This window comes from Mycolicibacterium sp. MU0053 (assembly GCF_963378095.1).
Classification (GTDB): domain Bacteria; phylum Actinomycetota; class Actinomycetes; order Mycobacteriales; family Mycobacteriaceae; genus Mycobacterium; species Mycobacterium burgundiense.
In genome coordinates, this window is record NZ_OY726397.1 from 2,446,391 (window position 1) to 2,907,763 (window position 461,373).

Below are 461,373 nucleotides of genomic sequence, written 5' to 3' on the forward strand. Positions count from 1 at the left end.
CGGGATCAGCGCACCCGTGCCGGCGTACACATATCCCTCGTTGAACGTCGGCTGGCCGTCAGGCCGCGGCGGGTAAGCGATATAGCCGAAGGCCCGACCGGAGGGGAAGAGGGCGGACTGCCAGCAGTGCCCCCAGAACCCTTCTAGCTTGCGTACGCCCTGGCGCCGGATCCGCAATCCACTGCCGGCGAACGGGTGCGCGGCACCGTCGACAGTCAGGGTTCCGGTCGCACGGAAAAGCTGCTCATAGCGCGGGCCGCCCATCAGATCGCCAGTGATCGAGGTGCTCAGCGAGGACGCCGCGTCGGGCTGCAGCGCCCCCTGCACCCACGGCGGCACGGCCAGCGTCGCCTCGACATCGAACTGCAACGGGACCAGGGGGCCGTCCTTGCGCCCGGCCACCAGATCGGCCGAACTCGTCGCCACCGCGGCACCGTCGAAAGCGACCCGCCAGGTATCGAATTCTCGGACGCAGGTGAACGTCAGCGGGCCCGCCCCCAGCACCCTGGGCAGACCGTCGGCGCCGGTGACCGCGACACTGGGTGCGTCCTCGCGCAGCCGGAACACCCGTCCGTCGGAGAATGCCGCGTTGACCTGTATGCCGTGGTGCTCCCAGTTCGATGCGACCGCCTCGATCCCGATGCGGGGCAGGCCGAGTTCACCACGGTCGTCGAACACCCAGAAACTCACTGAGTCCCGCATCTCCGGATCATCGGGGCGGGTCTCGAAGGTCAACTCTCTGGCAGGATCGATGCCGCCGGTCAAATCTGTTGTCATAGCAATGAATTCACCCTTCTTGCGTGGCGCCGGTCCAGCGCCGCACATCTTCGAGGTAACCGGCGAAATGTGGACGGATCAGGTCGGGCTCCAGGCCGTACTCGGCCGGGTCCGCCCTCGGGACCGCTTCGCGGGGTTGGGCGTTGCTCTCCCACCAGCCGCGCATACCGGCCTCGAACTCCGCGCTGACAGGCGCGCCGAGCCATCGATACAGGGCACCTACCTGCTCGATCGGGTCGGCTGTCATGCCGCGGAAATCGATGTCGAAGAACCGATGCCCGGCCCCGCCGTCGCGGAAGGTGGCCGCGCGCGCCATCCCGGTTGACCACTGGCGGACATTGAGCTCGCCCAGATAGCGGCGGTCCAGATGATCGCTGAAGCCACCGACGATATCGGCGTAGACATCGGCGACCGAGAGCAGTACATCGGTGGGGTCGCGATGGGTCATCACGAAGCGGGCATCCGGAAACACATCGTCAAGAGCCTTGAGGGACAACACATGTGCTGGCGACTTGAGCCGCCATGGTCGGGTCGGCTGACCCCATTGCAGCAACTTGAGGACGCGGCGCTGGTAGACGTAGGTGGACGTGAAATCGGCCTTGTCCAGCAGCCAGTTCGAGTAAGCGGGGATGTGGGCGAAGGCCTGAAAGATCTGCGAGGTGAAGTCCAGCGCCATCAGATCCAGGCACTCCATCGGCCCGTTGGGATCCTGGGGCACATGATGGCGGCTACCCACCTCCACAGGGGCCGCCGCGGGTGGAATCCGAGGGTCGTTGCCGGCGACGGTTGACGGCGGCGGGCAGGGCTGGGTGGCCTCCCAGCTGTGCAGGTACCGCACTGCGGGGTCCTGGGCGAGCAGAAACGACAACGCCGTGGATCCGGTGCGCGGCAACCCGAGGCCGAACAGCGGGTTGGTGATCTGCTCGTCGTCGATCTCGGGATGGCATTGATACCACTGCTCCACCTGCAACCGCTGGCGCAGGTGTAACTGGATGCGCCCGTAGATGTATGCCTCGCCACGGGGATTCAGCCGAGCTTGGCGATCGAGAGCACCCAGCAGCACCTCGAGCCCTTCGCGGAACGAGTCCGCCCCGAAGTCGTCCAGGCCGGTTCCGGTGACGGCGGCCTGCATCAAAGCTCCCGCTTCCGGCATGTCCACCTCCCCGGAGATTTGAGACAGTACACTGCCACTAATATGAAGGAACCGTCAAGGAATCGACGCGCCTACGACAGCCCGGTACGCCGCGAGCAAGCGGCGCAGACCAGAAGCCGCATCGTCACCGCCGGTGCTGAACTGGTGCGTGAGTACAAGACCTGGGATTGGCGCGAGCTGACCTTCCGCGCCGTCGCCGCCCGGTCGGGCGTCGGCGAACGCACGGTGTATCGGTACTTTCCCACCGAACGAGCGCTTCACGACGCGGTGATGCGGCGCTTGGAGGACGAGGCCGATATCGCCTACGAGGACGTCGACCTGGCCAACCTCACCGTGATGACCGACCGCTTCTTCAGCGCGCTGCAGGGTTTCACCGTCGAGCAATCGGTACCGGTGGCGCCGGACCCGACGTTCGCCGGCGCCGACGAGCGCCGCCGCCAGGCGGTGTTGCGTGCGGTCTCGACAAGCGCCCCAGACCTGCCCGAGGACCGGAGCCGTGCGGTGGCCGGTCTGCTCGATGTGCTGTGGAATGTGCCCAGCTACGAGCGACTGGTCGGCGCGTGGCAGTTATCGCCCGCTGATGCTTCCGGGGCGCTCACCTGGTTGATCGACAAGGTGATCGCGGCCGTGGAGGCCGGCGAGGCTCCTCCGTCGTCCGCGTAGCGCGACCCGACCCGACGGAGATAATGCCGACATGCTGGCCGATGAGAGGACGCAGGTGATGCTTGACGTGGTGCTCGCCCAAGGCGGTGATGCGCGGTGGATCGGCCCGGCTGTGCGTGCTGCTCTGTTTACCGTCGCGGGTGTGGCGCTGGTCGTTGTCGGTGTCCGACGCCGGCGCGCCCGCACTCGCTGGAATCGTGACGACGACCGTCGGCTGCTGCAGTCGGGCGCGTCGGCACCACCGGAGGAACATCTCTTACCGACCCCGCCATCCGGCGGGGGTTGGCTCATCGCCGTCGGCGCGGCGCTGGTGATCCTCGGGGTCCTGCACCTGCTGGACCTGGCTGCGACGCTGCATGAGTCCGGATTGGTGTGATCGAGGTTTTGAACGACTTCGAGCGGGAGACGGCCCTGTCGTTCCACGGGCGGCGGCTCTACGAACTGATGTCCGCATAACTGGCCGACCGCCGACAAGACCCCGGACGCCACCCCGCTGATCGTCGACTTCGCCCGGATCTGGCTCGCGCCCATCGCCGTGGGCGGCGGAACCCCGTTCTTCCCGACACTGCCGGCATGGATCTCGCTGCGGCTGTTGGAGAACCGCACCTTCCCGGGCGGCAAGGTCCTGCTGCGCTATGAGGCGAAACACGACTGATCGGACTTGCACAGCAGTCCGGCGGACCGCGGTGAGCCCTCGAAGCCAGGGAATTCCAGACCCGTCGACTGAACGCGGAAAGGCGCCTCAGACCGCCCAGCCGGCCTCCGTGTCCCCGCTGTTCCACGAACGCGCGACGCCACGAAGTCGAGCCCGGCGCGCCCCCCGGCCGGATCGGCGGGGCTGACGGTGGCTGGGCCAGTGGCACATCCAGCATGAGCACCAATTCTGGCCGGTGAAGATCCACTCCCACCAGCAGCGGCCGGGACCAGTGGTCCAGCCGGCTTTGAAGTCGGGCAGGGAGCAGAGCGCTGGATCGCCGCCGCAGTCGTGCAAGGCACGGTGAGCGACCTCGCCGCGGAGTAATCGGACATGGAAGGGGGCGTGGGTATCGGTGCGGGACATCCGGATCCTCGAACTGGGGCACGCCCCACCGAGTCCGCAGATCCGCTGCGGGGTGGGGCTAGCGCGTTGTTCGAAGACGGCCGGCCGGTGATGCTCGCATGAGTGGGAGCCTACCTGTCTGAGTCGACGTTCAATCGGTAACCGCCGGAGCCGATTCCGCGGCTGCGCCCAGGACCATCACTCGCGATGAAGTCTCGGATCCGAGGATCGGCAGCCCCGCACTGGCGGCGTTCAATGCGCTCAACGCAAGTATGTCTCGCTGCCCTTGGGGAATCCGCCGCCGTTTGTGGCGATGTGAACGTGGTCGAAATGGTTTGCCGTGTCCGACCCGCGGTTGCTCATCGGGCGGGCGGGGCGGTTGGGGCCGTAGGAGGTCTGCCTCCAGAGCGCGTGGTGCACGCCGAATCGTTCCGCGTTGTCGAGGACGAACGCGACGACGCGGTCCCCGAGGGCGATGCTCTCGGCGCTGCGGTAGTTCGGGATCATCACGTCGATCGCGAGTCCGTCGGGATGCCATCGCATGGAGTCCGGTCGTACCCCACCGATGTTGAGAATCTCGGGAAACATTCCGCTGACGGCGCGGGCCGTGAGGATGGTCTTGACCTGTAGCCCCTTTTCCGGCGCCACACCGACGGGCAACACGGGACTGACCATCTGGTGGGCCGGGGGTGCGATCGCCACCGGCGCTTCCGGCGTCACGACCTCCATGCAGCACGGCACCGGTGCCGGGAGGCTGGCAACGGCGTCACCGCCGGTGACGAAGAATGTGGCGACGGGGATGATCACCGCAGCCAAGGCGGCGGACCGACGGCGCCGCGCTGTGGTTAACCTTTGCCATCTCACGGCGGGCACGCTACCGGCGGGTACGCGGTGAAAAGCAAATCGTCGCTACGTATCTCAGTGAGGCCCCGGTCACTCGCTGCGGGCGTGTGGTGGGGCCCGAACCCCGTCAGGGCGAAGGGGGAGTCGTTGTCAAACAGCGGATTCCGAGCCCGTGGCTACCGACCTCTTCCCCTTCGGCGCGGGTCTGAGGTCGAGCGGAGCCGGTCACAGTGGTGCAGCAACGTGAGCAACGCCGCATCCCCGCCTACTTGACGAGTGGGCTTCAGGGCGCGCGCCTTTGACTCGGGGCATCGTGATCGATCACTTTTCGTCAAGTCGGTCGCGGTTCGCGGTGTATAGAGGTAGGAGTGACCGGATCGTTCTGGTGGGACCTGGTGATCGGCGTCGCGACGGCCGTGGTCCTGACGTGGGTTGCACTGGTGGTGGCCCTCGTGATCGTGCGACCGCGCGGTGGATTGCTGCGCGAGGCCCTGCGCATCCTCCCCGACGCGCTCCGGCTCATTCGACGCCTGGCGGCAGACCGGACGCTGCCTGCCGGCGTGCGTATTCGGCTGGTGTTGTTGCTGGCGTACCTGGCCATGCCGTTCGATTTGATCCCCGACTTCATCCCTGTGCTCGGGTACGCGGACGACGCCATCATCGTCATCGCCGTCCTACGAAGCGTCGTCCGGCACGCCGGCGTCGGCGCAGTCCGGGCCCAGTGGCCGGGCAGCGCGCAGGGCTTTGTCGCGTTGTGCCGTCTCGCCGGATTGCCCGGTCCGACCGTTGCCTCCGACGCTGCGGCCACCGGTGTTTGAATGGGTCCGAGGAAGCCACGTCTCGGGCAAGATCACCAAAGTCCACACCAAGGACTTCGACTACAAGGGCCACACCCGCCGCGCCTCCGCGGACGAACCCCAGTACGAGATCAAGAGCGACAAGACCGATCATGTCGCCGCCCATAAGGGCAGCGCCCTGCGGCTGGTCGACGATGACTGATGTGCTCGCCGCCTGATCAGCGCCCGAGCGCGTGGACCGCCGCCGCCAGCTCCCCATACGCGGACAGCTCTGCCCGCAACGGCGCCAGGACGAATTCCTCGGCCACCGCGTCGACCCGCTGTCGCAGTTCGGATGCCGCCCGTCGCCTGCGGCGCGCCGCGCCCAGCGCCACGAACGGCCTGATCGCCACCCGCAGCAGCACACCGAGCACGAGCCCCCCGACGAGCAGCACGGTCGGCACGGCGAACGGCCCGAGCGACGGCGCGTCGAGATCGATCTGCAGATATGCGAGCACGGCCAGGACCGCCAGCCACAACCCGCCCACGACGGCTGTGGCCAGCAGCAGCCACTGGACCACTTCGACCGCGCGCCACCACCGCGGTGACCGGTCCATCCCGAGGTTGGTTCCGCCGACGGCCCGGTCCAGCGCATCGGGTACCGCCTCCGACCGAGACTTCGCTGCCTCCAATATCTTTCGGGGCCACGGTGCAGGCAGCCCGCTCGACGCCGTGTCGGCGAGCGACCGGACCGCGCTGTCGACCCCCGCGCGCGACGCCGCCGAGGCGGACGGCAACGAGGTTCGGCGCTGCACGACGTCCTGCCCGTCGGACTGACCCAACCCCAAGCGCCGCAACGGATCCGGCCGGAGCCTGGGGATCCACCGCAGCGGCGGCCAGCCGACGGCCGCCAGCCCCCGCCGCTCGTAGGCTCGGCCCACCGCGGCCACCACCGCCGGGACACCCGCGGCCCCGGCGATGGCGCTCTGCAGCCGTCGCTCGGCGTCGCGTAGCGCAGGCTCGGATCGTCGCTGCGGGACCAGCGGCGTCAGCCGGGCGGCCACCGAATCCAGGTCCGCGCTGACCCGCGCCGTGCGCGCCCGGTGGTCGGCCACCGTCGAGGCCAGGAACGCCCGCAGTGGCGCCGCCCCGTCCGGCGTCACCGCCGAGGTGGCCAGCACCGGAACACCGGCCAGGCCGTCCTCGGCCAACAGCCGATGCAGGTCCCGCAGGCAGGCATCCAGGTCATCGGCGGACAGCCGGTCCGACTGGTTGAGGGTCACCACCATCACCTCGCGGTGCGCGGCCAGCGGCCGCAGATACGCGTCGTGCAGCACCGCGTCCGCGTACTTCTGCGGATCGAGCACCCAGACGAAGGCGTCGACGAGACGGACGAGCCGGTCCACCTCGGCCCGGTGGGACAGCTCGGTGGAGTCGTGGTCGGGCAGGTCGAGCAGCACCAGCCCGGACAGCTCGGGGGCGTCCGACGACTCCCGGTACTGCCGGGCCCCGATCTGCAGCCAGTCCAGCAGTTCGGAGGCGCCGGACGGCCCGAACACCACGGCCTGGGTCGCCGACGTCGTCGGCCGCCGGATACCGACGGTGGCCAGCGGCGCCCCGACGAGGGCGTTGAACAACGAGGACTTTCCGCTGCCGGTCGCGCCGGCCAGCGCCACCACGGTGTACTCCCCGGACAGCCGCAGCCGGGTTCCGGCCCGCTCGTCGAGTGCGCGCACATCGGCCAGTACCTCGTCGGGCAGCCTGCCGGCCCCGAGCTCGGCCACCGACGTCAGCGCCGCCAGCCGCGCCGCGAGCGTCACCGCAGCACCGCCGCAACGTGATTGGCGACCGCCCGCAACTCGTCACCGGACACCATCGACGCCGCCGAACCCAGCACGTCGCGGTACCGGTCACCGTCGCGAGCCAGCAACGCGCCCACCCGGGCCAGCAGGTCCTCGCGCGCCTGCCGGGCCAGACCGCGGACCGCCTGCTCGCCGAAGATCGCCTCGAGCACCTTCTGGCTGGCCACCGTCGTCCCGCCGGCCACCGCGATCTCGGCCCCGGTCAAGCCGGCCGTCTGGCTGAACACCGCCAACATCACCACCAGCCCGGCGCCGTTGACCCCGTAGGACGCCAGCCGCGCCCCGGACCGCTTCGACGCGCCCTCGGTGCGGACCAACTCGAGCACGAACTCCTGCCAGTCGCGGACCAGCCGCTCGACGGCCTCGGTCAGACCTGCGGCGGGACGGGCCAGCTCGTCGCGCAGCAGGGGTGCACCGGCCTGGTGCCGCGCCCAGCAGCCGTAGGCCGTTTCCGCGGCCTCCTCCACCGCGGCCTGCACGACCGTCGCGATACCGGTCTCCAACGCCGACCCGAGCTCCTCCACCGGGGTGGGCCGTCCGCTCACCGCGGCCACCACGCGGTCGCGGATGCGACCCACCCGCGACTCCAGCCTGCGCAGGAACTCTCCCGTCCCGACCACGTCCTGCCAGCGGGCCAGCACCTCGCCGCGCAGCAGTGCGCCGTCGCGGATCGCCTCGTCGACCCGATCCAGCGCATCGTCGTACGCCGAGGTCACACAGGATTCCAGCTGCCCGCGGACAGCGGACTGCTCGTCGGCCGCGTCTGCCAGCGCGTACGTCCGGGGCGGCAGGCTGCGCAGCGCTCCGTCCAGCGTGTAGCGCACCACCGCGGCCCGCTGCTCCGCGTCGGCGGTCAGGCCGGCCAACCAGGAGCGGATGGGCGCGACCGCCTTGTCCCGCAACCGGCCGCCGCGCAGCGACTGCTCCACCACGACGAACAGTGGGGCGCCGCCCAGCCCGTTCGCCGCGAGCATGTCCGACAGGTGCGCGCCGACCTCCTTGACCGCCTCGGGCGGGCAGCGGTCGAGCACGATGGCGATCGCCGTGCCCCGCTCCCGCGCGGTGTGCAGCAGCTGCCACGGCACCGCGTCGGCATACCGGGCCGCGGTCGTCAGGAAGATCCACAGGTCGGCGGCGGCCAGCAAGGTGGCTGCGAGTTCCCGGTTGGTGCTCACCACACTGTCGATGTCCGGGGCGTCGAGCAGTGCGAGGCCCGGCTCCATCCCCGGATTCGGCGCGATGCGCAGGCCGTCGGGCCCGGACGATCGCGGCAACTGCGGCAGGATCCGGTCGTCGACGAACCAGGACACGTCCGACGGGTGACACACGATCACCGGGCCGCGGGTGGTCGGCCGCAGGACACCGGCCGGGCTCACATCGGCGCCGACCAGCGAGTTGATCAGCGTCGACTTCCCCGCGCCCGTCGACCCGCCGACCACCGCCAGCAGCGGCGCGTCGATACTGCGCAACCGGGGGATCACGTAGTCGGCCAGCTGTCCGGTCAACTCGCGACGGTCCCGCTCGGCCGACCACGCCGACGACGCGGGCAGCGGAAAGGCCGTCCGCGCCAGCACGTCGCTCAGCGCTGCCACCGCGGCAACGAGGTCGGTGGCGTCCGTCATCACCTCAGCCTGCCCTAGGTGATCGTGGCCGCGGGCTGGTTTGCCGCTCCCACTCCGATCGAATCCGGGACCCCGGCCGCAGCCGTGCCGACGTCATACCGGCGCTCTCCGCCGAGGATCGGGAAGTGCCGCTTGGCGGCGAGTTCATCCAGACCCGCTTGCATTGTGGCCGTGACGTATTCGGCTGGGCGATACGCATCGCCGATGAGATCGACGCACTCGAGGCGATGGCTGTACCAGGGCAGCACCCGGCGGCTTGTCGGCGGGCGGTCATGCCGCCACCCGCCGGTAGGGTGCAGCCGTGACCGCCGCACGCGAGGACCTGGTCCGCACCGATGAGTTCCGGGCGGCGCTGAGCCTGCTCGCCGCGGGCCGGCACCTGTTCCTCACCGGTAAGGCCGGCACCGGCAAGTCGACACTGATCCGGCACTTCATGGCCGGCACGGACCGCAACGTGGTGGTGGTCGCGCCCACCGGCATCGCCGCCCTGAACGTCGACGGCTACACCATCCACCGACTGTTCGGGTTCCGCACGACGACGACGCTGACCGACGTCACCGGCGGCTCCTACCGACCCGGCCGCTTCGCGAAGACGCTGGCCTCGTTGGACACGCTGATCATCGACGAGGCGTCCATGGTGCGCGCCGACGTCTTCGACATGGTCGCGGCCGCGCTGCAACGGTTCGGACCACAACCCGGCGCGCCGTTCGGCGGGGTGCAGGTGGTGCTGGTCGGCGACCTGTACCAGCTGCCGCCGGTGGTGGGCGACGGTGAGCAGGACTACTTTTCGACCGTTTACGACACGCCGTACTTCTTCTCCGCCCGATCATTTGTCCGCGACGAGTTCCCCACCTTGACGCTGACGACCGTGTTCCGTCAGCTGGGCGATCAACGAATGACCGTGATCCTCAACGAGATTCGCGAGGGGGTGCTGCTCGGACACGCCCAGGAGCACCTCAACGCGCGGGTGGACGCCGACTTCGTACCGCCACCGGGGGAGTTCTGGCTGACGCTGGCGCCGACCAATCGCCTGGTGACGGCGCGCAACCGGCAACATCTCGAACGGCTGCCGGGCGACGAATTGCTGCACCGGGCGCAGGAGTCCGGGGATCTGTCGTTGTTCGACAAGCCGGTGGACGACGAGCTGCGGTTCAAGGTCGGCGCGCAGGTGATGATGCTCAACAACGACCAGTCCGACCGCTGGGTCAACGGCTCGATCGGCCGGGTGGTCGGGGTGGGCTATTACCGCTACGGGGCGGTGGTGGACGTCGAATTTCCCGACGGCACGGTGGCCGATGTCGCGCCGTTCAGCTGGGAGGCCACCCGCCCGGTGGTCGACGGCGGGTCGCTGCGCCGGGAGGTCATCGGCACCTTCACCCAGTTGCCGTTCAAGTTGGCCTGGGCCATCACGATCCACAAGAGCCAGGGGCAGACCCTGGAGCGGCTCATGGTCGATCTGACCGGTGGGATGTTCTCCACCGGCCAGCTGTACGTGGCGCTGAGCCGGTGCACGTCGTTGGCCGGCTTGGTGTTGAAACGCCCCGTGCTGCCGAAAGATCTGAAGATCGACCGCCGGATCACGCGTTTCCTGCGCGCTTCGGATCCGGATACTCAGGCGCGTCGCTTCTGTGCGATCGGCCTGCTCACCGTGGGCGACGAGGGCCGGATGTCGCGGCCGCGCCCGGTCGAGTTGGCGGTGGCGTTCGACGACGGCACGGCGGTGTCCACGCTTATCAACCCGCAGCGCGACTTGGCCGATGCCCGGCACGCCTACGGCATCAGCGTGTCCGACGTGTTGTTGGCGCCGACCCTGCGGGAGGCGTGGGCCATGATCGCTCCGATGCTGGCCGGCTGCACACCGGTCGGTGTCGCTGTCGACGAGACGTTGGGGCTGATCGACTTCGAGCTCAAGAGGCTCGGCTACGTCACCGGGATACCGCTGGGTATCGAGTTGTCCGGGGCTCCGCCGGCGGGCCGCACGGCGTTACAGCGCGCCCGGGGCGCTCTCGAAAGGCATTCCGCGGCAGCAACATCGGCGGGGTCCGCGCCGTTCGACGACCCGGATCCCGGCCAGGCCAAAACCGGTCTGCTGCTCAGCCGCGACCACGACGCCCAGACCCCGGCGGCACGGCACCTGCCGGCCCTCTCGGCGCTGCTGCGGGTCAGCCGTGAGCTCGGCGGCGTGCTGCTGGGTGCGACGGCGGAAGGCGCTTTGGCGGACGAATCCACCTGGGATGCGGCGGCGCGCCAGTCGGCGGCCGATCAACTGCGCGACGCGTCCTCGAGGACGATGCTTCCCGAGGACGTGCTGGCGCGCCTGCGGGCCGCCGCGACGCTGCTGGGAGCGGACGACCTGGCGGCAGCGAATCCGCTCGCCGAGACCCGCGGCGACATCGGTGCGGTGCTGGTTCCCGGCGCCCGGATCTGTTTCACCGGAACCGCACTCGACGACACCGGCCGGGTGGTGGAGCGCGAGGACATGGAGTGCTTGGCGACCGCCGCGGGGTTGGCGCCGGTGCGTTCGGTGACGAAAACCCGCTGCGAGGTGTTGGTGATCGCCGAAGCAGGCACCCAGTCCGGCAAGGCCCGCAAGGCCCAGGAATACGGCAAACCGGTGTTCACCGCCGCCGAATTCCTGGCCTGGGCCGCAAGGCGGTCATCTGGACCATCCGCATCAATAACACCCACATAGCCACTTAAGTGGGTGTAACTTCGTGGTGTGGACCCAGATGTCGGTACCGCCGTGAGCTACGAAACGCTGCAATGGGACATTGCGCCGTCGGCTGCGTACGTGCGGTCGGCGCAGCGGCAGCGGGGGACCTACGACGCGGCGATCGCCGCCGACATCGCTGATCTAACGGTCGACTTGCCTGCGGACGCGCTGGTAGACGCTGAGGACGCCAGCAATGAAATCATCCGCTTCGATGCCGAACTCGGCGGTGAGATCGCCCCGTTCGCGGCAATCCTGTTGCGCACCGAGTCGGCGGCGAGTTCGAACATCGAGAACCTGACGGCCTCGGTGCGTGCGATCGCCGAGGCTGAGTTGACCGGGGCCAGGGCCAGCGCCAACGCCAGGGTTATCGTCGCTAACACCGCGGCGATGGTGGCCGCGATAAACCTTGCCGACAACATCGACGGTGACGCGATCCTGGCGATGCACGAGGCTCTGATGCATGACGCCGACCCGACCGCGGCGGGACGCTGGCGCACCCAGCAGGTGTGGATCGGGGGGAGTGCGCACGGTCCCCGCGCCGCGATGTTCGTGCCGCCGCATCACCGTCGCGTGCCCGACGCCATCGACGACCTGCTGCGCTTCACGGCACGCGGCGACTTGCCCGTGCTGCCGCAGATTGCGTTGGCCCACGCCCAGTTCGAAACCATCCACCCCTTCACCGACGGCAACGGACGGACGGGCAGGGCGCTGATCCAGGCGATGCTGCGGCACCGGGGCCTGACCCGCAGTGTCACCGTTCCGGTGTCGGCCGGCCTGCTGACCGACACCGACTCGTACTTCGCTGCGTTGACCGCCTACCGCGACGGCGACCCGGCGCCGATCGTGCGCCGAGTGTCAGAAGCCGCCGTCGCCGCGGTCTTCAACGGCCGCCGGCTGGTCGATGACCTGCGCGGTATACGAGCAACCTGGAGTGGGGTCGTCACCGCGCGCAGGGACTCGGCGGTGTGGCGGATCGTTGAGTTGCTGCTGCGGCGTCCCGTCATCAACACCGCTCTGTTGGCCGAGGAGCTGGGCATTGAGTCCAAGCATGCACGCCGTCACCTGGAACCTTTGGCGCACGCGGGTGTCCTCGTCGAGACCAGTTCAGGTCCGCGTCAACGAATCTGGCGAGCGCCCGAGGTCATCGACGCTCTGGATGCCTTTGCCGAGCGTGCCCGCCGAGGTGGCCCGCTCTCGCGGTGACGAGGAGGCCTTAGGTCAGTCCAACTCGGCCAGGGCCCGGCGGGCGGCTTCCAGTTCGGCTTCCAGCGCGGCGACCTTGGCGGCCTGCTGGGAGCGCGCCTCTTCGATGATCGCGTCGATCGGGGTGTAGAGATCCTCGTGCAGCTCCTTGGCCGCACGGGAGACGGCCGCCGCGGCGACCGCGATGTCGCGGGCCAGAAATGTGGTGCCCTGCTTGAGCTCCGCGCGCCAATCGCCGTCGGCGGTGCCCGTGACGGTGAGGATCAGCTCGACCGTCTTCTTCTTGCCGGCGGCTCGCTTGGCCGGCGCCTTCTTCGGCTTTTCCTCGGCCGGGGCGTCCGCGGCGGGTGCCATCATGCTTGTCGGCGAGGTGTTTTCGACGGCGGTGGTCGGGGCGTCGGCTTCGAGTATGTCTACAGTCATCGTTGCGGCGAACTCCTTCTGGAATAGTGCCCGCACCGGGCGGGCCGGCACTCCCAGCCATTAGAACATACGTGCGACTCCTCAGGTTCTTGTGGGGAGTTTGACCTGCAGTCCGCCGAGGCAGAGGTAGATCATTGAGGTCAGTGTTTGGGCGGAGTGGTGTCCGTAGCCGCGGGCGTTGATGAGGCGGATTTTGGCGTTGATGCCTTCGATGAGGGCGTTGGAGATGCGTAGTTCGATGGCGGCGAGGATGGGTTCGAAGTAGACCTCGAAGCGTTTGCTCAGCGCGACGAACGCCGGGATGCGGGAGCGTTTGGCGGCGGTGATCCAGGCTTTGAGCAGTCGGCGGGCTTGGTCGGGTTCGTGGTGGTGGCGGTAGAGGTCGCGGGCTTGTTCCTTCAGCGTCCAGGCCCGGCCGATGCGTCGGTTGGTTCGCGCGATCTGGTTGACCAGGGCGCGTTTGTCGTCGGTGAGTTTGTTCTCGCCGGTGCGCAGCGCCCAGCGGGCGGCTTTCCAGTCCGCGGTGGCGTGTCCGGGCAGGCGGATCGATTCGGCGAAGACGCGATCGAGGGCGCGTTGGACCCACTGCATGACATGGAAGCCGTCGTAGCAGATGACCGCGTTCGGGACCGCTGCGGTGGTGGCAGCGGTGTAGGCCCTGGAGACGTCCATGCTGACCGCGTCGATGTGTGCCAGTGCTGAATCGGTTTGGGCGGCATAGAAGTTGGCTAATGATTGTTCGCTGCGTCCAGGCTGGACGTCGACGACGGTGCCGGTGTCGTGGTTGCCGATGATGGTCAGATAACGATGGGGATGGCGGTAGCAGATCTCGTCGACACCAATGCGATACAGCGTCTGCAGGCGACGCTGGTCGAGAAGTTCGGCCACGCCGCGGCCGATGATGGCGGTGACCGTTTCCCAGGCGCAGCGCATCAACGCCGCCACCGAGGTCCGGTCGGTTCGTTGGGCCAGCCACAGCACCATGTCTTCGAAATCGCGGGTGTGACGCGCACCGGGACGAGCCCAGGGCAGTTCCTCGGTGATCACCCCGCAGTCCGGGCAATCGAGGCGGCGGATCTCATAGACCAGCCACAGCTGTGCCCGGGCCAGATCCAGATGGCGCCAGCGTCGCCGGCGGCGGTCATAGACCGCCCGTAGGCGTTTGCCGCACGGGCAGCGCAGCAGGCGCGCTTTCGGTCGCAGGTGGACATCGATCTGCCCGTCGCCGATGACGACATCGGTGACCGTGGCCCCGGGAATCTGCAGCAGACGGTTAAATGCAGTGTTGACGCGCACGCGGATCGTCCTTGCGGTTGAGGTTGGTGTGGTAACCCCGAAACCTAGAGGCACACCGCGTGCGCGTCCTTCAATTCACCGGCGAAACACCGAAGTCGTTGAAACTCCCCACAAAATACCGCTGAACAGCGAAAATGCGCCCACGAAAACACGTGGAGCGCCACATACGTTCGAGATCTGGGGTGACGCGACACCGCATGCCCTATCGCCGTCGAACCGATCGAAGGCCGGCCGCGTAGTACCTCGTGTAGGCGCACCGCGCGCCGGATGCCGCGGGGGAGGACCGGGATGGGGCCACTGATCGTCGAACTCCGCCATGTGGCGCGCGAGTACCGCGTCGGCGGTCAATCGGTGCGTGCGCTCGATGACATCAGCCTGCGGCTCGAGGGCGGACAGTTCGTCTCGGTCGTCGGGCCGTCCGGGGCGGGCAAGAGCACGCTGCTGCACCTGCTCGGTGCGTTGGACTCACCCGATTCCGGGTCGATCACCTTCGACGGCGACGAGATCGGCCGACTCGGAGACGACGAGCAATCGGAGTTTCGCCGGCATTGCGTCGGATTCGTGTTCCAGTTCTTCAACCTGTTGCCGACCCTGTCGGCGTGGGAGAACGTCGCGGTCCCCAAGCTGCTCGATGGTGTCCGAATGGGCGCGGCCAAACCCGACGCGCTGCGGCTGCTGGACCGCGCCGGGCTCGGTGACCGGATCCAGCACCGACCGGCGGAACTGTCCGGCGGGCAGATGCAGCGGGTCGCGGTGGCGCGGGCATTGATGATGGATCCGCCGCTGATCCTCGCCGACGAACCCACCGGAAACCTCGACTCGACGACGGGCGCGGCCATCCTGGAACTCCTCGCCGAGGTGGCGCACGACGACGGCCGCCGTCGGCTGGTGGTGATGGTGACCCACAACGCGGTCGCCGCCGAGGGCACCGATCGGGTGATCACGCTGCAGGACGGCCGGCTCGGGTCCGACGAATTGTCGACGGTCCCAAGGTGACACCGGGCGCGGCAGAATGAGATCGGCTCCGGCGGGAATCGCTGCGGCGGCAAGTCGGCTCCGGCTGTTCAGTTGGCGCGAACTCGCCACGCACCGTCGGCGCACGGTCGCCTCGATCGCCGTAATGGCGGTGTCCGCAATGTATCTGGTCGCGATATTCGGCATCTTCGGGTCCATCACCGGATCGGTCCATCGGCTGGCCGACGGGATCGCGGGCGTCGCCGCGCTGGAGGTCTCCGGCATCACCGACGCCGGATTTCCCGACGCGCTGACCGCCGAGGTGGCCGCGGTTCCCGGCGTCGAGGCCGCAGTACCGGTACTACGGACAAGTGCCTTCACGGCATCGGGGCCGGTGCTGCTGATCGGCGCAGACGAGAGCGGTGCAGCATTGCAGGGTGCCTTGACGGACGCACTCGCAGGACAGCAGGAAGTGTCGGCTGACGTGCCCAACGGGGTCCGGGTGGGGCCCGGTGTCGGTGCTGCGCAAGGCGAGACGCTCCAGCTGGGCTCGGGTTCGGTGACCGTGGTGGCGGTGCTCGGGGGGGACCGCCTCGCGGATCTCAACGGCGGGCATTATGTCCTGGCCGCGCTTCCGTTGGCGCAGCACATCACCGGCCGCCAGGGGCGGCTCGACTCGATACTGATCACCACGAAGCCGGATGCCGATCTGGCTGCGGTACGCGCTGCGGTCACCGCAGCCGTCGACGGGCGAGCTGTCGTCGCGGACCCGAGCGTGCGGGCCGCCCGGGCCGGCGACGGGGTCAAGATGATGAACTACATGGCCCTGATGGGCGCGGCGATCGCCTTGGTGGTCAGCGCGTTCCTCATCTACACCACCATGACAATGGCGATCTCCCAGCGCCGACCCGCCATCTCGATGCTGCGCGCGATCGGCGGCCGGCGCAGCACCATCGTGCGCGACATGCTCACCGAGGCAGCGATTCTGGGTCTGCTGGGCGCCGCCATCGGCGCGACCATCGGAATAGTGCTGGGCCGCATCGCGATCGGTCGACTGCCGCCGGCGGTCACCCAGGGCCTCGAAGCCCGGGTCGAGTACTGGCTGCCCGGTTGGGCCGTACCGGCTGCGCTGGCGGCGACGGTGCTCACCGGTGTGGCCGCCTCGGCCATGGCGGCGCGGCAGGTCTACAAGGTTTCGCCGATCGAGGCGTTGGCACCCGTCGGGGCCTCGGCGGCCGACGTCGTGCCGCGCTGGCTGCGGATCGCCAGCGGGGTGGGCGCCGTGGCGGCGTTGACGGCGTCGGTCCTGATCCTCCTCGGCCAGAGCGGCACCCTGGCGGTGGTCGCGATCGCCGCGGTCTTCGGTGCCGAGATCGCGCTCGGCTTCGCGCTCACCGCGCCCATGGTGAAAGCCACGGCGGCAACCGCTCGACTATTCGGATCGGCCGGTGCCCTTGCGGCGGAATCCATCGCGCGTGCGCCGCGGCGAGTGTGGGCCACGGTGATGACCGTGCTCATCGCGGTTCTCACCACCGTGGTGATCACCGGCACCAGCGCCGACATGATCCGCTCCGCGGGTGAGGTCTTTTCGTCGGTCGACGATGTCGACGTCTGGGTGAGTGCGGACCCGCCCGATCGCTATCCGACCGCCGCGCTCCCGCCAGGGCTCGCGGACCAGGTGGCCCAGGTGCCGGGCGTGGCCCGCGTGACCGAGGGCCCGTTCGGATTCGCCGTGGTCGGCGGCACGCGCGTGCTGCTCGTCGGCTTTTCCCCCGGAACCCACGATCCGTTGTACCGCGCACTCGATGAACACGTACGCACCGAGGTGCTCGCCGGCCGGGGCGTGGTGCTCACGCAGAACCTGGGCAAGACCTTGGGCGTCCGTGTAGGCGAGGAGGTTTCGCTGCTCACCCCGCACGGCCCGCAGCGCGCGGTGGTGCTGGCGTTGGTGCCGTATTTCTCGACGGTCATCGGCACCGTCGGAATGGAACTGGCTCAGTTGCGGGCGTGGTTCGATCGCCCGGCAACGACGACGCTGCAGATCACCGCGGACGCCGGCGTCGATCCGAATCGCCTGTTGACCGAGGTCCGCCGGGTGGTGCCGACGCCGAACCACGTGTACGACGGCAGCGCCGCGCGGGCCGGCCTGGAGGCGCCGCTGCGCCAGAGCATGTTCATCGCGAACGCCGTCTGGATCATGGTGGTGTTCGTCGCCGCGGTCGCACTTCTCAACACCTTGACGCTGTCGGTGCTCGAACGGCGCCGCGAGATCGGTGTGCTGCGGGCGATGGGTTCCAGCCGCCGGTCCACCATGCGGATGGTCCTGGCGGAGGCGACCGGCATCGGTGCGGTCGGCGCCAGCTTGGGGCTGGCGCTCGGCCTGGTCGACCAATGGCTCTACAGCATCGTCAGCGGGGACATCATGAACTTCGACGTCGGTTTCCGGCCGAGCCCGACGGCGTTCGGCTTGACCGTCGGCGCGCTGGCACTGTGCCTACTGGGCTCGGTGCCACCCGCGCGACGTGCGGCGCGGCTGAACATCATCGAGGCGCTCAGCGTCGAGTAGGTGCCGCTCGCCCCTCCACCGGTGTGGCGATGCCCAGCAGATGAGGTGTGCACGGCGGCGGCACCAGAGTTCGTCGAATGCTGTGCAGCCCCGTGGTGTCGAATCCCGCCGCGGCGATCGCCTCGGCGGTACGGCGGTTCGGCTCACATCCGGCACCCAGCCAGGACCAGGGCTTGGCGATCAGGTCCTGGAACTTGGCCATCGTGGCGTCCCCGCGGACGTGCTCGAGGACGACCAACCTTCCTCCCGGCGCCAGGACCCGCCGAATCTCGGCGAGGGTCGCGGCCACGTCGTCGACCGAGCACAACACCAGCCCGACGTGTACGGAGTCGAAAGCATTGTCCGGAAAGGGAATCGACTCGCCTACTCCGTCGACGATGTCCACGGCGATGCCGTGCCGGCGAGCTAGTGCCGAAGCCATCCGCCGCAGCGTCGCGTCGGGCTCCACGGCGGCGACCGACGTCACCGCGGGCGGCAGGAACAGCAGGTCGGTTCCCGGGCCAAGGCCGAGCAGCAGCAGCCGCCCGGTGACGTGGCTCATCGCCGCCCGTCGATACCGACGGTAGAACAGTCGGTCGAACATCGGCATGCCGAACCGATACACATACGGGAACAACGGATTACGTCGCCTTGTCACTGGCCCTGATCCAGTCGAAACGGCGGATACTCGTCGCGCATCAAGGAGACGTACACGGCTACTCGATAACGCCATCGGACGATACCCAGCAGGAGATCGAACATGCCCCGCGAGATGGTCCCGGTGCACAACAACCAGATGGCCGACACCACACAGAGCACCTGCAGCAGCGGTTCCATCGCCCAGCACAGGAGAATCTGAGGGATCGCCAATAGCCACCACTTCACCAGGACGGCACCCCTGGTGAGGGTCTCGGGATAGTCGACCGCCAGATCGCCGGGATAGTCGGGCCGCGGCGCGAGCGTGAACGGCGGGTATCGGTCGGTGCTGTTCATCGGGAACCGGTAGTTCATCACGCGCCACGACCAACGCAGCACCCCGACGTTGAAGTCGAAGAGCGGGCGCGGATATCGGCCGGTGAACAAGATGGCGACGCCGGCGACGAGGGTCACCAGGGGGTACACCAGGTAGAGGAAGATCAGGATGGGGTAGTGCGGGACGGCGAGCACGCACCACTTGACGAGCCAGAGCCAGCGCGACGGCGCATCGTCGGCGCCACGGACGCGCACCGGAATGTCCGGCTTGCGCACCGGTTCCGTCCTCCAACTTGTCGACGCGGTCATCGCCGGTCCCACGACGTGGCCGGTGTTGGGGCGCTGAGGGTTCGGTTGATCTCGGCGGCGAGCCGGCGGTGACTGGTGCACCGCAGAAACATGGTCAGTGCCCCGGACTGGAACCGGTCCGAAATGTAGGTCGCCGGTTTCAGCGCGGCCTCACCGTGGGAGACCTGCAGCGACGCCACCCGGGATACGGCGAGGACCTTGCGTCGCCTGGTCGTCTCGTACCAACGCAGCGCCCTGGAGAGTTCGCGCCCGTCCGAGAGCGCCTTGCACAGCACCATCGTGTCGAGCAGCGCTTGATTGGTGCCCTGCGCCAGGGTCGGCGGCATGGTGTGCGCGGCGTCGCCGACCAGCGTCAGCGCACCGTGGCCCGGCACGCGCGGAATCGGATGTCGGAAATGCGGGTACGGCGAACCGGCCAGGTGGTCGTCGGTCAACGCACCGAGCACTCGATCGACGGCGTCGCACCAGCCGGTGAAGTTGGCCCGGATCGTCTCGATCGGACGTCGCGGTCTGACGAAGTCGCAGGACCACGGCAAGTCAAACCACCATTGCAGGGCGGCGCCGCCCGCGGGCCACAGACCGGCGTTCCCGTGCTCGCCGATGATGACCCGTGCGACCTGCCGGTCGCTGAGATCCGGAAGGTCGATCAGTCCCTGCCAGCTGCACCAGCCCGTGGGCTCGGCGGGCGGCGCGCCGACGACGTCGCGGACCATCGAGTGCATGCCGTCGGCGCCGATCAACAGGTCTCCCGCAGCCGAATCGCCGTCGTCGAATTCCACCCGCACCCCGTCGGCAGTCCTGACCACCGCAACCGCTCGGGCGTTGCATCGGATGAGGTCGGTCGGCAAACCGTCGAGCAGCCGTTGCAGCAGCACCCGGCGTGGGACCATCCGGACGGGTGACCCGAGCCGGTGCACCATGGCGGTCACGTCCAAGGTGGCGAGCCTGCGGCCGCCGGAGGTCGAGACCTGCACGGTGGACAGCAACTGACCGGCCCCCTCCATGGCGACCCCGAGCTGCCGCAGGACCGTCTCGCCGTTGGACCAGATGGTGACTGCGCCGCCGCCGGCCTGCACATCCGGCCGCCGTTCGAAGACCGTGACGTCATGGCCGTCGCGCCGCAATCCCCGCGCAACCGAGAGGCCGCTCACGCCCGCGCCGACAACGAGGACCCGAAGGGGCGCCGGCATCGCGGAACCGCGGTGGCCGGGCATCAGCGTGCGGTCCTTGCCGTCGGCCTTCCCAGCGCGGACAGCACCGCCAGGCTGGAAGCCCGGTTGCCCACCGTGATCCGGGCGCCGCCGTCGGGGTAGCAGCGGACGTGCAGGCCGGTTTGTGCGAATGCGTCGCGGTGCACCCGACCGCTCGGCGGCAGGTAGGTGAAGTTCGCGTGCGCATCGGTGGTGTAGATGCCCATGCCGCTCAAGCGCATGCGGAGATAGCCTCGTTCTGCAGTGATCAGCCGGACCCTGTGCAGCAGTTGGTCTTCGGCAGCATAGGAGGCGGCGACGGCGACCAAGCTGGTGATCGCGATGCCGAACGGGAGTTGGTGGGCCCACAACGTCCGGGTCAGCTCCGCGGCGGCGAGCCCGTAGCCGATCCGCAGCCCAGCCAGCCCGTACGCCTTGGAGAAGGTCCGCACCACCACCACCACGTTGGGGAAACACGCGATCAGCTCCGACGCGTCGATGCGGTGCTCCGGCGCCACGAATTCGATGTACGCCTCGTCGAGCAGCACGATGGTCGTCGACGGCACCCGGCGCAGGAAGTCCAGCACCGCGGCGGTGGGTTCCAGGGTCCCGGTCGGGTTGTGCGGCCGGCACACGACGACGACCCGCGCGTCCACGGCGGCTTCGGCCAGCGCGTCAAGATCGTGGTGGCCGTCCTGGTCGAGGGGCACGGTCACCGAGTTCAGCCGGGTCATCTGCGCGACAATCGGATAGCCGTCGAAGGTCGGCGCGGCCATGACGATCGTGTCGCCGGGATCGGTCAGGGCGTGCAGGGCCTGCAGAATCACGCCTGTCGCCCCCGCGCCGAGGACCACCTGGTTGGGGTGCACGCCGATGCGACCGGCGATCACGTGGCGCAGCCGCTCCGGCAGCACCTCCGGATAGCGGTTGACCGCATCGATCGAGCGGACCAGCGCCGACCGCACCGCCGGCAGCGGCGGGAACGGATTCTCGTTGAGCGACAATGCAAACGGATCGACCGCGGTCCGCGCCGCGCCACCGGCCGCGGTGCTGACGGGGTTCGAGGCGGGCTTCATCGGCCCCGTCCGCCCCAGCGGAGCGCCGCCGCCGCGGCGAAGTCACCGGCGTGGGCGAACCCGGCCATGACGACCGTTTCACCGGCCTTGACCTGACCCGCGGAGATCGCCCGATCCAGGTTGATCGGGATCCCGGCGCCGAACAGGTTGCCGCACTCGTCGAAGGTGTCGCGGTGGCGTTCCGCGGGCAGTTCGAGCGCTTCCCGCCAGTTGCGCAAGAACACCCGGTTGGGCTGGTTGGTCACCAGGAGGTCGATGTCCTTGGACCGCAGGCCGATTCGGTCACAGACCGCCAGCGCGACTTCGGGAACCTGCCGATTGCCGCGGGCCAGTACCTTGGTGATCTTGCTTTCGCTGAAGCCGATGCAGAGCTCACCGGGACCGGGCTGCCACCACTTGCGGGGCGGGTCCGGGGCGAACGCCATCTCACCGGCGTACTCGCCGTAGGTGCGGCACTCGATGTCGAGGATGGGGGACTGGCCCGACAGCGTGACCAGGCCCACCGCGGCGCCGTCGCCGGGCACCGAAGCCTGCGCCTTGCGACGGACTCCCGGTTGGTCGAAGACCTGTCCGGCGGCATTCTGCGCGATGGCGATCAGCGCGGTGTGTCCTGCTCCTGAGGTCAGCAGCTGACGAGCCACGTTGAGCGCCAACACGAACGCCGCACACCCGCCGTTGTGCAGGTCGAGCACCCAGGAGGGCCGCATGCCCAGGCGGTGAGCGATGCCACCGCCCGAGCCGTAGAACGCCTGATCCGGTGCCTGGGTGTGGGTGATCAGGACATCGGCGGCTTCGATGACGTCGGCGCCGTGCCGCTCGATCAGCCCCTGCGCCGCACGCTCGACCATGTCGATCGCGCTCTCGTCGGGCGCGACGTGGTGGCGGAATTTCGGGGCGCGGAACATCACGTTGTCGCGCAGCGCGTCGGTTTCGGCGAATTGCGCGTAGTAGTCCGCACCGATCGGCTCGCCGGGTAGGTAGGTGGCAACGTCGGAGAGGCTGACCGCGGACCCGCTCATGGTGGCTTCACCGCATCCATTTCGGTGTGATCGGTAGATCGTTGCGGTGGCGGTACTCGGCGATGGCCTTGAGGTTCTTCATCTCCAACAGGTGGCCGGCACCGAACATGTCCCAGAAATCGCCGACCCACACCGGACGCTCCGGCGGTGCGGTCTCTGGATACGGGTTGTCGTCGTAGAACGGGTGGTGACAATTGGTCCACAGCACAACCGAACCCGGCTTGTCGAGGACCACCTGCGCGTCGATGACCCGCATCAGATAGATCATCCACAAATGGCTGCCCTGGTCCCACGCGCAGTGATAGTCGACGGTGCGGGCCGCCGCGTTGGCAACGGTGCGGGCGTAGATCTTCGTCTCCGAACCAAGCCGGTCGTAGGCCACCCACAGGCCCGGTTCCCCGGCCGGCTCGAAACCGCGCAGACTGTAGGTCCATTCCGCCAGGCTGCGGGTGTCGGCCAGATATTCGAACAACTCGTCGGGCGGGCAGTCGACGAAGTCGTTGACGGTGCAGTACTCGCCGAAGACCTGATCGTGCGGATACACCGACCGCATCATCTCCATCACGATCGGCATGGCCTGCTCCCGCGGGCTGGTCTCGACCCGGGTCACCCCCTCCAAGGGTTCGGTGGTGCCATGGTGGGCGACGATATCCTCAAGCGCGGGCAGCGACATCGCGATTCTCCTTGATTGTCGAAGTGTTCTGGGTAGCAACGTGTGTGGCGGAGTCGTTCGTCAGGAACGGTGCGAAGGGCGGGATTTCGTCGGCCGCGCATTCCACACTGACCACCGCCGGGCCGTCGACGTCCCGCACCGCGCGCACCGCAGCGGTGAACCCCTCGATGTCGCTGACATCGGCCGAGCTCAGTCCCGGGAACATCGCCGCCAGACCGGCGCCGAGCCGGCTGGGCCGGAACCGGTTGTAGCTGTAGAGGTCGTCATAGAAAAGCTGTTCACGGGTGACGCACATGGCGTGGGCGTTGTTGTTCAGCAGCACGAACGTCACCGGAAGTCGGTAGTGCACCGCGGTGTGTATCTCCATGCCGTGCATGAAGAACGCACCGTCGCCGGCGACCACCACGGTGCGCGCGGGGGGCCGCCCGCTGTTGGCTCGCCCGAAGGCCATCCCGATGCCCGCGCCGAAGCTGTAACCCATGCCGCCCATGCCGAGTGCGACCGCGAATCTGCCGCCGCGCCGCACCGGAAGATAGTGGACCGCCGAGGCGCCGGTGTTTCCGGCGTCCACCACGATGTCGTCCCCGTCGGTCAGTGCACCGTCAAGTGCAGACATGATGTCGCGGTACCGGAGACCGGGGCCGGCGAACGGCGGGGGAACCAACTCGGTGCGGCGCGACGCGGCCGACCCGTGTGGGCCCGCGGGTCCGCCCCGGTCGCGGACGGCCTCGGTCAGCAAACGCAGCGAGCCACGCAGGTCATCGGTGTGCGCGTGGGTGCACGCAAGGTACGGCGGCGCCGAACCGATCGAGACCGTGGGCACCGTTGCCAGCGCCTCCTCGAGGCCGGCGCGTGCTGTCATCGACAGCCGGGTGCCGATCACGAGGCACGCCGCGCTGGTGGCCAATTCCTCGGCCACCCCCGGGTGGCCCATGACACCGGTGACTCCCAGCGCGCACGACGAGCCGAAACCTGATGTCGCGGCGACATCCTTGGCGTCGGGGACGGTAGCCACCAACGCGCCTAGTTCCGCGCGCAGTTGCTCGAGTTCGGCCCGGGCGTCGTCGCGGGCCACCTGTTCACCGGCGATGATCGTGACAGCCCCCTTCGCACGGCGCAGTTCCTGGGCGATGGCGTGCAGGTCGCCGACCGATGCCGGCAGCGGTGGCACGTCCCGTGCGCCGTGGCCGTCGTTGGTCCCGCGGCCAGTGCTGCCAACGGCGTCCTGCTGAATATTCTTGGGTAACAACAGGACCGCCGGACCACCCGTGCGGGCCGCGCTGATCGCCCTGGGCAACGCCGCGACGATGTCGGCGGCCGCAAGTATCCGCTGGCACGACACCGATACCGCCGAGAATAACGCGGCGGCGTTGAGCGCGCCGTTGCGGCCACTGGTGTCCTGAAAGCTGCCCCGCCCGTCCATCGTGGTGGCGGGTTGACCGACCAGCGCCAGCACCGGAATACGACTGGCCAACGACTCGCCCAGGCCGGCCACGAGGTTCAGCGCGCCGCCACCGGAGGTCGCCGCCACCACCCCCAGGCCCGCGCCGCTCCGGCTGTACCCATCGGCCATTGTGGCGGCGCCGAACTCATGCTTGGCCAGCACCGCGGTGATGCCGGCCTGGAAATACGCGGCGTCGTACAGATCCTCGATGTTGGCGCCGTCCACCCCGAACACGTGGTCGACCCCAATGGTCGCGAGGTACCCGACGATGTGGTCGACCACCCGGTGCTTTCTTGGCATTTTCCCGCCCAAGCCTGACAACCAGCTCACCCCCGCCGGTGGAGGGCGCCCCACCCCGGGCTGCTACACGGCCCGCCGGCAGCATCACGTGACCTGCGGCGATCCGATCAACTCGATAGAATTTTGTCGTCCCTCCGTAGGTGTGCCCGCGCACTCTCACTGTCTTTTACGGTGGCGACCTGCCTTTCGTTCAATCCTGTCGGCGGAAAACCTGGTCACGCGCGTAAAGTCGCGGCAATGGCAGCCGCCACGTCGAATTCGCGAATGGTCGGTGGAGTGGCCGCGGCCGCGGTCGCGCTGGGCGTCGCGCAGCTGGTGGGCATTCCGTTCGGGGGACAGGCCGATGCGCGGACGGCCGTCGGCGCCGCGGTCGTCGACCTGACGCCGGCGCCGATCAGCGAACTGATCATTGCGACGCTCGGGTCGCTGGACAAGCTCTTTCTGGCCCTGGTGGTGCTCGTGGTGATCGCGACCATCGCCGCACTGGCCGGAACGCTCGAGACCCGCCGCCGCCCGATCGGCAGCGTTGTCATCGTCGCCGCGGGGATTCTCGGGTGCGCGGCCGTGCTGTCGCGCGCGGGGGCCGCCGCCACCGACGTGGTCCCCACCGTGGTGGGGACCGCCTGCGGCGTGCTCGTGTTGCGGGTGCTCGTCCACCGGCTCTGGCCGGGACGCGCCGAAGACGAAGCCCGCCAGGATAACCCGGACGCGGTGAAACGTAGGAGCCTGGTGCTCTTCGGGCTGCTCGGCTTCGGCGTGGTCAGCGGTATCGCGGGTACCGTCCTCACTCGATTGCTGCATTCGGCCGACGCTGACCGTGACACCTTCACGCTCGCCGGGCCGCGCTCGAAGGCGCCGCCCATACCGCCGGATGTGCAACCGAACGACGTCGCGCTGCCGAACTTCGTCACCGCCAGCAACGACTTCTACCGGGTCGATACCGCGTTGATCGTCCCGCAACTCAGCCACCGCGACTGGCGGCTGCGCGTCCACGGCATGGTCGATCGCGAAGCCACCTACAGCTTCGACGACCTCGCCGGTTTCGAGCTGATCGAGCGAGTGGTGACGCTGACCTGCGTGTCGAACCCCGTTGGGGGTGAACTCATCTCGAACGGTGTCTGGACCGGTTATCGGTTGGCTGATCTGCTGGCCGCTGCCGGCGTGCACGCCGACGCCGACATGATGCTCTCGACCTCGTCCGACGGATTTACCGCCGGAACGCCGGTGCAGGCGCTGACCGACGGCCGTGACGCACTCCTCGCGGTCGGCCTCAACGGTGAGCCGCTGCCCACCGCGCATGGCTATCCGGCCAGGTTGATCGTGCCGGGGCTGTACGGCTACGTGAGCGCCACCAAGTGGGTGGTGGACCTGGAGCTGACCCGCTTCGACCGGGCCCGGGCGTACTGGACGCGGCGGGGCTGGGCAGAACGCGCGCCGATCAAGACGCAGTCCCGGGTCGACGTGCCCCGGGCCGGTCAGGACGTGCCGGCCGGGCCGGTGGTGTTCGGCGGCGTCGCGTGGGCGCAGAACCGAGGCGTGCGGGCCGTGGAGGTCCGTATCGACGACGGCGTGTGGCAGCCCGCCGAATTGGGCGCGAGCTATTCAAACGAGACATGGCGGCTGTGGAGCCTGCCGTGGCAGGCAAAAAGCCCTGGGGCGCACACCATCACGGTGCGTGCCACCGACAACGACGGCGTCACACAGACTTCCGACCAGGTCGGTACGGTTCCGGACGGTGCCACCGGCTGGCATTCGGTGGACTTCAACGTGGTGCCGGGCTGAAGCGACTACTTCGCGCGGATTTTCCGCCAGCTGTACACCGCAATCGCGAGGCCGGCGACCGCGGTCAACGGACCGATGATGGACCAGGTTGTGGTGTTGCTCATCGGGCTACCGCCCAGCACTCCAAAGCCCTGCAGCGCCCAGATGGCGCCGAATAGTGCGACGATGATGCCAACCGCGAACGCAACGACGAATCCCCTGTTCATGTTGGGAGCCTACGCGCCAAACTGCTCGCCTAGGGCGGGGTTTCGACGCTGGACATGATGAGCTGCAGATAGGGCCGGTAGAGGTTCTCGTCGTCGAGGTGACTGTCCAAGGTAATGCCGTCATTGGCGGCCAGGATCACCCGCGCCAATGCTTTGGGCTCCATGGTCAGGGTGCCGCCGATGCGGGCAACGTTCTTGCTGATGAATTCGCCGAGCGCGGTAATGGTTTCGCGGCGTTGGGCGGCCACACGTTCCCGTGCATCAGGATTGCGTAGCAGGTACAACGTCAGCTCGTAGCCCAGGGCCGCGCGCTGCGGGTCACTGCTCAGTTGCTGCCACCGATCGGCCAGCTCGTTGACATCGACGTCGCTGAGCCGATGAAACGACGCCATGACCTCGATAAACCCGTCGAGGAAGCGGTCGCGCTGCCGATCCACGACGGCCAAGAACAACTTCTCCTTGGCGCCGAACTGGGAGTAGATGGCGCCGCGGGTAAAGCCCGCGGAGTCGGCGATCTCCTCGAGCGCCGCGCCGGTCAACCCCTTGCGTGCAAAAACTTCTTCGGCGGCATCCAACAAGATTTGTCGGGTGTGCTCGGTTCGCCGCTCTTTGGTCCAACGCTCAGCCACAGGTGCATCCTCCCACCTATGTCGGAGTCCGTGCGGGGGCGCGGTCCCCACCGGCAGACACGTCCGACATCCGCAGATCCCCGAAGCGGGCTGACGCGAGGGGGTCGTCGACCCAGAACAGCTCCGAACGTTTGACTTCAGTGTCGAGTCCGGCGCAGCGCAGCGCATGGGTTTTGAAGCTCCGTGCCGCGGGGCTCAGGTCGTGCCGCACGAGGTGCCGAGCCGCAGCCGACTCGCTGCCGTCCGCCCCCCAGAAGAGGAGTTGCGCGCACGGCTCGTCCCCGTAGTTCACCGCGGCGAGGTGGCGGTCTTCAGTGAGCTCATCGACCGGCATCAGCAGGGTGCGGGCCAGTCGATCCGGCTTATAGAGCACGTCGTCGAGCTGCCCGGGCAGTTGAAGACGTGCGCCCAGAACGGTCAGCGCCCTGGACTGAGCGGCGTCCTCGGTGATCACCGAGACGCGCCAGCCCGCACGCCCGCGGTCGAACATCAGTCCGCCGGCGTAGCGGACTGCATCCGCGACGCTCGTGGTGATCACCTCGAGTCGATAGCTCACGCCGTGCCTCCTGCGATTCAGCGAGTGTGATTTCGACCACTATATACATGCTTGTATCAAGAATACATCCATGTATATGGTGAGTCCTGTCACACGCAGGTGAGCACCAGCCCGTGCCGCACTGCAAGAAGAGGGCCGGCAGAGCTCCCTGTATCGATCAGCACCCGCCGCGCTCATCGCCGACTGAGGAGGACTCCCTTGATGCCAGCAACGCGACCCGGAGAATGGCTCGACCCCGACTCTGGGGTGGGCCTCGGCCTCGAAGACGTCCAGCCGGGGACGTACAACATGACCATCAAGACGGACCGTTACACCTCAAGGGAGTACGCGGAGCGCGAGCGGGACGCGATCTGGATGAAGGTGTGGCAGATCGTCGGCCGTGCCGACGACCTGCCGAAGACCGGTGACTGGAAGAAACACAACATCGGAGATCAGTCGTTCATCATCGTCCGCGGCAAGGACGGCAAGCTTCGTGGCTTCGTGAACGCCTGCCGCCACCGCGGAAACGCACTGTGTATCACCGACACTGGGAACGCCAAGCGCGGCTTTCTCTGTCAGTACCATTTGTGGTCCTACGATCTGGAAGGCAGGCTGCGCGGCGTGCTGCGGGAAGAGCTCGCCGGACAGATCGACAAGACGGAGAACTCGCTGCACGAGGTGCCCGTCGACACCTTCGCCGGGTTCATCTTCCTCAACCCCGACCCCGGGGCCGCCCCGTTGCGCGAGTATCTCGGCGAGGACGTTTACCACCTGCTGGAGCCCTACAACATCGAACAATTCACCACCGTGATGGATGTGCAGGAGGCCATCGACTGCAACTGGAAGGTCGTGATGGATGCCTTCGAAGAGGGTTATCACATCAACGGCATCCATCCCCAGTTGCTCGCGGTGCTCCACATCAACCCGGCGACCGCGCGGTACCAGTTCTTCGAGAACCACAGCGTCGCAATGGCTCCGTTCGAGGTGGCGGGTGCCGGTGCCCAGGCGCAGGTCGACGGCATGATGGCCCTGCCGGAAACGTTCCCCGGTACGGCCGCGGTGATCCCGCGGTTCCAGGAACTCGTCGCGCCGTATCTGGACAAGGACGGGAAGGTGAACTTTCCCGACGGCGTCACCGCCCGTGCGCTGCTGCAAGAGGCCACCCGCGAGGTGCTGACCGGGATGGGACTCGATGTCAGTAACCTGACCGACGACCAGATGGTCGACAACCAGGGCTGGGTGTTGTTCCCCAACTACTTCATGACGGTGCGCGCCGGCGAATGCCACGTCATCACGTCGTCCCCGCTCCCCGACGGTGATCCCAACCGGTGCATCTGGCATGTGGCCAGCTACATGTATCTGCCGGAAGAGCACCGCTCCGCCTTCCACGCTGAACCGATCGTGGTGGAGGAGCCGGGCAGCTACAAGTACTTCGAGGCGCTGCAGCAGGACTACGTGCAGATGCCGCGTCAACAACTCGGCCTGCGCAACAACCGGCTCGACCACATGTCGTTGGTCAAGGAGGAAGTCGTGATCGCGCACTTCCATTCGGTGATCGACCGCCACATGGACGCTGCGCAGAACTGATATGGCCAGAATCCCCAATTCGACTGAAAGAAGACAGAGTTGACACTCGACGACGTGCTGGTAACCGCGACCGGGCGGTCACGTGCGGTGCTGGAGTACAGCCAGGTGACGAAGCAGTTGGTCGATAGCGCGAAGCAACCCGGCTTCACCGTCGAGAGTTGGGCGCCGCTCGGTGAACTCATCGCCACCGACGAGTTCGTGCGCGTCGGCCCGTTCAAGGAGGTGATGAACTGGCAGGAGTACACCGAATTCCTGACCAACTGGGCGAAGTCCTCGGACTGGGACTGCTCCTTCCAACGGATCACGGAGACACCCGATTTGGTGTTCCTCGAGCTCGAGGAACGCAGCCGCATCGGCGACTTCAGTAGTGTCGTCAACACGGCGTCGGTCTATGAGTTCAACGCCGACAACAAGGTTTCGCGCATCGCCGTCTACCTGCAGATGGAATTGCCCAACACCGGCTCGATGCCCAGCTTCGATGACGCCGGGGGAGCGCAGTGACTCAGCCAAAGACCGCGGCCACCGGCGAGGATGTGGACGCTCCGAACTTCTTCACCGACAACCAGCTACTGGATGACCCCTACGATTACCTTGCCGCGCTGCGCGAGGAGTGCCCACTGCGCCGCGAACCGCACCATGGCGTGGTCATGGTCACCGGGTACGAGGAAGGGGTGGCGATCTACAACGACACCGCCCGGTTCTCGTCGTGTACCGCGGTCACCGGACCGTTCCCGGGATTTCCGGTGCCGCTGGAAGGCGACGATGTCTCCGAACTGATTGCCGAGCACCGCGATTCGTTGCCGTTCAGCGACCAGCTGCCGACCTTCGATCCGCCGGTGCACACCGCGCACCGGGCGCTGCTGTCGAGGATGCTGACCCCGAAGCGCCTCAAGGAGAACGAGGACTTCATGTGGCGCCTCGCCGACCAGCAGTTCGACGTGGCGCTGACCGGCGGCGGCGAGTTCATCGGCGACTTCGCGTCCCCGTTCGCGATGCTCGTGATCGCCGACCTGCTTGGCGTGCCGGAGTCCGATCACGACGAGTTCCGGGATGCGTTGCTGTCCGAAGCGGGGACCATCGGCAGCAGCGGCGGCGACGCCATGCACCACTCGCCGCTGGAGTACCTGTACGGCAAATTCACCGAGTACATCGCGGACCGCCGGGCGAACCCCCGCGACGATGTGCTCAACGGGATCGCCTCGGCGACCTTCCCGGACGGCAGTACGCCGGAGGTCATCGACGCTGTTCGGGTCGCGGCCAACCTGTTCGCGGCAGGTCAGGAGACCACGGTGCGTCTGCTCAGCGCGGCAGTGATGCTGATCGCCGAAGACCCAGTGCTGCAAGCCAATCTGCGCGCCAACCGCGACCTGATTCCGAGCTTCCTGGAAGAGACACTTCGGTACGAGAGCCCGATCCGCGGCGACTTCCGGCTGTCGAAGGTTCCGGTCACCGTCGGCGGGGTGGACCTCCCCGCCGGTACCACCGTGATGCTGGTGAATGCGGCGCTCAACCGCGACCCGCGGAAGTTCACCCAACCCGACACCTTCGACCTCGACCGCGCCAACGCGCGCAGTCACGTGGCGTTCGGCCGAGGACCGCACGCCTGCCCGGGCGCCCCGCTGGCCCGCGCCGAAGGCCGCATCACCCTGGAGCGGCTCTTCGACCGCACCACCGACATCTGGATCGACGAAGAGAAGCACGGCCCGGCCGATAACCGGCGCTACTCCTATCTGCCGACATTCATCCTGCGCGGTCTCACCCGCCTGCACATCGGATTCTGCTGACATGCCATTCGTAGACACCACCGCCATCGTCACCGGCGGCGCCGCAGGTCTTGGTTTGGCCATCGCCGAGGCACTCGCGGCACGCGGCGCCAAGGTCGCGATTTTCGATATCGCCGCCGACGAGATCGACACTCAAGTAGAGCGCCTGCGCAGCGAAGGTGCCAAGGTCGAGGGTTACGTCGTCGACGTCTCGGACCGGGGTGCGGTCGAAACCGCTGTCGCCCAGGTCCGGGCCGACCTCGGCCCGGTGCTGATGCTGATCAACAACGCCGGCGTCGAGCAATTCGGTAGGTTCGCCGACATCACCGATGAGCAGTGGGACCACGTGATGGCGGTCAACTTGCGCGGACCGTTCATCTGCACCCAGGTGGTGCTGCCTGACATGCTCGACGCACAGTGGGGTCGCATCGTCAACATTTCGTCATCGAGTGCGCAGGGTGGGCAGTCCCGGATGGCGGCCTATGTCAGCTCCAAGGCCGGGTTGATCGGCTTCACCAAGAGCCTGGCGTTGGAGATCGGTCCGAAAGGCATCACCGTCAACACGATTCCGCCCGGCATGGTGGTCACTCCGATGCTCGAGAAGGCCATCGACGAAGGCCGATTCACCGCGTCGCTGGAGCATTTCGCGAGTATCACTCCGGTGCGGAGGGCGGGTCGACCGGAGGATATCGCCAACGCGGCGATCTTCCTCTGTCAGGACGAATCCTCCTACATCACCGGTCAGATCATTCCGGTCAATGGCGGGCGTCGGACGTGACGGGTGCCGAGAGTGCACCGCCGCTGGCGAGAGGCCATTCGGCTTCCGCATTCACCAGGGCAAGAAGCGCCGCTTCGACTTGTGCTCGTCGCCTTCGACGTCGCTCCATTCACCCGATGAATAGGTGTGGGGCACCCGGGAGCCGGTCCGGACAATGTCGAGGGAGCCGTCGGAGCTCTTGATGAAGGCGTCGCCGGATCGCATGTAGTTGTCGACGGCGCCGTCGGGTCGGGTCACGGAAACGGTCATGATCTGCTCCATAGCTGCCGGCGCGGGGCCGGTCATGGGTCGGATGGACGAGAACGACCTGGCAACAGTTGGCAAAGACAAGGGTCGTCAGATTCCCGTGCGCTCAGGCGCAATCCGCAAACTGGTCGGCCTGATCCCATCAGCCTACGCGCGCACCGCCCGGCCGCGCAGACAAATGCCGGCCGGCGGTTCCTAAGACGTTGTCTTACAACCTTATTCGGGCTGTGTCCGGCCTCGGCTGGGAGCGAGCCGGGTGCAGATCTGTGACGTGCGGTAGGGTGAAAGGTACTGGCGATCCCTTGTACGGCGAATGTCCGCGTTCGCGTCATCGCTGGTTTGAATGCGTTGGCCGATTCGCGGTCAGATGGGAACATCGCTGCTTCGATGCGCACCAGAGACGGATCATCTCGCAGCAAGTCTGCCCCGGGTAAGTCGGCCCCGGCGCCCACCTCGGGGTCGGCGGCCGCCAAAGCGGCGTCCACTGTCACCGAGGGCAGTCGCCTGGCGCTGTTGGGGTGCGGATCGGCGCACGGATGCGTCGACGGCGCGTGGTGGCCCAAGACTCCGAACCTGGCCGTTGAACTGCCCGACATCGTCGCGGTCTTCAGTCGCTGGATCGGGACGGTGCACCGCGTGGTCTACGACCCCACGCTCTGGAAGACACCCCCGTCGCGGCTCATCCGGCACGGCGCCGCGATCTCGGTGGACCCCTACCGGATGGTCAACCGCGAGACGATCGGCCTGATGGGTACCCATTCGCGCAGCGCTGTGCTGTTCGTGGTGCCCCCGTCGACCTCCGCTGCCGTCGCGAACCGGATGCTCCGACTGGTCGAAAGCGCGACCAAGCCGATGCCGGCCAGCTTTCTGCTGCAGCGTTACGCCGAATTTGCCGCTGAGGCAATCGCTTCGAAGACCCCCGATGTCGCGGTAGGCGAATTCTCCGGTCGCTGACACCGGTTCGCCTGAGCTGGACGGTGAACCTGCAGTTCAGGCTCGCGCCGCGCCCCTGGCGCACGCGCTGCGGGCAGCTGGCATTTATTTATTTCTCGGGTATGGTCACGACTGAGCAAGCATGATTGTCGCTTTGTAAAAGGAGCTGCAAAAGTGAGCAAGTCGCGAGGCCGTGACCAGAAGAAACCGAAATTGACGATTAAAGAACGCCGCGCGGAAAAGCGCGCAAAGTTTTCCGACGAAGAGTCGATCATTCCGAAAAGGAAAAAAGGCCGCGTCTAACACAATGTGGTGAATACAGCGCGCATTGCGCCGCAAAGAGTGCGACGTAGCTGCTGATTATAAAAGCATCACGCACCTTCGTTGAACTCCAGTGAACGTGCGGTGTCAGGCCGCCTGCTCAATTTCGTGAGATGGCGCAGGGTTTCTTCCGAGCATTTCGGAAATGTTTATTTCGCGGAATCACCGATGCGAATTCATCGCATCGAGACAATGAGCTAGGGAGGGCTTATGTTGGCGGATAGCGGTACCGTCCCGGCGGTGTTTGTCCTCGGTCGTCACACGGATCTGCTCGAGGCGATCCTCGAGGAGTTCCGCCGAGCGGGCGACATCGCCATCTACGGTGGCACACTTTCGGTTTCGGCGATCGCCGCGGGGCCGCGAGGCGCGGAACGGCCCGAACTGGAGGCCAACGCCGAGTCGGTCCTGGTGCTGATCGACGACGAAATGGTGGAGTCGCTATTCCGCGACCCGGATTCGCGCCGCACGAAGAAGCTGCTGCGCTCGGGCGAGGACCAGATCAGCGAATTCGTCACCGACACCGTCGTCGGGGTGGATGCGCAACGCCTGCTCGTCCTGTGTGACGCGCGAAGCGCGTCGCCGTCGGAGAAATCGCAGGCCATTCGCTGGGTGCGGCAGTTGACGGTGCGCATCGGTTACGAATGCTCGATCAATGGGACCGACGACCTCACCACCACCTATGAGGTGGTCGTCAACGACGCCGACGTGCAACGCACGGCGCGTTCGATTGCGTTGTGGCACGCCGACCGGCTCACTCCGCAGCAGGAGCGGCCGCCGGCGGTGTGCGTCGGCACCTGACGTTATTTCCTAGCCCCGACGCACACGGGGGACCGCCCCGCGCGATACTGGTAGCCGTCACTATGAGGTAGCCGCGATCACAGCGCGGCGCCGAACGAGACCTGACCAATACTGACGCCTGGGAGTACACGAATGAGCGCCGACCAACCGTCCATCATCTACACGTTGACCGACGAGGCGCCGTTACTCGCGACCTACGCCTTTCTGCCGATCGTCCAGACCTTCGCGCAGGCGGCCGGTATCGACGTCAAGACCAGCGACATCTCGGTGGCGGCCCGCATCCTGGCCGAGTTCAACGATCGCCTCACCGACGAGCAGAAGGTGCCGGACAACCTGGCCGAGCTGGGCAAGATGACCCAGGACCCCTCGGCCAACATCATCAAGCTGCCGAACATCAGCGCCTCGGTACCGCAGTTGCTCGCGGCCATCAAGGAATTGAAGTCCAAGGGCTACGACCTCCCCGATTACCCGGGTGAGCCGAAGACCGACGAGGAAAAGCAGATCAAGGACCGCTACGCCAAGATTTTGGGCAGTGCGGTCAACCCGGTGCTGCGCGAGGGTAACTCGGACCGTCGGGCGCCCAAGGCGGTCAAGGAGTACGCCAAGAAGCACCCGCACAGCATGGGTGAGTGGTCGCAGGCCTCCCGGACCCACGTCGCGACCATGAAGGAAGGCGACTTCTATCACGGCGAGAAGTCGATGACGCTGGACAAGGCGCGCAACGTCAAGATGGTTCTCGAGCCCAAGGACGGCAAGGCCGGAAATGACCTTGTGCTCAAGCCCGAGGTCAAGCTCGACGCCGGCGACGTCATCGACAGCATGTACATGAGCAAGAAGGCGCTGTACAAGTTCTACGAAGAGCAGATCGAGGACGCCTACAAGACCGGCGTGATGTTCTCGCTGCACGTCAAGGCGACCATGATGAAGGTCTCCCATCCGATCGTCTTCGGCCACGCGATCAAGGTCTTCTACAAGGACGCCTTCGCCAAGCACGAGAAGCTGTTCGACCAGCTCGGTGTCAACGTCAACAACGGAATGTCCGATCTCTACGACAAGATCGCGGCGCTGCCGGCCTCGCAGCGCGAAGAGATCATCGAGGATCTGCACCGTTGCCACGAGCACCGCCCGGAACTGGCGATGGTGGACTCGGTCAAGGGCATCTCCAACTTCCACTCGCCCAGCGACGTGATTGTCGACGCCTCGATGCCCGCGATGATCCGGCTCGGCGGCAAGATGTACGGCGCCGACGGACGGACCAAGGACACCAAGGCAGTCAACCCGGAGTCCACCTTCTCCCGGATCTACCAGGAGATGATCAACTTCTGTAAGACCCACGGTCAGTTCGACCCGACGACCATGGGCACCGTGCCGAACGTGGGCCTGATGGCGCAGAAGGCGGAGGAGTACGGCTCCCACGACAAGACCTTCGAGATCGCCGAGGACGGTGTCGCCAAGATCGTCGACATCGACACCGGCGAGGTGCTGCTGTCGCAGGAGGTCGAGGAGGGCGACATCTGGCGCATGCCGGTCGTCAAGGACGCCCCCATCCGGGACTGGGTCAAGCTGGCCGTCAACCGTGCGCGGGCCTCCGGCATGCCGGTGGTGTTCTGGTTGGACACCGAGCGGCCGCACGAGGTCGAGCTGCGTAAGAAGGTCAAGACCTATCTCAAGGACCACGACACCGAGGGCCTGACCATCCAGATCATGCCGCAGGTGTGGGCCATGCGGTACACGATCGAGCGGGTGGTCCGCGGCCAGGACACCATCGCCGCGACCGGCAACATCCTGCGCGATTACCTCACCGACCTGTTCCCGATCCTGGAGCTGGGCACCAGCGCCAAGATGCTCTCGATCGTGCCGCTGATGGCCGGCGGTGGTCTGTACGAGACCGGGGCCGGCGGGTCGGCGCCCAAGCACGTCCATCAGCTGGTGGAGGAGAACCACCTGCGCTGGGACTCGCTCGGGGAGTTCCTGGCCCTCGGCGCGAGCCTGGAGGACATGGGCGACAAGACCGACAATCCCAAGGCCAAGGTGCTGGCGCACGCGCTGGACACCGCCACCGGCAAGCTGTTGGACGAGGACAAGGGTCCGTCGCGCAAGGCCGGCGAGCTGGACAACCGCGGCAGCCAGTTCTACCTGGCGATGTACTGGGCGCAGGCGCTGGCCGAGCAGACCGAGGACAAGGAGCTGGCCGAGCAGTTCGCGCCGCTGGCCAAGACCCTGGCCGAGAACGAGGACGCCATTGTCACCGAGCTCAACGAGGTGCAGGGCAAGGCCGCCGACATCGGCGGCTACTACTACCCGGACCCGGAGAAGCTCACCGCGGTGATGCGGCCCAGCAAGACGCTCAATGAGGTCCTGGCGACCGCGAAGGTCTGATCGCCACGGCTACAGCGGTGCCGGTACCGCGGTCAGCGGAATGACCACGGTGCCGGCGCACGCGCCGTCGGCGATGGTGGTGTCGAAGGTGCCCTGCAGCGAGCCGTCGGACTGCGGCGTGTAGGTGGTCACCGACTTCGCCGCGTCGAACGTGATGGTCCCGTCGGGCAGCAGGCAATCCCAGTTCCAGTTGTTGGTGCGGGTCCACACCGAGCCGGTCCAGTCGAAGCGCATCGCCGTGGGCACGTTGTCCTTGGGGGTCGGGCCCTCGTCGGCGGTGGCCACGCAGGTGCCCGACGAGCAGTCCGTGCTGAAGACGTAGCCGGCGGTGTAGGCCGTCTCCTGCTGCGACGCGGCCACGCTGGTACCCGCCTTCTGGTCGGTGTGGAAGGTCACCTGGTACCGACCGCCCCAGAACGCCTCGTCGGCGTGGGCGACCGGCGCGGCGAGCAGTGGTGCGATCGCCAGCGCGGTCGCCGCGGTGCGGACGCGGTACGGGTACTGCTTGGGCATGTCGGCGTACTCCAGGTCGGCGGTCGGGTGTCTCCACTGTGGCAGAGGTGACGCATGTTGTGCACGCCATGGCGGATTCCCGGGCCTGATTCGGTGCCGCCCGGGTGTGCGGGGCGATTACCATGACGCCATGATTCGGCTGGGGATGGCCGTCTGGGCGGCCACGGTGCTGGCATTCGCCGGGGGGATGGTCGCGGGCGTCGCGCACGCCGGGCCGCCGCCGCCGTGCACGTTCCGGCTGTCGGCGCCGCAGGTGGTGCACGTCGACGGGGCCGACCTGGTCACCGCCACCGTCGACACCGAGGCCTGCGGCTGGCCCGCGCAACCCTACGTGCGGGTGGCCTGCCTGCAGGTCCAGGGCGACGATTCGACGCGGGTGTGCATACAGGCCCGCGGCGCGGACCGCGCGCAGGTGTTCACCGGGCCGTACCGTCCCGGTGCGACCTATACGGCGACCGGGCGCGGTTGCGGCCAGTGGATGGGCAATCCGCCCGCGCCCGACTGCCAGATCCTGGGGCCGCACACCGCGACACTGTAGCCGCGCCGGACCCCGTGCCCCGGCGCTGTCGCAGCGGTTCGGTAGGGTCCAGCGCGTGAATTCGAGCCTCGCCGTGAAGTCCGTAAATGCGCGTCTCGCTGAGGAACTGGCGGTCGACGAAGCCCAGGTGAGCGCCACGGTCCGGCTGCTGGACGAGGGGTCGACGGTGCCGTTCATCGCCCGGTACCGCAAGGAGGTGACCGGCAGCCTTGACGACGGCCAACTGCGGACCCTGGAGGAGCGGCTGCGCTATCTGCGTGAGCTCGACGAGCGTCGGGCCGCGGTGCTGGCCGCCATCGAGGAACAGGGCAAGCTCACCGACGACGTGCGCAAGGCGCTGCTGAGCGCCGACACCAAGGCCCGCGTCGAGGACATCTACCTGCCGTTCAAACCCAAGCGCCGCACCAAGGCGCAGATCGCGCGCGAGCAGGGTCTGGAGCCGCTGGCCGACCGGCTGCTGACCGACCCGACGCAGGTGCCCGAGGCCGCGGCGGCGCCGTTTGTCAACGCCGAGGTGGCCGACGCGGCGGCCGCGCTCGAGGGCGCCCGCCACATCCTGGTCGAGCGCGCCTCCGAGGACGCCGAGCTGGTCGGGGAGGTCCGCGAACGATTCTGGGCGAACGGCATCCTCAAAACCGTGCCGTTTTCCGAGGACGTCGCCAAAACCGCTGAGGCCCAGAAGTATCGGGACTACTTCGAGTTCAGCGAGGCGCTGGAGACCGTGCCCTCGCACCGAGTGCTGGCGGTGATGCGCGGGGAGAAGGAGAAGATCCTCGGACTGAGCCTGGACGGCGGCGCGGACGACATGTATCAGGCCATGATCGCCCGCACCCTGGGCATCGACATGACCGCGGGCGCCGCGGCCACCCCGTGGCTGGCGGCCACGGTGGGCTTCGCGTGGCGCACGCGGCTGATGTTCTCCGCCGCGGTGGACGCCCGGGTGCGGCTGCGGCAACGCGCCGAGCAGGACGCCGTGGCGGTGTTCGCCAAGAACCTCAAGGATCTGCTGCTCGCGGCGCCGGCCGGCACCCGCACCACCCTGGGCCTGGATCCGGGCTTTCGCACCGGAGTCAAGGTCGCGGTGGTCGACGGCACCGGCAAGGTGGTCGATACGTGCGCGATCTTCCCGCATCAGCCGCAGAAGCAGTGGGACGTCGCCAAGGCCACCCTCTCGGCGCTGATCGCGCGGCACGGAGTCGAACTGATCGCCGTCGGCAACGGCACCGCCTCGCGGGAGACCGACGCGCTGGCCGCCGAAGTCATCGCCGACATCCGCGCCGCCGGCGCCGCGGTACCGATCAAGGCGATGGTCAGTGAGGCCGGCGCCTCGGTGTATTCGGCCTCGGCCTACGCCGCGCATGAACTGCCGGAATTGGACGTGACGCTGCGCGGTGCGGTGTCGATCGCGCGCCGACTGCAGGACCCGCTGGCCGAACTCGTGAAGATCGAACCCAAGTCGATCGGCGTCGGCCAGTACCAGCACGACGTGACCCCGGGAATCCTGGCCCGCAGCCTGGGCGCGGTGGTCGAGGACGCCGTGAACGCCGTGGGCGTCGACCTCAACACCGCGTCGGTGCCGCTGCTGGCGCGGGTCTCGGGCATCTCCGAATCGCTGGCCGAGGCGATCGTGGCGCACCGCGACAGTACCGGGCCGTTCCGCAGCCGTCGCGCCCTGCTGAATGTTCCGCGCCTGGGCCCCAAGGCATTTGAACAGTGCGCGGGCTTCCTGCGGATCCGCGACGGCGACGACCCGCTGGACAACTCCGGGGTGCACCCCGAGGCCTATCCGGTGGTGCGGCGCATCCTGGACCGCTCCGGTGTCACGCTGGCCGAGATCATCGGCTCCGAGCAGACGTTGCGGGCGCTGCGCCCCGCCGATTTCGCCGACGAGCATTTTGGTATCCCCACCGTGACCGACATCCTGGCCGAACTCGAGAAGCCGGGCCGCGACCCGCGCCCGGCGTTCACCACGGCGACCTTCGCGGCGGGGGTGGAGAAGATCGCCGACCTGAAGGTCGGCATGGTGCTCGAGGGCGTGGTGACCAACGTCGCGGCCTTCGGCGCCTTCGTCGACGTCGGGGTCCACCAGGACGGGTTGGTGCACGTCTCGGCGATGTCCGACCGCTTTGTCTCCGATCCGCACGAGGTGGTGCGCTCGGGACAGGTGGTGCGGGTGAAGGTGCTCGACGTCGACGTCGAGCGCCAACGCATCGGGCTGAGCCTGCGCCTCAACGACGCACCGCAGGCCGACCGCGGTAAGCGCCCGGCCGGCCCCCGCGCAGGTGGCGGCGGACAACCGGGTCGCGGCGAGCAGCGAAACCCCAACCGTGCCAAGAAGTCCCGGCCGGCGCCCGCCGCGCCGGCCGGTTCGATGGCGCAGGCGCTGCGCGACGCGGGCTTCGGAAAGTAACCGGGCTGGTCTAGTCCTCCTTGCGGATCAGCCGGCCCAGGGCCGCCTGGTCGGAGGCGAGCAGTTCGTCGATGCGGGGCTGATTGACGTCGGCGACGATGATCTCACCGACCTCCGGGTAGACGTTGCTGAAGATACCGTGCGACTTCATCTTCTCGGTCTGATAGATGTTGTCCTCGGTGGGCGTCACGTAGTAGACGATCTCGGCCTTGAACCGGTGGATCAGCCACACGTGGATGAGGTCCATCAGGCGCTTCTGCCGCAACTGTTCGGCAAAGGTGTTCTGGTCGCGCACCGTCAGGATGCTGCGGCCGTGCCGGTCCTTGATCGGATCCACCACCACGTTGGCCAGCGGGTCGGCCGCGCTGCCATAGATGCCGAGTTCGAGGATGTCCGAACCGGCCCGGCGGGGCCGCAGTTCGACGCGGAGCTGCTCGCCGAGCTGGTAGTGCTCGCTCCACAATTTGAGCCAGTCCTCCAGCAGCTTCTTGGGTACCTCGGTCTGCACCAGGTGTTGGTGCTGGGTGGAGCCCTTGCCCATCGCCTTGGTGGTGGCCGTGCGCCCGGACGAGGCCGCCAGTGCGGCGTCGCTGCGGGGCCCGCCGACCAGGGTTTGCGGTGTGCGGTAAGGGGATTCGACCAGCCGCATCTTGCGTTGCAGCCGCGCCAGCGCCAGCATGCCCTCTTGCCGCAGCGAGGTCGCGAACTCCTCGCAGGCCACCCCGTCGACCTGATGACCGCCGTAGGTGATGAAGTTGAAGACGAAACCCATCTTGCCGAGTTCCTCGGGGAACGCCCGCATCTCGTCGTCGGTCATGCCGGTGGTGTCCCAGTTGAACGAGGGGGACAGGTTGTAGGCCAGCATCTGGTCCGGGTAGACCGCATGGATGGCGTCGGCGAACTGGCGGGCGTCGGCCAGGTCGGCGGTCTTGGTCTCCATCCAGAGGATGTCGGCGAACGGCGCGGCCGCCAACGACTTGGCGATGGCGTAGGGAATGCCGCCGCGCACCTGGTAGTAACCCTCGGGCGTCTTGGCCAGTTCGCAGTCCCAGGCGACGTCGGCGCCCAATTCCTTGGCCTTCGCCCGGGCCGAATACAGCGACGCGGTGGCCGCGAACTCCCGCCACTGCGCCGCCGACATGGCCGTCGATTCGCCCTCCCGCTCCCGGAATTCGAGCAGTTCGCCGACCGCGCCCCCGTAGGTGTCCAGGCCGGCGTCCTCCTGCCAGGCCTCGACGAAGGCCGACTCGACCTGATCCCAGGCGGCGTCGACCAGCGGTTCGGTGCCGTCCAGCCACGACTTGGCGGCCTCGGACGCCTGCGCGGTCAGGCCGTGGCTTTCCAGCCACGCGTCGGCGGCGTCGTACTCCCCGTCGGGTAGCGCGTAGAGCAGATGACCGTTGAGTTCGGTGACACCGAGTTGGTGGAAGCGGCGCATCAGCGCCAGGAAGCAGGACTTGTAGGACGGGATCTTGAGGTTGGTGGCACCCAGCAGGAACGGCTGATCGCGTTCGTCGGTGCGGCTGTCGATCAGGTTGGCCGCTTCGGCGTCGGTGCGGGCGACGATGATGCCCGGCACCCGCATGATGTCGAGCTGGAAGCGCGCGGTGTTGAGCCGTTTGATCTGCTCGTCGGAGGGCACCAGGACCTTGCCGCCCTGATGCCCGCACTTCTTGGTTCCCGGCCGCTGGTCCTCGATGTGGTACCCGGGCACGCCGGCCTCGACGAACCGACGAATCAGGTTGCGCACGTGGGGATCTCCGCCGTGGCCGGTGTCGGCGTCGGCGATGATGAACGGCCGGTAGTCGTAGACCGGCGTGGCGGCGCGTTGTTCTTCGGTCATCCGCGAACGCAGATAGTGCTGGTTGCGGTCGGCGGTCAGCAGCGCCCGCACCAGCCCGGCGGCTTCCTCGGGCACCTGGCTGAGCGGATAGCTCGCGAGGTCCGGCCCCGGATCCTCGCTGATCGAACCCTTGGCCGAGGTGGCCCAGCCGCCGAGGTAGATGCCCTCGATGCCGATGCGCTTCATGACCACCGCCTGCCCCGGTGAGTAGGGGCCGAAGGTGGTGATGGACTTGCGTTGGGCGAACAGTTCGCGCAGGTGTGGATAAAAGGCGGTGGCGGCTTCGCGGGCCACCGCGTAGTCGGCCGGGATGGTGCCGCGTTGCTCGGCGACCTGGCGGGCCGCGTAGAGCCGAACGATCCCGTCGAAACGGGGACTGTCGAAGTATGCCTGGGTGGCGGCGATGTCCTGGTCTATGGACTCCTGGAACTGCGAGCCGGCCTGGGGGTGTGCATCGAGTGTTGACATGCGCGCTGCTCCTCTTCGAGCTAGGGGGCCTCGCGGTTGCCCGCGCGGCGGTGCTTTCGATTATCGCGACCAAACGTCGTGCCGGCACGAACTTCGTCGATCACCCGCCTTCGCGGCCGGATACCCGGCCGGCGATCTGCGCCGCCACGGCGCTGCCCTGGTCGACCACCTGCCCGGTCAGGCAGGCGCTGACGTCGACGACGACGTTGTTGGCCGCCCGCAGCGCCCGCTGACAGCTGACCTCGCTGTTGACCCGGGTGTTGGTCACCGTCAGGACCGAGTCGGCGGTGGTGACGCTGCCCATGCGCCAGTCCTCGGTGGGCTGGCCGCCGCCCTGGGAGACCTTCGCGGTCTTGCCCGCGCAGCCCTGCCACAGCCCGACCTGGCGGCCCACGAAGCTTTCGGCCAGCGCGGCGGTTCCGAAGGCCACGACGGCCTGCGCCACGCTGGCCTTGATCTGCGTGTCGACGGGGTTGACGATCTGGGTGTACGTCGTTGTCGCGCCGCTGTTCTGATAGGCCGATTCCTGCGCGGGATAGAGCACCGCAATGCATTCGGGCACGTTGACCAGCCCGTCGTTGTAGAAGCCGCCCGATTCGCCGCTGACCCGCATGGGGACGGCCATCACCGCCGAGACCTGCTCGGCGGGCAGCAGCGTCGCGGGCAACTCGGAGTCGGTGACGGTCGGTGCCGCGGTGGGCGCGGGCGGCGCGCCCGAGGTCGGCCCGGGTGCGGATCCGGGATCATCGCGCAGTACCACCGACGCGGTGACCCCGGCCCCCACCAGCAGTACCGCGCCGGCCAGCGCGGCGGCCTTGCTGCCGCGCCGCGGCGTGGGCCCCGCCGCGGTCGGTGGCCACTCGGGGTGCGTGACGGTCCAACCGTGTCGGTGCGGACCGGCGGCCGGCGGCGGGCCGGTCTGCTGCTGCAGCGCCGCGGCGGCGGCCGCGGCCAATTGTCGTGCCGTGGCGTACCGCTGCGCGGGGTCCTTGGCCATCGCGGTGCCCACCACCGCGTCGAAAGCCGGTGTGAGCGGGGCGAATTCGCTGGGTTGCGGCGCGGGCCGCTGAAGATGGGCCATGGCCTGGGCGGCCATGGAGGGGGCATCGGCGAACGGCGTCCGGCCGGTCAGCAGCTGGAACAGCGCACAACCCAGGGAGTACAGGTCGGAGCGGTGGTCGACCCGGCGTCCGTCGAGCACCTCGGGGGCCGCATACGCCATGGTGGTCATCCCCGCGTTGGTGGCGGTCACGGCGGCGTCGTCGGCCGCGCGGGCGATGCTGAAGTCGCTGAGCAGCACCCGCTCCTCGGGGCCGACCGGTCCCGACAGCAGAAAGTTCGCGGGTTTGATGTCGCGGTGCAGCACCTGACGCGAATGCGCATAATCCAGGGCGTCGGCCACTTCGGCGATGATGTGCACGGCCCGGTGCGGGGTCATGGTGCCGGCGCGCAGCGCGGCATCGGCGTCGGTGCCGTCGACCAGTTGCATGGCGATCCACAGCCGACCGTCCTCGGACTCGCCGCGGTCGTACACCGAGACGATGTGGGGGTGGTCCAGGCCGGCGGCGATGTCGGCCTCGCGCCGGAACCGGGCGCGGAACTCCGGATCGGCGGACAGCTCGGCCGACATCACCTTGAGCGCATTCAAGCGGGGCAGCTCGGGATCGGCGACCGCGTACACGGTGCCCATGCCCCCCGAACCGAGTCGGCCCTGCACCCGGTAGCCGGACACCACGGACCCGACGTCGATCGTCCCACTCACGCGGCAACGATAACGTCGGCCGGGGACTTGCTCAGGAGGGCGCGCCTACCCAGTAGGTGCCGCGGTCGTCGGCGAAGGTGACCTCCAGGTGCCGTTGGGTGCCGTTGATGGTGGCCTCGCACCCGAACGTGGCACCCGACTCGATGACGGGGTTGGCCCCGTTGTTGCAGCGCACGTCGGTGACCTCGCCGGCGCCGTAGCCGTTGGCGGTGTCGATGAGCACCTGGCGCACCCCGTCCTGGACCGCGGTGACGTCGAGTTCGCTGGTGCGCAGGAAGCCCGGCGCCCAGAACGCGGTGATGCCCAGCACGGCCAGCACGACGGCGGTCCCGATCACGCCGATCAACCGGCCGCGTCGGCCGCGTCGGCGCCCATCCGGAAACGGCGGCGGGGGACCGTAGCCGCCCGGTGGCCAAGGCGGCTGACCGTAGGTGCCCGGATACGGGCCGGGCGGCGGCGGGTAGTAGCCGGGCGGCGGCGGTTGCTGCGGGTAATAGGCCCCGGTGGGGGGCAGGGGCTGCTGCTGCCAACCCGGCCACGCGCCGGTCGGCGGCGGGGAGGGTTCGGGCCGCTGCGCTCCGGCAGGGTCGGTCATCGGGCCTCCGGTCGGCTGGGACGGGTCATTCGGCGGTCAGCATCAGGTACTGCGCCGCGATCATCTGATGGGTGTCGGCGAGCTGGCCGGCCGAGGCTTCGTAGGCGATCGCGTCGGCCGCGGCCGCACAGTAGAAGACGGGTGTGCCGCCGCGGGATTCCGGCGGCGGCAGCTTTTGCAGACAACGCGCCGACGGTAAGCCGGGGACGCCCTCGGCGGGTTGAAAACCTTTCTCTGCCATGGTGGTGGCGAACTGTTCGACGATGCGAGCGGCGCCGGCGGCGTCGCGGGCGGCGTAGCTGGTGGTGTGCCCCATGACGGCCTCGGTGACGCCGGTTTCGTCGAACAGTCTCTGGTCGACGGCCGGCGCGTTGGAGAAGGCCAGGATGCCGTGCGGGCCGTAGCTGCCCTGGAACACCTTGCGGTCGTCCGGGGGCGGCGGCAGCGTCCGGGCCACCAGTCCGCTGTCATCGAGCGGCAGCGCGGCCAACTCGGCCACCGGCGTGGGGACAAAGCGGTCGAGCAACGGGAGCTGCTGGTCCAAGGTGGCGGCGACCATTTCCGCGGCCGCCTCGATGCCGCCGATCGAAATTGTCAGCTGCCCCAACACCAAGGGCCCGCGGTGGGTGAAGGCGAGCACCCGGCCGGCCTCCGTCCCGCCGCCCCAGGCCACCGCGCGGGTGTCCGGATAGCGCGGGATGCCGGTGGGCTGGGTCGGGTGGGGCTCGTCGTTGAAGATGTTGGACACCGCGGCACTGCGAGCGTGCATATCGGCGGCCGCGGCGGCGGCATCCTCGGGCGTCGCGAACCGCAATACCGCATTTTGCAGGCTGCGCTCCTGTTTACCCGGATTGTCGGCCAGGGTCGTGAACCCGGCGACGAAGTTGTGGTCGGCGCCCTCGAATACCGGCGGCGGGAACGCCTTCACGACCGCGCCGACATCCTTGATCACGCCGACGCCCAGCCCGCTGCTCTTGGTCAGCGCCGGATCCACTTGAAACGGCAGCAGCGTGAAGTCGGCCATCCGGCGGGATTCCACCAGATGTCCGGCCGGGCCGGCCGCACCCAGCGGGCGCTGCGGCGTGGTCGGGTAGTTGCCGGGCTGCAGCAGCGCCGGAACCACGGCGTCGGGGTCGAAGTTCGGATCGCGCAGCGCGGTGCCGGTTTCGGTGGTCGCACATCCACTGACCAACATCGCGACGGTCGCCGCCACCCCGGCCCAGCGCAGCAGCCCCTGCGTCACGACGGCATCCCCCTCTCGTTGTCGGGCGCGCGTCCGGTCGAGTGTACGGCCGGCCTCACCCCAGCCGGTCCTGTATTTCGGGTACCAACGTGCGGTTGAGGTAACGGGTGGCGGCCGGGCCGGCGGTGGCCAGCGCGGCGACGCTGTCGGGATTGTCGATGACGAGCTGGGTTCCGCCGTAGGCGCTGAAATTCACTGGGAGCCCGCCGAATCCGCCGTCGCCGGCACCGGGATCGGTGCGCAGGATCAACGCGACGTCGCTGGGATATTGAAACAGCGTCTTCGGGTGGATCGGCGCCTCCGAGGCACCGTCGGGCCGGCTCGGCAGTTTCGGGTTGTAGGTGAATCCCAGGCTGGTCAGATAGCTGCCGGCCGGGGATTCGGCCAGGGCGGCCGACAGCCCCGAGGAGGTGAAGATGAACGCCGTGACGGTCTTCCCGGCGAAGGCGGGGTGTTCGGTGCGCAGGGCGGCCTGTTCGGCGCCCAGGTCCCGCGCCACCTCGCCGGCGCGGGAGCCAGCACCGAGGATGCCGCCGATCCAGGACAGCTGCAGTGCCGGGGTGAACGGCAGGCCGCTGGTGTTGGGCCGGGTGATGGTCGGCGCCACCGCGGTGAGCCGCTCGTAGCGTTGCCGATCCAGTCCGAAGCCGGTGTCGATCACCAGGTCGGCGCGGGCGGCGGCGATCGCCGCCGGATCCGCACCGTCGAGGAGCACCGGTTCGCCGTCGATGAGCTCGCGCAGCCAGGTAGGCACCGTACCGCCCGGTGCGAGCAGGGCCACCGGCTGCACCCCCAGGGACAGCACCGCGTCGGCATCGCCCGGTCCCACCGCCGCCACCGCGCCCGGGCGCTGATCGAGGCGGGTGGCGCCGTAGGTGTGCGCGAACATCTGCGCGGCGTACGGCGCCCGGTCCTCGCCGCGCGGGATCAGCAGCATCGCGCCGACCACCGCCGCCACCACCGCGACGACCCCGAGGGTCACCCAGAGCCCGCGTCGGCGCCGCGGGATGCCGGGTCGGGGTTGCGGTCCGCTGTAGTACCCGCTGGGGTAGGTCTGGGTGGCCTCGGTCATCCAGTTCGGAACGGGCGCACCAAAGGCCGGGCCCGGCACGCCGGGCTGGGGTGGTGGCGGCCGACCGCCGCGCAGGGCCGTTTCGGCGGCGACGGCGAACTCCCGCGCGCTCTGATAGCGAGCCGCGGGGTCCTTGGCCATCGCGGTCGCGATCACCGCGTCGAAGCCGGCGGGCAGCCACGGCGCGGCTTCGGTGGCGCGCGGGGGCGGGCGCATGACGTGCGCCATCATCACCGCCGACATCGGGCCGACACCCTGAAAGGGGGTGCGGTCGGTGAGCATCCGGTACAGCGCGCAGCCCAGCGAGTACAGGTCGGAGCGGTGGTCCAGCGGGCGGCCCTCGACCGCCTCGGGGGAGGCGTAGGCCACCGTGGCCACCATCGAACCGGTGGCGGTCAGCCGGGTGGCGTCATCGGCGGCGCGGGCAATCCCGAAGTCGGCGAGCAACACTCGCTCCTCGGGGCCGACGGGACCGGTCAGCAGGAAGTTCGCGGGTTTGATGTCGCGGTGCAGCACGTTGCGTGAATGCGCATAGTCGAGCGCCTTGGCGACCTCGGCGACGATGTGCACGGCGCGGGACGGATCCATCGGGCCGGAATCGAGGACCGCGCCGGCGTCGGTGCCCTCGACGTACTGCATGGCGATCCACAACCGGCCGTCCTCGGTTTCGCCGCGGGTGTAGACCCGCACCACGTTCGGATGGTCGAGGCCCGCCGCCAGGTCGGCCTCGCGCCGGAACCGGGCCCGGAACTGCGGGTCGGCGGAGAATTCGGCGGAGAGCACCTTGAGCGCATCGCTGCGCGGCAACGACGGGTGCCGGGCCAGATACACCGTGCCCATCCCGCCGGCGCCGAGCTTGCGCTCGATCGTGTAGCCGGCGATCACCGCCCCGGTCGGCATGGTCACGGCGCGACCAGCATCAGGTACTGCGCGGCGACCAACTGATGCGCGTCGACGGCCGCCGGCGCGCTCACCTCGATCAGATACTGCTCGACCGGCGCCACGCAGTAGACGATCGGGCCACCCAAATTGGTGGGGTCGTCCTTGGGTGAGGTCAGACAGCGGGCCGCGGGCATGCCCGGGACCGTTTCGGCCCGGCTGAATTTGCGGTCGGACGCCTCGGCCACGAATCCGTCGGCGAGTTGGGCGGCGCCCGCGACGTCGCGGGTCTGATAGACGTTGGCCGTCGACAGCAACAGCCACTGCAGGCCGACCTCGGCGAACAGCGGCTGGTCGCGGACCGGGTCGTGCATGAAGTTCAGGGCCGCATGCGGGCCATAGACCCCCGAGCGGATCGCGCCGACACCGTCGGGCGGGGCCGGTGATCGCGCGATCAGCCCGGTGGGGTCCGCCGGCAGCGCCGCGAGTTGATCGACGGCGGTGGGCACGAAACGGTCCAGGGCCGGTCGCTGCTTGTCGACGGTGTCCAGCGCCAAAGCGATTGCGTCCTCGGCGGTTTTGGCCTGGCTCAACTGGGCCAGCACATAGGGGCCGTGGGCGGCGAACGCCCGCACCATGGTCCACCCGTCGCTGTCGGACTGGTAGAGCAGGACGTCCGGGCGGTCGTCGCGGGGGACCGCGCGCCACTGTTTGGCGGGGCTGGGATCCACGACGATGGGGTTGCGCAGCGTGGCCTCGCCCATGTCGCGCGCCGCCGCCGCGGCGTTTTCGGGACCGGCGAAGCGGAGCACCACGTTGGTGATGCGGGTCAGCGATAACGGCTTGGTGTTCGCCGAGGTCTGGAAGCCGGTGACGAGGTCGTGCGGGCGCACCGCCGGCGGGATGGCGGGGTTCAGGAACGTCATGCTCAGCGCGTCCGGGCTCACCACGGGCCCGTTGGGGCTCGGCGGGACGCCGGCCAGATCCGGGTTGATCTCGAAGGGCAGCACCACGAACTCGGCCATCCGGCGGGCCTCGAGCAACGCTCCGGCGGCCCGGTCGCCCGCGGTGCCCAGCGCGGCGCGTGGAGTGGTCGGCAGGGTGCCGGGGTCGAGCAGCGCGGTGTTGACGGCGCGCGGGTCGGCGCGTGGGTCGCGAATGGCGGTGCCGCTGTGCACGGTTGCGCAGCCGGCGAGCAGCAGCACGGCCACGGCGACCACGGCGGCACGTACCGCGCTCGAACCCATCCGCCCCTCGTTCCTGCCGTCCCGGTGTCGCCGCAGGCAAATCTACCGGGTGCACGTGGCGCAGAGCAGGGGTATGCGCTCCTGCGCGGCGGCGTCGGTTGCCGGTGCCGGTCGGGACCGCTACGAAATCCCCTGCGGGCCCCGACCTTTGGCGTCCAGCGACTAGTCGTCCAAGTCGTCCCAGGTCTCGGAGGAACCGGGGCAACGGTTCTGGGCGTCGACCAGGGGTGCGCGGATACCGGCCAACTCCGCGCCGATCTGCGGGTTGGTCTCGAAGTACTCCTCCTGGGCGGCGACGATGGTGTCGCGGTCGGCGCCCTCGAGATCGGTGTAGAACGCGTTGACCTCGGGATGGGTGAACAGGTATGCCGACGTCGACGCCGCCACGCCCGCGGAGATGCCGGCCAGGTCAGCGGCGGTGCAGTTGGGCGGGACGGGATCCGCCATCGCGGTGGGAGCGGCGGCCAGGATCGCCGCGCCCATACCTGCGCCGATGAGCCCCGCGGCGACGCGGCGGGCGATGGAAGTCATAGCTGCTCCTTAGGAATTGGTCGTTCCCGGTTGAAGGGTTCCGTTAGGCATTAAAGCACCGTCACGGCAATGTCACCGGACGTGACGGCGTCCGGCGGCGGATTCCTACAGTTGTTGCGCCAGTTCCCAGGCCCGCTCGGCCAGCGCGCGGTAGCGGTCGCGGAACACGTCGGTGCCCGCGCGCGCGTCGGCGGCGTTGCCGTCCAGGCCGCGCCGCCACACCCCGGCCACGATCGAGGCGAGCCGAAACATCGAGAACACCAGGTAGACATCCAGTGACTCGGGGATCGGTCGGCCGGCGTGTTCGCAATAGGCCGCGACGAATTCGGTCTGGCTCGGGAACCCGGTGCCGGTGAGGTCCTCGCCCGCCAGGCCTTCCGAACCCGTGGGCCCGGCGTCGAAGTAATAGGTCAGGCACGTGTAGGCCAGGTCGGCCAGCGGGTGGCCGATGGTCGCCAGTTCCCAATCGAGGACCGCCACCACCCGGGCCTCGCTGGGATGCAGCAGCACGTTGCCGAGCCGGTAGTCACCGTGGGCGATGCAGGCGGGTTCGGTGTCGGGTGGCAGGTGCCGCGGCAGCCAGTCGGCCAACAGGTCCATCTGCGGCATCTCCTCGCGGCGCGCGGCCTGCCACTGGCTGGTCCACAGGGCCACCTGGCGCTCCAGGTAGCCGTCCGGGCGGCCGAAGTCCGCGAGGCCGGCGGCGCGGTAATCCACCCGGTGCAGGGCCCCCAACACCCGGGCCAGATCCGCGTAGGTCGCGGCGCGCTCCGGCGGCGTGGCGTCGCGCAGCACGCGGTCCGGATAGACCCGGCCGGCCACGTGATCCATCACGAAAAAGGCGGTGCCGATGATGGATTCGTCGCTGCACAGCAGTCGGGTGGGTGGGACCGGCACCTCGGAGTCGGCCAGCGCCGAGATGACCCGGTACTCGCGCTCGACCGCGTGGGCGCGGGGGAGCAGCTTGCCCGGCGGCTTCTTGCGCAGCACGTACTGCCCCGCCGGGGTCGCCAGATGGTAGGTCGGATTGCTCTGGCCGCCCTGAAACTGGCGGACCTCGATCTCGCCGTCGAAGCCCGGAAGCTGTTGGCGCAGATAGCGGGTCAACGCCGCTTCGTCGAACCGGTGCGCCGGCAGCACCGGAACCAGTTCGGGCGCGCCGCCCAGTGCGGTCACGTCGCCTCCAATTCGGTGAGCAGCGCCGCGACCGCCGATTCGGCCTGCGGCGGCAATGGCTGATCGGCCTCGGCGGCCTCGATCAGGTTCTCCGACAGCCCGGCGGCCAGTGCCGCGTCGGCGACGGTCAGGTTGGTGCGATGGCGCGCGGCATAAAGCCGTTGTCCCGCCGTGGCATTCGGGGTGGCGGCGACCTTCCGCATGAGCTCGTCGTAGCGGCGACGCACCCCGCCCAGCGCGATCACCAGGGCGGGTGCGCCCGGGGCGTTGCGGGCGGCCTCGCCGGCGACGGTCTGCAGATTGCGTAGATCGGACAAAATCGAGCCGGCCGCCGCGTGGAACTCCGCGGTGCTCGGGTCGGGCAGCGCGTCGATCGCGGTGTCGACGCTCTTCAACGCCAGTTGAATGGTCTGGGCGATCAGCGGCGAGGCCACCGACGTCGAGATGACCTGGGTGGCCTCGTCGTCGGGGGACGGGGCGCCGTGCCGGATGCCGGCGATCGCCCCGGCCGGCCACTGCAGCACCTGTTCGAGCTTGGCCCGGGTGCTCTCGTGCGGCCAGCTTCGGCCCTTTTCGAAGGCGATCAGCGCGCCCGCGTTGATGATCTTGTCGCGCGCCAGTCCGCGCTGGGTGAGTTCGAGTTCGCGGCGCCGGGCCGCGACCGCCGCGCCGGCGCGGGCCACGCCCGGGTCGACCTCCTCGACCACGGTGGTCTCGTCGGAGCCGGCCTCGTCGTCGTCCGGCGGTTCGCCGAGGAACAGCTCCACCGCGAAGCCCTCGGCGTCGCCGAGCTTGATCGTCACCGCGTCGGTGACGGGGATCGATTCGTGGCGAATCCCATCGACGAACATGCCGTTGCGACTGCTGTCGATCGCGACCCAGCCGGACCCCTCGGGCCGCAACCGCACGTGGGTGCGCGACATCCAGCCGTAGGGGAAGTGGAGGCTCGAGGCCGGATCCCGACCGATCGTGATCTCACCGTCGTCGGGGTCCGCCCGATACGTGCGGCCGCCGCAGCGGACGGTCAGCGGCGGCGTGAGCGGAGGATCGGAGTCGGCGAAGTTTGTTGCTCCGGTGGCCGCGGAGTCCATCGTCGCCACATCCTCCTGCTACGTCTGCGCTACGTCTTAGTGAATTCAAGCGAGCATAGCGCACGGTAACTGTTGCGGTGCTACATTTTGCCGCGCGGTTGACCCGTGACGCCCATCACCGGGCGGTGCTCTAAACTGAGCGAGTGCACAGCAGCCCTGTACGCCCCCGGCCCTCAGGAGGGCATTTGTGAAGCCGGCCCCGTTCGCCTACCACCGCCCGCATGACGTCGAGGACGTCGTCGCACTGCTCGACGAGCTCGGCGAGGACGCCAAGATCCTGGCCGGCGGCCAGAGTCTGACGCCGATGCTGGCGTTGCGCCTGACCCATTTCGAGAACCTGGTGGACATCTCCCGACTGCCGGAGTTGCAAGGCATCGAACGACGCGGTGACACCGTGTGGGTCGGTGCGGGCACCACCCACGCCGCGGTCGGTGCCGACGACGTGGTGCGCACCGATGTGCCGCTGCTGAACCGGGTGACGCCATTGATCGGGCACTTCCAGATCCGCAACCGCGGCACGCTCGGCGGGGCGGTCGCGCACGCCGATCCCGCCGGCGAGTACCCGACGACGGCGCTGACGCTCGACGCCGTCATCGAGGCCACCTCGTCCACGGGTCGTCGCGAGATCCCGGCGGCCGAATTCTTCATCGGGCTGTGGGAGACCGCGCTGCGGCCCGCCGAGGTGGTCACCGCGGTCGGATTCCCGGTGTGGGGCGGTCGCAGCGGCTTCGGCGTGCACGAATTCGCACGCCGACACGGCGATTTCGCGATTGCCGGCGCCACCGTGGCCACCGAACTCGACGACGACGACACGGTGCGGCGGTGTGCCATCGGACTGATGGGCCTGGGGTCCACCCCGCGGCGCGCCACCGAGGCCGAGCAGGCGGTGATCGGCCGCAAGCTGGCCGATGTCGTCGCCGAAGAGGTGGGTGAGTTGGCCATGCGCGGCCTCACCGACGTCCCCGCCGACATCCAGGGGTCGGTGTCCTACCGCACCCGGGTGGGCGCCGCGATGGTGTCGCGGGCCTTCACCGACGCCAGCACCGAGGCCAGCAGGGAGAACGCATATGCATGAGCACATCGTCGAGATGACGGTCAACGGACGCGACGTCGAGGCCGTGGTCGAGCCGCGAATGACGTTGGCGGACTTCGTCCGGGAGCGCTGCGGCCTGACCGGGACCCACCTGGGCTGCGAACACGGCTCCTGCGGTGCGTGCACCGTGTTGGTCGACGGCGTCGCCGTGCGCGGGTGCCTGGTCTTCGCGGTGCAGGCCGACGGCGCGCAGGTGTCCACCGTCGAGGGGGTGGCCTCGGCCGATGGTGAACTGTCGCCGGTGCAGGCCGCGATGCGCGAATGCCACGGCCTGCAGTGCGGATTCTGCACCCCGGGCTTCGTGATGTCGATCACCGCGATGCTCGAGGACAACCCGAATCCCACCGACGAAGAGATCCGCGAGGGGCTTTCCGGCAACTTCTGCCGATGCACCGGGTATCAGGGCATCGTCAATGCCGTGCACCGTGCCGTCGAGATGAGCGGAGAGTCGCGGCGAGATTGAAGCCACGGCAACAAGATTGAACTGAGGGCGAAGATTCCTACGAATCTTCGCCCTCAGTTCACTGTCACATTTCCGGGTGCACGTGCCGCTAGGGCAGTTGGCTGCCCGGCGGCAGCACCACGATGTAGGGCTGCCTGGACCGGCGGCCCCCGAACAGCACGCCCAGCAGCACGCCCGCCAGCAGGCCGGCGGCCACCGGCAGCGCGCGCTTGGCCAGCGGCGCCGCGATCACCGAGAGCAGATCCAGCGACGCCTCCTCGGTGCCCGAATGCGGTTGCGGCGCAGCGGCTGCCGCACCGGTCGGCACCGCGGACAGGCGCGGGACGTCCGGTGCGTTGCCGGCCAGCAGGTCGGCCTCGAGACGCTGGGCGAACTGATCGATCAACTTGCCGGCGACATCGGCGAGCACGCCGCGGCCGAACTGCGCGGCCTTACCGGAGATGGTCAGATCGGTGGTGAGCACGCACGTGCAGGCGTCACCCTCGTCCTTGAGTTCGGCGGTCACCAGCGCGGCGGCATTGCCCTGGCCGCGGGTCTCCTTACCGCTGGCCTTGATCACCGCGCGGTGGGCCTGCTCGTCCTTCTCCTTGAACGCGGCGTTGCCCTGATACTGCACGGTGATGGGCCCGACCTTGACCTTGACGGCCCCGGTGAAGGAGTCGCCGTCGACCGACAGCAATTGGGCACCCGGGATGCAGGGGGCGATGCGTTCGACGTCGGTCAGCACCGCCCAGGCCTGATCGATCGGAACGGGAACCCGAAACTCGTTGACTAACTCCACCTTCTACTGTCCTTTGCTCTGATTCTGTTGGGCTTCTTCGATCATCGCGACGATGGTCGCCGGCGTGGCCGGCATTTTCGTAATGGTGACGCCCAGGGGGGCCAATGCGTCGTTGATCGCGTTGATGACCGCCGGCGGGGACCCGATGGCCCCGCCCTCGCCGCAGCCCTTGTAGCCGCCGACGCCGGGTCCGGGGATCTCGACGTGGCCGTACTCGATGTTGGGTACCTCGGTGGCGGTGGGTAGCAGATAGTCGACGAAGGTCGAACACAGCGGGTTGCCGGCGTCGTCGTAGGCCTGATGTTCCAACAGCGCACCGCCGATGCCCTGCACGGTGCCACCGGCGACCTGACCCTCCACGATGTTCGGGTTGATCATCGGGCCGACGTCCTCGCTGACGATGTAGCGGGTCAGCGTCACGTGGCCGGTGACGACGTCGACCTCACACGTGCAGGCATGGGTGGCGTTGGCCCAGTGGATCATCGCGTCGGGCGACGACACGAACCGGGCGGTGGCCTCCAGCGTGACCGACGTGCCGGGCGGCACCATCCCCGGTTCGTAATGGGCGCGGTAGGCCAGTTCGGCGAACGTCACGCTCTTGCTCGCATCGCCGCGAACGGACGCCTTCGAATTGGCCAGTTCGACCTCGGACTGCTCGACACCGAGCATCGAGGCGGCCAACGCGAGCAGTCGGTCGCGCAGGATCGCCCCGGCCTCGTTGACGGCACCGGCGGTCATCGGTCCGCTGCGGCTGCCCTGGGTGCCGGCGCCGTACGGGGTCACCGCGGTGTCGCCCTGAATGGTCGACACGTCCTCGATGTCGGCGCCCAGCGCGTCGGCGGTCAACTGCACCACGGTGGTCTCGATGCTGTTGCCGGTCGAACCGCCGTTGACGTACACGTTGATCTTGCCGGTGGACTCCATCCGGATGCTGCAACCCTCCGAGCCCAGGTTGCCGGTGGCCGCCCCGGTCGGCTCGATGTAGGCCGAGAACCCGAGGCCGAGGTAGCGGCCCTGCTCGAGCGCCTCGCGCTGCTCCTTGCGGAAGCCCTCGTGGTCGAGAATCTTGACCGCCTGCTCGAAGGTGTCCGCCGGGGCGACGTGGTCGTACGGCATGCCGTTGGGGTTGAAGTAGGGCATCTCGTCGCCCCGCAGGATGTTGCGCCGCCGTAGTTCGACGGGGTCGATGTCCATCTCGCGGGCCGCGATGTCCAGCAGGATCTCGCGGGAGAGCGTCTCGTACTGCCAGGGTCCCCGGTACGCCGCCATCCCGGCGGTGTTGGAGAACACCGTCTGATAGTTGAAGCTGGCCTTGGGAATTCGGTACGGGCCGGGGAAGAACATCCCGATCGCGGCGGTGGTCAACACCGGGTAGGGCGTCGGGTAGGAGCCGATGTCCTGGATGAAGTCGATGTCGGCGGCCAGGATCGTGCCCTCGGCGTCGAACGCCATCCGCACCTTGCCGTCGACGTGGCGGGCCTGCCCGGCCGTCATCAGGTTCTCGCGGCGGTCCTCGATCCACTTCAGCGCGGCCGGCACCTTGCGGGCGGCCAGCAGGATGCACATGTCCTCGCGCATCGGGACCACCTTCTGGCCGAAGCCGCCGCCGCTGTCGCGCATGATCACCCGGACATTCTGGGCGGGCAGGCCCAGCAGACGCGCGGTGAAGGCCCGCAGTTCGTGCGGGGTCTGGCTGGAGGCCCACACGGTGAGTTCACCGGAGGCGGCCTGCCACTCCACGACCATGCCGCGGGTTTCCATCGGCACCGGCACGTAGCTCTGCTGATAGATGTGCGCCGAGGCGACGTGCGCGGCGGCGGCGAACACCTCCTCGTCCGGCGGCATGCCGGCCATGCCGCCGGCCTGATTGTCCGGGTACTGCTCGTGGACGACGTGACCGTGCTCGGTGCCCATCTGCACGGCCTTGGTGAAGTCCGCGACGGGCGGCAGCGGTTCGTAGTCGACGTCGACCAGTTCGATGGCGTCCTCGGCGAGGTAACGATTCTCGGCCACCACGATGGCCACCGGGTCGCCGACGAACTTCGCCTCGCCCTCGGCCAGCGGCGGACGCGGGGTGTCGGGAACGTCCTTGCCCGCGACCGCATGCCAGGACTCGAGCACGCCGGGGTTGATGTCCTCGGCGGTGAACACCGCGATCACCCCGGGCAACGCCAGGGCCGCGGACGCGTCGATCGAGTTGATCTTGGCCCGGGCGAACGGGCTTCGGACAAAGCACGCGTGCAACATGCCCGGCCGGGTGACGTCGTCGACGAAGGTGCCGTGCCCGGTCAGCAGGCGGGTGTCTTCGACGCGCGCCATCCGCGTGCCGGCGTATCGGCTTCTCGGCCGGGTATCGGTCTCGAGAGCAGTGTCAGCCATCGGCAATCGTCCCCATTTCATCACGCAGCGGGCCGCGCTGCTAAGCAGTCGCTCAGCAGCAGCGTACTAGCTGTGTTTCGGCGAGTACAGAACTGCCGCGCCAAGAGCCGTCGCCGTCGCCGACGCTCACGCGCCGGGGCGGTTGGTGAACCAGATGTTTTCTTCGCGCAGTCGGTGGCTGCGCCAGCCGTCGGTGGTGCGGGTGAGTTCGTGGTGGTAGTAGCCGCCGCAGGCGCTGGGTTCGGTCATGCCGGGTAGTTGCATGGGGTTGTAGAACATGGCGCGCACGGTGGCGGTGTCACCGTCGATGTCGGCTTCGATGTTGGTGATGTGGTGCATGCTCCAGGCCAGTACGCCGAAGTGGGCGGCGAACCAGTCGATGACCTCGTCGCGGGTGCCGACGACGGCGCCGGCCGAGCTGTAGTCGATGTGCGCGTCCTCGGTGAACACCGCGCGATACAGTTCCCAGTCCTTGGTGTCGACGGCGCGGGCGTAGCGGTGCAGTAGTGCGGTGATCTCGTCGAGATCGCTCATTCGGGCATGCCGATGGTCTTGATCGCGAGGTACTCCTGGTAGCCGAGGGCTCCGTTGCGGTAGCCCAGACCGGATTGCTTGGTGCCGCCGAAGGGGCTGTCGATGCCGAAGTGGCTTTTGCCGTTGATGGTGACGTTGCCGGTGCGCATCCGGGTGGCTACTGCGAACGCCCGCTCGACGTCGGTGCCCGAGACCTCGCCGGACAGGCCGTAGATGGAGTTGTTGGCGATCGCGACGGCGTCGTCGTCGCTGTCATACGGGGTCACGGTGAGCACCGGCCCGAAGATCTCTTCCTGGGCGACTTGGGAATCCGGGTCGACGTCGGCGAGCAGGGTGGCCTGGGTGTAGTAGCCGACGGGCAGGTCCGCCGGGATGCCGCCGCCGGTGACCAGTCGGGCCCCTGAATCGATGCCGGATTGGATGAGCCCGAGCACCTTGTCGCGTTGCGTCGCGCTGATCTGCGGGCCCTGCATGACCCCGGGGGTCCAGGGATCGCCGACCGGGAAGCCTTCCATCATGGTCTTGAGGATCTCGATGCCCTCCTCGTAGCGCGAGCGCGGCAGCAGGATGCGGCTGGGCAGGATGCAGGACTGCCCACTCATGACGCAGGCCATCATCGCCGCTAGCGGCAGCGCCGCGTTGAAGTCGGCGTCATCGAGCACGATGTGGGCGGACTTGCCGCCCAACTCCAGCAGCGTCTTCTTCACCGTCGACGCGCCGGCGGCCAGGATGGCCCGGCCGGTGGCCGTCGATCCGGTGAAGGTGATCATGTCCACCCGCGGATCGGCCGACAACGCGGCCCCGACCTCGTTGGCGCCTGCGGTCACCACGTTGAACACCCCGGCCGGAATATCGGTTTCCTCGGCCACGATGCGGCCGTACTCGCTGCCCGACCACGGCGTCAGTTGCGCGGGCTTGAGGACCACGGTGTTGCCGGCCATCAACGCCGGCACCGTCTCGGCGATGTTCAAATAAAACGGCACATTCCACGGGGTGATGGCCCCGACCACCCCGACCGGCTCGTAGTGCAGCTTGCGCCGGGCCGGGCCCAACTGGGTCTCGTGGACCCCGGTGTCGACCAGGTACTCGAAATCGCGGCCATGCTCGGCCCAATGCTTGACCTCGGCGATCGGGCTCTCGATCTGACTGCCGCTGACCGTGACCGGACACCCCACCTCGGTGATCAGGATCCGCCGCAGCCGCTCCTGATTACGCTCCAACGCGGCGTGCAACTGCATCAAACAGTGGAACCGGAACTCCCGATCCCGCGCCCAATCGGTCTCATCGAAGGCCCGCCGCGCCGCACCGACCGCCCGCTCCATATCCGCGACCGTGCCATCGGCGGCCGGACCCGCGACCTGCTCGCTGGCCGGATGCACCACATCGAAAGTCGCCCCACCAGCAGCACCAGTCAACTCGCCGTCGACCAACATCCGCGGATCGCCCGCCAACACACCCGTCTCGCTTTGCACACTCGTCATCGTCGACACCCTCAGCGTTTGGTAAATCCGGATTAACTGGGATTAGCTTTACAGAGAATGCCGACTCTGTCACCCCTTAAGGGAAACACCAATGGCGTCAACATTTTTGAGCGCCGGAAACGCGACGGCCGAAAACAGCAGGGCCGCCGAGCGAACTCGGCGGCCCTGGCGTCGAAGCCGGCTGCGCCTCTCGGCGAGTGGTCGCTCGCGGCGACAGTTCTGGAGTGGGGCCCGGGGCAGGTCCGACATCGACATCAGCTGTAACCGCGGTAACGGCCCGCGGTATTCCCCGCGTAGCGTGCGGGGGGATACCTGAGGACCCGGAGGTCAGCATGAGCAACATTCCCGCCGTCGCGCTCAACGACGGCTCGACCATTCCCCAGTTGGGTTTCGGGGTCTACCAGATTGCCCCGGCCGACACCGCGGGCGCGGTGCGCAAGGCGCTCGAGATCGGTTACCGCCACATCGACACCGCCCAGATGTACGGCAACGAGCAGGGCGTCGGCCAGGCCATCCGCGATGCCGGGCTGGACCGCAGCGAGGTCTACGTGACCAGCAAGCTGAACAACTCCAACCACGAGCCCGAGGCGGCGCGCCGCTCGTTCGACGCGACGCTGCAGGCGCTCGGCACCGACCATGTCGACCTGTTCCTGATCCACTGGCCGCTGCCCACCCGCTACGGCGGGGATTTCGTGTCGACCTGGAATGTGCTCGAGGAGTTCGCCGCCGACGGCCGGGCCCGCAGCATCGGCGTGTCGAACTTCCAGCCGGCACATCTGGAAGCCCTGGCGCGCGGGTCGCGGACCGTCCCGGCGGTGAACCAGATCGAGGCCCACCCGTACTACGCCAACGACGAGGTGCGGGCCTACGGACTGCAGCACGGCATCGTCACCGAGGCGTGGGCGCCGATCGCCCAGGGCCGCGTGCTGGCCGACCCGACGGTCACGGCGATCGCGGCGCGGCTGGGCCGGACCCCCGCCCAGGTGGTGTTGCGCTGGCACCTCCAGCGCGGCGACGTCGTGTTCCCCAAATCGGTGTCCCCGGCGCGCATGCGGGAGAACTCCGAGCTGTTCGACTTCGCGCTCGACGGCCAGACCATGGCCGACATCAGCGCCCTGGACCGCGGCGTGGCCGGCCGTCTGGGCCCCGACCCCGACACCTTCGACTGGGTGCCCGGCTGACGTGGCGGACGGGAGCGACCCGCGGCTGGCCGGGCGGCGGGCGATCGTGGTCGGCGGCACCCGGGGCATCGGCCGCGCGGTCAGCGAACTCATGGCGGCGCTGGGTGCCAAGGTGCTGGTCAACGGGCGGGACGGCACCGCGGTCGCCGAAACGGTCGCGGCGATCACCGCGCGCGGGCACACCGCCGCCGGCTTCGCGGGGTCACCCGCCGACGAGGAGACCGCGGCCGCGCTGGTCGATGCCTGCGTGGCGACCCACGGCGGGCTGGACATCCTGATCAACTGCGCGGGCATCGCCGAACCGCCGGGATCGTCGATCCTGACCATCACCGGTGCGCAATTCCAGCAGCTCATCGACGCCCACCTCGGGACGGTCTTCCACACCTGCCGGGCCGCCACGCCGCATCTGGTCGCCCAGCGGGCCGGCGCGATCGTCAACACCGGCTCGTTCGCGTTCCTCGGCGACTACGGCGGGACCGGCTATCCCGCCGGCAAGGGCGCGGTCAACGGGCTGACCATGGCAATCGCCGCCGAACTCGCCGAGTACGGCGTGCGGGCCAATGTGGTGTGCCCGGGCGCCAAGACGCGACTGTCGACCGGACCGGATTACGAACGGCAGATCGCCGAGCTCAACCGCCGCGGGCTACTCGACGACGTATCGACCCAGGGGGCGCTCGACGTGGCGCCGCCGGACTACGTGGCCCCGCTGTACGCCTACCTCGCCAGCGATCTCGGCTCGGCGGTGACCGGGCAGATCCTGGTGGGGGCCGGCGGGTTCGTCGGGCGGTTCGAGCGCCCGACGCCGACGCTGCTCGGCTATCGCGACCACCACACGGCACCGCCGTGGACGCTGGCCGAACTGCACGGCCTGGTCAGCCGCTGAGGAGTTACCCGACCGGCCGCGGCGTCACCGTGACGGTGCCGGCGCCCGGGGTGGGCCGACCGGCTTGACCCGGCGCGGGCTGGGCGCCCTGAGCGGGCGCGCTGGACGCCCCGCCGGGGACCGAGCCGCCCGGCGGCACCAGTCGGTGCGTGTTCGGTGCGCCGGGCTTCTCCTGGCCGGGCGCCAGGTTGCAGTCCAGCCGCAGCCGCTGCGTGCCGGCGCCGGTGGCCTCCTGCGCGATGACCACGCACTGCGATTGCGGCAGGTCGTTGCCGATCGATCCGCCGAACACCGCCTTGTAGCCCTGGTTCTTGAGCACCGCAACGGCCCGGCCGTACGGCTCGCCGGTGACATCGGGGGCGGCCGCGTGGGCCTGAGTGGCACCGACGACCGCCATCGAAACGGCAGCGGCGGTACCCGCAGCCAGCAGGGCAAGCTTGTTCACGCACGGCCTCCAAACGGTTCTGAGGAGTGAAGATATCGCAGATGGGACAGGTGTGAAACTTATGGACTCATCGCTGCGAGGCGCCGAAGTGTTTCAACGAGTGTCGGTGGGGCTCGGTCGGGCGGGTTCGGCGTCACGCACGCCGATGAACTCACCGGCGGCAAAGGCGAGGGCCGCCACCAGCAACACCGCGAGCAGGATCGGCAGCACCACGGACGGCCGCCACCAGGCCGGGTTGCCCGCCGGCGGGGCCCGATGGGAGTGCGGGGTGCCGGCCTCGAACGCGGCCGCGGTCGGGGCGGCGGGACCGGCGGTGGCCGGCGCGGCCGGCGCCGACCCCAGCTGATGGCTCAGCGCCCGGCTGAAGTCCACGCAGCGGCCGAACCGGTGCGCCGGGTCCTTCGACAGCGCCTTGGACAGCGCGGGGTCCAGGTGGGCGAGGTCGGGTCGGCGGACCGCCAGTTTGGGCGGGGTGGCTGTCAGGTGCTGGCTGATCACCACCGCGGGGTTGGAATGTTGAAACGGCGGCGCGCCGGTCAGCAGGTGAAAGGCGGTGGCGGCCAACGCGTACTGGTCGGCCCGGCCGTCCAGGCTGGATCCCATCAGCTGTTCCGGTGCGGCATAGGAGACGGTGCCCACCGTCATGTTGGTCGCGGTCAGCTTGCTGGTGTCGTCGTCGCGGCGAGCAATGCCGAAGTCCGCCAAGAGTATTCGTTGATCGGGTTCGCCCGGATGGGCGACCAGGATGTTGGCCGGCTTCACATCGCGGTGCAGGAGATGGCGTTGGTGCGCGTAGTCCAGCGCCTCGGCGACCGCCGAGATGATCCGCGCGACGTCCGCCGAGGGCAGTCCCTGCGGATGTCCGGCGAGCAGTTCGGCGGCATTGATGCCCTCGACGTAATCCATCGAGATCCACAGCCGGCCGTCGTGCTCGCCACGGTCGTGCACACCCACGATGTGCGGATGCCATAACCCCGCCACCACATCGGCCTCCCGGTCGAAGCGCTCGCGGTACTCGGCATCGTCGGCGGCCGGGGCCGTCAGGACCTTCAGTGCGTCGCGGCGGGCCAGTCGCGGGTGGTGGGCCAGGTACACCTCGCCCATCCCGCCGGCGCCCAGTGGGCGGATGATCGTATAGCCAGCGAACTCGGCACCTTCGGCCAATGGCATGTCGGCGATAGTAACTAGTCGCGGGTGGCCGCGCGCAGTGTCTGGCAAAGCGCCGCGGCCCGCCGGTCGGTGAACACCTCCTCCAGCAACATCGGGTCACCCGATGAGTCCGCAAGCGGGACACGCCAGTTGGGGTACTCGTCGGTGGTGCCCGGCTGGTTCTGGGTGCGGGGATCGCCGACGGCGTCGGGCAGGGCCAGCGCCAGCAGCCGAGACGGGGTCCGCCCGAGGTAGCGGTAGAGCGCCGTGATCACCGACTCCGGGTCCGCGCCCGGGTCGGCCGGCCCGTCCCCGAGGAGTCCGACCCGGCGCAGTTCGGCCAGCCACGCCCGCTGTTGGCGGCGGTCATCGGCGAGTTCGTCCTCGACCGGCCGCGTCAACAGACCCAGGTCGGCCCGCAGGCGCACGTGTTCACCGGCCAGGTAGCCGGCCGTCGGCGGCAGGTCGTGGGTGGTGACGGAGGACAGGCAGTACTGCCGCCATCGTTCGGCCGGCAGCGGTGTGCCGTCGCCGTCGCGGTCCAGCTCGAACCACAGGATCGAGGTGCCCAGCAGGCCGCGGTCGCGCAGGTATTCCCGCACCCACGGTTCGACGGTGCCGAGATCCTCGCCGACGACGACGGCCCCGGCGCGCAGGGCCTCCAGGGCCACGATGCCGATCATGGCCTCGTGGTTGTAGCGCACGTAGGTGCCCGCGGTGGGTGCGGCGCCGGCGGGGATCCACCACAGCCGGAACAGCCCGATGATGTGATCGATGCGCACCCCGCCGGCATGGCGCAGCACATGCCCGATCAACTCGCGGAACGGCAGGTACTCGCTTTCCTCGAGCTGATCGGGCCGCCACGGCGGTTGCGACCAGTCCTGCCCGAGCTGGTTGAACTCGTCGGGCGGCGCGCCCGCGGTGACGCCCAGCGCGAGTACTTCCTGCATCGCCCAGGCATCGGCGCCGTTGGGATGCACCCCGACCGCCAGGTCGTGCATCACCCCCAGCGCCATGCCGGACTGCAGCGCGGCGGTCTGGGCGGCGGCCAGCTGCTCGTCCAGCTGCCACTGCATCCAGCGGTGGAAATCGACTGCGCTGCTGTGCTTTGCGGCGAATTCGGCGACCGCCGCGGCCCGCGGATGCCGCAGTTCGGCCGGCCAGCGGTGCCAGTCGTCGCCGTGGCGTTCGGCCAGCGCGCACCAGGTCGCGAAGTCGTCGAGCGCGGCCCCGCGCCGGTCCCGATACGCCGCGTAGGCCAGCTCACGACCGGCGGTGCGCGGCACACGGTGCAGCAGCCGCAACGCCTTGCGTTTGGCGGCCCAGGCGCTGTCGCGGTCGATCACGTCGAGATCGCCGGTCCGCCGCTGCAGTTCGTCGCGCAGCCGGCGGACCCGGCGGCGCTTGGTCAGGTCGGCGTACTCCGGGATTGCCTCGACCCGCAGATACAGCGGGTTGACGAAGCGTCGCGACGTCGGCAGATACGGCGACGGCTCCATGGGCCGGGTGGGTGCCGCGGCGTGCAGCGGATTCACCAGGACGTAGTCCGCGCCGTGTTGCGAGGCGGACCAGACGGCCAGGTCGGTCAAGTCGGTGAGGTCGCCGACGCCCCAGGACCGGGCCGACCGCGCGCTGTAGAGCTGGGTGGCCAGACCCCAAGACCGGCGGCTGCCCAGCCGGGCGGGCAGGCCCAGCCAGGCCGGCGTGACGATCACCGCGGCGCTGGCCGCCAGATCGCCGCTGTGCAGATGCACCCGGTGATAGCCCGGTGGTAGGTCGGCCGGCAGCGCGAAGCTCGCCTCTCCGACCAGGTGTCCGTCGAGAGCATGTGGGGGAGTGTGGTTTTCGAGTTGCTGCAGGTCGGTGCGTACGGTGCCGTCTTCGAGTCGAAGCCGGAGGTGGGCCGGCGCGCCGTGGCTGACATGCACCCAGAACGCGGCGGCTTCGCCGGCCGTCGCGATGATGGTCGGCGGCAGCGGCCGCGACCAGTAGGCGTGTTCGACGGCGGCCAGGGCCGCGTCGCGCTGCGTCGGTGTCGACGCCGCGACACCGAGGGCGCCCAGCACCGCGATCAATGTCTCCTCGGGCACCTCGACGCGGCGGCCGGTCCAATCGTCGTATCCGGTGGCGACGCCGTAGCGTTCGGCGAGTGCGGCCAGGGCGGCGTCGGTGGCGGGCATGAGGACATCTTGCCGGGCTCGGCGGCCCGCTGTCGCGGGCGGCGGAGCCCGGAATCGATGATGCACGATCGAGGGGTGCGCACCGACCGCCCCCGACAAGCCAGGTTCGCCGTTGCGGTCCTTTTTCTGACCAATGGCGCGGTGTTCGCCAACCTGGTGCCCCGGTACCCGGAGATCAAGGCCGACCTGCAGATGACCAACACGCTGCTGGGGCTGTCGGTGGCGGCGTTCTCGTCCGGGGCCTTGTTGGCCGGGTGGGCCGCGGCGCGGTTGATCCGGCGATTCGGCGCGGCTCCGGTGGCGGTGCTGAGCAGCCTGCTGCTGGCGGCCCTGACCGTGGTGGCCGCGGCCGCGCCGTCGCCGGCGGTGTTCGCGGCGGCCCTGTTTGCCGCCGGCGCCGTCGACGCGGTGACCGATGTCGCCCAGAACGCCGCCGGGCTGATCGTGCAGCGGGACTACCGCCGGTCGATCATCAACTCGCTGCACGCGACCTGGTCGGCGGGCGCGGTCGCCGGCGGCGGCATCGCGGCCGCCGCGATCGCCCTGCAGATCGACCGGGTGGCGCAACTGGCCGGCACCGCGATCGTCGTCGCGGTGCTGTGTCTGCTGTGCTATCGCCGGTTGCCCGGCGGTCCCGCCGACGAAGCCGCTCAGCCCGCACGGCGGCACGACCGGCCCGCGCCGTCCGGCGCGGTGTGGGTGCCGGTGGCCGCGCTGGCGGCGCTGGCGCTGGCCGGGGCGTTCGTGGAGGACGCCGGAAGTTCGTGGGCCGCGGTGTATTTGCGGGAGGACTTCGGCGCGCCCGCGGCCGTGGCGGCCACCGGTTTCGTCGCCATGGTCGGATTGCAGTTCATCGGGCGGCTGCTCGGGGACCGTCTGGTGGACCGCTTCTCGGAGCGCACCGTGGTGCGCGCCGGCGGGTTGCTCATCGCTGCCGGAATGGGCGCGGCGCTGGCGGTTCCGAACGTGCCGATGACCATCGTCGGCTTCGGGTTGGCGGGCCTGGGCGTCGCGACCGCGGTCCCGGCGGCGTTCCACGGCGCCGACAACCTCGCGGGGCTGCGGCCCGGCACCGGCTTGACTGTGGTGAGTTGGGTGATGCGGGTCGGGTTCCTGCTCTCGCCGGCCCTGGTCGGGGTGCTCGCCGACGCGGTGGGTCTGCGGTTCAGCCTGCTGCTGGTGGTGGCGGCCGGCCTGGCGGTCGCGCTGCTCGCGGCCACGCTCCGGTCCTCGACCTCAGCCGAGCGAACCGAGTAGCTCGATGGTCAGCACGCCGGCGATGATCAGGCCGATCCCGGCCGCCATCATCGGGGTCAGCGCCTCGGCGAACAGGAACCTCGCGAGCACCGCCACCAGCGCGACGCCGCAGGCCGACCACACGCCGTAGGCGATGCCCACCGGCATGCCCAGCGACAGCGATACCGACAGCATCACGAAGGATCCGAGGTAGCCCAGCAGGATCGGAAGCAGCCACAGCTTCTTGCGTAATCCGTCCGAAGCGCGCAGCGCGAGGGTGGCCAGGACTTCGAGCACGATCGCGGTCGAAAGCGCCGGCCACATCAGGCCGGCTCCGCACCGTGGCGCGCCGCGGCCCGCTGCGAGCCGAACTCGACCAGCAGCACGCCGGCGATGATCAGGGCGATGCCGACGGCGATCGCCGGCGTGAACGGATCATCGAAGAGCTGGGTGGCCAGCAGTGCGGTCAGCGCGGTGCCGCACGCGCCCCAGATCCCATAGGCCACCCCGATCGGCATCCCGGCCCGCAGCACGAGCGCGAGCAGGGCGAACGAGGCCAGATAGCCCGGCACGACGAGGGCCAGGAAACCGGCGTGGTCCTGGAACGCCCGCAGCGACAGGGTTGCCACGACCTCGGTCAGAATCGCTGTGACCAGCAGCGCCCAGCTGCGCATCGGGTCAGGATAGCCGGACGCCGACCAGTCGGCCCGGCACGTACTGGCGAGTAACCTCGGGGGATCGACTGTTCGACCGGCAAAGGAGAAGTCAGATGGCCGTCGCGGCACGACGCGTGCAGAGTTACCCCGTCGTCGAGACGCGCTGCGGGCCCGTGCGAGGCGCCGATGACGGCGCGGTGGCCAGCTGGAAGGGCATCCGCTACGCCGCCCCGCCCGTGGACGAGTTGCGTTGGCGCGCCCCACAGCCCCCGCAGCCATGGACCGAGATCGCCGATGCGACGCTCTACGGCGCGGTGTGCCCGCAGCCCGACAGCCCGGTACCGCTGGGCACCGGCACGCGCTCGTCGGAGGACTGCTTGTTCCTCAACGTGTGGGCGCCCTCGGACGTGCTGACCGGCGGCGCGGCCAAACCCGTCATGGTGTGGCTGCACGGCGGGGCGTACCTGTTGGGCGCAGCCAGCCAGCCGCTCTACGACGGGCGGGCGCTGGCCGGCCGCGATGTCGTCGTCGTCACGCTGAACTACCGGCTGGGCGCCTTCGGCTTCCTGGAACTCGGACAACTCGGGGGCAGCGCAGAATTCGACTCCAACGTCGGCATTCGCGACACCCTGATGGCCCTGCAATGGGTGCAGGACAACATCGCGCGCTTCGGCGGGGACCCCCGGCAGGTCACGCTGTTCGGCGAGTCGGCCGGCGCCGGGATCGTCACGACGTTGTTGACCGCGCCGGCGGCCGCGGGGTTGTTCCACCGGGCCATCGCCCAGAGTTCGCCCGCCACCTCGGCCTACGACAGCGAGCGCGCCGGCCGGGTCGCCGAGAAGGTGCTGCGCCGGCTCGGCGTGAGCGCCGACGAGGCGCGCGCGGTGCCGGTGGAGGCGCTGGTCGAGGCGTCCTACGACGTCTTCGACGAGGTGCCCACCGCCACGCCGGGGACGTTGGCGTTCGCGCCGATCGTCGACGGTGACCTGGTGCCGGACTACCCGATCAAGCTGGCCCGGCAGGGCCGCTCGCATCCGGTGCCGCTGATCATCGGCACCAACCGCGACGAGGCCGCGCTGTTCCGCTGGATGAAGTCCCCATTGATGCCGATCGCCCCGAAGACGATTCGGTCGATGTTCGACGAGATCGCCACCGAGCAGCCCGAATTGGCGATTCCCACCGACGCCCAGATCGAGGCCGCCTATCCCGGCGTCCGCCCCCGGGCCCGCGGCCTGCACGTGGCCCGGGACGTCGGCTTCCGGATGCCGACGTTGTGGCTGGCGGAGGGCCACAGCGCGGTCGCGCCGGTGTACCTGTACCGCTTCGATTGGGCGACGACCATGTTGCGGGTGCTCCGGCTCGGTGCGGCACACGCCACCGAGTTGCCCTACGTGTGGGGAAATCTGGTGATGGGCGCCCGTGATGTCACGTTCAAGCTGGGTGGACTGAAGGCCGGCCGGGCGCTGTCCGACCGCATGCAGCAGCGTTGGGTGAGCTTCGCGCGCGGCGGTGAACCGGTGGGTCCGGCGGGGGAGCCGTGGCCCCCGTTCTCCGTCGAGGACCGCGCGACGCTGCTGATCGACGAGCGGGACACCGTGGCCGCCGATCCGGACCGCGAGATCCGGGCCGCCTGGGGCGATGAGGTGCTCAGCTTCCGCTGACGGCCCGCCCCCGCGTTACTGACGCGGTGTTGAACAACGGCGATGCCGGCGGCTAGACTCCGCTGATATGCAGGGCGTGGTGTCTGGGGTAACCGATGCGCTGGCGGTGTTGCCGCCGCAGATGCGCGATCCGGTGTTGTTCGCGATCCCGTTTTTCTTGCTGCTGTTGACCCTGGAGTGGGTCGCGGCACGCAAGCTCGAACAGGTCGAGGCCGACGCGGGCGCGCCGTTCGGCGGCTATCACCGCCGCGATGCCGTGGCGAGCCTGTCGATGGGTCTGGTGTCGGTGGCCACCACCGCGGCCTGGAAGTTCGTGGCGCTGCTCGGGTATGCGGCGCTGTACGCCTACGTGGCGCCCTGGCAGTTGCCGTCGACGCAGTGGTACACCTGGGTCATCGCGATCGTGGGGGTCGATCTGGGCTTCTACCTCTATCACCGGATGGCGCACCGGGTCCGGGTGGTGTGGGCGACCCATCAGGCCCACCACTCCAGCGAGTACTACAACTTCGCGACCGCGCTGCGGCAGAAGTGGAACAACAGCGGCGAGATCCTGGTGTGGATTCCGCTGCCGTTGCTGGGGGTCCCGCCCTGGATGGTGTTCTTCGCGTTCTCGCTGAACCTGATCTATCAGTTCTGGGTGCACACCGAGCGCGTCGACAAGCTCTGGCGGCCTTTCGAGTTCATCTTCAACACGCCGTCGCACCACCGGGTGCACCACGGCCGGGACCCGGAATACCTGGACAAGAACTACGGCGGCATCCTGATCATCTGGGACCGGCTGTTCGGGACGTTCCAGCCGGAGTTGTTCCGGCCGAACTACGGGCTGACCAAACCGGTCGAGACCTACAACATCTGGAAGCTGCAGACCCACGAGTACGTCGCGATCGCCCGCGACGTGCGCTCGGTGTCCCGGCTGCGCGACCGACTGGGCTACGTCTTCGGCCCGCCCGGTTGGGCGCCGCGCGCGGATCGGCCCGTCCCCGCGGCGGCGGTGCGCGCGAACGGGTAGTCGCCGCGGCGCACCTTGGTCGAAGTCCTGCCGGCCCGTCGCGGCGCCCGTACGCTGCGAGACTGTGCAAACCGTCTTCGACCGCCACGTCGACCGCCGGCTGATCGACCGGTCGCTGTCCGACTCGGCGTTCGGGTCGATGTGGCTCGCGGAACTCGGTGCGGCCCGCCCGCAGTACCCGGCGCTGGCCGGCCCGCTGCGCTGCGACCTGCTGGTGGTCGGCGGTGGCTATACCGGGTTGTGGACCGCACTCCATGCCGCCCAACAGGATCCGTCGGCCAGCATCGTGCTGATCGAGGCCGACCGGATCGGCTGGGCGGCCTCCGGTCGCAACGGCGGATTCGTCGACGCCAGCCTGACCCACGGCACCGAGAACGGGCGGTCGCGGTGGCCCGACGAACTCGCCGAACTCGAAGCCCTGGGTCTGGAGAATCTCGACGGCATGCAGGACGAGATCGCCCGGCTGGGCCTGGACACCGAGTGGGAACGCACCGGCATGTTGTCGGTGGCCGTCGAACCTCACCAGGTCGAATGGCTGCGGGCGGCCGCCGACGCCGGCGAGGGCCAGTTTCTGACCCGCGACCAGGTCCGGGCGCAACTGGATTCGCCGACCTATCTGGCCGGCCTCTTCAACCCGCAGACCTGCGCGCTGGTCAACCCGGCCAAGTTGGCGGTCGAACTGGCCCGCGCCTGCACCGAGGCGGGCGTGTCGATCTACGAACGGTGTCCGGCCACGGCGGTGCGTCCGGTCGGCGCCGAGATCCAGGTCAGCGCCGGCCACGACATCATCGCCGCCCGCGTGGTGCTGGCCACCAACGTGTTTGCCAGCCTGCTGCGCCGCAACCGATTTCACACCGTGCCGGTATACGACTACGTCCTGGGCACCGAGCCGTTGAGCGGCGCGCAACTCGACCGCATCGGCTGGCAGGCCCGGCAGGGCGTCGGGGACAGCGGGAACCAGTTCCACTATTACCGGCTCTCGGCCGACAACCGGATCCTGTGGGGCGGCTACGACGCGGTGTACCACTTCGGCCGCCGGGTGGATCCGTCCTATGAGCACCGCCCCCGCACCTACCGGCGGCTGGCAGCGCACTTCTTTCTGACCTTTCCGCAGTTGGCCGACGTCCGATTCGATTACCACTGGGCCGGTGCGATCGATACCAACACCCGGTTCTGCGCGCATTGGGGACAGGCGCACCGCGGCCGGGTCGCCTACGTCAACGGGTTTACCGGCCTCGGTGTCGGGGCGGCCCGGTTCGCCGCCGATGTCTGCCTGGACCTGGTGTACGGTCGGCAAACCGCGCGGACCCGGCTCGAGATGGTCCGCAGCAAGCCGCTGCCGTTTCCGCCCGAACCGCTGGCCAGCGTCGGTATCCAGGCCACCCGTTGGTCGCTGGACCGCGCTGATCACCGGTCGGGCCGGCGCAACGCGATCCTGAAAACCCTGGACCGGTTGGGCCTCGGGTTCGACTCCTGAGTCTTGTTCGCGATGCGCCGAATGCTATCGCAGCAAACCCTGATGCCCGTAAGCTCAACGCTGGCCGGGCCGCGACGGTCCGGCCTGGCAACGCCGGTGACCGATGTTTGCGGACCGGTGTCGAGGCATTACGTCAAGAGAAGAGGATGCACGTGGGAGACACGCTCGCCGAAGGGCAGAAGCTATCCAAGGGGGAGTCGCTGACTTCCAAGAACGGGGCGTACACCCTGACCCTGCAGGACGACGGCAACCTGGTGCTGGCCGCGCGGGGCGAGGCCGTGTGGGCCACGTCGACCAACGGTCAGGATGTCGTTCGCGCCGAGGTTCAGAAGGACGGGAACTTCGTGCTCTACACCGCGGACAAGCCGGTGTGGCATACCGATACCAAGGGCAAGAAGAACGTCCGGCTGGTGCTGCAGGACGACCGCAACCTGGTGCTCTACTCGGGCGACGAGGCGGCCTGGTCGACCAAGACCGACACCGCCGACGCACCGCCGCCGGCACCGGCGGCCGCCCCGGAGCCGGCTCCGGAGCCGGCCCCCGCGCAGGCCGCGCCCGAGGTGGCCCCGGCCGCGGCCGAGGCGCCCACCCCGCCGCCGCCTCCACCACCGCCGGCGCCGCGGACCTACACCGTTGTCTCCGGCGACACGCTCTGGGCCATCTCCGAGCGCTTCTACGGCGACGGCAGCAAATATCAACGGATTGCTGACGCCAGCGGCATCGCCAATCCCGATCTGATTCACCCGGGCCAGGTGCTCACCATCCCGGACTGATCGATTCAGCGCCCGCAGCGGCCCGGTCCTCGATGGATCGGGCCGCTGTTTTTTGTCCGCGGCATACAAAATCTGCGGTTCGGGTACCTGACCGGTGGCGTGTCAGTAACGATATTGTCACGATGCGCCGATAACTGGGTTAGTCAATTGACACGGCCGGCACCCGGCCCTGACCGATCGGAGCTGCGATGCGGCCAAATACTCGGTGGTCTGGCCTGCTGGCCATGTGGTCGGTCCTGACGGCCGTCGCCCTCGGTGCCCTCCTGCTGGCCATCCCCGCGATACCGGCCGGCGCGAATCCCGGTGTGGTGGTGCATCCCGGCATGGAGATTCGGCTGGACCGCAACGTGTGCACCATGGGATATGTCGACCCGCAGCGCCGGGTGGCGTTCACCGCGGGACACTGCCGCGGCAGCGGCCCGGTCTCCGACGTGCACGGCAATGTGATCGGGAACCTCGCGGCCTACCGCGACAACACCCCCAACGGGGCGACGGTGCGCACCGAGGATCAGATCTCCGACTACGGCGCCATCGCCCTGGCCCCCGACGTCGCGGTCAACGACATCCTGCCCGGCGGCCGTCCGCTGGCGTCCGAACCCGGCCGGGTGCCGCAGGTCGGTCAGCCGGTGTGCCACTTCGGCGTCGTCACCGGCGAAAGCTGCGGGACGGTCCGCGCCGTCAACAACGGCTGGTTCACCATGGCCGACGGGGTGGTCAGCCAACAGGGTGATTCCGGTGGCCCGGTCTATGTCGTCGACGGCCCGCGCGCGGTGATCATCGGCATCTTCAACAGCACCTGGGGCAGTTATCCGGCGGCGGTGTCGTGGCAAGCGACCTCCGAACAGATCCGGCAAGACGTCGGGGTGGTCAACACCGCCGCGTTCATCGCGCCCTGAGCCGAAACGTCGACGAGGCCGAACTGGAACGTGTTCACCTTGCCGCGTCGGTACCGCTCAGTGCGTGTCTACCGGGTGTTCTGCCGTCCCAAGGCGGTGCTGCGTTATCCTGCGACCTGATCAGTATTAGTGTCCAGAGACTGCTGTCCAGGAGCAAGCGTGAGCACCGAAATCCCGCCCATCACCAACGCCGGTGACATCGCGTCCTGGCCCGACGACGTCGAGCGCGCTGATGTCCTGGTCATCGGCTTCGGCATCGCCGGCGGTTGCGCCGCGGTCAGTGCGGCCGCGGCCGGCGCCAAGGTCCTCGTGCTGGAGAAGGCCGCCGCGGCCGGTGGCACCACCTCGATGGCCGGCGGACACTTCTACCTCGGCGGCGGCACCGCCGTCCAACAGGCCACCGGCCACGAGGACAGTCCCGAGGAGATGTACTCCTACCTCGTCGCCGTGGCCCACGACCCGGACCACGAGAAGATCCGCGCCTACTGCGAGGGCAGCGTCGAACACTTCAACTGGCTGGAGCAGTTGGGCTTTCAGTTCGAGCGCACCTACTACCCGGGCAAGGTGGTGGTGCCGCCGGGCACCGAGGGCCTGTCCTACACCGGCAACGAGAAGGTGTGGCCGTTCAGCGAGCAGGCCAAGCCCGCGCCGCGCGGGCATTCGGTGCCCGTGCCCGGCGAATTGGGCGGCGCGGCAATGGTGATCGACCTGCTGCTCAAGCGAGCCGACGAACTCGGCGTGCAGTTCCGCTACGAGACCGGGGTGACCGGACTGGTCGTCGACGACACCGGTGCGGTGGTGGGCGCGACCTGGAAGCACTTCGGTGACACCGGCGTGGTCAAGGCCGACGCCGTGATCATCGCCGCCGGTGGCTTCGCGATGAACGAGGACATGGTCGCCGAACACACCCCGGCGCTGGGTCAACCGCGACGCACCAAACACCACGGCCTGGTGGCCCCCTACATCCTGGGTAACCCGAACGACGACGGGTTGGGCATCCGGATGGGTGTCTCGGCCGGCGGGGTGGCCCAGAACCTCGATCAGCTGTTCATCACCGCCGCGGCCTACCCGCCGGAGATCCTGCTCACCGGGGTGATTGTGAACGCCGACGGCAAGCGCTTCGTCGCCGAGGACTCCTACCACTCGCGCACCTCGGCCTTCGTGCTCGAACAGCCGGACCAGGTCGCGTACCTGATTGTCGACGAGGCGCACATGCAGATGCCGGAGATGCCGTTGATCAAGTTCATCGACGGCTGGGAGACCGTGGCCGAGATGGAAGCCGCGCTGGGTATCCCGGCGGGCAATCTGGCCGCCACCCTGCAGCGGTACAACGAGTTCGCCGCCGAGGGCACGGACCCGGACTTCCACAAGCAACCCGAATACGTTGCCGCGCAAGACACCGGGCCGTGGGCGGCCTTCGACCTGTCGTTGGGCCGGGCGATGTACTCCGGGTTCACCATGGGTGGGCTGACGGTGTCGATCGACGGCGAGGTGCTGCGCGCGGACGGTTCGGTGGTGCCGGGCCTGTACGCCGCGGGCGCCTGTGCCGCCAACATCGCGCAGGACGGCAAGGGCTACGCCAGCGGCACCCAGCTGGGCGAGGGGTCGTTCTTCGGTCGTCGGGCCGGAGCGCACGCGGCCGCGCAGGCCCACCGCCGCTGAATCCCGACCGCCGGCCGGACCGTCACGGCACCGGCGCCGCGGCGTTCTCGATCCGACCCAACCGCCAGTCGCCACCGCCGAGCAGCTCGAGGCGCTGCTCATGGTGCCGGGCGACGGTGCCGCGGTGCGCGACGCTGACCAGTACGGTGTCCGGCAGCTCGGTGCGCACCAACTGATAGAGCAGGAACTCCAGGCCCTCGTCCAGCGCGGAGCTGGCCTCGTCCAGGAAGACGGCCTTCGGTGCGGTCAACAGGATGCGGGCGAACGCGACGCGCTGCTGCTCGCCGGGGGACAGCACCTTGGCCCAGTCGTGCACCTCGTCGAGCCGGTCGGCGAGCTGCGGCAACGCCACCTTGGTCAGCACCGTCCGCAGCTCCTCGTCGGGAATGGCCCCGGGCTCGCTGGGATAGGACACCACCCCACGCAGATCACCCAGTGGGACATACGGCAGCTGGGACAAGAACATCGTCTCGTTGGTGCCGGCCGGGCACCGCAGCGTCCCCGTCGTGTACGGCCACAGCTGGGCCAGGCTGCGCAGCAGGGTGGTCTTTCCGGTCCCGGACTTGCCGCTGATCACCAATGTGTCGCCGCTGTCCAATCGCAGCGTCACCGGGTCGAGCAGTTGCTCCCCGGTCGGGGTGCGGACCTCGACCGTGTCGAACTCGACCACGCAGTCGGCGCTCGGTTCGACGGTCAGCGACGGCAACGCGCGGCCCTGTTCATTGGACACGACCAAGCCGTGCAACCGGATGATGGCCGCCTGCCAGCCGGCGAAGCTGTCATAGGAGTTCCGGAAGAACGACAGCCCGTTCTGGATCTCGCTGAACGCCGTCGCGCTCTGCGTGACGTCGCCGAACCTGATCTCGCCGCTGAACAGCCGCGGGGCCTGCAGCAGCCAGGGCAGCGGCACGATGATCTGGCTGATGGACAGGTTCCACCCCAAAAAACCCATGTTCCGGTTGATGTAGCGCTTGTAGTTGTCCACCACGGGCTCGAACCGTCGGCTCAGCTGCAGCTTCTCCGCGATCTCACCGCGGTAGAACGCCACCGATTCCGACGCGTCGCGCAACCGCACCAACGCGTACCGGAACGCCGCGTTGAACTTCTCGTTGTTGAAGCTCAGCAGGATCAGTGGCCGACCGATCCAGAACGCGACCACGGTCGCGATGAACACGTACAACAGGCCCACCCAGAACATCGCTCGCGGCACCGTGACACCGAGGAAGGTCAGCTCGCCGGAGAGGTTCCACAGGATCGCGGTGAACGAGATGACCGACATGATCGAGGACACCGCGCCGAACAACAGCGTGCTGGTGCTCAGGTTGGTGGGCACGTTGGGCTGCGGTCCGACCCCGGCGGTGAAGATGTCGATGTCGGCCTGAATCCGTTGGTCCGGGTTGTCGATGGTGTCGTCGATGAACCGGGTCCGGTAGTAGGCCCGGTGATCCAGCCAGTCATCGGTCAGGCGGTCGGTCAGCCAGGCACGCCAGGTGAGCATGAACCGCTGAGTCATGAACAGATCGAGCATGATCCGGGCCACGTGCAGCGTCGCCAGCAGGGCGAACATCCACAGCGCGCGCCAAAAGCCGCTGACACCAGACTGTTCGACCACGTCGTCGCCGGCGGCGATGCCCTGCACCGCAATCTGGACCGCCGAGTACATGTCGTTGCCCTGGAAGCTGAACAACACCGACAACCGCACCCCGGCGGTGACCGACAACAGCAACGCCGCCAACCACAACCACACCAGCACGCTCTCGGGGCCGGTGAAGTAGTCGCGGGTGATGCGCCAGAATTGCCGGCCCCACGGCGTGAACTTGACGATCACGAACACGAACACGAATGTGGCCGCGGCCGCGATGGCCCAGCCCTTCGCGATCCACAGCAGCGACGTGAGCAGTTCCTGCCCCCAGTCCAGGCTGGGGGAGAACGGTTCCAACTCGTTCACCAGCGACGTCTCCTGCCCTATACCCCGACGGCGGCTGCCATCGCAAAATGTCTGCGGCGAAGCTACCCCAGCAACACCGCGTGCGGCGACGCCGCACGCCGAGTGGTTAGGCTGCGGCTATGAGCAGCGACGCTCCCGAGAGTTCCGTGCACGCCGGTCAGCTCATCGCGAGGCGGCTGCGGGCCAACGGCATCGACACCATGTTCACGCTGTCCGGCGGTCACCTGTTCTCGATCTACGACGGCTGCCGCAGCGAGGGCGTGCGCCTGATCGACACCCGCCACGAGCAGACCGCGGCGTTCGCGGCCGAGGGCTGGGCCAAGGTGACCCGGGTGCCCGGGGTGGCGGCCCTGACCGCCGGGCCCGGCATCACCAACGGCATGAGCGCGCTGGGGGCGGCCCAGCAGAACCAGTCACCGATGCTGGTGCTGGGCGGTCGGGCGCCCGCGATGCGCTGGGGCATGGGTTCGTTGCAGGAGATCGACCACATTCCGTTCGTCGCCCCGCTGACCCGCTACGCCAAGACCGCGCCGGCCCCCGACGCGGTGGCGCCGATGATCGACGAAGCGTTGTTGGCGACGGTGGCGGCACCCTCGGGCGTGGCGTTCATCGACTTCCCGATGGACGTGGTGTTCGGCGCGGCCGCCGACGCCGGCGGACCGGGCGCCCTGACCGTGCCGCGCACCCCCGTCGTCGCCGCTGCCGACCAGCTCCAACGCGCGGTCGATCGGCTGGCCGCGGCGCACCGCCCGGTGATCATGGCCGGCACCAACGTCTGGTGGGGGCACGCCGAACAACAGCTGTTGGCGCTGGCGCAGTCGTTGCGGATTCCGGTGCTGATGAACGGCATGGCGCGCGGGCTGGTGCCCGCCGACCACGAACTGGCCTTCTCCCGAGCCCGCAGCGAGGCGCTGCGCAACGCCGACGTCGCGTTGGTGGTCGGGGTCCCGATGGACTTCCGGCTCGGATTCGGCGCGGTCTTCGGTGCCGACACGGCACTGATCGTGGCCGACCGCGTCCGGCCCGAGCGCGACCATCCGCGCGCGGTCGCCGCCGAACTCTACGGCGATCTGCCCGCCACGCTGGCGGCGCTGGGCACGGCGGCCATCGGCGACCACGAGGACTGGATCGCCGCGCTGCGCGACACCGAGACCACCGCGCGGGCCGGTGAAACCGGCGAGCTCGCCGACGACCGGGCCCCGCTGCACCCCATGCGGGTCTACGCCGAGCTGCGCCCCCTGCTGGATCGGGACGCGATCGTGGTCATCGACGCCGGCGACTTCGGTTCCTACGCCGGCCGGGTGATCGACAGCTACGCGCCGGGGTCCTGGTTGGACAGCGGCCCGTTCGGCTGCCTGGGTTCGGGACCGGGCTATGCCCTGGCCGCCAAGCTGGCCCACCCGCAGCGCCAGGTGGTGCTGCTGCAGGGTGACGGCGCCTTCGGCTTTTCCGGGATGGAGTGGGACACCCTGGTGCGGCACGGTGTTCAGGTGGTCTCGGTCGTCGGCAACAACGGCATCTGGGCGCTGGAGAAGCATCCGATGGAGCTGTTGTACGGCTATTCGGTGGTGGCCGACCTGCGTCCCGAGACCCGCTACGACCAGGTGGTGGCGGCCCTCGGCGGACACGGCGAGCTGGTCCGGACGCCCGACGAACTGCGACCCGCGCTGCGGCGCGCCTTCGACAGCGGGTTGCCCGCGGTGGTCAACACGCTGACCGATCCCGCGGTGGCCTATCCGCGGCGCTCCAACCTGGCCTGAACCACCGGAGGTGTGCACCGTCGCGGTGTCCGGCCCGCGTACCGTGAACCTGTGGCACGCACCTCGAAGACTGAATCAAAAGCCAGCAAAACCGCCGGTGGCAAGCCGGGTCGAATCAGCGAGCGGTTCTGGAAGCTGCTCGGCGCCAGCTCCGAGAAGAACCAGGCCCGCTCGATGGACGAGGTCAACGCCTCGGCCGAATTCGACGCCAAGGCCGCCGATCTCGACGACGAGCGGCTGCGCAAGGCCGCCCAGCTGCTGAATCTCGATGATCTCGCGGACTCCGCCGACATCCCGCAGTTCCTTGCGATCGCCCGTGAGGCCGCCGACCGGGCGACCGGGCTGCGCCCGTTCGACGTTCAGTTGCAGGGCGCGTTGCGGATGCTGGCCGGCGACGTCGTCGAGATGGCCACCGGCGAGGGTAAGACGCTGGCCGGCGCGATCGCCGCGGCCGGGTACGCCCTCGGGGGTCGGCAGGTGCACGTCATCTCCGTCAACGACTATCTGGCGCGCCGCGACGCCGAATGGATGGGGCCGCTGCTGGAGGCGATGGGGCTCACGGTGGGCTGGATCACGGAGAACTCGACCGCCGCTGAGCGCCGCGCCGCCTACGGCTGCGACGTCACCTACGCCTCGGTCAACGAGATCGGCTTCGACGTGCTGCGCGATCAGCTGGTCACCGACGTGGCGGATCTGGTCTCACCGAAACCCGACGTCGCCCTGATCGACGAGGCCGACTCGGTGCTGGTCGACGAGGCGCTGGTGCCGCTGGTGCTGGCCGGGACCACGCACCGGGAGACCCCGCGCCTCGAGATCGTCGAACTGGTCGGGTCGCTGACCCCCGGGGTGCATTACGACTCCGACAGCGACCGCCGCAACATCCACCTGACCGAGGCCGGCGCGCAGCTGGTCGAGAAGACCCTCGGCGGCATCGATCTGTACTCCGAGGAACATGTCGGGACCACGCTCACCGAGGTCAACGTCGCGCTGCACGCGCATGTGCTGCTCCAGCGCGACGTGCACTACATCATCCGCGACGGTGCCGTGCGGCTGATCAACGCCTCGCGCGGGCGGGTCGCCCAGCTGCAGCGCTGGCCCGACGGGCTGCAGGCCGCGGTGGAGGCCAAGGAGGGCATCGAGGCCACCGAGACCGGCGAGGTGCTCGACACCATCACGGTGCAGGCGCTGATCAACCGGTACCCGACGGTGTGCGGGATGACCGGCACCGCGCTGGCCGCCGGCGAGCAGCTGCGCCAGTTCTACAAGCTGGGCGTTTCGCCGATCGCCCCGAACACGCCCAACATCCGCGAGGACGAGGTCGACCGGGTCTACATCACCGCCGCGGCCAAGATGGACGCGATCATCGACCACATCACCGAGGTCCACGCCACCGGCCGACCGGTGCTCGTCGGCACCCACGACGTCGCCGAATCCGAGGAACTGCACGAACGGCTGGTCAAGCGCGGCGTGCCGGCCGTGGTGCTCAACGCCAAGAACGACGCCGAGGAGGCCGCGGTGATCGCCGAGGCCGGCAAGCTCGGTGCCGTCACGGTGTCCACTCAGATGGCCGGCCGCGGCACCGACATCCGCCTCGGCGGCAGCGACGACACCGGCACCGCGGAGCAGACCGTCGCCGAACTCGGCGGCTTGCACGTGGTCGGCACCGGCCGGCACAACACCCAGCGGCTCGACAACCAGCTGCGCGGCCGCGCCGGGCGCCAGGGCGACCCGGGCTCCTCGGTGTTCTTCGCCAGCTGGGAGGACGAGGTGGTGGCCAGCCACCTCGAACCCGGGAAGCTGCCCACCGAGACCGACGACGAGGGTCGCATCACCAACCCCAAGGCCGCCGCCCTGATCGACCACGCCCAGCGGGTGGCCGAGGGCCGGCTGCTCGACGTGCACGCCAACACCTGGCGCTACAACCAGTTGATCGCCCAGCAGCGCGCGATCATCGTCGACCGGCGCAACACGCTGCTGTCGACGCCGACCGCACTCGAGGAACTCAAGGAGCGCGCACCGCAGCGCTACGAGGAGCTGTCCGAGCAGGTCTCCGAGGCGGAACTGGAACGGATCTGCCGGCTCATCATGCTGTATCACCTGGACCGCGGCTGGGCCGATCACCAGGCGTTTCTCTCCGACATCCGGGAGAGCATCCACCTGCGCGCCCTGGGGCGGCAGAGCCCGCTCGACGAGTTCCACCGGATGGCCGTCGACGCGTTCGGGTCGTTGGCCGCCGACGCCATCGAAGCCGCGCAGCAGACCTTCGAGACCGCCAACGTGCTCGAGGACGAACCCGGCCTGGATCTGTCCAAGCTGGCCCGTCCCACCTCGACGTGGACCTACATGGTGCACGACAACCCGCTGCAGGACGACACGATGTCGGGCTTGAGCCTGCCGGGGGTGTTCCGCTGAGTCGCGCCCACTAGGTTGGGGGCATGAACGCGGGGGATGCGCGCGATCGGGTGCTGACCGTGCCCAACGTGCTCAGCGCCGCGCGGCTGGTGCTGATCGGCGTCTTCGGCTATCTGCTGCTGGTGAGCCACTCCTACGGCTGGGCGGTGGCGGTGCTGATGCTCAGCGGCGCCTCGGACTGGGCCGACGGCAAGATCGCGCGCGTGCTGAACCAGTCCTCGCGGCTGGGTGAACTGCTCGATCCCGCGGTCGACCGGCTCTACATGATCGTCATCCCGATCACCTTCGCGCTGGCCGGGATCGTGCCGTGGTGGATCATCGTGGTGCTGCTGGCGCGCGACGGGATACTGGCCACGACGTTGCCGATGCTGCGCAGCCGCGGACTGTCGGCGCTGCCGGTCACCTACATCGGCAAGGCGGCCACCTTCGCGTTGATGTCGGCGTTCCCGCTGATTCTGCTGGGGCAGTGGGATGCGTTGTGGAGCACCGTGATCGGGGCTCTCGGCTGGGGTTTCCTGGTCTGGGGGCTCGGGATGTACCTGTGGTCGTTCGTGCTCTATCTGATCCAGGTCGGCATGGTGGTGCGGCAGCTGCCCAAGGTGCATCGGTGAGCGAGCCGGACCGCCCCCTCGGGGGCTATGCGCTCGGCGGGTACGAGCCGCAGGCGGGGTTGTCGGCCCGGCAGACGCGCGGGGTGCAGAAGCTGCCGGTGCCCTCGCTGCTGCGCTCGCTGCTGTCCGAGCATCTGGATCCCGGGTACGCGGCCGCCGCGGCGGCCCGCCCGCACCCCGGGCATCGCCGCCGCGGCGACTGGGCCTGGCAGGCGGTCGCGGCGCTGCTGATCGCCGCGGTGTTCGCCGCGGCGATGGCGCAGGCCCGCTCGACCGCGCCGGGGGTGTCGGCGACCCAGCGGGCGCTGGCCGCCTCGGTCAAGGCGACCTCGGCCACCACCGACGATCTCACCGAGCGGCGCAACGGCCTGGCGGCGCAGGTCGACGACGTGGCGCGCCGGCAACTCACCGACGACGCCGAGGGCAAGCAACTGCTCGACCGACTCGACACGTTGGGGCTGGCCGCGGCCAGTTCGGCGGTGATCGGGCCGGGCCTGACGATCACGGTGACCGATCCCGGCGCCGGTCGCGACCTCACCGACGTGTCGAAGGAACGGCTGCCCGGCAGCCAACAGGTCATCCTGGATCGCGACCTGCAGCTGAGCGTCAACTCGCTGTGGGCCAGTGGCGCCGAGGCGATTTCGGTGGGCGGGGTCCGGATCGGACCCAATGTCACCATCCGGCAGGCCGGCGGCGCGATCCTGGTCGACAACCGTCCGATCGCCAGCCCGTACCAGATTCTGGCGATCGGCCCGCCGAACACCATGCGGGACAACTTCGAGCGCAGCACCGGCTTGCGGCGGCTGCGGCTGCTGGAGACCTCCTATGGTGTCGGGGTGACCGTCAGCGCGGGGGACGGGCTGATGGTCCCGGCCGGAACCATCCGGGAAGTGATCTTCGCCAGACAGGGGACGCCATGAGGATGAGCCGTTCGCGCGCCCGCACCACGCGCGGGGGTGCGCCGTGATCGGGATAGCCGCACTGGTGGTCGGCATCGTCCTGGGTCTGGTCTTCCAGCCCAGCGTCCCGGACTTCGTCGAGCCGTATCTGCCGATCGCCGTGGTCGCGGCCCTCGACGCGGTGTTCGGGGGCCTGCGCGCCTATCTCGAGCACATCTTCGACGCCAAGGTGTTCGTCATCTCGTTCGTGTTCAACGTGCTCGTCGCCGCGTTGATCGTGTACGTCGGCGACCAGCTCGGCGTGGGCACCCAGCTGTCCACGGCGATCATCGTGGTGCTGGGCATCCGGATCTTCGGCAACGCCGCGGCATTGCGGCGACGGCTGTTCGGGGCCTGAGATGAGTCCGGCCACCCCAGCGACGCCCGAGCCGCCCGACACCGGGGGCCATGGCCGGCATGAGTTGCCCGCGCCACCGGCCTCGCGGTCCCGGTCGGAGCGGCTGTTCGTGGCGCTGGCGGTGTTGCTGTGCGTGGTGCTCGGGGTCGCGATCGCGACCCAGGTCCGGCAGACCGAGTCCGGGGATGCGCTGGAATCCGCCCGCCCCGCCGATCTGGTGGTGCTGCTGGATTCCCTGCAACAGCGCGAGGCGGCGCTCAACACCGAAGTCGTTGAACTGCAGCGCACCTTGACCTCGCTGGAGGCCGCCGGCTCTTCGGATCAGGTCGCAATCGACAGCGCCCGGGCCCGGCTGGCCGCCCTGTCGATCCTGGCCGGCAGCGTGGGGGCCACCGGACCCGGGGTGCACCTGGTCATCGAGGATCCCGCCCGCGGCGTCGCCCCGGAGACGCTGCTCGATGTCATCAACGAGTTGCGGGCCGCCGGCGCCGAGGCCATGCAGATCGGCTCGGCCGAGAACAGCGTCCGAGTCGGCGTCGACACCTGGGTCACCGGGCCGCCCGCCGAACTGCTGATCGACGGCGTCGTGCTGCGACCGCCGTATTCGGTTCTGGCGATTGGGGATCCACCCACCCTGGCCGCGGCGATGAACATTCCCGGCGGCGCGGTCGACAGCGTCGAGCGGGTCGGCGGCTCGATGCTGCTGACGCAATCCGACCGCCTCGACGTGACCACCTTGCGGCAACCGAAACCCCGCCAATACGCTCAGCCCGTCAAGTAACGCACCAGGGGCCCGGCGGGCACCTGCGTCAACCGAATCGAGGAGCGCCGTGAGCGACGTCCCGTCCGACCTGAAGTACACCGAAGAGCACGAGTGGATCCGCCGCACCGCAGCGGACACCGTCCGGGTGGGCATCACCGACTTCGCGCAGTCGGCGTTGGGCGATGTCGTCTTCGTGCAGTTGCCCGACGTCGGCGCGGCGGTCACGGCCGGCGAGTCCTTCGGCGAGGTGGAATCGACCAAGTCCGTCTCGGATCTGTTCGCACCGCTGTCGGCGAAAGTGATTGCCGTCAACGGCGATCTGGAGGGCAGCCCCGACCTGGTGAACTCCGATCCGTACGGCGCCGGGTGGCTGCTGGACCTGCAGCTCGACGAGGGCGCGCTGGATTCCGGGCTCGCCGGACTGCTCGACGCCGACGGCTACCGCGCCACGCTCACCGAATGATTGTTGTTAGGGTTCTGGCCACCACCCTTTCTGCCCGTGCCGCCTACATCGACCCCCACCGCGCGGTAACGTCGGGTTCGCGACGGTTAGGGTGGGCGAGTTTCACCGGCGATATCGCCACAAGCAGCCTGTAAGGAGCGCGTGTGACGGACAAGGACAGCAGTTCGGGAGCAGATCAGTCGCCAGACGATCTCACCGTGGAAACCACTTCGGTCTTCCGGGCGGATTTCCTCAACGAACTGGACGCGCCGGCGGCGGGCAGCGGCGAAGGAGCCGTCTCCGGGGTTGAGGGTCTCCCGGCCGGCTCGGCGCTGCTGGTCGTCAAGCGCGGCCCCAACGCGGGATCGCGGTTTCTGCTCGACCAGGCGACCACCTCGGCCGGCCGGCACCCCGACAGCGAGATCTTTCTCGACGACGTCACCGTCAGCCGTCGGCACGCCGAGTTCCGCCTCGAGGGCGGCGAGTTCCAGGTCGTCGACGTGGGCAGCCTCAACGGCACCTACGTCAACCGGGAACCGGTCGATTCGGCGGTGCTGGCCAACGGCGACGAGGTCCAGATCGGGAAGTTCCGGCTGGTGTTCCTGACCGGTCCGAAGAACGGTGACGGGGGAACAGAGGGCTAGTGACCGCACCCGATACTCCCGCGTACGCCGGGATGTCGATCGGAGCGGTGCTGGACCTGCTACGACCCGATTTCCCGGATGTCACCATCTCCAAGATTCGGTTCTTGGAGGCCGAGGGACTCGTCACGCCGCAGCGATCGGCGTCGGGGTATCGGAGATTCACGGCGTACGACTGTGCCCGGCTGCGGTTCATCCTGACCGCCCAGCGGGACCAGTACCTGCCGCTGAAGGTCATCAAGGCGCAACTCGACGCGCAGCCCGACGGGGAGTTGCCGCAACCGGCGTCGTCCTACGGGGCGCCGACGTTGGTCTCCGGTGTCGCCGACGGCGACGGGCGACTGCCGGCCTCGGCGATGGGGCCCGCCCGGGTGCGGCTCAGTCGCGAGGACGTGCTGGAGCAGAGCGGGGTGGACAACGCCGCCGGCGACGAGTTGTTGAACGCGTTGCTCAAGGCCGGGGTAATCACCCCGATCTTCAAGGGCGGTGGCGCCCTGTTCTTCGACGAACACGCGGTGGTGATCTTGCAGTGCGCGCGGGCACTGGGCGACTACGGCGTGGAGCCCCGGCATCTGCGGGCCTTCCGCTCGGCCGCCGACCGGCAGTCCGATCTGATCGCTCAGATCGCCGGACCGCTGGTCAAGGCCGACAAGGCCGGCGCGCGGGATCGGGCCGACGAGCTGGCCCGCGAGGTCGCGGCGTTGGCGATCACGTTGCACACGTCGTTGATCAAGTCGGCGGTGCGCGACGTTCTGCATCGGTGAGGACTAGAGTTGGCCGTGAAGCTCACGGGCATGCGGAGGGCAGACACTGATGGGTGAAGTTCGTGTTGTCGGCATACGTGTTGAGCAGCCGCAGAATCAACCGGTATTACTTCTTCGAGAGACGAACGGCGATCGCTATCTGCCGATCTGGATCGGGCAGCCGGAGGCCGCCGCCATTGCCCTGGAACAGCAGGGTGTCGAGCCGGCCCGGCCATTGACGCATGATCTGATCAAGGATCTCATTGCGGCGCTTGGCCACTCGCTCAAGGAAGTGCGGATCGTCGACCTGCAGGAAGGCACCTTCTACGCCGACCTGGTGTTCGACCGTGACATCACGGTGTCGGCGCGTCCCTCGGATTCGGTGGCCATCGCCCTGCGGGTCGGGGTGCCGATCTTCGTCGAGGAGGCGGTGCTGGCCGAGGCCGGGTTGCTGATCCCCGACGAGGGGGACGAGGAGGCCGACGGACCGGTCCGCGAGGACGAGGTGGAGAAGTTCAAGGAGTTTCTCGACAGCGTCTCGCCGGACGATTTCAAGGCGACCTGAGGCGACGCGTGACCCCCGGGCCAACGGGGGTCACGGAAAGTCACGGATGCGTCTCAACTGCGGTTGTGCGGTTCGACACGCCCGGCGGATGGCTCGGTCGGGTCACTCGGGAAGCCATACTTGCACCGTTGCATCGATTACCTAGCCGACGCAGGTCGTCATGGAAAGCGGTGAAAAAGCGTATGCTCTTCAGGAGCCTATTCGGCGAGAGGAAGCACGGGTGAGCGAGCAGCCACGTCAGGGACAGTTGGACCTCGGCGCAGCGGGAGAGGGTGGCGAGGCCCCCGTCTCCGAGCCAGTGCAGGCGGGGTTGTTCCCGGACGATTCGGTGCCCGACGAACTGGTCGGTTACCGCGGGCCCAGCGCCTGTCAGATTGCCGGTATCACCTACCGCCAGCTGGACTATTGGGCACGCACCTCGCTGGTGGTGCCGTCGATCCGCGGCGCCGCCGGCTCCGGCAGCCAGCGGCTGTATTCGTTCAAGGACATCCTGGTCCTCAAGATCGTCAAGCGGCTGCTGGACACCGGCATCTCGCTGCACAACATCCGGGTGGCCGTCGATCACCTGCGCCAACGCGGCGTCTCCGACCTGGCGAACATCACGCTGTTCTCCGACGGCACCACGGTCTACGAGTGCACGTCGGCCGAGGAGGTCGTCGACCTGTTGCAGGGCGGCCAGGGCGTGTTCGGCATCGCCGTCAGCGGCGCGATGCGCGAGTTGACCGGCGCGATCGCCGATTTCCCCGGTGAGCGCGCGGACGGTGGCGAGGCCATCGCGGCCCCCGAGGACGAGCTGGCCTCGCGACGCAAGACCCGCGACCGCAAGATCGGCTGAGCCGCTCGGTCGGCAATCACCCCGAAGCCGGTAAGATACAGAGCGCATCGCCCCAGCGCGGGAGAGTTCCGTGATCGCCAGTCGCGGACGCCGAAGGAGCAACACCTCTCCGTCAACCTCTCAGGCCCCCGGACCGCGCCGGCCACGATGCCTCTGGAAAGCGGTGGTCGGGCACTTCGTCCGCGTCACCCGCCCATGGGGAAAGGCTCACGCCGAATCTCTCAGGCGCCCGGTACCGGGTGGACGACAGAGGGGGAGGAACGCCGGCTTGTCGGCGTAGCCATCCCGTCGCGGAGGAGTCCCGAGCTTGACTGATCACAGCAGCCCCCAGTCCCCGGTGTTCGCCGACCGGCACATCGGCCCGGATCACAGCGACCTCGCCACCATGTTGGCGGTCATCGGGGTGGACTCGCTCGAAGAGCTGGCCGCCAAGGCCCTGCCCGCCAACATCCTCGACGCCCTCGGCGAGGCCGGTGTCGCGCCCGGCCTGCAAGAGCTGCCGCCGCCGGTCTCCGAGCATGACGCGCTGGCCGAACTGCAGGCGCTGGCCGCGTCCAACACCGTCGCGGTGTCGATGATCGGACAGGGCTACTACGACACCCTGACCCCGCCGGTGTTGCTGCGCAACATCATGGAGAACCCGGCCTGGTACACCGCCTACACCCCGTACCAGCCGGAGATCAGCCAGGGCCGCCTCGAGGCGCTGCTGAACTTCCAGACCATGGTGGCGGACCTGACGGGCCTCGAGGTCGCCAACGCGTCGATGCTCGACGAGGGCACCGCGGCGGCCGAGGCCATGACGCTGATGCACCGCGCGGTGAAGGGTTCGGCGAACAAGCTGGCCGTCGACGCCGACCTGTTTGTCCAGACCGCGGCGATCCTGGCCACCCGTGCCCGCCCGCTGGGCATCGAGATCGTCACCGTCGACCTGCGCCAGGGCCTGCCCGAGGGCGACTTCTTCGGCGTCATCGTGCAGCTACCCGGTGCCAGCGGCCGGGTGACCGACTGGACGGCGCTGATCGCCGAGGCCCATGAGCGCGGCGCGCTGGTGGCGGTCGGGGCCGACCTGCTGGCCCTGACGATGGTCGCCGCACCCGGGGATCTGGGCGCCGACGTCGCCTTTGGCACCACCCAACGCTTCGGTGTGCCAATGGGATTCGGCGGGCCGCACGCCGGCTATCTGGCAGTGCAGAGCAAGCAGGCCCGGCAGTTGCCGGGGCGGCTGGTCGGGGTGTCCGTGGACGCCGACGGTTCCCCGGCCTACCGGCTTTCGCTGCAGACCCGCGAACAGCACATCCGCCGCGACAAGGCGACCTCGAACATCTGCACCGCGCAGGTGCTGCTGGCGGTGATGGCCGCGATGTATGCGAGCTACCACGGCACCGAGGGATTGACCGCCATCGCCGCGCGGGTCCATCGGCATGCCGAGACGATCGCCGCCGGGCTCGGTGACGCCGTCGTGCACGACACGTTCTTCGACACCGTGCTGGCGCGGGTTCCCGGCCGCGCCGACGCGGTGATCGCCGCGGCCAAGGCCGGCGGCATCAACCTGTGGCGGGTCGACGCCGACCACGTGTCGGTCTCCTGCGACGAGGCCACCACCGAGGCGCAGGTGGCCGCGGTGCTGGCGGCGTTCGGGGCCGAGGCGCCGCGGGCCGTGGCCACCGTCGAGATCGCGACCCGGACCTCGCCGTTCCTGACCCATCCGGCGTTCACCACCTACCGCACCGAGACCGCCATGATGCGGTACCTGCGGGCGCTGTCCGACAAGGATCTGGCGTTGGACCGCACCATGATCCCGCTGGGTTCGTGCACCATGAAGCTCAACGCGGCCGCCGAGATGGAGTCGATCACCTGGCCGGAGTTCGCGCGCCAGCACCCGTTCGCCCCGGCCTCGGATGCACCGGGTCTGCGGCGGGTGATCGCCGACCTGGAGCAGTGGCTGACCGGCATCACCGGCTACGACGCGGTGTCGCTGCAACCCAATGCCGGCTCCCAGGGCGAGTACGCGGGCCTGCTGGCCATCGCCGACTATCACGCGCAGCGCGGCGAGGGCCACCGCGACGTGTGCCTGATCCCGTCCAGCGCGCACGGCACCAACGCCGCCTCGGCGGCGCTGGCGGGGATGCGCGTCGTCGTGGTGTCCTGCCGGGACAACGGCGACGTGGATCTCGATGACCTGCGCGCCAAGGTCACCGAGCACGCCGCGAACCTGTCGGCGCTGATGGTCACCTACCCGTCCACGCACGGCGTGTACGAGCACGACATCGCCGAGATCTGTGCGGCGGTCCACGACGCCGGCGGCCAGGTCTACGTCGACGGGGCCAACCTGAACGCGTTGGTGGGCCTGGCCCGTCCGGGCCGCTTCGGCGGCGACGTCAGCCACCTCAATCTGCACAAGACGTTCTGCATTCCACACGGCGGCGGCGGTCCCGGGGTGGGGCCGGTGGCGGTGCGCGCGCACCTGGCGCCGTTCCTGCCGGGACACCCGTTGGCTCCGGAACTGCCGGGCGGACACCCGGTCTCGGCCGCGCCCTACGGTTCGGCCTCGATCCTGCCCATCACCTGGGCCTACATCCGGATGATGGGTGCGGTCGGACTGCGCGCGGCCACCCTTACCGCGATCGCGTCGGCCAACTACATCGCCCGTCGTCTGGACGAGTACTACCCGGTGCTCTACACCGGTGAGAACGGCATGGTGGCCCACGAGTGCATCCTGGACCTGCGGGGGCTCACCAAGGCCACCGGCGTCACAGTCGACGATGTGGCGAAGCGCTTGGCGGACTATGGATTCCACGCACCGACCATGAGCTTCCCGGTGGCCGGCACCCTGATGGTGGAGCCCACCGAGAGCGAGAGTCTGGCCGAGGTCGACGCGTTCTGCGAGGCGATGATCGCGATCCGCGCCGAGATCGACAAGGTCGGCTCGGGGCAGTGGCCTGTTGATGACAACCCGTTGCGCGCGGCGCCGCACACCGCCGAAAGCCTGCTGGTGGCCGACTGGGATCACCCGTACACCCGCGAGGAGGCGGCGTATCCGCTGGGCAAGGGCTTCCGGCCCAAGGTGTGGCCGCCGGTGCGGCGCATCGACGGTGCCTACGGCGACCGCAACCTGATGTGCTCCTGCCCGCCTATCGAGGCCTTCGCCTGACGCCACTCCAGCGGCCCAAAGGTGAGGTTGGGCCGCTTTGTCCGAGTAGTTTCCGGAAATTCGTCGATCTCGGCGAGCGGTCCGCTAGGCCAGCAGCGCGTTGACCGCGGCCGCGAACTCGGGCGAGTCCGAGGCCGGCACGTTCTGGTAGGTGCCGCCGCTGAGTTGGGCGACCGACTCCCAGGTGGGACGGTCGGGATCGGCGCCCACATTGATGACGTCGACGGCGACCGGGCGGGCCGGGTCGAAGCTGCCCCGGATCAGGTCCTGCAGACCTTGGGCACCCAGGCTCTGGTCGGTGTGCGGCCCGGAAGTGATGACCAGCACTGAATTCGGTTGGCCCGGTTTGAAGTTGGCCAACGCGTCGGCGTACACGTTGCGCAGCGTGGTGAACGACACCGCACCGCCGGCCTGGCTCACCCCGCTCAGCGTCGAGGTCAGCAGGTCCCGACGGGACTGGCCACTGATGTCATCGCCGAGCCCGCCGAGGTTGACCACGGTGTTGCCCGCGGTGCCATCGAAGGTGGTCAGCCCGACCGCGGCGGTCGGCGGCAGTGCGGCGATGCGGGCGTTGATGGCCGGCACGGAGGCGGCCAGATTCAGCGAACGATCGAGCATGATCGACACGGCCGGGCCGGCCCCCGCGGCGGGGGAACTCAGCGCCTCGGCGAGTTCGAGTCGCGCGCTGTCGTCACCGACCGACAGGGTCTGCTCGATCGGCGCCGCGGTGGTGACCGCACTGGTCGGTGGGTCGCCGCCGTCGACCCGGAAGCCGGCGTTGGACAGTTCGGTCAACTGCTCGGGGCGGCGCATGAACCGTTCGAATTCGCTGGCCGCGGCGGCCTGTTCCTCGCCGAGCCAATCGCCGGCCAGCAGCACCGCGGGGAAGTCCGCGACCGCCACCGGTCCGGGTGGAACCCACGAGGTGAGTACGTCTTTCGCGTCGGCGAGGTCGGTGGCCCGCGCGATCAACCGCTGCTCGGTGGTGACCACGGCATGCACCGGTGCGGCCGCCGGGTCGTTGCTGCCCAGCAGCGCCGTCATGGCCGCTTCGAGGCTGTCGTCGGTCAGCTCGGGCGCATCGGCGCGCAGCCGCGCGGCCGCCCCGGCACCCGCGGTGGCGGGGGCACCCGGCGGTGCGGATGCCGCCGCGACGGCCTCGGCCGCGAGCTCGGCCGCGCCACTGTTGTCGTCGCTGGGTAGCGCCAGCCGCAGTCCACCCCAGCCCGGCCGCTGCAGGTTGTCCAGCGCGGCGGGATCGCTTTGCAGATTGGGTAGCGTCGCCCAGTTCTGGTCCGCCAGAGCCGGTTTGAGGTCGGGGTGCATGGCGAGCAGCACCGGGGAGGACACCAGCGACTTGCTGTTGCTCACCGTTTCCGGGCCGGCCGCGGCCTGCAGCCGGGCCTCGGACACCGAGCTGGCCGGAATCCACAGCGCCGGCTTCTCGCCGAGGCTCTGCGGCCATCCGCCGGCCAACCCGTCGATGACGGCGCCGGGGTCGGCGGCGGTCACACCGACCACGATGCAGTGATCGCCGACCGGGCCGGCGGTTTCGTTGAACTTGGCGGCGGCCTGCTCGAGCGGCCCGGCGATCGCCGAATCGGCGATGACCGCGACGTTGGCGTCGCCCTGCAGGCAGCGGCCGGCGGCGACATCGGAGCGGTCCGAGAGCGCGTCGCCGAAGAAGCGCCACATGATGAAGCCCGCGACCACGGCGACCACGGTCGCCAGGGCGACGATGACGCCGACGCTGACACCGCGCCGGCCCGGCGCGACGGTGCGGTGGCTACCGGTCCACTCGGCGTCGGTGCGGTGCCCGCCCGAGGTCTGCGGGTCACCCGGCGGCTCGGCGCCCGAGGAGGCGTCGGCCGCGTAGCCGAACCGGTCCCCGACGCCGTCGTCGTAATCGTCCTGGTACTCGTCTTCGTAATCGTCGTAGTCATCGTCGGTGCCGAAGCGGGCCTCACCGTAGGGGTCGGTGTCGCGGTCGTCGGCGGGGTGCTCGGGTTGCTCGCCGGGGTACCGCGCCGAGTACTCGGCCGAATAGTTGTAGCCGCCGGCGGGATGGTCCTCGCGGTACACCGGGGTGCCGGCGCCGGGGGTGTCGCCGGTGTGCCGACCGTGGTCGTCGGCCTCGTAGTCGCCGGCCTCGAACTGGTCGGTCTCGAACCCGTCGGGGGCGAACGGATCGTCGTCGGAATCGTCGGGGTCGGGAGCTCTGTGCCTACCCACGCTTAATCACCCCTGACTTTCGCCGTTGACCCACCATCCGAGCTGAGTTTAGTCACGACCCGATATTGGCCTTGAGCTCCCGGCGTCGGCGATGCAGGATCGGCTCGGTGTAGCCGTTGGGCTGTTCGGCGCCGGCGAGAATCAGTTCCTCGGCGGCCTTGAACGCAATGCTCGAATCGAAGTCCGGGGCCAGTGGCCGGTAGGTCGGATCCCCGGCGTTCTGGCGGTCCACCACCGGCGACATCCGTTCCAGGCTGGTGCGCACGTCTTGGGCGGTGATCACCCCGTGGCGCAGCCAGTTTGCCAGCAGCTGACTCGAAATGCGCAGGGTGGCACGGTCTTCCATCAGCGCGACGTCGTGGATGTCGGGCACCTTCGAGCAACCGACACCCTGGTCGATCCAGCGCACCACGTAACCGAGGATCGACTGACAGTTGTTGTCGACCTCCTGGTGGATCTCCTCGGGAGCCCAGGTCAGCGATGCCGGGTTGGCCAGCGGGATGGTGAGCAACTCCTCGATCGTGGTGCGGGTCTGGCCCGCGAGCTCGGCCTGCACCGCGAACACGTCGACCTGGTGGTAGTGCAGGGCGTGCAGGGTGGCCGCGGTGGGCGACGGCACCCAGGCGGTGGAGGCGCCGGCGCGCGGCTGGCCGATCTTCTGCTCGACCATGTCGGCCATCAGATCGGGCATGGCCCACATGCCCTTGCCGATCTGGGCGCGCCCGGACAGCCCGGCGGCGAGCCCGATGTCGACGTTGGCGTCCTCGTAGGCCTTGATCCACGGCTGGCTCTTCATGGTGCCCTTGCGCACCATCGGGCCGGCCTCCATCGAGGTGTGGATCTCGTCGCCGGTGCGGTCCAGGAATCCGGTGTTGATGAAGGCCACCCGGTCGGCGGCGGCCTTGATGCACGCCTTGAGGTTGACCGAGGTGCGCCGCTCCTCGTCCATGATGCCGACCTTCAAGGTGCCCTGCGGCAGGCCGACGACATCCTCGACGCGGCTGAACAACTCGCAGGTGAACGCGACCTCGTCGGGCCCGTGCATCTTGGGCTTGACGATGTAGATCGAGCCGGTCCGACTGTTGGTCAACGGGCCGTTGTCCTGCGAGGCCGTCAGACCGTGCACCGCGATCAAACTGGTGAACAGGGCGTCCTGCAGTCCCTCGAAGACTTCCTTGCCGGCCTCGCCGTCGGCCTCGGCGCCGTCGGCGACCACGATGGCGTCGTTGGTCATCAGGTGCCCGACGTTGCGGACGAACAGCAGGCTGCGGCCCGGCAGCGTCAATTCGCCGCCGTCCCCGGTGGTGTAGGTGCGGTCGGAGGCCAGGACCCGGGTGAAGCTCTCGCCGCCCTTGGCGACCTCCTCGGCCAGATCGCCGCGGTTCAGGCCCAACCAGTTGCGGTAGCCCAGGACCTTGTCCTCGGCATCGACGGCCGCCACCGAGTCCTCGAAGTCCATGATCGTGGTGACGGCCGATTCCAGGATGACGTCCTTGATGCCGGCCTGGTCGGTCGAGCCGATGGGGGAGTCGGGGTCGATCGCGATCTCGATGTGCAACCCGTTGTTGACCAGCAGCACCGCCGTCGGCGCGGCGGCCTCGCCGGTGTAACCGGCGAACTGTGCGGGGGTGGCCAGTGTCACCGACTCGTCGTCACCCACGGCGACGCTGAGCTGACCGTCCTCGATCGCCAGCCCGGTGACGTCGGACCAGGTGCCGGAGGCCAGCGGGACGGCCTCGTCGAGGAACGCGCGGGCATAGGCGATGACCTTGTCGCCGCGGACGCGGTTGTAGCCCGTGCCCTTCTCGGCGCCGTCGTCCTCGCTGATGACGTCGGTGCCGTACAGCGCGTCGTACAGCGATCCCCAGCGCGCGTTGGCGGCGTTGATGGCGAATCGCGCGTTGAGCACCGGAACCACCAGCTGCGGGCCCGCGGTGGAGGCGATCTCCGGGTCGACACCGGAGGTCGTCACGGTGAAGTCCTCGGGTTCGGGCTGCAGGTAGCCGATCTCGGTGAGGAACGCCTTGTAGGCCTCGGGATCGTGGGGCTCCAGCACGCGGTGCCGGTGCCACTTGTCGATCTGGGCCTGCAACTCGACGCGCCGCGCCAGCAGATCCTCGTTCTGCGGGGTCAGGTCGGTGACGACCTTGTCCACCCCCGCCCAGAAGCTGTCGGCGTCGATACCGGTGCCCGGCAACGCTTCGTTGTTGATGAAGTCGTGCAGCACCTTGGCGACCCGCAAGGTGCCCACGGTCACGCGCTCAGTCATTGTTCCTCCTCGCCCGGCAATCCCATCCATCCTACCCATCGGTAACCTGTGGTCTCGCACACGCCGGACCCAAGGTGCAGGTCACGACGCTCGCCGCGGCCCTAGCCCGATGCCGCACCGATGTTGCCGTACCCCGTCCGGGCAACGAAATCACCGGCCTTCGCCCCGGTGCTCAAATCCCGGCACCGATCGATCAACGTCGCGCGCAACGGTTTGGACCGCTCCGAGATGGCGGACTGCAAGCGCACGTATTCGGCACGGCCGGCGGGCTCTTCGATGCGGATCGGGTCCAAGCCGTAGTCACGCAGGTCGTACGGGCTCGCGCGCATGTCCAGGGCGCGGGCGGCGGCGGCCAGTTCCAGGCAGTCGAGCAGCAACGTCGAGTCCAGCAGCGGCAGCAGCTTGTAGGTCCACTTGTACAGGTCCATGTTGGTGTGCACGCAGCCCGGCTGTTCGTGACTGCGCTGGGCGTCGCGGGTCAGCCGGGTCGCGTTGCGGGGTGCGGCGGGGTCGGTGAAAAAGCGGTAGGCGTCGTAGTGGCTGCACCGCAACGGCATCGAGTCGACCACCGCATCGGTGCCGGACTGGCCGAGCCGCAACGGCACCGCGCGATGACGGACGTCGTTGCTGCGATACACCATCGCCCACTCGTGCAGGCCGAAGCAGTGGTGCTGCGCGGGCCGACCGGCGGTGGCCGACAGCAGGTCCGCGATGAACTCGATGGTGTCCAGCCGGGAGTCCCGGTAGGCGACACTGACCGTCACGCCGCCCTCGACGCGGTGGTATCCGGTGCGGCCCACATAGTCGCCGGCGGCCGCCCCGGTGAGCACGGCGCCATAGCCGGGATGCCAGCGCAGCAGCTGCCGGGGCCGCAGGCTGTAGTAGGTGAACAGGAAATCCCACACCGGGTGGGGCTGACCGTCCCCCGAATGGTCGGCGAGGAACCGTTGCACCCGGGCCCGGTGCCGGCCGGCCGCGGCGGTCCAGACGGATTCGGGGAGCAGCTTCGTCACCGGCCAGACCTCCCTAGACCCGGTGGGTGCCGTCGCGCACGGTGCCGACGAGGTCCTCGACGAGGTCCTCCAGGGCGGCCATGGCCACCACGGTGCCCGCCTCGTCGGTGGCCAGCGCGAGGTGACTGTTGGTGCGGCGCAACCTCGACAACGCATCCGGCAGCGGCAGCGATGCGGCGACCCGCGGCAGCGGGCGCACCGCCGACAGGTCGAGCACGGCGTCGGGATCGTCGCCGAGGGCGAGCACATCCTTGATGTGCAGGTAACCGAGGAAGGTGCCGGCGGCGTCGGCGACGGGGAAGCGCGAGTAGCCGGTCTCGACCAGCGCCCGTTCCACCTCCCGCACGGCCGGCCCGGCGCCCGGCGCGGCGACCGGCACCGCGCGGATCTCGGCCAGCGGCACCGCGACGTCGGAGACCACCCGGTTGCGGATCTGCAGCGCGCGCGTCAGCCGGGTGTGCTCCTCGGGATCGAGCAGACCCTCCGACACCGACTCGGCGATCATCTCCGCCAACTCGACCGTGGAGACCGTGACGTCCAGTTCGTCCTTGGGCTCGACCCGCACCATCCGCAGCGTGATGTTGGCGCACCAGTTGTAGAACGCGATGAACGGCCGGGCGGCCTTCATGTACAGCAGATACGTCGGGATCAGCAGCATGGCCGTGGTTTCCGGGCCCGCGATCGCGATGTTCTTCGGCACCATCTCGCCCAGCAGCACGTGCAGCGTCACCACCAGGCCCAGCGCCACGATGAACGACACCGTGTGCAGCAGCGCGTCCGGGATCCCGAGCAGGTCGAACGGCGTTTCCAGCAGGTGCGCGATCGCCGGCTCACCGACCCGGCCGAGCAGGATCGAGCACACCGTGATGCCCAGCTGCGCGCCGGCCAGCATCAGCGACAACTGCTCGCCGGCCCGGATGACCGTCACGGCCCGCTTCTTGCCCTGCTCGGCGAGCGCCTCGAGGCGGTCGCGGCGCGCCGAGATCAGGGCGAACTCCGAACCAACGAAGAATGCGTTGGCCGCCAGCAGCACGATGGTCAACAGCACGCCGAACAGATCGCCGCCCATCAGAGCGCTCCCCGCTCGGGGTCGCCGCGGCGGCCGATCTCGGTCAGTTCCAGCTGGTCTATGCGGCGGCCGTCCATCGCGACCACGGTGGCCTGCCAGCTCACCGGCTCGTCATAGCCGCCGTCGGGATCGAAGGCACGCAATTCGACACTCTCGCCGTTCTCCGGGATGTGGCCCAGCTCGTCGAGGACCAGACCGCCGATCGTCTCGTAATCGCCGTCCGGGGCCCGGAACCCGGTGGCGGCGGCCACCTCGTCGATGCGCAGCAGACCGGACACATGCCAGCCGCGGGCCGAGCGCATCACGTCGGGCGTCTCGTCGTCGTGTTCGTCCCGGACATCGCCGACGATCTCTTCGATCATGTCCTCGACGGTGACCATGCCGGCGGTGCCGCCGTACTCGTCGACGACCAACGCGGTCTGCATACCGTTGGCCCGGATCTGCGTCATGACGGCGTCGCCGTCGAGCGTGGAGGGCACCACCGCGACCGGCTGGGCCAGCGCCGCGAGCCGGGTGCTGGCCCGCACCGCCGGCGGTACCTCGAACACCTGCTTGACGTGCACGATGCCGATGGTTTCGTCGAGGTCGCCCTCGACGATCGGGAACCGGGAAAAGCCGGTCTCGGTCGCGGCGGTCACCAGGTCGGCGACGGTGTCGTCGGCCTGCAGCGCCTCGATCTTCGACCGCGGGGTCATGAGCTCCTCGGCGCTGCGCTCCCCGAACCGCAGCGAGCGGTCGACCAGGGCCGCGGTGACCGCGTCCAGGGCGCCGCGGCGCGCGGAGGTCCGGACCAACGACACCAACTCCTGCGGGGAGCGGGCCGAGCGCAGTTCCTCGGCGGGTTCGATGCCCATCCGGCGCAGGATCCAGTTGGCCGTGCCGTTGGTTGCCTTGATCGCCGGGGCGAACAGCGCCGAGAACAGCATCTGCGGTCCCGCGCTGGCGCGTGCGGTGGGCACCGGCCGGGCCACCGCGAGGTTCTTGGGCACCAATTCGCCGTAGACCATCGACAGCGAGGTGGCGATCAACAGCGCCAGCGCCAGCGCGAGACCGCCGGCGACGCCGGCCGGCAGCCCCAGGGCGTCCAGCAGGGGACGCAGCAGCCGCGCCACCACCGGCTCGGCCAGGTAGCCGGTGGCCAAGGTGGTGATCGAAATGCCGAGTTGGGCGCCGGAAAGCTGAAACGACAGGGTGCGATGCGCCTTCTGCACGAACTTGTCGCGCCGGTCGCCGGTGCGGGCGTTCGCGTCGACGGTGCTGCGCTCGAGCGCGGTCAACGAGAATTCGGCCGCGACGAACAGCGCGGTCCCGGCGGTCAGGACCAGGATCGCCAGCACGCTGAGCGCGGTGAACCAGCCGCTCATCGGGCGGACCCGCTTCGGACGCCGGGCCCACGGCCCGGCCGACTAGAGGACGGTTCTTCGGGTTCAGCGCTCGCGGACGACGGCCGCGCTACCTGGAGGTCCCGCCCGTTCGGAGCGGCCTCGACGGGTGCCTGCGGCACGTGTTCCCTTTCGCTGCTCGGATGCTGACGCGCGCCGGATGTCGCACGAGAACAACATCTTAGCGGGACCGTCGGGTTCCCGATGGCGGCAGCGGCCGATCTGGCCGCACTACGAAGGCCAGCCTAAGCTACGTGGTAGATTCGCCGCGATCACCGACGCCCTCATTCCCTACGCGAATTGGCAGGTTGAGAACGTATGGCTATATCCAGATCGACATTTGCCGCCGGTTTCGCGGCGATCGCGATGCTCGCGATGAGCGCCTGCGGCGGCGGAACGGAATCGGAGCCCGCGGCGACCGAGACCACCACCGGCGCCACCGAGGCCGAAGAGCAGAAGGTCGTCGTCTATTCGGGTCGCAGCGAGGACCTGGTCGCGCCGCTGCTCGAGCAGTTCACCAGCGATACCGGCATCGACGTCGAGGTGCGCTATGCGGGCTCGGGCGAGTTGGCCGCGCAGCTGATCACCGAGGGCGATCAGTCCCCGGCCGATGTGTTCTTCTCGCAGGACGCCGGCGCGTTGGGTGCGGTGTCCAACGCCGGGCTGTTCGCGCCGATCGCGGCCGACACGCTGGCCGCGGTGCCCACCGAGTACTCCGCGGCCGACGGCACCTGGGTCGGGGTGTCCGGGCGCGCCCGGGTGATCGTCTACAACCCGGAATTGGCGCCGACTCCGCCCGACACCATCGACGGCCTGCTGGCACCGGAGTGGAAGGGGCAGATCGGCTTCGCCCCCAGCAACGCATCGTGGCAGTCGTTCGTCACCGCCCTGCGCGTGCTGCGCGGCGAGGACGGCGCCGCCGAGTGGCTGCGCGCGTTCAAGGCGCAGGATCCGCGGCCCTACGAGGGCAACGGTGCGGTGCGCGACGCGGTGGACTCCGGTCAGGTCGCGCTCGGGCTGGTCAACCACTACTACCTGTACGAGCTGATCGAGAGCAAGGGCGCCGACAACGTGGTGGCCCAGAACCAGTTCATGGCCCCGGCCGATCCCGGCGGTCTGGTCAACGTGGCCGGTGTGGGGGTGCTGAAGTCCGCCCCGAATCCCGATGCCGCGCAAGAGTTTGCGGCCTATCTGGTGGGGGAGTCCGCGCAGAAGTTCTTTGCCACCGAGACCGCGGAGTACCCGCTGATCGCCGGGGTGGAGCCGGGCAGTGAGATGCCGCCGCTGGCGGATCTGGACCCGCCGGCCGTGGACCTCTCGTCGCTCGATGACCTCGAAGCCACTCAGCAGCTGCTGGTGGAGACCGGTCTGCTGACAAACTGACAGCGTTACCTCAGGACTCGGTCCTGACCGAGTCGCGCCACCGGCCGCCGGCAGCTCTGCTGCTGGCGGCCGCTGTCGTGGTGGCGGCCACCTTCATCCCGTTGTTCTATCTGGGCGAACGGGCCTTCGAGCGCGGCCTGGCGTTCGTGATCGACGAATTGTTGCAGCCGCGCACCGCGGACCTGATCGCCCGCTCGACGGTGTTGGTCGTCGTCGTCACCGCGGCCGCGGTGGTGTTCGGGGTCGGCCTGGCCGTGCTGGTGACCCGCACCGACGTGCGCGGTCGGCGGGCGCTGGCGGTGGCGCTCACGTTGCCGCTGGCGATGCCGAGTTATCTGCTGGCGTTCCTGTGGGTTTCGCTGTTCCCGAAGATCGGCGGGCTGTGGGGGTCGGCGTTGGTGCTGACGTTGGTCAGCTACCCGCTGGTGTTCCTGACCACGACCGCCGCGCTGGCCCGGGTGGACCCCGCCCAGGAGGAGGTGGCGCGCTCGCTGGGCCACAGCGGCGCGTCGGTGTTGTTCCGGGTCACGCTGCGCCAGGCCCGCGCGGCGATCACCGCCGGTGCCCTGCTGGTGGCGCTGTATGTGCTCAGCGACTTCGGCGCGGTGGCGGCGATGCGCTACGAGGCGTTCACCTGGGTGATCTACGGGGCCTACCGGTCCGGGTTCAACCCGGCCCGGGCCGCGGTGTTGTCGCTGCTGCTGCTGGTGTTCGCGCTGGCGTTGGTCGTTGCCGAGCGGTGGGTGCGCGGTCAGGCCGCGGCCCGCGTCGGTTCGGGCACGCCGCGGCCGGCCCCGGTGAGTCGGCTGGGACGCTGGCAGCCCGTCGCGTTGGCCCCGGCGCTCGTGGTTCTGGTTGCGGCCCTGGTCATTCCGCTGTACTCGTTGTCGCGGTGGTTGACGGTCGGCGGTCTGCGCTGGAACGGTCGGCAGTGGCTCGACGCCCTGCAGGCGACGGTGTGGCTGTCGCTGGCCGCGGCGTTGGTCACCACCGTGGCGGCCCTGCCGCTGGGGGTGCTGGCGGCCCGGTACCGGACCCGAGCGGCGCGACTGCTGGAAAGCGCCAGTTACGTGGCCCACGGACTGCCGGGCATCGTCATCGCGATCTCGATGGTGTCGGTCGGTGTGCTGCTGCTGCGGCCGATCTATCAACGGGAACCCCTGCTGATCCTGGCGTACGCGGTGTTGTTCATCCCGCTGGCGGTCGGGTCGGTGCGCGCGGCCGTCGAGTCCACTCCGCTGCGCACCGAGGAGGTGGCCCGATCGCTGGGCCGGTCACCGTTGCGCGCCTTTGCCACCGTGACCGCGCACGCGGCCGCCCCGGGGATCGCCGCCGGTGCGGCGCTGGTCCTGCTGACCTGTATGAAAGAGCTGCCGGTGACGTTGTTGCTGCACCCGACGGGAACTCAGACGCTGGCCACCCGGCTGTGGGGGCACAGCTTCGTCAGTGACTACTCCAGCGCTGCGCCGTACGCGGTGGCGCTGCTGATCTTCGCCGCGATACCGACTGCCCTGCTCGGACTGTGGACCACCGGTCCCGGACGGGAGGTCGGCAATGGCTGAGCGCTCCGCGGACGTCGCGGTCGCGGCGGTCACGAAATCCTTTGGCGCCCATCGGGTTCTGCACGGTGTGGACCTCGAGGTGCCGGCCGGCACCACGACGGCCGTGCTGGGCCCGTCCGGCTGCGGTAAGACCACCCTGCTCCGAATCCTGGCCGGCTTCGAGGAACCGGACTCCGGGACCGTGCACATCGCCGGGCAGCAGATCGCCGGCCCCGGCAAGTCGGTGCCGGCGCATCGGCGTCGGGTCGGACTGATGCCGCAGGAGGGTGCGTTGTTCCCGCACCGCAGCGTGGCCGGCAACGTGGCCTTCGGCATAACGGCCGTCCGCCGCAGCGAGACCGCCGCGGCGGTGCGGCGGCTGCTCGACCTGGTGGGCCTCAACGGGCTGGCCGACGCCCGGCCCGATCAGCTCTCCGGCGGCCAGCAACAGCGGGTGGCGCTGGCCCGCGCGCTGGCGGCCCGGCCGCGGGTGCTGCTGCTCGACGAACCGTTCGCCGCGCTTGACGCCGGGCTACGGGTCCGGGTGCGCGAGGACATCATCGCGATCCTGCGCGAAACGCAGACCACCGGGATCCTGGTCACCCACGACCAGTCCGAGGCGCTGTCGCTGGCGGACACCGTGGCGGTGGTGCTGACCGGCACCGTCGCCCAGCACGCCGCCCCCGCCGAGGTCTACGACCGGCCGGCCAGCCTCGAGGTGGCCCGATTCGTCGGCGACACCGTCGAATTGCCGGGCGATGTCCGTGCCGGGGTAGCGCGCACCGCGCTCGGTGCCCACCCGGTGCGGGTGCCGGCGTCCAACGGGCTCGCGGTGGTGGTGCTGCGCCCCGAGCAGCTGCGCATCGGGGTCGAGGACGGCGCCGTCGGCGTCGTCACCGCCCGCCGGTTCTACGGTTCGCAGGTGGCGCTGCACGTGCTGTTGGCCGGCGGCGCCAAGGTGGTGTTGCAGGGGTCACCGGAGACCGCGTTGGCGGCCGGCGACGAGATCCACGTGCAGGTCTCGGGCTCGGTGCTGGCCTATCCGCTACCACCCGGTGGGCAGCGGGTGTCCCTCGGCGAAACCGGCGGCTGACTGCACCCCCAGCACGACCTTCTCGTGCAAGTCGGCCAGCGTCGCGGCGCCGACGTAGGTGCAGGTGCTGCGCACGCCGGAGGTGATGTGGTCGAGCAGATCCTCCACGCCGCCGCGCTCGGGGTCCAGCGCCATCCGGGAGGTCGAGATGCCCTCCTCGAACAGCGCCTTGCGGGCCCGGTCGAAGGCGCTGTCGCCGGCGGTGCGCGCCGCGACGGCCCGCTTGGAGGCCATGCCGTAGCTCTCCTTGTACGGCCGGTCGTCGCGGTCGTGCATCAGGTCGCCGGGCGACTCGTAGGTACCGGCGAACCACGAGCCGATCATCACGTTGGCAGCGCCGGCGGCCAGCGCCAGGGCGACGTCGCGGGGATGGCGAACACCGCCGTCGGCCCACACGTGGGCGCCGAGTTCCTTTGCCGCCAGCGCGCATTCGTAGACCGCCGAGAACTGCGGCCGGCCGACGCCGGTCATCATCCGGGTGGTGCACATGGCACCGGGTCCGACGCCGACCTTGACGATGGTGGCGCCGGCGCTGACGAGGTCGCGGACCCCGTCGGCCGAGACCACGTTGCCCGCGGCCAGCGGTAGGCCCAGGTCCAGGGCGGCCACCGTCTTGATCGCGTCGAGCATCTTGACCTGATGGCCGTGCGCGGTGTCGACCACCAGCACGTCGACGCCGGCCTCCGCCAGCGCCCGGGCCTTGGCGCCGACGTCGCCGTTGATGCCGACCGCGCCGGCGACCCGGAGCCGGCCCCGCGCGTCGACCGCGGGGGTGTAGATGCCGGCGCGAATGGCGCCGGTGCGGGTCAGCACGCCGGCGAGGGAGCCGTCGGCCTCGGTGAGCACCGCGACGTCGACCGGTGCGTGTTCGAGCATCTCGAACACGGCGCGGGGTTCGGTACCTGCCCGCGCGCTGACGAAATCGGTGACGGCAACATCGCGCACCCGCGCGAACCGGTCGACGCCGACACAGGACGCCTCGGTGACGAGCCCGATGGGCCGGTTCTCGAACACCACGACCGCGGCGCCGTGCGCGCGCTTGTGGATCAGCGCGACGGCGTCGGACACCGAGTCGTCCGGGCTCAGGGTCACCGGAGTGTCGGCGATCAGGTCCCGGCTCTTGATGAAGTCGACGGTCTGCTGCACCGCGTCCATCGGCAGATCCTGCGGCAGCACCACGATGCCGCCGCGGCGCGCGACGGTCTCCGCCATCCGGCGCCCGGCCACCGCCGTCATGTTCGCCACCACCACCGGGATGGTGGTCCCGGTGCCGTCGCTGGTGGACAGGTCCACATCGAAGCGCGAGGCGACATCGCTGCGGTTGGGGACGATGAAGACGTCGTCGTAGGTCAGGTCGTAGGGCGGCCGATGTCCGTTGAGAAACTGCACCTCACCGAGTCTAGTGGCGCGGCTCAGACCTCGACTTCGCTGTGGTCGCCGCTCCACAGCGTGTGGAAACGCTTGTCGCGGTCGGTGTCGATGCGGCCATAGGTGTGGGCGCCGAACAGGTCGCGCAGGCCCTGGGTCAGCGCCGCGGGCAACCGCTCGGTGCGCAACCCGTCGTAGTAGGACAGCGCGGAGGAGAAGCCGGGGATCGGGATGCCCAACTCGGTGGCGGTCACCACGACCCGACGCCAGCTGTCCACCGACTCCTCGATGGCGCTGCGGAAGTACGGGGCCACCAGCAGCGACGGCAGGTCCGGCTCGGCGTCGAAGGCGTCCTTGATCCGGTTGAGGAACTTGGCCCGGATGATGCAACCGCCGCGCCAGATCGTCGCCAGGTCGCCGGGGGTGATGTTCCAGTTGTACTCGTCGCTGCCGGCCTGGATCTGGTTGAAGCCCTGCGCGTAGGCGACGATCTTCGAGGCGTACAGCGCCCGGCGGACGTCCTCGGTGAATTGCGCTGCATCCGAGGGCTTTTGGCCAAGCTGACCGGCCGCCAGGCCGGTGGTGGCGCGGCGCTGGGCCACCGATCCGGACAGCGCGCGGGCGAAGACCGCCTCGGCGATACCGGTGACCGGCACGCCGAGATCCAGCGCGGACTTCACGGTCCAGCGACCGGTGCCCTTCTGCTCGGCCTCATCGAGGATCACGTCGACCAGCGGCCGGCCGGTCTTGGCGTCGATCTGCTGGAGCACCTCGGCGGTGATCTCCACCAGGAAGCTGTCCAGATCCCCGGAGTTCCACTCGGTGAACACCTCGGCGATCTCCGGGGCGCTGTGGCCCAGGCCGTCGCGCAGCAGGTGGTAGGCCTCGCCGATGAGCTGCATGTCGGAGTACTCGATGCCGTTGTGCACCATTTTCACGAAGTGTCCGGCGCCGTCGGGGCCGATGTGCGTGCAGCACGGCACCCCGTCGACGTGCGCGGAGATCTCTTCGAGCAGCGGGCCCAGCGACTCATACGACTCGGCGGGACCGCCGGGCATGATCGACGGCCCGTTGAGGGCGCCCTCCTCGCCGCCGGAGATCCCGGCGCCGACGAAATGCAGTCCACGGGCCCGGATGGCCTGCTCGCGGCGGATGGTATCGGTGTAGAGCGCGTTGCCGCCGTCGATGATGATGTCGCCTTCCTCCATCGCGTCGGCGAGTTCATTGATGACGGCGTCGGTCGGGTCGCCGGCCTTGACCATGATCAGCACGCGGCGCGGCCGTTCCAGCGCGGCCAGGAACTCGGCGATGGTCTCGCTGCGCACGAACTTGCCCTCGCTGCCGTGCTCGGCGAGCAGCGCATCGGTCTTGGCGACGGAGCGGTTGTGCAGGGCGACGGTGTAGCCGTGCCGGGCGAAGTTGCGTGCGATGTTCGATCCCATGACCGCGAGGCCGGTGACCCCGATCTGTGCGGTGCCGGCGGTGGACGTGGGGTCAGCGGAGGTCATGGAACACCTTTCGAATGTGGGTGACGCAAAATTCCGAACCGCTCCCGGCGGTCAGCCGGTGAGCAAACGACGCAGTTCAGTCAACCAGGGCACCGCGACGGCGATGGTGGGCACCACCAGGACGGCGGCGGCGCTGACGTAGGCGGCGACGGCCAGTGCGGCGCTGTTGGGCCGGCCCGCCAGCCGACGCACCCGCACCAACGTGGTGGGGCCGCTGGCCGACATGGCGCCGGACGGTATGTGGCCGCCCGCACACGCGACCAACGCCCGGCCCAGGGGAGTGGGCCCGGTCCGGCGCACTGCGGCGTCGTCGGCGAGCAACTCGATCAACAGCCGCACCGCGTCGAGCGCGCTGCGACTGCGCACGAAGCGCGGGAAGGCGGCGTGTACGGCGGTGAAGGCCTCGAGCACCAGGTCGTGGCGGGCGCGCAGGTGGGCACCCTCGTGCGCGAGGATCGCGGTGACCTCGGAGTCGTCGAGTTCGTTCAGCGTGCCCTCGCTGACCACGACCCGGCTGCGGACACCCGGCAGGCAGTACGCCAGCGGCTGGGCGATCTCGAGGATGCGCAACTCACCCGCCCGTGCCCCGGCGCGGGCCACGGGCGATTCATGAGTGATGCCAAGCAGATCCACCAGCATCCGGTGGTGGGCGCGGCGGCGCCGGGTCGCGATGGCGACTCCGATGATCGACACCATCAGGCGTGCCCCGACCAACAACGTGATCGCGAACGATGCCACATAGAGCAGCCACAACGGCCAGCCCAGGCGGTTGATTTCGGCGGTGATCGAGCGCACCGGCCGCCCGTCGGCGCCCACTTCCAGCAGGCGGCTGGCGACGGCGATACCGGCGCTGAAGGTGGACAGGACGGCGGCGATCGCGATCGCCTGCCACAGCACCACCGCGGCCCGCGGTGCGCGCAACGGCCACTGCGCCCGTGCCAGCGCGGCCGGCACGGGACCGACCAGCAGCACTGCTAGAAGAGCAAAGGCCAGCGCGGACACGCTGACAGTCTCTCTCAGCCCGAGGTCGTTTCGCCAGCTGAGCCTGTCACGCCGTGTTTCGCTTCCAATTCGGCGAGCGCGCGCCGCAGCGCGTCGGCCTCGTCGACGCCGACGCGTTCGACGAAGTGCACCAGTGCCGCCTGCCGGCCGCCGCTGTCGGAGGCCTGATCCAACGCATCGACCATCAGTCCGGCCACCAGTTCATCGCGCCCATGGCGGGGCGCGTAGCGGTGGGCGCGGTCGTCGCGATGCTGAACCACGAGGTGTTTCTTGGCGAGCCGCTGCAGCACCGTCATCACGGTGGTGTAGGCGAGGTCTCGGTGTGCGCACAGTTCCTCATGCACCTGGCGCACTGTTTGCGGCTCAGACGCGGACCACAGGCAGTCCATGACCGCCTGCTCGAGTTCTCCTAAACGCGCCACTTTCGCCATGATCCGTTCGTCTCCGTCAGCGATGCCGTTAGCGTACCTGCGTTTACTACCCAGCGTCGTATGTGTGTCCCGGTTGCCGCGGACGGCAGCCGCAGAAGAAACCGGCGGGACCGCGGAAAGGCGGCTTGTCCAGGTAATACTGTCGGCCATCCGGGTCGCAGCTCCTTCGTGTGAGAGCGGTCACAGGTTTGCACCGCGGGCCGCACGTGCTTTTATGGTTAGGCTTACCTAACCATATGAAGGAGGTGCTGTGACCGCTGTAGTCGACGACCCGCTGATCGCGGGGATGGAGATCCGCTGCGTACTGCCGCTCCATGAGTCCAGCCGCCGGCTCCGGAACCTGTACCCGGAGTGCCCGCGGGTCTACGGCGTCGCCGTGATGGCCGATGTGTCCAGGCGACGGTGGTGGCCGCTGGCCTCGGCGCTCAACGGCGAGCGCCTCGAGCTGATGTTCCACGCCGCTGCCATGGAGATGGACAGTCGCACCGCGGCCGCGCAGCAGCTGGCCGCCACCCTGGCCCACGCGGTGATCGGCCGTGTGGTGGCGCTGGTGGTGCTGGAGGGCCGGGCCTGGGACACCGGGCTGGAAAACCTGTGGGTGCACGTCGATTCCGAGGGCGCCATCGACTGGCTGGGCGTGGTGGATCCGACGCTGCGGGTGTTGCCCGAGGATCCGTGTGCGGGAACCGTCCGCCCGGCCGAAGGCGTGGTGGAGCTGCCCAGCGAGGCCGCCTTGGCCACCTGGATCGCCCATCGCTGCCATCGCACCCTGGCGCCGCTGTTCGCCCGGTTGCACCGCGTCAGCGGTGGCGCGGTCAGCGTCGCCGCGATGTGGCACACCGTGGGCACCGCGATCGTGGTCGCGGCCACCCAGGTGCCGCAGCTGGCCGGCTCGAGCGAGGTCGTCGGGATGCGACGCGGGCAGGCCGTATTGGACGCGCTGGTGGGCTTCGGGCTGCCGGTGCGCGGCCAGTCGGCGTTGCGGGGAACCGCGGCCGTTCAGCGCCGCCAGTTTCGCGACCTCGGTCGGCGGGAAGGTCTTGCGAAATTAGGGCAGCCTTGCCTATCCTGATCACCATGAGCTAACGGACCGCGCCGGAGTCCTGAGGGCTGCAGAGACCCCCGGTCCATCGAAGGCGAGCCCCGTGCCACTTGTGGCGCGGGGCTCGCCGCATTCCGGGACGGCACGGTGTAGACAAGAACGGTGCAACAATCACCCGCAGGGTTCCCGGACGGTTACGGGTCACCCTTTGACAACGAACTGGGCCTGGTCTTCACCGATGTCACGCCCGACGGAATCTCGGCGCAACTCGAGGTGAAGCCGACGCTGCTGCAACCGATGGGCATCGTGCACGGCGGGGTTTACTGCGCGATCGTCGAGTCCGTCGCGAGCACCTCGGCGTTCGTGTGGCTGGCCGAACACGGCGGCGGCAACGTCGTCGGCGTCAACAACAACACCGACTTCCTGCGCGCCATCTCCGCGGGCACGGTCTACGCGGAATCCGAACCGCTGCACCGGGGCCGACGTCAGCAGCTGTGGATCGTGACCATCCGCGACGAAAAAGACCGGGTGGTCGCGCGCGGTCAGGTCCGGTTGCAGAACCTCGACGGCTGACGCGTGCGTGCTGCCGGATGCGTTCGGCCGTGGCAGTATTCCCCGTTATGCGCCTGACACCGCATGAGCAAGACCGACTGCTGCTGTCGTATGCCGCCGAGCTGGCGCGCCGGCGCCGGGCCCGCGGCCTCAAGCTCAACCATCCGGAGGCGGTCGCGGTCATCACCGACCATCTGCTCGAAGGTGCCCGCGACGGCCGCACCGTCGCCGAGTTGATGGTCAGCGGCACCGAGGTGCTCACCCGCGACGACGTCATGGCGGGAATTCCGGAGATGCTGCAGGATGTGCAGGTCGAGGCGACGTTCCCGGACGGCACCAAACTGGTGACCGTCCACCACCCGATCACATGATCCCGGGGGAGATCCTGCTCGCGGCCGGCGGCGTCGAGATCAACGCCGGCGCCCGGCGACTCGAACTCGACATCGTCAACACCGGCGACCGCCCCATTCAGGTGGGCAGCCATGTGCATCTGCCCCAGGCGAATTCGGCGCTGTCGTTCGATCGCGACGCCGCCCGCGGCTTCCGCTTCGACATCGCCGCCGGCACCGCGGTGCGCTTTGAGCCCGGCGTGACCCGGCGGGTAGCGCTGGTCGGATTGCGGGGCGCGCGCGAGGTCCACGGACTCACGCTCGATCCGCCGGGAAGGCTGACCGGCGATGGCTGAGCTGTCCCGGCGGCGCTACGCCGATCTGTTCGGCCCCACCGTCGGCGATCGCATCCGGCTGGCCGACACCGATCTGCTCATCGAGATCACCGAGGACCGCAGTGGCGGACCGGGTCGCGCCGGCGACGAGGCCGTCTTCGGCGGCGGCAAGGTGTTGCGGGAATCGATGGGTCAGGGCCGGGCCACCCGCGCCGACGGCGCCCCCGACACCGTGATCACCGGCGCCGTCATCCTCGACCACTGGGGAATCATCAAGGCCGACATCGGGATACGGGACGGTCGGATCGTCGCCATCGGCAAGGCGGGCAATCCCGACATCATGTCGGGGGTGCACCCCGACCTGGTGGTGGGTCCCTCGACCGAGATCATCGCCGGCAACGGCCGCATCGTCACCGCCGGCGCCATCGACTGTCATGTGCACCTGATCTGCCCGCAGATCATGGCCGAGGCGTTGGGCGGCGGCATCACCACGATCATCGGCGGCGGCACCGGGCCGGCCGAGGGCAGCAAGGCCACCACGGTCACCCCCGGGGCCTGGCACCTGGCCCGCATGCTCGAATCGCTGGACAGCTGGCCACTGAACATCGCGCTGCTCGGCAAGGGCAACACCGTCAGCTCCGAGGGCATGTGGGAGCAATTGCGCGGCGGTGCAGCCGGATTCAAACTGCACGAGGACTGGGGCAGCACACCGGCGGCCATCGACGCGTGCCTGACGGTGTGCGACGCCGCCGGCGTTCAGGCCGCCATCCACACCGACACCCTCAACGAAATGGGCTTCGTCGAGGACACCCTGGCCGCGATCAGGGGCCGGTCCATCCACGCCTATCACACCGAAGGGGCCGGCGGCGGCCACGCGCCGGACATCATCACCGTGGCATCCGAGCCCCATGTGCTGCCGAGTTCGACCAATCCGACGCGGCCCCACACGGTCAACACCCTCGACGAGCACCTCGACATGTTGATGGTGTGCCACCACCTCAAGTCCAGCGTCGCCGAGGATCTGGCGTTCGCCGAGAGCCGTATTCGCCCGTCCACGATCGCCGCCGAGGACCTGCTGCACGACCTCGGGGCGATCTCGATGATCGGCAGCGACGCGCAGGCGATGGGCCGGATCGGCGAGGTGGTGATGCGGACCTGGCAGACCGCCCACGTGATGAAGCGCCGCCGCGGCGCGCTGCCCGGCGACCCGTCCGGCGCCGCCGGCAACGACAACCACCGGGCGCGCCGCTACGTGGCCAAATACACCATCTGCCCGGCGGTCGCGCACGGACTCGACGCCGAGGTCGGTTCGATCGAGGTGGGCAAGCTCGCCGACCTGGTGCTCTGGGAGCCGGCCTTCTTCGGGGTGCGCCCGCACGCGGTGCTCAAGGGCGGCATGATCGCCTGGGCCGCGATGGGCGATGCCAACGCCTCGATTCCCACTCCGCAGCCGGTGCTGCCGCGGCCGATGTTCGGCGCCGCGCCGGCGGCCGCCGCGGCGACCTCGGTGCACTTCGTTGGCCCGCAGGCCATCGAGGACGGGTTGGCCGAGCGCATCGATGTGCGCCGCCGGCTGGCCGCGGTCAAGAATGTCCGGCACGTGGGGAAGGCCGACATGGCCAACAACGACGCGACCCCGGTGATCGAGGTCGAGCCGGACACCTTCACGGTCCGCATCGACGGCGAGGTCTGGCAGGAACAGCCGGCCACCGAACTGCCCATGGCGCAACGCTATTTCCTGTTCTGACGGCCCCGCCATGACCAATCTGACCACGCTGCTGGCCCTCGCCGACTCCCGGCTGCCCAGCGGCGGCCACGTGCACTCCGGCGGCGTCGAGGAGGCCATCACCGGCGGCCTCGTCACCGGGATACCGACCCTGGCGGCCTATCTGCGCCGCCGGATCCGCACGCACGGTCTGGTCACCGCGTCGCTGGCGGTGGTCACCCAGACCGCCGCGTGGTCACCGGAGCGGGCCGACGCCGAAATCGACGCCCGCACACCCTCGCCGGCCGCCCGGGCGGCGTCGCGCAGCCAGGGCCGCGGCCTGTTGCGGCTGGCCCGCCGGGTGTGGCCGCAGCAGGACTGGACCGCGCTGGGGCGCGAACCGCATGTGGCGATCGTGGCCGCCATGGTGGGGCGCGCCGCCGGGCTGAGCCCGGCGCACACCGCACTGGCGTTGGTGTACACCACGATGACCGGATCGGCGACGGCCGCGCAGCGACTGCTCGCGCTGGACCCGGCCGACGTTGCGGCGCTCACCTTCGAGCTGGCCGACCTGTGTGAAAGCACCGCCGCCGCCGCGACCGAAGGTCCGGCGGAGCTGTCGGACCCGCTGCTCGATGTGCTGGCCCAGCGTCACGCCGACCGCGACCGCCCGCTGTTCGTGTCCTGATGTCCCGCCGCCCGTAAGGAATCCCCATGCCGCCACATCTGCTCGACGGCCAGCCACACGCCCATGTCGACCGCCCGCGCCGCGTGCGCGAACCCGGGGAGCCGCTGCGCATCGGGGTCGGCGGGCCGGTGGGTTCGGGCAAGACCGCGCTGGTGGCCGCGCTGTGTCGACAACTGCGCGGCGAGCTGTCGTTGGCGGTGCTCACCAACGACATCTACACCACCGAGGATGCCGACTTCCTGCGCCGCCACGCGGTATTGCCGGCGGACCGGATCGCTGCCGTGCAGACCGGCGGCTGCCCGCACACCGCGATCCGCGACGACATCACCGCGAATCTCGATGCCATCGACGATCTGCGCGCCGCGCACGACCGACTCGATCTGATCCTGGTGGAATCCGGCGGCGACAACCTGACCGCCACCTTCTCCTCGGGGCTGGTGGATGCGCAGATCTTCGTCGTGGATGTGGCCGGCGGGGACAAGGTGCCGCGCAAGGGTGGGCCCGGCGTGACGTTCTCGGATCTGTTGGTGGTCAACAAGACCGACCTGGCGCCGCTGGTGGGCGCCGATCTCGAGGTGATGCGCCGCGACGCGGCCGCGGTCCGGCAGGGCCGGCCCACCATGCTGATCAGCCTGACCGAGGACCCGTCGGCGGCGCCGGTGCTGAGCTGGGTCCGCGACCAACTCGGCAGCCCGGTCGCCGCGTCCTGATGGACTCCCGCGTCCTGGTGGTTGCCCGCCGGGAAAGGTTGCCGCACATCGAGTCCCGTGGCGGCATCGTCGCACGGAACACCGGCGAGCACACCGTACACCTGGTCTCCTCGGCGGCCACCCCGCTGGGTGGGGACACCATCACGGTGCAGGTGATCGTCGAACCCGGCGCGGTGCTCCGGTTACGCAGTGTCGCAGCCACCATCGCGTTGCCCGGGCCGGCGATCCGCGTATCGCGGTCCCGGCTGGAGTTGGACGTCGACGGTGAACTCGACGTCGACCTGGAACCGATGATCGTCGCCGGCGGCGCCGAGCACCACGCCGTGGTGGCCGTGCGGATCGGGAGTGCGGGAGCGCTGCGGTTGCGGGAACGCGTCCAGGTCGGCAGATCCGGTGAGCGGCACGGATATTGGAGTTCGGCGACGCACGCCGACGTCGAGTGCCGGCCGCTGCTGCGGCACCGGGTGGAACTCGGCGCCGGATCGGTGGCCGACGACGCACTGGCGGCGCCGCGGGCCGCGGTCAGCGAACTGTGCTTCCCGACCGACCCGCAGCACCCCGGCGGGGACGCCACCGTGCTGGCTTTGGCGGCCGGGGGAGTGCTGCGCACCTGGCAGGGTGACGCACTACCGGGCCAGGGTTGAAAGTGCGCTAGCTGGCGGCCTTTTCGTTGTCGACCGAGGCCGCGATCTCCTCGAGTTGCTCGATCCGGGTGCGGGCGAAGGCCTGCTGCTCGGTGATCGTCAACTGACCGCGCTGACGGGCGAGGAAGGTCGTGGCCCACGACAGCAGCGTGGCGAGCTTGGTCTTGAACCCGACGAGATAGATCAGGTGCAGGAACAGCCACGCCAACCACGCGATGTATCCACCGAACTCGAGCTTGCCGATCTTGGCCACCGCCGAGTGCTTCGACACCGTGGCCATGGAGCCCTTGTCGAAGTAGGAGAACGGCTCGCGGGCGCCCGGATCGGCGCCGTCGAGTTCGCCCTTGATCAGGTTGGCCACGTACTTGCCGCCCTGGATCGCGCCCTGCGCCTGCCCCGGGACCCCTTCGACGGCCATCATGTCGCCGACGACATACACATTCGGATGTCCTGGGATGCTCAGGTCCGGCAGCACCTTCACCCGGCCGGCCCGGTCCAGTTCCACTCCGGACTGGTTGGCCAGGTCCCGACCCAGCGGGCTGGCCGACACCCCGGCCGACCAGACCTTGCAGGCCGATTCGATGCGCTTGGTGGAGCCGTCGGTGTACTTGACCACCAGCCCGTTGCGGTCCACATCGGTGACCATGGCGTTGAGTTGCACCTCGACGCCCATCTTCTCCAGCCGGTCCTGGGCCTTCTTACCGAGTTTCGGGCCCATCGGCGGCAGCAGTTGGTCGGCACCTTCGATGAGGACGACGTGCGCCTCGGTCGGGTCGATGTGGCGGAACGCGCCGCGCAGCGTGTCATCGGCCAATTCGGCGATCTGACCGGCCATTTCGACGCCCGTCGGACCGCCGCCGACCACCACGAACGTCAGCAGTTTGGACCGGCGGACGGGGTCGCTGGAGCGCTCGGCCTGTTCGAACGTGCCGAGGATGCGGCCCCGCAGTTCCAGCGCGTCGTCGATGGACTTCATCCCGGGCGCCCACTCGGCGAAGTGGTCGTTGCCGAAGTAGGACTGCCCCGCGCCGGCCGCCACGATCAGGGTGTCATACGGCGTGCGGTAGGTGTGGCCGAGCAGCACCGAGTCGACGGTCTGATGCTCGAGGTTGATATGCGTGACCTCGCCGAGCAGCACCTGCGCGTTGCGCTGCTTGCGCAGGATCAACCGGGTGGGTGGGGCGATCTCTCCTTCGGAGATGATGCCCGTCGCCACCTGATACAGCAGCGGCTGAAACAGGTGGTGGGTGGTTTTGGCGATCAGCTTGACGTCGACATCGGCGCGCTTGAGCTTCTTGGCGGCGGTCAGGCCGCCGAACCCTGATCCGATGATGACGACCTTATGCCGATCGGAGGGAGTTGCTCCGGGATGGCTCACTATTGGCTCCTCGACAAGGGACACATCGGTACTACATCTCCACCGTAGCTGGGTGGGCTCGGCGACCGCGCGGGGGCGTCGGTCAGTTCGGCATGACCTTTTTCACCGCCGCGGCGACGTCGGCGAGGACACCGGGGACATAGAACGGCAGGTTGAAGATGATGCCGTCGACGCCGGCGTCGAAAACATTGGTCTTGATCTGGTCGGCGATGGCCTCGGGACTGCCGATGACCGTGTTGCCCCGGATGGCCTCGGGCAGCGCATCGACCGTGCCCTTTTCGTCGACGATCACCGTGAGCAGCGTGCTGGTCTCCAGCGTCGCCGGGTCCCGGTCGATTTCCTCGCAGCGGCGCCGGACCACATCGAGCTTGTGCGGCAACTGGTCGAACGAGGTGATGAGGTTGAGGTGGTCGAAATGCTGGGCCGCCAACGGGATCGTCTTCTTCTCACCGCTGCCGCCGATCAGCAGCGGGATGTGATCGCGGTAGCGCGGGTTGGCCACCGCGTCGGTCGTCCGGTAGTACTCGCCGCTGAAGGTCGGCCGCTCGCCGGCGAGCATCGGCAGGATGATCTGCAGCGCCTCGCCGAGCTTGTTGAACCGCTCGGTGAAGGTGCCGAAATCGAATCCGAGCTGCTCGTGTTCGAGCTCGAACCAGCCGGTGCCGATGCCCAGCACCGCGCGGCCCGCGCTGACGACGTCGAGGGTCGTGATGGCCTTGGCCAGCAGCGTCGGGTTGCGGTAGGTGTTGCCGGTGACCAGGGTGCCCAACTGCACGTTCTTGGTTGCCGTCGCCAATGCGCCCAGTGCGGTATAGGCCTCGAGCATCGGTTGGTCGTGGGCGCCGAGCATCGGCAGTTGGTAGAAGTGGTCCATCACGAACACCGCGTCGAACCCGGCGTCGTCGGCTTCCTGCGCCTGCGTGAGGACGGTGGGGAACAGCCGTTCGACGCCGTTGTCGTCCGAGAACTTGGGGATTTGGTAGCCGAGTTTGATCGTCACAGCTCGACCCTACTCAGTGCGTGGCATGGCAGCAGCGTCAGCCGAAGTGGGCCGGCACGCCGCTGCTGACATGCAGGGTCTGCCCGGTGATGTGCCGCGCCGCCGGGGTGGTCAGGAACAACGCGAGCCGGGTGATTTCGGCGGCCACCGAAGGTGGCGGAGTCGACAGGCCCTCGTAACCGGGTTCGGTACCGCGGCCGGTGGCGACGAGGTTGACGGTGATGCCGCGGGTGCCCCACTGCGCGGCTTGTCCGGCGGTCCAGTCGGCCAGGGCGGCCTTGATGGCCGAGGCGGCGCTGCCGTCGCGCGGTGTCTCCGGTACGACGCTGACGATCGAGCCGCCAGAGCGGAGGTGATCGCCGATGGTCTGCAGCGTCAGCACGGGCGCCAGCACGGTGGCGTCCAGGGCGTTGTGCCAGGCCATCGCGTGTTCGGCGGCCGAGTACGTGCGCGGGTCGCCCGCCGCGTACCAGGGTGCGGGCACGTTGACGATGGTGTCGAGATGATGCGGGAACAGGGCCCGGGTCTCGGCCAGATTCGCCGGGTCGGTCGGGTCGCACACGATGCAATCGATCTCGAGTTCCTTGGCGGCGATTTCGAGTTCGTCGCTTCGGGCCCCGGAGATAACCACGTTGTGTCCAGCGTCGCGGAAGCCTTCGGCCACCGCGCGGCCCAATTCGGTGTCTCCGCCGGTAACCAGCACCTCCATCGCCATGACCTCTCCTGTCGTGCCTGGGATCTCCGCGCATGACGGCGGTGATCCTCAGCAATGTTACTGGACAGTAGCTAGGTGGCGAAACTCGACGCGGCCGCGATCCCGACACAGCTGCGCTACGCCCGGCCCGGGCCGCATAGGATCGCGCGCATGCCCTGGTCCGCGATCGGTGTCGATTGCGCAGGTGGGCGCGCCACCGACGCTCACCGCGGCGCCCCGTGAACTCGACCACCGGCGTGCCGCGCTGGGTCTATGTCCCCGCCGCGGTCGGGACGGTGCTGGTGGTGCTGCCGCTTCTGGCGATGTCGTTGACCGTGGATTGGCCGAACTTCTGGTCGCTGGTCAGCAGCGAGTCGTCGCGGACGGCGTTGGGATTGAGTCTCAGGACCGCCACCGCGAGCACGCTGGCCTGCATCGTGCTGGGTGTGCCGATGGCGTTGGTGTTGGCCCGCGGTGACGCCCGGGTGATGCGCTGGCTGCGTCCGCTGGTGCTGCTGCCGTTGGTGCTGCCGCCGGTGGTCGGCGGGATCGCGCTGCTCTACACCTTCGGCCGGGTCGGGCTGCTGGGGCAGTATCTGGACGCGGCCGGACTGCGGATCGCCTTCACCACCCTTGCCGTGGTGCTGGCGCAGACGTTCGTCTCGCTGCCATTCCTGGTGGTGTCGCTGGAGGGTGCGGCCCGCACCGCCGGCACCGACCACGAACTGGTCGCCGCGACACTGGGGGCCCCGCCGAGCCGGGTGTGGTGGCGGGTCACGCTGCCGCTGCTGCTGCCCGGCCTGGTGTCCGGAGCCGTGCTGGCCTTCGCCCGAGCCCTCGGCGAGTTCGGCGCCACCCTGACCTTCGCCGGGTCGCGGGAGGGCGTCACTCGAACGTTGCCGCTGGAGATCTATCTGCAACGCGAGACGGATGCGGAATCGGCGGTCGCGCTGTCGATGCTGTTGGTGGCCGTCGCCGCGGTGATCGTGGTCGGGGTCGGCGCCCGGCAACTCAGCGGCGGGTGGCGACGGTGACGGGTGTGGCGGTGCGGGCCCGGGTCGAGGCCCGCGGTCTCGACATCGGGCTCGACATTGCCGCCGGCGAGGTGGTGGCGCTGCTCGGTCCCAACGGCGCGGGCAAGTCGACCGTGCTGCACGTGATGGCCGGGGTGGTGCACCCCGACGTCGGGACGGTCCGGGTCGGGCCGCGGGTGTTGACCGACACCGAACGCGGTGTGTTCGTGCCCACCCACGCCCGTCGCGTCGGATTGCTGCTGCAGGACCCGCTGCTGTTCCCGCATCTCGACGTGATCGGCAACGTCGCGTTCGCGGCCCGCTCGCACCAGTCGCGCCGCGCGGCGCGGGAGCTGGCCGGCCGATGGCTGCAGGAGGTGGAGGCCAGCGCGCTCGCCGCGCGCAAGCCCCATCAGCTCTCCGGCGGTCAGGCCCAGCGCATCGCGATTGCCCGGGCGCTGGCCGGTCGGCCCGAGGTGCTGCTGCTCGACGAGCCGATGGCGGGCCTGGACGTCGGAGTCGCCGCGACCATCCGGTCGTTGCTGCGCCGGGTGCTCGCCGCGGCCGAACACGCGACGGTGTTGGTGACCCATGACGTGCTCGACGTCCTCACGTTGGCGGACCGGGTCCTGGTGCTCGAGGCCGGCCGGGTCGTCGAAGCCGGCTCGGTGCCCGAGGTGCTCGCGGCGCCGCGCAGTGCGTTCGCCGCGCGCATCGCGGGGTTGAACCTGGTGCACGGGACGCTGGAATCCCGCGCGGCCGACGATGCGGTGCTGGTGACGCCCGACGGTCGGCGGTGGCACGGGCGGGCCGCGCCCGACGTGGCCGTCGGCGGGCCCGCGGTGGCGTTGTTCGCGCCCGCCGCGGTGGCCGTCTACCCCCGGCGGCCGCAGGGCAGCCCGCGCAACGTGGTGGCACTGACCGTGGCCGAACTGGGCGCCGGCGGGTCCGCGATTCGCGTACGGGCGCAGACCCAGGCCGACGGCGCCCCCGGGCTGGCCGCCGATGTCACCGCCGACGGCGCCGCCGAGCTTCGCCTCGTGCCCGGCGCCGAGGTCTGGTTCGCCGTCAAGGCTCAGGAAATCGGCATTCACGCCGCGCAGCGGCGGTCAGGGGCGCACGAGGCCACTCGCGAAGAATTCGGCGATGCATAGTAAGCAAGTCGCACTTGCGTCACGGCCGTAACACGGTAGGTTCGTCGCCATGAGTCAGCCGGACCTCAATTCGAAGCAGCGCAAAGGCCTGCGGACGACGCTGGCGGTGGCCACGGCCGCTGGTCTCGGTGCCGTCACGCTGATGTTGCCAGGGGGGTTGGCCTACGCCGACCCCGTGCCGCCGCCCCCGCCGCCGGGCACTGAGGCTCCGCCGGCGGACCCGAACGCGCCGCCGCCACCGCCGCCGGCGGACCCGAACGCGCCGCCGCCACCGCCGGCAGATCCGAACGCGCCGCCGCCACCGCCCGCGGACCCGAACGCGCCGCCGCCACCGCCGGCAGACCCGAACGCGCCGCCGCCACCGCCCGCGGACCCGAACGCGCCGGCCGCTGATCCCGCCGCCCCGCCGGCGCCCGAGCCGGGCCGCGTGGACAACGCCGCGGGCGGGTTCAGCTATGTCGTGCCGGAGGGCTGGGTCGTCGGCGATGCGAGCCGGCTGAACTACGGACAGGCGCTGCTGACCAAGGAGCTGCCGCCGGTCGCTCCGGGCGAGCCGGCTCCCGCGGCCACCGACACCAGCATCCTGCTGGGCCGGCTGGACCTGAAGCTGTTCGCCGGCGCCGAGCCCGACAACGAGAAGGCCGCCACGCGACTGGCCTCCGACATGGGCGAGTTCTTCATGCCGTTCGCCGGGACGCGTCTCAATCAGGAGACCGTCCCGCTGAACGCGGACGGCATGCCCGGATCGGCGTCGTACTACGAGGTGAAGTTCACCGACACCAGCAAGCCCGACGGACAGATCTGGGCCGGCGTGGTGGGCGACGCGGCCCCGAACGCGCCGCGCGGCCAGCGCAACGAGCGTTGGTTCGTGGTGTGGCTGGGTACCTCGAACGACCCGGTCAACAAGGAAGCCGCGCAGGCCCTGGCGAACTCGATCCGGCAGTGGACTCCGCCGGCCCCGCCGCCACCGCCGCCGGCCGATCCCAACGCCCCGGCTCCGGCCCCGGCGGACCCGAATGCGCCGCCGCCACCGCCCGCGGATCCGAACGCTCCGGCACCGGTGCCCGGCCGGAGCGAGGTCGGCGTCCCGGTCCCGGTGCAGGAACCGGTGCCCGAGATGATGCCGCCGGCGTAATCCGCCTCGCGCAACGACGAAACCCCGATCCGGCCACTGGCCGGGTCGGGGTTTCGCCATTCGTTCCCCGTTTGCCGGCCCAATCGTTACCAAGACCAGGTATATCTGAGCAAAGGTCCCGTTCTCGCGGGGCCGAGATGACACGAGGAGACCAAGATGGATGCAACGCTCGTCACGAATATGGCCTCGGGAGCCGTCGATATCTTGGCCCGCTCATCGACGCTGACAAGCGTGGGCTGGATCGGCTACATCATCATCGGCGCGATCGCTGGTTGGATCGCCGGAAAGATCGTCAAGGGCAGCGGTTCGGGCATCTTGATGAACATCGTGGTAGGTATCGCCGGTGCCCTCATCGGCGGCTTCCTGCTGAGCTTCTTCCTGGACACCGCGGGCGGCGGTTGGTGGTTCACGCTGTTCACCGCGATTCTCGGCGCGGTGCTGCTGCTCTGGATTCTCGGCAAGGTCCGTCGGGCCTAGCCAAACTGTCCGATCGGCGTCCCGTCGAGCCGCCGCACCACTTCGGTCAGCGGCCGGCGGGCAGTCGCCGGCAACGGGTCGGCGTTCAACGGTGCCCAGCCCACCCGTAGCAGCATCTGCGGCACACAGTCCCGGTCCAACACCGTCGTGCGCACCAGGTCCCGGGTGGACGGCAGCTCCAGCGGCTCGGTGACGGGGCAGCTCGACAGGCCCAGCGCCGTCGCGGTCAGCAACACCAGCGCGGTGGCCTCCCCGGCCCGCAGCACCGAGACCGGATCATCGGTGGCAGTGCCCAGCGCGAGCACCACCCCCGCGTCCAGATCCGCGGCCGCTCCGGTCGGTTGGGCCAACGCGGGGGAGGCGAACACGCGCCCCGGCAGGGGGGAATTGCGCGCGGTGTCCGGGGTGTTCCTGGCGGGCACCCCCGCGACCGCCCCGTAGCGCCCGCTCCACATCGACAGCTCGGTGAGGTACCCGACGTCCTGGGAGTGCTCGTGCACGGCCCCGGCGACCACGGCGGCCAGTCGGGCCGGCGACTCCACCTGCCGCAGCATCACGCCGCTGCGCGCCGCGCGGGACGCCATCAAGGCGATGTCCCCGGCCGGCACCGGCCACGAGCTGTACACCCGCCGATCGGTGCGCCGCCGGGGGATCGCGGCGGCCAGCGCGATGTCCTGTTGGCTGCCGCCGGGTCCGCAGATCTCCACGCTGGCCAGGTGATCGGGTTCAGCGGGATTGGGCAGCCGACGCACCTGGGTCTGCCAGCCCAGGGCCGCCAGCGCGACGGTCAAGTGCTGCAGGGCGGCACCGCAGCTCAGCATCAGATCGCGTCGCGCGGGGTCGGTGTGCGGCAGGTGGCGTTCGGAGTCGGCGTAGAGCTGCACGGCGGCATCGCCGATCCGCCAGGCCCACGGTTGCGTGTTGTGGATCGACGGCGCCCGGACGGCCAACGCGAGGGCGGCCAGGATCGTGGCCTCGTCCGGAAGCTGGGTATCCATGAACCCAGCGTGGCACCGGAGCGGTCGGGGCGCCACCGTGCGATGGTCCCCCGATCCGGGACATTGGTCCCCAATCGACCGGTCCGAGACACGCCCGCGGGAGACGATGGGGACATGGTGGTGGCGCGATCGACGATGCGGGCGTGGCGAGTGCACGCGCCCGGTCCGATGCCGACCGCGCCGCTGCGGGCCGTCACGGCCGACGTGCCCCGACCCGGTCCCGCAGAGCTGCTGGTGGCCGTGCGCGCGTGCGGGGTCTGCCGAACCGATCTGCATGTCGCCGAGGGTGATCTGGCGGTGCACCGGCCGGCGGTGATCCCCGGTCATGAGGTGGTGGGGGAGGTGGTCGAGACGGGCCCGGACACGGGCGGCGGTTTCGCCGTGGGGGACCGGGTCGGGATCGCCTGGCTGCGCCACACCTGTGGTCGGTGCCGCTTCTGCGCAGCCGGCCGCGAGAACCTGTGTCCACATTCGAAATACACCGGCTGGGACGCCGATGGCGGTTACGCCGAATTCGCCACGGTCCCAGCCGAGTTCGCGCTCCGGCTGCCGACCGGATATCAGTACACCGAGCTGGCGCCGCTGCTGTGCGCCGGGATCATCGGGTATCGCTCGCTGCTGCGGGCGCAGCTGCCGGCACGCGGCCGGCTGGGCATCTACGGATTCGGTGGCAGCGCGCACCTCACCGCCCAGGTTGCGCTGGCGCAAGGGGCCGAGGTGCACGTGATGACGCGCGGGGCCGCGGCCCGTGAGTTGGCGCTGTCGTTGGGTGCGGCCTCGGCGCAGGGCGCCGCGGACCCGCCGCCGGTGCACCTGGACTCCGCGATTCTGTTCGCGCCGGTAGGCGACCTCGTTCCGGCCGCCCTCGCGGCGCTCGACCGGGGCGGCACGCTCGCGATCGCCGGCATCCATCTGAGCGACATCCCGGCGCTGAACTACCAGCAGCACCTGTTCCAGGAGCGCCAGATCCGATCGGTGAGCTCCAACACCCGCGCCGATGCCCGGGAGTTTCTGGAGTTCGCCGGCCGGCACCGGATCAACGTGACGACAGCGCGGTATCCGCTGGCGGCCGCCGATCGTGCGCTCGCCGATCTGGCCGACGGCCGGGTGTCGGGTGCGGCGGTCCTGCTCCCCTAGGGATTCAGACGGTCGCGTGCCAGACCAGGGCGGCCGCCAACGCGCCCATGCCGTTCAACGACCAATGCAGCGCGATCGGCGCGATGATGCTGCCGCTGCGGTTGCGCAGCCAGGTGAAGACGAACCCCGCGGCCGCGGTGACCAGCACCGCCCCGACCACGCCGACGAGCATCCCCACGACGCCGCCGCCGAACAGTCGGGTGAAGCCCACGTTGCTCGCGGTCAACCCCATAGAGGTGGCGATGTGCCACAGCCCGAACAACAACGAACCACCCGCCGCCACACCACGGAAACCCCAGGCCCGGGTCAGCGCGCCCTGCAGGACGCCACGGAACGCCAGTTCTTCGGGAATGACGGTCTGCAGCGGGATGATGACCATGGAGGCGATCAGCGCACCCGAGAGCGTCGCGTAGTTGTTGTTGAGGAACAGCGGCCGCGTCATCGGCAGTAGCACGCCGACCACGATGACCAACCCGACCACGGTCACCGCGGCCAGGGCGTAGCCGAGACCCGATTTCCAATGCTCACGGCCCAGGCCCAACTCCGCCCAGCCCAGCCCGCTGGCTCGCACCAGCACCAGCAGGGCGACTGCCGCCGCCGGGACGGTCGCGATGTTGGCCCACGGAGTGGTGAAGTGCGCGATCAAGTTGGTCAACGCGAGCACGACGACCACGACGGCGATATCCACGTAGACGCGGAACTGGTTCAGTGCCGCCAACTGCACGAGCAGTGGATGTGGCGCCTCAGCGGGGGCAGCCGCCGCGCTTGGAAAAGACATAACCGGATCAGCGTACCCGCGCATGACGTCGTCCCAGGTCAGTCCGCGGGCCAGGCCCAATTACGGACCTCGGGGATGTCCTCGCCGTGCTCGCGGGTGTAGTCGCGGGCCGCGATTCGCATGTCGGCCATCTCCTGCCGCAGGGTCGCGCAGGTCGACTGCAGCGCCGGCACCCGATCGATGACATCCATCACCAGGTGGTAGCGGTCGAGATCGTTGAGCATCACCATGTCGAACGGCGTGGTGGTGGTGCCTTCCTCTTTGTAGCCTCTGACATGGAGATTCGGATGTCCGGTCCGGCGGTAGGTCAGTCGATGAATCAGCCACGGATAGCCGTGATAGGCGAAGATGATCGGCTTGTCGCGAGTGAAGATCTGATCGAATTCCCGGGCCGGCAACCCGTGCGGATGTTCGGTGCGGTCCTGCAACCGCATCAGGTCCACGACGTTGACGAACCGCACCCGCAGGTCGGGGAGCCGGGCGCGCAGCAGGTCCGCCGCGGCCAGCGCCTCCAGGGTCGGAACATCGCCGGCGGCGGCGAGCACGACGTCGGGATCGGTGCCGAGTTCTTCGGTGCCGGCCCAGTCCCAGATGCCGAGGCCGCGGGTGCAGTGCGCGACGGCCTGCGCCATGGTCAGGTAGTTGGGCGCGGGCTGCTTGCCGGCGACCACCACGTTGACGTACTGCCGCGAGCGCAGGCAGTGGTCGTAGGTGGACAGCAGCGTGTTGGCGTCCGGGGGCAGATACACCCGCACCACGTTGGCGCTCTTGTTGACCACATGGTCGATGAAACCCGGGTCCTGGTGGGAGAACCCGTTGTGGTCCTGGCGCCAGACATGGCTCGACAGCAGGTAATTCAGGCTCGCGACGGGACGACGCCACGGGATGTGGTTGGTGACCTTCAGCCACTTGGCGTGCTGGTTGAACATCGAGTCCACGATGTGGATGAAGGCCTCGTAGCAATTGAACATGCCGTGCCGGCCGGTCAGCAGGTAACCCTCCAGCCAGCCCTGGCACTGATGTTCGGACAACATCTCGACGACGCGCCCGACCCGGGCGAGGTGCTCGTCGACCTCCGGGCCCAGCAGTTCGGCGTTCCACTGCTTGTCGGTGGCCGCATAGACGGCCTGCAGCCGGTTGGACGCCGTCTCGTCGGGCCCGAAGATCCGGAAGTTGTCCGGGTTGAGCCGCACCACCTCGGCCAACCACTGGCCGAGCACCCGGGTGGCCTCGGCGACCGTGGCCCCCGGCGCGGGAACGTCGACGCCGAACGTGCGGAAGTCGGGCAGGCGCAGGTCCTTGAGCAGCAGTCCGCCATTGGCGTGCGGGTTGTCGCTCATCCGCAGCGGGCCCGGCGGCGCCAACTCGGCGATGTCGGCCTCGAGTCTGCCGTCGGCGTCGAACAACTCCTCGGGACGATAGGATCCCAGCCAGTCGGCGAGCACCGCGAGATGTTCGGGGGTGTCGCGGGCGTTGGAGAGCGGAACCTGGTGCGCGCGCCACGATCCGGTGGTCTTCTTGCCGTCGATGGTGGCCGGGCCCGTCCAGCCCTTCGGCGTCCGGAACACGATCATCGGCCAGCGCGGCCGATCCTCGTCGCCGGCGGCGGCGCGGGCCTTGATCGCGGCGATCTCGTTGAGCACCTCGTCGAGCAGCATCGCGAACCGGCGGTGGGCGTCGGCGTGGTCAGCGGCGTCGTCGGTCACCTCGAAGAAATACGGGTGGTGGCCGTAGCCGATCATCAGGCTGCGCAGTTCCTCCTCCGGGATCCGGGCCAACACCGTCGGATTGGCGATCTTGTAGCCGTTGAGATGCAGGATGGGCAGCACGACGCCGTCGGAGCGCGGGTTGGCGACCTTGTTGGAGTGCCAGCTGGTCGCCAACGCACCCGTTTCGGCCTCGCCATCGCCGATGACGGCCGCGACCAGCAGGTCGGGATTGTCGAACGCCGCGCCGTAGGCGTGCGAGAGGGCGTAGCCGAGCTCCCCGCCCTCGTGGATGGACCCCGGTACCTCCGGTGCCACGTGGGACGGGATGCCGCCGGGGAAGGAGAACTGGCGGAACAGGCGGCGCAGGCCCTCCTCGTCCTCGGTGACGTCCGGGTAGAGCTGGGAGTAGGTGCCGTCGAGGTAGGAGTTGGCGACCAGGCCGGGCCCGCCGTGCCCGGGGCCGGTGACGTAGATGGTCGATTGCGCGCGTTCGCCGATCACCCGGTTGAGGTGGGCGTAGAGGAAGTTCAGCCCGGGCGTGGTGCCCCAGTGGCCCAACAACCGGGGTTTGACGTCGTCGGCAGTCAACGGGGTGCGCAGCAGCGGGTTGCGCAACAGGTAGATCTGGCCCACCGACAGATAGTTGGCGGCGCGCCACCACCGGTCGACCCGGCTCAGGGTGTGCTCGTCCGGCTCGGTGATGGGGGCGGTGCTCCAGGGGCTCATGTCCGCGGGCATTCCCCCATCCAACCGCCCGCTACACCTCCGAGGCCGCGAATGCGGCGAAACATTCACCCGGAACCACTAACTGCCCACCGGTTGGTTGGGAGGCGACTGGTGCGGATATCGTTGCTGGCACAGCGAGAGTTGAGGTGCGATGTCGGGCGACAGATCTTTGTTGGCGGGGCTGCGAGTCCTCGATTTGTCCTGCGGGTCGGGGGACGCCGTGGGCCGGATCCTGGCCGATCTCGGGGCCGATGTGATCAAGGTCGAGCCGCCGGGCGGGAGTCCGGCACGTCACACCGCGCCGCGCTTGGCGGGCACCAGCATCGCCTTCGCGGTGCACAACGCGAACAAGGGCAGCACGGTGCTGGATCCCGCCGCGGACGGCGACCGGGCGCGGTTGCTGGCGTTGGCGGGTGCCGCCGACATCGTCATCGATTCGGGCATTCCGGGACAGGCCGCGGCCTACGGCACCTCCTGCGCGGCGCTCGTCGACCGGTTCGAGCATCTGGTGGCGCTGTCGGTGACCGACTTCGGCACCGACGGCCCGCGGGCACACTGGCAGGCCACCGACGCCGTGCTGTACGCGCTGTCCTCGGCGCTGTCGCGATCCGGGCCCACGACGGGCACCCCGGTGCTGCCGCCGGAGGGGATCGCCTCGGCCACCGCGGCCGTGCAGGCCACCTGGGCGACGCTGGTCGCCTACTACCACCGGCTCCGCACCGGGCGCGGCGACTACATCGACTTCTCCCGGTTCGAGGCGGTCGTGCTGGCGCTCGACCCGCCCTTCGGATCACACGGACAGGCCGCGGCCGCCGGCGGTGCCGAGAAGTGGCGGGGCCGGCCACGCAATCAGGACGCCTACCCGATCCTGCCGTGCGCCGACGGTTACGTGCGCATGGTGGTCCTGGCCCCGCGGCAATGGCACGGCCTGCGCGCCTGGCTCGGTGAACCCGCACAGTTCCAGGATCCGAAGTACGACACCATCATCGAGCGCTTCCTGGCCTGGAAAGAGATCGGCGCGCTGCTGACGGACCTGTTCGCGACCATGACCATGGACGAGATCGCCGCTGCCGCACAGTCTTACGGTGTCCCGGTGGGCGCGGTCCTGGAGCCGTCCGACGTCAGCGACTCGGAGCACTTCGCGGCCGTCGGCGCGTTCACCGAGACCGAATTGGTGCCCGGCGTGCGCACCCGGGTGCCGGTGGGTTACTACACCGCCGACGGCGTCCGCCTCGGATTCCGCGCCCCGGCCCCCGCGGTCGGCGCCGGGCCGAGCGAGTGGGCGCATCCGCCGGTGCGGAACGCACCCATCGACAGCCGGGGCGACGAGCGGGCGGGCCTGCCGTTTGCCGGCCTGCGCATCGTGGATCTCGGCGTCATCGTCGCCGGCGGCGAAACCAGCCGGCTGTTCGGCGATCTGGGCGCCGAGGTCATCAAGGTCGAAAGCGTCAAGTTCCCGGACGGGCTGCGGCAGGGCCGCCCGGGTCAGCGCCTCAGCGAGTCGTTCGCGTGGACCCACCGCAACAGTCTCGGCCTGGGGCTGGAATTGCGCAGCGCGGGCGGCGCCGAGGTTTTCGCGGAACTGGTCGCCCGCTCCGATGCGGTGTTCGCCAACTTCAAGCCCGGAACCCTTGCCGGGCTGGGATTTCCCTACGAACGGCTGCGTGAGCTCAATCCCGCCGTCGTACTCGCCGAGAGCAGCGCCTTCGGCGACACCGGCCCGTGGAGCACCCGGATGGGCTACGGCCCGTTGGTGCGCGCGAGCACCGGCGTGACGAGCCTGTGGACCGCGCCGGACGGGACCGCCGAGACCGGCCGGCACCCGTTCTACGACGCCACGACGGTCTTCCCCGACCACATCGTCGGGCGCATCACCGCGATCGGCGCGCTGGCCGCGCTGATTCATCGGGCCGGCACCGGCGCCGGCACGCGCATCCACGTCTCGCAGGCCGAGGCGGGGATCAACCAACTCGACAGTCTGTTCGTCCAGCAGCGGGCGCTGCAGGACGCTCCGGCGGCCGTCGAGATCGGCGATGCCGCCGCCGGCGTGTACCCGTGCCTCGGTGACGACGAGTGGGCTGTGATCTCGCTGCGCGACGAGGCCGACCGCCGCGCCGCGGTCGCGGTGCTGGGGGAGCCCGAGGGTTGGGCGGACTGGACCCGAGCCCGGACCCCGGCCGAGGTGGCCGAAGCCCTGCAGGCCGCCGGCGTGCCGGCGGCGCCGATGAATCGGCGCCCCGATGTCCTGGGCGATCCCCAGTTGACCGCGCGCAAGACCTATCGGCAGATGGCGCACCCGCTGATCGAGCAGGAGCTGCCGGCCGAATCCGGACCCGCACCGTTTCGCCACATCGGCCCGGCGCTGACCCGTCCGGCGCCGCTGCCCGGCCAGCACACCCGGGAAATCTGCCGGGACATCCTGGAATTCGACGACGATCGGATCGATCGGCTACTGGCCGACGGGGTGCTGTTCAGCACCAGCGAGAGGGTGCCCACCTGACCACGATCACCGCGCAGGCCTAGCGCAGCGCGCCGTCTGATCTCCGAATCCTCCCTTGAAAGGTATTTCTGCCATGTCGCTGGATCCCAGAACGCCGGTACTCGTCGGCTACGGCCAGGTCAACCAGCCCGACGGCACCCCCGACCCGCAGGAGCCGGTGGCGCTGATGGCCGCCGCGGCGCGGGCGGCGGCCGACGCGCGGGTGTTGGCCGCCGTGGACGCCATCCGGGTGGTCAACCTGCTGTCCTGGCGCTACCGCGACCCGGGCCTGGCGCTCGGTGAGCTGATCGGCGCCGACAACCCCGCCACCCGCTACACCGGGGTCGGCGGCAACGTGCCCCAGACGCTGGTCAACCAGGCGTGCCTGGACATCGGTAGCGGTGCCGCCGAGGTGGTGCTGATCGCCGGCGCCGAGACCTGGCGCAGCCGCGCGCGGATGAAGGCCGCCGGGGTGCGGCCGGACTTCACCAAGCAGGACGAGTCTGTGCCGATCCCGCCGGGTGCCGACGACGCCGTCGAGATGTCCAGCCCCGCGCAGGAGCGCATCGGCCTGGCGTTGCCCTCGCACGTCTACCCGTGGTTCGAGGAGGCGTTGCGCGTCGCCGCGGGAACGGGCCAGGACGAGCACCGTCGCAAGATCGGCCAGCTGTGGGCCCGGTTCAACGAAGTGGCCCAACAGAATCCGCACGCCTGGAGCAACAAGGCGTGGACGGCGGAGCAGATCTATCAGGCCGGCCCGGACAATCGGATGATCAGCTGGCCCTACACCAAACTGCTGAACTCGAACAACATGGTCGACCAGGGTGCGGTGCTGATCCTCACCTCGGTCGAGAAGGCCGATGCACTGCAGATCCCGCGTGAGCGGTGGGTGTTCCCCTGGGCGGGTACCGATGCTCACGACACGTACTCGGTTGCCGAACGCTGGGACTATGCCCGTTCCCCGGCGATCCGGATCGGTGCGGGGCGGGCGTTGGAGTTGGCCGGTCTGGGCATCGATGACATCGACCTGATCGACATCTACTCGTGTTTCCCGTCGGCGGTGCAGGTGGCCGCGAGCGAGATCGGCGTCGCCATCGACGATCCGGCCCGGCCGCTCACCGTCACCGGCGGTTTGACCTTCGCCGGGGGGCCGTGGAACAACTACGTCACCCACTCCATTGCGACCATGGCCGAGCACCTCGTGGCCGCCCCCGGCAAGCGCGGCCTGATCACGGCGAACGGCGGCTATCTGACCAAGCACGCGTTCGGCGTCTACAGCACCGAGCCGCCGACGGCCGGATTCCGCTGGGAGGACGTGCAGCCCAGCGTCGATGCGGAACCGACCCGCCGCTGCGTCGTCGACTGGGAGGGGGTGGGCACGCTGGAGACGTGGACCGTGCCGTTCGGTCGAGACGGCGCGCCCGAGAAGGCGTTTGTCGCGGTCCGCACGCCCGACGAATCGCGGGTCCTGGCGGTCATCGCCGATCCGGATGCGGCCGCGAGCCTGGTCGACGACAATGGAGCTGACCCTGCGGGGGCGAAGATCCAGGTCGAGGCCGACGGCAGGGCCAGCTTGCGGTAGATCCGCGGCTGTTTTCGGTGCCGAAAACCGGCCCGCAAACATCGCGCGGCGCATAGTGTCATTCACGTACCGATGGGGGTCGGGGACGATGAATATCGTGATCACGGGCGCTACCAGCGTCATTGGCCGCGCCGCGGCCGCGTATCTGCTCGGTGCCGGTCACCGCGTGATCGGGGTGGCGCAACATCGTCATCCGCTGCTGGATCCGGCCGTGGAGTTGGTCTGCACCTCGCTGGACGGGCCGCGGCTGCGGGAGGTCGCCGACGGCGCCGACGTCGTGCTGCATCTGGCACCGGTGGAGGCCGCGGCACCGGAGTGCGAGGGCCTCGAGGGTCTGCTGCGGGTCTCCGATGCCGCCGCACGGGCGGGGGCCCGGTTGCTGTTCGTCTCCCACGCCGCCGGCGATCCGGAGCTCTACCACCGCGCCGAGGATCTGGTGGCCACGAGTTGGGCGCCGAGCCTGGTCATCCGGTGCGCGCCGGTGGTGGGACGGCAGGCCGACTGGATGGTGTGCCGCAGCCTGGCCACGGTCGGCCGCGGGCGGTCCCTGCCGCTGCTGCACACCGACGATCTGCTGCGCTTTCTGGTGCGGTCGGTCGGATCGCACCGCACCGGTTCAGTGGATCTGGCGGCCGACGGGGTGCTCGCGGCGGCCGCGGCGCGGCGCTGGTCGGCGCCGCCCGGGTGCCGCCGGACACCGGCCTGGCCCGTCACCGAACCCGAGGTCGATGTGGTTGCCCTGCAACGTGATTGGGACTTCACCTGCGGATGGGACGCGGCCGACGCGCTGGCCGACGCGGGTCGCGCGCTGACCGGACGCCGACTGACGAGTATGGGCGCGGTCGAGGTCACCGCCGCGCAGGTGCTGCCGGTGGAACCGACCCCACGACCACGCGCCGGGACCGGCGGACATGCCGCGGCGGGGGCGGCCGGGGAGTTCGACGACGTGATCGACGCCGAATTCGGCGTCTTCGATACCCGCGGCACCGCCGATGCCTTGCCGGGACCGTTGACGCCGATGTCGCTCGACGTGCACGGCGGCGGTCTACGGGCCGCGCAGCACGCCGGCGCCGAGGTGATGGCGCTGCCGGGACGGTTGGCGCAGGAGTGGCAGTGGCGCGCCAGCGCGGTCTTCGGCCACCGCATCTTCACCGGGCGCACGGTCAGCGACGCGGTCGCGGCGACCCTGAACCGTCGGGGGCAGCAGGCTGCGGTCGCGCCCCGGGTGCTGACGGTGACACGGCGCTACGACCGCTGGTGCGCGAACTACGGGGCGCTGCGCGGACAGCCGATTGCGATCTGGCCCGCGGCGTCCAATGCCGTGCTGGAAACCCGGATCATGGTGCTACGCAATCGCATTCATCAGGGTTGGGTGCTGGTCGGCGTCGGCGCCGTGACCGAGGGATTGCTGCTGCGGGCGGCCCACCCGGAACACCCGCTGCCACCGGCGACCGCGGAGATGACCGCGACCGGCCAACTGGCCGACGGCACCGCGACGCTGGCGGCGCTGCTGCGGACCGACCGAGATCTGCGCGAGTTGGCCGCCGCCGGTGACTGGGCCGCCATTCGGGGGCACTTCCCGCGGGCCGCCGTCGCCGTCGACGCGGTGCTGCGACGGGTCGGGCACCGGGGGCCCGGCGAAGCCGAGCTGGCCAACCCGACGACCATCGAGTCGCCGAGCCAGCTGCTGGTGGCGGCGGCGCGGGCGGCCGACACCGAGCCGCAAACCCCGTTCGCGACCGGGCGTGCGCCGCTGCCGCTGCGGGTGGCCCAGACCGTCGGTCGGTCCCGGGCGCTGGCCTGGGACACCACGATGTGCTACACCCAGCAGCTCCGAATGGCGTTGCGCGAGCGGGGCCGCCGGCTGGCCGCCGCGCGCGTGCTGGCCCGCGCCGACGACATCTTCTACCTCACGATCGCGGAGGCCATCGCGCCGCCGGTGGACACTCGGCTTCGGGTCACCCGCAGGCGGGCCGAGCGGGTACGGCTGCAGGCGCTCAACATGCCGGAGGTCATCGACGGCTACTGGTCCGCGCTGCCGGATCCCGCGCCCGAGCAGCCGATGCCCGCCGAGGGACCGCGCGTGCGTCCCGTGTTCGAACCGGCGGTCTCCGGCTGGATGCAACGGGTCAGGTCAATTCGGCGGGATCGACCGGCCTTCGGGACCTGACCAACTCCTTGATGTCATCGAGTCCCGCCCAGATGTTGACGTTCATGCCGGCCAGCACCCGGTTTTGAGCGTCGAGCCAGAACGCGGTGAACTCGCGGCCCGCGACGTCGCCGCGGAATATCACCCGGGCGGCGGCGTCGGCGTGCCCCACATACTCCATGCCCAGGTCGTACTGGTCGGTGAAGAAGTAGGGCAGCTCGTCGTATACCGCCGGCGGGTCGTCCTTGGCCAGCATGTTGCGCGCCGCGACCGCGGGCTGTTTGAGGGCGTTGGCCCAGTGCTCGGTGCGAATCCTGGTGCCCAGCACCGGATTGTCGGCCGCGGCGATATCACCCACCGCGTAGATGTGGGGGTCGCTGGTGCGCAGGGACGCATCCACCGCCACACCGCCGTCGGCCAGGGCAAGTCCGGCGGCCTCGGCGATCTCGATGTTGGGTGCCGCCCCCACCGCCACCAGCACCGCGTCGGCCTCGACCTGGGAGCCGTCGCCCAACCGCAGCCCGGTCGCCACGCCGTCGGCGACGGTGATCTCGTCCACCGTCTGATCCAGCAGCAGGTTGACGCCGTGTTCGCGGTGCAGTTTTGCGAAGATCTCACCGGCCTCCGGCCCGAGCGCAGCCGACAGCGGGGTCTTCGCGGTGTCGACGACGGTGACCGCGACCCCGCGCTCGCGCGCCGAGGCGGTCACCTCCAGGCCGATCCAGCCCGCGCCGATCACGGCCAGCGCGGCGCCATCCCGGAGCAGACCGTCGAGCGCCTCGGATTCCTCGATGGTGCGCAGGTAGTGCACGCCCGCGGCATCGGCGCCGGTCAGTTTCGGGCGCCGCGCCCGCGACCCGGTGGCCAGCAGCAGCTTGTCGTAACCCAGCGCTTCACCATCGGGCAGGGTGACGGCCCGCTTGGCCGGCTCGATCGCGGTCACCTCGGTGCCCAACATGAGTTCGACGTCGTGGTCGCGGTACCAGGACGCGGGTTGCACGGTGAATTCCGGCAGCGACTTCTTGCCGGCCAGAAACTCCTTGGACAGCGGCGGACGCTCGTACGGCAACCGCTCCTCGTCGCCGATCAGCACGATGTGACCGTCGAAGTCATTGTCGCGCAGGGTTTCTGCGGCCTTGGCGCCGGCCAGGCCGGCTCCGACGATGACGAACCTGGTGGACCTGGACATGAGTTGCCCCCTTCTGCCCTCTTCGCAGTATGGGCGCACCGGGTCGCGGTGTCCCGCGCTTGAGGCAGATCGAGAAGTCAGTCGAGGTCGACGCGGATGGTCAGCAGATCGCTGCCCATCGCACGCACGACCGCGCTGTTCATCCCGGGCAGTTCGCGCAGCCGGGCGACCGGATCGTCGTCGGGCAGCAGCCGGGCGGTGCCGGTGCGCCACTGCCCGCCCAGCCGCACCCGCACGGTGGGATCGGCCTTGATGTTCTTCACGTAGTCGGAGTGCGCACCGTGTTCGGAGACCAACCAGAACTGGTTGTCCACCAAGCGGCCCCCGACCGCGGTGCGCCGCGGCTGCCCGGATTTTCGGCCGACCGTCTCGATCATGGTGGTCGGCGCGTACCGGCCGAGGGGATTGACCAGGTAACGCTGCACGGGGTGCACGACGCGCCGCTTGAGATCGTTCAGGTCCACCATGGGTGTTGTCCGTTCTCCCGGGAATGCTCCGGCTGCGAGTCTAGGGCGTCAGGCCGCGGCGTCGGCGGCGCCGGCGACCGGTTCGAGTGCCGCGGAGACGATGTCGGCGACATCGGTCATCGGTTTGACCTCGAGCGCGGCCAGCACCTCCGCGCCGACGTCGTCGAGGTCGGCCTCGTTGCGCTGCGGGATGAACACCGTCATCAGCCCCGCGCGCTGGGCGGCAAGCAGCTTCTGCTTGACGCCACCGATCGGCAGCACCCGGCCGTTGAGGGTCACCTCACCGGTCATGCCGACATCCGCGCGGACCTTGCGGCCGGTGGCCATCGACACCAGTGCGGTCACCATGGTGACGCCCGCCGAGGGCCCGTCCTTGGGCACCGCGCCGGCCGGCACGTGCAGGTGGATCCGGCGGTCCAACGCTGCCGGATCGACGCCGAGTTCCGCGGCGTGCGACCGGACGTAGGACAGCGCGATCTGCGCCGACTCCTTCATCACCTCGCCGAGCTGTCCGGTCAGCGTCAGGGTCGCGTCGCCGTCGCGGCCCGCGCCGGTGGACCCGGCCTCGATGTAGAGCACGTCGCCGCCCAGGCCCGTGACGGCCAATCCGGTGGCCACCCCGGGCACCGCGGTGCGCTCACCGGACTCCGGCAGGAACCGCGGTCGGCCGAGATAGTCGACCAGGTCGGGCTCGTCGATCGTGAGCGGCGCCTCGACCGCGGTCTGCTCGCTGGTCGCCAGCTTGGTCGCCGCCTTGCGCAGCGCCTTGGCCAGCAGCCGTTCGAACTGCCGCACCCCGGGTTCGCGGGTGTAGTCCGCGGCGATCTTGCGCAGCGCCGCCTCGGTGACCCGCACCTCCTCGTCGGACAGCGCGGCCCGCTCGGCCTGCCGGGGCAACAGATAGTCGCGCGCGATCGCGACCTTGTCGTCCTCGGTGTAGCCGTCGATGCTCACCAACTCCATGCGGTCCAGCAGCGGGCCGGGAATGTTCTCGACGACGTTGGCGGTGGCCAGGAACACCACATCCGAGAGGTCGAGGTCCAGGTCCAGGTAGTGGTCGCGGAACGTGTGGTTCTGCGCCGGGTCGAGCACCTCGAGCAGGGCCGCACTCGGGTCACCCCGATAGTCGGAGCCGACCTTGTCGATCTCGTCGAGCAGCACCACGGGGTTCATCGAGCCCGCCTCGCCGATCGCGCGGACGATCCGGCCCGGCAACGCACCGACGTAGGTCCGGCGGTGGCCCCGGATCTCGGCCTCGTCGCGCACGCCGCCCAAGGCGACCCGGACGAACTTGCGGCCCAGGGCGCGCGCCACCGATTCGCCCAACGACGTCTTGCCGACGCCGGGGGGACCGGCCAGCACCATCACCGCGCCCGATCCGCGGCCGCCCACCACCGCCATCCCCCGGCGAGCCCGCCGGGACCGCACGGCCAGGTATTCGACGATGCGTTCCTTGACGTCGTCGAGCCCGTGATGGTCGGCGTCCAGGATCTCCCGGGCGCCCCTGAGGTCGGTCGAATCCTCGGTGGTGACGTTCCACGGCAGGTCCAGCACGGTGTCCAGCCAGGTCCGGATCCAGCCACCCTCGGGGCTCTGCTCGCTGGATCGTTCCAACTTGCCGACCTCGCGCAGCGCGGCCTCGCGCACCTGCTCGGGCAGCTCGGCGGCCTCGATGCGGGACCGGTAGTCGTCGGATCCCTCGGGCTCACCCTCGCCCAGTTCCTTGCGGATGGCGTTGAGTTGCTGGCGCAGCAGGAACTCCTTCTGCTGCTTGTCCATCCCGGCGCGAACGTCCTCGGCGATCTTGTCGGTGACCTCGACCTCGGCCAGATGCTCGCCGGTCCAGTCGATCAGGACCCGCAGCCGCGCCGCGACGTCGGTGGTCTCCAGCAGTTGCCGCTTCTGCACGTCGGTCAGATAGGACGCATACCCGGAGGTGTCGGCCAGCGCCGAGGGATCGGAGATGCCGTTGACATAGTCGATGATCTGCCAGGCCTCGCGGCGCTGCAGCATCGCCAGCAGCAGCTTCTTGTACTCGGCGGCCAGGGTCTTGACCTCGTCGGTCACCGGGCCGTCCGCGACCTCGCTGACCTCCACCCACAGCGCGGCCCCGGGTCCGGTGGTCCCGGAACCGATGTGGGCGCGCCGCTCACCGCGGATCACCGCCGCCTGGCCCGTGCTGCCGGCCATCCGTCCCACCTGCAGGATCGACGCGAGCACGCCGTGGGTGGGATAGCGGTCCTCGAGTCGGGGCGCGATCAGCAGCCGCGCCGAGCCGTCGGTTGCGCTGGTCTGGGCCGCCTCGATGGCGGCCTGCGCGGCGTCGTCGAGCGCGATCGGGACGACCATGCCGGGCAGCACGATCGGGTCGGTCACGAACAGGACGGGAACCGCGACCGGCGTTGCAGTGGTTTCGGTCATCAAACCTCCAAAGTTGATTCTCCTGCGCTCAACCTTGGTTGCGGCGAGTTTGTTCCCGGCCGGGCGGAGTCAATCCGGCAGCGCCGGCGGGAAGGGATTGTGAACGATTCCCGTTGCACCCCAGTAGGCCGCCAGACGAAACGAGACGCATGTCCACCACTCCCGCCACCGACAGCCCGGCGATCCTCGTGATCGGCGCCGGCGAACTCGGGGCCAGCGTGCTCGCCGCGATCGCGCACCGACTCGATGAGCATCCCGGTGCGGGCACCTTGAGCGTGCTGTTGCGGCCGCCGGCCGAGGGCGCCGACGCCGCAGGCGATCCCCGTCACCAGGAATTGACCCAACGGGGCATTGCAGTCGAACGTGCCGACGTCGCGACCGCGTCGGTGGCCGAACTCGCAGCGATCATGACGCGCTACCACACTGTGATCAGCTGTGTGGGCTTCGCGGCGGGACCCGGCACGCAACTAAAACTGACCCACGCGGCCCTCGCCGCCGGCGTACAGCGGTACTTTCCGTGGCAGTTCGGCGTCGACTACGACAAAATCGGCCGCGGCAGCGCGCAGCCACTCTTCGATGAGCAGCTCGATGTCCGCGATCTCTTGCGCGGCCAGGGCGCCACCGAATGGGTCATCGTGTCCACCGGCATGTTCACCAGCTTCCTGTTCGAGCCGGTGTTCGGCGTCGTCGATCTGGGTGTCGGCAGGGTGCATGCGTTGGGGGACTGGGACAACCGGTTGACCTTGACCACACCCGAAGACATCGGCGTGCTGACCGCCGATATCGTCTTTGCGCAACCACGCATCCGCAACACAGTCGTCTACCTGGCCGGTGACACGATCAGCTACCGCGAGCTCGCCGCCATCGTGGAACGCGTCACCGACACCACCGTCGACCGCGTGCTGTGGAGCAACGAGTTCCTCGACGATCAGCTCCGCCTGGATGAGGACGACGCGATGCGCAGATACCGCGCAGTATTCGCCCGACCCACCGCAGTGGCGTGGCCGAAACGGCAGTCCTACAACGTGGTTCGCGGAATCGCCACCGTCACCGTCGAGGACTGGGCGAAGGCCAACATCTGACCCGGGCCACACTCGAGCTCAGTTCACGTCGACTTGGGGGCGCCCCGCCTGCGCGACGTCGCGACGACGCTCATCGATCACGCGGCCGATCTCATGCAGCAGGCCGGGCTGTCCGGTGACGAGACTCTCGAGCACCTCGCGGTCCATCTCGAGCATGGCGACCTCGCCCACGGCGACCGCGCCCGCCGCGACGGGTTCCCGCGTCAGTGTGGTCTGGCCCAGGAAGTCACCGGTCTCCAGCACCCGGACGGTGGCCTGCCCGCCGTGGCCGGCGGGCACCTGCACCCGGACTCGGCCGCTGACGACGAACTTCATCGAGTCGGGCACGGAGTCGGCCGCCTGCACCTGCTCGTCGGCGCCGTAGCGGATCAACCGGACCTTCTCGAGCAGCGATCGCTGATCGGCCGGCGTCAACCGCAGCGCCCGGGTCGAGGTCTGCAGCGCCTCCCACCTGCGCTGCTCGGTGGAGTAGTCGTCGGCGGCACCGTCGAGATGCAGGTCGGCGCGCCGGGCCGCGTACCAGAGCCACCGGAGGAAGGCGGCCTTGGCCGGTCCGTCGTCGGCGGGGCTGCGCAGCGGGATCGAGGTGCGATACGCGTTGCCGCCCAACGGCACCGAGGTGGGTTCGGCCTCGCCGCGGTGCGGTAGACCGGCGGCCACCGAGTTCAGCACGGCACAGACCCGATCCGGCGGATCGGAGGCGCCGAAGGTGGTTTCGACCAGGATCCGGTGCGCGCTGGCGGGCCTGCTCAGGTTGGTGAACGAGGCGCCGGCCAACACCGAGTTCGGCGTGATCGTCAGACCGTCGCCGGTTTCGATGTGCACCGACCGCCAGTTGACCTCGCGCACCCGCCCGCGACCCGCCGGGGTGTCGAGCCAGTCGCCGAGTTGGAACGGCTGCTCGAACAGCATCAGCAGCCCGGAGATGATCTGACCGACCGAGTTCTGCAGCGCCAGGCCGAGCACGATCGAGGTGACACCGAGGGCGGCGAACAGTCCGCCGACGTTGGCGCCCCAGATGTAGGAGAAGATCAGCGCCAGGCCCAGGACGATCAGCACCACGCGCGCCACGTCGAGGAAGATCGACGGAATTCGCTTGCGCCAGCTGCCTTCCGGAGCTCGCTGGAACAGCGTGGCGTTGGTCCCGGACAGCAGCAGGATCAGCACCATGAAGCCCAGCGCCGTCGCGACCATCCGGACCGATGTCGCCTCGGGCGACACGTCGGAGGCCTTGACCATCAACAGCAGCAGCGCACCGAGCGGCAGCACGTAGATGCGGATCAGGTTGACCGGGCGGGCCAGATGACTGCCGCGTTTGGCCAGCACATGGTGCAACTCGGTCAGGATCACCAGCAGGGCGGGCAATCCGACCGCGACTGCGATGGCCCAGTACAGCCACGACGTGCCGAACAGGGAACTCATCAGGACAGCTCCGCCAGCCGCCAGATGGTCCCGCCGCCCGTCTGACCGTCGGCGGCGCCGTTGCCGCCGAGGTCGCCGACCTCCTCGAAGCGGCGGGTATCGCGCATCACGTCGTAGACCGCGGCGGTGACGTAGATGCCGGGCTGGGCCGGACCGCTCTGGGCCTGATACGCCAGATTCACCGCGGAACCCCACATGTCGTAGATGACGTGCGTGCGCCCGACCAGCCCGGAGGTCACCGATCCGGTGTCGATCCCGGCGCGCAGGGCCAATCGGTAGCCGGTCTGGGTGTTGAAGCGCTCGATGATCTGATGCATCTCGACCGCGAAGTCGAGGGTGCGGCCGATGTTGTCCAGGCGCGGCACATTGAGGCCGCAGCTGGCCAGGTAGCCGCTGCGCATCGTGCGCACCCGCTCCACGCCGATGTTCTCGGCCGCGGCGTCGAACTGGCGGAACAGCTGGTTGACCGCCCCGAGCAGTTCCTTGGAGTCCAGCTTGGTCGACAACTCGTCGAGCCCGACGATGTCGGCGAAGACCACCGTCACGTCCTGGTGATCCTGGGCCACCACCTCGTCGCCCGAGCGGTAGCGGTCGATGACCTTCGCCGGCATCAGCGACAACAGCAGGCGGTCGTTCTCCGCGCGCTGCTGGTTGATCAAGTCCTCTTTGACCCGCAGGTTGCGGGACATGTCGTTGAAAGCGACAGTCAGATCCCCGAATTCGTCGCCGGAGGTCACCGGCAGCGTGGTGTCCAGGTCGCCGGCGCTGATCCGTTGCGCGCCCGCCTCGAGCTTGCGGATCGGGCGAACGAACATGCGCGACAACCACATCGAGGCCAGGCACACCAGGAAGATGATGCCGACGGTGGAGAGCACCAGATTGCGGGTGAACCGTTGGACCGGGGCGAACGCCTCGTCGGTGTCGACCGTCGCCACGATGGTCCATTGCACGCCGGGCATGTCGACCGGACCGTAGGCCATCAACGTGTCATGCCCCAGATAGTCGCGTTGGAGCGTCGTCCCGCTCTCGCCACGCCTGGCCCGGTCGACGGCCTCGCCGCTGACCGGTTGGATCAACGTGGTGCCGCCGGCCTCGATCGCGCGCTCGGCCACGTGGCTCGGGGTGCCGTTGGCGACGACCCGCTCCTGGTAGAGCTCTGGATCCTCCAGGAACAGCCGCGAATCGGTGCGCATCAGATCGTCGGGCCCCACCAGGAAGACCTCGCCGGTCTTACCCATGCCGACCGATTCCCACTGCCGGTCGGCGGTCATCGTGCGGTTGAGCTTCTCGATCGGGAACTGCAACGCCAGGACGCCCTCGATCCGGCCGCCGTCGCCGATCGGTGACATCAACCAGGCCACCGGTTTGTTGTAGCTCGGCAGGTACTGATCGAAGTCGGTGACGGTCACGAAATCGACGTTGTGGGACGAGATCACGTTGTCGAAGGCCTGGGCCAGATGGACGTCGCGGTACGGGCCGTTGATGATGTTGCTGCCCAGGTCCACACCGCGGTAGGCGCTGTAGACCACGGTGCCGTCGAGGTCGATCAGCAGCGCGTCGTCGTACTCGAATCGAGTGACGATCTCCCGGAAGAAGTCCTGGTAGCGCGCGCTGGTGGCCGACCAGGCACTGCCGTCGCGGGCGTCGTCGACCTCGAGCGAATAGGTCTCGGTGTCGAACGGTGCGGTGTAATGGGCCTGCAGGTAGCGCTGTGCGTTCGATTCCGGCAGTACATTGGCGACGTCGAGGTCCTGCCCGGTGATCGCGTCGACGCGCGGCTTGAACTCGCCTGTGTAGTAGTCGACGATCGCCCGCTGCTGTGCCGGGGTGATGGTCTCGTCGTTGAGTTCGGCGAAGCCTCGTTTGAAGTCCCGCATCGCGTTGACCGCCGTCGATCCGCGGGTGTAGATCACCAGCGAGTCGGTCAACTCCTGGCTCTGCGTCTCGGTCATCCGGATCGAGGTCTCGCGGATCTCGACCAACCGGTCGAATGCGGCGGCGCGCAGCGAACTCTGCCCCGATCGGTAGCCGATGATCCCGACCACGGCCGCCGACAGGACGCTGGTCAGCAACAGCATCACCAACAACTTGGACTGGATGCTGATCCGCGAGAGCCGCCGACCACGCCATCGCCGGGGCGCCTTCGGAACGCTGCTGTTCTCCGCAGCCGAGTTTGCGTGCGCTGTCGCCACCGGCTCCACTGCCGTCATCGGTCCACCACGGCAGCAGGGTAGCGCCTTTTCTTCGGTCACACCGCCACCGCGCCGGAAAATCGGCGTTTCCGGCGCCGGTCGACGCGGGATCGTTGCCTAGGGTAATGACTTTGGGGCGCGGGCGTTTTCGCTTCAGTGCGGCGCGAGGATGAGCCAGCCGTGCGCCGGGACCAGTACCTCGGCGCTGGTCTGCGCCGCCGGCGCGCCGCTGCCGGCCAGCACCTGGGCCTGCGGAAACCCGAAGTCGGGCAGTCGGACCGGCATCGGATCATCGGTCAGATTGAGTGCCACCAGCAGCGTCTGATTCCGCGCGTCGCTGCGGTAGAGGTAGCGCCGGTTCTCCAGCAATACCGCCGTGGTCCGCGCGGTGTGCAACCACGGGTGCCGGCGCCGCAGTCCGATCAGGAATTGGTGTAACCCAAAGAGTTCGGCGCCGGTGGCGTCGACCGGCATTGGGGGAGTGCCGAATTCGGGCCGGATCGCGTCGTCGCCGCCGCCGCGTTCCTCCTTGAGGCCGGTGCATCCGAACTCGTCGCCGGCATAGATGCTCGGGACCCCGCCGGTGGTCATCAGCACCACCAATGCGTGGGCGACGTGGCGCGAATCGGTGAGCTGGGTGGCGATCCGGGTCACGTCGTGATTGCCGACGAAGGTCAGCGGCGCGAAGGCGTCCAGAAAGCCGTTGTGTCGCTGCAACGCCCAGTCCAGCTCGTGGAAGTTGCCGTCATTGAGCGCGCTCCAGATGGCCTTCCACAGCTCGTACTGGGTCACGGAGTCGAAGCCCGCTTCCGCCACCGCCGCCGAGTAATCCCCGTGGATCACCTCGGCGACCAACCAGGCGTCGGGATGCGCGGCCCGCACCCGGGGCAGGACCCGGGCCCAGAACGACGCCGGCACCGCATAGGCGGCATCGAGGCGCCAGCCGTCGGCGCCGCGGCGCAGCCAGTGCGCCATCACAGCGGCGACGTGGTCGGCGACCTCGTCGTTGTCGTGATTGAGGGTGATGAGCTCGTCGTGGCCTTCGAAGGTGGCGAAACGGGCCGGATCGCGCCGGGACCGCACGAACCAGGACACCGCCGCCGGGTCGCCGTCGAGGGCGGCCCGGTAGCGCGCGAAGTCGATCCCGACGTGATTGAACACCCCGTCGAGCAGTACGCGCAGACCGCGGTCATGGGCCGCGGCCACCAACTCGTCGAAATCCGAATCGTCGCCCAGGCGCGGGTCGATGCGGTAGTAATCGGTGGTGTCGTAGCCGTGCGTGCGGGAGGCGAACACCGGACCCAGCGCAATGCCGGAGGCGCCGAGGGTCACGGCGTGGTCGAGCCAGGCCGTCACGCGGCGCAACCGGTGCTCGCCGCGGTCCGGCGCCGGGTCGGCGGGAAAGGCGCCGACGAAGCCGAGCGGATATACCTGCCACCAGATCGCGTGCGCTACCCACCCGGGTGCGGTCACGGCCGAAACCTGCTCTCGTACAGGGATTTCATCTCGTCCTCGTACTCGGGTACGGGCCCGTCGGCGATCAGGCGCGGCGCCACCGTGGTGATGGGCAGCGCGGCCACCGGCGACGGCGGGCAGCCCCACTCCTCGCGCCAACGCGACAGTTGCGCGGACGAGGTGGCGTAGACGATGCGGCCGAGCCCCACCCACGCATGCGCCGCCGCACACATCGGGCAGTGCTCGCCGGAGGTGTAGACCGTGGTCCGGATGCGCCGCACCGGCGGGACGTGGGCGGCGGCCCACTGCGCGATCGCGAATTCGGGGTGCCGGGTCGCGTCACCGTCGGCGACCCGGTTGCGATCCTCGAACAACGTCTTGCCGTCGGCGTCGACCAGGATCGAGCCGAACGGTTCGTCACCGGCGTCGAGCGCCTCGCGCGCCAGTTCCACACAGCGAGCCAGGTATTCGACATCGACATCGGTCAAGGCCACGCTCGCCGAGTCTACGCACAGCGGTCCGCGCCGCCGGACGCTACGCGCCCGGCGTCGAGGCCGGCCCGGCGATCTGCCAGTCCGCCGCGGCGCGTTGTTGATTCCAGAACTGCGCGAAGCGGCCCCCGGCGGCCAGCAGGTTCTCGATGCTGCCGTCCTCCACGACGGCGCCGTTCTCGACGAACAGCACCCGGTCGGCGTGCCGGATGCTCGCCAGCCGGTGCGCGACGATCACCCGGGTGCGCGGGCGCTCCTCGGCGGTCAACGCGTCGACGACGGCCGCCTCGTTCTCGGTGTCCAGCGCGCTGGTGGCCTCGTCGACCAGCAGCACCGGTGCGGGCTTGACCAGCGCCCGGGCGATGCTGACGCGCTGGCGTTCGCCGCCGGAGAGCGCGGTGCCGGCCTCGCCGACCACGCTCTGATCGCCGTCGGGCAGCCGCCGGACCAACTCGTCGACGCGGGCCAGTCGCATCGCCGTCGTGATCGCGTTGTCGTCGGCCGCGGTGTCGCCCACCAGGACGTTGTCGCGCACCGTGCCGTCGAACAGGTATGGATGCTGAAACACGACGCTGACCGCGGCGCGGCGCTGTTCGGGGCTCAGCGTCGCCACGTCGACACCGTCGAACAGCACCCGACCGCGCTGCGGGTCGTGTAGCCCGGCGATCAGGCCCAGCACCGTGCTCTTGCCCGATCCGGAGGGCCCGACGATCGCGGTGGTGGCCGCCGGTTCCAGCACGAAGCTCACGTTGTCGAGCACCGGTCGGTCGCCGTAGCCGAAGGTGACGTCCTCGAATTCGATTCTGGGCGCCCGCGTGTGCGGCAGGGCCGCGGCCCCCGCGGTCGACGTCGGAGCCGCCAGCACGGCCTGGATCCGGCCGAGCGTGGCGCGGGTCGTCTCGATGGCCGGGGCCAGTTCGCTGAGCGCACTGAACGGCTCCAGGTAGCGCGCGATGACCACGATCAACGCAATCGCCTCCGGCACCCCGAGGGTGCCGCGCACCGTCAACAGCGTGGTCATCCCGGCCAACAGGATCAGCGCGATCTGACTGGCCAGGCTGAACAGCAACTGACCGGGGATCTGCATGGTCAGCAACCGCACCGTGGCACCGTGCTGGGCCTGAAGTGCCGCGCCGACCTGACTGCGGGCCGGCGCCACTCGCCGGGCCGCGCGCAGGGCCGCCTGGGTGCGGGCGAATTCGATGATGCGCTCGGTCAACGTCGAGTTGGAGGCGTCGGCAATGGCATCGGCGCGTCGGGACAGCCGCCCCGAGGCCCACATCGCGCCCAGCAGCACCGCCACACCGACGAGGGCGGCCAGTCCCAGCGGCGGTGAGATCGCCAGCAGCGCAAGGGCGATGGCCGCCGGCAGCAGGATCGCACCGATCAACGGGGTGAGCAGGTTGACCACCAGACCCACCAGTTCCGGGCCGGTGGAGGCGATGGCTTGCCGCGCCGTGGCGGTGTTGTCGGCGGTGAGCCAGTTCAGCCGCACGTTCGGCAGGCGGTCGGCCACGTCGTGCTGGGTGTGGTCGAGCAGCCCGAAGCCCAGTTCGAAACCGCGCCGTGCGGTGCTGGTGTCGACGATCCAACCGGCCGCGGTGGCCAGCGTCAGCCAGCCCAGCCAGGGCCAGGCGTCCTGCGGTGTGCCACCGAACAGCGCGGCGATCAACGGGACCAGCAACACCGTGCCCGCGGCGCGCAGCAGCACCGACGCCAGGGTCAGCGCGGCATAGCCGTTCACCTTCGCCCGCTGGTCTGCGGGGATGAGTGCCAACAGGGTGCGGATCATCGGCGCGACTCCTCGATTGCGGCGGCGCCCCGGCCGGAATCCCACAGCGCACGGTACCGCCCGTCGGCGGCGAACAATTGGTCGTGCGTCCCGATTTCGGCGATCCGGCCGTCATCGAGCACCACGATCTGGTCGGCGTGGGTGATGGTGTGCAGGCGGTGTGCGATCACCAGCACCGTGCGGTCTCGGGTCAACCGATTCAGCGCCTGCTGGACCAGGTATTCCGATTCGGGGTCGGCGAATGCGGTGGCCTCATCGAGGATCAGCACCGGGGTGTCGGCCAGGATCGCCCGCGCGATCGTCAGCCGCTGCCGCTCCCCGCCGGAGAGCGCGGACCCGGATTCCAGCACCGTGTCGTAGCCGTCCGGCATGGCCGCGATGCGGTCGTGGATCTGGGCGTCGCGGGCCGCGGCCTCGATCTCGGCGGCCTCGGCGTCGGGTTTGGCCAACGCGATGTTCTCGGCCACGGTGCCGGCCACCAACTGCGCGTCCTGCAGGACGAACCCGACCCGGCGGTAGAGGTCGTCGGCGGACATGGTGCGAATATCCAAGCCGTCCACCCGGATTGCGCCGCGGTGCACGTCGTGGAACCGCGCCAGCAGCGCGGCCAGCGTGGATTTGCCCGAACCGGAGGGACCGACCAGGGCGGTGACCGTGCCGGGGCGCAGGCTCAGCGACACGTCGTCGATCACGGGGACGCCGGGCCGATACCCGAACTGCACCCGGTCGAAGACGACCGTGCCCGCCGTGTCGGCGGTCGCGGTCTGCTCGGGTTGCACCCCCAGTTCGTCCTCGTCGAGCGCGCTCTGGATCCGGCGGGCGGCCAGCATGCCGCCCTGGATGCCGCCCAGTCCGTACCCGATGCCCAGCAACCGGGCACCGAAGGTGGTGCCGAGGAAGATGAACGGCAGCAGGTCCACCGGATCCATCCGGCCGGTGACCACCAGCGGGGTGCCGGCGGCCATGATCAGCCACAGGAACGCCGAGGGCCGGGTGACCAGATCCATCAGGGTCTTCTTCCCGACGAAGGGTCGCTGCCAGGTCACCAGGAAGTCGATGTACTCCTCGAGTCGACGACGGAACGTCGAGGCCGCCGCGCCGCCGAACACCCGGACCACGGGCTGGCCCTCGAGATAGGCGCCGGCCTCGCTGGTCATCCGCTCGGCCCAGCGCTGGGACTGGCCGATCTTGGGTCCGGACTGGATCGACATCGTCGACATCAACACCAGGCTGAACAGCACCGGTACCAGCAGCACCAGCGCGAGTCGCCAATCCACCACGAACAGGTAGACCAGCACCGCCAGCGGCGCGATCACCGCGGCCACCGCGTCCGGGATCGCATGGGTGATCAGGTAATGCAGCGACAGCGTGTCGTCTTGCACGAGCTGCTTGATCGCCCCCGATCCGCGCTGGGTGAACCAGCCCAAGGGCAGTTTCGACAGCTTGGTCAGCAGCCGCGCCCGCAGGCCGCGGGCGAACCCGGCGTCGACGCGGTGCAACCACAGCGTCATCGCGGCGGTCAGTAACGTGCCGGTGCCCATCAGGCCGACCGCGGCCAGGCCCAGCGTCCACAACCGGTCCTGCTCCGCGCCGGTCAGCAGCACCCTGGCCAGCTCGACGAGCAGCACGAACGGCGCCAGTTGCACCAGCGTGATGACCGCTTGCAGCACCCCGGAGACGATCAGCGGCGTCTTCAGCGGCGCCAGCAGCCGGCCTGCCCCCTGGGCGCGCCAGCTGCCCTGCCGCGGCGGCGCGGTCGCGGCAGCTGCCGGGGCGGGGGCCGGGGTCGGCGCGGTCGCCGGCGGTGTCGGTGTCTCGTCGCCGCGCTTGGATCCCATGGCGCGGCCCTCGGTCCAGTAGGCCTGCGGGTGCATCTCGGACTTCGGGAAGCCGAACTCGTCGCGCAGCCGGGTGCGCAGCGCCTTGAGGGTGCCCGCCTCCGGGGTGACCCAGGCGTACCAGTCGGACCAGTCGCGGACCTCGACGGCGGCCGCCAGCGAGCCGGTGTCGGTGCGCGGCACCCACTGCACCCGCAGCCGTGGATGCTGCGCGAGGGGGATCAGCAGATCGTCGTCGTCGTGGTATTCCAGGTAGACCTCGATGGGCAGGTCGTCGGGGACCGCCCCGATGATGCCGTTGATCGCCGGGATGGCGGCGGGATCGCCGATGAGCAGGTAGCCGGCCGGCTGGTCCGTGGGGTCCTCGGGGACGCTGAACCCCTTCGAGCCCAGCACCACCACCGGGACCGTGTCGCCGGGTTTGGCGTTGCGGGCCCACGTGGTGGCCGGCCCGGCCGGTTCATGCAACACGACGTCGATGGCGAAGTGCCCGGTGTCGACGTCGGACTCGGAGATCGTGTAGCCGCGCTGGAACTCGGTGTCGGTGCCGTCGGGGTCGGGGAACCAGAACCGCAACCACGACGTGGGCTCGGCCTCGGCATCCTCGAACAACGTCGGCGACACCATCCTGACCCGCAAGAACCGCGGGGCGAGCAGGACGGTTTCGAGCACAGTCGCTTCGTGATCGCGGGCACCGAAGCCCTTCATCATCACGCCCTGGAAACCGCGCGCCATATCAGTCCCTTCCCGCGGCCCAGCGGCCGCGGACTAAGGGTAGCCTCACCCAACTCGCAGTGGTGGGGTCGGTGGCGGTATCAGTCCCGCAGTCGGCACGCGCAGGACGCGCGAACCGGCACGTCCGCCCGCGCCATCGCGAGTTCGAGTTGACGTTCGATGATCGTGGCCTCGGCGTCGCGGCCCAGGCGCTGCAGGCATTCGTGATAGCCGTGCAGGCTCCACAGATTGTTCGGATGCCGGCACGGCCGGCTCAGCGTCGGGTCCAGTCCCAGGTCGGCCGCGTACACCCGGGCGGCCTCCTCGACGTGGCCCTGTTCGAGCAGCAGCGCCCCGTAGGCGTGCCGGGTCGGCTGCATCCAACCCCAGGGTTCGTCGTAGGGCAGGGCGTCATCGAGTGCGATCGCCCGCCGCAGGTGCGCGAACGCGGCGGCGAAGTCTCCGGCCCGATACTCGATCTCGCCGTCCAGCATCGCGGCGGCCACCGCCAGGATGTCGCGACTGGTGTTGTTGAACAGGTAGCGGGTCTCCGGGACCGATCGATACGCTGCGGCGAACGCGTCGCGCTCTGATTGTGCTTGGGACAGTTGGCCTTTGACCGCGTGGGCGATCGCCTTGCCGTAGTGCAGGGTCGCGGTCGTGGTGCAGTACAGTCGCTGGTCGGTCGGCAGCGGTTCGGCGATCAACTCGTCCCACCGCCCGAACCGCACCAGGACGTGCACCCGCAGCGGGGTGAACGCCTCCAGCCAATCGGCCATCGGCGGGGACGCGATGGACAACAGCTCCGGCGTCAGCTGCGCGGCCAACTGGTCGGCGGCCTGCAACGCTATCCGCGACTGTCCGCTGAACATCGCGGCGTAGACGATGAAGTGCAGGTTGTGGGCGCGGTAGAGCGAATAGAAGTTCAGCGGCCCCTCGCGTTCGAGGAACTTGCGGTCGGCCAACTCGGCGGCCACATTGGATTCGACCGCGCTGCGGTAGTCGCCGCAGAGCACATCCAGATGCGTCGGCATGTGTTGCAGATGCCCGGCATCGGGCACCAGTCCGCGCAGCAGATCCGCGGCCGGCAGGGCGGCTTCCGGATGCGCGGACATCTCCATCGTGTGGATATGGATGTGCAACAGCCCGGGGTGGCCGCGGCCGGCCTCGGTGGCCAGCGCCGCCGTGAGGATCTGCTCGGCCTGGCGCACCCGCGATCCGGGTGCGGGCTCGCCGGTGCCGGTGTCCCACAGGGCCCAGGCGGTGACGTTGACGAGCGCGTCGGCGGCCAGCGTCTGCAGGTCGATGTCGTCGGGGTGGGCGGCGGCCAGCTCGACCATCGCATCGGCGTAGGCCTGCTGCCCGGCCGCCAGGGCCACGTCGTCGTCGGGGTCGGCGGTGGGGAAGCGGGCGGTCAGGGCCGCCACCAACGCGTGCTCGAGCGAAGTTCCGCGGCCGGTCCGGGCGGTCTGCAATTCGGCGCGGGCCCGGGCCAACGACGCGGTCCGGTCGGCGGGGTCGAAGGCGTCCCACGCCTTGTTGTAGTTCGGGCCGACGGCGTAGGCGATCCCCCAGCGGGCGAGCACCAGGTCGGGATCGGCGGCCAGCGCCCGTTCGAAGCAGCGGATCGCCTCGTCGTGGTTGAACGCGTAGGCCCACACCAGGCCGCGGTCACACCACAGTTGCGCCGCCGGCGACGGCGTGTCGACCGCGCGGTGGTAGCTGCCCAGGTCGTAGTACGGCTCCGCATCGGCAGTGGTGGCACTCACGTCGGCCCACGCTACGCCCGCGCCGGGTAAAGCGGGCGGTCTCAGGACAATTCGGCGACGGTCAACAGGTGGCGGGTGACCGTCTCGGTCTCGGCCACCAGCACGCGCTGCGCGGTGTCCTGCTTGCCGAGCAGGGCGGCGGCCTGCCGGAGTTGCGCATCGGCCTCGGCCAGATGTCGCGCGTCGATGGTCCACATCTGTCCGGCACTGGGCAACCCGCCGCGCAGCGCGTCGACGTAATCGTCGACCGCCACCACGAACCGCGGGTCCAGCGTGCTGTGCTGCACGGCGGCCAGCTGGGCTTCCAAGGCGACGCAGGCGCCGGTCATCGCATTGAGCGCGGCGCGGTACGCGGTGAGCCAGCGGCGCACCTGCGCGATATCGGTGCGCGCCGCGCCACTGGCGGCCTCGAACGCCGATCGGGCTCCGCCGACGCGTTGCCAGGCCGCGGCCAGCGCCACCTCCGGGTGGTCCAGGGGGTGCACGAACGCCCGGACCACCGTTGCCGCGTAATCGCTTTGCGCGCGCAACAACTCGCCGGCGCGCTGGCGCAGCCGGACCAGCGACCGGTCGGCCAGCACCACGTGACTGGCCACTGCCAGACCACCGCCCACGATCGTGGCGATCAGTCGTTGGCCCATGGTCGCGCTGTCGGTGCTGCCGTCCAGGTCGATCAGGAACACGATCGCCGCGGCCAGCGCGGCATACAGCGGTACGGCGCCGTAACGGGTCACCGCGTAGCCCGCGCCGAGCAGCAGCACCGCCAGCAGCACCGACACCATGCCGCTGGGTCCCCACAGCACCGAGATCGAACTGGCCGCGAAGACTCCGACGCTGACCCCGGCGACCCGGGACACGCACCGGGTGTAGGTGTGCGCCGTTTCGGGCCGCAGCACCATCAGCGCGGTCAACGCGATCCAGTAGCCCTGATGGGTGTCGGTGATCCGGGCAATGGCGGTGCCGGTGGCCACGGCCGCGGTGAGCCGCAACGCGTGCCGCATGATCGGCGAATCCCCGTTGCACTGCGCGCGGATGGTCGCCCGCGCCACGTCGAAGAAGCCGAGCATCCCGTCGGGCGGCGATTTCTCCGGCCGGACTTCGGCCGGCAGGCCGGTGAGTTGCAGCGCACAGGCCCGGGCCACCTGATCGTGCAGCCGCCGGGCCGCCACGGCCGCCGACCCGGTCAGCGCCGCCGCCGAATCGTCGGCCCGGCGCAACGCGATCGCGGCATCGGCGCCCGCGGTGCGGCCGGCCTCGCCGATTGCGGCGAGCGCGTCGGCACAGGCCAACAGCACCTCGCGGACCGCGGGATCGGCGGCGTCGGCGCGCAGCGCGTTGATCGTCATCGCGATGCGCTCGGGCAGTGCGTGCATGCCCCGGAAGGCCGGCGGTCGACGCCGCGAGTGTCGGTCGGCCCCGCCGACGGCCGCGCGCAATTCGATCAACGGGGTGGGGTCCCAGGTGCTCGTCGGATCCAACGCCAACCGGCGTGCGGTGGTGGCCACCCACAGGTGGGTGTCGGCCAACGCCGCCCGGTGGGCCACCCAGCGCTGCCGCGGCCACGCGGCGACGAGCAGCGCCTGCAACAGCCCGGCCGCGATCGCGAATGCCGCCGCCGTCAACGATTCCCGCAGCGTCCCCGGCAACGCGCCGCCGCCCACCGGAGCGGTCACCATCAACGCGGCACCGGCCGCGGCGGCCAGCCCGGCCTGCGCACTGAGCGCCCACAACAGTCCGGCGCCGAGGCTCCACAGCAGCACCACGGGCAGGAATATCAGGGCGTACGGCGCGCTCAGGTGGCCCAGCAGGACTGCCACGCCCAACCCGGCGGAGACCACGACCACCATCGGCAACCGGCGCACGGCGCTGTCCTGTAACGCGGTGGCACCCGCGATCGCCGCGGTACCGCCGGCGGCCACCGCCGCGGCCGGCGAACCCCAGTGCAGCGCGGCGGCCACCGCCAGGAGTACTCCGACCAGACTGCGGGCCACTTCACCGATGTACGGCCATGATTGCGGTAGGGCGGGGCCCCTGAACATGCCTGCCATTATGCAGCTCGGTAGGTTCGCGCTTGTGGAGAAGGTGATGCTGGTGCTGCAATCCGGCGACGCGGACGAGTCCTGGTGTCAGCGTTTGCGTGGTCCGGTCGCCACGGAACTGCTCGATCTCGACCTGCCCGGGTTGGCCGTCAACGTCAAGGATGCCGCGGTTCGGGATTCGTTGATGACGCTGACGACGCTGGATCCGCCGGCCTGCGCGGTGGTCAGCCTGTGGACCGACCAGCATTACGGACCGCAGGTCGGCGCCGCAATACGATTGCTGTCTGCCGAATCCGACGCTGTCGCGGGCTATCTCGTCACCGAATCCGTCCCGCTGCGCGCCCCCGAAGTCGAATTCGGGCTTCGCACACCGGGATTGGCCAACGTCGCGCTGCTGCGGCGGCCGCCGGAACTGGATGAACAGACCTGGCGCACCCGGTGGCTCCGCGACCACACCCCGGTGGCGATCGAAACCCAGGCGACCTTCGGCTACACCCAGAACGCCGTCGTGCGACCGCTGGATTCGGACGCACCGCGGCTGGCGGCCATCGTGGAGGAGCTGTTCCCGGACGCCGCGGTGGCCGACCTCAAGGCCTTCTTCGGTGCGGCCGACGAGCAGGACCTGGCCGACCGGATCGACCGCATGGTGGCCAGCACGTCGGCGTTCGGGGCCAACCAGAACGTCGACACCGTGCCCACCAGTCGCTACCTGCTCCGCTCGGCGCACCGCCCTCGGTAGGCTCTGACCCCGTGACACTGACGATCGCCGATCAGAACCGGGTGCGCACCCTGACGCTCGATCGGCCGGAGGCGTTGAACGCCTTCGACGAGGAGCTCTACGACGCCACCACCGTTGCGCTGCGGGCGGCCGCCGCGGATCCGGAGGTCTCGGTGGCGCTGCTGACCGGCACCGGCCGCTCGTTCAGCGCCGGCACCGACCTCGGCGAAATGCAGGCGCGGATCACCGATCCCGATTTCACGCCGGGGGAGTACGGCTTCCTGGGGTTGGTGGACGCGCTCGCCGATTTTCCCAAGCCGCTGATCTGCGCGGTCAACGGGCTCGGAATCGGGATCGGCGCAACGATTCTGGGCTTCGCGGATCTGGCGTTCATGGCGACCACAGCGCGGCTGAAGTGCCCGTTCACCAGCCTGGGGGTGGCACCGGAAGCGGCGTCGTCCTACTTGTTGCCGCAGCTGATCGGGCGCCAGAACGCCGCGTGGGTGCTGCTGTCCTCGGAGTGGATCGACGCCGAGGAGGCCCACCGGATGGGCCTGGTGTGGAAGGTCTGCGAACCCGAGGACCTGATGTCGGAGGCGCGCCGCCACGCCGAGGTGTTGGCGTCACGTCCGCTGAGCAGTCTGATGGCGGTCAAGCAGACCATGACCGCGCCGATCGTCGCCGAGGTCCGCGCGGCGCGCGAGCGCGAGAACGCGCGCTTCGCGGAGTTGATGGGAACGGCCGCCAACGCCGCGGCGCTGGCCGATTTCAATCAGGGCAGAAGTTAGCTGGCGACGACGCTGTTCATCTTGGCCGACTCGGCCTCGATGATCGCCCGCACCGTCCGGCGGCACCGGCCGCAGTCCGTACCGGCGCCACACGCGAGCGCGACCTGCTTGGATGTGCAGGCCCCCTTGGCGACGGCATCGGCGACTTCGTGGCTGGTGGCACCGGTGCAGAGGCAGACGAACATCGACGTTGCCTCCTTGCTGAAATCGCGTGCGATGAATTTCGCTGTTAGTGGAGTCTAACCTAACTAATCCGGTATTGTTAGGGCTACCTACCCTCAGATATGTGAGCCTTACCTACCCGGCATTGTTTGCGGTGCCGCGGCGATTCGACGTGTCTTCGGTATCGGATTGGGCTAGATTCGACGTACGCGGTTGCGACGTCCAGCCCACGTGGACTGCGGTTTCATTCCCAGCCGGCCCCTGTGTACGAGGAGATTCCGATGCAAGGCGATCCAGAGGTCCTCAAGTTGCTCAACGAGCAGCTCAGTAGTGAGTTGACCGCCATCAATCAGTACTTCCTGCACTCGAAGATGCAGGACAACTGGGGCTTCACCGAACTTGCCGCCCACACCCGGGCCGAATCGTTCGAAGAGATGCGCCATGCCGAGGCCATCACCGACCGGATCCTGCTGCTCGACGGCCTGCCGAATTATCAACGGCTGTTCTCGCTGCGCATCGGCCAGACGCTGCGCGAGCAGTTCGAGGCCGACCTCGCGGTCGAGTACGAGGTGCTCGAACGGCTGAAGCCGGGCGTGATCATGTGCCGGGAGAAACAGGACAGCACCAGCGCGGCGCTGTTGGAGGGCATCATCGCCGACGAGGAGTCGCACGTCGACTACCTCGAGACCCAGCTGCAGTTGATGGACAAGCTCGGCGAGGAGTTGTACTCCGCGCAGTGCGTGTCGCGGCCACCGAGCTGATCCCGGTTCGCATAGCTCTGCTAACAATATCGGTGGTGTCGCCGATACACCCCGCGTGAGTACTTCGACGCACACGGCGACCCCGGAGCCCGGGACCACGCTGAGTGCGCGGCGGCGCAACCTGATCTTCCTTGCGGTGCTGCTGGGCATGATGCTGGCGGCGCTCGATCAAACCATCGTCGCCACCACGCTGCCGACGGTGGTCGCCGACCTCGGCGGGGCCGGCCACCAATCCTGGGTGGTCACGAGCTACCTGCTGGCCTCGACCATCGCCACCGTCGTGGTCGGCAAGCTCGGTGACATCTTCGGCCGCAAGGCCGTCTTCCAGGTGTCGGTCGTGGTGTTCCTGGCCGGCTCGGTCCTGTGCGGGCTGTCCGCGTCGATGGGCATGCTGGTGGCGTCCCGCGCGCTGCAGGGCGTCGGCGGCGGCGCCCTCATGGTGACCGCCATGGCCGTGATCGGCGAGGTGATCCCGCTGCGCGAGCGGGGCAAGTACCAAGGTGCCCTGGGCGCGGTGTTCGGCGTCACCACGGTCATCGGCCCGCTGCTCGGCGGCTTCTTCACCGACCACCTGACGTGGCGGTGGGCGTTCTGGATCAACATCCCGGTGGCGCTGCTCGTCTTCGTCGTGGCGGCGCTGACCCTGCCCGCGCTCAGCGCCAGGTCGCGGCCGGCGATCGACTACGCCGGCATCCTGCTGGTGGGCCTCGGCGCGGCCGGGCTCACGCTGGCCACCAGCTGGGGCGGCGGCGAGTACGCCTGGTCATCGCCGATGATCGTCGGGCTGTTCATCGGCTCGGCCGTGGCGTTGGCCTTGTTCGTGGCGGTCGAATTCCGCGCCGCCGAACCCATCTTGCCGCTGCGGCTGTTCGCCAATCCGGTGTTCGCGGTCTGTTGTGTCCTGGCGTTCATCGTCGGCTTCGCGATGCTGGGAGCGATGACCTTCCTGCCGACCTACATGCAGTTCGTCGACGGCGTCTCGGCCACCGAATCCGGTCTGCGGACCATGCCGATGGTGGTCGGGCTGTTGATCACCTCGATCGGCAGCGGGTCGATCGTGGGGCGCACCGGCCGCTACAAGATCTTCCCGATTTTGGGCACCGCGATCATGGCCGTCGGATTCTTCCTGCTGTCGCGGATGAACGTCGAGACCCCGCTGTGGCGCGAGGCGCTGTACCTGTTCGTGCTCGGCACCGGCATCGGAATGTGCATGCAGGTGCTGGTGCTGACGGTGCAGAACACCACGAACTTCGCCGACCTGGGCGTGGCCACCTCCGGTGTCACGTTCTTCCGCGCGATCGGCAGCTCGTTCGGCGCGGCGATCTTCGGGTCGGTGTTCGCTAACTTCCTGGCCGCCCGGATCGGACCCGCGCTGGCGGCCTCGGGCGCACCGCCGCAGGCCGCCGAGTCGCCGCAGGTCCTGCACCAACTGTCGGCCGAGATGGCCCGGCCCATCGTCGACGCCTACGCCGAGTCGTTGACCTCGGTGTTCCTCTACGCGGTTCCGGTGGCGGTGCTCGGGTTCGTGGTGTCGCTGTTCCTGAAGGAGGTGCCGCTGCGGGAGATCGAGGCGGCGGCCACCACCGACCTCGGCGAGGGTTTCGGGATGCCGAGCGCCGAGTCCGCCGAGAAGATCCTCGAGGTGGCGATCGGCCGGATGTTCCGGGATGCGCCCGAGATCCGACTGCGCTACCTGGCCGCGCAGCACGACTGGGATCTGGGGGTGCCGCAACTGTGGGCGTTGCTGCAGGTCTACCGCCAGCACCAGGTGTTCGGCTCGGCCGGCCTGACCGACATCGCCGAGCGGCTGCGGGTACCGCGGGAGGTGATCGAGCCGCCGTTCGAGCGCCTGGTCGACGCCGGCTGCGTCCGGCGCGCCGGGGACCAATTGGCGCTCACCCCGGCCGGGATGGCGCACGTCGACGCCGTGTCCTCGGCCATCGTCGAACAGATCGTGGCCAAGCTGGCGGCCTCGCCGTCCTTCGGTGGCCGCCCGGATCGCCTCCAGGTCGAGGCGGCGCTGGATCGCATCGCGCACCGGATGCTGTTGCAGCGGGACTGGAACGCCGAGCCCAAAGAACTAGAACACGTTCCACTTGGACCGCCGCGCGCGTAACATCGCGCCCATGAGCCGAATCGGAGACTTCCCCGACGACGATGCCGCCGGCTGGATCACCAAATCGCCGGAGATCGGGACCGCGATGGCCGGCTTCACCCACGCCGTCTACAACAGCAACCGGTTGCCGATGCGGGTCCGCGAACTGGCCCGCATCGTGATCGCGCACGACAACGAATGCGCGGTGTGCCTGAACACCCGCGACGCCGACGGCGCGGCGGCCGGGGTGGACGAGGAACTCTACGACCACGCCCTCGAGTGGCGCACCTGGCCCGGCTACAGCGAGCAGGAACGCATCGCCGCGGAGTTTGCCCACCGGTTCGGCACCGGGCACACCGAACTGCGCGACGACGAGGACTTCTGGCAGCGCGCCGCCGAACACTTCTCCGACGAGTTGCTCACCGACCTGGCGCTGTCCTGTGCGATGTGGGTCGGCATGGGCCGGATGCTGCGCACCCTCGACATCGGTCAGACCTGCGCGCTGACCATCCCCAGCCGCGCCTGAGTCAGCGCACGCCGCGAAGCAACCGACCGGGGCGCGCACCGGTGTCCACCCCGTGGCGCCGGGTGATCACCCCGTTGACCACCGTGGCGTCGTAGCCGCTCGCCGACTGGATGAGCCGCCGGCCGCCCGCGGGCAGGTCGTAGGCCATCCGCGGCACCTCGAGTCGCAGCGCGGCCATGTCGATGACGTTGAGGTCGGCCTTCTTGCCCACGCCGAGTACCCCGCGGTCGGACAGGCCGAATAATGTTGCGGTGTCCAGGGTCTGCTTACGCACCACGTACTCCAGCGAGAATTTCGGTCCGCGGTGCCGGTCGCGTGCCCAGTGCGTCAGCAGGAACGTCGGGTAGGACGCGTCACAGATCAGTCCGCAGTGCGCGCCGCCGTCGGACAGCCCGGAGACCGCCGCCGGGTGGGTCATCATGTCGTAGATCGCGTCGTGATTGCCCTCGGCGTAGTTGAAGAACGGCAGCGTCAGCATGGCCGTGCCGTCGGCTTCGAGCATCAGGTCATACATCGTGGCCAGCGGGTCCTGGCCGCGCCGCTGCGCGATCGCCGCCACTGTCTGGTCCGGCGTCGGCTCGTAGTCCGGGGGATCGCCGATCGGGAAGATGCGGTCGGCGCTGTGCTGGATCAACGCGAACAGCCCGTCGAACAGCGGGACGGGTTGCGCGGGCAGATCCGCCTCCGCCAGGATCTGCGCCCGCACTTTCGCGTCGGCGAGGCGACGGACGAGTTCGTCGCGGTGGTGCTCGGCGGCCAACCGGCGGTACGTCGGCCGGTGGGTGAACGCGTGGTAGCCGTGGAATCCGAACAGCATGCCGAACGGACGCGCCGCGAACTGGGCGTAGACCTCGATGCCGTTCTCCAGGGCCTTGCCGGCGCGGTCCAATTGCTCGCGCCACAACTCCGGCGCCGACCCGGTCTGAATCATCGTGAACGACACCGGCCGCTCGATCTCACCGGCCAGCTTGGTCATCCAGTCCATCTCCCGCAGGCAGGCCTCGGCGGGGCTTTCACCCGCCGTGCCCTGCGGGGAAACCTCGAACACCGCCCGCCCGCCGGCGGCCATCGCGCGCCCCAGACCGAACAGTTCGGCCTCGGCGGCGTAGGTGCCCGGCACCGGTTCACCGTCGATGGCGCGGTGCGCTTCGGTGCGCGAGGTCGAGAAGCCGAGCGCGCCGGCCTCGATGGCCTCCTGCACGATCCGCGACATCGCCGCGATGTCGTCCGCGGTGGCCTCCTCGTTGCGGGCGCCACGCTCACCCATGGCGTAGCCCCGCACCGCGCCGTGCGCGATCTGAGTGCCGTAATCCACGGCCAGGTGCCGTTTTTCGATGGCATCCAGATACTCGGGGAAACTCTCCCACTCCCAGGTGATGCCCTCGGCCAGGGCGGTCCCGGGGATGTCCTCGACGCCCTCCATCAACTCGATCAGCCACTGCTCGCGGCCCGGGGCCACCGGGGCGAAGCCGACCCCGCAGTTGCCGCTGACGACCGTCGTGACGCCGTGCAGGCTGGACGGCTCCAGCGTCTCGTCCCAGCTGACCTGCCCGTCGTAGTGGGTGTGGATGTCCACGAATCCCGGGGTGACGAACCGACCGGTGGCGTCGATGGTCTGCGCCGCGGTGGTCTCGATGCCACCGCCGTGGTGGTCGCGACGGCGGATCTCGGCGATGCGGCCGTCCTTGACGCCGATGTCGGCGCGGAACCGCTCGGCGCCGGTGCCGTCGACGACGGTTCCGCCGGTGATGGTCAGGTCAAACATCGCGGCTCCTCACACCAGACCGGTGGCGTCGAACACCCAGGACATGTCGGCGTCGGCGAAGTCGGCCAGCCAGGTCGGGGGAGCGGAGTCGGCCAGCGCGCCCATGTTCCAGTAGTCCTTCCAGAGGGTGATCTTGCCGTTTTGCACCTGGTGCACGCTGACGAAGTTCAGCAGCGCGGATTCGCCGGTGGCCCAGTGCCATTGCTCCCGATGCTCGTACATCACGTCGAGGCCGTTCGCGACCATCAGGCCCGGAAAGTTCTGGTAGGACGCCAGCGGTTCCAACCCGATCTTGAGCCGTTTGACGATGTCGACCGGGCCCCGCGCGGCCGCCGCCGGGCCCACCGGCACATCGAGGTAGATGCAGTCCTCGGACAGGTGCTGCTGCATGCCGGCCCAGTCGCGCTCCGATAGTGCCCGCCACATCGCGTCCACTGTCGCGGTGACCTCGGCGGATTCCTCAACCAGCATGTGCCAGATCGCCTTTCGTGGCGGGAGCGGGGGTCGGTTGACCCGCGCGCAGGAAACTCCCGGTGCGTACGGTGCCCAGCGCCGGGGTGGGCTGGTCGTCGAGGAACACCGCCCGGCCCGCGACGAAGACGGCGCCGACGGTGCCGGCATTGCGGTTGACCATGCGCGAGAGCCCGCCGTACTGCGCGACGGTGTCCTCGGCGTAGGCATCCACCCGCTCGTCGAGCTTGCTCGGGTCGACGATCATCAGATCGGCGCGATCGCCGATGCGCAGATGCCCGGCGTCGAGCTGATACCAGTCGGCCAGTTCACCGGTCATGCGGTGCACGGCCTGCTCGGCGGTCAGGAAACCGGTGCCGGCCGCCTCGGCGTCGCGCACGTGTCGAAGCAGGCGCAGTCCGCTGTTGTAGAACGCCATGTTGCGCAGGTGCGCGCCGGCGTCGGAGAAGCCCATCTGGATGCCGGGCTCGCGCGCCATCTGCTTGAGCACTTCGGGACGGTGGTTCGAAATGGTGGTACGCCAACGCAGCCCGGGGCCGTGCTCGAGGACGAGATCGAGGAAGGCGTCCACCGGATGCAGTCCGCGGTCCAGTCCGACCTGGCCGAACGACTTGCCGATCACATCGGCGTCCGGGCACCCCACGATCTCGGCGTCGAAGAAGTCCCGATGCCAGACCCGGACGCCGAACTTGTTCTCGTAGTCCTTGCGGAACCGTCGTCGATAGGCCGGGGCGGCGAGCAGTGCGTTGCGCTCGACTTCATCGCGCAGGTGCAGGGCCGCCGCGCCGGCGCCGAACTCCTCGAAGACCACGAGGTCGATGCCGTCGGCGTAGACCTCGAACGGCACCGGCAGATGTTGCCAGCGGAAGTCACCGCCGAACCGGGCGACGAGCCGGGCCGACGGGCCCATGATCTTGATCGCGTATGGGTTGGCCTTGACGTCGGCGGCCGAGAGCAGACTGGTCTTGAGTTTGCGCCGGAACACCCCGACGGACTGTGCCAGCTGCGACAGCAGGTTCAGCGGATTGGCGATGTCGGGCCCGGACTGCAGGATCCGGCCGTGCCGTCGCAGCAGCGACTTGAGCCGACGCAGTTCACGCGCCTTGGCGTAGGTGGACGGCAAGGTGCGGGAGCGGCAGGTCTCGCCGTCCACCTTGTCGAAAAGCAGCTGTTGGGAGGACATCCCGACGAAACCGGCTGCCAGGGCATCGGTCAGCATCCGCTCCATGGTGGCCTGCTCCGCTGCGGAGGGCCGGACCTCCGAGCGGGTGGCGCGGTCGAGTCCCATTGTCGCGGTGCGCATGTCGGAGTGCCCGAGGAACGCCGCCACGTTCGGCCCCAGCGGCAACGACTCGAGCGCGGCGATGTACTCGCCGCAGTTGGTCCAGGACTTGTGCTCGTCGACCGCGGAGATGACGTACTCGCGCGGAATCGCCTCGACGCGGCCGAACAGATCACCGGCGTCGACGCCGCCGACGTGGATCGTCGACAGCGAGCACGACCCGAGCAGCACGGTCGTCACGCCGTGCCGCAGGGACTCCGCGAGCGAGGGACCGCCGAGCACTTCGATGTCGTAGTGCGTGTGGATGTCGATCATCCCGGGCAGCACCCAGTTGTCGGTGGCGTCGATGACCTGCGGGCAGCCGGTGGCGTCGAGTTCATGGGGCGAGATCGCCACGACGTGGCCGCCGCGGATGCCGATGTTGCGGATCGCCGAGGGTGCGCCGGTGCCGTCGAACCAGCGGCCGTTGCGGATGATCGTGTCGTAGGTCACAGCTGCCATAGAACCCGGTTCCGCAGGCAGAGTCAACGATCTAGTGAACAGATTTGCGAATTTGTTTACTCGGGGCCGTGAGCTGGGGTTCGGCAAACTTAATGAGCCGAACTTCGGCCCGGGGCGTGCGACGAACGGGGCTGTTGGGGTTGTTCACCGCAGATTCCCGGCAGCGCCTGCCGAACTGGTTCGGTCGCTACCTAAGCTGACTGGGTGCCCTCGTCGCTCAGTGCAGTTCTGGCCACCCTCGCGCTAGACCGGATTACCGCGACTTCTTTTGCCGGAGAACAGCTCCCGGCGCCTGCCAATCACATTCTGGGGGGCCATATCTCGGCTCAGTCGCTGCTGGCGGCCAGCCGGACCGCGCCGGGGCGCGGGGTGCACAGCGTGCACACCTATTTCCTGCGCCCGGGCGATGCCCGCCGGCCGGTGAACTTCGAGGTCGTCGAACTGCAGGAGGGACGGACGTTTTCGGCCCGGCGCGTCACCGCGCGCCAGGACGGACAGGTGCTGCTGGAAGCCATGGCGTCGTTCAAGTCCGCCGCCGACCCGAGCGCCGCCACCGTCGAGTACCAGCCACCGCTGCCGGCGGTCCCCGAACCGGAGTCGCTGCCGCCGGTGCCCCCGCACGCCGCGGCCGACGGTGCTGCCGCTCAGATGCGGTTGGCCAGCCTGAGCTGGTTCGAACGGCGCATCGTCGACGAGGACCGGTTACCCCCGGCCCGGTCCCGGATGTGGTGGCGGCCCGACGGCGAGGTGCCCGACGAGCCGGAACTGGCCGCGGCGCTGGTGGCCTACCTGTCCGCGGTGACCCTGACCGAGCCCGCGTTCGCCGCGCGCGGCGGCCTGGTGCCCTCGGCGCAGCGGGACCACTCGGTGTGGTTTCACGGCGCACCGGTGCTGACCGACTGGCTGCTCTATGACCGGACCTCGCCCAGCAGCGCCAATGCCTTGGCGGTGGCCAGCGGCAGGATGTTCAACCGCAACGGCGACCTGGTGTGCACCGTCACCCAGGAGATGTACTTCCCGCCGCCGCGCTGAGCACCGACCGCGGCGCGCGGCGAGTTTGGCATCGCCAGATCGGGGAACACGCTTTTTTGACGGGGCTGTCGACGACGGCCCCCCGATCAAAGGAACAGCCATGGACAGTGCCCTCTGGATCATCCTCGCGGTGGTTGCTGTACTGATCGTGGTGGGCGTGCTGTTGCTCGTCAGCCGCAGGCGGAACACCCAGTTGCATGGCAAAGCCGAACACATTCGGCACGAAACCCGCCAGGAGGCCGTCAAGGTCGACCAGCGGGCCGCGCTGGCCAAGGAGACCGAGGCTCGGGCGCGCGCCGCCGAGGCCGAGGCCGAGGCCAAGGCCGCCGAAGCGGAGCGCCTCGCCGGTCGGGCCCAAGAACACCGCAGCGCCGCCGACACCAGCCGACAGGATCTCGACGCTCGGCTCCAGCACGCCGACTCCATCGATCCCAAGGTCAAGGCCACCGACCGCACCCAGCAGCCGCAGACCGAGGACCCGCCGCGGGCTCGGTGACGGCTCAGGGCGCTGAGCGGCCCGGCACCGCCCGCTCGCGGGCGGTGCCCAGCCGCACCGGCAGCGCCGACCACCCGCGCAGGACCCGCGTATCCCGCCGAATTCCCGCGCCGCCGATGCGGGCATCGGGGAAGCGGTCGAAGAATGCCCGCAGCCCCACCTCGCCCTCGGCGCGCGCCAGCGCGGCGCCGAGACAGAAGTGCCGCCCGGCCGAAAACGACAGGTGCCGAGCGGCATTGGGCCGGGTGATGTCGAACCGGTGGGGCTCCTCGAACACCTTCGGATCGCGATTGGCCGCGGCCAAGTAGGTCACCACCATCTCGCCCGCCCGGATCGGCGTACCCGCCAACTCGGTGTCGACGGCGGCGAAGCGGGCGGTCAGCTGCACCGGCGAGTCCAGCCGCAGAATCTCCTCTACGGCGCCGGGCCAGTGCTGCGGCCGCGCGCGCAGTAGCTCGAGCTGCTCCGGCGCGTCGATCAGCATGCGGATGCCGTTGCCCAGTAGGTTCACGGTCGTTTCGAAGCCCGCCGCCAACACCAGGCCCGCAGTGGCCCGCAACTCGGCATCGTCGAGCAAGGCACCCTCGTCGGCCGCCCGGATCAACTGGCTCATCAGATCGTCGCCGGCGCTGCCGCGCAGCGTCGCCAGATGGTCGGCCAGCCATGCGTCGAACCCGGTGAGACCGCTCTGGACCCGTCGGTACTGCGGCCAGGTCAGGCCGATATCCAGGCTGGGCGCGCCCAGTTCGCCGAACTCGAGCACCCGCGGGCGGTCCCGCTCCGGCACACCGAGGATGTCGCTGATCACCGCCACCGGCAGCTGTGCGCAGTACTGCTCCACGACGTCGACCACGCCCGACTGCGCGGCCAGCCGGTCGAGCAGCGCGGCGGCGGTCTCCTCGACCCGGTCCCGCAGATTCGCCACCGCGCGCGCGGTGAACACCGAGGACACGGTCTTGCGGTAGCGGGTGTGCGCGGGCGGTTCGACGGCCAACAGCGACGGCGGGTGCAGCGGATGCAGGCTCGGCGGGCGGGTGCGCGCCTCCAGCCACCGCAACGGCGCGGGCAGACTGGTGCCCAGCGACCGCACCTGGAAGTCGTCGGAGCGCAGCACCGCACCGGCGACGGCATGGTCGGGGGTCAGATAGCTCACCCGACACCGGATCAGCTCCCCGCGCTCGTGTAACTCGTCGCAGAAAGCCACCGGATTCGCGCGCACGGACGGGTCGGCGAGCAGCCGGGCCTGCGGATCCCCACCCTTGGCCGCCGCGCGGGATATCGCCCGCACGAACCCGTGCATGGCCAGCCAGTGCAAGCGCTGTTGCATGGGTTTCACGCTACCGCGCCGCGCCGAAGGCCGATTCCGTTGTCGGTCGGCGTGCCGACGGCATAGGCTCCTGCCATGTCTGTCCGTGCTGGTCTGGTCGCGATGTCCGTGCTGGGACTGCTGGGTTCGTTCGGCGCCGTGGGGGTCGCGGCCGCCGAACCCGAGCCGGAGCCGATCCGGTGTGAGTACACGATGAGTGATCCACAGGTGGTCGACGTGTCGGGCACCAAGATGGTCAACGCGTCACTGACCCCGTCCGGGTGCAACGGCACCGCCGAGCCGACGTCGTCGCAGGTGTGTCTGTCCACCGGCAGCCAGGCCGGCCGCTGCGCGGAGCTGCCGGGCTACTCCACAGCCCAGGTGTACCTGTCGCCGTATGTTCCGGGCCAGGCCTACACGGTGCGCGGTCGCGGCTGCGCCAACCAGGCCCAACCGCCGTTGGCGTTCTGCTCGACGCTGGGCCCCAAGACCGTCACGCTCTGACTCACGCCCGCGGCGGCGTCCACCCGATCGGCAGCCGCTTGATCCCGTGGATGAACGCCGAGAGCAGTCGCGCGGGCTCGTCGGTGACGGCGATGTCGGGAATCTGTCGACGCAATTCGTCGAACGCGACGGTGATCTCGCGCCGGGCCAGGTTGGCGCCCAGGCAGAAATGCACGCCACCGCCGCCGTAGCCGAGGTGCGGATTGGGGTCGCGTCGGACGTCGAAGCGCCACGGATCGACGAACTTGTCCTCATCGCGGTTGGCCGAGCAGTACCACATGGTGACCTTGTCGCCCGCCGCCATCGAGACGCCGGAGAGCTCGAAATCCCGGGTCAAGGTGCGCCGCATGTAGACCACGGGGGAGGCCCACCGCACGATCTCCTCCACGGCCGTCGGCGCCACCGCGGCGAAGTCGTCCCACCAGATCCGGCGCTGCTCGGGGTACCGGGTCAGGGCCAGCAGGCCGTGGCTGATGGCGTTGCGGGTGGTTTCGTTGCCGGCCACGACCAGCAGGATGAAGAACGACGCCACCTCCATGGAGGTCAACCGCTGCCCGTCGACCTCGGCCTGCACCAGGCTCGTGGTCAGGTCGTCCTGCGGTGCGGAGCGGCGCGCCTCGGCCAGTTCATGGGCGTACGCCCCGATTTCCATTGCGACACCGGAGAATTCATCGAAGTCAGTGGTCAGGTCCGGATCGCCGAAACCGAGGATGATGTTGGTCCAGTGGAACACCCGGTCGTGGTCCTCGGCGGGAATGCCCATCATGTCGCAGATGACCTGCAGCGGCAGCGGGCCCGCCAGGTCGGCCACCAGATCGCCGCGGCCGTCGGGGTTGCGCGCAATCATCTCGGTGACCAGCCGCCGGGCGCGGTCGTGGACCGAGGCCTCGATCTTGGCGACCACCTTCGGGGTGAACGCGCGACTGACGATCGAGCGCAGGCGCTGATGGCGCGGGTCATCGAGGACGATCATCGATCCGAAGAACTCCGAGACCTCGGGCACGCCGTCGCCGATGGTGATGCTCGGGCTCGAGCTGAAGATATCCGGATGGCGACTGGCGAAATGGACGTCGTCGTAACGGGTCAGGGCCCAATGCCCGGGGCCGCGCTCATAGCCCTCGAATTCGACCTCGTCGAAGAACTTGATGGGTGCCTCGCGTCGTAGTGTCGCGAACGCGCCGTCGCGGAAGTCGTCATCGTGGGACCAGAATTTCCACCGCCCGAAATCCACCTCGGACAGCGCCACCGGCGGCGGGGGCTGTCCGTTTGTCTTCTCGGCGATCCGCGTCAAAGAGGCCACCACTGCAAGCTACCAACCCGGGGGCCGGTGCTGGCACACTTTGGGATTCGGCACGGCCACAGCGATGACGACGGAGCCAACGTGACCCTTCCCGACCTGCTTTGCGGGGCCTGCGGGGCCCGGTACGGCGTGGCGACCCTGGCGTGGCGGTGTGGCTGCGGCGGGGTGCTCGACGTTGCGCGCAACGAGTCGACACTGCACCTCGACACGGCGGCCCGGCACCGAAATTCCTTGTGGCGCTATGAATCGGTCCTGCCGGTGGGCTACGACGCAGCGGTCAGCCTCGGCGAGGGGTGCTCTCCGCTGGTGCCGGCAGCGACCGCGCCCAACGTTCGATTCAAGCTGGACTACCTGATGCCGACGGCGTCGTTCAAGGATCGCGGTGCGGTGGTGCTGGCCACGCTGGCGCGCCGACTCGGTGTCGCGGCCGCGGTCCTCGACAGCAGCGGCAACGCCGGGGCCGCCGCCGCGGCGTATCTGGCGCGCGCGGCGGTGCCGTGCCGGATTCATGTCCCCGCGGCGACGTCGCGGGCCAAGCTCGCGCAGCTGCGCGCCCACGGGGCGCAGGTGGTGGCGGCGGGGACCCGGGCGGATGCCGCCGCGGCCGCGCGGTCGGCGGCAACGGAGCCGGGCGTGTTCTACGCCAGCCACGTCTACCAGCCGTACTTTCTGCACGGCGTCAAGACCTACGGTTACGAACTCTGGGAGCAGTGCGGGCGCCGCCTGCCGGACACCGTGGTGGTCCCGGTCGGCAACGGCACCCTGCTGCTGGGCTGTGCACTGGCGTTCGGCGAACTCCTCCGGTCCGGTCTGGCCGAACGAATGCCGACCTTAGTGGCCGTGCAGGCGGCGCGGTGCGCGCCGATCGCCGCGGCCTACGACGCCGGATCCGCCGAGGTGGCCCCGGCCGGGGCGGCGGAGACGGTCGCCGAGGGCATCGCGATCGCGGACCCGCCGCGGGGCGCCCAGATCCTGGCGGCGATCCGCCGTAGTGCGGGTGCGGTGGTGACCGTCAGCGACGACGAAATTGTCTCCGCCCGCGCCGAACTCGGAGCTCAGGGACTTTTCGTGGAACCCACCGCGGCGGTCTGCTGGGCGGCGGTGCGCCGCCGGGCCCCGGTGGTCCCGGCACTACGAGCGGCCGACGTCGTCGTCCCGTTGTGCGGTGCGGGGCTCAAGCACCCCGATTAGCGCGGGTCAGTGCTGCACGCGCGGGATGAGCGCCAGGACTTCGTTGATGGTGTTGCGGATGTAGGTACCGGGACGCCACTTGGGCATCGACGGGCTGGTGGGCACGCCCACGGTGGTGGCGAACGGCGCGCCGGCCTTGGCGCCGCACTTGGGCCACGCCTTGAGGCCCTGGGTCGTCAAAACCCGCTCGGCCACCCGGATCTGCTCTTCGCGCGGCGCATGGGCGGGATTGCCCACGCCGCCATTGGAGGCCCACGTCGCGGGGCTGAATTGCAACCCGCCGTAATAGCCATTGCCGGTGTTGACCGACCAATTCCCACCCGATTCGCACTGCGCGATGGCGTCCCAATTCACGCTGTCGGCGTGTGCGGCGCCCGCGGACAGTCCGAGGGACACGGCCAGGAGGGCGACGAGGAAGGTGCCGGTCAGGGCGGCCGCGGCGCAGAACTTCCGGATGCTTTCCATATGGCATCTTTCGTCCCAATTGACGCAGCTGTTACTCCCATCACAGAAGTTTTTGTTTAAGAGTTCATTGGCAAGGCTTAATCCGGACGACGGCCGCATTGTTCTGGCGCGTAATCGGAGTGTGATCAGGACTTGATCGGGGTAAACCGACGTCCTACTCCCGGGAGGAACAATGATGAGCAAATTCTTTGGGCGCACGCGCGGTGCCCTGCTCGCCGCCGTCGCCGCGGCGTTGATGGCAGTGGTGGTGATGGGCCCCGCCGCACCGACGGCCGCCGCCGATCCCCGACTCGATTTCACCGGCACCACGATCTCCGGGGCGCCGTTCGACGGTGCGAGCCTGCAGGGCAAGCCGGCGGTGCTGTGGTTCTGGACCCCGTGGTGCCCGTTCTGCAATCAGGAGGCGCCGGTGGTGAGCCGGGTCGCCGCCGCCAATCCGGACGTCACCTTCGTGGGGGTCGCGGCCCGCTCCGATGTGGCCGCCATGGCCAACTTCGTCTCGAAGTACAACCTGAACTTCACCAATCTCGACGACGCCGACGGCTCGATCTGGGCGCGGTTCGACGTGCCGTGGCAGCCCGCGTACCTGTTCGTCGAGGCCGACGGCACGTCCAGCTTCGTCAACAACCCCACCTCGGCGATGAGCGAACAGGACCTGAGCAACCGGGTGAACGCGCTGACCGCGTAGGGCGTGGATCCCAAACTCGCCGGACTGGCGTTCGCCGCCGGCCTGGTCGCCGTCCTGAACCCCTGCGGGTTCGCGATGTTGCCCGCCTACCTGACCTTGGTGGTGGCCGGCCCGGCGACCGGTCGCCGCGCCGCGCTGGGACGGGCCGCCGTGGCCGCGGTGGCGATGACCCTGGGCTTCATCGCGGTGTTCGCGGTGTTCGGCGCGCTGACCGTGGCGGTGGCGTCCGCCATTCAGCAGTACCTGCCCGCGGTCACGGTGCTCATCGGCGTGCTGCTGGTGGTGCTGGGGGGCTGGTTGCTGAGCGGACGGGAACTGCGGTTCGCGCTGCCCGGGGGTCTGGCCGAGCGCACGCAGCGCGCGCCGACGGTCCGGCTGGTCTCGATGTTCGGCTACGGACTCGGGTTCGCGGTGGCGTCGCTGTCGTGCACCATCGGGCCGTTCCTGGCCGTGACCGCCGCCGGCGCCCGGGCGTCGTCGTGGACCGCGGCCGCGCTGGTGTACCTGAGTTACGCCGCCGGTTTCGCCCTGGTCGTGGGGACCCTGGCGGTCGCTGCCGCGCTCGCCAGTTCCGCGCTGGCGGATCGGTTGCGTCGGGTGCTGCCGATCATCAACCGGGTCGGGGGAGCGGTCGTGGTGCTGGTCGGTCTCTATGTCGCCTACTACGGCGTCTACGAATTGCGGTTGTTCCACGGCGGCGCCGGGCCGTCCGATCCGCTGATCGCGGCCGCGGGCCGGGTGCAGGCCGTACTGGCGGGGTGGGTGCACACCCATGGCGCCTGGCCGTGGCTGGCGGCCCTGGCCGTCCTGGTGGCAATCGCGCTGTGCTGGCGATTGTTTCGCGCGCACCCCGATGGTGCCGGCTCCGACGATGCCGTTAGCATTCGGCCATGATCCGAGCGGCACTGATCCCGGCCGGCGTGCTCGCGTTCTGTTCCGTGGGCCTGGCCACGGCCACCGCCGATCCCGGGCCCGCACCCGCCCAGGATTCCGCGGTGGCCTATCTGATCGGCAGCTGTTACGACCCGAGCCAACCGGTGGTGGAGCAGCCCCAGACCCTGGTCTACGGCTGCGACCACACCAGCGTGATGGTGGACATGACCTGGACGTCGTGGGATGCCGAGGGTGCGCGCGGCACCGGCATCGACGATGCCGTCGAGTGTCAACCGAACTGTGCCGAGGGGCCCCGGATCACTTATCCGATCGTCGTGCACGCCTGGAACCCGCGGCCGGCCAGCGCCGAAGGGTGTCCGGCGGGCGTGCAGTTCTATCGCGACTACACCGTCGCCTACCCCGAGGGGGCGCCGCCGTGGGTGCAGCCGGGGACGTCCTGGACCGAGGACGTGGACTACTTCTGGCTCGACGGGGTGCCGGCGGTGCACTTCAAGAACCAGGAACCTCTGTCGTGCACACCCCTGAGTTGAGGGACTGAGGTCCCGGCAACGGGGGACCTTCGGCTGGTACCCGCAACCGCAAGTTACATCTACCGTCGGGGCCATGACCTATGTGATCGGTAGTGCGTGCGTGGACGTCGTCGACAAATCCTGTGTGCAGGACTGCCCGGCCGACTGCATCTACGAGGGCGAGCGGTCGTTGTACATCAACCCCGACGAGTGCGTCGACTGTGCGGCCTGCGCGTTCATCTGCAAGGTGGACGCGATCTATTACGAGAGTGACCTGCCCGAAGACCAACGCCGGCACCTGGCCGACAACGCCGCCTTCTTCACGCAGATATTGCCCGGCCGCGGCGCGCCGCTGGGCTCACCGGGTGGTGCGGCCGGACTGGGACCGGTCGGCGTGGACACGCCGATGGTCGCCGCGATGCCCAGAAAAGTCTGAGCCAGCATTCGCGTTTCGGCCCTCGATGCGGTAGAGAAAAGCACTGAAGTCACGTGCCCGGGGTCCGCTGCGGCGCTGCGGCGGTCCGGACACGAAGGGAGATGCAGCGTGGACACGGTGCTGGGCCTGTCAGTGACGGCCACCAACGTCCAAACCGTCCTCGTCGAGGGCTGCGGTGGCGACGGCGCCACCCTCGGTCACGACGAGTTCGACGTGTTCGCCGGTGACGGATTCGGGATGCGTGCCTCCGAGCAGGTGGCCGAGGCGGTGCTGAGCATCGCGGCCTCCGACGGCCACCGACTGCACGCGATCGGTGTCACCTGGAGCGCGGATGCGGACCTGGAGGCGTCGCTGTTGCTGGACTCGCTGGCCGACAAGGGCCTGGCCAACGTGGTCGCGGTGCAATCACCTCGCGCGGCCGAGGCGCTGGCCCGCAGCATCGGCCGAATGATCGGATACCAACGCACTGCCGTCTGCATCCTGGAACCCGGTGCGGCCATTCTGTCGCTGGTCGATACCGATTCCGGCGAAATCGACACCCTGATCAGCCACGCTATCGACAGCGACGAGCAGCTCACGGCGTGGATCCAGGCCGGCCTCGAACGTCGGCACTGGCGTCCGGAGGGACTGTTTCTGGTCGGCTCGGTCGGTGACCTGGACACCCTGGCCGGCCTGCTCCAAGACGAGCTGGGCCTGCCCGTGTTCGACCCGCCGGAGGCCGAACTCGCCCTGGCGCACGGCGCCGCGTTGGCCTCGGCCGCGGACCCGAATTCCACGGGTCCGACCGGCGCGGTGGCCACCGGTCGATGGCCCGCCGTTCCGTTGACCATGCTGGTCGCCGGCGCTGTCACGTTCGTGGTGGCGGTGTCGCTGGCCGTCAGCCCGCACCTGATTCCGCAAGGCGAGGCCCACCGCGACGCCGCGGTGGCCACCAAGCCGAGCGAGAACATCGGCAAGGCCCCGGTCAAGCCGCCGGCACCCAAGGTCGCCCCCAAGGCGCAGGTCCCGCCGCCGCAGGCGCCGCCGCCCCCGGAGGCGCCGTTACCCGAAGCCGTGGCGCCGCCGCCTGCGCAGCCGCCCCCGCCGTCGCCGGCGGCCCCGGTCGAACCGCCCCTGCCGGTGGCCGAACCGATCCCGACCTTCGAGGCCGTCGAGCCGGTCGCCCCGCCAGTACAGGTGGTACAACCCATCAACCCGATTCAGGCCCCGCCGCCCCCGCCACCGGTGGTGGCGCCGGCAGTGCCCCCGGTGCCGGAGAAGCCGCGGCTGCGGGACCGGATCATCGACAAGATCCCCGGCCTGAACCGGTTCAACTGACACCCGCGCTCATGGATTGAGCGCATGCAGGTTCTTCGCGGTGGGCGAGGTGGGCACCGACCTCGGGTCCGGACCGGTGCCGAGGACGCGGTCGGCGGTGCCGGCGCTGGTGACGGTGAACCAGAACTTCTCGTTCTTGAAATGGTGCTGCCGATGGTTGCGCCAAATCGCTTTGTAGACAGCAGATCTGGGCTTATAATCGGCATGGATCAGGTAGTGCATCCACTCGTAGACCAACCCGAGCGCGGCCAGGAACGCCACAAACGTCAACGCGAGTTCGAGGCGGGCAAACACCACTACGGCCAGGATGACCGCGGCGGGCAACACCCATAGCAGCGCCTGCCACGGGATGAAGATCAACTCGACCCGACGCGGGTCCACGTGATGCTCGCGGTGCTTGCGTGCCAACAGCGGATCGAGCACCAGGCCCGCGATCCGGCGCGGTCGCCAGTGCAGGATCACCACGTGGATGATCCATTCCACGAAGGGGAACGCGGCCAGCATCGCCAGCGGGATCAGCGCGTCGGTGGGCTGCCAGTCTCCCAGTAGCAAGCGCAGTGTCGACGCGGTGGCCAGCGCCGCGGCGATCATCCAGGGCGTGGGGTGTCTGACGAACTCGCGCACCGCGTCGTCGAGCGTGAATTCCTTGCGGGACTTGGTCATTGGTCACCCAATTCCTCGAGAGCGGCCAGGATCGCGGTGGTCGCCGGTGCCAGCAGGTCGATGGCCGCCTGGGCGGAACCCGGTCCATCGCCGGCGGCAATGGCCGCGGCGAGGCGGCGGTAGGCGGCCGGCCGACCCACCTCGGCGGCCATCATCGTGGCCAACGCGGGTAGCGCCGGCTCGTAGGTGGCGCGCAGGGTGTTGTACATCAGCCGGAACGCGATGGAGTCGGCGGCATCGACGATGTGATCCCAAAACTCCAGCGCGTGTCGCTGCCGGGCAATCGGATCCTGCTCGGCGGCAATGAGTTCGATGGTCTCGGTGAGCAGGCCGGGCAGCTCCTCGGCGCCGCGGAGGGCGGCGAGTTCGGCGACCTTGGGGCCGTTGTGCAACCGGGTTTCCAGGATGCTGCGGACCACCGCGACGTCCACCACCCCGTCGCGGACCAGCAGATGGGGCAGCAGGTCCAGGCCGCCGTGCCGGCGAAAGTCGCGAACGGTGGTGGCGTCGCCCTGGCGCACCTCGACCAACCCGGCGGCGGTCAGGCGTTTGAGAGCCTCCCGAACCGCGGGACGCGATACCCCGAGCACCTCGGCGAGTCGCCGTTCACTGGGCAGGCTTTCGCCGGGGCGGACCTCGCCGCGCAGCACCTCGCCGACGATCTGGTCGAAGACGTCCTCGGGGACCGATCGGCGATTGACGGGTTTCAGGGCCATGTCCCCACTATGCCCACGCTCGGGCCAGTGGTCAAGTGGTCAGACCAGTGTCACTGGTAGCGGACCGGCCAGTGCTTGATGCCGTTGAGCCACCCGGAGCGCAGCCGCTGCGGAGCCCCAGCCGAGGACAGCTTCGGCATGTGGTCGGCGACAGCATTGAACATCAGGTCGATGGTCATCCGCGCCAGGTTGGCGCCGATGCAGTAGTGCGCGCCGGTGCCGCCGAAGCCGACGTGCGGATTGGGATCACGCAGGATGTCGAAGGTGAACGGGTCCTTGAACACTTCTTCGTCGAAATTGGCTGAGCGATAGGACATCACGACGCGTTGGCCGGCTTTGATCGGCACGCCGGACAGTTCATAGTCGGTCAACGCGGTGCGCTGGAAGGAGGACACCGGCGTCGCCCATCGAACGATCTCGTCGACCGCGGTCTGCGGCCGTTCTCGCCGGTAGAGCTCCCACTGCTCGGGATGTTCGGCGAACGCGATCATGCCGTGGGTGATCGAGTTCCTGGTGGTCTCGTTCCCGGCCACGGCCAGCAGGACCATGAAGAAGCCGAACTCGTCGTCGGAGAGCTTGTGGCCCTCGACATCGGCTTCGATCAGGGTGGTCACGATGTCCTCGCCGGGCTCCTTGGCGCGCACCGCAGCCAACTGCATGGCGTACATGATCAGTTCCGTGGCCGCGCTGCGGTTGTCGTAGTGGGCGAATTCCGGATCGTCATCGCTGACCATCTGATTCGACCAGTCGAACAGCTTCTTGCGGTCCTCCAGCGGGACCCCGATCAGTCCGGCGATGGCCTGCAGGGGCAACTCGCAGGCCACGTCCTCGACAAAGTCGCCGGAACCCTGGGCGGCGGCGGCCTTGGCGATGTTCTGCGCCCGCTCGTTCAGGTCGGCCCGCAAGCGCTCCACCGCGCGCGGGGTGAAGCCCCGCGAGATGATCTTGCGCAGATGCGTGTGGTGCGGCGCGTCCATGTTCAGCAGCACGTACTTGCCCGTCTCCAACTGCTGTTGGGTCGAACCCCGCGGGTAACGCGGGAGGGCGGTCTTCGCCTCGCTCGAGAAGACGTCGCTGCGGATGGAGATCTCCTTGACGTCTTTGTGCTTGGTCACCACCCAGTAGCCGCCGTCGTCGAAACCCCCGTCGCCGATGGGCTGTTCGTTCCACCAGATCGGCGCCACGCGGCGCAACTCGGTGAGTTCCTCGACGGGCAGCCGCGCGCAGTTCAGATCTGCGTCGGTGAAATCGAAGCCGGGGGGCAGGCTTGGACCGGACATGGGTGGGCTCCTCACTGGGCGTCGAACCACGTGGGCCGATGGCCTGTTCCTACACTGTCCGCGCCGGTGGCGGCCGGTTTTGCCGGCATTGGCTGGGGCTTCGCTGAGAATCTGGGCGCCGACCGGCGGATGGGCTCATACTTGGGCAGATGTAACGAACCAGCCCCGGGTGGTGAACATCAGATATGCGCATTCGATCAGCCTCGGTCGGCTCGCTGGGCGTAGCCGTCCTACTCATTCTCGCGCCCGTCGCGGGCGCCGAACCGCCACCGCCGGGACCGCTCCCGTCGGATCCGGGTGCCGCACCGGATGCTGCCGCGCCGGCCGCGGCCGACGCGGGCGTGCCCCATCTGGCGAGTCCGGAGCATCTGCCGCCGGGCAGCACCAGCACGCCGCCGCCGGCATCGGAGGGCCGCGGGCTGACCTACCTGCGTGAGCTCTGGCATGCGGTGCAGACTCAGGACGTCAGCGGCGCCGACGCGCTGCTGCTGCTCACCCAACGGCCGATGAATCCCGACGCCAACTCCCCGCGCGGGCTACCCGGCGGCCCGCAGGTCCCGCCGGCGCCCTAGCACCTAGCGCGGTTTGGCCGCGCTGGGCTTGGTCGAGGTCGAGGCGCTGGTGCTCGCGGCGCCGCCGGACTCGGCGGCCAGGCTCGACGCCTCGTAGAAGGCCCACGTATCCCGGTAGATCACCTTGCCGCCCGAGGTCACGGTCAGGTCGGTCGGTGACACCGTGTACAGCGCGCCGTCGTTGCGTGCCACGAACATCCCGTCCCCGGACGATTCGGCGGAGACCGTCAGCGCCGCACCGTCGTTGACGCGCACCCCGCGGTATTCGTAGTCTCCACCGGGATCCGCGCAGATCACCACGACCGAGCGCTGGGTGCGTCCCACGGCGACCGCGCTCTGACCGGCCTCGCAGCGAGCCTTCGATCCGATGAAACCCAGCGCGTCGGTGTCGGTGCTGTTCGACGCGCTCGTCGACGTCGAGGTCGCGGTAGCGGCCGAGGTGCTGGTCGGGCTCGCCGGCGCGGCTTCGGCTACCGGCAACCGTCGGTCGCCGCCGGTCTGGGCCATGACGCCCGCGAAGAGCGCCACGACCGCCAGCAGCGCGCCCAATCCGGTCAGCATCAACACATTGCGACTGGACAACACCGGGGCCTCCTGTGCATCGTTCGGACTGCCCCAAGCAAACCATCCTGAACAGCGATTTTCCCGCTCCGCCGACGGTGTTTCGCGGGAAAGTTCATCGCTGGCCACGCGGCAGCGGATAGGCTGCGCCGGGACGGGATTACGGGAAGGCGGGCCATGATTCGCGACCTTTCGATCGCCGCCGCGGCTGCCGGCGCCGCGTGCGCCCTCGCGCTGGGCGCCGCGGGCGATGCGGCCGCCGAACCCGACCACGGCTACGCCGATGTTCCCGGGATGGCCCAGGACGTGCAGCTGAGCACCAAGTGCTACAGCTGGGAGCGCTTCATCTTCGGCCGCGGCGTGGCGGGACAGACCTACGCCTGCCACTACATCCCCAACCAGTGGCCGCCGGTCGACGCCGGCTTCTGGGTGTGGTCACCGCCGCTGTACGGCGTGCAGGAGATCGGCGCGCCGTGCCCGACCAACCGCGGCGCCGCCGCCCAGTCCCCGGACGGCCTGCCGCTGGAATGCGCGGGTGACAAGGGCTGGCAGCAGGACTTCTACGCCTGAGGGCCGGCGTCAGCCGGCGGCCTCGTTGAGCTCGTTGAGCGTCGAGGTCGCCTCCAGGTACTCCTGCACCCACCGTTCGATCACCGTCGAGGTCTTCTCGACCTTGTTGAACTGCCCGACGACCTGACCGACCGGGTTGAACGCCACGTCGACGCTCTCATCGGGGTACTTGTGCGTGGCGGCGACCGCCATCCCGGAAACCATGTACTGCAACGGCATTCCGAGTGGCTTCGGGTTGTCCGGGTTCTCCCACGCCTCGGTCCACTCGTTGCGCAGCATGCGCGCCGGCTTGCCCGTGAACGAGCGGCTGCGCACGGTGTCGCGGCTGGTGGCCTTGGCGTACGCGGCCTGCTGCACCGGGGTGTTCTCGGCCTCTTCGACCATCAGCCACTGCGACCCCGTCCAGGCGCCCTGGGTGCCCAAGGCCAGCGCCGCGGCGATCTGCTGGCCGCTGCCGATGCCGCCGGCGGCCAGCACCGGAATCGGTGCCACCTCCTTGACCACCTCGGGCCACAGCACGATCGAGCCGACGTCGCCGCAGTGCCCACCGGCCTCACCGCCCTGGGCGATGATGATGTCGACGCCGGCGTCGGCGTGCTTGCGGGCCTGCCGCGCCGATCCGCACAGCGCCGCGACCACCCGTCCGGCGTCGTGGATGTGCTTGATCATCTCGGCCGGCGGGGTACCCAGCGCGTTGGCGATCATGGTGACCTTCGGATGCTGCAGCGCCACCTCGACCTGCGGGGTGGCGGTCGCCTCGGTCCAGCCGAGCAGCTGCAGGGCGTCGTCGTCGCTGTGCTCGACCGGGACACCGTGATCGGCGAGGATCTTGCGGGCGAACTCCAGGTGCTCGTCGGGAACCAGGTCGTTGAGCGTCTTCTTGAGGACCTCCGGCGACAGATCCGTGGCGTCCATGCCCTCGTATTTGTTGGGGATCACGATGTCGACGCCGTACGGGTGGTCGCCGATGTTCTCATCGATCCACTTCAGCTCGATCTCGAGTTGCTCGGGGGTGAACCCGACCGCGCCGAGCACGCCGTAGCCGCCGGCCTTGCTCACCGCGACCACGACATCGCGGCAGTGGGTGAAGGCGAAGATCGGGAACTCGATGCCCAATTGATCGCAGAGGGGAGTGTGCATAGTCGGCTCCTGGTGAGCTTAGGGCGGGCGCAAGCGCAAGACTGGAACGTGTTCTAGTTTATCTCAACCGCGGGCCGAACTCGCGTCCCCTCCGGAAATGCGGGCCCGTTCAGCGCAGCGTCGCGAAGAAGCGGCGCACGTCGTCGACCAACAACTCCGGTTGCTCCAGCGCGGCGAAGTGGCCACCGCGCGGCATCGCCGTCCAGTGCGTGATGTGGTAGGAACCCTCACACCAGCTGCGCGGCGGCACCAGGATCTCCTTGGGGAACGCGGCGACTCCGGTCGGGATCTCGACGCGCTCGCCGCCGCCGAAGCCGCGGAAGCTCTCCCAGTACAGCCGCGCCGCGGAGGCCGCGGAGTTGGTCAGCCAGTACAGCATCACGTTGTCGAGCATCTCGTCGCGGCTGAAGACGTTTTCCGGATGTCCGGCGCAATCGCTCCACGCCCCGAACTTTTCGACGATCCAGGCCAACTGCCCCACCGGGGAGTCGGCCAACCCGTAGCCGAGTGTCTGCGGGCGGGTCGATTGCTGCTGGGAGTAACCGGTACCCCAGCGGCGATGCTCGGCGGCGGTGGCCAGCGTGTGTTGTTCCGCCGCGCTCAGGTCGCGGTCGGAGTTCGAGGGCGGGCGACCCAGCGGCATGTTCAGGTGAATGCCGATGCAGCCATCGGGGTTTCGACCGATCTGGGAGGTGACCGCGGCGCCCCAGTCGCCGCCCTGCGCGCCGTAGCGGGGATAGCCCAGCCGCCGCATCAGGGTCTGCCAGGCCGCGGCAATCCGCTCCACGCCCCAGCCCGTGCGAGCCGGCTTGCCGGAGAACCCGTAGCCCGGCAGCGACGGGCACACGACGTGAAAGGCGTCCTCGGCCCGACCGCCGTGCGCGGTCGGGTCCGTCAGCGGCCCGATGATCTTGTGGAACTCGACGACCGAGCCGGGCCAGCCGTGCGTTATCAGCAACGGCAGCGCGTCCGGGTGCACCGAGCGCTGGTGAATGAAATGCAGGTCCAGCCCGTCGATCTCGGTGACGAACTGATCGAACCGGTTGAGCGCCGACTCGCGGCTGCGCCAGTCGTAGTCGTGCTCCCAGTAGCGCGCCAGCTCTCTGGTGTAGGACAGCGGGATGCCCTGACTCCAGTCCTCGACGCACTCGGCCTCGGGCCAGCGGGTGCGGGCCAGCCGCTGCCGCAGGTCGACGAGCTCGGCCTCGGCGACGTCGATCCGAAACCCTTTGATGGCGGGCTCTGCGGTGGGCACGGCGCTCCTTTCCGGCCCGGCGCAGCGGCCGGGCAACCTCCGTACTCTCTCTACCACTACGCAGCCGCGGCACTGATCTACAGTTGCGTTATGCCCGACCACGACATCGCCGCCGCCCGTCGCGAGATCACCGACGCCCTGCTGACCGCACTGGACCGGCGCCACGAACTGCTCGACGCGATCGTCGAGGCCGAGGACCGCGGCGCGGCCCTCGAAACCATTTCCGAACTGCTCGGCTCGTCGCGGGCGTCGGCGGAGGCCGTGCTCGGCCTGTCCTTCGATCGGCTGACCAAGAGCTCGCGGCGCCAGATCGCGGCCGAACTCGAGGACCTCAACAGTCGGCTGAGCTTCACTGTCACCGAGCGGCCCGCCGCCAGCGGTGAGACCCTGACGTTGCGGCCCTTCGACGCCAATCGGGACCGCGACATCTTCGCGGCCCGCACCGAGGACACCCACACCGCCGGCGACGGCTCGGGTGCGCCGGCTCGGGATCTCGACGACGAGATCAGCGCGGCCAAGGCCCGGCTGTTCACCGAGGACGCCGCGTGGTTCGTCGCCGCGGAAGGTTCGCAGAAGGTGGGCATGGTCCTCGGCGAGCTCGCCGGCGGCGAGGTCAACGTGCGGGTCTGGATCCACCCCGACCACCGCAAGAAGGGCTACGGCACGGCGGCGCTGCGCAAGTGCCGCTCGGAGATGGCCGCCTACTTCCCGGCCGTTCGGATGGTGGTCCGCGTGCCCGGGGCCACCCCGTAGCCGTGGGTACCCGCGCGGGAATCGTCGTCACCGGAACCGAGGTACTCACCGGCCGGATCACCGACCGCAATGGCCCATGGCTGGCCGACCGGTTACTCGAACTCGGGATCGAACTCGCCCACATCACGATCTGCGGCGACCGGCCCGCCGACCTCACCGCGGCCCTGCGGTTTCAGGCCGAGGCGGGCGTCGACCTGATCCTGACCACCGGCGGCCTGGGGCCCACCGCCGACGACCTCACCGTCGCCACGGTGGCCGAATTCAGCGGCCGCGAACTGGTTTTGGATGTCGAACTCGAGCATCGCATCGCGGCGATCCTGCGCCGTCTGATGGAACGCTATCCGGGCGCGGACTTCGAGGCCGTGATGGCGGCCAATCGCAAGCAGGCCATGGTGCCGGCCGGCGCCACGATCCTCGACCCGGTGGGCACCGCCCCCGGCGTGATCGTGCCCGGCCCGCCCACCGTCGTGGTGCTGCCCGGACCGCCGCGGGAACTGCAGGAGATGTGGCCGGCCGCGCTCGCGACCCACACCGTGCAGCAGGCCATCGCCGGGCGCACGCAGTACCGGCAGGAGACGGTGCGGATGTTCGGCATTCCGGAGTCCGAACTCGCCGACACGCTGCGGCACGCCGAGGCGCTGGTCGACGGTTTCGATCGGCTGGAGATCACCACCTGTCTGCGCCGGGGCGAATTGGAGATCGTGACCCGCTACGAGCCGGGGCAGGCGCAGAGCTATCGCGAGCTGATCGCGTTGCTCGCCGAGAAGCACCGCGCGGAGCTGTACTCGACCGACGGCACTACCGTCGATGACCAGGTGGCGGCCCTGCTGGCCGGCCATCGGATCGCGACGGCCGAATCCTGCACCGCCGGAATGGTGGCCGCCCGACTGACCGACCGCGCCGGCTCCTCGGACTACGTGATGGGGGGCGCGGTGGTGTACTCCAACGCGGCCAAGACCGCGGTGCTGGGCGTCGATCCGGACCTGATCGCCGCGCACGGCGCGGTCTCCGAACCGGTGGCCGAGGCGATGGCGGCCGGCGCGCGGCAACGCTTCGACGTCGACACCGCGGTGGCGATCACCGGGATCGCCGGACCCGGCGGTGGCACCGACGAAAAGCCGGTGGGCACAGTCTGTTTCAGTGTCACGTCGGGGGAGTCGAGGCTCACCCGGACGTTGCTGCTGCCGGGCAACCGGGCCGATATCCGGGAGCGGTCCACCACGGTGGCCATGCACCTGCTGCGCACGGTGTTGCTCGCGCCCTAACCGATCTCGGCGGCGAACACCCCGACCTTCTTCAGTGCGATCCGGGCGATCCGCGGCAGGCTTTCGTCGTCGGTGCCGACCGGAACGATCCGCGGGTTCACGATGTGCAACTGTTCGCGGAACAGTTGCACATCGGCCTCGCCGGCGGCCAGCACGTTCTTGGCCCAGTTCGTCTTGCCGTGACCCAGCGTCACCGCCAGCACATTGTCCTTGCGGTAGGCCGTGACGACGGTCTCGTAGGGCGTTCCCGAGGTGCGGCCCCGGTGCTTGACGATCGCGAAGCCGGGCACCCGTCGGGCGAGGGGGCCGATCACCGGGTTGATGTATTTGATCTGCAGCCGCTCCACCCAGGGCGGGAACACCATGGGGACCTCGGGGGTGTGGTTCGGGTGGTCCGCAGCCTTCATAGGTCTTTTCATGGCCGTCACTGCTCCTCGTGGCGTTCCCACAGTTCCGACATGGATCCGAGGATTTCGTGTGCGTACCCGAGTCCGGCCAGGTGGCTGTCGCCGGGCAAGGTGAACAACTCCGCATCCGGCAGCAGTGCAACGACGTGCTCGCCGTGCGCGTACGGGATGATGTGGTCTTTGTCGCCGTGCCACCACCGCACCGGCACCTTCACCTCGTCGAGGCGAAATCCCCAGTCACGGGCGAAATTCACGACATCGGCGAAGGGCGCGCCCATCTGCTTGCGGCCGCCGTTGAGCAGGTCGTCGAGGAACATCGCCTTGAACTCGGGCCGGGCCAGCAGTCGGCGGTCGCCCGCGGGGGAGACCCGCGCGTAGATCTCCAGTGCGGGCAGCGCAACCGGTTTGATGAGCCGGACGAGGCCGGTGGCCACCAGCCCGATCGGTTCGCCGATGACCTCCAGTGCGGGGGCGACGGCGATCCCGAGTTTCATCGCCCCACCCCGGATCGCGTCGGGGCCGACGGTGGGTGCGACACCGCCGAGCACGCCGGCCGCGACCACGCGGTCGGGCATCGCCGCCGCGGCGGCCAAGGTATAGGGCCCGCCGCCGGAAAGGCCGACCACGGTCATCTTGCCGATGCCGAGTATGTCGGCGATGACCTCGAGATCGGCGGCGAAGGCGGCGATGTTCTCGTATTGGTGCGGCGTCGAGGATCCGATGCCCGGCCGGTCGACGCCGATCAGTCGCAGGTGGTGCTGCTCGGCGTAGATCCGCGCCTCGGTCGGGATCTGCCGGCGCGCACCGGGGGTGCCGTGCAGCCAGAACACCGCACGGCCATGAGGATCGCCGAATTCGGCAAAGCCGATCCGCCGGTCGTCACTGACCGCGATCGACCCCTCGAGCTTGGGTCGCGCGAGTTTGGGCGCACCGAGTGGATTGAGCATAGGCAAAGTGTCGCACGCCACCCTGCGGCGGCGAAATAGCTACCTCTGGGGCCGCTCGGCCGGCACCTCGACCCGCTTGACGCGACGCCGGTAGGCCGACGGGGTCTCGCCGCTGAACTGTGCGAACGACCGGGTGAACGAGCTCAGGCTGTCGAAGCCGACCGCGCTGGACGCGTCCTGAACGCTGGTGTCGAGCAAGGCCAGCAAAGCCATGGCCCGCAACATCCGGGCGTGCAGCAGGTAGGTCCGCCAGGAGATTCCGAGGGTCTCCTGGAACAGTCGCCGCAGCGTCCGCTCGGAGACGGCGACGGCCCGGCTGACGTCCTCGGCGCTGACGGATTGCAGATGCTCCTTGGTGTAGGCGGTCGCCGCCGCCACGATCGGATGGTCCGAAGTGGGCAGGCTCAGTGGGGCCTCGTGATCCAACGCGTCGGATACCAGTTGCGCCAGCGTGTGGAAGAAACGGTCGGAGACCTCCTCATCCGCGGCGGAACCGGCTCGGCGGTCGATCGGCCACCGCAGCGCGTAGATCATCATCTCGCGGATCAGCGGTGAGACCGCCAGGATGCGGGCCCGGTCGCCGGCCTCCGGCAGCAACTGCGGATCGAACATCACCGCCAAGGTTTTGACGTCGGGGTTCATCGTGGCCGAGTGTTCGAGTCCCACCGGCAGCCAGGCGGCCTGCTGCGGGGGCAGCAGGTAGTGGCCCGCCGGCGTTTCGACCTCGACGACCCCGCCGATGGCGTACTCGATCTGGTGGACATCGTGCGAATGCCAGCCGGTCAGCAGCTTGTCGCCCTCATAGAGATAGCTGCCCGCCAGTGCCTGGCCGCCCCGGCGCAGGTCGATTTGAGGCGGCCTGGCCGAATCCGCACGATGTCTGTCCGATAGCGCAGAGACGGTCATGGTGATCCAGGGTACAAGTGGAGGCATGGGATGGCACCGCCCACCCAAAGCAGTGTCCGCACGTGGCTGAAGGAGACCGATGAACGTCGACGATTTGATCCTGGTGAGCATTGACGACCACGTGGTCGAACCGCCTGACATGTTCCTGAATCATGTCCCGGCCAAGTACAAAGCCGACGCGCCGATCGTCGTCACCGATGACAAGGGCGTCGACCAGTGGATGTATCAAGGTCGCCCGCAGGGGGTCAGTGGGCTCAACGCGGTGGTGTCGTGGCCACCGGAGGAGTGGGGCCGCGATCCCGCCGGCTTCGCCGAGATGCGGCCCGGTGTCTACGACGTCCACGAACGGGTCCGGGACATGAACCGCAACGGCATCCTGGCCTCGATGTGCTTCCCGACCTTCACCGGCTTCTCGGCGCGGCACCTCAACATGACCCGCGAGGACGTCACGCTGGTGATGGTGTCGGCGTACAACGACTGGCACATCGACGAATGGGCCGGTTCCTACCCGGACCGGTTCATCCCGATCGCGATCCTGCCGACCTGGACCCCCGAGGGCATGTGCGACGAGATCCGCCGGGTCGCCGCCAAGGGGTGCCGCGCGGTGACCATGCCCGAACTGCCCCACCTGGAGGGCCTGCCCAGCTACCACGACGAGGACTACTGGGGTCCGGTGTTCCGCACGCTCTCGGAGGAGAACGTGGTGATGTGCCTGCACATCGGCACCGGCTTCGGGGCCATCAGCATGGCGCCGAACGCCCCGATCGACAACCTGATCATCCTGGCCACCCAGGTTTCGGCGATGTGCGCGCAGGATCTGCTGTGGGGCCCGGCGATGCGCAACTACCCGGACCTGAAGTTCGCCTTCTCCGAGGGCGGCATCGGCTGGATCCCGTTCTATCTGGACCGCAGCGACCGGCACTACACCAACCAGAAGTGGCTGCGGCGCGACTTCGGCGACAAACTGCCCTCGGACGTCTTCCGGGAGCACTCGCTGGCCTGCTACGTCACCGACAAGACCTCGCTGAAGCTGCGGCACGAGATCGGCATCGACATCATCGCCTGGGAGTGCGACTACCCGCACTCGGACTGCTTCTGGCCGGACGCGCCGGAGCAGGTGCTCGCCGAACTGGAGGCCGCCGGCGCCGACGACTCCGACATCAACAAGATCACCTGGCAGAACTCCTGCCGGTTCTTCGGCTGGGACCCGTTCAAGCTGACCCCCAAGGAGCAGGCCACCGTGGCCGCGCTGCGGGCCCAGGCCACCGATGTCGACGTCTCGATCCGACCGCGCGCCGAATGGGCGCGGCTCTACGAGCAAAACCGGCTGACCAAGGCGTAGCCCCGGCGAGGCCTCGGGATCTAGGCGGGAACCACGACGGTCAGTTCATTGCCCCGCCGTTCCACCCGCATCCCGGCGCGGCGGGCCACCGCCGCGACCGCCGCGGCGTCGGCCGGTTCGGCCCGGCTGCTCGCCAGCACCCGGGCCAGCCGGCCCTTGTGGGCCTTGTTGAAGTGGCTCACCACGGTGCGGCGGCCGTCGGCGTGCTCGGCGACCACGTCGACGTCGACCGCGCCGGGCAGCCGCCCCAGTCCGGCGTAGGACCCCGAGCGCAGGTCGACGATCAACTCGTGGGCCGCGATGTCGGCGAGCACCGGTTCGAGCACCGGACGCCAGCGCGCCGCCAGGGTCGCCTGGCCGGGCAGCTTCGAGGCCGCCGAGAGCCGGTAGGCCGGCACCGGGTCCTCGGCGCGTACCAGGCCGAACAGCGCCGAGCCCACCGCGAGGCGCGAGTTGGCGCGGGAAAGCTCAGCGCCGCGCAGCGTTTCGATGTCCAACGCGTCGTAGAGGACGCCGGTGTAGCGCCGCAACGCGGGCACGGTCGGCGAGGTGAACAACGCGGCGTTGCGGTCGATCTCGGCATCCTGTTTAGGGGACAGGCCGAGCGCGCCGCGGCTGGCCTCCCGGTCGTCGGCCAGGGCGACGAGCTCGTCGGCCAGGCTGCGCCGCAACGGGTTCAGGGCGGGAAAGTGCAATGCGTCGAGTCGTAGTGCCGGCCCGTCGCCGCCGATGCGCTTGGTTTCTGAAGGCGGCAGCAGGAGCATCACGGTGACACAGGGTATCCCGAGGCCGCACCGCCGCCGTCAGCCGTATGCGAGCAGCAGCGGCACCCGCTGCTCGGCGCTGCTCAAGGAGCCGTGGTGACCGATCAGCGACGACTCGAGCGGTTCGGTGTCGCGCCGCACCAGCACCGCCGAATCGCGCGCCGCGGCCACCACGTCACCGATGCGGGGCCGGACGGTGTCGCTGACCCGGGCGCCGAACCAGCCCGCCTCGATCGCCTCGTCGCGCGCGGCCACCCAGGCGGTCGGTCCCAGCGTCGCGCGCCAGGCCGCGAGCACCGCGTCGGCGGCACCGTCGCGGGTGTAGACGTGCCGGGCCCGGGGCTCCCCGCCGATGGCCTCGACGCCGTCGAGCAACGCGGGTTCGGCGTCGATGTCGGTGGTCGCGCTGTCCTCGGCCGTCACCATCCCGTGGTCGGCCACCACCGCGAGCAACCCGCCCGGCGGCAGCACTTCGACCACCGATTCCACCAGGCGATCGACCTGCCGCAACTGCATGCGCCACGGTGCCGAACCCGGACCGTGCAAGTGTCCCAACAGATCGAGTTCGCTGTGATAGCCGTAGCAGAAGCCGCGCCGCGCGATCGTCTCGCTCACCGACGCGCCCAGATCACCGAGGGCCTGCACACCGATGTAGCGGCCGCCGCGCAGCACCGCACGGGTCAGGCCGGAGGTGGCGAACTCGGCGCCCGAGATCACGCTGACGGCCATGCCGGCCGTGGTGGCCTGCTCGAATGTGGTGGGCAGCGGCTGGACCTGTTCGGGCACCGCGCTGTCGCGCAGATCCGCACCCCACGGGTGCGGCCGCCAGCGCAGGGCGTTGAGGACGCCGGTGCCGGGCACCAGGAACGAGTAGCCGACCATGCCGTGCTCACCGGAGCGCAGACCGGTGCCGACGGCGGCAAGCCCGGCGGCGGTGGTGGCGGGGTAACCCACCTGCACCGAGGCGCCGCGTAGCCCCGCCATGACCGGTGCGTCCGCGGCGTGCGCATCGAGCAGATCGGCGCCGAGGCCGTCGATGAGCAGCACGCACGCCCCGGACACGGGGCCCGCCAGTGGAATTCGGGCGGCAAAGCCCGCCACGCCCATGGTCGCCAGCACCGACGGCACCACGTCGGCCAGATGTGGGTCGTCGGGTTCCAGCTGGGGGAGTTCCATGCGGTCGTCGCCGGTCAGGAACTGACGCGGCGGTGCGCGAGCGCGCGGATCGCGTCGGGCAGCGCCTCGATGTCGGCCAGCAGCGGCAGCAGTTCGGGCTCGAGTGTCATGGCGCGGAACACCACCCCGATCGTCACCTCGTGGTCCGGTCGATCGAGGACCACGATGTCGTCGCCGGCGCGGACGGTGCCCGGGGTGATGACGCGCAGATAGGCGCCCGGGACGGCCGCGGCGGTGAAGGTCTTGATCCAGCCGGGGATCTCCAGCCACGACACGAATGTCCGACACGGGGTGCGGGGGGAGGACACCTCCAGCACCAGTCCGTCGTCGCCGACCTGCCATCGTTCGCCGATGCGGGCGTCGGTGACCGCGGCGCCGACGGTGGTGAGGTTCTCGCCGAACATCCCGTCGCGCAGATCCCGGCCCAGGCGCTGCGCCCAGGCGTCGAGGTCTTCCCGCGCATAGGCGTAGACGGCCTGATGGTCGCCGCCGTGGTGTTTGCGGTCGCCGATGCTGTCACCCACCAACCCGCTGCCGGCGCCGCCGCGTCGCGGTCCGGGGTCGCGGACGGCCACCGGTTCGGGCGTCGGCACCTTGTCGATGCCGGTGGGCCTCGACGGGGCAGCGGGATTGGTGTGTGGGCGAGCGAGATTGACCGATGCGACAGTCGCCATGCCGGAGAGGTTAGGCGGACTTGTTCAGCAGCGGCAGCAGCAGGGTGCGTCGGCGCATGTTCTCGTCGGCGAAGTAGTTCAGCGCCTCGGGTACCGACCCTGCGATCGGATAGGCCTCGGGGGTCCGGTCGAGAACGTCGATGACGGCGTCGCTGGGAATCAGCACCCAGTCCTGTCCGGTCTCGGCGCAGTCGTCGTCGAATGCGCGCAGCAGGGCCAGTCCGTGCTCGTCCATGTGCAGGACGCCGCTGAGGTCGAGGACGACCGTGGTGGCCGCCAGGACGTAGCGCCGCGCGTGTTCGGTGACGCGGTCGACGTTGACCATGTCGACCTCACCGCTGATCGTCACGACGGTGGCCAGTCGGCGACTTTGCGCCCGCAGCCGCGCGCCGTTGCAGTCGAACACGGGATTTCCGTAGGGGTTCATGTTCGGCCTCATTTCGGTGGCGTTTTTTGTGCCTCCACCGCGACACTAAGTGGCTACTCTAAGGTCACTGGGTGCCGGGACTAATTCTTTGGTAAGACTATGACCTGCGGAATCACCTGGTCATGCGGCCGAAAGCTCACGGGTGGGCCGCAATCCGCTCGTCGAGGGCGCCCGAATCGCGGCCCAGCGCGACGGTGGCCGCGGCCATCGCGATGAGCGCACACGGCAGTGCCACCAGGCCGACCCCGCGCGCGGTCAGTTGCTCGCCTAGCACCATCGTGCCGAGCAGCACCGCGGCCACCGGCTCCAACACCAGCATTGCGGGCACCGAGGCCGGCAGCGCGCCGGCATGCAACGCGGACTGCTGCAGCACGGTCGCCACCACGGCCAGCACCACGAGCAGGTACAGCGCAGGTGTCTCCAGCAGGGTCCGCCAGGATCCGACCTGCACCCGATGCGTGCACAGCTTCGTCAACACCGCGATCAACCCGAACAGCACGCCGACGGCGGTCGCCAGATACAGGGCCCGTTGGGTGCCCACGGCCTTCGCGGCAAGGAGCACGCAGCCGAGGACCAGCGGCACCACGATGGCGGCGACGACGATCCAGGTGCCCACCGACGGGTCGTTGTGCCCCTGGCGGGGATGGGCGACCGAGACGAACACCGCCAGCGCCAGCGTCAGTACCAGCGCCCAGCCCCATTCGGTACGCGTCACCCGCCGGCCCGCGAGCCGCGCACTGATCGGCAGCGCGAACAACAATGCGGACACCAGCAGGGGCTGCACCAGCATCAACGATCCGAACGACAAGGCCGCCGCCTGGAAGCCGTACCCGGCCGCCGCCGTCGCCAGGCCGGCCCACCACAACGGGTTGCGCAGCAGCGAGGTGACGATCGCCGAACTCATCCCCGCGTCCGCGGGGACGTCCCTGGTGGCCAACTGGCGCACCACGATGCCGAGGGCCGCACACAGCGCCGCGATCAGCGCAAGGGCGACGACTATCGGCTGCGACATCGGTTACCTAACTGGCTCGGGGTTATCGACCGGCCCCGACACCGGTGGGGTGACGAAAAGCTCTGGCAATTAACGACAGTAGTGTCCACCCTGGGGACGCCGGGGACCCTATCGGGTCCGGCCGGGGCTCCGGAAACGACGGTGCCCCGCGAGCCGAAGCTCGCGGGGCACCGCTTGGAGAGCTGCGATCAAACTCCCTTGCCGACGTCGTAGCGGTCGGCGTCCATCACCTTGACCCAGGCGTCGACGAAGTCCTGGACGAACTTGTCCCTGGAATCGTCCTCGGCGTAGAACTCGGTCAGCGCCCGCAGCTGCGAGTTGGAACCAAACAGCAGGTCCACCCGGCTGGCGGTGTATTTCTGCTCGCCGCTGACGAAGTCCTTACCGACGTAGGTCCCGTCGTCGGCCGACGACGGCTCCCACTTCAGCCCCATATCGGTGAGGTTGACGAAGTAGTCGTTGGTCAACTGACCCGGCCGGTCGGTGAGCACACCCACCTTGCTGCCGCCGTGGTTGGCGTCGAGTGCCCGCAGACCACCGACGAGCACCGTCATCTCCGGTGCCGACAGCTTCAGCTGGTTGGCGCGGTCGATGAGCTGGTACTCGGCCGGCACGTCCAGGCCCTTGCCCAGGTAGTTGCGGAAGCCGTCGGCCTTGAGCTCCAGGTAGGAGAACGAGTCGGCGTCGGTCTGCTCCTGGGTGGCGTCGCCACGGCCCGAGGTGAACGGCACCTCGACGGCGTAGCCGGCGGCCTTGGCTGCCTTCTCGACACCGACGTTGCCGGCCAGCACCACCAGGTCGGCGAACGACACGTCGACGCCGGTGCCGGCCTGGATCTCCTCGAGCGTGCGGATGACCTGGGCCAGTTCCTCGGGCTCGTTGGCCTCCCAGCCCAGCTGCGGTTGCAGCCGGATCCGACCACCGTTGGCCCCGCCGCGCATGTCACTGGCGCGGAACGATCCCGCGGCCTTCCATGCCGTCGAAACCAATTGCGACACAGTCAGACCCGAGGACGCGATGGCGTTCTTCAGGGTCGCGACATCGCCCTCGGCCAGCGGCTTGCCCGCCGGGGTGATGTCCTGCCACAGCCAGGTCTCCGCCGGCGCCAGCGGTCCGAGGTAGCGCGAGACCGGTCCCAGGTCGCGGTGCAGCAGCTTGAACCAGGCCTTGGCGTATTCCTCCCGCAGTTCCTCCGGATTGTCCAGCCAACGGCGGGTGATCTTGCCGTAGATGGGGTCCAACCGCATCGACAGGTCGGTGGTCAGCATCGACGGGTGCGTGCGGCCCTTGAGGTCCGCGGTGGGCACCGAGTTGGCCCAGCCGTTGTCCTTCGGGCGCCACTGGTAGGCGCCCGCGGGGCTCTTGAACAGCTCCCACTCGTTGCTGTAGAGGATCTCCAGGAAGCTGTTGTCCCACTTGGTCGGGGTGTGCGTCCAGGTGACCTCCAGCCCGCTGGCGACCTTGTCATTGGGGTTGCCGGTGTCATTCGGGTTGGTCCAGCCCAGACCCATGTTCTCCAACGGGGCGGCTTCGGGCTCGGGCCCGAGCACGCTGGCGTCGCCGTTGCCGTGGGTCTTGCCGAAGGTGTGCCCGCCACAGATGAGCGCGGCGGTCTCGATGTCGTTCATCGCCATCCGGCCGAACGTCTCGCGGATGTCGATCGCCGCGGCCAGCGGATCCGGATTGCCCTCGGGGCCTTCCGGATTGACGTAGATCAGGCCCATGTGGGAGGCGGCCAGCGGGTTCTCCAACCGGGTGCGGTCGCCGCCCGTGCCGGCGTACCGCTCCCGGGTGCCCAGCCACTCCGCCTCGGCGCCCCAGTAGATGTCCTCCTCGGGCTCCCAGACGTCCGGACGGCCGAAGACGAATCCGGCGCTCTTGAAACCCATCTGCTCCTGCGCGCGGTTGCCGGCATAGACCAGCAGATCGGACCAGGACAGCTTCTTGCCGTACTTCTTCTTGATCGGCCACAGCAGCCGGCGGGCGTTGTCCAGGCCGACGTTGTCGGGCCAGCTGTTGGTCGGAGCGAAGCGCTGCTGGCCCCGCCCTGCGCCACCGCGGCCGTCCTGCACCCGATAGGTGCCGGCGGCGTGCCACGACATCCGGACGAACAGCGGGCCGTAATGCCCGAAGTCGGCCGGCCACCAATCCTGGGCGGTGGTCATCAGCTCGTCGAAATCGCGCTGCAGCTCGTCGAAATCGAGGGTCTGCACCGCTTCGCGATAGTCGAAGTCCTCGTCATTCGGGTCGATGACGTCGGGGTTCTTCTGCAGGATCTTCAGGTTGACCGCGTTGGGCCACCAGTCCCGGTTGCTACCGCCCTCGACCGGTCGCCGGATGACCATCGGGCAACCGGCGTTTTCGGCCGGTTCGGTCTGGGCCTCGCCAATGGGCGGCGACTCAACAGCGTGTTCCTCTGGCACTGCGTTTCCTTTCGGGAGGGGTGTGACGGGCTGTGATCACGGGTGTGATCCCGACATCTGGATGGCAACGCAGGTGGGGCACAGGCCCCAATAGATGACCTCGGCCTCGTCGATCGCGAAGCCGTGATCCTCGGCGGCGGTCAGGCAGGGGGTGTCGCCGACAGCGCAGTCGACATCGGCGATGTCGCCGCACGACCGGCACACGATGTGGTGGTGGTTGTCGCCGACGCGAGCCTCGTAGCGCGCGACCGATCCCGAGGGCTGAATCCGACGCAGCAGGCCGACGGCGGTCAGGGCGTTCAAGGAGTCGTACACGGTCTGGTGGGACACCTCGGGCAGGGACGCCCGGACCGCACGGATGACGGTGTCGGTATCGGCGTGCGCGTGCGCGTGCACCGCACCCAAGACCGCAACCCGGGGGCGTGTCACCCGCAATTCGGCGGCACGCAGCTGAGCTGCGTACTCGGCTGCCGAGGTCATACCCACATGCTTACGCGCTTTTCTGGAATCGGTCAAGAGAAATCGGGGCGGTCGCGGATCGCGTCGGACGTGCGGCGCGGGTCGACTAGCGTGCCTTGTTTGTGCAGACATTGATCGATCTCGACCGGGCGCGGGTGTTCGCGATCCCGTTGCACGACGACGCCGGCGTGCGGGAGGGGATGCTCATCGAGGGGCCGCAGGGCTGGGGGGAGTTCAGCCCGAGCGCCTCGGCCACGCCGGCCGAACTCACCCGGTGGCTGACCGCCGCGACCGAACCGGGCACCGTGGGCTGGCCCGACGCGGTCCGCGGCCGTGTCCCGGTGGCCGCGACCGTGCCGGCAGTCGACGCCGAGCGGGCACGTCGGATCGTGACCGTCGGTGGATGTCGCACCGCGGAGGTTGCGGTGGTCGGCGACGGCCCGTCCCGAGACGGCGACCTCGCCCGCGTGGCGGCGGTCCGCGCCGCCCTCGGACCGGCCGGCGCGCTGCGCTGCCATGTCGCCGCGACGTGGGACGTGGCGACCGCCGCAGCCGTGATCACCGAACTGGCCGAGGCGGCCGGGGGTCTGGAGTTCGTGGTGCAGCCGTGTGCGTCGCTGGCCGAGCTGGTCGAGTTGCGCCGGCGGGTGGACGTGCCGATCGGCATCGATGTGGCGAAGTACTACGGGCCGGGCCGGCTCGCCGATTCGCTGGTCGACGCCGCCGACGTCGCGGTGCTGGACTGTGGCCCGCTCGGGGGCGTGCGGCGGGCACTGCGGGTGGCCGAATCGGTGGGGCTGCCGTGCGCGGTCACCTCGACCGCGGCGAGCACCATCGGGTTGGGCTCGGCGGTCGCGCTGGCCGCCGCGCTGCCGGACTCGGTGTACGCGTGCGGTCTCGGTGAGCGCATGTTGTTGGCCGGCGACCTGGTCGGCGGGTCGCGGTCGTTGACCGCCGTCGACGGCTACCTGCCGGCCGCGCCGATGCCGCCGGGGCCCGCTCCCGATTTGCTGGACCGCTATGCGGTCACCGACCCGCAGCGCCTCCGGTGGTGGCGCGACCGGCTGCAGACCGCGCAGCTGCTCGGCTGACCGATGCGCCCGCCGACCTGCGCTTGCACGGCCCTGGGCGCAGCCGGCGCCGGCGCACTTGGCAGACTGGGCGGATGGCACAAATAACATTGCGTGGAAACCCCATCAACACAGTCGGCGATCTGCCTGCCGTCGGAGCCTCGGCACCGGCCTTCAACCTGGTCGGGACCGACCTCGGCGCCGTCAGCGCTGAGCAGTTCAGCGGGAAACCCGTGCTGCTCAACATTTTTCCGTCGGTCGACACCCCGGTGTGCGCGGCCAGCGTGCGGTCCTTCAACGAGCGCGCGGCCGGCGGCGGCGTGTCGGTGCTGTGCGTCTCCAAGGATCTGCCGTTCGCGCAGAAGCGGTTCTGCGGCGCGGAGGGCATCGAGAATGTCACCACGGCCTCGGCCTTCCGCGATAGCTTCGGTGAGGACTTCGGCATCACCATCGCCGACGGCCCCATGGCCGGCCTGCTGGCCCGCGCCGTCGTCGTGATCGGTGCGGACGGCAAGGTGGCCTACACCGAACTGGTCCCCGAGATCGGCACCGAGCCCGACTACGACGCCGCGTTGGCCGCCCTGAAGTAGGCAGCACCGCCGCAACACCTGAAATACGGGCGCTCGCACCGGCGTCGGCATCGCGCCGACCCCGAGGCGAGCGCCCGTGCTTTTTCGGCGCAGTGTCACCGTAGGGTCACGGTCGGGTATCTCATTGGCGTTGTGCCGTCGTGCAATTGGGCGATGACCGGCCGCTCCCTGTACAAGTGAGGGAGGAATGACGGTCGAAGAGAATTGAAAAAGCGATGAAACGCATCTGCGCCCTTGTGTTAGGTGTGGTCGTGGCGTTGGCCGGGGGAATGATGGCGCCCGGGCTGGCATCCGCCAGGCCCGCGGCCAATCAACAGGCCATCGACTACGTGCTCAAACGCGCCCTGACGCAACGCGGCGTGCCGTATACCTACGGCGGCGGTGACGCGTCCGGGCCCAGCCTCGGTGTCGAACCCACCGTGACGACCGCCGAGGCCGACCCTCTCATCAGTGCCTTCGGGACCACGCCGGTGGTGGTGGAACCCAAGCCGCGGGTCGCCGGATTCGATGCCTCGGGCCTGATCGTCTACTCGTTCGCCGGCGTCGGGATCAAGCTGCCCCGCTCCTCCGGCGAGCAATACAAGGTCGGCCGCAAGATCCCGCCGTCGCTGGCGCTGCCCGGGGATCTGATCTTCTACGGTCCCGAGGGGACCCAGAGCGTGGCGCTGTTCCTCGGCAACGGTCAGATGCTCGAGGCGACCACGCCCGCCGTCACGGTCTCGCCGGTACGCACCAACAACATGGCCCCCTACCTGTCGCGCATCATCGAGTGAATCCGGCCGGGGTGGCGGTGCCGTCGCGGCAACGGTAAGCCCCTAGACTGACGTGCCGTGGGCACTTTGATCGCATTCGCGCCATGGATCGTCTACTGGATTCTGGTGGGCAACGTCCCGTTTCACACCGCGGTGCTGATCGCGCTGGCGGTCGCCATCGGCGCGTTCGTCGTCGGACGGGCCACCGGGGGACCGGGGCGCTCGCTCGAAATCGGGGCCGTCGCAACGTTTGTCGTCCTGACCATCCTGACGTTCCTGCTGACTCAGGACTTCATGGAGCGCTGGATGCAGCCGCTCAGCAACGCCGGCATCTTCCTGGTGGCGCTGGGCGGAGTGGTCGCGGGCAGGCCGTTCGTCCGAGAGTTCGCCGAGGTCGGTCAGCCGCCCGGCATCGTCGAAAGCGATCTGTTCAAACGGATCACCGCCGTGCTGACCTGGATCTGGGTCGCGGCGTTCGCCGGTATGACGGTGTCCTCGGCGATTCCACCGATCGTGCAGGGTGACGCCACCATCCTGGACACCCGGACGCCGCTGTCATTCGTCTGTTACTGGGCAATTCCGGTATCGCTATTGGGACTGGCCGCACTGGCCTCCCGGTACCTGCCGGAGAAGATGATGGCGGGCATCAATGACGTGGAACGCAAGACGACGTTCGTGGCCTACAGCGAGGCGGCCATCGACGAGTTGTACTACCTGGCCCAGCAACACGTGGAACGCGAGGTCGGGCCCGAGCACGAGCCCTACAACATCAAGGTCGGCGGCAGCGGATCGGTGTTGACCGGCGACGAGAGCCGCACCTCCTGGCCCGCGACCTACAAGGTCCGCGAACGCCGACGGTAGGCCGGCCGGCTCAGACCGGCCAGGTCTCCTGGCGGTAGCCGGCGTCGAAGAACATCCATTCGTAGCGGGACGTGGTGCGGAAATGTGCCCGCGCGACGGCCTCGTCGGCCGCGGTGAGGTGGCGCCCGACCCGGTCGGTCAGATCGAGTACTTCGGCGACCGAGGCATTGAACTCGTCGCCGCCGTAGGTATTGATCCAGAGCTGATAGCGCGGATCGGGCGAGCCCCGGTGCAGGAGTTCGGCGCCGACCCGGGCGTAGATCCAGTAACACGGCAGCACCGCGGCCAGGCCGTCGACGAAGCTGCCGCCGTATGCGGTGGCCAGCAGATAGCTGGTATAGGCCGCCGTGGTCGGTGCGACCGCAACGGCGGCCAGGGCGGCCGGGTCGATGCCGAGTTGGGGCAGCAGTTCACCGTGCAACTGCAGTTCGACGTCGAACACGTCCGCGGAATGCCGGGCGAACATCGCGGTGTCGGCCAATGTCGGGGCCTTGGCCGACACGATCGACAGCGCGCGGGAGTAGTCCCGCAGGTAATGCATGTCCTGAATGACATAGTGCGCGAACGCATCCGGAGCCAGCGTCCCGTCGGTCAACCCGGTGACGAACGGATGCTCGAGAATCGCCGCGAACTGGGTGTCGTTGATGTCGGCCCACAGTCGTGCGGAAAAAGATTCGGGGTCTCGGGTGTCGTGCGGCCGTAGTTGGGTCACCTCCGCAACCTACCGTGGCCCCTCGTGCGGCCATCGCTACCCTGGAGCGAGTGGATCCACGAGACTTGCGCATAGGAGACGCCGACCGCGAGCACATAGCCGCACTGCTGCAGCGCGCGGTGGGCCAGGGAATGCTCACCCTTGACGAATTCAGTGACCGCATGGACGCCGCCATGGCCGCCCGCACCCGAGGAGAACTCGACGCCGTCGTGGCCGACCTGCCCGGCACCCGGCCGGCCGAGCAGACCGCGGCCGCACCGTTGCACGCCACGATGTCCTCGATCAAACGGTCGGGTACCTGGCTGGTGCCGGAACTGGTCACGGTCCGGAGCCGATTGTCCTCGGTGGGTCTGGATTTCACCCAGGCCGACATCCGTACCCCGGTCGTCACGATCGAGTTCGACGACATCTGCAGCACCATCGACATCGTCGTGCCCGAGGATTTCACGGCCGATGTCAGCGCATTGCGGTGTACGGGCAGCAGCGCGAACTCCAAGGTGCCCGCGGGCCCGCCGGCGGGCCGGGTCCACCTGGTGGTGCGGGGAAAGCTGCGGTTCAGCGAGCTGACGGTCAAGCAACCGTTCGGCACCCGGGTCCGGAAATGGTTGGGCACTGAAGGCCGCTAGGGTCCGACATCCGCAGTGCGCTGAATCACCCACCGTCGCAACGTTTTCCGGTCCAGTTTGCCGCTGGCGAGGGTGGGGATCTGATCGGCGGTCGCCAGCAGCCATCGGGTGGGGACCTTGTAACCGGACAACTGCTCGCGCGCCTGCGCGGCCACCGAGTCCAGCTCGATCGTGTCCGCGCTCGGAACCACCACGGCGCACACCTGCTCGCCGCGCTCGGCATCGTCGATTCCGACGACCACGCACTGCGCCACCTCGTCGAACTGCGCGATGACGGCCTCCACCTCCAACGGCGAGACATTCGCGCCGGCGGACTTGATCAGTTCGCTGCTGCGGCCCACGTAGAACAGCCGCGGATCGCCCGCCCGGCGGTACACCCGGTCACCGGTGTGGTACCAGCCGTCGGCGTCGAAGGTGTCGCACCGCTCGCGCTTGTTGTAGCCGGCCATCACGCCGATCCCGCGCACCAACAACTCTCCGACGCTGCCGTCGGGGACGGTGCCGCCGTCGTCATCGACGATGTCGATCTCGGTGTAGGCGAAACCGCCTGCGGTCTCCGACATCGTGCGGTGGATCGGGAACCCGTCCGGCACGTCGGTCATCGCGATGTCGACCGGCCCGTCGCGCAGCATCGGGGCGCTGCGCAGGTCGCGGTCGGCGAAACTCGGATGCTCCCGCAACCGCTGGGTGAAGGCCGGCCAGCCGACGATTCCGGTGGCGCGCTCCCGTTCGACGAGATCGAGGGCGGCGCCGGCCTCGAGACGTGCCAGCACCAGCAGCGTGATCGATTCGTGCAGGGCGCCCATCGCGGCCAACACGCCGCCGATCCAGAAGAACGGCATGGCGCACAGGATCCGGGGGGCACCGGGCTGCCGGGTGATCGAGCGGATCGCGCCCGGCCACGTCGAGGTCTGCCGCACGAGGGTGCCGTGGGTGTGCACCACGCCCTTGGGATCGGCCGTCGAGCCGGAGGTGTACACCATGATCGCCGGATCCGCGGGGAACACCTCCGCCTCCACCGCCGTCAAGATCCGCTGCGGGACAGCGGCTGTCGTTGGGGCGGGCCACGGCGTCGCCCAGCTCCGGTCGGCGCCGTCGGTGACCACGATGGACCGCAGATACGGCGCGGTTGCCAACGCGAGGTGGCCCTGCTGCTGCTCGGCCAGCCCCGGCAGCGCCGCCTCCAGCCGGTCGGGCACGTCCAGGCTCAGCACCCGCGCCGGGGCGATCAGCATCGCGATGTCGGCCAGCCGCAGCACCTTGGCGATCTCGGCGGGGGTGTACAGCGTGCTCAATGGCACCACCAACGCGCCGATGCGGGCGGCCGCCAGCCACCAGATCGCCCAGTCGACGCCGTTGGGGAAGAACAGTCCGACTCGGGTGCCCTTCCCGACGCCACGCGCGAGCAGCCAGCGCGCGGCGTCGGCGGAGCGTTGGTCGGCCCCCTGATAGGTCAGCCGATCCTCGGTCGTCACCAGATAGGTGTCCGCGCCGAAGTCGCGGGTACTGCGCTGCAGCAGCGCCGGAATGGTCAGCGGCGCAGTGGTGTCCGGGTCGGTACTCACCGGCCGCGCCACTGCGGATCGCGCTTCTGTTGCCAGGCGGCGATGCCCTCGGCCACGTCCTCGGTGGCCCCGGCCACCTTGCGCATGACCTCCCCGAAACGCACCGCCTCGATCCAGCCCATATCGGCGCTGCGCCAGGCCACCTCCTTGGTGGCGCGCTGGGCCAGGGGAGCGGCCTCGGTCAGGGTGTGCGCCCAGCGGCGCGCCTCATCCTGCAGGTCCGCAGGCTCCACGAGCCGCCAGACCAGCCCGATCTCGTGCGCGCGCGCAGCGCTGATCGGCTTGCCGGTCAGCAGCAGTTCCATGGCGTTGGCCCAGCCGACCCGCTGTGGCAGCCGGATGGCTCCGACGATGGTGGGAACCCCGATCGTCACCTCGGGAAAGCAGAAGCTGGCCTCGGTGCTGGCGATCACGAAGTCACAGAACAACGCCCCCGTGAGGCCGTAGCCGATGCAGGGACCGTGCACCGCGGCGATGGTCGGCTTGAACAGTTCCATGCCGGACTCGAATGAGTTGATGGTCGGCTTCTCCCAGAAGGTGCCGCCGAAGGTGCCCACCGAGCCCGACCCGTCCTTGAGGTCGCCGCCGGCGCAGTAGACGTCGCCGTTGGCGGTCAGAATGCCCACCCACGCCTGCTCGTCGTCGCGGAACTGATCCCAGGCCGCGTTGAGGTCCTGCCGCATGGCGCCGTTGATGGCGTTGCGCGCCTCGGGCCGGTTCATCGTGATGGTGGCGACATGGCCGTCGAGTTCATAGGTGACAAGGGGCATAGCTGCACCCTAGTTTTGCTCGCCGTCACGGGTGGGACCCATCGCCCTCGCCGCCGAGATCGGGCGCCTACTACCCTGCTAGGTGCGAGGCATTCGGTCGCGGGGTCGGCCGTGACACTCACCGAGAGGGACGGATGGACGCACAAGCGGATCCGCCGGAGGACGCGGCACCGGTCGGCACTGACAACACCGACCCGCTGCCGGTCATCCCGGGCAGTTGGGCCGCGGTGAGCCGGGACTGGGAAGCGGCGACCATGACAGGCGCAGCGGCGGGCCCGCTGCCGCCGCCGCATCCGTCGGAGCGGCCGACCACCTTGCCGCCGTTCGACTTCTCCGCAGTCGAGATGAACCGCGCCCCGGCGCGTCGCAGGCGCGCGCTGATCCTGGCCGCGGCCGGGTTGGTCGCGGTGGCGGCGCTCGGCGCGGTCGGATTCACCGTGCTCGGCGCGGATGACGAGGGCTCGTCGGCTGCCGCTACCGCCGAAGACGCGGACTCGGCGCGGGATTCCGGCGCCGAGGAGCGGCTGTTGGCGCGGTTGCCCGGCGGCTACCCCGATTCCGCGTGTCAGGCGGTGGAGCCCCCGCAGGGCACGGTGGCCCAGGTGCTGTGCGAGGCGACGAGCGAGCCGCAGGCGCCGGCCGCCACCTACACGCTTGTCGCCGACGAGGAGTCGCTGACCGCGGCCTTCGACCGGTTGACCAAGCGCAGTTCGGTCGTGGTGTGTCCCGGCCGAATTCAGTCGCCCGGTCCGTGGCGGCGCAACGCCACCCCGGACGTGGTGAGCGGCATCGTGCTGTGCGCGGCAAGCAAGGAGGCCACCACGGTCGGCTGGACCGATGAGGCCAGCCTGCTGCTCAGCGAGATCCGTTCGGAACCCGGTTCACGTAACCTCGAGCAGCTGTTCGAGTGGTGGTCCTCGCACTCCTGAGGGCGTGCCGCGGGTGCGCTACTGGGCGGGAGTGACTGTCGGACCGTGCGGCGTGCCCTGCACGGCGTCGTCGGCGGCTGTGCCCGGCTGCTGTGCCGGCAGCGGGGTGCCCTGGCTGCCGGTGGCAGATTCGGCGGCGGGCCCGTGCGGAACACCCTCGGGGGTGGCTTCCGGCGCCGGGGTCGCGGCGGGAGCCTCCGGCACATCGGCGACCGCGGCTTCCGGCGCATCGGCGGCCGCGGCGCCCTCCGGCAGTGGCGTGCCCTGACGGCCGGTGGCCTCCGGAGCGCCGGCCGGGGCGGCGGGTGCGGCGTCGGTGGCGGCGGCGGGTTCGTCACCCGGAACCGTCTCGGCCGGGGTGGTCTCCGCCGGCGCGGCGGGGACGGCCGGCGCCGCCGGAGTCGACGCGGCGCTCGATCCCGCGCCCGTGGCGCCGGGGCTGGCCGGCTGCACCCAGGTCAACAGGTCCGCGTTGCCGTCGTTGTAGACCACGGAGTCCGGCGCGGCGCCCGTGACGTCGAAGTACACCTTGCCGGTGGACTTCTGACCCTGCGCGAGCCCGGCCGGGCTGATCCCCTGCGGGCTGGCGACCTGGAACAACACCCGATAGGTGTCGCCGGCCTCGGTGCGCGCGTTGAGGTTTGACACGACTGGCTGCACGTTGCCCTGGATGGCCTCGTTGGTGGCGGTGGCCTCCCACAGCGTGCCCCGGACGGGGTAGGAGACGACGTCCGTGCTCTGCTTGAGGTCGCTGATCGTCCAACCCTGGACGACGCCACCGGCGGTGAGTTCGGCGCGTTCGCCGAGGTCGGTGGATTCGGCGCCGACCAACGGTGCGCCGAAGAGCGCGGTGGCGGCGAACAGTGCCGCCGAGGTGGCGGTGATGGCGATTCTGCTGGTCTTCACAGTGACACTCCTGTGCGTCGGGGCAGTGTTTCCGGTACAGCTGTCTCAGTGAAATTAGCAGGTCACGATTCGAGACGCCGGTGCCTCCCGACGATCAGTCCGGATTGGCAGGTGAATGACCAGCACTGATCCGGCCGATTCGCGATGAACCGACCGGATCCGAAGTCAGCCGGCTAGGCCGACAGGCGGCTCGATCCGGTAGCCACGAGGTCCTCGCGGCGGCCGTTGGTCGGCAGGGCGTGCACCGTCGATTTCTTGTCCTCGACGGCGGCCTCCTCGGTCTCCTCGACCAGCAATCCGCGGTGGACCTGCAGGTAGGTGTCGATGGCCTCCTGGCGCAACGGTTGCGACCAGATGCTGATGTTGTGCGTCGGGTCGCCGCCCTCGCGCGCCTTGGCGAGCTGCTTGGCTCCGAGTCGGAAACCGAAGACCGAGCCCGCGAGCGTGACCACCAAGCCCACCCCGCCGACCATGGCCGTCGTACCGCTCTGCAGGGCCAGGCCGGCAACGAGGGTACCCAGCATCACGAACGAGAGCAGCAGAAAGACGTATCCCACGTACGGGTGCGAGATCTTGGGTTTGTTCTTGAGCATGTGTCCTCCTCATAGTGACGTCGGACCGGCCCAGCTGGGCAGATCTTCGAGCGCTTGGCAACGGAATACGATACGCGTAGCGTAGCGCTATCTGGTGTAACGCGTCAGGGGCCGCGTATGTTCCCGGCGGCGCACCACGACGGCTGAACGGGAGGGCGCGATGGCAGCACGACGGTCGGTCGAGGACGGCATCGCGGAGTCGACGTTGTATCTGTTGCGGACCCGCGGCCCCCGGTCGGTGACCGTGGAGGCGGTCGCGACGCATTCGGGCATCGCCAAAACCACGATCTACCGCCGCCACCGGGACCGTCGCGAGATGCTCGCGGCGGCCATGGCCCGGCTCGCCTCGCCCGCGCCGATCGAACTGCACGCGGATGCGCCCGCCCGGCTGCGCTGGGTCATCCGGCACGCCATCGAGACCGTGGACGGCGGCATCGGATTCGGCGGCCTCGCCTCGTTGCTGACCGAGGAGGATCCGGAGTTCAGCACGTTGTTCCGCCAAGTCCTCGTCGATCAACGCGCCAAGCTGGCGGTGGTGATCGAGGCCGGCAAGGCCGACGGCTCGATGCGCGCGGACATCGACACCGAAACCCTCATCGACGCGGTGGTCGGTACCTACGCCGCCGAGCGCGCCCGCACCGGAGAACTCGGTGCCGGATGGCAGCAGCGGCTGTTCGAGCTGTTCTGGCCCGCGGTCAGGGCCTAGGAGGGTGGGTCGGTAACGCGTTGAGGGGGTGCGGGGTGTCGAATGTGGGTAGCGATCGCATTTCACGTGATGTGGGTGATCCGGGTGCCCGCTCGGTGTGGAGGTCTCCGATGGGTCGGGTGCTGGCAATTGAGACGCCCCATCGGATGGCTTGTTAGGCCGGTAGGGCGGTCAGTCCGGTAACTCCGATGTGGCCGTGCAGTTTTCGTAGGTTGTGGCAGGCGGCTAGCAGCAGCCATTCTCCGCGGGCTTGGTCGAGTCCTCGCAGCAGCAGATGTTTGGCGTTCTGCAGGGTGCTCATCTGGCCGAAGACCGGTTCGACGATCGCTTTGCGGCGGGCATAAACGGTCTGTCCGCGTTTGGTGGCCAGCTTGCGGGCCATCCGCTGTTTTGCGGTGGCCTCGGCGGGGATGCGTCCCCGCGGGGCGACCGGTGGCGGGTCATCACGGCGGGGGCGGCCGGGGGCGATGAAGAACTCGGTGCCATGTTCTTCGGTGAACCCGGCGGCGGCGTCGAGGTTGGCGGTGCTGGTGTAGCCGGCATCGGCGAGCATTTGGCTAGGAATCTGGCCGGTGTTGGTGACGGTTTGTTCGGTCATCGGCATCAGCGTGTTCACGTCGGCGGCGTTGGTGCCCACTTCGGTGGCCACGATCACCTGATGATCACCGTCGACGACGGCCGCGGCGTTGTAGCACTGGTGGAATGCCCCGTCGCCGGTGAGCATGATCTTGGAATCGGGGTCGGTGAAGTTGCGTTGCGCCTTCGGTTTCGGTGTCGCGGCCTGCGCAGCCGCGGCACCCTTGCCCGCGGCGGTGTCATCGTCGTCACCGCGGTCTTTGGCCCGCTGCTCAGCGCGTTCCCGTGCCGCTTGGGCGGCTTCGGCTTCCAGGGCGGCCTTGGCTTCCCGGATCTTGACCAGCCGGGTTTCGCGCCGCGCCAGCTCCGCCGGTAGTTCGTCACCGCGGCGATTTTTGCCGAACGCCTTGTCTTCGGCGGTGTCGATGCGCTGCGCCTCGGCCAGCAGTGCTGAGACCTCGCCGGCCAGGATCTTTTCCTTCTCGGTCATCCGGACGTAGCTCATGGCTTTGCGTTTGGAGGCATTGGCGCGCACCTTCGTGCCATCGAGTGCGACCTGGCCCAGGCTGACCATCCCGGCGGCCTGGCACAACGCCAACGCTTGGACGAACAGGTGTCCCAACGCCGAGAGGTGGCGTTTGCGGAACCGGGCGATCGCCCGATAGTCCGGGGCGCTGCCTGCAGCCAGCCACCGAAACGCGACCACATCGGTGCAGGCGGCTTCCAGCTTGCGCGAGGAACGAACCCCGGTGGTGTAGCCATACAGCAGGATCCGCACCATCAGCCGCGGGTCATACGGTGGCCCACCGCGGACCTCGGTATAGGCGGCGTGGATCCGGGACAGGTCCAAGTGCTCATCGACCAGATCGGCGATGAACCGGACCAGGTGCTCGGCCGGTAGCCAGTCATCCAGCGATGGCGGCAACAACAAGTCTTGATCCGGGTTGAACGGGCGAAACGACTTATCCACCGGCGCCTTCGGCGCCACAGAATGCGAATCCACCCGCAGTTCGGGATCTACCTCGAACAAACCCTCGGCATCGAGATCATCAGGCACACCCCATGATCCCCTACACCCGCCGCCAACCCAGACACCCCACCCGGCGTGTTACCGACCCACGCTCCTAGCTACTCCTAGACTGCAGGCGTGATTCGCGAAGCTACCCAACCCCGGCCGAGCCGCACCGGCTTGATCCAGATCGAGGAATGTCTGGACGCCGAGGGCGGCATCACGCTACCGCCGGGCACCACGCTGATCTCGCTCATCGATCGCAACATCGCCAACGTCGGTGACACCGTGGCCTACCGCTACATCGACCACACCGGTGCCGCCGGCGCTCACACCATCGAGCTGACGTGGTCCCAGCTCGGCCATCGGCTGCGGGCCGTCGGCACGCACCTCCAGCGGGTGGCGGACCGGGGCGCGCGGGTAGCGGTGCTGGCCCCGCAGGGCCTCGACTACGTGGTGGGTTTCTTCGCGGCGATCAAGGCCGGAACCATTGCGGTACCGCTGTTCGCGCCGGAACTGCCGGGCCACGCCGAACGGCTGGAGACCGCGCTGGCCGATGCCGAACCCGCCGTCGTCCTCACCACTGCCGCCGCGGTCGACACCGTCGCCGCGTTCCTCGGCGCCCGGCCGCAGCTGGGACGCCCGCACGTCATCGTCATCGACGAGGTGCCCGACGCCGACGGCGACGCCTTCGAATCGGTCGAACTCGACACCGAGGATGTCTCGCACCTGCAGTACACCTCCGGCGCCACGCGCCCGCCGGTCGGTGTCGAGATCACCCACCGCGCGGTCGGTACCAACCTGGTGCAGATGATCCTGTCGATCGACATGCTGGATCGAAACACCCACGGCGTCAGCTGGTTACCGCTCTACCACGACATGGGCCTGTCGATGATCGGCTTCCCGGCGGTCTACGGCGGGCATTCCACGCTGATGTCGCCGACGGCGTTCGTCCGTCGGCCGGAACGCTGGATCCACGCGCTGTCGGACGGATCCCGCGAGGGGCGCGTCGTCACCGCCGCCCCGAACTTCGCCTACGAGTGGACCGCGCAACGCGGCGTGCCCGGCCCGGACGAGGGCGTCGACCTGACCAACGTCGTAATGATCATCGGCTCCGAACCGGTCAGCATGGCCGCCATCGAGACGTTCAACGAGGCCTTCGCGCCGTTCGGGCTGCCCGGCACCGCGATCAAACCGTCCTACGGAATCGCCGAGGCCACCTTGTTCGTCTCCACCATCGCGCCGTCGGCGCAGGCCTCGATGGTGCACCTGGACCGCGACCGGCTCGCGGTCGGCTACGCCGTACCCGTCGCCGCGGACACGCCGGCAGCGGTGCCGCAGGTCGCCTGTGGGCAGGTGGCCCGCAGCCTGCGGGCGGTGATCGTCGACCCCGCGGCCGCCGCGGAACTCCCGGACGGCCGGATCGGCGAAATCTGGTTGCAGGGCCGGAACGTCGGACGCGGCTACTGGCGTCGGCCGCAAGATTCCCGGAGCACCTTCCACGCCAAGCTCCGTACCGTACGCGGCACCGCCGGGCACACCGAGGGCGCAGACGTCGGCGGCGATTGGCTTCGGACCGGGGATCTGGGGTTCTACCTCGACGGTGAGCTGTACGTGACCGGTCGAACCGCGGACCTGATCACGGTGGCCGGGCGCCAGCACTATCCGCACGACATCGAGGCTACGGTCGCCGATGCCGCGGCGCTGGTGCGCCGGGGTTACGTGGCGGTGTTCGCGGTGCCCGGTACGGATGCCGTGGTGATCGTCGCGGAGCGGGCCGCCCGCACCGCGCGCCACGACCCGCAGTCGGCGTTGGCGGCCATCGAGGCCGCCGTGCTGGCGCGGCACGGGCTGGCCGTCGCGGAGGTGCGGCTGGTTCCCGCGGGCGCTATCCCGCGGACCACCAGCGGCAAGCTCGCCCGGCGAGCCTGCCGGCTGCAGTATCTGAACGGCACGCTCGGCGGGCATTGACCGGTTGCGGCATCGACTTGAGACACTGGGCCCATGACCAATCTCGAGATGTCCGAATCGATTTCCATTGCGGCCACCCCAGAGCAGGTTTACGCGATCGTCTCGGATGTGACCAGGACCGGCCAGTGGAGCCCGATCTGCAAGGCCTGCTGGTGGGATGAGGGCGACGGACCGCAGGTCGGCGCCTGGTTCACCGGCCGCAATGAGACCCCCGAGTCCACCTGGGAGAGCCGCAGCCAAGTGGTGGCCGCCACGCCGGGCAAGGAATTCGCCTGGGAGGTCAACAACGGCTGGGTGTACTGGGGGTACAGCCTTGCCGCCGAGGACGGCGGCACCCGGCTCACCGAGTCGTGGAAATTCCTGCCGCCGGGCATCGCCGGATTCCACGAGATCTTCGGCGAGCGGGCCGAATCCGAGATCGAAGCCCGGCGCCTGGCAGCAGAATCCGGCATTCCGGCCACCCTCACCGCGATCAAGGCGATCGCCGAGGCCGGCTGAGGCCGCACTGTGATCGACCGCTGACGACCGACGTCAGTATCGTGCGGGGCAATGGCACAAGATCGAACGGACGGCGCGGCCCGCATTCGCCGGGGCCTGCAGATGGCGCTGCGCGGGCGGCGCGAACCGGCACCGGGGGCCGGCCAACGCACCCGTCATACGGGCGGCATGGGTGATCTGCACACCCGCAAGGTTCTCGACCTCACGATCCGCCTCGCCGAGGTGATGTTGTCGTCCGGGTCGGGCACCGCGGACATCGTCGCGACCGCCCAGGATGTCGCGCAGGCGTATCAGCTTGCCGACTGCGTCGTCGACATCACTTTCAACACGATCATCGTGTCGGCCCCACCGACCGCCGACAGCCCGCCGCTGACCATCGTGCGCGCGGTACGGCACCGCGCGACCGACTACACACGCCTGGCCGAACTCGACAAGCTGGTCCGGCGGGTCACCTCCGGTGGCGTCACCGTCGACGAGGCGCACGATGCGATGGACGAGCTCACCGAGCGCCCGCACCCGTACCCGCGCTGGATGGCGACCGTCGGCTGGGCCGGATTCGCCCTCGGCGTGGCCATGCTGCTTGGCGGTGGTTGGCTGACGTGCATCCTGGCGGCGCTGACCTCGGCGGTCATCGACCAGGTGGGCCGGCTGCTGTTTCGGGCTGGCGCGCCGCTGTTCTTCTACCACGTGGTCGGCGCCACCATCGCGACGCTGGTGGCGGTGGCGGCGTACCGCTTCGCCGACCAGGGCCCGACCGTCATGGTGGCCACCGGGATCGTGGTGTTGCTGTCGGGAATGACGCTGGTCGGTTCGGTGCAGGACGCGCTGACCGGACACATGGTCACCGCGGTGGCCCGACTCGGCGACGCGCTGTTCTTGACTGCGGGCATCGTCGTCGGGATCGTCGCGGGCCTGCAGGTCGCGACGTTGGCCGGCATTCGCATCGAGTTGCACATCGACGCGACCCAATCCTTCGTGACACCCAACCAGCCCGCACAGATCCTGATCGCGGTGCTCGGGGCCGCGCTGGCGGGGGTCTGTCTCACGCTGGCGTGTTATGCGCCGCTGCGCTCGGTGGTGCCCGCCGGCGTTGCGGCCGGCTTGGCCGAATTGGTGCTGATCGGTTTGGGCAACGCGCAAATCGGCCAGGTGCTTGCCACCGGGATCGCCGCGGCCGGGGTGGGCCTGCTGGCCACCCTGATCTCGATCCGGCGGCAGGCCCCGGCGTTGGTGACGGCAACCGCGGGTATCACGCCGATGCTGCCGGGGCTGGCCATCTTCCGCGCGGTGTTCAACTTCGCGGTCGACGAGAAGTTTAACGCCGGCATCGCACAGCTGTTGTCGGCCGCGGCGATCGCGCTCGCCATCGGCGCCGGCGTGGTCATGGGCGAGTTGCTGAGTTCACCGTTGCGTTACCGCGCGGGCCGGGTCGGCGATTTCGTTCGGATCGAGGGGCCGCCCGGGCTGCGCCGCGCCGTCGGCCGGGTGGTGCATCTGCGCCCCGCCGAGGGGCCGCGGGTCGGCAATCGCCGCGTCAAGTCGCGCAGCGTCGCGCTGGAGCCGGACACCGAGCCCGCCGAGGGCGAAGCCGGGGCCGCCGACCAGGACGAGGACTACTAGTACGGGCGAACGCGACATCCAGCGCGCCGGGCGTCGTGTGCAGGGGAACGTTTCAGCCTTGGCTGGCGCGCCACTTGTCCAGCAGCCGGCGATCCCGCTTGGTCGGCCGACCCGCCCCGCGGTCGCGAGCGGCCACCGGAACAACGGCCGTCGGCGGCGGAGCGGGCGTGCGATCCAGATAGCAGGTCACCGCATCGGCGGCGCCAACCCGCTTGTGGATCACCCGCACCACCTCCACGATCCGCATCCTGGCGCCCACGAGCGCGCGCACCTCGTCACCGGGGGAGACCATCGTCGACGGCTTCGCCGGCCGATTGTTGACCCGCACATGGCCGCCGCGACACCCTGCGGCGGCATCCGGTCGCGTTTTCGTCAGCCGGACCGCCCACAACCAACGATCGATCCGGGTGGCGTCCATGACACTCATCATGGACTCCGAGGGCAATTCGGATCAAAGACGCCCGGCGGCGAACGCGGCGGCCTCGTTGACCATGCCGTTTACGGGGTACAGCGTGTGGGCGAAGGTAGGGATCCCGCCGGGAGCACCATCGCAGATGGTGTCACCGGGCGCACACAGGTCCAGCGTCTTCTCCTCGTAGAGCGGCCCGATCGTGACCAGCGGGGCGTCGTACTGGCGCAGCCACTGACTGGAGGGCTTGCCCATCAACACCACCGCGGCGACGTGTTCGGCGAGTTCGTCCGGCACCGGATTGGGCATGTAGGACAGGTACTCGTCGGGGATGCCGTCGGGGATCGTGTCAGCGGTGACGAACCCCGCCAACACGGCGCCCTGCGAGTACCCACCGAGCACAATCCGAGTGTCGGGGCACGCCGCGGCCGTCGTTTGGATGCGGGCACCGGCATCCTTGATGCCGTCGACCACGGTCCTGGCGAACGCAATGCGGTCGCCGAAGTTGCTGCTCGCGGGATAGTTCACCGGGTAAACCCCCACCGTCTTTCCGCCGGCCTGGGCACGCAGTGCATCGACGAATGCCTGGCCGGTCCCGCCGACGCCGGGCGGTTCGGTGGTGCCCCGGGCGAAGATCACCTCGACGTCGGGGCACGGCTCGGCGGCCGCCGCCGGCTCGGCGGACGCCGCGGGAACGGCGACACCGATCGCCGCCGCGGAGGCCATCAGCACTACAGCACCGAGAAACCGAGCGGCTTGGTGAACTCTCATATGCGGACTCCTTCGGAATACGGCTGATGTCCCCAGGTTAGCGAGCTGAAGCACAAGGGCTGTACCCCTGGCTGGAGCGGGCCAAACCGGCCGAATTACAGCCTACGGTTGCCACGCCGGAAGCACCGCGCTCCGGCGGTTGCCCACCCTTTGCTCCGGGGCTTCAGCCGCCGTGAGAGTCGTTGCTCCGCAACGATTCCGAAGCGGTATCACCAGCGCCCCGGGTGCGCTATGGACCGGGGAGGGGAGGCCGGGGCTCAGCCGCGATCGCCGTGGTGGTCGGGCTCGGCAATCTCCGGGGCCACCTCGCGGGTGGCCATTCCGCCCTTGCCGCCCTGATCGGTGGGGCCGGGGGCGGCGGGTGACTGGCTGGGCTGGGGGCCGGCGTCGGCCTGGTCCGGATCCTGGGTCATAAGTTGTCTCGGTACCCCGTTTGCGGCATGCCCAAACCGAAGTTGAACCCTCTGGAGCGCAACAGAATTAGACAAAAGCTTGAAACCTTCAAAACTAGCGTTCACACTCGAAGTGATGCCTGATGGCCCCGAGTTCACCACGATGTTGCGGGCGGCTGGGCTGCGTGTGACCCGGCCCCGGCTAGCGGTGCTGCATGCCGTGAGCGAGCATCCCCATACCGAAACCGACGTCGTCATCCGGGCCACCCGGGCGCATCTGCCGGACGTGTCCCACCAGACGGTGTACGACGCGTTGAACGCATTGACGGCGGCCGGACTCCTTCGTCGGATACAGCCCAGCGGCTTGCTGGCCCGCTACGAAACGCGCGTGGCCGACAACCACCACCACCTGGTGTGCCGCCAGTGCGGCGCGATCGCCGACGTCGACTGCGCCGTGGGCGGTGCACCCTGCCTGATCGCTTCCGACGATCTCGGTTTCGAGATCGACGAGGCCGAGGTCATCTATTGGGGGCTGTGCCCCGACTGTGCCGCCGCTCGAAGTTCCTGATCACGACCGTGGTCGCAGCCCATCCACCCACCGATGAAAGGTATGACATGACCGACACCTCTGATGCGCGCCCGCCGCACTCCGACACCAAGACCGCAAGCAACAGCGAGTCCGAGAACCCGGTTATCGATTCCCCGACGCCGAAGGCGCATGCGCCCCTGTCGAACAAGGACTGGTGGCCCGAACAGGTCGACGTGTCGGTGCTGCACCGGCAGTCCGAAAAGGCCAACCCGCTCGGCGCCGACTTCGATTACCGCGAGGAGGTCAAGAAGCTCGACGTCGAGGCGCTCAAGGCCGACATGCTCGCGCTGATGACCTCGTCACAGGACTGGTGGCCGGCGGACTACGGCAGCTATGCGGGGCTGTTCATCCGGATGAGCTGGCACGCGGCCGGCACTTACCGTATCTTCGATGGCCGCGGTGGCGGAGGTCAGGGCGCACAGCGTTTTGCCCCGCTGAACAGTTGGCCGGACAACGCCAACCTGGACAAGGCTCGCCGCCTGCTGTGGCCGATCAAGCAGAAGTACGGCAACAAGCTGTCGTGGGCCGATCTGATCGTGTTCGCCGGCAACTGTGCCCTGGAGTCCGCGGGTTTCAAGACGTTCGGTTTCGCGTTCGGCCGCGAGGACATCTGGGAGCCCGAGGACGTGCTGTGGGGTCAGGAGGACACCTGGCTGGGCACCGACAAGCGGTACAGCGGCGAGCGCGACCTTGCGCAGCCCTTCGGCGCGACCACGATGGGTCTGATCTACGTCAATCCCGAAGGCCCCGAAGGCAAGCCGGATCCGCTGGCGGCCGCGATCGACATCCGCGAGACGTTTGCCCGGATGGCGATGAACGACGAGGAGACCGCCGCGCTGATCGTCGGGGGGCACACCCTGGGCAAGACGCACGGCGCGGCCGATGTCAACGTCGGGCCCGAACCGGAGGGGGCACCCATCGAGGAGCAGGGGCTGGGCTGGAAGTGCCCGTTCGGCACCGGGAACGCCGGCGACACCGTCACCAGCGGTCTGGAGGTGGTGTGGACGACCAAGCCGACCACCTGGAGCAATGACTACCTGGAGATCCTCTACGGCCACGAGTGGGAGTTGACCAAGAGCCCGGCCGGCGCGTGGCAATTCGAAGCCAAGGATGCCGAGGCGATCATCCCGGATCCCTTCGACGCCACGAAGAAGCGCAAGCCCACGATGCTGGTCACCGATCTGTCGATGCGTGAGGATCCGATCTACGGCAAGATCACCCGGCGCTGGCTCGACCATCCCGAGGAGCTCAACGAGGCCTTCGCCAAGGCCTGGTACAAGCTGCTGCACCGCGACATGGGGCCCGTCAGCCGCTATCTCGGGCCCTGGATTCCGGAGCCGCAGCTGTGGCAGGACCCGGTGCCGGCCGTCGACCACCCCCTGGTCGACGAGCAGGACATTGCTGCGCTGAAGAGCCGAGTGCTCGATTCCGGATTGTCGGTGCAGCAGCTGGTGAAGACCGCGTGGTCGTCGGCGTCGAGCTTCCGTGGCACCGACAAGCGTGGCGGCGCGAACGGGGCGCGGATTCGGTTGGAGCCACAGCGCAGTTGGGTGACCAACGAGCCGGCCGAGCTGGCCCGGGTGCTTCCCGTGCTCGAGCAAATTCAGCAGGACTTCAACGGATCCGCCGCCGGCGGCAAGAAGGTGTCGTTGGCCGATCTGATCGTGCTGGCCGGTTCGGCCGCGGTGGAAAAGGCCGCGCGCGACGCCGGGTACGAGATCGACGTGCACTTCGCGCCGGGCCGCACCGACGCGTCGCAGGAGGACACCGACGTCGAGTCGTTCGCGGTGCTCGAGCCGCAGGCCGACGGGTTCCGCAACTTCATCCGCCCGGGGGAGAAGGCTCAGGTCGAGCAGCTGTTGGTCGACAAGGCCTACTTCCTCGACCTGACCGCTCCGGAGCTCACCGCGTTGGTGGGCGGCATGCGCGTGTTGGGGGCCAATCACGGCGGGGTCCAGCACGGCGTGTTCACCGACAGGCCGGGCACGTTGACCAACGACTTCTTCGTCAACCTGCTGGATATGGGCACGGCGTGGAAGCCGTCGGTATCCACTGAGAACGTCTACGAGGGGCGGGATCGCGCGACCGGCCAGACGAAGTGGACCGCGACCGCGAATGACCTTGTGTTCGGCTCGAATTCGGTGTTGCGCGCCGTCGCCGAGGTGTATGCCCAGGAGGACAACAAGGCCAAGTTCGTCGAGGACTTCGTCTCCGCATGGGTAAAGGTGATGAACAACGATCGGTTCGACCTGGTCTGAGTCGAGCCGGGCCCGGCGGGGCGTGGTCCCCGCCGGGTCGCCCGGCGGCGCCTGGGCGTACGCGTAAGCTGTGCTGGCGTCGACGGGAATGGAGCCTATGAACGGGTTCGCGGGCAAGGTTGCGGTGGTCACCGGCGCCGGTTCGGGCATCGGCCGAGCACTGGCCCTGGAACTGGCCCGCTCGGGTGCGAAGCTGGCGATCAGCGACATCGACCTCGAGGGCCTCGCCGTCACCGAGGAGCAAGTGAAAGCCCTTGGTGCGCAGTTGCGGTCCGACCGACTGGACGTCTCCGATCGCGCGGCGGTGCTGGCGTATGCCGATGCGGTCAGGGACCACTTCGGGGCGGTCAACCAGGTGTACAACAACGCCGGTATCGCCTTCGGTGGCGACATCGCTTCCGCCGAGTTCACGGACTTCGAGCGCGTGTTGGACGTCAACTTGTGGGGTGTGGTCAACGGCACCAAGGCGTTCCTCCCGCATCTGGTCGCATCGGGCGACGGCCACGTGGTCAACATCTCAAGCGCGTTCGGGTTGTGCGCGGCCGCGGGTCAGGGTGCCTATGTCTCGGCGAAGTTCGCGGTGCGCGGGTTCACCGAGACACTGCGGCAAGAGATGGTCCTCGCCGGCAACGGCGTCAAGGTGACCTTGGTGCATCCGGGCGGTGTCAAGACCGGCCTCGCCCGCAACTCCACCGGGGTGCCCGGCTTCGACAAGGCCACCAGCATCGAGGTATTCGACAAGGCGGCGATGACCTCGCCGCAGCAGGCGGCCAGTGCGATTCTGGCCGGGGTGCGACGCAACAAGGCTCGGGTCCTCGTCGGTCTCGACGCCAGAGCGCTCGACCTTCTCGTCCGGTTGACCGGCCCCGGCTACCTGCGCTTGTTCACGGCGTTCACGGCTTTTCGGGTGCGCGGTCTGGCGCGGGCCGCGGCACGAGACAGCACCTAAGCCACCTTCCGCTGCAGGCGGCCGCCCATCCGCAACCACTGCAGCGATCCGGCGTCGTCACGGACGAAGTCGGCGCGCCCAGGCATGAGGTTGCCGTCGCGGCCGAGCATCAGCACGTGGTCGTCGCGATAGAACGCCAGGTATGCGGGCATGCCGAGAGGTGCCTCAGCCATCGACGGCACTTCGTAGCGCAGTCGTCCCGCGGCGGCGGTGAGCACTGTGTCGGTGCTGACGACGTCACCGTCGGGCGCGATTTCGACTGCGGTGTAACGCCCTTCGTAAGGAGCCAGCTCTGCGGCGGAAAGATCGCGCGGTGCCGCCGGCAGGTTCTGCAGCCCGGCGAAGTGCTGCAGCACCCAGTCGTCGTACACCAGGTCCGTGGTCAACAGCGCGCCGCCGTCCGAGTTGGTGAGGACGGTGAACGCGAAGTCCCGGTCGGGAACGAAGAGAAAGCCCGAATGCTGACCGGACCACGAGCCGCCGTGTTGCACGACGTGCACGCCCTCGGCGGTGGGGCGCAGGTGCCAGGTGACGCCGAGGCCGTCCAGTTCCACTCCCAAAGTGCCGCCCGGGCCGGGATCAGAGCGCATCGCCACCAGGCTGTCTGGGCGCAGCAGTTCCGTGCCGTCGGGGCCGTGGCCGTCGCCGAGGTGAAAGCGCGCGTAGCTCAATTGGTCTCGGGCCGATGAGATCAACCCGCCGGTCGGGTGCAGCGATCTGGGCATGTCCCAGGCGGAGGGGTTCGGCACCGCCTTGCCCTCGACGACACCGTGCGGAACGGCGATGGGGCCGACGGCGTCGAACGCGGTGTGCTCGAGGCCCAGCGGGTCCAACACCAACTCGCGCAGGGCGTGTTCATAGGTGCGGCCGGTGACCTTCGCGACGAGGTGGCCGGCCACCACGATGGCGGCGTTGTTGTAGGAGAACGTGGTGCCGAGCGGAGTCAGCTGCGCCAGCGTCCGGATCTCGGCGACGTACTTGTCCAGTGCGTCATCTCCGGAGCCGAAATCGATGAAGAAGTCGCCGTTCCAGCCCGGGGTGTGATTGAGCAACTGGCGCACGGTCACCCGCTCGGCCACGGTGGGGTCGGCGGTGGCGAAGTCCGGGAGATAGGTGCGGACCCGCTCATCCAAGCCGACCCGTCCGGACTCGACCAGACGCATCACCGCGGTGCCCGTGGCCGTCTTCGTCGTCGACCCGATGCGGAACAGGGTGTCGGCGCTCACCGGTTCCGGGGCATCGACATCGGTGACCCCGAAGCCGCGAAGGTGTTCGCGGCCCTGGTGCCAGACCCCGATCGCCACCCCGGGCACCGCGTATCTCGCCATCAGTTCTTCGACTTTGGCATCGAGTTCAGCGAACAGTCGGTCGTTGTCGGGCTCTCGCGCGCATGCGGCAGTCGCCGAGGTGCCGGCGAGCAACGCGGCCGTCGCCACGACACCGGCGCCGCGAAGCACCGAGCGACGGGACAATTTCGCCGATCCCGAGCGGGGGTCGTGGCCGTAATCATGTTGCACGGCTTGACTTTTCCTTTGCTGGGACGTCAATTGCTGGAAATGGCCACACCATAGCAGTACGGGGTGGGCGGGGTGCCCGGTTGGGGGAATGTGTCGAACTCGGCCGAGGCGCTCGGCCCGCAGCGGCGACGCGCGATGAAGCTGATGGCTTCCAACTGTCGGAGAAGTGACAGACTCGGGGTAGAGTACTCTGTGTTGACGGTATTTCGTCGCACGACTGCTTGGGTTGTGCCGCCGTTGATTGAAAAGTTGGCCGGTTCGCGGTCGGGTAGGAGCGCCGCGCTCATGACGGTCACCGTCTTGTCGCTACGACAAAACTCGATGGGTGTTACCCCGAATCCGCCATACCAACCGGACAGGTACTGTCCACCAGTCTTGGGTGCATGAGTTTGCACTCAAAGTATGAAGAAAGAAGTAAGAGCATGGCAGAAGGAACTGTGAAGTGGTTCAACGGCGAAAAGGGCTTCGGCTTTATCGCTCCTGACGGCGGCGCGGAGGACGTTTTCGTCCACTACTCCGAGATCCAGTCGGGCGGCTTCCGCACGTTGGAGGAGAACCAGCGGGTGAAGTTCGACATCACCCCGGGTGCCAAGGGTCCCCAGGCTGTTGGCGTAACCGCTCTCTAAACGCACTGTCACCTCTGGCTGTTCGGGGAACTGCACTGCAGGTCCCTGACCAGCCCGAGTTGGTGCATCTCACAGCTTGCGCTGCGAACGACCGAAAGGTCGGCAGCGCAAGCTGTGTTGTTTTCGGCGGACCGGCCGTGGGCCGGCGTCGCTAATCGCGGGGCGCGGCGAAGGTGGCTGCGAGTACCGCGCCGAGTTGGACCGCCACCAGTTTGCGGATCGGGACGACCCGCGCCTCCAGCTCGGATTCCAGGTCGTCCTCCCACGCTTGGAAGCGCACCCGGGCATCCTCGAGCGTCTGCCGGACAACGGGATTCCCGTGGCCGGCGATGACCTCGGTCTCGAGCATCCGGATGAAGGTCCCCAGATTGATCAGCCGTCGAATCTTCACTTCTTGCCGGTTCGCGAACAGGTCGGCCACGGTTGCGGCGGCCAGGGTTTCCGGAGCAGACTCCGCCCACGTGCTCTTGGCGTCGATCGTCGCGCGTTCCAGCCCGAGGTTGGAGCGCACGCTCTCCTCGAAGACCGAGCGGGTACGCAACCTCGCGCCTACCGCTTCGAGCGCCGGCTCAAGGTAGGCCAGGCCTTCCTCGGCTATCCGGGTGCTGTCGGCGATCACCGCGCGGACCGACCGATCCATCGCCGTCTGATCCGCCACCCGCGGATCATCGAAATACGCCACCTCGACGATGATGCCGCGGGTGCCGTACCGGGATGCGTAGGTCAGGCTCGAACCCGCCAGGCTCAGGGTCTCGGGATCCGCGCCGGCCGCGACCTCATAGGCGTAGCGGTCCTTGGGATCCGGGAAGAGCAACACGCCGGGACTGAGTTCCCGGATGTAGGGAGTCTCGGGTTCCCCCAACCGGAGCGGCAACCCCTCGGCGGCCGGCATCCGGTGCAGCGTCTCCTGCAGGGCGGCGTCCTCGCCGGAGATGTAGAAGTACACCCCACCGAAAACGTTGTTGTGCAGCGAACCCATCACCACCGGCTGCAGGTCGTCGATCACTCGCATCAGCATCTGCGTTTCGCGCAGGGTGCTGTCGAAGTAACTCGTCTCGTGAAAGAACGGGAACGACCATTCGAGATCTCGGTCCGAAGGGGGCCGGTAACAGCGGGCCGCGAAATCACCCATCGAGAACGGCGGCTGAAACCAGCCCTCGTTGAGCCGCACCTCATCCGGGTTGACACACGGGATCAGATGCCAGGTGAAGTCCCCGGTTTCGCGCAAGTCATCGTCGCGACACAGCAGTTCGGCCAGATGCGAGATGGTCATCGCTCCGATGGGTTCATCGGGGTGTGTGCACGCGAAGAACAGCGCGTTGCGGGTGCCGGACCCGATGCTCAACATCGATATCGGTTCACCGAGCCCGGACGTGCCGACGCGGCGTAGGCTCGCGAGATCCGGGTGGGCGGCGGCGAGTTTCAGCATTGCCGCGTCGAGCGCGTCGACGCCAAGAAAGGACGCCATTTCCGGTACCGCAGTGCGGTAGGCATCCACGTCTACAGTCACGGACGGACCTTCTCTCGACCTCGGTAGAACACGTCAGCCGTCTCGGTACGAGACGTCTGCGACCATACCTGGGTTTTGAAATTAGGTGCCGCAAAAGGAATTTCAGAAATTCACGTCGAGACCGCTGCCGGTATCATCAATGGTCGATCGGCTTCGGTCGTGGATTTCGAAACAGGTTCAGGATGGACCGGGAAGTGGGATCGCATGGTTCAGGCAGAACCACGGATTTATGTGACGGTGCCCTCGCTCAGAATCTGGGCCAGACAGCATCCGGGTTTGGCAATCGCGCTGACATCGGCCGCCGCCGTGGCGATCATCGCCATCGTCGTGGCCGCCGGATACTTCTGGATACTTTCCTAGATTCTGGCGGCTACCCGTTCGCCGTCAGTTCGCGGCGTCGAGGATTTTGATCGCGAAGACCAGCGAGTCGCCGGGCTGGATTCCGGCGGCCGGCTGGCCGTCGGGGTAGCCGTCGGCGGAGGTCATCGCGACGCCGACGGTGGATCCGACGGTCTGTCCGGCGATGGCCTTCTGGAAGCCCGGCACCACGCCGCCGAGCGGGAAGTCGATGGGGGCGCCCTGCTCGTAGGTGCTGTCGAACACCGATCCGTCACGTCCATTGACGCCCATGTAGCAGACCAACACCGTCGCGGTGTCGGCCACGACGGGCCCGTCGCCGGCCTGCAGGGTCTGGACCTGCGTCTCGGTGACGCTGAACGGGGCCTCGACACTGACCAGCGGAGCCGCCTCTTCCGTGGCTCCGGTGACCGCGACGCTGCCGGTGGTACCGGGCAGCGTCCAATCGGCGGTGCCGCCGGTGGCCGGCGCCGCGGTGGGGCAGGAGTTGGCTGCGATCGTCGTTTCGGTGACGGGTGTGACCACGTCGGCCACCGAAGGGCTGCTGCTGCTGGTGGCGGCGGCGGTTTCCGTATCGGAATCCGAGCCGCAGGCGCCGAGCGTCAGGACCAGCGACGCGGCGGCGGCCGCGAGGGCAAGAGAGGAAGGCATACGCGAGGAGTTCACGCTCGCCACGCTACAGCCCGGATATCCCAGCCCCTGCTGCTACCTCGATGCGGGTGGTCTATCGCAGCCGAGTCTTGACCAACTCCAGCTGAACCGACTGCGATACCGTTGAAACACCATGCCCAAGTCGCTTCCCGCCCGTTCGCGATTCACCGCCGGGCCGTCGCGTGGCGAGGTTCGACGGGAGCTCCTCCTGCAGACCTTGGAGGAATTGTTGGTCGCGCACGAGTTCGCGACCATCGAAATTGCCGACATCACCCGGGTCGCCGGGGTTTCACGCTCGACGTTCTATTTCTACTTCCCGTCGAAGGCCGCCGCGGTCGGCGCGATGCTGGGCAATGTATTCAGCCAGGTCAGCAGCGTGACCGAAACCTGGACTGAGCTCGGCGATACCCTCGCCGAGCGGCGAAACCAGGTGTTCGACGGTTTTGAACAGGTCGTTGCGATATGGCGCGAGCATGCGCATCTCATGGCGGCGATGTTCGATGCCGTGACCACCGACGACGAGGTCAGAGGCATGTTCGATGATCACATCGAGCGCTTCGTCGTCGACTCCGCCACCCGCATCCGGCGCGAACGCGAAGCGGGCCACGCGCTACCCGGGCCCGCTCCCGAGACCCTGGCGCGGGTGCTGGTCGGAATGAACGTCAAAGCACTCGAGCGCGATATGCGCCAGATTACGGGTGGATCGGAACCGGACCCGGATCTTGCGAACGTCCTCGCCACGGTCTGGGACAGGATGCTGTACGCATCGTGATCGTGCGGCTCGCCGATACGTGACCGAGTGCCCCGTCCGGGGCTGACTTCTGCACTGCCGCAACAAACTCTGGCTCTCCTGCTCCGCCGCCCAGCGTTCAGGCCTGAACCCGGTCGGCCAGCTCGGCCAGATGCTTCAGCGAATTGTCCAGGTGCTGCCGGCCGAACGGCGGGAACTCGATGTCGCGGTGCCGCGGCGGTACGCGTGACCAGTCGTAGGTCAGCGTCACCTCGGTGGTGCCGGCCCCGGTCGACTTGAGGTCGTCGTGGTACATCGCCATCCGGAAGATCTGGCCGGTTGCCGCCAGGTGCTCGTCGTCGACGGGTTGGCGCACCCATCCGGTGCCGTCGATCGCGGCGTGGGTGGCCGGGTCTGCCAGCAGGTCGAACACGATTTCGGGGGATGCGTTGATCAGTGCCGATGCGGTCATGGTTTCAGTCATGCCAATACCGACCGCCTGTGGCGGCGAAAGTCACCGCGACGATAATCTCCCGGATGGACACGAAAGCCCGGCTGCGCGGCGTGGGGCGGGCACTGACCGTCACGCCGGCGGACCTGACCCAGGCCGCGGTATTCGCGGCGCTGATCGCCGCGCTGGGGCTGCCGGGGACGATCACGCTCGGTGCCAGCGGGGTGCCCATCACGTTTCAGACGCTCGGCGTGATGCTGGCCGGGTCGATCCTCGGTCCGCGGAAGGGCGCGCTGGCGGTCGGGCTGTTCGCCATCCTGGCGATCGCCGGCCTGCCCATTCTGGCCGGCGCCCGGACGGGATTGGTATCGCTGGCGTCGCCCACGGCCGGGTTTTTCGTCGGGTGGCTGCCGGCGGTGTTCGTCATCGGCGCACTGACCGCCGCCGTGATGCCGCGCTACCGGGTGACCTGGGGCATTGTGATCAACATCCTCGGCGGCATGCTGGTGATCTACCTGGTCGGGGCGGCGGGTCTCATGCTCCGGGCCGACCTGTCCTGGTGGGCCGCGGCGTCGACCACCGGCGTCTACGTCCCCGGTGACCTTGCCAAGGCCGTCATCACGGGATTCGTTGCCGCCCAGGTGCATCGCACCCGGCCCGGCCTGATCACGCCGTGGCGGCGTCGCACCGAATTCTCCGATGGCTGACGGCGCCGCGGCTGCCGTGGCATTCGACGGGGTCTCGCATGCCTACGGCGACCGACCGGTCCTGACGGATGTCTCGGTGACGCTGACCGAGCGTCGGATCGGGATCATCGGCGCCAACGGTAGCGGCAAGTCCACCTTCGCCCGGATGATCAACGGGCTGGTGATTCCCGACCGGGGAGCGGTGCGGGTCTTCGACCTCGATACCAAGCGCGCCACCCGGAAGGTCCGCCGCGCGGTGGGTTTCGTGTTCACCGACCCGGACCGCCAGATCCTGATGCCCACGGTCGCCGAGGACATCGAGCTGTCGCTGTCGCGGCACCGCATGAGCCGGGAGGCCCGCGCCGACCGTACCCGCGGTGTGCTGAGCCGATTCGGACTGGCCGGCCATGCCGACCATCCCGCGCACCTGCTGTCCGGCGGACAGAAGCAACTGCTGGCGCTGGCTTCGGTGCTGGTGACCGAACCCCGAATCGTGGTGGCCGACGAGCCGACCACACTGTTGGACCTGCGCAACACCCGAATGCTGCGCGACGCGTTCGCCGCGCTGGATCCGCGGCTGATCATGGTGACCCACGACCTCACCCTGCTCGACGACTTCGACCGGGTCCTCGTGTTCGACGACGGACGAATCGTCGCCGACGAGGCACCGGCGGCTGCCATCGCGGCCTACCGGCGGTTGATGCAGTGAGCACGTTCGGGCACTACCGGCCGGGCGCCTCGCCGGTGCACCGGTTGCCGGCCGGGGCCAAACTGCTGGGCCTGGGTGGGTTGATCGTGCTCATGGCGGTCCTCGTGACCACGCCGCTGCGGCTCGGGGCGGCCGCCGTCGTCGCGGTGGCGTTGGTCGCCGGGGCGCGGATCAGCCCGGCCACGTTGGCCGCCCAGCTGCGTCCGGTGCTCTGGATTGTGGTGTTCATCTTCGTCTTTCAGCTGATCTTCACCGATTGGCGTCGCGCGCTCGTCGTGTGCGGTGTGCTGGTGCTGTCGGTGTTGCTGGCCGCGATCGTGACGGTGACGACACGGGTGACCGACATGCTCGCGGCGATGACGCGGGCGATGCGGCCGCTGCGTCGGATCGGGTTTCCCGTCGAGCAGATTGCGCTGGCGCTGGCGCTGGCGATCCGGTCGATCCCGTTGATGGTGGAGACGGTACGCCAGGTCGATGAGGCCCGCCGCGCCCGCGGACTGCGCTTCTCGCCGCGCATCGTCGTCGCTCCGGTGATCGTGGCCGCGCTGCGGACCGCGGACGGGTTCGCCGAGGCGCTCACCGCGCGCGGACTCGACTGAATCCGCAAGAAAGATTGTGAGTACTCACTACCTGCGTTAGCGTGGCTGCATGTCCTACGACGTCATCGTTCGCAACGGCCTGTGGTTCGACGGGACCGGTACGGCACCAGAGGTCCGCACGCTGGGCATCCGCGACGGCGTGGTGGCCACCGTCTCGGCCACGCCCCTCGACGAGACCGGCTGTCCCGAGGTCGTCGACGCCGACGGCAAGTGGGTTCTGCCGGGCTTCATCGACGTGCACACCCATTACGACGCCGAAGTTCTGCTCGACCCCGGCCTGCGCGAGTCGGTGCGGCACGGCGTCACCACGGTGCTGCTGGGCATGTGTTCGTTGTCGACGGTGTACGCCGACGCCGAGGATGCCGCGGACCTCTTCAGCCGCGTGGAGGCGGTGCCCCGGCAGTACGTGCTGGGTGCGCTGCAGACGCACAAGACCTGGTCGACCTCGGCCGAGTACGTCGCGGCCATCGACGCGTTGCCGCTCGGCCCGAACGTCGCGTCGCTGCTGGGACATTCCGACCTGCGCGCGTCGGTGCTGGGCCTGGACCGCGCCACCACCGACGGCGTCCGACCCACCGACGCCGAACTCGAGGCGATGGCCGACAAACTCGACACGGCCCTCGACGCCGGGATGTTGGGCATGTCCGGAATGGACGCCGCCATCGACAAACTCGACGGCGACCGGTTCCGGTCCCGCGCATTGCCTTCGACGTTCGCGACGTGGCGGGAACGCCGCCGGCTCATCAAGGTGCTGCGCCGCCGCGGACGCATCCTGCAGAGCGCGCCCAATGTTGCCCGGGCGCAGGAGGCGCTCAACTTCTTCCTGGAGAGCAGCGGCCTGTTCGGGCGCCGCCGCGGCGTCAAGATGAGCCTGCTGGTCTCGGCCGACGCAAAATCCTCGCCCGTCGCCGCGCGGGTCATCGGGCCCGGCACGCGCCTGCTGAACAAGCTCCTCGATGCCCAGGTGCGATTCCAGCATCTGCCGGTGCCGTTCGAATTGTATTCGGACGGTATCGATCTGCCGGTGTTTGAAGAGTTCGGGGCGGGTACTGCCGCGCTGCACCTGCGTGATCAACTCGAGCGCAACACGTTGCTCGCCGACCCCGAGTACGGCCGCCGGTTCCGCCGCTCGTTCGACCGCCGCAAGCTCGGACCTACCTTGTGGCACCGCGATTTTCACGAGGCCACCATCGTCGAATGCCCCGACGTGACCCTGGTCGGCAAGACTTTCGGTCAGATCGCCGACGAGCGCGGAATCCATCCCCTGGATGCGTTTCTCGACGTGCTCGTCGACAACGGGGAACGCAACGTTCGCTGGACCACGATCGTGGCCAACCACCGGCCCAAGGTCCTCGACCAGTTGGCCAAGGATCCGTCGGTGCACATGGGTTTCTCGGATGCCGGTGCACACCTGCGCAACATGGCGTTCTACAACTACCCGCTGCGGTTGCTGAAGCGCGTCCGCGACGCCCAGCTGGCCGGGCGCCCATTCCTGACCACCGAACACGCGGTGCACCGGCTGACCGCCGAGGTTGCCGACTGGTTCGGGGCCGATGCGGGCACCCTCCGCGTCGGGGACCGGGCCGACTTCGTCGTGATCGACCCGCACAGCCTCAACGCCGACGTCGATGCCTACCACGAGGAGACGGTGCCGTTCTACGGCGGCTTGAGCCGCATGGTGAACCGCAACGACGACGCGGTCGTGGCCACGGCGGTCAACGGAACCGTGGTGTTTCGCAACGGGCGGTTCCGCGACGGCTACGGCCAGTCCGTGAAGTCGGGTCGCTATCTACGGGCGGGGACTGGCCGGCGTGTGAAAACCGCTGTCTGAGATGGCGAGAACGCAACAGCAACGTCGGGAGGAAACCGTCGCTCGCCTGCTCGACGCGAGCATCGAGACCATCATCGACGTCGGGTACGCGAAGGCCTCGGCCGCGGTCATCGCGCGGCGCGCGAAGGTTTCCGACGGTGCGCTGTTTCGCCATTTCCCCACCATGGGCGACTTCATGGCGGCCACGGCCTACGAAGTGATGCGCCGCCAGCTGGAGTTGTTCACCAAACGGGTCGCCGAGATCCCGGCTCAGCCGCCGCTGCCAGCCGTCCTGACGATCCTGCGCGACGTCACCGGCAATGACACCAACACCGTGATGTACGAGCTGTTGATCGCCGCGCGGACCGACGCCAAGCTGCGTGCCACCTTGCCCGACGTACTGGCCGAGTACGCCACCCACATCTACGAAACCGCAAGCACCATACCGGGTTTCGAGGGGATCCCGGAGGGGGAGTTCGCGACCGCGGTGGCCCTGCTGCTCAATGCCTTCGACGGGGCCGCGATCATCCGGTCGGTACTGCCGCAGCCTGAATTCGAAGACGCCCGGATCGCGCTGCTGGCGAAGTTGTTCAGCGCAGAGCCCGCCCCGGGGGGTCGCATCGGCAGGTAGCCGTTCGGCTATTGTTCGGGGCGATCATCTTCGAGGAAGGGCGAACCATGGAACCAGCGCAAGAACTGACGTTTGGCCAGAAGGTCAAGATCGGGTTCCAGGCCGCGGGCGCGTTCGCCCGTAATCCGAAGGCTCTGGTCGCATTGGTGAAATACCAGCTTTCCGAGCGCAAGCAGCGCAAGGGGCAGCCGGGGGCCGCCGCGCCCGAGGCCTGACCGCCTCCCGGTCTGGAGCGCCCGCGCTGGATACCATCACGGCAATGACTGACGTGAGGCGTGTGCGCGAATTTGCAGGGTCAACGAGAACAGTGACGGTGTTGCTCGCCGGAGCCCATGGCGATGTCCCGGGCGCGCAGCCGTGGCTCGACCATACTTTCGCCCACCTCGGCGCACTGTATGACGGTTTTGTCCAAGGGTTCGGGATCACCTTCGCCCAGGCGTCCGACGCGCTCGGATGCGCGCTCGACCTGCAGCGGGCACCCCTGGATCCGGTTGCGTTGAGCATCGGCCTGCACACCGCCGAGCCGAATTGCTCGACGCACGGTCGCGCCGCCGAGCTGCGAGACTTGGTCCGTCCCGGACACATCCTGTTGTCTGCCGAGACTGCCGCGGAGGTCGCGGACCGGTTGCCGGCGGGTGCTTGGCTGACGGACGTGCAGCACGGGCCCGACCGCCTCGTCCAGTTGTGTCATCCGGCCCTGGGCACCGAGTTCCCGGCGCTTGCGGACCGCGGGGACGGCCCGGTGGGCCACACTCAGCTGTAGCCGAGCCGGATGTCCTCGACGATGCGGGGCCGATCCAGGGTCGAGGGCTCCAGCGCGCGCGGCGCCTGATCGTCGGCGAACACGCCGGCGGCATCGAGGACCTGTTGACTCAGAAAGCGCAGGGCGGGCGCATTCGGCGGCACGGTGGGTACCGGTGCGTCTGCTCCGCGCGTAGCCAGCACGAAGCCCCAGTCACCGAATGTGGGTACGTGCACGTGGTACGGCGTTGCCGCGTAGCCGGCGGCCTTGATCGTCGAGAACGTCCGCCAGAACGCGGTGGGCGTCGAATACGGACTGCCCGCCTGGACGACCATGCGCCCACCCGGCGCAAGGGCACGCGTGACGAGCGCGTAGAACTCCGTCGAGTACAGGCGGCCGAGCACCGGGGTATCGGGATCGGGCAGGTCGACGATCACCGCGTCGAAGCCACCCGGCGGACGGATCTCGGGGTGCGGGTCGCGCAGCCACGTCATCGCGTCGTCGACCACCACGTCCACCCGCGGATCGGCCAGCGCGTTGCCGTTGAGCCCGCGCAGCGTGGTGCGGGCCAAGTCGATGACGGCGGGGTCGAGCTCGACCTGCACGATCGTGTCGATGCCGGGGTACCGAAGCAGTTCGCGCGCCGCCAGGCCGTCGCCCCCGCCCAGCACGAGCACCGAACGGGTCGCCTCGCTCAGCGCCGGATAGACCAGGCTTTCGGTGTAGCGGTGCTCGTCGCGGGTGGAGAACTGCAGTCCGCCGTCGAGGTAGAGCCGCGTGTCGTCCCCCCGCCGGGTCACCACGATCTCCTGATACGCCGAGCGCTCATAGGCGACGATCGGGTCGGCGTAGAGCCGCTGCCGGGTGGTCGTCTCGATGCCGTCGGCGCGCACCAGCAGCGTGGCGAGCAGCCCGAGCGCCGCGGCGAGCACGCAGAGCGCCGCAATCAGCTCGCGGCGGCCGATGATGGGGCGCAGCAAGAAGATCGCGACGACGCCGGCGGCCACCAGGTTGATCATGCCGGTGGCGGCGGCCCCGCGGATCATCCCGAGTTGCGGCAGCAGCAGAAACGGCCAGAGCAGCCCGCCGATCAGCGCGCCGAGGTAGTCGGCGGCGTTGAGGTTGGCCAGCACGCGTCCGCTGTCGGCGGCCCCGACCGTGCGGCCGCGCTGCAACAGCGTCATGAGCAGGGGCACCTCGGCACCGACCAGGCAGCCGATGACGGCGGTGCCCACGACGAGGACCCACAACGAACCGCCGATGAACACGAACGTGATGTACAGCGCCGCGGCCGACAGCCCGCCGATGATGCCGAGCAGGGTCTCGACGGCGATGAAGGTGACCGCGGCCCGACCCAGCAACGGCTTGACCAGCAGGGCACCCACGCCCAAGGCCGCGACGTATCCCGCGACGATCAACGAGGTCGCGACGATGCCGCCGCCATGCATGCTCGCCGACAGCGTCAACAGCGCGAGCTCGTAGATCAGCCCACACGCCGCACAGGCCGCCACGGCCGCGAGCAGCAGCGCCCGCCAGCGCGTCGTGGTCTGGAACGAGTCGCTCACCCGGGCGGGATTGTCCTGGTCAGTGGTCACCGACGGGCCCGGGTCATGACAGCGCGGCGGCGTTGACCGCTCCCACGGCCACCAGTGCCACGGCCGTCGCGATCGCCGCCGGATGCAGTCGCTCGCCGACGATCAGGTCGCGGAACCGGCCGGGCACCACCACTTCGAGCACCACCAGCGCGACCCCCTGCAGCGCGACGCCGACCAGCCCGTAAACGGCGGCGTCGACCAGCCCCTGGCCGAGGGCACTGGAGCTGGCGACGATCGCGCTGACGACCACCATGGCAAGCGCCACATACATTCCCGAGGCGACGGCCACCGCGTTGGGCCGGCGCTCGACGAACACCAGCCGGCGCAGATTGCCCGGGGTCAGCAGGTCGACCATCACGAAGCCGGTCACCAGCACGAGGGCGCCGACCAGGAAGTAGAGCAGCGCGGCGACGACGTTCTGGGTGAGGCCCTCAGCGCTGATGGTTCCGAACTCGACGGCGGCGGTGTACATTCACGATCTCCTTGCGTAGGTGTGCCATGCGGGCGTCACTTTGCCCCGCCCGGGCCGCCGGGGCTGCCGCCCGAACCGCCCGACGGAGCACCGGGGAAGAAGCCGGGGCCCAGGAAGATGAATGCGCCCCCGCGGTAGCTGCTGCCGCGAACATCTTCGACGCGAATCGTGCACGGCCGGTTGCCGTCTGGGCCCACGATCACGATGTCGTCGTCGTAGCGCAGGTATTCGATGCCACGGTCGGTGGCGCGGGCTTCGGGACGCTGGTAGGCGACGAGGCGGTCGGCCACCTCGCTGGGTGTTCCGGTGCACTCATAACTCGAGGCCTCCGTGCCGTGTGAGTACGCTGCGTAGTTTTCCGCCACATGGGTGCGAATATCTTTCGACGCCAACGATATTCCCCATATCAGGCATGCCAGGCCAGCGATCGCCAGCGCGGCCGCGATAAGGTACAGGCGGGTCCTGCTCACGGGTTCCACCGACTGGCGGTGTGGACCACCGTCCCGCCGGCGCCGGGGGCGGGGTACAGGTGCCAGGTCTGCCAGCGCCAGCCCGCACCGTCGGGCTGGGCGGTCAGCGCGGTGAGAGCCGCGTCGTCGCCGGGGAACGCGCCGCCGAGCCACTCGGGGTCGCCCGCGCAACGGTCGCGCAGCTCTCGCGCGAGTTGACGAAACGCCGACTCGTCGTGGGTGGTCATGCGCGACTCAAGCTGATAACCGGGTGCGGCGGCGCGCTCGGGCAGTTCGTCGTCGTGGCTGCGAACCGCGCACGAGACCTGCTCGGAAAAACGTCCCGGATCGGCATCCGTGTTGGGGTCTTCCACCGTGATGAGGTGCGATGCGCCCAGGACTGCCAACAGCAGCGCGCCACCGTCGGGGTGGGTGAGCCGCCAGGACGCCAGCGGACGCGGGGCGGGCGCATTGAGCGCCAGGCGTAGGCCCGCGCCGCTGACATCCGTCGGCGACACAGCGAGTTCGTGGAGCGGCAACAGGAGTCCTATGCGTCGGCGGGGGGTGCGGGGTAGACGGTGAGTTCGCCGGGCGAAACTGTGCGGCCGAACGACACCTCCCAGCCCATTTCGGGGGCCCAGCGCTCGAAGCCGAGGAATGTGGTCTCGCCGGTGTCGGCGTAGTCGACATAGTCCATGTCGCCGCCGGCCGGCAGGCCCGTCGTGCCTTCGGTGGTGTAGGAGGCCCGTCCGCGTTCGGTCTCGTGGAAACTCACGCCGTCGACGGTGTGGGGCCCGCCGGGCTGCAGTGCCAGATCCTTGCGTCGCGTCCACATCGTGAGCTCGAGCCGGCCCTCGTCCTCCTCGACGCCGAACCAGATCGGCTCGCCGTCGCCGCCCTCCAGCAGGTGCTCCCACCAGACGAAGGGGCCCTCGCGCAGCGTGACCGATCCGCGCACGACGTAATCGATGCCGCCGTAGCTGACGATGGCGCCGGGGCCGAGTTGGCGCGGTCCGAACGTCGGTATCGTGGCGAACTTCAGTGGATCCTGCCGCTGGGCACGCTGTTTGGGTTCGCGGGGCCGTTGCCGCGCATTGATGAACACGACGATCGCGGCAATGAACAACCCGATAGCCAGCAATATCAGCAGCGTTTCCACGCGAACCCTTCCATACGGTGTGCCCGTGATGTGGTTGGTCGACCTAGCACCCGACGGTAACAGCGCTCACGGCAAACGTTGATTTCGCGTTTGCCGGGGCCGGCTCACTCCTCGGCCAGTTGCGCGCGCTGGCCGGCGGTGAATTCGGGCATCGCGGCGACTGGGTCCTGCGCCCTGGCGTTGCGGTAGCCGCGGATGTTGTCCGAGGCCGCGAGCATCGCCTCGCGGGATTTGCCCTTCGCGTAGGTGATGGCCTGCCCGTCCTTGACGCCCAGGTCCCTGCCCGCCTCGACGGCATCTTGATCGGCACCCATGTAGAGGAACTCCCAGCCATGGTCGTTGGTCTGTTGCTCGACGAGGGCTTTGATGTCGGGCCGACGCCATTCGGTGCTGGCGTTTTCCATGCCGTCGGTCATGATCGCCACGACGACTGTGCCCGGCCTGGCGTCCTGGGGCAGGGTGTTGAGTTCCGCGGCCGTGTCGGTGATGAGCTTGCCCATGGAGTCCAGCAGCGCCGTCCTGCCGCGCGGGAACAGCGCCAGCGGAGGCACCTGTGCGAGGGCGATGCCGCGGTAGACGAGTTCGTACTCGTCATCGAACTGCGCCAACGTCACGGTGCACAGGCCCTCGCCGGTGCGCTGCTCGGCGAGGAATGCATCGAAACCCCCGATGACGTCGGACTTGATCGATTGCATCGAGCCGGACCGGTCCAACAGGAACACGAGCCGGGTGTGATTCGGGTCTGTCATGAGAATCCTTCGAGATCGCTAGGAGGGGTTAGCTTTTCGGCGTGGTTTGAATCGCATCGGTTCGGCGGGGGCCACCGGCGGCAGCGGCTGACGGGCGTACTTGTGTTGGCGGGCACGTTTGACGTCTTCGGCGGTGACGCGGCCTCTCGTCCCGGCGTACGGCGCCAGTCTGGCCGTGTTGGCCAGTCGCGGCCCCACCGCGTTCTCGGTAAGGCCCGCGTGTTTCCCAGCTGCCGCGAGCGACAATTCATCGTCGACGACGGCACTGGCCAGCTTCTCGTCGAGTAACTGGCCGACGTCGGTGAGGACAGTCCGAAGGTGGTGTAGCGCCTGGGCAGCGGTATCGGCCGATTCCGCCTGCTCAAGGTGCTTGCGAATCAGTTTGTAGCGGTTGGACATGAGCCACCATACCGCAGAAACTGCGGACTCCGCAATAACTGCGGACAAGGCGGTCGACGACGAGTTGGGCCGGACTCGCCTAGTTGGTCGTGGGCGGTGCTTGTGGTTGGAAGGGTTGGTACCACCACCAGTCGGCGCGTTCGCCGGTGGGTCCGGGGCAGGGTGGGACGGCCGGTGGCGGGGTTGTCGGTGGGCGCGCCAGTGATCCGGGCGGCAGCTGTCGGCCGGCGCTGTCGGTAACGGTGAGCCGGTGGGCGGGGCCGGTGATGGTGATGCGGCCGCGATGATGCAGGCGGTGGTGATACGGGCAGAGCAGTACGAGGTTGCTCAGTTCGGTGGGGCCGCCGTCTTCCCAGTGCACGAGGTGGTGGGCGTGCAGGCCTCGGGTGGCTCCGCAACCGGGTACGGCGCAGCAGCGGTCGCGGTGTTCGAGGGCGCGGCGCAGCCGGCGGCTGATGGTGCGGGTGGATCGTCCGGCGCCGATGGGTTCGCCGTCGCGTTCGAACCACACTTCGCAGGTGGCGTCACACGTCAGGTATTGCCGGTCGGAGTCGGAGAGCAGCGGGCCCAGATGCAGGGCGGCGATGCGGTCTTTGACGTCGAGGTGTACCACCACGGTGGTGCGGTGTCCGTGGGGGCGAAGCGTCACCTCGGTGTCCCATCCGGACTCAACCAGGCGCATGAACGCCTCGGTGTTGGTCGGCAGCGGAGGCTGTTGGTCGGCGGTGTCGGCGGTGTTGTCGTGGTCGCGTTTCCACTCGGCGATCAGCGCGTCGTGGTGGGACTGCAGCGCCGCGTCGAAGGTGGCCGACAAGTCGTGGGGCAATCTGATGCGCCAGTCGGTGAACTCGGCGTTGGTGGTCTTGGTGATCGCCGGCGGCGGTGCGGGCCGAGGGTCGGGTTCGGGGCGTGGTTCCAGTTTGATGGCGGTGCGCAGTTGGGTGACGGTGGCGACGCCGGCCAGCTGCGCGTAGTGCTGGTCGGATCCGTCGGCGGCGCGTTGGGCGATCACGCCGACCTGGTCCAGCGACAGGCGGCCTTCCCGCATGCCCTGGGCGCAGGTGGGAAACGCCTCGAGTCGCTGGGCGATGGCTGCGATGGTCTCGGCGTTGTTCGGTGAGGTGCCGGTCTTCCAGGCCACCAACGCCGGCACCGACTTCGCGCCGGTGTTGCCCCACAGTCCGTCGCGGTCCACCTCGGCAACGATCTCCACGATGCGTCCATCGATGGCGTTGCGTTGACCGCACAACTGGGCCAACTCGTCGAAAAGCACCTCGAGACGCTCGCCGGGGCACGCCTCAGCGACGGCTGGGGGCGTCGGCGGGAACATGACATCAGCATCGCAGAGGGGTACGACAAGTTCCGGGGCTCGCGGTCTGCTCCAGGCACCGCGGTTGGCTCACCCGGGTTCGGCCTCGGCGTCGCTGCGCTCTTCCTGCAGCCGGTTCTTACTGCGCAACAGCCGCAACAAAGTCACCAGTATCAAACCGCCGCAGATGTTTCCGACCAAGGTGTAGCCGAACCAGCTGAGCCAATCGAGGTAGCCGAACGGCGCGTCACCGGTGAACAGCGCCCCGAAGATCAGCAGGGAATCGAGGATGGAATGGAACATCTGCAGCCCTGCGAGCAGAAAGGCCCCCGCAACGGCCGCTGCGATCTTTCCGGGAACGGAGTCCGTGCCGTGCTGCATGCGGGTCATCAGCGTGATGACCATCCCGCCGAGCAGTGCCAGTGCGATCGTCTCCGCAGAAAGCGGAGCGGTGACGAAGTGCGTGGCCGATTCCACGGTCTGGGCATGCAGCTTCGGATACGCCGTCATGATCAGCCACATGATCACCCAGCCGCCCGCCAGGTTGGCGGCAAGGGTGCCGCCCCACAGCTTGAGGAGTTGCCGAACGCTGCCACGCTTGGCAACCACGGTCATGACCGGTACAAGGAAACCCTCGGTGAACAGTTCGCTGTGGCCCAGCAGCAGGGCGAGGAACCCGACGGAGAACGCCAGGCCCGCCAGGAGCTGATTGCCCGTCGCCTGTAGCACCGCGAGGTACGCCAGGACGCCCATCGCGACCTCGGTGCCGCCGAAGAATCCAGTGATCAGAACCTCGCGCCAGGGGCGGTGCAGACGTTGCGTGCCCTCGTCGACCGTCCTGTTGAACGCGTCCTCGAGTTCGTCCTCGAGCGGGCTGTCGGTTTCGCCGAGTTGGCGCTGACTGGTGTCGCTCACGTCAGGTCTCCCAACGCCGGCAATGGATGGACACCTTGGAGTACCCGCAACGTGGTCGCGCAACCAGGCCGGCGATCAGGGCTGGTGCGGCTTACGCAGGCTCGTCGGCACCGGGGGAGTCGTGGCTGGTGGCCAGGTGGTCCAGGACTCGTTCGTTGAGGGTGGCGAGCGTGTCGAGTTCAGCCGAGGTGAACAGGTCGATGAAGTTCCGGCGGACGTCCGCCACGTGCCCGGGTGCCGCCTTCTCGATGGCAGCGCGGCCGGCCGGCAGCAGGCGGACCATGATGCTGCGGGCGTCGTCGGGGTTGGGTTCGCGACTGATCAGCCCGTCCTTCTGCATGCGCCGCAGCTGATGGGAGAGACGGCTCTTCTCCCACGCCAGTACGTTGCACAGGTCGCGGGCGGACATGCGGTCCCCGTCGAACCCCGAGAGCGCCGCCAGGACCTCGTAGTCGGCCCCGGACAGGCCCGCTACCTGTAGGCGCCGGGCCAGGCGCGCTTCAAGCTGATGATGCGCGTCGACGAAGGCCTGCCAGGCGCGGTCTTCACGAGCGTTCAGCCAGTTCGGTTCCATGGGCGTCGATGCTACCGGAATTGGTTGACGCATCACCAAAATCCCCTTATGGTTGAGACGTCAACAATTGCGACCAATGACGGGACACTTCATGAGCAGCATCAGCATCATCGGCCTGGGGAACATGGCACGCGCCCTGGCCGGCCGGGCACTGGCGGGTGGCAACGCGGTCGAGATCATCGGCCGCGACCCGGCCAAAGCCAAGGAACTGGCTGCCGCCCTCGGCGGTGGCCCCACCGTCGGGACGCCCGGCATCGCCCCGGCAGGGGACATCGTCATCCTCGCCGTGCCGTACGCCGGCGCGGCCGCGGTGGTCAGCGAGTACGGGGACGCCCTACGCGGCAAGATCATCGTCGACATCACCAACCCCGTCAGCCCTGACGCCTTGGGTTTTGTCACGCCCGAAGGCAGTTCCGGCGCGCAGGAGATCGCCAAGGCGGCCGCCCCCGCAGGCGCGCATGTCGTCAAGGCGTTCAACACCCTGTTCTCCCATGTTCTGGCCGCCGGTTCGGCCGAGGGACACCCCCTGGACGTGTTCGTCGCGGGAGATGACCCGCAGGCGAAGGCACGGGTGTCGGCGTTCATCGAGAGCCTGGGACTGCGCCCGATGGACGCCGGTCAGCTGCCCATGGCGCGGGCGCTGGAGAACGCCGGCCTCCTGGAGATTGGCCTCGTCGCCAATTCCGTCAAGCACACCAACTTCGTCCTCGGCGTCAGGTTTCTCAGCTGAGCGCACCCGGACCACCCCACACCAAAAGGACAGTCACATGCGCGTTTTCGTCGTTGGCGGGACCGGCCATTCCGGTTCGTACATCATCCCCGAGCTCATCGCCACCGGACACGAGGTGACCGCCCTGGCCCGGTCGGACACGGCCGCGGCGGCCCTGACCGCGCTCGGCGCAACGGTGCATCGCGGCGGCCTCGAGGATCTCGACGGGCTCAAGGAAGCGGCCGTGGACTCCGATGGCGTCGTCCACGTCGCGCACCGGCAAGATCTGCTTCCGTCCGGCGGGATTGACGCCGTGGCCGCCGCGGAGCTCCCGATCGTGCTCGCGTACGGCGAGGCACTCGCGGGAACCGGAAAGCCGCTGGTGGCGGCCGGCAGCATAGGCTCGGCCGGCGCCCTGGGCCGACCGGCTACCGAGGAGGACCCGGCCCTTCCCAGCGGCGACGAGCACAAGGGCACCCTGCGTGCTCGCAACGCCGTGGAGCGCGCCGTCGTCGGCCTCGCCGAGCGGGGAGTGCGGTCTTCGGTCGTGCGGCTTCCGCCCATCGCGCACAGCACGACCGACAGTGCCGGCTTCCTCCCGGGACTGATCGCGCTCGCACAGGAGAAGGGCTTCGTCGGCTACCCGGGAGACGGCGAGAATCTGTGGGGCGCCGTGCACATCCGCGATGCAGCTTCGTTGTTCCGTTTGGCGCTGGAGCAGGGCCCGGCTGGCAGATATTGGCACGCATGTGAAAACGGGGGCATCCCTTTCCGTGAAATCGCCGAGGCCATCGGGAGCCGCCTGGGCCTGCCCACCGTGAGCATTCCCGTGGACGTACTGATGCTGCCGGGATACTTCGGCATGTTCACAAATCTGGTCACGATGGACCTCCCGGCCTCGAACCTGATCACGCGCCAGAGCCTCGGCTGGGAACCTGCTCAGCCCAACCTGTTCGCCGATCTGGACAACGGGAATTACTTCCCCGGCCGGCTGACGGCGTAGGCCTACGGTTTTGCCCCTGCCCAAGCCGGGAACAGCAGTCGGCATGGCACTTCACGTCGCGGTCACCGGGCCGACGGGGGAGATCGGGATCTCGACGATCGAGGCGCTCGAGAAACATCCCGACGTCACGCAGATCGTCGGCATGGCGCGGCGGCCCTTCGACCCGGCCGCTCGCGGATGGACGAAGACGGTCTACCGGCAGGGCGACATCCTGGATCGCGGTGCCGTCGATGCGTTGGTCGCCGACGTCGACGTCGTCGTGCACCTCGCGTTCATCATCATGGGCACGCGGGACGAGAGCGCCAGGATCAATCTGGCGGGCACTCGCAACGTCTTTGATGCCGCCGCGACCGGTGGGCCGCGCAGACTCGTCTACACCTCGTCGGTGGCCGCTTATGGCTACCACGCGGACAACCCGGTGCCCATCACCGAGGACGTACCCACGCGGGGCACGCCCGAGCACTATTACTCCGAACAGAAGGCCGCGTGTGAGGAGGCGCTGGCCGAGGCCACCGCCGGTTCGTCGCTGCAGGTGTATGTGCTGCGGCCCTGCATCGTCGCCGGGCCCAAGGCGCCGGCGCTGGCCGAGGCCATGCCGTGGAATCACCTGCCCGGGGCGGTGCGTCGACTCACTCGGGCGGTGCCGGTGCTCAAACCGCTGGTGCCGGACCCCGGCACTCCGTTGCAGTTGGTGCACCATGACGACGTCGCGTCGGCGATCGTCCTGGCGGTCACCTCTACGACGGCGCCGCCCGGGGCGTACAACATCGCCGCCGACGGGTGGCTGACGATGTCGGATGTCGGCCGAGCGTTGGGCGCACGGCCGATCAAGGTGCCACATGTTGCGGCAGTGGCCGCATCGGAGGTGTTGGCGCGGCTGCCGTTCGTGCCGTCGGCGCTGGAGTGGTTGCACGCCGGTCGCGCATCGGCCGTGATGGACACCAGTAAGGCCAGAAATCAGCTCGGATGGCAGCCCAAATACAGTGCTGCCGAGACCTTGTCAGCGTTGGCCGGCTCCGTGAGCTGAGCCCGCCTCGGCGGGGATGGCGTTGTCGATGAGGACGGCTGCGATGGCGGCGGCCGTGGCGAACGTCTCGGCGTTGAGGACTCGGTTGCGGGCCGAGGCGCCATCGAGCAGCAGCGCAAGTTGTTCACCGAGCTGCTCGGGATCGGCGGCGCCGGCCTCGCGCGCGGTTTCGGTCAGGCGCGCGGCAAAGGCCTTCTTATAGTCGCGGGCGTGCACGCGTGCGGGGTGGTCCGCATCGGGGATCTCGACGGCCGCCGCGATGAACGGGCACAGCGGCGCGTGAATGTCGAAGGCGGCGAGGAGCCGTTGGCGGGCCGTGAGGTCGGTGCGGTCGAACACTTCGGGCAGGATTTCGGGATCGAATCGGCGTAGGTGCTCGGCGATCAGCTCGTCCTTGCCGGTGAAGTGTTGGTAGAACGTGCGTTTGGACACCTGGGCCACCGCGCAGAGCTGGTCCAGGCCAGTGCTGTTGATGCCTTGATCGCGGAACAGTTGTCGGGACGCGGCGAGGATGCGCTCGCGCGCGCCCCTGCCGCGGCGCAGGCCCCGCGGTCCCTTCTCCAGGTCCGTCATGCACCCAGCGTAGCCCAATTGGGTACCGATCGGTGTACATAGTTGCAATCCTCACGGTTGCGGGAGTACGTTAGGCACACAGATCGGTGTACATAACATCGGCCCGATGGACGGAGCGATCATGGGAAAACTCGATGGCAAGGTCGCGGTGATCACCGGCGCGACAAGCGGAATGGCGCTGGCCGGTGCCAAGTTGTTCGCCGACGAAGGGGCTCACGTCTTCATCTCGGGTCGACGGAAGGACGCGCTGGACGAGGCCGTCGAGCAGATCGGCCGCAACGTGACTGGCGTGCAGGGTGATTCGGCCAACCTGGACGATCTGGATCGGCTTTTCGAAACGGTCGAGGGGGAGAAGGGCTCGATCGACGTATTGTGGGCGAGTGCCGGCACCGGCGCGCAGAGCAGGCTCGGCGAGATCACCGAGGAGGACTTTGATGCCGCGTTCGGATTGAACGCGCGCGGCACGCTGTTCACGGTCCAGAAGGCGCTGCCGCTGTTCAACGATGGCGGCTCGATCTTTATGACCGGGTCGAACGCATCGCTGCGGGGCTACCCCAACTGGAGCGTGTACGCGGCAAGCAAGGCCGTGCTGCCCGCCTTCGCCCGGGTGTGGGTGTCCGAGTTGCGGGACCGGAAGATTCGGGTGAACGTGCTGACCCCCGGCCAGGTCGCCTCGCCGATGTTGGCAGAGGTGATGGACGAGGCGGCCAAGGCGCAGTTCGAGTCCGTGATCCCGCGGCGCGAGATGGGCCGCCCGGAGGAGATCGCGTCGGCCGCGTTGTTCCTCGCCTCGGACGACTCGAGCTATGTCAATGGCATGGAGTTGGTTGTCGACGGCGGCACCACGGTGATCTAGCCAGCGATCAGGTCTCGCAAACCACAATCAACACAGGACATCAGGAGCAACCATGACCACGCTGGCCCCGCACCGCGACACCGTGACGTTGTTTGTCGACTGCATGCACGGCGGTGCTGACAAAGACGCTCTTGCCGGAATCCTCGCCGAGGACGTGGTGCTGTACGGCCCACTCAGCGATGAACCACTCACCGGCCACGACGCAGTCCTGGAAGCCATCCGGACGGTCGGCACGGTGGCGACCGACCTGACCTACAAGGAGGTCCTCAGCGGCGAGACGCACCACGCCGCGTACTTCCGGCTGCAGATCGACGACACCGTGGTCGACGGCATGGACTACATCCTGCTCGACGCGGACGGCAAGATCGCCGAGGTAACCATCTGGTGGCGCCCGCTGCCGTCCGGCGTCCAGATGCAGGGCCGCCTCGCTGGCCTGCTCGGCGTGCAGCCTTGGGAACTACTCACCGAAGCCTGACCCTGTTCGGTTGTCTGGGGTTCCCCAGAACAAGTGGACGCGGTTAGCTTGCTTCCAGGGTGACTTTCAGCGTGCGCTCGTAGGTAATGGGTGAGCGCATTCCGATCGCTGAATGTCTACGTTGATGATTGTAGAATCGCATCCAATTGTCAACTGCTGCAATCAATTCAGCCTTTATGGCGAAAGTGTGCCGGTAGTAATGCTCGTGTTTGAACGTCGACCACAGCGCCTCCGCGCCGGCGTTGTCCCAGCAGATGCCGGTGGCACCCATAGAGCGCCGCAGCCCGTGGGCGCTGGCTGCGGCAGCCATGTCGTGGGAGGTGTACTGGGTGCCGCGGTCCGATTGCAGTATGACGCCCTTGACGTGGCCGCCGCGGGTGAACACCGCCCGATCCACCGCGGTGGTCACCAACTCGGTGCGCATGTGGTCATCGACCGCCCAGCCCAGCACCCGTCGCGAATGCTCATCGCGGATCGCACACAGGTACATGTCGCCTTCCCCACAGCTCAGGTAGGTGATGTCGGAGGACCACACCGCATCGATACAGCCCTGGTCAAAACGACGGCCGATCAGATCCGGTGGGAACGACGCACAAGGATCGACGACTGTGGTCGTCTTGAAGGTGCGTGGGCTAATGCCCTCGATGCCCAGATCGGCCATGATCGCCGCGACGGTGTTAGCCGACACCCGTTCTCCGGCATCGTGCAGATCGGCGGTGATCCGCGGTGAGCCGTACGTGCCGCCGGAGTCCTTGTGGTGGGCCAGAATCTTGACTTCCAGATCACGGCGGCGTTGGACCCGTGGCGTCGGCTCACTAGCCGACAGCCGGTCCCGATGCTTGTAGTAGCCCGAGGTGGACACCCCCAGCAGCTGGGCCATGCGGGTCACGTCGGAGGAGGCGCACTCTGCGGCCATGAGCTCGAACCGGCTCACCTTAGATGCTTGCCCGCAAAGTACGCCGACGCTTTTTCCAGGAACGCGATGTCCTTGGATTGCTCGGCCACCTTCGCCCGCAGCCGTACCAACTCGCCCCGTTCATCCGGCGAAAGTGGCTGGCTACCACCCCCAGGATCGGGTACCTCACCCCGGTCGGCGGCCGCCATCCGCCGACGCTCCTGGCTCACCCACTTATGCAGCAGGTTCTCATGCAAATTCAGCTCGAGGGCAACCTCGGTGACCGGCCGGTTCCCATCGATCACCCGATGCGCAGCCTCCACCCGATACTCCGGGGTAAACGAACGCCGACGACCAGACATACGAACATCCTTCCAAGGGGACCACCGTCCCGCTATCTCAGATGTCCACTACTTCTGGGGAACCTCAGTCGGGCCATCAGTCGCGGTCTGCCTCGTCTGCCTCTTCTCGGCGTTGCGCGGCCTCGATCACCTCGGGCGGGGCCGGCTTCTGCAACCAGGCGCGCATCCGCAACAACCCGCCGGCGACCGAGCCGACGGCGAGTACCGCAACGAAGATCCATAGCGCAGTCGACATAGAGCAATTATCCGCCCGTGACCGGTTGCCGGGGCCGTTATGCCCCCGACCCTGGATATGACGTCTGATTCGCCAAGCCGAGTACGCGAGGAAACCGGCCCCGCCAATTAACTGGCGTTTGCTGTGCACAGCGAGACCCCCTCGGATGTCGAGCGCGTAGTTGCCGGCGAGTTGGGCGAAGGTGCCGCGTACGCGACTATCGACGCCGAAAAGGAAGTCACCAAGCCACCAGAACTAGACACAGGCCGCGTTAGCTGTGGTTATGTGAGAGGACGGCCGATCAGCCACCCGAGGCCTGGGTGCGTGAACTGCCGGGCACTGCGACGTTAACCAGGTAGCGGGTATCGGCAACGCGAGGAGCTTGACATGGCGGTCCGCGGTATCAGGGCACTCAAGAAAATCATGCAGACAACATTTGATCCGGAGTCGATTATTCCGGAAGAAGCCACGGTGACGGAATATACCGGCGACCACAGTTTGTCACGAAATGACCTTGTCCAGCATCCGATTCCCGCTGATTCCCTGATTTGGAAGTATTGGGGCCGTCTCGATGTGATGTTCTACGGGAGCGGCGTATTGGGTCCCATTGCCGGGGCGTGGCCGCAGATGGGGCAGGCGACCTCGAGTTCCGTTCTGTTCAGCGGCGACAGTTCTTTCAGCGCGCGCGCCAAGATATCCAAAGTGCGGCGTCAGCGATCTCGTGAGTACATTTATGGCGCGGTGTACGACGCGCCGGAAGACGCAAAGAAATACGGGCTGAAGACCCGGAACATGCACAAGCCGATCAGAGGCACACTGCAGGGCGGCACGTATCATGCTTTAAATGCGGAAACCTTCTATTTCGCGCATGTGACCTTCTTTTATCATCTGATAATAATGGTAGCCGAGCAGCTGGAATTCGAAGGCGCCATGCCACGGGCGATGAAGGAGCAGATATTCGAGGAATCCAAGGAGTGGTACAGCATATGGGGAGTGGACGATAGTCCACAACCGGATACTTACGACGATTTCGAGCGCTATTTGGAAAACATCGAACGCAATCATTTGGTGAACACACAGGTCACTCAGGTCATGCTGGAACAATTTGTGGAGCCCCGCCTTGCGCCACGGTGGTGGCCTCCAGTCATGAAGAAGCTTGTGTGGCCGTGGGTAGCGGGGCGGCGGCAAGTCGTGGTCAACAGTTATCCGCCTCATGTGCGGAAGCTGTTTAATTTGGAGTGGACCCCCGAGGACGAGGAGATCTCGCGCCGCTTTATGCGCATGTACCGGCGGTCTTTTGCGGTTCTCGAACGCCTACTTCCGCTGAAGTTCTTCTACTTGCCGATTGCGGTGAGTGCCTTCGAGCGGGAAGGCATCGATCCGCGCAACATCACCCTGGAGTCCGCACAGCAGGCACTCCGGGACAGCCGCGCCCGCCGCGCTGCGCGGGCAGATGCACCAACAGATGCGACGAATGGGATGCCGACCTCCGGTTGACAGGTCGATTGGGCCTCAGCCGTTGTCGCGCCAAGTGAGCACCTGTTTGAGAGACGAGAGCTCGTAACCGTCGTTGGCGGTGAGCTCGGTTTGGAACAAAGTGACTCCCGCCTCGCGGAAGGCATCGGCGCTGTCGGCGTTCTCCCAGAGCGTCGAGCGTTCGATGTCAGCGCCGTTGCGGCCGAACGTTGCTGCCAACTCATCGACGCGAGCACTGGACCTGCGGAACGCGTCTAGGCCTTGGAACGCGTGCCAGATGTCGGCGTGCCTGGCAACGGCGGGCAGCGAGCGTTTCGGCCCGGTACCGCCGATGAGGATCGGTAGTTTGCGTACGGGCGGCGGAATCAGTGCGGCGAGCCGGTTTTCGATACGGAGCAGGCTCTGGTCGAACAGATCGAACCGGGAGCCGAAGGTGCCGAAGTCGTAACCGTAAGTGGTGTAGTCCTTTTCGTACCACCCTGCGCCGAGACCCAGGATCAGCCGACCGCCGCTGATGTGGTCGACGGTGCGCGCCATGTCAGCGAGCAGGTCCGGGTTGCGGTAGCCGACGCCGGTGACGAGGAGTCCGATCTCGGCATGTGAGGTGATCTCGCCCCACGACGCGAGCGCGGTCCAACCCTCGAAGTTGGCGACGTCGGGCTGCTCGTCCGACAGGATTGGTTTGCCGTCGACGATGGCCTCCATCGCCGGGCTGTGGAAGTGGTCGTAGCCGAAGATTGAGGAATTGTCAATACCTGTGGATCGGCGTGTTTCAGGCGACCTCCGTTCCGGCTTGCTGATCGCCGTCTGAGGGCGGTGTCGGTGGGGTGATTTCGGTGGGGCGTTCGAGCAGTTTGCCCTTGTGGAAGACCGCGCCGGCGCGGACCAGGGCGACCAGGTGTGGTGCGTTGACGGCACGCCAGCGGGCCGCGGCGGCGTCGATGAGCTTGTAGGCCATGGCCAGACCAGCCGCACGTGATCCCGGCCCCTTGGTGACCTTGGTTCTCAAACGTACTGTGGCAAAGGTGCTTTCGATCGGATTTGTCGTGCGTAGGTGGATCCAGTGCTCGGCGGGATAGTGGTAGAACTCCAGTAGGGTGTCCAGATCGTCGGTGATCTTGGCGACCGCCTTGGGGTACTTGGCCCCGAAGTCGACCGTGAAGGCCTTGACCGCGACCTGGGCCTTGTCGATATCCTCGGCGTTGTAGATCTCCTTGAGCGCCGACAACGCCGACGCGTGCGCTGATTTCGGCAGGGCGGCAAGCACATTGGCTTGCTTATGAAACCAGCACCGCTGTTCTTTGGTGGCCGGGAACACCTCGCGTACCGCTTTCCAGAAGCCGAGTGCGCCATCGCCGACGGCGAGCACGGGTGCGGTCATGCCGCGTCGTTTACAGTCGCGCAGCAGATCAGCCCACGACTCGGTCGATTCCCGGTAGCCGTCGGTGATCGCCACGAGCTCTTTGCGGCCGTCCGCGCGCACGCCGAGCATCACCAGCAGACACAGCTTTTCCTGGTCCAGGCGGACCTTGAGGTGGATGCCGTCGACCCACAGGTAGACGTAATCGGTGCCCGACAGGTCCCGGGCGGCAAACGCGCGGGCCTCGTCCTGCCACTGGCTGGTCAGCCGGGTGATCGTGGTGGCCGAGAGCCCGGCACCCGAGCCCAGGAACTGCTCCAGAGCGGGGGTGAAGTCGCTGGTGGACAGCCCGTGCAGGTACAGCAGCGGCAGCACTTCGCTCATCTGCGGTGACTTGCGTGCCCAGGCCGGCAGGATCGCCGAGGAGAACCGTTTCCGTTCACCGGTGTCGGGGTCGACGCGTTTGTCGTTGACTCGCGGTGCTTTCACCTCAACTGCCCCGGCTGCCGTCAGCACCTCGCGGGCCTGGTGATAGCCGTTGCGGACCACCAGCCGATGCCCCTTCTCATCGAGCTGATCGGCGAACTGGGCCACGTAGGCGGCGACCTCAGCCTTCAACGCGGCGGCCAGCATCTGACGGGCGCCGTCGCGGACGATCTCGTCCAACAACGACCGACCAGCACCGCCAGTGCTTTCGTTGGCCTCGATGGCATCGTGAACTACGGTGAGCATGGGCGTACCTTCCCGAACCAGCGCGCCAACGCCGGCTCATGATCGGACCTTCGGATATTCAGATCATCCTCGGGAAGGTGCGCCCACTTTCACGCCCCCTCACCGAGGCTCATCCACAGGTTCTGATCATTGCTCCCGAAGATTACGTCGACGCCGAGGTCGTCGGCGGCCAGGACGGCGTCGCGCCAGGTGCGGAAATCTGGCGTGCCCTGAGTTTGGACACCCCGGCCTACTTTCCCGTTTGATAATTGGTTGACCTGCGGTTTCTATCGCGTGGGTGGGTGTTTTGGGGTACTAAACCGGTAGGTTCGTGCGGTGGCGTACGTGCGGAAGGTGCGCACCGCCTCGGGCGCGGTGGCGGTGCAGGTAGCGCGCAAAGACCAGGGCCGGGTGGTGATCCTGGCGCATTTGGGGTCGGCACACACCGACGCTGATCTGGGCATTCTGCTGGAGCAGGCCACGCAATGGTGGTCGGCGGTCAGGCAGCGCTGGATTTCGAAGTGGCCGCCCGTGCCCAATCGATGGCCGATGTGGCCGATTTCCGTGAGCAGACGTTGATCGCCGGGCCGCCCAAGTCGACGGTCGCGGCCCCAGTGGTGCCGCCGGGGCGCACGGTCGGGGCCAGCTCGCGTCTGCTCTACGACATCCTCGGCCACGTCTATGACTGGCTCGGGTTCGATACGGTCGGCGATGCGGTGTTCCGGGATCTGGTGATTGCACGGATCGTCGAGCCGACCAGCAAGCTCGACGCGTCGCGAGTATTGGCTGATCTCGGCGCCCAACTGGTGTCCTACAAGACCATTGACCGCCATGTCCGCAAGGTCCACGCCAGCGGACACCGCGACATCATCGCCGAGAAATGCTTCGCCTACGCCACCGACTGCGGTGGGCTGTCCCTCATCTTGTACGACGTGACCACCCTGTATTTCGAAGCTGAATCCGAGGACTCGCTGCGCAAGGTTGGGTATTCGAAGGAACGTCGAGTCGACCCTCAAATTGTGGTCGGTCTGCTGGTGGACCGGACCGGATTCCCCTTGAAAATAGGCTGTTTCGAAGGCAACACCGCCGAAACCACCACCATCGTGCCGATCATCACCAGCTTCCTGGACCGCCACAACCTTGAGGGCACGCCGATGGTGGTGGCCGCCGACGCGGGCATGCTGTCGCAGACCAACCTCGCAGCGCTCGATGAGCGTGAGCTGTCGTTCATCGTCGGCTCGCGGGTCACCAAGGCGCCCGGCGATCTGGAATCACACTTCCATTGGAACGGTGATCTTTTCACCGACGGTCAGATCATCGACACAGTGACACCGCGGCACGGCAACGTCAAAGTCAACGACACCAAGTTGCGTGCCGAACCGGTCTGGAACCCCGACAGCGACACTGGTGCGTGGCGGGCGATCTGGTCGTATTCAGCCAAACGCGCGCGCCGCGACGAGAAAACCCTCGCCGCCCAAGAAGCCCGAGCACGGGCGATCGTCTCCAGCGAGAAGAAGGCCAAGACAGCACGATTCGTCAAAACCCGCGGCGACAACCGCGCGCTCGACGAGGCCAGCCTGGCCCGCGCCCAATCCCTGGTCGGACTCAAGGGCTACGTGACCAACGTGCCGATAACGCTGATGCCGGCCGCCGAGGTCATCGCGAAGTACCACGACCTCTGGCACGTCGAGAAGTCATTTCGGATGTCCAAGACCGATCTCGACGCGCGACCCATGTTCAACCGCATGCGCGATGCCATCGAGGCCCACCTGACCATCGTGTTCGCCGCACTGGCCGTCTCCCACGCCATCCAATCCCGGACCGGACTGTCCATCGCCAAAGTCGTCAAGCACCTGCGGCCGCTGCGCTCCGCGACCATCCACATCAACGGCGCCACACAGACCTTCCCCCCAGCGATTCCCGACACCGAGCGCAAGATCCTCACTGACCTCGCCTTCAATCCTGGGTACTAAGCGAAATGTCCAAACTCAGGTCGTAACCGTAAGTGGTGTAGTCCTTTTCGTACCACCCTGCGCCGAGACCCAGGATCAGCCGACCGCCGCTGATGTGGTCGACGGTGCGCGCCATGTCAGCGAGCAGGTCCGGGTTGCGGTAGCCGACGCCGGTGACGAGGAGTCCGATCTCGGCATGTGAGGTGATCTCGCCCCACGACGCGAGCGCGGTCCAACCCTCGAAGTTGGCGACGTCGGGCTGCTCGTCCGACAGGATTGGTTTGCCGTCGACGATGGCCTCCATCGCCGGGCTGTGGAAGTGGTCGTAGCCGAAGATTACGTCGACGCCGAGGTCGTCGGCGGCCAGGACGGCGTCGCGCCAGGTGCGGAAATCTGGCGTGCCGCCGGGCTGGATCTGCACGGCGACGCGGACGGGACGAGTCATGATGCTCCTGAGTCCGGGAGAGGGTGACTCTTGAGCCAAGTCACCGGCCGCGGGGTTTATTCCGGCGGGCACGCCGACGTCGGGGGACTCATCCCAGGATGGCGCGCGCTGCGCGCTCTGCGATCAACATGACCGGCGCGTTGGTGTTCCCGGAAGTGATGGTGGGCATCGCCGAAGCATCAACCACTCGAAGACCGGCGACGCGGTATACCCGACAGTCGGTGTCGAGTACCGTCGCGGCCACCCGCGGCAGACCGTGGGAGTCGAAGGCTCCCATCGCGCACGTGCCGACCGGATGAAAGATGGTTGTGCCGAGTTCACCGGCCGCCTGCTGTAGATCCTCATCGCTCACCAGTTGGGTGCCGGGAAGCAACTCTTCGGGGCCGTAGCGGGCCAGGGGCTGCGCCGCCATGATCTGCCGGGTCATCCGGAGGCCGCGCAGGGCGGTCTGACGATCGGCGTCGGTGGACAGGTAGTTGCAGGAGATCTTCGGGTTGGTCAGCGGATCTGCACTGGCCATGCGCACATGGCCCCGCGAGCTGGGTCGCAGATTGCAGACCGAGGGAGTGATGGCTCCAAAAGGGTGCAGCGGTTCGCCGAACTTGGCCAACGACAAGGGCTGCACATGCCACTCCAAATCTGGACTGCTCAGCGCGGGATCGCTTTTGGCGAAAGCGCCCAGCGTGGAGGGCGGCATGGTCATGGGTCCCGAGCGCAGCAACAAGTACTGAAGTCCCATGCCGCCACGGGTGATCCAATTGCGGTACAGCGTGTTGACGGTCTGCACGCCCCGCACCCGGTAGATCGTTCGCAGCTGTAGGTGGTCCTGGAGGTTTTCACCGACTCCCGGTAGATCGACGGCCACCGGAACTTGATGCTCGGTGAGCAGCCCGCCCGGGCCCAGACCCGAAACCTGCAGCAGATGCGGCGACCCGATCGCACCGGCGCTCAGGATCACCTCGCTACGGGCTGCGACGTCGATGATCTGGCCGTCTTTGCGCAGCCGCACACCGGTGGCGCGGTGCTGTGCGGTGGTCCACGCGCCGCGACGCTGATCCGCGCGGACCTGGTCATCCATCAGGAGGCGCAAGGCCTGAGTGTCGGTGTAAATGGTGAGGTTTGGCCGGTGGGCGACGGGATGCAGGAAGGCGTCGGCCATCGAGCAGCGACGGCCACGCCGTTGGTTGACATGAAAGTAGGCACTGCCGGAGTTGTCTCCCCGGTTGAACTCATCGATCGGGGCAATGCCCACCTCGGCAGCGGCGGCCTGCCAGGCGTCCAGGATCTTCCAACGCACCCGCGGTCGCGTCACGGGGATCTCACCGCCGACGCCGTGCCAATCGTCGGCGCCGCCGAAGTAGTCCTCCAACTTCTTGTAGATCGCCAGTGTCTCGCCGGTAGCGTCCGGTCCGCCCCAACGCCAGCGATCGTCACCGGTGGCCTGGGCCCACAGGTCGTAATCGGAGGCCTGTCCGCGCATATGGATCATGGCGTTGATCGACGAGGAGCCGCCGATCACGCGGCCCCGCGCGTAGTGAATGCTGCGGCCGGCCAGACCTGGATCAGCCTCGGTCGTGAAGCACCAGTCGGTGCGGGGGTTGGCAATGGTGTACAGGTAGCCGACCGGCACTTTGATCCAGAACCAGTTGTCGTTGCCACCGGCCTCAACCAGAAGCACCCGATGATCGGGGTTGGCGCTGAGCCGGTTGGCGAGCAGACAGCCTGCACTGCCGGCTCCCACGACGATGAAGTCGAATTCGGCCACAGGGCTCATTTCTGGCACCGTACCGCCATTGCCGAGTGCCTGGAGCGTTCCGCTACGAGGTGCGCGGGGGAGTCGAAACAGTTTCGCCCACCACATCGATCGCGACCTTGCCACGGAGTGCGTACGACCGCCGGTTCTCCAAGAGCTCATGGGCTTCGCCCATCCGAGCGAGCGGAAGAGTCGCGCCGATGACCGGCTTCACGAGACCGCGCTCGACCAGCGTGGTGAGCGCGTCCAGCTTTCCTCGGTTCTGTCGCGTGAAGACGAAATGATACGCGGCGTTGCGGCCCCACGCCTCGATGAGGTTCTGTGGCTGCGCGATATCGACGATGCTGGCGACGCGTCCGAAGTCGGTGAGCGTCAGCGGGCTTCGGGTGAGCGTGTCGCCACCGATCGTGTCGAAGACGACGTCGACCCCCTTGCCTCGCGTCATCTCGGCTACGGCATCGACGTAGTCCATCGAAGTGAAGTCGATCGCCGCATCCGCTCCGAGAGAACGCACGAACTCATGGTCGTCGGCTTTCGCGGTGGTGATCACTCGGGCACCGATCGCCTTCGCGACTTGGATCGCGATCGTGCCGACACCGCCCGCGCCGCCATGGATGAGGATCGTTTCTCCCACAGCGAGCTGGGCTCGGGTCACCAGGGACTCCCAGACCGTTCCGCCGACGAGAGTCAGACTCGCAGCCTCCAGGTGACTGAGGTTCTCCGGCTTCCGGCCGACGAGGTCGACGTCGGCGACGTGCTGCTCGGCGTAGGAGCCGGGACCGCCGAAGATCCGGGGCGTGTAGTACACCGCATCACCGACGCGGAACTCGGTCACCTCCGATCCGACTTCCTCGATCACGCCGGAGATGTCGTGCCCGATGATCGCCGGGAGCGGTACATGATCCGCATAGTCTCCGCGACGGATCTGATAATCGAGCGGGTTGATGGCGGTCGCATGGACGCGCACCCGTACCTGGCGGGGTCCGACTTGCGGTACGGAGACGTCGTCGCGCAACTCGAAAGCATCGGTCCCTCCGAAACGGGCGAGGACAACGGCCTTCATCGGATCAGTCATATGCGTTCCTCACCGTGGTTTCGGATGCGCGACGGGAGCGGCGCGGTTCCGAATGTAGCGTTTTCGACGCTCAGGTAATTCCATCGGTCTTGCCCGAAACGATCCGAATGCCTGCAGCAGCGATGTGAAAACTGCGCTCACGTAGTCGTCCGGCAGCGGTCCGGACGAGGCTCGCAGAACCTCTACGAAGGGCCGGAGCGACTACTCGTCGACGAAATCGCCGAAGGCTTACGTGCGCTGATCGAGACGGATAAAGCGTAGGCCCCAGCGTGCTTTGTGGGCAGGGAGTCGCCGGAGGCCGCAAACCATCCGGTGTTCACGCCCTCCGTGTCGTCACTTTCACCCGGCGCTGCTGACGATCGCGATAACCAGCCCGCCCAGGGTCAGCACCCCGACCATCACCGCGGCGGCGATCGCCCGGCCCCGGCGGTGCCGGCGTGCGTCGTAGATCGCCACCGCGATGCCGGCCAAGAGCAACGCTGAATAGGCCGCCAACCCCACCGTCAGCGCCGCCGTGGACGCGGCGCTTGCCAAGGTCACGTTCTGCACGCCGTGAGCGTACGGCGCGACCGGAAGCATCGTGCCGCCGGTCAGTTCGGACCGGTCATCGCCACGCCACTGGTAACGCTGCATATTCGATCTCGCCGTATTCCTTCCCGCCGCGCAGCAGCGCATCGGGAACGCGTGGCAAGGCCCGTGCGCGGCTCCGAAGCAAGTTTGTTCGCTCACGCGTGCGGTCGGCGTGGTGCGTCGGTGTTCCCTCGATGCGGCCGGACGCCCGCCCCGACAACGATGACGTCAGCGTCCATGGCGCTAACGCTATCGACTAGCACCTCGGGCTCGGACGTTCACAGCAATGGCTCGGGCGTGAAGGTGACGTCGACACCGCCCACGGTCATCGTCACCTGACCTTCCATCACCATCACCTGCGCCGCGACTCGTCGATCGACAGTCTGAGCCAGCTGCTGCACCGGCTCATGCGGTATCTGCACCACAGACAGGTTCGGTAGCCCGGCCACTTTGGGGCCGACGGTGTGCCACCAGGTGTTCACTCCGGCGGCGAAGGGGAACAGCACCACCTGGTCGGCCTGGCTGGCTGCCTTGCCCAAGGCGCGTCCATCGGGCTGGCCAACGTTGATCCACTCGAGGATCCGGCCCGTATAGTCCGCGAGCCGCAAGTCCGGTACGCCAGGGGCGGAGAGCCCCGCCCCGAACGCCAACTCACCGTCGACGTCGCTGAGCCGGTGTGCGCGCAGCCCAAACGCCAACAACCGCACCACCATCCGCTCATCGGTCTCACTGGGATGACGGGCCACGGTCAGCGTGTGATCGGCGTAGTAACCGTGATCGATATCGGAGACGCCAAGCTCGACTTTGAACACTGTTGCAGAAAGAGCCACATCCTATTGTCTACCCAGGTGGTGTGCCCCGAGCAGTCAGGCCGCTTGGAGTGATCAGGCCGCGGCGCTAGTCTTCGGATCGAGTCGCGCCCGATAGACCCCTGGCACACACCATGCAGCAACGCCAGGTCAACCCCGTGGAGGACGGTCCGGCGCGGCCCCGGCTTGGGTGCCGCCGTTGACGCTGTACTGATGGCATTCCTCGGCCTTGCTCGATGAATGAATGTGAGGAGGCCCTCCAGGCCTACGCGCAACCCGCTACGGCAGGGTCGCGTAGATTCTTTCAGAACAATCTGAGCACCCCAACGCAGCATTCAACGAAGGCCATTATGTCCGAGGATCAGAACACAGACGTTCCACCGAATCACCTCTCCATCGATCCGCGCAGCGCTTTCTATAGCGAAGAGGTGCTTCGCCGCGATGTGGGGATTCGCTTCAATGGCGCAGAAAAATCCAATGTTCACGAATACAACGTGGCCGAGGGTTGGGTGCGCGTTGAAGTGCCTACCGCGAAGGATCGCCACGGGAACCCTATGGTCGTCAAACTCAGTGGCACGGTTGAACCTTATTTCCGCGGAGCGGAATAGCGGACGCCCAGCAGCTACAACGAGTAGGCCGTTCTGACACCTGCGGACCGTCGATTGGCGACGGCCCTTGATGCCGCGCAGGTCGTCGAAGAACTCTTCGACGATGGCCGGTGCCCACGACCAGGGGTACTCGTATCTTACTGGTAACCCGCCATATTCGATTCCGCCGTAGTGCGACGGGATGTGGCGGGTTCGCGCCTCGTTCGGCGAGCGATGGGCGTTCGCGATCTGTCGAGCCGTGCGATGCCTCGAATTTTCATGGCAGTGCCGAAAATGCTTCGCTTTGAGGTTTGCTACGGGGCTCCGTCTCCGGCCTCGTGCTTGTATTGGCACCTGCACGGGCGGCGTAGGCACGTGGCATGGCCCAACCCCAACGTCCTCGCTTAGGCGGACCGTGGAAGAGGTGTTGCGACTCACTGAGCCCATGGCTGGGCGAACGTCAGATGCGCAGTGCGCCAAGCCAATAGGGTCAACGGCTCTTCATAGCGGCCAGCCCGCGGCCCGCCGGATCGCCGCCTCGTTCGCATGCGCGTACATCTCGAAGAACCGCGACGTCGTGCCCGCAGGTAGCAGCACCGATGCGGCGACGAGGTCCCACGCTAAATCCCGCGGCGAACATGTCACCGAAGTCGACGATGCCTGAGAGTGTTCCGTCCGAGACGACGACGTTCGCGGGATGAAGGTTGCCGTGGGCCCATGCCGGCGGGCCCTCCCACGCCTGGGCCGCAACGGCGTCGTCCCAGACGGCCAGGATGTCGGCAGCGATGTTGCGGGGGTGACGGACTGGAAGAAGTTCTGGAAGCCGGGACCGTGGCGGGAGGTGGGCGATCCTCGGGTCGCCGCTGTGTGCGATACCTCGCTCAATGCGGATCCAGCAATCGTCTTACAAAACGTCGTACACTGTTGCTATGGCTGACACTATTACCTTCCGGCCGGACGATGACACATCGAAGGCGCTGGAGGTCCTAACCAGAGATGGCACGGCTGTGTCCGTAGCCGTTCGATCTGCTCTTATCGAAGCCGCACGACGGAAGGCTAGCGCGTCAATTCGAGTCGAGGCAGGAAGGCTTGCTGACGATGAATCCGATCGCGCTGAGGCCATGCAGGTCCTGCGCGATATGGAGACGCTGCGTGCGTGGTGAGGTCTTTCATTTGCACGCGCCGCGGGGGAGTCGTGGTCACGAGCAGTCCGGTTCCCGCTACGCCGTAGTCGTCCAGTCAGATCAACTGCCTTTGTCGACCTGGCTGGTTGTGCCGACGTCGACGTCGGCACGTGCCGCCAGCTTTCGTCCCGAGGTTGAAATCGGCGGCGTGAGTACCCGGGTGCTTGCTGAGCAGGCCGCGGCGGTCGACCCGGGCCGGCTCGGCAAGAGCGTCGGGTTCCTGAGTTTCGATGAGATGCGCCGCGTCGATGCGGCACTGCGCGTGGTCCTTGATCTCTGAGGGCTACGCCGCCGCTTGCACGGGATGAAAGTATTTGGCGCGCAGCACAATACGTCGTCTTTTACCGGTAACCCGCCATATTCGATTCCGCCGGGTCCGTCCCCCGTGGGAGCGGTGGACAGTAGCGGTGGGGTGGCGCCGAAGGGGAGAGGACAACCCTGAGGTGCGCTAAGGACCTGGGGGACAAGGGCTTCGAACTGCCGAGCCGAACCGAGCGGCCACGAGCTGCGGAGCTTGGCGAGTGATTGTCCTGGACACCAACGTTGTGTCGGAATTGATGCGCCAAGCTCCAGAGGCTGGCGTCGCCAGTTGGGTCGACAGGTTTCCCGCTGCAGACGTATTGGTCACCGCAGTGACCGCAGCCGAGCTGATGTATGGCGTAGCTCGACTGCCAGACGGGCGCCGCAAGCGAGAGCTACACATCACGGTTGAGGGACTGCTGACCGAGGATTTTCGAGACCAGATTCTGCCGTTCGATGCGCCGGCGGCGGCGCACTACGCCGAGATTGTTGCCGCCCGAGAAGGTGCTGGACGCCCGATTAGTATGGCAGACGCGCAGATAGCAGCCATTTGCCGCAACTGGAGAACTGGACTCGCGACACGCAACGTTGATGACTTCGCCGACACCGGCATCGACACGCTGAATCCGTGGGATGCCGGCGCACCGTAACAAAGTTTTCCGGCGGCCCGCGGACTGTAATGAAAGTGGCTGAGACGCAGGGCAAACGGCGTACTTTACTGGTAACCCCGCGTATTCGATTTCCGCATATTCGGATGGATGCGAATGCGCTTTAAGGAACCGTCGTTACCTAGTGGGCATATACCGACAAGGAAGATGACGGCGTTGTTGGGTCGCGTGGGTGTGCGGGTCTGCGGACCGGATTGAACTCCTATTGGCGGGCCATCGCGATGCGGAAGCGTTCGTCGGGGTCGATGTAGTGGTCGGCGTCCTTTGCGTCCTCGCCGAGATCGATTTGGACCCAACTGATCTTGCCGGTGAATCGGCTGGTGTGGGCGGTGTAGTCGGGGCTGACCATGGTGCCGGTCTCACGCCCGACGTCGGTGGTCTCATCGGCGGAGAAGACGACGCCCTGGGTTTGTTCAACCCGGCCTGAGCCGACTGCGGTGCCGTCGTAATACAACGTCACGGTGCCGCCCTTGCCCATGCCGCCGCCGTCGTAGTCGAATTCCATGCGCACCTGGGTTGTGCCGGTCGGGACGGGCGCTGCAGCGTCGATGCTGAACGACTTGATGCCCAGCACGTTGTAGTAGAACTTGGCTCGGCCGTCTTTGGCGTAGAGGCTCCACCCGCCGAAGCGGCCACCTTGGGCGATGATGACTCCGACTGCACCTTCGCCAGATACTTCGAGGTCCGCGGTGACGGCGAAGGATTTGTTCTTGATGTCGAGCACACAGTTCTCCGAGAGTCGGCCCATGTTCCCGAACAGCAATTGGGTATTGCCCTTGATCAGGGTGGGCCGGCCCGCCGATGCGGGGATGAAGCGTTCGATCTGCCGATCATCGAGCGGAAGCACGTTGTACTTGACCGCTTCGATCAGCCAAAGGCGCTGCAGCTCATGGAGTTTCTCTGGAAGCTCCTTCGATAGATCGTTGGCCTGGGTCCAGTCGTCATTGCCGTCGTAGAGTTCCCAGACGTCGTCGTCGAAGGCGGGCATCACGGCGCCGCCCATCTCCCATGGGGTGCGGTGTTTGGTGACCGCGCTCCAGCCCTTGTGATAGATGCCTCGGTTGCAGAACATCTCGAAGTACTGCGTCTCGTGCTGCTCGGGTGCGTCGGCGTCGTTGAAGCTGTAGAGCATGCTGGTGCCCTCATACGGGCTTTGCAGGACTCCGTTGACAAGTGTCGGCGCGGGGATGCCCGCGGCTTCCAGCACGGTGGGCGCGAGATCGATGACGTGGCTGAATTGGTTGCGTTGGTCGCCCTTGGCTTCGATTCCGTTGGGCCAGTGCACGATGGTGCCGTTGCGGGTGCCACCCCAGTGCGAGGCGACTTGCTTGGTCCACTGGTAGGGGGTGTCCATCGCCCAGGCCCACCCGACGGCGTAGTGGCCGTAGGAGCCTTCGCCGCCGAACTCGTCGAGCTTGGAGAGTAGGAACTCCGGTGTCTCGATGGCGGCCATGCCGTTGAAGTTGGCCATTTCGTTGAACGCACCTTGCAGGGTGCCCTCGGCGGAGGCCCCGTTGTCGCCAACGATCAGGTACACCAGCGTGTCGTCGAGCACGGGCCCAAGCGCGTCGAGCAGGCGACCGACGTGATGGTCGGTGTGCTCCATGAAGGCGGCATAGACCTCCATCTGGCGCTCGAGCGCAGGTTTGAGTGCGGGGTCCATGTCGTCCCAGGCCGGGATCTCGGCGTGGCGGGGAGTGAGCACTGCGTCTGAGGGGATGACGCCGAGTTCCTTCTGCCGCTCGAAGGTGAGCTCGCGCTGGCGATCCCAGCCGTGGGCGAACTTGCCTTTGTACTTCTCGATCCACTCCGGAGGCACTTGATGGGGCGCGTGCGTGGCTCCCGGGGCGAAGTACACGAAGAAGGGTTTGTCGGGCAGCAGCGCCTTCTGCTGACCGACCCAGTTGATCGCCTTGTCAGCCAGGTCCTCGGTCAGGTGATACCCCTCGGCCGGGGTCTTCGGCGGCTCGATCGGGGTGGTGCCTTCGTAGAGGGCCGGGTCCCACTGATTGTTCTCGCCGCCGATGAAGCCATAGAAGTACTCGAAGCCGCCGCCTCCGCTGGGCCAGGCGGTGAATGGTCCAGCCGGGCTGGCCTGCCAGACCGGAACCTCGTGGCACTTGCCGAACTGCGCTGTGGAGTAGCCGTTGAGTTTGAGCGTCAAGGCCAGCGGTGCTTTGGTGTTAGGCAAGACCGAGCTGTAACCGGGTGCGGCAGTAGCGGCCTCAGTTATGCAGCCCATCCCGACCGAGTGGTGATTGCGGCCGGTCAGCAGCGCCTGCCGGGTCGGTGAGCACAACGCGGTGGTGTGAAAGCGGTTGTACTTCAAGCCGCCGGCGGCGAGCCTGTCGAAGTTCGGGGTTTCACACGGGCCGCCGAAGGCGCTGCTGGCACCGAAGCCGACGTCGTCGATCAGAATGACCAGCACGTTGGGCGCACCCTCGGGCGGTCGGATGTCGCGAATCGGCGGGTAACTAGTCTCTGGATCTTTCGCGTCATAGGTGGTCAAACCGCCATGAGCCACGTCCGGAATCGGGAGGATCGAGCGAGAACTCTGGCCGTCTGACATGTGGCAGTCGCCTTCCTGTGGCCGCATCTCGACCATGCTCAGACTGTCAGATGGATTCGACACCCGGTGGCCTTTGCAACTGGAAGTCAGTTGATCGCAATCACTACGTGACGTACTGCGATCAGAGCTGGGCGGCGATGTCGGCGTGGCGATGGGCGACCTGGTAGCTGTAGCCGAAGAGTTCGGCGACTACGGTTCATCCAACACGCGCTGAACTCATCGTCGCAGTTCAGGGCGACCAAAACCCGTCAACTGCGTTGCGGCAGCCGCCACCTACAGCGAGACGGGGCAGCAGCGGATTGATTCATCTGATGCAATATGCGGCATTCGACCGGTAACACTGCATATTCGATTCCTGCATATTCACGCGAAAGCTAAGCTAAGTGCACTGCGGCAGTCGCGCCGCGGTCTCACCGGTGATACAGTAGTTACATGGACACGGTAACGGTGCGCGATCTCCGGAACAACGGGGGAGATGTCCTGCGCCGCGTTGAGCGCGGCGAACGCATCGTCGTTACTCGTGACGGTGCGCCGGTGGCCGAGCTCCGCCCGTTGGCAAGATCCAGCGCCCGTCCGGCTGAACTCATTCGTCGCCGCAAAAATCTTCCGCAGGTGAACCCGGATGCGCTCCGGCAAGATATCGACGACGCGATCGACCCGTCGCTGTGACCGAGGCTTCGAGCCATGGGATGCTGGACACCTCCACGGTGATCCTCCTCGGCCGGATATCCGACCCAACCGAGCTTCCCGACGAATCGGTGATTAGCGCGATAACTCTGGCCGAACTTTCGGTGGGTCCGCATGTAGCGCACGACGAAACCGAGCGCAGTGCCCGTCAGCAGCACCTGCAGCAGGCCGAGGCCGACTTTGATGTCCTTCCGTTCGATGCTGATTGCGCGCGGGCCTTTGGCACTGTGGCGGCGGCACTCCGCGCATCAGGACGCAAGCCGGCGGCGCGAGCGTATGACGCGCTCATCGCGGCGAGCGCGATCGCTCACGCGTTGCCGCTCTACACATGTAATGCAGCCGACTTCGCAGGAATCCCGCGGCTCGAGCTCCGGGCCGTCACCCATCCTGATCACTTGTAGGGAAGTGGCTGCTCGGCTACTCAGCTCTGTATCGAAAAGCGTTAGGCAGCAACGCAATATGCAGTGGTCTACCGGTAACCCGCCATATTCGGTTCCGCCGTATTTCCTAGCGATCCGCAGCGGCGCAGCATTGGAGATGCGGCAGCGACAAGGCGGTGTTGGCGGTGAGGCGGGCGGAAAGTGTTGCAACGTAGCCGACAACGACGGGAGGAGTGGTGGCCGGCAAGCGGCCAGACGTTGATTCATCTGATGCAATATGCAGTGATTTAGTTGACATAATGTGGCTTATCGGCATAAACCTGACGTGCGGGAACAGTGCCGCCCCGGGTTTGAGTGACCTGCCATCGGGAAGATTGTCGTTTTGCAGTTGACCTCTGACTTTTTCATTCGTTCGAGAACCGGCGCATAACCTTTTCCACTCCTTCGCCTACTGGATGTCGCATCTCGTGACGCTTCCGCGCCGGAACCTCCTCCCGAACCGAGTCGTGAAACTCACCGCACTGCTGCCACACGGGCCGCCAGTGCCGAATCTACGGGCACGTCCGACGCGCCGGTAGGCGAAGTTCGATACGCCCCGCCGGCCTCCCGAATCACTCTTCACCGCCCTACGCTCAACCACCGCGAAACGTCACAGTGACAAATTGACGCCGACCGGCTTCGACCCAATGATCCTGTCCTGCAGTGCCATTCCGCAGACTCCACCGCCCACGCGCTAAGTTGCCCCGACCGGTGACGCTCTACCTCCGGCCCGCCCGCGGGTACCAACCCAATCGGTTCGGTAGGAGTGGACCGCGTTCCGTCACCGAGTTACCCCAACGAGGATTGCAAAACGAATCTGCCCACATTGCCGGTTGGTTGAGAGCCGATGGAGGCGTTGCGGCGCGGGTGAACTGTCAGCGAACAGCGGCACCCGTCGCGGGGTAACCGAGTACGTTGGCGACAGGTCTACGTCTGCGACGGAGGGAACGAACATGAAGGCGCTCGTGTACCACGGCCCCGGTGCCAAGGCGTGGGAAGAGGTGCCCGATCCCGTCATTCTCAAGCCCACGGATGCGATCGTGCGAGTCGAGACGACCACGATCTGTGGCACCGACCTGCATATCCTGAAGGGCGACGTGCCCGCGGTGACCGATGGACGCATCCTCGGACACGAGGGCGTCGGCACCATCACCGAGGTGGGCTCCGCGGTCACCGACCTCGCCGTCGGCGATCAGGTCATCATCAGCTGCATCTCGGCGTGCGGCAAGTGCATCTACTGCAAGCAGGGCGTCTACTCGCACTGCCAGGCCGATGAGGGCGCCCCCGGAATCGGCTGGATATTCGGCCATCTCATCGACGGCACCCAGGCCGAGTTCGTGCGTGTGCCGTTCGCCGAGACCTCGTTGTACCGCGTCCCGGACGGGGTGCCCGCCGAGCAGGCGGTGATGATCAGCGACATCTTGCCCACCGGTCACGAAATCGGTATTCAATACGGGCAGGTCAAGCCGGGCGACGTGGTGGCCGTGGTCGGGGCCGGGCCGGTGGGTCTGGCGGCGATCGCCACCGCGGGGTTGTACGGACCCAGTCGCGTCATTGCGATCGACCTCGACGCCAACAGGGTCGAACAGGCCAAACGGTTCGGTGCGAGCGACGGCGTGGTGGCATCTGATCCGGATTGGAAGGACCAGGTGCTGGCGCTGACCGACGGCCTGGGTGTCGATGTGTCGATCGAAGCCGTCGGCATCCCGGCCACATGGGACATGACGTTGTCCATCGTCCGGCCGGCGGGCCACGTCGCCAATGTCGGTGTGCACGGTAAGCCCGTCGAATTCCCGCTGGACCGGGTGTGGATCGACAACCTGACGATCACCACGGGCCTGGTCAACACCGACAGCTCGGCCATGCTGATCAAGTTGCTGGCGCAGAAGAAGCTCGACGTGTCCGGGTTCATCAGCCATCGCTTTGCGCTCAGCGACATCATGGACGCCTACGACACCTTCGCGCGCGCCTCGGAAACAAAGGCGCTCAAGGTGATTCTTCAGGCCTGACACCACGGCCTGTCCGGAATCACTCTTCCCTTTCGTCGGTCGACGACTCGCTTTCAGGTGCGTGCTCGACAGCACTGCGTGTGTCCTCTCCCCCCACCTGATCGGCCAGCTCCAGACCGGCACCCGCATACACGTTAAACGCGATGTCGACGCCGTTGCTCTTGGCCCACTCCACCTCGTCGTCGTATCGGGCCACCGCAGCAACCCTGCCGCTGAAACCGGACTCCCGAAGACATTCGAGCGCACGGACGTTGGCGCCGTGGTGCGGCATGGCCAACACTGCCATCCGCACCGAATCGGAGTGGCGTAGCCGGTTCCAGAAGTCCAGGTCCGTGGCGTCTCCTTCCACCACCCTCAGACCGTTCTCGGCGTGTTGTCCGATCAGGGGACCGTCGTAGTCGACGCCCATCACCCGCAACCCGTAGTGCTCGGTCAGTCGCTGGTAAGCAGCCGACCCGACCCGGCCCATCCCGATCACCACCACCTCGGCATCGCCGGCCTCGACAGGACGCTCCTCAGGCTGCAATTCGTATTCGTCTTGGGCAGGCAACCACGCCGCGATCTTCTCCACCATCAGGTGGCCGCGACCGTTGACGAGCGCCGAGGCAACAAAACTCAACGCCACCGCAATCGACATCTCCACCAGCCAGGCCTCGGCCAACAGACCGACCGAGACACCGACCGACACCACGATCAATCCGAACTCGGAGTAGTTCATCAGGCTCAGCCCGGCCAGGATCGCGGTGCGGTGCCGCAACCTCATCAGCGACAGCAACACGGCGTACCAGATCGCCTTGAACGGCAGCAGCAACAACATCAGCAGAGCAACCGTGATGGTCGGCACGTCAGGCAAACCGGTGAGCCCGATCGACACGAAGAAGCCGACGAGGAGCAGCTCTTTGATGTGGAACAGCGAACGGGAGAGCTCAGCGGATGCCGGGTGCGACGCCAGCAGCACGCCGACGATCAGGGCACCGAGATCACCCTTGAGCCCCACCGCCGAGAACAGCGCGTAGCCGGGAACCAGAGCCATCACGATGCCGAACAGCGATTGCATCTCGCCGTGGCCCAAGCGACCCCAGATCTTACGCACGGCCCGCGTCAGCGGCCACAGCCCGACCAGCGTCAGCGCCCACGGGCTGGGCAGATGGCCGCTGGTGGCAGTGAGGAAGACGACCGCGACGATGTCCTGCATCACCAGGATGCCAATGGCGATGCGGCCGTAAAGCGAGTTCGATTCGCCGCGCTCCTCGAGCAGCTTGACCACGAACACGGTGCTGGAGAACGACAGCGCGAAGGCCAGCAGGGCGGTCGTCTGCACACTCTGACCGGACAGCATGGACAACCCGGCCACGGCGGCCAACCACAGCGTGAAACCACCGAGCACGACACTGACCAGCATGTGAACCGATGTGGTCAGCCATACCTCGCGGCGAAGCAGGATGCGGACGTCGAGCTTGAGACCGATCGCGAAAAGCAACAGGGTGACGCCGAGATCCGCCAGCACCTTCAGCTGAGGTACTTCTTCGACGTTGATGGCGTTGAGAACAAAACCTGCAGCCAAGAAGCCGACCAGCGGGGGCAGGCGCAGCGCCAGCGCGAGTCCGCCCAGACCGAAAGTGACGACCAAATAGATCGCGACGACTGTCGCTGACACCGCTCTCCCCCTTCTTAGGATTCCGGCGAGGTCAGGGACGTCGTCGCGTTGTCGCAGAACTGTCCGGCATGATCTCCCCGCGTTATTATGCGCACGCCTCGACGGGCGGAGCATTTCGACTCGGGAGTAGACGGCTTCTCGGCCGAAGACCTACTTGCCGTCACGCTACTTGACGTGAATTTGAGCCCACGCGCACCACGACAGTTGCTGGAGTCGCGGAGCGCTGAGTTCGTGCAGTTACTTCGCGACATCCCTGCCGACTTGGATCTTTGGGAAGCCACGGACGCACACCTGGCCGCCATCGACCGGTGCGATGCTGCACTCAGAACACTGCCGGGCGTGGGCGAGACCCGCGCCAGCAAGCTCATGGCGCGCAAGAGACCTCGACTTGTGCCGGTCGTGGACAGCGTGATTCGCCACGCGCTTCGCCTTCGCGTAGATCCAAGACGTGAGCTCCGAGACTGCCTGACCAACCCAGTGGTCAGAGCCGCAATTGAGAGATCTCAACCCAAATCTGCTCCTGCCGAACTCATCTCACCGTTGCGGCTCCTGGATGCCGTCATCTGGATACGCCACAGTCGATCCCGCACCGCACGACAAGCCCGTCTACGCGCCGGCCTCTCGAATCGGTGAGTGCCCCGCACAGCACTTACCAGCCTCAGTCGTGTTCTTCGTCAAGCGGCCGCTGTTGAGCTGACTTTAGGTGATGGTTGCGGACGACCGTGATTTCTTCATCCGTCCTTGCGGTCAACGCTCGCCGGCAGCATCCCGCAGTTTCTTCGACGTTTCGGCGGCCTTATGCACGGTCTTGCACGTCTGCAGTTGATCAAGCAGCATCCAGACCCGGCCATTGGGGTAGATGCCACCATTCGGAACCGGAGCCATTGGAGGCAACTGCGGTCCGAGTTTATAAACCAGGTGAGGCCTTTCGGTCTCCGGAGTCGCAGGTATGTCCGGCCAACGTTCGAGTAATGACGTGACTACCTCGGAGCGGTTTACTCGATGTATCCGCTGCACTCCGCCGTCCCAGCGAAATGCCAAAAAATTCGGGGGTTCGGTAGGCCAACCGCCGACGCCGTAGGGGTGAAAGTAAACCTTCTTCCGCGTCACGAAATCTAGGAATGTGTGGGCGCCACCGTTTCCCGGCTTCTGTTGGTTCAGCACGACGCAGAAGGTCCAGCTATCGGCTACCGATCGCATACGAATCACCCTCCGTAAGAAGGTGCTCACCTGGCAATCCCATCAGTCTGGGATTCGCAACGATCGCTAGAAACTGCCCGCTCTACCCGGTGATCTACCTCGACGCGATGATCGTGAAGGTCAAAGACGGCGGCCACACCCGCAACAAAGCCGCTCATATCGCCGTGGGCGTCGATATGGACGGCGTCAAGCATGTCCTGGGTATCTGGGTCCAACCGCACGAGGGAGCCTCGTTCTGGGCGTCGGTGTGCTCGGATCTGGCCAACCGCGGTATCAAGGACGTGCTCATCGTCTGCTGCGACGGGCTGACCGGGTTCCCGGAAGCGATCGCGGCGACCTGGTCGCAAGCGGCCGTGCAGACCTGTGTGGTGCACTTGATCCGCAACTCGATGCGGTTCGTGTCCTACAGCGACCGCAAAGCTGTGGCCGCGGCCCTCAAACCGATCTACACCTCGCCCAGTGCCGATCCCCGGACGCCTCGTGGAAGGACAAGTGGTACCACGTCCCCCCGTCGAGCCCCTCGGCTATCGCCGGCGGACGCGGCTACTCGGTCGCGTCGATGAAGCCGGCCAAGGTGACAGGATCGTCGAAGCCCTCTGGTGGGGTGACGGTTTTGCCGACCTCGAGCTCCCAGATCACCGACAGCTGTTCGCCGAGGCGATCCTCGTCGAGTGACTGCAGATCGACGACGTGATTCAGCTTCGCGGCTGCGTCGTCAGCTGGGCTGAGTGGTAGACCCTGGGCTTGAACATTGGCGACCGCCCACGTCGAACCGCGCACCTCAACAACCTGACCGGGCTCGGGCAGGGACGGGGCAGCTACAGGCACAGGTGGTCCTCCGGGTGGTGGCGTAGGCCGAACAGTATCGCCGTCGATACCGACAACGGCGCGGATGGTGTCTTCGGACACTCCGAAGTGCTCGGCGGAGCGCTTGACCACCTCGGCGGCGGCGGTGTGTCTGCGGGAGGGGTCGGTAGTGGAGGTCGCAGCAATGAAATCCCGTCGGATCTTGTTCCGCTGGCCCGAAGTCAGCAGCTCCTCGGGCAACGCCGCCGGCAACTCGTCACGGAGCAGGTACTCGATGGTGTCGTAGGAGATGCCGTACTTAGCTTCGAGCTGGGCGCAGGTGTTGCGCATTGCCCATTCGATGCCGTGTTGGTCTATCGCCTCTTGAACGGTTCGACGGATAGTCGAGCGCTGGCCGGGCGACAGATGGTCTGCTTCTACTTCCGGTGACACCCCCACAAGGCCACACCGTAGCTGGGCGACCGGCCTGACACGCACATTTGGGGTCCGACGTCGCGCTCAGCGGTATGCAAGGAAGCTGTGGCGGGATCGCGCCGTGAACGGCCTGCTCTCCCTTCCTGAAGTCGTCGACACGCTCTTGGATATGGACCTTGTCGACCTCGACGGTGATGGTCCGTGGCCAGTCGACCCGGCAGAGTCCGACGTTTAGGAACCCGGCTGGACTTAGATCCATTCGCGCACGGACATGGGTGAGGAGTTCGACTCACGGGCGGCGCGATCGGCGGTCATCGACGAAGTGCGCAAGCTTGGCAGCGGTGGTTTCGTAGTTCCGCCGCCCAATGTGTTGGATGCCCTCCCCTTGGTACACGCCGATTCACTATTTCGACTCGGCCATCTACGTTCGGGAGTGGCCGTCTTCGACGTCGATGCCGCCATCCTCGACCGATTGCCTGAGTCTGAGCGGGAAAAAACCGGGCGAACCGGGCGGGCGCATGACGTCACGGGACGCTATCAACCGCGACAACCACCCTGCGCTGTTACCTAGAACTTCGGCGCAAATCGGCGCATCGTGGTGCAAAATACTCATATGTAATTCTGGGGAGTTGCATCGATCGGCAGGATCGCCCTCGGCGCTCCTGGCAAGCAGTTGGTCCATGCGACGTCGGCCCCATCCATCTCACAAGTAGCGAGGACGAGTTCATGGCGGACGGCTACCAGGCGTCATCGAAGCAGCTCATGCGTCAGGCGCAGCGCGTCGCAGAGCTGGCATCGGCTCGCAAGGTCGATTCCACACGGCATAAGTGCTTCGTCTCGTACCACGTGGACGATCTGTCCGAGGTCGAAACGTTCCTGGACGACTTTGGTTCCGAGTTCATACCAAGATCGGTTGGGGTCACGGTAGAGGACGACTTCATCGACAGTGACGACGAGGACTACATCAAGCGCCGCATCCGCGAACTCTACTTGTCCGACTCAACGGTCACCATCGTGCTGCTCGGCGCGTGCACCTGGGGGCGGCAGTTCGTGGATTGGGAAATCTCGTCCTCGCTGCGCAATGACACAGTCAACAAGCGCAGTGGTCTGCTCGTCTACCCCTTGCCATCGATGAACAACAGCGCAACACTGCCAGACCGCATCAACGATAACTGGATTAAGGACGACCAAACGGCCTCGTACACCCGGTACCTGGCATACCCGGACTCACCGTCACGAGTCCGAGCCAATATTGAGGCTGCGTTCGGCGACCGCAATTCAAAAAGCAATCTCGTTGACAACAGTCGGGCATTGCGTACAACAAACTCGTGCCCGTGATACCACCGCACAATCGTTGCCAAGTACCGAAGGGATCGCGCATTGTCTGTGACCTATGAGATTCAGGTCGTGCACGCCGACCGTGATGATTGGCTGGCAGATCTTCGCCGGGCGGTCGCGTCCGAATTGCTCACGATCGGCATGCACAGGTCCGTCAGCGTCGATGTCACAGAATCCGCACCGTCACCTCTCGCTCCGTCGGTAGCCGTCGCACTAATCGGTCCAGCCTCAAGGACCAGCCCAACCTTGGCCGACACGTTGAACGATGCTATCTCGCAAGGTCGCGTCATTATCCCAGTAGTCGAAGACCTCGGTCAGTTTCAAGCGGTCGTTCCCAAAGAACTGTCGCCATTCAACGGATTTGAATGGTCCGGTGACGAACCTGAGCGCAGACTAGCTCGACTCCTCTTTGAAGAACTCGGTATCGAAGACCAGGACCGCCGTGTGTTCCTCAGCCACAAGCGCGATGACGGACTTGGTGCCGCAGAGCAACTCCACGATGCGTTGACCCACAATCGCTTCGTACCGTTCATCGACCGATTTGCGATACCCAAAGGCGCAGACGTTCAAGCCCACATTGCAGATGCCCTCGAAAGCTACGCATTCCTGCTGGTACTCGAGACGCCACTTGCTTATCTGTCCGACTGGGTTTTCGACGAAGTCGACTACGCTCTCAGCCACACCATGGGCACGCTGATCCTCCAATGGCCAGGTAATCCCCAAACTCTCCCCGGGAGTGCAGGCGTTCCGCGATTGCAGCTGATACCTGACGAAGTAACAACAGATAGTCACGGCTACGAAGTGCTCACACCTGACGCACTAGATCGAGTCATCCGCGAGGTCGAGCTCGCCCATGCCCAGGGCATCGTCAGGCGACGACGAATGCTCGTACGCAATGTCGAAGATGCCGCGCGCGCAGCTGGCGCGCGATGCATTCCACTGCGGGACTGGTCTCTTGACATCTCTCATGCGGTCGGTCGTTCAATTGTTGGTGTAACACCCCGATTGCCGAACGCCCAAGACCTCCAACGTCTTGATGAAACGCGCGCAGAGATCGACACCAGCGCGGACGCACTACTGGTTCATGCAGCGCGCCAACTGGGGCAGCCGACCCGCGGCCACTTGGAGTGGATCACCAAAGGCCGAGGTCTCGAATTGGTACCCGACAATGCGATTGGGGCACGCTGGTGATTATGCCTGACCAGCAACGACTTACGGGAAAGGCAATCTTTCTCTCCGCTAGCATCCCCGACCCTTTGCGTTGGGATGGCGCCTTTGATGCGCTCGAGATCACAGACGCGGTCGTATCTGCCGCGCGTGCGGTGTTCAGCGCGGGAGGAACACTTGTAACCGCAGCCCATCCGACTGTCGCTCCTCTGCTGCTCTACGTGGCGGCCGAGTTGGAATCGGTCGACGCTCCGCGGGTCTTGGTATATCAATCTGCTGTATTCGACGAAATTCTGCCCGAGGAAACGCTGCGATTCGAAGCCGCCGGAATCGGGACAATTATTCGGACGCCCGCGGCTGAAGGCGAACCTCCAGATCCAACGCAGGCGCCCCAGAGCCTCGATATCATGCGCAGGCAGATGATCGACGAAACACAGCCGGCCGCAGCCATATTCATCGGCGGCATGATAGGCATCCCGGTGGAGCACCAGCTGTTCAACAGTCTGCGACCTGAGAGCCCTACGTACGCTTTTGGCTTTCCAGGTGGTGAAGCGCGGTCGTTGGCCGAATCGACGCGACTGCAGTCGCCATTGCGCGAGCGTCTGGCAAGCGGAACGGTTTACCCGGCGATCGCTCGCGCAGTTGTCGACGACATCGCCAACCCCACGTAAAACACCTAGACCCTGCAACGAAAGGCGACCAACATGGCTCGACGCGCGTTCTTTAGCTTCCACTACGAGCGGGACATATGGCGGGCCAACGTTGTTCGGAACAGCTGGGTAACGCAAAACCGTGAGGCGGCAGGATATTTCGACGCCTCACTCTGGGAAGAAGCAAAGAAAAAGGGCGACGGAGCGATCAAGGCAATGATTGACTCTGCCCTGATCAATACCAGCGTGACGGTGGTTCTCGTCGGGCAGGAGACCGCTTCCCGCACCTACGTGAAGTACGAGATCGAGCGCAGTATTGCCAGAGGCAACGGACTATTGGGCATCCGCATCGAGAAAATCGAGGATCGTTTCGGCAACACCGACACCGCAGGATTGAACCCACTGCCCACGAGCTACCCGCTCTACCGTTGGAACATGGACAACGGCTACTTAAACATGGGTGCCTGGATCGAGGCGGCGGCCACCAAGGCCGGGCGATAGGTTATCGATGCTCGGCTCCTCGCTGGACTCTCTTGTCAGCGGTCACGTTACTCCCCCAGTTTAGGGTCGTCTGTGGCGTAGTTCCCGGGTCATTGGACGTCACCTCCAAAGTGACGTCCTCCACTCTCATGTCGTTCCAGATTTCTGCCGACACTCTCAGATGGTCGCGGACAAAGAGACTCAGCGCTGTCCGTGACAGTATGCGAGTACGCAGCTCAGAGAGCCCATCTACTCTCAACTAGTCCCGGATCGGACAGAGGATCTGCGCATCTTTGATCTTCCCGATGGCAGGCCACGTAAGCCGTTTGTTGCGCCGGTCTCCTGAGGCGGTACGGCGGGATGTCATCAATGGGCGGCCCCTGGGCAGGCCTCGGACCGAAGACGGACGCGCCGGCGAAGGCCGCAGCCTTCGCTCGATGCACCCGAGCCCCCGGTTCTCCCAAATGCGTCACAGTGACATATTGGTGATGTCGACGGTTGCGCCGGTCGGCCTCCGGTGTCTAGACGCTCGGGCGCCGGCTCGGCTTGCGTGTCCGTCCGCAGTGGGTCAGTTGCTCGCTGACCCTTGGCGCAATCCCCCGATATCGCGCCCCTCGAGTTCCACCGTACCGTCACTGTGACGAAACGAACGCTGATGCCGGGCCGCCTAAAGATGTTCTTGCGCAACGTCTTACGGTCAGATTTGGTGTGCTCGTCGGTGATCCCCAGGCCCCTCCCGATTCGTTTGACGCACGTCCCGGGATGAGCCCTATCGCTTTTCAAAAACAGGTCCGGCTGCAGAATGCTCGTCGATTGCTGATCGGCGACGACGTCAGCGCCGCACAGGTCGCCCAGGCCGTCGGATACACCAGCCCGACCCAGTTCAGCCGCGAGTACCGACGCGAATACGGGGCGCCGCCGCGGCAGGATGCGGCACGCATGCGTCGCCAGTGGAGCAGGTAGAGGCCAGTCGGATATCAACGCAACCAGGCTGCACTCGCGAGCCCCAAATCCCTTCCACCACTTAGGTTTCGACATCCGGGCAACCCTCGTTGGCGCGGATGGTCAGCGCCGGCTAGTTCTGGGCCCACCACTGCGCGACCAATGCCGCGTACTCGTGCGGTTGCTCCTCCCAGACGAAATGTCCGGCACCGTCGATCAGATCGACACGGGCGAACGGCAGCCGTTCAGCGAGGTAGGTCGCGTTGACCTGCGGCACCACCTGATCGGCGCTACCGGCAATCACCCGCACCGGTGTGGTGATGCTGGGTAGCACGTCGGCGAGCACCGGGAGCCAATGCCGGTAACTCTGCGCATACGGGATGGTGTCGGCGAACCGGTCGCCTGCATAGCAAGTGAGGTAATCGTCGCGGATTGCCTGCGGTGGCGTGTACCCGGAGATGGTAGCCAGCGCGGCCTCGACAATCGCCTCCCCGCCGATATCCCGATATACCTGCAGGTCCGTAGCGAATACCCAATCCTCGAGGGGGCCGGCGACATCGATGGGCACGGCAGCGCCACCGGATCCCACCACCACCGAGGCGAACCGGGCCGGTGCGCCGGCGGCGGCAAATAACGCCGCGGAGGTGCCGATGTCCGGCCCGACGAGATGCGGGCGTGCCATCCCGAACGCATCGGCGACGTGGACAACGAACTCGCCCAATGCGTTCGGGTTCAGCAGATCGGCGCGCCCCTCGGACGCACCGAAGCCGGGTGGATCGACGGCCACCAGGTGTGCATTCCCGGCCAGCGTTGCCCACACCTGATCAAACGCGTACACGGTCTCGGGCCACGGACTGAGCAGAATCGCGTCGACGCCCGCGGGACCGCTCTCCGCGTACCGGATTCGGACACCGTCGATCGTGATGAACTGCGGCGCGATGGCGGTCCCGGCCTCATCGAAGGTCATGGATCAACCTTCCCACGCGCGCGGTCGCCGGATAGGAAGAATGATGTCCTACCGCCCCGTTTGACTGCCCGTCGCTACCACTGCCCGTCAACAACCGCGACCGGGCTGTCACCAGCTAGCGCAACCACTGTCTTCGGGTCAACGGGCACAAACGGATCGTCCTCGGTGCCAACCACATCGCCGACGCTCTTGATGCCCTTCAAGACCTTCGCCGCTGCCAAGTCGCGGGCGTCGGCGTCGTAGTAGTCGAACCACGGCAACCCGGCATCCACGTAGGCGTCCCGGTCCACCGGCGTCGGCGGCGGCACCTCACCGGTGATGGCAGTCCACTGCCCGGCCGAACACAAGTGGACGAACACCCGCAGTGCGTCGCTCTCGTCGTAATCAGCAAGCGGGCGGTCATCGACATAGACCTCCTGGCGCATCCGCCCGCCGGCCCCCAGGCCCATGTCCGCCGAACCTGTCCCGGTGGGATTGCATGCCAGGACCATGTCCGCGCAGATCAGCGCCTGCCGCGCTTGTTCGGCGTGCCACGCCGCCAGCGCCTGTTCGGTCAGGCCGACGGCCCGGAGTTGCACGCCACCGTGGGTCTCCTCCCCCGTCACCTGACCTTCGACTGTGGCGCCCGAACCGAGCGGCACGGCAACGAACTGGCGGATGAAGCCATCACCGGCGTTGATCCCGTCTAGCCACGGCTGATCGGGCAACGGCACATAATTCTGTGGGTCCCCAACGAGGTGCTCGATCCACGGCAAACCGCTGACCGCACACACCTTGCCCGCGCCAATCTGGAGAGCAGCTGGTTCGGAAGCATTGAACGACAGCCACATTGCCTCCCGCTGGTAGATCGGCAGCATGACCCCACCACGAGCCAGCCATTCCGCCGGTGCGGTGTCGGGGTAGTCCGAGACCCGTCGCAGCGGAAACCGGCCCAGCCCCGGGGGCAGCGGATGCACCCCCGTCTCGGGGATTCGCAGCGTCCTCTGGAAATCCACCGTCACCGGTCCCAACACCAACTGATCCCTGACAACTTCTACCGGCGCCTTGCCCGTCATATCCTGCCCCGATCTCGCCGATCTCGGCGTGTTCGCACCTATGAGTAGCAGCAGACACCGACACGTCGGGGTTCACGCCGCCGAAATCCCCGTTTCTTACCCGGGCGGACCGACGACACCCCTACCCTGATTGTGTTGCCGCACGGCAACAGTCGATCGGCGAGGGGGGCTCGACGGTCGACTTCGCACGACGTCGCGATGGGGGGACGAAAGTGGTTGTTGTCGGATTGGCACCTCGTCTGTTGGCGGCCACGGCCTTGATGATGTCTCCGTTGTGCGTGACGTCGACGGCGACCGCGGCCGAACCGTGCCCGGACATCGGAGTGGCGTTCGCGAGGGGCACGGCCGAACAGCCCGGACCGGGTGCAGCAGGTCAACGATTCGTCGACTCGCTGAGGGCTCAGGCCTTCCCGCGAACGGTGGGTCTCTACGGCGTCAACTATCCCGCCAGCAGTAATTTCGCCGGCGGTCCAGCTTTCACGATGAACATCGTTGACGGTGTCCGGGACGAAGCCAATCACGTGCGGGGCGTGGTGTCGGTCTGTCCGCAGACCCAGATGGTGCTCGGGGGTTACTCCCAGGGGGCCGCCGTGACGGCGCTTGTCACCTCGGGAGTGGTGCCGGCCGGGGTGAGTCCCGAGGCCGTCCCCGCTCCGCTGCCGCCGGACGTCGCCGACAACGTGGTTGCGGTGGTGCTCTTCGGTAAACCGGCCGGGCCGGCGGTGCCGAAGTACGGCGTGCCTGCGCTCGATGTCGGACCCGCGTATGCGAGCAGAGCCCGGGAGCTGTGTGCACCCGGTGACACGGTGTGCTCCGGCGGCCTCGGGCCGGGCTCCGGGGCTGCGCACGGGCAGTACGCGGTCAACGGGCTGGCCGATCAGGCGGCCGCTTTCGCCGTCAGCCGGCTGGTGGCATTGCCTGCGCCGTTGTGACCTCACGGGCGGGTGTCTTGAGCTGCGGCACGGTTACGGCAGCATGATCGTCCCGATTCCGGACATCACGGTAGGCGAAGTCGGTAGCATTGCTGCACGCACCCAGCGAGCCCACTCCAGAGGCAGCCATGATGACGAAACGCAAGATCGTCGCGGTCTCCTCCCTTCTCACTGCCGCCGTCACTGTTCTCGGCACCGTTGCTGGGTCCCCCGCCCACGCCGACGATCTGGGGTTCGCGCTATACGGCGGCGTGAACGCACTGCGCCAGAGTTGCGGAGCGATCGGCAACGACGCACGGTTGACGTCGGCGGCCCAGCGCCACGCCAACGACATGCTGAAGACGGGCGTGGCCAGCCATGCCGGTTCGGACGGTTCATCACCGCGCGCCCGCATCGCCGAAGCAGGGTACGCCCGGCCCGGGTACACAGGTGAGATCGTCTACTGGGGCACCGGATCGGCTGCGACTCCGGCGGCCGCGCTGGAGTGGTGGATGAAGAGTCCGCCGCACCGGGCCATCATCGTGAATTGTGCCTTCACCGCAGGCGGCTTCGCCACCGCCTCCAACGGGAACATGATGACCGCCGTCGGTGAGTTCGGTGGCGCTTAAAACCTCGCACGAGTTGGCTGCGGAGGTCACCCGGTAGCGTTGCAGCGATGGCGCCAACCTGGACCCCGGATCGGCTCGGCGACCTGGCGGGCCAGCGCATCATCGTCACCGGTGCGACCAACGGCGTGGGGCTGGGCACCGCTGGGCTGCTGGCCCGCGCGGGCGCCCACGTCATCATGGCGGTGCGCAACACCGACCTCGGCGCCCAACGTGCCCGCGAGATCGGCGGCTCCACCGAGGTCGTGCACCTCGACCTCGCCGATCTCGCCTCGGTGCGGTCGTTTCCCGACCGGCTCACCGGGGACGTCGATGTGCTGATCAACAACGCCGGCATGATTACCCAGCGCCGTCGCGACACCGTCGACGGATTCGACATCGTCCTGGGCACCAATCTGCTGGGTCCGTTCGCCCTGACCAATCTGCTGTTCGACCGGATTCGTTCGACGATTGTCAACGTGGCCTCCAACGCGCACCGATCGGCCCGAATTCAGTTGGACGACATGCACTTCCGCTCGTCTAAATGGTCGCCGATGGGCGTCTACGCACATTCGAAGCTGGCGGTCATGCTGTGGGGACTGGAGCTGGACCGCCGGCTGCGTGCCGCGGGGTCGCCCGTGGTCGCGCAGCTGACCCACCCGGGTTGGGTGGCGTCCAACCTGTCCAACGTCTCGCAGTCACCGGTGCTCGCGCTCACGCACCGAACGGTGCGCGCCGCCGCGGGATTACTGGCCAACGACGTCGAGGCCGGCGCGGCACCGACGTTGTACTGCCTGAGCGAGCCCATCCCACCCGGCAGCTATGTCGGTGTCGAGGGTCGCCTCGGGCTGCGGGGCGCCCCGGTGCTCATCGGCAGATCGTCCGCCGCCTGTGATTACGACGCGGCCGCCGCGGTGGTCGACTTCGCCGAACGCGAGACCGCCACGGTACTGCCGGTGTAAGCGCTCCGGGGCCGTCGCGCCCGGGGTTGAAATCCACGCAATTGGATACCCCTCGGGCAGCACCCGACATTCAAGGAGCCGAACACGATGAAACTCAAGACCCTGGGCATGACGGCGGCCGCGGTGGCTGTTGCCGCCGGTGCGGGCGGCAAAGCGACCAGCGGCGACGTCAACTCCGTGTGGTACGCCCGCCAGCGCAAGCCGAGCTACCAACCGCCGGCCCAGGTCTTTCCCATCGTCTGGCCGCTGCTGTACACCGACATCGCGCTGGTCTCCGCCGACGCCATCGACGGCCTGAGCCAGGAGGGCGATCAGCAGGCAGCCCGCGGCTTCTGGGCGGCACTGGCCGTCAACCTGGGCCTCAACGCGAGCTGGTCCTGGGTGTTCTTCAACCGTCACCGGGCCGGATTGGCCGCACTGACCGCCGCGGCGCTCACCGCCAGCAGCGCCGACCTGACCCGTCGCGCGGTCGCGGTCAACGGTGGGCGCGCCGCCCCGCTGGCGGCCTACCCGGCGTGGTGCGCATTCGCCACCGTGCTGTCAACCCATATCTGGTGGCTCAACCGGCGCTGACGCGGGCGGCGACCGCGCGGATGGCCCGGGTGGCCGCGATTCCACGCATCGGCGCGCTGCCGTACCAGTAAAGCTGTCCCGCAAGTCCTTTCGGGAAGAAGACGGTACGAAGACGTAGCCGGGTGGTGTCCGTGCCGCGCGGTTCGAGCCGCCATTCGTGCCAGGCTCCGCCGGGTGCCGCGGTCTGGGTGCGCTGCCGCAGCAGGTGCGGTGCTTCGACCCGTTCGATGCGGCCGCCGTTCTCGCGGGCGAGTTGCTCCACCGTCCGCCACACCCGATCGAGTGGGGCGCGGCAGTCGATGCTGCGTTCGTCGGCGTAGCTGACGTCGCCGGCCCAACTCGGGTCCGACGGCAGCGGCTCGGCCGGCCGGTCGGTGGGAGACGCGGTGGCCCAGGTGGTTTCGTCCTGCCCATCGAGGCTACCGCGCAGGGTGAGCGCGACGGCGTCGCGGTAGGTCGTCAATCCGCCCGGCGGCGCGGCAATGATCGTGTCGATGTCGTTCTCGGTGGCGACGGCGTCGGTGCTCAGGGATTCGATGAGCGCCCGGCCGATCGACGGCGGGACGGGGGTGACCAGCCCGATCCACAGCCCGGCGAGTTTCGGCGTGAGAACCGGCAATACCAGGATTCGGCGCCGCGCCAAGCCGGCGACCTCGGCATAGATCTGCATCATCTCGCCGTAGCGCAGGACGTCGGGTCCACCGATGTCGTAGGTGCGGCTGTGCGGCAGCGGTGCCGTGGCGGCGGCGAGCAGGTAATGGAGCACATCGCGGACCGCGATGGGTTGGATGCGGTTGTTGACCCAGCGCGGCGTGGTCATCACCGGCAACCGGTTGGTGAGGTGGCGAATGAGCTCGAAGGACGCCGATCCGGACCCGATTACGGTGCCGGCCTGCAATGCCAACGTCGGAACACCGCAATTCAGCAGGATCTCCCCGACCTGACTGCGCGAGCGCAGGTGGGTGGACAGCTGATCCGATTCCGCATGCAGGCCACCGAGGTAGACGATGCGTCCGACTCCGGCGCGGTGCGCCGCGGCCGCGAGGTTCTGGGCGCTGCGGCGCTCGGCTTCGATGAACTCGCCGCGGGTGCCCATCGAGTGCACCAGGTAGTAGACGACGTCGATGTCGCGGCAGGCCTGCTCGAGCGATTCCGGGTCGGTGAGGTCACCGCGCACGACTTCGACATCCGCCGCCCAGGGCACACCACGGAACTTGTCCGGGTCGCGGGCCAGCGCCCGCACCCGATGACCGGCCTCGACCAGCATCGGCGCCAGGCGGCCACCGACATACCCGGTGGCACCGGTAACCAGCACGCGCATCGACGGTTCGGTCATCAGTTCTCCTTGTCGAGGTGTCCGAGCTGATGGCGCAGACATTGCTCGAGGGTGGGGCGACGGAATCGGTGACCCGCCTTGGTCAGTGCGCGCGGAATCACCCGTTGGCTGGCCGCGGCCAACTCACGGGCGCCCTGCTCCCCGAGCAGCAGACTGGGGCCGACGTCCGGGACCGGCAGCACCGCCGGTCTCCGCAGCACCCGGGCCAGCTCGCGGGTGTACTGCGTGTTGCGGACCGGATCGGGGGCTACGGCATTGACCGGGCCGGCCAGTGCCGGGTCGACGAGCGCGCGGTGATAGACATCGACCAGGTCCTCGAGGTCGATCCACGACAACCATTGCCGGCCGGAGTCCAACCTGCCCCCGAGACCGGCCGCGAACAAGGGCCGCAGCAGACGCAGCGTGCCCCCGCGTGAAGACTGCACGATGCCGGTACGCACGGGCACCACCCGCAGTCCCGCCGCCGACGCGGGCGCGGTGGCGCCCTCCCAGTCGGAGACCAGGTCGGCGAGAAAGCCGTCCCCCCGGGTCGCGGATTCGTCGAGCTCGACGTCCCCGCGGTCGTAGCCGTAGATGCCGATCGCCGAGGCGCACACGAACGTCGCGGGGCCGTTGGGCGCGGCCGCCGCGCATTCGGCCAGCCGCCGGGTCGGCTCGATCCGACTGTCGCGCACGGCGCTCTTGTGCGCGGCGGTGAAGCGGCCCGCGATCGAGGCGCCGGCCAGGTGGACGACCGCGTCGACGCCGTCGAGCAGCGCGGCATCCGGCGAATCCGGATCCCAGCGTCGCTCCCCCGGTCCGCTCGCCGGGCGGCGCACGAGCCGGATCACCCGGTAGCCGCCCGTCGACAGGAACGCCGTCAGGGCGGTGCCGACCAGACCGCCGGCCCCGGTCACCGCCACCGTCGTCGGGCGGTCTCCGTGCTCGCGCGCCCAGCGATGACCAGCGAGATCGTCGGCGAGCTGGCGGTGCCGGTACCGGAACATCTGCCGCAGAAAACGCTGCGGCACCACGGCGTCGACCCGGTCGGTGACCCGCGTGCGCTCGGCATCGACGGCGTCGAAGCTGTGCTCGTGTCGCCATGGACCGAACAGCGTGGCCGGCAACGACCGCAATCCGTCGCGGCCCAACGCGTCGACGAAACGCGCCGGCGGGTCGTAGGCGTCGGGCTGATGGTCGGCGATCCAACGCAGGCCGCCCGGCAGCCCCAGCACGGCGCGCCCGTCGGCCAGCGAGGTCGCCTCCGCGACGACGCTCATCGGCTGCCAGGGCGGCAGCAGTCGGTGAATCGCGCCGGGGCGGCCGTGCCAGGCGAATACCTCCGCACGCGGCGCATCCACCACACTGCTGTGCACGATTCCCACGACACCTCCCGGAGCAACTCTTGTGTGTAGTGATTCGGAGCCACCCCGCCCGCGGATGGGGGTGATCAAACCTGCGGGTAGGGCAGGAACCGCGTGTTGTAGCCGGCCTTGCGTAGTTCGAGCTGTTCAGCGCGCTGTTGCGCATCGACGAAGTAGCGCGGGTCATCCGGGTAGAACTGCGCGACCTCGCCGATCGGTACCACCTGGTAGCTGACGACCCTGGGGCCGTCCGGATTGGTCTCGTCGATGTCCTGGAATCGTGCGGCGATGATGCCCTGGTTCAGGCCACCGGTGGACACCCAGTTGTACACCCCGGGATCTGCCGGCGAGATCACGACGGTATAGGTCCCGTCCGGGTTCATCTGGGATTGCTTGTTGTTCAGGCTGGTCTGCTGGCTCCAGAAATCGGTGGTGGTGGTCCAGACGCTGTACACCGGAACGGTGAAGTAACCGGCACTGCCGGGATCGATGGTCAACACCAGCGCCTCGTCGTCGGCGAGTTGGAAGTTGCCGATGCTCTGACGTTGGTTCGCCAGGAACTCGGCATTGCTCGTGGGCTGCGGTATCACGTTCGCGGGTTTCGGCGCACCGGTGACCGGATCGGTGGTGGCCAACGCGATGTACTTGGCCTGCTCGTTGCCGCCGCGCACCACCATGATGATCGCGGTCAATGTGCCTCGCACCAAGGGGGTCTCGGCGATCGCCAGCGGCGGGATCAGGGACACCAACGACACCAGCAGCTTGTTGTCGTTGATCTGTCCCCCGAGGAAGGTGAAACCGCCGAGTTGCGCGAACAGGCTGTCGGGAGGCCCACCGACCTTCGCGATGGACAGCGTCATCGGCTCTTCGGTGTTCCAGTCGCCGAGGGTGTTGCGGGCCAGCAGCACCGTCGAGCGGGACGTGAGCTGAATGTGGTTTCGCTGCCCGGGCGCGGCCGGCGCTCCGCTCACGGTGATCACAAACGAGCCGTCCGGCGCGATCTCGAGCTGGTCGGTGGTCAGCAGCGATGAGGTCTCCCCCGATGTGCCCTCGACCACGCTGAAGCTGGTGTCGGCGGGCAACGTGCCCGCACGGTCGTCGGGATCGTAATCGTGGAAGCGGCCGGTGATGACATAGGACGCGTTCTTGTTTACCCCGACGAATCGATAGATGGTGTCGGGGTTGTCGTACAGGTAGCGCGAGTCACCGACGGTCACCCCAAACCAGTTGTGGGGCGGCGTATCCGCCCAGAAGATCGCCGGGTCCATCGGGTTGATCAGCTGCTGGGTGAACGCGGAGAACAAGGCGAACTGGTCCACGGCGGTGTCCAGCAGGGCCATGTTCTCGGCGTCGACGCCACCCACCGCGGCGAACTCCTGCTGGACGGCCGACTGGAACTGCAGCCGCAGAACGAGTTTCATCAACTTCACCGGGACAGTGTCGACCGTGCGCATCGCGGTCTTCTCGGCCGCGAGCTGCCATGGTGTCCCCAATGGGCTGACCTGGTTGACCAGTAACGTCGGGGCGGGCGGCGTGGTTGTCACCTCGGGGGCCTCGAGGGCGGCGTCGCTGCCCACCTGGCGGCGCGCGAAGGCCAGCAGTACCCACCCCGCCGGCGACTGGCCCGGGACATCGCGATCGACCGCCACGCCGGCCCGCGGCGCGAACACCGCGCTGAGGACATCGGTGACGACCTCGGCCAACGGCGCCTTGGCAGGGACGGGGGCCGGCTCGGGCGTCGACGGCGCCGGATCCCGCGGGGTCAGCGCGGTGACGATCTTCGACACGACCTGCGTCGGCTCCTGAATCACGGCGACCCGGGGCTCGCCGACCGCCGCCGGAGACGGCTGCACTTTCCGCCACGGCGCCCGCGCCTCGCTGCGCGCGGCGGGATCGGGTCGGTCCCGCAACCGCGGGAACCGCGGGTGCGGCCCCGGGTCTGCTGCGGCCGCCACCCGGTCGACACGACGGCCCAGCAGCGCCTTCTTGGTCAGTCTCGGCAGGTCCACCCGTCGATCTCGGTCGGCCGGCGCCGAGCCCGCCCGGACGGATCCGGTGGCGTCGACGGCGGCGCTGTCGGCGACCTTCTTGCGCGACAACCAGGATTTCGCCTTCGCAACCTGAGACCGTCCCGGGGTGGCCGCCGTCTGCTCACCGGACGACTCGCTGGACGATGACGACGAACCCTCGGTCTCGGCGTGAGCGATCCCGGGCACCGTGAACGGGAGCGCCACCCCGAGGAACACCGCGAGTGCCCCCACCCGGACGCCGATTCTCGGGCCGCTCCGCTCGGCGTCCCGCGCTTGCGGCCGTGACTCCCCCATGACCCCTCCGGTTGTCCTGGTTAGCGCAATCTAACGCCAACAGGCTGCGGGGCCGACCCAATTCGCCAAACGCGCCGCCGTCACAGATTCAGGTCACTCAGACCCGGATGATCCTCGGGGCGCGGCGCGCTGCTGTCCCAGTGAAAGAGTCGCTCGGAGCCGGTGATCGCGACGTCGTTGATGCTGGCGTGGCGCGTCCGCATCAGCCCGTCGTTGTCGAACTCCCAGTTCTCGTTGCCGTACGCGCGAAACCAGTGCCCGGATACGTCGTGGTACTCGTAGGCGAAGCGGACCGCGATCCGGTAGTCGCCGTAGGCCCAGAGTTCCTTGATCAGGCGGTAGTCGAGTTCGGAATTCCATTTTGCGGAGAGGAACTCGATGATGGCCTCGGTCCCCTGCAGAAAAGTCGAGCGGTTACGCCACCGGCTGTCCGCGGTGTAGCCCTGCGCCACCCGCCGCGGATCGCGGGTGTTCCAGAGGTTTTCCGCGGTGCGGACTTTCGCGGTCGCCGTCTCGAACGTGAACGGCGGAACCAGCGGCGTTTGCGTGGGCATGGTTGCTCCTCGGATTAGTGGGGCGCCAACCGGCGCCACCGGCCTGATTCAACACACGGTATCGACAAATTCCCGGTGTGGGTCTGGGTCAGCACCAGCAGCCCGTCGCGGCTTTGACCTGCTAGCGGCCGAATTTGCCTATGGTGGGTAGCGAGACAGGAAACCCGAAGAAGGAGTGACTGTGCCTCGGTACCAATTGCCCAGCGTCGCCGATCTGATCGAACTCGGACGCCAACATCAACATGCGATCACGGTCTACGCCCAGACTGCGCCCGGCGCCGACCATCGCGAAAACAATTTGCTGACGGTGAAAAGTGCCGTCGACAGAGCCCTGCGCACGGTGCGCGAGTCCGGTGCCAGCCGGGCCGTCGAGACCCAGCTGCGCCAACACTGGGACCGTATCGCCGGATCCGACCTGTGGGGCAATCTGTCCCGCTCGCTGGCGATCTTCATCGCAGACGACGTCCATGAGGTGTACGTGCTGCCCAACGCGTTGGAGACGCAGCTGCAGGTCGGCCAGTATTTCGACATCGGCCAGCTGGTTCGCGCCGTCACCACACCGCAAGAGGCCTATGCGCTCACGTTGTCCGCCGACGGCTGGAATCTCTGGCACGCGACCGCCTCCAGCCGAGCCGAGGAAATGACTCTCGGCGGCGAATACGCCGCGGACGCGGCCGAAGCGACCAACCGCGCCACCATCCGCGGTCGGGGCCAGTTGGGTCGGCTGGTCGGCGACGAAGGCAAGAAGACCCTGTTGGAGACGTACGCCAAACGGGTGGCAGATGCCGTGGATTCGGAGTTGGGGCAGGCCGATCCGGACCGGGCCCAAGATCTGTTCCTCTTCGCCACCGACCCGCTGCTCGATCTGTACCGCAACCTCGACCACAAGCGCCGGGTCGTCGCGGTTCCCGGGGCACCCGACGAGTTGCGACCCGATCAGATCGACGACGCGATCCGCAAGGCCCTGCCCAAGATCAATGCGGAACGGGTCAACTCCCGGCTCGAGGAGATCGGGGATGCGGTCAGCCGCGGACTGGTCGCCTCCGACATCGCCGATATCGCCCGCGCCGCCGTCGCGGGCGCGGTCTCCACCCTGGTCTACAACTTCACCGTCGACGTGCTGGGCCTGATGAACGATGCCACCGGCGAGGTGGACTACACCCCCGAGGGCTACGATCTGCTGTCTCGGATAGCGGTGACCGTGCTCGACAAGGGTGGTCGTGTGGTTGCCGTCCGGAACGACGAGATCAGCGCCGGGATCTGGAACGGTACCGCTATCGCGAAGTTGCGGTTCGCGTTGAGTTGACGCCGCTTCGCGCCACATAGCATTCGGCCGCGCGACGGATCGCATGCTCGGTGGGCGCCGGGGTCCAGCCCAGCTCGCGCGTCGCCTTCCCGTGGTCGGCCGGCGAGGTCAACGTCAGCAGTCGCACGCTGGTGCTGGTCAGCGGGATGTCGCGGCGGGTGAGGTAACCGACCAGGTCCAGGAGGCGTCCGACGGCGCGCACGGCCGCCATCGGGATGCCGAACCGGGGCGGTCGGGCGCCGACGGCTTCGGCTGCGGCGGTGAGCATTTCACGCTGACTCATGTACCGCTCCGAGATGATGTAGCGTTCGGCCACCCGGCCGCGCTCGGCGGCCAGCGCCATCGCCTCGGCGACGTCGTCGATGCCGACCACCTCCGCCCCCACGCCGCGTAGGTAGAACGGCATCTTGCCGAGCGCCGCGAGCTGGACGAAGGTGCCCTGCCGGGGTTGCCAGTCGGGCGGGCCGTAGGGGTTGGACACGTTCAACGCGACGGCGGGCACCCCGCGCTCGCGGGCGTAGGTCAGCACGAGTTCTTCGGCCTGGCGCCGGGATTCGATGTAGGCGCCGCCCTCGCCGGGCCAGTTGAACGGGGTGTCTTCGGTCACCGATTCGCCGTTGCGGCCCACGGCGATGGTGCCGATCGTGCTCAGGAAGACGAAACGATGCAGGTCGGCTTCGGCCGCGACATCGAGGACCCGGCGCAGGCCTTCGACATTGGTTTGAAAAAGGGGCCGCGGGTCCCGTAGTTCGGCCCGGACGTCGACCACGCAGTAGTAGACGACGTCGCAGCCCGTCATCGCGGTGGCCACCGCCTCCGAATCGAAGATGTCGCCGTAGAACTTCGCCACGTCCAGGCCGTCGATGCCTCTGGTGGAACTCGTCTTTCGCAACAGCACCCGAACGTCGTCGCCGCGGGCCACCAGATGCCGAGTGACGCTGGCACCCACGTTGCCGCTCGCACCCATGACAAGCGCTGTTCGATTGTTCATCGCGGGCCAGCCTACGGTAGGGCATGACAGACACGGCTCGGTTTGTAAGGTAGTCGCCATGTTGTCCAGCACTGCGCGCGGGCCGGCGCAGTGGCCAGGCCGAGGCACGGGTGATCGGCGCCGACGGGCAGGTCGCGCTGACCGCCCAGCTCACGGCCTACCGTTGAACGGCGACCCCCACCGACCCCCATTCCGCGGCGTGCCGCGCGGTGTCAGGATGGGTCGATGACAGACCGTGACCGGGACGAACTCGGGAAGGCGCGCAATCTGCGACCGCGCGACGAGCTGGGCCGCCCATTGCCCTACGGGGCCGACGGCGTCGCTCGCATCCCCGACGACCTGACCCTCGCGGCGGCCGACACGCTGTCCTACGCCCAGGAGTTGCTGGATCGCGGACTCGCGTTCAACGCCCACGAAGTCCTCGAGGCCGCCTGGAAGAACGCGCCGGACTCCGAGCGTGAGATGTGGCAGGGATTGGCGCAGTTGGCCGTCGGCATCACCCACATCCAGCGCGAAAACACCACCGGCGCAACGACCGTATTGCAGCGGGCGGCAGACCGATTGGCCGCCCAGAGCATGGCGGCCCCGCATGGCATCGACCTCGTCGGGCTGATCGCGCATGCCCGTGCCTTGATCGAGGATCTGGCCCAGGACACCGCGATCGCTGCCGAGCGGTTGCGGCCCGCGTTGCGGCAGGACAACCCGGACGAGGGGAATCGACGTTGAGCTATCTCGGCGAGCTGCGCACCAACTGGCGGCCCCTGGTCGCGGCGACGGCGGGGTTGAGCGCCGGCCTGAGCCTGATGGCGTACCTGAACGCAGTGATGGCACCGCAGTTCCTGGAGGTGTTCGGTTGGAGCCGCTCGGATTTCGCGCTCTCCGGCGTGATCACGCTGCTGACGTTCGTGTTCCTGCCGGTCTACGGGCGGCTCACCGACATCTTCGGGGTGCGTCGGATCGCGGCGGTCGGCGTGATCGGACTGCCCGCCTGCTGGGCCTCCTACGCGCTGATGTCCGGACCCATCTGGCAGTACCTGGCGATCACGGTCGCCATGGTCGGATTGGGGGTCGCGACCACCCCGGCCATCTACAGCCGGGTCGTCGCAACGGTTTTCGATCGGTCGCGCGGGCTCGCGTTGGCCATCGCGATTTCGGGTCCGCCGCTGCTCGGTGCCGTCGGAGCCCCGGCGGTGGACGCGGTCAACCAGGCCCATGGCTGGCGGGCGGGCTGCCTCGTCATCGCGGGCGCCATCGCCGTGATCGGGACCGCCGCCCTGGTGCTGCTGCCCGGCGAGGATCCGGAGCTGCGACGGGACCGCGGTGCGGCGAAGGCCGGCCGCGACTATCGCGCGATCGCGCGCAGCCCGGTGTTCTGGATCCTGCTGGGCGGTGTGCTGCTGTGCAACCTCTACCACTCGGTGACCACCACTCAGCTCGGCGTGGTGCTGAGCGATTCGCTGGGATCCGGCGAGGCGGTGGCGCTGCTGGTCGCGATCTTCGCGGTCGCCGTGATCGTCGGTCGCTTCTCCTGTGGCCTCGCCTTGGACCGGCTGCCGCCCCACAAGGTCGCCGCGGTGGCGATGGCGCTGCCCGGTCTGGGCTGCTTGATCATCGCCGCGCCCTGGGACAGCTTCGCGGTCCTGGTGCTGGCGGTCTGTTGCCTGGGCGCGGCCTGGGGTGCCGAAGGCGACGTCATCGCCTACCTGGTGGCGCGGCGGTTCAACCTGACGATCTACAGCACCGTGCTGAGCATATTGTCGGCCGCCATCGGGGTGTCCTCGGCGCTCGGGGCGCTGATCCTCAGCCGAACCCTGCAGGTCAGTGACAGTTTCAACGGTTTTCTGATCTTCGCCGGTGCCGCCGCGTTCATCGGCGGCGCGCTGTTCCTGCTGCTGGGCCGAGCGGCCTCGGCGGCCCAGATCGCACCGGTCGCCGGGGACCGCGCCGGCGGTACAGCTACTGCGACCAGTGCGCGGCGGTGAGCGGCGGTGCGGATCGCCACTGCTCGATGACCGGGGCCAGGGACTCCACCAGCAGCGGAAGTTCGGGCGCCATGGCCAGGGCCGCGACCGCCGCCAGCGTTGCGGCCGCCTCGGTGAGGCGCAGGACGCGCTCATCGAGCCGGCGCAATCCCAACCGCACGGCCGCCTCGTCATAGGCGGCCACCCCCGCCGGACCGGCCATCGCCAGATCGGACTCCGCCGGCGCCGAGGTGACCAGCTCAAAGTCCGACCACCTACTCCCCTCGGCGGTCCTGATCAGGTTGTAGAACGGCGCGTCGCCGTGAACCGTCTGAACTCCCACGCCGGGAAAGGCCGCGTGCCACCCCGCGCGCGACCCGATCATGGGCCGCAGCAGCGACCATTCGCGTTGCGCTCGTTGCACATCGGGCGCAGCCAGCAGGTCCGGGCGTCGCGCGAGTACGGTCAGCGCCGCGGGAATGTAAGTGTTGAACGGCCGCCAGAACCCCAGTTCGCGGTCGTCGTAGTCGCGAAGCGCCGCGTGCAACCGCGCGGTCTGCTCGCAGCCGAGCGCCACGTCGAGCCCGGCGTCCGGGACCTCCTCGACGTACTCCCAGAACGTCATCGAGAACCCCTCGCGCTGAACCGGTGCACGCGGAACCAACGGGCTGGGCGCCACCACCGGATGGCCGCGATCAGCCAGCCAGCCCGCCACCGCGAGCTCCGCGCGTTGCTGAGCCGACTGCTGCTCGGGAGATTGCGCGAACGCCGGGGGTAGCACCGTCGGCACCCGCACCACCACCGGAGCCGGCGCGAGATGGACGATCACCGAGAACACGTCGTAGAGCACTCGCGGGTCCTTGACCACCAGCCCGAACTGCCGCCCGGCGGTGGCGGCGGCGCGCACCGCGCGGGCGGTCCGGGCCGCGATCTGATCTGGGGTCAGCATTGCGGCCAGTATCGATCGGATCCGTTGCCGCGTCGAGCCAATTAGCGGTGGCGAGCAGAAACAGGTGGCCGTGGCGCCGACTACCGCCCTGATGGCAAGACGGCAAACGATTGCTGCATCGGCAACGCCACGGCCAGCCCGTGCTGAAACCGTAACAGATGAACACCTGAACAGTTGAACAGATGAGGGGACTTCCTCGGGGAGATAGTAGATTTCGCCGTCCCGGAATCGACGTGACGCCGCCACCGGGGTCCTTTGCAGCTACCCCAATCCGGCCACTCCGTGTTCGTTCACGAGGCCCAGACCGGTATCGTTCGGAGCATCAAAACTCACAAATGGCCAGGCGATGCGCCAATCGAATGACACCGGATTCGCCCCGGCACCCGCCGATGACACGCGTCATCACCGTCTGACGCTGCTGTTGGTCGAGGATGACCCGGGCGATGCCGTGTTGGTTGAGGAACTCGTCGCCGAGGCGTTGACCGACGCCACGGTGGTCTGGGTGCCGTCGATGAGCGAAGCGGAACGGCAACTCGACACGGCGCGGCCGGACTGTGTGCTGCTGGACATGAACCTGCCGGACACGCTGGGCAACGCGGCCCTGGGCCGGATGACGGCACTGGACCCGACCCTGCCCGTCGTCGTGCTCACCGGCTTGGCCGATGAGCACTTCGGCGTCTCCGCGGTGGCCTCCGGCGCGCAGGACTACCTGGTCAAGGGCCTCGTCGAACCGGACATGCTGCGCCGTGCGGTGCTCTATGCCATGGAACGCAAGCGCGCCGAATGGACCGCGGTCGAATTGCACGCCAGCGAAATGCGGGAGCGGGAGAACGCGCGACTCGAACGCGGCCTGCTGCCGTCTCCGCTGCTACTCGACGACGCCGGTGTCGACATCGTGGCTCGGTATCGCCCCAGTCGCGAGAACTCGCTGGTCGGCGGCGATTTCTACGACTTCGTCCAGACGCCGGACCGCACCGTACACGTGGTGGTCGGCGATGTCGCCGGGCACGGCCCGGACGAGGCGGCACTGGGGGTCGCGCTGCGGATCGCCTGGCGCGCCCTGACCTTCGCGGGGTTGCGAGGTACCGACCGGATGCGCGAGTTGAACCGCATCCTGCAGGTCGAGCGGGCCGGAACCGGCATCTTCGCCACGGTGATGAGCCTGGCGATCCCGCCCCAAGGCCCCATGATCAACGCGGTTCGCGCGGGCCACCCCGGCATGCTGCTCCACCACAACGGCACGGTCCAATGGGTGATGCCGCCCGGCGCGCCGGCGCTCGGAGTGCACCGCGGCGACTGGCCCGCCGACCAGGTCGAACTCCCGGCCGGTGCGGGCCTGGTGATGCTCACCGACGGGTTGTTCGAAGGCCACTCCGGCCGCGGAAATGACCGGCTGGGTGAGGACGGACTGTTGGAGTTGGCGCGGTCGGTCGCGCACCTTCCCGGCGTGGAGTTCGTCGATGCCCTCATCGACGGCGCGGAACGGCGCGCGCAGAAGCACGGCGGCATCACCGATGACATCGCGGTAGTTCGGGTGGAGCGCCATCAGTGGTGACTCCCCTGCCCCGGCGGCGACTCACCGTGCAGGGCTGGTTGGTGCTGGTGCTGTCGCTGATGGGCGTTGTGGTGCTCGTGTGCGGGGTTGCCACGGCATTGCTACTGAGTCGCGCCGACCGGGTGTCGCAGGAGCTCAGCGAGGAGATCCAACCGTCGCGCGTCGCGGCCTACCAGCTCCAGGGCGCGCTGCGCGATCAGGAGTCCGCAGTGCGCGGCTATTTGATCGCGGCGGACCGGCAGTTCCTGGACCCCTATTACGCGGGTCAGACGGCCGAAGCGGAGGCGGCAGCCGAGATCCGGCAGCGAGTCCCCGACCGACCGCAACTCATCGCGGACCTCGATGCGATCCAGAAGGCCGCCGCCGACTGGCGCGCCACCTACGCCGAACGCCAGATCGCGACGGTGACACCGGGGTCGACGGTGGTGCTCAACACCGCGGCCGCCGAGCAGGGTAGGGCTCAGTTCGATCACATCCGGACCCTTTTCGACGAGCAGAGCGGACACCTGCTCGAGGCGCGCAGCGACAGCATCGCCGATCTGGAGCGGGCGCAGTCCTGGCGCAACGGGGTGTTGATCGCGATGCTGCTGGCCTTCATGTGCACGGCGATTTTGCTCGCGGTCCTGATGCGCAACGCGGTCACCCGGCCGTTGGAGGCCCTGGCCGCCGCCTGCCGACGGATCACCGAGGGCAACTTCGACGAGCGGATCACCCCGCGCGGGCCCAAGGACATCCGCGCCATCGCCACCGATGTGGAGGACATGCGCCAGCGGATCGTCGACGAACTCGAGGTGTCGCGAGCCGGGCGGGCCGTGTTGGCGGAGCAGGCCGAAGCCCTCGACGAGCAAGCCGTGGAACTGCGCAGGTCCAACGCCGAGCTCGAACAGTTCGCCTACGTGGCCTCCCACGATCTGCAGGAACCGCTGCGCAAGATCGCCTCGTTCTGCCAGCTCCTCGAGAAGCGGTACGGCGACCAGCTCGACGATCGCGGCCACGAATACATCAAGTTCGCGGTCGACGGCGCCAAGCGGATGCAGATCCTCATCAACGATCTGCTCACGTTCTCCCGGGTGGGCCGACTCAACACGAAGCTGGCCGAGGTTCCCCTCGACGCCGCGCTCGACCACGCGTTGGACAACCTCTCCAACGTGGTCGAGGAATCCGGGGTTCAGCTCGTCCGGCCCGAGCAACCGCTGCCGACCATCGCCGGCGACCCCACCCTGCTGACCATGCTGTGGCAGAACCTCATCGGCAACGCGGTGAAGTTCCGCCGTCCGGACCTACCACCCAAGGTGGTCATCGACTGCGGACCCGCACCGGAGGAGCACGGCGACGGCTGGCTGATCTGTGTCTCCGACAACGGTATTGGGATACCCGACGAGTTCACCGAGAAGGTCTTCGTGATCTTCCAACGCTTACATGGACGTGACGTTTACACCGGCACCGGAATCGGGCTGGCGCTGTGTAAGAAAATCGTGGAGTATCACGGCGGCACCATCTGGATCGACACCTCGTACACCGACGGGACCCGATTCTGCCTCACATTGCCGTTGGCCGTGGACGACGGTGCCACGGTCGAGAAGGAAGGAATCGCCCATGCCTAGCGGCGACGGCCCCATCGATGTCCTGTTGGTCGAGGACGATCCGGGCGATGAACTCATCACGCGAGAAGCGTTCGAGCACAATAAGATCAACAACACCTTGCACGTCGCGCACGACGGCGAGGAGGGGTTGGACTTCCTCTACCGGCGGGGCAACTTCGCCGACGCACCGCGGCCCGACCTGATCCTGCTGGACCTGAATCTGCCGAAGTACGACGGCCGGCAGCTGCTGGAGACCATCAAGTCCGATCCGGACCTGTGCCACATCCCGGTGGTGGTGCTGACGACTTCCTCGGCCGAGGAAGACATCCTGCGCAGCTACAAGCTGCACGCGAACGCGTATGTCACCAAGCCGGTCGACCTCGACCAGTTCATGAGCGCGGTGCGCCAGATCGACGAGTTCTTCGTCCAGGTGGTTCGACTGCCCCAGTTCTAGATCGCGTCGATGACCGTGGCGCCGAACCGCTCCAGCGCCTCGGTCGCGGGCGCCACACCGTCACCCGGGATCTGGACGTTCACCCAGGTGACACCGGCGGCCGCCAACCGTTGCAGATCGCTCAGGTATTCGTCCGCGTTGAAGTCGTCATCGCCGGGTCCCTTGCCGTGCAGCGGCGAGAACGCGATGTCGGCCGAGCCCGGATCGCGGCCGGCCGCTTCGAGTCGGCGGTGCAGATCGGCGACGAGTTCGGCGAGTCGCTCGACCGAATCCAGCGGCGCGGTTTTCGCCGTCTGCGCCAATCCTGCCGGGGCCGGGAACGGGCACCAACCGTCGCCGTAGCGGACCACGCGGCGCCGCGCCGCGACGGTGTTGCCACCGATCCAGATCGGCGGGTGCGGCCGCGCGACCGGACGCGGATGGGCGGTGATGCCGCGGGCGCTGAAGTGCTTGCCCTCGAACGTCAGGTCGTCGGTGGTCCACGCCGCGCGGATCACCTCCAGCGCTTCCTCGAAAAGCTCGGCGCGTTCGTCGAACTCGACGCCGAGCGCAGCGAATTCTCGGCGCAGGTACCCGACGCCGACGGCCAGGGTAAACCGGCCGTCGGAGAGCAGGTCCAGCGTGGCGGCCGCCTTGGCCACCACGAACGGGTTGCGGTACGGCAGTACCACGATGTTCGGGATCAACCGGAGGGTCGTCGTGTGGGCGGCCGCGAAACTCATTGCCACGAACGGGTCGAGCGCGTCATGGCCGCCGTTCTCGAGCCAGCGCTGCGAGGGCGCCGGATGATCGGTGAAGCCGAAGCCGTGGAACCCGGCCTTTTCCGCTGCCACCGCAATGGCGGTGATCCCGGCGCCCGAGACCACGTCCGGGTGATAGGGATGCGAGTTCATCGGATGGGTCATCGTGAAGCGCAGCTGCGAGAGATCCATAGCGCAGCTGACGTTACACCGGAGGGCCTATTTGTCATACACCTCTGGTGCTGGGATCAGGCGTTGATGCCCCCGGTGAGAAGCGCCGCCAGCTCGCGGTAGGCCGCCGCGTCGTCGAGACCCGTGGCCGCGCGCACCCGCCCCTGCTGGATGCTGACCATCATGGTCGCCGTCAACTCGCCGGCGAAGGACGCGTGCACGTCGCGGAACTCGCCGGCCGCGACCCCCTCGGCGATCAGTTCCTGGACCCGCCGCGCCGCGATGGCGGTGTTGGTCTCGTACACCTCGCGCGCGGGCGGAAACGCCGCGAGATCGGCCAGGAACTGGGCGGACGCCACGTCCAACGCCCGGCCGACCGCCGACAAATAGGTGGTGATGCGCTCCCGCGCTCCCGTGCGCTCGGCGACCCGGCCTTCCACCGCGTCGGTGGCGCCGCGGAAAAAGCGCACCGTCGCCGCGCGGACCAGCGCGTCCTTGCTGTCGGCCAGGGTGTACAGCGTGGATTTGGAACAACGCAGACGGCCCGCGATGTCGTCGAGGGTCAGGTGAGCGAACCCTTCGGCCAGGAACAACGCCTGCAGGTCGTCGAAGAGTTGACCCCGGCGGGCGGTGCCGAACTCGGCGGTGGGGCTGCGTTGCACGGCCTCATAGTACTGGAGACACATCTGTAGTACTGTCGAAGTACTGAAACTCGTGCTCCAGTACTGCTGGAGGTGATGGAAGGAATCCGCGTGCCCGTCGACCGACTTCTCCCCGATCAGGACGCACGCGACCTCATCGCGCTGGCCCGAGACATCGCGGACAAGGCCCTGGCCCCCCGCGTCGACGAGTGCGAACGTGCCGAGACCTACCCCGAGGGTGTTTTTGCGACGCTCGGCGAGGCCGGCCTGCTCAGCCTCCCCTACCCGGAGGAATGGGGTGGCGGCGGACAACCGTACGAGGTGTACCTGCAGGCGTTGGAGGAGATCGCCGCGCGCTGGGCGGCCGTAGCCGTCGCGGTCAGCGTGCACAGCCTGTCCTGCCATCCGCTGCTGGCGTTCGGTACCGACAAGCAGCAGGCCGATTGGCTCCCGCAGATGCTCAGCGGCACCACGATCGGCGCCTACAGCCTGTCCGAACCGCAGGCCGGCTCGGATGCGGGCGCACTGACCTGCAAGGCCGTCGCCGTCGACGACGGTTACCGCATCACCGGCGAGAAGGCCTGGATCACCCACGGCGGGATCGCCGATTTCTACAACCTCTTCGCCCGCACCGGCACCGGATCGCAAGGGATCTCGTGCTTCCTGGTGCCCGCCGACACGGCCGGGCTCACCTTCGGGAAACCCGAGGAGAAGATGGGTCTGCACGCGGTGCCGACGACGGCCGCGCACTACGACGACGCCTATCTGCCCGCCGAGCGCCGCATCGGCGCCGAGGGGCAGGGCCTGCAGATCGCGTTCAGCGCGCTGGATTCGGGCCGGTTGGGGATCGCCGCGGTCGCGGTGGGCCTGGCCCAGGCCGCGCTGGACGAGGCCCTGGCCTACAGTCAACAGCGAAGCACGTTCGGCCGCAAGATCATTGACCACCAGGGCCTCGGTTTCCTGCTGGCCGATATGGCCGCGGCCGTCGACTCGGCGCGCGCGACCTACCTGGACGCGGCCCGGCGTCGCGATGCGGGGCTGGCGTATTCACGCCACGCCTCGGTGGCCAAACTCGTGGCCACCGACGCCGCGATGAAGGTCACCACCGACGCGGTCCAGGTGCTCGGCGGCGTCGGGTACACCCGGGACTATCGCGTGGAGCGGTACATGCGGGAGGCCAAGATCATGCAGATCTTCGAGGGCACCAACCAGATTCAGCGCCTGGTCATCAGCCGCGATCTGGCCAAGCAGGGCTGAGACCGGCCCGGATCGACTAGATGCCGGTCCAGGCGTCGTCGAGGCGCTCGGCGACATCGATGACCTGGGCCGCCTGGGCCTCGGGCGCATCGATCTGATCGGCCACGTGCTGGGCGATGAAGCGTCGGATCTCGGCGTCCACGCCGCCGATGATGCGCACGATCTCGCCGCGAATGGACTCCGAGGACACGTGCACGCTGATGTTCGAGGGCCGCGGCTTGGCCACATCGATGACGAGCAGCAGCGGTTTGGCCGCCCGTGCCGTCGCGCGCAACTCGACCTCGCCGTCAACCTTGAACCGCGGTTTGTCGAGCCGCAGATCCACGATGAGGTCGATCTCGAGCGGGATCCGGATGTCGAAGGAGATGTTGTCGCCGACCTGTCGGGTGGCCTGCGGTTCACCGATCTTGACCTTCGCACTGACCCGGGCGATCCGGCCCGGTCCCTGCGCCAGCGGTCCCATCTCGAACTGGTCCCCGGCGATCGCCGCGAATGCCCCCGCGACCCGCTCCTCGGTCACCGCGATCTCGAAAAATTCGCGTCCCCACTGCTCATAGGTCACGTAGTCGTGCGTGTTCATAGTCCTGTAACCGTCTCACGACCGGCCACGTCGACGACACAGCACGCGCCGAATCGGCCCTGCCGCCGCTTGCTGAGTATGGTCACGACGTTCGGTACCGCGCTGGATCTGACGGTCGGTGAGCTGACCGGCCTGAATCGGAAGGTAGCTGATGGTCAACCCCACCCAGGCCGCATCGGCCATGGAGCTGAAGGTGCGCTACGTCGAATGCGACATGCAGGGCCGGGTCTTCAACGCGCACTACCTGACCTGGGTCGACATGGCCCACACCGAGGCCATCGATGAACTCCTCGGCGGCTACCGGCAGGTGGTCGCCGCCGGCGTCGATCTGGTGGTGGCCGCCGCCGATCTGCAGTTTCGGTCCCCGGCCCGGTTCGACGATCGGCTGACGGTACACACCACCATCCACCCGCCCGGGAACACCTCGCTGCGCAGCGATTTCACCATCACCCGCGGCGAAGACCTGCTGGCCGAATGCCGGATGATCCACGTCTGTGTCGACGCCACCACCTACGAGAAGCAGCCCTGGCCGCAGTGGTTGCGGGCCAAATTACCCGTCGCCGCCTGAGTTTCGATCCAGCCAGGCGCTGATGGCGGCCACCGCGTCGGCGAAGAAGATGCCGTACTGGCGGTCGGTGACGTAACCGATGTGCGGGGTGGCCAACACATTGTCCAGGGTGCGCAGCGGGTGATCCGCCGGAAGCGGTTCGGTGTCGAACACGTCCAACGCCGCACCGCCGAGCCGTCCGGACCGCAGCGCGGCCACCAACGCCGGCTCGTCGACGATCGGTCCGCGAGACGTGTTGACCAGCCATGCCGTCGACTTCATCTGCGCGAGCTCGTCGGCCCCGACGAGGGCACGCGAGCGGTCGCTGAGCTTCAGGTGGATGCTCAGCACGTCGGAATCGCCGAACAGGCTCCGCCGATCGACCAGGCGGGCACCGGCCGCATCGGCGGCCTCGGCGCTCAGATTCTGGCTCCAGGCAATGACTTCCATGCCGAACGCCGCTCCGATACGAGCGACCCGGCTGCCGATCCGGCCCAATCCGAGCACACCCAGAACCCGTCCGGACAGTTCGTGGCCCACGGACCGCTGCCACCCGCCGGCGCGCACCGATGCATTCTCGGCCACCAGGTTGCGGGCCGCGGCAAGGATCAGCGCCCAGGTCAATTCGACCGTCCCGGCGGCGGTGCCTCCGGACCCGCTCACCTCGATCCCCTGCTGTTCGGCCGCGGCCATGTCGATGGCGGCGTTGGCCACCCCGTTGGAGGCGATCATCCGCAGCCGGGGCAGGCGTTGCAGGACATCGCGCGGCAGCGAGGTGCGCTCCCGCATGACGAACACCACGTCGAACGGCGCCAACCGCGCCACCACCTGATCGGGGTCGGCGAGGTGATCGTTGAAGACGGTGATCTCGGCGCGCCGTGCTACCGGAGCCCAGTCGGCCGACCGCAGTGCCACGTTCTGATAATCGTCGAGGATCGCCACTTTCATCGGTGCTCGCTTTCGCGGGGGTAGTCGAGGATGCTGCGCCCGTCATCCTCCGGGATCTCGCCACCGGCGCGCAGCACGATCGCCGACCCGGCGCCGTTTCGGTACCGCTGGGTACCCGCTCGCGGCGGCCGCGGCGGTCCCGAGATAATCGACCTCGTGCCCAAAACCGCCGAACGTCGCAAAACCGGCGTCCTGGTGGTCTCGCTGAGCGTGGTGGCACTGACGGTGGCCCTGTTACAGACCGCGGTGGTCCCGGTCCTGGGGGTCATGGCCGAGCAGCTGCAGGTGTCCTCGGTGGCGATCAGCTGGGCGGTGACGGCCAACCTGCTGGCCGCCGCGGCGGCGACCCCGTTGGTCGGGCGATTCGCCGACCTGCACAACAAGAAGTATGTGCTGCTGGTGGTGCTGCTGGTCGTCCTGGTGGGCTCGCTGCTGGCCGCGACGACCAGTTCACTGCCGTTGCTGATCGTGGCCCGCGTCCTGCAGGGTGCTTCGTTTGCGTTGTATCCGATCTGCGTGGCGATCCTGCGCGCGGAACTGGAGCCGGAGCAGGTGGTGCGGGCGCTGGCGGTGTTGTCCGGCATGCTCGGGTTCGGCGGCGGCGTCGGGCTGGTGGTGACCGGGCTGTTGATGGACGGCGCGGTCGGCTACCACCGGGTGTTCTGGCTGACCACGGTGTTCACCGTGTTGGTGATACTACTGGTGGTCTGGGTGGTGCCGTCGCGCGCGGGCGGTCGCGACGGCACCGTCGACTGGTGGGGCGCGATCGGCTTGGCAGTCGGTCTGACCGCGGTGTTGCTGGCGATCACGCAGGGCAACGCGTGGGGCTGGCTGACCCCGCCGACCCTGATCTGCGCGGCGCTCGGGATGCTGGTGTTGGCGGGTTGGTGGCGGTGGGAACGAGGCCGGCGCTATCCCCTGGTCTCGACCGCGATGTTGACTCAGCGCGCGATGCTGCTGACCAACCTGGCCACCATCTTCGTCGGCATGGGGCTGTACTTCAGCTTCCTGGGGTTGACGCTGTTCGTCCAGATCCCCCGCGAGCAGGCCGGGTTCGGCTTCTCGGCGTCGGTCCTGCAGTCCAGCGTGATGTTCCTGCTGCCGGGTGCGTTGACCGGGTTCGTGACGGCCACCAGCAGCGGCTGGATCATCCACCGGTTCGGCCCGCGCCCGGTGCTGATGGTCGGAGCCTTGGTCGGCGTCATCGGCTTTGTCGCGCTGGCGCTGGCCCATTCGGCACCATGGCAGGTGATCGTCGCCGGTGCCTGGACCAACGCCTACATCAGCCTGGCCTACGGGGCCCTGCCCGCGCTGGTGGTCAGCGAGGCCGACTCGGGCAGCACCGGGGTCGCCACGAGCATCAACGCCATCGCGCGCACCGTGGGCGGCGCACTAGCGGCGGCCATGGTCGCCGTCCTGCTGGGGCGCCTCTCGGCCGAGACCGGACTGCCCACTGAGGGCGCGTTCGTCGTCATCTTCGCGGTGGGGGCGGCCACCGCGGCGCTCGCGATCCTGCTCATCGCCTTCTCGGGGACACGTCCCAAGCCCAGCGAGTCGGCGGCGGCCGAGACGGTGGAATCGCGGGCGATGAACCACGAATGGGGCTGACTCAGAGCGATACGCCGTCGAAGGTCTCGGCGCTGAAATCGAGCTGGGCGTCGGGGTTGGCGATCGCGGTCACCATGCCGGAACCGAACGGGCCCGCGCTGTCGAACAACGTCGCGGTGCCCACCGACACCCCGTCGGCGGCCCAGTGCGTGTCTTCCTGCACGCCGATCCATTCCTCGACCGGCAGTCGGGTGAGCGCCACCGTGAGATCGCCGTTGATGTAGCCCACGCCGCGGGTGCCGAGGTGGGTGACCAGGCTGGTCGCCTCGGCAACCACCGCGGCCCGGACGAACGGGGAATTCTGTTGTCCGCTGAGCACATTGATGCTCCTGTCGACGAACTTCGTACGGGTGTTGTTCTGGTGGTCGCTGATTTTGCGTGACCACCCCCCGCCCGCGCTGCCGGTGTGCGGGTGGGGCGGGTCCTGACTCGAGTCCAGGTCCTGCGGGAAGGCGAAATCGATACTGGCCGACCACTGCTCGCCCGGCGGGGGTGCCGAGCGGCGGTACAGCACCAGGGTCGCCCTGGCGACGACGACGTCATCCTGCACCACATCGCATTCCGCATTGCGGATGCGGCGACCATCGCGGATCAGCCTGGTGCGGACCGTGGTCAGCCGACCCCGCGCCGCCTTGAACAGGTCCACGGTCAACCGGGCCGGCTGAAAGTCGGCTGATCCGTGGTCGTGCTCGAGGCAATGCGCGGCCAGACCCACGATGGCGGGACCATTGAGTTGGTCCGGACCCCAGCGGCCCTGAGCGTATTGCGACGGCAGGAAACCCTCCGGCGTGGCGGTGAAGTGAGCTGGGCTGACCTTCATCCGCGCATCCTCGCATACGCGTGAAATCAGCCGATCCCGCGCTCAACCGAACCGATGTCGCAGCTCGGTCTTGAGCACTTTGCCGGTGAGATTGCGCGGCAACCCCTCGACGAACTCCAGACGTTCGGGGGTCTTGTGCCGGCTCAGGCCGCCGCGCCGGCAGTGCATTGCGAGGCTCTGCAGCGAGATCGAGGCGCCGGGTTCGGCGACGACGACGGCGCATACCCGTTCGCCGGTGCGGCCGTCGGGCACCCCGATCACCGCGACGTCGCGCACACCGGCATGCGTGGCCAGCACGCCTTCCACCTCCAGTGCCGAGATGTTCTCGGCGTTGCGGATGATCGCATCCTTGCTGCGCCCCGTCACCACGACGTTGCCCGCAGCGTCGATGCGGCCCAGGTCGCCGCTGCGAAACCAGCCCTCATCATCGAACGCATCGGCGTCGAGCGACTCGTCGACATAGCCCAGGAAACGCTGCGGACCCTTGAGGCGCAGTTCACCGTCGACCACGCGGACTTCCACGCCGGGCACCGGCGGCCCCACCGTGTGGTCCAGCACGGCAGCGGCGGCATCGAGCGCCGGTGAGGTGGCCACCGGAAACTCGGTGAGTCCCCATGAGTTGGCAATCCCCGGCACCGCCAACGTGTTTCGGACTTGTCGGCCCAATTCGGAGGTGATCGGCGCGCCGCCCCCGATGCAGCCCCGCAGCGCCGGGAACATTGGGCTGTCGCCGCGGCGGTGTTGGGCATCGAGGTACGCGACGAAGAACGGCGTGGCCGTGCCGAGCAGCGTGGGTCGGTGCCGCGCGATCGCCTCCGGCGTCGAGCGCGGATCGAAATGGTCGAACAACACCAACCGCATCCCGGTCAGCAGCGCGGCCGCCAACATCGCCGCACCGCCGATGTGCGAGATCGGGAACGCTATCGGATAGCAGTCGGTGCTGCCCGCCCCGACCATGGCCACCACCCCCGCGGTTCCGGCGATCACCGACCGGTCGCTGTGCCGGATCCCCTTCGGTTCCGCGGTGGTGCCCGACGAGTAGTACACCCAGCGTGCCTCGTCGGGATCGCGCGGCGGTGCCGCAACGATGTCGGCCGCATGCGTGGGCAGCCGCAGCGCACCGGGTTCGGCCGGCGCGTCGTGGTCGACGACGATGAGCGAGACGGCGGAGTCCGCGGTTGCCGCCCCGGCCAGTTCCCGGTAGTCGAAGTCCCGCCAACGGCCCGGGATGATCAAGAATTCAGTGTTGAGTTGCGTTGTGGCGAAGCGGAGTTCGCGTTCCCGCCAGATCGGCAGGATGGGGTTCTGGACCGCGCCCAGCCGGGCCAGCGCCGCCATCACGACCATGGTCTCGAGCGAGGTGGGCAGCTGCCAGGACACGACGCTGCCGGGACCGACGCCATGCGTGGTCAACATCGCCGCGGTCGAAACGGCCGCGCCGTGCAAAGCCCGCGAATCCAGGCTGCGCCCGTAGTCGTCGACCAGCACGGTGCGGCCCGGATGGCGCCGGGCGGCACTTTCCACCACACCCCAGAAGGTCTGCGGGTCCGACGTCGCCTGCTGCACTGTGCCCATCGAGTAGCCAAGAGTAATGCAGCCGGATCCATCTCTGAGTTCCGCCGCCAGGCAGGCCAGAAGCAACAGATTCCATCGATTCGAGCAGGAATCATGACGGAATCGGTTGCGAGGACCCCGCCGATGGGTGAGAGTAAACGCACCCGTTCACGCACCGAGTGGCTCGGGCGGCGCCCATCACACGAGGAGGCTTTGTCCTGACGAAGATCGGCACCGAGGCCAGCGAACCGCAACTCGAACACGGCGCCCGGCGTGCACCCGGGCAGCCGGTGGTCGAGATCGAGCATGTGGTCAAGCGTTTCGACGACTACGTGGCCGTCGAGGATGCCGACTTTTCGATCGGTGCCGGTGAATTCTTCTCGATGCTCGGGCCCTCGGGCTGCGGTAAGACCACCACGCTGCGGATGATCGCCGGGTTCGAGACGCCGACCACCGGCGCGATCCGCCTCGAAGGTCGCGACGTCTCGCACATGCCGCCGCACAAACGCAACGTCAACACCGTTTTCCAGCACTACGCGCTGTTCCCGCACATGACGGTGTGGGACAACGTCGCCTACGGCCCGCGCAGCCAGAAGGTGGACAAGACCAAGGGCAAGGGCGAAGTCCAGCGCCGGGTCGATGAACTGCTCGAGGTGGTACGCCTGACCGACTTCGCCCAGCGCAAACCCGGCCAGCTCTCCGGTGGCCAACAGCAGCGGGTGGCCCTGGCGCGCGCCCTGGTCAACTACCCCAGCGCGCTGCTGCTCGACGAACCGCTCGGGGCCCTGGACCTCAAACTGCGCCACGTCATGCAGTTCGAGCTCAAGCGCATCCAACGGGAACTCGGCATCACGTTCGTCTACGTGACCCACGATCAGGAGGAGGCGCTCACGATGAGCGACCGGATCGCGGTGATGAACGCCGGCCGGGTCGAACAGATCGGTACCCCCACCGAGATCTATGACCGGCCCGCCACCGTCTTCGTGGCGAGCTTCATCGGTCAGGCCAACTTGTGGCACGGTCGCCAAACCGGGCGGCTGAACCGCGACTTCGTCGAGGTCGAGGTGCTCGGCACCAAGCTCGCGGCGACTCCCGGGGACACCACGATCGAAAGCGGCGGCCACGCGACGTTGATGGTGCGCCCCGAACGGGTCCGGGTGTCGATGGAACCCGCAGGCGGCGAACTGATTTCGGTGCCGGCCACGGTGACCGACCTCACGTTCCAGGGACCCGTGCTGCGGCTGTCGCTCGCCGCGGCCGACGGGTCGCCGATCGTCGCCCACGTCGGGACCGACCAGCAGCTGCCGATGCTGCGCCCCGGGGACCGGGTGTACGTGGCCTGGGCTCCCGCCGCGTCGCTCGTGCTGCCGGCCGCCGACATCCCCACCGCCGAGGACCTCGAGGAAATGCTCGGCGACACCTGACACTTCCGCACACCGTTTTCCCACCGACGAAAGGCTCCCGCGGCCATGGCCCACACCTCCCCTGACAACCGCGCCTCCCGGCGCCGCTTCCTCGGCGGTGGCGCCGCCGCGGCCGCCGCATTGGTGCTCGGCCCGTCGTTCCTGGCCGCCTGCGGCTCCGAGGACGGATCCGGCAGTCCCGCCAGCGCCCCGCCCGACGACGGATCCCCGGCGACCGGTACGTTGCGCATCTCCAACTGGCCCTACTACATGGCCGACGGCTTCGTGGCCGCGTTCCAGACGGCCAGCGGGCTGACCGTCGACTACAAGGAAGACTTCAACGACAACGAGGAATGGTTCGCCAAATACAAGGAACCGTTGTCGCGCAAGCAGGACATCGGTGCCGATCTGGTGATCCCCAGCGAGTTCATGGCCGCGCGGCTGATGGGACTCGGGTGGCTCAACGAGATCAGCGAGGACCGGGTCCCGAACAAGAAGAACCTGCGCACCGATCTCGCCGACGCCGCCATCGATCCCGGTCGCAGGTTCCTGGCGCCCTACATGTCCGGCATGGTGGGGATCGCTTACAACAGGGCGGCTACCGGGCGGCCGATCACCACGCTGGACGACCTGTGGGATCCCGCGTTCAAGGGCCAGGTCAGCCTGTTGTCGGACATGCAGGACGGGCTCGGGCTGGTGATGCTCGCGCAAGGCAGTTCGCTGGCCGAACCGACACCGGAGTCCATCCAGAAGGCCGTCGATCTGATCCGGGAGCACAAGGACAGCGGTCAGATCCGCCGGTTCACCGGCAACGACTACGGCGACGACTTGGCGGCCGGCAATGTCGTGGTGGCGCAGGCATATTCGGGTGATGTGGTGCAGTTGCAGGCCGACAACCCGGACCTGGAGTTCGTGGTGCCCGATTCCGGCGGAACCTGGTTCATCGACAACCAGGTGATCCCGTACACCACGCGGAACCAGAAGGGCGCGGAGGCCTGGATCGATTATGTCTACGACCGGGCGAACTACGCGAAATTGGTTGCGGCGACCCAGTTCGTGCCGGTGCTGTCCGAGATGACCGACGAGTTGGCCAAGATCGACCCCGCGGTGGCCGCCAACCCGCTGGTCAACCCGCCCCAAGAGGTGCTGGCCAAACTGCAGTCCTGGCCCGCGCTGACCGACGAGCAGACTCAGCAGTTCAACGCCGCCTACGCCGAAGTCACCGGGGCGTGACGCGATGACGGAGGGCCCCTAGATGGCGGGGGTCGCCAGCAGCGGCCGACAACGCAGCAAGGTCGCGCCCTATCTGATGATCCTGCCGGCGCTGGCCTACCTGGCGGTGTTCTTCGTCATTCCGTTCTGGTCGTTGTTCCAGACCTCGCTGTCGACGTCGGGCGGGTCGGTGTACCTCCCGACGTTGACGTTCGCCTGGGACTTCGGCAACTACGTCGACGCCTTCACCGCCTACCAGGACCAGATCCTTCGGTCGCTGGGTTATGCGTTGACCGCAACCGTTGTGTGCCTGCTGATTTCGTATCCGCTGGCCTACGTCATCGCTTTCAAGGCCAGTCGGTTCAAGAGCCTGCTGCTGGGTTTGGTCATCCTGCCGTTCTTCGTCACGTTCCTGATCCGCACGCTGGCGTGGAAGACCATCCTGGCCGACGACGGGTTCGTGGTGAGTGCGCTGGGTGCCATCGGCATGCTGCCCGACGAGGGCCGGTTGCTATCCACCAGTTGGGCCGTGATCGGCGGATTGATCTACAACTGGGTGATCTTCATGATCCTGCCGCTGTATGTGAGCCTGGAGAAGATCGACGCCCGCCTGCTGGAGGCCTCCCGAGATCTGTATTCGTCGAGCTTCCGGGCGTTCCGGAAAGTGATTCTGCCGCTGTCGATGCCCGGTGTGATCGCCGGCAGCATGCTGGTTTTCATCCCGGCGGTGGGTGACTTCATCAACGCCGACTATCTGGGCAGCACCCAGACCACGATGATCGGAAACGTCATCCAGAAGCAATTCCTGGTGGTCAAGGACTATCCCGCTGCGGCGGCGCTGAGTTTCATGCTGATGGCGGTGATCCTGGCCGGCGTGCTGTCCTACACCAGGGCGCTGGGTACGGAGGACTTGGTATGAGCATCACCGTCGCCACCACCGGCCCCGACACTCCCCCGGCCGAGTCGACCACCCGGGTGCGGTCCCGGCGCCGCCTGAGTTCGGGCAAGATCGGCGATCTGGTGCTGCGCGCGATCGCCGCGCTGGTGATGCTCTACATCTTCCTGCCGATCTTCGTGATCGTGCTGTTCTCGTTCAACAAACCGGCGGGCAAGTTCAACTACACCTGGCAGGGCTTCACGCTGGAGAACTGGGCCGACCCGTTCAAGTACCCCGCGCTGACCAAGGCGCTGCAGATGAGCCTTGCGGTGGCCGCGATCTCGACCGCGATCGCCCTCGTGCTCGGCACCCTGCTGGCAATCGCGTTGGTGCGTCAGCGGTTCCGCGGCAGCAAGGGCGTGGAGGCGTTTCTGGTGCTGCCCCTGACCGCGCCCGAGGTGGTGCTGGGCGCTTCGCTGCTGACGCTGTTCCTCGATCTCGGTTGGGCCAGCGGGTTCATCACGATCGTCATCGCGCACGTCGCCTTCCAGATCAGCTTCATCGCGCTGACGGTGCGCGCCCGGGTCCGTGGCTTCGACTGGACGCTCGAGGACGCCTCGCTGGATCTGGGCGCGAGTCCGGCCCGAACGTTCGTCAAAGTGACACTGCCGCTGATTGTTCCGGGCATCGTCGCCGCCGCGATGCTGTCCTTTGCGCTCTCGCTCGACGACTTCATCATCACGTATTTCGTCAGCGGGTCGACGGTGACCTACCCGCTCTACGTCCACGCCGCGACCAAGGCCGCGGTGCCGCCGCAGATCGATGTGCTGGCGACGGTGATCCTGGTGGTCAGTCTGGCGTTGCTGGCGGTGGGCACCCTCTACCGGCGTAAGCGCGACACCTGAGATTCAGCCGAACACCTCGAGGCGTTCGATGGCCGCGCGGGCGGCGAATTCGGCGATGACCACCATCCGTCGGTCCACGGTGTGCACCGTCGCGGTCACCGATCGGCCCGCCGCGATCACCTTTTCCCAACTGGCGCCGTAGAACTGGGTGCGAAGTTCGTCGAGGTCCACCGCGACCTCGGCCGTACCGAGGCTGCGGCGGACGGCCAACTCGTCGCCGACCGACAGCGCGGTCAGCGCCTCCACCAGCGCTTCGCGTTGGTGCGGTCCGGGGCGGCGCAGGCCACGCAGGAAGCCCAGCGCACCGCCGAGGCCCTGATTGGCCAGCAGCGTCCGGGTCAGGGTCAGACCGGCCGGAAGCGCCGAGACACCGTGGCCCAGGAATTGCATCAGCATCGGCGGCAGCTCCCAATAGGCGCGCAGCGACGCGATTTTGAGCTCCTCGTCGACCGCGCGCAGCCGGTAGCGCAGCACCGCCGGGACCGCCATCGTCACCCCGGCGCCCATCTCGATGCCCAGGGTCAGATCACGGATGACGGTGTCGCCGCAGATGATATCGAGATCGCGGTGGAACACGACGCTCCGCGGCGCGATGAACGTGTCGAAAAACCGCCCGAGCGCGGTGTGCCCGACGTGCGGCTGGGATCCGACCGGGTCCTCCACGCTGCCGTCGGCGGTGAACAACGCGACCCAGCCGTGCCGATCGCGACGGCCGGCGGCCGCCGGGGAGCGCTCGACCACCTCCATCAGGTGGGTGTCCTCGAGGGTCATCGTCAGCGCAGATCCGCGGAGTCCGCGACTATTTCGACGGCACCGGCGCGCAACGCCGATATCGCCTCGGCGGTCGACTCGGCGGCCACTCCCGCGGTCAGATCCAGCAGCACCCGGGTGTCGAAGCCCGCGCGCACCGCGTCCTGGGCGGTCGCCCGCACACAGTGGTCGGTCGCGATCCCCACCACGTCGAGCGCTGTGACACCGCGGCGCCGCAGCCATTCCTCGAGCGGGGTGCCGGCCTCGTCGCTACCTTCGAACCCGCTGTAGGCCGCGGTGTAGGCGCCCTTGCAGAACACGGCCTCGATGGCGCCGGTGGCCAGGTCCGGGTGGAACTCGGCGCCGGCGGTGTCGGCGACACAATGCGGCGGCCACGACGTCCGATAGTCGGGATCGGCCGAGAAGTGCGCTCCGGGATCGATGTGGAAATCCTTGGTGGCCACGACGTGGTCGTAACCGTGGGCACCCGCCAGCCGGGAGCTGATCGCGCCGGCCAGTGCGGCACCCCCGGCCACCGCCAGCGAGCCGCCCTCGCAGAAGTCGTTCTGGACGTCGACGATGACCAGCGCACGCATGCCCCCACCGTATCGGCTCCGGCGGCACAGTGAAACGGGCCGCGCAGCGGTGGTCGGATCCCGCTCAGGCGGCCCCGCGCCGGCTGCCCCGTGCTCGCCGGCGGGTGTCGGTCGACCACACCTGCGTGCAGCCGGGACACTGCAGGTGCACGAGGGTGCCCCGATTACTCAGTAGGTACTGCCAGTGCGTCACACAGTTGCGCCCGGACCCGCAGTCGTGGCAGGCCGAGCCGTGATCGCAGTGCGGGCACGGCAGCCACGCGCGGCGACTGAAATCGGCATCCGGATCAATCGGCAGCACGATCAACAGCCCGTCCCGGCAGCACCCCGGCGCTCACCAACTCGTCATAGATGCGTTGCTGTTCGGCGTCGAGACCCGAATACAGGAGGTCTTCGGCGCGCTGCTCGTCGGCGAGCACGCGGATCGGGTCCCAGTCCGCACCGAGGGCAGACACCACCGCGGTGCGGCGACGAGCCTCGTCGAGGCGCAGGTCAAAGGCGAAGGTGAGCGCCGGATCAGATGCCATAGGTAGGTAAGGCTGCCCTAAGGCATTGGGTTCCGCAAGCCGTGGCGTCGGATGACGGCGTGAGATGTCTCACAGCGCGGCCGGGGCCGAAATCGCCCTGGTCGAGCTGGGAACGGCGCCGGTCCGGCGCCCACTCGTTGCACTGGCTAGCTCAGCGAATTAAGGTCTGGACACATGTCCAGAAAGAACAGCGGGGTGGCCTGAGCATGCGGATCGCAATGCTGTCGTATCGCAGCAAGACCCATTGCGGCGGCCAGGGTGTCTACGTCCGCCACCTCAGCCGCGGCCTCGTCGAGTTGGGTCACGACGTCGAGGTGTTCTCCGGGCAGCCCTATCCCGACGGTCTGGATCCCCGCGTCACGCTGTGCAAGGTGCCCAGCCTGGACCTGTACCGCGAGCCGGACCCGTTCCGGATTCCGCGTCCCAGCGAGATCCGCACGAGCATCGACCTGCTCGAGCTGGCGACCATGTGGACCGCCGGATTCCCCGAACCCCGGACCTTCGGGCTGCGTGCGGCCCGCCTGCTGGCCGACCGCCGCAACGACTTCGACGTCGTGCACGACAACCAGAGCCTGGGCACCGGTTTGTTGACGATCGCCGCCTCGGGCCTGCCCGTCGTGGCCACCGTGCACCACCCCATCACCCGTGATCGGGTCCTGGACCTGGCGGCCGCGCCGTGGTGGCGCAAGCCCGTCGTGCACCGCTGGTATGGATTCGCGGAGATGCAGAAGCGGGTGGCGAAGAAGATTCCGGACCTGCTGACGGTGTCCAGCAGTTCGGCCGCCGATATCGCCGAGGACTTCGGCGTGCGGCCCGATCAGCTGCGCGTGGTGCCCCTCGGCGTCGACACCACGGTCTTCGCCCCGACCCTGGCGCCGCGGGTGCCGGGCCGGATCATCGCCATCGCCAGCGCCGACGTTCCGCTCAAGGGTGTCTCGAATCTGCTGCAGGCGGTGGCCAAGCTGCGCACCGAACGCGACGTCGAGTTGCAGCTGGTGGCCCGGCTGGAAAGCAACGGTCCCACGCAGAAGATGATCGCCGAACTGGGGATCGCCGACATCGTGCACATCTCGAGCGGCGTCTCCGATGCCGAGTTGGCCGCGCTGCTGGCGTCGGCCGAAATCGCTTGCATCCCCTCGCTGTACGAGGGCTTTTCGCTGCCCGCCGTCGAGGCGATGGCCAGCGGCACGCCGATCGTCGCGAGCCGGGCCGGCGCGCTGCCGGAGGTGCTGGGCACCCAGGGTGCCTGCGCCGAGCTGGTGACCCCCGGCGACGTCGAGGAACTCACCGCCACGCTGGGCAGCCTGTTGGACTCGCCGGAACGCCGCTACCGCATCGGCATCGCGGGCCGACAGCGGGCGCTCGACGTCTACAGCTGGGAATCCGTTGCCGCCCAGACCGTCTCCGTGTATCAGCGGGCCATCGAACGGCGCCGCGCATGCTGACGGTCGACTTCGACCGGCTCGGTGTCGGGCCCGGGACCAAGGTGATCGACGTCGGCGCCGGTGCCGGTCGGCACAGCTTCGAGGCCTACCGCCGCGGCGCAGATGTGATCGCGTTCGACCAGAGCGCGGACGACATGGCCGAGGTCACCACGATGTTCGAGGCGATGTCCGAGGCCGGTGAGGTGCCGGCGTCGGCGCGGGCCGAGGCGGTGGTGGGCAATGCGCTGGAATTGCCCTACGAGGACGGCACCTTCGACTGTGTGATCGCCTCGGAGATCCTCGAACACGTCCCGGAGGACGACGCCGCCATCGCCGAGCTGACCCGGGTCCTGAAGAAGGGCGGCAAGCTGGCCGTGACGGTGCCGCGCTGGCTGCCGGAACGCATCTGCTGGGCCCTGTCGGACGAATACCATGCCAACGAGGGCGGGCACATCCGCATCTACAAGGCCAGCGAGTTGCGCGAGAAGATCGCGTCGCGCGGCCTGAAGTTCACCCACACCCATCACGCGCACAGCCTGCACTCGCCGTTCTGGTGGCTCAAATGCGCTGTGGGCGTGGAAGAGACCGAACATCCGGCGGTGAGCACCTACCACCGGCTGTTGGTATGGGACATGATGCAGCGGCCGCTGCTCACCCGAGTCGCGGAGGCCACGCTGAATCCGCTGATCGGCAAGAGCGTCGCGCTGTACTTCGAGAAACCGGCGGTGGATGTTGTCCTGGTCTGACCTGCCGGAGGTGCCGGGCGTGCTCAGCGCCGCCCAGTGCCGCGAAACCGCCGTATCGATCGCCGACACCCAGGAGGCCTCCGGGGCCATCCCGTGGTCGCGGACCGGACACACCGACCCCTGGGATCACGTCGAATGTGCGATGGCCTTGACCACCGCCGGACTGTTGGAACCGGCCCGGCGGGCCTACGAATGGTCGCGACTGCAGCAGCGCGACGACGGATCCTGGCCCATCCAGTTCCGGGCCGGGGTCATCGAGGACGCCAACAGCGACAGCAACTTCTGCGCGTACATCGCCACTGGGGTGTGGCATCACGTCCTGGTGACCGGGGACGACGCATTCGCGGAGTTGATGTGGCCGACCGTGTCGAAGGCCATCGACTTCGTGTTGGGACTGCAACTTCGCGGCGGCGAGATATGTTGGGCCCGTTCCCGATCCGGCCCGTTGCCGGAGGCGCTGCTCACCGGCTCGGCCAGCATTTATCACAGCATCCGATGCGCGGTCGCACTGGCCAATCACCTGGACCGGGCCCAGCCCGAGTGGGAACTGGCGCTGGGACGCCTCGGGCACGCCATCGTCGCCCATCCGGAGTCCTTCACAGAGAAGCCGCACCACTCGATGGACTGGTACTACCCGATCCTCGGCGGCGCGATGCGCGGGCAGCAGGCCGAGGACCGCATCGATGCGCGCTGGGATCAGTTCGTGGTCGAAGGACTGGGCATCCGGTGCGTCGATGACCGGCCGTGGGTGACCGGCGCCGAAACCTGCGAGTTGGTACTGGCGCTGGACACGCTCGGCGATCGGGACCGGGCCCAGGAACAGTTCGCGAACATGCAGCATCTACGCGAGCGCGACGGCTCCTACTGGACCGGTCTGGTCTATGCCGACGGCAAGCGCTGGCCGGTGGAGCGCACCACCTGGACCGGGGCCGCGATGATCTTGGCCGCCGACGCGCTGGCCGGTGCCACCGCGGGCGCGGCGATCTTCGCGAGCGAGGAACTGCCCCGCGGACTGGACGGCAGCTTCGACTGCGTGTGCGTCAGCGCCCAGCGCTGAGCAACGCCACTCAGCGCACCGACCGGCCCGCCTCGCCGGCGATGCGTTCGAGCACCCGCAGGGTCCCGGTCGCCGAAACCTCACGGAATTGGCCGCTTTCGAGCGCCCGCCGGTAGATCTGATAGGGCGCCTGGCCGCCGTCGTCGGGGTTGGGGAAGACGTCGTGGATCACCAGCGCCGCGCCGCGCTGCACCCATCTCGACCAGCCGTCGAAGTCCCGGTGCGCGGCCTCCTCGGTATGCCCGCCGTCGATGAACAGCAGCCGCAGTGGTGTCTGCCAATGCCGCGCGACCACCGCCGACTTTCCCACCACCGCAACGATATTGTCCGGCAGCGACGCCTCGTCGAGGGTATGCCGGAAGGTCGGCAAGGTGTCGAAGAGACCGGTCTTCGGATCGACCATCGTGGCGTCGTGGTAGTCCCAACCGACCTGGTGTTCCTCAGAGCCGTGGTGATGGTCGATGGTGTAGAGGACGCTGTCGGTCTCGGCCGCGGCCGCCCCGAGCAGCACCGTGGATTTGCCGCAGTACGTGCCGATCTCGACGCCCGCTCCGCCGCCGAGGTAGCTGCGCGCCGCCTCGTACAGCGCCCGGCCTTCGTCGGCGGGCATGAATCCGATCACGCGGTCGGCCAGTTCGAACAGCCGCCGGGTGGGCTCGGGAGTTTGCGCGCCGGTGTCGATGTCGGTATCGGTCATGGAGGAAACCTATCGTGCCGGCAATGCCGGTGGCCAGCGAGCATTCTTGCTGCCCAACCGGCGTTGTAGTAGCGTCCGGACATGTGTCCGAACCGGTAACTCGGGAGGCGACACGACGTCGCCTGACGGCCAAACAAGCCGACACCGTGGACCGACTTGGACGGTGTGCGGTCGAAGTGCTCAGCCGCGAAGGATTCGCCGGCCTGACCATCCGCATGGTCGCCGCCGAGGCCGGCGTCGGCGCCGCCACCGCCTACACGTATTTCTCGTCGAAGGAACATCTGGTCGCCGAGGTGTTCTGGCGTCGACTGGCCGCCACCCCGACGCCACCCAGCGAGTCCCCCGATCCGGCGGACCGGGTGGTCGGCGTTCTGCGCCACATCGCGCTGCTGCTGGCCGATGAACCCGAACTCGCCGGTGCCGTCAGCACGGCGCTGCTGGGCAGGGACCCCGACGTCGTGCACCTTCGATCGCGGATAGGCGCGGAGATCAACAAGCGACTCGCGGCGGCGCTCGGCCCCGAGGCCGATCCCCGACTCGTCGATTCGTTGGACCTGCTCTACGCCGGGGCGCTGGTGCGCGCCGGCATGGGCCACGCCTCGTATCAGCAGATCGCCGACGTGCTGGACCGCTCGGCTCGGCTGCTGCTGGCCTGAGCGCCGGCTTCGGCCGAGGTTTGTGCTGCGACGCCGCGGGGAACACCCCGGGACATGTTGCTACGCAGAATCGCCCGTCCGTTGTTGGCTGCCGCATTCATCGGCCAGGGGGTGGAGGCGCTCCGAAGCCCCAAACCCGCCGCGGACGCGGCGCAGCCCGCGCTGGACGGGTTGCAGAAGCTGCCCGAACCCGTGTCGTCCAACGTCCCCCAGAATGCGGAAACCGTGGCCCAGATCAACGCCGCCGTCCAGATCGGCGGCGGGTTGTTGCTGGCCACCGGCAAGGTCCCCCGGCTCGCCGCGGCCGCACTGGCCGCCACGATCGTCCCGGGAAACCTTGGTGCCCACATGTTCTGGAACGAGACGGACCCCGAACGCAAGGCGCAGAAACGGCGGGAGTTCCTCACCGACGTCAGCCTGCTGGGCGGACTGATGATCGCCTCCGCCGATACCGCGGGCAAGCCCTCGCTGGGATGGCGCGGCCGGCGCGCGGCCGCCAAGCTCGGCGACACCGTCACCTCGGCGTTGCCGAGTTCGGGGTCCTCGCACGCCCTGCTCGACAGCGAACTCGGCGAGCGGGTCGGGCACCGGCTCAGCGAAGGCCTGCACACCGGCGCCGAGCGGGGCAAGGAACTTGCCAGCGTCGCCGCCGAGCGCGGTGCGCCCGTGCTCGCGACGGCCCGCCAACGCGGCGCGGAATTGGCCGGCGAGTTGGCCGAGGTGGCCCGCGAACGCGGCGGTGAGCTTGCCGGCACCGCCCGTGAGCGCGGGGCCGAGTGGGCCGAGGTGGCCCGCGAACGCGGCGGTGAACTCGCCCAGGCGGCCAGGCATCAGGGCGAGGAAGTCGCCGTGGAGGCGCGCAAACGGGCGCGCGCCCGGCGTGGGCACTGACCCAGTTCGGCACGGTTTCGTTGCCGCGGCGGTAGATTGGCCGCATGTCCACTGGAGACTTCGACCCCTATAACGGACCGCAGTACGGGCAGCCGGGCGGGTATCCCCCGCCCGGTGTCAAACCCGGCGGACTCGGAATGCGGTTTCTGGCCCGCATCATCGACGGCGTCATCGTCAGCATCGCGGTGGGCCTGCTGGGCTGGATCTTCGGTGGTCTCGGCGACGGTCAGGTCGCCGGGATGAACACCGGCATCATGGTGACCGGCCTGTTCTCCGGCCTGCTGACCTTTGCCTATTTCGTGTTGTTCGAGTCGAACAAGGGCTGGACGCCGGGCAAGAGGCTGCTCGGCCTGAGCGTGCGCGGCCCCGGCGGTGCGGCGAAGCCGGATGCGCGACAGGCGGCGGTCCGCAACCTGTTCACGCTGTTGCAGCTCATCCCCTGCCTGGGCTGGGTGCTGGCGCCGATCGCCTACATCGTGATCGCGGTGACCATCAGTGGCAGCTCCACCAAGCAGGGCAAGCACGACGAGATGGCCGGGGGCACCCAGGTCGTCACGACCTGACGAATTCAAGCAGGTCCGCGTTGATGGTGTCGGCCTGCGTGGTCGGCATGCCGTGCGGAAAGCCCGGATAGGTCTTCAAGGTTCCGTTGGCAAGCAACGCGGCCGACAACGGACCCGAGGCCGCATACGGCACGATCTGGTCGTCGTCGCCGTGCATGACCAGCACCGGGACCTCGATCTTCCGCAAGTCCTCGGTGAAGTCGGTCTGTGAGAACGCCACGATGCCGTCGTAGTGCGCCTTGGCGCCGCCCATCATGCCCTGACGCCACCAGTTCTCGATGATGGCTTCCGACGATTCCACGCCGGGCCGGTTGAAGCCGTAGAACGGGCCCGCCGGCAGCGCGCGGAAGAACTCCGAGCGGTTGGCCGCCAATTGAGCCTGCAGGTCATCGAACACCGCGCGCGGCAGGCCGCCGGGATTGGTGTCGGTCTGGACCATCAACGGCGGCACGGCGCTGATCAACACCGCCTTGGCGGCCCGGCTCGCGCCGTGCCGAGCCAGATAGTGCACCACCTCACCGCCGCCCGTGGAGTGCCCGATGTGGACCGCGTCGCGCAGGTCCAGCGCTGCGGTGAGGGCGGCCAGGTCGTCGGCGTAGTGGTCCATGTCGTGCCCGTCCGCGACCTGGGTGGAGCGCCCGTGGCCGCGCCGGTCATGGGCGATCACCCGGTAACCGTGCGCCAGGAAGAACAGCATCTGGGTGTCCCAGTCATCCGCCGACAACGGCCAGCCGTGACTGAACACGATCGGCTGCCCCGACCCCCAGTCCTTGTAGAAGATCTCGACACCGGGTGCGGTGGTGATCACGGGCACGGCTGGCCTCCGATGGGATGGTCGGATGTCGTGCGCTATCGCTGCGACAGCCTCAACCTAACCGGTGCTCAGCGGTTGCGGTTCCATTCCAGCCAACCGACTCCGGTTCGTCCGTCTGCCATCGTTATCCGCGCCCAGGCGCGGGGAAACTGACTGACCTTGCCGTCCAGCGATTCGAGCCGCACCGGGGCGTGGGCCACCACCTCGGCGGTGGCAACCAGCCCGGTGGGCTGCAGCGTCAGCGTGGTCGAGACCGGTAAGTCGTTGGCAGCAAAGGATTCCTGAGCGCCGACCGATTGCAGCTCGATCAGTTCGGTGCCGTGCTGCACGTAGCCGATCCCGATGGGCGGCATACCGTCGATCCGGATGTCGACACCGTGCAGGCGGGTGCCGTCGTCGAGGTGCAGCGCGCTCCATACCCACTCCATGCTCCACCAGTCCCGCACTCCCCAGGAGTGGTCACGCTGGCCGGGGACATCGGTCACGGTGTAGGTGTTGTCGTCCACGGTGACCGTTCCGGTGACGGTGCACGGGATCTCGTAGCGCGGGGTGATCCGGTACTGGTACGGCCTACCCACGGTGGTCCACTCCAGATCCATCGACACCCGGGCGGCCCGGCCCTGTTCACCGCGCAATAGCCCGGCCGGATCATCGAAGACCTGACCGCTCCCGGTGACCGTGACGCGGTAGCGCCGCAACGGTTCCAGCACGTCCTGGGTCATGGCGACGTCGGCGGTGCGCACCGCGAAGGGCTCTGCTGGAATCTCGGCCCGGAAATCGGTCAGCGCGATGGTCGGCAGGTCCGGTCCGCACAGCAGCGCGTTGACCCACGCGTGGTCCTCGTTGGGATACAGGCCCAGCCGGATCCAGCCGCCAATGCCCGCGGCCGGATCGATGAAGTCGAAGTACCAACTCTCGTTCCACAGCGCCTCATCGGTCGGCTGGTGTGGGAACTCGTCGGACTCGCTGGGAGACAACAGTTCCGGGGTGCTCGGCGCCGGCAGCACCGCGAGCGCGTCGGTGTCGAGCACCTGCGCGCAATGCCGCTCCAGCATCGTCATGAACATCTGGTCGCCGCGTTCGGTCTGCCCCACCAGCATCGAGGAGACGATCGCCATCATCACTCCGAAATAGCTCTGCCGGCGCACCCCTTCGCGCACATCGGCCTCGACGAGTCCCGACTCGGGGCCGAGTCCGTCGAGGTAGGCGCGGATCAACGCGTCGAAGTTCGCCCGGCGCAACTCGATCGGGAGCGCACATCCCAGGAAATAGGCCAGGTCGATGAACGCCGGCCCCCACGTCACGGTCTGCCAATCGACGGCCGTCAGCGCGCGCTGTGCCCCCGGCTCCCCGAACAGCAGGTTGTCCAGCCGATAGTCGCCGTGCACCAGACCCTGCTGATCCTCGGACTGGGCGGCCATGTACTCGTCGAAGCTTGCGACCAGCCGGTCGCAGATCATGCGCTGCTCGTCGCTCATCCGCCCGGCGTAGCGGTCGGTGAACGCGGCGTAGAGCGCGCCGAGCAGAGCCTGATCGACCGGGGCGTCCCGGTTGAGCCAGTCGGCCTCGGCCGCGGTGGTGTCCCCGCGCAACGAACCGTGGATGCGGCCGAGTTCGGTGACGGCCAGCAAAGCCTGATCGAGGCTGGCGCCGCGGATTTCGTCGCCGGCCACCGCGGGCGCGGCGTCGTCGAGGACCAGGTCGAAGATGCCGGTCTCGGGGTCGAACGCGGCGTGGTAGCAGTGCGCGATGGGCCCGGTCAGGCGGGGGGCGATGTCGGTGTAGAACCGGACCTCGCGTTCGTAGAGCCCGAGGTTCAGCCCGGTCTCCCGGCTGGTCGGTTCGGCGGCGGCGACCTTCAGCACGACCGAGGCGGGCCCGGTCGACCCGTCGGCGTAGCGCAGCGTGACGCGGTAGCACTCACTCATCTGGCCGGTGCCGATGCGTTCGGTGTCCCAAGACTCCACCGTGCCCGCGCCGAGTATTTCGGTCAACCACTGCGCGGTCAGATCGGTGGGGCGTTCGATCACGGCTGCATTGACATGACTCTCCACGCCCTCAACCTAGGACAGGTGTCAAGTACGCTCGCTGCCGGCCTGGCAGGCCGCGGGATCGGCCGCAACGTCGAGGGCCGGATTGCGGTCGAAGAAGCCCGCGGGTTTGAGCCAGAACGACACCACGTCGACCGACATGATCGGCCACTCCTCGGGCCGGGTGATGTGGTGGATGCCGAACACGTACCACAACACCACGTCGGTGTTCTCGATGGACCGGTTGGCCCTGGTCCAGGCGCCCAGGCCGGTGTCGGTGCTGGACTGGTTGACGAACTCGCCTGCGGGCCAGCGTTCGTCGGGGCTGTTCGGGGTCACCCACAGGGTGTGGCCGATCGCTGTCGCGCGCTGGAACACCGGTGAGGCCGGGTCGAACATCGCCGGGATGGCACCGCCGGGAACGAGCTGGTAGGACGGGTGGGTGCCCAGGCCGTTGACGACGTTGGTGTTGACGACCTTCCAGGCCCGTTGCGTCGCGAAGTTCATGTCCTGCATGCCGTCACGCTCGGTGCGCAACGCCACGTTGCGCTGCACCACCGACAGGCCGTAGGGATTGTCCGGGCCCATCGGTTCGGCGACGGACTCAGTCATGAACACCGTGTTGTCGGTGCCGTCGACGTCGAGGTCGAGGCGTGCCACCAGGAAGTGCTGGTGGAACGGCGCATAGGTGCGCTCGTCGACCAGGGTGCCGTTGGGATGCTCGGCGCCCGGCGCCAGCGGCGTGGTCACCATGATCCCAGTGGCCCGCACCTCGCATTCGATGTTGCCGTCCTGATGAAACCGCCAGTAGACCAGGTACTCGTAGTTGGCCACCGTGACGTGGCACGACACGGTCAGACGGCGCATCCGGCGCACCGCGGCACCGGTGTCGTGGTCGACGTGCTTCCACAACACCGCGTTGTCCTCCTCGTGGATGCACACCGCGTTGCGGATCAGATAGGGCGCCCCGGTGCTGTCATGCAGGGTGGCGTCGAGGTAGCGGATCTCGCCGAGGCAGTCGCAGCCGAGTTCCAGGGAGGTGGTCATGAACCCCAGGCCCCACTCCCCGATGTCGAACGCGGTGCGCCGGTAATGGTCGTCGGTGGGGTCGCGGTACGGAACCATCATCTCGGCGAATGACATCCGGTGTGCCACCGTGCGCTCCCGGTCCCCATCGCGGTAGCTGACCTGATGCAGCGTCATGCCCTCGCGGTGATTGAAACCGATTCGCACACTCCAGTTCTGCCAGCGCAACAGGTTGCCATCCAGGGTGAACGACGGCCCCTCGGGCTGCGTGATCTCCAGCGGTTTGAGCGGCTCGCGCTGCCAGCGGTTGCGCAACAACTCCGGGATCCGCGCCGGCAGGTACTCGCCCATGGTGACCGGTTGCGGCACCCCTTCGGAGAACGGGCCGGTGTCTTCGATGCGCAGCAACTCCATCGCGTTCAGGTCGATGACGCAGTGAAATCCGCTGACCGCGCACGCATACGGGTTGGCGCCGGGTTCCTTCTTGACCCAGGTGTCCGACCAGCCGAGCCGCCGGTCGCGGTATTCCGGCGGTGCCACGGCTTCGCCGTAGGTCCAGGTGTCCATGAATACCAGTGACATGTCGGTGATCCCGCGTTTGGCCAGCGCCGCGATCACGTCGGGATGGGCGCGCAGCATCTGATCGCACTCGGCGAATTCGTCGACGGTGAAGTTGGCCTGTACCCCTGGGATATGCTCGAAGGACTCGATGCGGTGGTCGCTCAGTGACACCACCGACTTGTAGGTCGCGTTCGCCGTGCGGTCCAGGTATAGCGCCACGGCCCGGCGCGCCGGACACGTTCCGGCGGCGGCGAACCCGGCAAGTTCGGCCTTGCTCGGTTCGAGCATCTCGATGCTCGTGATGCGCCAGCCGGTACCGACCCCGCGGCTACGGCGCAGGATATCGGCCACCGCGGTGAACTCGTCGGCCGACAGCGGGTCCAGCGGATGCTCGCTCATCCACCCATCCTCGGCGCAAGCCCGAGTCGCAGGGGTGAATTTGACCGGATTCAGTTGGTCAGCAGGAAACCGTTCCAGGCGCTGCGCCGTTCCGGATGCGGATCGTATTCCACCCGGGATCGGCGGTCGAACGCCATCACCGGACGCTCGGTCAGCGTGTAGGCCGGCCAGCCGTCGCCGGGGCGGCCGGTGCGCGCGAATTCCCGCCAGCGCGACTGCACGTCGCGGCTCACCCGACGGGCCGCGCTGCGGTCACCGGCCAACGTCAACGCCGCCCCGAACCGGGTCCGGTAGATGTCGAAGACCGCGAACAGTTCGGTGGCGTGGGTGGCGCCCAGGCCCGACCAGTGCAGCGGGCGCGGCGCGTAGTCGTAGCGGTACACGTAGGTGGGGGCGTGCGCGGCCCGCACCTCGGCGACCTGCCAGGCCGCGGCGCCGAACGCGAAGTCCCCACCGATCCGGATGCAGGCGTTGCGCGCCGGATAGTCCGGATAGGCGTCGATGATCCGATCCCGGGTGGCCGCACCGGCGCCGCCCAGCACCGCTTCGACGGCGTGTTCGGTGGTGGGCAACAGCTTGAGGAATCGGGTGAACAACCGGCCCTCGTCGGCGTTGGTGCCGACGATCAACGGCACCGCCGCGGCCTGCTCGGAGCGCATTGCGGCCATCGGTTCGACCGGCAGCACCTCGTCGCCGTAGGTCGGCCCGGCCGGAAACGCGCCGAGGATCTCGTCGGCGGTGTTGGCCACCAACTGATCCAGCGCATTGACCAGATCGCGGGGACGCGCGCGCATCAGTGCGGCTGCGGCGTCGGCCCGGCGCACCCCCATCAACGCGGCGAAACGTTCCGCGTAGGCGGCGGCGATCTCCCGCGAGCTGCTCATCCCCGCCGCGGGACTCTCCGAGATCGCTTGCGCGAATAGCCCTTCGGCGGCAGGTACCGCCAGCAGCGTGAGGACGGCCTGGGCGCCGGCGCTTTCCCCGAAGATCGTGACGTTGCCCGGATCGCCACCGAAGGCCGCGATGTTGTCGCGCACCCACTGCAACGCCAACACCAGATCGCGCAGGAACAGGTTCGATTCAATCGGATGCTCCGGTGTCGACAATGCCGACAGGTCCAGGCACCCCAGCGCTCCCAGTCGATAGTTGACCGAGACGTACACGCAGCCCCTGCGCGCCAGCGCGGCACCGTCGTAGATCGGCGTCGCCGAACTGCCCAGCAGGTAGGCGCCGCCGTGGATGAACACCATGACCGGCAGCGGTTCCCCCGCGGGCGCTTCCGGCGCGACCACGTTCAGGGTCAGGCAGTCCTCGCTCATCGGCTGGTATCGGCCGGGCCCGGTCATCGTGTACATGCGCTGCTGCGGCGCGCAGTTGGCGAACGCGTGGCAGTGCCGCACCCCGCGCCAGGGCCGAGCGGGTTGCGGCGCGCGGTAGCGCAACTGACCCACCGGCGGTTGGGCATACGGGATGGAGCGCCAGCGGTGGACGCCGTCGCGGGTGAAGCCCTCCACCAGACCTGATTCGGTCGACACGCGGACGATGCGATCGTGCATACGTCGACCGTAGCGAATCGCCCGCTAACGTGGCGGGCATGCGGAAACTCGTGTTGGCCGCAGCGCTGCTACTGCTGGCGGGGTGCTCAGGTGCCGACGACGACGCTACGTCGCCGTCGAGCCTGACCCCGATCTCGCCGCGCCCGACCTCGGCGGCACCATCTTCACCTGCGACGACCACGAGCACCACCATCGCGACCACCGCTCCGACCCCGGGTGCGCCGATACCGGCGGTGACCGCGTGGATCGACGCCGGCACGGTCGGTGACACCGCGGACTTTCACAGCGCCACCCGGGACGGCGTCACCACGTCGCTGGGTGATTACGTCGCATTCGTCACGCCGTCGGGCAAGACCCAGTGCATGACCGACGAGAAATCCGACGGCGCGCTGGCCTGCCTGGTGAGCCTGACCGATCCCCCGCCGCGGCCGGCCGAGGCCTACGGCGAGTGGGTCGGCGGATGGGTCGATTTCGACGGTGCAGCCGTCCAGGTGGGATCGGTGCGGGCGGACCCGGGGCAGTTCCGGCTCGGGACCGGCACCGAACTGCCCTACGGCAGCACGCTGCGGTTCGGCGACTATCAGTGCCGCTCGGACCCGGACGGGCTGTTCTGCGTCAACTTCGCGCACCGCACGGCGGTGGGTCTCAGTGACGCGGGCGTCGAACCGTTCGGTTGCCTGCGCGAGGTCGAACCCCCGCAGTTCGTCGGCGTGCGATACGCCTGTCCGTAGTCAACGCCAGCCGTCGGCGGCCTTGGCGGCATCGAGCAGCGCGGCGCACAACTCGCGCAGTTCGGCACCGTCGGCACCCTCGTCGACCGCCGTTGCTACATCCTCGGCCGCGCACCTGACCTGATAGACGCGGTCGGAGAGTTGAGCCGCCTCCTCGGCCGACAGCACGACGGCATCGGTGGGCAGCGCGGTGCCCTTGACCTGCGCGCGTTGCTCGTAGGCGCGCTGCCGACAGGATTGCCGACAGTACTGCCGACGGCGACCCATCGGGGTTTCAACGACTTCCCTGCCGCACCACCGGCAGGGTTGCGGACGGCTGCGACGTGCCACGGAAACCGACTCTAGACTTCGATGCCCGGGTTTCCCGGTATCCTTGATCGTTGAACTTGATCGCGTCGAGCGAATGCCAGGGAACTTCGCTGGCGCCTGATGCGTTGACATCCCAGAGGTTTTGCGCAGTTTGCGCTGATGAGGAGTGATGACGATGGCTGATCGTGTCTTGAGGGGCAGCCGCCTCGGTGCAGTTAGTTACGAGACCGACCGCAACCACGACCTGGCGCCCCGTCAGATCGCGCGGTACCGGACCGACAACGGCGAGGAGTTCGACGTCCCGTTCGCCGACGACGCCGAGATCCCCGGCACCTGGCTGTGCCGCAACGGCCTGGAGGGCACCCTGCTCGAGGGCGAGGCGCCCGAGGCGAAGAAGGTCAAGCCCCCGCGCACGCACTGGGACATGCTGTTGGAGCGGCGTTCCATCGAGGAACTCGAGGAGTTGCTCAAGGAGCGCCTCGACATCATCAAGACCCGCCGCCGCGGCAGCAGCAGCTGACCGCGGCCGGCTGACCGGCTAGCTGAACTGCGCCCCGCGGGCGCGGGCCAGCCGGCCGGCGATGCCCCACTGGGCGACCTTGACCATGGCTTCACGGATGTTGGAGCCGCTCATCTTCGACACCCCGAGTTCGCGCTCGGTGAAGGTGATCGGCACCTCGACAACCTTGAAGCCGTTGTTGATGGTCCGCCAGGTCAGGTCGATCTGGAAGCAGTAGCCCTTGGAGTCCACCGCGCTGAGGTCGATCTTCTCCAGCACCTCGCGCCGGTAGGCGCGGTAGCCGGCGGTGATGTCGTGGATGTCGACGCCGAGCAGCAGCCGCGAGTAGGTGTTGGCGGTCTTGGACAGCAGCAGTCGGCGCACCGGCCAATTCCGCACCGTGCCACCGTCGACGTAGCGCGAGCCGATCGCCAGATCGGCGCCCGCATCGACCGCGTCCAGCAGTCGGTGTAGCTGTTCGGGCGCGTGGCTGCCGTCGGCGTCCATCTCGACCAGCACCGCGTACTGGCGATTGAGCCCCCAGGCGAATCCCGCCAGATACGCCGCTCCCAGGCCGTCCTTGGCCGTCCGGTGCATCACATGAATCCGGTCCGGATCCGTCAGCGACAGCTCGTCGGCGAGCTTGCCGGTGCCGTCGGGGCTGCCGTCGTCGACGATCAGGACGTGAATGTCGGGCAACGCCTCGTGCACCCGGCCCAGGATGAGCGGAAGATTCTCCAACTCGTTGTAGGTCGGGATGATCACCAGCGCGCGCTGGCTGGGGCGCTCACTGGTCATGTGGCTCCTCGGAGTCGGTTTCGGCACGGCGAGTCGGACGCGCCGACGAACTATTGTGCCTGATCGCCAGGATGAGCGCCGCCAGCACTGCGGCAGCGCCCGCCGCGACCAACGCCAACTGGACCGCCGGGCCCCACCGGGTGGCTGGTGTCTGGCTGGTCTTCAACCGCACCTGTGCGTCGAGATAGGCGGGCTCGAAGAAGTCGGTGCGGGCCAACTCGCGGCCGTCCGGGGCGATGACGGCGCTGATGCCGGTGGTGCCGGCCACCACGGTGTAGCGGTCGTGCTCGACGGCGCGCAGCCGCGCGAACGCCAACTGCTGTTCGCTCATGGTGACGTCGAAGGTGGCGTTGTTGGTCGGCACCGCGAGCACCTGCGCACCGTTACGGACGGATGCCCGCACGGCCCGGTCGAAGATCACCTCCCAGCAGGTGGCGACGCCCACCGGGACGCCCGCGGCGTCGACGACACCGGTGCCGCTGCCCGGCACGAAGTAACCGGCCCGATCGGCATACGGCGACAACAGCCGGAAGAACCCACGCCACGGCAGATACTCGCCAAACGGCTGCACGATCCGTTTGTCGTGGCGCTGTCCGGGCCCGTCGACCGGATCCCAGACGATCACCGTGTTGCTGGCCGCGGGATTGTCGGTGGTCCAGTCCGGATGGGTCACCACGGCGCCGACCAGGATCGGCACCCCGATGGCCCGCGCGGCACTGTCGATCTGGTCCCGGGCGTCGGCGTTGGCCAGCGGATCGATGTCCGAGGAGTTCTCGGGCCAGATCACGAAATGCGGCGCGGCGGCGCGGCCGGCCCGCACATCCTCGGCCAGCCGCAGGGTCTCCTTGACGTGGTTGTCGAGGACCGCGCGACGCTGGGCGTTGAACTCCAGGCCGAGCCTGGGCACGTTTCCTTGGACGGCGGCAACCGTGACGCCGGCGTCGTCGCCGGATCCGGCGCCGGACTGCCGCACCTGGGGATAGACCAGCGCGGTCGCCATCAGCACCACCACGATGCACACCCCCGGCACCGCCACCGCCGGCGGCGCGAGTTGCTGCGCGTCGCGGTGCTCCCACCAACTCAGGACCGCCAAGCCCAGGGCGGCGAGGCCGAACCCGAGCAGCGCCGCCGCGAACGAGACCAGCGGCGCGCCGCCGAGCTGCGCCAGCGGCAGTAACGGGCCGCCGGTTTGACCGAAAGCCAATACGCCCCAAGGGAATCCGCCGAACGGGATGGTCACTTTGAGCCACTCGGCCAGGACCCAGACCAGCGCGAACCCCACCGGCCAGCCCGGTAGCCCGCGCACCACGACGGCCAGCAGCCCGAATACCGCCGGGAACAGCGCGCACACCGCGGCCAGCGCGAGCCACGGCAGCGCCCCGACCAGACCACTGATCCACGGCAACAGGAGCAGATAGAACGCCAACCCCACGAGGTAGCCGTAACCGAGGCCGCCGGCCTTCGTGGTGGCCGGCCGGGTGAGCACCACCCCCAGCACGACCAGGCCGACGATCGCGGCCCACCACCGGTCCAGCGGCGCGAAACTGGCGCTGAGCAACGCACCGGCGGCGATCGCGGCCAGCTGCCGCGGCCAGCGGGGCGCGAACCAGCCTCCGGCCCGGGCCAGCCGGCTAGCCATCGGCCGCACCGAAGATCACGGTGCCGCGGTGCACGGTCTGCAGACAGCGCGGCGGCTCCTCGCCGGCGCCGAGTCGGGGCAGGCCCGGCACCCGGGATCCCGGTTCGGTGGACCAGCGCTGTACCGCGTCGGCGGGCGCGGCCACCGCGAGCTCACCCACCTCCCACACCGCGTAGGAGGCCACCGCGCCCGGCGCCAGGGTGCCGGTGACGCCGTCGCGCACCCCCGCCGCACGCCAGCCACCGCGCGTGGCGGCGGCAAACGCCGCCCGCGGCGAGATCGAACTGCCCGGGGTGTGGTGCGCCGTCGCCGCGCGCACGGTCCCCCACGGGTCGATGCAGGTCACCGGCGCATCCGAACCGAAGGCGAGGGGCACGCCTTGGGATGCTAACAGCGCGAACGGGTTGAGCTGCTCGGCGCGCGCAACGCCCAGGCGCTGTGCGTACATCCCCGCCGGGCCGCCCCACCGGGCGTCGAAGCCCGGTTGGACGCTGCCGATGACACCCCAGCCGCCGAGCGCGGTGGCCTGTTCCGGAGTGACCATCTCGAGGTGCTCGAGCCGGTGTCCGCACCGGGCCACCGCCGCGACACCGTGTGCCTCGGCGACCCGGGCGAACGCGTGCACCGCGGCCGAGACGGCCCGATCGCCGATGACGTGGAAGCCCGCGGTGACGCGGGCCTCGGTGCACGCCGACAGGTGCGCGGTCAGGGCGTCCTCGCTCAGATAGCCGTTGCCGCAGGTGTCGGGGGCGTCGTGGTAGGGCTCGTGCAGCCAGGCGGTGCGGGATCCCAGCGCGCCGTCGACGAACAGGTCGCCGGCCAGGCCGTGGGCGCCGGTGGTCTCGATCAACGCGCGCGCCTCGTCGGCGCTGGTCACCGCCTCACCCCAGTAGCCGGTGACCTCGACACCGTGGCGGATGGCTTGCACCTCGCGCCAGTCGTCGAGTCCGCCGATGTTCGGTCCCGCGCATTCGTGGACCGCGACGACGCCGGCGGCGGCGAAGGCGTCCAGCGCGCTGCGGCGGGCCTCGTCGCGCTGGGCGGGCCGCAGCAGGGCGCGCGCCTGCGCGCGCACCAGGTGGTGGGCCTCGGCCGAGAGCGGACCGGCCGCGTCGAAGCCGGCCGCCCCCGCGAGTTCGGGCACTCGGTCGCGCAGTGCGCTCGAGGCCAGCGCCGAATGCGCGTCGATGCGGGTCAGGTACGCGGGCCGCGAGCCCACCGCGGCATCCAGTTCAACCACGGTCGGCGCCGAGGCATCGGGCCAGCCGGAGTCGTCCCAGCCGTGGCCCCAGATCACGTCGTGGCCGCCGCCGACCGCGGTGGCGACGTAGTCGGCGACGAGTTGCAGACAATGCGCCTTCGAGGTGGCGCCGCGCAGATCGAGGCCGAGGCGGGTGAGGCCGGTGGCCGTCAAATGTACGTGGCTGTCGACGAAGGCCGGGGCGACGAACGCGCCGTCGAGGTCCACCACCCGCGCGTCGGGAAACTGCGCTCGACCGACCTGGTCACTGCCGAGCCAGGCGACGACGTCGCCACGGACCGCCATGGCCGTGGCATCGGGGTGGGTGGGGCTGTAGATGCGTCCACCGATCAGAAGCGTCGTCACGGTAGGAGAACGTACTCGGCGGCGGCGCAGTCGCCGCTATTCGGGCTTGGGCGGGAGCACCGGATAGACCTCGACGACCTCGCCGTCGATGTAGTCCCGGCGCGCACCGACGAAGCTGACGTGGCGGGACAACCCGCGTGCCGCCAGGCCCGCGGCCACCGGGCGCATCACCGACCGGGTCGGCGGGGCCAGCATCAGCAAACCCGCCGCCGTCGTCACCAACCCGGGGATGAAGACCAGCACCGTGCCGAGTGCCACCAGCGCACTGTCGGTGACCTGCGCGCGCGGATCGGTCATGCCGCGTTGCAGGTGGGCCAGTTGACGGCGGGCCTGGGACCCGGCCAGGACCAGGCCCAGCACGAACACTCCGGTCAGCAGCAGCACGGTCCAGCCGAAGCCGATGGTCGCGGTCAGCGCCACGATCACCGCCAGTTCGAGGACCACATACAGGAAAAACAGCCGCTTCAGCATGACGGGGAAACGATTCGGCAATCCGATTGGTTCCGACCCGGGTGCCGCACCGTCATGGGGCCGCCTCGACCTCGATCGCCGCGTGCAGGTTGTCGATGCCGCCGCGGATCAGCGAGTGCGGCACAAACCACCAGGCGTGCCACCAGTACCGCTTGACCACGGCGTCGTACACGCGTCGGGTCTCGGACTCCGGGAGCATCCGGGCCACCCCCTCGACGGGTTCGCCCTTGGGCTTGCCCAGCGCGGTGCTGCAGGCGATCGTCACCCGGGGCGTGTTGGTGATGCGTTTGGTCTTCCAGGAGCCCTTGTCGGTGATGATCACCAGCTTGTCGCCCACGGGTACGCCCCACACCGCGGTCGGCTTGGGGCGGCCGTCCCTGGTGAAGGTGGTGAGCAGCAGATACTTCGATCGCGCCACCTCGGCGAACCCGGGCGCGGTCACGCGGCTGCCCGGATTTCGAGCGCGACGTTGTTCTTCATCCCGCCGCGCAGCTTGGAGAAGAAGTTGAACGCCTTGCCCATCAGCCCGTACCGCTCCCCAATCGCTCGGTAGGCGTCGGCGGTCCGGTGCTCGTTCACGCCGGCCACCGCCTCGACGGCCTCGCCCTTGGGGTTGCCGCGCATATCGCACGGGGCCAGGGTGACCCGCGGCGTGTTGCGGATGCGTTTGACCTTCCAGGACTGCGCCTGGGTGATGACGATCAGCCCGTCGCCGTCGGGGGCCGCCCAGATCGCCGTCGGCTTGGGTCGGCCGTCCTTGGTGAACGTGGTCAACAGCAGGTATTCGGATCCGGCGATATCGGCAAAGGTCTGGGCCATGGGTCCAACCTAATCGCACGGCGCCCGCTACCCCTCCAGATCGCCCTCGGATTCCAGCAGCACCTGCCGCAGGCTGTCGAGGGTCTGCTGCTCGGGCTGCTCCCACATCCCGCGCTCCACGGCCTCGAGCAGGCGCTCGGCCATGCCGTGCAGCGCCCACGGATTGGATTCGGTCATGAACTTGCGGTTCGCCGGATCCAGGACGTAGCTCTCGGTGAGCTGCTCGTACATCCAGTCCGCCATCACGTGTGCGGTCGCGTCGTAGCCGAACAGGTAGTCCACGGTGGCCGCCATCTCGAACGCGCCCTTGTAGCCGTGCCGGCGCATCGCGTCCATCCAGCGCGGATTCACCACCCGGGCCCGGAACACCCGGGTGGTCTCCTCGCTCAACGTCCGGGTGCGCACCGCATCCGGGCGGGTGTTGTCGCCGATGTAGGCGGCCGGGTCCTTGCCGGTCAGCGCCCGCACGGTGGCGATCATGCCGCCGTGGTACTGGAAATAGTCGTCGGAGTCGGCGATGTCATGTTCGCGGGTGTCGGTGTTCTTGGCCGCCACCGCGATTCGCTTGTAGGCGCGGGTCATGTCGTCGGCGGCCGGGGCGCCGTCGAGGTCGCGGCCGTAGGCGAAACCGCCCCAGGCCGTGTACACCTGCGCCAGGTCCTGGTCGTCGCGCCAGTTGCGGCTGTCGATGAGTTGCAGCAGACCCGCACCGTAGGTGCCGGGCTTGGACCCGAAGATCCGGGTGGTGGAACGGCGCTGGTCACCGTGTTCGGTCAGATCGGCCTGACTGTGCGCGCGGACGTAGTTGTCCTCGGCCGATTCGTCGAGACCGGCCACCAACTGCACCGCGTCGTCGAGCATCGTGACGACGTGCGGGAAGGCATCCCGGAAGAACCCGGAGATCCGCACCGTGACGTCGATGCGGGGGCGGCCCAGCTCGGCCAGCGAGATGGTCTCGAGGTCGACCACCCGCCGCGACGCGTCATCCCACACCGGCCGCACGCCCAGCAGTGCCAGCACTTCGGCGATGTCGTCGCCGGAGGTGCGCATGGCCGAGGTGCCCCACACCGACAGCCCCACCGATTCGGGCCAGCGGCCGTAGTCCTGGCGGTACCGCTCCAGCAGCGAATCCGCCATGGCCACACCGGTTTCCCAGGCCAGCCGGGACGGCACCGCCTTGGGGTCCACCGAGTAGAAGTTGCGTCCGGTGGGCAGCACGTTGACCAAACCACGCAGCGGCGAGCCCGACGGGCCCGCGGCAATGAACCGGCCCTCCAGGGCGCGCAGCACCTGTTCGATCTCGGCGGCGGTGCCCGCCAGCCGGGGCACCACCTCGGTGGCGGCGAACTTCAGCACCGCGGCCACCTCGGTATTGTCGGTCAGCCCATCCACCACGGCCGCATCCCAGCCGCTGTCCTGCAGGGCCGCCACCAGCGCCCGGGCCTTGCTCTCGGCGTCGTCGACCGAGACCCGGGTGTCGCTGCCGTCCTCGACGAGGCCCAGCGCCTGCCGCAGCCCCGGCACGGACTGCTCGCCGCCGAACAGTTGGCGGGCCCGCAGAATGGCCAGGACCAGGTCGAGTTCCGCTTCGCCGGTGGGCTTTTGGCCGAGAATGTGCAGCCCGTCCCGGATCTGCACGTCCTTGATCTCGCACAGCCACCCGTCGACGTGCAGCAGCATGTCGTCGAACGAGTCCTCGTCGGGCCGGTCCTCCAGCCCCAGATCGTGGTCCATCTTCGCCGCGCGCATCAGCGTCCAGATCTGTTGCCTGATGGCCGGGAGCTTGCCCGGGTCGAGCGCCGAGACGTTGGCGTGCTCGTCGAGCAGCTGCTCCAATCGTGCGATGTCGCCATAGGTTTCGGCGCGGGCCATCGGCGGAATCAGGTGGTCGACCAGCACCGCGTGGGCGCGGCGCTTGGCCTGGGTGCCCTCCCCCGGGTCGTTGACCAAGAACGGGTAGATCAGCGGCAGATCACCCAGGGCCGCGTCGGCCCCGCAGGAGGCCGACATGCCCAACGTCTTGCCCGGCAGCCATTCCAGGTTGCCGTGCTTGCCGATGTGCACCACCGCGTCGGCGCCGAAACCGGTGTCGATCCACCGGTAGGCGGCCAGGTAGTGGTGGCTCGGCGGCAGGTCGGGATCGTGGTAGATGGCCACCGGGTTCTCGCCGAAGCCGCGGGGCGGCTGCACCAGGATCACCACATTGCCGGCCTGCATTGCCGCGATGACGATTTCGCCGTCGGGATCCTGACTGCGGTCGACGAAGACGTCGCCGGGCGGCGGGCCCCAATGCTTCACGACGGCGTCGGTGAAGTCCGTGGGCAAGGTGTCGAACCACTGGCGATACCGACTGGCCGGCAACCGGATCGGGTTGCCCTCCAACTGGCCGGTGGTCAGCCAGTCGGGATCCTGCCCGCCGCGCTCGATCAACGCGTGCACGAGCGCGTCGCCGTCACCGTTGTCGACGCCGGGCACCTCGCCGATCTGGTAGCCCGCCTCGCGCAGCGCGCGCAGCAGTGCGACCGCGCTGGCCGGGGTGTCCAAGCCGACCGCGTTGCCGATCCGCGCGTGCTTGGTGGGATAGGCCGAAAACACCAGCGCCAGCTTCTTTTCGGCGGCCGGGATGTGGCGCAGCCGGGCCTGGCGCACCGCGAGTCCGGCCACCCGCGCGCACCGTTCCGGGTCGGCAACATAGGAAATCAGGCCGTCGTCGTCGATCTCCTTGAACGAGAACGGCACCGTCACGATCCGGCCGTCGAACTCGGGGACGGCCACCTGGGTGGCCACGTCCAGCGGGCTCATGCCGTCGTCGTTGGCCTCCCATTGCGCCCGCGACGAGGTCAGGCACAGACCCTGCAGAATCGTGATGTCCAGGGCGGCAAGGTGTTCGACGTTCCAGCTCTCGTCGTCCCCGCCGGCTGCGGCGGTTGCGGGCCGGGCCCCGCCGGCGGCGAGCACGGTGACCACCATCGAGTCGGCGGCGCGCAACCGTTCCAGCAGTTCGGGCTCGGCGGTGCGCAGCGAGGCGCAGTACAGCGGTAGCGGGCGGGCGCCGGCGTTCTCGAGCGCCGTGCACAGCGCGTCGACGTAGGCGGTGTTGCCGGCCAACTGCTGGGCGCGGTAGTAGAGCACCGCCACGGTCGGGGCGGACTCGTCGACCGCGGCCGCGGTCGCCGCGCGATCCAGTTCTCCCCAGGTCGGCGTCGTGACGGGCGGGTCGAATCCGACGCCGGTCATCAGCACGGTGTCGGACAGGAACGCGTGCAGGCTGGCGATGTTGTCGACGCCACCCTCGGCCAGATACACGTGGGCCTGCACGGCGATGCCGGCCGGCACCGTCGAGTGTCCCATCAGATCGGCGTCGGGGGTCTGCTCGCCGCTGATGGCCACGGTCGGCACGCCGCTGGCCACCACCGCGTTGATCCCGTCCTCCCAGGCGCGGTAGCCGCCCAGGATCCGCACCACCGCGATGTCGACGCCGGCCAGCAACGCGGGCACGTCCTCGACCAGCAACCGGGACGGGTTGGCCCACCGGTAATTCGCGCCGCTGGCGCGCGCGGTGATCAGATCGGTGTCGGAGGTCGAGAGCAGCAGGACGGTCGGCGCGGAAGGGGTGGTCACCCACCATTCGTACCGCACCGCCGGCGGTACGGTGAACACGTGGTCCGGACCCGCAAGGATGACGCCTGTCCCGGCGCGCTGAGCCTGCATGAGGCGGCCGACGGGGCGCTGGCGCGGATCCGGCTGCCCGGCGGGATGCTGACGGCGGCCCAACTGCATACCCTGGCGGTGACCGCCCGCGACCACGGCACCGGAACCCTCGAATTGACGGTTCGGGGCAACATCCAGATCCGGGGCATCACCGGTGTGTCCGGGGCCACCGCGGTCGCCGATGCGGTGGCCGGGGCGGGGCTGCTGCCGTCGGCCAGCCACGAACGGGTGCGCAACATCGTCGCCTCGCCGCTGTCCGGGCGTGTCGGCGGTCGCGGCGGCTGTCGCGGCGGCTGTCGCGGCGACGTCCGCGACCTGGTCACGCAACTCGATGCGGCGCTGCAGGCCGACCCCGACCTGGCCGATCTGCCCGGCCGGTTCTGGTTCGGCCTCGACGACGGCCGCGGCGACATCAGCGCCCTGGCCACCGATCTCGGCCTGCGGCTGACCGACGAGGGCGCCGGGCTGCAGATCGCCGGGCGCGACACCGGGGTGCTGGTCCCGCCCGGGGACGCCGTCGCCGCGCTGCTGGACGCGGCGCGCCGCTTCGTCGCCGTCCGCGGCACCTGCTGGCGGGTCACCGAGTTGGCCGACCCCGCGGCTCTTCTCGACCGGGCCCGGCTCGGGCCCGTGCCCGCCGCGGCGCAGCCGCCGCCGGTCGGCTGGTTCGACCAGGACGACGGGCGGGTGGCCCTCGGTGCCGCCGTCCCGTTGGGCGTGCTGCCGGCCCGCACCGCGGAGTTCCTGGCGGCCATCGACGCGCCGATCGCGATCACCCCGTGGCGGACGGTGCTCGTCTTCGATCTCGACGACGCGGTGGCCGACACCGCGCTGCGGGTGCTGGCCCCGCTGGGGTTGGTCTTCGATGCGCACTCGCCGTGGTTGTCGGTGAGCGCCTGCACCGGCAGCCCGGGCTGCGCGAAGTCGCTCTCGGATGTTCGCGCCGACGCCGCCGCGGCCGTCGAAGCCGGCGAACCCGGGATGGGCCGACGACACTATGTGGGCTGCGACCGGGCCTGCGGCAGCCCCTCGGACGGCCAGGTACTGATCGCGACACCGGAGGGATACCGGACGCGAAACTCCCACCCGTAGGGTGATCGGGTGCTCGACTACATCCGCGACGCCGGCGAGATCTACCGGCAGTCGTTTGCGACGATCCGCGCCGAGGCGGACCTGGCCCGGTTCCCCGACGACGTCTCCCGGGTGGTGGTGCGGCTCATCCACACGTGCGGTCAGGTCGATGTCACCGAGCACGTCGCCTTCACTCCCGACGTCGTGACCCGCGCGCACGCCGCGCTGGCCGCCGGGGCGCCGGTGCTGTGCGACTCGTCGATGGTCGCGGCCGGGATCACCGCGAGCCGACTGCCCGCGGCCAACGAGGTGGTCTCGCTGGTGGCCGATACCCGCGCGCCGGAGCGTGCCGCGGCGACCGGCAACACCCGATCGGCGGCCGGCGTCGAACTGTGGGCCGACCGCCTCGGCGGCGCCGTGGTGGCCATCGGTAACGCGCCGACGGCGCTGTTTCGGCTACTGGAACTCATCGACGAGGGCGCGCCCGTGCCGGCGGCGGTGCTGGGCGGTCCGGTCGGATTCGTCGGCTCGGCGCAGTCCAAGCAGGAACTGATCGAGCGCCCACGCGGCATGGCGTACCTGGTGGTGACCGGCCGTCGTGGCGGCAGCGCGATGGCCGCGGCGGCCGTCAACGCGATCGCGAGTCCGCTCGAATGAAAGGTCCGTCCAAGGTGACAGGAACCCTGTGGGGCGTGGGGCTGGGGCCCGGCGACCCGGAACTGGTGACGGTCAAGGCGGCGCGGGTGATCGGCGCCGCCGACGTGGTGGTGTACCACAGCGCGCGGCACGGTCGCAGCATCGCGCGCGGTATCGCCGAGCCGTATCTGCGGGCCGGGCAACTCGAGGAACACCTGGTGTATCCGGTGACCACCGAGACCACCGCCCACCCCGGCGGCTACGCCGGGGCGATGGAGGACTTCTACCGCGAGGCCGCCGAGCGCATCGCGGTCCACCTGGACGCGGGTCGCGACGTCGCCCTGCTCGCCGAGGGCGATCCGCTGTTCTACAGCAGCTACATGCACATGCACACGCGGTTGACCGAGCGCTTCAACGCCGTGATCGTGCCCGGCGTGACGTCGGTCAGCGCGGCCTCGGCCGCCATCGCCACCCCGCTGGTGCAGGGCGACGAGGTGCTCTCGATCCTGCCCGGCACGCTGCCCACCGCGGAGCTGGCGCGTCGGCTGCGCGACAGCGACGCCGCGGTGATCCTCAAGCTGGGCCGCTCGTATCCCTCGGTGCGCCAAGCGTTGTCGTCGGCCGGGCGCCTCGAGGAGGCGTTCTACGTCGAACGCGCGAGCACCGCCGAGCAACGGGTGCTGCCCGCGGCCGAGGTGGACAGCGACACGGTGCCGTACTTCTCGCTGACCATGCTGCCGGGTGGCCGTCGGCGCGCCGCGACGGCCGGATCCGTCGCCGTCGTCGGGTTGGGGCCCGGCGATCCGGAGTGGTTGACGCCGCAGACCCGCCACGAGTTGGCGGCGGCCACCGATCTGATCGGCTACGGCCCCTATCTGGACCGGGTGCTCACCCGCGACGGGCAGCGGCTGCATCCCAGCGACAACACCGACGAACCCGCCCGGGCCCGCCTGGCCTGCAGCCTGGCCGAACAGGGCCGGACGGTGGCGGTGGTGTCCTCGGGAGATCCCGGCGTTTTCGCGATGGCCACCGCGGTGCTCGAGGAGGCCACCCAGTGGCCCGGCGTGACGGTGCGAGTCATCCCGGCCATGACGGCGGCCCAGGCCGTCGCCAGTCGGGTCGGTGCCCCCCTGGGCCATGACTACGCGGTGATTTCGCTGTCGGACCGGCTCAAGCCGTGGGAGGTGATCGCGCGCCGGGTGACCGCGGCGGCCGAGGCCGACCTGGTGCTGGCCATCTACAACCCGGCGTCCAAGACCCGGACCTGGCAGGTGGCCGCGATGCGCGAACTGCTGCTCGAACACCGCGACCCCGGCACGCCGGTGGTGATCGGCCGCGATGTGTCCGGGCCCCACGAGCAGGTCCGGATCGTGCGGCTGGCCGACCTGGACCCGGCCGAGGTCGACATGCGGTGTCTGCTGATCGTCGGGTCCTCGCAGACCCAGTGGCATGGCGATCGGGTGTTCACCCCGCGCAGCTACCCCGCGGTGAATGCCTAACGGGGCATCCTGCGCCAGATCGACTGCGGCACAAACCGCATCGCAAAGGCGGCGATCCCGACGGCCCGCGGTACCCACACGGCCCGCTTCCCCTTGGCCAGGGCCCGGGCGGTGGCCGCCGCCACCTGCGCCGGGGTGCTCGACAGCGGCGCCGGGTCCATCCCGGCGGTCATCCGGCCGATGACGAAACCGGGCCGCACGATCAGCAGGTGCACCCCGGAGCCGTGCAGCGCATCGGACAGGCCGCCGGCGAACCCGTCGAGACCGGCCTTGGCGGAGCCGTACACGTAGTTGGCCCGCCGCACCCGGGCACCCGCGACCGAGGAGAACACCACGATCTGCCCGGCCCGCGCCGCCCGCATCCGCTGGGCGAGCAGGGTCAGCAGATTGACCTGGGCGACGTAGTCGGTGTGCACGACGGCGACGGCATGCGCGGCGTCGGTTTCGGCGCGGGCCTGCTCACCGAGCACCCCGAACGCCAGCACCGCGGTGTCGATGCGGCCGTGTTCGGCGATCAGCGCGTCGATCAACCCCGCGTGGGTGTCGAGGGCGTCGGCGTCGAAGGCCCGCACGTGGACCGCGGCCGCACCGGCGGCCCGCAACCGCGAGATCTGCTGGTCAAGGCCGCCTTCACCGCGGACCGCCAGCACTATCGTGGCGCCGGGCACCAGCCGAACCGCCAGTTCGGCGCCGATTTCGCTGCGCCCGCCGAAGATCACGACCACCCGCGCCCCCGTGTCGTTCATGGCTGTGATTATGTCCTGCGCTAGGTTGTGCACTGATGGCGCACGCAACTACCCGGCTCACCAACGAGGCTTTGGCGTTCCTCACCGAACGTCACCTCGCCATGCTCACCACCCTGCGGTCGGACGGCTCGCCGCATGTGGTTGCGGTCGGCTTCACCTTCGACCCGAAGACCCACATTGCTCGGGTGATCACCAACGGCGGCTCGCAGAAGGCCGTGAACGCCGATCGCGGCGGCGTGGCCGTGCTGAGCCAGGTCGACGGCGCCCGGTGGCTGTCGCTGGAGGGCGCCGCCGCGGTCAACACCGAACCCGAGGCGATCCGCGACGCCGAATTGCGTTATGCCCAGCGCTACCGCACCCCGCGGGTCAATCCCACCCGGGTGGTCATCGAGGTCAACATCGAACGGGTGCTGGGCTCGTCGCAGCTGCTCGACCGCAGCGCGTAACGTCCACGGCCGGTCAGACCGGCACCACGATCAACTCATGCGGCCGCTGGTTCAGCGATTCGGCGCCGTCGGGCGTGACGATCACGATGTCCTCGATGCGCGCGCCCCACTTGCCCGGAAAGTAGACGCCGGGCTCCACCGAGAACGCCATGCCGGCGCGCAACGGCAGGTCGTTGCCCGCCACGATGTAGGGCTCCTCGTGCACCGAGAGCCCGATGCCGTGGCCGGTGCGGTGCACGAAGTACTCCCCCAGCCCGGCCTCGATCAACACCTCGCGCGCGGCCGCATCGACCTGCTCGGCGCGCACCCCGGGCCGCACCGCCTCGACGGCCGCCCGCTGCGCGCGCTGCAGCACCGAATACTGCTGCGCCACTTCGGCACTGGGTTCGCCCAGGCTGTAGGTGCGGGTGCAGTCCGAGTTGTAGCCGGGCTCATACGGCCCGCCGATGTCGACGACGACGATGTCGCCGGCCCGCAGTTCGCGGTCGGAATGTTCGTGGTGCGGGTCGGCTCCGTGCGGCCCCGACCCGACGATGATGAACGCGGCCTGCGAATGTCCCTCGGCGACAATCGCTTTCTCGATGTCGGCGGCCACCTCGGCTTCGGTGCGGCCGGGGACCAGCAGCTCCGGCACCATAGCGTGCACACGGTCGATCGCCGCCCCCGCCTGGCGCAGCGCATCGATCTCGGCCGGGTCCTTGATCATCCGCAGCGAGCGCAGCACGTCGGTGGCCAGCACCGGCAGGTCGTCGAGGCGCTCGGTCAGCGGCAGCAGGTGCAGTGCGGGCATCGAATCGGTCACCGCGGTCGCCACCGGATCACCGCCGAGGGCTCCGACCACCATGTCGTAGGGGTCCTGACCGTCGACCCAGTCCCGCACCGGCAGCCCGAGTTCGAGCACCGCCGACTGCTTCAGGGAGGCCAGTTCCAGCCGCGGGATCACCAGCGTGGGCTCCCGGTCGACCGGGATCACCAGGGCGGTGAGCCGCTCGAAGGTCTGGGCTCGGGAGCCGACCAGATACCGCAGGTCGTAGCCGGGTGTGATGATCAGGCCGGCCAGGCCGGCCTCGGCGGTGGCGGCGGCCGCGGCCCGCAGGCGGTGCGCGTAGACACTGGTGTCGAACCGGTTGGCAGTCATCCCCCCAGGTTAGTTCGCGCCGCGGGCTTAGGATCGCGGAGTGCAGACCTGGGAGCTGAGCGCTCGTGAACACATCCGCGACACCCTGGCCCGCTACACGTGGTCGGGGGACGCCGGCCGGGTCGCCGGGTTGGCGGACGCCTTCTGTCCCGACGGCGTCCTGGAGATTCGTGGTGAGCCGCCGCTGCACGGCCGGGCCGCGATCATCGAGCGGTTGGGTGCGGTCGCCGAGACCGCGCCGGCGGTCGCGGGCGGGCGGCGCATCGTGCGGCACAACGTGGCCAACATCCGCTTCGACGAGGTGAGTCCGGACCGGGCTCGGGTGTCGTCGTACTTCACGGTGTTCACCGAGATCGGGTTGGACCACTTCGGCCGCTACCGCGACGAGTTGGTGCCCGTGGCGGGCGCCGACGGCACCGACTGGCTGATTCGGCACCGCTTCGTCTCGACCGACTGGAGCGCCCCGAACTCGACGATGGCCGGTTAGGGCAGGATCACCGGGTATGGTTTCCGATTCCACCGGCGGGTTGGTTCTGCTCGACGGTGCCAGCATGTGGTTCCGGTCGTTCTTCGGCGTGCCGTCGTCGATCACCGCGCCGGATGGGCGGCCGGTCAACGCGGTTCGCGGCTTCTTCGACGCCGTCGCCACGGTGATCACCCAGCAGCGACCGTCCCGGCTGGTGGTCTGTCTGGACCTCGATTGGCGGCCGCAGTGGCGGGTGGATCTGGTCCCGTCCTACAAGGCCCATCGGGTCGAGGCCGAGACCCCCGGGCCGGCCCCCGATGTCGAAGAAGTCCCCGATGAGCTCACGCCGCAGGTCGAGATGATCTACGAACTGCTCGACGCCTTCGGTATCGCCACCGGCGGTGCACCCGGGTACGAGGCCGACGACGTGTTGGGCACGCTGGCGGCCCGGGAGCGGCGCGACCCGGTGGTGGTGGTCAGCGGGGACCGGGACCTGCTGCAGGTGGTCACCGACGAACCGGTGCCGGTGCGGGTGTTGTACCTGGGCCGCGGGTTGGCCCGGGCGACGCTATGGGGGCCAACCGAAGTCGCCGAGAAGTACGGACTGCCGGTGGCGCGGGCCGGCGCCGGGTACGCCGAGTTGGCGTTGCTGCGCGGCGACCCGTCCGACGGTTTGCCTGGCGTCGGCGGCATCGGTGAAAAGACCGCGGCGACGTTGCTGAGTCAGCACGGCTCGCTGGCCGCCATCCTCGCCGCGGCCGCGGATCCGAAATCGAAGGTTCCCAAAGGCATCCGGTCGAAGCTGGCGGCCGGCCAGGACTACCTGAAGGTGGCCGAACCGGTGGTGCGGGTGGCCACCGACATCCCGGTGACGCTGTCGACCGGCACCGATGCGCTACCGCTGGCCGCGAAGGACCCCGCCCGGGTCGCCGAGTTGGCGGCGACCTATGGGGTCGGCTCGTCGATCGGTCGGCTGCAGAAGGCCTTGGACAAGCTCTGAGCCGCGCCGGCTACTTCGGCCGACCGACCTCGTAGGTGCCGTCGTCGTCCTGGAACGTCACGGTCACTTGGCGTTTGGTGCCGTCGATGCTGACCTCGCAGGTGAACGTCGAGTTCTTCTGCACCTTCGGGTTCTCCCCGTTGTTGCACTTGACGTCCTTGACGTTCTTGGCGCCGTAGCCGTTGGCCTCGTCGGAGAGGATCTGCTGCACACCCTCCTGCGCCTTGGTCACGTCGAGCTTGGTGGTGACGAAGAATCCGGGCATCCAGAAGCCCAACACCAGGAAGGCGATGACGACGACGGCGCCGAGCGCGGCCAGGATCACCGTCAGCGCGGTCGTGGAACTCTTGGGGCCCTCGCCCGGCCCGGGCGGGTACTGGCCGTACTGGCCCGGCTGACCGTACTGCGGCGGGCCGTACTGCCCGGGCTGGCCGGGCTGGCCGTACTGCGGCGGATACCCCGGGGGCATGGCGCCGGGCTGGCCGTACTGCGGCTGCTGGCCGTATTGGGGCGGTGGCGGATAGGCCGGGGTCGCCCCCGGCTGACCGTATTCGGGCTGACCGTATTGCGGCGGCTGGCCGTACTGCGGCTGGGTGTAGGCCGGCGGCTGCCACTCCGGGTTCTGTGGGGCGGGCTGCTCAGCGGACTCACCAGCGGGTTGGCCCTGACCCTGCCACGGCTGCGTCGGGTCCGGTCCCTGCGGTCCGCTCATCATCTCTCCTCGAAAACTGGGTAACACGTGCGCCGTCATCAACCGTAGCGGTTGCCTCACCCTACCGGTTGCTACCGCACATTCGGCGCTGGTGTAACGGTGTTCAGCCGTAGTCGACCGCGACGACTCCGCGCCGCACGGCGTCGATGGCCCGCTTCGCCGTGGCCCGTAATTCGGGGTGCGGCGCGGCGATGCGAACCTGATCGAGCAGGTCGAGCACCTGTCGGCACCACCGCACGAAGTCACCGGCCGAAAGCGGCGCGGCGGCGCTGCTGTCGGCGGCCACGGTGAGCGCATCGGTCAGGTCGCCCGTGCTGGCCCAGCGGTAGACCGTGGTGACGAAGCCCTCGTCGATGTCGCGCGAAGGCGCGATCCGGTGCCGGTTCTCTTGCTGGCGCAGTTCGCCGGATAGCCGGCGGGTGCCCGCCAGCGCCCGGCGCAGCCCCGCGGTGGGCACGTCCTGCAGCTGCGGGGAGGGGCCGTCCCCGCCGCGCGACTCGTACACCACCGCCGAGACCATCGCCGCCAACTCCGCGTGCGCGAGCTTGTCCCACACCCCGGTGCGTAGACACTCGGCCACCAGCAGATCGGCTTCGCTGTAGATGCGGGCCAACAGCCGGCCGTCCTCGGTGACCTTGGGGGCCTTCGCCTTGGGACCCGTTGCGCCGGTGATGAACCCGCGTTCGGCCAGCAGACCGACGATGCGGTCGAAGGTGCGGGCCAACGAGTTGGTGGCGGCCGCGATCTGCTGGCGCAGTTGAGCATTCTCGCGTTCGATGCGTAGATAGCGTTCGCCGGCCCGGACCCGGGCCTCGCGGTCGGGTTCGTCGTGGACGGGATGGCGGCGCAGTTCGGTGCGCAATGCGATCAGTTCGGGGTCGCTGTCGCCATCGGGACTGGCGGTGTGACCGGCACGCTTGCGCCGTTCCGAAGGCACGTCCAGTCGGGCCGCGGCCGACCGGAGCGCGGACGCGAGGTCGCGGCGCACCCGCGGTTGCCGATGCTCGACGCGCTTGGGCAGCGACATCGTGCCCAGCGGGCCGGCGGCGCCGGGGTAGTCGGCCGACGAGATGCGGCCCGCCCAGCGATGTTCGCTCAGCACCAGCGGGCGCGGATCCTCGTCGTCGCGCGCCGGCTCCAGCACCACCGCAAGCCCGCCGCGGCGACCCGAGGACACGTTGATGATGTCGCCGCGCCGCAGCGCCGCCAACGCCTCGTTGGCGGCCTGGCGTCGGTGGACCCGTGACGAACGCGCCTGTGCGCGTTCGCGTTCGGAGATCTTGGCGCGCAGCCGGACATAGTCGAGCAGTGCCGAGTCGTGGCCGCCGATTTCGGCGGCGATCTCGTCGAGCAGTTGCTCGCCGCGTTCGGCGCCGCGGACCAACCCCACCACGGACCGGTCGGCCTGATACTGCGCGAACGACTGTGCCAGCAGGCTGCGGGCCTGCTCCGGGCCCATCTGCTGCACCAGGTTGATCGTCATGTTGTACGACGGGGCGAACGAACTCTTGAGCGGAAAGGTTCGAGTCGAGGCGAGCCCGGCGACCTCGGCCGGTTCGGCCGAGCTTTCGGTCGGGTTCCAGATCACCACGGCATGGCCTTCGACGTCGATTCCGCGTCGCCCGGCCCGGCCCGTGAGCTGGGTGTACTCCCCCGGGGTCAGCGGTGCGTGTTCCTCGCCGTTGAACTTGACGAGCCGCTCGAGGACCACGGTGCGGGCCGGCATGTTGATGCCCAACGCCAGTGTCTCGGTGGCGAATACGGCCTTGACCAGTCCCGCGGTGAACAGCTCCTCGACGGTGTGGCGGAAGACCGGCAGCATTCCGGCGTGGTGTGCCGCCAGGCCCCGCAGCAGTCCCTCGCGCCATTCGTAGTAGCCTAGGATCGGCAGGTCCACATCGGGCAGGTCGCCGCAGCGGCGGTCGATGATCTCGGCGATGCGGGCGCGCTCGGAATCTCCGGTCAACCGCAACGACGAGCGCAGGCACTGTTTGACCGCGGCGTCGCAGCCGACCCGCGAGAACACGAACGTGATGGCCGGCAACAGTCCTTCGCGGTCCAGAGTCGCGATCACCTCGGGACGAGGCGGCGGGCGGAACAGCCCGGGCCGACCGCGATGCGAATCCCGGCCCTTGCCGCCGCGGGGCCGCCAATCCGAGAGGTGGTCGGCCTCCCGGCGGTGCGCGATGTGGCGCACCAGATCCGGGTCGACGAGCAGCTTCTTGCCGCGCGCGTCGGCGTCGTAGTCGAACAGGTCGAACAGGCGCCTGCCGACCAACATGTGTTGCCACAACGGGACCGGGCGGTGTTCGTCGACGATCACGGTGGTGTCGCCGCGGACGGTCTGGATCCAGCCGCCGAATTCCTCGGCGTTGCTCACGGTGGCGGACAGGCTCACCAGCCTGACCTCCTCGGGCAGGTGCAGGATGACCTCTTCCCACACCGCGCCGCGCATCCGGTCGGCCAGGAAATGCACCTCATCCATCACCACATGGGAAAGGCCCTCCAGCGCAGGCGAACTCGCATACAGCATGTTGCGCAGCACTTCGGTGGTCATCACCACCACCGGGGCGCTCGCGTTGACCGACACGTCACCGGTCAGCAACCCGATCTGCTCCGAACCGTACCGGCGCACCAGGTCGGTGTGCTTTTGATTGCTCAGGGCCTTGATCGGCGTGGTGTAGAAGCACTTTCGGCCGGCCGCCAGCGCCAGGTGTACCGCGAACTCCCCCACCACGGTCTTACCGGCGCCGGTGGGCGCGCACACCAACACCCCGTGGCCGCGCTCGAGGGCCTCGCAGCCCTGCTGTTGAAAGTCGTCCAGGGTGAACGGCATCTGCGCCGCGAAGCGGTCGAGCTCGCTGCGCTCAGGTGATGTCGTCATGCGCGATGCTGTTCGGTGCGCCGACCTGCGACGGGGGGTCGACCGGGGTGGGCGGTTCGATGACCGAGGCCTGCCCATCGGGCAGCTCTTGCTCCCGGGCGCGTTCGCGTTTGGCCTTGCGCCGGTCGTGCACCCGGGCGACCTGGATCGCGAACTCCATCAGCAGGGTCAGCGCCAGGCCCAGCGCCAACATCGAGAACGGATCGTTGCCCGGGGTGGCGAACGCGGCGAAGACGAAGACCGCCAGGATCAGGCCCCGGCGCCAGTCCTTGAGCCGCTGGTAGGGCAGCACGCCCACCACGTTCAGCATGATGAGGATCAGGGGGAACTCGAACCCGACGCCGAAGACCAGCAGCAGGTTGATCAGGAAGCTGAAGTACTGGTCGCCGGAGAGCGCGGTCACCTGGACGTCGCTGCCCACGGTCAACAGGAAGTGCAACGCCTTGGACAGCACCAGATAGGCCAGCAGCGCACCGGCGACGAACAACACCGCCGCGGTCACGACGAAGGTGACCGCGAAGCGCCGTTCCTTGCGGTACAGCCCCGGGGTGATGAACGCCCACAGTTGGTAGAACCACACCGGACAGGCCAGCACCACGCCGGCGGCCAACGCCACCTTGAGGCGCAGCATGAACTGGTCGAACGGGCCCGTCGCCAACAGTCGGCAGCCGCCGTCGGCGCTGATCTCGGCGCGCGCCGATTCCGGCAGCGCACAGTAGGGCCCCCGCAGCCAGTCCCCGAGGCTGTCGAGGCCCAGGATGCCGTAGCTGTACCAGAGGAATCCGACGATCGTGGTGGCCACGATCGCGGCGATCGAGATGAGCAGCCGTGTACGCAGTTCGCGGATGTGGTCGACCAGGGACATGGTCCCGTCGGGGTTGACCTTGCTGCGACGCTGACGGGGGTCGAGCCGCTTGAATACGCCGGGAGTTTTCACGGGCTGGCTTCAGTCGCGCTCCACCGGGCGGTGGAGCGGCCTTCGATGAGTTGACCTGGGCCGGCTGTCAGGCCGGGCGGGCGTCGGTGTGATTGGGCTCTGGGTTGGCCACGGGGTCGGCGACGCGCTCGGATTGCACCTGCGTCGGCGACGGCTCCTGCTTATCGGTCTGCAGTTCCTTGACCTCGGCTTTGAAGATGCGCATCGACTTGCCGAGCGAACGCGCGGCGTCCGGCAACCGCTTGGCCCCGAAGAGCAAAACGATCACCACAATGAGAATTGCCCAGTGCCACGGACTAAGAGCACCCACTTTGGTTACCTCCAGACGTTGGTTTGATGCTACCCCGCCTCGGCGTAGGCGCCCAGCGCAGCGTGCGCGGCCTGCCGCACCCGCTGGGCCAGCTCTTCCGGTTCGACAACGCGCACCTGCGCGCCGAAGCCCAGCACCAGCCGGGCCATCCAGTCGTCGGATGCGTAGGTCATCGCCGCCTCGAAATGCCCGTCGGGCAACTCGCGCAGCACCCGCATCGGGTAGTACTCCAGCATCCACGCCGCCTCCGGCGCGATCCGCAGCGTCGCCGCCGGCAGCGCGGGATCCGCGTCGAACAGCGACGTGTCGGTCGTGCCCTGCACCGCGGGTTCCGGTGGCGCGGCGGGCTCGTCGAGCACCGAGGCGTCCACGATGCGGTCGAATCGGAACAGCCGGACCCCTTCGGCCTCCCGCGACCAGGCCTCCAGGTAGCTGTGGTCGCCGACGAGCACCACGCGGATCGGGTCGACGACGCGCTCCGAGAGGGTGTCGCGCGAGGCGGAGTAGTACTCGAGGCTCAGCGCGTGGCCGGTGCGCACCCCTTCGCGGACCGCGGCCGCGGCTTGGCTCTCGGCCGGTGCCCGCTCGGCTTCGGCGCCGACCGATCCGGGGTGATGCACGGCGCCGGCCGCCGATTCGATCTTCGCGATCGCGCTGCGGGCGGCCTCCGGATCGACCACACCGGGCACATCGGCCAACGCACGCAACGCCATCACCAGGCCGGTGGCCTCGGGCGAGGTCAGCCGCAGCGGCTCGTCGATGCCCGCGGAGAACGTCACGTCGATGGTGTCGCCGGAGAACTCGAAGTCGATCAGGTCGCCGGGCCCATACCCCGGCAGCCCGCACATCCACAGCTGATCAAGGTCCTGTTCGAGCTGCTTGCGGGTTACTCCGAGGTCGGCGGCCGCCTCGTCATAGGTGATGCGCGGGTTGGCCTTGAGGTAGGGAACCATGTTCAGCAGCCGGACCAGCCGGGCTGAGACCGAGCTACTCATTCGGACTCCCCCGCCGCGCCGCGCAACCGCGTCAGCACCTCATCGCGCAGGGTGGCCGGCTCCAACACCACCGCGTCGGCCCCGTGGCCGGCGATCTCCCGGCCCAGCCCGCCGTAGGGGCCGGTGTCGAGTTCGATCACCTCGCCCGAACGTCCGCCCAACGTCATGGCACCCGTGGAGGTTCCGGCTCGGCGCAGCGCGGTGGCGCGTCCGTCGGCGACCCACACCCGGGCCTGGACCCCGCCGGGCGCGTCACTCACCGCGCGGGCGACCACGGCGCGCAGATCGATCCCGTCGGGGCGTTGCACCGCCCCGGGCGGGCCCACCGCCGTGACCTCCGGTCCCATCCGGGAGAGCCGGAAGGTGCGGGTGTCGTCGCGATCACGGTCATGGCCCACCAGATACCAGCGACCGTTCTGAGTGACCACCCCCCACGGTTCCACGGTGCGTTTGGTGAACGGCGCGGCCCGCGACGAGCGGTGCTCGAATTCGACGACCTGACCGGCGTTGATTGCGCTCAGCAGTACCCCGAGCACGCCCTCGGAACCGCGCAGGCCCGGAAAGCCGGTAGGTGCGCTCAGCGGAACCCCGGCCTCCGGTTCGACGTCGACGCCGCCGGCCCGCAGCTTCAGCAGCGCGCCCTGCGTGGCGGTGACCAGTTCCGGGGACTGCCACAGCTGGGTGGCGACCGCGACGACGGCGGCCTCGTCCGCGGTGAGCTGGATGTCCGGCAGGGCGTAGGCGTCGCGGTTGATCCGGTAACCCTCGGTCGGATCCAGCGACGACACCCGCCCGGTCTCCAGCGGTATGCCCAGGTCCCGAAGCTCGTTCTTGTCTCGCTCGAACATGCGGGAGAACGCGTCGTCGCTGGGACTGTCGCCGTACCCGGCGACGCTGTTGCGGATCCGTTCGGCGGTGATATAGCCGTGCGTCGACAACAGCGCGATGACAAGGTTCATCAGCCGTTCGACTTTGGCGGTCGTCACGTTGTCAGCCCACGCCTTACATCGAAGCTATGAGTCGTTTGACCCGCTCGTCGACGGAGCGGAACGGGTCCTTGCACAACACGGTGCGTTGCGCCTGGTCGTTGAGCTTGAGGTGCACCCAGTCCACCGTGAAGTCCCGACCCGCCTCCTGCGCTGCGGCGATGAACTCGCCGCGCAGCTTCGCGCGGGTGGTCTGCGGCGGGGTGTTGACGGCTTCGTCGATCTCCTCGTCGGTGGTGATCCGGGCCGCCAGACCCTTGCGCTGCAGGATGTCGAACACCCCCCGGCCGCGTTTGATGTCGTGATAGGCGAGGTCGAGTTGCGCGATCTTCGGATCGGACAGCTCCATGTCGTACCGATCCTGATAGCGGTCGAAGAGCTTGCGCTTGATCACCCAGTCGATCTCGGTGTCCACCTTCGCGAAGTCCTGGCTCTCGACGGCGTCGAGCTGACGACCCCACAGGTCGACGACCTGCTCGAGTTGCGCATTGGGTTCCCGGTTCTGCAGGTGCTCGACGGCGCGCGCGTAGTACTCGCGCTGAATGTCGATCGCGCTGGCCTGCCGGCCGCCGGCCAGCCGCACGGGACGCCGCCCGGTCAGGTCGTGGCTGACTTCCCGGATTGCCCGGATCGGGTTGTCGAGCGAGAAATCCCGGAACGGCACGCCCGCCTCGATCATTTCGAGCACCAGCGCCGCGGTACCCACCTTGAGCATCGTGGTGGACTCGCACATGTTGGAGTCGCCCACGATGACGTGCAGCCGGCGGTACTTCTCGGCGTCGGCGTGCGGCTCGTCGCGGGTGTTGATGATGGGCCGGCTGCGGGTGGTCGCGCTCGAGACGCCCTCCCAGATGTGCTCGGCGCGCTGCGACAAACAGAATGTCGCGGCCTTCGGCGTCTGCAGCACCTTGCCCGCTCCGCAGATCAGCTGTCGGGTCACCAGGAACGGCAGCAGCACATCGGAGATCCGGGAGAACTCGCCGGCGCGCACAATCAGGTAATTCTCGTGGCAGCCGTAGGAGTTGCCGGCGGAGTCGGTGTTGTTCTTGAACAGATAGATGTCCCCACCGATGCCCTCGTCGGCCAACCGCTGCTCGGCGTCGATCAGCAGGTCTTCGAGGACCCGCTCGCCGGCGCGATCGTGGTTGACGAGTTGGATCAGACTGTCGCACTCGGCGGTGGCGTACTCGGGGTGGCTACCCACATCGAGATACAGCCGCGCGCCGTTGCGCAGGAAAACATTCGAACTGCGGCCCCACGACACCACACGGCGGAACAAGTACCGGGCGACCTCGTCCGGGGACAGTCGCCGATGGCCGTGGAACGTGCAGGTGACACCGAATTCGGTCTCAATACCCATGATCCGTCGCTGCACGATGTCGAGCTTACGGGGTGGCTTCGCCCAACGGTGCAGAAGAATCGCTGCGCGCGCCCCGCCCGCGCCAGTTCGTCGTGACTTGACGGCGCTACCAGCGTCGTCGCTGGGCTGTGGATTCTCGTCCACGCGGGCGCGCCGGCAGTTGTCAGCATGCGCGGATGGACCCCGTCGCACTGTCCGTGGACCCCGAGCGACTGCGAGTTGCCGCCCGCGGCGCCCAGGAGTTGGCCGAGCGGGTGCGCCGCATCCGATGTCCGGGGCTCGACGGCGCCATGCCCGGTTCGGCCCTCGAGGCGATCCGTCCTGACGATGCCACCGCGCGGGCTCAGGCCGACCTCGTGGCCGGGTTGCTGGCCTGGGGCCGCCGCGCCGACGCGGTGGCCGACGAATTCGCGCGCTCCGACGCGGATGCGGCGGCCCGGCTGCGGCGATGACGACCGGCTTGACGGTCGGCGACGTCGAGCGCTGGCGTCCCGAGGCGCTGCTGGCGGTCGCGGCGGGCTGGGACGGACTGGCCGGGCAGCTGCGCGAGGTCGCCGACCACCTGAGTGGACTGGACCGCACCGGTTGGCGCGGCCGGTCGGCCTCGCGCGGATGGTCGCAGCTGGAGCACCTGCGCGAGACCGCCACCGAATGGGCAGTGGCGTTCGGGGCGGCCGCCGCGGCGGCGCGTGACGGGGCCACGGTGATCGGCGCCGCGCGCGAGGAATTCCTCGTGCTGCTCGCGTCGGTCCGCGGCGACGGACACACCGTCGCCGACGACGGCCTGGTCACCGATGGCGCCGCCGAGTTGACAGTTCGGGTGCGTTACGGATTGCGTCAGGTCGCGGTCGCCGACCGCGATGTCGCCGACGAGATCGCCCGCCTCGTCGCCGCCCCGGCCGGTGCGGCTCCTGACGGTGCAGCCGTGCCCACCGCACCCGCGGCCGCCGGTGTCGTCTCCGGATGGCCGGCAATGAGCCAGGACCGCATCGCCGAACAGATCGCCGCAATGAGCGCCGAAGGACGCCGCCGCCTCATCGAGTCCGCGCCCGGGTCGGTGGGCAACACCGACGGAGTGCCCTGGCCCATGCGGATCGCCGCGAACCGCATCAACATCGCCGAAGCCATAGCCGCACAGCGCCAGATCCTGGCGCGACCGGAGGACGACAAGATCCGCGCGGTGCTCGACCGCGGTTTCGGAGTGGGCATCGGGATCGGTGGCCAGGGCGGCGTGGGCGGCACCTTGGACCCGGCGTCGGCCGAGCGACTGCGCGCGGTGGTGTTCCTCGATCCCGGCTGGCGGGCGGCGGCGATCGCCGCGCACGATCGGGATGCCCAGCGGCGCATCGCGTTCTATCGCGGCCTGCTCGAGGCGGTGCCCGATCCCACCGGACGCACCCGGGGGTTCGGGCCCCGCCAAATCCTGGCCTTCGATCCGGCCCGGTCCTCGTTGATCGAACTCCACGGCGATCTAGACACCGCCGAGAGCCTCGGGGTGCTCGTCCCGGGATTGAACACCACGGTGCTCGATTCGGCCGCCAATGTCCGCACCGCGCGGCGCTTCGTGGCCGCCGGCGGCGGCGACGTCGCGATGATCACCTACCTCGGCGGCCCCTTCCCCGCCGGCGGGGACGCGGTGGGCGGCCTGCTCGAGGCGGCCGACCCGAGCTACGCGCTGCAGATGGCGCCGCGCTTGGTGGCGTTCAGCGAGGATGTCGAGCGCACCGTGGCGGCCACCGACCGGCCCCTGCCGGTCACCTACATCGGGCATTCCTACGGCGGTTCGATTCTCGGCACCGCGGAGCGGCTGGGTCTGACCGCCGACCGCACGATCTACGTGGCCGCGGCCGGCGCGGGCGTCGGGGTCCTTGACGAAACGGATTGGCACAACCGCAATCCCGACGTGCAGCGATATTCAATGACCGCACCCGGCGATCCGATCGAGTGGGTGCAGGGGCTACCGGGCAGCCCGCATGGCGCCGACCCGGACGAGATGTCCGGGGTGTGGCGGTTGAGCACCGGCCGACGACTCGATGGTTCCGAGATGTCCGGCCTCGCCGCCCACAGCGACATCGTCAACGAACCGTCCGATGCCTGGCACAATCTGCTCGCCGTGATCACCGGCACGCCGGTGCGGCGGTGAGCTCAGACCAGTTGCTCGGCCATCTCTTCGACCTTGGCCCGGCTGCGCTTCGGGTCCGACCCGGCGACGTAGTTCGGCGAGGTGACCGGACCGTGCACGCCGCCCGCGACACGTTTCTGCGCCTGCCGGAACTCCGGCAATGGCCCCATGGCGAGGTGGAGGCCGTTGATCACGGACCACACCGAGGCCTGGCGGAGGGCGCGTTCGATGGGATTGGGCTTGCGGTGCATCACCATCGCGGCGGCCCAACTGGGCAGCGTGTCGCGAATCGCCCAGTCGATGAACTCGCCGCCGGGCGGGCCGGGGTACTTGGGATCGGCCAGGTTGGACCCGGTCGCCGCGGCCGTGCCGTAGGTGATCGCGAGCTTGGGCAGATACGAGTGCAGGCAGTCGAGCGTCTCCGCCTTGGTCTCGGGCAGGTCGGTGCCGCCGAGCGCCTGCCCGACCTTGACGAACTCGCGGTAGTAGCGGTCGATCTTCTTCCCCCGCAGGGGATTCGGATGGTAGTACTCGTGGGCCGTGGCAATCCCCCACACCACGGTGGCGTAGTTCCACCGCAACCATTCCGGGTCGTCGGCGTCATAGGGCAGCCCATCCGGGCGAACCCCCTTGACGGTGTGGTGCATGGCCCGCACGGTGTTGGCCAGCCGCTCGGCGGTGGCCGTCGACCCATAGGCGGTGCCGATGAAGAACGACACTGAATGCGCGAGCCGCACCGTCGCGCCCTCCGGGTTGATGCGCAGGTCGAAGAGATCGCCGTCCGGGCGCTCGACGATGCGCGAGTGGTCGACGCCCATCCAGAAGATGCTGGGGTCGAACCGTTCGAGGTAGGCCGCGCACTGCAACCCGAACACCAACGCCGGCATATGGGAGTGCACGTGCCAGACCGCGCTGTCGGGTCCGAACCAACCCGGATCCCCGTCCGGGCCATCGAATTCCAGACCACGGAAGTAGCGGCTTCGGATCTCGTCGTCGTAAAACCCGGCGATCCGGGACTGCAGCAGTTGGTGCGGAAGTTGCATGCCGGCAAGCCTACAATTCTGGATACGGGCGTGTCCAGAACTTCGCGTCACTAGGCTGGTCCCGTGTCGAGCCCCACCAGGTGGGCGGGTGTCCCGCTGACCGATCGCCGGATCGAGCGCCGTGCGCTGCTGATCGCGGCGGCGTTCGCGCTGTTCGGAGAGGGTGGCGAGGTCGCCGTCTCGGTGCGCTCGGTGTGCCGCAAGACCGCGCTGAACACGCGGTACTTCTATGAGAGTTTCAGCGACACCGACGAACTGCTCGGCGCGGTCTACGACCAGGTCGCGGCCGAGATGAACACTGCGGTGCAGGCAGCCATCGACGCGGCCGGCGACACCGATGTCGAGCGGATGCGGGCCGGGGTCAAGGCCGTGCTCGGGTTCAGTTCGGCCGATCCGCGGCGGGGCCGGGTGCTGTTCACCGAGGCGCGGGCGAACCCCGTGCTGACGGCGCGGCGCCAGGTCGCCCAGGAGACTTTGCAGCAGATGGTGCGCAGCCAACACGAGCACGCCCATCCCGGCAACGACCGCACCGCGACCCTGGTCGCGGCGGCGATGTTCACCGGGGCCATGGCGGAGTTGGCGCAGCAGTGGCTGGCCGGCAACCTCGGCACCGATCTCGAGGACGTCGTCGAGCATGCGGTCCGATTTGTGCTGCTGACCTCCTGAGTACCCGGATCAGGGCTAGTAACTGTTGCTCAGATGGTGAGCGTTAGTGCTCGATACAGCGTTCTAGTGAGCGTGCTTGTGGTGTGACACCTACGGAGTGGGCACGGTCGGAGGGTGCGCATCGTCAGACGGGGGTATCGCTGGTTTCGGGAGGCCACGTTGTCGGTGCCGGCGGTGCGGATGAATCAGAGCACGGTGTTGGTGAGCCGGGTTAAGGCGCTGGGTTGTGCGCAGCGCGATGTTGGCCCAATCCCGAATGTCGGTGCCTTGGGTAACAATCTGGGTTATGGACAGTGGGCGTGGGGCGTTGCGCCGGATTACCGGTCCGGTGGTTGCTGCGGCGCCGGCGGGAGTACGGATCCGCACCCGGATTGCGCTGACGAAGTCTGAGGCGGCTGCGGTGGCGTCCATCGGAGCGTTTCTGGGATCGGTGTACCGCACGGAGTGGGCGGCCCGGGTGGAGTTGGGTCGGTTGGACTACAAGGCGCACGCCGTGTGGCGGGCGGAGCGCAAACAGGCGCTGACGGCGGTGTCGTCGTCACGGTGGGCCGGGGCGATCACCCGATCTGTGGAAATCCAGTACCAGCTGGGCCTGCGCACCCTCAACGCGCACGTCACCGATCTGCGCCAAGGCATCGAGGTGCTCGAAGCGCGGTGCGCGCTGCGCCCCGGCACCCGGGAAACCACCCCCACCGGTGCTCGGCGGTCCCGGCGGCGTGGTTACCGCACCGCCGGTGAGCGGTTCGCGAAGACCCGGCGGCTGGCGATCCTGCGTGAGCGGCTCGCCGCCGCGCAGAAGGCCTTCGATGCGGGTCGGCCCTCGATCACGATGGGTGGGAAACGGTTGTGGCGGAACCGCACCCACCTCGACGAGACGGGCATGACCGAAGAGCAGTGGCGGGCGCGCTGGGATGCGGCGCGGATGTTCTGCACTGCTGATGGTGAATCGGGCAAGGCCGGCGGCAACGAAACCCTGCGCGTCGATGCGGCGGGCCGGTTGCGGATCAAAGTCCCCGCCGCCTTGGCCGCCGAGTTTGGGTCGCATCTGAACATCGCGGCACCGGTGAGCTTCAGCCACCGCGGCCGCGAGTGGGCTGCGCGGGTCGCGGCCCGACAAGCGGTGCGCTACGACCTGCGCTACGACCCGTCCCGGGGACGCTGGTACCTGGATGCCTCCTGGAAACACGACACCGCGGTGGTGCCGCCGTCGATCGAGGAGCTGCGGACCGGCCCGGTCCTCGGTGTCGACCTCAACGCCGAGCACCTGGCCGCCTGTGTGCTCGACGGCTCCGGGAACCCCGTCGGGAACCCGATCACGATCCCGGTCGCGACCGCAGGGTTGGCGGCATCGCGCCGTGATGGTCGGGTCCGCGCGGCGATCACCACCGTGCTCGATACCGCCACCTATGCCGGGTGCACCGCGGTGGTCATCGAGAACCTCGACTTCACCGACGCGCGCGCGGTCGGCCGGGAGACGATGGGACGCGGTAAACGTGGAAAACGATTCCGTCGCGCGGTGGCCGGTATCCCCACCGCGAAGTTCCGGAACCGCCTGAGCGCCATGGCCGCCCGCCGCGGAATCGGGATCATCGGCGTCGATCCGGCCTACACCAGCAGATGGGGTGCCCAACATTGGGCCAAACCCCTGCAACAACAGACTTCCGAACCGGTCACCGGCCATCACGGTGCGGCGATCGCGATCGGCAGACGTGGCCTCGGTCAGGCGATCAGGCGACGGCCGGCAGGACCCCGCAACGGACAGCGGACCGTTACGGGCACACCACCGGCCAGGCCTGAACGTCAACCGGACCGCGTTGGTAGGCGCGGCAGTTCCGGCCCACCCGTGCGCACACGATGCGCATCGGTCCCCCGAAGAACACCGGCCACCAGCGGCCAACACCGTTCGGGCCGCAACCGAGCAAAACGCACTACTGCTCACCCATGAGGAACGGTTACGCTGCGAAGATGCCTTTCAAGCGGGCACCTGCAGTGTCATCCCTGGCGCAAAGCCGGTTGCCGCGCGAGAACCCTTGTGTGTCGGTCCGCAACGAGCATTACGTCGATTCGGTGGCCCGCCGATTCCGGGTGCTCAAGATCGCCACCGGGATCGCCGCGGTAGTCAGCGGGTCGTTCGGACTCTGGGAGCTGATCCGCGACGTCGGCATATGGCAGATCGCGATGGTCAACATCGGCACCGCCGTTCTGTTCGTGGCCATTCCGCTGCTGTGGCGGTTCAGCGACGTGCTCACGGTGCTGGTTTTCGTCGCGGTGGCCTACGCCTCGGTGTTCTTCCTGGCCTGGACGGTGGGCACCGGAACGGGCATCCAGTTCTACTTCCTGGCCGCGGTCACGATCGTGGTCCTGGTGCTCGGCATCGATCGGATCGTGCTCGCCGGTGTCCTGGCCGCCGTCGGTGCGCTACTGGTGATCGTCCTGGAAATCAACGTGCCGCATGACACCGGGATTCAACCACCTGCGGTGCTCACCATCGGATTCGCCACCTCCGCGGTGGGTGCGGCCCTGTTGGCCTTCGCGACCATCTGGTACGCATTGCGCGAAACCGCGCGCGCCGAGCACGCCATGGAGCTGGAATATGAACGCTCCGAACAACTCTTGGCAAATATCCTGCCGAGTAGCATCGCCGACCGGCTCAAGGACCCCGACCACGACATGATCGCCGACGCCTACGACGACGCCTCCGTGCTGTTCGCCGACATCGCCGGCTACACGGAGCGCGCCAGCCAAACCGCTCCGTGCGATCTGGTGAAGTTCCTGGATCAGCTCTACACCGAGTTCGACCGGCTCGTCGATATCCACCGCTTGGAGAAGATCAAGACCACCGGCGACTCCTACATGGTGGTCAGCGGTGTACCAGAGCCCCGACCCGACCACCTGCACGCGCTGGCGGCACTGGCGCTGGACATGCGGGCCGCGATCGCGGAGTTGCGCGATCCGGCGGGGCGCCGGGTGCCCATCCGGATCGGGTTGGCCGCCGGCCCCGTGGTCGCCGGGGTGGTCGGAGCGCGACGGTTCTTCTACGACGTGTGGGGCGACGCGGTCAACGTCGCCTCGCGGATGGAATCGACCGACCAGGAAGGCCGTATCCAGGTGCCCGACGCGGTCTATCAGCGGCTACGGGCGGATTTCGTGTTCGAAGAACGCGGCGATGTCGCCGTCAAGGGCAAGGGTGTCATGCACACCTGGTACCTGGTGGGACGACGCGGCGACAGCACCCCGCAACGGGTTCGACCCGCCCAGTCCGAGACTGGGCGGGTCGAATCATCGGCTGCGAGTTAGACCTTGCGGTTCTCCGACTTGATCAGCCAGGCCAACTTCTCGAGGCCCTCGATCTGCTGATGCAGGATGTCAGCGGTGGTCGGGTCCTCCGCGTCGACGGACTCGTGGACGTCGCGAATCGTGTCAACGGCGGCCTGAATACGGGTGGTGATCAGGTCCACTACCTCCGCGGTGTTCTGCTCATGGGGCGGGAACTCCGGCAGGGAGGTGGTCGCGGCCACGGTATCGGTGCGGCCGTCCGGCACTGCCCACAGGGCCCGCATGCGCTCGGCGATGGTGTCGCTGCCCACGCGGGTGAAGTCGACGAGTTCGTCGAGCTGAAGGTGCATGTCGCGGAAGTTGGTGCCCACCACGTTCCAGTGCGCCTGCTTGCCCTGCAGTTGCAGCTCGATCAGGTCGACGAGAACCCGCTGGAGGTTGTCGATGAACTTTTCGGACGGGGCGAACCCGACAATCTCACTGGCGTCGCGTCGCTTATTGGTGATGGTTGCTGATGCAGTCACTGATAGCCCTTCCTCTGTTTCACGGTTATCGTTCGAGGGTGCTCCGAGCCGGTGCGGAGAGCACGTGCAATTTGCGGCACTTATGCCTCTCACCTGCATATTTACTCGTTTCAAACCACTCACTAACTATTAACGTTTAATCCCGTGGATTATTTCTAAATGGAATGTATCTTCGATCACGATAGGCCAGCCTTACCTTTGCTGCTATTTTCACTCGGGTGGTCACGGCCGGGCCAAGCTTCGCGCGTAGTTGGTGCCCATGCCCAGCAGGACCAACCCCACCACGATGAACGCCGCGACCCGGAACATCCCGTCGAGGGTGCCGAGGTCGAACAGGAACAGCTTCGCCGTGGCCGCTGCCGTCAACGACAACCCGGCCAGCAGTGGCGCCGTGCGCGCCTCACCACCCGGCATCCGACGCGCAAGGTGGAACAGCGCGGCGGCCGCGCCGATCCAGCAGATCGTCGCCACCATATGGCCGCCGAGAAAACCACCCTCCCGGCCGGCCAGTAGTACGCCGGCCGTCACCGCTGACATCGTGATCGCGTACAAGCCGACCAGTCCCGCACCCGCCCACACCGTGCGCACGCCGTCCTCATCGAGACGGCCGTATCCGGTCCACGACCAGGCCATCACCAAGACCGCCGCGATCAGCAGCACACTGGAGATCAGCGTCGACACCGCGACGGAGGTGGGCAGTGTGGTGGCTTGCAGCAGCGTCTCCGGCGGCGCGAACGCCAGGTACAGCATGGCGCCCACCGCCGCGAAACCCGCTGCGGCCCAGCGGGAGACGGTGCTGCGCCGGCCCGCGACCCCGGTGATCAGCGCCAACCCAAGCAGCGCCGGTCCTTCCACCAACCCGGCGCAGGCCACCGTCACGGTGATCAGCGCGGCTACGGCCGCCAATGCCGACCAGATGGCCACGACGGTGTCGTCGACCCCGGGCAGTCGGCGAGCCAGCAGCACGACGGCGAGCATCCCGACGGCCACTGTGGCGGCAATCAGGGCGCCCAGCACCCGCGGCACCGCGGTTGCGGCGACCAGCGCCGGCACGGTTCCCGCGACCGTCAGCAGCGCCATCGCAACTCGATTACCAGTGTGCGGCAACAGGATCAAGGCACCGATCACCGCCAGCAGCGCCGCGATCGCGCAAGCTGCGCCCAGTAGCCACGGGTCATTGCCGGCACCGAATGCCCCCGCAACCGAAGCAATGAACAGTGCCATCAGCAGCGGTAGCGTGACCGCGGCCGTCCGAGCCGCATGCAGCCAGATCCAGTCCTTGCCGAGCTGCACCGGCAACGCAGCTGCCGAGAGCGCAATCATGAACGCGATCAGCAGCAGCGACACCCCGTCCGCCACGATCGGCGCGAGCACCGTCAACGGCACCAGGACCAGCAGCCCGAGTTGCTGTGAGTCCCAGCGGCGGGCCAGGGTCAGGCCCGCTCCCCCGATCGACGCCGCCAGCAGCAGGCCGGCGGATCCGGGGATCCAGTCGTAGATGGTGGTGACGGCGATGACATCCATGTAGGCGGCCGCAATTCCGGTGGCGGTCAGCGCGATTGCACCTACCTGTCCGCCGGGCCGGCGGGACAACCGCACTCCGATCATGACCAACGCACCCGCCAGCACCGCCCCGGCTCCGACCCGGAGTTCGGGACGCAGGATCCCGGCCTGGGCGGCCAACACGAGCAGCAGCACTACGCCGATCAGCGTCACCCCGACCCCGGCGACCGCGAGCAGCTTGCCGATCCAGCCCTGGCCCTCATCGTTGCCCAGGCGTGTGGTCAGCGTGGGTCTCGGTGTGGCCGGCGGAACGGGGCGCGAAACCGGGAACGGCGCCGGGGCCGGGACTGGTGGTGGCGGCGGCGGGACCGGTGGCGGTGGCGGCACCGGTGCGGGCCTGGCGGCCGACGGCGGGGCAGTCGGGCCCAGGGTTCGTTGCAACTCGCTGAACTGCCCGGCAACGCGGGCCATTTGCTGCGACATCTGCTGAAACTCTTCGGACAACCGTTGCAGGGCAACCTGATGCGGTGCAGTCATGACTGCCATCGTGCGCGGCCCCCGGCCTGGGCGCATGAGTAGGACTACCCGACTGTCAGGATTCCTTGTCCAGTCCGTGTTCGATCGCGTACCGGGTCAATTCGACGCGGTTGGCCAGTTGCAGCTTGCGGAATGTCGCCTGCACATGATTTTCCACCGTGCGATGGCTGACCGAAAGTTTGGCGGCAATCTGCTTGGCGGTCAACCCCTTTGCCACGTAGCGCAGCACCTCGGTTTCGCGTTCGGTCAACTTTGGTCCGGCAGCCTGGGCGCTCGGAACACGGGCGATGCGCCGGTACTCCCCCAGCACCAATCCGGCCAGGCCCGGGGTGAACACCGCCCGCCCTCGCGCGGTTTCGACCACCGCCGTGGCGAGCTCGGCCCTCGATGCGCTCTTCACCAGGTAACCCGTCGCGCCGGCCTTGACCGCCTGCAGCACATCGTCGCGCTCCCCGGAGGCCGAGAGCACCAGCACCCGACTCGTCGGCGACACCTCGAGCACCCCGACCGTTGCGGCCGCGCCGTCACCGTCGGCCAACTGCATGTCCATCACCACCACATCGGGATGCACGACGGCGGCTCGACGGCGCGCGGCGGCCACCCCCTCGGCGGTCGCCACGACGTTGAAGCCTTCGTCGGCCAGATCGCGGGCCACCGCATCACGCCAGATGGGGTGGTCGTCGACGATCATCACCGTGATCGGCGCGGTGTTGTCCTCAGCCACGCTGTTGTCCCGGTTCCGATTGACTCCTGGGTACGGTCAGTTCCCATTCGACGCCGTCGCCCACCTCCGTGGCCAATCGGGCCGATCCGCCCAACGCAGTGAGCCGGCCGACGATCGACTGGGAGATCCCCATCCTGCCCTCGGCTTCGGCCCGAGCCAGGCGATCCGGCGCGATACCTACGCCGTCGTCACGGATGCTGATCGTCACGGCGTCGCCGAGATCCTCGAGCAGCACATACGCCCGAGCCTGCTCCCCAGCATGCGCGCGCACGTTGTCCAGCACATTGCCGACGGCCGCATCCAGCTCGCTCACCACGATCGAATCGAGCAGCACCGGCGTTCCCGGCACACTGATCACCACCCCGTCCTCGGCCCGCCGGTTCAGCCACTCCCGCAGGTCGACCGCCTGCGGGTCAATGTCCTGCCCGGCGGTATCGACGCTGACCAACCTGCGCAGCGCGCGTTCCTGTTCCCCGGCCAGCTGGGCGAGTTCTGTTGTCGGCCCACCGATCTCATTCCCGCGCTTGGCCACCAGCGCCAACACTTGCATGACCCCGTCGTGGACCTGACGGGCCAGGCGTTCACGCTCGGCCACCGCGGCCGAGATCCGCACCGCGCGTTCCAACTCGGCGTGGGCACGGCGCGCGGTCTGGGCGGCCATCCCCACCGCCAACCCAACCGCGAGTTCGATGATGATCGTCGCGTTACGGGTGAAGTCGAAGCTCACCGACCCCTTCAGCGCGGCGTAGACGGCCATGACGCCCACCCCGGCACCCATCCCGGCCACGGGGCCGAGCAGAATCGCCGCGGAGATCGGCGCGTTGGTGGCCCACAGGGTCGTCGGCCAGGACTGGTTGGCGGCGATCCATTCCGGTGCGGCCACCAGGTGCGTTGACCAGATCAGCAGGATCACGACCAGGAACTCGGCGGTCACCCAGGCCGGTCGACGCCCGAAGCCGTGCAGATAGGCCACCGCGCAGGCCAACGTCCAGCCGGACAGGACCGCGAACAGCACCCATCCCCGCATCGGGTGTTCGATGTCGTCCATGCCGGCGATCTGGAACCCCGCCGCGTACAGATAGCTCAGCAGCCGGAACACCTGCGCCGCCCGCCACAATGGGGCCGCGGGATCGTACGCGGTTGGACGCGGGGCGCTCACCTGGTGGCGCCGTTGATCTGCGGCTGATCGATCATCCCGAGTTCGACGCCCCACATGGTCGCGATGGTGCGGTACTCGCCGGTGCTCATCACGTGTTCGAGCGCCAGCCGCAGGGCCTCGCCCAGCTCGGAACCCTTGGGCACCGGCCAGCCGTAGAGGCCCGCGTCGAACACCTCCCCCGCGGTTTCGAGCGCACCCCCGCTGGTCTTGACCGCGAAGCCGGTCACCGGAGAGTCGGCCGACATCGCGTCGACGTCGCCGGCGATCAATGCGGCGGTGAGATCGTCCTGGCGCGTGAAGGCCACCTTCTCGATCGGGGGCCTGCCGGCAGCCAGGCATGCCTGGTTCTTGGCGGGGATCTCCTCGGTCTCCTGAATCACGCCGTAGGCCACTCCGACTCGCAGCCCGCAGGCGTCGTCCGGGTCGATTCCGGCGCCCGGGCGCTGCGCCCACAGCGTGCCCGCGGAGAAGTAGTTCACGAAGTCCACCATGCGTTCGCGGGCCTTGGTGTCGGTCACCGACGACATCCCGACGTTGAAGCTGCCGCCCACCACCGAGGACATGATGGCGTCGAACGCCGTCTCCCGGTAATCCGGTGTCAGGCCCAATGTCCGGGCCACCGCGTCCATCAGATCGACGTCGAATCCCACCAGTTCGCCGTAGGAGTCCCGAAACTCGTTGGGCGCGTATGGAACGTTGACCCCGATGACCAGCCGGCCGGTCGCGCGGATGTCGGCGGGCACGGTCTCGGCAATCGCGGCCACCGCACCGTCGGGCAGCTCGACCGCGACCGGTGCGGTGCTTTCGGCGACGTTGGCGGCCCGGGTCCGCTCGTCGGAGACGCCCCGCAACTGCCAGGCGCCGAAGGTGCACACCGATGCCACCAACACTCCGGTGACGGCCGCGACGAGCACCCGGCGCCGGGACAGCGGGCGGGGTCGAGACGCCCGGTGCGTGGACCGCTCCGTCCGGCGCGTGGGTCGAATCTTGGGTTGGTTCACCGCGCGTCGGGCCGCGACGGCCAGGGCCGAGACACTTGCGTAGCGGTCAGCCGGATCCTTGGCCATGCCCTTGGCGATCACCTCGTCGAACGCGGCCAGGGCGGGGTCGGCGTCCGAGGGACGGGGCGGCGGAGCGACCATGTGGCCGGCGATCTGCTGCTCCAGGCTGTCGCTGGGGTAGGGCCGGTTGCCGGTCAGACACTCATAGAGCACGCACGTCAGGGCGTAGACGTCGGAGCGCGGGTCGCTGGGACCGCCGTGGAACCGTTCCGGCGCCATGTAGGCCAGCGTGCCCAGCGTGTTGCCGGCGGTGGTGACGCCGGGTTCGGTGGTGGTACGCGCGAGTCCGAAGTCGATCAGGTAGACGAATTCACGCTCGGAGATCAGGATGTTGGACGGTTTGACGTCGCGGTGGACCAGACCGACCTGATGCGCGGCGTCGAGCGCCGACCCCACCTGCTCGACCACCACCGTCGCCAACTCGGAACCCAGCGGAGCGGCACGTCTGCTCAGGATCGCGGCCAGGGTCAGTCCCTCGATTAACCGCATGTCGAGATAGAGCCGGCCATCGATTTCGCCGTACCCGTGGATCGGGACGACATGCGGGTCGTTGACCCCGGCCGCGGCCTGCGCCTCCCGCCGGAACCGCCGCTGAAACACGGCGTCGCGGGCGAGATGCAGGGGCAGCAGCTTCAGCGCGACTATCCGGTCGGTCTTGGAGTCGCGGGCGCGGTACACCTCCCCCATACCGCCACGGCCGAGCAGCTCCAGCAGCTCGTAGTGGCCAAAGTGCTCAGGCTCAGCAGACGTGGTATCCACCGTTCATCCCTGGGCGTCAACGCCCCCCGACGAAGTTGACTGAATTTACATCACCTTCGACAGGAATGCCTTCGTGCGGTCGTGTTGCGGGTTGCTCAGGACCTCGCGCGGATGTCCACTTTCGACGATCACGCCCGCGTCCATGAACACCAGCCGATCGGCGACCTCCCGGGCGAAGCCCATCTCGTGCGTGACCACCACCATCGTCATCCCCTCCGCAGCAAGCTTTTTCATCACGCTGAGCACCTCCCCGACCAGTTCCGGGTCCAGCGCCGAGGTGGGTTCGTCGAACAGCATCAGCTTCGGGCTCATCGCCAACGCCCGGGCAATGGCCACCCGCTGCTGCTGGCCGCCGGAGAGTTGCGCCGGATAGGCGTTGGCCTTGGCCGACAGGCCCACCTGCTCGAGCAGGTCCTTGGCCCGTGCCGTCGCCTCGGCCTTCTTCACCTTCTTGACGTGGATCGGGGCTTCCATGATGTTTTGCAGGGCGGTGCGATGCGGGAACAGATTGAAGTGCTGGAACACCATCCCGACATCGCGACGCTGCTTGGCCGCCTCCCGGGGTGGCAATTCGTGCAGTTTGCCTCCGCGTTCGCGATAGCCGACGAGTTGGCCGTCGACGTAGAGCCGGCCGGCGGTGACCTCCTCGAGGTGATTGATGCAGCGCAGGAAGGTGGACTTGCCCGAACCCGACGGGCCGACCAGGACGAGCACCTGCCCCTTGTCGACCTCCAACGTCACGCCCTTGAGCACCTGTAGGGCACCGAAGTCCTTGCAGACCAATTCGGCCTTGACCATCGGAGTTCCGGTCATGGCTGCGGCCCACCGATCTGTTCTCGGGCCAGCGCCTCGAGTTGTTTGGTGGTCAGCTTCCGCGACGCCCCGCGGGAGAAGTACCGCTCGAGGTAGAACTGGCCGACCATCAACAGGCTGGTGGCGGCCAGATACCAGGTGGCGGCGACCAGCAGCAGCGGGATCGGTTCGAAGATGCGCGCGGCGATCTCGCGCGACGTGATGCCGTACAACTCCAGCGTGTAAGGCACGGCCGTCACCAGCGAGGTGGTCTTCAGCATGCTGATCACCTCGTTGCCGGTGGGCGGGATGATCACCCGCATCGCCTGCGGCAGGATGGTTCGGCGCATCGTCATCGCCCACGACATGCCCAGCGCGGTCGAGGCTTCGGTCTGTCCTTCCGGCACCGAACTGATTCCGGCGCGGATGATTTCGGCCATGTACGCCGCCTCGTTCAGGGCCAGGCCGATGAGCGCCAACAGAAACGGGAACGACACGTTCTGCAGGTCCAGGTGCAGCAGCGACGGCCCGAACGGGACGCCGAGTTGGACATTCTGATAGATGGTCGGGAACAGGCCCCAGAACACCAGCTGCACGTAAACCGGCGTGCCGCGGAAGATCCACAGATACACCCAGGCCACCCAGCGGAACACCGGGTTCGGCGAGAGCCGCATGACCGCCAGCACCACACCGAGGATGACCGCGAGCACCATCGCATACACCGTCAGCTGCAGGGTGTTCCAGACACCTTGCAGCACACGCTCATTGAACAGGTATTCGCGATAGGTGGCCCAGCCGTACGCCGGGTTGGTGGCGGCGCCCCACAGGAACAGCCCGGCGACGACGAGAATGGCCGCCGCGGTCACCCATCGCCACGGGTGCCGCAGCGGCACGGCATCGATGGGCGCCGGTGACGATGCCGAGTCAACACTCATCCGCGAACCGTTCAGTTGACCGCGCCGTTGATCACAGGCTTGTCGATCATCCCCTGTTCCACACCCCAATTGGTCGCGATCGTCTCATAGTCACCGGTCTCGATCAGATGCTCGAGGGCCTTTTGCAGCGCCGCGGCCAACGCGGAACCCTTGGCGACGGGCCAGCCGTAGGGTGCGGAATCGAACACCTCACCGATCTGTTCGAGCTTGCCGTTGCTCTGCTTGATCGCATAGAGCACCACCGGGGAGTCCGCCGACACCGCATCGGCCTGCCCGAGGACGACGGCGTTGGTCGCGGCGTCCTGACCGTCGAAGGCCATGATCTCGATCGCGGGTTTGCCCGCGTCGGTGCACGCCTTGCTCTTGGCCGGTAGTTCGGTGGTGTCCTGATGGGTGGTCGCCTGCACCGCGACCTTCTTGCCGCAGGCATCGGTGGGATCGATGCCAGCACCCGGCCGCTGCGCCCACAACGTGCCCGCGGAGAAGTACGTCACGAAGTCCACCGAGGCTTCCCGCTCCTTGGTATCGGTGAACGACGACATGCCCACGTTGTAGGTGCCGCCCTGGATGGCCGGGATGATCTTTCCGAAGTCGGATTCCCGGTACTCCGGGGTCAGTCCCAGGGTCTCGGCGATCGCGTTCATCAGGTCGACGTCGAAGCCGACGATCTTGCCGCTGGGGTCCTTGAACTCGTTGGGCGGGTAGGGAATGTTCACGCCGATGACGAGCTTGCCGGAAGCCTTGATGTCCTCGGGGACCGTCGCCGCGATCTCTTCCACCACGCTCGCGGCCACCGGCGAGGACTCCGGGGACTCGCCGGCGGAGTCAGTGCTGCTCGAGCACCCCGAGAGCGCGAGCGCGCCCGAGGCCACCAGAATCGTTGTCCAACGCCACCATCGCGCACCGCTCCGACGTCCTTGTAGTGCTGATTTCACGGTTTCCACCTTCTCGTACTCGTCCACTCGGAGTGCGTCCGCGCTACCTCGTCGAGGCGACGTCAATGACCGTAAACCCCAGGCTGCACTGCCGCTCACCGAACATTAACGATCGCATCGGCCGTCCACGGTCACATTGCACGTTCTCATGGCGTGCGGTAGCGGACCCGCGCCGCACCCTAAACGTGACCCACGGGCCCGGGAATGTGTCAGACTTCGGCAATGGTGACGCCAGCCGACCAGGGTCCAGCAGCGACCACTCAATCCACCACCGTTCCAAGCCTGTTGCCGCACCTGTGGCGGACCACCCTGCTCTCGGGTCTCGCCGCGATCATTCTGGGTGTGCTGATGTTGGCCTGGCCGGGCACCACGATTTTGGTGGCCGCCATCATCTTCGGCGTCTACCTGCTGGTCAGCGGAATCACGCAGGTCGTCTTCGCCTTCACGTTGCATGTCTCGGCCGGCGGCCGGGTGCTGCTGTTCATCAGTGGCGCTGCGGCACTGGTACTGGCCGTGTTGTGTTTCCGCAGCCTGCAGGAGTCGATCCTGTTGTTGGCGATCTGGATTGGCATCGGGTTCATCTTCCGCGGGGTGGCGACGGCGGTGTCGGCGATCAGTGATCCGACCCTGCCCGGGCGCGGCTGGGAGATTTTCTTCGGTGTCGTGAGCCTGCTCGCCGGTCTGGTCATGTTGGCCACGCCGTTCGGTTCCCTGGGTGTATTGGCGCTGGTGGTCGGCATCTGGCTGATCGTGCTCGGTGTCTTCGAGGTCATCACGGCATTCGGCATCCGGAAGGCCGTCAAAACCCTGACCTTGTAGCCGTCGGCGCTCTGCGGGGAGAATCACACCCGGCCTCGCCGAATTTTTACTACTCTCCGTAGTAGCTACAGGCTTGCAGCCCGGGAGATGTACGCATGGATGCTTTGGACGTATCACGGTGGCAGTTCGGGATCACCACGGTCTACCACTTCATATTTGTTCCCCTGACCATCGGTCTGGCACCGTTGATCGCGGTGATGCAGACGATCTGGCACGTCACCGGGCGTCCCGAGTGGTACCGCCTCACGCGGTTCTTCGGGAAGTTGTTCCTCATCAACTTCGCCATCGGGGTGGCCACCGGCATCGTCCAGGAATTCCAGTTCGGGATGAACTGGAGCGAGTACTCCCGGTTCGTCGGCGACGTATTCGGCGCCCCCCTCGCGATGGAAGGGCTGGCCGCCTTCTTCTTCGAATCAACCTTCATCGGACTGTGGATCTTCGGGTGGTCGCGACTGCCCCGCATCGTGCACTTGGCGTGTATCTGGATCGTGGCGATCGCGGTCAACATGTCGGCCTTCTTCATCATCAGCGCCAACTCGTTCATGCAGCACCCCGTTGGGGCAACCTTTAATCCGGAGACCGGACGCGCCGAGTTGCACAGCATTCTCGAGTTGTTCACCAACAACACCGCGATCTGGGCATTCCTGCACGCGGTGGCGGGGTCGTTCCTGACCGCCGGCACGTTTGTCGCCGCCGTGTGCGCATGGTGGATGGTGCGGAGCCGAAAATCGGTGCCGGCCAATCACACCGACGTTGAAGACGACGCCAAGCGGGTGGCCTCCGATGGCGGCACGCTGTTCCGCCCAGCGGCGATCCTTGGCTCCTGGGTGACCCTCGTGGCGGCCGTCGCCCTGATCTTCACCGGCGACATCCAGGGCAAGCTGATGTTCGAGCAGCAGCCCATGAAGATGGCCTCTGCAGAATCGTTGTGCCACACCGAAACCGATCCGATGTTCTCGATCCTCACGGTCGGCACCCACAACAACTGCGACAGCATCGTCCGAGTGCTCGAGGTGCCCTGGGTGCTGCCGCTGCTGGCAGAGGGCCAGCTTTCGGGGGTGACGCTGGAGGGCATCGAGAACCTGCAGGTCGAGGCCGAAGAGGCGTTCGGTCCCGGCAACTACCGGCCGAACCTGTTCGTCACCTACTGGTCGTTCCGGGCGATGATCGGACTGCTGCTGGTGCCGGTGGTCTTCGCGCTCGCCGTCCTGTGGTTGACGCGGCGCAAGGCCGTCCCGGACCACCACTGGTTGTCCTGGTTCGCCCTGATCACCCTCCCGACCCCGTTCCTGGCCAACAGCGCCGGTTGGATTTTCACCGAGATGGGCCGACAACCGTGGGTCGTGGTGCCCAACCGGGACGGCGACCAGCTGATCCGGCTCACCGTGCAGGACGGCGTGTCCAACCATTCGGCGGGCATGGTGTGGGTTTCGCTGACCACGCTGACGCTGACCTATGCGGTGCTGGCGGTCATCTGGTTCTACCTGCTGCGACGTTATGTGGTCGTCGGGCCCCAGGAACACGACTCGGAACCCGCGCCGCCCACGCCACCCGGTGACGACGACGTGGCTCCACTATCCTTCGCGTACTAAGGATTTGATCGAGATGGGATTACCGGAACTCTGGTTCATTCTGGTCGCGGTGCTCTTCTTGGGATTTTTCATGCTGGAGGGCTTCGACTTCGGCGCCGGCATGCTGATGGCACCGCTGGGGCGGATGGCGGGCCGGGCCGGTGGCCCGGAAGCCGCCGACAACCATCGCCGGGCGGTCCTCAACACCATCGGACCGGTCTGGGACGGCAACGAGGTATGGCTGATCACCGCCGGCGGCGCCATGTTCGCCGCCTTCCCGGGCTGGTACGCGACAGTGTTCTCCGGGCTCTTTCTGCCGCTGCTGGCGATCCTGTTCGGGATGATTCTGCGCGTCGTCGCCATCGAATGGCGCGGCAAGATCGATGACCCGAAATGGCGGCACCGGGCCGACCTCGGGATCGCGATCGGATCCTGGTTGCCCGCGATCCTGTGGGGTGCGGCGTTCGCGATCCTGCTCCGCGGGTTGCCCGTGGGCGCCGATCAGCAGGTGAGCAACCTGGCGTTCACCGACGTGATCAACCCGTACACGTTGCTCGGCGGGCTCACCACCTGCGGCATCTTCTTGCTGCACGGCGTGGCGTTCCTGGCTCTCAAGACTGCCGGCGAGGTCCGCGACAACACGCTGAAGGTCGGCCGCTGGTTGGCGCTGCCAGTGCTGGCACTGGCCGGGACGTTCGGGCTGTGGACCCAGATTGACCATGGCAAGACCGGCTCCTGGGTGGCCTTCGGGATTGCGGTACTGGCGTTGCTCGGCGCCGTCATGCTGCTGCGCGCCGGGACCCGGGACGGCTGGGCATTCGTGCTGACCACCGTCACCGTCCTCGCCGTGGTCACGATGCTCTTCGTGAACCTCTACCCCAATGTGCTGCCGTCCACGCTGAACCCGGACTGGAACCTCACCATCTACAACACCGCCTCCAACCCGTACACGCTCAAGGTGATGACCTGGGCCGCCGCCATTTTCACCCCGCTGGTGATCGGCTACCAGTCCTGGACGTACTGGGTGTTTCGGCAACGCATCTCGGCCGACCGTATCCCGGCCTCCATCGGCCTGGCGGGGCGTCGACGCTGAGTCCCGGGAGAACCACCCAGTCCGGCCGGGCGCAGTTGTCCCGCCTGGTCACCGCGTCTGCCTCGGTGCGGCGATTCCTCGTCGGCACTGTGGGATGCGGTGTGGTCACCGCGGTGTGCGCGATCAGCTCCGCGATCGTGCTGGCTCATCTGGTGGCCGCGCTGATCACCGACCCGGACAGCCGAAGCCTTGCGCAACAAGCCATCCCGCTGATGCTGCTCGCGCTGATCTGGACGGTGCGCACGGTGGCGCAGTGGGCGCAGGCGCGGATCAGCCAGCACGAAGCCAGCGCGGTCATCGCCGACCTCAGCGGGCAGGTGCTGCGGGCGGTCACGGCCGGCAGCCCGCGCGCGCTGGCCGCACACCGCGATGATGCGGCCGCGGTGGTGCTACGTGGACTCGACGGCCTGCGGCCCTACTTCACGTCGTATCTGCCCGCGCTGCTGCTCGCCGCGGTCCTTACCCCCGCGGCGCTGATCGCGATGGCCACCTTCGATCTGCAGGCCGCGGCGATCGTGCTGGTGGCCCTGCCGCTGGTCCCGCTGTTCATGGTGCTGATCGGACTGGTCACCGCCGACCGTTCGGCGGCCGCCCTGGCGGCGATGACCTCACTGCAATCGCGGCTGCTGGACCTGATCGCCGGGATCCCGACCCTGCGCGCCCTGGGGCGGGCCGACGGCCCAGGCGCGCGCATCGCCGAACTCAATGCGGCCCACCGCCGTTCGGCGATGGCGACGCTGCGGATCACCTTCATGTCGAGCCTGGTGCTGGAATTGCTGGCGACGCTCGGGGTGGCGCTGGTAGCGGTCAGCGTCGGCCTGCGCCTGGTCTACGGCGATGTTGGTCTGGCCGCGGCTTTGACCGTGCTGCTGCTGGCTCCCGACGTGTTCTGGCCGCTACGCCGCGTCGGCGTGGCCTATCACGCCGCTGATGATGGAAAGACCGCCGCGGCAAAGGCCTTCGAACTCATCGAGATGGGCGTCGGACCGTCCGGCGGGTCCCGGACCGTAACCGCTGCCGGCGCACCGATTCGCATCGAGGCCGTGACCGTCAGCGGTCGGGACGGTCCCCGGCCCGCCGATCTCTGGGCGATCGTCGAACCCGGCGCGATCACCGTCCTCACCGGACCCAACGGCGCAGGCAAATCGACGACGTTGCAGGTGATCGCGGGCCTGACCGCGCCGAGCGCCGGTCGGGTCACGATCGGCGGGGTCGAAATCGGGGATCTCGACCGCCGGTTGTGGTGGCGCCAACTGTCCTGGTTGCCGCAGCGCCCGGTGCTGGTCCCGGGCACCGTAGCCGAGAACCTGGCGTTGTTCGGACCGCTGAACGACCCGGATGCCGCCTGCGCGGCATCCGGTTTCGACGCCGTCCTGCGCGAGCTCCCCGACGGCATCGCGACACCGATCGGCCGCGGGGGTGTCGGACTGTCGCTGGGTCAGCGTCAACGGCTCGGACTGGCGCGTGCGCTGGGGTCGAGTGCGCCGGTACTGCTGCTCGACGAGCCCACCGCCCATCTCGACGCCGGAACCGAGGCGCGGGTGCTCGGCGCACTGCGGGCCCGGGGGCGCGACGGCGACACGGTGGTGATCGTGGGACACCGCCCGCCGGTGTTGGCCATCGCGGACCGCATTGTGGAGGTCGGTGCTCATGTGGCGGCATGACCCACTGCTACGCGCGCTGATACTGCTGCGTCCGCGACTGCCGCGACTGGGGCTCGCGGTGCTCTGTGGCGTGCTGTCCTTGGGTAGTGCCCTGGCCCTGGCCGCGGTTTCGGCGTGGCTGATCACGCGCGCCTGGCAGATGCCGCCCATCCTGGATCTGTCGGTGGCCGTCGTGGCGGTACGGGCGTTCGGCATCTCCCGCGGCGTCTTGCATTACTGCGAACGGCTGGCCTCCCACGACAGCGCGCTGCGGGCCGCCGGGTCGGCACGGGAACAAATCTACCACCAACTCGCGCACGGACGCCCAGAAGTTACCGCACGGCTGCACGAGGGTGAGCTGATCGGCCGAGTCGGCCATGATGTCGACGAACTGTCCGATGCCCTGGTGCGCGCCGTGTTGCCGATTGCCGTGGCCACCGTGCTCTCGGTGGCGGCCATCGGTGTCATCGCCGTGATCTCGGTGCCGGCCGCCGTCGTGCTGGCCGGCTGCCTGCTGGTCGCCGGGGTGCTGGCGCCGTGGCTCTCGGCTCGCGGCGCCGCCGCCCAGGAGGAACTGGCCCGCGGTCATCACGCGGAGCGCGACATCGCCGCCATGACCGCCCTGGAACACGGCCCGGAGCTGCAGGTCAGCGGGCGCCTTCCGGGCGTAATCGCCGATTCCGAACGCCACCAACGCGATTGGGGCGCCGCGCTGGATCGTGCGGCCCGCCCGTCGGCGTTCGGTGCGGCAATGCCCACGGCGGCTATCGGCGTCAGCGTCCTGGGCGCCGTCGTCGTCGGGATCGGGATAGCCTCCGCGGTCGCTCCCACCACGCTGGCCATCCTGATGCTGCTGCCGCTGTCGTCGTTCGAAGCCACGACCGCGTTGCCGGCGGCCGCGGTGCAGCTGACCCGGTCGCGGATCGCGGCCCGAGGCCTGTTCCAGCTCGTTGGCGGCGACGTCGAATCCACCTCCGTACCAACGACGTCGCCCGCCTCCCTCGATCTCACGCTGCGCGCAACTGCGGTTACCGGGCATCCGGGGACGGCGCGGCCGGTACCAGTGGACGTCACGCTGCCCCCGGGTGCACGCCTGGCGATCACCGGACCGAGCGGCTGTGGCAAGACCACCGCGCTGATGACGCTGGCCGGCTTGATGCCCGCCCTCGACGGGACGGTCACCCTCGGCGGTTATCCGCTGGCGTGTCTCGCCGAGGACGAACTGCGGAGCAAGATAACGTTTTTCGCCGAGGACGCGCACCTGTTCGCCACGACAGTGCGCGACAACCTGCTGGTGGTGCGGGGCGACTGCACCGACGCTGAGATCGAAGCCGCCTTGGCCCGAGTCGGATTGGGCGGGTGGCGCGCAGGGCTGCCCGACGGCCTCGCTACCGTCCTGGTCGGTGGCGCCGCAGCGGTGTCAGCGGGTCAGCGTCGTCGCTTGCTGTTGGCCCGCGCGTTGTTGTCCACGTCCCCGATCCTGTTGCTGGACGAGCCCACCGAACACCTCGACGCGGCGGATTCCGATGCGCTGCTGCGCGACTTGCTGACACCCGAGGGCGGACTGTTCGGCCCGGACCGGACCGTGGTGCTCGCGACCCACCACCTGCCTGCCGAGTTGGCCCGACGCGTCGATGGTCTGCATCTGCAAATGGACTGCGGCAGGTCCGCGGCAGGTATCGTGGCGAGCGGTCGTTCAATTCCTCTTGACCAGGAGCGCAATTCATGACCTTGCCACCGCCCCCGGAGTCCACCGGGGGATCCGATGAACCGACCGGCACCACCGGTTCCGGCGCCCCACCGCCGTACCCCCCGCCGGTCGGTCCCGGAGGTTATGGCGGTGGCTACCCACCGCCACCGCCGCAGCCGTACTCGGGATATACCCCGCCCCCGCAACTGATGCGCAACGGCCTCGGGATCGCCGCGCTGGTGGTGGCGCTGCTGTCGTTGCCCGCGGCACTGACCATCGTCGGGGGCCTGATCCTCGGCATCACCGCGATCGTGCTCGGCGTCATGGGGCGCGGCCGGGTCTCCCGGGGCGAGGCCGACAACGGCGGCGTCGCCGTGGCCGGGATCGTGCTCGGCGGCCTCGGTGTGGCGTTGAGTCTGGTCATGATCCTCGTCGCGGTGGTCGCGGGCCGGTGGTTCATGGATTGGGGCGGCCGGGACTACTTCGACTGCATGCAGGAGGCCGGCAACGACCGGACCTCGCAGGAGCAGTGCGAGGACGAGTTCCGCGGCAAGCTCGAAGAGAAGTTCGGTATGACGGTCACGCCGTCGACATTGCCCTGATCGGCACTATTTGCGGCTCGGGAAGTGTTTGACGATGCCTTCCTGCACCACGGTGGCCAGGAGCAGGCCGCTGCGATCGAAGAAGTGCCCGGTGCCCAGCCCGCGGGACTCGGCAGCCACCGGTGACATCGTCGAGTAGAGCACCCATTCGTCGAACCGCACCGGCCGGTGGAACCACACCGAATGGTCGATGGTGACGGCGAAAATCCGGTCGTGTCCCCAGGACAGTCCGTGGGTGGTGATGATCGAGTCCAAAATGGTGGTGTCCGACGAGTAGACCAGGGCGGCTTGGTGCAGTACCGGATCGTCGGGCATCGGCCCCTCGGCGGTCATCCAGACCCGGTTGTGGTCCAGCGCAGCGCCCTTGTCGCGCATGATCCATGCCGGGTCGTTGGTGTAGCGCCACTCGATGGGCCTGGAAGCGTTGACGAACAGCGGGACGGTCTCCTCGTAACCCGCGAGCAGTTCGTCGATCTTGGGCAGATCCTCAGGTGCGGGCACTTCGGGCGCGGAGATGTTGTGCTCGAGCCCACGTCCGCCGGCGAGATAGGAGATCAGCGCCGTGCCCAGCAGCACACCGTTCTGGGTGACGTCGACGCGACGGTTGGCGAAGCGGCGCTCGTCGCGCAACCGCACCACCGTGAACTCCAGATCCTCGGCGGGGTCCCCGCCCGCGATGAAATGCATCGACAGCGCACTCGGCGGCAGGTTGGCCGGCACGGTCCGGCTCCCGGCCACGAAGGCCTGAGCTGTCATCTGGCCACCAAAGGTGCGAACCGGATTCTTGCTCGGGTGTGAACCGAAGAAGGTTTCCGGACCGTCACCGGCCTCGCCGCGTCGCAGGTCGAGGATCGCCAACAGCTCTTCGAAATCAGTTCCGGCTGATGGTCTCATCTGTGGATCGAGCCTCCTGTTGGCCTGCCGGTCTGATCACGGGTGCTAGTGGTCGTCCTCTCCGATGCGGTGGACATGAATCAGATTCGTCGAGCCTACTGTGCCCGGCGGAGCGCCTGCGACGATGATCACCAGATCGCCGCGCTTGTACCGACCGAGGTCCAGCAGCGACTTGTCGACCTCGCGGATCATGTCGTCGGTGGCTGCCATCTGGGGCACGATGAAGGTTTCGGTGCCCCAGGTCAGGGCCAACTGGCTACGGACCTCCGGCAGCGCCGTGAACGCCAGCAGCGGCAGCCGGGTGTGCAGCCGTGCCAGGCGCTTGACCGTGTCCCCGGATTGAGTGAAGGCCACCAGCGCCTTGGCCTCGAGGCGCTCACCGATGTCGCGGGCCGCGTACGAGATGACGCCACGCTTGGTCCGCGGCAGATGCGTCAGCGGCGGGGCGTCGATCGAATTCTCTTCGACTGCACTGATGATGCGGGCCATCGTGCGCACCGCCTCCAGCGGGTACTTGCCCACCGAGGTCTCCCCCGACAGCATCACCGCGTCGGCACCGTCGAGGACGGCGTTGGCCACGTCGGAGGCCTCGGCACGAGTCGGACGCGAATTCTCGATCATCGATTCGAGCATCTGGGTCGCGACGATGACCGGTTTGGCGTTCTCACGGGCCATCTGGATCGCCCGCTTCTGCACCAGCGGCACCTCCTCGAGCGGAAGCTCGACACCGAGGTCTCCGCGGGCCACCATCACCGCGTCGAAGGCCAGCACGACGGCCTCGAGATTGTCGATGGCTTCCGGCTTTTCGAGTTTGGCGATGACCGGGACGCGGCGACCCACCCGGTCCATGATCTCGTGCACGATTTCGACGTCGGCCGGCGACCGCACGAACGACAACGCCACGAGGTCAACACCGAGGTGCAACGCGAATTCCAGGTCTTCGATGTCTTTTTCGCTCAGTGCCGGCACCGACACGTTCATCCCGGGCAGCGACAGACCCTTGTTGTTGCTGACCGGCCCGCCCTCGGTCACGGTGCACACCACGTCGGAACCATCGATGTGCTCGACCACCAGTGCGACCTTGCCGTCGTCGACGAGGCAGCGGTCCCCCGGCTGGGCGTCGGCGGCGAGCTGTTTGTACGTGGTCGAGACCCGGTCGTGGGTGCCCTCGACATCCTGGGTGGTGATCCGCACCGTCTCGCCGGTGGCCCAGTAGGTCGGCCCGTCAGCGAACCTGCCGAGCCGGATCTTGGGGCCCTGGAGGTCGGCCAGGACGCCCACGGCGCGCCCGGTCGCGTCGGAGGCCTTGCGTACCCGCTCGTAGTTTTCTTTGTGGTCCACATAGTCACCGTGGCTGAAGTTCAGCCGGGCCACGTCCATGCCGGCCTCGACAAGCGCCCGGGTCTTGTCGTCGGTCGCGGTGGCGGGGCCCAAGGTGCAAACGATCTTGGCGCGTCTACTCACGTTGAGCCAGCTTAGTCGCAGTCAGACGGCATCTCGACCGATACAGATGGCGGCCGGTTTCGGGCAGGCACACGTAGCTGTTTGGTCATCTGCCCGACCGCCTACGGCAACCGTTGCCGGTGCGTCGGTTCAGCCGCTGAGAAGGGTCGGAACCAATGGAAACCCGGGCAGATTCCGCACCACGGTCCAGCCCACCGTGGCGCTCAACACCGTGGCCCCGGCCCACCACGTGACGAGCGGTCGCCCGACCCGGAGGCGCCATACCCCCCACAACAGCAGCAAAGGTATGCCGACCAACAGGAACACGTTGTCCGTGACCGCTGCGGCCATGTCACCATGCAAGACGCCGTGGGTCATCCGCAGGCCGCCGCACGCCGGGCAATCCCAACCGGTGATCATCTTGAAGGGGCACGGCGGGAACAAGGATCCGGGCCGGTGCGGGTCGACGAGACCCACATACGCGAGGCCACCGGCGACGGCGGCGCCGGTTCCCAGCGCCGCAATAACTCCGGCGCGTCCCGAGGTGGTGCCGTTAGGTCCCATCGCGCAGCGGACGACCCTGCGTATCGCGCACCTTGTCCGTGAGAATCATCACCGCGTCGATGAGACCCCAAATCACCGCGCCGATTCCGCAGGTCACGATTCCGACGATGAGTTGGGTGATGGCCAGACCGGTGTCACCGAGATAGAACCGTCCGATGCCGCAGATCCCGACCAGTCCCACGAGTTGCAGCAGGCCGGCGACCACCTTCGATTTATCGGAGAACGGCTCGCCGGTGACCGGGTGGCGGCCCCACGGCGCGCTCGGGTCGTAGTAGGCGCCCGGCGGCGGCGGGTACTGCCCCGGGCTGGGATACTGCGGCGGCACCGGCGGTGGGTACTCGTAGGAATGCTGCGGCGGGGTCGTATCGCCGTCTGCTGGGCCGGGCGAAGAAGTCATGCGTTCAGGATGCCAGACACAGCACACCCAAGTCAGCGACGACGCCGCCACCAGCGGCGCTTGGTGCCAGACTGCGACGGTGCAGGCTCGGCAACCGTCGCGTCCGCAGCGGCGGTGTCCTCGTCGGCCGCAACCGTTTCCGTGGTGGCTTCGATCGATTTCTGAGCAGTCTCGGTATCGAGCTCACCCACGGCCGGCGCATCCGAATCCTCGACGTCGGTGGCGGATTCGTCTGCAACAGACTCCTGGGCCGCCTCGGCGTCGACCTCACCGACGGCAGCGACATCCGCATCCTCCGACGACACAACCGACTCAACAGACTCCGCGACGGCACCCTCGGCCTCAGCGGCTGAATCAGGTTCGTCGGCGGCTACTTCCTCGGCAGATTCGGCAGATTCGGACTCGGCGCCCTCGACCTCGTCACCGGCAGGCTCGTCTGCAACAGACTCTTGCGCGGCCTCGGCGTCGACCTCACCGACGGCGGCGACATCCGCATCCTCCGACGACGCATCCGGCTCAACAGACTCCGCGACGACACCCTCGGCCTCAACGACTGAATCAGGTTCGTCGGCGGCTACTTCCTCGACATCCTCGGCCTCGTCATCGGCAGGCTCGTCTGCAACAGACTCTTGCGCGGCCACGGCGTCGACCTCACCCACGGCAGCGACATCCGCATCCTCGACAGCCTCAGCAGATTCAGACTCGACATCCTCGGCCTCGTCATCGGCAGGCTCGTCTGCAACCGACTCCTGGGCGGCCTCGGCGTCGACCTCACCGACGGCAGCGACATCCGCATCCTCCGACGACGCAACCGACTCCGCAGACTCCGCGACGGCACCCTCGGCCTCAGCGGCTGAATCAGGTTCGTCGGCGGCTACTTCCTCGACATCCTCGACATCCTCGGCAGATTCGGACTCGGTGTCCTCGGCCTCGTCATCGGCAGGCTCGTCTGCGACAGACTCCTGGGCGGCCTCGGCGTCGACCTCACCGACGGCGGCGACATCCGCATCCGCGACAGCCTCAGCAGATTCAGACTCGACATCCTCAGCCGCGTCATCGGCAGGCTCGTCTGCAACAGACTCTTCGGCAGCCTCGGTAACGAGCTCACCCACGTCCGCTGCGTCCGCATTCTCATCAGCGTCGTCCAAGGCATCCTCACGGCCGGCCACGGTTGCCGCGGCTACCACCCCCGTGGTCGCGGCCACGGCCGAGAGATCCTCGACGAACTCCTCGACCAGCGGCTCTCGTTCCCGACCGCGCAGCGTCTCGGGTTCCTCGCGGCCCTTGGTCGCCAGGATGAAGTAGACGATGGCACCGATGAAGACGAACGTGGCCGTAAACGAGTTGATGCGGATCCCCGCGATCTCGGTCGCATAGTCGTCGCGGAGCAGTTCGACGCAGAACCTGCCGACGCAGTAGCCGGCGACATAGAGCGCGAACAACCGGCCGTGGCCGATTCGGAACCGCCGATCGAGGTAGATCAGCGCGGCGAAGACCAGCAGGTTCCACAGCAGTTCATACAGAAAGGTCGGGTGCACCACAGCCGCGACCTGACCGGTGGATATGCCGTTGAGGGAGTGGACATCGACAATCCCGGACGGATCCCGCCGATAGAACACCTCCATGCCCCACGGCACGGTGGTCTCGCGACCATAAAGTTCTTGGTTGAAGTAGTTGCCCAACCGACCGATGGCCTGCGCCAACACGATTCCGGGTGCGACGGCATCACCGAACGCCGGCAACGGGATGCCGCGGCGCCGACACGCGAGCCAGGCTCCCAAGCCGCCGAACGCCACCGCCCCCCAGATACCGAGACCACCGTCCCAGATGCGCAGGGCGGCCATCGCACCCGCGCCGCCACTGCCGAAGTAGGTCTGCCAGTCGGTCATCACGTGATAGATCCGGCCGCCGATCAGGCCGAACGGCACCGCCCACAGGGCGATGTCGTAGATCACGCCTTGTTCGCCGCCGCGCGCCACCCAGCGCCTGTCACCGATGACAAGCGCGGCGATGATGCCGATGATGATGCACAGCGCGTAGGCCCGGATCGGGAACGGGCCCAGGAACCACACCCCCTGCGGAGGGCTCGGAAAAGAAGCCAGTGTGGTGGTGATCACCCAGAAACCCCAGTTACCTTCTGTCGTACACCCGCCACCAACTCGTCGGTGAGAGCGCGCATCGCGTTCAGATCCTGGCCCAGCGCGGACACCAGCGCCGAACCCACGATGACACCGTCTGCGTAGGAACCGATTTCGGCCGCCTGCTCGCGTGAGCGCACACCGAGTCCGATCCCGATCGGGATGTCGGAAATCGTCTTGATTCGCGCCACCAGTTCCGGAGCGGCATTGGACACCGCGTCGCGGACTCCGGTGACCCCCATCGTCGAGGCTGCGTAGACGAAACCGCGGCACGCTGCGACGGTCGTGGCGAGTCGTTCCGGCGTCGACGACGGCGCCACCAGGAAGATGCGATCCAGATCGTGGTCGTCCGAGGCGGCGAACCAGTCGTCGGCCTCATCCGGGATCAGGTCCGGGGTGATGACCCCGAATCCGCCCGCGGCCGCCAGGTCTCGGGCGAACGCGTCAACCCCGTAGCGCAACACCAGGTTCCAGTACGTCATCACCACGGCGCGGCCGCCGGCGTCGCTGATCGCCTCCACCGCGGTGATCGCGTCGCGCACCCGTACGCCGCCGCGCAGCGCAATCTCGGTGGCAGCGGCGATCGTCGGCCCGTCCATGCCCGGATCGGAATATGGGATACCGACTTCGACGATGTCGCAGCCGGATTCGATCAACGTGGTCATCGCCTCGATCGAGGTCGGCACATCCGGATAGCCCACCGGGAGGTAACCGATCAGCGCCGAGCGGTTCTCGCTACGGCAGGTGTTGAACAACGGTCCGAGCCGACTCGGTGTGCTCATGACTGCACCGCCGACTGGTCGAGCAAATCGAACCACTTTGCCGCAGTCTCGACGTCCTTGTCGCCACGGCCGGACAGGTTCACCAGCACAATCGAACCCGCACCCAACTCGGGACCGAGTTTGAGCGCACCCGCCACGGCGTGTGCGGACTCGATGGCCGGAATGATGCCCTCGGTCCGGCACAGCAGCCGGAAGGCGTCCATGGCCTCGGCGTCGGTGATCGGCAGGTACTCGGCGCGGCCGATGTCACGCAGATGCGCATGCTCGGGGCCCACCCCGGGATAGTCCAAACCTGCTGAGATGGAATGTGATTCGATGGTCTGGCCGTCCTCGTCCTGCAGCAGGTAGGAATACGAACCCTGGAACGCGCCCGGCGACCCGCCGGTGATCGTGGCCGCATGCCGGCCGGTCTCCACCCCGTCTCCGGCGGCTTCGTACCCGATCAGTCGGACGGCCGGATCGTCGATGAAGGCGTGGAAGATCCCGATGGCGTTGGAGCCGCCACCCACGCATGCGGTGACCGCGTCGGGCAGGCGGCCGGCCTGAGCCTGGATCTGACCGCGGGCCTCCAGTCCGATGATGCGTTGGAAGTCGCGAACCATGGCGGGAAATGGATGTGGTCCGGCCGCGGTGCCGAAGCAGTAGTAGGTGGTGTCGGCGTTGGTCACCCAATCCCGAAACGCCTCGTTGATCGCGTCTTTGAGCGTCTTCGAACCGGCTTCTACGGACACCACCTCGGCGCCCAGCAGTCGCATGCGGGCAACGTTGAGCGCCTGTCGGGCGGTGTCGACCGCACCCATATAGATGACGCATTCGAGATCCAGCAGCGCACAGGCGGTGGCCGTGGCGACGCCGTGCTGACCGGCACCGGTCTCGGCGATCACCCGCTTCTTGCCCATCTGGCGCGCCAGCAGTGCCTGGCCCAGCACGTTGTTGATCTTGTGCGAACCGGTGTGGTTGAGGTCCTCGCGCTTGAGGAACAACCGCGCGCCGCCCGCGTGCTCAGACAGCCGGGTGGCCTCGTACAGCGGCGAGGGCCGCCCGGTGTAGTGCGTCTGCAGCCGGTCGAGTTCATCGAGGAACTCCCGGTCGATGCGCACCTTGTCGTAGGCGGCGGTCACCTCTTCGATCACCGCCATGAGTGCCTCGGCGACGTAACGACCGCCGTAGACGCCGAAGTGGCCGCGTTGATCGGGTTCGTGCGCGGTGGGCTCGGACACTGCGGAGCTCATGCGCGGAAGGTTGGGAAGTGTGAAATCAGCCATGGCTCAAGCCCCTTCGCACACCGGGTGCATCGCGAACTAGCGGGCCGGCTTCGGACAGGACGGGTGGGTTCCGGCGGTCACCAGGTCGGCGACGGCGCTGCGCGGGTCGCCGCTGGTGACCAGGCCCTCGCCCACGAGGACGGCGTCGGCACCGGCACCGGCGTAGGCCAACAGGTCGGCGGTGTCACGCACCCCCGACTCGGCCACCTTGATGACATTGCTGGGCAGTCCCGGCGCAATCCGGGCAAAGCAGTCACGGTCCACGTTGAGGGTCTTGAGGTCGCGGGCGTTGACGCCGATGACGGTCGCGCCGGCCTGCAGCGCCCGGTCGGCCTCTTCCTCGGTGTGCACTTCCACCAGCGCGGTCATGCCCAGCGACTCGGTGCGCTCGAGCATCGACTCCAGCGCCGGTTGTTCGAGCGCGGCGACGATGAGCAGCAGCATGTCCGCACCATGGGCCCGAGCCTCATGAATCTGGTACGGCCGAACCACGAAGTCCTTGCGCAGGACCGGGATGGACACCGCGGCGCGTACCGAATCCAGATCGGCCAGCGATCCCTGGAAGCGGCGCTCCTCGGTGAGCACGCTGATGATCCGCGCGCCGCCACTCTCGTAGGCCCGAGCCAGGTCGGCCGGATCAGGAATGTTGGCCAACTCGCCGCGCGACGGGCTGGCGCGCTTCACCTCCGCGATCACCCCGATGCCGGGCGCACGCAGGGCGGCCAGCACATCCAGAGGCGGGGGCGCCGCGTTGGCCGCGGCCTTGATCTGCTCCAAGCTGACGACGGCCTCTCGAGCGGCTACATCAGCTCGAACCCCTTCGATGATGGAGTCGAGGACGGTCGGCGCACTCATGCCAGTCGTTCCTTCCTACACGTGACCAAACGCTCGTCAGAAACGGTTCCTACCGTTCCGTCGCGTTCCAAAAAGGGTAGCCGCTCGCCAGCCATTGAGTTTCACCGACCCTCCGGCGACGGGCCCGAATCCGGTTCGGTCGGGTCACGCCCCTCGTCCAGGGCGTCCCAGATCGTCCGTTCCGACATCGGCTCGGATGTTTGCCCTAGTGAAGCCCCCTCGGCAGCGGTCGCACTCTGCTCCCGCACCGCCGCACGCCGCGCCGCCGGTGTGGCATACCGCGGCGCCGTCGAGGCCGCCCGGGACGCCGCCCGCATCAGCAGCGCCGCCGCGGCCAGCGTCGCCACGGCCGCGGCCAGCGCCGTCCCCGCGCCCAGATACTCCCGCTCGCTACCGACCAAGGTGGTCAGCGACACCTCCGCGAGGTCGGCAGCCCGCGCCGACACATCCGGCACCACCCACTGGCTGATCGCCAGGTAGGCGATCGCGGCGCTGACCGCCGCCAGCAGCAGCGCCAGCGCGCGCAGCGCCCAACCCCGCACCGCGAGCGTCGCCACCACCGCCGCGGCCAGCAGCAGCGCAACCGGCAGCAATGCCGTCGACCACGTCGAACCGGACAGCGCGATGGTCTTCGGCGGCCCCAGGCCGTCGAAGCTCTCCAGCTGCACCCACGTCAACCGGCTCGCCACCCACAGGCACAGTGCGCCGAGGATCAGCAGCAGCTGCGCGATCCGCATCGGGGCCGGCCCGCGGCGTGCGTCGTTAGCCATGACTGCCCGGCACTGTCAGGGTCTCGGCCGCGGCGATTGCGCTGAGCACCGCCTTGGCCTTGTTTGCCGCCTCGTTGAATTCGTAGGGGCCGTTGGAGTCCGCGACCACCCCGCCGCCCGACTGGACGTAGGCGGTTCCGGCCCGCATCAGCGCGGTGCGGATGGCGATGGCGAAGTCGGCGTTCCCCGCGAAATCCAGATAGCCCACGACACCGCCGTAGAGGCCGCGACGGGTCAACTCGACCTCCTCGATGAGCTCCATCGCCCGCACCTTCGGCGCCCCGGACAGGGTGCCGGCCGGAAAGCATGCGGTCACGGCGTCGAGCGCGGTGTGGTCGTCGGCGAGCAAACCGGTGACGGTGGACACCAGGTGCATGACGTGGCTGTAGCGCTCGATGTGGCTGTAGTCCTCGACCCGCACGGTGCCGGGGACACACACCCGGCCCAGGTCGTTGCGGCCCAGATCGACGAGCATCAAGTGCTCGGCCCGCTCCTTCTCGTCGGCCAGCAGGTCCTTCTCCAGCAGCTGGTCCTCCTCCTCGGTGGCCCCGCGCCAGCGGGTCCCCGCGATGGGGTGGGTGGTCGCCCAGCCCTCCTGCACGGTGACCAATGCTTCCGGACTCGAGCCCACGATCGAAAAGGCCGTGCCGCCGGTCTCATCCGGGACGTGCATCAGATACATGTAGGGGCTCGGGTTCGACACTCGCAGCATCCGGTAGACGTCGATCGGGTCGACCGCGGTGTCCATTTCGAACCGTTGCGACGGCACCACTTGGAAGGCCTCACCGGCCTCGATGTCGCCGACGAGCTTGTCGACGATGGCGCTGTACTCCTGCACCGTGCGTTGGGACCGGTGCTCGGGCTGGGGGCGGCTGAACGCCGCGACCGCCGAGGACAGCGGCTGTCCGAGGGCCGCGGTCATCACGTCGAGACGCGCCAGGGCGTCGTCGTAGGCCTCATCCACGCGTTCGTCGGTGCCGTTCCAGTTGACGGCGTTGGCGATCAGCGTGATGGTGCCCTCGTGGTGGTCGACCGCGGCGATGTCGGTGGCCAACATCATCACCAGATCGGGCAGATGCAGGTCGTCGACGGCGATTTCGGGCAGTCGTTCCAGCCGCCGGACCAGGTCATAGGCGAAGTAGCCGACCATGCCACCCGAGAGCGGCGGCAGGCCCGGCATCGCCGCAGTGCGCAGCACATCCAGGGTGGCCTGCAGCACCTGCAGCGGGTCCCCGCCGCTGGGCGCGTCCCGTGGTGGGGACCCCAGCCACACCGCCTCGCCGTCGCGCACCGTCAACGCCGAGGGCGCCCCGGCACCGATGAACGACCATCGCGACCACGAGCGCCCGTTCTCGGCGGACTCCAGCAGAAAGGTTCCGGGCCGGTTCGCCGCGAGTTTCCGGTACGCCGACAGCGGCGTCTCGCTGTCGGCGAGCACCTTTCGAGTGACCGGAACAACGCGGTGTTCGGCCGCCAGCACGCGGAAATCGTCCCGGGTGGTGGTCAGTGCGATGTTGAGGTCGGCGGGCACGGACGCCATTGTCCCAGACGATCGCGGGTCCCCCGGCGTACCGTGGCCCACATGAAACGCGGTGATGTCGTCGACGACTTCGTACTCCCCGACCAGACCGGCACCGAGCGTCGGCTCAGCGAGTTGCTCACCGACGGCCCGGTGGTGTTGTTCTTCTACCCGGCGGCGATGACCCCGGGGTGCACCAAGGAGGCCTGCCACTTCCGGGATCTCGCGGCCGAATTCGCCGCGGTCGGGGCGCAGCGCGTCGGGATCAGTACCGACAGCGTGGACAAGCAGGCCCAGTTCGCCGGCAAGGAGAACTTCGACTATCCGCTGCTCTCGGACGCCGACGGCACCGTGGCAGCGGCCTTCGGCGTCAAGCGAGGGTTGCTCGGCAAACTCATGCCGGTCAAACGCACCACCTTCGTCATCGGCACCGATCGGCGCGTGCTCGAGGTGATCGCCAGCGAGTTCAGCATGGACACCCATGCCGACAAGGCCCTCGACGCGCTGCGGGCGGGATCGTCGGCCTGATCGGGGGCTGATGGTGATCACCAAAGCGGGCCGCACGCCGCGGATCATGCCGTTCGACATGGCGGGCGTGGCCCGTGGCGCCGACGGAGTGCTCCGCTACACCACACTGGCCCCCTCGCTGCTGGAGATGTTCCACGCGTCAGTGCGCCGCCACCCCGACCGCGAATGCATAGCCGTACTCGACGTTGAACGGCTGAGCTACCAGGAGACCTGGACTCGCGCCGCTCGGGTCGCCGGCGGCCTACGCGCCGGTGGAGTGCGGCCCGGGGATCGGGTGGCGATTCGCTATGGCAACGGTCTGCAGTGGTGCCTGAGTTTCTGGGGCGCCCTGATGAGCGGTGCGGTGGCGGTTCCGGTGAACACCCGCTTCGCCGAAACCGAAGTCGACTACGTCCTCGATGACTCCGGCGCGACGACGGTACTCGGCCCCGCCGGCCCCCTGCCCGACGGTGCGCCGTTTGTCGCCGCCGACGTCGGGCACGACACGCTGGCGGCGCTGATGTACACCAGCGGCACGACCGGATTCCCCAAGGGGGCCATGGTCACTCATGAGAACTTCCTGTCCAACTGCGAAACCGCCCGTCGAGTGCTGTCGCTTCCCGCGGACATGCCGATCCGCAATCTGATCGCCGTCCCGCTGTTCCATGCCACCGGGTGCAACAGCCAACTGCTGTCCACCCTGCAGCTCGGCGGGACCGCGGTGATCATGCCCGCCTATGAACCGCAGGCGTTTCTGCGTGCGGCCGTCGAGGAAAGCATCACGATCCTCACCGCGGCCCCTGCCCTGTTCTGGCTGGCAATGGCCCAGCCCAACTTCGCCGAATTCGATCTCGGCGGGGTCGGCTGGGTCACTTACGGCGGGGCACCAACCTCACCGGAGATGATCGCGCGGCTGCGGGCAGCGTTTCCCAACGCACTGCTGGCCAACGGATTCGGCCTGACCGAGACCTCGTCGATCGCGACCTGTCTGCCCGATGCGTACACCGAAACCCGCCCGGAGACCGTGGGATTCGCCGCTCCCCCGGTGGAGGTGGATCTGGCCGACGTCGACCCCGACACCGGAGTCGGCGAGCTGCTGATCCGCGGCCAGAACATCGTCGCCGGATACTGGAACAAGCCCGACAAAACCGCCGAATCCTTTGTCGACGGCTGGTTGCACACCGGTGACCTGGCCCGGATCGACGACGACGGGTTCGTCCAGGTCGTGGATCGGGTCAAGGACATGATCAACCGGGGTGGCGAGAACGTGTACTGCGTCGAAGTGGAGAACGTGCTGATCCAGCACCCGGCGGTGTTCGACGCCGCGGTAGTGGGTGTACCCGACGAGATGATGGGTGAGAAGGTCGGCGCGGTGGTGGTTCCTCGCCCCGGGAGCACTGTCGAGGCGAAGGATATCCACGATTTCGTGGCGGCTCGAATCGCCGACTACAAGGCCCCGCAGTATGTCGCCGTCCGCGACGAGCAGCTACCGCGCAACCCCGCGGGTAAGGTGCTGAAGTCCCTGCTGCGCAGCGAAACCCGTTGGGGCGAGCAGATTCGCTAACTCTCCTCCGGCAGCAGTACGTCGGCGTCGAAGCAGCTGTGGTCGCCGGTATGACAGGCCCCGCCGACCTGATCGACCACGAGCAGCACGGCATCCCCGTCGCAGTCCAGCCGCACCGAGTGCACGTGCTGGGTGTGCCCGGAAGTGGCGCCCTTGATCCACTGCTCGCCGCGTGAACGCGAATAGTAGGTGGCCTCACGGGTTTCCAGGGTGCGAGCCAGCGCGTCGTCGTCCATCCACGCCACCATCAGCACGTCGCCGCTGCTGCGTTCCTGAACCACAGCGGTGAACAGGCCCTCGGCATTGCGCTTCAGGCGGGCCGCGATCTTCTGGTCCAGTGTCATCGCACGCAGATCCCCGCTGCGGCCATGGCTTCCTTAACCTCGCGGATGGTCAGTTCCCGGAAGTGGAACACGCTGGCGGCCAGCACCGCATCGGCCCCGGCCGCCACCGCCGGTGCGAAATGCTCGACCGCACCCGCGCCGCCGCTGGCGATCACCGGCACCCCCACCGCGGCGCGCACCGCGCGCAGCATGGGGAGGTCGAAGCCGGCCTTGGTGCCGTCGGCGTCCATCGAGTTGAGCAGGATCTCCCCCACCCCCAGTTCGGCGCCGCGCGCGGCCCACTCGACCGCGTCGAGGCCGGTCCCCTGGCGCCCGCCATGGGTGGTGACCTCCCAGCCCGAACTGGTGGCGTGGCCACCGGCGGGCACGGTGCGCGCATCGACCGACAGCACGATGCACTGGGACCCGAACTGCCGGGCCATCTCCGCGACTAGTTCCGGACGTCCGATCGCCGCGGTGTTCACCGACACCTTGTCGGCGCCCGCGCGTAGCAACACGTCGACATCCTCCACCGAGCGCACTCCGCCCCCGACGGTCAACGGGATGAAGACCTGCTCGGCGGTGCGACGGACCACCTCGAGCATGGTGGCGCGCCCGGACGAGGATGCGGTGACGTCGAGGAACGTCAGTTCGTCGGCGCCCTCGGCGTCGTAGCGTGCCGCCAGTTCCACCGGATCGCCTGCGTCCCGGAGGTTCTCGAAGTTGACGCCCTTGACCACCCGGCCCGCGTCGACATCGAGGCACGGGATCACCCGCGTCGCCAGTCCCGACCGTGTCGTAACGGCACTCATCGGTAGTCCTTCCGACTTCCGGCCGCCCGCACGAGTGCGAGCATCTGTTCGTGCACGCCCGGAGCGCCCGCGAGCGCGGACCGTGAAGCAGGGGTCCACGGCTGGCCCTCGAGGTCGGTGACGATCCCGCCGGCGGCCCGAACGAGTGCCACACCGGCCGCGTGATCCCACACGTGGTGTCCGAAACTGATTGCCCCGCCCAGGATTCCGGCCGCGACGTAGGCCAGGTCGATCCCGGTGGCGCCGTGCATCCGCATCCGTGAGCACACCCGGCTCAGATTCTCCAGTACCGCGGACCGGTACCGGCCGGGGAAGTAGCCGCGGGAGTCGATGTTGAAGGTGCCGACTCCCACGATGGATTCCGCCAGGGCTGAGGGTTGCAGGGGCTCCAACTGTTCCCCGTTGCAGCGCACCGGGGTACCGACCAGGCTGGTGAACCGCTGCCCGACGAAGGGCAGCCACGTCAACCCCAGCACGGGCTCGCCCCGCCAGAGCAGCCCCAGCAGCATCGCGGCCATCGGTGACCCCGCCGCGTAGTTGAACGTGCCGTCGATGGGGTCGAGCACCCACACCAGCTCCGAATCCAGCGGCTCGCCCCCGAACTCCTCGCCGTGCACCCCGATTCCGGTCAGCCGCTGCAACTCGGCGACCACACGTCGTTCGATCGCCAGATCCACCTCGGTGGCGAAGTCGTCACCCTTCTTGGCCACCGCACTCTCGGCCCGGTGTCCGGCGATGAACTGCGCGGACGCGCCGTCGAGGACGTCGGCGGCGATGGACAACCACTCGGACAGCTTGGCCGGATCGAGTTCTGCGACAGGCATCAGCAGATCAACCGCTGACCGCGGCCAGCGCCTGCGGCAAGGTGAAGCGCTCGGCATAGAGCGCCTTGCCCACGATGGCTCCCTCGACACCGCGGTCGGTCAGGGTCGCGATGGCCCGCAGGTCATCCAGGCTCGACACCCCACCGGAGGCGATGATCGGCGCATCGGTTCGCCTGGCGACCTCGGTGAGCAACTCGAGGTTCGGTCCGGTCAGCATGCCGTCCTTGGTGACGTCGGTGACTACGAAGCGCGAACAGCCTTCGGAATCAAGCCGTTCCAGCACCTCCCACAGGTCGCCGCCGTCGGTCTCCCAGCCGCGGCCACGCAGGCGGTGATCACCGTTGATGATCTGTACGTCCAGGCCGACCGCCACCCGGTCACCGTGCTCGGCGATCGCTGCGGCGCACCAGGTCGGATTCTCCAGCGCCGCGGTGCCGAGATTGACCCGCGCGCAACCGGTGGCCAGTGCGGCGGTCAGCGATTCGTCATCGCGGATGCCGCCGGACAATTCGACGGCGACGTCGAGCTTGCCCACCAGCTCGGCGAGCAGTTCGCGGTTGGAGCCGCGGCCGAAGGCGGCGTCGAGGTCGACCAGGTGGATCCATTCCGCGCCGTCGCGCTGCCAGGTCTCGGCGGCTTCGAGCGCCGACCCGTAGTCGGTCTCGCTGCCGGCCTTGCCCTGCACCAGGCGCACGGCCTTGCCGTCGACCACGTCGACGGCAGGCAACAGAATCAATGGCGGTTTTGAAGTCACAGTCCCTCAACCCAATTCGCGAGCAGTTCCGCACCAGCGTCGCCGCTCTTCTCCGGATGAAATTGCGTGGCGGCCAACGGGCCGTCCTCGACGGCTGCCAGGAACGGCACGTGATGTGTCGACCAGGTCAGCAACGTCTCGGGGTTACCTTCCCAGCGTTGTGCTGCGTAGGAATGCACGAAATAAAACCGTGCGTCGGCTCCGAGTCCTTTGAACAGCCCGCTGGACGGCGCCGCCTCGACGACGTTCCAGCCCATGTGCGGGACCACCGGGGCGTCCAGTCGGGTCACCGCGCCGGGCCACTGGCCGCAACCGCGGGACTCCACCCCGAACTCCACCCCGCGGGCGAACAGAATCTGCATGCCGACGCACACCCCGAGCACGGGGCGCCCGGCCGACACCCGGTCGGCGATGATGCGTTCGCCGTCGATCGATCGCAGCCCGGCCATGCACGCTTCGAAGGCACCCACGCCGGGCACCACCAGACCGTCGGCGTTGGCCGCGGCATCGGCATCGGCGGTCACCGTGACGTTCGCACCGGTTCGCTCCAACGCCCGCTGCGCTGAGCGCAAGTTGCCGGATCCGTAGTCGAGCACCACCACGGACTTCGGTGTCACAGGGTGCCTTTCGTGGACGGCACGCCGGTCACCCGCGGGTCTGGCTCGACGGCTTGACGCAGGGCACGGGCGACGGCCTTGTACTGCGCTTCGGTGATGTGGTGCGGATCGCGGCCGTAGAGGGTGCGGACGTGCAGGGCGATCCGCGCGTTGAACGCCAGCGTTTCGAAGACGTGTCGGTTGATCACGGTGTGATACGGCGTCGACGAACCCGCGATGGTGAAGTCGACCATGTATTCGGGTTCCCCGGTGTGCACGAAGTACGGCCGGCCCGACACGTCGACCGCGGCGTGTGCGAGCGTCTCGTCCATCGGGATGAACGCGTCGCCGAAGCGGCGGATGCCCTTCTTGTCGCCCAGGGCCTGACCGAGCGCGGTGCCCAGCACGATGGCGGTGTCCTCGACCGTGTGGTGCGCCTCGATGTCGACATCACCCTCGGCGCGCACCGTCAGATCGAAGCTGGCGTGGCTGCCCAGCGCGGTGAGCATGTGGTCGAAGAACGGGACACCGGTCTCGATCTGCACCTGGCCGGTGCCGTCGAGGTTGATCTCGACGACGATGTCGGACTCCCTGGTCTTGCGTTCGATCTTCGCGTAGCGACTCACGGTGCTCCTACTCGGCTGTGCTGAACTAGTTCGGTGGCGGCCAGGTGGGCGCTCGCCTCGAGGAAGGCCTCGTTTTCGGCGGCCAGTCCCGTGGTGGTCCGCAGGTAGCCGGGGATGCCCACATCCCGGATCAGCACACCTGCGTCCAGATAGCGTTGCCAGGTGGCCGGCGCGTCGGCGAACTCGCCGAAGAGCACAAAGTTGGCATCGCTGTCGATCACATGAAAACCCATGTCCCGCAATGCCTGTGAGACCCGGTCGCGCTCGGCGATCAGGGTCGCGACACTGCCCAGGGTGTCGTCGGAGTGCCGCAGGGCCGCACGGGCCGCGACCTGCGTGAGCACCGACAGATGATACGGCAGCCGGACCAGCAGCATGGCCTCGATGAGTGCCGGCGCGGCGATCAGGTAGCCGAGCCGGCCACCGGCGAAGGCGAACGCCTTGCTCATGGTGCGCGTGACCACCAGCTTCGTCGGGAACTCGGCGATCAACTCGACCGCGCTCGGTTGGGAGGAGAACTCGCCGTAGGCCTCGTCGAGGATCAGCAGGCCGCCGGGCTGCGCGGACAGCGCAGCCAGAAGCCGGCGCAAGTCCGCGGCCGGAACGCTCTGCCCCGACGGGTTGTTCGGGCTCGCCACGAACACCACGTCTGGTCGACGCGCCTCGATGGCCGCGACCGCTTGATCGGTGTCCAGACTGAAGTCCCCGGCGCGCGTGGCCTGCAACCATTCGGTCTGGGTGCCGTCGGAGATGATCGGGTGCATCGAATACGACGGCACGAATCCGAGGGCCGTACGGCCCGGTCCGCCGAATGCCTGCAGCAGCTGCTGCAATATCTCGTTGGAGCCGTTGGCTGCCCAGAGGTTCCGCACACTCAGCTCGACCCCGGTCGCCGCGGTGAGATAGGCCGCCAGGTCAGTCCGCAAGGCCACCGCATCGCGATCCGGATAACGGTGCAACTCAGCGGCCGCGGCACGGACGGATTCCGCAACGTCGTCGATCAGCGCCCTGGTGGGCGGGTGCGGATTCTCGTTGGTGTTCAACCGGACCGGAACTTCCAATTGCGGTGCACCGTACGGGGATTTGCCGCGTAGGTTCTCGCGCAACGGGAGTTCGGTCAGTCGAACCGAATCGCCAGGCGTCATCGCTCGAACCTCCTTCGGACCGCCTCACCATGGGCGGGCAGATTCTCGGCCTGAGCCAGCGTGATGACATGGCCGGCGACGTCTTTGAGCGCGGCCTCGGTGTAGTCCACCACGTGAATGCCCTTGAGGAAGGTCTGCACCGACAGCCCGCTGGAGTGCCGGGCGCAGCCCGCGGTGGGCAACACGTGGTTGGACCCCGCGCAGTAGTCACCCAGGCTCACCGGCGACCAGGGTCCCACGAAGATCGCACCGGCGGACCGGATCCGGTTCGCGACCTCGGCCGCATCGACCGTCTGGATCTCCAGATGCTCAGCGGCGTAGGCGTTCACCACTCGGATGCCCTGCTCGAGGTCGTCGACCAGCACGGTCGCCGACTGGCGGCCGCTCAGCGCGGTCGAGACCCGCTCGCGGTGGACGGTGGTGGCCAGCTGTGCGCCCAGTTCGCGATCGGTGGCGGCCGCCAACTCCGGGCTGCAGGTGACCAGGACGCTGGCGGCCATCTCGTCGTGCTCGGCCTGACTGATCAGGTCGGCGGCGACATGCCCGGGATCGGCGGTGTGATCGGCGAGGATGGCGATCTCGGTGGGGCCGGCCTCGGCGTCGATGCCCACCAGGGATCGGCAGATACGTTTGGCGGCAGTGACGTAGATGTTGCCCGGGCCGGTGATCATGTCCACCGACGTCAGTTCGGCGCCATTCGTGTCGGTGCCGCCGTAGGCCAGCAGCGCGACGGCCTGCGCGCCGCCGACGGCCCAGACCTCGTCGACGCCGAGCAGGGCCGCGGCAGCCAGGATGGTCGGGTGCGGCAGGCCGTGGAAGGCCCCGGGCCCGGAGGCCTGCGGCGGACTGGCGATCACCAGCGAGTCCACGCCGGCGGTCTGCGCCGGGACCACGTTCATCACGACGCTCGACGGATAGACCGCGTTTCCGCCGGGCACGTAGAGTCCCACCCGCTCCACCGGGACCCAGCGCTCGGTCACGGTGGCCCCGGGCGCCAATGCCGTGGTGGTGCTGGTGCGACGCTGATCCGCGTGGACGGCGCGGGCCCGCTCGATGGCCACTTCCAGGGCCGCGCGGACCGCTGGATCGAGGGTCCGCAGGGCCTGTTCGAGGGCGGCTGCGGGCACCCGCACGGCGGCGGGCCGGACGCCGTCGAACGCGTCGCCGTATTCGAGGGCGGCCTCGGCGCCCCGTGCGGCCACGGCATCGACGATCGGCCGCACCTTGGGCAGCACCGCGTCGACGTCGACGCCGCCGCGGGGCAGCGCGGACCGCAGTTGCGCAGCCGACAGGGTGCGGTTGCGCAGATCGATACGGGACATCTCGAAGTTGGCCATCCCTGCAATTGTCCCTGATCAGTCCAGTTGAATAAAATCCGCGGAGCCCAGAGCGGATATCAGTCGGCTTTCACCCGCCGACCAGCAGTGCAGCGTTCTAGAAATCCAATCCGATGTCGAGCACCCGCACCGAATGGGTCAGCGCGCCGACGGCCAGGTAGTCGACCCCGGTGCCGGCATAGGCCGCGGCCTGGTCCAGGGACAGTCCGCCGGAGGACTCCAACTGGACATCCGGCGCCTTGGCGTCGCGACGTTGCACCGCGATCTGGGTTTCCCACACCGCGAAGTTGTCCAGCAATATCAGCTGCACGTCCTCGCCCAACACCGCGTCGAGCTGCTCCAGCGAGTCCACCTCGACCTCGCAGGGCAGCTCGGGTGCGGCGGCGCGGACCGCGCGCAACGCGGCCACCACGGACCCCGCTGCAGCCACGTGGTTGTCCTTGATCAGCGCGGCGTCCCCGAGCCCCATCCGGTGGTTGACTCCGCCGCCGACGCGCACCGCGTACTTCTGCAGCGCGCGTAGCCCGGGCAGCGTCTTGCGGGTGTCCCGGATGCGGGCGCCGGTGCCCTCGACCGCCGCGACCCACTGCGCGGTGGCCGAGGCGATACCCGACAGGTGGCAGATCAGGTTGAGCATGGTTCGTTCGGCGGTCAACAGGCCGCGGGTGTCGGCCTCCAGGGTCAGCAGCGCATCGCCGGCTCGCAGCCGGTCGCCGTCATCGGCGCGGCCCAGCACCCGGTAGCCGTCGGCTCCGAGCACCTCGTCGAGCACCAGCAGCGCGACATCGAGCCCCGCGATCACCCCGTCGGCGCGGGTGACCATCGCCGCGGTGGTGCGGGCGTCGGCGGGCACCGTCGCCACGGTGGTGATGTCCGGCCCGTAACGCAGGTCCTCGTCGAGACCGCGCGCGATGACTGCGCGGGCCTCGGTCAGCTCAGCGGGGCTCAATCCGCGGCCGGTCATCAGGCCACCACCGGAGCGTCGACGACCAAGTGCCCGTCGAGCAGTCGCACTGCCGTGCTGCGGCCCCGTGCGCCGTCGGTCAACGGATGATCGCCGCGGTGGTGGCAACCGCGGCTTTCGGTGCGCTCGGCGGCCGCGGCGGCCACCGCGCGCGCGGTCAGGGTCAGCGCCGCATCCTCGAACCGGTTGCGGGTGTTGACGGGTCGGGGTTGCGCGGCCGAGAGCGCCTCGGTGAGCCGATGCAGCCCGTCGCCGTCGCGGACCACCGACGCGTCCCGAGACATGGCGTGCTGCAGGTCGGTGCGCTCGACGATGTCGTGCTCGACTCGGGCCGGCGCGCCGGCCATCGGCGGCGCGACGGATGCCACGTGCTCGGCGGCGGCGCGGCCCGCTCGACCGCCGACCACGAGGCCCTCGAGCAGGCTGTTGGAGGCCAGCCGGTTGGCGCCGTGCATGCCGGTTCTGGCGACCTCGCCGGCGGCATAGAGCCCCGGCACGCCGGTCCGGCCCGTCACGTCGGTGACAACGCCACCGCAGCTGTAGTGCGCACCCGGCACCACCGGGATCGGCTGCCGGGTGGGGTCGATCCCCGCCGCGTGGCAGGAGGCCGTCACGGTCGGGAACCGCGCCGCGAATCCGGCGATCCGTCGCGCGTCGAGGTATACGCACGGCGAACCGGTCTCCCGCAGGCGGGCGTCGATCGCGGCAGCCACCACGTCGCGGGGCGCCAGATCCCGCATCGGGTGGATTCCATCCATCACCGAATCCCCTTGGGCGTCAATGAGAATCGCACCCTCGCCGCGGATGGCCTCGGTGATCAGCGGACGTCGGCCGCCGGTCCGGCCGTCGAACAGCATGGTCGGGTGGAACTGGATGAACTCGATGTCGCTGATCGCGGCTCCGGCCCGTAACGCCAGCGCGATGCCGTCTCCGGTGGCCCCGGACGGGTTGGTGGTGGCGGCGTAGAGGTGGCCGAGTCCCCCGGTGGCGAGGATCACCGCGGCGGCGTGCAAGATGCCGGGCCCGTCCGGGCTCAGCACGTGCACGCCGGCGACCGCGCCGTCGTCGACCAGCACCTCGAGGGCGATGTGCTGGTAGCGGATGTCGAGCAGTTGCGCGGCGCTGTCGAGTGCGCGTTGGACCTCGGCGCCGGTGGCGTCGCCGCCGGCGTGGATGATGCGGCGACGGGTGTGTCCGCCCTCCCGGGTCAACGCCCAGTGGCCGGGCTCGGATTCGTCGAATCGCGCTCCGTCGCCGACCAATGCAGCCACGGCGCGATGACCGTCGGCGACGATCGAGGCGACGGCGTCCGCATCGCACAGTCCGCCGCCGGCGGCGAGCGTGTCGGCGATGTGTGCCGGCACCGAATCGGCGGCGCCGGGCAGGGCCACGGCGATGCCGCCCTGGGCGTAGAAGGTCGCGGTGGTGTCCGCTCGCGGCGCCGCCTTACTCAGGACGGTGACCTTGCGGCCGGCGCGGTGGGCGGCCAACGCGGCCGTCAGGCCGGCCACACCGGTGCCGATCACCACGACGTCGGTGCGTTGCTGCCACCAACCGGCACGCGGACCGGAGCCGCCGCAAGCCGGTCCGGTCATTCGCCGCCGCCGGGCTGGCCGATCTCGATCATCCGGCGGACGCTGGCCCGGGCCAGGCGCGCCGTCTCGGGATCGACGTGCACCTCGTCGGCGCCGTCGGTCAGGCACCGCAGCATCGCAGCCGGGGTGATCATCTTCATGTACTTGCAGGAGGCCCGGTCGTTGACCGCCTGGAAATCGATGTCCGGTGCCGCGCGGCGGAGTTGATGCAGCATCCCGACTTCGGTGGCCACCAGCACCTGCCGGGCGCTGGATTCGCGGGCGGCGTCGAGCATGCCGCCGGTGGACAGGATCTTCACCCGATCCTCGGGGAAGGCGCCCTCGCCCGCCAGGTACAGCGCCGACGTCGCGCAGCCGCACTCCGGATGCACGAACAGCTCGGCATCGGGGTGGCTGCGAGCCTGATCGGCCAGTTCATCACCGTTGATGCCGGCGTGCACGTGGCACTCGCCGGCCCAGATATGCAGGTTCTTGCGGCCGGTCAGCCGGCGCACGTGGGCACCGAGGAACTGATCCGGGCAGAACAGCACCTCGCGGTCGGGATCGATGGATTGGACCACCTCGACCGCGTTCGACGAGGTGCAGCAGATGTCGGTCAGCGCCTTGACCGCGGCCGTGGTGTTGACGTAGGAGACCACCACCGCGTCGGGGTGCTCGTCCTTCCAGGCCCGCAGATCCTCGGCGGTGATCGAGTCCGCCAGCGAGCAACCCGCACGCTGATCCGGGATCAGCACGGTCTTGTCGGGGGCCAGGATCTTGGCGGTCTCGGCCATGAAGTGCACGCCGGCGAACACGATGGTGTCCTCGGGCGCCGCGGCGGCGATCCGGGACAGCGCCAACGAGTCACCGACGTGGTCGGCCACATCCTGGATCTCGGGCAGCTGATAGTTGTGTGCCAGCAGCGTCGCGCCACGCAGTTCTGCCAGTCGGCGGATCTGCGCGGCCCAGTTCGCGTCGCCCACCACGCCCGAGTAGCCCTCGGGGCTGTCGACTATCTGGTCCACCAACGAAGTGTCCATGTCGCGGTCGGTAAGGGTCATGACCGCTCCTTTCGGCGTCGAGGTTTTCGACTTACAATCGAAAACATGGGAAATTTTAGCACTGCGCATGAAGTGCTTGCGGTTGTGTTCCAAGTTCGGGGCCTGGGCAGCCGAAACCCGCAGCTCAGCGTGCTGCTGTGGGAACGGGCCCTGGCACCGGAGCGCGGCGCGTGGTCGCTGCCCGGCGGCGGACTGCGACACGACGAGGACATGACGAGTTCAGTTCGGCGTCAACTCGCCGAGAAGGTCGACCTCAAGGAGATCGCCCACCTCGAGCAACTGGCGGTGTTCTCCGAACCCGACCGCGTGCCCGGCTACCGCACCATCGCCTCCACCTTCCTGGGCCTGGTGCCCTCCCCCGCGACCCCTGAATTGCCGCCGGACACCCGCTGGCACCCGGTGGACATGCTGCCGCCGATGGCGTTCGACCACGGCCCGATGATCACCCACGCGCACGCCCGGCTGATCGCGAAGCTGTCTTACACGAATATCGGCTTTGCCTTGGCCCCAACGGAATTCGTGCTGTCAACGCTGCGGGACATCTATGGTGCCGCCCTCGGTTACCAGGTCGACGCGACCAACCTGCAGCGCGTGTTGGTCCGGCGCAAGGTGATCACCCCCACCGGCACCACGGCTCAATCCGGGCGCAGCGGCGGGCGCCCCGCCGCGGTGTACCGGTTCACCGACTCGCAGTTACGGGTCACCGACGAATTCGCGGCCCTGCGCCCACCGACCTGACAGAGTTGATTTTTAAGGGATCTGTAAGAGACACTCATAGGTCGGTGCCGCTCCATGCGGTGCGAAGGGAGTCCCATGGAGCTTGGCAACGCCGCCGTGGACAGCAGTGCCGCCGAATGGATCGGTGCGCCGCCGCACGAGGAATCGGCGTCACACGCCAGTCCGCTGCGGCCCTCCCTGGACCCGTTCTACCTGCCGCCTGCCGGATTCGAACACGCCCAACCGGGCACGGTGCTGCGCAGCCGCGACGTTCAACTGGCGTTCCTCGGGTTGATCCCGCAGCGCATCGTCGCGACCCAACTGCTCTATCGGACCTCCGACCGCAACGGTGCCCCCGAGGCGGCGGCCACCACGGTGATCGTCCCCGCGGAGCGCGCACCCCACACGCCGACCCCGGTGCTGTCCTACCAATGCGCGATCGACGCGGTCACCGATCGCTGCTTCCCGTCCTATGCGTTGCGGCGCGGCGCCCACGCCGTCGGATCGCTCGCCCAGCTGGAATTCCTGCTGATCGCCGCCGCGGTCGCCGAGGGCTGGGCCGTCTCGGTCCCCGACCACGAAGGCAGCCGCGGGATGTGGGGCGCCCCGAATGAGCCCGGCTACCACATTCTCGACGGCGTGCGCGCCGCGGTGTCGGCGCCCCGCCTCGACCTTTCCCCCGCCGCCCCGGTGGGCCTGTGGGGTTATTCCGGCGGCGGTCTGGCCACCGCCTGGGCCGCCGAGGTCTGCGCCGACTACGCCCCCGAACTCAATGTCGTCGGCGCGGTGCTCGGTTCCCCGGTCGGCGATCTGGGCAGCACCTTCCGCCGGCTCAACGGCACCTTCTACTCGGGCCTGCCGGCCACAGTGGTGGCCGCGTTGACCCACATCTATCCCGACCTGCACCGGCTCATCGACGAGCACGCCACCCCGGAAGGCAAGGCGATGCTCAAACGCATCGAAAAGCTGACCACCATGCACGCCGTGCTGAGCCTGGTGCGCATGGACATGGACAAGCTCGTCGACTGCCCGCTCGAGCAGATCCTCGACAGCCCCGAGGTGCAACACGTCTTCGCCGACATCAAGCTGGGCGGCACCGCGCCCACCCCGCCGGTGCTGGTCGTGCAGGCCGTGCACGACCGGATAGTGTCCGTCGACGACATCGATGAGCTCATCGACGCGTACAGCACCGGCGGCGCGCACGTCACCTATCACCGCGACCTGTTCAGCGAACACATGCTGCTGCATCCGATGTCGGCGCCCATGACGTTGCGCTGGCTCATCGACCGGTTCGAGGGTCGCCCACTGTCGGAGAACTACGTCCGCACGAAGTGGCCCACGTTGCTCAATCCGATGACGTACCAAGGCATGTGGCGTCTCGGCAAGGTGGCGGCCCGGGTGGTTTCCGGGCGGGTGCTCAACCGCCGTCCGTTGTGACCGACGCCGTGCCCACCGGCGTGCCCAGGACCAGTCCCTCGACCGGCGGGTAGCCGCCGAGGTCGTCGCGCGCCGCCGCCACCGCGCACACCGCGTACACCAGCGCGGCCGTGGCGACCGGGACCAGCAGGGTGGTGGCGATCTGCAGTGGCGTGGTCCCGAAGAACGCCGCGGGCGCCTCGGCGACGTAGTGCACCCGATGCTCCGGGGACACCGGCGCCCCGTCCAGATCGATCGCGTCGTAGCGCGCGTTGACCAGCACCGTCCCGAGGGCCGCGGCGGCGGCCGCCGCGGCGCCGACGCCTACGCACAGGGCGGTGAGCATCAGCGGGCCCCGGTGCGCGCGCCACTGCCAGGCCGCGGTCGAACCGATGACCGCCAGCACGCACAGCATGCCGAGCATCAGGAACGCCGCGACGAAGAAGTGATCGGCCTCGGTGCCCAGGTAGGCCCGCACCCGCTCACCGCTCTTGGTCAAGGCGATGACGCCGTGCGCCGGCGGCGCCAGCCACGCCCACAGCGCCCCCACCGCGGCACCGCACAGCGTCAGACCCAGCGCGAGGATCAGCGCGGCGCGTCCCCGCGAGATGGCCGGCGGCGGGACGGCGCCGGTCATCGGCGGGTCTCCAGGTCCTCGGAGTCGACGACACCGTGGCGGGAACACTTGGCCCACCAGCCGTCGGGGCGCACCTGCACGATCATCCGGCGGCCGCACGCCGCGCAGAATCGTGGCGGTTCCAACCCGAGCTGGGCGGCGGTGGGAATCACCGCAGCGGCAACCGCATCGGTTGCCACTCCCGTGTAGACGTTGAACGCGCCCGCGCTGACCGGAGCGGGCGACGCCGGGAGATCTGCGACCATCACCTGTTTCTACAGGGTCGCGTTCAGAGCCTTGATCGGCATCTGCAGATCGTCGAGCAACTCCAGATCGGACTCGGCCGGTCGGCCCAGCGTGGTCAGGTAGTTGCCGACGATGACCGCGTTGATGCCGCCCAGGATGCCCTGCTTCGCGCCCAGGTCGCCGAGGGTGATCTCGCGGCCACCGGCGAAGCGGAGCATGGTCCGCGGCAACGCCAGCCGGAACGCCGCGACGGCCCGCAGCGCGTCGGCGGCAGGCAGCACGTCCAGCTCACCGAACGGGGTGCCGGGACGCGGGTTCAGGAAGTTCAGCGGAACCTCATGCGGATCGAGCTCGGCCAGGTTGGCGGCGAACTCGGCACGTTGTTCCAGGGTTTCGCCCATGCCGAGGATGCCGCCGCAGCACACCTCCATGCCCGCCTCGCGCACCATCCCCAGGGTGCCCCACCGCTCCTCCCAGGTGTGCGTGGTCACCACGTTCGGGAAGAACGACCGGGCGGTCTCCAGGTTGTGGTTGTAACGGTGCACGCCCATTTCGGCGAGCCGGTCCACCTGCTCCTGGGTCAGCATGCCCAGCGAGCAGGCGATTTGAATGTCGACCTCGTTGCGGATCGCCTCGATACCGGCGGCGACCTGTGCCAGCAGCCGCTCATCCGGTCCGCGCACCGCCGCGACAATGCAGAACTCCGTCGCACCGGATTTCGCGGTCTGCTTGGCGGCCTCGACGAGGCTCGGGATGTCGAGCCACGCGCTGCGCACCGGAGAGGCGAAAAGCCCTGACTGCGAACAGAAGTGGCAATCCTCGGGGCAGCCGCCGGTCTTCAGGCTGATGATGCCCTCGACCTCGACCTCGGGCCCGCACCATTTCATCCGCACCTCGTGGGCCAGCGCCAACAAATCTTCGAGGTGGTCGTCGGGAAGTTGCAACACCTGCAGGACCTGGTCCTGGCTCAAGCCCTCACCACGATCGAGCACCTGGTCCCGGGCCACACCCAGAACATCTACCGCCGCCTGCGTCACCAGCATTCCTCCGCGATCATCGACTTGAACGGTGTTCAGGTTAGGGTAACGGCGTGCAACTCCACAAACCCGACGTGGTGGAAACAGCAGCGGCGATCCTCGACAACTACGGGATCGCCGATCTGACGATGCGTCGCCTGGCCCGCGAACTCGACGTCAGCGCCGGCGCCCTGTACTGGCATTTCGCCAACAAACAGGAACTGCTCGGGGCGGTCGCCGACCGGATCCTGCAGCCGGCGGTGCGGGATGCCACCGAGCGGGACTGGCCGACCGCGATCCGGCAGCTCGCCAGTGCGTTGCGCGAGGCGCTGCTGTCGCACACCGACGGCGCCGAACTGGTCTCGGCCAGCTTCGCCGCGGGGCAATCGACGGCGGTGCTGGAGATCCTGGCCCGGCTCCGCGCGGCGGCCGGGGAATCTGGCGCGGATCCGGTCCGCGCGGCCCTGACGGCGCGGACCGTCGTCCATTACGTGCTCGGGTTCACCGGCGACGAGCAGTCGCGGTTGCAGTGGGACGCCGCGGGCGCCGTGCTGCCGGCCGAACAGTCGGTGCTGGACCCGGCCACCGATCCGGGTGCGGCCTTCGAATTCGGGCTCGCCCTGCTCATCGACGGTCTGTCGGTGCAGGCCCGCGCCCAGACCTCCTGACCCGGGCGCGCCGGTTCAAACGCCGCCGAGCAGGTGCTCGACGCGTTGGTCGCCGTCCCAGTGCCGCAGCGCCACCAGGCGGCCGGTCAGGTCGCGGCCCAACTCCGGCACCGCGGTCAGCGCCCGGCCCGCCTCCTCGGCACTGAACCGGCGCCCGAGCGTGACGTGCGGCGTCCAGTGGCCGGGCGCGCTGTGCGGTGCCGGACCCGGACGCAGATGCGGGGCGCAGACGTCGTGGACATCCGCGTGTAGCGCCAACAGGTCCGGCGACGCCACGATCAACCGCGCCAGCACGTAGCTGCGCCGTCCGAACAGCAGGGGCGCGCCCACCACACCGTCCAGCGGCAACCGGTCCAACAATTGCGCCACCGCCGCATCGGCCGCGGTATCGATGTGCTCGGCGGCCAGCAAGGTCACATGTGGGCGGTTGGTCGCGGACTGCACGCGGGACTGACTCGGCAACCCCGCGTCGGCCAACTGTCGCCAGCATCGACGCAGCTGCGCGTCGGTGGGTTCGTCGAACAGCAACTCGATGGAGTGGACCATCAGGCGCTCAGATCAGGCCCGAGAGCCAGTGCCGGTCGAAGACCGATTCGGCCATCTTCGCGAACTCGGTGGCGTCGCGCGTCGCGGCGCCGGCCGGCAGCACGCCGCGCACCGGGGCCAGCGCCGCCAGCTCCGCCCGGTTGCCCTCCGCGGCGGCATCCGGCTGCGCCGGCCAGGCCCCGATCACCAGGCCCGCACACGGAATCCCTTGACCAGAAAGCGATTCCAGCGTCAGCGCGGTGTGGTTCAGGGTGCCGAGACCCGGTGCGACCACCACCAACACGGCCGCCGACAACTCAGCGGCGATATCGCGCACCGTGACGTCGTCGGCGCCGAGGCGCACCAGCAGGCCGCCCGCCCCCTCGACGAGGGTGAGCCGGCCCGGGGCATCCGCGGCGCGCACCGCGGCCAGCAGTTCGGCGCGGGTGGGCAGCGCCAACCCGGCCCGCCGTGCCGCCGCCGCCGGCGCCAGCGGTTCCGGATACCGCCACCCGCCATGCAGACGTTGCACACCCGACAGCCGGCGCACCTCGCCCAGGTCGTCGTCGCCGTCGATCGTTCCGGTCTGCACGGGTTTGCACACCGCGACATCGAGGCCGGCCAGCCGGGCCGCACCGGCCAGCGCCGCCGTCGTCACCGTCTTCCCGACACCGGTGTCGGTCCCGGTGACCACCAGAACGGTCATGCGCGGGCGGTGCGTAGCGCTTCGGTCAAGACCCGGCGCGCCAACGCCATCTCATCCTCGGTCAGCGAGGCGCGTGCGGTCAGCCGCAACCTCGAGGTCCCGGCGGGCACCGTCGGCGGCCGGAAGCAACCCACCCGTACCCCGCGATCCAGACAGGCGGCCGCGGCGGCGACCGCCACCTCGGGGTCGCCGAGGATCACCGACACCACCGCCGACTCGGGCCGCTCGGAGCTGCCACAGATCCGCGCCAGTTCGCCCGCGTGGGCCACCACGGCCTGCGCGCGCCGCGGCTCGGCGATCAGCACCTGCAGCGCCGCCAGCGCGGCCCCGACGGCGGCCGGGGCCAGCCCGGTGTCGAAGATGAAGGGTCGGGCGGCGTCGATCAGATGAGCGCGGACCGCCGCGGGACCCAGCACCACCCCGCCCTGACTGCCCAGCGCCTTGGACAACGTCGTGGTCGCCACGATGTCGGGCGCGTCCGCGAGGCCGAGTTCGTGCAGCAGCCCCTGCCCGCCGGCGCCGCGGACCCCGAGCCCGTGCGCCTCATCCACCAACAGCAGCGCGCCGTGTCGGCGACACACGTCGTGGAGTTCCCGCAGCGGTGCCAGCGCACCATCGGTGGAAAACACCGACTCGGTCACCACGACCGCTCGCTGCTCGGTGCGGCCCGACAGTGCCGCCTCCACCGCGGCCACGTCGCGGTGCGGGGTGACCACCACGCGGGCCCGCGACAGTCGGCACGCATCGACCAGCGAGGCGTGCGTCAGGGCGTCGGAGACCAGCAGCGAGTCGGGGCCCGACAGCGCGACCACCGCGCCGAGATTGGCCGCGTAGCCCGAGGAGAACACCAGCGCCGATTCGGCGCCGACGAAGGCCGCCAACGCGCGCTCGAACTCCTCATGCAGTTCGGTGTTACCGGTGACGAGCCGGGATCCACCGGCGCCCGCACCCCAGGTCCGCAGCGCCTCGACACCGGCGTCGAGCACCGCCGGATGCTGCGACAGCCCGAGGTAGTCGTTGGAAGCCAGGTCCAGTTCGGCGCCCACCGGCGGACGGGTGCGCAACACCCGGCGCAGCCCGGCGGCCCGGCGGTCGCGCTCGACGCCGGCCAACCAGGCCAGCGGGGAAAGGCCGGTTTGGGTCACCCGAAGCTCCTCAGTGCGGTATTGAACACCGTTCAGGTTAGTGCACGGGCGACCGCGAGCATCGCCGTGGTGATCTGGCCGATCTCCTCGGCGGTGCAGATGAACGGCGGCATCACGTAGATCAGATTGCGGAACGGCCGCAGCCAGACGCCATGATCGAGGGCCGCCGCGGTGGCCACCGCCATGTCGACGGGGTGCTGCATCTCGATGACACCGATGGCACCCAGCACCCGGACGTCCGCGACACCGGGAATCGCGCGCGCCGGCCGCAGACCCGCGGTCAAGCCGGCCTCGATCCCCGACACCTGCGCCCGCCAGTCCTGGCTCAGGAGCAACTCCACGCTGGCCACCGAGACCGCACACGCCAGCGCGTTGGCCATGAACGTCGGGCCGTGCATCAACGCGCCGGCCTCGGAAGTGCTGATGACATGCGCGATTTCGGCGCTGCAGAGGGTCGCCGCCAGCGTGAGGTAGCCGCCGGTGAGCGCCTTGCCGACGCACATGATGTCGGGGGTGACGCCGGCGTGGTCGGCGGCGAACAGTTCGCCGGTCCGCCCGAACCCGGTGGCGATCTCGTCGAAGATCAGCAGCACGCCGTGGCGGTCGCAGATCGCCCGCAGCTCGCTCAGATAGCGCGGATCGTGAAACCGCATACCGCCGGCGCCCTGCACCACCGGTTCGACGATCACCGCGGCGAGTTCGTCGAGATTCCGCACCAACTGCTCCTCGAAGGCGCGGCAGTACTGCGCGTCGAAGTCTCGCGGCACCGCCGGGGCGAACACCTGTTGGGCCAGCAGCGAGTTTCCACCCACGTGCGGCCCGGTCCACAACTCGTGCATGCCGCCGTCGGGGTCGCAGACGCTCATCGGGGTGAAGGTGTCGCCGTGGTAGCCGCCGCGCCAGGTCATCAGCCGGTGCTTGCCGGCAAACCCGCGCGAGATCTGATACTGCAACGCCATCTTGACCGCCACCTCGACCGCCACCGAACCCGAGTCGCTGAAGAACACGGTGTCCAACCCCGCGGGGGTGACCTCGACGAGCAGCTGCGCCAGGCGCGCGGCCGGCTCATGGGTGAGCCCGCCGAACATGACGTGGTTCAGCACCGAAAGCTGATCGCTGATCGCGGCGTCGAGGACCGGGTGGCCATGGCCGTGCACGGCGGTCCACCACGAGGCCATGGCATCGAGCACCTCGACCTGGTGCCCGTCGCGCGACAGCGTCAGCCACGCACCCCGGGCGGCCAACGCCACCACCGGGGGCAGCGTGCCCGGCGCGCCGATCGTGCTGTACGGATGCCAGACGTGGGCGGCGTCGATCGCACTGATCTCTTCGGGCGTCAACGCACACACGGCCACCAACCCTAGTTGGGCCACCGAAGCGCGGACGGCCACCCGCGGGTTACGCCGAAATGAGTTGCGGGCCTCAATTAGGTAGATTGTCGGTCGACCATGATCGCCCTGCTCCCCACCCGGCCGACGTCTGCAACCGTTCCGGAGCCTGCGTCCCCGACCGCGAAGGGGACCAGGAAGGCGGATTTCTACCGACACGATCTCGATGGCCTGCGCGGCGTGGCCATCGCGCTGGTTGCTGTCTTCCACGTGTGGTTCGGCCGGGTTTCCGGTGGCGTCGACGTGTTTCTGGTGCTGTCGGGGTTCTTCTTCGGCGGCCGGCTGCTTCGCAACTCGCTGACCGCGCAGACCGTGGTGTCCCCCACCCGCGAGGTCATCCGGCTCGTCCGCCGCCTGCTGCCGGCGCTGGTCGTGGTGTTGGCCGCCTCGGCGGTTCTGACCATCCTGATCCAACCCGAAACCCGCTGGGAGGCCTTTGCCGACCAGAGCCTGGCCAGCCTCGGGTATTACCAGAACTGGGAACTGTCGAACACCGCCGGCGACTATCTGCGCGCCGGCGAATCGGTCAGCCCCCTCCAGCACATCTGGTCGATGTCCGTGCAGGGTCAGTTCTACATCGCGTTCCTGGCCCTCGTGCTGCTGTGCACCGCGCTGCTCCGCAAGCCGCTGGGCAGGCACCTGCGGGTGTTCTTCTTGGTACTTATCAGCGCGCTGACCATCGCCTCGTTCTGCTACGCGATCTTCGCCCACAACGCCGATCAGGCGGCCGCCTACTACAACAGCTTCGCGCGGGGCTGGGAACTGCTGGCCGGTGCGCTGGCCGGGGCCGCGGTGGGCTCGCTGCGGCTGCCGATGTGGGTCCGCACGGTGATGGCCGTCGTCGGCCTGGCCGCGATCCTGTCCTGCGGCATGCTCATCGACGGCGGCGCGGAATTCCCCGGGCCGTGGGCGCTGGTGCCGGTCGGCGCCACCGTCCTGATGATCCTGGCCGCGGCCAACCGCCAGGCCGATCCGCACACCCGCGGCAAGATGCCCCTGCCCAATCGCGTGCTGGCCTGGGGTCCGCTGTTGACGCTGGGCACCATGGCCTACTCGCTGTACCTGTGGCACTGGCCGCTGCTGATCTTCTGGCTGTCCTACAGCGGACGCACCCACGCCACGTTGATCGACGGCGCGGCCATCCTGGCGGTCTCGGGCGTGCTGGCCTACCTGACCATGCGCTTCATCGAGGAACCGTTGCGAGACCGCGGCGGCGCCACCGCGCTCGGGGCGGTCAAGACGCCGTGGCGGCAACGGCTGCGTCGTCCCACGATCGTGCTGGGCTCGATCGTCGTGTTGCTCGGTGTCGCGCTGACGGCCACCTCGTTCACCTGGCGCGAGCACGTCATGCTGCAGCGCGCCGACGGCAAGGACCTCGCGGGCCTGAGCACCCGCGACTATCCGGGTGCCAAGGCACTGCTGCGCGACGCCCGGGTGCCGCGGGTGCCGATGCGCCCGACCGTGCTCGAGGCGGCCAAGGACCTGCCGGTCTCCACCACCGACGGATGCATCAGCAACTTCAAGAACGACGACGTCATCAAGTGCACCTACGGCGACAAGGACGCCACCCGCACCATCGCGGTCGCCGGCGGCTCGCACGCCGAGCATTGGATCACCGCGCTGGACCTGCTGGGCCGGCTGCACAACTTCAAAGTGGTCACCTACCTGAAGATGGCCTGCCCGCTGTCCACCGAGAAGAACCCGCTGATCATGGGCAGCAATTCGCGCTATCCGCAGTGCTACGACTGGGTGCAGAAGGCGATGGCCGAGATCATCGACGACCAACCCGACTACGTGTTCACCACCTCGACCCGGCCCTGGAACATCAAACCCGGGGACGTGATGCCCGGCACCTACGTCGGGATCTGGGAGCAGTTCGCCGAGCACGATATCGAGGTGCTGGCCATGCGCGACACCCCGTGGATGGTGAAGAACACCAAACCGTTCTTCCCTGCCGACTGCCTCGCGGATGGCGGCGACTCGGTGTCCTGCGGGGTGAAGCGGTCGGTGGTGCTGGCACCGGAGAACCCGACCCTGGAATTCGTCGAGCGCTTCCCTAATCTCAAGCCGCTGGACATGAGCGAGGCCGTGTGCCGACCCGACTTCTGTCGCGCGGTGGAGGGAAATGTGTTGATGTACCACGATTCTCACCACTTCACCGCAACCTACATGCGGACCATGGCACCGGAGTTGGGCCGGCAGATCGCGGCCGTGACCGGATGGTGGTGAGCGAGGGCGCGCAGGTGCCCACCGTGCCCACCGTGTGGCCGGGCAGCGCCTATCCGCTGGGAGCCACCTACGACGGTGCGGGCACCAACTTCGCGTTGTTCTCCGAGGTCGCCGAGAACGTCGACCTGTGCCTGATCGCGCGGGACGGTTCCGAGACCCGTATCGAACTCGACGAGGTGGACGGGCACGTGTGGCACGCCTATCTGCCGACCATCACCCCGGGCCAGCGCTACGGCTACCGGGTGCACGGACCGTGGGCCCCGGAGTCCGGGCACCGCTGCGATTCCTCCAAACTGCTGCTCGATCCCTACGGCAAGTCCTTTCACGGCGATTTCCACTTCTCGCAGGCGTTGTTCTCCTACGACCTGGCGGCCGAGGATCCGGCCTCGGGCGGCACGCCGCCGCGGGTCGATTCGCTCGGGCACACGATGAGCAGCGTGGTCATCAACCCGTTCTTCAACTGGGCCAACGATCGTCCGCCCCGGACGCCGTATCACGGCACGATCATCTACGAGGCACACGTCAAGGGGATGACCCAACGGCACCCGGGCATCCCCGAGGAACTGCGCGGCACCTACGCGGGTCTGGCCCACCCGGTGATCATCGACCACCTGAAGTCGCTGGATGTCACCGCGATCGAACTGATGCCGGTGCACCAGTTCCTGCACGACCGCCGGCTGGTGGATCTCGGGCTGCGAAACTACTGGGGCTACAACACTTTCGGGTTCTTCGCCCCGCACTATCAGTACGCGGCCACCCGGAACGCCGGCGGCGCGGTGGCCGAGTTCAAGACCATGGTCAAGGCCTTCCACGAGGCCGGCATCGAGGTCATCCTCGACGTCGTCTACAACCACACCGCCGAGGGTGACCACCTGGGTCCGACGCTGAACTTCCGGGGCATCGACAATGCGGCCTACTACCGGCTGCTCGACGGGGACCTGCGCTACTACAAGGACTTCACCGGCACCGGCAACAGCCTCAATGCCCGCAACCCGCACACCCTGCAGCTGATCATGGACTCACTGCGCTACTGGGTGCTCGAGATGCATGTGGACGGGTTCCGCTTCGATCTCGCCTCGACGCTGGCGCGTGAGTTCTACGACGTCGACCGGCTTTCGGCGTTTTTCGATCTGGTGCAACAGGATCCGGTGATCAGCCAGGTCAAGCTCATCGCCGAGCCGTGGGACATCGGCGAGGGCGGCTATCAGGTGGGCAACTTCCCGGGGCTGTGGACGGAGTGGAACGGCAAGTACCGCGACACCGTGCGGGACTACTGGCGTGGTGAGCCGGCGACCCTCGGCGAGTTCGCCTCCCGGCTGACCGGCTCCTCCGATCTCTACGAGCACACCGGGCGCCGCCCCAGCGCCAGCATCAACTTCGTCACCGCACACGACGGCTTCACGCTCGCAGACCTGGTGTCCTACAACGAGAAACACAACGAGGCCAACGGCGAGGGGAACGCCGACGGCGAGAACCACAACCGGTCCTGGAACTGCGGCGTGGAGGGTCCCACCGACGATCCGGACGTTCTGGCGTTGCGGGCCAAGCAGATGCGCAACATCATCGCCACCTTGATGGTCAGCCAGGGCACCCCGATGATCAGCCACGGCGACGAGATCGGCCGCAGCCAGCTGGGCAACAACAACGTCTACTGTCAGGACTCCGAGCTGTCGTGGATGGACTGGTCGCTGACCGAGACCAACGCCGATCTGCTGGCGTTCGTGCGACGCGCCACCGGCCTGCGCAGCGCACACCCGGTGTTCCGTCGCAGGCGGTTCTTCGCCGGCACGCCGATCCGCACGGGCGACCAATACCGCGACATCGCCTGGTTGACCCCGACCGGTCAGGAGATGACCCCCGAGGACTGGGGCTCCCCCTTGGGCACCTCGGTGGCGGTCTTTCTCAACGGCGAGGCGATACCCGAGCCGGACAGGCGCGGCGAGCGGGTGATCGACGATTCGTTCCTGCTTTGTTTCAACGCCAACTCCGAGGGTATGGACTTCGTCACGCCCGATGGACGGTACGCACAGGAATGGAGCTCGGCTTTGGACACCTCGACCCCGACCGGCGTCAGCGACACCGTGGTGCGCGCCGGCGAAAAGGTCACCCTCGAACCCCGCTCGGTGCTGGTCCTGCGAAAGACGACTTGACGTGCGACGACCGGTGTTGTCCACCTACCGCCTGCAGATGCGCGGGGATGGGTTCACCCTGGCCGACGCGCTGGAACTCCTCGACTACCTCGACGAGCTGGGCGTCACCCACGTATACCTGTCGCCGATCCTGACACCAGTGACCGGCTCGACCCACGGTTATGACGTCACCGACCCCACCGCGGTCTCCGCCGAACTCGGCGGCCCCGACGCGCTCGCGGCGCTGTCGCGGGCCGCCCGCGAACGCGGGATGGGCCTGGTGGTCGACATCGTGCCCAACCACGTCGGGGTCGAACAGCCGGCGCTGAATCCGTGGTGGTGGGACGTGCTCAAGCACGGCCGCCAATCGCAGTTCGCCGACTTCTTCGACATCGACTGGTCGTTGGATCCCGATGGGCGGATCGTCCTGCCGGTGCTGGGCAGCGACGACGACGTCGATGCCCTCCGGGTCGACGGCGACGCCTTGACCCTGGGGGATTTGCGCTTCCCGATCGCCCCCGGCACCGCGGCCGGCAGCGGCGCCGAGGTGCACGGTCGGCAGCACTATCGGCTGGTGGGCTGGCGGAACAACGTCTGCGGGTATCGCCGGTTCTTCTCGATCACCTCACTGGCCGGCCTCCGGCAGGAGGATCGAAAGGTGTTCGACGCCAGCCACGTTGAGGTCAAGCGTTGGTTCGACGAGGCGCTGGTCGACGGGGTGCGCATCGACCATCCCGATGGACTCGCCGACCCCGTCGGCTACCTGCGGTGGTTGCGGGAACTCACCGGTCCGCAGGCCTACATTGTGATCGAGAAGATCCTCGGGGTCGACGAGGCGCTGGAACCCAGCCTGCCGGTCGACGGCACCACCGGATACGACGTGCTGCGCGAGATCGGCGGGTTGTTCGTCGATCCGGCGGGTGCGGCGACGCTGACCGAACTGAGCGCATCGGCCGGATTCGAGCATACCGAGGCCCCCCGGTTGGAGGCCGAACTCAAGCTCGCCGCCGCCACCGAGACCCTGGCTGCCGAACTCGCCCGGCTGCGGCGGGCGGTGGTGGCGGCCACCGGCCACGACCACCCCCGGCTGCCGGATGCGATCGCCGCGCTGCTGACGCACATCGACGTCTACCGCTGCGACTACCCCGGGTTGGCGGCCATGCTGTCGGCCGCCATCGCCGAAACCGTCGCCGCCGAACCCGAACTCGCCGCGCCGCTTCAGGTGCTGGCGGCCGCGCTCGGTTTCGAGGAGCCCGCCACCCGGCTGCAGCAGCTGTGCGGTGCGGTCACCGCCAAGGCCGTCGAGGATTGCCTGTTCTACCGGGACAACCGGCTGGTGTCGCTCAACGAGGTCGGCGGCAGTCCCCTGCGGTTCGGTGTCAGCGCGGCGGAGTTTCACCACAGCGCTGCGGTGCGCGCGCAGCGCTGGCCCACCGCGATGACGACGCTGACCACCCACGACACCAAGCGCGGCGAGGACGTCCGCGCCCGCATCGGGGTGCTCTCGCAGGTGCCCGGGCTGTTTGCCGAGCTGGTCGCCGGCTGGGAGCAGGCCGTGCCCTCCCCCGCCCCGGACAGCGGACTGTTCCTGTGGCAGAACATCTTCGGGGTGTGGCCCGTGGACGGCACCGTCGATGCGGAGCTGCGCTCCCGGCTGCACGGCTACGCCGAGAAGGCGCTGCGCGAGGCGCAGGTGCACACGTCCTGGAACGAGCCCGACGAGGCCTTCGAGTCCGCTACGCACGACTGGCTGGACGCCGCGCTCGACGGCCCGGTCGCCGCCGAGCTGACCGCGCTGGTGGCCCGGCTCGACCGGTATGCCCGCGACGACGCGTTGGCACAGAAGCTGCTGGCCCTGACCGTGCCGGGGGTCCCCGACGTCTACCAGGGCACCGAACTGTGGGAGGACAGTCTGGTCGATCCGGACAACCGCCGCCCGGTGGACTACGGCGTCCGCCGGGCCGCGCTGGCCGCCGGCGAGCACCCCAAGCTGCAGGTGGTGCGCAGCGCATTGCGGCTGCGGCGAGACCGACCCGAGACCTTCCTGGCCGGCGGCTACACCCCGGTGCTGGCGACCGGGACCGCCGCTCAGCACCTGGTGGCGTTTCTGCGCGGCACCGATGTGCTGGTGGCCGTGAGCCGGTGGACGGTGGCGCTGAGCGAATCCGGTTGGCAGGACACCGAACTGGCACTGCCGCCCGGGAACTGGGTGGATCGGCTGACCGGGGCCGGCCATTGCGGCGTGATTCCGGTATCCCAATTGTTCACCGGCAATCCGGTGGCGCTGTTGGAGCGCACCGATGGCTGAGCACCAGTTCGCGGTGTGGGCGCCGCGGCCCGATCTGGTGCGGCTGGATGTGGACGGCGCGCTGTATCCCATGGAGCGCGGCGCCGACGACTGGTGGCGGGCCACCCTCGACGTCGAACCGGGCGCCCGCTACGGCTTTGTTCTCGACGACGATCCGACGGTGCTGCCGGATCCGCGCTCGGCGCGCCAACCCGACGGGGTGCACGCGCGCTCGGCCCTCTGGAGCCCCGCCGGCCCCCCGGCCGCGGACTGGGCGGGCCGATCCGTTGCCGGCGCGGTCGTCTACGAGTTACACGTGGGAACCTTCACGGCGGCAGGAACTTTGGATTCTGCGATCGAGCGGCTCGACCACCTGGTGCGGCTGGGCGTGGACTTCGTCGAGTTGATGCCGGTCAACGCGTTCGCCGGCACTCACGGCTGGGGCTACGACGGGGTGCTGTGGTACGCGGTGCACGAACCCTACGGCGGCCCCGATGCGCTGCTGCGGTTCGTCGACGCGTGCCATCGGCGCGGGCTGGGTGTGCTGCTCGACGCGGTGTTCAACCACCTCGGTCCGTCGGGCAACTACCTGCCCCGGTTCGGCCCCTACCTGTCCTCGGGCAGCAACCCGTGGGGCGAGGGCATCAACATCGCCGATGCGGACTCCGATGAGGTGCGCCGCTACATCATCGAATGTGCGTTGCGCTGGCTGCGGGACTTCGGCCTCGACGGGCTGCGGCTGGACGCCGTGCATGCGCTGGTCGACACCACCGCGCTGCACATCCTCGAGGAGCTGTCGGCCGAAACCGACTCGCTGGCAGAGCAATTGGGTCGGCCACTGTCGTTGATCGCCGAAAGCGACCGCAACGATCCGCGGTTCATCACCGAGCGCTCGGCCGGCGGCTACGGCCTGACGGCGCAGTGGGACGACGACATCCACCATGCCCTGCATGCGGCGGTATCCGGCGAACAGCACGGCTACTATTCGGATTTCGGTTCCATGGCGGTATTGGCCCAGACCCTCAAGAGCGGCTTCTACCACGCCGGCTCCTTCTCCTCGTTCCGCAAGCGCAGGCACGGTCGGCCGCTGGACACCGCGACCGTTCCCGGGTGCCGGCTGTTGGCCTACACCAGCACCCACGATCAGGTCGGTAACCGCGCGCTCGGCGACCGCCCCACCGCCTATCTCACCGACGGACAGCTGGCCGTCAGCGCCGCGCTGGCGTTGTTGACCCCGTTCACCGCGATGCTGTTCATGGGTGAGGAGTGGGCGGCCACCACGCCCTTTCAGTTCTTCAGCTCGCATCCGGAGCCCGAACTGGCCGAGGCGACCCGGCAGGGCCGCAAGGCCGAGTTCGCCGACCACGGCTGGGATGCCGCCGAGGTGCCCGACCCGCAGGACCCCGAGACGTTCCTGTGCTCCAAGTTGAACTGGGACGAGGCCGGCGCGGGGCGGCATGCCGCCATGCTGGCGCTGTACCGGGAGCTGATCGCGTTGCGCCGGACCGAACCCGACCTGGCCGACTACTGGCTCGACCACTTGGCGGTCGACTACGACGAGGATGCCCGCTGGATCGTGCTGTACCGCGGCGCCTTGGCGATCGCGTGCAACCTGGGTGCGGACACCGCGTCGGTGCCGGTGACCGGCGAGGTGGTGTCCGCGTGGGGCACCCCGCGGGTCGGTGCCGCCGCGACCGCGCTGGACGGGCATTCCTTTGCGGTGCTGCGGGTCTCGGCCCGTCAGGTGAGGTAGCGGTAGGTCGGCGAGCCCGGTTCGAGCAATTCGACGTGGCACTCGGAGGTCTTCATGCGCTCCAACAGGCCATCTAGGTCGCCGGCCGAGGCCAATTCGATGCCGACCAGGGCCTCGCCGGTCTCCCGGTTGTTGCGCTTGACGTATTCGAACAACGTGACGTCGTCGTTGGGTCCCAGCACCCCGTCGAGGAAGCGCCGCAGCGCGCCGGGTTCCTGCGGGAAGTCGACCAGGAAGTAGTGCTTGAGACCCAGGTGGACCAGCGAGCGTTCCAGCACCTCGCCGTAGCGGGACACGTCGTTGTTGCCGCCCGAGATCAGGCAGACCACCGTCGACCCCGGCGCGACGTCGGCCTCCAGGAGTCCGGCCACCGACAACGCCCCGGCGGGCTCGGCGATGATGCCCTCGTTCTGGTACAGGTCCAGCATGGCCGTACAGACCGCGCCCTCGTCGACCGTCGTGATCGAGACCATGTCGCCGGCCGAGGACAGCGCCTCGAAAGGTAGCCGGCCCGCGCGGGCCACCGCCGCGCCGTCGACGAACTGGTCGACGTGCTCCAGGGTGACCGGCTGCCCCTCCGCCAACGCCGCCAGCAGCGAGGCCGCGCCGGCGGGCTCGATCCCGAGTACCGAGGTCGCGGTCGTCCGGTCGGCGAGGTAGCTGGTGATACCGCTGATGCAGCCGCCGCCGCCGACGGGCACCACCACCAGGTCGGGCTCGCCGTCGAGTTGGTCGAGGATCTCGACCGCGATGGTGCCTTGACCCGCCATCGTGCGGAGGTCGTCGTAGGGGTGGACCAGGGTGGCGCCGGTGCGTCGAACATCGGCGAGCGCCGCGTCGGCGGCCATGTCGTAGGTCTTGCCGCCGACGATCACCTCGACGTACTCGCCGCCGTGGTAGGCGATGCGGTCACGCTTCTGCTTCGGCGTCTTGGCCGGCACGTAGACCCGGCCGTGAATCGCCATCGACCGACACGCCAGCGCGAAGCCCTGCGCGTGATTCCCGGCCGACGAGCACACCACGCCGGCCGCCAACTCCTCGGGCGTCAGCTGGAGCAGCAGATTGTAGGCGCCGCGCACCTTGTAGGAGCGCACGGTCTGCAGGTCCTCGCGCTTGAGGTACACCAGCGCGCCGGTCAGCTGGGACAGCCGATCGCTGTACTGCAGGGGTGTGGGTGTCACCACACCGGAAATTCGCTGCGCCGCCGCCTCGACATCGGCCCCGGTGAGCAGCGGGGCTGGTGCTGCCATGTGTGGTGCTTGTTTCAGTTCAGCGGACACCGACCAATGGTGCCACGCGGCAATTGAGCAGTGAAATCGATTAGACGGGAGTCAACACGAAGACCGGGATTTGCCGATCGGTCTTTTTCTGATATTCGGCGTAGTCGGGAAACGCCGCGACCGCCCGCTCCCACCACTGCGCACGTTCCTCGCCGGACACCTCGCGGGCTCGGTAGTCGGCGGAAACGGTGCCATCCTGCAGTTCGACCTGCGGGTTTGCCTTGACGTTGTAGTACCAGACCGGGTTCTTGGGGGCGCCGCCGAGGGAGGCGACGATTGCGTACTCACCGTTGTGCTCGACCCGCATCAATGGGGTCTTGCGCAACTTGCCCGTCTTGGCCCCGATCGTGGTCAACAGCACCACCGGCATGCCCCGCAATTCGGTGCCCTTGGTGCCGCCCGAGTTCATGTATTCCTCGGCGTTTTCCCGGGCCCAATCCGAGGTGCTGGGCTCATACTCTCCTTTAAGCGCCATGGGGCCCACCCTAGCGAAATCACGGGACCGACATCTTGCGTTTCGGGTGGCCGAAACTTTTTGTCAGGTCTATCATGGCGGCATGACCACCGCCGAACAGCTCCGCTCCGGCCCGGAGGCTGGGACGGCTCGCCACGCGCACCGCGAGTTCGTCATCGCGGGCGTGCCGTGGCCGGCTTACAAGGTGGTGGCCATCCTCCTCGCGCTCCTGGTGTTCGCGCTCGTCATCCTCGCGACCGCCGATCCGAGTGCCGCGGTGCTGACCGCGACCACCGCCGCCACCACGGTGTGGATCGCCGGCGGCTCCCGCCACCACCGCTGACGTCGGCAGGCGCCGTAACCTTCACGCATGACACAGCCGCCCAAGGTCCGTCGCCGCGATCGACGCGCGGTCGTGACCAGCGCCAACATCCTGGACGCCGCCGAGCGACTGTTCACCGAACGCGGCTTTCACGCCGTGACCATGGATGCGATCGCCGAGGCCGCCGGTCTGGCGGTGGGCTCGATCTATCACCATTTCAAGAACAAGGAACGGCTGTACCTGGCCCTGGTCGAGCGGGCACTCGACGTCAACGCGGAGGCCATGGCGGCGGCCTACGGGGGTGGGCGCACCCCGATCGAGGAATTGCGCGCCGCGAGCGACGCCTACTTCCGGTTTCACCTGGGCAACCCGGGATACTTCCGGATGATTGCGCTGCGCACGCTCGACGTGCCGCCGGGCGACGTCGCCAGCGAGGCCGAGCGCCGGATCGCGGACAAGGTCGAACGCCTCGTGGGCGACATCGCCGACACCTTGCGTCGCGCCGATGCGGCCGGCCAGCTGCACTGCGCCGACCCGCACCGGACGTCGGTGTTCCTGTGGGGCGCATGGAACGGCGTGCTGTCGCTGCGCCTCCGCCCCGATCGCCTGCAACTCGACGAGGCCGAGCTTCGACGGGTGCTGGAGACCGGACGCGACATCATCGAGCAGGGCCTGGGTCCGAACAAAGTCTTGAAGTAGCGTTCAGTTTTATAGTACCGTTCGGTTCATGGTGCTCGCAGCGGCTGTTCAACTCGAGGCGGTCCTGGGCGACGTCGCCGCCAACCTGGCGGCGTGCGAGGCCCTTGCCGACGAAGCCTGCCGGGCCGGGGCGCGGATCATCGCGCTGCCGGAGTTCTTCTCCACCGGCATCGGATTCGACGACGCGCTCAAGGATGCGGCACTGCCGCCGGACGGCGCCGCCACCGCCTTGCTCACCAGCCTCGCCCGGCGGCACGACGCCCTGGTCGGCGGGTCCTTTCTGTGCCGCGACCCCGACGGGCATGTGCGCAACGCCTATCTGGCCGCCACACCCGATGGCGTCCTCGGCCGTCACGACAAAGACCTGCCCACTATGTGGGAGAACTGCTTCTACACCGGCGGGCACGACGACGGCGTGATCCCGGCCGGCCAGTATCAACTCGGCGCGGCCGTGTGTTGGGAGTTGATGCGCACTCGCACCGTGACACGTCTGCGGTCCCGTGTCGATCTCGTCATGACCGGTTCCGGGTGGTGGTCGATCCCGCGGTGGACTCCCCGCGCCGTGTTCGACCGGTGGGAGTACCAGAATTCGGCGACGGCTCGCGCGGTGGCACCGATGTTCGCGAAGTACGTCGGGGCGCCGGTCATCCATGCCGCGCACGCCGGGGACCTGACCTGCGGGATGCCGTGGCTGCCGATGCCCTACCGGGGCCGGCTCGAGGGCTCCACCATGATCGTCGATGCCCGTGGCGAGATACTCGCCGAACGCGGCCCCGACGAGGGTCCGGGTGTTGTCCTTGCCGAGATCGAGATCGGCCGCGCCACACCGCTACTCGAGCCGCCGGACCGATACTGGCTACACCCGCGCGGGCCGCTGCCCAGCGCCGTCTGGCACTACCAACGCTGGCACGGTCGGCGGTGGTACCGGCGCCACGTGTTGAGCGCAGGAGCGACGCTTGCGGAGCCTACGTCACCTTGCTGAACCCGACCCTGTTCCTGCCCTTGGCTTTCCGGGAGCAGTTCAATGCCTCGGAGTATTCCAATACTGCATCGGCTGCGGTGTAGCTGGTCTGCTGGTCGATTGTCACCACGGCGGCACCCCGGCCAGTCCTACCGGTCCGCCGTGACTAGCCGCCGAGGCAGCCCGGGCCCAGCAGCGCCTTCAGATCCCCCATCAGCGCCGAGGACGGCGTCACCCGCAGCGACTGGTCCAACTCCAGCGTGGTGATGCGTTCCCCGCTGATCAACCGCAGATGCACCTGGGACGTGCCGGGGTGGCGCGCCAGCACCTGCTTGAGCGCGGACACCTTGTCCGTGGTGCATTGGCGGGTCGGCAGGCTGACCGCGAGCGGTCGGTCGGCCTGGGCGTTCGAGAAATCCGGGATCACCAGGTCGTGCGCGATCAACGCGCGCCGGTCATCACGCACCGAGACCTTGGCCTTGAGCAGCACGACGGTGTCGTCGGCGATGTCGGCGCCGTACACCGAGTAGGTCTGCGGGAAGAACAACACTTCGATGCCGCCGGTGAGATCCTCCAGTTGCGCCGAGGCCCAAGGCAATCCGTTCTTGTTCACCCGCCGGTTGACCGACGCCAGGATGCCGCCGACCTGGACGAACGCGTCGTGGCCGACATCACCGTCGAGGATCGCCGGGAGTTGGGTGTCGACCTGGCTGTTCAGCAGGTGGGCGATTCCGTCGAGCGGATGCCCCGAGACGTAGAGGCCCAGCATCTCGCGTTCCAGCGCCAGCTTGTGCTTGTCGTCCCACTCCTCGTCGGGGACCTTGATGGTGAACACCGGGTCGCTTCCGTCGGTGCCGTCTCCGTCCCCGCCGAACAGGTCGAACTGGCCCATGGCCTCGGCCTTCTTGGTGCCCAGCACGGAATCGACTGCGTCGGTGTGGATCAGGAACAACCCCTTGCGGGCATGCTTGAGCGAGTCGAAGGCACCTGCCTTGATCAGCGACTCCGTCACCTTCTTGTTGCAGACCGACACCTCGATCTTGTTCAGGTAGTCCGAGAAGTCGGTGAAATTCCCCTTCTGCTTGCGGGTTTCGATCAAGGACGACACGACGTTGGCGCCGACGTTGCGCACCGCGCCGAGCCCGAATCGGATGTCGGTGCCGACCGAGGTGAAGTGCAGACTCGATTCGTTGACATCCGGCGGCAGCACCGTGATGCCGAGCCGCCGGCAGTCGGCCAGATAGACCGCCGCCTTGTCCTTGTCGTCACCCACCGAGGTCAGCAGGCCCGCCATGTACTCCGAGGGGTAGTTGGCCTTGAGGTAGGCCGTCCAGTAGGAAACCAGGCCGTAGCCGGCGGCGTGCGACTTGTTGAACGCGTAGCCGGCGAACGGAAGAATGGTGTCCCACAACGCCTTGACGGCCTTCGCGGAGAACCCGTTGGCGGTCATGCCCTCGAGAAAGCCCTTGTACTCGGCCTCGAGCACCTCGAGCTTCTTCTTACCCATGGCCTTGCGGAGCGCATCGGCCTTACCCATGGAGTAGGAGGCGACCTTCTGCGCGATCAGCATGATCTGCTCTTGGTAGACGATCAGGCCGTAGGTCTCGGACAGGATCTCGCGCAGCGGATCTTCGAGTTCGGGGTGGATGGGTTTGACCTGCTGGCGACTGTTCTTGCGGTCGGCGTAGTCGTTGTGGGCATTCATGCCCATCGGGCCTGGGCGGTACAACGCCAGCACGGCCACGATGTCGTTGAACTCGGTGGGCTGCATGCGCCGAAGCAGGTCGCGCATCGGCCCACCGTCGAGCTGGAAGACGCCGAGAGTGTCACCGCGGGAAAGCAATTCGTAGGTCGCGGCGTCGTCGAACGGCAGCGTCTCCAGGTCCAGGTCGATGCCGCGGTTGGCCTTGATGTTCTCCAGGGCGTCGCCGATGATCGTCAGGTTCCGCAGGCCCAGGAAGTCCATCTTCAGTAGGCCGATGTCCTCACAGGACGGATAATCCCAGCCCGTGATGATGGCGCCGTCCTGCGGCCGCTTCCACAGCGGGATCGCGTCGATCAGCGGCTCGGAGCTCATGATCACCGCGCAGGCGTGCACGCCGGCGTTGCGCACCAGCCCCTCGAGGCCCCGCGCGGTTTCGTAGATGGTGCGCACATCGGGGTCGGTGTCGATCAGGCTCCGCACCTCGGCGGCTTCCTTGTACCGCTCATGGGTCGGATCGGTGATCCCGGACAGCGGGATGTCCTTGGCCATGATCGGCGGTGGCAGCGCCTTGGTGATCCGGTCGGCGATCGCGTAGCCCGGCTGGCCGTAGTTGACGCGAGCCGAATCCTTGAGCGCGGCTTTGGTTTTGATGGTGCCGAACGTGATGACCTGGGCGACGCGGTCGCTGCCCCATTTGTCGGCGGCGTAGCGCACCATCTCGCCGCGGCGACGGTCGTCGAAGTCGATGTCGATGTCGGGAGCCGACGGCCGCTCGGGGTTGAGGAACCGTTCGAACAGCAGACCGTGCGGGATCGGGTCGATGTTGGTGATGCCCAGCGCATAGGCCACCAACGAACCGGCGGCCGATCCGCGACCGGGACCGACCCGGATGTCGATGGAACGCGCGTAGTTGATCAGGTCCGCGACGATCAGGAAGTACGACGGGAAGCCCTTGCCGCAGATCACGTCGATCTCGAACTCGGCGCGGTCGGTGTACTCCTGGGCCACCCCGGCCGGGAAGCGGCGGCGCAGACCCGCGTGCACCTCATGGCGCAGCCAGGACCCCTGATCGTGGCCCTCGGGGACCGGGAAGATCGGCATCCGGTCCACCGGCGTCCACACCTCGTCGTACGGGGTGACCCGTTCGGCGATCAGCAGGGTCGAATCGCAGGCCTCGGGCACCTCGGAATCCCAGATCTGCCGCATCTCGGCGGCCGACTTCAGGTAGTAACCGTCACCGTCGAACTTGAACCGGTTGGGGTCCGACAGGGTTTTGCCGGTCTGGATGCACAGCAGCGCTTCGTGGTTGCGCGCGGCATCCTTGGTGACGTAGTGGCAGTCGTTGGTCGCCAGCGGCCGGATGTCGAGCTTGCGGCCGATCTCGAGCAGTCCGTCGCGGACCCGGCGCTCGATGGACAGGCCGTGGTCCATCAACTCCAGGAAGAAGTTGTCCGGTCCGAAGATCTCGCGCCACTTGGCGGCGGCCTCCAGGGCCTCCTGGTTGTGCCCGAGCCGCAGCCGGGTCTGCACCTCCCCGGACGGGCACCCGGTGGTGGCGATGATGCCCTCGGCGTGCTCGGCAATGATCTCGGCATCCATCCGCGGCCACTTGCCGAGCTGCCCCTCGAAGGAGGCCAGCGAGGACAGCTTGAACAGGTTGCGCAGCCCCCGGGCGTTCTCCGCGACCATCGTCATGTGCAGATACGCACCGCTGGCCGAGACGTCGTCGGACTTCTGGCTCGGGTCGCCCCAGGTGATGCGGCGGGTGTCGAACCGGGAGGCCGGGGCGATGTAGGCCTCGACGCCGATGATCGGCGTGATCCCGGCGGATTTGGCCTCGTTGTAGAACTGGCTCGCGCCGAACATGTTGCCGTGGTCGGTCATGCCGATCGCGGTCATCCCGAGCCGTTGCGCCTCGGCCAGCATCGGCTTGATCTTGGCGGCGCCGTCCAGCATCGAGTACTCGGTGTGGTTGTGCAGGTGAACGAAGCCATCCGAAGTGCCCATAGGCCCGTCAGTCTAGGACGTATCCCCGACGCGCTCGGGCGTGTCGGACTGCGTGTCCGCGCGGAGGTCGCGCAACGCGCGCCGCATCACCTTGCCCGACGACGTGGTGGGCAGCGCGTCGACGAAACTGAACAGCCGGGGCCGCTTGTAGGCGGCCAGCCGGGTGCCGGCGAAATCGGCGAGTTCCGCCTCGGTGACCGTGCTGCCCGGGGCCCGCACGACGTACGCGCAGGGCAGCTCACCCTTGACCGGATCGGGGACGGGTCCGGCGGCCACCAGGGCCACCCCGGGGTGTGCGGACAGCACCCGTTCGATCTCGGCCGGATAGATGTTGTAGCCGCCGGAGATGATCATGTCCTTGCGCCGATCCACGATGAAGACGTGTCCGGTGTCGGCCATGGTCGCGATGTCGCCGGTGTGTAACCAACCGTCGGGCTCGATGGTCTCGGCGGTCGCCGCCGGGTTGTCGTGGTATCCGAGCATCACGACCGGCCCGCGCACCATCAGCTCACCGGGTTCCCCGGCGGGCGCGTCGACGGCGCTGTTCTCGAGGTCCGCGATGCGGACCTGCACTCCGGGCAGCGCGACGCCGACCGATCCCGGCACGGCCGGCGCATGGACGGCGTGGGTGAGGCCGAGGCCGGCGATCTCGGTCATCCCCCACAGTTCGATCAGACGGACCCCCGAAACCGCCTCCCACTTCTCGAGGGTGGCGACCGGAAAGGTCTGCCCGCCCACGGTGCAACGGGTCAGCGAGGTGAGATCGGTCCCGGTGAGCGCGGGGTCGGCGAGCATCATCGCGTACATGGCCGGCACGCCCTCGAACATCGTGGCGCGATGTTGCTCGATCAGTCGCAACGCGGCCGCGGGTTCGAACCGCTGCATCAGCACCACGGTGCCGCCGGTGAGGAACGTGCTGTTGATCGCGACGTTGCCGTAGACGTGCGGGGCCGGCAGCGCGGTGACGACGATGTCCGCAGCGCTGCGGCCGTGCATCGTCGCGGTCAGTGCGCAGTTGGTCAGCACCGCCCGGTGGCTCTGGATCGCGCCCTTGGGGTGCCCGGTGGTGCCCGAGGTGTACCCGATGGTGCTCGGGTCGGTAGGCCCGGGCATCGCGACGTCGGGTCGGTCGGGGTGCGGCGTCAGCAGGGCCTCGAACGGTGTGGTTCCGGCCGGCGCCGCACCGAACGCGACGACCGCGCGGATGCCGGGCAGGTCGCGCGCCAGGTCGCGAATCCACTCCGCCTGCTCGCCACCGGCGAACACCGCCGTCGCCGCGCAGTCCCGCAGGACGTAGGCGAGTTCGTCGCGGGTGAGCATCACGTTGACCGGATTCACCACGGCGCCGGCCTTCAGCGCGCCGTGATAGGTGACGATCCACTCCCAGCGGTTCGTCGAGTACAGCGACACCGTCTGACCGGGTCGCACGCCGCGCTCGAGCAGACCGTGCGCGACGCCGTTGGCCGCCTCCTCGAGCTCGCGATAGGACAGCGTGCGCTCGGCGGTGATCAAAGCCGGTTTGTCGCCGAACTTTTCGGCTGCGTGGGTGAGAATATGCGCGGGACTGTGCACCAGGACTCCTCGTGGTGGGGCGGACAGATCAGAGGAACTGCGGGGCCCGCGGCAGCTCGCTCGCCGACCCCTCGGCGGTGGTCACGTCATAGGCGAGCGCATCGAAATGCCGCAGCCGCCCGGCGATTTCGCTGGTGTTGCCCGGCCACAGGGTGGGGTTGTATTTCGTCTCGTGCAGCAGCCAACTGGTGCAGCCACTGGTCCAGACGGTCCCGTCGAGCCGATCCGTCATCTCGGCACCGAATTCGTCCTGCGCATCGGCGCGGGCCTCGATCACGGCCAGTCCGTGCCGATCCATCTCCTGGACGGTGTTGACGAAGTGGTCGATGACCTGCTCGATGACGAACAGGATCGAGGTGAACACCGCGGTATTGGGCCCGACGACATAGAACAGGTTCGGGAATCCGTGCACGGCCCCGCCGAGATAGGACCGGGCGCCGTGTTCGCGCCAGTCGTGGTCGAGCGTCTTGCCCTCGCGTCCGACCACGCGGGCGGCGTCCACCCACTCGTAGGGCTTGAAGCCGGTGGCCAGCACCAGCGCGTCCACCGGGTGCTCCCGACCGTCGGCGGTGACGACGGCGTGCGGGCGGACCTCGCTGATCGGGTCGGTGACCAGTTCCACGTTCGCGCGCATGAACGTGCGCAGGTAGTCGCTGGACAGGATCGGTCGCTTGCAACCGAACCGATCCTGCGGGGTCAGCTTCGCCCTGATCTTCGCATCGGGCACCTGCATGCGCAGGAACAGGCGCAGCGCCGACTCGATGACCGCCAGGTCGCGGCCGGGATTGAGCAACGCCGGGAACAGCAGTTCGCGGGTCCAACGCTGCCGCCAACGACGCGCCCGCAACAGGCCCGGAACGTGCTTCATCAACAGCTTCTCCAGGCGCGAGACCCGCCAGTCGACGCGCGGCAGCACCCAGCCCGCCGACCGCTGGAAGACCGTCAGGTGCCCGACCTCGGGCGCGATCGCCGGAATCACCTGCGACGCCGTCGATCCGGTGCCGACCACGGCGACGCGCCGGCACCGCAGGTCGTAGTCGTGATCCCAGTCGGTGGTGTGAAACACCTTGCCCGCGAACGTGTCCAGGCCCGCGATCTCGGGCGTGGACACCCGGTTGAGGATGCCCACCGCCGGCACCAGGAACTGCGCCGAGATCGTGCCGTCGGAGGTCTCCACGAGCCAACGCCCGCGCTCGTCATCCCACCGCGCGGCCGCCATACCGCGTCCGTAGTACAGCCGTTCGGCGACCGCCGGCGTGGTGGCGAGTTCTTCCAGATAGGCCTGCAACTCGCCCTGCCGGGCGAAGTTGTGCGACCAGTCGTGCTTGGGCGCGAACGAGTAGGAGTAGTAGGCCGAGGCCACGTCCACCGCGCAGCCGGGATAGTCGTTGTCCCGCCAGGTCCCCCCGACCCGATCCGCGCGTTCTAGCACGACGAAGTCGTTGATACCCGCCTCGAGCAGCCGAAACGCCGCCCCGAGGCCGGCCATGCCGGCGCCGACGATGACGATGCGGGTTTCGTCGGGAAGTGTGGCGTTGCTCCGCGCGGTCTGCGTGCTCATGACCCGTCCGTTCTTGTTGTGATCCAACTAACGATGTGACATAGTGTTCGTTATAGTTGACGATATGTCAATTAGCTTCGGATCGGCGAACTTGAACAGGAGAAGTCCGTGAACACTTCCGGGCCTGACGCGTCCCCGATGGTCTTGATCCACGGATTCAGCGGCAGCTGGCGCCACTGGGTACCGATCGTCCCCACGCTCGAACAGCACCACCGCGTGTACGTCGCCCGGCTGGCCGGGCATGCCCGCGGGCCGCAGCTGCCCGAGGACGTCCCGGTGTCCGTGACCGCGCTGGCCGATCAGCTCGAGCGGGACCTCGACCGCGCCGGGATCACGCGGGCCCACCTGGTCGGCAACTCGCTGGGCGGCTGGCTCGCCCTCGAACTGGCCGCGCGCGGGCGCGCGCTGTCGGTGACCGCGCTGGCCCCGGCGCTGGGCTGGGAACCCGAGGGGCGGCACCTGCTACCGCTGCGGCTCAAGTTGCAGGTGGCCCGCAAGGTATTCGCCACGGTGGCCCCGTACGCCGAAGTCGTACTGCGCTCGCACCGGATCAGACACCTGCTGCTCAGCGCCGCGATGGCGCACAGCGACCGCATCTCGATCGTGGAGGCGGCCGCGTTTGTCCGCGACAACCTGCGCTGCGACCTATATTTCGAGTTGATGGAGCCGATCCTCACCACCAACCACGGCCTCGGCAGCATCGACTGCCCGGTGACCATCGCCTCCTGCGAAAAAGACGGCCTGATCCCCTACCAGCCCTACGGGCTCCGGTTCCCGAAGCTGGTCCCGCAGGCCGAATTCATCACCCTGCCCGATGTCGGTCACGTCCCGATGTTCGACGATCCCGACCTGGTGGCCCGCACCGTCCTCGAGTTCGCGGCCACCGTCGACACCCACCAACCAGTCACCAGGAGTAATCAATGACTTTCACCGAACGCAGCGGCTTCTGGATCGACGGTGCCTGGAGCACCCCGTCGGACCCGCAACGCATCGATGTCATCGACGCCAGCACCGGCGTGCCGGTGGCCACCGTCCCGCAGGCCGGCCAGGCCGATGTCGACGCCGCGGTCAGCGCCGCCCGACGCGCCTTCGACTCCACCGACTGGGCCACCCGCCGACCCGAAGCCCGCGCCCAGGCCATCCTGTCGCTCGCCGATGCGCTCGACAAGCGCGGCGAGGCCACCGCCCAAGCGGTCAGCACCCAAAACGGCATGCCGATCTCGATCGCCTCGGTCACCGAAGCCGTCGTTCCGGCGATGTTGCTGCGCTACTACGCCGAGTTGGCCCTCAACCAGCCGATCGAGGAACGTCGCGCCGGCCTCGGCGGCGGCACCACCGTGGTGCGCCGCGAACCCATCGGCGTGGTCGCCGCGATCGTGCCGTGGAACTTCCCGCAGACCCTGACCTTCTTCAAGCTCGCCCCACTGCTGGCCGCCGGCAACACCGTGGTCATCAAGCCGTCACCGGAAACCGTCCTGGATTCCCACCTGCTCGCCGAGGCCATCGCCGACTCCGACATCCCCGCCGGCGTGATCAACATCGTGCCCGGCGGCCGCGAAGCCGGCGCCTACCTGGTGGCCCACCCGCACGTGGACAAGGTCGCCTTCACCGGGTCCACCGCGGCCGGCCGCGCCATCGGCGAGGTCTGCGGCCGGCTCATCCGCCCCGTCACCCTGGAGTTGGGCGGCAAGTCGGCGTCCATCATCCTCGATGACGCCGACCTGCCCTCGCTGCTGCAGGAGTTCTTCGCCGCGACCCTGATGAACAACGGCCAAACCTGCTACCTCGGCACACGGGTACTGGCACCGCGGCAGCGCTACAGCGAAACCGTGGACCTGCTCACCGATTTCGCGCGCTCGCTGGCTGTGGGCAACGCCCTGGACCCGCACACCCAGATCGGCCCGCTGGCCACCGCCCGCCAACAGGAACGCGTGCAGAACTACATCAAACGCGGCGTCGCCGACGGCGCCCGGATCACCACCGGCGGCGGCCAACCCGCCGACGCCGGTTCCGGCTGGTTCGTCGAGCCGACCATCTTCGACAACGTCGAAAACTCCCACACCATCGCCCAGGAAGAAATCTTCGGACCGGTGCTGGCAGTCATCCCCTACACCGACGTCGACGAGGCCATCGCGATCGCCAATGATTCCGACTTCGGCCTCGGCGGCAGCGTCTGGACCGGCGACCAGGAACGCGGCCTCGACGTGGCGCGGCGGGTACGCACCGGAAGCATCGGCGTCAACAACTACGCCCTGGACTTCGGCGCCCCGTTCGGCGGTGTGAAGGCCAGCGGACTGGGCCGCGAACTCGGCCCCGAAGGACTCGCCTCCTACCAACAGATCAAGTCGATGTACCTGCCCGCCAACGGCACCGAGTCGTAAAGGACCGACACCCGATGAAGATCACCGCAGCCGTCCTGCGCGGCGAACAATCCCCTTACACCATCGAGGAACTCGAACTCGCCGAACCGGGACCGCAACAGATCCTGGTCCGCATCGTCGGCGCCGGGCACTGCCACACCGACGTTGTGCCGCGGGCCGCAATGGGTCTGGGCACGCCGCCCATCGTCTTGGGCCATGAGGGCGCCGGCGTCGTCGACGCCATCGGCGCCGCAGTCGATTCGGTGGCTGTCGGTGATCATGTGGTGCTGAGCTTCGACTCCTGCGGGCGGTGCCGCAACTGTCGCGAAGCGCATCCGGCCTACTGCGACACGTTCCTGGCCCGCAACCTCGGCGGGCCCGGCGTCGACGGTGCCGGCCCGCTCACCGACGGCGATGGAAATCCCGTCTCCGGGCGGTGGTTCGGTCAGTCGTCCTTCGCCACCCACACCGTGGTCGACGTCGACAACGCCGTCGTCGTCGACAAGGCGCTGCCGCTGGAGTTGCTCGGCCCGCTAGGCTGTGGCATCCAGACCGGCGCCGCCGCCGTGCTCGAGGCGCTGCGGGTGCCGGCCGGAGCGGGCATCGTCATCACCGGGACCGGTGCCGTCGGCCTGTCCGCGATCATGGCGGCCAAGGTCGCGGGCGCCGGGCCGATCATCGGCGTCGACCTGAACGCCGAACGGCTCGAACTCGCCCGCGAACTCGGCGCCACCCACACCATCGTCGCCGGTGGCGGGGATCTGACCGAGCAAATCGCGGAGATCGCGCCGGCCGGACTGCCCTTTGGCCTCGACACCACCGGGCTGCCCGCCGTCATCGCCGCCGCGCTCAACGCCTTGACCCAACGGGGCGTGCTGGGCCTGGTCGGTGTCCAGCAGGGCGATCTGGTGATCGACCCGATGGCGTTGACCGTGGGCCGTTCCCTGATGGGCATTCTCGAGGGCGATGCCGTCCCGCAGAACTTCATCCCCACCCTCATCGCGCTGTGGCAGGCCGGACGGTTCCCGTTCGACCGACTGATCGAGACTTTCGACCTGTCGGAGATCAACACCGTCGAGCAGCGCGCGCTTGCCGGCGAGATCATCAAGCCGGTGCTGCTGCCGGGCAAATAGGGCCCGCGGGTCAGGCCTCGTCGCGGAGCAGGCGGGCGATCTCCTCGGACTGCTCGGCGCTGAGTTCGCCGGACAGTTGCAGCGCGGTGCCGTCGATGCGTTCGCTGATCGCCGGCGCCGAGATCACCCGGCCGCCCCGGATGAACGCGACCTGCTTGCCCACCTGGCCGGCGGTGAAATCACCGAAGGTGCGCGCGGACTGCTCGGTCAGCAAAACCTGGACGAAGTGACCGCGGGTGATCGGCGACAGCAGCGAATCGGCTTGTGTGAGCTGCAGTTCCAGGGACTCGGGCCCCAGGGTGTACAACCCCGTCTCGGCGAGATCGCACAGCTGCTGGCTGCCGGTCATCGGTCCCTCCGGTACCGCCGGGCACTGCTCGGGGGTGGTGCCTTGGGCGCTGAGCACCGGGCGCACCACCAGCGGTTTGATCGACGGCGCCGGTGCGGCCGCGGTGCTACTCGGGTGGGTGGCCTGCGACGGGGCCTCGGGTTCCGGCTGCAGCAACGCCACCGCCATCGGCACCACCAACATGAACCCGAGCAGGGCCGTCATGCCCGCGATCCACCAATGCCGACGTCGCGGCCCATCGCGGCCCGTGAGATCCGTCAACGTCGTCATCCTCCCCGTAGCTTGCTCTGAGCATCTTGCCCCACGCGCCGGGCCGGCGGACGCGGTTACGGGTTCAGCACCGCCGGTGGGCGCCGATTCCGGTAGATCGCGTCGCCGGTGAAAACCGCCAAGGCAAGCCAGATCAGCATGAACCCGAGCCAGCGTGCCGGCGGCATCGGCTCGTTGCCGATGAATACGCCCCAGCTCAGTTGCATCACCGGTGTCAGGTACATCAGCAGCCCGAGGCTGACCATCGGCAGCCGCCGCGCGGCGACGGCGAACAGCAGCAACGGGATCGCCGTCACCGGTCCGGAGGCGATCATCGACACGGTATGCCAGGGGCCGTTGGACAGGAATGCCTGCTGGCCGGCCGCGACCCCCACCAGGATGTAGACCAGCGCGAACGGGGACGCCAGCGCGGCCTCGACGCCGACGCTGACCCGCGGATCCGTCGGCACCACCTTCTTCACCAGCCCGTAGAACGCGAAGGACAACGCCAGTCCCAGCGAAATCCAGGGCGGGGCCCCGAGTTCCACCGCGAGGATGAGAACCGCGAGCACCGCGACCAGCAACGCGAACAGCTGCGCGCGGTTCAGCGATTCCCGAAAGATCAGCACCCCCAGGGCGACGCTGACCAGCGGGTTGATGAAGTATCCCAGGGCCGCGTCGACAACGTGCCCGTTGTTCACCGCGTAGATGTAGATCACCCAGTTCGCCGCGATCAACCCGGAGGCCGCGGCCAGCAGCAGCCATACCCGACCGGTCATCCGCCGCAGATCGCCGAGGCGACGCAGCGCGGCGACGACGATCACCATCAGCAGCGCCATCCAGACGATGCGGTGCGCCAGGATCTCGGCGGCCCCCGCCGGTTTCAGCAGCGGGAAGAACCCGGGAAACAATCCCCAGGCACCGTAGGCGCCGACCCCGAAGAGCAGTCCGCTGGAGCCGGCGCCGCGCTTGAACGGATTCACTCGTGGTCGCGGAGTACGTCCAGGGCGTGCTGCAGATCGGCCGGATACGGGCTGGTGATCTCAATCCGGCGGCCGTCGGCGGGATGCGCAAAGGCCAGCGACCTGGCGTGCAACCACTGGCGTTGCAGCCCAAGCCGTTTGGCCAGTGTCGGGTCCGCACCGTAGGTGAGGTCGCCGCAGCAGGGATGGTGCAGGGCCGCGAAGTGCACCCGGATCTGATGCGTGCGGCCGGTTTCCAGATGCACATCGAGCAGGCTGGCCGCGACGAAGGCCTCCACCGTGTCGTAATGGGTGACGCTGTCCCGACCGTTCTCGGTGACCGCGAATTTCCAGTCATGGCCCCGGTGTCGGCCGATCGGTGCGTCGATGGTGCCGCTGGACGGATCCGGATGGCCCTGCACCAGCGCGTGATACCGCTTGTCGACGGTGCGTTGCTTGAAGGCGCGCTTGAGCAGGGTGTAGGCGCGCTCCGAGAGCGCCACCACCATCACGCCGGAGGTGCCGACGTCGAGGCGCTGCACGATGCCCTGACGCTCGTGGATACCGGAGGTGCTGATCCGGAATCCCGCCGCCGCCAGACCACCGAGCACGGTGGGACCGTGCCAGCCGACGGTGGCATGGGCGGCAACGCCCGGCGGTTTGTCCACGGCGACGATGTCGTCGTCGGAGTACAGGATCGTCATGCCCTCGATGTGCTCGGGGGTGTTCTCCACCGGCGCGGGCGCCGCGGGCAACGTGACCTCGAGCCACGCTCCGGCGGCCAGTCGGTCCGATTTTCCGGCCGGGGCGCCGTCGAGTGCCACCCCGCCCTCCTCGGCCAACGCCGCGGCGGCGGTACGCGACAACCCCAGCAGCCGGGCCAACCCGGCGTCGACCCGCATTCCGGCCAGTCCCTCCGGGACCGGCATCGACCGATCGGTCGTCACTGCGCGGTGTCGTTCTTGCGCCGTCCATTGGTGTCGAAGTCGAAACCGAACAACGACAGCGCCACCAACAGGATCGCGCCACCGACCACGGCCGGATCGGCGACATTGAACACCGGCCACCAGCCGATCGAGAGGAAGTCGACGACATGGCCCCGCAGCGGGCCCGGCGACCGGAAGAACCGGTCGACGAGGTTGCCCAGCGCGCCGCCCAGGATCAGACCGAGCCCCACCGCCCACCAGGGGGACACCAGTCGGCGGCCCATCCACACGATGCCGATCACCACGCCGGTCGCAACCAAGGTCAGCACCCAGGTGTAACCGGTGGCCATCGAGAACGCCGCGCCGGAGTTGCGCACCAGCGTCCAGGTCACGGTGTCGCCGATGATCGACACCGGTTGGCCGGGGGTCAGCAGTCTGACCGCGAGCACCTTGGTGACGACGTCGAGCAGCAGAATCACGGCGGCCACCGCGAGCAGCAGCCGGAGACGGCCCCTGGGCGCCGCCGCAGCCTCGGCCGCCGGGGCGACGTCGGCGTCGGCGGCCTCGTTGGCGCCGACGATGTCAGCGGCCGCCGGTTCCGCTGAACCGGCCGTTTCGTCAATCACGCCCCCTATCATCCCCTAGAAAGTTGCGGACACCGGACACCCCACCGCTGGGGCATGATCGACCCATGTCGCATCTGAGCGTCCTCACCACCGGCGGAACCATCGCGACCAGCGCCGATGCCGAGGGGATCAAGCGCCCACAGCGCACCGGCGCACAGTTGCTGTCGGGTATCGAGGCACCTTCGGCGGTGGCGATCACCGAGCTGATGGCGCTGGACAGCTCCGCATTGGTGCCCGCGGACTGGGACGTCATCCGCGCGGGGATCGACCTGGCCGTGAATGACGGCGCCACCGGTGTCGTCGTGACGCACGGCACCGACACCCTCGAGGAGACCGCGCTGTGGTGTGAACTGACCTACCGCGCGGCGACGCCGATCGTGTTCACCGGTGCGATGCAAAGCGCCGATTCGCCCGAGGCCGACGGCCCGGACAACCTGCGGGCGGCGCTCGACCTCGCGGCCCGGCCGCAGGCGCGCGGGCAGGGCGTGCTCATCAGCTTTGCCGGGCAGGTGTTGGCGCCGTTGGGGTTGTACAAGGCGGCCGGCCCGGGTTGGGCCGGGTTCCTCGGAACCGATGTCGCACGACTGGACAAGACGACTGCGCAGCGTCCTTACCTGGGGTCTTTGACCGCGGCCGCGGCACCCCGGGTCGACATCGTCGCCGACTACCCGGGCGCCGACACCGCGGCGCTGGACGGATGTGTCGCGGCCGGCGCGCGAGCGATCGTGCTGGAGGCGCTGGGTTCGGGCAACGCCGGCACCGCGATGATCGACGGGGTCCGGCGACACTGCCGCGACGGTGTCACGGTGGCGGTGTCCACCCGGGTGGCCGGTGGTTCCGTCAGCCCGGGTTACGGCCCGGGCGCGGCGCTGGTGGCGGCCGGTGCGGTGGTGGTCCCCCGGCTGCGTCCGCCCCAGGCGCGGGTGCTGATGATGGCGGCGCTGGCGGCCGGTGCCCCCGTCGCCGACGTGCTGGCCCGCTGGGGCTGAGCGCACATGCAGATTGCCTTGTCTTTGCTGGATCGGTCGCGCACCCGCGACGGTGCCCCCGACGCGGCCACGCTTCGGCAGACCCTGGACCGGGCCGAACGCGCCGAAGCCGTCGGATACCACCGCTTCTGGGTCGCCGAACATCACGCCGTGCCGGGCGTCGCGTGCGGTGCCCCGGCCGTCCTGATCCAGGCGATCGCCGGCCGGACGAACCGCATCAGGGTCGGATCCGGCGGGGTGATGCTGCCGAATCACCAGCCCATCGTCGTCGCCGAGCAGTTCGCGATGCTCGAAGCCCTGCACCCGGGTCGCATCGATCTCGGTGTCGGCCGCTCTCTCGGATTCACCGCCCCGATCCGCGCGGCCCTACGCACCGAGCACGCCGACGTCGACGAATTCGCCGCCGACGTCGCCGAACTGCGTGGATACCTGCGCGGCGAGACTGCGGTGACCATCCGTCCACAGGTCTGGCCACCGCCGCCGATCTTCGTCCTGGGCACCGGCCACGGTCTGCAACTCGCCGCCCGGCTGGGCCTGCCCGTCGTGGCCGGCGGCCCGCTGCTGTGGCGCGGGACCGAACCGTTCCAGCGATACCGGGCCGACTTCCAGCCGGCCACCGACGACGCTGAGCCCTATCTGGCGGTGAGCCTCGACATCCTGGTCGCCGACACCGAGACCGAAGCCGCCGAGCTGCTGTTGCCGGAGGCCTGGGCAATGGCGGTCAGCCGTGAGACAGGGTCATTCCCACCGCTTTCCAGCGTCGAGGCGATTCGTCGGCAACCGATGTCCGAACGCCGTCGCCGCGTGGTGGTCGAGGCGAGGCGGACGGCAATCGTCGGCACCGAAGATCAGGTCGCCGAAAGCGTCGAGGAGTTGATCGACACCACCGGGGCCGACGAGGTCATCAGCTCCGCGTCCACCTTCGACACCGCGGCGTTGTACGACTCCGACGCGCGGCTGGCACGGCTCTTCGGCCTGGGTTGAGCGGCTACGGCGTGTCCTGGTCGTCGGCCATTGCGCGAAAGTAGTCCTCCCAGTCCAGGCTGTCGAGGGGATTGGCCCGCACGATATCGGGGCTGTCGATCGGGAAGGTCCGGGCCGGACCCACTCCGCTGCAACGGGTTTCAAACCGAACCGTCATCACGCCGTGTCCGGCGCCCTGCAGCCAACCGTGGCCCAGTTCGGGGTGGGCGACGTCATCCCCGATCCGCCACCCGCCGGCGTCGGGTTCGGGCATGGCGACCGGCTGGGCGGTGGCGCCGAGTTCGACCTCCTGCTGTTCCAACTCGGGGAACAACGACTCCTGACGCACATCGGACAGGCCCGAAAAGCCCACCCCCAGCAGGCGAATCGGACCCACCTCGACGGGGTCCAGCAGCAGCCGCCGGGCGGTGGCGGTCAACGTCGCCACCTCGGTGGTCGCATACGGCAGCGTGGCCGAGCGGGTCAGGGTGCTCATGTCGGACTTCTTGAGCTTCACCGTGATCGTGCGGGCTCCCCGGCCGTCGCGCAGCAGCCGACGGTGCGCGTGTTCGGCGATCGGTCCGGTGGCCTCCCGCAGCTGTTCCAGCGTGGTGAGGTCGGCCGCGAACGTCGATTCGGCGCTGATCTGCTTGGCCTCGGCACGCTCGGCCACCGGACGGTCGTCGATCCCCTGCGCCAACCGGTGCAGCGCCGGCCCGATCGTGGCGCCCAGGATGCTGGCCACCTCGGCGGGGTCCAGGGCAGCGAGTTCGCCGACCGTCTCGATGCCCAGGCGGTGCAGCTTCTCCTCGGCGACCGGCCCGATCCCCCACAGCTTGCGCACCGGCAGGCCGTCCAGCAGGACGCGCTCCTCGTCGCGGTGTACCACCCGCACCCCGTCGGGTTTGGCCAGCCCGGAGGCGATCTTGGCGACCTGTTTGCCCGAGCCGGCCCCCACCGAGGCCACCAGGCCGGTCTCCGCACGCACGCGGCGCCGCAGCGCCTCGCAGAACCGGGCGGCCTCGTCGGCCCCCGCGCCGACCAGGCCGTCGGGCTCGGCGAAGGCCTCGTCGAACGAAAGCTGTTCCAGCACCGGCACCACCGCGCGCACGGTGTCGAACACTCGCCTGCTGGCCACGCCGTACACCGAGCCACGGGGCGGCAACACCACCGCCGCCGCGCCCACCCGGCGGCGGGCCTGATGCATCGGCATCGCCGAGTGGGCGCCGAAGACCCTGGCCTCGTAGCTCGCCCCGGCCACCACCCCACGCCCGCCGAGGCCGCCGACCAGCACCGGGCGGCCGCGCAGCGTCGGTCGGGTCAGCTGCTCGACGGAGGCGAAGAACGCATCCATGTCGAGGTGCAACACCCAGCGGGCCGACCGATCCACGCACCGATGCTAGGTCGCCCCGGGTTCGTCGTCGGACCCGGTGATCAGATCAGGTCTTCGCCGGAGCGGCGAGCCTCCAACCACTCCTTGCTGAAACCGGTCACCAACACGCCCAGCACAACGGCGACAATCACCGGCCACACCAACACATACACCGTCAACGCAATCGTGCTCATCACTGGTTTCCTCTCGCCGTTGAGACCGACACGAACTGCTCATCGCTTCCGTCCGTCTGCCGGTCCGCTGCTTCCGTATCGAAGTCACCCGTCCGTTGTTTGATGACGGCGAAGTCGAAGTTCATCTTCGATCGCACCGACATGGCGAAACACACCACGGCGCTTACCGCGTAGGCAACCAACGAGCCACTGAGGGTGGCGTAGTTGTGCAGGAATCCGATGACGAACGGTGCCGAAGTCACCATCGCGATGACACCTACGGTCACGGCCGGGCGGAGCCCGAAGAATCCGAACACCATCAACCCGAGAACGATGCCGATACCGACGACGTTGAGGACATCTACGACGTAGCCCACACCACCGTCGAGCGGAATCCACCCGAAACGCACTGGCAGGAAGCATGCCAACGCCACCAGTACCGAGGTGGTGAACGCCCTGTTGGTGACCTTCTTCCAGTAGAAGCTCGCAATCACCGGGAAGACCAGAGCACCCCACAGCGCACCCACGAAAACCAGCAGGTCGAGAATGCTCAGTTGCAAACTTGCGAACGAGATCGCCAACGCGGTCGCCAAGACCATGGTCAGCCGACCGATCAGCAGCATGGTCCGAGGGTTCGCCTCCTTTTTGCCGGCGATGTTCTGGCCATAGCCGTCAGCCATCGCGATCGACGACAGTGCGGCGAGATCGGAGTCCGCCGTCGACGACAGCGCCGCGATCACCATGATGAAGAACAACACCAACAGTATCGTCGGCAGATAATTCGAAGCCATCTGCGGAATTATGTTGTTGACATCGCCATCGAGGGGTTCGATGCCGAGATACAGCGCGAGGACGCCGAGCATGCCGATGCCGATTACGGTGGCACCGTAACCGACCGTCGCCGTGATGAATGTCGGCTTGATCAGGCTTTCTTTGACCGCAAAAAGTCGTTGCGCAATGGTTTGGTTCCCTATCGCATATGCCAACACCGCCGCAATATAGGGAGCGCCCTGATTCAGGAACGCGTCACTGGAGAAGAAGTTGGACTGCTGTGCGGTGAGATTTGCGGCCCCGGCTTCAAACGCCGCCGGAAAATCGGCCGCAATAAAGATCACCGGGACGATGATGACCACCGCGCCCAGCATGGCCACCACCTGGACGAAGTCGGTGAGCACGGACGCCCGGAACCCCGACCACAGCGAATACAGCAGCACGCCCAACGCCACGGTGAATACACCCTGAATGAAGTTCAACGGCGACAACAGGGCGATGAGGACGCCACCGGCGAGGAAGTTCGACATCAAGCTGATGATCGACCCGACCACGTTTGAGCCTGCCAGCATGAGCTGACTGGAGCGGCCGTGGCGGGCGAACATCACTTCGGCGAGGGTGTGCGCTTTGGGCGCCACCGCCCGTATCCGCCGACCGAACGGGTAGATGAAAAGGATCATCAACGCGCCCCACAGCCCGTAGTGGATGGGCCCGGAGATGCCGTAGGTGTATCCGGAAGTGGCGGAGGCATACATTGATGCCGCCCAAATCCAGGTCGCGGTCATACTGGCCGCTGAAATGCCAAAGCCAAGATTGTTGCCGGCGGTCATATAACCATCGGCATTTTCTCGCTTTTTCCCGATCCGGACGGAGATCCCAAAAGTTCCGCCGTAAAAAAGTATCAGCAACAGTAGGACCGTCGGAATGCTGAACTGCATCATCTCTGACTTACTCACGCGCTACCTCAGTCTTAGTCTTCATTGCAATATGGACGCTATCGACCAGACGATCAAAACCTTTCAAGTAAATTGGCACACCGAAAACCGGACCGTGCCGCAACCTTGCGAACTATATCAACGCGCAGAATTGTGACGTACGACACGCTCGCAGGGCGGGGTCGGATGGCGCTTGAGACAATTTATTTAGGGCCAAATCTGCCATTCACTAATTCACACAAAGCGTCGCCGACGCGCAATTTCGGCGGGTGTACCGATCGGTTTCCACCAGCAGCGGCCCGGGTATCCCGGCCGGCATGGCCGTTTCCACCCACCGCGACCACCCCACCGCGGGAAAGAAGCCCAGCATCGCGCCGACGCTTCTGCTCGGCCTCGGCCTGGGCGGCTTCATCGACGGCATCGTCCTGCACGAGATTCTCCAATGGCACCACATGGTCAGTCACGTGGCGGACTATCCGGTGGACACGCTCGCCGGACTCGAGGTCAACGTGCTTGCAGACGGCTTCTTCCACGTCGGAACCTGGCTGCTGGTCTGGGCGGGCACCACCCTGACCATCGTGGCCTGGCGGCAGGGCCGGATCGCACCGAACTGGTCGTTTCAATCCGGTCTGTTGCTGATGGGTTGGGGAATCTTCAACCTCCTAGAGGGACTGGTCGACCATCACCTGCTCCAGATCCATCACGTGCGCGACGATCTGGGCGCCCCGCCGGTGTGGGACATCGGATTTCTGGTGTTCGGGGCGCTGTTGGTGACCGTCGGCTGGGTGTTCTACCGACGGGGCAGTCGGGCGCTGGACCTGCAGGCGCGTCCCACGCGACCATTCCGCGGCTAGCCTGTCCTCCATGAGCCAGGAGGTACACGAGGTGTCCATCCGCGATGACACCATTCGGCTGGGCCAGTTCCTCAAACTGGCGGGCCTGATCGACAGCGGGGCCGACGCGAAATCGGTGATCGCCGACGGCCGGGTCACCGTCAACGGTGAGGTTGAGCAGCGCCGCGGAAGGCAGCTCAGGGTCGGCGACACGGTGGCCAGCGCCGGCCAGTCGGCCAGGGTGGCCGGGCCATGACGTGGCGGTGTCAGACCTTCACAACCGACACCCGCACCCCGTCGCCGATCTCGGTGCCCCCGGACAGGTGGTCCTGAGTCACCACCTCGAAACTGGTGGCCAAGACCTCCCCCGCGATCAGGTCGCGGTGGGTGCGCAGCCACTGCTCCTGCGCGGGGCTGTCGGGCGGCACCGCGATTGTCACCGCAATGCGGTCGGACACCTCGAGTCCGGTCGACTTGCGCAGGTCCTGCAGTTCCCGGATCCGGTCCTTGGCCCAGCCCTCGGCCTCCAGCTCGGGCGTCACCGCGGCGTCGAGCACCACCAGCCCGGCGCCCTCGGGCAGCGCCGCAGTGGAATCCGGTTCGGCCGCAACCAGTTTGGAGCTGTACTCCGCGGGTAGCAGCGTGGCCGGTCCCGCGGTCAGGGTGCCGTCGGCATTGACCACTCCGGCGCCGGACTTGACCGCCTTGATCGCGGCCTGCACGTCCTTGCCGATGCGCGGACCCGCTACCCGGGCATTGACGGTCAATTCGAAGCGGCCGTAAGTGGCGATGTCGTCGGTCAGTTCCACGGCCTTGACGTTCAACTCGTCGGCGATCAGGTCGACGAACGGACGCAGCTGGTCGGGATCCGCCACCGCAACAGTCAGTTTCGGCAACGGTAGCCGCACCCGCAGCATCTTCGCCTTGCGCAGCGACGAGCCCAACGAGCAGACGTCGCGCACCTGGTCCATGGCCGCCACCAGCGCCGCGTCCGTGGGCAGGTTGGCCTCGGGCCAATCGGTCAGATGGACCGAACGCTCGCCGGTCAGCCCGCGCCAGATTCGCTCGGTGGCCAACGGCAGCAGCGGCGCCGCCAACCGCGCAGTCACCTCGAGCACGGTGTGCAAGGTGTCGATCGCATCGCGGTCCTCGTCCCAGAACCGGTTGCGGGAGCGCCGCACATACCAATTCGTCAGCGCCTCGGTGAACGAGCGCAACTGGTCGCACGCCCCGGAGATGTCGCAGCCGTCCAGGGCCACCGTGAGGTCGTCGCGCAGCACGGCCAGTTTGGCCAGGATGTAGCGGTCGAGCACATGCGGCGAATCGGTGCGCCACTGGCCGATCTTCGGTGCGTACAGCGCCAGGAAGCTGTAGGCGTTGGACAGCGGCAGCAACACCTGTCGCACGCCCTCGCGGATCCCCTGTTCGGTGACCACCAGGTTGCCGCCGCGCAGGATCGGCGAGGCCATCAGGAACCACCGCATGGCATCGGAACCGTCGCGGTCGAACACCTCGGTGACATCCGGGTAGTTGCGCAGCGATTTGCTCATCTTCTGGCCGTCGTTGCCCAGCACGATGCCGTGACTGACACACGTCTTGAACGCCGGCTTGTCGAACAGCGCGGTCGCCAGCACATGCAGGGTGTAGAACCAGCCGCGCGTCTGGCCGATGTATTCGACGATGAAATCGCCTGGGAAATGCGGCTCTTCGCCGTCGCCCCCGTCGAACCAGCTGCGGTTCTCGAACGGGTAGTGCACCTGGGCGTACGGCATGGACCCCGAGTCGAACCAGACGTCGAAGACATCCTCGATCCGGCGCATGGTCGAGCGGCCGGTCGGATCGTCGGGGTTGGGCCGGGTCAACTCGTCGATGTAGGGCCGGTGCAGATTGTCCGGCCGCACCCCGAAATCGCGTTCGAGTTCGTCGAGACTGCCGTAGACATCGATCCGGGGATACTCCGGGTCATCCGAGGTCCACACCGGAATCGGGGTGCCCCAGTAGCGGTTTCGGGAAATCGACCAGTCCCGGGCGCCCTGCAACCACTTGCCGAACTGACCGTCCTTGACGTGTTCCGGGTACCAGGTGATCTGCTGGTTGAGTTCGACCATGCGGTCGCGGAACTCGGTCACCTTCACGAACCACGAGGACACCGCACGGTAGATCAGCGGATTGCGGCACCGCCAGCAGTGCGGATACGAGTGTTCATAGGTCTCGTGCCGCAGCAGCACCGGCCCGTTGACCGCGGCGGATCCCGTGCCGTCCTTCAGGTCCCGGATGATCTGCGGGTTGGCATCGAAGACCTGCATGCCCTGATAGTCCGGAACGGTCGCGTCGAAGCGGCCCTTGGAGTCCACCGGGATGGCCGGGACGATGCCCACGGTGTCGGTGGCGGCCTTGTCGTCCTCGCCGTACGCCGGGGCCAGGTGGACGATGCCGGTGCCGTCCGCGGTGGTGACATAGTCCCCGCGAAGTACCTGAAAAGCATTGTGCGCCTTGTCGGTGTCGACAAAGTACGGGAACGGGGGCAGATAGCGCAGGCCGATCAGGTCCGCCCCCGTGTGAGCGGCGAGGAGTTGCGGTTCCTCGCCCAACTCGCGGGCGTAGGCGGCCAACCGCGCCCGGGCCAACAGGTAGCGGTTGCCGTCGGGGCCGGCCACCTCCACGTAGTCCACCTCAGGGTGGACGGCCACGGCCTGGTTGGACGGCAGGGTCCACGGCGTGGTGGTCCAGATCAACAGGTGCGCGCCTGCCAAGGGCCCCTCGGCCACCCGGAAGCCCACGGTGATCGCCGGGTCCTGCCGACTCTGGTACACGTCGTCGTCCATGCGGAGTTCGTGGCTGGAAAGCGGGGTCTCGTCGTTCCAGCAGTACGGCAGGACACGGAATCCCTCATAGGCCAGACCCTTGTCCCACAACTGCTTGAATGCCCACAGCACCGACTCCATGAAGGTCGGGTCCAGCGTCTTGTAGTCGTTGTCGAAGTCCACCCAGCGGGCCTGGCGGGTGACGTATTCGCGCCACTCGTCGGTGTACTTGAGCACCGAGTCGCGGCAGGCATCGTTGAACTTCTCGATGCCCATCTCCTCGATCTGGGCCTTGTCGGTGATGCCCAGCTGTCGCTGTACCTCGAGTTCGGCGGGCAGGCCATGGGTGTCCCAGCCGAACCGGCGTTCCACCTTGTAGCCGCGCATGGTGCGGTAGCGCGGGACGATGTCCTTGACGTAGCCCGTCAGCAGGTGCCCGTAGTGGGGCAGTCCGTTGGCAAATGGCGGGCCGTCGTAGAACACATACTCCGGCGCGCCCTCGCGACGGGCGATGGAGGCCCGGAACGTGTCGTCGGCGTCCCAGTACCCGAGCACCTCGGTCTCCAACTCCGGAAAGTTGGGGGTGCCGGTAGCGAACTTGGGATAAGCGTTGGGGCTCGCACTCTCGGCCACTGCGTGTCGTCTCCTGTGCCTGCGTCTTCGGCACGGGGACGACGGTCGCGCTGGTGCGCAAACGCCGCGGTACCACCCCGCTTGCGTGCCGATGGCACGCCGCTCAACTCTGCTCGGCTGTGACGGGCCGTGCCCGTTCGGTTCTACTGTGCCGGGCGTGCCGGCGGTTCTTCCGAAGGCTCCCCGGTGATGGCCGGATCGGTGCCGTTGATCCGATTCTAGACCGTGCCCTCAGTTCGACGTGACCTCGATCAGCGCCAGCGGCAACTGGTCGTCGAACTCCTCGACCGTGTGGCGCTCGAAGCTGCGGCTGTCATACCACCAGTCCAGGTAGATCACGTCGGCTCCGCGGCGGGCGTGCAGTGCCAGCAAGTAACCCTCCGGCGCGCTGGTGCCGGCCACGACCGACCGGTAGGACACCCACGCCTCGGGGCTCTGGGCACCGTCGGCCAACACCGATGGCGCATACGCCGACAGCAGCGCAGCCGTGGTCAAGGGGGGTTCCAGGGTGCAGTCCAACCGACCGATGCTGCCCTCGGCCTGCTCACCGTCGACGTGTACCGACAGGGTCCCGGTGCCGACGGTGCGAGCCAACGCGCGCCCCAGCGCGGCCGTCAACATCACCTCCAGCGCCGCGCCGCCGGCCACTCCCGGAGCAGTCACCTCGGCGCTCAGCACGGGATCGAGTCGGCTCGCGAGCTTGTGCATGTCGCGGCTGCGCGGGCGGCCGGGGAACACCTGGTCGGTCAGCCACCCGGCCGCCGCTGCGGCGGCGGCGATGCGTTGGGCCGGCCGGGCTGAGCGGTGGACCACCGACGTTGCGGACATGTCACCAACCGTAAGCCTTCTGTCCCAATAATGGGAGGGTCGTGCCAAATGTTTGACAGGTATGTCAAATTTTTGCCGGCTACTCGTGCCCCGGTAACCCATGTCAGCAACGGGAATGCCGTTTATTGTGGGTGGGTGCCCCGCACCGATGAGAACGGCCGGCAACTCAAGGCCCTGCTGGACTATCTGCTCGACGGCGATGTCGACGCCAAGGCGATCTACACCGCGCTCGGGGTATCGAGCAGCACGTATTACCGACGAATCAAGGAGAGCGACTATCCCAACGCCGAGGAGTTGCGTCTGGTCGCGGACCGATTCGCGCTGAGCTATCCCGATCTGCAGATCCGCTTCGGCCTGATGAGCCGCCAAGAGGTCTACCACTACCTGGAGTCGGCCCCGGTGGCGGTGCTCTCCCGCAGCGACCGAGCCGCGGCGCGGGCGACCCGGCCCAAACTGTCCCAACTGTCACCACGTCCAGACGCACCACCGCTGTAGGCGCGGAGCTGGACTTCCCGATGTGAAAGCGTTTGCCCCATGGCACTGACGGTCATGATCACGATCACGATCATGTGCATCACGTGGAGCCTGTGGATTCGACGGCTGACCTGGTCGTGCCGCTGGGAGGTGGCGGCCACGCTCAACATCGCACTGCAGGGTGGCGCGGTGCTGTTGATGTCCCCGTGGGCCTCGTCGACGCTGGGCCCGGTCCTTTACGACCTGACGGGCAAATGGAACCTCGAGGACTACCTCGGCCACGACCTGTACATCGTCGCCGCCTCGGCCATCGTCTACAACGCGATCGGCCGTCTGCAGGACGACCACGCCATGCAGGAGACGTTCAAACAGTATGTCGAGCGGCCCGCGACGTTGTGCATCCCGCTGTTGCTGGCGACCTTCTGGATTGGCAACGGCGCGGCGGTCTACCATCCCGACTTTTTCCAGTTGCAGACCGATTTCTGGCTGTCCGCGTATTGGGTCCTGTTGTGCTCGACCCTGTTCTACCTCTTGGCATACGGCGCGCGCGCCATGCTGGTGCTGCGCCGAGACCCTCGATCGCGCCGCATCGCCACGGTGTACCTGATCGCGTCGGCCAGCGGCATGCTCGCCTGCGCAATCCGCATCTTCACCGCGTTGGTGCCGCGACTGCAGCCGCTGGAAAACGGGCGACTCGTCTGGCTTTTCGCCCTGGCCTGCGGTGCGGTGTTCGCGTTGACCGCGGCGCATTCCTGGCGGGTGCGGATCCGCGGCCTCACCCGGGTGCCGCGCTGAGGGTCCTCAGGCGTCCAACCGGGCGAACTGGCCGTGCCGATACTGCTCGACACAGCTGGCGCGGCGGACCTTTCCGCTGGTGGTGATCGGGATAGCGCCCGGGCCCACCATCACCAGATCCGCGACCTTGAGGCCGTGCACGGTCGATATCGCGGAGGTGAGTTCGCGTTTGAGGTCGGCCAGCCTCAGCATCGCCGCCTCCTCGGTATCGCCGCGCTTCTTGTGCTCGACGATGACCACGAGATGTTCGGTGCGGTCATCGGGAACCGAGATCGCCGCGGCCCTGCCCCGGCTGATCTCCTGCACCGTCGCTTCGATGTCGTCCGGCGAATGGTTGCGGCCGTACACGATCAACAAATCCTTGATCCGGCCCATGATGAACAGCTCGCCCTCGGAGAAGAAACCCAGATCGCCGGTGCGCAGCCATGGCCCCGCCGGGGTCTCGGCACTCGGGTTGACGATCGTGGCGCCGAACGTCTCCCGGGTCTCGTCGGGCTTCTGCCAGTAACCGAGCGCGACGTTGTCGCCACGCACCCAAATCTCCCCGGTGCGACCGTCGGCGCATTCGACGGCGGTGTCCGGGTCCACCACGCGCACCACCGGTGAATCGGTTCGGCCGTAGCTCACCAGCGGTGATCCGCTGCCTGCCCCGCAACGTTGGGCGTGGCCGGCCGACAGCTTCTCGGCGTCGAACTCGACGACCGCGAGCGGATCGAGGGACGCCCGGGTCGCCACGTAGACGACGGCCTCGGCCAACCCGTAGGACGGCCGGATCTTGTTCTCCCGCAGCCCGAACGCCGCAAAGCGTTCCGCGAACCGCCGGACCGTCGCGGCATGCACGCGTTCGGCGCCGCTGAGCAGGTTCATGACATTGCTCAGATCGAGGCCCGCCATGTCGTCGTCGGTGGTGCGCCCGGCGGCGAGTTCGTAGGCGAAGTTGGGGCCGGCCGACAATGCCCGCGGATGGCTGGCCACCAACTGCATCCAGCGCGCGGGCCGCTGCAGGAACGCCATCGGACTGGTCACGACGGTGTGCACGCCACCGAGAATGGGCACACACATGCCCAGCATCAGACCCATGTCGTGATAGAACGGCAGCCAGGACACGAACGTGGTGTCCGGCGGGGCCACGCCGCCGTGCTCGGAGAAGAAGGCCCCCATCATCTGTTTGAAGTTCGCCGCGAGATTGGCGTGCGATATCTCCACGCCGGCCGGGCGCCGGGTCGATCCCGAGGTGTATTGCAGGTAGGCGAGTTCCTGCGGCGCGACGCGCCGACCGGACCGGCGCCGACTGTCCAGGTCAAGCAGGTCCACTTCGATGACGGTCGGGGCCGGTTGACCGTCGCGTGCCATCGCGTAACCGGCCGCTCCCTCGCGCACGGCCGAGGTGGTCAGGACGACGCTGGGTTCGGTGTCGACCACGACCGCGGCCGTGCGTTCGTCATGGGCACCACCGCCGGGCGCCGGCGCCGGCAGCGGCACCGCGATGAGCCCCGCCTGCAGCGCCGCGACGAAAGCCACGATGTAATCCAGGCTTTGGGGGGCGAGAATGACCGCGCGGTCGCCCGGTTCGGCATGCTCGGCCAACTCCTGCGAGAGGTTCAGTGTGCGCCGGTAGAGCTGTGCCCACGTCAGCGTGATCGGGACACCGTCCCAATCCTGCTCGTAGTCCATGAAGGTGAACGCGATGTCGTTGGGCTGCAGGCTCGCCCGCTCGCGCAGCACCGCAGGAAGTGACGCCTGGATCATGGTTCCCTCTCAGACCGCGATGTGGTGGGCCGGCGCGTTGACCCAGCGTCCGTTGGCGACCCGCACATAAACCGACTTCATGACGTCGACGAACCTGGTGACCGACGCCCGCGCCACCGCAGTGTCGGGGAACAACGCGGTCAGCTTGGTCTCGTGCTCCATCCGGGTGACCCACATCGAAACCTGGTGCGAGGCACGACCTTCGTTGAAGATATGGAAGTTCAAGTCCGAGTTCGCGACCGTTGACAGCGGCGCGATGCTGGCGTCCAAGAACGACATCACGAAATTCCCCGGCCGGGGGCTCCGGATGCCGAGTTCCGCGGGCGCCAGTTGCAGCACCCGGGCAAAGGGCACCTTTGCCAACGGAATACCGGTGTCGTAGGACTCCTGCGCCACGCACGCGGTGGCACCGAACGAGTCCGCGTCGACGGGCACTGCCACCGGCACCAACCCGGTGAACCAACCCGTCGTCATCAGCTCGGTGGGCGTGGTGCGGGTGTCGGTCGGGGTGACGACGCAAAAGGTGTCGGCGCCGCTGATCTCCCGCTGGGCGAACGCGGCGGCCGCGAACACCCCGCCGCTGAATCGGGCGCCGCCATCTACGCAGGCGGCCTCGAAGCGTTGCGTTTGACGCTCATCGAGCAGGGTCGTCGTCAGGGTTTGGCCATCGCACGGTACCGAAAGATCCCCGAGCGGCAAGGGAAAGTCCGGCAGGGTGCCGTCGTTGCGGCCGGCGAATTCCAGCCAGGCGCGCACCTCGGGCGACTCCGCGGTCAATGCACTGGTGTAATCGCGTTGCTGACAACAGAATTCCTCATAGCTGCCCGCCTGAGGTAGCTGGATCGGAGCGGCCCCGCCCACCAGCGCTCCGTACATCAGGTGGATCTCGCCGAACAGGACTCCCATGATCATCGGGTCGATGTGCAGGTGAGCGATGCTGGCGAAGAACGTAAAGTCGTTGCGCCGCTGAATCACCCCGAACCGGAACCCACCCCAGTGCCGCGGGTCGGGCGTGCCCAGCACCAACTCCCGAAGTTGCGTCGCGCGGAGTTCACCGCAGCGTTGCGCGGTCACGGCGATATCGGCGGGATCCACCATCGAATGCCGCACGTAATCGCCGTCGCCGCGGCGCTCGAACCAGCTTCGGTAGGTGTCGTGTCGGCGCAGGTGCGCGTTGAGCACGTGGGTCATGGCCCGGACATCGCAACGTCCCGCCACATCCCAGGTGAAGATCATCAGCCTTGACATGTCCAGGCCGCGGGCGGCGTGGTGGGCGAATCGGTCGAGGTGCTGCGCCTGCTGATAGCTCGGAGGCACCGGACTGACCGGCGCCCCACCGGCCTTCTCACACGCCGCGGCCGCCGCGTCCCACCGGATGACCTGGCCCGGAGCAGGATCCCATTCGTCTATCGTCGCAATGTCAAACAAGCTTCTCCTGCTCCTCTCCGCGATTCACACTCATGCGGCACCCGGGGCACCGTTCCAACGGTCCACCCAATCATGAAGCCGGCCGATTCGGTAGCGTACCCAATAGCCCGTGCCGCCGCCTCGAGAAACGCCCGGCTCGGTAGGCAAACTTAAAAGTTGGCACACACGGTCACAATTGCCGGCCTGGCCCTCGACTCGATCTTTTTCCAATGTGAATAGCCGCCCGAACACCCGCATTGTCCGTTTCCGGATCCCACTGCGGTGCGCTCCATAATTCGCTGACCTGCGTCTCAGCAATGCCGTCCGATCCCCGCAGCGCCTTCGCTGCCCCTAGTCGAACCCCGCACGGCAGCGTCGGTCGGGCAGCCGGGAAATGAATTCGGGACATTTCGCTATTGCGCCCGGAAACCAATCAGTGAGGCCCTGAAAACAGGCTTGGGTCTCAGTTTATAGAGCTTCATTTACGAACTACGCCGACGAATGCCGGCCCGCACATTATTCATTGCCATATTGGTGAAGGAATGGCGTGCGCCGCGTGCACGTGCAACGGCGCCGGCGCCCACCACGGTGGACCGACCGGCCGGCCGGTACCGCCCCGGCGGCTCAGCGATCGACCGCCCCAACGACGTGACCACCGTCGATGCCTGTCGCCGGGGAACGGCCCCGCCCGCTCGTGAACCGGACCGAGACTCAGCCGGGGCGAGGCATGGCGGGACACGACGCCAGTGAGAGCCGCCGAACGCATTTGATCAACCACCGGCCCACCCTTTGCCACCGTGGCCGCTGAATGCATTCCGGCGAAATAGCCGATCGTCCCGCGGCTTTTTTCCAGCCACAATTGACGTGCTCGATAAATAATGGCTCGCGGCCCGCTGGGCTACCGAAAGTGGTCTGCACAGCCTCGATTCGGCGCTCCGGACAATCTTTCCGTCCGCGCACATCGTCACCAGCACCGCGAGCGCAGCCCGCAAACATGCTCGGGGTCAAGCGGATTGCACCTCACCGGGGCAGACCGAACCGCACCGCATCGATTCGGTAGCGATCCACCCACTCCCGGGAGCGCTCGTCGGCCTGGCGCTGCAGCGCGGGCCCGGGCGGCGGCACCGGATCCAGTGCCAAGGCTTTCAGAATCGTGCCGGCAACCTGAGAAAGGTTGCGGGCCAACAGCGGATACGGCACGTCAATGGGGTTGATGCCCTCTTCGGCGAACCACCGGCGCCACCCGTCGTCCTGGGCGCGCAGGGTCGCCACCAGGTGCCCGATGGCGCCGGCGTGATACTGCGCCCGGGCATCTCGGCACGGCTCGGGGGTGCCACGCCAGACCCGGGTCTGCAATGCGCGCCAGAACGACACTGCCTGTGCCACCACGTCGGGACGGTGCACATAGATGTACAGCGGCTCCTCGCCGACGACATCGCGGATTGCCGAACGCAATCCGTCGCCGCTGCGGTCTGGGAGGTTCTTGGCGCGGCTGAGCAGCACTGATGTCTGATTCCACATCAACTTGCCGCCCCAGACCCCGTTCGGCGTGCGACCGACGGTGCGGATGTAATCGCGCCAGGTGCGGGCCGAGGCGAGGTCCGGAGTGCCGGGGTCGAACGGGTCCAGCAGACGCGTGATCGACGGATCCTCCACCCCCGCGAACCACTCGGAGGGTTGCGGCGCCTGGCTGGTGGCGGGCAGGAACTGAAAGAACTCCGCGGGTTGACCCGCCATCCCGGTCGAGCGCAGCGACTCCACCAGCAAGGTGCTCCCGCTGCGCTGGGAGGCCAGTACGAGGTAGGCCGCGGGACTAGCTGACACTGGCCGAACCCGAACCCGAACCCGACACTGCGGCGTCGTGCCGCTTCCCGCGCGACAGCCGATGCTGTCGAAAACCATTCAGTAGCAACGCAAATCCTCGTTGAGTGCCAATACCTTCCGCACCGCGAACCGGTGGCAGTAGGGCAGCCCCGCAGGTGACGGCCTACGCAGCCTAAGGCAACCCGCGGCCCGCGGCGGGGCGCTCGGCGGGATTTCTCAGTGGGCACCTAAGGTAAACGCCGGGAACAACCGTCCCGCCGACGGAGCGCGAGTAGTACGGTCGTTACCCATGTGGACGGCCGTGGTGGTGATGGCGGTCGCGGTGATCTTCGAGCCGATCCGGATCGGCTTGGGTGTCCTGATGCTCAACAGGCCGCGGCCGCTGCTGCAACTCGCGGTGTTCCTGTGCGGCGGGTTCGCCATGGGCATCGGCGTCGGCCTGGCGGTCCTGTTCCTGCTGCGCACCACCCCCCTCGCCGGCACCGATACCGTCTCGGTTGCGGGTGTGCAGATCGCCGTCGGTATCGCGGTGCTGTTGGTTGCGGCCTGGATCGCGGTGGCCCGGGTCCGGCCCGCGCCGGTCCCCCAGCCGGCAATTGCCTTGGCAGGTAACGGTACTGGCCCAGCCCCTGTAGCTGCTGTCGCCGCAAACGACCGTTCGGTGCGGGGCTGGGTCCGGCGAACGCTCACCGGGGATTCGCTGTGGGTGGCGTGGGTCGCCGGGATGGGCACCGCACTGCCGTCGGCGAACTATCTCGGTGCCATGGCCGTGATCCTGGCCTCCGACGCCGCTGCCCCGGCCCAGGCGCTGGCACTGGTGCTCTTCAACGTCGTTGCCTTCACGCTGGTCGAGCTTCCCCTGCTGAGTTATCTGGTGGCCCCGCAACGAACCCTGGGTGTCATGGCCGCACTGCACACCTGGCTTGCGACGCGCCCGAGGCGGGACATCGCGTTGTTGGTCGCCGCAAGCGGTTGTGTGGTGCTGGTGCTGGGACTGGCCCAGCTGTGACCGGGCACCGTCGGCGAATCGCGACCAAAGCCTCGATTGACGCGGCCGGACGCGCTAGGCTACGGGGATCTCTTGCCGCGTTTCGGGATCGGCACGGCAAGACCATCGCAGGAGGAACCTGACCATGAGCAGACTATTCGCGGCGATGGTGGCTGCGGGAATGGTGGGATCCGCAACGTTCCTGGGCGGTGCCTACGCCTCCGCGGAGACGGCCGTGATCGTCCCGGGCACCGCGCCGTCGCCGTATCCGGCGTTGCGCGCGTTGTACCACTTCGACCCGGCCAGCCGCGTCGCGATCGGCGAGAACTATTACGACAGCGCCGGCGCGCCGCGGCAGGTGGTCCCGTATCCGGGCAGCCTCTGGCCGCTGACGGGCAAAGACTCTCCGACACTGGGCAACTCGGTGGCCGTCGGCACCGACAACCTAGGTGCGACCATTCGCGACACCGAGGGACCCGTTGCGGTGACGGGACTTTCGCAGGGCGTGCTGGCGTTGAACGCCGAGCAGGCCCGGCTCGCCCACGATCCCAGCGCACCGCCGCCCGGCGACCTCACCTTCATCAAGGCCGGCAACCCCGACCGTCTTTTCACCAAGTATTTCCGGCCCGGCACCCGCCTGCCGGGGCTGGACTACACCGTTCCCGGCGCTGTCGAAAGTCAGTACGACACCGTCGAAATCGTGGGTCAGTACGACATCTTCAGCGATCCATTGGACCGACCGGGCAACCTGGTGGCGTTGGCCAATGCGCTGGCCGCCGGCGGCACCAACCACACCGCGACGGCGTTCTCCGACCCGGCACAGATCGCACCCGAGAACGTCCGGGTCACCACGAACAGCCGGGGCGCCACGACCACCACCTATTTCCTCCCGGCCGAGGAGTTACCGCTGGTGCAGTTGCTGCGCGACGCCGGGATCTCCGGTCCCATGGCAGACGAGATGGAACAGGTGCTGCGCCCCGTCGTGGCGCGCGCCTACGGTCCCGCGCCGGCACCGGTGCGGCCGGCCCTCCGGTTGCCGGCACTGGCGCACGGGTTGCCCAACCTCGCTCCGGTCACCATCCCGATCAACGCCACCACCAACGTCGTTTCCGCGGTGAACACCGCGCGGGTGGTGAACCAGATTCGCCAGGCCCTGCCGAAGAAGAACAAGAATCCACTGCCCAAGATCGGCATACTTCCCAAGGGCAAGAACAAGAAGCGTTGAGGGGTTTCCGCGCGCTCAAAGGAAGTTCGGGCTCTGCCGGGAGGGCCACCAGTTCGCCTTGCCGATCAAGGTGGCGGCCGCCGGCACCGTGATGGTCCGCACCACGAAGGTGTCCAGCAGCAGGCCCACCCCGACGACGAAGCCCGACTGCACCATGGTGCTGATGCTGCTGAACAGCAGCCCGAACATGGTGGCCGCGAAGATCAACCCGGCCGCCGTGATCACGCCGCCGGTAGAGCCGACAGTGCGAATGACGCCGAGCCGCAAGCCCACCACGGACTCCTCCCGGATCCTGGAGATCAGCAACATGTTGTAGTCGGCACCCACCGCGACCAGGATGATGAAGGTCAATCCCGGTACGCTCCAATGCATCTCCTGGCCGAGCAGGAACTGGAACACCACCGCCCCGATCCCCAGCGCGGACAGGTAGGACAGCACCACCGAGAGAATCAGATAGATCGGCGCCACGATCGCGCGCAGCAGCACCACCAGGATCAGCAGCACCACCAGGATGGTGACCAGCACGATCAGCCGGATGTCGCCGTTGTAGAAGTCCCGCGTGTCACGCAGCACAACGGGGTAGCCCACCACCGACACCGACGCCTCGGCCAACGTGGTGTTCGGCTGCGCGCCCTGCGCGGTGCGGACAATGTCATTCACCTGATCCATCGCACCGGTGCTGAACGGGTTGAGTTCGGTCTGCACCAGATAGCGCACGGCGTGGCCGTCGGGCGAGATGAACAGTTGCGCGGCCTTTTTGAACTCCTCGACGCCGAAGGTCTGCGGTGGCACGTAGAACCCGGCCATCGCCGGCGTCGACGCATCCTGCTTGAGCGCCAACAGGAACTGTGAGGCCTCCGCGAGTCCCCCGCTCATCTGCAGGGTCTCCCCCACGAGTCGGTCGACCCCGTCGGCGACCTGGCGGCTGGCCTCGGCCAGGGTGTTTGCGCCCTGCTGGAACCCGTTGAGGCGAGCCTGGAGCCCGTCGGGATTGTCGGCCCCCAGCGACCGCATCGCACTGGAGGCCAGTTCCACCGCGCGCCGCAGGCTGCGCGTGGTGTCGGCCAGGGTGTTCGTGGCCTGGGTGTCCTGAAGCTGCCGGGCCAGGTCGGCCAGCCGATCGAAGGTGCCGTCCTTGCTGGCTTTGTCCAGCCGTGCCAGTTGGATTCGCGCATTGGCGCACCCCACGTCGAGGTCGCACACCGGGCTGGCGTTCAGCGCCCCGAGCACCGGGGCGATCCAATCGAAACTGTTCTTCAGATTGGTGAGGTTCACCCCGATCGCGTCACCGAGCGCGCGCATGTCACCGACGAGTTTCACCGCGTTGTCGATGTCTTTCAGGGCCTTGTTGCCGCCCACCGCACCCTGGACGTTCGACAACACCCCGACCAGCGTGCGCGCCTTGCCGATCGCGGTGCCGATCTGACCCCGCACGTCGCCGAGACTGTCGGCCAACTCGTCGGCGCCCGAACGCAGCTTGCCCAAATCGCCCGAGTTCTGGTCGATCTGCGCCGAGCCGTCCTTGAGCTGCTTGCCGACCTCGCCGGCCTGATAGGCCACCCGGGCCTGCTCCAGCGGTTCACCGGTGGGACGGGTGATGCCGCGCACCATCGCCACCCCGGGCAACTGGCTGATCCGCTGGGCCAGCTGTTCGAGGTCCGCCAACGCCTGCGGAGACCGCAGATCGTGCGGCGACTGGATCACCAGGTATTCGGGGATGATCGAGTTGAGCGGAAAGTGTTGCTCCAGCGCGGTGTATCCCTGGGAGCTCTGTGCCCACGCCGGCAGCGCCTTGCGGTCGTCGTAGTTGTAGCTGGCCAGCGACATACACCCGGCCAGGATCGCCAGCACCAGCAGGCTGGCCACCAGATGGGTGCGCGGACGCCGCACGATGCGGATGCCCGAACGTCGCCAGAACCGGGTTGTCAGGTCCTTGCGCGGGGCTATCCAGCCGCGGCGTCCGACCAGGACCATGACGGCCGGCAGCAGCGTCACGGCCGCCAGGAAGGCGATCGCGATGGCGATGGCCAGCGCCGGACCCACCGATGCGAACAGCCCGAGCCGGGTGAAGGACATCCCCAGGAATGTCACCGCCACCGTGGCGGCCGACGCGGCGATCACCTTGCCGATCGATCCCAACGCGAGCCGCACGGCGACGTCCGAGTCGTATCCCGTCCTGAGGAAGTCGTGATAGCGGCTGATCACAAAGACCGCATAGTCGGTACCCGCGCCGACCATCATGCCGCTCATGAACACGATGGTCTGGTTCGCGATACCCAGGCCCAGTTGTGCCACCCCGGCCACCGCCGGTTGGGCCACGACGATGGCGATCCCGATCGAGACCAACGGTAGGAACATGGTCACCGGGTTGCGATAGATCAGCAGCAGGATCAGCAGCACCAAGACGGTGATGGCCGCTTCGATGACGAACAGGTCGTGCTCGCCGACGACGTTGAGATCGGCGACGGTGGCCGCCGGCCCGGTCAGATACGCCGTGAGCGTGGACCCCCCGACGGTCTCTTCGACGATGTCGGAAACCCGGGTAAAGGCCTCCTTGGACCGCGGCGTCCCCAGGCCCCCTTCGAGGTTGATCGGTAGCAACCAGGCTCTGTCGTCCTGACTGGTCATGGCGTCTCGAAGCGCCGGTGCGCTCAGGAAGTCCTGCAACTTGGCGTCCTGGGACATCTGGTCCCGCAGCGTTTCCACCAGGGCGCGGTAGGTCGCCTCGTCGGCACGTCCGAGCCCGTCGTCGTTGACCAGCACCACGACGACGAAGCTGTCGGTGCCGGACTGCTGAAAGGCATCCAGCATGGCCTTGCTGGCCGCCATCGCGGGCGCATCCGACGGCAGGATGGCCACCGGATGTTCTTCGGCCATCTGTTTGAGGGTCGGCATGGTCATCGGAAGGACCACCGCGAGCGCGATCCACAGCGCAATCACCACCCACGGCCACCGCACCGTGAACGCACCCAGGCGGCCGAAGACGCCCGTGGTCTCGGCAGCGTCAGCGGTGCCTGCTGCCGTGGCTGTTGTCGTGACTTTTTCCGTAGGCACCCGTCACCGCCTGAAACACTGGGACTTCAACGTAATGCGCGGACCAACCGCGGTGTGGTCACTTCCTTCCGACGGGTTCTGCTAGTGCGGACCCGCGCCGTTCGGTGACGCGGTCACAGACTGCCTTCAGGGCTTCGGCATAGCGCTGTACCGACGCCCGGGCCACGGGGTTCTTCGGGAAGACCACCGTGGCGATGGTCTCCCCGTACCGGCCCACCAGGGTGCTCAGCGGGTAGGTGACCCGGCCGTCGCTGTAGGTCGCGATCTTCACGCCGTCCATCAGGTTGGTCAGCAGCGGCGCCAGCGGACCCGAACTCGCGTCGAAGAAGTTGAGCATCGGGAACAGCGGGGGTGGCGGGCTCAGCCAGGGCGCCAGCTCGACGACGCGCTCGAACGGAACATTGGCCAACGCCTTACCCGAGTCGAAGCACCGCTGGGCGGCCAGCGCACTGTCCGCGAACGGCGTGCCGGCCACCGGAACGGTCAGCGGTATCAGACCGGTGAACCAGCCTTGAGTGGTCAGATCCGCGGGGCCGGAACGGGTGTCGATCGGCGTCAGGCTGTAATAGGTGTCCAGTCCGGTCAGCTCGTGCAGGGCGTGGCCGGCGCAGGCGATCAATCCGCCGATGAACCTGGCACCGGCGGCGACACAGATCTCCTCGAACCGCTCCGTCTGCTCCTCGTCCATCAGACGAATCGTGAGCAGATCGCCGGTACTCGCCGGTGGGTCGTCCTCGACCGGCAGCGGGAACCGCGGGAACGTGCCGTTGTTGTGCTCGGCGAACTCCACCCAGGTCCGTACCTCGTCGTGTTCGAGTGTCAACGACGACGTGAACTCCCGCTGGCTCAGGCAGTAGTCCTCATAGCTGCCCGCATCAGGCAGTTGGATCGGCGGCGCGCCGGACACCAGCGCGCTGTACATCAGCTGAAACTCCATCAGACCCACACCCACGAACTGACCGTCGACGTGCAAGTGGTCGATGCTGGACCAGAACGTGAAGTGGTCGGCATTCTGGATCACGCCGAACCGGAAACAGTCCCATTGCAACGAATCCGGGGTGTCCACCACCCGCGCCCGCAGCTCCGCCGGCGTCAGCTCACCGTGCCGGGTCGCGGCGAACGTGATGTCGTCGGGGTCCGCGATGGTGTGTCGCACGATGTCCTCGGCGCTGCGGTACTCAAACCAACTCCGATAGGTGCTGTGCCTGCGGAGGTGGTTGTTGATGACATAGGTCATGGCCCGGACGTCGCAGCGTCCGGGCAACACGCACGCGGCGATGAACAGCCGGGAATGGTCGATCCCGCGGGCCCCCTGATCGACGAAGCTACGCAGGTGCCGGGTCTGGATATAGCTGGCCGGCACCGCATTCGGTGGCGCTTGACGTGCCTTGTCCAGCGTGGCCGCCGACGGCTGCCACGTCACCAGGGCGCCCGGGGGTGGGGTCCATTCATCGATCGTCGCGATCTCAACGGGGCCTAGTAGCAAGCCTTACTCCTGTCGTCTGTCCCCCGGCGAAATCGGTACGCGCGGTTCACGGTGTTGCGGGCTCGGCTTCTTGGGGCGCCAGCTTTTCGCAGAGATGGTCGGCCAACCCGCGGATCGTGGTGATCGCCATGGAACTTATCCGCACCCCGGTCTCGGCCTCGATGCGAGTCCGCAGTTCCAAATTGCCCAGCGAGTCCAGACCGTATTCGGGCAGCGGACGATCCGGGTCGACCGCCCGCCGAAGCAGCACGCTGACCTGTTCGGAGATCACCCGCCGCAGATGGGTGGGCCATTCCTCGCGCGGCAGCGAGTTCAGTTCCGCGCGCAGCTTGCTCTGCTCGCTGCCGCCGCGGCCGGCCGCCTTGAACAATTCGGCGAACGGAGTCCGCTGCGCGAAAGCGGTGAGCCACGGTGCACCCATGATCGGCGCATAACCGCTGTAATCCCGGTTGTAGCGCAGGATCTCGGCAAAGGCATACGCGCCCTCGTCGGGTGCGATCGAGGCGTCGCCGTCGGCCATCGCCGTGCCCCGGCCGATCTCCGACCAAGCACCCCAGGCGATCGCCGTAGCCGGCAACCCGCGGGCGCGGCGCCACCGGACGAACGCATCGACCCAACTGTTGGCCGCGGCATAGGCGCCTTGACCCGGCGAGCCCACCAGTGCGGCGGCCGAGGAAAACACGCAGAACCAGTCCAGCGGTTGGGATTCGGTGGCGATGTGCAGATTCCACGCCCCTTCCGTCTTCGGCTTCCAGTCCCGCGTCAGCAGGTCGTCGGTGATGTTGCTCAGCGTGGCGTCCTCGACCACCGCCGCCGCATGCAGAACGCCGCGCAGCGGCAGACCGGTGGCTGTCGCCGCGGCGACGACACGTGCCGCGGTCGTGGGGTCGGCGATGTCGCCGCACTCCACGGCGATATCGCCGCCGGTGGCACGGATGAACTCGATGGTCTCCTGCGCCTTGGGATTCGGCTGGCTGCGGGAGGTCAACACGATGCGGCCACAACCGGCCTCGGACATCTTCTCGGCCAAGAACAATCCGAGACCACCCAAGCCGCCGGTGATGACGTAGGCACCGTCGGCGCGGAACACCGGGACCTGCGCGGGTTCGACGACCGCCTGCAACTGTCCGCCGCGCGGGATGTCCAGCAGCAGCTTTCCGGTGTGCTGGGCACCACCCATGGCCCGGATCGCGGTGGCCGCGTCGGCCAGCGGATAGTGCGTGCTCCGCGGCATCGGCAGATAGCCCTCGGCCGTCAACGCAAAGACCTTCGCGAGTAGGTCGCGCATGACCGCGGGATGCGTGACCGACATCAGCGCCAGATCGACGCCGTAGAAGGTGAGGTTGCGCCGGAACGGGAACAATCCGACCCGGGTGTCGCCGTAGATGTCGCGCTTGCCGATCTCGACGAACCGGCCGTTGAAGGCCAACAGTTCCAGGCCGGCCCGTTGCAGCGCTCCGGTGACGGAGTTCAACACGATATCGACGCCGTAGCCGTCGGTGTCGCGGCGGATCGCCTCGGCGAACGACACGCTCCGGGAGTCGTACACGTTCTCGATGCCCCAGTCGCGCAACAGCTGTCGGCGCTGCTCGCTGCCCGCGGTCGCGTAGATCGTGGCACCGGCGGCCTGAGCGATCGCGATCGCGGCCTGGCCCACGCCGCCGGTTCCGGAGTGGATCAACACCTTGTCGCCCGCGGTGATCTTGGCCAGGTCGTGTAACCCGTACCAGGCCGTCGCGGCGGCGGTGGCCACCGCGGCGGCCTGCTCCCCGCTGAGGCCGTCGGGCAGCGGCACCGCCAGGTCCGCGTCACAGGTGACAAAGGTCGCCCAGCAGCCGTTGCCGGAGACCCCCGCCACGCGATCGCCCACCTGATGGGTGCCGACTCCCGGTCCCACCGCGGTGACGACTCCGGCGAAATCGGTGCCGAGTTCGGGCAGCCGTCCCTCGAAGCTCGGACACTGCCCGAAGGCGACCAGGACATCGGCGAAGTTGATGCTCGAGGTGGTGATTGCCACCTCGATCTGGCCGGGCCCGGGCGCAACCCGGTCGAAGGCCACCAATTCCAGCGATTCGAGGTCGCCGGGGTTGCGCACCTGAAGGCGCATACCGCCGTGTTGGTTGTCCACCGCGACGGTGTGCCGTTCCTCGGCGCGCAACGGCGCGGGGGTCAGCCGCGCGGTGTACCACCGGCCGGCGCGCCAGGCGGTCTCGTCCTCCTCGGAACCGCTGAGCAATTGCTGTGCGACAAGCTCGATCCCGGTGGCGTCATCGAGGTCGATCTGGGTGGCGCGGCTGTGCGGATACTCCATCGCCAGAACCCGCACCAGGCCCCGCAAGCCGGCGTGCGCCAGATTCGGGGTGTCCTCGGCGAGCACGGTCTGCCCCGACTTCGTGACGACGTAGAGGCGCGGCAGATCGTCATCGATCTCGACGAGCGCCTGGGCGATGTGGACCACGTGCCGCACGCACTGTTCGCCCCGGTCCGCCGAATGTTCCTCGGGCACCGGGCCGTTGGGGGCCATGACGACCACACCCGTGCAGCCCCGGTCACCGAGGCGGGCCGTCAGCGCCGCGCGCGCCCCCCCGGGGTCGGTACCCACCGGCCAATCCAGTACCAGACACTCGGCGCCGGCGGCGGTCAGCGCTGCGGACAGCCCTGCCGGCAGTGGGTTCTCGGGGTTGCCGGCCGAGACCAGCAACCAGGCGCCGCCTTGGGCGCCCGGCGCGGCGGGCAACTCGCGGGTGGCCCAGTCGACGCCGAGCAGGCGGTCGTTGAGCATCCGGTGGGCACGTCCCTCGGCCGACATTCCGGTTCCCAGCCGCACCCCGAGGGCGCTGAGCACGACGGTGCCGTCGTCATCGAGGATCTGCAGATCGGCCGCCACACCGTCGGCATCGACGTCGACCAGGTGCACCAGGCAGTACCGGCCGTGGCGGGCCGCGCCCGAGGCGTGTAGGCGCCGGACACCGAGCGGAAGAAGCAGCCCACCCGCCGCCACGCGCTGGGCCGCCGGATGTGCGAGCACGGCTTGGAAGCAGGCGTCGAGTAGCGCGGGGTGCACCCCGTACCCGCCCTGCTGGGACCGCAGCGGACCGGGCAACGCGACCTCGGCGATCACGGTCTGCGCCGCGGCACTGACGTCCTCCGGATCCGCGATGTAGGCCGCGGCCAGTCCGGCGAAAGCAGCGCCGTGGTGCACGCCGACCTGATCGAAGGCCGAGCGCAGATCGGCACCCTCGACGCGATGCGGGTGCTGCGTCAGCAGCGCGGTCAGATCGTGATGTATTGGCGCACTACCGGATTCCCCGATCGTCAGGGTCGCGGTGGCTCGCGTCGTCCGCTCGCCACCCTCGAACGTCTCGACCGCGAAGTCGACGACACCCGGCGCGGCGACGGTGGCCGCCGCACCCACCGAGGTCTGCTCGTCGAGCAGCAGCATCTCCTCGAACGCGATGTCGCGCACCTCGGCGTCCGCGCCGAGTACGGTCTGCGCGGCGGCCAAAGCCATCTCGCAATAGGCCGCCCCGGGCAGCACCGCAACGTTGTGGACCTGGTGCTCGGCCAGCCAGGGCTGGGCCTCGGTCCCCACCTCGCCGTACCAGACATGGCGTTCCGGCTCCTCCGGGAGCACCACGTGGGAGCCCAACAGCGGATGGATCTCCATGCTGCACGAACCCCGGACCGGGCCCTCGAGGCTGTCGCGGTTCAACAGCAACGGCTGATGCGTCCACGTCGGCAACGGGACGTCGACCAATCGGCCGGCCGGATGCAACACCGCGAAATCCACTGCGGCCCCGGCGCTGTGCACGTCGCCCACCAGCGCGAGCAGTCCGTGCGGCTGGTCCTGCTCCCGGCGCATCGCCGCGAACATCGCCAACGGCACGTCGACGCTGCGCGCGGTCTGTTCCACGGCGTGGGTCAGCAGCGGATGCGGTGAGAGTTCGGCGAACACCCGGTAGCCGTCCTCGAGGGCGGCCTGCACCGCCGCCGCGAACCGCACGGTGTGACGCAGGTTGTCGGCCCAGTACCAGCTGTCCAGCTCGGGCACATCGCGCGGATCGTAGGACGTTGCCGAGTAGTAGGGCACGGTCGGCGTCAGCGGTGTGATGTCGGCCAGCTGTTCGGTCAACTCGTCCAGGATCGGGTCGACGTACGACGAGTGCGACGCGACGTCGACGGCGATCTCCCGCGCCATCACCTCCCGGGCTGCCCAGGCCGCGACGAGCTCCCGAATCGAATCGACGTCGCCGCCGACCACCGTGGATTCCGGCGAGGCCACCACGGCCAGGCTCACGTCGGTGACCCCGCGCGCCGCGAGCTCGGAAAGTACCTGGGCAGCAGGCAGTTCCACCGACGCCATGGCGCCCGCGCCGGAGATCGTGGCCATCAGCTTCGACCGGCGGCAGATCACCCGGACGCCGTCCTGCAGCGACAGGGCCCCGGCGACGACCGCGGCCGCCACCTCGCCCATCGAATGCCCGATCACCGCTCCGGGAACCACGCCCCGGGCGCGCATGGCCGCCGCGAGGGCGACCTGGACCGCGAAAACGGTGGGCTGGATCCGGTCGATCCCGGTCACGGTGTCCGGCGCGGTGAGCGCCGCCGTCACCGAGAACCCGGACTCGCCCGCGATGAGCGGTTCCAATTCCGCCACGGTGGCCGCGAACTGCGGTTCGGTGGCCAGCAGACCGGCGCCCATGGCCGCCCACTGCGAGCCCTGACCGGAGAACACCCAGACCGGTCCACGATCGTCCTGCCCCACCACCGGCAGCGGTGGCACCGCGCCGGTGGCAATGGCGCGCAGGCCGTCAAGCAGTTCGGCGGTGCTGTGCGCGACGAGCGTGGTCCGCACCGAGCGATGGCCGCGGCGACGCGCCAGCGTGTAGGCCACGTCGGCGATGTCGAGGTCCTCCGAACACTCGGTGAGCCACTGCGCCAACCGTTCCGAGGTCCGCGCGAGTTCCTCGGCCGAGCTGGCCGACAACGGGAACAACAGCGCGTCGCCATCGTTGCCCACCTCGGGCGATGCTTCCGGCGCCGGGACGGGCGGCTGCTCGACGATGGCATGCACATTGGTGCCGGACAGCCCGTACGACGACACCGCGGCGCGCCGGGGCCCGCCGCCGTTCAACGGCCAGGGCGTAATCTCTTGTGGAACAAATAGTTTCGTGTCGATGGTCGCCATCTCGTCGGGCAATGCCGTGAAATGCAGATTCTGCGGCACCACGCCGTGCTTGACCGCCAGTACCGCCTTGACGAAACCGAGCGCACCGGCCGCCGACTGGGTATGGCCGAAGTTCGTCTTCAACGATGCCAGCGCGCAGGGACCGTCGGTGCCGTACACCGCGGCCACGCTGGCGTATTCCAGCGGGTCACCCACCGGCGTACCGGTGCCGTGCGCTTCGACCATCCCGACGGTGGCCGCATCGACACCGGCCGAACGCAGCGCAGCTTGGTAGACCCCGATCTGGGCGTCGGTCGAGGGGGTGGCGATGTTGACCGTGCGGCCGTCCTGATTGGAGGCCACCCCGCGCACCACGGCCAGGACCCGGTCGCCGTCGCGCAGCGCGTCGGGAAGCCGCTTCAGCAGCACCACCACGGCACCCTCGGCCGAGACGAACCCGTCCGCGGCCACATCGAAGGCGCGGCACCGACCGGTCGGCGACAGCATTCCCGCGGCGGAACCGGAGGCCGCCTTGCGCGGCTCGAGCAGGACCGACACACCGCCGGCCAGCGCCATGTCGCTCTCGCCCTCGAGCAGACTGCGACACGCCAGGTGAATGGCGGTCAGCCCGGACGAACACGCGGTATCGACAGTCAGCGCCGGACCGTGTGCTCCGAGGGCATAGGCGACCCGGCCCGAGGCCAGGCTGAAGCTGGTTCCGGTGAAGCCGTACGGCCCCTCCAGTGATCCGGTATCGGCGGCCAGATAGGCGTAATCGTTGTGCGTCACCCCCATGAACACGCCGGTGGGCGTACCGGCCACGGCCGCCGGGTTGATCCCGCCGTGCTCGACGGCCTCCCATGCCGTCTCCAGCAGCAACCGATGCTGCGGATCGATCGCGACCGCCTCGCGTTCGCTGATGCCGAAGAACTCCGCGTCGAATCCCCCCACATCGTCGAGGAACGCCCCGTACTTCGACACCGAGCGGCCCGCGACACCCGGTTCGGGGTCGTAGTACTCCTCGGGATCCCAGCGATCGGTGGGAATTTCGATTACCAGGTCGTCTCCACGCAGCAGCGCCGACCAGAGTTCGTCAGGTGAGTTGATTCCGCCGGGCAACCGACATGCCATCCCGATGACGGCAACTGGCGTTTTATCCACGTATCCAAACCCTCTTCAATCTGCTCCCGGTCCCGAGACAACGAAACGCCACACTAGGCCCATTTGGACCGCGATGGGACCGTCCGGCCAACGGTGGCGCGTTCGGTGTCTTCGGGGTGCGATTGGGAAGCCTAACCCGATCGCTTGACGCATCTGCCAATATTGCGGCGAATAGTCAAACTAGCAATAACTCGCCGTGCGATATCGGGCAAAGCTGTGTCGCCACCGCCGCAGAGCCGCCGATCCGCCCAGATACCCTGTCCGATAAGCGATTACCGGCAACAGGCACGGCGCCAGACCGGGCATCGCGGATCGGCTGGTTCCGATCACTGTGGTTGCCAGCTGCCGAGGTGGCAAATATTCTGCCCGGTACGGCGCCGACTGTGAGTCGCCTGTGAATCTTCGCCACCGATCAGCCTGCTCCGCGAATCGAGCGACGTTTGCGAGTCGGGGTCCTCGGTCGGAGTCATGCGCATCGAAGCCCAGCATGCGGCCCCGCGGGCAAAAACTCGCGAGATAGCCATTGCAGATCAAGCGAATTCGCGCTACCACTGCAGTCACGTGGTCCACCGGGCAATATCAGCCCACAGCGGACGACGGCTCCGCCCAGTAGGACGAGCCCTGCTCGGGGATCGCCTCGAAGCCGCGGGAGCGCGCCAGCGCGGCCCCCCGGCGGATCAGCGCGGCCGTGGCCACGAAGCCCGCCTGATCGGGCACCACGAACGGGGTCAGCAGGCGGTTGTGCACCACCGCGAAGGACAGGCCGAGGCTCGGCACCGCCCAGCCCACCGAACCGCCCAGGCCGACATGACCGAAGCCGGGGAGCACGCCGGGGATCGGCAGCGCGTGATATCCGAGATGGAATGACATCGGCATGAGCACGCTGTGATCGCGGTGCAGGCTGCGCCGACCCGAGAGCCCGTGCGCAACCTCCGGTGAGAGGTAGGGGGCACCGTCGATGACTCCGCCGTTGGCGATCGCGCCGTACATCTTGGCCAGGGCGCGCGCCGTGGCGACCCCGTTTGCCGACGGGATCTCGCTGTCCAGCAATGGAATATCGCCCTGCACAACGGCTCTCATACCCGGGAAGTACAGCGCCCCGAAGCCGGCCGTCATCTGTAACAGCGCCGCGCGCGGCGCCACATAGTTGAACACCGGATTCTGGATGTTCAGCTGCGGATGGATGATCTGGGCGGGCCGGGTGGGTGCGGCCGCGGGCGGCCGACCCAGGTGTATCCCGTCGGTGTTCAACGGGGCGGCCACCTCCTCGCGGAACAGCCGGCGCATCCCCTTGCCGGTCACGGCCCGGGCCAGCCCGGCGAGCAACCACCCGTAGGTGATGGCGTGATATGCCGGCTTGCCCCGCAGCTGGGAGGCCGGTGCGGCGGCGATCCACTGCTCCATGCGTTCGTGGTCCATCACGTCGGCCTTGCTCAGACCGTTGAGGTGGGACAACCCGGCGCGGTGGCTCATCATCTCCCGGATGGTGATGTCGGCCTTGCCGTTGGCGCCGAACTCCTGCCAGTACTCGGCCACCGGTGCGTCGTAGTCCAGCAGGCCGCGGTCGGCCAGCCGGTGGATCACCGTGGACGCCACGCCCTTGGTGGCCGAGAACACCATGGCGCCGGTGTCGGCGGTCCAGGGTTGGCGTCCCCGCCGATCCGACCATCCGGTCCAGATGTCGACCACCGGCTTGCCGTCGAGGTACACCGCCAGCGCGCCACCGCCGAACCTGCGGTGCGGGAACATGCCGGCGAATGCGCGGACCGCGCAGGAGAAGCTGGGATCGGCCGTGCCACCGACACCGTCCGGGAGCGCCACGTTGCGCTCCCAAGCAAATGCTTTGCTCATCTACGCAAATCTACCCGCCTCGGCGAGCAAACTTACAGAGAGTTATCGATCTGTTAATCCGTGGCGGCGTCGAGAATCCGCGCGGCGGCCAACGCCGGGGTCAACTCACCGTCGCGGACCTGTCGTTCGACCTCGGTGCGAATCCCCCTGACCTCGGGGTGGTCCAGCACCCGGTCCAGCACCGCGTCGCGCACCATCGCCCAGGTCCACTCGACCTGCTGGGTCCGGCGCCGGGCATCGAACTCGCCGGCCGCCGTCAGCACCTCGCGATGCTTGCGCACGGCGTCCCACAACTCCGCCAGGCCCGTGCCTTCCAGCGCACTCATGGTGAGCACTGGCGGCCGCCACAGCACCTCCCGCGGATAGATGAGCCGGATCGCCCCGGAGAGTTCGCGGGCGGCCTTCTTGGCCTCCATCACGTGCTTGCCGTCGGCCTTGTTGACCACGATGATGTCGGCGAGTTCCAGCACACCCTTCTTGATGCCCTGCAACTGATCGCCGGTGCGCGCCAAGGTCAGGAACACGAAGGTGTCGACCATCCCGGCCACCGTCACCTCGGACTGCCCCACCCCCACGGTCTCCACCAGGATGACGTCGAAGCCCGCAGCCTCCAGCAACACGATCGTCTCGCGGGTCGCGCGGGCCACCCCACCGAGTGTGCCGGAGGTGGGCGACGGTCGGATGTAGGCATCCGGTTGCCCGGCCAACCGCGACATCCGGGTCTTGTCGCCCAGGATCGAACCACCGGTGCGGGTCGACGACGGGTCCACCGCCAGCACAGCCACGCGGTGCCCCTGCTCGATGAGATACATCCCGAGCGCCTCGATCGAGGTGGATTTGCCCACCCCCGGCACCCCGGTGATGCCGATGTGCATCGCCGAACCGGCCTCCGGCATCAGCTCGAGCAGCAGGTGCTGCGCCTGTTCGCGGTGGTCGGCCCGGGTCGACTCGACCAGGGTGATCGCCCGGGCCAGGGCGGCCCGGTCGCCGTGCCGAATGCGGTCGGCGAATTCGTCCGGATTCAATACCGACGGTGCTGCCATCGATCAGGAGGTGGCATTCAGGTCGTAGCCCAGCCGGTCGGCGAGTTTGTCGAGCAAACCTACCGCCGCGTCCGCAATGACCGTGCCCGGCGGGAAGATCGCGGTCGCGCCGGCCTCGTAGAGCTCGTCGAAGTCACCCGGCGGGATCACGCCACCGACGACGATCATGATGTCGGGTCGGCCGGCCTCGGCCAGCGCGTCGCGCAGCGCGGGCACCAGGGTCAGATGCCCGGCGGCCAGCGAGGACACCCCGACCACGTGCACGTCGTTGTCGGCGGCCTGGCGGGCCACCTCGTCCGGCGTGGAGAACAACGACCCGACGTCGACGTCGAAGCCAAGGTCGGCGAACGCCGTCGCAATCACCTTCTGACCGCGGTCGTGGCCGTCCTGCCCCATCTTGGCCACCAGGATGCGGGGACGGCGACCATCGGCCTCGGCAAACTTCTCGACCAGCGCGGTCGCGGTGTTGATTCCGTCCACGTTGTTGCTGTTCCCCACCTCGTCGCGGTACACGCCCGCGATGGTCCGGATCTCGGCCTGGTGCCGGCCGTAGACCTGCTCCAGTGCATCGGAGATCTCGCCGAGGGTAGCCTTCGCGCGCGCGGCATTGATCGCCAGCGCCAGCAGATTGTTGCCCAGCCCGTCCTCCCCGGCGGGTCCGGTCGCGGCCGCGGCCCGGGTGAGCTCCGCCAATGCGGCCTGGGTCGCGGCTTCGTCGCGCTCGGCCCGCAGCTGCTGCAGCTTCGCCAACTGCTCGGCGCGGACCCGGCTGTTCTCGACCTTGAGCACCTCGATCTCTTGGTCCTCGTCCACCTGATACTTGTTGACACCGATCAGGGGCTGAGCGCCGGAGTCGATGCGGGCCTGGGTGCGGGCGGCCGCCTCCTCGATGCGCAGCTTCGGGATGCCGTCGTCGATCGCCTGCGCCATGCCGCCGTGTTCGGCCACCTCGGCGATGTGCGCGCGGGCGCGCTGGGCCAACTGGTGGGTGAGCCACTCCATGTAATAGGAGCCGCCCCACGGGTCGATCGGCCGCGTGGTGCCCGACTCCTGTGCCAGCAGCAGCTGGGTGTTGCGCGCGATGCGGGCCGAGAAGTCGGTGGGCAACGCCAGCGCTTCGTCCAGCGCGTTGGTGTGCAGCGACTGCGTGTGCCCCTGGGTGGCGGCCATCGCCTCGACACAGGTCCGGGCGACGTTGTTGTAGACGTCCTGGGCCGTCAGCGACCAACCCGAGGTCTGCGAATGGGTGCGCAGCGACAGCGATTTGGCGCTCTTGGGATCGAATTGCGCCACCAGTTCACTCCACAGCAACCGGCCCGCCCGCAGCTTGGCGACCTCCATGAAGAAGTTCATGCCGATACCCCAGAAGAACGACAGCCGCGGCGCGAACTTGTCGATGTCCAGCCCGGCGGCCAGTCCGGCCTTGATGTACTCCACCCCGTCGGCCAGGGTGTAGGCCAGCTCGAGATCCGCCGTGGCGCCGGCCTCTTGGATGTGGTAGCCGGAGATCGAAATGCTGTTGAACTTCGGCATTTTCACGCTGGTGTAGCCGAAGATGTCGGAAATGATCCGCATCGAGGGCTTCGGCGGATAGATGTAGGTGTTGCGGACCATGAACTCTTTGAGGATGTCGTTCTGGATGGTCCCGGCCAACTTCTCCGGCGGCACCCCCTGCTCCTCGGCGGCGACCACGTACAACGCCAGGATCGGCAATACCGCACCGTTCATCGTCATCGACACGCTGACCGTGCCGAGATCGATGCCGTCGAACAGCTGCCGCATGTCCAGGATCGAATCGATGGCCACCCCGGCCATCCCGACGTCGCCGCCGACCCGGGGATGGTCGGAGTCGTAACCGCGGTGGGTCGCGAGGTCGAACGCCACCGACAGGCCCTTCTGGCCGGCGGCGAGGTTACGGCGGTAGAACGCGTTCGACTCGGCGGCCGTGGAGAACCCGGCGTACTGCCGAATGGTCCACGGCTGGTTGACATACATCGTCGGATACGGACCGCGGATGAACGGCGGTTCACCCGGGAAGCTGTGCACCGGGTAGCCCTCGGCCGCCGCGGCATCCCGGTCGGCACCGATGTACACCGGCTTGACGTCGATGCCCTCGGGCGTGGCCCACTGCAACTGTTCGGGCGTGTAACCGTGCGCGGCGGCGGCCGCCCGCACCGCCTCGGCCGCAGCCTCCGCGGTGGGCTCGGCACCGGAGTCGGCGCCATGCAGCGGAACCTCGGCAAAGCTGCCGATGGCCATTTCACCAGCGGGTGTGCCGGCGACGTCGGATGCGGTCATCGTCAGGCCCCCAATCTCGTCAGGAGGGTGGAAAGCGCTTCGACCGCATCAATTTTCGCGGTCAGGTAGGCATCGGGCCGGTGCTCGGCGGACGCGACCGCCCGCTCCGGGCCCGCCAGGTAGACATGGGCCACACCCGCGCCGCGCGCCGCCTCGATCACCGCGGCGGCCTCCTCGGCGTACCGGGCATCGGTGCCGCAGAGCACCACCGCGGACGTCGATGCGGATTCGGCCACCGCCGCGGCCACCGACGCACTGTCCAGGGTGCCGGGGTTGACCACCTCGATGCCGCCCGAGGCCAACAGGTTGGTCGCGAACGAGGTCCGGATGTTGTGTTCAGCCAGCGACCCCAGGGGCACGAGCAACACCCGCGGGCGGCTGCCGTGGGCGCCCAGATAGTCGTCGGAACGGTTGCGCAAGGCTTCGAAGTCCTGGGCGTAGCGCAGCACCCCCGGCGGGGAATCCTGTTGCGGCAGCGGCAATTCGGCGAGATTCGGAAACTCGTTGACGCCCGTCACCGCGGTGCGTCGATGCGCGATGTCGGTGCGGCGCGCGGTTGCCACCGCGGCGATCTGTTCGACGACGAAATCGGCGGCTGCCGCGAAACCGCCGCGGGCCTCGATCGCCTGGAAGTGCTGCCAGGCCTGATCGGCCAGCCGCTCGGTGAGGTCCTCGACGAACCACGAACCGCCGGCGGGATCCTGGACCCGACCCAGATGCGATTCCTCGAGCAGCAGCAGTTGCGTGTTGCGGGCGATGCGCCGCGCGAAACTCGCCGAGACGCCCGGGGCACCGCCGGCGATCGCCATGTCGAACGGATGGACCTGCACGGTGTCCGCACCGCCGACACCGGCCCCGAATGCCGCCAGCGTGCAGCGCAGCATGTTCACCCAGGGGTCACGCTGCGCCATCATCGCCAGCGAGCTGACCGCGTGCACCCGCACCGCACCGGCGTCCCGGGCGCCGACCACCTCGGCCACCCGCGCCCACAGCTGCCGAGCGGCCCGCATCTTGGCGGTCGTCATGAACTGGTCGTCGTCGGCGGCGAGCCGGAAACTGATCTGCCGCAACGCATCCTCGGTGTCGAGACCGGCCGCTACCAGCAACCGCAGGTAGCTCACGGCGGCCGCGACGACACCGGCCAGCTCCCAGGCGGCGTTCGCCCCGCGGTTGTGCAGCGCCGGACCGTCGACGGTGATGGCGCGCACCGCTGCGCCGAATTCGACGAGCTGCGCCGCGACCTGGGTCACCTCATCGAGCGAGGCGGTGGCCGCGTCGTCGAGCGCGGCGATCAGCGGATCGGCCCCCAGATCGACCGACAGCGTCTTGCGTTGCTCGCCGTCGAGGCCTGACACCACGTTCCGGATCACCTCGGCGGCGGCGGCGAAATCCGCACCGGCGGACACGATCACCGGGACAAGTTCGACGAAGACACCCGACAGCAGGCGCTCCAGGTCCCGGACCGCGACGCCGTCGGCACCCACCCGCAGCACCAGCGCGCTCACACCCTCCGACAGCGCCGCGAGCAGCGTCGCGTTCCCGTCGTCGGCGGCCTGGCCCGGCACCGGGAACGCCTCGGCGACCTTCCAACCGGACAGCACGTCGCGGGTCGCGTCGCCGCCCCGGACGAACGGCCACTGGCCAGGCAGCGGCGGCTCCGGCAACGCGTCGAGCGCGGTGTAGAGCGGCCGGACGTCGAAGCCCTCGTAGGTGGGGCTGTCCAGCAACCGCTCGGGCTCGTCCGGCAACTCCGACACATCGCGTCGGGTGCTCTTGGCGAGCACGCCGGCGACCGCGTCGCGCCAGCGGGCGCGCGCCTGCTCCAACTCGGCGCGATCACCTGACACGACTGAGGCACCTGATGACACCGGCAGCTCCCTGTTATCGCAGCGTGCAGTGGCCCGCGAAGGAGCGGACCATTCGGGTTTCAGGCTAGATGATGGCGATCTCCGCCGATGAAGCGCCCGAGCCAAGTCGCCACGGCGCGCCCCGACGCGCCGTGGCCGCAGTTCGCCGGCACCCCGTAGGCTTGATTCCCGTGGCCAGCGCATTACGACGGACGATCGGTGTACTGCGCGCTGTCCCGGAGACGGTCACCGCGATCGCGCGCCAGATCCCGCGCAGGCGTCTCGTCTTCGCCGCGATCGGCATTGTGATCCTCGTCGCAGTCACCCTGTTGGTGCCGCTGCCAACCGCTTTGGAACTGCGGGACTGGGCCCGCTCGCTGGGCCCGTGGTTCCCGCTGGCGTTTCTGGCGGCGCACAGCCTGGCCACCGTGCTGCCGTTTCCGCGCACCGCGTTCACGCTGGCAGCCGGCCTACTGTTCGGATCCGCACTGGGCATCGCGTTGGCGCTGACCGCGAGCACGATCAGCGCGGTGTTGGCCGTGGTGCTCGTGCGGGCGTTCGGCTGGCAGCTATCCGGGTTGGTGAGCCATCCGAGGATCGATGCGGTCGACGCGCACCTACGCCGGCGCGGCTGGCTGGCGGTGCTCTCGCTCCGGCTGATTCCGGCGGTGCCGTTCTCGGTGATCAACTACGCCGCCGGTGCGTCGGCGGTCCGGCTGCGGCCCTATGCGGCCGCCACGGTGCTCGGGTTGTTCCCGGGGACCTCGGCCGTGGTGATCCTCGGTGATGCGCTCACCGGCAGCGTGAACCCGCTGCTGGTGCTGTTCTCGCTGTGCACCGCCGGCGTCGGGGTCGCGGGACTGGCGTTCGAGTTGCGCAGCCACCGCCGCAAGGTCGCGGCGCAGGAACCCGAGTCGGTGCAGCCCGCGGGCCTCAGCGGCTGACGTCGGGCCCCTTGGCGGTCATGGTGGCGAACAGCGCCAGAAACGACGACGCCGCCGCCAGCCCCGGACTCCAGTCCTTGGCCCGGATGTGGGCGCCGACCGCCAGCGTGAAATACACCGTCAGCAGCAGCGTCGTCAGCCGTGCCAGCGTCGGGAACCGCCCCGCCGCCAGCAGCCCGACGGCCGAGGCCGCCTTCACCACCGGCAGGATCGGCCGATACTGCTGCGGCAGCCCGACATCGTCGAGGGCCTTGGTGATCGGTGCCAGCGGGATCGCGCAGGCCACCGCGTCGCCGGCCTGGATCGCCGCCAGCGCCGCGTAGGTCCGCGGTGAGGTCAGCGTGCTCACGCCTGCTCCCGATGCCGTGCGCCGGACTCCAGCGACGCGGGCGGCACTTTGGCCGAACCCGGGAGCGCCGGCTCCGACGGCACGCGTGCATCGGCCTCGGCCTTGGCCACCGCCTCAGCGATCGCCGGGTCGCTCTTGGTCTCGAACCAGTCGGCGACCTCGTCGGTGTCGTCGGTGGGTGGGGTGTCCTGCTCCACCGGCGAGGGGGTGTAGCGGAACACCCCGTCCTCGCCCGGCGCGCCGAGCAGCTTGGTGAAACCCTGTAGCGCGGAACCGAAGTCGCTGGGCACCAGCCACACCTTGTTGGCCTCGCCCTCGGCCATCTTGGGCAGGGTCTGCAGATACTGATAGGCCAACAGCTCCGGAGTCGGGCGGCCGGCCTTGATCGCGGCGAATGTCTTCTCGATGGCCTTGGCCTGCCCCTGCGCCTGCAGATACTGCGCGGCCCGCTCGCCCTGGGCCCGCAGGATGCGGGATTGCCGTTCGGCCTCGGCGGACAGGATCGCGGCCTGCTTGGCGCCCTCGGCGGTCAGGATCGCGGCCTGCTTCTGGCCCTCGGCCTGTTTGATCGACGACTCGCGGATGCCCTCGGCGTTCAGGATCATCGCGCGCTTCTCCCGGTCGGCCCGCATCTGCTTTTCCATCGAATCCTGGATCGACACCGGCGGATCGATGGCCTTCAGTTCGACGCGGGCCACCCGCAGCCCCCACTTGCCGGTCGCCTCGTCGAGCACGCCGCGCAACTGCCCGTTGATCTGGTCGCGCGAGGTCAGCGTCTGCTCCAGGGTCATGCCGCCGACGACGTTGCGCAGCGTCGTGGTGGTCAGCTGTTCGACTCCGACGATGTAGTTGCTGATCTGATACACCGCGGCCTGCGGGTTGGTGACCTGGAAGTACACCACCGTGTCGATGTTGACCGTCAGGTTGTCCTCGGTGATCACCGGCTGCGGCGGGAAGGACACCACGCGCTCGCGCAGGTCCACCCGGGCCCGGATCCGGTCGATGAACGGCACCAGCAGGGTCAGCTGGCCGGAGACCGTCTTGCTGTAGCGGCCCAGTCGCTCGATGACCGCGGCCTCGGCCTGCGGGATCAGCGCGACGGACTTGGCCACGATGATGACCGCGACGATCACCAGCACGGCCAGCAGCACGAGGCCGGTTACGGCACCATCCATGGAAACTCCTCTAGTCGTTTTTCCAGACCACCGCGGTGGCGCCGTCAATGCGCATGACCATCACCTGATCACCGGCTTCGTAGACGTCGTGGTCGTTGAGCGGGCGGGCGGTCCACACCTCGCCTTCGAGCTTCACCTGGCCCTGGTGCAGCGTGATCTGGTCCAGCACCAAGGCCGGCCGGCCTTCGAGCGCCTCGATGCCGGTCTCCAGCGCCGCGGCCGAGGCCATTCGGCGGCGCAGCGCCGGCCGCACCACCACCAGCAGCAGCACCGAAACGACCAGGAACACCGCACCGTCGGCCCAGATCGGCCAGTCGAACAGCCAGCTGGTACCCGCCGCGGCCAGTGCCCCGCCACCCAGCATCAACAGGAACAGGTCGCCGGTCAGCACCTCGGCACCGGCAAGGCCCAGTGCCGCGATGAGCCAGAGCAGGGCTGCGGGCATAAGCCCAGGATAACGCGACGAGGCGCGGGGCAGCCGCGCTTCCGCCGCGCGCGTAATCGCGTGGCACAGCCACTAGACTGCCTCTCATCATGTGGTGTCCGAGTGTTTCGCTGACGTTGTGGGCCAATGCCTGGCTGGCCGGCCAGGCCGCGCCCGACGACGTCCTCGACGCCTTGTCGTGTTGGGCGCCAGCGCATTCCGTCGCCGCCTACGACGCCGCCGCCGCGGATGTGACCGGCCTGCCGTGGCCGGACGTCAACACCGCCACCTCGGTGAGCCTGCTGCAGACCGTGCGCGGTGCCGCGGGTTTGCGGACGGCCCCCGGCCCGGCGCTGAGCCTGGCCCTGCCGGTGCCCGGGGACGTGCGGGGGCTCCCCGCCGGCAGCACCTTTGCCCGCGACGCCCTCGCCGTGGGCGAGGCCGTGATCATCGGGTCGGAGCGGGGAGCGGCGATCGGCCTGGTTCCCGAATTCGAGATCGACGGCGACTACCTCGGCGATGACACCGACGCCGACCCGCCGGTGTTGAGCTGGACCGCGTATTCGGTGCCGGCCGCACCCACTCCGGAGCACCGCGATCTCGGGGAGGCCGAGTACACGCTGCGGGCGGCGGTGCGCTCGGCCGCCGACGCCCTGGTGGCGCTGCGCGACGGCGGCGGCGGCATCGACGTCGACGACCCGCGCGCCATGGTCGAGCAGGTGCTGGCGGTGACCCATCAGCACCGCGCCCCCGAGCACGCACCCACGCGGGCGTTGCGCGTGCTGGAGAACGCCGCTCAGGTCGACGCGATCATCACCGTGAGCGCGGGTCTGATGCCGATCGCCATCCAGTCCTCATCGGAGGTGCAGTCGGCCTCGGATGCGTTGCGTCCGCTGGCCGGCGTCGTGCGTTCGGCCCGGCTCGCGGCCATCAGCGCGATTCTGTACTCGGCGTGGTGAGGCAGCACCCGGTGGCACACGGCGCGCCGTTGACGCTGCACCCGTAGCCGGGCACCGGATTCGGGCCGCGCACCCGGCTCGGCTCCCGATCGGTGCGCAGCTCGTCGATGAGGTCGACGATCAGCTGCGCGAAGCGGACGTCGGCGTTGGGGGTCAGCGCCCGGGCCAGCGTGATGCCGACCTCGGCGGCGACCTCGGCCACCTCGTTGTCGAGGTCCCACACCACCTCGATGTGGTCCGAGACGAACCCGATCGGGCACAGGATGACGGCTTCGGTGCCGTGGGCGGCCAGTGCCGCAACGTGATCGGCCACATCCGGTTCCAGCCACGGAATCTGCGGCGGTCCGGACCGGGACTGCCAGACCTGATCGTAGGACTCGTATCCGGCCGCCGCGGCCACCAGCGCACTGGCGTAGGCGACCTGGCGGCTGTAGAGCCGCGGGCCGTGCCGCTCGTCGACGGCAATCGGGATCGAGTGCGCGGTGAACACCAACCGGGCCCGCTCCCGCAACTGCTCGGGCAGGCCCTGGCGCGCCGTGGCGATCGCCTCGGCGAAGAGTTCGACGAAGCGCGGATGGTCGAAGAACTGCCGGAGTTTCACCAGTTCCGGCGCGCCCGGTCCGGCCGCGGCGCGGGCACGAGCGATGTCCTCGACGTACTGGGCGCAGCCGGAATAGCCGCCCCAGGCCGACGTGGCGAATACCGCCGCCCGCCGAACCCCGTTGTCGCGCATGGCGATCACGGTGTCCTCCAGGTAGGGATCCCAGTTTCGGTTGCCGAAGTAGACCGGCAGGTCCGTCTGGGTTCGCAGCGCTTCTATCAGCGCGCGGTTGATGCCGTTGATCGGCGAGACCCCACCGAAATGCTGGTAGTGCTCGGCGACGTCGTCGAGACGTTCGCGCGGCACGTTCCGGCCGCGGGTGACGTTCTCCAGGAACGGCATCACCTGCTCGGGCCCCTCCGGTCCGCCGAAGGACAGGAGCAGCACGGCATCGAATTCGGTGGCCACCGTCGGCCTAGAGCAACTGGGTGCTGGCGCCGCCGTCGGCGTAGATGATGGTGCCGGTGGTGGCCGGCAACCAGTCCGACAGCAGCGCACACACGGTCTTGGCCACCGCGGTCGGGTCCTTCATGTTCCAGCCCAGCGGGGCGCGCTGATCCCAGCCCTCCTCGAGCAGTTTCATCTGCGCACCGGCCTCGTCGCCGAGGGCGCCGCCGACGATCGCGCTCATGGCCAACGTGCGGATCGGCCCTGCGGCAACGAGATTCGACCGCACCCCGTGCGGCCCGGCCTCACGCGCGACGAACCGGTTGACCGATTCGAGCGCACTCTTGGCCACGGTCATCCAGTTGTAGGCGGGCATCGCGCGGGTCGGGTCGAAGTCCATGCCGACGATGCTGCCGCCGGCGTTCAGCACCGGCAGGGTGGCCTTGGCCAGCGACGCGTAGGAATAGGCCGAGATGTGAATGCCCTTGGCGACATCCTCATAGGGCGCGTCGAAGAACGGGTTGACGCCCATCCCGGTCTGCGGCATGAACCCGATGGAGTGCACCACGCCGTCGAGCTTGTTGCCCTCGCCGATCACCTCGGTGATGCGGTCGGCCAGCGAAGCGAGGTGCTCCTCGTTCTGGACGTCGAGTTCGAGCAGCGGCGCCGGATTCGGCAACCGGTCGGCGATCCGCTGGATCAGCTTCATCCGGTCGAAGCCGGTGAGCACAACTTCGGCCCCGGCCTCCTGGGCCTGCTTGGCGATGTGGAATGCGATCGATGAATCGGTGATGATCCCCGTGACGAGGATGCGCTTGCCTTCGAGAAACCCTGCCATGTCTTCAGTCCTGATCTCTTAGATGTTCTAGTGGCCCATGCCCATGCCGCCGTCGACCGGGATCACCGCGCCGGCGATGTAGGTGGCGTCCTCGGAGGCCAGGAAGCTGACGGCGCCGGCGACCTCCGCGGCGGTGCCGACCCGCTTGGCCGGGATGAATTCGAGGGCCCCGGCCTGGATCCGCTCGTCCAGCGCGCGCGTCATCTCGGTGTCGATGTAGCCCGGAGCCACGACGTTGGCGGTGACGCCGGCCTTGGACAGCTCCCGCGAAATCGACCGGGCCATCCCGATCAGGCCGGCCTTGGCGGCCGCATAGTTGGCCTGGTTGCCGATGCCCCACGTCCCGGACACCGAACCGATGAAGATGATGCGCCCGAACCGCTTGCGCTGCATGCTGCGCGAGGCCCGCTGGGCCACCCGGAACGCGCCGGTGAGGTTGGCGTCGATGACCTTCTCGAACCGCTCCTCGGTCATCCGCATCAAGAACGCGTCGGCGGAGATGCCGGCGTTGGACACCAGCACCTCGACGGCGCCCTGGTGTTCCTCGACCTGCTTGAACGCGCGGTCGACCGCGTCGTTGTCGGTGACATCGCATTCGACGCCGAACAAGCCGTCGGGCGCCCCGGAGCCGCGGTGGGTGACGGCCACCTGGTGCCCGTCGGCGGCCAGGCGCTGCGCGATCGCCAGGCCGATCCCCCGGTTTCCGCCCGTCACGAGCACGGATCGCGAGACGAACGGCGGCTTCCCACCGGCCTGGGCGGCGGCGGCTTCGGTCGAGGCAGTGTCGGTCATGTTCGTCAACTTATCGTCTTGGTATCCGTTCGCCGAAATCGACACCGCCTGTGCGGAATCGTCCTCAGCCGGGCAGCCGTCGGTTGATCAGCAGGGCCGCCAGCGCCGAGATCGCCAGGACCAAGGCGCCCAGCCGCAGCCATCCGGTGCTGGCGTCCCCCTTGATGGTCTCGTAGCCGATCTGCTCCTGCAGCGAGGTGAACACCTCCTTGAGCTGTACGAGGCTCGAGGCCGTGTAGGCGCTGCCGCCGGAGAGGTCCGCGATGCGCTTGAGCATCTCGTCGTCCACCGGAACGGGCTGGCGCTGATCGTTGATCTCGACGTAGCCGTAGGCGGTCCCGAACGACACCGTCGAAATCGGTACGCCCTGATCCTCGGCCGTGCGGGCGGCGGTGAAGGCACCCTTGGGGTTGTCCGGGTTCGACGGCACCGTCTCCTTGCCGTCGGACATCAGCACGATGCGGGCCGGCGGCGGTTCGTCGCCACCGCCGATGACCGCGCCCACCGTGGCGATCGACTGCAGCGAGGTGAAGATCGCCTCACCGGTGGCGGTGCGGTCGGCCAACTGCAGCTTGTCGATCGCGTTCTTGGTGGCCTCGCGGTTGGTGGTGGGCGAGACCAGCACGGTGGCGGTCCCGGCGTAGGAGATCAGCCCCAGGTTGATCCCGGGGGTGAGCTGGTCGGCGAACTGCTTGGCGGCCTCCTGGGCGGCCGCCAGCCGGCTCGGTTCCACGTCGGTGGCGCGCATCGACTGCGACACGTCGATCACCAGCATCACGACCGCGCGGTTGCGGGGAATCCGCACATCGTGGGTGGGCCCGGCCATCGCGATCGTCAGCAGCGTCAGCGCCGCCACCATCAGGATGGCCGGCAGGTGCCGCCAGCGCGACGGCCGTTTGGGCGCCACGCTTTCCAGCAGTTCCATGTTGGCGAACCGCAGCACCCGCTGATGCCGGGCCAACTGCACCACGATGTAGAACGCGACAAGGGCGAGGACGACGAAGAAGAACAGCAGGAACCACGGGTGTTCGAAACCGCCCAGCGACATCGGCCCGAGCAACGGCAAGGTCATAAACGCTCAGTCTTCTTTCTCATGGCTTCCCCACTACCGCCCCGCCAGCGCGCCGCGGCGCCGCGAGGCGACGAACCGCACGATGTCGGCGATCCAGTCCCGGTCGGTGCGCAGACTCAGCAGCGGCGACCCGCACCGGCGCAGCGTGCGGGCCACTTCCTGGCGATGCGCCGCCGCGGCGTTCTCGAAGTCCTGACGAAGTTGGGCATCGATGGTGAACTCGCGGGTGACCCCGGATTCGGTGTCCTGCAACACCACGTCACCGACCTCGGGTAGTTCGACGTCGCGGGGGTCGAGCACCTCGATGCCCAACACCTCGTGGCGCGCGGCGATGGCGCGCAGCGGCCGCATCCAGTTGATCGGGCCGAGGAAATCGCTGATGATCACGGCCATCCCGCGGCGCCGCTCCGGGCGCCGCAGTCCGTCGATGGCGGCGGCGAGATCGCCGCGGACGCCCAGGGGTGCCCGGGGCATGGTGGCGATGGTGCGCAGCATGGTCTGTTCGTGTTGCCGGCCCGAGAGCGCGGGGACGCGAACGATCTTGTCGCCGTTGGCGATCAGCGCACCCAACCGGTTCCCGCCGCCGCTGTTGAGGTAGGTGATCGCCGCCGCGGCCGCCACCGCGAGGTCACGCTTCTCGCAACCGGTGGTGCCGAAGTCCAGGCTCGCCGACATGTCGACCACCAGCCAGGTCTCCAGCTCCCGGTCGGCGATCATCTGCCGGACGTGCGGATGGGTGGTCCGCGCGGTCACCGACCAGTCCATCCGACGCACGTCGTCGCCGGGCTGGTACATCCGCGACTCCCCCGGCTCGGAGCCGGGACCGGGGATCAGGCCGAGGTGATCGCCGTGCAGCACGCCGTCGAGCTTGCGCTTGACGGTGAGCTCCAGGGTGCGCAGCGCCGCCGAGAGTTTGGGATCGCCGATCTCGCCGCGCGCGAAGGACGGCGGATGGCTGGACTGCGAGTCACTCACCGACTGTTGGCCGCCGCGGCCGGCACTCCGGCAGGAACCGAATTGCCCTGCTGCGCAACGGCATTGACTTGTGGCAACGCGACCGTCTGCAGGATCCGGTTGATCACGGTCTCGGCGGCGATGTCGTCGGCCAGCGCGTCATAGGTCAGCACCAACCGGTGCCGCAGCACGTCCGGGATGACCTCGATGACGTCCTGCGGGATCACGTAGTCGCGGCCACGCACCAGGGCCAGGGCCCGGGCGGCGGCGATCACGCCCAGCGAAGCGCGCGGCGAGGCGCCGAAGGCCACCCAGGCCTTGACGTCGTTGAGGCCGAACTGCTCGGGCTGGCGGGTCGCGGTGATGACCCGAACGACGTAGTCGACCAGTGCGTGGTGGACGAAGTTGTTGGCGGCCACCTCCTGGAGGCGCAGCAGGTCGCCCGGATTGAGGATCTGCTTGGGCTCCGGCGGCGTGACACCCATCCGGTAGATGATCTCGCGTTCTTCCTCGGGCGAGGGATAGTCGACGTTGATCTTGAACAGGAACCGGTCGCGCTGGGCTTCGGGCAGCGGGTAGACGCCCTCGTTCTCGATCGGGTTCTGGGTGGCCATCACCAGGAACGGCTTGGGCAGCGGGTAGGTCTTACCGCCGATCGAGATCTTGCGTTCGGCCATCACCTCCAGCAGCGCGGACTGCACCTTCGCCGGCGCGCGGTTGATCTCGTCGGCCAGCAGGAAGTTCACCACCACGGGGCCGAGTTCGATGTCGAACTCCTCGCGGCCCTGCCGGTAGATCCGGGTGCCGACGATGTCGGTGGGCACCAGGTCGGGGGTGAACTGAATGCGGGCGAAGGTTCCGCCGACGACCTTGGCGAAGGTCTCGACCGCCAGCGTCTTGGCGACACCGGGAACGCCCTCGAGCAGCACGTGCCCCTTGGCCAGCAGGCCGACCAGGATCCGCTCGACGAGCTGATCCTGCCCGACGATGATGCGCTTGACCTCGAAGATCGCCCGCTCGATGGTCTGCATGTCGGCCGCCAAGCCGTTCGGTCCGCCCGGCGGTGGACCCGCAGGAGCACCTGTCGACGGCGGGGCCGCGTGTGCGCCGGGTGCCGGCGTGTAGTTGGGCGCCCCACCTGGTGATGTCATCGACTACGTCCTCCAGACTCCTGCGTGCATTGCGTACGGTTTCGTACCGTCGGACTCGGGTGTGGCGCATAACGCCTGCGGCGACACCGTTGCCCGGGCTCAACTATTCCAGGCAGTTCGAAATCCGTCGACGTGCCCCACCGGCTATCAGCATTTGCTTAGCAACGCCGGCCCGCGCCGGCGGTGGGGTCGGCCGCGGTCAGGACTCGATGATGCGCGCCACATAAGGCTGCAGACCCGAGGTCCGCACCGGGCTCACCGTCACCTTGCCCGCACTGCCCGAGGCCTCCAACATCCGGCCGGCGCCGAGGAAGATCGCCACGTGCTGGCTGCCGCCGGGGCCCCAGAACAACAGATCGCCGCGCTTGGCCTGCGATACCGGAACCTTGCGTCCGGTGTCGTACTGGTCGCCGGAGTACTTGGGGATCAGCACCCCCACCCCGGCATAGGAGAACTGGGTGAAGCCCGAGCAGTCGAAGCCGACCGTGCCCGCCCCGGAGTCGATGCCGGTGGATGGACCGGTGGGCTTGCCGCCGCCCCACGAGTACGGCACCCCCATCTGGGTGCCGCCGCGCCGGATCACGTATTCGATGGCCTGCGGTCCGCGCACCCGGCCCGGGGCCACGGTGGCCGGCGAGCCGCCGATGCCCAGGCTGGAGAGGAATTTGCGGCCGAGGTCCATGGTGGCCTGGGTGGCCTGGGCGGTGGCCGCGAGCGAGGCGTTGGCGATGGCCAACGGGTCGCCGGGAGCGCCGGCGCTGAGCACCTTGGGCAGGGTGGGGTCCCACTGCCCGGCGTCGGGCGCCGCCGCCGCCGGCGTTGCCAGCGCCGCCGACAGCATGATCGCCGCCAACGCCGTCAGCACTGCGCGTTGATAGCGAAACAGCTTGTGACGCATAAAGTTACATCTTTCGTCAGTATTCGATGTAGCGGACGACGTGGGGCGTCATTCCGCTGGTGCGAACCGGCGAGATCTTGACGTGTGAACCGGTATAGGGCGCCTCGAGCATCTGCCCGTCGCCCAGGTAGATCGTGACGTGTTGGCTGCCGCCGGGGCCGTAGAAGATGACGTCACCGCGGCGCATCTGCGACGACGGGATCTTGCGGCCCATGTTGTACTGCGAGCCCGAGTAGTGCGGCAGCTTGATCCCCACGCCGGCGAAGGCGTAGAGCACCAGGCCCGAGCAGTCGAAGCCGACGGTGTTGGCCCCGGAGTCGATGCCGCGGCTCGGGCCGGCCGCGTTTCCGCCACCCCAGGAGTACGGCACGCCCATCTGCGACATGCCGCGCCGGATCACGTACTCGACGGCTTGCGTGCCGTGCACCCGCGGCAGCACACCGTTGGTGATCCCGGTATCGGCCGGCTTGAGGATGCCGATCTTCTCCAGGAACTTGCGTCCGAGATCAGCGGTGACCTGCGCGGAGGTCGCCGAGATTTGCAGCACGGTGTTCACGATGGCGATCGGATCGCCGGACATGAAGGCGCTGGGCACCATCGGCAACGTGGTGTCCCACTGGCTGATATCGCCGTAGGGCACCGCGCCGGCGGCCGCAGCCGGGCTGCGGTCCCAGTCCCCGGGTGCGACGGCGGCGGGGGCCGGGGCCGACGCGCCGGATGCGGCCGGCGGCCCCGCCGGCGCCGCGG

General features: G+C 68.4%; 428 protein-coding genes, 5 pseudogenes and 1 riboswitch (2 of these 434 only partly in view). Of the genes and pseudogenes, 194 read left to right on the forward strand and 239 right to left on the reverse strand.

Annotation, left to right across the window (positions count from 1 at the left end; all coding sequences use genetic code 11):
• Both RCP80_RS11310 and RCP80_RS11315 read right to left on the reverse strand, forming a co-directional pair.
• Positions 1-777 carry the 5' portion of a DUF7064 domain-containing protein gene (locus tag RCP80_RS11310; RefSeq protein WP_308482404.1) on the reverse strand. 306 nt of this gene lie to the left of the window's left edge, so only the first 777 of its 1,083 coding nucleotides appear in the window; the start codon lies at positions 775-777; its stop codon lies off the left edge, out of view.
• A gap of 10 nt (positions 778-787) precedes the next feature.
• Positions 788-1,930: a sulfotransferase family protein gene (locus tag RCP80_RS11315; protein ID WP_308482405.1), complete on the reverse strand. Its 1,143-nt coding sequence runs from the start codon at positions 1,928-1,930 to the stop codon at positions 788-790.
• A gap of 42 nt (positions 1,931-1,972) precedes the next feature.
• Here RCP80_RS11315 and RCP80_RS11320 point away from each other — a divergent pair, with 42 nt between their 5' ends.
• The 3 genes and pseudogenes from RCP80_RS11320 to RCP80_RS11330 form a co-directional block, all read left to right on the forward strand.
• Positions 1,973-2,593, forward strand: a complete 621-nt coding sequence (locus RCP80_RS11320) for a TetR/AcrR family transcriptional regulator (protein ID WP_308482406.1) — start codon at positions 1,973-1,975, stop codon at positions 2,591-2,593.
• A 31-nt stretch (positions 2,594-2,624) separates the two neighbouring features.
• Positions 2,625-2,969, forward strand: coding sequence for a hypothetical protein (locus tag RCP80_RS11325; RefSeq protein WP_308482407.1), 345 nt, complete (start codon positions 2,625-2,627; stop codon positions 2,967-2,969).
• Between the two features lie 11 nt (positions 2,970-2,980).
• Positions 2,981-3,248: pseudogene (locus RCP80_RS11330) on the forward strand (dihydrofolate reductase family protein); the annotation flags it as partial.
• 645 nt (positions 3,249-3,893) lie between these two features.
• On the opposite strand, the gene RCP80_RS11335 reads toward RCP80_RS11330, so the two are convergent.
• Positions 3,894-4,496: a VldE C-terminal domain-containing protein gene (locus RCP80_RS11335; protein WP_308482408.1), complete on the reverse strand. Its 603-nt coding sequence runs from the start codon at positions 4,494-4,496 to the stop codon at positions 3,894-3,896.
• Positions 4,497-4,843: 347 nt separating this feature from the next.
• Here RCP80_RS11335 and RCP80_RS11340 point away from each other — a divergent pair, with 347 nt between their 5' ends.
• Positions 4,844-5,293 carry a YkvA family protein gene (locus RCP80_RS11340; RefSeq protein ID WP_308482409.1) on the forward strand — a complete coding sequence of 150 codons (450 nt, stop codon included), beginning with the start codon at positions 4,844-4,846 and terminating at the stop codon, positions 5,291-5,293.
• Positions 5,286-5,474, forward strand: coding sequence for a hypervirulence associated TUDOR domain-containing protein (locus RCP80_RS11345; protein ID WP_308482410.1), 189 nt, complete (start codon positions 5,286-5,288; stop codon positions 5,472-5,474). The genes RCP80_RS11340 and RCP80_RS11345 overlap by 8 nt, the downstream gene beginning before the upstream one ends.
• Positions 5,475-5,490: 16 nt before the next feature.
• On the opposite strand, the gene RCP80_RS11350 is transcribed toward RCP80_RS11345, so the two are convergent.
• From RCP80_RS11350 to RCP80_RS11360, 3 genes are read right to left on the reverse strand one after another with little or no spacing between them, the layout of a single operon-like run.
• Positions 5,491-7,071, reverse strand: coding sequence for a GTPase (locus RCP80_RS11350; RefSeq protein ID WP_308482411.1), 1,581 nt, complete (start codon positions 7,069-7,071; stop codon positions 5,491-5,493).
• Entirely contained in the window at positions 7,068-8,735 is a 1,668-nt protein-coding gene (locus RCP80_RS11355; protein WP_308482412.1) for a dynamin family protein, read from the reverse strand. Before RCP80_RS11355 ends, RCP80_RS11350 begins: the two co-directional genes overlap by 4 nt.
• 14 nt (positions 8,736-8,749) lie before the next feature.
• Positions 8,750-8,983, reverse strand: coding sequence for a hypothetical protein (locus tag RCP80_RS11360; RefSeq protein WP_308482413.1), 234 nt, complete (start codon positions 8,981-8,983; stop codon positions 8,750-8,752).
• A gap of 53 nt (positions 8,984-9,036) precedes the next feature.
• Between RCP80_RS11360 and RCP80_RS11365 the strand changes: the two genes are divergently transcribed.
• Together RCP80_RS11365 and RCP80_RS11370 are read left to right on the forward strand one after the other, a co-directional pair.
• Positions 9,037-11,427, forward strand: a complete 2,391-nt coding sequence (locus RCP80_RS11365; RefSeq protein WP_308482414.1) for an AAA family ATPase — start codon at positions 9,037-9,039, stop codon at positions 11,425-11,427.
• 27 nt (positions 11,428-11,454) lie between these two features.
• Positions 11,455-12,651 (forward strand): Fic family protein, encoded by a 1,197-nt coding sequence (locus RCP80_RS11370; protein ID WP_308482415.1) that lies wholly within the window; start codon positions 11,455-11,457, stop codon positions 12,649-12,651.
• A 15-nt stretch (positions 12,652-12,666) separates the two neighbouring features.
• Here the strand turns inward: RCP80_RS11370 and RCP80_RS11375 are convergent, their stop codons facing one another.
• Both RCP80_RS11375 and RCP80_RS11380 read right to left on the reverse strand, forming a co-directional pair.
• The gene (locus tag RCP80_RS11375; protein ID WP_308482416.1) at positions 12,667-13,074 is read right to left on the reverse strand and encodes a DUF6319 family protein; all 408 of its coding nucleotides are present in this window, start codon (positions 13,072-13,074) and stop codon (positions 12,667-12,669) included.
• Positions 13,075-13,155: 81 nt separating this feature from the next.
• The gene (locus RCP80_RS11380) at positions 13,156-14,370 is read right to left on the reverse strand and encodes an ISL3 family transposase (protein ID WP_308481078.1); all 1,215 of its coding nucleotides are present in this window, start codon (positions 14,368-14,370) and stop codon (positions 13,156-13,158) included.
• 288 nt (positions 14,371-14,658) lie between these two features.
• Here RCP80_RS11380 and RCP80_RS11385 point away from each other — a divergent pair, with 288 nt between their 5' ends.
• Complete coding sequence (locus tag RCP80_RS11385; RefSeq protein ID WP_373693490.1) at positions 14,659-15,366, forward strand: ABC transporter ATP-binding protein; 708 nt, start codon at positions 14,659-14,661, stop codon at positions 15,364-15,366.
• Positions 15,367-15,382: 16 nt separating this feature from the next.
• The gene (locus RCP80_RS11390) at positions 15,383-17,890 is read left to right on the forward strand and encodes an FtsX-like permease family protein (protein WP_308482417.1); all 2,508 of its coding nucleotides are present in this window, start codon (positions 15,383-15,385) and stop codon (positions 17,888-17,890) included.
• On the opposite strand, the gene RCP80_RS11395 is transcribed toward RCP80_RS11390, so the two are convergent.
• The 7 genes from RCP80_RS11395 to RCP80_RS11425 are packed head-to-tail and all read right to left on the reverse strand — an operon-like array spanning position 17,877 to position 24,852.
• Positions 17,877-18,479, reverse strand: a complete 603-nt coding sequence (locus RCP80_RS11395) for a class I SAM-dependent methyltransferase (RefSeq protein WP_308482806.1) — start codon at positions 18,477-18,479, stop codon at positions 17,877-17,879. The two genes, RCP80_RS11390 and RCP80_RS11395, sit on opposite strands and share 14 nt — an antisense overlap.
• A gap of 44 nt (positions 18,480-18,523) precedes the next feature.
• Positions 18,524-19,117 carry a DUF4389 domain-containing protein gene (locus tag RCP80_RS11400; RefSeq protein ID WP_308482418.1) on the reverse strand — a complete coding sequence of 198 codons (594 nt, stop codon included), beginning with the start codon at positions 19,115-19,117 and terminating at the stop codon, positions 18,524-18,526.
• Positions 19,118-19,146: 29 nt separating this feature from the next.
• Positions 19,147-20,340, reverse strand: a complete 1,194-nt coding sequence (locus RCP80_RS11405) for an FAD-dependent oxidoreductase (RefSeq protein WP_308482419.1) — start codon at positions 20,338-20,340, stop codon at positions 19,147-19,149.
• A gap of 23 nt (positions 20,341-20,363) precedes the next feature.
• On the reverse strand, positions 20,364-21,416 hold the full coding sequence (locus RCP80_RS11410) for a pyridoxal phosphate-dependent aminotransferase (RefSeq protein WP_308482420.1): 1,053 nt from the start codon (positions 21,414-21,416) through the stop codon (positions 20,364-20,366).
• On the reverse strand, positions 21,413-22,435 hold the full coding sequence (locus RCP80_RS11415; RefSeq protein WP_308482421.1) for a 3-oxoacyl-ACP synthase III family protein: 1,023 nt from the start codon (positions 22,433-22,435) through the stop codon (positions 21,413-21,415). The genes RCP80_RS11410 and RCP80_RS11415 overlap by 4 nt, the downstream gene beginning before the upstream one ends.
• Positions 22,436-22,442: 7 nt before the next feature.
• Positions 22,443-23,108 (reverse strand): SRPBCC family protein, encoded by a 666-nt coding sequence (locus RCP80_RS11420; protein WP_308482422.1) that lies wholly within the window; start codon positions 23,106-23,108, stop codon positions 22,443-22,445.
• Positions 23,089-24,852 carry a thiamine pyrophosphate-binding protein gene (locus RCP80_RS11425; protein ID WP_308482423.1) on the reverse strand — a complete coding sequence of 588 codons (1,764 nt, stop codon included), beginning with the start codon at positions 24,850-24,852 and terminating at the stop codon, positions 23,089-23,091. Before RCP80_RS11425 ends, RCP80_RS11420 begins: the two co-directional genes overlap by 20 nt.
• A gap of 237 nt (positions 24,853-25,089) precedes the next feature.
• On the opposite strand from RCP80_RS11425, the gene RCP80_RS11430 reads away from it, so the two are divergent.
• Entirely contained in the window at positions 25,090-26,634 is a 1,545-nt protein-coding gene (locus RCP80_RS11430) for a molybdopterin-dependent oxidoreductase (RefSeq protein WP_308482424.1), read from the forward strand.
• A gap of 5 nt (positions 26,635-26,639) precedes the next feature.
• Here the strand turns inward: RCP80_RS11430 and RCP80_RS11435 are convergent, their stop codons facing one another.
• The 3 genes from RCP80_RS11435 to RCP80_RS11445 are packed head-to-tail and all read right to left on the reverse strand — an operon-like array spanning position 26,640 to position 28,025.
• Entirely contained in the window at positions 26,640-26,840 is a 201-nt protein-coding gene (locus tag RCP80_RS11435; RefSeq protein ID WP_308482425.1) for a hypothetical protein, read from the reverse strand.
• Between the two features lie 29 nt (positions 26,841-26,869).
• The gene (locus RCP80_RS11440) at positions 26,870-27,469 is read right to left on the reverse strand and encodes a TetR/AcrR family transcriptional regulator (RefSeq protein ID WP_308482426.1); all 600 of its coding nucleotides are present in this window, start codon (positions 27,467-27,469) and stop codon (positions 26,870-26,872) included.
• A 16-nt stretch (positions 27,470-27,485) separates the two neighbouring features.
• Positions 27,486-28,025, reverse strand: coding sequence for a hypothetical protein (locus tag RCP80_RS11445; protein ID WP_308482427.1), 540 nt, complete (start codon positions 28,023-28,025; stop codon positions 27,486-27,488).
• 201 nt (positions 28,026-28,226) lie between these two features.
• Between RCP80_RS11445 and RCP80_RS11450 the strand changes: the two genes are divergently transcribed.
• Genes RCP80_RS11450 through RCP80_RS11465 form a run of 4 tightly spaced genes read left to right on the forward strand, consistent with a single transcriptional unit; the run spans position 28,227 to position 32,132 of the window.
• Positions 28,227-29,591 carry an aromatic ring-hydroxylating oxygenase subunit alpha gene (locus RCP80_RS11450; RefSeq protein WP_308482428.1) on the forward strand — a complete coding sequence of 455 codons (1,365 nt, stop codon included), beginning with the start codon at positions 28,227-28,229 and terminating at the stop codon, positions 29,589-29,591.
• 39 nt (positions 29,592-29,630) lie between these two features.
• Positions 29,631-30,092, forward strand: coding sequence for a hypothetical protein (locus RCP80_RS11455; protein ID WP_308482429.1), 462 nt, complete (start codon positions 29,631-29,633; stop codon positions 30,090-30,092).
• The gene (locus RCP80_RS11460) at positions 30,089-31,375 is read left to right on the forward strand and encodes a cytochrome P450 (RefSeq protein WP_308482430.1); all 1,287 of its coding nucleotides are present in this window, start codon (positions 30,089-30,091) and stop codon (positions 31,373-31,375) included. Before RCP80_RS11455 ends, RCP80_RS11460 begins: the two co-directional genes overlap by 4 nt.
• Before the next feature lies 1 nt (position 31,376).
• Entirely contained in the window at positions 31,377-32,132 is a 756-nt protein-coding gene (locus RCP80_RS11465; RefSeq protein WP_308482431.1) for an SDR family NAD(P)-dependent oxidoreductase, read from the forward strand.
• Between the two features lie 51 nt (positions 32,133-32,183).
• On the opposite strand, the gene RCP80_RS11470 is transcribed toward RCP80_RS11465, so the two are convergent.
• Entirely contained in the window at positions 32,184-32,381 is a 198-nt protein-coding gene (locus RCP80_RS11470; RefSeq protein WP_308482432.1) for a hypothetical protein, read from the reverse strand.
• Between the two features lie 384 nt (positions 32,382-32,765).
• Here RCP80_RS11470 and RCP80_RS11475 point away from each other — a divergent pair, with 384 nt between their 5' ends.
• The 4 genes from RCP80_RS11475 to RCP80_RS11490 all read left to right on the forward strand — a co-directional run bounded on the left by RCP80_RS11475 (position 32,766) and on the right by RCP80_RS11490 (position 36,809).
• Entirely contained in the window at positions 32,766-33,332 is a 567-nt protein-coding gene (locus RCP80_RS11475) for a DUF5994 family protein (RefSeq protein WP_308482433.1), read from the forward strand.
• A gap of 153 nt (positions 33,333-33,485) precedes the next feature.
• Positions 33,486-33,614, forward strand: coding sequence for a hypothetical protein (locus RCP80_RS11480; protein ID WP_308482434.1), 129 nt, complete (start codon positions 33,486-33,488; stop codon positions 33,612-33,614).
• A 228-nt stretch (positions 33,615-33,842) separates the two neighbouring features.
• Complete coding sequence (locus tag RCP80_RS11485) at positions 33,843-34,430, forward strand: hypothetical protein (protein ID WP_308482435.1); 588 nt, start codon at positions 33,843-33,845, stop codon at positions 34,428-34,430.
• 132 nt (positions 34,431-34,562) lie between these two features.
• A complete protein-coding gene (locus RCP80_RS11490) occupies positions 34,563-36,809 on the forward strand; it encodes an NADP-dependent isocitrate dehydrogenase (RefSeq protein WP_308482436.1) in 2,247 nt (748 codons plus the stop codon).
• Positions 36,810-36,818: 9 nt separating this feature from the next.
• On the opposite strand, the gene RCP80_RS11495 is transcribed toward RCP80_RS11490, so the two are convergent.
• Positions 36,819-37,322, reverse strand: a complete 504-nt coding sequence (locus tag RCP80_RS11495; RefSeq protein WP_308482437.1) for an Rv2253 family sensor-like surface protein — start codon at positions 37,320-37,322, stop codon at positions 36,819-36,821.
• A gap of 130 nt (positions 37,323-37,452) precedes the next feature.
• Between RCP80_RS11495 and RCP80_RS11500 the strand changes: the two genes are divergently transcribed.
• Together RCP80_RS11500 and RCP80_RS11505 are read left to right on the forward strand one after the other, a co-directional pair.
• On the forward strand, positions 37,453-37,860 hold the full coding sequence (locus RCP80_RS11500; RefSeq protein WP_308482438.1) for a hypothetical protein: 408 nt from the start codon (positions 37,453-37,455) through the stop codon (positions 37,858-37,860).
• Positions 37,861-37,915: 55 nt separating this feature from the next.
• Complete coding sequence (locus RCP80_RS11505) at positions 37,916-40,270, forward strand: Tex family protein (protein WP_308482439.1); 2,355 nt, start codon at positions 37,916-37,918, stop codon at positions 40,268-40,270.
• Positions 40,271-40,280: 10 nt separating this feature from the next.
• Here the strand turns inward: RCP80_RS11505 and aceA are convergent, their stop codons facing one another.
• The 9 genes from aceA to RCP80_RS11550 form a co-directional block, all read right to left on the reverse strand.
• Positions 40,281-42,581 carry an isocitrate lyase ICL2 gene (aceA, locus tag RCP80_RS11510; RefSeq protein WP_308482440.1) on the reverse strand — a complete coding sequence of 767 codons (2,301 nt, stop codon included), beginning with the start codon at positions 42,579-42,581 and terminating at the stop codon, positions 40,281-40,283.
• Positions 42,582-42,681: 100 nt separating this feature from the next.
• Positions 42,682-44,343, reverse strand: coding sequence for a serine/threonine-protein kinase PknH/PknJ (locus RCP80_RS11515; protein WP_308482441.1), 1,662 nt, complete (start codon positions 44,341-44,343; stop codon positions 42,682-42,684).
• 31 nt (positions 44,344-44,374) lie between these two features.
• Positions 44,375-44,938: a DUF4333 domain-containing protein gene (locus RCP80_RS11520; protein ID WP_308482442.1), complete on the reverse strand. Its 564-nt coding sequence runs from the start codon at positions 44,936-44,938 to the stop codon at positions 44,375-44,377.
• A 25-nt stretch (positions 44,939-44,963) separates the two neighbouring features.
• Positions 44,964-46,181 (reverse strand): DUF7373 family lipoprotein, encoded by a 1,218-nt coding sequence (locus RCP80_RS11525; protein ID WP_308482443.1) that lies wholly within the window; start codon positions 46,179-46,181, stop codon positions 44,964-44,966.
• A gap of 55 nt (positions 46,182-46,236) precedes the next feature.
• The gene (locus RCP80_RS11530; protein WP_308482807.1) at positions 46,237-48,153 is read right to left on the reverse strand and encodes a serine/threonine-protein kinase; all 1,917 of its coding nucleotides are present in this window, start codon (positions 48,151-48,153) and stop codon (positions 46,237-46,239) included.
• Between the two features lie 2 nt (positions 48,154-48,155).
• Positions 48,156-49,379, reverse strand: coding sequence for a DUF7373 family lipoprotein (locus RCP80_RS11535; RefSeq protein WP_308482444.1), 1,224 nt, complete (start codon positions 49,377-49,379; stop codon positions 48,156-48,158).
• 162 nt (positions 49,380-49,541) lie between these two features.
• Positions 49,542-49,910, reverse strand: a complete 369-nt coding sequence (locus tag RCP80_RS11540) for a heme-binding protein (RefSeq protein ID WP_308482445.1) — start codon at positions 49,908-49,910, stop codon at positions 49,542-49,544.
• Between the two features lie 105 nt (positions 49,911-50,015).
• Positions 50,016-51,086, reverse strand: a complete 1,071-nt coding sequence (locus RCP80_RS11545; RefSeq protein WP_308482446.1) for a phosphotransferase — start codon at positions 51,084-51,086, stop codon at positions 50,016-50,018.
• Positions 51,083-52,177, reverse strand: a complete 1,095-nt coding sequence (locus RCP80_RS11550) for an FHA domain-containing protein (protein WP_308482808.1) — start codon at positions 52,175-52,177, stop codon at positions 51,083-51,085. The genes RCP80_RS11545 and RCP80_RS11550 overlap by 4 nt, the downstream gene beginning before the upstream one ends.
• Positions 52,178-52,364: 187 nt before the next feature.
• Here RCP80_RS11550 and RCP80_RS11555 point away from each other — a divergent pair, with 187 nt between their 5' ends.
• Positions 52,365-53,252 carry an FAD binding domain-containing protein gene (locus RCP80_RS11555; protein ID WP_308482447.1) on the forward strand — a complete coding sequence of 296 codons (888 nt, stop codon included), beginning with the start codon at positions 52,365-52,367 and terminating at the stop codon, positions 53,250-53,252.
• The gene (locus RCP80_RS11560) at positions 53,245-53,733 is read left to right on the forward strand and encodes a (2Fe-2S)-binding protein (protein WP_308482448.1); all 489 of its coding nucleotides are present in this window, start codon (positions 53,245-53,247) and stop codon (positions 53,731-53,733) included. Before RCP80_RS11555 ends, RCP80_RS11560 begins: the two co-directional genes overlap by 8 nt.
• 88 nt (positions 53,734-53,821) lie before the next feature.
• Here the strand turns inward: RCP80_RS11560 and RCP80_RS11565 are convergent, their stop codons facing one another.
• The 4 genes from RCP80_RS11565 to RCP80_RS11580 all read right to left on the reverse strand — a co-directional run bounded on the left by RCP80_RS11565 (position 53,822) and on the right by RCP80_RS11580 (position 58,908).
• A complete protein-coding gene (locus RCP80_RS11565) occupies positions 53,822-54,514 on the reverse strand; it encodes an SRPBCC family protein (RefSeq protein WP_308482449.1) in 693 nt (230 codons plus the stop codon).
• 3 nt (positions 54,515-54,517) lie between these two features.
• A complete protein-coding gene (locus RCP80_RS11570) occupies positions 54,518-56,893 on the reverse strand; it encodes a xanthine dehydrogenase family protein molybdopterin-binding subunit (protein WP_308482450.1) in 2,376 nt (791 codons plus the stop codon).
• Positions 56,894-57,019: 126 nt separating this feature from the next.
• Positions 57,020-57,427 (reverse strand): nuclear transport factor 2 family protein, encoded by a 408-nt coding sequence (locus RCP80_RS11575; RefSeq protein WP_308482451.1) that lies wholly within the window; start codon positions 57,425-57,427, stop codon positions 57,020-57,022.
• Complete coding sequence (locus tag RCP80_RS11580; protein WP_308482452.1) at positions 57,424-58,908, reverse strand: aldehyde dehydrogenase family protein; 1,485 nt, start codon at positions 58,906-58,908, stop codon at positions 57,424-57,426. Before RCP80_RS11580 ends, RCP80_RS11575 begins: the two co-directional genes overlap by 4 nt.
• Positions 58,909-59,240: 332 nt before the next feature.
• Here RCP80_RS11580 and RCP80_RS11585 point away from each other — a divergent pair, with 332 nt between their 5' ends.
• Both RCP80_RS11585 and RCP80_RS11590 read left to right on the forward strand, forming a co-directional pair.
• Positions 59,241-60,089 carry an aldo/keto reductase gene (locus RCP80_RS11585; RefSeq protein WP_308482453.1) on the forward strand — a complete coding sequence of 283 codons (849 nt, stop codon included), beginning with the start codon at positions 59,241-59,243 and terminating at the stop codon, positions 60,087-60,089.
• A 1-nt stretch (position 60,090) separates the two neighbouring features.
• A complete protein-coding gene (locus RCP80_RS11590) occupies positions 60,091-60,972 on the forward strand; it encodes an SDR family NAD(P)-dependent oxidoreductase (protein ID WP_308482454.1) in 882 nt (293 codons plus the stop codon).
• Between the two features lie 4 nt (positions 60,973-60,976).
• On the opposite strand, the gene RCP80_RS11595 is transcribed toward RCP80_RS11590, so the two are convergent.
• The 3 genes and pseudogenes from RCP80_RS11595 to malQ all read right to left on the reverse strand — a co-directional run bounded on the left by RCP80_RS11595 (position 60,977) and on the right by malQ (position 64,746).
• The gene (locus RCP80_RS11595; RefSeq protein ID WP_308482455.1) at positions 60,977-61,417 is read right to left on the reverse strand and encodes a hypothetical protein; all 441 of its coding nucleotides are present in this window, start codon (positions 61,415-61,417) and stop codon (positions 60,977-60,979) included.
• Between the two features lie 99 nt (positions 61,418-61,516).
• Positions 61,517-62,587, reverse strand: a pseudogene (locus RCP80_RS11600) (serine/threonine-protein kinase); the annotation flags it as partial.
• Positions 62,588-62,601: 14 nt separating this feature from the next.
• Positions 62,602-64,746 carry a 4-alpha-glucanotransferase gene (gene malQ / locus RCP80_RS11605; protein ID WP_308482456.1) on the reverse strand — a complete coding sequence of 715 codons (2,145 nt, stop codon included), beginning with the start codon at positions 64,744-64,746 and terminating at the stop codon, positions 62,602-62,604.
• 57 nt (positions 64,747-64,803) lie between these two features.
• On the opposite strand from malQ, the gene RCP80_RS11610 reads away from it, so the two are divergent.
• Positions 64,804-66,003, forward strand: a complete 1,200-nt coding sequence (locus RCP80_RS11610) for an MFS transporter (protein WP_308482457.1) — start codon at positions 64,804-64,806, stop codon at positions 66,001-66,003.
• On the opposite strand, the gene RCP80_RS11615 is transcribed toward RCP80_RS11610, so the two are convergent.
• On the reverse strand, positions 65,983-66,306 hold the full coding sequence (locus RCP80_RS11615; RefSeq protein ID WP_308482458.1) for a DMT family transporter: 324 nt from the start codon (positions 66,304-66,306) through the stop codon (positions 65,983-65,985). The two genes, RCP80_RS11610 and RCP80_RS11615, sit on opposite strands and share 21 nt — an antisense overlap.
• The gene (locus RCP80_RS11620; RefSeq protein WP_308482459.1) at positions 66,306-66,656 is read right to left on the reverse strand and encodes a DMT family transporter; all 351 of its coding nucleotides are present in this window, start codon (positions 66,654-66,656) and stop codon (positions 66,306-66,308) included. Before RCP80_RS11620 ends, RCP80_RS11615 begins: the two co-directional genes overlap by 1 nt.
• Positions 66,657-66,751: 95 nt before the next feature.
• Here RCP80_RS11620 and RCP80_RS11625 point away from each other — a divergent pair, with 95 nt between their 5' ends.
• The 6 genes from RCP80_RS11625 (at position 66,752) to RCP80_RS11650 (ending at position 74,116) form a co-directional block, all read left to right on the forward strand.
• The gene (locus RCP80_RS11625; protein WP_308482460.1) at positions 66,752-68,299 is read left to right on the forward strand and encodes a carboxylesterase/lipase family protein; all 1,548 of its coding nucleotides are present in this window, start codon (positions 66,752-66,754) and stop codon (positions 68,297-68,299) included.
• Positions 68,300-68,366: 67 nt separating this feature from the next.
• Positions 68,367-69,308 carry a sterol desaturase family protein gene (locus RCP80_RS11630; RefSeq protein ID WP_373693491.1) on the forward strand — a complete coding sequence of 314 codons (942 nt, stop codon included), beginning with the start codon at positions 68,367-68,369 and terminating at the stop codon, positions 69,306-69,308.
• Between the two features lie 64 nt (positions 69,309-69,372).
• Positions 69,373-70,785 carry an NAD(P)/FAD-dependent oxidoreductase gene (locus RCP80_RS11635; RefSeq protein WP_308482462.1) on the forward strand — a complete coding sequence of 471 codons (1,413 nt, stop codon included), beginning with the start codon at positions 69,373-69,375 and terminating at the stop codon, positions 70,783-70,785.
• Positions 70,786-70,937: 152 nt separating this feature from the next.
• Positions 70,938-71,558, forward strand: coding sequence for a LysM peptidoglycan-binding domain-containing protein (locus RCP80_RS11640; protein WP_308482463.1), 621 nt, complete (start codon positions 70,938-70,940; stop codon positions 71,556-71,558).
• Between the two features lie 188 nt (positions 71,559-71,746).
• The gene (locus RCP80_RS11645) at positions 71,747-72,454 is read left to right on the forward strand and encodes an Rv1815 family serine proteinase (protein WP_373693492.1); all 708 of its coding nucleotides are present in this window, start codon (positions 71,747-71,749) and stop codon (positions 72,452-72,454) included.
• Positions 72,455-72,613: 159 nt separating this feature from the next.
• A complete protein-coding gene (locus RCP80_RS11650; RefSeq protein WP_308482464.1) occupies positions 72,614-74,116 on the forward strand; it encodes an FAD-binding protein in 1,503 nt (500 codons plus the stop codon).
• Positions 74,117-74,138: 22 nt separating this feature from the next.
• On the opposite strand, the gene RCP80_RS11655 is transcribed toward RCP80_RS11650, so the two are convergent.
• A complete protein-coding gene (locus RCP80_RS11655) occupies positions 74,139-76,055 on the reverse strand; it encodes an ABC transporter ATP-binding protein/permease (protein ID WP_308482810.1) in 1,917 nt (638 codons plus the stop codon).
• A 128-nt stretch (positions 76,056-76,183) separates the two neighbouring features.
• Here RCP80_RS11655 and RCP80_RS11660 point away from each other — a divergent pair, with 128 nt between their 5' ends.
• The 12 genes from RCP80_RS11660 (at position 76,184) to gcvP (ending at position 89,283) form a co-directional block, all read left to right on the forward strand.
• Positions 76,184-77,824: an acetolactate synthase gene (locus RCP80_RS11660; RefSeq protein WP_308482465.1), complete on the forward strand. Its 1,641-nt coding sequence runs from the start codon at positions 76,184-76,186 to the stop codon at positions 77,822-77,824.
• A 51-nt stretch (positions 77,825-77,875) separates the two neighbouring features.
• Positions 77,876-80,236: an accessory Sec system translocase SecA2 gene (secA2, locus tag RCP80_RS11665; RefSeq protein ID WP_308482466.1), complete on the forward strand. Its 2,361-nt coding sequence runs from the start codon at positions 77,876-77,878 to the stop codon at positions 80,234-80,236.
• Between the two features lie 23 nt (positions 80,237-80,259).
• On the forward strand, positions 80,260-80,847 hold the full coding sequence (locus RCP80_RS11670) for a CDP-alcohol phosphatidyltransferase family protein (RefSeq protein ID WP_308482467.1): 588 nt from the start codon (positions 80,260-80,262) through the stop codon (positions 80,845-80,847).
• Positions 80,844-81,767: a DUF881 domain-containing protein gene (locus RCP80_RS11675; RefSeq protein WP_308482468.1), complete on the forward strand. Its 924-nt coding sequence runs from the start codon at positions 80,844-80,846 to the stop codon at positions 81,765-81,767. Before RCP80_RS11670 ends, RCP80_RS11675 begins: the two co-directional genes overlap by 4 nt.
• A 43-nt stretch (positions 81,768-81,810) precedes the next feature.
• Positions 81,811-82,143, forward strand: a complete 333-nt coding sequence (locus RCP80_RS11680) for a small basic family protein (RefSeq protein WP_308482469.1) — start codon at positions 81,811-81,813, stop codon at positions 82,141-82,143.
• 1 nt (position 82,144) lies between these two features.
• Complete coding sequence (locus tag RCP80_RS11685) at positions 82,145-82,924, forward strand: DUF881 domain-containing protein (RefSeq protein WP_308482470.1); 780 nt, start codon at positions 82,145-82,147, stop codon at positions 82,922-82,924.
• Positions 82,925-82,973: 49 nt separating this feature from the next.
• Positions 82,974-83,369 carry a glycine cleavage system protein GcvH gene (gene gcvH / locus RCP80_RS11690; RefSeq protein WP_308482471.1) on the forward strand — a complete coding sequence of 132 codons (396 nt, stop codon included), beginning with the start codon at positions 82,974-82,976 and terminating at the stop codon, positions 83,367-83,369.
• A gap of 143 nt (positions 83,370-83,512) precedes the next feature.
• Positions 83,513-83,992, forward strand: coding sequence for a glycogen accumulation regulator GarA (garA, locus tag RCP80_RS11695; protein ID WP_308482472.1), 480 nt, complete (start codon positions 83,513-83,515; stop codon positions 83,990-83,992).
• Positions 83,992-84,753, forward strand: a complete 762-nt coding sequence (gene ftsR, locus RCP80_RS11700; protein ID WP_308482473.1) for a transcriptional regulator FtsR — start codon at positions 83,992-83,994, stop codon at positions 84,751-84,753. The genes garA and ftsR overlap by 1 nt, the downstream gene beginning before the upstream one ends.
• A 49-nt stretch (positions 84,754-84,802) precedes the next feature.
• The gene (locus RCP80_RS11705) at positions 84,803-85,297 is read left to right on the forward strand and encodes a bifunctional nuclease family protein (RefSeq protein WP_308482474.1); all 495 of its coding nucleotides are present in this window, start codon (positions 84,803-84,805) and stop codon (positions 85,295-85,297) included.
• A 220-nt stretch (positions 85,298-85,517) separates the two neighbouring features.
• The gene (locus tag RCP80_RS11710; RefSeq protein ID WP_308482475.1) at positions 85,518-86,132 is read left to right on the forward strand and encodes a MerR family transcriptional regulator; all 615 of its coding nucleotides are present in this window, start codon (positions 85,518-85,520) and stop codon (positions 86,130-86,132) included.
• A 48-nt stretch (positions 86,133-86,180) separates the two neighbouring features.
• Positions 86,181-86,278, forward strand: a riboswitch (glycine riboswitch).
• A gap of 191 nt (positions 86,279-86,469) precedes the next feature.
• Positions 86,470-89,283, forward strand: a complete 2,814-nt coding sequence (gene gcvP / locus RCP80_RS11715) for an aminomethyl-transferring glycine dehydrogenase (protein WP_373693527.1) — start codon at positions 86,470-86,472, stop codon at positions 89,281-89,283.
• 84 nt (positions 89,284-89,367) lie between these two features.
• Here the strand turns inward: gcvP and RCP80_RS11720 are convergent, their stop codons facing one another.
• The 5 genes from RCP80_RS11720 to RCP80_RS11740 form a co-directional block, all read right to left on the reverse strand.
• Positions 89,368-91,515 (reverse strand): vWA domain-containing protein, encoded by a 2,148-nt coding sequence (locus RCP80_RS11720; RefSeq protein WP_308482477.1) that lies wholly within the window; start codon positions 91,513-91,515, stop codon positions 89,368-89,370.
• A 52-nt stretch (positions 91,516-91,567) separates the two neighbouring features.
• On the reverse strand, positions 91,568-93,784 hold the full coding sequence (locus tag RCP80_RS11725) for a malate synthase G (protein WP_308482478.1): 2,217 nt from the start codon (positions 93,782-93,784) through the stop codon (positions 91,568-91,570).
• Between the two features lie 101 nt (positions 93,785-93,885).
• Positions 93,886-94,797, reverse strand: coding sequence for a 3-methyladenine DNA glycosylase (locus RCP80_RS11730; protein ID WP_308482479.1), 912 nt, complete (start codon positions 94,795-94,797; stop codon positions 93,886-93,888).
• A 13-nt stretch (positions 94,798-94,810) separates the two neighbouring features.
• On the reverse strand, positions 94,811-95,866 hold the full coding sequence (locus RCP80_RS11735) for a hemolysin family protein (protein WP_308482480.1): 1,056 nt from the start codon (positions 95,864-95,866) through the stop codon (positions 94,811-94,813).
• Complete coding sequence (locus tag RCP80_RS11740; protein WP_308482481.1) at positions 95,866-97,230, reverse strand: hemolysin family protein; 1,365 nt, start codon at positions 97,228-97,230, stop codon at positions 95,866-95,868. The genes RCP80_RS11735 and RCP80_RS11740 overlap by 1 nt, the downstream gene beginning before the upstream one ends.
• Before the next feature lie 336 nt (positions 97,231-97,566).
• Between RCP80_RS11740 and RCP80_RS11745 the strand changes: the two genes are divergently transcribed.
• From RCP80_RS11745 to RCP80_RS11755, 3 genes are all read left to right on the forward strand, one after another.
• On the forward strand, positions 97,567-98,631 hold the full coding sequence (locus RCP80_RS11745) for an iron ABC transporter substrate-binding protein (RefSeq protein ID WP_308482482.1): 1,065 nt from the start codon (positions 97,567-97,569) through the stop codon (positions 98,629-98,631).
• Between the two features lie 80 nt (positions 98,632-98,711).
• Complete coding sequence (locus RCP80_RS11750) at positions 98,712-100,193, forward strand: ABC transporter permease (protein ID WP_373693493.1); 1,482 nt, start codon at positions 98,712-98,714, stop codon at positions 100,191-100,193.
• The gene (locus RCP80_RS11755) at positions 100,186-101,265 is read left to right on the forward strand and encodes an ABC transporter ATP-binding protein (protein ID WP_308482484.1); all 1,080 of its coding nucleotides are present in this window, start codon (positions 100,186-100,188) and stop codon (positions 101,263-101,265) included. The genes RCP80_RS11750 and RCP80_RS11755 overlap by 8 nt, the downstream gene beginning before the upstream one ends.
• Here the strand turns inward: RCP80_RS11755 and RCP80_RS11760 are convergent.
• The 4 genes from RCP80_RS11760 to RCP80_RS11775 are packed head-to-tail and all read right to left on the reverse strand — an operon-like array spanning position 101,218 to position 105,574.
• Positions 101,218-102,654 (reverse strand): GuaB1 family IMP dehydrogenase-related protein, encoded by a 1,437-nt coding sequence (locus tag RCP80_RS11760; protein WP_308482485.1) that lies wholly within the window; start codon positions 102,652-102,654, stop codon positions 101,218-101,220. The two genes, RCP80_RS11755 and RCP80_RS11760, sit on opposite strands and share 48 nt — an antisense overlap.
• Positions 102,655-102,677: 23 nt before the next feature.
• Positions 102,678-104,141 (reverse strand): NADP-dependent phosphogluconate dehydrogenase, encoded by a 1,464-nt coding sequence (gene gndA, locus RCP80_RS11765; RefSeq protein WP_308482486.1) that lies wholly within the window; start codon positions 104,139-104,141, stop codon positions 102,678-102,680.
• Between the two features lie 51 nt (positions 104,142-104,192).
• Positions 104,193-105,143 (reverse strand): M56 family metallopeptidase, encoded by a 951-nt coding sequence (locus RCP80_RS11770; protein WP_308482487.1) that lies wholly within the window; start codon positions 105,141-105,143, stop codon positions 104,193-104,195.
• A 14-nt stretch (positions 105,144-105,157) separates the two neighbouring features.
• Complete coding sequence (locus RCP80_RS11775) at positions 105,158-105,574, reverse strand: BlaI/MecI/CopY family transcriptional regulator (protein ID WP_308482811.1); 417 nt, start codon at positions 105,572-105,574, stop codon at positions 105,158-105,160.
• A gap of 286 nt (positions 105,575-105,860) precedes the next feature.
• Between RCP80_RS11775 and RCP80_RS11780 the strand changes: the two genes are divergently transcribed.
• From RCP80_RS11780 to RCP80_RS11815, 8 genes are all read left to right on the forward strand, one after another.
• A complete protein-coding gene (locus RCP80_RS11780; protein ID WP_373693528.1) occupies positions 105,861-106,646 on the forward strand; it encodes an iron reductase in 786 nt (261 codons plus the stop codon).
• A 132-nt stretch (positions 106,647-106,778) separates the two neighbouring features.
• On the forward strand, positions 106,779-107,189 hold the full coding sequence (locus RCP80_RS11785) for a PaaI family thioesterase (RefSeq protein WP_308482489.1): 411 nt from the start codon (positions 106,779-106,781) through the stop codon (positions 107,187-107,189).
• A 47-nt stretch (positions 107,190-107,236) separates the two neighbouring features.
• Complete coding sequence (locus tag RCP80_RS11790) at positions 107,237-107,539, forward strand: urease subunit gamma (protein WP_308482490.1); 303 nt, start codon at positions 107,237-107,239, stop codon at positions 107,537-107,539.
• On the forward strand, positions 107,536-107,853 hold the full coding sequence (locus tag RCP80_RS11795) for an urease subunit beta (RefSeq protein ID WP_308482491.1): 318 nt from the start codon (positions 107,536-107,538) through the stop codon (positions 107,851-107,853). Before RCP80_RS11790 ends, RCP80_RS11795 begins: the two co-directional genes overlap by 4 nt.
• Positions 107,846-109,579 (forward strand): urease subunit alpha, encoded by a 1,734-nt coding sequence (locus RCP80_RS11800; protein WP_308482492.1) that lies wholly within the window; start codon positions 107,846-107,848, stop codon positions 109,577-109,579. Before RCP80_RS11795 ends, RCP80_RS11800 begins: the two co-directional genes overlap by 8 nt.
• Positions 109,580-109,589: 10 nt before the next feature.
• Complete coding sequence (locus RCP80_RS11805; RefSeq protein WP_308482493.1) at positions 109,590-110,225, forward strand: urease accessory protein UreF; 636 nt, start codon at positions 109,590-109,592, stop codon at positions 110,223-110,225.
• Positions 110,226-110,251: 26 nt separating this feature from the next.
• Positions 110,252-110,935 carry an urease accessory protein UreG gene (gene ureG, locus RCP80_RS11810; protein WP_308482494.1) on the forward strand — a complete coding sequence of 228 codons (684 nt, stop codon included), beginning with the start codon at positions 110,252-110,254 and terminating at the stop codon, positions 110,933-110,935.
• Positions 110,935-111,579, forward strand: a complete 645-nt coding sequence (locus RCP80_RS11815; RefSeq protein ID WP_308482495.1) for an urease accessory protein UreD — start codon at positions 110,935-110,937, stop codon at positions 111,577-111,579. Before ureG ends, RCP80_RS11815 begins: the two co-directional genes overlap by 1 nt.
• A gap of 7 nt (positions 111,580-111,586) precedes the next feature.
• On the opposite strand, the gene RCP80_RS11820 is transcribed toward RCP80_RS11815, so the two are convergent.
• The 3 genes from RCP80_RS11820 to RCP80_RS11830 form a co-directional block, all read right to left on the reverse strand.
• Entirely contained in the window at positions 111,587-112,957 is a 1,371-nt protein-coding gene (locus RCP80_RS11820) for a type II NADH:quinone oxidoreductase Ndh (protein WP_308482496.1), read from the reverse strand.
• 82 nt (positions 112,958-113,039) lie between these two features.
• Entirely contained in the window at positions 113,040-113,957 is a 918-nt protein-coding gene (locus RCP80_RS11825; protein ID WP_308482497.1) for an LLM class F420-dependent oxidoreductase, read from the reverse strand.
• A gap of 37 nt (positions 113,958-113,994) precedes the next feature.
• On the reverse strand, positions 113,995-114,672 hold the full coding sequence (locus RCP80_RS11830) for an SDR family oxidoreductase (RefSeq protein ID WP_308482498.1): 678 nt from the start codon (positions 114,670-114,672) through the stop codon (positions 113,995-113,997).
• 218 nt (positions 114,673-114,890) lie between these two features.
• Here RCP80_RS11830 and RCP80_RS11835 point away from each other — a divergent pair, with 218 nt between their 5' ends.
• From RCP80_RS11835 to RCP80_RS11850, 4 genes are all read left to right on the forward strand, one after another.
• On the forward strand, positions 114,891-115,685 hold the full coding sequence (locus RCP80_RS11835; protein ID WP_308482499.1) for an ABC transporter permease: 795 nt from the start codon (positions 114,891-114,893) through the stop codon (positions 115,683-115,685).
• Positions 115,682-116,818 (forward strand): sulfate/molybdate ABC transporter ATP-binding protein, encoded by a 1,137-nt coding sequence (locus RCP80_RS11840; RefSeq protein WP_308482500.1) that lies wholly within the window; start codon positions 115,682-115,684, stop codon positions 116,816-116,818. The genes RCP80_RS11835 and RCP80_RS11840 overlap by 4 nt, the downstream gene beginning before the upstream one ends.
• 49 nt (positions 116,819-116,867) lie before the next feature.
• On the forward strand, positions 116,868-117,953 hold the full coding sequence (locus tag RCP80_RS11845) for an alanine and proline-rich secreted protein Apa (protein WP_308482501.1): 1,086 nt from the start codon (positions 116,868-116,870) through the stop codon (positions 117,951-117,953).
• Between the two features lie 156 nt (positions 117,954-118,109).
• Positions 118,110-118,430 carry a GlsB/YeaQ/YmgE family stress response membrane protein gene (locus RCP80_RS11850; protein ID WP_308482502.1) on the forward strand — a complete coding sequence of 107 codons (321 nt, stop codon included), beginning with the start codon at positions 118,110-118,112 and terminating at the stop codon, positions 118,428-118,430.
• Here RCP80_RS11850 and RCP80_RS11855 read toward each other — a convergent pair.
• On the reverse strand, positions 118,427-119,428 hold the full coding sequence (locus RCP80_RS11855; protein WP_308482503.1) for an Acg family FMN-binding oxidoreductase: 1,002 nt from the start codon (positions 119,426-119,428) through the stop codon (positions 118,427-118,429). The two genes, RCP80_RS11850 and RCP80_RS11855, sit on opposite strands and share 4 nt — an antisense overlap.
• A 114-nt stretch (positions 119,429-119,542) precedes the next feature.
• On the opposite strand from RCP80_RS11855, the gene RCP80_RS11860 reads away from it, so the two are divergent.
• Positions 119,543-120,565 (forward strand): zinc-binding alcohol dehydrogenase family protein, encoded by a 1,023-nt coding sequence (locus tag RCP80_RS11860; RefSeq protein ID WP_308482504.1) that lies wholly within the window; start codon positions 119,543-119,545, stop codon positions 120,563-120,565.
• 4 nt (positions 120,566-120,569) lie between these two features.
• Here RCP80_RS11860 and RCP80_RS11865 read toward each other — a convergent pair whose 3' ends face one another.
• Positions 120,570-121,343, reverse strand: coding sequence for a CPBP family intramembrane glutamic endopeptidase (locus RCP80_RS11865; RefSeq protein WP_308482505.1), 774 nt, complete (start codon positions 121,341-121,343; stop codon positions 120,570-120,572).
• Positions 121,344-121,381: 38 nt separating this feature from the next.
• A complete protein-coding gene (locus RCP80_RS11870) occupies positions 121,382-123,778 on the reverse strand; it encodes a phosphoketolase family protein (protein ID WP_308482506.1) in 2,397 nt (798 codons plus the stop codon).
• A gap of 151 nt (positions 123,779-123,929) precedes the next feature.
• Between RCP80_RS11870 and RCP80_RS11875 the strand changes: the two genes are divergently transcribed.
• The 3 genes from RCP80_RS11875 to RCP80_RS11885 all read left to right on the forward strand — a co-directional run bounded on the left by RCP80_RS11875 (position 123,930) and on the right by RCP80_RS11885 (position 130,009).
• A complete protein-coding gene (locus RCP80_RS11875; RefSeq protein WP_308482507.1) occupies positions 123,930-126,278 on the forward strand; it encodes a CaiB/BaiF CoA-transferase family protein in 2,349 nt (782 codons plus the stop codon).
• Between the two features lie 73 nt (positions 126,279-126,351).
• Positions 126,352-127,839 carry an acetyl-CoA acetyltransferase gene (locus RCP80_RS11880; protein WP_308482508.1) on the forward strand — a complete coding sequence of 496 codons (1,488 nt, stop codon included), beginning with the start codon at positions 126,352-126,354 and terminating at the stop codon, positions 127,837-127,839.
• A 97-nt stretch (positions 127,840-127,936) separates the two neighbouring features.
• Positions 127,937-130,009 carry an NAD-dependent epimerase/dehydratase family protein gene (locus RCP80_RS11885; RefSeq protein ID WP_308482509.1) on the forward strand — a complete coding sequence of 691 codons (2,073 nt, stop codon included), beginning with the start codon at positions 127,937-127,939 and terminating at the stop codon, positions 130,007-130,009.
• On the opposite strand, the gene RCP80_RS11890 is transcribed toward RCP80_RS11885, so the two are convergent.
• The 3 genes from RCP80_RS11890 to lon form a co-directional block, all read right to left on the reverse strand.
• Positions 129,969-131,177 (reverse strand): NAD(P)/FAD-dependent oxidoreductase, encoded by a 1,209-nt coding sequence (locus tag RCP80_RS11890; protein WP_308482510.1) that lies wholly within the window; start codon positions 131,175-131,177, stop codon positions 129,969-129,971. The two genes, RCP80_RS11885 and RCP80_RS11890, sit on opposite strands and share 41 nt — an antisense overlap.
• Positions 131,178-131,254: 77 nt before the next feature.
• On the reverse strand, positions 131,255-131,644 hold the full coding sequence (locus tag RCP80_RS11895; RefSeq protein WP_308482511.1) for a nitroreductase/quinone reductase family protein: 390 nt from the start codon (positions 131,642-131,644) through the stop codon (positions 131,255-131,257).
• 48 nt (positions 131,645-131,692) lie between these two features.
• Entirely contained in the window at positions 131,693-134,065 is a 2,373-nt protein-coding gene (lon, locus tag RCP80_RS11900) for an endopeptidase La (protein WP_308482513.1), read from the reverse strand.
• Between the two features lie 149 nt (positions 134,066-134,214).
• Between lon and RCP80_RS11905 the strand changes: the two genes are divergently transcribed.
• Positions 134,215-135,147, forward strand: coding sequence for an aromatic alcohol reductase (locus tag RCP80_RS11905; RefSeq protein ID WP_308482514.1), 933 nt, complete (start codon positions 134,215-134,217; stop codon positions 135,145-135,147).
• An 18-nt stretch (positions 135,148-135,165) separates the two neighbouring features.
• Here the strand turns inward: RCP80_RS11905 and RCP80_RS11910 are convergent, their stop codons facing one another.
• The 8 genes from RCP80_RS11910 to RCP80_RS11945 all read right to left on the reverse strand — a co-directional run bounded on the left by RCP80_RS11910 (position 135,166) and on the right by RCP80_RS11945 (position 148,859).
• Positions 135,166-136,569: a mechanosensitive ion channel family protein gene (locus tag RCP80_RS11910; protein WP_308482515.1), complete on the reverse strand. Its 1,404-nt coding sequence runs from the start codon at positions 136,567-136,569 to the stop codon at positions 135,166-135,168.
• A complete protein-coding gene (locus RCP80_RS11915) occupies positions 136,569-138,779 on the reverse strand; it encodes an adenylate/guanylate cyclase domain-containing protein (protein ID WP_308482516.1) in 2,211 nt (736 codons plus the stop codon). The genes RCP80_RS11910 and RCP80_RS11915 overlap by 1 nt, the downstream gene beginning before the upstream one ends.
• A 135-nt stretch (positions 138,780-138,914) precedes the next feature.
• Positions 138,915-140,234, reverse strand: a complete 1,320-nt coding sequence (locus tag RCP80_RS11920; protein WP_308482517.1) for an alpha-amylase family protein — start codon at positions 140,232-140,234, stop codon at positions 138,915-138,917.
• Positions 140,231-140,710: a nucleoside deaminase gene (locus RCP80_RS11925; RefSeq protein WP_308482518.1), complete on the reverse strand. Its 480-nt coding sequence runs from the start codon at positions 140,708-140,710 to the stop codon at positions 140,231-140,233. Before RCP80_RS11925 ends, RCP80_RS11920 begins: the two co-directional genes overlap by 4 nt.
• A 40-nt stretch (positions 140,711-140,750) precedes the next feature.
• A complete protein-coding gene (locus RCP80_RS11930; RefSeq protein WP_308482519.1) occupies positions 140,751-142,499 on the reverse strand; it encodes an ABC transporter ATP-binding protein in 1,749 nt (582 codons plus the stop codon).
• Positions 142,496-145,072, reverse strand: a complete 2,577-nt coding sequence (locus RCP80_RS11935) for an ABC transporter ATP-binding protein/permease (protein ID WP_308482520.1) — start codon at positions 145,070-145,072, stop codon at positions 142,496-142,498. Before RCP80_RS11935 ends, RCP80_RS11930 begins: the two co-directional genes overlap by 4 nt.
• An 80-nt stretch (positions 145,073-145,152) precedes the next feature.
• On the reverse strand, positions 145,153-146,820 hold the full coding sequence (locus RCP80_RS11940; RefSeq protein WP_308482521.1) for a tetratricopeptide repeat protein: 1,668 nt from the start codon (positions 146,818-146,820) through the stop codon (positions 145,153-145,155).
• A gap of 41 nt (positions 146,821-146,861) precedes the next feature.
• Positions 146,862-148,859 (reverse strand): FUSC family protein, encoded by a 1,998-nt coding sequence (locus RCP80_RS11945; RefSeq protein ID WP_308482522.1) that lies wholly within the window; start codon positions 148,857-148,859, stop codon positions 146,862-146,864.
• Between the two features lie 34 nt (positions 148,860-148,893).
• Here RCP80_RS11945 and RCP80_RS11950 point away from each other — a divergent pair, with 34 nt between their 5' ends.
• Together RCP80_RS11950 and RCP80_RS11955 are read left to right on the forward strand one after the other, a co-directional pair.
• Positions 148,894-149,598 (forward strand): EthD domain-containing protein, encoded by a 705-nt coding sequence (locus RCP80_RS11950; protein WP_308482523.1) that lies wholly within the window; start codon positions 148,894-148,896, stop codon positions 149,596-149,598.
• 11 nt (positions 149,599-149,609) lie between these two features.
• A complete protein-coding gene (locus RCP80_RS11955) occupies positions 149,610-150,365 on the forward strand; it encodes an enoyl-CoA hydratase/isomerase family protein (RefSeq protein ID WP_308482524.1) in 756 nt (251 codons plus the stop codon).
• Here the strand turns inward: RCP80_RS11955 and RCP80_RS11960 are convergent.
• Positions 150,362-150,550: a (2Fe-2S)-binding protein gene (locus tag RCP80_RS11960; protein ID WP_308482525.1), complete on the reverse strand. Its 189-nt coding sequence runs from the start codon at positions 150,548-150,550 to the stop codon at positions 150,362-150,364. The genes RCP80_RS11955 and RCP80_RS11960 overlap by 4 nt on opposite strands.
• Before the next feature lie 258 nt (positions 150,551-150,808).
• Between RCP80_RS11960 and bfr the strand changes: the two genes are divergently transcribed.
• The 3 genes from bfr to RCP80_RS11975 are packed head-to-tail and all read left to right on the forward strand — an operon-like array spanning position 150,809 to position 153,909.
• On the forward strand, positions 150,809-151,288 hold the full coding sequence (gene bfr / locus RCP80_RS11965; protein ID WP_308482526.1) for a bacterioferritin: 480 nt from the start codon (positions 150,809-150,811) through the stop codon (positions 151,286-151,288).
• 55 nt (positions 151,289-151,343) lie between these two features.
• Positions 151,344-153,404, forward strand: coding sequence for an MDR family MFS transporter (locus RCP80_RS11970; RefSeq protein WP_308482527.1), 2,061 nt, complete (start codon positions 151,344-151,346; stop codon positions 153,402-153,404).
• A gap of 10 nt (positions 153,405-153,414) precedes the next feature.
• Positions 153,415-153,909, forward strand: coding sequence for a carboxymuconolactone decarboxylase family protein (locus tag RCP80_RS11975; protein WP_308482528.1), 495 nt, complete (start codon positions 153,415-153,417; stop codon positions 153,907-153,909).
• Position 153,910: 1 nt separating this feature from the next.
• Here the strand turns inward: RCP80_RS11975 and RCP80_RS11980 are convergent, their stop codons facing one another.
• The 3 genes from RCP80_RS11980 to RCP80_RS11990 are packed head-to-tail and all read right to left on the reverse strand — an operon-like array spanning position 153,911 to position 157,928.
• Entirely contained in the window at positions 153,911-155,674 is a 1,764-nt protein-coding gene (locus RCP80_RS11980; protein ID WP_308482529.1) for an N-acyl-D-amino-acid deacylase family protein, read from the reverse strand.
• Between the two features lie 9 nt (positions 155,675-155,683).
• Entirely contained in the window at positions 155,684-156,145 is a 462-nt protein-coding gene (locus tag RCP80_RS11985) for a nuclear transport factor 2 family protein (RefSeq protein WP_308482530.1), read from the reverse strand.
• Positions 156,135-157,928: an N-acyl-D-amino-acid deacylase family protein gene (locus RCP80_RS11990; protein ID WP_308482531.1), complete on the reverse strand. Its 1,794-nt coding sequence runs from the start codon at positions 157,926-157,928 to the stop codon at positions 156,135-156,137. The genes RCP80_RS11985 and RCP80_RS11990 overlap by 11 nt, the downstream gene beginning before the upstream one ends.
• A 204-nt stretch (positions 157,929-158,132) precedes the next feature.
• On the opposite strand from RCP80_RS11990, the gene RCP80_RS11995 reads away from it, so the two are divergent.
• Positions 158,133-158,960 (forward strand): acyl-CoA thioesterase, encoded by an 828-nt coding sequence (locus RCP80_RS11995; protein ID WP_308482532.1) that lies wholly within the window; start codon positions 158,133-158,135, stop codon positions 158,958-158,960.
• Between the two features lie 100 nt (positions 158,961-159,060).
• Positions 159,061-159,456 (forward strand): hypothetical protein, encoded by a 396-nt coding sequence (locus tag RCP80_RS12000; protein ID WP_308482533.1) that lies wholly within the window; start codon positions 159,061-159,063, stop codon positions 159,454-159,456.
• Positions 159,457-159,460: 4 nt separating this feature from the next.
• Here the strand turns inward: RCP80_RS12000 and RCP80_RS12005 are convergent, their stop codons facing one another.
• Positions 159,461-160,783, reverse strand: coding sequence for a cytochrome P450 (locus tag RCP80_RS12005; protein ID WP_308482534.1), 1,323 nt, complete (start codon positions 160,781-160,783; stop codon positions 159,461-159,463).
• Between the two features lie 75 nt (positions 160,784-160,858).
• Between RCP80_RS12005 and RCP80_RS12010 the strand changes: the two genes are divergently transcribed.
• Positions 160,859-161,266: a hypothetical protein gene (locus RCP80_RS12010; RefSeq protein WP_308482535.1), complete on the forward strand. Its 408-nt coding sequence runs from the start codon at positions 160,859-160,861 to the stop codon at positions 161,264-161,266.
• Between the two features lies 1 nt (position 161,267).
• Here RCP80_RS12010 and RCP80_RS12015 read toward each other — a convergent pair whose 3' ends face one another.
• Positions 161,268-162,566: a cytochrome P450 gene (locus RCP80_RS12015; protein WP_308482536.1), complete on the reverse strand. Its 1,299-nt coding sequence runs from the start codon at positions 162,564-162,566 to the stop codon at positions 161,268-161,270.
• Between the two features lie 81 nt (positions 162,567-162,647).
• Here RCP80_RS12015 and RCP80_RS12020 point away from each other — a divergent pair, with 81 nt between their 5' ends.
• Positions 162,648-163,757 carry a pyridoxal-phosphate dependent enzyme gene (locus RCP80_RS12020; protein ID WP_308482537.1) on the forward strand — a complete coding sequence of 370 codons (1,110 nt, stop codon included), beginning with the start codon at positions 162,648-162,650 and terminating at the stop codon, positions 163,755-163,757.
• 6 nt (positions 163,758-163,763) lie between these two features.
• Here the strand turns inward: RCP80_RS12020 and RCP80_RS12025 are convergent, their stop codons facing one another.
• Complete coding sequence (locus tag RCP80_RS12025) at positions 163,764-164,222, reverse strand: transglycosylase family protein (RefSeq protein ID WP_308482538.1); 459 nt, start codon at positions 164,220-164,222, stop codon at positions 163,764-163,766.
• A gap of 175 nt (positions 164,223-164,397) precedes the next feature.
• Between RCP80_RS12025 and RCP80_RS12030 the strand changes: the two genes are divergently transcribed.
• From RCP80_RS12030 to RCP80_RS12050, 5 genes are all read left to right on the forward strand, one after another.
• On the forward strand, positions 164,398-164,910 hold the full coding sequence (locus tag RCP80_RS12030; protein ID WP_308482539.1) for a disulfide bond-forming protein DsbE: 513 nt from the start codon (positions 164,398-164,400) through the stop codon (positions 164,908-164,910).
• Between the two features lie 3 nt (positions 164,911-164,913).
• On the forward strand, positions 164,914-165,804 hold the full coding sequence (locus RCP80_RS12035) for a cytochrome c biogenesis CcdA family protein (protein WP_308482540.1): 891 nt from the start codon (positions 164,914-164,916) through the stop codon (positions 165,802-165,804).
• Positions 165,801-166,334, forward strand: a complete 534-nt coding sequence (locus RCP80_RS12040; protein WP_308482541.1) for a hypothetical protein — start codon at positions 165,801-165,803, stop codon at positions 166,332-166,334. Before RCP80_RS12035 ends, RCP80_RS12040 begins: the two co-directional genes overlap by 4 nt.
• A gap of 73 nt (positions 166,335-166,407) precedes the next feature.
• Positions 166,408-166,749, forward strand: coding sequence for a ferredoxin (gene fdxA, locus RCP80_RS12045; protein WP_308482542.1), 342 nt, complete (start codon positions 166,408-166,410; stop codon positions 166,747-166,749).
• A gap of 108 nt (positions 166,750-166,857) precedes the next feature.
• Positions 166,858-168,066: a DUF7159 family protein gene (locus RCP80_RS12050; protein ID WP_308482543.1), complete on the forward strand. Its 1,209-nt coding sequence runs from the start codon at positions 166,858-166,860 to the stop codon at positions 168,064-168,066.
• A gap of 9 nt (positions 168,067-168,075) precedes the next feature.
• On the opposite strand, the gene RCP80_RS12055 is transcribed toward RCP80_RS12050, so the two are convergent.
• The 3 genes from RCP80_RS12055 to RCP80_RS12065 are packed head-to-tail and all read right to left on the reverse strand — an operon-like array spanning position 168,076 to position 170,725.
• Complete coding sequence (locus RCP80_RS12055) at positions 168,076-168,729, reverse strand: sterol desaturase family protein (protein WP_308482544.1); 654 nt, start codon at positions 168,727-168,729, stop codon at positions 168,076-168,078.
• Complete coding sequence (locus tag RCP80_RS12060; protein ID WP_308482545.1) at positions 168,726-169,445, reverse strand: FadR/GntR family transcriptional regulator; 720 nt, start codon at positions 169,443-169,445, stop codon at positions 168,726-168,728. Before RCP80_RS12060 ends, RCP80_RS12055 begins: the two co-directional genes overlap by 4 nt.
• 50 nt (positions 169,446-169,495) lie before the next feature.
• Complete coding sequence (locus RCP80_RS12065; protein WP_308482546.1) at positions 169,496-170,725, reverse strand: cytochrome P450; 1,230 nt, start codon at positions 170,723-170,725, stop codon at positions 169,496-169,498.
• A 185-nt stretch (positions 170,726-170,910) separates the two neighbouring features.
• Here RCP80_RS12065 and RCP80_RS12070 point away from each other — a divergent pair, with 185 nt between their 5' ends.
• Positions 170,911-171,297: a hypothetical protein gene (locus tag RCP80_RS12070; protein ID WP_308482547.1), complete on the forward strand. Its 387-nt coding sequence runs from the start codon at positions 170,911-170,913 to the stop codon at positions 171,295-171,297.
• A gap of 3 nt (positions 171,298-171,300) precedes the next feature.
• Here RCP80_RS12070 and RCP80_RS12075 read toward each other — a convergent pair whose 3' ends face one another.
• Positions 171,301-171,882, reverse strand: coding sequence for a hypothetical protein (locus tag RCP80_RS12075; protein ID WP_308482549.1), 582 nt, complete (start codon positions 171,880-171,882; stop codon positions 171,301-171,303).
• A gap of 153 nt (positions 171,883-172,035) precedes the next feature.
• On the opposite strand from RCP80_RS12075, the gene RCP80_RS12080 reads away from it, so the two are divergent.
• Positions 172,036-172,428: a hypothetical protein gene (locus RCP80_RS12080; RefSeq protein ID WP_308482550.1), complete on the forward strand. Its 393-nt coding sequence runs from the start codon at positions 172,036-172,038 to the stop codon at positions 172,426-172,428.
• A 9-nt stretch (positions 172,429-172,437) separates the two neighbouring features.
• Here RCP80_RS12080 and RCP80_RS12085 read toward each other — a convergent pair whose 3' ends face one another.
• Entirely contained in the window at positions 172,438-173,568 is a 1,131-nt protein-coding gene (locus tag RCP80_RS12085) for a nitronate monooxygenase (RefSeq protein ID WP_308482551.1), read from the reverse strand.
• Positions 173,569-173,677: 109 nt separating this feature from the next.
• Positions 173,678-174,802, reverse strand: a complete 1,125-nt coding sequence (locus RCP80_RS12090; protein ID WP_308482812.1) for an epoxide hydrolase family protein — start codon at positions 174,800-174,802, stop codon at positions 173,678-173,680.
• A 111-nt stretch (positions 174,803-174,913) separates the two neighbouring features.
• Here RCP80_RS12090 and RCP80_RS12095 point away from each other — a divergent pair, with 111 nt between their 5' ends.
• Positions 174,914-175,576, forward strand: a complete 663-nt coding sequence (locus RCP80_RS12095; protein WP_308482552.1) for a GNAT family N-acetyltransferase — start codon at positions 174,914-174,916, stop codon at positions 175,574-175,576.
• Positions 175,577-175,578: 2 nt separating this feature from the next.
• Positions 175,579-176,841: a competence/damage-inducible protein A gene (locus RCP80_RS12100; protein WP_308482553.1), complete on the forward strand. Its 1,263-nt coding sequence runs from the start codon at positions 175,579-175,581 to the stop codon at positions 176,839-176,841.
• Here the strand turns inward: RCP80_RS12100 and RCP80_RS12105 are convergent.
• From RCP80_RS12105 to RCP80_RS12115, 3 genes are read right to left on the reverse strand one after another with little or no spacing between them, the layout of a single operon-like run.
• Positions 176,838-177,248: a nitroreductase family deazaflavin-dependent oxidoreductase gene (locus tag RCP80_RS12105; protein ID WP_308482813.1), complete on the reverse strand. Its 411-nt coding sequence runs from the start codon at positions 177,246-177,248 to the stop codon at positions 176,838-176,840. The two genes, RCP80_RS12100 and RCP80_RS12105, sit on opposite strands and share 4 nt — an antisense overlap.
• Positions 177,249-177,265: 17 nt before the next feature.
• Positions 177,266-178,195, reverse strand: a complete 930-nt coding sequence (locus RCP80_RS12110; protein WP_308482554.1) for an alpha/beta fold hydrolase — start codon at positions 178,193-178,195, stop codon at positions 177,266-177,268.
• 39 nt (positions 178,196-178,234) lie between these two features.
• Positions 178,235-179,101 (reverse strand): AraC family transcriptional regulator, encoded by an 867-nt coding sequence (locus RCP80_RS12115; RefSeq protein WP_308482555.1) that lies wholly within the window; start codon positions 179,099-179,101, stop codon positions 178,235-178,237.
• A 79-nt stretch (positions 179,102-179,180) separates the two neighbouring features.
• Between RCP80_RS12115 and RCP80_RS12120 the strand changes: the two genes are divergently transcribed.
• The gene (locus tag RCP80_RS12120) at positions 179,181-180,443 is read left to right on the forward strand and encodes an amidohydrolase family protein (protein ID WP_308482556.1); all 1,263 of its coding nucleotides are present in this window, start codon (positions 179,181-179,183) and stop codon (positions 180,441-180,443) included.
• A 20-nt stretch (positions 180,444-180,463) separates the two neighbouring features.
• Here RCP80_RS12120 and yaaA read toward each other — a convergent pair whose 3' ends face one another.
• The 7 genes from yaaA to RCP80_RS12155 form a co-directional block, all read right to left on the reverse strand.
• Positions 180,464-181,210: a peroxide stress protein YaaA gene (yaaA, locus tag RCP80_RS12125; RefSeq protein ID WP_308482557.1), complete on the reverse strand. Its 747-nt coding sequence runs from the start codon at positions 181,208-181,210 to the stop codon at positions 180,464-180,466.
• 36 nt (positions 181,211-181,246) lie between these two features.
• Positions 181,247-182,383, reverse strand: a complete 1,137-nt coding sequence (locus tag RCP80_RS12130) for an alkaline phosphatase family protein (protein ID WP_308482558.1) — start codon at positions 182,381-182,383, stop codon at positions 181,247-181,249.
• A 14-nt stretch (positions 182,384-182,397) separates the two neighbouring features.
• The gene (locus RCP80_RS12135) at positions 182,398-183,057 is read right to left on the reverse strand and encodes an MOSC domain-containing protein (protein ID WP_308482559.1); all 660 of its coding nucleotides are present in this window, start codon (positions 183,055-183,057) and stop codon (positions 182,398-182,400) included.
• Positions 183,058-183,067: 10 nt separating this feature from the next.
• Positions 183,068-183,484, reverse strand: coding sequence for an STAS domain-containing protein (locus tag RCP80_RS12140; RefSeq protein ID WP_308482560.1), 417 nt, complete (start codon positions 183,482-183,484; stop codon positions 183,068-183,070).
• Positions 183,485-183,620: 136 nt separating this feature from the next.
• Entirely contained in the window at positions 183,621-184,496 is an 876-nt protein-coding gene (locus RCP80_RS12145) for a DMT family transporter (protein ID WP_308482561.1), read from the reverse strand.
• Between the two features lie 188 nt (positions 184,497-184,684).
• The gene (katG, locus tag RCP80_RS12150; RefSeq protein WP_308482562.1) at positions 184,685-186,919 is read right to left on the reverse strand and encodes a catalase/peroxidase HPI; all 2,235 of its coding nucleotides are present in this window, start codon (positions 186,917-186,919) and stop codon (positions 184,685-184,687) included.
• A gap of 36 nt (positions 186,920-186,955) precedes the next feature.
• Positions 186,956-187,399, reverse strand: a complete 444-nt coding sequence (locus tag RCP80_RS12155; protein ID WP_308482563.1) for a Fur family transcriptional regulator — start codon at positions 187,397-187,399, stop codon at positions 186,956-186,958.
• 101 nt (positions 187,400-187,500) lie between these two features.
• Between RCP80_RS12155 and RCP80_RS12160 the strand changes: the two genes are divergently transcribed.
• The 4 genes from RCP80_RS12160 to RCP80_RS12175 all read left to right on the forward strand — a co-directional run bounded on the left by RCP80_RS12160 (position 187,501) and on the right by RCP80_RS12175 (position 190,651).
• Positions 187,501-188,469, forward strand: a complete 969-nt coding sequence (locus RCP80_RS12160) for an enolase C-terminal domain-like protein (protein ID WP_308482564.1) — start codon at positions 187,501-187,503, stop codon at positions 188,467-188,469.
• A 74-nt stretch (positions 188,470-188,543) separates the two neighbouring features.
• Positions 188,544-189,038 carry a thiol peroxidase gene (tpx, locus tag RCP80_RS12165; protein ID WP_308482566.1) on the forward strand — a complete coding sequence of 165 codons (495 nt, stop codon included), beginning with the start codon at positions 188,544-188,546 and terminating at the stop codon, positions 189,036-189,038.
• Positions 189,039-189,253: 215 nt separating this feature from the next.
• Positions 189,254-189,811, forward strand: coding sequence for an NlpC/P60 family peptidoglycan-binding protein RipD (gene ripD, locus RCP80_RS12170; RefSeq protein ID WP_308482567.1), 558 nt, complete (start codon positions 189,254-189,256; stop codon positions 189,809-189,811).
• 57 nt (positions 189,812-189,868) lie between these two features.
• A complete protein-coding gene (locus tag RCP80_RS12175; protein WP_308482568.1) occupies positions 189,869-190,651 on the forward strand; it encodes a hypothetical protein in 783 nt (260 codons plus the stop codon).
• Between the two features lie 10 nt (positions 190,652-190,661).
• Here RCP80_RS12175 and tenA read toward each other — a convergent pair whose 3' ends face one another.
• Complete coding sequence (tenA, locus tag RCP80_RS12180) at positions 190,662-191,363, reverse strand: thiaminase II (protein WP_308482569.1); 702 nt, start codon at positions 191,361-191,363, stop codon at positions 190,662-190,664.
• A 50-nt stretch (positions 191,364-191,413) separates the two neighbouring features.
• Here tenA and RCP80_RS12185 point away from each other — a divergent pair, with 50 nt between their 5' ends.
• Positions 191,414-191,989, forward strand: a complete 576-nt coding sequence (locus RCP80_RS12185; RefSeq protein ID WP_308482570.1) for a DUF1707 SHOCT-like domain-containing protein — start codon at positions 191,414-191,416, stop codon at positions 191,987-191,989.
• On the opposite strand, the gene RCP80_RS12190 is transcribed toward RCP80_RS12185, so the two are convergent.
• Both RCP80_RS12190 and RCP80_RS12195 read right to left on the reverse strand, forming a co-directional pair.
• Entirely contained in the window at positions 191,986-193,554 is a 1,569-nt protein-coding gene (locus tag RCP80_RS12190; RefSeq protein WP_308482571.1) for a class I adenylate-forming enzyme family protein, read from the reverse strand. The genes RCP80_RS12185 and RCP80_RS12190 overlap by 4 nt on opposite strands.
• A complete protein-coding gene (locus tag RCP80_RS12195) occupies positions 193,551-194,324 on the reverse strand; it encodes an enoyl-CoA hydratase/isomerase family protein (protein ID WP_308482572.1) in 774 nt (257 codons plus the stop codon). Before RCP80_RS12195 ends, RCP80_RS12190 begins: the two co-directional genes overlap by 4 nt.
• A 134-nt stretch (positions 194,325-194,458) precedes the next feature.
• Here RCP80_RS12195 and RCP80_RS12200 point away from each other — a divergent pair, with 134 nt between their 5' ends.
• Complete coding sequence (locus tag RCP80_RS12200) at positions 194,459-195,253, forward strand: hypothetical protein (protein WP_308482573.1); 795 nt, start codon at positions 194,459-194,461, stop codon at positions 195,251-195,253.
• Between the two features lie 18 nt (positions 195,254-195,271).
• On the opposite strand, the gene RCP80_RS12205 is transcribed toward RCP80_RS12200, so the two are convergent.
• The gene (locus tag RCP80_RS12205) at positions 195,272-196,159 is read right to left on the reverse strand and encodes an MPT63 family protein (protein ID WP_308482574.1); all 888 of its coding nucleotides are present in this window, start codon (positions 196,157-196,159) and stop codon (positions 195,272-195,274) included.
• Positions 196,160-196,332: 173 nt separating this feature from the next.
• Positions 196,333-196,752 carry a hypothetical protein gene (locus tag RCP80_RS12210; RefSeq protein WP_308482575.1) on the reverse strand — a complete coding sequence of 140 codons (420 nt, stop codon included), beginning with the start codon at positions 196,750-196,752 and terminating at the stop codon, positions 196,333-196,335.
• A gap of 160 nt (positions 196,753-196,912) precedes the next feature.
• Between RCP80_RS12210 and RCP80_RS12215 the strand changes: the two genes are divergently transcribed.
• Positions 196,913-197,458, forward strand: coding sequence for a TetR/AcrR family transcriptional regulator (locus tag RCP80_RS12215; RefSeq protein ID WP_308482576.1), 546 nt, complete (start codon positions 196,913-196,915; stop codon positions 197,456-197,458).
• A gap of 154 nt (positions 197,459-197,612) precedes the next feature.
• On the opposite strand, the gene RCP80_RS12220 is transcribed toward RCP80_RS12215, so the two are convergent.
• Positions 197,613-199,004: an IS1182 family transposase gene (locus RCP80_RS12220; protein ID WP_465270707.1), complete on the reverse strand. Its 1,392-nt coding sequence runs from the start codon at positions 199,002-199,004 to the stop codon at positions 197,613-197,615.
• 177 nt (positions 199,005-199,181) lie between these two features.
• Here RCP80_RS12220 and RCP80_RS12225 point away from each other — a divergent pair, with 177 nt between their 5' ends.
• The 3 genes from RCP80_RS12225 to RCP80_RS12235 are packed head-to-tail and all read left to right on the forward strand — an operon-like array spanning position 199,182 to position 203,132.
• Entirely contained in the window at positions 199,182-201,014 is a 1,833-nt protein-coding gene (locus RCP80_RS12225) for a fatty acyl-AMP ligase (RefSeq protein WP_373693494.1), read from the forward strand.
• A 33-nt stretch (positions 201,015-201,047) separates the two neighbouring features.
• Entirely contained in the window at positions 201,048-201,512 is a 465-nt protein-coding gene (locus tag RCP80_RS12230) for an SRPBCC family protein (protein WP_308482577.1), read from the forward strand.
• Positions 201,513-201,563: 51 nt separating this feature from the next.
• Positions 201,564-203,132 (forward strand): threonine/serine exporter family protein, encoded by a 1,569-nt coding sequence (locus RCP80_RS12235; protein ID WP_308482578.1) that lies wholly within the window; start codon positions 201,564-201,566, stop codon positions 203,130-203,132.
• A 52-nt stretch (positions 203,133-203,184) separates the two neighbouring features.
• Here the strand turns inward: RCP80_RS12235 and RCP80_RS12240 are convergent, their stop codons facing one another.
• The 3 genes from RCP80_RS12240 to RCP80_RS12250 form a co-directional block, all read right to left on the reverse strand.
• A complete protein-coding gene (locus RCP80_RS12240; RefSeq protein WP_308482816.1) occupies positions 203,185-203,550 on the reverse strand; it encodes an RNA-binding S4 domain-containing protein in 366 nt (121 codons plus the stop codon).
• Between the two features lie 33 nt (positions 203,551-203,583).
• A complete protein-coding gene (locus RCP80_RS12245) occupies positions 203,584-204,312 on the reverse strand; it encodes a cutinase family protein (RefSeq protein WP_308482579.1) in 729 nt (242 codons plus the stop codon).
• A 257-nt stretch (positions 204,313-204,569) separates the two neighbouring features.
• Positions 204,570-204,725, reverse strand: a complete 156-nt coding sequence (locus RCP80_RS12250; RefSeq protein ID WP_308482580.1) for a hypothetical protein — start codon at positions 204,723-204,725, stop codon at positions 204,570-204,572.
• A gap of 115 nt (positions 204,726-204,840) precedes the next feature.
• On the opposite strand from RCP80_RS12250, the gene RCP80_RS12255 reads away from it, so the two are divergent.
• The 3 genes from RCP80_RS12255 (at position 204,841) to RCP80_RS12265 (ending at position 208,500) form a co-directional block, all read left to right on the forward strand.
• The gene (locus RCP80_RS12255) at positions 204,841-205,272 is read left to right on the forward strand and encodes a Fur family transcriptional regulator (RefSeq protein ID WP_308482581.1); all 432 of its coding nucleotides are present in this window, start codon (positions 204,841-204,843) and stop codon (positions 205,270-205,272) included.
• Positions 205,273-205,319: 47 nt separating this feature from the next.
• Positions 205,320-207,551, forward strand: a complete 2,232-nt coding sequence (gene katG, locus RCP80_RS12260; RefSeq protein ID WP_308482582.1) for a catalase/peroxidase HPI — start codon at positions 205,320-205,322, stop codon at positions 207,549-207,551.
• Positions 207,552-207,648: 97 nt separating this feature from the next.
• A complete protein-coding gene (locus RCP80_RS12265; protein ID WP_308482583.1) occupies positions 207,649-208,500 on the forward strand; it encodes an SDR family NAD(P)-dependent oxidoreductase in 852 nt (283 codons plus the stop codon).
• Here the strand turns inward: RCP80_RS12265 and RCP80_RS12270 are convergent.
• Complete coding sequence (locus RCP80_RS12270) at positions 208,497-210,017, reverse strand: serine hydrolase domain-containing protein (protein WP_308482584.1); 1,521 nt, start codon at positions 210,015-210,017, stop codon at positions 208,497-208,499. The genes RCP80_RS12265 and RCP80_RS12270 overlap by 4 nt on opposite strands.
• 26 nt (positions 210,018-210,043) lie before the next feature.
• Positions 210,044-210,304 carry a hypothetical protein gene (locus RCP80_RS12275; protein ID WP_308482585.1) on the reverse strand — a complete coding sequence of 87 codons (261 nt, stop codon included), beginning with the start codon at positions 210,302-210,304 and terminating at the stop codon, positions 210,044-210,046.
• A 135-nt stretch (positions 210,305-210,439) separates the two neighbouring features.
• On the opposite strand from RCP80_RS12275, the gene RCP80_RS12280 reads away from it, so the two are divergent.
• Positions 210,440-210,643 carry a cold-shock protein gene (locus RCP80_RS12280; RefSeq protein WP_308482586.1) on the forward strand — a complete coding sequence of 68 codons (204 nt, stop codon included), beginning with the start codon at positions 210,440-210,442 and terminating at the stop codon, positions 210,641-210,643.
• Positions 210,644-210,794: 151 nt separating this feature from the next.
• On the opposite strand, the gene RCP80_RS12285 is transcribed toward RCP80_RS12280, so the two are convergent.
• Complete coding sequence (locus tag RCP80_RS12285) at positions 210,795-212,153, reverse strand: M14 family zinc carboxypeptidase (protein WP_308482587.1); 1,359 nt, start codon at positions 212,151-212,153, stop codon at positions 210,795-210,797.
• Positions 212,154-212,228: 75 nt separating this feature from the next.
• Between RCP80_RS12285 and RCP80_RS12290 the strand changes: the two genes are divergently transcribed.
• Positions 212,229-212,513, forward strand: a complete 285-nt coding sequence (locus RCP80_RS12290) for a hypothetical protein (protein WP_308482588.1) — start codon at positions 212,229-212,231, stop codon at positions 212,511-212,513.
• Between the two features lie 24 nt (positions 212,514-212,537).
• Here RCP80_RS12290 and RCP80_RS12295 read toward each other — a convergent pair whose 3' ends face one another.
• Positions 212,538-213,161: an FKBP-type peptidyl-prolyl cis-trans isomerase gene (locus RCP80_RS12295; protein WP_308482817.1), complete on the reverse strand. Its 624-nt coding sequence runs from the start codon at positions 213,159-213,161 to the stop codon at positions 212,538-212,540.
• A 133-nt stretch (positions 213,162-213,294) separates the two neighbouring features.
• Between RCP80_RS12295 and RCP80_RS12300 the strand changes: the two genes are divergently transcribed.
• Complete coding sequence (locus tag RCP80_RS12300) at positions 213,295-213,933, forward strand: TetR/AcrR family transcriptional regulator (protein ID WP_308482589.1); 639 nt, start codon at positions 213,295-213,297, stop codon at positions 213,931-213,933.
• A gap of 97 nt (positions 213,934-214,030) precedes the next feature.
• On the opposite strand, the gene RCP80_RS12305 is transcribed toward RCP80_RS12300, so the two are convergent.
• Positions 214,031-214,375 carry an SRPBCC family protein gene (locus RCP80_RS12305; RefSeq protein WP_308482590.1) on the reverse strand — a complete coding sequence of 115 codons (345 nt, stop codon included), beginning with the start codon at positions 214,373-214,375 and terminating at the stop codon, positions 214,031-214,033.
• Between the two features lie 53 nt (positions 214,376-214,428).
• Between RCP80_RS12305 and RCP80_RS12310 the strand changes: the two genes are divergently transcribed.
• The 7 genes from RCP80_RS12310 (at position 214,429) to RCP80_RS12340 (ending at position 219,540) form a co-directional block, all read left to right on the forward strand.
• Entirely contained in the window at positions 214,429-215,049 is a 621-nt protein-coding gene (locus RCP80_RS12310) for a biotin transporter BioY (RefSeq protein WP_308482591.1), read from the forward strand.
• Positions 215,042-215,737: an energy-coupling factor ABC transporter ATP-binding protein gene (locus RCP80_RS12315; protein WP_308482592.1), complete on the forward strand. Its 696-nt coding sequence runs from the start codon at positions 215,042-215,044 to the stop codon at positions 215,735-215,737. Before RCP80_RS12310 ends, RCP80_RS12315 begins: the two co-directional genes overlap by 8 nt.
• On the forward strand, positions 215,734-216,336 hold the full coding sequence (locus tag RCP80_RS12320; protein ID WP_308482593.1) for an energy-coupling factor transporter transmembrane component T family protein: 603 nt from the start codon (positions 215,734-215,736) through the stop codon (positions 216,334-216,336). Before RCP80_RS12315 ends, RCP80_RS12320 begins: the two co-directional genes overlap by 4 nt.
• Before the next feature lie 49 nt (positions 216,337-216,385).
• The gene (locus RCP80_RS12325) at positions 216,386-218,167 is read left to right on the forward strand and encodes an N-acyl-D-amino-acid deacylase family protein (RefSeq protein WP_308482594.1); all 1,782 of its coding nucleotides are present in this window, start codon (positions 216,386-216,388) and stop codon (positions 218,165-218,167) included.
• 1 nt (position 218,168) lies between these two features.
• On the forward strand, positions 218,169-218,777 hold the full coding sequence (locus tag RCP80_RS12330) for a TetR/AcrR family transcriptional regulator (protein ID WP_308482595.1): 609 nt from the start codon (positions 218,169-218,171) through the stop codon (positions 218,775-218,777).
• A 47-nt stretch (positions 218,778-218,824) separates the two neighbouring features.
• Positions 218,825-218,992 carry a hypothetical protein gene (locus RCP80_RS12335; protein ID WP_308482596.1) on the forward strand — a complete coding sequence of 56 codons (168 nt, stop codon included), beginning with the start codon at positions 218,825-218,827 and terminating at the stop codon, positions 218,990-218,992.
• A 92-nt stretch (positions 218,993-219,084) separates the two neighbouring features.
• On the forward strand, positions 219,085-219,540 hold the full coding sequence (locus RCP80_RS12340; protein WP_308482597.1) for a hypothetical protein: 456 nt from the start codon (positions 219,085-219,087) through the stop codon (positions 219,538-219,540).
• Here the strand turns inward: RCP80_RS12340 and RCP80_RS12345 are convergent.
• The 10 genes from RCP80_RS12345 to RCP80_RS12390 form a co-directional block, all read right to left on the reverse strand.
• Positions 219,531-221,084, reverse strand: coding sequence for a polyamine aminopropyltransferase (locus RCP80_RS12345; RefSeq protein ID WP_308482818.1), 1,554 nt, complete (start codon positions 221,082-221,084; stop codon positions 219,531-219,533). The genes RCP80_RS12340 and RCP80_RS12345 overlap by 10 nt on opposite strands.
• Before the next feature lie 43 nt (positions 221,085-221,127).
• The gene (locus tag RCP80_RS12350; RefSeq protein WP_308482598.1) at positions 221,128-221,586 is read right to left on the reverse strand and encodes a DUF350 domain-containing protein; all 459 of its coding nucleotides are present in this window, start codon (positions 221,584-221,586) and stop codon (positions 221,128-221,130) included.
• Positions 221,587-221,621: 35 nt separating this feature from the next.
• Positions 221,622-222,056: a DUF4247 domain-containing protein gene (locus tag RCP80_RS12355; protein WP_308482599.1), complete on the reverse strand. Its 435-nt coding sequence runs from the start codon at positions 222,054-222,056 to the stop codon at positions 221,622-221,624.
• Complete coding sequence (locus RCP80_RS12360) at positions 222,053-222,574, reverse strand: DUF2617 family protein (protein WP_308482600.1); 522 nt, start codon at positions 222,572-222,574, stop codon at positions 222,053-222,055. Before RCP80_RS12360 ends, RCP80_RS12355 begins: the two co-directional genes overlap by 4 nt.
• 8 nt (positions 222,575-222,582) lie before the next feature.
• On the reverse strand, positions 222,583-223,194 hold the full coding sequence (locus RCP80_RS12365; RefSeq protein WP_308482601.1) for a DUF4178 domain-containing protein: 612 nt from the start codon (positions 223,192-223,194) through the stop codon (positions 222,583-222,585).
• Between the two features lie 104 nt (positions 223,195-223,298).
• Positions 223,299-223,943: a vWA domain-containing protein gene (locus RCP80_RS12370; RefSeq protein WP_308482602.1), complete on the reverse strand. Its 645-nt coding sequence runs from the start codon at positions 223,941-223,943 to the stop codon at positions 223,299-223,301.
• Between the two features lie 18 nt (positions 223,944-223,961).
• Positions 223,962-224,342, reverse strand: coding sequence for a hypothetical protein (locus tag RCP80_RS12375; RefSeq protein WP_308482603.1), 381 nt, complete (start codon positions 224,340-224,342; stop codon positions 223,962-223,964).
• 79 nt (positions 224,343-224,421) lie between these two features.
• On the reverse strand, positions 224,422-225,672 hold the full coding sequence (locus RCP80_RS12380; RefSeq protein WP_308482604.1) for an HNH endonuclease signature motif containing protein: 1,251 nt from the start codon (positions 225,670-225,672) through the stop codon (positions 224,422-224,424).
• A gap of 69 nt (positions 225,673-225,741) precedes the next feature.
• Positions 225,742-226,566 (reverse strand): formate/nitrite transporter family protein, encoded by an 825-nt coding sequence (locus RCP80_RS12385; RefSeq protein ID WP_308482605.1) that lies wholly within the window; start codon positions 226,564-226,566, stop codon positions 225,742-225,744.
• Positions 226,567-226,657: 91 nt separating this feature from the next.
• Positions 226,658-227,140 carry a MarR family winged helix-turn-helix transcriptional regulator gene (locus RCP80_RS12390; RefSeq protein ID WP_308482606.1) on the reverse strand — a complete coding sequence of 161 codons (483 nt, stop codon included), beginning with the start codon at positions 227,138-227,140 and terminating at the stop codon, positions 226,658-226,660.
• A 91-nt stretch (positions 227,141-227,231) separates the two neighbouring features.
• Here RCP80_RS12390 and RCP80_RS12395 point away from each other — a divergent pair, with 91 nt between their 5' ends.
• The 3 genes from RCP80_RS12395 to RCP80_RS12405 are packed head-to-tail and all read left to right on the forward strand — an operon-like array spanning position 227,232 to position 229,879.
• The gene (locus RCP80_RS12395) at positions 227,232-227,870 is read left to right on the forward strand and encodes an NADPH-dependent F420 reductase (RefSeq protein ID WP_308482607.1); all 639 of its coding nucleotides are present in this window, start codon (positions 227,232-227,234) and stop codon (positions 227,868-227,870) included.
• 37 nt (positions 227,871-227,907) lie between these two features.
• Positions 227,908-228,852, forward strand: coding sequence for an SDR family oxidoreductase (locus RCP80_RS12400; protein WP_308482609.1), 945 nt, complete (start codon positions 227,908-227,910; stop codon positions 228,850-228,852).
• A 43-nt stretch (positions 228,853-228,895) separates the two neighbouring features.
• Positions 228,896-229,879, forward strand: a complete 984-nt coding sequence (locus RCP80_RS12405; RefSeq protein ID WP_308482610.1) for an NAD-dependent epimerase/dehydratase family protein — start codon at positions 228,896-228,898, stop codon at positions 229,877-229,879.
• Here the strand turns inward: RCP80_RS12405 and RCP80_RS12410 are convergent.
• The gene (locus RCP80_RS12410; RefSeq protein ID WP_308482611.1) at positions 229,853-230,452 is read right to left on the reverse strand and encodes a TetR/AcrR family transcriptional regulator; all 600 of its coding nucleotides are present in this window, start codon (positions 230,450-230,452) and stop codon (positions 229,853-229,855) included. The two genes, RCP80_RS12405 and RCP80_RS12410, sit on opposite strands and share 27 nt — an antisense overlap.
• Before the next feature lie 121 nt (positions 230,453-230,573).
• Between RCP80_RS12410 and RCP80_RS12415 the strand changes: the two genes are divergently transcribed.
• On the forward strand, positions 230,574-231,308 hold the full coding sequence (locus RCP80_RS12415) for an SDR family NAD(P)-dependent oxidoreductase (RefSeq protein ID WP_308482819.1): 735 nt from the start codon (positions 230,574-230,576) through the stop codon (positions 231,306-231,308).
• 52 nt (positions 231,309-231,360) lie between these two features.
• A complete protein-coding gene (locus RCP80_RS12420) occupies positions 231,361-231,783 on the forward strand; it encodes a nuclear transport factor 2 family protein (protein ID WP_308482612.1) in 423 nt (140 codons plus the stop codon).
• Positions 231,784-231,826: 43 nt separating this feature from the next.
• Here RCP80_RS12420 and RCP80_RS12425 read toward each other — a convergent pair whose 3' ends face one another.
• The 3 genes from RCP80_RS12425 to RCP80_RS12435 all read right to left on the reverse strand — a co-directional run bounded on the left by RCP80_RS12425 (position 231,827) and on the right by RCP80_RS12435 (position 233,275).
• Positions 231,827-232,717 carry an IS3 family transposase gene (locus RCP80_RS12425; protein ID WP_308481888.1) on the reverse strand — a complete coding sequence of 297 codons (891 nt, stop codon included), beginning with the start codon at positions 232,715-232,717 and terminating at the stop codon, positions 231,827-231,829.
• On the reverse strand, positions 232,714-233,040 hold the full coding sequence (locus RCP80_RS12430) for a transposase (RefSeq protein ID WP_308481889.1): 327 nt from the start codon (positions 233,038-233,040) through the stop codon (positions 232,714-232,716). Before RCP80_RS12430 ends, RCP80_RS12425 begins: the two co-directional genes overlap by 4 nt.
• A gap of 76 nt (positions 233,041-233,116) precedes the next feature.
• Positions 233,117-233,275, reverse strand: coding sequence for a hypothetical protein (locus RCP80_RS12435; protein ID WP_308482613.1), 159 nt, complete (start codon positions 233,273-233,275; stop codon positions 233,117-233,119).
• A gap of 366 nt (positions 233,276-233,641) precedes the next feature.
• Between RCP80_RS12435 and RCP80_RS12440 the strand changes: the two genes are divergently transcribed.
• Positions 233,642-234,751: an oxygenase MpaB family protein gene (locus RCP80_RS12440; protein ID WP_308482614.1), complete on the forward strand. Its 1,110-nt coding sequence runs from the start codon at positions 233,642-233,644 to the stop codon at positions 234,749-234,751.
• 15 nt (positions 234,752-234,766) lie between these two features.
• Here RCP80_RS12440 and RCP80_RS12445 read toward each other — a convergent pair whose 3' ends face one another.
• Complete coding sequence (locus tag RCP80_RS12445) at positions 234,767-235,531, reverse strand: LLM class F420-dependent oxidoreductase (protein WP_308482820.1); 765 nt, start codon at positions 235,529-235,531, stop codon at positions 234,767-234,769.
• Positions 235,503-236,822 carry an IS256 family transposase gene (locus RCP80_RS12450; protein WP_064961518.1) on the reverse strand — a complete coding sequence of 440 codons (1,320 nt, stop codon included), beginning with the start codon at positions 236,820-236,822 and terminating at the stop codon, positions 235,503-235,505. Before RCP80_RS12450 ends, RCP80_RS12445 begins: the two co-directional genes overlap by 29 nt.
• A 38-nt stretch (positions 236,823-236,860) precedes the next feature.
• Between RCP80_RS12450 and RCP80_RS12455 the strand changes: the two genes are divergently transcribed.
• Positions 236,861-237,067, forward strand: a complete 207-nt coding sequence (locus RCP80_RS12455) for a hypothetical protein (RefSeq protein ID WP_308482615.1) — start codon at positions 236,861-236,863, stop codon at positions 237,065-237,067.
• Positions 237,068-237,137: 70 nt separating this feature from the next.
• Positions 237,138-238,774, forward strand: a pseudogene (locus RCP80_RS12460) (IS1634 family transposase).
• A gap of 19 nt (positions 238,775-238,793) precedes the next feature.
• Here the strand turns inward: RCP80_RS12460 and RCP80_RS12465 are convergent.
• From RCP80_RS12465 to RCP80_RS12485, 5 genes and pseudogenes are all read right to left on the reverse strand, one after another.
• Positions 238,794-239,198 (reverse strand): annotated as a pseudogene (locus RCP80_RS12465) (LLM class flavin-dependent oxidoreductase); the annotation flags it as partial.
• An 88-nt stretch (positions 239,199-239,286) separates the two neighbouring features.
• A complete protein-coding gene (locus tag RCP80_RS12470; RefSeq protein ID WP_308482616.1) occupies positions 239,287-240,972 on the reverse strand; it encodes a GMC family oxidoreductase in 1,686 nt (561 codons plus the stop codon).
• A gap of 43 nt (positions 240,973-241,015) precedes the next feature.
• Positions 241,016-242,026: a zinc-dependent alcohol dehydrogenase family protein gene (locus RCP80_RS12475; protein WP_308482617.1), complete on the reverse strand. Its 1,011-nt coding sequence runs from the start codon at positions 242,024-242,026 to the stop codon at positions 241,016-241,018.
• 339 nt (positions 242,027-242,365) lie between these two features.
• Positions 242,366-242,575: a hypothetical protein gene (locus tag RCP80_RS12480; RefSeq protein ID WP_308482618.1), complete on the reverse strand. Its 210-nt coding sequence runs from the start codon at positions 242,573-242,575 to the stop codon at positions 242,366-242,368.
• A gap of 299 nt (positions 242,576-242,874) precedes the next feature.
• Entirely contained in the window at positions 242,875-243,426 is a 552-nt protein-coding gene (locus RCP80_RS12485; RefSeq protein WP_308482619.1) for a YaeQ family protein, read from the reverse strand.
• Between the two features lie 329 nt (positions 243,427-243,755).
• On the opposite strand from RCP80_RS12485, the gene RCP80_RS12490 reads away from it, so the two are divergent.
• Entirely contained in the window at positions 243,756-244,013 is a 258-nt protein-coding gene (locus tag RCP80_RS12490; RefSeq protein WP_308482620.1) for a DUF3297 family protein, read from the forward strand.
• Positions 244,014-244,482: 469 nt separating this feature from the next.
• Here the strand turns inward: RCP80_RS12490 and RCP80_RS12495 are convergent, their stop codons facing one another.
• A complete protein-coding gene (locus RCP80_RS12495) occupies positions 244,483-244,884 on the reverse strand; it encodes a phosphotransferase (RefSeq protein ID WP_308482821.1) in 402 nt (133 codons plus the stop codon).
• A 37-nt stretch (positions 244,885-244,921) separates the two neighbouring features.
• Between RCP80_RS12495 and RCP80_RS12500 the strand changes: the two genes are divergently transcribed.
• The 3 genes from RCP80_RS12500 (at position 244,922) to RCP80_RS12510 (ending at position 246,126) form a co-directional block, all read left to right on the forward strand.
• Positions 244,922-245,155 carry a hypothetical protein gene (locus RCP80_RS12500; RefSeq protein ID WP_308482621.1) on the forward strand — a complete coding sequence of 78 codons (234 nt, stop codon included), beginning with the start codon at positions 244,922-244,924 and terminating at the stop codon, positions 245,153-245,155.
• A complete protein-coding gene (locus RCP80_RS12505; protein WP_308482622.1) occupies positions 245,145-245,456 on the forward strand; it encodes a type II toxin-antitoxin system PemK/MazF family toxin in 312 nt (103 codons plus the stop codon). The genes RCP80_RS12500 and RCP80_RS12505 overlap by 11 nt, the downstream gene beginning before the upstream one ends.
• A 241-nt stretch (positions 245,457-245,697) precedes the next feature.
• The gene (locus RCP80_RS12510; RefSeq protein ID WP_308482623.1) at positions 245,698-246,126 is read left to right on the forward strand and encodes a type II toxin-antitoxin system VapC family toxin; all 429 of its coding nucleotides are present in this window, start codon (positions 245,698-245,700) and stop codon (positions 246,124-246,126) included.
• Between the two features lie 220 nt (positions 246,127-246,346).
• Here the strand turns inward: RCP80_RS12510 and RCP80_RS12515 are convergent, their stop codons facing one another.
• The gene (locus RCP80_RS12515) at positions 246,347-248,713 is read right to left on the reverse strand and encodes an arylsulfatase (RefSeq protein WP_308482624.1); all 2,367 of its coding nucleotides are present in this window, start codon (positions 248,711-248,713) and stop codon (positions 246,347-246,349) included.
• 432 nt (positions 248,714-249,145) lie between these two features.
• On the opposite strand from RCP80_RS12515, the gene RCP80_RS12520 reads away from it, so the two are divergent.
• From RCP80_RS12520 to RCP80_RS12530, 3 genes are all read left to right on the forward strand, one after another.
• Positions 249,146-249,382: a type II toxin-antitoxin system Phd/YefM family antitoxin gene (locus RCP80_RS12520; protein WP_308482625.1), complete on the forward strand. Its 237-nt coding sequence runs from the start codon at positions 249,146-249,148 to the stop codon at positions 249,380-249,382.
• Positions 249,379-249,801, forward strand: a complete 423-nt coding sequence (locus RCP80_RS12525; protein ID WP_308482626.1) for a type II toxin-antitoxin system VapC family toxin — start codon at positions 249,379-249,381, stop codon at positions 249,799-249,801. The genes RCP80_RS12520 and RCP80_RS12525 overlap by 4 nt, the downstream gene beginning before the upstream one ends.
• A 971-nt stretch (positions 249,802-250,772) precedes the next feature.
• Entirely contained in the window at positions 250,773-251,828 is a 1,056-nt protein-coding gene (locus RCP80_RS12530) for a zinc-dependent alcohol dehydrogenase family protein (protein ID WP_308482627.1), read from the forward strand.
• Between the two features lie 19 nt (positions 251,829-251,847).
• Here RCP80_RS12530 and RCP80_RS12535 read toward each other — a convergent pair whose 3' ends face one another.
• Entirely contained in the window at positions 251,848-253,599 is a 1,752-nt protein-coding gene (locus tag RCP80_RS12535) for a cation:proton antiporter domain-containing protein (RefSeq protein ID WP_308482628.1), read from the reverse strand.
• Between RCP80_RS12535 and RCP80_RS25995 the strand changes: the two genes are divergently transcribed.
• Positions 253,573-254,118 carry a DUF6308 family protein gene (locus RCP80_RS25995; protein WP_373693495.1) on the forward strand — a complete coding sequence of 182 codons (546 nt, stop codon included), beginning with the start codon at positions 253,573-253,575 and terminating at the stop codon, positions 254,116-254,118. The two genes, RCP80_RS12535 and RCP80_RS25995, sit on opposite strands and share 27 nt — an antisense overlap.
• 114 nt (positions 254,119-254,232) lie before the next feature.
• On the opposite strand, the gene RCP80_RS12540 is transcribed toward RCP80_RS25995, so the two are convergent.
• Positions 254,233-254,685, reverse strand: a complete 453-nt coding sequence (locus tag RCP80_RS12540) for a hypothetical protein (protein WP_308483056.1) — start codon at positions 254,683-254,685, stop codon at positions 254,233-254,235.
• Positions 254,686-254,762: 77 nt separating this feature from the next.
• Here RCP80_RS12540 and RCP80_RS12545 point away from each other — a divergent pair.
• Positions 254,763-255,152, forward strand: a pseudogene (locus RCP80_RS12545) (IS256 family transposase); the annotation flags it as partial.
• 76 nt (positions 255,153-255,228) lie between these two features.
• Here RCP80_RS12545 and RCP80_RS12550 read toward each other — a convergent pair.
• Positions 255,229-255,930 (reverse strand): hypothetical protein, encoded by a 702-nt coding sequence (locus tag RCP80_RS12550; protein WP_308482629.1) that lies wholly within the window; start codon positions 255,928-255,930, stop codon positions 255,229-255,231.
• Between the two features lie 702 nt (positions 255,931-256,632).
• Here RCP80_RS12550 and RCP80_RS12555 point away from each other — a divergent pair.
• The 5 genes from RCP80_RS12555 (at position 256,633) to RCP80_RS12575 (ending at position 260,504) form a co-directional block, all read left to right on the forward strand.
• On the forward strand, positions 256,633-257,244 hold the full coding sequence (locus RCP80_RS12555) for a TIR domain-containing protein (RefSeq protein WP_308482630.1): 612 nt from the start codon (positions 256,633-256,635) through the stop codon (positions 257,242-257,244).
• Positions 257,245-257,292: 48 nt separating this feature from the next.
• Positions 257,293-258,435, forward strand: coding sequence for a Thoeris type III anti-phage system protein ThcB4 (locus RCP80_RS12560; RefSeq protein ID WP_308482631.1), 1,143 nt, complete (start codon positions 257,293-257,295; stop codon positions 258,433-258,435).
• A 2-nt stretch (positions 258,436-258,437) separates the two neighbouring features.
• Positions 258,438-259,082: a Thoeris type III anti-phage system protein ThcA gene (locus tag RCP80_RS12565; protein ID WP_308482632.1), complete on the forward strand. Its 645-nt coding sequence runs from the start codon at positions 258,438-258,440 to the stop codon at positions 259,080-259,082.
• A gap of 33 nt (positions 259,083-259,115) precedes the next feature.
• Positions 259,116-259,562: a TIR domain-containing protein gene (locus tag RCP80_RS12570; RefSeq protein ID WP_308482633.1), complete on the forward strand. Its 447-nt coding sequence runs from the start codon at positions 259,116-259,118 to the stop codon at positions 259,560-259,562.
• A gap of 687 nt (positions 259,563-260,249) precedes the next feature.
• Entirely contained in the window at positions 260,250-260,504 is a 255-nt protein-coding gene (locus tag RCP80_RS12575) for a helix-turn-helix domain-containing protein (protein ID WP_308482634.1), read from the forward strand.
• Between the two features lie 112 nt (positions 260,505-260,616).
• On the opposite strand, the gene RCP80_RS12580 is transcribed toward RCP80_RS12575, so the two are convergent.
• Complete coding sequence (locus tag RCP80_RS12580; RefSeq protein WP_308482635.1) at positions 260,617-261,450, reverse strand: alpha/beta fold hydrolase; 834 nt, start codon at positions 261,448-261,450, stop codon at positions 260,617-260,619.
• Between the two features lie 74 nt (positions 261,451-261,524).
• Positions 261,525-262,307, reverse strand: coding sequence for a hypothetical protein (locus RCP80_RS12585; RefSeq protein ID WP_373693496.1), 783 nt, complete (start codon positions 262,305-262,307; stop codon positions 261,525-261,527).
• A gap of 476 nt (positions 262,308-262,783) precedes the next feature.
• Here RCP80_RS12585 and RCP80_RS12590 point away from each other — a divergent pair, with 476 nt between their 5' ends.
• From RCP80_RS12590 to RCP80_RS12605, 4 genes are all read left to right on the forward strand, one after another.
• Positions 262,784-263,437, forward strand: coding sequence for a cutinase family protein (locus RCP80_RS12590; protein WP_308482637.1), 654 nt, complete (start codon positions 262,784-262,786; stop codon positions 263,435-263,437).
• Between the two features lie 128 nt (positions 263,438-263,565).
• Positions 263,566-264,045 (forward strand): CAP domain-containing protein, encoded by a 480-nt coding sequence (locus tag RCP80_RS12595; protein ID WP_308482822.1) that lies wholly within the window; start codon positions 263,566-263,568, stop codon positions 264,043-264,045.
• Between the two features lie 47 nt (positions 264,046-264,092).
• A complete protein-coding gene (locus RCP80_RS12600; RefSeq protein ID WP_308482638.1) occupies positions 264,093-264,983 on the forward strand; it encodes an SDR family NAD(P)-dependent oxidoreductase in 891 nt (296 codons plus the stop codon).
• Between the two features lie 87 nt (positions 264,984-265,070).
• Complete coding sequence (locus RCP80_RS12605) at positions 265,071-265,556, forward strand: TspO/MBR family protein (RefSeq protein WP_308482639.1); 486 nt, start codon at positions 265,071-265,073, stop codon at positions 265,554-265,556.
• Here the strand turns inward: RCP80_RS12605 and RCP80_RS12610 are convergent.
• The 4 genes from RCP80_RS12610 to RCP80_RS12625 form a co-directional block, all read right to left on the reverse strand.
• Positions 265,543-266,892 carry an SDR family oxidoreductase gene (locus RCP80_RS12610; protein WP_308482640.1) on the reverse strand — a complete coding sequence of 450 codons (1,350 nt, stop codon included), beginning with the start codon at positions 266,890-266,892 and terminating at the stop codon, positions 265,543-265,545. The two genes, RCP80_RS12605 and RCP80_RS12610, sit on opposite strands and share 14 nt — an antisense overlap.
• A complete protein-coding gene (locus RCP80_RS12615) occupies positions 266,892-268,256 on the reverse strand; it encodes a TIGR01777 family oxidoreductase (RefSeq protein ID WP_308482641.1) in 1,365 nt (454 codons plus the stop codon). The genes RCP80_RS12610 and RCP80_RS12615 overlap by 1 nt, the downstream gene beginning before the upstream one ends.
• A gap of 65 nt (positions 268,257-268,321) precedes the next feature.
• On the reverse strand, positions 268,322-270,559 hold the full coding sequence (locus tag RCP80_RS12620; protein WP_308482642.1) for a DUF1214 domain-containing protein: 2,238 nt from the start codon (positions 270,557-270,559) through the stop codon (positions 268,322-268,324).
• 80 nt (positions 270,560-270,639) lie between these two features.
• Positions 270,640-271,113: a nuclear transport factor 2 family protein gene (locus RCP80_RS12625; RefSeq protein WP_308482643.1), complete on the reverse strand. Its 474-nt coding sequence runs from the start codon at positions 271,111-271,113 to the stop codon at positions 270,640-270,642.
• 181 nt (positions 271,114-271,294) lie between these two features.
• Here RCP80_RS12625 and RCP80_RS12630 point away from each other — a divergent pair, with 181 nt between their 5' ends.
• Positions 271,295-272,419 (forward strand): baeRF11 domain-containing protein, encoded by a 1,125-nt coding sequence (locus RCP80_RS12630; RefSeq protein WP_308482644.1) that lies wholly within the window; start codon positions 271,295-271,297, stop codon positions 272,417-272,419.
• On the opposite strand, the gene RCP80_RS12635 is transcribed toward RCP80_RS12630, so the two are convergent.
• Positions 272,388-273,410, reverse strand: a complete 1,023-nt coding sequence (locus RCP80_RS12635; RefSeq protein ID WP_308482645.1) for an NAD-dependent epimerase/dehydratase family protein — start codon at positions 273,408-273,410, stop codon at positions 272,388-272,390. The two genes, RCP80_RS12630 and RCP80_RS12635, sit on opposite strands and share 32 nt — an antisense overlap.
• Positions 273,411-273,635: 225 nt before the next feature.
• On the opposite strand from RCP80_RS12635, the gene RCP80_RS12640 reads away from it, so the two are divergent.
• On the forward strand, positions 273,636-274,136 hold the full coding sequence (locus tag RCP80_RS12640) for a DUF309 domain-containing protein (protein WP_308482646.1): 501 nt from the start codon (positions 273,636-273,638) through the stop codon (positions 274,134-274,136).
• On the forward strand, positions 274,133-275,392 hold the full coding sequence (locus RCP80_RS12645; protein WP_308482647.1) for an MFS transporter: 1,260 nt from the start codon (positions 274,133-274,135) through the stop codon (positions 275,390-275,392). The genes RCP80_RS12640 and RCP80_RS12645 overlap by 4 nt, the downstream gene beginning before the upstream one ends.
• Here the strand turns inward: RCP80_RS12645 and RCP80_RS12650 are convergent.
• Positions 275,367-276,320: an aminoglycoside phosphotransferase family protein gene (locus RCP80_RS12650; protein ID WP_308482648.1), complete on the reverse strand. Its 954-nt coding sequence runs from the start codon at positions 276,318-276,320 to the stop codon at positions 275,367-275,369. The genes RCP80_RS12645 and RCP80_RS12650 overlap by 26 nt on opposite strands.
• A gap of 346 nt (positions 276,321-276,666) precedes the next feature.
• Between RCP80_RS12650 and RCP80_RS12655 the strand changes: the two genes are divergently transcribed.
• The 3 genes from RCP80_RS12655 to RCP80_RS12665 are packed head-to-tail and all read left to right on the forward strand — an operon-like array spanning position 276,667 to position 279,912.
• Positions 276,667-277,875 carry a PP2C family protein-serine/threonine phosphatase gene (locus RCP80_RS12655; protein WP_308482649.1) on the forward strand — a complete coding sequence of 403 codons (1,209 nt, stop codon included), beginning with the start codon at positions 276,667-276,669 and terminating at the stop codon, positions 277,873-277,875.
• 59 nt (positions 277,876-277,934) lie between these two features.
• Positions 277,935-279,479: a sensor histidine kinase gene (locus tag RCP80_RS12660; RefSeq protein ID WP_308482823.1), complete on the forward strand. Its 1,545-nt coding sequence runs from the start codon at positions 277,935-277,937 to the stop codon at positions 279,477-279,479.
• Complete coding sequence (locus tag RCP80_RS12665) at positions 279,472-279,912, forward strand: response regulator (protein WP_308482650.1); 441 nt, start codon at positions 279,472-279,474, stop codon at positions 279,910-279,912. The genes RCP80_RS12660 and RCP80_RS12665 overlap by 8 nt, the downstream gene beginning before the upstream one ends.
• Here the strand turns inward: RCP80_RS12665 and RCP80_RS12670 are convergent.
• Both RCP80_RS12670 and RCP80_RS12675 read right to left on the reverse strand, forming a co-directional pair.
• Entirely contained in the window at positions 279,909-280,829 is a 921-nt protein-coding gene (locus RCP80_RS12670) for an LLM class F420-dependent oxidoreductase (RefSeq protein WP_308482824.1), read from the reverse strand. The two genes, RCP80_RS12665 and RCP80_RS12670, sit on opposite strands and share 4 nt — an antisense overlap.
• A gap of 71 nt (positions 280,830-280,900) precedes the next feature.
• The gene (locus tag RCP80_RS12675) at positions 280,901-281,485 is read right to left on the reverse strand and encodes a TetR/AcrR family transcriptional regulator (protein ID WP_373693338.1); all 585 of its coding nucleotides are present in this window, start codon (positions 281,483-281,485) and stop codon (positions 280,901-280,903) included.
• A 90-nt stretch (positions 281,486-281,575) separates the two neighbouring features.
• Here RCP80_RS12675 and RCP80_RS12680 point away from each other — a divergent pair, with 90 nt between their 5' ends.
• The gene (locus tag RCP80_RS12680) at positions 281,576-282,721 is read left to right on the forward strand and encodes an acyl-CoA dehydrogenase family protein (protein ID WP_308477995.1); all 1,146 of its coding nucleotides are present in this window, start codon (positions 281,576-281,578) and stop codon (positions 282,719-282,721) included.
• A 16-nt stretch (positions 282,722-282,737) separates the two neighbouring features.
• On the opposite strand, the gene RCP80_RS12685 is transcribed toward RCP80_RS12680, so the two are convergent.
• Positions 282,738-283,301 (reverse strand): hypothetical protein, encoded by a 564-nt coding sequence (locus RCP80_RS12685; RefSeq protein WP_308477996.1) that lies wholly within the window; start codon positions 283,299-283,301, stop codon positions 282,738-282,740.
• 151 nt (positions 283,302-283,452) lie between these two features.
• On the opposite strand from RCP80_RS12685, the gene RCP80_RS12690 reads away from it, so the two are divergent.
• On the forward strand, positions 283,453-283,869 hold the full coding sequence (locus tag RCP80_RS12690; protein WP_308477997.1) for an acyl-CoA thioesterase: 417 nt from the start codon (positions 283,453-283,455) through the stop codon (positions 283,867-283,869).
• On the opposite strand, the gene RCP80_RS12695 is transcribed toward RCP80_RS12690, so the two are convergent.
• Positions 283,852-284,796: a D-2-hydroxyacid dehydrogenase family protein gene (locus tag RCP80_RS12695; RefSeq protein WP_308477998.1), complete on the reverse strand. Its 945-nt coding sequence runs from the start codon at positions 284,794-284,796 to the stop codon at positions 283,852-283,854. The genes RCP80_RS12690 and RCP80_RS12695 overlap by 18 nt on opposite strands.
• 30 nt (positions 284,797-284,826) lie before the next feature.
• On the opposite strand from RCP80_RS12695, the gene RCP80_RS12700 reads away from it, so the two are divergent.
• A complete protein-coding gene (locus tag RCP80_RS12700; RefSeq protein WP_308477999.1) occupies positions 284,827-286,404 on the forward strand; it encodes an MFS transporter in 1,578 nt (525 codons plus the stop codon).
• A 1-nt stretch (position 286,405) separates the two neighbouring features.
• Here the strand turns inward: RCP80_RS12700 and RCP80_RS12705 are convergent, their stop codons facing one another.
• Positions 286,406-287,224 carry an acyl-CoA thioesterase domain-containing protein gene (locus RCP80_RS12705; protein ID WP_308478000.1) on the reverse strand — a complete coding sequence of 273 codons (819 nt, stop codon included), beginning with the start codon at positions 287,222-287,224 and terminating at the stop codon, positions 286,406-286,408.
• Positions 287,225-287,266: 42 nt separating this feature from the next.
• Positions 287,267-288,799 (reverse strand): class I adenylate-forming enzyme family protein, encoded by a 1,533-nt coding sequence (locus tag RCP80_RS12710; protein WP_308478001.1) that lies wholly within the window; start codon positions 288,797-288,799, stop codon positions 287,267-287,269.
• A gap of 269 nt (positions 288,800-289,068) precedes the next feature.
• Here RCP80_RS12710 and RCP80_RS12715 point away from each other — a divergent pair, with 269 nt between their 5' ends.
• Genes RCP80_RS12715 through RCP80_RS12730 form a run of 4 tightly spaced genes read left to right on the forward strand, consistent with a single transcriptional unit; the run spans position 289,069 to position 293,175 of the window.
• Complete coding sequence (locus tag RCP80_RS12715; RefSeq protein ID WP_308482825.1) at positions 289,069-290,202, forward strand: ABC transporter ATP-binding protein; 1,134 nt, start codon at positions 289,069-289,071, stop codon at positions 290,200-290,202.
• Positions 290,203-290,247: 45 nt separating this feature from the next.
• Positions 290,248-291,414 (forward strand): polyamine ABC transporter substrate-binding protein, encoded by a 1,167-nt coding sequence (locus tag RCP80_RS12720; RefSeq protein ID WP_308478002.1) that lies wholly within the window; start codon positions 290,248-290,250, stop codon positions 291,412-291,414.
• Positions 291,415-291,436: 22 nt separating this feature from the next.
• A complete protein-coding gene (locus tag RCP80_RS12725) occupies positions 291,437-292,312 on the forward strand; it encodes an ABC transporter permease (protein WP_308478003.1) in 876 nt (291 codons plus the stop codon).
• On the forward strand, positions 292,309-293,175 hold the full coding sequence (locus tag RCP80_RS12730) for an ABC transporter permease (RefSeq protein WP_308478004.1): 867 nt from the start codon (positions 292,309-292,311) through the stop codon (positions 293,173-293,175). Before RCP80_RS12725 ends, RCP80_RS12730 begins: the two co-directional genes overlap by 4 nt.
• A gap of 3 nt (positions 293,176-293,178) precedes the next feature.
• Here the strand turns inward: RCP80_RS12730 and RCP80_RS12735 are convergent, their stop codons facing one another.
• The 3 genes from RCP80_RS12735 to RCP80_RS12745 form a co-directional block, all read right to left on the reverse strand.
• Positions 293,179-293,946, reverse strand: coding sequence for a ketosteroid isomerase family protein (locus tag RCP80_RS12735; protein ID WP_308478005.1), 768 nt, complete (start codon positions 293,944-293,946; stop codon positions 293,179-293,181).
• 2 nt (positions 293,947-293,948) lie between these two features.
• A complete protein-coding gene (gene pncA, locus RCP80_RS12740; protein ID WP_308478006.1) occupies positions 293,949-294,521 on the reverse strand; it encodes a pyrazinamidase PncA in 573 nt (190 codons plus the stop codon).
• A 287-nt stretch (positions 294,522-294,808) separates the two neighbouring features.
• Positions 294,809-295,048, reverse strand: a complete 240-nt coding sequence (locus RCP80_RS12745; RefSeq protein WP_308478007.1) for a DUF6400 family protein — start codon at positions 295,046-295,048, stop codon at positions 294,809-294,811.
• 206 nt (positions 295,049-295,254) lie between these two features.
• On the opposite strand from RCP80_RS12745, the gene RCP80_RS12750 reads away from it, so the two are divergent.
• From RCP80_RS12750 to RCP80_RS12760, 3 genes are read left to right on the forward strand one after another with little or no spacing between them, the layout of a single operon-like run.
• Entirely contained in the window at positions 295,255-296,493 is a 1,239-nt protein-coding gene (locus tag RCP80_RS12750; protein WP_308478008.1) for an MMP alpha-(1->4)-mannosyltransferase, read from the forward strand.
• Complete coding sequence (locus RCP80_RS12755) at positions 296,487-297,218, forward strand: class I SAM-dependent methyltransferase (protein ID WP_308478009.1); 732 nt, start codon at positions 296,487-296,489, stop codon at positions 297,216-297,218. The genes RCP80_RS12750 and RCP80_RS12755 overlap by 7 nt, the downstream gene beginning before the upstream one ends.
• Positions 297,205-298,275 (forward strand): MMP endo-(1,4)-3-O-methyl-alpha-D-mannosidase, encoded by a 1,071-nt coding sequence (locus RCP80_RS12760; RefSeq protein ID WP_308482826.1) that lies wholly within the window; start codon positions 297,205-297,207, stop codon positions 298,273-298,275. The genes RCP80_RS12755 and RCP80_RS12760 overlap by 14 nt, the downstream gene beginning before the upstream one ends.
• Before the next feature lie 10 nt (positions 298,276-298,285).
• Here the strand turns inward: RCP80_RS12760 and RCP80_RS12765 are convergent, their stop codons facing one another.
• The gene (locus RCP80_RS12765; protein WP_308478010.1) at positions 298,286-298,972 is read right to left on the reverse strand and encodes a class I SAM-dependent methyltransferase; all 687 of its coding nucleotides are present in this window, start codon (positions 298,970-298,972) and stop codon (positions 298,286-298,288) included.
• Between the two features lie 83 nt (positions 298,973-299,055).
• On the opposite strand from RCP80_RS12765, the gene RCP80_RS12770 reads away from it, so the two are divergent.
• The 3 genes from RCP80_RS12770 to RCP80_RS12780 are packed head-to-tail and all read left to right on the forward strand — an operon-like array spanning position 299,056 to position 301,082.
• Positions 299,056-299,628, forward strand: a complete 573-nt coding sequence (locus RCP80_RS12770) for a TetR/AcrR family transcriptional regulator (protein WP_308478011.1) — start codon at positions 299,056-299,058, stop codon at positions 299,626-299,628.
• Between the two features lie 54 nt (positions 299,629-299,682).
• Positions 299,683-300,519 carry a DoxX family protein gene (locus RCP80_RS12775; RefSeq protein WP_308478012.1) on the forward strand — a complete coding sequence of 279 codons (837 nt, stop codon included), beginning with the start codon at positions 299,683-299,685 and terminating at the stop codon, positions 300,517-300,519.
• A gap of 44 nt (positions 300,520-300,563) precedes the next feature.
• Entirely contained in the window at positions 300,564-301,082 is a 519-nt protein-coding gene (locus tag RCP80_RS12780) for an RDD family protein (protein ID WP_308478013.1), read from the forward strand.
• Here the strand turns inward: RCP80_RS12780 and RCP80_RS12785 are convergent.
• From RCP80_RS12785 to RCP80_RS12800, 4 genes are all read right to left on the reverse strand, one after another.
• Positions 301,072-301,896, reverse strand: a complete 825-nt coding sequence (locus RCP80_RS12785) for an alpha/beta fold hydrolase (RefSeq protein WP_308478014.1) — start codon at positions 301,894-301,896, stop codon at positions 301,072-301,074. The genes RCP80_RS12780 and RCP80_RS12785 overlap by 11 nt on opposite strands.
• A 68-nt stretch (positions 301,897-301,964) precedes the next feature.
• Positions 301,965-303,950 (reverse strand): DUF7064 domain-containing protein, encoded by a 1,986-nt coding sequence (locus RCP80_RS12790; protein WP_308478015.1) that lies wholly within the window; start codon positions 303,948-303,950, stop codon positions 301,965-301,967.
• A gap of 21 nt (positions 303,951-303,971) precedes the next feature.
• Positions 303,972-305,912, reverse strand: coding sequence for a primary-amine oxidase (locus RCP80_RS12795; RefSeq protein WP_308478016.1), 1,941 nt, complete (start codon positions 305,910-305,912; stop codon positions 303,972-303,974).
• A 50-nt stretch (positions 305,913-305,962) separates the two neighbouring features.
• Entirely contained in the window at positions 305,963-307,468 is a 1,506-nt protein-coding gene (locus RCP80_RS12800) for a carboxylesterase/lipase family protein (RefSeq protein WP_308478017.1), read from the reverse strand.
• A gap of 38 nt (positions 307,469-307,506) precedes the next feature.
• Here RCP80_RS12800 and RCP80_RS12805 point away from each other — a divergent pair, with 38 nt between their 5' ends.
• Complete coding sequence (locus RCP80_RS12805) at positions 307,507-308,199, forward strand: hypothetical protein (protein WP_308478018.1); 693 nt, start codon at positions 307,507-307,509, stop codon at positions 308,197-308,199.
• On the opposite strand, the gene RCP80_RS12810 is transcribed toward RCP80_RS12805, so the two are convergent.
• Complete coding sequence (locus RCP80_RS12810; RefSeq protein ID WP_308478019.1) at positions 308,200-308,529, reverse strand: hypothetical protein; 330 nt, start codon at positions 308,527-308,529, stop codon at positions 308,200-308,202.
• Positions 308,530-308,683: 154 nt separating this feature from the next.
• Here RCP80_RS12810 and RCP80_RS12815 point away from each other — a divergent pair, with 154 nt between their 5' ends.
• The gene (locus RCP80_RS12815) at positions 308,684-309,028 is read left to right on the forward strand and encodes an RNA polymerase-binding protein RbpA (RefSeq protein WP_308478020.1); all 345 of its coding nucleotides are present in this window, start codon (positions 308,684-308,686) and stop codon (positions 309,026-309,028) included.
• Between the two features lie 18 nt (positions 309,029-309,046).
• Here the strand turns inward: RCP80_RS12815 and RCP80_RS12820 are convergent, their stop codons facing one another.
• The 7 genes from RCP80_RS12820 to cobN all read right to left on the reverse strand — a co-directional run bounded on the left by RCP80_RS12820 (position 309,047) and on the right by cobN (position 317,961).
• Complete coding sequence (locus tag RCP80_RS12820; protein ID WP_308478021.1) at positions 309,047-309,805, reverse strand: polyprenol monophosphomannose synthase; 759 nt, start codon at positions 309,803-309,805, stop codon at positions 309,047-309,049.
• Positions 309,795-311,444 (reverse strand): apolipoprotein N-acyltransferase, encoded by a 1,650-nt coding sequence (gene lnt, locus RCP80_RS12825; RefSeq protein WP_308478022.1) that lies wholly within the window; start codon positions 311,442-311,444, stop codon positions 309,795-309,797. Before lnt ends, RCP80_RS12820 begins: the two co-directional genes overlap by 11 nt.
• Entirely contained in the window at positions 311,437-312,990 is a 1,554-nt protein-coding gene (locus RCP80_RS12830; protein WP_308482827.1) for an amidohydrolase, read from the reverse strand. The genes lnt and RCP80_RS12830 overlap by 8 nt, the downstream gene beginning before the upstream one ends.
• A 96-nt stretch (positions 312,991-313,086) precedes the next feature.
• A complete protein-coding gene (locus tag RCP80_RS12835) occupies positions 313,087-313,521 on the reverse strand; it encodes an FxsA family protein (protein WP_308478023.1) in 435 nt (144 codons plus the stop codon).
• A 52-nt stretch (positions 313,522-313,573) separates the two neighbouring features.
• The gene (locus RCP80_RS12840) at positions 313,574-313,963 is read right to left on the reverse strand and encodes a PPOX class F420-dependent oxidoreductase (RefSeq protein ID WP_308478024.1); all 390 of its coding nucleotides are present in this window, start codon (positions 313,961-313,963) and stop codon (positions 313,574-313,576) included.
• Positions 313,960-314,340 carry a PPOX class F420-dependent oxidoreductase gene (locus RCP80_RS12845; RefSeq protein ID WP_308478025.1) on the reverse strand — a complete coding sequence of 127 codons (381 nt, stop codon included), beginning with the start codon at positions 314,338-314,340 and terminating at the stop codon, positions 313,960-313,962. Before RCP80_RS12845 ends, RCP80_RS12840 begins: the two co-directional genes overlap by 4 nt.
• Positions 314,341-314,367: 27 nt before the next feature.
• Entirely contained in the window at positions 314,368-317,961 is a 3,594-nt protein-coding gene (gene cobN / locus RCP80_RS12850; protein ID WP_308478026.1) for a cobaltochelatase subunit CobN, read from the reverse strand.
• Positions 317,962-318,000: 39 nt separating this feature from the next.
• Between cobN and cobG the strand changes: the two genes are divergently transcribed.
• From cobG to RCP80_RS12865, 3 genes are read left to right on the forward strand one after another with little or no spacing between them, the layout of a single operon-like run.
• A complete protein-coding gene (gene cobG / locus RCP80_RS12855) occupies positions 318,001-319,143 on the forward strand; it encodes a precorrin-3B synthase (protein ID WP_308478027.1) in 1,143 nt (380 codons plus the stop codon).
• A 9-nt stretch (positions 319,144-319,152) separates the two neighbouring features.
• Positions 319,153-319,779 (forward strand): precorrin-8X methylmutase, encoded by a 627-nt coding sequence (locus RCP80_RS12860; protein ID WP_308478028.1) that lies wholly within the window; start codon positions 319,153-319,155, stop codon positions 319,777-319,779.
• Positions 319,776-321,257: a precorrin-2 C(20)-methyltransferase gene (locus tag RCP80_RS12865; protein ID WP_308478029.1), complete on the forward strand. Its 1,482-nt coding sequence runs from the start codon at positions 319,776-319,778 to the stop codon at positions 321,255-321,257. Before RCP80_RS12860 ends, RCP80_RS12865 begins: the two co-directional genes overlap by 4 nt.
• Here the strand turns inward: RCP80_RS12865 and RCP80_RS12870 are convergent.
• Positions 321,254-322,003 carry a decaprenylphospho-beta-D-erythro-pentofuranosid-2-ulose 2-reductase gene (locus RCP80_RS12870; protein WP_308478030.1) on the reverse strand — a complete coding sequence of 250 codons (750 nt, stop codon included), beginning with the start codon at positions 322,001-322,003 and terminating at the stop codon, positions 321,254-321,256. The genes RCP80_RS12865 and RCP80_RS12870 overlap by 4 nt on opposite strands.
• Before the next feature lie 35 nt (positions 322,004-322,038).
• On the opposite strand from RCP80_RS12870, the gene RCP80_RS12875 reads away from it, so the two are divergent.
• A complete protein-coding gene (locus RCP80_RS12875; RefSeq protein ID WP_308478031.1) occupies positions 322,039-322,449 on the forward strand; it encodes a F420-dependent biliverdin reductase in 411 nt (136 codons plus the stop codon).
• 13 nt (positions 322,450-322,462) lie between these two features.
• On the opposite strand, the gene RCP80_RS12880 is transcribed toward RCP80_RS12875, so the two are convergent.
• Positions 322,463-323,587, reverse strand: a complete 1,125-nt coding sequence (locus tag RCP80_RS12880; protein WP_308478032.1) for a M24 family metallopeptidase — start codon at positions 323,585-323,587, stop codon at positions 322,463-322,465.
• Positions 323,588-323,627: 40 nt separating this feature from the next.
• Here RCP80_RS12880 and RCP80_RS12885 point away from each other — a divergent pair, with 40 nt between their 5' ends.
• A complete protein-coding gene (locus RCP80_RS12885) occupies positions 323,628-324,074 on the forward strand; it encodes a nuclear transport factor 2 family protein (RefSeq protein WP_308478033.1) in 447 nt (148 codons plus the stop codon).
• A 16-nt stretch (positions 324,075-324,090) separates the two neighbouring features.
• Positions 324,091-325,053, forward strand: coding sequence for a 5'-3' exonuclease (locus RCP80_RS12890; RefSeq protein WP_308478034.1), 963 nt, complete (start codon positions 324,091-324,093; stop codon positions 325,051-325,053).
• A 10-nt stretch (positions 325,054-325,063) separates the two neighbouring features.
• On the opposite strand, the gene RCP80_RS12895 is transcribed toward RCP80_RS12890, so the two are convergent.
• The 7 genes from RCP80_RS12895 to pafA form a co-directional block, all read right to left on the reverse strand.
• A complete protein-coding gene (locus RCP80_RS12895; protein ID WP_308478035.1) occupies positions 325,064-325,765 on the reverse strand; it encodes a DUF4333 domain-containing protein in 702 nt (233 codons plus the stop codon).
• A gap of 103 nt (positions 325,766-325,868) precedes the next feature.
• Entirely contained in the window at positions 325,869-328,649 is a 2,781-nt protein-coding gene (locus tag RCP80_RS12900) for a DEAD/DEAH box helicase (protein ID WP_308478036.1), read from the reverse strand.
• The gene (tatC, locus tag RCP80_RS12905; RefSeq protein WP_308478037.1) at positions 328,633-329,586 is read right to left on the reverse strand and encodes a twin-arginine translocase subunit TatC; all 954 of its coding nucleotides are present in this window, start codon (positions 329,584-329,586) and stop codon (positions 328,633-328,635) included. Before tatC ends, RCP80_RS12900 begins: the two co-directional genes overlap by 17 nt.
• 67 nt (positions 329,587-329,653) lie before the next feature.
• A complete protein-coding gene (gene tatA, locus RCP80_RS12910; protein WP_308478038.1) occupies positions 329,654-329,896 on the reverse strand; it encodes a Sec-independent protein translocase subunit TatA in 243 nt (80 codons plus the stop codon).
• Between the two features lie 29 nt (positions 329,897-329,925).
• The gene (locus RCP80_RS12915) at positions 329,926-330,891 is read right to left on the reverse strand and encodes a helix-turn-helix transcriptional regulator (RefSeq protein ID WP_308478039.1); all 966 of its coding nucleotides are present in this window, start codon (positions 330,889-330,891) and stop codon (positions 329,926-329,928) included.
• Positions 330,888-331,877, reverse strand: a complete 990-nt coding sequence (locus RCP80_RS12920) for a helix-turn-helix transcriptional regulator (protein WP_308478040.1) — start codon at positions 331,875-331,877, stop codon at positions 330,888-330,890. Before RCP80_RS12920 ends, RCP80_RS12915 begins: the two co-directional genes overlap by 4 nt.
• 16 nt (positions 331,878-331,893) lie before the next feature.
• Positions 331,894-333,252: a Pup--protein ligase gene (gene pafA / locus RCP80_RS12925; RefSeq protein WP_308478041.1), complete on the reverse strand. Its 1,359-nt coding sequence runs from the start codon at positions 333,250-333,252 to the stop codon at positions 331,894-331,896.
• Between the two features lie 161 nt (positions 333,253-333,413).
• Between pafA and RCP80_RS12930 the strand changes: the two genes are divergently transcribed.
• Positions 333,414-333,689: a DUF7162 family protein gene (locus RCP80_RS12930; protein WP_308478042.1), complete on the forward strand. Its 276-nt coding sequence runs from the start codon at positions 333,414-333,416 to the stop codon at positions 333,687-333,689.
• Complete coding sequence (locus RCP80_RS12935; protein WP_308478043.1) at positions 333,686-335,380, forward strand: alpha/beta hydrolase; 1,695 nt, start codon at positions 333,686-333,688, stop codon at positions 335,378-335,380. The genes RCP80_RS12930 and RCP80_RS12935 overlap by 4 nt, the downstream gene beginning before the upstream one ends.
• 2 nt (positions 335,381-335,382) lie before the next feature.
• On the opposite strand, the gene RCP80_RS12940 is transcribed toward RCP80_RS12935, so the two are convergent.
• Complete coding sequence (locus RCP80_RS12940; RefSeq protein ID WP_308478044.1) at positions 335,383-336,402, reverse strand: oxygenase MpaB family protein; 1,020 nt, start codon at positions 336,400-336,402, stop codon at positions 335,383-335,385.
• 63 nt (positions 336,403-336,465) lie between these two features.
• Between RCP80_RS12940 and RCP80_RS12945 the strand changes: the two genes are divergently transcribed.
• The 3 genes from RCP80_RS12945 (at position 336,466) to RCP80_RS12955 (ending at position 340,365) form a co-directional block, all read left to right on the forward strand.
• Positions 336,466-337,068, forward strand: coding sequence for a TetR/AcrR family transcriptional regulator (locus tag RCP80_RS12945; protein WP_308478045.1), 603 nt, complete (start codon positions 336,466-336,468; stop codon positions 337,066-337,068).
• Between the two features lie 286 nt (positions 337,069-337,354).
• The gene (locus RCP80_RS12950; RefSeq protein WP_308478046.1) at positions 337,355-339,013 is read left to right on the forward strand and encodes a hypothetical protein; all 1,659 of its coding nucleotides are present in this window, start codon (positions 337,355-337,357) and stop codon (positions 339,011-339,013) included.
• Between the two features lie 20 nt (positions 339,014-339,033).
• The gene (locus RCP80_RS12955) at positions 339,034-340,365 is read left to right on the forward strand and encodes an adenylate/guanylate cyclase domain-containing protein (protein ID WP_373693339.1); all 1,332 of its coding nucleotides are present in this window, start codon (positions 339,034-339,036) and stop codon (positions 340,363-340,365) included.
• Here the strand turns inward: RCP80_RS12955 and RCP80_RS12960 are convergent.
• The 8 genes from RCP80_RS12960 to RCP80_RS12995 all read right to left on the reverse strand — a co-directional run bounded on the left by RCP80_RS12960 (position 340,362) and on the right by RCP80_RS12995 (position 349,216).
• On the reverse strand, positions 340,362-340,850 hold the full coding sequence (locus tag RCP80_RS12960; RefSeq protein WP_373693530.1) for a Dps family protein: 489 nt from the start codon (positions 340,848-340,850) through the stop codon (positions 340,362-340,364). The two genes, RCP80_RS12955 and RCP80_RS12960, sit on opposite strands and share 4 nt — an antisense overlap.
• Positions 340,851-341,090: 240 nt before the next feature.
• Positions 341,091-342,908, reverse strand: a complete 1,818-nt coding sequence (locus RCP80_RS12965; protein WP_308478048.1) for a DUF2339 domain-containing protein — start codon at positions 342,906-342,908, stop codon at positions 341,091-341,093.
• A gap of 55 nt (positions 342,909-342,963) precedes the next feature.
• On the reverse strand, positions 342,964-343,599 hold the full coding sequence (locus tag RCP80_RS12970; protein ID WP_308482829.1) for a response regulator: 636 nt from the start codon (positions 343,597-343,599) through the stop codon (positions 342,964-342,966).
• A 25-nt stretch (positions 343,600-343,624) separates the two neighbouring features.
• Entirely contained in the window at positions 343,625-344,791 is a 1,167-nt protein-coding gene (gene macS, locus RCP80_RS12975; RefSeq protein ID WP_308478049.1) for a MacS family sensor histidine kinase, read from the reverse strand.
• On the reverse strand, positions 344,788-346,611 hold the full coding sequence (gene stpK7 / locus RCP80_RS12980) for a serine/threonine protein kinase StpK7 (RefSeq protein WP_308478050.1): 1,824 nt from the start codon (positions 346,609-346,611) through the stop codon (positions 344,788-344,790). Before stpK7 ends, macS begins: the two co-directional genes overlap by 4 nt.
• Before the next feature lie 45 nt (positions 346,612-346,656).
• Entirely contained in the window at positions 346,657-347,424 is a 768-nt protein-coding gene (locus tag RCP80_RS12985) for an amino acid ABC transporter ATP-binding protein (RefSeq protein ID WP_308478051.1), read from the reverse strand.
• Entirely contained in the window at positions 347,421-348,338 is a 918-nt protein-coding gene (locus RCP80_RS12990) for an amino acid ABC transporter permease (RefSeq protein WP_308478052.1), read from the reverse strand. The genes RCP80_RS12985 and RCP80_RS12990 overlap by 4 nt, the downstream gene beginning before the upstream one ends.
• 11 nt (positions 348,339-348,349) lie before the next feature.
• Complete coding sequence (locus tag RCP80_RS12995; protein WP_373693531.1) at positions 348,350-349,216, reverse strand: ABC transporter substrate-binding protein; 867 nt, start codon at positions 349,214-349,216, stop codon at positions 348,350-348,352.
• 279 nt (positions 349,217-349,495) lie between these two features.
• On the opposite strand from RCP80_RS12995, the gene RCP80_RS13000 reads away from it, so the two are divergent.
• The 6 genes from RCP80_RS13000 to RCP80_RS13025 all read left to right on the forward strand — a co-directional run bounded on the left by RCP80_RS13000 (position 349,496) and on the right by RCP80_RS13025 (position 356,691).
• Positions 349,496-350,092 carry an HdeD family acid-resistance protein gene (locus tag RCP80_RS13000; RefSeq protein WP_308478054.1) on the forward strand — a complete coding sequence of 199 codons (597 nt, stop codon included), beginning with the start codon at positions 349,496-349,498 and terminating at the stop codon, positions 350,090-350,092.
• A gap of 95 nt (positions 350,093-350,187) precedes the next feature.
• Positions 350,188-351,684, forward strand: coding sequence for a cytochrome ubiquinol oxidase subunit I (locus RCP80_RS13005; RefSeq protein ID WP_308478055.1), 1,497 nt, complete (start codon positions 350,188-350,190; stop codon positions 351,682-351,684).
• 13 nt (positions 351,685-351,697) lie between these two features.
• Entirely contained in the window at positions 351,698-352,756 is a 1,059-nt protein-coding gene (gene cydB, locus RCP80_RS13010; RefSeq protein WP_308478056.1) for a cytochrome d ubiquinol oxidase subunit II, read from the forward strand.
• Between the two features lie 89 nt (positions 352,757-352,845).
• On the forward strand, positions 352,846-354,420 hold the full coding sequence (gene cydD / locus RCP80_RS13015; RefSeq protein ID WP_373693532.1) for a thiol reductant ABC exporter subunit CydD: 1,575 nt from the start codon (positions 352,846-352,848) through the stop codon (positions 354,418-354,420).
• Entirely contained in the window at positions 354,407-356,128 is a 1,722-nt protein-coding gene (gene cydC / locus RCP80_RS13020; RefSeq protein ID WP_308478058.1) for a thiol reductant ABC exporter subunit CydC, read from the forward strand. Before cydD ends, cydC begins: the two co-directional genes overlap by 14 nt.
• Entirely contained in the window at positions 356,125-356,691 is a 567-nt protein-coding gene (locus RCP80_RS13025) for a DUF4190 domain-containing protein (RefSeq protein ID WP_308478059.1), read from the forward strand. The genes cydC and RCP80_RS13025 overlap by 4 nt, the downstream gene beginning before the upstream one ends.
• 6 nt (positions 356,692-356,697) lie before the next feature.
• On the opposite strand, the gene RCP80_RS13030 is transcribed toward RCP80_RS13025, so the two are convergent.
• From RCP80_RS13030 to RCP80_RS13075, 10 genes are all read right to left on the reverse strand, one after another.
• Positions 356,698-357,585 carry an acyl-CoA thioesterase II gene (locus RCP80_RS13030; protein ID WP_308478060.1) on the reverse strand — a complete coding sequence of 296 codons (888 nt, stop codon included), beginning with the start codon at positions 357,583-357,585 and terminating at the stop codon, positions 356,698-356,700.
• A gap of 45 nt (positions 357,586-357,630) precedes the next feature.
• On the reverse strand, positions 357,631-359,049 hold the full coding sequence (gene pyk, locus RCP80_RS13035) for a pyruvate kinase (protein WP_308478061.1): 1,419 nt from the start codon (positions 359,047-359,049) through the stop codon (positions 357,631-357,633).
• A 129-nt stretch (positions 359,050-359,178) separates the two neighbouring features.
• Positions 359,179-359,592: a DUF2752 domain-containing protein gene (locus RCP80_RS13040; protein ID WP_308478062.1), complete on the reverse strand. Its 414-nt coding sequence runs from the start codon at positions 359,590-359,592 to the stop codon at positions 359,179-359,181.
• Positions 359,582-359,989 (reverse strand): TM2 domain-containing protein, encoded by a 408-nt coding sequence (locus tag RCP80_RS13045; protein WP_308478063.1) that lies wholly within the window; start codon positions 359,987-359,989, stop codon positions 359,582-359,584. Before RCP80_RS13045 ends, RCP80_RS13040 begins: the two co-directional genes overlap by 11 nt.
• A 32-nt stretch (positions 359,990-360,021) precedes the next feature.
• Entirely contained in the window at positions 360,022-362,106 is a 2,085-nt protein-coding gene (locus RCP80_RS13050) for a prolipoprotein diacylglyceryl transferase (protein ID WP_308478064.1), read from the reverse strand.
• Positions 362,103-362,909, reverse strand: coding sequence for a tryptophan synthase subunit alpha (gene trpA, locus RCP80_RS13055; RefSeq protein WP_308478065.1), 807 nt, complete (start codon positions 362,907-362,909; stop codon positions 362,103-362,105). Before trpA ends, RCP80_RS13050 begins: the two co-directional genes overlap by 4 nt.
• Positions 362,906-364,174, reverse strand: coding sequence for a tryptophan synthase subunit beta (gene trpB, locus RCP80_RS13060; RefSeq protein ID WP_308478066.1), 1,269 nt, complete (start codon positions 364,172-364,174; stop codon positions 362,906-362,908). The genes trpA and trpB overlap by 4 nt, the downstream gene beginning before the upstream one ends.
• A 36-nt stretch (positions 364,175-364,210) precedes the next feature.
• Complete coding sequence (gene trpC / locus RCP80_RS13065; RefSeq protein WP_308478067.1) at positions 364,211-365,029, reverse strand: indole-3-glycerol phosphate synthase TrpC; 819 nt, start codon at positions 365,027-365,029, stop codon at positions 364,211-364,213.
• Positions 365,030-365,130: 101 nt separating this feature from the next.
• The gene (locus RCP80_RS13070; RefSeq protein ID WP_308478068.1) at positions 365,131-365,799 is read right to left on the reverse strand and encodes a TIGR02234 family membrane protein; all 669 of its coding nucleotides are present in this window, start codon (positions 365,797-365,799) and stop codon (positions 365,131-365,133) included.
• A complete protein-coding gene (locus RCP80_RS13075; RefSeq protein WP_308478069.1) occupies positions 365,792-367,339 on the reverse strand; it encodes an anthranilate synthase component I in 1,548 nt (515 codons plus the stop codon). Before RCP80_RS13075 ends, RCP80_RS13070 begins: the two co-directional genes overlap by 8 nt.
• A 42-nt stretch (positions 367,340-367,381) precedes the next feature.
• On the opposite strand from RCP80_RS13075, the gene RCP80_RS13080 reads away from it, so the two are divergent.
• The gene (locus RCP80_RS13080) at positions 367,382-367,846 is read left to right on the forward strand and encodes a peroxiredoxin (RefSeq protein WP_308478070.1); all 465 of its coding nucleotides are present in this window, start codon (positions 367,382-367,384) and stop codon (positions 367,844-367,846) included.
• A 10-nt stretch (positions 367,847-367,856) separates the two neighbouring features.
• Positions 367,857-369,389, forward strand: a complete 1,533-nt coding sequence (locus RCP80_RS13085; RefSeq protein WP_308478071.1) for a class I adenylate-forming enzyme family protein — start codon at positions 367,857-367,859, stop codon at positions 369,387-369,389.
• Here the strand turns inward: RCP80_RS13085 and hisI are convergent.
• From hisI to nadA, 11 genes are all read right to left on the reverse strand, one after another.
• Positions 369,386-369,733 (reverse strand): phosphoribosyl-AMP cyclohydrolase, encoded by a 348-nt coding sequence (gene hisI, locus RCP80_RS13090; RefSeq protein ID WP_308478072.1) that lies wholly within the window; start codon positions 369,731-369,733, stop codon positions 369,386-369,388. The two genes, RCP80_RS13085 and hisI, sit on opposite strands and share 4 nt — an antisense overlap.
• On the reverse strand, positions 369,730-370,524 hold the full coding sequence (hisF, locus tag RCP80_RS13095) for an imidazole glycerol phosphate synthase subunit HisF (protein ID WP_308478073.1): 795 nt from the start codon (positions 370,522-370,524) through the stop codon (positions 369,730-369,732). Before hisF ends, hisI begins: the two co-directional genes overlap by 4 nt.
• A complete protein-coding gene (locus RCP80_RS13100; RefSeq protein WP_373693340.1) occupies positions 370,521-371,348 on the reverse strand; it encodes an inositol monophosphatase family protein in 828 nt (275 codons plus the stop codon). Before RCP80_RS13100 ends, hisF begins: the two co-directional genes overlap by 4 nt.
• A 7-nt stretch (positions 371,349-371,355) precedes the next feature.
• Positions 371,356-372,102: a bifunctional 1-(5-phosphoribosyl)-5-((5-phosphoribosylamino)methylideneamino)imidazole-4-carboxamide isomerase/phosphoribosylanthranilate isomerase PriA gene (gene priA / locus RCP80_RS13105; RefSeq protein WP_308478075.1), complete on the reverse strand. Its 747-nt coding sequence runs from the start codon at positions 372,100-372,102 to the stop codon at positions 371,356-371,358.
• On the reverse strand, positions 372,099-372,719 hold the full coding sequence (gene hisH / locus RCP80_RS13110; protein WP_308478076.1) for an imidazole glycerol phosphate synthase subunit HisH: 621 nt from the start codon (positions 372,717-372,719) through the stop codon (positions 372,099-372,101). Before hisH ends, priA begins: the two co-directional genes overlap by 4 nt.
• Complete coding sequence (gene hisB, locus RCP80_RS13115) at positions 372,716-373,324, reverse strand: imidazoleglycerol-phosphate dehydratase HisB (protein WP_308478077.1); 609 nt, start codon at positions 373,322-373,324, stop codon at positions 372,716-372,718. The genes hisH and hisB overlap by 4 nt, the downstream gene beginning before the upstream one ends.
• Positions 373,321-374,469 carry a histidinol-phosphate transaminase gene (locus RCP80_RS13120; RefSeq protein ID WP_308478078.1) on the reverse strand — a complete coding sequence of 383 codons (1,149 nt, stop codon included), beginning with the start codon at positions 374,467-374,469 and terminating at the stop codon, positions 373,321-373,323. Before RCP80_RS13120 ends, hisB begins: the two co-directional genes overlap by 4 nt.
• Positions 374,466-375,806: a histidinol dehydrogenase gene (hisD, locus tag RCP80_RS13125; RefSeq protein ID WP_308478079.1), complete on the reverse strand. Its 1,341-nt coding sequence runs from the start codon at positions 375,804-375,806 to the stop codon at positions 374,466-374,468. Before hisD ends, RCP80_RS13120 begins: the two co-directional genes overlap by 4 nt.
• A 97-nt stretch (positions 375,807-375,903) precedes the next feature.
• Positions 375,904-376,770 carry a carboxylating nicotinate-nucleotide diphosphorylase gene (gene nadC / locus RCP80_RS13130; protein WP_308478080.1) on the reverse strand — a complete coding sequence of 289 codons (867 nt, stop codon included), beginning with the start codon at positions 376,768-376,770 and terminating at the stop codon, positions 375,904-375,906.
• A complete protein-coding gene (locus RCP80_RS13135; protein ID WP_308478081.1) occupies positions 376,770-378,365 on the reverse strand; it encodes an L-aspartate oxidase in 1,596 nt (531 codons plus the stop codon). The genes nadC and RCP80_RS13135 overlap by 1 nt, the downstream gene beginning before the upstream one ends.
• The gene (gene nadA / locus RCP80_RS13140) at positions 378,362-379,405 is read right to left on the reverse strand and encodes a quinolinate synthase NadA (protein WP_308478082.1); all 1,044 of its coding nucleotides are present in this window, start codon (positions 379,403-379,405) and stop codon (positions 378,362-378,364) included. Before nadA ends, RCP80_RS13135 begins: the two co-directional genes overlap by 4 nt.
• Before the next feature lie 45 nt (positions 379,406-379,450).
• Here nadA and RCP80_RS13145 point away from each other — a divergent pair, with 45 nt between their 5' ends.
• Positions 379,451-380,143 (forward strand): NUDIX hydrolase, encoded by a 693-nt coding sequence (locus RCP80_RS13145; RefSeq protein ID WP_308478083.1) that lies wholly within the window; start codon positions 379,451-379,453, stop codon positions 380,141-380,143.
• A 75-nt stretch (positions 380,144-380,218) separates the two neighbouring features.
• On the forward strand, positions 380,219-381,559 hold the full coding sequence (locus RCP80_RS13150) for a lipase family protein (protein WP_308478084.1): 1,341 nt from the start codon (positions 380,219-380,221) through the stop codon (positions 381,557-381,559).
• Here RCP80_RS13150 and RCP80_RS13155 read toward each other — a convergent pair.
• Genes RCP80_RS13155 through bioB form a run of 3 tightly spaced genes read right to left on the reverse strand, consistent with a single transcriptional unit; the run spans position 381,540 to position 383,437 of the window.
• Positions 381,540-382,175, reverse strand: a complete 636-nt coding sequence (locus RCP80_RS13155) for a DUF2567 domain-containing protein (protein WP_308478085.1) — start codon at positions 382,173-382,175, stop codon at positions 381,540-381,542. The genes RCP80_RS13150 and RCP80_RS13155 overlap by 20 nt on opposite strands.
• The gene (gene bsaP, locus RCP80_RS13160; protein ID WP_308478086.1) at positions 382,172-382,420 is read right to left on the reverse strand and encodes a biotin synthase auxiliary protein BsaP; all 249 of its coding nucleotides are present in this window, start codon (positions 382,418-382,420) and stop codon (positions 382,172-382,174) included. The genes RCP80_RS13155 and bsaP overlap by 4 nt, the downstream gene beginning before the upstream one ends.
• Positions 382,421-382,429: 9 nt before the next feature.
• Positions 382,430-383,437: a biotin synthase BioB gene (gene bioB, locus RCP80_RS13165; protein WP_308478087.1), complete on the reverse strand. Its 1,008-nt coding sequence runs from the start codon at positions 383,435-383,437 to the stop codon at positions 382,430-382,432.
• 53 nt (positions 383,438-383,490) lie between these two features.
• On the opposite strand from bioB, the gene RCP80_RS13170 reads away from it, so the two are divergent.
• The gene (locus RCP80_RS13170; RefSeq protein ID WP_308478088.1) at positions 383,491-384,084 is read left to right on the forward strand and encodes a TetR family transcriptional regulator; all 594 of its coding nucleotides are present in this window, start codon (positions 383,491-383,493) and stop codon (positions 384,082-384,084) included.
• Between the two features lie 15 nt (positions 384,085-384,099).
• Here RCP80_RS13170 and RCP80_RS13175 read toward each other — a convergent pair whose 3' ends face one another.
• The 4 genes from RCP80_RS13175 to RCP80_RS13190 are packed head-to-tail and all read right to left on the reverse strand — an operon-like array spanning position 384,100 to position 387,818.
• Complete coding sequence (locus RCP80_RS13175; protein WP_308478089.1) at positions 384,100-384,630, reverse strand: 2'-5' RNA ligase family protein; 531 nt, start codon at positions 384,628-384,630, stop codon at positions 384,100-384,102.
• A 7-nt stretch (positions 384,631-384,637) separates the two neighbouring features.
• Positions 384,638-385,315, reverse strand: a complete 678-nt coding sequence (gene bioD / locus RCP80_RS13180) for a dethiobiotin synthase (protein ID WP_308478090.1) — start codon at positions 385,313-385,315, stop codon at positions 384,638-384,640.
• Positions 385,312-386,460: an 8-amino-7-oxononanoate synthase gene (locus RCP80_RS13185; RefSeq protein WP_308478091.1), complete on the reverse strand. Its 1,149-nt coding sequence runs from the start codon at positions 386,458-386,460 to the stop codon at positions 385,312-385,314. Before RCP80_RS13185 ends, bioD begins: the two co-directional genes overlap by 4 nt.
• Before the next feature lie 32 nt (positions 386,461-386,492).
• The gene (locus tag RCP80_RS13190; RefSeq protein ID WP_373693533.1) at positions 386,493-387,818 is read right to left on the reverse strand and encodes an adenosylmethionine--8-amino-7-oxononanoate transaminase; all 1,326 of its coding nucleotides are present in this window, start codon (positions 387,816-387,818) and stop codon (positions 386,493-386,495) included.
• 90 nt (positions 387,819-387,908) lie between these two features.
• On the opposite strand from RCP80_RS13190, the gene RCP80_RS13195 reads away from it, so the two are divergent.
• Genes RCP80_RS13195 through treZ form a run of 4 tightly spaced genes read left to right on the forward strand, consistent with a single transcriptional unit; the run spans position 387,909 to position 396,246 of the window.
• The gene (locus RCP80_RS13195; RefSeq protein ID WP_308478093.1) at positions 387,909-390,077 is read left to right on the forward strand and encodes an acetyltransferase SucT; all 2,169 of its coding nucleotides are present in this window, start codon (positions 387,909-387,911) and stop codon (positions 390,075-390,077) included.
• Entirely contained in the window at positions 390,068-392,227 is a 2,160-nt protein-coding gene (glgX, locus tag RCP80_RS13200) for a glycogen debranching protein GlgX (RefSeq protein ID WP_308478094.1), read from the forward strand. Before RCP80_RS13195 ends, glgX begins: the two co-directional genes overlap by 10 nt.
• A gap of 1 nt (position 392,228) precedes the next feature.
• On the forward strand, positions 392,229-394,514 hold the full coding sequence (gene treY, locus RCP80_RS13205) for a malto-oligosyltrehalose synthase (protein ID WP_308478095.1): 2,286 nt from the start codon (positions 392,229-392,231) through the stop codon (positions 394,512-394,514).
• A complete protein-coding gene (gene treZ / locus RCP80_RS13210; protein WP_308478096.1) occupies positions 394,507-396,246 on the forward strand; it encodes a malto-oligosyltrehalose trehalohydrolase in 1,740 nt (579 codons plus the stop codon). The genes treY and treZ overlap by 8 nt, the downstream gene beginning before the upstream one ends.
• On the opposite strand, the gene ilvA is transcribed toward treZ, so the two are convergent.
• Positions 396,234-397,526, reverse strand: a complete 1,293-nt coding sequence (gene ilvA, locus RCP80_RS13215; protein WP_308478097.1) for a threonine ammonia-lyase IlvA — start codon at positions 397,524-397,526, stop codon at positions 396,234-396,236. The genes treZ and ilvA overlap by 13 nt on opposite strands.
• A 40-nt stretch (positions 397,527-397,566) precedes the next feature.
• Positions 397,567-398,001 carry a nitroreductase family deazaflavin-dependent oxidoreductase gene (locus tag RCP80_RS13220; protein ID WP_308478098.1) on the reverse strand — a complete coding sequence of 145 codons (435 nt, stop codon included), beginning with the start codon at positions 397,999-398,001 and terminating at the stop codon, positions 397,567-397,569.
• Between the two features lie 82 nt (positions 398,002-398,083).
• Between RCP80_RS13220 and RCP80_RS13225 the strand changes: the two genes are divergently transcribed.
• Genes RCP80_RS13225 through RCP80_RS13235 form a run of 3 tightly spaced genes read left to right on the forward strand, consistent with a single transcriptional unit; the run spans position 398,084 to position 399,983 of the window.
• Positions 398,084-398,323, forward strand: coding sequence for a hypothetical protein (locus RCP80_RS13225; protein ID WP_308478100.1), 240 nt, complete (start codon positions 398,084-398,086; stop codon positions 398,321-398,323).
• A gap of 27 nt (positions 398,324-398,350) precedes the next feature.
• Complete coding sequence (locus tag RCP80_RS13230) at positions 398,351-399,001, forward strand: TetR/AcrR family transcriptional regulator (RefSeq protein ID WP_308478101.1); 651 nt, start codon at positions 398,351-398,353, stop codon at positions 398,999-399,001.
• 28 nt (positions 399,002-399,029) lie between these two features.
• The gene (locus RCP80_RS13235; RefSeq protein WP_308478102.1) at positions 399,030-399,983 is read left to right on the forward strand and encodes a carbon-nitrogen hydrolase family protein; all 954 of its coding nucleotides are present in this window, start codon (positions 399,030-399,032) and stop codon (positions 399,981-399,983) included.
• A 145-nt stretch (positions 399,984-400,128) separates the two neighbouring features.
• Here the strand turns inward: RCP80_RS13235 and dnaE are convergent, their stop codons facing one another.
• The 3 genes from dnaE to RCP80_RS13250 are packed head-to-tail and all read right to left on the reverse strand — an operon-like array spanning position 400,129 to position 406,807.
• On the reverse strand, positions 400,129-403,674 hold the full coding sequence (gene dnaE / locus RCP80_RS13240) for a DNA polymerase III subunit alpha (protein WP_308478103.1): 3,546 nt from the start codon (positions 403,672-403,674) through the stop codon (positions 400,129-400,131).
• Positions 403,675-403,686: 12 nt separating this feature from the next.
• Entirely contained in the window at positions 403,687-405,246 is a 1,560-nt protein-coding gene (locus RCP80_RS13245; protein ID WP_308478104.1) for a class I adenylate-forming enzyme family protein, read from the reverse strand.
• A 28-nt stretch (positions 405,247-405,274) separates the two neighbouring features.
• Positions 405,275-406,807, reverse strand: coding sequence for a flavin-containing monooxygenase (locus RCP80_RS13250; RefSeq protein WP_308478105.1), 1,533 nt, complete (start codon positions 406,805-406,807; stop codon positions 405,275-405,277).
• Positions 406,808-406,915: 108 nt separating this feature from the next.
• Here RCP80_RS13250 and RCP80_RS13255 point away from each other — a divergent pair, with 108 nt between their 5' ends.
• From RCP80_RS13255 to RCP80_RS13265, 3 genes are read left to right on the forward strand one after another with little or no spacing between them, the layout of a single operon-like run.
• On the forward strand, positions 406,916-407,731 hold the full coding sequence (locus tag RCP80_RS13255) for an alpha/beta fold hydrolase (protein WP_308478106.1): 816 nt from the start codon (positions 406,916-406,918) through the stop codon (positions 407,729-407,731).
• Entirely contained in the window at positions 407,728-409,188 is a 1,461-nt protein-coding gene (locus RCP80_RS13260; RefSeq protein WP_308478107.1) for an aldehyde dehydrogenase, read from the forward strand. The genes RCP80_RS13255 and RCP80_RS13260 overlap by 4 nt, the downstream gene beginning before the upstream one ends.
• Before the next feature lie 14 nt (positions 409,189-409,202).
• Positions 409,203-410,300: an NAD(P)-dependent alcohol dehydrogenase gene (locus RCP80_RS13265; protein ID WP_308478108.1), complete on the forward strand. Its 1,098-nt coding sequence runs from the start codon at positions 409,203-409,205 to the stop codon at positions 410,298-410,300.
• Between the two features lie 10 nt (positions 410,301-410,310).
• On the opposite strand, the gene RCP80_RS13270 is transcribed toward RCP80_RS13265, so the two are convergent.
• Genes RCP80_RS13270 through lspA form a run of 4 tightly spaced genes read right to left on the reverse strand, consistent with a single transcriptional unit; the run spans position 410,311 to position 413,412 of the window.
• Positions 410,311-410,919, reverse strand: a complete 609-nt coding sequence (locus tag RCP80_RS13270; RefSeq protein WP_308478109.1) for a SecDF P1 head subdomain-containing protein — start codon at positions 410,917-410,919, stop codon at positions 410,311-410,313.
• Between the two features lie 56 nt (positions 410,920-410,975).
• A complete protein-coding gene (rarD, locus tag RCP80_RS13275; protein WP_308478110.1) occupies positions 410,976-411,881 on the reverse strand; it encodes an EamA family transporter RarD in 906 nt (301 codons plus the stop codon).
• Entirely contained in the window at positions 411,878-412,789 is a 912-nt protein-coding gene (locus RCP80_RS13280) for an RluA family pseudouridine synthase (protein WP_308482831.1), read from the reverse strand. Before RCP80_RS13280 ends, rarD begins: the two co-directional genes overlap by 4 nt.
• A 14-nt stretch (positions 412,790-412,803) precedes the next feature.
• The gene (gene lspA / locus RCP80_RS13285) at positions 412,804-413,412 is read right to left on the reverse strand and encodes a signal peptidase II (RefSeq protein WP_373693341.1); all 609 of its coding nucleotides are present in this window, start codon (positions 413,410-413,412) and stop codon (positions 412,804-412,806) included.
• A 65-nt stretch (positions 413,413-413,477) separates the two neighbouring features.
• On the opposite strand from lspA, the gene RCP80_RS13290 reads away from it, so the two are divergent.
• Complete coding sequence (locus RCP80_RS13290; protein WP_308478111.1) at positions 413,478-414,401, forward strand: asparaginase; 924 nt, start codon at positions 413,478-413,480, stop codon at positions 414,399-414,401.
• Positions 414,402-414,413: 12 nt separating this feature from the next.
• Positions 414,414-415,385, forward strand: coding sequence for an MsnO8 family LLM class oxidoreductase (locus tag RCP80_RS13295; RefSeq protein WP_308482833.1), 972 nt, complete (start codon positions 414,414-414,416; stop codon positions 415,383-415,385).
• A gap of 4 nt (positions 415,386-415,389) precedes the next feature.
• Here the strand turns inward: RCP80_RS13295 and RCP80_RS13300 are convergent, their stop codons facing one another.
• Genes RCP80_RS13300 through RCP80_RS13310 form a run of 3 tightly spaced genes read right to left on the reverse strand, consistent with a single transcriptional unit; the run spans position 415,390 to position 418,621 of the window.
• A complete protein-coding gene (locus RCP80_RS13300; protein ID WP_308478112.1) occupies positions 415,390-416,754 on the reverse strand; it encodes a DNA polymerase IV in 1,365 nt (454 codons plus the stop codon).
• Between the two features lie 44 nt (positions 416,755-416,798).
• Positions 416,799-416,930 carry a putative transporter small subunit gene (locus RCP80_RS13305; RefSeq protein ID WP_308478113.1) on the reverse strand — a complete coding sequence of 44 codons (132 nt, stop codon included), beginning with the start codon at positions 416,928-416,930 and terminating at the stop codon, positions 416,799-416,801.
• Positions 416,930-418,621 (reverse strand): sodium:solute symporter family protein, encoded by a 1,692-nt coding sequence (locus RCP80_RS13310; protein ID WP_373693534.1) that lies wholly within the window; start codon positions 418,619-418,621, stop codon positions 416,930-416,932. Before RCP80_RS13310 ends, RCP80_RS13305 begins: the two co-directional genes overlap by 1 nt.
• 311 nt (positions 418,622-418,932) lie before the next feature.
• Between RCP80_RS13310 and RCP80_RS13315 the strand changes: the two genes are divergently transcribed.
• Together RCP80_RS13315 and RCP80_RS13320 are read left to right on the forward strand one after the other, a co-directional pair.
• Positions 418,933-419,469, forward strand: coding sequence for a DUF2243 domain-containing protein (locus RCP80_RS13315; RefSeq protein WP_308478115.1), 537 nt, complete (start codon positions 418,933-418,935; stop codon positions 419,467-419,469).
• A gap of 10 nt (positions 419,470-419,479) precedes the next feature.
• Positions 419,480-419,704 (forward strand): RNA-binding S4 domain-containing protein, encoded by a 225-nt coding sequence (locus RCP80_RS13320; RefSeq protein ID WP_308478116.1) that lies wholly within the window; start codon positions 419,480-419,482, stop codon positions 419,702-419,704.
• A 10-nt stretch (positions 419,705-419,714) separates the two neighbouring features.
• Here the strand turns inward: RCP80_RS13320 and ileS are convergent, their stop codons facing one another.
• On the reverse strand, positions 419,715-422,885 hold the full coding sequence (gene ileS / locus RCP80_RS13325) for an isoleucine--tRNA ligase (protein WP_308478117.1): 3,171 nt from the start codon (positions 422,883-422,885) through the stop codon (positions 419,715-419,717).
• A gap of 231 nt (positions 422,886-423,116) precedes the next feature.
• A complete protein-coding gene (locus tag RCP80_RS13330; protein ID WP_308478118.1) occupies positions 423,117-423,713 on the reverse strand; it encodes a hypothetical protein in 597 nt (198 codons plus the stop codon).
• A gap of 135 nt (positions 423,714-423,848) precedes the next feature.
• Between RCP80_RS13330 and RCP80_RS13335 the strand changes: the two genes are divergently transcribed.
• Positions 423,849-424,208 carry an XRE family transcriptional regulator gene (locus RCP80_RS13335; RefSeq protein ID WP_308478119.1) on the forward strand — a complete coding sequence of 120 codons (360 nt, stop codon included), beginning with the start codon at positions 423,849-423,851 and terminating at the stop codon, positions 424,206-424,208.
• A gap of 39 nt (positions 424,209-424,247) precedes the next feature.
• On the forward strand, positions 424,248-424,982 hold the full coding sequence (locus RCP80_RS13340; protein WP_308478120.1) for a hypothetical protein: 735 nt from the start codon (positions 424,248-424,250) through the stop codon (positions 424,980-424,982).
• A 6-nt stretch (positions 424,983-424,988) separates the two neighbouring features.
• On the opposite strand, the gene RCP80_RS13345 is transcribed toward RCP80_RS13340, so the two are convergent.
• The 3 genes from RCP80_RS13345 to stf0 form a co-directional block, all read right to left on the reverse strand.
• Entirely contained in the window at positions 424,989-426,731 is a 1,743-nt protein-coding gene (locus RCP80_RS13345; protein ID WP_308478121.1) for an AMP-binding protein, read from the reverse strand.
• 9 nt (positions 426,732-426,740) lie between these two features.
• Positions 426,741-428,159 carry a condensation domain-containing protein gene (locus RCP80_RS13350; RefSeq protein WP_308478122.1) on the reverse strand — a complete coding sequence of 473 codons (1,419 nt, stop codon included), beginning with the start codon at positions 428,157-428,159 and terminating at the stop codon, positions 426,741-426,743.
• A 999-nt stretch (positions 428,160-429,158) separates the two neighbouring features.
• Positions 429,159-429,962, reverse strand: a complete 804-nt coding sequence (stf0, locus tag RCP80_RS13355) for a trehalose 2-sulfotransferase (RefSeq protein WP_308478123.1) — start codon at positions 429,960-429,962, stop codon at positions 429,159-429,161.
• Positions 429,963-430,251: 289 nt separating this feature from the next.
• Between stf0 and RCP80_RS13360 the strand changes: the two genes are divergently transcribed.
• Together RCP80_RS13360 and RCP80_RS13365 are read left to right on the forward strand one after the other, a co-directional pair.
• On the forward strand, positions 430,252-430,971 hold the full coding sequence (locus RCP80_RS13360) for a GAP family protein (RefSeq protein ID WP_308478124.1): 720 nt from the start codon (positions 430,252-430,254) through the stop codon (positions 430,969-430,971).
• A 124-nt stretch (positions 430,972-431,095) separates the two neighbouring features.
• Complete coding sequence (locus RCP80_RS13365) at positions 431,096-432,175, forward strand: PE-PPE domain-containing protein (RefSeq protein ID WP_308478125.1); 1,080 nt, start codon at positions 431,096-431,098, stop codon at positions 432,173-432,175.
• 15 nt (positions 432,176-432,190) lie between these two features.
• Here RCP80_RS13365 and RCP80_RS13370 read toward each other — a convergent pair whose 3' ends face one another.
• From RCP80_RS13370 to mutA, 7 genes are all read right to left on the reverse strand, one after another.
• Positions 432,191-435,133: an MMPL/RND family transporter gene (locus RCP80_RS13370; RefSeq protein ID WP_308482834.1), complete on the reverse strand. Its 2,943-nt coding sequence runs from the start codon at positions 435,131-435,133 to the stop codon at positions 432,191-432,193.
• 154 nt (positions 435,134-435,287) lie between these two features.
• The gene (locus RCP80_RS13375; RefSeq protein ID WP_308478126.1) at positions 435,288-436,715 is read right to left on the reverse strand and encodes a condensation domain-containing protein; all 1,428 of its coding nucleotides are present in this window, start codon (positions 436,713-436,715) and stop codon (positions 435,288-435,290) included.
• 46 nt (positions 436,716-436,761) lie between these two features.
• On the reverse strand, positions 436,762-443,043 hold the full coding sequence (gene pks2 / locus RCP80_RS13380) for a sulfolipid-1 biosynthesis phthioceranic/hydroxyphthioceranic acid synthase (RefSeq protein ID WP_308478127.1): 6,282 nt from the start codon (positions 443,041-443,043) through the stop codon (positions 436,762-436,764).
• Between the two features lie 579 nt (positions 443,044-443,622).
• On the reverse strand, positions 443,623-444,894 hold the full coding sequence (gene lipL / locus RCP80_RS13385) for an esterase/beta-lactamase LipL (RefSeq protein ID WP_308478128.1): 1,272 nt from the start codon (positions 444,892-444,894) through the stop codon (positions 443,623-443,625).
• A gap of 53 nt (positions 444,895-444,947) precedes the next feature.
• The gene (meaB, locus tag RCP80_RS13390; protein WP_308478129.1) at positions 444,948-445,937 is read right to left on the reverse strand and encodes a methylmalonyl Co-A mutase-associated GTPase MeaB; all 990 of its coding nucleotides are present in this window, start codon (positions 445,935-445,937) and stop codon (positions 444,948-444,950) included.
• A 3-nt stretch (positions 445,938-445,940) separates the two neighbouring features.
• Complete coding sequence (gene scpA, locus RCP80_RS13395) at positions 445,941-448,235, reverse strand: methylmalonyl-CoA mutase (protein ID WP_308478130.1); 2,295 nt, start codon at positions 448,233-448,235, stop codon at positions 445,941-445,943.
• A gap of 2 nt (positions 448,236-448,237) precedes the next feature.
• Positions 448,238-450,109 carry a methylmalonyl-CoA mutase small subunit gene (gene mutA, locus RCP80_RS13400; protein WP_373693535.1) on the reverse strand — a complete coding sequence of 624 codons (1,872 nt, stop codon included), beginning with the start codon at positions 450,107-450,109 and terminating at the stop codon, positions 448,238-448,240.
• Between the two features lie 164 nt (positions 450,110-450,273).
• Here mutA and RCP80_RS13405 point away from each other — a divergent pair, with 164 nt between their 5' ends.
• Positions 450,274-451,026, forward strand: coding sequence for a TVP38/TMEM64 family protein (locus RCP80_RS13405; protein WP_373693342.1), 753 nt, complete (start codon positions 450,274-450,276; stop codon positions 451,024-451,026).
• On the opposite strand, the gene RCP80_RS13410 is transcribed toward RCP80_RS13405, so the two are convergent.
• From RCP80_RS13410 to RCP80_RS13420, 3 genes are read right to left on the reverse strand one after another with little or no spacing between them, the layout of a single operon-like run.
• Positions 451,016-451,375 carry a DoxX family protein gene (locus tag RCP80_RS13410; protein ID WP_308478132.1) on the reverse strand — a complete coding sequence of 120 codons (360 nt, stop codon included), beginning with the start codon at positions 451,373-451,375 and terminating at the stop codon, positions 451,016-451,018. The two genes, RCP80_RS13405 and RCP80_RS13410, sit on opposite strands and share 11 nt — an antisense overlap.
• Positions 451,372-452,550, reverse strand: a complete 1,179-nt coding sequence (locus tag RCP80_RS13415) for an SPFH domain-containing protein (protein WP_308478133.1) — start codon at positions 452,548-452,550, stop codon at positions 451,372-451,374. The genes RCP80_RS13410 and RCP80_RS13415 overlap by 4 nt, the downstream gene beginning before the upstream one ends.
• A 10-nt stretch (positions 452,551-452,560) precedes the next feature.
• The gene (locus RCP80_RS13420; RefSeq protein WP_308478134.1) at positions 452,561-452,995 is read right to left on the reverse strand and encodes an NfeD family protein; all 435 of its coding nucleotides are present in this window, start codon (positions 452,993-452,995) and stop codon (positions 452,561-452,563) included.
• An 89-nt stretch (positions 452,996-453,084) separates the two neighbouring features.
• Between RCP80_RS13420 and RCP80_RS13425 the strand changes: the two genes are divergently transcribed.
• A complete protein-coding gene (locus RCP80_RS13425) occupies positions 453,085-453,933 on the forward strand; it encodes an Rv1486c family protein (RefSeq protein ID WP_308478135.1) in 849 nt (282 codons plus the stop codon).
• Here the strand turns inward: RCP80_RS13425 and RCP80_RS13430 are convergent.
• The 8 genes from RCP80_RS13430 to ripA form a co-directional block, all read right to left on the reverse strand.
• A complete protein-coding gene (locus RCP80_RS13430; protein ID WP_308478136.1) occupies positions 453,905-454,942 on the reverse strand; it encodes a ferrochelatase in 1,038 nt (345 codons plus the stop codon). The two genes, RCP80_RS13425 and RCP80_RS13430, sit on opposite strands and share 29 nt — an antisense overlap.
• Before the next feature lie 7 nt (positions 454,943-454,949).
• On the reverse strand, positions 454,950-455,759 hold the full coding sequence (gene inhA / locus RCP80_RS13435) for an NADH-dependent enoyl-ACP reductase InhA (RefSeq protein WP_308478137.1): 810 nt from the start codon (positions 455,757-455,759) through the stop codon (positions 454,950-454,952).
• Positions 455,760-455,786: 27 nt separating this feature from the next.
• Positions 455,787-456,551 (reverse strand): 3-oxoacyl-ACP reductase FabG1, encoded by a 765-nt coding sequence (fabG1, locus tag RCP80_RS13440; protein ID WP_308478138.1) that lies wholly within the window; start codon positions 456,549-456,551, stop codon positions 455,787-455,789.
• 64 nt (positions 456,552-456,615) lie between these two features.
• On the reverse strand, positions 456,616-457,623 hold the full coding sequence (locus RCP80_RS13445; protein WP_308478139.1) for a VWA domain-containing protein: 1,008 nt from the start codon (positions 457,621-457,623) through the stop codon (positions 456,616-456,618).
• Positions 457,624-457,656: 33 nt separating this feature from the next.
• On the reverse strand, positions 457,657-458,598 hold the full coding sequence (locus RCP80_RS13450; RefSeq protein WP_308478140.1) for a DUF58 domain-containing protein: 942 nt from the start codon (positions 458,596-458,598) through the stop codon (positions 457,657-457,659).
• Positions 458,595-459,728, reverse strand: a complete 1,134-nt coding sequence (moxR1, locus tag RCP80_RS13455) for a chaperone MoxR1 (protein WP_308478141.1) — start codon at positions 459,726-459,728, stop codon at positions 458,595-458,597. The genes RCP80_RS13450 and moxR1 overlap by 4 nt, the downstream gene beginning before the upstream one ends.
• A 199-nt stretch (positions 459,729-459,927) precedes the next feature.
• The gene (gene ripB / locus RCP80_RS13460; RefSeq protein WP_308482836.1) at positions 459,928-460,569 is read right to left on the reverse strand and encodes an NlpC/P60 family peptidoglycan endopeptidase RipB; all 642 of its coding nucleotides are present in this window, start codon (positions 460,567-460,569) and stop codon (positions 459,928-459,930) included.
• A gap of 73 nt (positions 460,570-460,642) precedes the next feature.
• Positions 460,643-461,373 carry the 3' portion of an NlpC/P60 family peptidoglycan endopeptidase RipA gene (gene ripA, locus RCP80_RS13465; RefSeq protein ID WP_308478143.1) on the reverse strand. The gene runs 718 nt beyond the window's last position, so the window shows 731 of its 1,449 coding nt (coding positions 719-1,449); its start codon lies off the right edge, out of view; the stop codon is at positions 460,643-460,645.

Coding starts and splice junctions, on each gene's coding strand:
- RCP80_RS11850 (WP_308482502.1), top strand. CDS start 118,110: ATGGATGCAACGCTCGTCACGAATATGGCCTCGGGAGCCGTCGATATC.
- RCP80_RS12405 (WP_308482610.1), top strand. CDS start 228,896: ATGGCACTTCACGTCGCGGTCACCGGGCCGACGGGGGAGATCGGGATC.
- RCP80_RS12950 (WP_308478046.1), top strand. CDS start 337,355: ATGGACAGTGGGCGTGGGGCGTTGCGCCGGATTACCGGTCCGGTGGTT.
- RCP80_RS11425 (WP_308482423.1), bottom strand. CDS start 24,852: ATGCCAAGAAAGCACCGGGTGGTCGACCACATCGTCGGGTACCTCGCG.
- tpx (WP_308482566.1), top strand. CDS start 188,544: ATGGCACAAATAACATTGCGTGGAAACCCCATCAACACAGTCGGCGAT.
- RCP80_RS12765 (WP_308478010.1), bottom strand. CDS start 298,972: ATGACCGATACCGACATCGACACCGGCGCGCAAACTCCCGAGCCCACC.
- RCP80_RS12830 (WP_308482827.1), bottom strand. CDS start 312,990: ATGGCGGTCCGTGGCGACGTCGTCGCCTGGCTCGGCAGTGACCAGGTC.
- RCP80_RS12660 (WP_308482823.1), top strand. CDS start 277,935: ATGGGCGTTGTGGTGCTCGTGTGCGGGGTTGCCACGGCATTGCTACTG.
- RCP80_RS11805 (WP_308482493.1), top strand. CDS start 109,590: ATGACCAATCTGACCACGCTGCTGGCCCTCGCCGACTCCCGGCTGCCC.
- RCP80_RS11845 (WP_308482501.1), top strand. CDS start 116,868: ATGAGTCAGCCGGACCTCAATTCGAAGCAGCGCAAAGGCCTGCGGACG.
- RCP80_RS12595 (WP_308482822.1), top strand. CDS start 263,566: ATGATGACGAAACGCAAGATCGTCGCGGTCTCCTCCCTTCTCACTGCC.
- RCP80_RS13420 (WP_308478134.1), bottom strand. CDS start 452,995: ATGCCCGCAGCCCTGCTCTGGCTCATCGCGGCACTGGGCCTTGCCGGT.
- scpA (WP_308478130.1), bottom strand. CDS start 448,235: ATGACCGCATCCGACGTCGCCGGCACACCCGCTGGTGAAATGGCCATC.
- RCP80_RS12580 (WP_308482635.1), bottom strand. CDS start 261,450: ATGACCTTCGATGAGGCCGGGACCGCCATCGCGCCGCAGTTCATCACG.
- RCP80_RS12515 (WP_308482624.1), bottom strand. CDS start 248,713: ATGTCAGACGGCCAGAGTTCTCGCTCGATCCTCCCGATTCCGGACGTG.
- RCP80_RS12300 (WP_308482589.1), top strand. CDS start 213,295: ATGCCCAAGTCGCTTCCCGCCCGTTCGCGATTCACCGCCGGGCCGTCG.
- RCP80_RS11320 (WP_308482406.1), top strand. CDS start 1,973: ATGAAGGAACCGTCAAGGAATCGACGCGCCTACGACAGCCCGGTACGC.
- RCP80_RS12755 (WP_308478009.1), top strand. CDS start 296,487: ATGCTGACGGTCGACTTCGACCGGCTCGGTGTCGGGCCCGGGACCAAG.
- RCP80_RS13225 (WP_308478100.1), top strand. CDS start 398,084: ATGACCACCGCCGAACAGCTCCGCTCCGGCCCGGAGGCTGGGACGGCT.
- RCP80_RS12735 (WP_308478005.1), bottom strand. CDS start 293,946: ATGACCCTCGAGGACACCCACCTGATGGAGGTGGTCGAGCGCTCCCCG.
- RCP80_RS12665 (WP_308482650.1), top strand. CDS start 279,472: ATGCCTAGCGGCGACGGCCCCATCGATGTCCTGTTGGTCGAGGACGAT.
- RCP80_RS13340 (WP_308478120.1), top strand. CDS start 424,248: ATGGCACTGACGGTCATGATCACGATCACGATCATGTGCATCACGTGG.
- RCP80_RS12305 (WP_308482590.1), bottom strand. CDS start 214,375: ATGACTGAAACCATGACCGCATCGGCACTGATCAACGCATCCCCCGAA.
- RCP80_RS12195 (WP_308482572.1), bottom strand. CDS start 194,324: ATGCCCCTTGTCACCTATGAACTCGACGGCCATGTCGCCACCATCACG.
- RCP80_RS12145 (WP_308482561.1), bottom strand. CDS start 184,496: ATGTCGCAGCCGATAGTCGTCGCCCTTGCGCTGATCGCGGCGCTGTGT.
- RCP80_RS12375 (WP_308482603.1), bottom strand. CDS start 224,342: ATGTCCAACCGCTACAAACTGATTCGCAAGCACCTTGAGCAGGCGGAA.
- hisI (WP_308478072.1), bottom strand. CDS start 369,733: ATGACACTGGACCAGAAGATCGCGGCCCGCCTGAAGCGCAATGCCGAG.
- ureG (WP_308482494.1), top strand. CDS start 110,252: ATGCCGCCACATCTGCTCGACGGCCAGCCACACGCCCATGTCGACCGC.
- RCP80_RS12010 (WP_308482535.1), top strand. CDS start 160,859: ATGTCTGTCCGTGCTGGTCTGGTCGCGATGTCCGTGCTGGGACTGCTG.
- RCP80_RS11895 (WP_308482511.1), bottom strand. CDS start 131,644: ATGGTGGACCTGAACGATCTCAAGCGGCGCGTCGTGCACCCCGTGCAG.
- RCP80_RS11620 (WP_308482459.1), bottom strand. CDS start 66,656: ATGCGCAGCTGGGCGCTGCTGGTCACAGCGATTCTGACCGAGGTCGTG.
- RCP80_RS25995 (WP_373693495.1), top strand. CDS start 253,573: ATGCGCACGCCTCGACGGGCGGAGCATTTCGACTCGGGAGTAGACGGC.
- RCP80_RS12455 (WP_308482615.1), top strand. CDS start 236,861: ATGATCGGACCTTCGGATATTCAGATCATCCTCGGGAAGGTGCGCCCA.
- RCP80_RS12280 (WP_308482586.1), top strand. CDS start 210,440: ATGGCAGAAGGAACTGTGAAGTGGTTCAACGGCGAAAAGGGCTTCGGC.
- RCP80_RS11615 (WP_308482458.1), bottom strand. CDS start 66,306: ATGTGGCCGGCGCTTTCGACCGCGATCGTGCTCGAAGTCCTGGCCACC.
- RCP80_RS13280 (WP_308482831.1), bottom strand. CDS start 412,789: ATGCCGGTCCCGGAGGGACTGGCCGGAATGCGGGTCGACGCCGGGTTG.
- RCP80_RS12415 (WP_308482819.1), top strand. CDS start 230,574: ATGGGAAAACTCGATGGCAAGGTCGCGGTGATCACCGGCGCGACAAGC.
- RCP80_RS12720 (WP_308478002.1), top strand. CDS start 290,248: ATGGCCCACACCTCCCCTGACAACCGCGCCTCCCGGCGCCGCTTCCTC.
- RCP80_RS13040 (WP_308478062.1), bottom strand. CDS start 359,592: ATGGGACCTAACGGCACCACCTCGGGACGCGCCGGAGTTATTGCGGCG.
- RCP80_RS11960 (WP_308482525.1), bottom strand. CDS start 150,550: ATGTTCGTCTGCCTCTGCACCGGTGCCACCAGCCACGAAGTCGCCGAT.
- RCP80_RS13085 (WP_308478071.1), top strand. CDS start 367,857: ATGGTGATCACCAAAGCGGGCCGCACGCCGCGGATCATGCCGTTCGAC.
- RCP80_RS12835 (WP_308478023.1), bottom strand. CDS start 313,521: ATGCTGAAGCGGCTGTTTTTCCTGTATGTGGTCCTCGAACTGGCGGTG.
- RCP80_RS13005 (WP_308478055.1), top strand. CDS start 350,188: ATGGATGCTTTGGACGTATCACGGTGGCAGTTCGGGATCACCACGGTC.
- RCP80_RS12565 (WP_308482632.1), top strand. CDS start 258,438: ATGCCTGACCAGCAACGACTTACGGGAAAGGCAATCTTTCTCTCCGCT.
- RCP80_RS11660 (WP_308482465.1), top strand. CDS start 76,184: ATGAGCAGCGACGCTCCCGAGAGTTCCGTGCACGCCGGTCAGCTCATC.
- RCP80_RS11745 (WP_308482482.1), top strand. CDS start 97,567: ATGGCTATATCCAGATCGACATTTGCCGCCGGTTTCGCGGCGATCGCG.
- RCP80_RS12350 (WP_308482598.1), bottom strand. CDS start 221,586: ATGTACACCGCCGCCGTCGAGTTCGGAACCATCAGCGCTGAGGGCCTC.
- RCP80_RS12570 (WP_308482633.1), top strand. CDS start 259,116: ATGGCTCGACGCGCGTTCTTTAGCTTCCACTACGAGCGGGACATATGG.
- RCP80_RS12985 (WP_308478051.1), bottom strand. CDS start 347,424: ATGACCGGAACTCCGATGGTCAAGGCCGAATTGGTCTGCAAGGACTTC.
- RCP80_RS12730 (WP_308478004.1), top strand. CDS start 292,309: ATGAGCATCACCGTCGCCACCACCGGCCCCGACACTCCCCCGGCCGAG.
- RCP80_RS12605 (WP_308482639.1), top strand. CDS start 265,071: ATGAAACTCAAGACCCTGGGCATGACGGCGGCCGCGGTGGCTGTTGCC.
- RCP80_RS13330 (WP_308478118.1), bottom strand. CDS start 423,713: ATGTCCGCAACGTCGGTGGTCCACCGCTCAGCCCGGCCGGCCCAACGC.
- RCP80_RS11870 (WP_308482506.1), bottom strand. CDS start 123,778: ATGAGCCCCTGGAGCACCGCCCCCATCACCGAGCCGGACGAGCACACC.
- RCP80_RS12815 (WP_308478020.1), top strand. CDS start 308,684: ATGGCTGATCGTGTCTTGAGGGGCAGCCGCCTCGGTGCAGTTAGTTAC.
- ripD (WP_308482567.1), top strand. CDS start 189,254: ATGAAACGCATCTGCGCCCTTGTGTTAGGTGTGGTCGTGGCGTTGGCC.
- RCP80_RS11985 (WP_308482530.1), bottom strand. CDS start 156,145: ATGCTGGTTGAGGAATCCGCCGAGGTCACCGCGACAGTGGACGCGATG.
- RCP80_RS12940 (WP_308478044.1), bottom strand. CDS start 336,402: ATGCAACTTCCGCACCAACTGCTGCAGTCCCGGATCGCCGGGTTTTAC.
- RCP80_RS12520 (WP_308482625.1), top strand. CDS start 249,146: ATGGACACGGTAACGGTGCGCGATCTCCGGAACAACGGGGGAGATGTC.
- RCP80_RS11550 (WP_308482808.1), bottom strand. CDS start 52,177: ATGGACTCCGCGGCCACCGGAGCAACAAACTTCGCCGACTCCGATCCT.
- lon (WP_308482513.1), bottom strand. CDS start 134,065: ATGACCGAAACCACTGCAACGCCGGTCGCGGTTCCCGTCCTGTTCGTG.
- RCP80_RS12540 (WP_308483056.1), bottom strand. CDS start 254,685: ATGCGATCGGTAGCCGATAGCTGGACCTTCTGCGTCGTGCTGAACCAA.
- RCP80_RS11495 (WP_308482437.1), bottom strand. CDS start 37,322: ATGCCCAAGCAGTACCCGTACCGCGTCCGCACCGCGGCGACCGCGCTG.
- RCP80_RS12230 (WP_308482577.1), top strand. CDS start 201,048: ATGACCAATCTCGAGATGTCCGAATCGATTTCCATTGCGGCCACCCCA.
- RCP80_RS12880 (WP_308478032.1), bottom strand. CDS start 323,587: ATGACTGCCAACCGGTTCGACACCAGTGTCTACGCGCACCGCCTGCGG.
- RCP80_RS12930 (WP_308478042.1), top strand. CDS start 333,414: ATGGACCCCGTCGCACTGTCCGTGGACCCCGAGCGACTGCGAGTTGCC.
- RCP80_RS12710 (WP_308478001.1), bottom strand. CDS start 288,799: ATGGGCACAGTGCAGCAGGCGACGTCGGACCCGCAGACCTTCTGGGGT.
- RCP80_RS12795 (WP_308478016.1), bottom strand. CDS start 305,912: ATGAGCGAGCATCCGCTGGACCCGCTGTCGGCCGACGAGTTCACCGCG.
- RCP80_RS12080 (WP_308482550.1), top strand. CDS start 172,036: ATGATTCGCGACCTTTCGATCGCCGCCGCGGCTGCCGGCGCCGCGTGC.
- RCP80_RS13260 (WP_308478107.1), top strand. CDS start 407,728: ATGACTTTCACCGAACGCAGCGGCTTCTGGATCGACGGTGCCTGGAGC.
- RCP80_RS12065 (WP_308482546.1), bottom strand. CDS start 170,725: ATGTCCGGTCCAAGCCTGCCCCCCGGCTTCGATTTCACCGACGCAGAT.
- RCP80_RS12775 (WP_308478012.1), top strand. CDS start 299,683: ATGTTGCTACGCAGAATCGCCCGTCCGTTGTTGGCTGCCGCATTCATC.
- RCP80_RS12620 (WP_308482642.1), bottom strand. CDS start 270,559: ATGGGGGAGTCACGGCCGCAAGCGCGGGACGCCGAGCGGAGCGGCCCG.
- RCP80_RS11975 (WP_308482528.1), top strand. CDS start 153,415: ATGAGCCGAATCGGAGACTTCCCCGACGACGATGCCGCCGGCTGGATC.
- RCP80_RS12470 (WP_308482616.1), bottom strand. CDS start 240,972: ATGAGCCCTGTGGCCGAATTCGACTTCATCGTCGTGGGAGCCGGCAGT.
- RCP80_RS11570 (WP_308482450.1), bottom strand. CDS start 56,893: ATGGCTGACACTGCTCTCGAGACCGATACCCGGCCGAGAAGCCGATAC.
- RCP80_RS11520 (WP_308482442.1), bottom strand. CDS start 44,938: ATGACCGACCCTGCCGGAGCGCAGCGGCCCGAACCCTCCCCGCCGCCG.
- RCP80_RS12640 (WP_308482646.1), top strand. CDS start 273,636: ATGACAGACCGTGACCGGGACGAACTCGGGAAGGCGCGCAATCTGCGA.
- RCP80_RS11890 (WP_308482510.1), bottom strand. CDS start 131,177: ATGTCCAGGTCCACCAGGTTCGTCATCGTCGGAGCCGGCCTGGCCGGC.
- moxR1 (WP_308478141.1), bottom strand. CDS start 459,728: ATGACATCACCAGGTGGGGCGCCCAACTACACGCCGGCACCCGGCGCA.
- RCP80_RS12025 (WP_308482538.1), bottom strand. CDS start 164,222: ATGGAAAGCATCCGGAAGTTCTGCGCCGCGGCCGCCCTGACCGGCACC.
- RCP80_RS11395 (WP_308482806.1), bottom strand. CDS start 18,479: ATGCCGATGTTCGACCGACTGTTCTACCGTCGGTATCGACGGGCGGCG.
- katG (WP_308482582.1), top strand. CDS start 205,320: ATGACCGACACCTCTGATGCGCGCCCGCCGCACTCCGACACCAAGACC.
- RCP80_RS12895 (WP_308478035.1), bottom strand. CDS start 325,765: ATGAGCGGACCGCAGGGACCGGACCCGACGCAGCCGTGGCAGGGTCAG.
- RCP80_RS12650 (WP_308482648.1), bottom strand. CDS start 276,320: ATGCTGACCCCAGATCAGATCGCGGCCCGGACCGCCCGCGCGGTGCGC.
- RCP80_RS11625 (WP_308482460.1), top strand. CDS start 66,752: ATGGCCGTCGCGGCACGACGCGTGCAGAGTTACCCCGTCGTCGAGACG.
- RCP80_RS12095 (WP_308482552.1), top strand. CDS start 174,914: ATGCCCGACCACGACATCGCCGCCGCCCGTCGCGAGATCACCGACGCC.
- RCP80_RS12295 (WP_308482817.1), bottom strand. CDS start 213,161: ATGCCTTCCTCTCTTGCCCTCGCGGCCGCCGCCGCGTCGCTGGTCCTG.
- malQ (WP_308482456.1), bottom strand. CDS start 64,746: ATGCCCGCCACCGACGCCGCCCTGGCCGCACTCGCCGAACGCTACGGC.
- RCP80_RS12865 (WP_308478029.1), top strand. CDS start 319,776: ATGAAAGGTCCGTCCAAGGTGACAGGAACCCTGTGGGGCGTGGGGCTG.
- RCP80_RS11420 (WP_308482422.1), bottom strand. CDS start 23,108: ATGTCGCTGCCCGCGCTTGAGGATATCGTCGCCCACCATGGCACCACC.
- RCP80_RS12915 (WP_308478039.1), bottom strand. CDS start 330,891: ATGAGTAGCTCGGTCTCAGCCCGGCTGGTCCGGCTGCTGAACATGGTT.
- RCP80_RS11415 (WP_308482421.1), bottom strand. CDS start 22,435: ATGAGCGGGTCCGCGGTCAGCCTCTCCGACGTTGCCACCTACCTACCC.
- RCP80_RS13155 (WP_308478085.1), bottom strand. CDS start 382,175: ATGACCGGCGCCGTCCCGCCGCCGGCCATCTCGCGGGGACGCGCCGCG.
- RCP80_RS12410 (WP_308482611.1), bottom strand. CDS start 230,452: ATGACGGACCTGGAGAAGGGACCGCGGGGCCTGCGCCGCGGCAGGGGC.
- fdxA (WP_308482542.1), top strand. CDS start 166,408: ATGACCTATGTGATCGGTAGTGCGTGCGTGGACGTCGTCGACAAATCC.
- RCP80_RS11430 (WP_308482424.1), top strand. CDS start 25,090: ATGGCAGCCGCCACGTCGAATTCGCGAATGGTCGGTGGAGTGGCCGCG.
- RCP80_RS12440 (WP_308482614.1), top strand. CDS start 233,642: ATGGCGGTCCGCGGTATCAGGGCACTCAAGAAAATCATGCAGACAACA.
- meaB (WP_308478129.1), bottom strand. CDS start 445,937: ATGGCAGCACCGTCGGTATTGAATCCGGACGAATTCGCCGACCGCATT.
- RCP80_RS12500 (WP_308482621.1), top strand. CDS start 244,922: ATGGCTGACACTATTACCTTCCGGCCGGACGATGACACATCGAAGGCG.
- RCP80_RS13150 (WP_308478084.1), top strand. CDS start 380,219: ATGGAGCTTGGCAACGCCGCCGTGGACAGCAGTGCCGCCGAATGGATC.
- RCP80_RS11535 (WP_308482444.1), bottom strand. CDS start 49,379: ATGGGTTCGAGCGCGGTACGTGCCGCCGTGGTCGCCGTGGCCGTGCTG.
- fabG1 (WP_308478138.1), bottom strand. CDS start 456,551: ATGACCGACACTGCCTCGACCGAAGCCGCCGCCGCCCAGGCCGGTGGG.
- bsaP (WP_308478086.1), bottom strand. CDS start 382,420: ATGGTCGCAGATCTCCCGGCGTCGCCCGCTCCGGTCAGCGCGGGCGCG.
- RCP80_RS11980 (WP_308482529.1), bottom strand. CDS start 155,674: ATGTTTGACCTGACCATCACCGGCGGAACCGTCGTCGACGGCACCGGC.
- nadC (WP_308478080.1), bottom strand. CDS start 376,770: ATGACCGGCCGCGGATTGAGCCCCGCTGAGCTGACCGAGGCCCGCGCA.
- RCP80_RS11355 (WP_308482412.1), bottom strand. CDS start 8,735: ATGACGGACGCCACCGACCTCGTTGCCGCGGTGGCAGCGCTGAGCGAC.
- RCP80_RS13415 (WP_308478133.1), bottom strand. CDS start 452,550: ATGGATGGTGCCGTAACCGGCCTCGTGCTGCTGGCCGTGCTGGTGATC.
- RCP80_RS13070 (WP_308478068.1), bottom strand. CDS start 365,799: ATGGCTAACGACGCACGCCGCGGGCCGGCCCCGATGCGGATCGCGCAG.
- RCP80_RS13025 (WP_308478059.1), top strand. CDS start 356,125: ATGACCTTGCCACCGCCCCCGGAGTCCACCGGGGGATCCGATGAACCG.
- RCP80_RS13045 (WP_308478063.1), bottom strand. CDS start 359,989: ATGACTTCTTCGCCCGGCCCAGCAGACGGCGATACGACCCCGCCGCAG.
- RCP80_RS12245 (WP_308482579.1), bottom strand. CDS start 204,312: ATGAGAGTTCACCAAGCCGCTCGGTTTCTCGGTGCTGTAGTGCTGATG.
- RCP80_RS11755 (WP_308482484.1), top strand. CDS start 100,186: ATGGCTGAGCGCTCCGCGGACGTCGCGGTCGCGGCGGTCACGAAATCC.
- RCP80_RS13175 (WP_308478089.1), bottom strand. CDS start 384,630: ATGGTCCACTCCATCGAGTTGCTGTTCGACGAACCCACCGACGCGCAG.
- RCP80_RS12635 (WP_308482645.1), bottom strand. CDS start 273,410: ATGAACAATCGAACAGCGCTTGTCATGGGTGCGAGCGGCAACGTGGGT.
- RCP80_RS11630 (WP_373693491.1), top strand. CDS start 68,367: ATGCAGGGCGTGGTGTCTGGGGTAACCGATGCGCTGGCGGTGTTGCCG.
- RCP80_RS11735 (WP_308482480.1), bottom strand. CDS start 95,866: ATGGGCGGCGATCTGTTCGGCGTGCTGTTGACCATCGTGCTGCTGGCG.
- RCP80_RS12330 (WP_308482595.1), top strand. CDS start 218,169: ATGGCGAGAACGCAACAGCAACGTCGGGAGGAAACCGTCGCTCGCCTG.
- RCP80_RS13345 (WP_308478121.1), bottom strand. CDS start 426,731: ATGATCCAGGCGTCACTTCCTGCGGTGCTGCGCGAGCGGGCGAGCCTG.
- RCP80_RS12690 (WP_308477997.1), top strand. CDS start 283,453: ATGGTCAACCCCACCCAGGCCGCATCGGCCATGGAGCTGAAGGTGCGC.
- RCP80_RS11905 (WP_308482514.1), top strand. CDS start 134,215: ATGTCCACCACTCCCGCCACCGACAGCCCGGCGATCCTCGTGATCGGC.
- RCP80_RS13030 (WP_308478060.1), bottom strand. CDS start 357,585: ATGAGACCATCAGCCGGAACTGATTTCGAAGAGCTGTTGGCGATCCTC.
- RCP80_RS13000 (WP_308478054.1), top strand. CDS start 349,496: ATGGTGACGCCAGCCGACCAGGGTCCAGCAGCGACCACTCAATCCACC.
- bfr (WP_308482526.1), top strand. CDS start 150,809: ATGCAAGGCGATCCAGAGGTCCTCAAGTTGCTCAACGAGCAGCTCAGT.
- RCP80_RS12000 (WP_308482533.1), top strand. CDS start 159,061: ATGGACAGTGCCCTCTGGATCATCCTCGCGGTGGTTGCTGTACTGATC.
- hisF (WP_308478073.1), bottom strand. CDS start 370,524: ATGAGTGCCGTTACGACACGGTCGGGACTGGCGACGCGGGTGATCCCG.
- RCP80_RS12085 (WP_308482551.1), bottom strand. CDS start 173,568: ATGCACACTCCCCTCTGCGATCAATTGGGCATCGAGTTCCCGATCTTC.
- RCP80_RS12200 (WP_308482573.1), top strand. CDS start 194,459: ATGGACGCACAAGCGGATCCGCCGGAGGACGCGGCACCGGTCGGCACT.
- cydB (WP_308478056.1), top strand. CDS start 351,698: ATGGGATTACCGGAACTCTGGTTCATTCTGGTCGCGGTGCTCTTCTTG.
- RCP80_RS12420 (WP_308482612.1), top strand. CDS start 231,361: ATGACCACGCTGGCCCCGCACCGCGACACCGTGACGTTGTTTGTCGAC.
- RCP80_RS11490 (WP_308482436.1), top strand. CDS start 34,563: ATGAGCGCCGACCAACCGTCCATCATCTACACGTTGACCGACGAGGCG.
- RCP80_RS11935 (WP_308482520.1), bottom strand. CDS start 145,072: ATGGCGCGCGGTTTCCAGGGCGTGATGATGAAGGGCTTCGGTGCCCGC.
- RCP80_RS12130 (WP_308482558.1), bottom strand. CDS start 182,383: ATGGAACTCCCCCAGCTGGAACCCGACGACCCACATCTGGCCGACGTG.
- lnt (WP_308478022.1), bottom strand. CDS start 311,444: ATGGCTAGCCGGCTGGCCCGGGCCGGAGGCTGGTTCGCGCCCCGCTGG.
- RCP80_RS12705 (WP_308478000.1), bottom strand. CDS start 287,224: ATGAAGGTCAGCCCAGCTCACTTCACCGCCACGCCGGAGGGTTTCCTG.
- RCP80_RS11815 (WP_308482495.1), top strand. CDS start 110,935: ATGGACTCCCGCGTCCTGGTGGTTGCCCGCCGGGAAAGGTTGCCGCAC.
- bioD (WP_308478090.1), bottom strand. CDS start 385,315: ATGACCGTTCTGGTGGTCACCGGGACCGACACCGGTGTCGGGAAGACG.
- RCP80_RS12235 (WP_308482578.1), top strand. CDS start 201,564: ATGGCACAAGATCGAACGGACGGCGCGGCCCGCATTCGCCGGGGCCTG.
- RCP80_RS12315 (WP_308482592.1), top strand. CDS start 215,042: ATGGCTGACGGCGCCGCGGCTGCCGTGGCATTCGACGGGGTCTCGCAT.
- RCP80_RS11315 (WP_308482405.1), bottom strand. CDS start 1,930: ATGCCGGAAGCGGGAGCTTTGATGCAGGCCGCCGTCACCGGAACCGGC.
- RCP80_RS12390 (WP_308482606.1), bottom strand. CDS start 227,140: ATGGAACCGAACTGGCTGAACGCTCGTGAAGACCGCGCCTGGCAGGCC.
- RCP80_RS12395 (WP_308482607.1), top strand. CDS start 227,232: ATGAGCAGCATCAGCATCATCGGCCTGGGGAACATGGCACGCGCCCTG.
- RCP80_RS13365 (WP_308478125.1), top strand. CDS start 431,096: ATGAGCAGACTATTCGCGGCGATGGTGGCTGCGGGAATGGTGGGATCC.
- RCP80_RS12745 (WP_308478007.1), bottom strand. CDS start 295,048: ATGGCATCTGATCCGGCGCTCACCTTCGCCTTTGACCTGCGCCTCGAC.
- RCP80_RS11865 (WP_308482505.1), bottom strand. CDS start 121,343: ATGTCTTTTCCAAGCGCGGCGGCTGCCCCCGCTGAGGCGCCACATCCA.
- RCP80_RS12685 (WP_308477996.1), bottom strand. CDS start 283,301: ATGAACACGCACGACTACGTGACCTATGAGCAGTGGGGACGCGAATTT.
- RCP80_RS12055 (WP_308482544.1), bottom strand. CDS start 168,729: ATGACCAAGTCCCGCAAGGAATTCACGCTCGACGACGCGGTGCGCGAG.
- RCP80_RS13250 (WP_308478105.1), bottom strand. CDS start 406,807: ATGAGCACGCAGACCGCGCGGAGCAACGCCACACTTCCCGACGAAACC.
- RCP80_RS11725 (WP_308482478.1), bottom strand. CDS start 93,784: ATGACTGAGCGCGTGACCGTGGGCACCTTGCGGGTCGCCAAGGTGCTG.
- RCP80_RS11385 (WP_373693490.1), top strand. CDS start 14,659: ATGGGGCCACTGATCGTCGAACTCCGCCATGTGGCGCGCGAGTACCGC.
- RCP80_RS11390 (WP_308482417.1), top strand. CDS start 15,383: ATGAGATCGGCTCCGGCGGGAATCGCTGCGGCGGCAAGTCGGCTCCGG.
- RCP80_RS11580 (WP_308482452.1), bottom strand. CDS start 58,908: ATGACGAGTGTGCAAAGCGAGACGGGTGTGTTGGCGGGCGATCCGCGG.
- RCP80_RS12120 (WP_308482556.1), top strand. CDS start 179,181: ATGAACGTCGACGATTTGATCCTGGTGAGCATTGACGACCACGTGGTC.
- RCP80_RS12990 (WP_308478052.1), bottom strand. CDS start 348,338: ATGAGTGTTGACTCGGCATCGTCACCGGCGCCCATCGATGCCGTGCCG.
- RCP80_RS11575 (WP_308482451.1), bottom strand. CDS start 57,427: ATGAGCGATCTCGACGAGATCACCGCACTACTGCACCGCTACGCCCGC.
- RCP80_RS11325 (WP_308482407.1), top strand. CDS start 2,625: ATGCTGGCCGATGAGAGGACGCAGGTGATGCTTGACGTGGTGCTCGCC.
- RCP80_RS11990 (WP_308482531.1), bottom strand. CDS start 157,928: ATGGCAGCTGTGACCTACGACACGATCATCCGCAACGGCCGCTGGTTC.
- RCP80_RS12870 (WP_308478030.1), bottom strand. CDS start 322,003: ATGAACGACACGGGGGCGCGGGTGGTCGTGATCTTCGGCGGGCGCAGC.
- aceA (WP_308482440.1), bottom strand. CDS start 42,581: ATGTCAACACTCGATGCACACCCCCAGGCCGGCTCGCAGTTCCAGGAG.
- RCP80_RS13305 (WP_308478113.1), bottom strand. CDS start 416,930: ATGAGCACGATTGCGTTGACGGTGTATGTGTTGGTGTGGCCGGTGATT.
- RCP80_RS13320 (WP_308478116.1), top strand. CDS start 419,480: ATGAGCCAGGAGGTACACGAGGTGTCCATCCGCGATGACACCATTCGG.
- RCP80_RS12845 (WP_308478025.1), bottom strand. CDS start 314,340: ATGGCCCAGACCTTTGCCGATATCGCCGGATCCGAATACCTGCTGTTG.
- RCP80_RS12600 (WP_308482638.1), top strand. CDS start 264,093: ATGGCGCCAACCTGGACCCCGGATCGGCTCGGCGACCTGGCGGGCCAG.
- RCP80_RS12435 (WP_308482613.1), bottom strand. CDS start 233,275: ATGTCGACTGCGCTATGGATCTTCGTTGCGGTACTCGCCGTCGGCTCG.
- RCP80_RS11450 (WP_308482428.1), top strand. CDS start 28,227: ATGCCAGCAACGCGACCCGGAGAATGGCTCGACCCCGACTCTGGGGTG.
- RCP80_RS12430 (WP_308481889.1), bottom strand. CDS start 233,040: ATGTCTGGTCGTCGGCGTTCGTTTACCCCGGAGTATCGGGTGGAGGCT.
- RCP80_RS11880 (WP_308482508.1), top strand. CDS start 126,352: ATGTCGCTGGATCCCAGAACGCCGGTACTCGTCGGCTACGGCCAGGTC.
- RCP80_RS11465 (WP_308482431.1), top strand. CDS start 31,377: ATGCCATTCGTAGACACCACCGCCATCGTCACCGGCGGCGCCGCAGGT.
- RCP80_RS11540 (WP_308482445.1), bottom strand. CDS start 49,910: ATGACTTCCATCGCCCGCCGCGTCGCCGCGGGGCTCATCGGCGCAGGT.
- RCP80_RS13310 (WP_373693534.1), bottom strand. CDS start 418,621: ATGATGCAGTTCAGCATTCCGACGGTCCTACTGTTGCTGATACTTTTT.
- RCP80_RS11740 (WP_308482481.1), bottom strand. CDS start 97,230: ATGAGCGGCTGGTTCACCGCGCTCAGCGTGCTGGCGATCCTGGTCCTG.
- ripB (WP_308482836.1), bottom strand. CDS start 460,569: ATGCTGTCGGCGGCGCTGGCAACGCCGGCGGCGGCGGCGCCCGACGCC.
- RCP80_RS11560 (WP_308482448.1), top strand. CDS start 53,245: ATGCATGAGCACATCGTCGAGATGACGGTCAACGGACGCGACGTCGAG.
- RCP80_RS12535 (WP_308482628.1), bottom strand. CDS start 253,599: ATGCTCCGCCCGTCGAGGCGTGCGCATAATAACGCGGGGAGATCATGC.
- pncA (WP_308478006.1), bottom strand. CDS start 294,521: ATGCGTGCGCTGGTCATCGTCGACGTCCAGAACGACTTCTGCGAGGGC.
- RCP80_RS12210 (WP_308482575.1), bottom strand. CDS start 196,752: ATGCTCAAGAACAAACCCAAGATCTCGCACCCGTACGTGGGATACGTC.
- RCP80_RS13230 (WP_308478101.1), top strand. CDS start 398,351: ATGACACAGCCGCCCAAGGTCCGTCGCCGCGATCGACGCGCGGTCGTG.
- RCP80_RS12070 (WP_308482547.1), top strand. CDS start 170,911: ATGCGCATTCGATCAGCCTCGGTCGGCTCGCTGGGCGTAGCCGTCCTA.
- RCP80_RS11610 (WP_308482457.1), top strand. CDS start 64,804: ATGATGCACGATCGAGGGGTGCGCACCGACCGCCCCCGACAAGCCAGG.
- RCP80_RS11945 (WP_308482522.1), bottom strand. CDS start 148,859: ATGTTCAGGGGCCCCGCCCTACCGCAATCATGGCCGTACATCGGTGAA.
- RCP80_RS12625 (WP_308482643.1), bottom strand. CDS start 271,113: ATGCCCACGCAAACGCCGCTGGTTCCGCCGTTCACGTTCGAGACGGCG.
- RCP80_RS12555 (WP_308482630.1), top strand. CDS start 256,633: ATGGCGGACGGCTACCAGGCGTCATCGAAGCAGCTCATGCGTCAGGCG.
- inhA (WP_308478137.1), bottom strand. CDS start 455,759: ATGGCAGGGTTTCTCGAAGGCAAGCGCATCCTCGTCACGGGGATCATC.
- RCP80_RS12700 (WP_308477999.1), top strand. CDS start 284,827: ATGCTGCGCCCGTCATCCTCCGGGATCTCGCCACCGGCGCGCAGCACG.
- RCP80_RS11930 (WP_308482519.1), bottom strand. CDS start 142,499: ATGATCCGCACCCTGTTGGCACTCATCCCCGCAGACCAGCGGGCGAAG.
- RCP80_RS12275 (WP_308482585.1), bottom strand. CDS start 210,304: ATGAGCGCGGCGCTCCTACCCGACCGCGAACCGGCCAACTTTTCAATC.
- trpC (WP_308478067.1), bottom strand. CDS start 365,029: ATGAGTGCGCCGACCGTCCTCGACTCCATCATCGAAGGGGTTCGAGCT.
- RCP80_RS11645 (WP_373693492.1), top strand. CDS start 71,747: ATGCGGCCAAATACTCGGTGGTCTGGCCTGCTGGCCATGTGGTCGGTC.
- RCP80_RS12310 (WP_308482591.1), top strand. CDS start 214,429: ATGGACACGAAAGCCCGGCTGCGCGGCGTGGGGCGGGCACTGACCGTC.
- RCP80_RS12750 (WP_308478008.1), top strand. CDS start 295,255: ATGCGGATCGCAATGCTGTCGTATCGCAGCAAGACCCATTGCGGCGGC.
- RCP80_RS13195 (WP_308478093.1), top strand. CDS start 387,909: ATGATCGCCCTGCTCCCCACCCGGCCGACGTCTGCAACCGTTCCGGAG.
- RCP80_RS12780 (WP_308478013.1), top strand. CDS start 300,564: ATGTCCACTGGAGACTTCGACCCCTATAACGGACCGCAGTACGGGCAG.
- RCP80_RS11485 (WP_308482435.1), top strand. CDS start 33,843: ATGTTGGCGGATAGCGGTACCGTCCCGGCGGTGTTTGTCCTCGGTCGT.
- RCP80_RS12875 (WP_308478031.1), top strand. CDS start 322,039: ATGGCGCACGCAACTACCCGGCTCACCAACGAGGCTTTGGCGTTCCTC.
- RCP80_RS12040 (WP_308482541.1), top strand. CDS start 165,801: ATGATCCGAGCGGCACTGATCCCGGCCGGCGTGCTCGCGTTCTGTTCC.
- RCP80_RS13145 (WP_308478083.1), top strand. CDS start 379,451: ATGGGAAATTTTAGCACTGCGCATGAAGTGCTTGCGGTTGTGTTCCAA.
- RCP80_RS12370 (WP_308482602.1), bottom strand. CDS start 223,943: ATGACAGACCCGAATCACACCCGGCTCGTGTTCCTGTTGGACCGGTCC.
- RCP80_RS11705 (WP_308482474.1), top strand. CDS start 84,803: ATGGGTGAAGTTCGTGTTGTCGGCATACGTGTTGAGCAGCCGCAGAAT.
- dnaE (WP_308478103.1), bottom strand. CDS start 403,674: ATGGGCACTTCGGATGGCTTCGTTCACCTGCACAACCACACCGAGTAC.
- trpA (WP_308478065.1), bottom strand. CDS start 362,909: ATGAGCACACCGAGTCGGCTCGGACCGTTGTTCAACACCTGCCGTAGC.
- RCP80_RS13265 (WP_308478108.1), top strand. CDS start 409,203: ATGAAGATCACCGCAGCCGTCCTGCGCGGCGAACAATCCCCTTACACC.
- RCP80_RS11860 (WP_308482504.1), top strand. CDS start 119,543: ATGGTGGTGGCGCGATCGACGATGCGGGCGTGGCGAGTGCACGCGCCC.
- RCP80_RS13075 (WP_308478069.1), bottom strand. CDS start 367,339: ATGGCGTCCGTGCCCGCCGACCTCAACATCGCACTGACCACCACCCGG.
- RCP80_RS12655 (WP_308482649.1), top strand. CDS start 276,667: ATGCGCCAATCGAATGACACCGGATTCGCCCCGGCACCCGCCGATGAC.
- RCP80_RS12450 (WP_064961518.1), bottom strand. CDS start 236,822: ATGCTCACCGTAGTTCACGATGCCATCGAGGCCAACGAAAGCACTGGC.
- RCP80_RS11375 (WP_308482416.1), bottom strand. CDS start 13,074: ATGACTGTAGACATACTCGAAGCCGACGCCCCGACCACCGCCGTCGAA.
- RCP80_RS12490 (WP_308482620.1), top strand. CDS start 243,756: ATGTCCGAGGATCAGAACACAGACGTTCCACCGAATCACCTCTCCATC.
- RCP80_RS12105 (WP_308482813.1), bottom strand. CDS start 177,248: ATGAAGGCTGCGGACCACCCGAACCACACCCCCGAGGTCCCCATGGTG.
- RCP80_RS13270 (WP_308478109.1), bottom strand. CDS start 410,919: ATGACGACGTTGACGGATCTCACGGGCCGCGATGGGCCGCGACGTCGG.
- RCP80_RS12400 (WP_308482609.1), top strand. CDS start 227,908: ATGCGCGTTTTCGTCGTTGGCGGGACCGGCCATTCCGGTTCGTACATC.
- RCP80_RS12115 (WP_308482555.1), bottom strand. CDS start 179,101: ATGACCGTCTCTGCGCTATCGGACAGACATCGTGCGGATTCGGCCAGG.
- gndA (WP_308482486.1), bottom strand. CDS start 104,141: ATGACCTCCGCTGACCCCACGTCCACCGCCGGCACCGCACAGATCGGG.
- RCP80_RS11435 (WP_308482425.1), bottom strand. CDS start 26,840: ATGAACAGGGGATTCGTCGTTGCGTTCGCGGTTGGCATCATCGTCGCA.
- RCP80_RS11775 (WP_308482811.1), bottom strand. CDS start 105,574: ATGGCGAAAGTGGCGCGTTTAGGAGAACTCGAGCAGGCGGTCATGGAC.
- RCP80_RS13120 (WP_308478078.1), bottom strand. CDS start 374,469: ATGACGCCTGGCGATTCGGTTCGACTGACCGAACTCCCGTTGCGCGAG.
- trpB (WP_308478066.1), bottom strand. CDS start 364,174: ATGGCTGATTTCACACTTCCCAACCTTCCGCGCATGAGCTCCGCAGTG.
- RCP80_RS12005 (WP_308482534.1), bottom strand. CDS start 160,783: ATGCAACAGCGCTTGCACTGGCTGGCCATGCACGGGTTCGTGCGGGCG.
- RCP80_RS11585 (WP_308482453.1), top strand. CDS start 59,241: ATGAGCAACATTCCCGCCGTCGCGCTCAACGACGGCTCGACCATTCCC.
- RCP80_RS12965 (WP_308478048.1), bottom strand. CDS start 342,908: ATGACTGCACCGCATCAGGTTGCCCTGCAACGGTTGTCCGAAGAGTTT.
- cydC (WP_308478058.1), top strand. CDS start 354,407: ATGTGGCGGCATGACCCACTGCTACGCGCGCTGATACTGCTGCGTCCG.
- RCP80_RS11795 (WP_308482491.1), top strand. CDS start 107,536: ATGATCCCGGGGGAGATCCTGCTCGCGGCCGGCGGCGTCGAGATCAAC.
- RCP80_RS12240 (WP_308482816.1), bottom strand. CDS start 203,550: ATGGACGCCACCCGGATCGATCGTTGGTTGTGGGCGGTCCGGCTGACG.
- RCP80_RS12110 (WP_308482554.1), bottom strand. CDS start 178,195: ATGCTCAATCCACTCGGTGCGCCCAAACTCGCGCGACCCAAGCTCGAG.
- RCP80_RS11410 (WP_308482420.1), bottom strand. CDS start 21,416: ATGAAGCCCGCCTCGAACCCCGTCAGCACCGCGGCCGGTGGCGCGGCG.
- nadA (WP_308478082.1), bottom strand. CDS start 379,405: ATGACCCTTACCGACCGCGACATGGACACTTCGTTGGTGGACCAGATA.
- RCP80_RS11405 (WP_308482419.1), bottom strand. CDS start 20,340: ATGCCGGCGCCCCTTCGGGTCCTCGTTGTCGGCGCGGGCGTGAGCGGC.
- RCP80_RS12820 (WP_308478021.1), bottom strand. CDS start 309,805: ATGACCAGTGAGCGCCCCAGCCAGCGCGCGCTGGTGATCATCCCGACC.
- RCP80_RS11790 (WP_308482490.1), top strand. CDS start 107,237: ATGCGCCTGACACCGCATGAGCAAGACCGACTGCTGCTGTCGTATGCC.
- RCP80_RS12215 (WP_308482576.1), top strand. CDS start 196,913: ATGGCAGCACGACGGTCGGTCGAGGACGGCATCGCGGAGTCGACGTTG.
- RCP80_RS11470 (WP_308482432.1), bottom strand. CDS start 32,381: ATGACCGTTTCCGTGACCCGACCCGACGGCGCCGTCGACAACTACATG.
- RCP80_RS13445 (WP_308478139.1), bottom strand. CDS start 457,623: ATGACCTTGCCGTTGCTCGGGCCGATGTCGCTGGGCGGTTTCGAACAC.
- RCP80_RS11670 (WP_308482467.1), top strand. CDS start 80,260: ATGAACGCGGGGGATGCGCGCGATCGGGTGCTGACCGTGCCCAACGTG.
- RCP80_RS12725 (WP_308478003.1), top strand. CDS start 291,437: ATGGCGGGGGTCGCCAGCAGCGGCCGACAACGCAGCAAGGTCGCGCCC.
- RCP80_RS11830 (WP_308482498.1), bottom strand. CDS start 114,672: ATGGCGATGGAGGTGCTGGTTACCGGCGGAGACACCGAATTGGGCCGC.
- RCP80_RS12970 (WP_308482829.1), bottom strand. CDS start 343,599: ATGATCGTCGACGACCACCCCATCTGGCGTGATGCGGTGGCCCGCGAT.
- RCP80_RS12530 (WP_308482627.1), top strand. CDS start 250,773: ATGAAGGCGCTCGTGTACCACGGCCCCGGTGCCAAGGCGTGGGAAGAG.
- RCP80_RS11780 (WP_373693528.1), top strand. CDS start 105,861: ATGGAGATCCGCTGCGTACTGCCGCTCCATGAGTCCAGCCGCCGGCTC.
- RCP80_RS12335 (WP_308482596.1), top strand. CDS start 218,825: ATGGAACCAGCGCAAGAACTGACGTTTGGCCAGAAGGTCAAGATCGGG.
- RCP80_RS12380 (WP_308482604.1), bottom strand. CDS start 225,672: ATGTTCCCGCCGACGCCCCCAGCCGTCGCTGAGGCGTGCCCCGGCGAG.
- RCP80_RS12805 (WP_308478018.1), top strand. CDS start 307,507: ATGCGGAAACTCGTGTTGGCCGCAGCGCTGCTACTGCTGGCGGGGTGC.
- RCP80_RS13080 (WP_308478070.1), top strand. CDS start 367,382: ATGAAACGCGGTGATGTCGTCGACGACTTCGTACTCCCCGACCAGACC.
- treZ (WP_308478096.1), top strand. CDS start 394,507: ATGGCTGAGCACCAGTTCGCGGTGTGGGCGCCGCGGCCCGATCTGGTG.
- RCP80_RS12890 (WP_308478034.1), top strand. CDS start 324,091: ATGGTTTCCGATTCCACCGGCGGGTTGGTTCTGCTCGACGGTGCCAGC.
- RCP80_RS11530 (WP_308482807.1), bottom strand. CDS start 48,153: ATGCCGACCGGGGCGGTGATCGCCGGCTACACGATCGAGCGCAAGCTC.
- RCP80_RS12135 (WP_308482559.1), bottom strand. CDS start 183,057: ATGGCGACTGTCGCATCGGTCAATCTCGCTCGCCCACACACCAATCCC.
- RCP80_RS11500 (WP_308482438.1), top strand. CDS start 37,453: ATGATTCGGCTGGGGATGGCCGTCTGGGCGGCCACGGTGCTGGCATTC.
- RCP80_RS11915 (WP_308482516.1), bottom strand. CDS start 138,779: ATGACGGCAGTGGAGCCGGTGGCGACAGCGCACGCAAACTCGGCTGCG.
- RCP80_RS12255 (WP_308482581.1), top strand. CDS start 204,841: ATGCCTGATGGCCCCGAGTTCACCACGATGTTGCGGGCGGCTGGGCTG.
- RCP80_RS11685 (WP_308482470.1), top strand. CDS start 82,145: ATGAGTCCGGCCACCCCAGCGACGCCCGAGCCGCCCGACACCGGGGGC.
- RCP80_RS13220 (WP_308478098.1), bottom strand. CDS start 398,001: ATGGCGCTTAAAGGAGAGTATGAGCCCAGCACCTCGGATTGGGCCCGG.
- lipL (WP_308478128.1), bottom strand. CDS start 444,894: ATGAGCAAAGCATTTGCTTGGGAGCGCAACGTGGCGCTCCCGGACGGT.
- RCP80_RS11855 (WP_308482503.1), bottom strand. CDS start 119,428: ATGGATACCCAGCTTCCGGACGAGGCCACGATCCTGGCCGCCCTCGCG.
- RCP80_RS13100 (WP_373693340.1), bottom strand. CDS start 371,348: ATGCCTGTCGCAGAACTCGATCCGGCCAAGCTGTCCGAGTGGTTGTCC.
- RCP80_RS12265 (WP_308482583.1), top strand. CDS start 207,649: ATGAACGGGTTCGCGGGCAAGGTTGCGGTGGTCACCGGCGCCGGTTCG.
- RCP80_RS11875 (WP_308482507.1), top strand. CDS start 123,930: ATGTCGGGCGACAGATCTTTGTTGGCGGGGCTGCGAGTCCTCGATTTG.
- RCP80_RS13360 (WP_308478124.1), top strand. CDS start 430,252: ATGTGGACGGCCGTGGTGGTGATGGCGGTCGCGGTGATCTTCGAGCCG.
- RCP80_RS12610 (WP_308482640.1), bottom strand. CDS start 266,892: ATGACCGAACCGTCGATGCGCGTGCTGGTTACCGGTGCCACCGGGTAT.
- RCP80_RS12060 (WP_308482545.1), bottom strand. CDS start 169,445: ATGGCCCTGAAACCCGTCAATCGCCGATCGGTCCCCGAGGACGTCTTC.
- RCP80_RS12695 (WP_308477998.1), bottom strand. CDS start 284,796: ATGAAAGTGGCGATCCTCGACGATTATCAGAACGTGGCACTGCGGTCG.
- glgX (WP_308478094.1), top strand. CDS start 390,068: ATGGTGGTGAGCGAGGGCGCGCAGGTGCCCACCGTGCCCACCGTGTGG.
- RCP80_RS12250 (WP_308482580.1), bottom strand. CDS start 204,725: ATGACCCAGGATCCGGACCAGGCCGACGCCGGCCCCCAGCCCAGCCAG.
- RCP80_RS12955 (WP_373693339.1), top strand. CDS start 339,034: ATGCCTTTCAAGCGGGCACCTGCAGTGTCATCCCTGGCGCAAAGCCGG.
- RCP80_RS13315 (WP_308478115.1), top strand. CDS start 418,933: ATGGCCGTTTCCACCCACCGCGACCACCCCACCGCGGGAAAGAAGCCC.
- hisD (WP_308478079.1), bottom strand. CDS start 375,806: ATGGCCAACTTCGAGATGTCCCGTATCGATCTGCGCAACCGCACCCTG.
- RCP80_RS11800 (WP_308482492.1), top strand. CDS start 107,846: ATGGCTGAGCTGTCCCGGCGGCGCTACGCCGATCTGTTCGGCCCCACC.
- RCP80_RS12030 (WP_308482539.1), top strand. CDS start 164,398: ATGAGCAAATTCTTTGGGCGCACGCGCGGTGCCCTGCTCGCCGCCGTC.
- RCP80_RS12325 (WP_308482594.1), top strand. CDS start 216,386: ATGTCCTACGACGTCATCGTTCGCAACGGCCTGTGGTTCGACGGGACC.
- RCP80_RS12935 (WP_308478043.1), top strand. CDS start 333,686: ATGACGACCGGCTTGACGGTCGGCGACGTCGAGCGCTGGCGTCCCGAG.
- RCP80_RS12155 (WP_308482563.1), bottom strand. CDS start 187,399: ATGACCTCGGCAGCCGAGTACGCAGCTCAGCTGCGTGCCGCCGAATTG.
- RCP80_RS13290 (WP_308478111.1), top strand. CDS start 413,478: ATGTCGCATCTGAGCGTCCTCACCACCGGCGGAACCATCGCGACCAGC.
- RCP80_RS11910 (WP_308482515.1), bottom strand. CDS start 136,569: ATGAGTTCCCTGTTCGGCACGTCGTGGCTGTACTGGGCCATCGCAGTC.
- RCP80_RS13235 (WP_308478102.1), top strand. CDS start 399,030: ATGGTGCTCGCAGCGGCTGTTCAACTCGAGGCGGTCCTGGGCGACGTC.
- RCP80_RS13135 (WP_308478081.1), bottom strand. CDS start 378,365: ATGACCGGACCGGCTTGCGGCGGCTCCGGTCCGCGTGCCGGTTGGTGG.
- RCP80_RS12800 (WP_308478017.1), bottom strand. CDS start 307,468: ATGCACGATCGCATCGTCCGCGTGTCGACCGAATCAGGTCTGGTGGAG.
- RCP80_RS13425 (WP_308478135.1), top strand. CDS start 453,085: ATGTGGTGTCCGAGTGTTTCGCTGACGTTGTGGGCCAATGCCTGGCTG.
- RCP80_RS12585 (WP_373693496.1), bottom strand. CDS start 262,307: ATGCTGCCGATCTACCAGCGGGAGGCAATGTGGCTGTCGTTCAATGCT.
- RCP80_RS12900 (WP_308478036.1), bottom strand. CDS start 328,649: ATGACGACATCACCTGAGCGCAGCGAGCTCGACCGCTTCGCGGCGCAG.
- RCP80_RS12475 (WP_308482617.1), bottom strand. CDS start 242,026: ATGACTGATCCGATGAAGGCCGTTGTCCTCGCCCGTTTCGGAGGGACC.
- RCP80_RS11475 (WP_308482433.1), top strand. CDS start 32,766: ATGCGCACCAGAGACGGATCATCTCGCAGCAAGTCTGCCCCGGGTAAG.
- RCP80_RS12140 (WP_308482560.1), bottom strand. CDS start 183,484: ATGAACCCCTACGGAAATCCCGTGTTCGACTGCAACGGCGCGCGGCTG.